Source organism: Lacticaseibacillus casei DSM 20011 = JCM 1134 = ATCC 393, from assembly GCF_000829055.1.
Lineage (GTDB): Bacteria > Bacillota > Bacilli > Lactobacillales > Lactobacillaceae > Lacticaseibacillus > Lacticaseibacillus casei.
The window spans coordinates 1,672,473-2,133,845 of record NZ_AP012544.1; the positions used below are offsets into that span (position 1 = coordinate 1,672,473).

Here is a 461,373-nt window from a genome sequence, read left to right on the forward strand (position 1 = left end):
TTTTGCCATTCTTGGCTACTCGAACTTCAGCCGATTTAATCAGCACGGGAAGCCGTACATCTTCTTCGTTATGGTAATCAAAAAGCCGTTTTGCCACGGTTGTCACCTTTTCCTTTACTATACAAGCTAACTAAATCATACCGATGTCGGTCCTAAAGTACAAGTAAGGTCTCAATTGCCCCTCACGTGTCGCCAAAATAAAAAAGCCCCAGAGAGAACGCTCTCCGGAACTTTTTCCAATGCAGGTTCATAAACGAATTCAGCACCTACACCGACCCAGTTTACCGATTAAGGTTTGCTTTGATAAACATCAATAATTGGCTGGGAAATGATCTTATTCAGTTCGTCCATCATCTGTGACAGGCCTTGTTCCTTGGCCATGAGATTTTGGATCGGTTGGATGTCGCGCATCTTTTCGCCAAGTGCCTGCAGCGATTTCACTTCTTCATCCGTGAAATCCTGTCCCTGCATTGACTTTTGCTGCATCTCATATTGCTTTTGCTGAAACTGTTGGAACAAGCCGTAAGCAACGGTGTCCAACTTCAACAAGTTAAATGCCTTCTTGAGATCCTGAAATTCCTGAGTGGTCTTGATATCTTCCGCCATCTGATTAGCGGTGTCGTAAACGTTTGCCATACTTTACCTCACTTTTTTGAGCCTATTTGAACCAGCCCTTGATATTATCATACCATTTTCCCACAGTTTGCTTGGCACTGTCTATGCCTTTATCGATACCATCTTGAATTCCTTGCCAAATATCGTCATTTTTTTCTGGTGTCTGAATACTTGCCATTTGTGCCGCATCCTTGGTATCAAAGGCGGTTTGCGGGGTATTGGGCATTAATTTGGACATTTCAAGCTTGAACAACGGTGCTACGCCAGAAGTGCTTGTGCCCTGCAGGAAATGCTGACTGTCGGTTGTCGGATAACCGATCCAGGTCGCATTGACGATATCCGGTGTATATCCGACAACCCACTGGTCTTTTGTACCATAGCCCCAACTGCTTGGCACTTCGGTACTGCCGGTTTTCCCGGCAATGGTGTAGCCAGATGGTTTGGCCGTCGAGCCGGTGCCTTCGTTGAACGTGCCAATCATCATGCTGGTCATTTCCTGGGCCACTTTTTTGGAGATGATCTGCCGGCTTGGCGGATTCGAATTATCGACCACCGTCTGGCCCGTCGCATCGACAATTTTACGGATAAAATGGGTCGTCGGCAGCTTACCGCCGTTGGCAAACGCCGCATACGCCCGCGCCAACATGAGCGGGGACACCCCATTTTTCAAACCCCCCAGTGCCGCTGCTAGGTTCTGGTCGCTTGATTTGAGTTGGATGCCGAAACGATCAAGACTGGAAACGCCTTTTTGAACGCCGATCTTGTTTAACAACCATACCGCCGGCGCATTAATCGAATCCGCCAGCGCCTTATACATCGGCACAGTGCCCAGATAAGTTCCCGTAGCATTGGTCGGTGTATATTGATTTTTGCCATAACTAAGCTTTTCGTCTTTCAAAATCGAATCGTAATGGTAGCCATTTTCCAGTGCGGGCGTGTAAACCATCAGCGGCTTAATCGTCGAACCGGGTGAATTACGCAGCTGGGTGGCATAGTTAAACCCTAAGAAGGTATGCTCACCGCGATTGCCCACGACTGCGCGCACACCACCGGTTTTGGGATCCAAGATGATGGAGGCACCTTGAACCTGTTTACCATCCGCAGCATCGGCCGGGAATGCCCAGTTCTGCTCAAAACTGGTTTGCAGGTTCTGCTGATACGTTTGATCTAAGTTCGTGTAAATCTTATAACCTTTGTTCAAAATGTCATCAACACTAATACCTTCACTCCGCGCTTCTTCAATAACCGAGTCGAAATAAGACGGGTATTTCTGCGCATTAGCCGTTGAAAAGGCATCGACAACCTGCACCGACTGGGCTTTAGCCGCATTGGCCTGAGCCTGGGTTAACTTATGGTTGTCGGCCATCAGTTGCAAAACAACGTTGCGTCGCGAAATGGCGTTGTCTTTATGGTCAGCAGGATTGTAGTAACTGGGATTCCGCAGCATCCCTGCTAAAATGGCCCCTTCACTGGCATCCAATTGACTGGCATTTTTGCCAAAATACCGTTTCGCCGCATCCTGCACGCCCCAAACACCATTGCCAAAATACGCATTGTTGAGATACATGGCAAGGATATCCTGCTTGGAGTAAACTTTATTCAGCTGAATGGCCATGAACAATTCCTGCGCCTTACGCATGATCGTCTGTTTCTGTGTCAATAACGTATTCTTGGCGAGTTGCTGGGTGATCGTACTGCCACCACCCATAATCTGACCGTGGTGAATAACATAATTGAATGCAGACCGCAGAATCCCCTTAATCGAAAAACCGCCATTGGTATAAAAAGTTCGATCTTCCGTTGAGATCACTGCATTTTGAACCTGCTTACTAATGTCGTTTAACTCAACATAGGTCCCTTTTTGGCCATACAATGTCCCTGCTTCTTCATTGTTATCATCATAAATGACCGTTTTGGTTTGCAAGGTACTTTTAATATTTTGAACATCAGCGGTTTTGGCTTTATAAGTAAACCAGGCAGAGAACACCAAAATGACCGTTAGTCCGATTAAAATCAGCCAACGAATCACCTGAAACCGGCGGAAGAACCACCGAATGCCCTGCCAGACACGTGATAAAAATTCCATGCCTGCCCTCCTATTGTGAATCTTATTTATTGTAGCATAGCCAGGCGCTGCCTAAATCCCGGCTTCAGGTTTTTAAGCAAACTTTATGGACAAAGGAAACGAGGAAAACTTTTGTTATTTCAAACCATCGCCATTGCTAAAGCGCATGCCAGCCTGCGTGATCAGCTTCAATCCTGGTTGATTCCCCGCAAACGGCAACATCAGATGCGCGTTGCCCGTTCGATCCAGGTAAATGGGCATTATCGCCATTTTAACGAACCAGTAGTCACCGGTGACCGTGTCGCCATGACTTACGACGAACCGATTCGCCTGGCCTATGTGTCGGAAACGCCTCACCTCAATATCCGCTTTGAAGACGACAACTTACTCATTGTCGACAAACCTGCAGGCATGAAAACCCATCCGAATCAGCCGGGAGAAACCGGCACCTTGATGAATCAGGCTGCAGCGTATTTGGCCCCACAGCCGGCGCTAATCACGCACCGGCTCGATATGGCAACTAGCGGACTTTTAGTCATTGCCAAAAATCCCCTGGCACAAGCCATCATTAATCGGCAGCTGGCGACCAAAACCATGCACCGCGACTATCTTGCCGTGGTTCAGCGCGGCATCCCCAAAGAAGGCCGTATTGACGCACCAATCGGCCATGATCCGCAAGACAAACGCAAGCGGATGATTCGGCCTGACGGTGCGCCGGCTGTCACTCATTACCAACGAATTGCGGAAACGGCGACGACTGCCACTGTTCTGCTTCGCCTGGAAACCGGCCGCACCCACCAGATCCGCGTCCATCTCGCCAGCATCGGCTATCCAATTATCGATGATCCATTATACGCATCGCCAAGTGATGAACCGCGAATGCGCCTGCACGCCTATCGCGTTCGCCTTACAAAGCCGCTCAGTGACGAACAACTCGCCGTCACTAGTCCGGTGCCATTTTAGGTGATCGGTCGCATAGAAAGACGAGGCCGAGCCATAATTTTGCAAGAGCGTTCATAGATTAGTGAATTCCGAACGATCAAAAATCTTAGGCAATAAATTCCAAGCCGTGCCAAACTCCGCAACCTCCGGCCAGATGGTGCTGGAACGCTGTGACGGCGCTTTGAGCCAGAAAACCACTGTCTCAAAGTCGCCTAACAACATCAGCGACAAGCCCAGTCGCTGTGTTGTTTGCACGGCTGAGCCCCATCTGGCCTACGATTGCTCCGCTTTGGCACTCATATCTTAATAATCCTATCAAATTCTCCTGGGAAAACAAAAAGCGGACATACCCAAATTAGTGTTGTAGTATGTTCGCTTCTGTATTGTTGCTATGAATTATGATTCAGCCACGTCTTTTATCAACTCGTCACGCCTCAACCAAACAACACCGCCATCACCGTTCAAAAGCATGCCGATACGCTTCTTCAAACCACTTCGCCTGCTCTTCATCGGGACTGATGACCACGATGGTATCATGACCGGCGATGGTGCCGACGACCTGATCGAAATCGATATCGTCGATGATGGCAGCCAGCAGGTTACCGTTACTCGGCAGTGTTTTGATGACATTCATAAATTGAACCCGGGTGATTGACAAGCCGACTTCACGGATCGAACGGCCTAGACGCTCGAGTTGTGATTCCGCCGAGCCACGAAAAATCGTATACCGCAGCGTTCCTGTTGCATCTTGTGCCTTCACGATTTTCATTTCGCGAATATCGCGGGAAATCGTTGCCTGTGTGGCATCAATGCCGGCCGCCTTTAATGCTGCCAGAAGCTCTTCTTGGGTGGCAATTGGCTTTTGGTTAATAATCCGCGCCAACGCTGCCTGTCGTTCATTTTTGTTCATCCCAACACCTCCACCATGACGCTGTCGCTAGTCGCGATGATCTGACGGACTACATCTCTTCCGGTGCGGCCACACCGAGCAAATGCAAGGCATTCTCCAAAACCTGCGTGGTCGCCTTCACCATCGCCAGCCGTGCCGGCAATTCGCTGTCTTCGACCAAAACTTTGACGTTGGCATAATACTGATTGAACGCTTTGGCCAAACGCAAGGCATACTTGGCAATCACGGAAGGTTCATACTCCTTGGCAGCACGCGCAACAATGGCTGGGAAGTCGCCTAATGCCCGCAAAACATCCCATGCAGCCGGATCGCTCAAGGCAACTTCCGGCGCAGGCGCAATGTCTGCTTTCCGCAAAATGCTGTGCGCCCGGGCATTGGTATATTGGACATAAGGACCGGTTTCGCCTTCAAACCGAACCACTTCTTCCAAATTGAAATCAAAGTTGTCCAAACGTTCATTTTTCAGGTCGTGGAAAATAACCGCCCCGACACCCACTTCATGGGCCACCTTTTGCGCATTCGGCAAATCCGGGTGCTTTTCGGCAATTTGCTGCTTGGCTAGATCAACCGCATCGTTTAAAACTTTTTCCAGCAAAATAATGTTGCCACGGCGAGTTGACAGCTTCTTGCCATTCGCCGTAATCAAACCAAACGGAATATGGTGAATATCATTGGCCCATTCATAACCCATCTCCAGCAAAACTGCTTTCAACTGCTGGAAATGCTCGCGCTGTTCATTACCAACCACATACAGGCTTTGGACAAAGTGATAGTGATTCTTGCGGAAAATTGCCGCAGCAAGGTCACGCGTCATATAAAGCGTAGCGCCATCGGACTTCTTGATCAGCGCCGGATTAAGGTTGTACTTGCTTAAATCGACAATTTCAGCACCTTGACTGGTTTTGAGCAGATGTTTGTCCTCAAGCGTTTTAACCACACTGTCCATTTTGTCGTTGTAAAAAGCTTCCCCGTTGTAAGAATCAAAATCTACGCCGAGGATCTTGTAAATGCGGTTGAATTCAGCCAGTGACACGGTCCGGAACCAGCGCCATAGCGTGAGTGCTTCGTCATCGCCATCTTCAAGGCGTTTGAACCATGCCCGTGCTTCTCCTTCCAATTCGGGGTCCTTTTCGGCTTCCTCATGAAACTGCACATAATAGTGAAGCAGGTTTTTGATCGGATCGGCTTTGACCGCATCTTCGGAGCCCCATTTTTTATAGGCCACGATTAACTTACCGAATTGGGTGCCCCAGTCGCCAAGGTGATTGATTTTAATTGGACTGTATCCGACTTTTTCCAAAATATTGGCCAGCGCATTGCCGATAACCGTCGAACGCAGATGGCCCATTGACATTGGCTTGGCAATATTAGGGCTGCTCATATCGATCGGGACATTGCCTTTGCCCAACTCGGCATCGCCGTAATGCTCGCCTTCCTGCGCAATGGCTTTCAGGACTTCGTGGGCAAAACTAATCTTGTCCAAATAAAAGTTCACATAACCGCCAACCGCTTTAACCTGTTCAAATGGCGCCGCATCGATTTTTTCCACCAAATCGCTGGCAATCATTTTGGGTGCGCGATGCAGGATTTTGGCTAATGAGAAAGTTGGAAAAGCATAATCACCTAAGTCAGATGATTTAGGCGTTTCAACTAACGCGGCAATCTTCGCTTCATCCAGTTGACCCGCCAAGGCTGGTTTAAGGGCATTGACAACAAGTTCTTTAAAATCCATAAGTTCCTCCTAAAATGATGATGCCACGAAAAAAGACCCATCTCTCCCTTATCGAAGAGACGAGCCTTTGCCCGCGGTACCACTCTACTTGACATATGTCCACTCAAAACACTGATCCTCAAAAGCGCGCCGCCTGGTCTGACGTGATCGTTTGCACTAGCCGATCTCACTGTCAAAACGCCGATTGACCTGACATCCTCTTTCTCTTCGGACCTATACAGCGGTCGACGAGAATCGAACTCGCGACACCAGCTTGGGAAGCTGGAGTTTTACCACTAAACTACGACCGCAAATCAACGCATATAAGTGTATCACGGCGATGCGCATTTGCAAAGCCGCAATCGGTCTTTTTTTCTATGATTTCAATGAGAAAACATCTTAAAAATGAGTGCGTGTAATTTTGTTGTTAATCTTTCTCACCGTGCTATAATAATAGGAAAGAAGAGGAGTGGTCGAGATGGCAAAAACGGGACGTCACTATTATTTCGTGGCGCGCAACGAGAAAACCAAAACTGGTTATCGCATTAGTTTTCCTAATATCCCTAATGCTGAGGCAGTCGGGACAACGTATGAAGAAACCGTTTATTATTCATATCGGGTCTTGGCTGATTTCTTAAGCCATCTGCCAAAAAAAGAAGCCGAGATTCGCGCCTATACACTGTCAGATATTCCGGATACTGTTTCAAGTAAAGTTTTCTACTCGTTAGTGAGCGTCACGCCAGACTTTGATCCCCACAAGATGGAGACACACTTTACCTTACCGCAAACGCCGCCAGACGATATTCGGCAAAAAGCCGCCAAACTAGCGGGATTGGTAACGCCGAATGACAATGTTGCTTTATAGGACACAGATAAGATGCAAACTTTTCAAATGATCTTGTTGGTAATCTTTGTCATCTGTGTTCTAACGGCTTTTGTCGGTTTATTGAGTTGGTTGGTGTTAATGCTTAGGCATCAGCCGCCTGATCGCGCTCGTCGTTTGGCGCTGATGAGTGGTGCGGTTGCTTTAATTGCTTTGATTTTGAATGCCTTCACTTAATGATTAACGCTCCGTACGCCATCTTTTCCGCGATGCCGGGGCGTTTTTGTTTGGCTGGCGAGCCGGTGACTGGTTTCTGGCGCTTTTCTATGCTTAAATGGGAGCAGCAAATATTGAAGGAGTGGGCACATGACTGATCTGCATACAAGTATTGATGAGTTTCAATTTGACAACGTATTTATGAACGCAAGTGGCGTACGCTGCTACACCAAAGACGAACTGGATGAACTGGCAGAAAGCGATGCCGGAACTTTGGTTACCAAGAGCGCGACCCAGGCAAAGCGACTTGGCAATCCCAGCCCGCGATATGCCCGCTTAGAACTAGGATCGATTAATTCCATGGGGCTGCCTAATGAAGGTCTCGAGTATTATTTGGATTATGCGTTGAGCTTTCAAAAAGCCCATCCTGACAAGCCGATTTTTCTGTCAGTTGCCGGTCTTTCCATGGAAGAAAATCTGGCGATGGCCCACACCATTGAAGATTCAGACTTTAACGGGTTGGTTGAGTTCAATTTAAGCTGCCCGAATGTTCCCGGCAAGCCGCAGACCGGTTATGACTTTGACCGGACACAGGAAGTTTTGACCAATCTCTTTAGCTTCTTTACCAAACCGGCCGGTGTCAAGTTGCCGCCTTATTTTGACCTCGCGCAATTTGACCAGATGGCGGCGATTCTCAATCAATTCCCGCTTAAATTCGTCAATTCGATTAACAGCCTCGGCAACGGCCTTATGATTGATCCGGAAACCGACACGGCGTTGATCAAGCCTAAAGGTGGCTTTGGCGGCATCGGCGGTGCCTACGCCAAACCAATCGCACTTGCTAACGTCCGGGCTTTTGCGCAGCGCCTCGATCCTAAGATTCAACTGATCGGCACCGGTGGCGTGACCAACGGCCGGGATGCTTACGATTTGATTCTAGCCGGCGCAAGTCTTGTCCAGGTAGGTACCCTCTTGCAAGAAGAAGGCCCAGCTGCGTTCACGCGGCTTACCCGGGAGTTACGCGCCGTGATGCAGACTAAAGGCTATAATGCCATTAGTGACTTCAAGGGGCAATTGAAAGTCTTATCATGAACGAAAGGATTAAAGTCTGGGCGTATTTTAAACACAATAGTCAAGACTTTGCCCGGCACTGGGGCGCCTATTTTCTGCTTATTAGCGTGACCAATTTAGTTGTCGGTCTCGCCATCATCCCACTACTAACTTTCGGTGCCCAACAAGTCTTACGCTTAGGAAAGGTACCCTATATTACTTTGACTAACCTGGGACAGATTGCCACGGCCAAACCGGTCACAGCACTGTTACTGGTGCTAATCGGACTGATATTGCTGTTGTTTGTTTACTGGCAGTTTGCATTTTTGTTGTTAGGCATTCAAAACATTCATCGGCAAACACACTTAAGCTTTAGGCAACTGGCCGGCGCCACTATTAGGAAAACCAGGCGCCTGACACCCACGACCATTGTGAGTTTAATTGCTTACTTCGTGTTAATCTTCCCCTTTTCAAGCATCGTCTTTAAAACCAGTTTATTGGCAAAACTGACCATTCCTGATTTCATCATCGATTACATTTTTGACCGGTGGTATTTAACCGTTTTGATCGTGGTGCTTTATTTATTGGGCACTTGGCTGGCTATTCGCCTCTTGCCTTTACTGCCCGCACTAATCCTCAATGATCAATCGCCGCGGGCAACGGTGGTTCGCAGCTGGCGGGCAACCCGCGGTCAAACCTGGCGAACTTTATGGGCAGTTATCCTGATTGTGATTCCCGTGTTGGTGTTTTCTATCCTGCTAGTCGCTGGTCTGTACGCATTTCAAACCTATCTTGACCAGCAATGGCAGCAATGGTCGTTGCTTGGTGCCACGATCAACCTTGGCTTGTTACAGGCAGCGATGTTGCTGATCACGGTCTTCTTCACCGTCATGCTTTACCAACTGGCGACTTCGCAAGCGGAAACGTTTCATCTGATCGACAGTCAGGACCACGTTGTGCAAGTACCAAAGCCGCGGCGCAATTGGATTTTTAGAATGAGTGCATTTGCCTTAATCATGGTGATTATCGACGGAACGAGTCTCTTTTATCATGCCTACCTGATCGGCGCGTTAACCACCCAGCCGTTAACGATCTCTCACCGCGGTGTCGATAACGGCAACGGGGTTCAAAATACCATTCCGGCGCTCTTGGCAACTGCCAAAGAAAAACCGGATTATGTCGAAATGGATCTTCATGAAACCAAGGATCATAAGTTTGTCGTCATGCACGACGAGAATCTGAAGGCTCTAACTGGCAAAGACGCTGCGCCCCATCAACTGACGCTGGCGGAAATCACACAGCTGACCGCGCATGAAAACGGCCACGCAGCCAAGGTCGCAAGCTTTGACCAATATTTGGCCGCAGCTGAACAGGTTCATCAAAAACTGCTAGTGGAGATCAAAACCACGCCACAGGACAGTCCGCAGATGATGGATCGATTCATCAACCGCTATGCCAAACGCTTATTAGCCAATCATGATCAAGTACATTCGCTTGATTACGGTGTGGTTAAGACGCTGCGCAAACGGGTTCCGAAGCTTAAGACGTTCTTTATTTTACCGTACACGTTGGTTTTCCCAGAAACGCCAGCTAGCGGCTATACGTTAGAATCAACCACACTTTCTACCACGGTTGCTGATCAAGCCCACGACCATCATCAAGCTGTCTATGCTTGGACCATTAACGATCCTGATGACATGCAGAAAATGGCGTTCATGGACGCTGATGGCATCATTACTGATCAGTTGCGTCTGTTAAAGACGACGTTGCGCGAGATGAATGATCACCCTAGTTATGCTGATCAGCTCTTGAATTATTTGAATGGTTTTTCAACCGAAGACAATGCACCATTTTAAGCCATTAAATGATTGTCTCACGTCCAAAACGCTAACAAAACAAAAGCCGACAACACTTCCAAAACTGGAAATGTTGCCGGCTTTTTAACGATCTAGAAAGCTCATTCGCTAATCCTATTTTATTTAAAGTAATAACGTGCCGTTTCTAACGCACTGGTTTCCATTAAGCGTTTGCCATACTCGGACAGAACCGCAGATGACAATGGCGAACGATCACCAAATTCCAGTGCAACCGCCATCTCGTCACGGGCTTCGTTAGAGGAAATCTCATTAGGATAGAACGTTAATACGAGGTAATAATTTTGCTTATACCGGTAAAGGTCGCTCTTTCCGCCTTCCAAACGCAGCGTCTGCGCAAGGCTGATAAAGTCTTCAAAGTCCTTTAATTTCAAAACGAGTTCGGTTTGCGGAGCCTTTTTAGCGTCAATATAACCGCCTTCGTCGACTGACTGCTGATCGTGTTGATCATTGGCGTCTAAGCCCTGCAGCTGCTGACGAATATAATCCGGTACTTGGGTGTCCGTACTGTCATCATCAGAACCGGTGTCGCTATCATCATTCTTTTGACCATTCTTACTGATCAACAATTCGAGCCCGGATTGACTTGGCATGACCTGAAACGTCACGGCCTCGTTTGTGGCAAACGTATGGTCTTTGTCAACTTCATCAAGGATACTGTAAAAGAAGCTCTCAATCTGCTTGTGATTGCCAAGCAGATCCAATACCGTAATCCCCCGCTGCGCTAGATCATCGTTACCTAACATGACCCGGATCGTATTTGCATTAATCCGTTCCATTTCCATGATTGCTGCACCTCACTTTAGTCACGGAACCCTGAGTTCTGTGGTTCATCACATGACCACTTACTACATTATAGCAGATTTACTACGTCAAGGCATTCTACCGCACGTAAGCGCTATGATCAAGTCTAGTGCACAGAGCGTGAGCAGGCCCGGTTAGAAACCGGAGCATAAGTGGCCTCGAACCTAAATGGCCAAAGCCCAGCCATTTAGGTTCGAGGTCCTTATGTGGAGGTTTCTGGGCCTGCGAGCGCGTTTCGGAGCCGGATTGCCCCACACCCCTCAATCTGGCCACAGTGCAGTGACCAAGGCCCGTATTGCAAGGCTTTTGGCCAGTCAACGCATTTCAGAACCAAATCCTCCCCCCAAAAAAATTTATTCGTCAAAACGAAAAAATGCCCCAACACTTATACGCGTGTCGAGACAATTTGTTATTTGTTTTATGATTAATGACCGATTGGCTGCTAGCTTGTGTAAGTACAACAGTCACGCGGGTAAAAAACCACGACTTTTCAAATTAAAATCCTGCCAATAATTGCGCCTGTTGAAGTTCCAAGGTACGCACAGACCGCGGCAAAAAGCGCCGGATCTCGTCTTCGTTATAACCAACCTGAAGACGCTTGTCGTCCATCATGATCGGCCGCCGCAGTAAACCCGGATATTTTGCTACCAGTTTAATCAGCGTGCCAGTCGATAACTCATCGATGTTAATCCCTAGCTCCTGGAAGATCTTCGAACGTGTTGAAATAATTTCTTCGGTACCCTCTTCGGTCATCATCAATAACCGCTTGATTTCATCAACGTTCAATGGATCAGAAAAAATATTACGTTCTGTAAAAGGAATCTTATTTTCCTTTAACCAGGCGCGCGCCTTCCGACAAGATGTGCAACTTGGGGACGTGTATAAAATAACCATGAGCGCTCGCTCCTTTTTCTTTGACGAGGAATCCTTCTCAACTACAGGTATAGTATACGAGATTGCCTCGAAGCGGCGCAATCATATTCAGAAAAATAATTTTTTAAAAATTGAAAATCCAATTTTGAAATCTCTGTAGATCTCTGCACAATCAACGTTTTTATAAGTTTTCTTGTGAAAAATAGCTCAAGTTATAATAACTAATTTTTTAGGGTCTACACTTTCTGGTGTTGAGAAATAATCAACACTGAACGTATAGGCCCTTTTTGGATAACGCAAAAAGACACCTACTCAGTGTCCATGCTATGCTTGTTAGCGTCGAAACCAAAAGCAAGCGAGGTTATGAGTAAATGTCCCAATACGATCCTACACTGTCCGTCCTTGGAATACCAGACCATAATATCAAAGTAGCCTTTGTTCGTCATGAATATCGCGGCAACGGGGTACGTCGCCGCCAGTATCATGTGATTGATGCCGAGCTGACTTACCGGTTAACCCGGTGCCCACTGTGTGGCTTTGAGGCCTTGCACCCTAACGGGTTTTACACGGCCCACGTGCGCGTCCCCAACGGGGTTGAAATGCCGACAGTCATTGACTTGCACAAGCAACGATGGCGCTGTCATAACTGTTACCACACAGTCAGTGCCAAGACGCCACTCGTGCAACCCAACCACACGATCGCCGCTCACATGACAGAACGAATCATGAAGTTAGCGCATGAACGGTTGCCGGTCAAAACCATCGCCCGTATTATCGGAATCTCAGCCTCCTCGGTTCAACGGATCATTGACCAAAATCTCAAACTCCGACCGGCTCGCCGGCTACCCACGCGACTCTGCTTTGATGAGTTCCGTTCCACTCATGGCATGATGTCGTTTATCTGTCTTGATGCCGATTCAAATCGTCTGATTGCCTTGCTTGGTGACCGATTCAACCGAACGATTAAAAACTTCTTCATCGCTCATTATTCACTCGCTGAACGCACTAGGGTCCAGACGGTCACCATGGACATGAATGCAGCTTATCAGACGATTATTCATGAGGTTTTCCCCAAGGCCCAAGTCGTCATTGATCGGTTCCATATCATTCAACTTGCGGCTCGTGCCCTTGATCAGGTACGCGTCCAAGCGCTCAAACAGCTTGATGACAAGCACAGCCGTCCTTATAAGATCATGAAGACAAACTGGCGGCTTTTTCATCAAACTGCGCCTGACGCTAAACACAAACAGTTCCTGTTTGGTTTGAATGAAGACGTCACGCAACAGGAGGCCATCGATATCGCACTTGATACTGAGCCCAAGCTCAAGCAAACCTACGAGACCTACTTAGCGCTTCATGATGCTTTGATGGTGAAGAAACATCCCGCGGAACTGGCAAACCTGTTAGCTACTTACGAGCCAAACGGTACGGCAATGGACATGACGATCGCGACGCTTAAGCGACACAAAGTCGCTGTTCTCGCCGCTGTCACCAGCCCTTATTCCAACGGTCCGATCGAAGGGGTTAACCGCCTCATCAAGTCACTCAAACGATCCTGTTTTGGCTTCAAGAATCAGCTGAACTTCTTCAAACGAATCTACCAAATCACGGCATAACATGACAAAGACGGCTCCCCAAATGGAGAACCGCCTCAAATGATAAATTTATTCTTCAACACCAGTTGACGCAGAGCCATTTTTTAACATTTAGTTCTCATTTTAAGTGAACATTTATGATCACTATCAGACATTAATTGTCAAGTCATCTGCCGCTAACAAAATTGGTATGCCCACTGCTTGTTTTGCAGCCTGTTGTTTTAAGGTATCAAGGTCGAGTTGTTGCGGCAAATGTGTCAACAAGAGTTGCTTGACGCCGGCATCCTTTGCTAACTGGCCGGCCTCAGGTGCGGTTAAATGCCATCGTGGTGTCGGTTGATCCGCCAGAAAATTGGTATCTGCCATCAAGAGATCGGCGTTTTTTGCAAACGGTACCAATCCAGGAAAGTAACGCGTATCACTTGTGTTGACCAGCACTTTATTGGTCCCTGATTCAACAATGCGCACAGCAAAGGCTGGCACTGGATGCTGCGTCTCAAGAAACGTGATCGTGAACGGTCCTAAATGCAAGGTACTGTCAGCGGAGTAGCCCATGCCTTGCGTAAATGGGCCAAAGGTTAGACTGCCAAAGTTTAACGGATCCATCGTGTGGCCGTAAATTGGCAGTGGCGAGACTTTTTTGGTCCCCTTCCGCAACTGATAATAATATTGCAACACCCCGACATCCGCCGTGTGATCGTGGTGATAATGCGTCAGCAATACGGCGTCTAGTTGCAATGGATCAAAAACCTTCTCCAAGGCAAGCAGACCGCCACTGCCTAAATCCATTAATAAATGGTAATCGCCGCTTTCAACTAAGTAGGTGCTGGTCGCGTGGCCGGCATCCGGATAACCGCCAAGATAACCTAAAACTGTCAATTTCATTTAGTTTTTCCTCCCTTTCAACCTGAAAAGCCACTAAGAAGTTTATAATAAGTGTGGAGGTGGTCGGTATGTCCACAATACAAACAGTCTTCGGTAGCAAGTCGTTCCTTGTCAAATTGCTCGATGAGCGCCATGATCCCCAACTAAAATTGTTAAAGCCGGCACAAAGCGGCCTGGATTACATGATTTACGATCCGAGTGGCCGGGCGACATTCAGTGCGCCATTGCGTTACGACATCATTACGAGCTTAGGCCCAACCGAACAAAACGGCTATGTGCAGTTCATGTATTTTAATTTGGACACGGACGATGTCAAAGTGTTCTTATCAAAAATCAAACAATTGATCGATAACCACGACATCTTGCTTGGGGAAAATCACATCCTGTTGGCGCAAGAAGTCAAACACCCTGATAATTTTCTGATGGTTTCTGTCTGGCAATCCAGCAATGACTACTACGAGTTCAAGAATACCCCAGCACTCTCATCAGTCAAGGAGTTCATTCGCCGCGCCGCTTCGGCTAATGGCTTTCATGAAGCGGGTTATACCGTCATTGACCCCCATCAAAAAGATTAAAACAAGCCGATCATACAACTGCGAAAATTTTAACATGCCAGTCGCGTAAACCGCGAGTATTCGGCTAACACCAAAGCATCAGAATTCGGCAGAACCGATTCCCCGATAACTAACCGCCGTTATCGCTGATCGCCGCTGGTCATTCTGGTGCTTTTGTGATGCATTTTCATCAATCGCTAACCCACCGGCTGACCGGCCCGTCAACCATGCGAATCATGACATGCACGGTCGCCTGATAAAACAGCCAGTCAATCCCGGCATAAATGGCAATCATCAGACCGAGATAACGCGACGGCGGATTATCAAGATAATTGGTCATCACGCTGATCACACACAGTGCCATGATAATACCGAATACAAGTGGGACCGCAAAAACCACCGCAGCCTGACGGTAAATCGTGTGCCGAATCTGTTGCGGATCCATCCCCAAATGCTTTAATATCTGAAAATGCCGCTTCTCCTGACGCACGGCGATGACTTGTTTGAGCAATAAGATACTGCCTGTCGCGACCACAAAAACACCGCTTAGCAACAAGATCAAAAATAGCAAAAAGCCATATAACGTACTGACAAAATTCTGTTCCGACGCTTGCAGCCCGATCGGATTACGCCAGAAGTTCATTTTGGCGCTCACCCGATTAGTGACTTTCAGATCGTTGCCTGCCCGTTCATTGGCGCCAATATTGACGTACTCCTGCAGATTCTTGCTATTGTCCAAATGCTGCAGTTGTGCCAGTGCCCGGCGTGCAGATTTTGTTTTAGGCAGTTTAGCCATATATAACCGGTCCGGAGTGCCTTCTAACATGTCAAAGGTTCGATCACTAACCAGTAATCCCCGGTCAAAATAATTATTACTCCCGGTTGGAAAAAGATCAGTCGTTCGGGTGAGCCGAAGTGACGTGTCACTACCTGGTAACATAATCGCTCGATCCGGATTACGCCGCGCGCCAACCGGTCGAAACCCGGTTCTGTTTGGCAACATTAACTGAGCTTCCTGTTGTCGTAATCGAACTGGGGGTAAACTCTTTTGCAGTCGCGCTACCCGACGATACTCACGCATTGCGACGACATTGTAAACACTAGGCTGATCGCGAATCTGGCCAATTTGATTCCTTAACCTAATCTCGGCATATAATAATTTAGTCGACATGGTGACCGCGTGCGTCGGCTTAACCTTGGCTTTTTTTAAAACGTCCGTCACATTATCAACGCCGATTCCGGAGGCTACGACAGTCGTGGGAATTTCACGTAACACCAATTCTTGTTCGTATTGAAACAACATGACCGAACTGCCAAGCATCGTGATCGTCACAGCACAAAGCAGCGTCGTCAACCACAATGAGTGGGCATTGCCTTGCAACCTTTTGATAATCAGATGGCGCGAAATGCCACTTGCATTGCGGGTCTGCATCTCATGACGACGCTGATACCACGCCACCAATCCGGGCAAAAAGTCGGCAAAAACAAGAAAAAGTCCCAGCAGCAGCGCTGTCACAAGCACGACTAAGAGAATTGGGAGTATCATTCGGCCCGGAATCCATGGTAGTAATCGCATTAAACTACCACTAATTGGCAACAAGCGCAGCATCGTCAACAGACTACCAACCAATAACGCAAAGCCGCCCACACCAAGCCAAAAACGCCACCAGGTTTGCGGCTTGGGCGGGGCAGGCACATCTTGTTGCCGAATGAATTGACGAAGTGGATTTTGAACATAAATGGCATTAACGGCGCCAACTAACAGATAAACCACCCCCATCAATGTCAAAACGTCCAGCAACGCTGATGGGGACACCATAAAACCAATCGGAGTATGCAAGGCCATCAAGCGGATCAACACCATGCCTAACAATGGCGATAGAATAAATCCAAGCAAGACCCCGGTTATCAATCCGATCGCACCGACAATCAGACTTTCAATAAACACCGTCACTCCCAGTTTGGCACCGGATAATCCCAAAAGTCGGTATAAGCCGATCTCCTGATCACGACGGGCAATTAACAGGCTATTTAAATACAATAGGAAACTGATCGAAAACAAAGCCAGCAGGACCATGACAATCATTAGCAGGCTGGGTACAATATCCAAACTGCCTAATCGTTTGCTGGCATCACTTAAAATCGACCGATTATTCGCAACCGCGCCAATCGCATACATAATCGCGTTGATCAATGCAGCAATCATGATCTGCAAGCCATCTTCGTGCCGATGTCGCACAAGGTTGGTCTTAATCTGTTGCCACACGTGCATGGCCTCCTCCGCTTACCGTCGCTTCCATATCAATGATGCGATCAAAGAACTGTTCACGGGATTTGCCGCGGGTTACTTCAGCAAAAAACGCGCCATCTTTAATGAAAATAATCCGACTGGCAAAACTAGCCGTAAACGGATCATGGGTGACCATCAAAATTGTGGTTTTCTCCTGCTGATTTAACTGCTGGAGATACCGCAAAAAGTCTGTAGCTGCCAATGAGTCAAGGCTCCCGGTCGGTTCATCAGCCAGCAGCAGGCTCGGCTGCGTGATCACCGCCCTCGCAGCCGCCACCCGCTGACGCTGCCCCATGCTTAACTCGCCGGGAAACGCCTTTAATAACGGATCCAAATTGAGATGCTGGGACACCGTCCGCAGACGCTCAGCGCGATCCGGTTGAACATGGCGTTGCAGCGTCAATGGTAAAAGGACATTTTGCGCGACCGTCATATCGTCTAACAAATTAAAATCCTGAAAAACAAAGCCCAGATGGTCACGGCGGAATGCAGCTTGTTGACTTTCATTCAAAGCTTCCAGATCATATCCGGCAATTTTGACCTTACCTGTGCTAGGCGTTTCAATCGTTGCCAAAATATTCAGCAAGGTCGACTTCCCGGCACCACTCGGCCCCATAATACCGATGAATTCACCGGCTGCAACCTGAAAGCTAAGGTCATTTAATGCGCGAACCCGATCATGTCGCTGTCCGAAGATTTTACTTAAATTAGATACTTCTAAAATTGCCATGGCTTACCTCCGTCATCATTCTACCAAAAACCACTGTTGACTGCTGTTCATCGTCCTCACTGACAAATTGCCCATGTCAGCGATATTTTCTTATTAACCAACTGTTCTCGCGGCTTGTGCTTCCTGGCCAAAACTTATACGATAAGTGCAGGAATGGAGTTGATCACGTGTTTAAAATCATGATCGTAGAGGATGATCAGACCATCAGCGGCCTGATCGCTGACAACCTAAAAAAATGGCAGTTCGAACCAGTCGTTGTGACTGATTTTAACGCCGTCTTCGATGATTTTCTGCAAGAAAAGCCTCACTTGGTTTTGCTGGACATCAATTTGCCGGTTTTTGACGGTTATTACTGGGTCCAAAAGATTCGCGAATTCTCTAAGGTGCCGGTTATCTTTATCTCAAGCCGCAATACCAACATGGACATGGTCATGGCCATGAACATGGGCGCCGATGATTTCTTAAATAAACCGTTTGCGATGGAAGTTTTGATCGCCAAAATCAACGCACTGTTGCGCCGAACCTATAATTACGCCGATCAAGGAACGGATGTTTTGGAACACAATGGCCTCATGTTGAACCTGAAAAACGGGATGGCACAGGTTAATGATAATGAAATCAACCTTTCAAAAAACGAGTACAAGTTACTGCAGATTCTCATGCGGCAACATGGGCAGATCGTCAGTCGCTCGCGTCTCCTGAAGGATCTCTGGCAAGACGAACGCTTTGTTGACGACAATACGCTAACGGTCAACATCAATCGCTTGCGCAAAAAAATCGAAGAAGCCGGCTTAAAAGATTATATCCAAACTAAAGTCGGTCAAGGTTATATCGTTCCTTAGGAGGCCGCTATGCGTTTTCGCGATTACGTCAAAGACCACCTGTGGCCTATTGGCGGTTACATTTTATGTGTGGGGTTAGCGGCCATCATTATCTGGCTGGATCCTCAACATCGAGTTAAAATGTCAACACTCTGGTACGCAGTGTTATTAGTAACACTTGTTGCGAGCGCTTTTTTTGTGGCCCACTTTGGCCGAATTCGGCGGTTTGCGGCCCAACTTCATGACCGTCAAGAGGCCAAGGATGCGGCGCTGGACTGGCCGCTGCCTGGTGGCGAATCAGGCCTCGAACAAGTTGTTGCCGATACGTACAACCAAATGCTGACGCTGCATCGCCAACAGATTACCGCCTTATTAGCCCAGCAACAGGATCAAAAAGACTTCATTGATTCCTGGGTCCATGAAATTAAAGTGCCGCTAGCGGCGGTTTCGCTTTTGGCTGAGAGTTTTGAAGGGCAAGTACCGGACGACAAACTCGATAATCTTAATTTGCAATTGGATCAGATCGAATTTTATGTCGAGCAAGTTTTGTACTACTCCCGACTCGACAGTTTTTCCAAAGATTATCTGCTGCACAACACGCCGTTAAAACCACTTGTAAATGATGTCGTCGCCAGTCAGCGGAACGGGTTTATCAACAAACGCCTGTCATTTAAGCTCAATGGCGAGGATCAAACCGTGCTAACCGATAACAAGTGGTTGCGGTTTATTTTGGCGCAACTGATCTCGAATGCCGTGAAATACACACCGGAAGGCGGCCGCATCAGTGCCACCATTCGCAATACCGGTAAAGAGACCGAGCTCATGATTACCGACACTGGCATTGGCATTCCTAAAGATGAACAACATCGGGTATTTGAAAAAGGCTTTACCGGAAGCAACGGGCGAATATCGAATCACAAATCAACCGGTTTGGGGCTCTTTTTGGCGGAAAAGCTTTCGGAAAAGCTCGGCCATCATTTGACGCTGACATCTGTGATTAATCAAGGTACCACTGTGACCATTCATTTTCCATATGTCAGCTATTACAGCGATCCAAGCCAAACGGTTCATCATCCCAAAACCAACCGCGAGCAATCTTCTAATAGTTAAACGCGTCTTTTAGTCAGCAAAATCCAACAAAAAAGAACGAGTGACTTCTGACATACAGTTTCCTGCAGAAAGCCACTCGTTCTTTTTGTGATGTTACCGAATAAGATTCTCCCAAAGTTTAATCTCGCCAGCCGCTTGCGTTGCCGGCACGTCGATGATGCGTTGATTGGCGCTGCCGCGAAATTGTAAGGTTAAATCTTTTTGCGCCAGTAAGAAGCGGCCGTCGACCAGGATGTCGATGAGCCCTAATAACGTCAACTTATCTTCGGAATCCTGCATCAGTTCCTCGTATGTGTACCCGCTCCAACTCCAAATGTCTTTGTCGTGGCCAAATTCCTGCCGAATCCGGCGGCACAACCGAATGCATACCTGCGTGTTCAAAAACGGTTCACCGCCCAATAATGTCAGCCCTTGTACATACGACTGACTAAGATCTTCAATAATCTGATCTTCTAACTCCTGGGTGTAAGGTTTCCCATATCGAAAATTCTGGGCAACCCGATTGTAACAGCCGGGGCAGGCAAACCGGCAGCCAGATACGTATAAACTGCACCGCACGCCTTCACCATCCACAAAGTTAAATGGCTTGTAATCCGCAATACGTTGCTGGGAAAGGTCGCTGGCGAGCCATTCCTGAGGTTTAGGATTCAGTGGTAAACGATTGGTGGTCATAACAATATCTGCCTCTTTCTGAAATCATTGTAGCGATGCTGTGTAAGACTTGGTTTCTAACGAAGTGCTGGTCGGTAAACCGGCACCTTGCTTGGTAAGTCTTTTTCATCGTATCATCTTTTAACCCCAATATATAGTATTGGTTGTACACAAAATACCGGCTTGTCATCTATATCTTGATGGCGAGCCGGTATTCATATCAGATCTTGATTATCTTATGCACGGTTCAAATGCAGCGTCATGGCATTTAACGCAACCACGATCGTTGATAACGACATGATCGCCGCGCCGACTGCCGGACTGAGAATGAAACCAATCGGCGCCAGGATACCAGCTGCCAACGGAATAGCTAAAATGTTGTAGCCAGCTCCCCACCAAAGGTTCTGCACCATTTTGCGGTTCGTCGCCTTTGCCAGCGATAAGAAGTTAAGAATATCAGCTGGGTCGCTGTGAACTAGAACCACATCGGCCGTATCAATGGCAACATCGGTACCAGCACCGATTGCTACCCCGATATCTGCTTGGGCCAGACTAGGCGCATCGTTGACACCATCGCCGACCATCATCACAACCCCGCGCTGCTGATAAGCTTTGACTTGGGCAACTTTATCTTCAGGCTTGAGCTCTGCCTGAAAATCGGTTAATCCCAGCTGGTCCCCAACCTTCTTGGCTGTTTCATGATTGTCACCAGTCAACATAACCGGTGTGATTCCTTGACGCTTCAAGGCCGCTACGAACGGCTTGCTTGATGGCTTCAACTGATCGCCTTCAGCTACCATCCCTAAAACCTGATCCTTCTGTAGTAAGAAGGCCAATGAGTTCCCGGCAGCCGCCAACTGATCGGCTTGGGCCTGATCATAACTTAACTGATGGTCTTTCAAGTAACGCGCATTGACGATGGTATAAGCTTGGCCATCAACTTCGCCTTGAAGACCAATGCCCTTGAGTACCTGAACATTTTGAGCAGCAGGTACATTTAATTGCTGTTCCTTAGCCGCGACTTTAATACCGGTTGCCAGTGGATGCTCTGAATGACTCTCAAGTGCGGCCATCAAGGCTAAGACTTGAGCTTCATCATGATTGGCAAATGCAACGGTTTTGGCAACGGTAAATTTACCTTCAGTCAACGTACCGGTTTTGTCCATTAAGATAAACTTCGCATGTTTGGCAGTTTCAAGTGCCTGACGATTACGAATCAATAAGCCATTGGTTGCGCCAATACTGGTGCTACGCGCGATGACCAATGGAATTGCCAGTCCCAGTGCGTGCGGGCAGGCAATGATGAAAACGGTGACCATGCGTTCAAAGGCAATTGCCGCTCCATCTGATAGCCAAATGAAGAATGCCAGAATACCGACTGCTAATGCTGCGTAGAAAAGCCAGCCAGCAACTTTGTCGGCCATCCCTTCTGCCTTACTCTTATTGGCTTGCGCACTTTGAACCAGCTTCATCACTTGCGACAGGTAGCCGCTTTCACCAGTACCGGTGACTTTGATTTCAATGACGCCATCACCATTGACTGATCCACCAATGACCCGATCACCTTCAGCTTTATGAATGGCTTTGGCTTCACCAGTAACTAGGGATTCATTCACACTACTGCTACCACTGACGATCTGGCCATCAGCCGGCATCTGTTCACCTGCCAGGACGCGCAAACGCGTGCCGACCTGAACTTCTGCTAACGGCATGTCCATCACGTGATCGCCATGCACGACATGCGCTTGGCTTGGCAGCAACGCCGCGAGTTTCTCGACGGCATTGCCCGCTGCCATGACCGCATTCATTTCAATCCAGTGACCTAACAGCATGATCACGATCAATGTTGCCAGTTCCCAGAAGAAATCCATGACCATACCATTCGGCGCGATAAAATGATTCATCACAAACGCGTAAAGTGAATAACCATAAGCAACGGTAATGCCCATTGCAATCAGCGTCATCATCGCTGGCTGCCGCTGTTGCAATTCGGATTTAGCTCCGGTCAAAAATGGCCAGCCACCATAGAAGAACAGAAATGACGATAAAATCAGAACCAGCCAGTCAGATCCGGGAAATACGATCGGTAGTTGCAAAGCCCCTAGATGGATATTCATCCCCATAAACTGGGAAAGCAACAGTACTGGAATCATCACAATCAGGCTGACCCAGAACTTTTGCTTGAGATTGCCCATATGCATCATATGACCACCACCGTGATCCATGTCCATATGCGACATATCGCCGTGATGCATATCCATATGGCTCATGTCACCATGGCTCATATGCATGTCGCCATGATTCATTTGCCCATGAGCCATAGCGCCTTGGTCCATGGCCATGGTTTCCATACCATCTTGATGCCCCATCTGGTCATGATCCATTGGCATATCCGCCATATCATCATGTTGCATCTCACTGGTTTTTCCAGTCGTTCCGTTTGCATGTTTCATCTTACTATCCTTCATGAACTTCCTCCTTACACCCTTCTGGCAAGCAATTGCAGCTGACCGTTGTCGGTGCATCCGGCAGTTTAGCTGTCAATGTTTGTTGTAGGTCGTTGATGTCTTGTTTTGATAAAGTAACGTGCGTTATCAAGTGATCCAAGGTCTTACCTATTTTCATCTGGCATAAATGGCTAAACAACTCGCTCGCTGCTGCATCCATGGATGCTTGTCCGCCCACCGTAGCATGGTACAAAAATTCACGACCTTGTTTTTCCGTTACAAGTGCGCCTTTTTTAACCAAGCGTCCTAAAAAGGTTTTGGTAGTTGCAACCTTCCAGCCCATCTTATCCGCCAAAATAGCGGCAAGCGTGCTGCTTTTTAAAGGTCCGAGTGTCCAAATAATACGCATGACCTCCCATTCCGATTGGGAGATGTCGACTGTTGGTGTTTCCATAATTGGCCTCCGTTTACACTTGTAATCTTTCAACACTTATAATTTACAACTGTAAACGATGAATGTCAATATCAATTTTTTGATTTTATTTGGAAGTGCCTGCGCATCCTGAAAAAATGGACATACAAATAGGCACCGCGACAAGGAACTGTCACAGTGCCTATTTCGTTAATGCTATTCGCCAAAATCAGGCTTTACCGCTGATTGTTTTCTTCAGGCTTTGACCGCATGGAAACCAATGTCAGTGCGATAATCCAAAACCCCTTGGATACTTTCCATGGCCTTTTTAGCCTTCATAATAGCTTCAGAAAGAGTTGATGCCGCCTCTACGACCGAGAAAATTCGGCCTGAACTGCTAACCCAGCCGTTTTCCGTCTGGTTAACGCCTGCTGGCAACCAGGTGCCAATCGGCCAGTCTTTTGGCACAATCACCGGGACCTGCTTTAATCCTGAACCGGGATAATCCGGATTCACCGCAACAAAGCACGCGTAAGCTTGGCCATTTAACTTCAAATCAGGTTGTTGACCATTCAACAAATCCGTTACCAACTGATAAAAATCATTTTCGATCTGAGGTAACAGCACCTGTGTTTCCGGATCACCAAAGCGCATGTTGTATTCCAGAATTTTAGGACCATCAGCGGTAAAAATCAGGCCGATATACATCACGCCTTGCCCACTGAGGCCGTCCTCCTGCATCCCCGCCAACGTCGTATCAACTAATGCCTCAGCTGCCTTTACTTGCTCGGTAGTAAACTGTGGTAGCGGGCTAATGGCGCCCATGCCACCGGTGTTAGGACCACGATCGGCGGCGAAACGGCGTTTATGATCCTGTGATAATGGTAAAATCACGCGGTTTTGACCGTTGAAAAGCGCCATTACCGATGCTTCTTCGCCGTCAAGGTATTGTTCAATAAGCACCGTTGCATCTGGGTGCCCCTCGTAAAGTCGATCAATTGCATCGTCCAAGGCAGCAGCGTCTTGGGCAATGATGACCCCTTTTCCGGCGGCAAGGCCATCTTTTTTAAGAACGATTGGCAATCCCATCAGCGTCGCCTCGGCATGGGCTTCCAGTGCGCTGTGGACGGTTTTGCTGGCAGCGGTCGGAAGATGGTGGCGATGCATAAAGTCTTTGGCAAACGTCTTACTGGATTCGAGTTGGGCGAGTTTTTTCGTCACGCCAAAAGTTGGCTGATGAGCTTCTTGAAAAGCATCGACAATGCCAGCCGCCAAGGGTACTTCAGGACCGACAAACGTCAAATCAATCTGATGATCCCGGGCAAACTGAATCAGTTCCGGCACTTCGGCTTCTTTTATACCGATTGGCTCAACGCCTAAAAGCGTCATAGCCGGATTACCGGGTGCCACATAGACGTGGTCAACTTGTGGCGACTGATTGAATTTTAGCGCAAGGGCACTTTCTCTGGCACCGCCGCCAATGACAAGAACATTTTTCATAGAACCTCCTCGCGCGTATGGGCGCATATTTGTGGGTGATGAGGGTGGCATTTACGCGTTTGCTGGCGTAAAAATTTTGTGTGAGGGTGTTGAGCATAAATGACCTAAGACCGACACTGCAGCTTTCTGATGCCAAAACGCGTTCACTGGCACAGAAGTCTGCGTATAAGGACATCTAGCCCTAAATGGCAAAGACCAGCACTGTAGCTTTCTGACGCCAAAACGCGTTCGCCAGCCCAGAAACCTGCGTGTAAGGACCTTGACCGCAATGGCCCAAGACCTGCACTGCAGCTTTCTGGCGCCAAAACGCGTTCGCTGGCGCAGAAGTCTACGTATAAGGACCTTAGGCGTAATGGCCAAGTTCGGGCCATCACGCCTAAGGCCACTTATACTCCGACTTCTAACCGCGCCAGCTCACGCTCTCCGCTCTTAATGCCTAAAGTGCCGCACACCCGTTGTTACCATGGCGATGCCGTATTCATCTGCTTTAGCGATGGAGTCTTTGTCGCGGATGCTGCCGCCTGGTTGGATGATGGCTTTGATGTCGTGTTTCGCGGCGTAATCGACGCAATCGTCCATTGGGAAGAAGGCGTCACTGGCCATGACGGCGCCGGCAAAGTTTTCGTTTTGTTGCGCCTCGGTCAATGCCAATTCGACTGACCCGATCCGATTCATTTGACCGGCACCAATGCCTAACGTCTGATCTGCCTGGGCCACCACAATCGCATTGCTCTTCACGTGTTTAACCACGGTTTGCGCAAACGCCAAAGCTTTTAACTGATCAGCAGTCGGTTGCACCTTGGTTACAACGGTCATGTCCGCTGGGGTTTCCGTCTTATCATCGCGCGTCTGTACCAGTAGGCCGCCAAAAATTGAAACCGTTTCGGTGCCCAGTTCTTCTGGCACATCGGCCGTATTAATCGTCAACAGACGTACATTCTTCTTCTTGGCCAAAATCTCGTAGGCATCATTATCAAATGCCGGAGCCATAATAATTTCAAGAAAGAGCTTGTGCATTTTTTCGGCCGTTGCTAAGTCTACCCGGCGATTTAGCGCGATAATGCCACCGAAGATCGACATCGGATCTGCCGCATACGCCTTGTCCCATGCAGCTTCGATCGTTTCGCCCAAGCCAATGCCACAAGGATTCATATGTTTAACTGCCACAACAGCCGGCTGCTTGAATTCACGCAACATCGCCAAAGCCGCATCAGCATCCTTGATGTTGTTATAAGAAAGCTCTTTGCCATGCAACTGCTTGGCAGCCGCCAGACTCGTCGGATCAGGATTCGGTTCAACATAAAATGCTGCTTTTTGATGACTATTTTCTCCGTAGCGCAGGTCTTGGCGCTTGTGGTAAGTCGGGGTGAATTGCTCCGGAAATGGTTCTGAATCTAAGTAATGAACGATTTGGGCATCATAAGCCGCCGTTACTGCAAAAACCTTGGCTGCCAGTTTCTGCCGCAACGCCGCATCATCTTGATCAAGGCCGGTCAAAACCGCTGAATAATCAGCCGGGTCAACCACCGCCCAGACACTATCGCTATTTTTAGCTGCGGCACGCAAAGCAGAAGGCCCACCGATGTCGATTTGCTCGATAGCTTCGGCGCGGGTCACGTCCGGCCGTTTAATGGTTTCGGCAAATGGGTACAGATTCACACACACCACGTCAATCGGCTGGATATGATGATCGGCCAACGCCTGCACATGCTTGGGATCATCCCGGCGCGCCAGGATACCGGCATGAATTTTAGGATGCAGTGTCTTAACCCGGCCATCAAGCATCTCCGGAAAACCGGTCACATCTTCAACACTGGTCACAGCCACACCTGCATCGGACAGTTCACGATGCGTCCCGCCAGTTGAAATCAGTTCAAAGCCCCGTTCAATCAATCCCTTAGCAAAAGGTACCAAACCGGTTTTATCAGAGACACTTAACAATGCTCGTTTCACTTAAATCGCTCCTTCTTGAATGAGTTTCTTGACAGTTTCCGGAAAAGTGTGATGCTCCTGACGGTGAATGGCGGCTTCCAATTCGGCTAATGTCATGCCGGGCAGTACCCGGACAGGATCCTGGGCAATGATTTCGCCAGTATCAATCCCCGCATCGACATAATGGACGGTCACGCCGGTTACTTTCACGCCATAATCAAAGGCATCCTTAATCCCTTGGCGCCCGGGAAAGCTTGGCAACAGTGCCGGATGCAGGTTGATAATGCGCCGAGGAAATGCATCTAACAAGGTCGGACCGATAATGCGCATGTAGCCAGCCAGAATCAACGCGTCGACTGGCGGAAGCGCCGTCAAAATGTGAGCTTCGGCTGCCGCTTTATCGGCATAGTCCTTGAAATTCACGACAATGGTTGGAATCTGATGATGAGCTGCTTTGCGAATCACCGGGGCACGTGCCCGATCACAAACCACCACCACAATACGAAAATTGCTATCCTGCGTCTGCGAAGCCTCAAACAATGCTTCAAAATTGGTTCCGTTCCCTGATGCAAAAACAGCTAATGCTTTCATTCGCCTGCCACCTGCCAGTGAATCTTTTCCGCTGGGTCTGCAACAACTTCGCCGATCACTTTACTGCTTGGCAAGGCCGTCTGGACTGCGGAAACCGATTCCTTAGCGACTACCAAAATCATACCGATGCCAAGATTAAAGGTCATCCGCATCGTGCTTTCACTCAAATGACCGGCATGTTGCAGACGATCAAAAAGTTCCGGCCGTCGCCATGCTTGCGGATCAACGTGGGCACTTAAGCCATCAGGGATCACTCGTGGCAGATTCTCGGTAATCCCGCCGCCGGTAATGTGCGCTGCCGCATGAATCAAACCCTGTTGCATCAGCGGCAACACCTGCTTGACATAGATCAGCGTTGGCCGCATGAGCGCTTGCATCATTTCCGAGCCGTCTTCAAGTGTCTGACTGCCTAAATCGGTTTCGGCCAATAATTTCCGCACCAACGAATAGCCATTGCTATGGACACCGGAACTTGGTAAGCCAATTAACACATCACCTGCAGCGACATTCTGCGGCAATCTTTTTGGTGCCGAAACGACGCCAACCGCAAAGCCGGCTAAATCATAGTGATGTTGCGGGTACATATCCGGCATCTCAGCGGTTTCACCACCGATAAGCGCCATCTCGGCCTGTTGGCAACCGAACGCAATCCCGCGAACCACGGACTCGGCACGCGCCACATCCAAATGATCCACTGCCATGTAATCAAGGAAAAACAATGGCTGTGCGCCTGAAGCAAGCAAGTCATTGGCCACCATCGCCACCAAATCAATGCCAACCGTTTCATGCGCATCGCACTGCAAGGCCAACAGCAACTTGGTTCCAACCCCATCCGTGGCGCTGATTAAAGTCGGCTGCGGGACAGACGGCAACCGATATGCCGCCGCAAAGCCACCAACACTAGCTAACACATTTTCATTCGTTGTTTCCTTGGCTAACGCGGCAATTCGTTGCACCGCTTCGTCACCGGCTTTAATATCAACGCCGGCGTCTTTGTAATCTGTCATGCGCTAACCTCCGCAACATTAACTTTGAGTGACGCAACTTCTTTATTCAGGTCGGATTCATAATCGTCAAGCGGCGTCGGATATTTTCCGGTGAAATAAGCGACGCATAACCCACCATTCGGAGCCGTGGTCGGCAAGCCGACACTATCCTCCAACCCCTGTGTCGATAAGAAACCAAGTGACTCCACATTCAGCAAATCTCGCATTTCCGGAACCGTGTGATTGGCCGCAAACAACTCGCTGGTGGTTTGAAAATCAATGCCATAAAAGCATGGGAACCGCAACGGCGGACTGGCGATGCGCAGGTGAACCTCCGCAGCTCCGGCTTCTTTTAGTAATCTCACGATTTGTTTGGAAGTGGTTCCGCGCACAATCGAATCATCGACCAAAACGATCCGCTTCCCGGCAACGACCGGTTTGATGACGCTCAACTTCATTTTGACGCTTTTTTCACGCAATGCCTGTGTCGGTTGAATGAATGTCCGCGCCACATACTGGCTCTTGACCAGCCCCATTTCGTAAGGAATACCACTGGCCTTGGCATAGCCAATCGCGGCTGACAATGATGAATTAGGCACACCGACAACAATATCGGCGTCGGCCGGTTGTTCCTTGGCCAAACGTTCACCCATGCGTACGCGCGCCTGGTGAACGTTGATGCCATGAATGTCAGAATCCGGACGGGCAAAGTAGATATATTCCATTGAGCAAACGGCCAGCGTGGTATCTGTCGTGAAATGATCAAGGTGCAACCCGGCGTCGTCAATTGTAATTAATTCACCGGGTTGAACATCGCGAACAAAGTCGGCGCCAACCGCATCTAAGGCAGCCGTTTCACTGCAAACGATGTACCCACCATCTGGCATGACACCAACCACCATCGGTCGAAAGCCATGGGGATCAACGGCTGCATACAAGCCATGCTCGGTCAGCAAAACAAATGCAAAACCGCCGTGAACTTCATTCAGCGCGGTTTTTAATTGAACCAACCAAGGCTTGCCGACCTGGCGACGAATCAAATGCATGAGCACTTCGGTATCCGAAGTCGATTGAAAAATGGCACCTTGATCTTCAAGTTCCCGCCGCAAGCTAATCGCATTGGTCAAATTGCCATTGTGCGCTAAAGCGATTGACTCATCAGAAAACCGGAAAAGCAACGGTTGGATATTTTCAAGTACGCGGCCACCTGCTGTTGAATAGCGGACATGGCCCAAAGCTGCCCGCCCCATCAATGGCCGTAATTGATCGGTGTTGGTAAACACTTCACTCAGCAGTCCCAAACCATAATGGCGCCGCATGCCTTCTTTGGTAAGGCCGACGATGCCGGCGCCTTCCTGTCCCCGATGTTGCAGCGTGTGCATGCCTAGATGGGTAATACTGGCAGCGTTGGGATTACCCCAAATACCAAAGACGCCGCATTCTTCATTTAAGCCTTTTGGTTCATGTACCATGGGAGTGCCTCCTCAAATGCAGTTTGAAGCTGGCTCAAGGCCACCGAAAATTGATGACTGACCGTTGTGACGTCGAATTGTGGTGCTGCCTGGACATGGCCAATCAGTTTGGCCGAACCGTTTAAAGCTTCGAATGCTGCTTGATTCTCTGGTGCCACCGTTATCAAGAAGCGGCCTTGGGTCTCGGAAAAGCCCCAGCTGGTTGGCAACGTCACCTTAATCTTGGCGCCCAGACCATTGGCAAAGCCCATTTCTGCAAGTGCCACCAGCAAACCGCCGTCGCTCAAATCATGGGCAGCAGTGACCAAGTGCTGACGAATTGCGTTTAAAACAAATGCCTGATTGGTCTGCTCTGCTTCTAAATCAAAATCGAACAATCGACCGGAAACGCCACCGGTTTGCAATTTTTGCAACTCACTACCGTTAAAGTCGCCATGCGTTTCACCAACCAGATAGATCAAATCATCGGCGTGCTTAAAGGCTGCTGTCGTGATGGTGCCGAGATCTTCAATCAGCCCCACCATCCCGATCATCGGCGTCGGATAAATCGCGTGCCCATTCGTTTCGTTATACAGTGACACATTACCTGAAATTACTGGTGCATTAAACGCTTTGGTTGCCTGAATAATGCCTTTAGCTGCTTCGGCAAGTTCATAAAACGCTTCAGGCTTGGTCGGATCGCCAAAGTTGAGGCAATCGGTAATGCCCAATGGCTCTGCACCGCTGGCAACCAGATTCCGTGCGGCCTCGGCGACACTCATTGCGGCACCGACTTGCGGATCCAGATAGAGATACCGTCCCTTACTGTCGGTCGTCATCGCTAGTGCCCGATGCGTCCCGCGCACGCGAATAACTGCGGCATCACTGCCTGGAAGAACCACGGTATTGGTTTGCACTTGCGCGTCATAGCGCCGGTACAAGGATGCCTTGTCGGCAATAGTCGGCATCGCCATCATTGCTTTCCAGGTTGCGACCGGATCTGTCACAATCGGATCAAAATCAGGCGCCGGGTTAGCCAGACGCTCCGGCTGCTTAGCCTCTTGTTCATAAACCGGGGCATCATCGGTTAAAGAGCTAACCGGCACGTCACAAACCAATTTGCCATGGTGATAAAGTTTGTATTGATGCCCTTCGATCACGTGGCCAACAACTGCTGCATCTAAATCATAGGCAGCAAAGACATCCAAAACTTCTTGTTCAAAACCGGCACGAACACAAAGCAGCATGCGTTCCTGCGACTCGGATAACATAATCTCAAATGGGGTCATGTTGGCTTCACGCTGCGGAATCAAATCAAGATCCAAGGCCATGCCGCTATTGGCTTTGCCGGCCATTTCGACACTGGACGAAACCAACCCTGCTGCACCCATGTCCTGAATGCCGACAAGCGCCTGCTGATGTTGTTGGGTAATCTCAAGGCATGCATCCATCAGTAGTTTCTCCATAAATGGATCGCCGACCTGAACGGCTGAGCGATCCGCCGCCTCGTCATCGGAAAATTCACTGGAAGCAAAGCTGGCACCATTAATGCCATCCCGACCGGTTTTGGCACCGACATAAATCAAGGCATTACCGACGCCCGCCGCTTTGCCTTTTTGAATCTGATCCTTATCCATGATGCCCACACACATCGCATTCACCAGCGGATTGCGCGTGTAACTGCCATCAAAATTGGTTTCGCCACCCACTGTCGGAATGCCGATCGCGTTGCCATAACCGCCAATCCCAGCAACAATCCGGTCAACCAGATGCTGCGTGTGCGGTTGATTAAGATCGCCAAAAGCCAGTGAATCCAGCATCGCTACAGGCTTAGCACCAATGGAGAAAATGTCGCGGATAATCCCGCCGACACCGGTTGCGGCACCTTCATAAGGTTCGACGGCGGAAGGGTGATTATGGCTTTCGGCTTTAAACACTACTGCCTTGCCTTCACCGATATCAATGACGCCGGCGCCTTCACCAGGCCCCATCAAAACCCGTTCATTTTTGGTCCAGAACTGGCGCAGGATCGGTTTGCTGTACTTATAAGCACAGTGTTCACTCCACATGCCGCTTGCCAAACCGATTTCAGTGTCATTAGGTTGATGGCCGATTAATTCGGCAAAACGCTCATACTCAGGTTCAGTCAATCCCAAGTCAAGATAGGATTTCTTTTCGGCAATGGCCATTGGACTCATTTCAACGTGTGCCACGAATGTCGGCTCCTTTCGTTTGTTGGATAAGCGAATGAAAGACGCCTAATCCATCAGTTCCGCCAAGTAAGGCTTCAACTGCACGTTCCGGATGCGGCATCATCCCTAAAACATTTCCCGCCGCATTGGTCACACCTGCAATGTCATGAACACTACCATTCGGATTGTCGACGTACCGAAACACCACTTGGCCATTAGCTTCGAGCTCCGCCAACGTTTCGGGATCGGCATAATAATTGCCTTCACCATGGGCAATCGGCAACGTCAACTGTTCGCCGACCTGATATTGATTCGAGAATGCCGTGTCCGCGCGATCAACGGTCAACGCCACCGGCTCGCAGATAAAGTTCAGATCGCGATTCCACTGCAAGGACCCTGGCAACAAACCGGCTTCAGTTAAAATCTGAAAGCCATTGCAGATACCAAGCACATACCCGCCAGCATCCGCAAAATCTTTTAGCGCCGTCATGACGGGTGAAAACCGGGCGATGGCACCGCTGCGCAAATAATCACCGTAAGAAAAACCGCCGGGTACCATCACAACGTCGTAACTGCTTAAATCGGTTTGATCCTGCTTGATCAATTCACAGTCGGCACCGGCAATTTGCTGCACTGCCCACTGCAAATCCAGATCACAATTGGATCCGGGAAAAGAAATAACGGCCGCTTTCATGCCTCATCCTCCGTGATTGGCTCCAAGTCAAAGCGATAAGTTTCCATATTGACGTTAGCAAGCAACTGATCACAAATCGTATCGACTTGCTTTCGTACCGCTGCTTCGGTGCCGCTAAGCTTTAATTCGAAATATTTACCATACAAGACGTCATCAACATTGTGATAATCCATCCGGCTTAAGGCCGTTTTGATGACTTCAGCCTTGGGATCTAACACAGAAGGTTTGTAGGTCACGTAAACTTTAGCTTTAAACATGAGCAGCTCCTTTTTCTTGTAGTCGATTAAGCACTTCTTGATAAACCGGTGTTAGCGGACCCCGATTTTGGCGAAAAACGTCTTTATCAAGCGACGCGCCTGTCTGTTGGTCAACCAAGCGGAAATTATCCGGTGACAATTCGTCTGCTAATACCAATGTGCCATCTTTTAACGTCCCATACTCAAGCTTGAAATCAACCAAGGTGATGCCGACTTCATTGAAGCGTTTTGTTAAATAAGCGTTGATACGATCGGTTAATGAACGAACTTCGCGTAATTGTTCAGGCGTTGCCTCATGTAAAGCAAAAATTTGTGCCTCGTTCATGAATGGATCGCCTAGTTCATCAGATTTGTAATAGTATTCGTGGATCGGCGGGTCGAGCTTCATCATCGGCTTCACATTGAATTTCGTGACAAAGTGTCCTGATGCATAATTACGTACGACCACTTCCAGCGGCAGCATCGTTGCCTTCTTGACGATCATCGTGGTGGCATCTGGCGAATCAATGTAGTGAGTTGGGATCCCGGCGGCTGCCAACTCCTTAAACAACAAGGTCGAAATAGCGCGATTTAGTTCACCTTTATGATCAATCTGCGCCTTCTTTTCTCCGTTTAAAGCCGTGGCCTGATTGGTGTAAGCCATCCATAAAACATCCGGATCGTCAGTCGCAAAAACCTGCTTGGCTTTGCCGGTATACAGTAACGTTGTCTTCTTCACCATGCTGCCTCCATTTGTTTAAGTATGTCCAAAACATTGCGATCATCGGTCACCGTGATGTGCCCCATCTTACGGCCAGGGCGAATCTCGGCCTTGCCATAATCATGCATGTGCCATTCGGGATGCTGCAGCCACTTTGCTTTGGCCTGGGTTAAATCGTCACCAAGCAAATTGCGCATCACCGCTGGCTGCTTCAATTTGATCGGCGGGATTGGCAGGCCACAGATGCTCAGAATGTGCGCATCGAACTGGGAAAAGTTACATGCTTCAATCGAATAGTGGCCGGAGTTATGTGGCCGCGGTGCCAGCTCGTTGGCAATGACGTTATCCCCTTCAAGGAAAAGCTCAACGCCCATCACACCGCGTAAGTCAAGTCCTAAGGCAATTTTGGTCGCCAAGTCATCGATCTTATGCGCTAACACCGGTGAAATGCTCGGCGCCGGTGCTAAAGTGAGATGCAAAATATGATTTTTGTGCCGATTTTCAACAATCGGGAAAACTCGGACTTGATCGCGACCATCACGCGTGATCATGACAGAGGCTTCGCGATCGAATTGCTGGCGTTTTTCTAAAATGCAGGGACCGTGCGCAAGTATCTTTTCCGCAGCCGGTACATCTGCCAGTGTGTTGATATCTTGTTGGCCGTGTCCGTCATAACCGCCTGTTGTGGTTTTCAGAATCGCTGGCAGGCCGATCTTGGCAATCGCGGTTTTCAGTGTTGCCGGTGAATCAACGGCCGCAAACGATGTTACTGGAACGCCGTGGGTTTCAAGAAAAGTCTTTTCCTTGATGCGGTCTCGGGTCGTTGCTAGAATCGCAGTGCCTTGAGGGATGCGAGTTAAATGTCGGACAGCCTTAAGTGCAGCCAAGTCAACATTTTCGAACTCATAAGTTAAAACATCGGATTCCTTGGCTAACTTGGCCAACGCCGCTTGATCATCATATGGAGCGGTAATTTGAAAATCTGCGACCTGACCTGCGGGTGAGTTCGGGGTCGGCTCCAAAATGCCAACGCGATAGCCCATGGCTTTGGCGCTATGGGCTAACATCCGACCAAGCTGACCACCGCCGATAATGCCGATTGTTGCCGGAGACGTCACCACATCAATCATTTGAGCGCAGCCTCGCTTTCTTCGGCGCGTTTGGTCTGCTCGGCACGAAAGGCTTCGAGACGTTGGGTTAATGCCTCATCTGTCAAAGCTAGGATTGAAGCGGCAAATAAAGCAGCATTTACAGCACCGGCATCACCGATGGCCATGGTTCCGACTGGCACTCCGCCGGGCATCTGGACAATCGATAACAAACTATCAACGCCATTTAATGTTCGGGTTTTAATTGGCACCCCGATGACAGGCAAAAGGGTGTTGGCTGCGAGCATCCCCGGTAAATGAGCCGCACCGCCTGCTCCAGCAATAATCACCCTAAAGCCTTGATTAGCCGCTTGCTTACCGAATTCCGCAAGCTTATCCGGCATGCGGTGCGCCGAAATGACATGCTTTTCATAAGGAATTTCCAGCGCCGTCAATTGCGTTGCAACCTGTTGCATGGTTGGCCAATCGGAGCTTGAGCCCATGACCACAGCTACTTTCTGCATCTTGTTCCCTGCTTTCTTTAAGATATTTTGAGAATAGCACGTTCAGAAACAACATTCAACCGTAAAATGGAACTATATTGGACTTATTCCAAATTAATGTTCGTGTTTTACTAGCGATATAATTCTTGCAGTGCCTAAAACTTGAATCATTGCTAACTTCAATGGGAAAATTTGGCTGCGTAAAGCGCTTCAAATTTAGCAACTGCCGCGCTAATCATCTTTAGTTTTCTTGAAAACAAAAAAATCGGCTCCAAAGATTTGTTTCATCTTTGGAACCGATTTAAGGCCTAGATGCCTAACCCCTTACAATACGGGGAGACAAGAACCAGCCAGTCATTTTTACGAATGATGCAACGGCTTAAGCTGCTTTGGTAGAAAGCGACTTGCCATCTTTGGCAATAAAGAGTTGTGGCGCGACCGTTAGCAAAATGCCGACAACGACAATCGCCAATACGGTACTGAACAGCGCAGATCCGCCGTTAACGATCAACGAATAGATCCAGGCATTCATGCCCTTTGGTGCATAACTGCCCCAGAAAACAACACCAGCGATAAAGTGAATGAAGTACTTAGCAAAAGTACCGATGATAATACCGGCAAAAGCATAGCCGCTAGCCTTTACCTTTTCACCGCCGCGAACGTTCTTTTGAAAGGCAGCATAGGTCAATCCCATTAAACCAACTAGCGTAAAGGCGATTGGATATTCAAGAAAGCCCTGAATCGGGTTCAGAACACTGCCGCCACTAAGGCCACGCAGAATCAAATCAAGAATGCCCCAGACAAAGCCAGCCCATGCGGCAGGAATCGCCCCACGCCGCATCGCCAGCACCGCAATCGGAATCAAGCCATAATTCAACTCAATCGCCGAAACACCGGTGGTATGCGGAATATACGTCAGCGCCATCGCAAACGCGGCAATAATCGCTGTTTCCAAAATAACAACCAGACGCTTATGTTGTTGCATAAAAAAGCCTCCTAGTGAATCCCCACTCACAAAGAAGGTCGCTTCCGACCGTTCACAAATCCCTACGCTCGCATTAACGAACAGGTTCGAAGGGTCCGGGTCTCCCCGATCTCAGCCAATGGCTCCCCTTTGTGAAGGTTCATCGAATTAATTGATACAACTTTATCCTACCAGACTTTGGAGAAAGGGCAAATATTTTACCCAGAGCAGAGCGCTCACCAGCCCGGTTAGAAACCGGAGCATAAGTGGCCTCAGACCTAAATGGCCGGGCTTTGGCCATTTAGGTCTGAGGTCCTTATGTGGAGGTTTCTGGGCTGGTGAGCGCGTTTTTAAGTGCATCAGGAACTGATCTGTCTTTTACCATTTATGCTTGAGAGGTCCTTACACGCAGGTTTCTGGGCCTGCGAACGCGTTTTATGGAGCTTGAGCCTACTTCAGAACAGCTGCAATCTTGCAACATGAATTTTTTCACTCACCGACTCAACCGCGCCTTTTCTTCACGGTGCAAAGCCTCCAACGACTTCCCTGCCGTCTCCGGTACAAAGATAACGACAAACAGCAACGAGACAATATTCGTCACAATGAAGCAAACGAACGTCCAAAACATCCCCATCTGTGCCAAGCCAATTGGGAAAAGCACCCCAACCGCAAAATTACTCAACCACAGGAAGAAGGTCGCTGTGCCCATACCAAGGCCGCGCAACTGTTCCGGGAAAATCTCCGACATAAGCAGCCAGGTCATTGGGCTAATCGCTCCTTGGAAGAAGGCCAGGAAGAGCATCATCATCAGAATGGTTGTAAAAGAACGCATCGGCGATCCTGCGGGCAAACGGGTAGCGAACGTCACGCCGGTAATCGCCAGTGACGTACCGATTAAACCAATAATCAATAATGGTCGGCGCGGCACATGTTTAAGTAATTGCATCGTCACAATCGTGGCAGCAACCGCCGTGACCCCATTGGCAATGTTGGCAATCAATGCACTGTTGCGGCCAAATCCGGTCATCTGCAAAATTGATGTTCCATAATACATCATGACATTAATCCCAGCGATTTGTTGGATAACGCCTAAGCCGATACCGATCATCAATAGTCGGCGAATCCACTTAACCTTGAGCGCATCAACCGGCTTGACCTTTTTATGTTCTGCACTTTTCGCAATCGTCTGTTTTAAATGTTCAAGCTCATTGGGAACCTCTTGAGGTGTTCGCAAAACCGCGAGACTGTCCTTGGCATCTTGCTGACGACCTTTCATCATTAACCAACGCGGCGACTCGGGAACAAAATGGGTACCGACACCTAGCAAGATAGCCGGAATTACGGCCAAGACGATCATCCACCGCCAAATACCGTGAACATTGCCAAAATTCGTCCCTAAAACGGCATTCAAGATGAACGCAAGCAGTTGACCCGAGACGACCATTAATTCATTTTGGGTCACAAGCCGACCACGCCGATTCGTTGGCGCAATTTCAGCCAGAAAACTAGGAACCAAAACCGAAACACCACCGACTGCCAGCCCCAAGACCATCCGGTCCCCAATCAACCAACCAGCACTAGGCGCTAGTGAAGAAGCGAGTGTGGCGAGAAAAAATAAACCGGCTAATCCGGTAATCAAACGTTTACGCCCGTAACGGTCACTGACACGGCCGACCAACACAGCACCAAAAGCCGCGCCTAACGTTAAACTACTGGTAACCCATCCCTGTAAACCAGGTGCTAGTTTAAGTTCACTGGAAATAAACGGCAAAGCGCCATTGATGACACCTGTATCATAGCCAAAAAGAAGACCGCCCATTGTCGAAATGAGCGCCACTAGTCGTAACCGAACACGCGCAGTGGAAAAAGCACCAGTCCTGCGCTGCAAGCCTGTTTTTGTTTGATGTTGTAAATACATGCAATTCCCCCTCATTCGGTGAACCACCATACTTACTATCACAGATCTGCATCGTGGCTCGACCTTTTTTAGTTTACATAATAACCATACCACTTTTCTGAAAATGCTGCATGCGCACCAGGTAAATACGACCAGCCCAGGCATTGCTGTCTACTTATCAAGCACCACTTAAAAGAAATGACAAAGCTCTCTCGCCAATGCTTTAAAGCAAAAAAAGACCGCCATCCGATTCGGGATTACAGCCTTCTTCAAATCATGACGTCATTACTGACCGGTTGCCTTTTTAACCAAGTCCGCATTTTCGTCATTCGAAATATTTTCATTTAGAGCAACATCGGCCGTCTTAGCCATGTCCTTGGTGGAGAGCCGCTTCATCAAGCTGCGCACCTTAAGAACAGAAGTTGCAGACATGGAATATTCGTCAAGTCCCATACCAAGCAGCAACGGAACCATGATCGGATCACCAGCAGCTTCACCACACATGCCAGCCCATTTGCCTTCCTTGTGGGCTGAGTCAATCACATGCTTGACCAGCCGGAGGATCGATGGGTTGTATGGTTGATACAGGTAAGAAACATGTTCGTTCCCACGATCAGCCGCCATTGAGTACTGAATTAAATCGTTAGTCCCGATCGAGAAGAAGTCGACATACTTAGCAAACTGATCAGCCAGAACTGCCGCAGCAGGAATTTCGATCATAATGCCAAGCTGAATGTTGTCGGATACCTTAACGCCATCCTTAACCAACTTGTCTTTTTCTTCTGTGAAGATCTGCTTAGCCTGTTTGAACTCGGAAATGGTTGCAATCATCGGGAACATGATCCGCAGATTACCGAATGCAGATGCGCGCAACAAAGCCCGCAATTGGGTACGGAAAATATCTTGACGATCAAGACTGATCCGGATCGCACGATAACCTAAGAATGGGTTTTGTTCTTGCGGTAATGGCAGGTACGGCAAATGCTTATCCCCGCCAATATCCATTGTCCGAACAACGACCGGCTTTGGATTCATGGTTTCAAGAACCTTCTTGTAGGCCTCGAACTGATCGTCTTCAGTCGGCAATTCGGAAGAATCCATGTAAAGGAATTCGGTACGATACAGGCCGATACCTTCAGCACCATTGGCCAGCACACCATCGAGATCCTTCGGGGTTCCGATGTTAGCCGCAACATCAAAATGCTTGCCATCAGCCGTCACGGATTTCGCCGTCTTCAGTTGCGCCCATTCAGCCTTTTGCTTGGCAAATGCTTCAGCAGCTTGCTTGAATTTGGCAACCTCATCCGTCGAAGGATCAATGACCACTTCACCAGTCAGACCGTCAACGGAAATCAATTGACCGTTTTGGGCCTTCTTGGTGACGTCATCGGTTCCGACAACAGCAGGAATTTCCAATGAACGCGCCATGATTGCGCTGTGGGCCGTCCGACCACCGATATCAGTGACGAATGCCTTCACATACTTCTTGTTGAGCTGTGCCGTGTCAGAAGGGGTCAAATCGTGAGCCACGATAATGACTTCTTCATCAATCAACGCCGGATTCGGCAATGTACGACCCAACAAATGCGCCATAATACGCTTTGTTACATCGCGAACATCGTCAGCACGTTCCTGCATATATGGATTATCAGTCATGCCTTCAAAGGTCTGAATGAAGAATTCGGAAACTTCCTTCACAGCTTGTTCGGCATTTACTTTTTCGTCCTTGATCTTGGATTCGATCTGACCGGTAAAGTCAGGATCAGCCAAAATCATCATATGGGCATCAAAAACTTGAGCCTCTTCTTCGCCAAGCGATTCAGCGGCCTTTGCACGGATAACCTTTAACTCATCATTACTTTGATCAAGTGCCTGCTTCAGCCGATTGATTTCCTTTGAAGGATCATCAACCGTTTTTTTGTCAAATGATAAATCAGGTTGAACCAGTAAATAGGCCTTCGCTGTGGCGATCCCATCACTAGCAGCGATTCCCTTCAAATGTTCAGCCATTATTCAGCCAAGCCTTCTTTTTTCATAGTATCGGTAATAGCAGCAATTGCGTCTGCTTCGTCGGCACCTTCAGCAGAAATGGTAACATCGGCGCCTTGGCCAACACCCAAACTCATAACACCCATAATGGACTTGAGGTTAACGCTCTTACCTTTATATTCCAAGTTGATGTCTGAGTTGAACTTGCTGGCTGCTTGTACCAACAAGGTTGCCGGACGTGCGTGGATCCCGGTTTCTGCAATAATGTTAAATTCACGTTTTTCCATGACTGATCTGCTCCTTCATATTAACTAGATTTCTAGTGTTTTTCCGAATAGTTTATAGGCACACTAACACCTAAAACAATTCATGTAAACCTTACCATTTTTTGTAGCTTGCCACAAGCGTCACATGAGATTTGACGCTTATTTAGCGGGAATCAACTGACCGGTAATGGTATTCGATGACACCATTGCGTTTTGCCGTCCCCACAATTTCTTCACGATCGGGATAATTTGTCCATGCCGCCCGAAACGCCATGAATGTTTCGGGCGTCACCGTGATCTTGTCACGCTGACCAGTCTTTAACTCATCCATTAAAGCGACATAATCCTGAGTCATCTATTTGCCTCACCTCACTCCATAAGGTTAGCATAAAAGTAGGCATTGAAAAAGCGCTAATGCCTGATATCACTGAAATATTTGGAACTTTTTAGCACTCTTGTGTGTCGAGTGCTTGCATTCTCGACATGAGGGTGTATACTATTGCCATAGGTCAAGAAAGGTCAAACCTTTTTCGACTATATGTGGCACCTGTTTAGACAGGAAGGTTGTGACAAAATGTTATGTGAAAACTGTCATAAGAATCCAGCCACTATTCATCTTTCAACCGTTGTTAACGGTACGCGGCAGGAGATCAATCTCTGCCAAAACTGTTATCAATTACTCAAGAAACAAGCAGGAGGAAATATGAATCCAACAAATGCTACTGATCCGTTTGGGTTCGGGAGCTTAGATGATATCTTCCGTGCGATGAATCAGGGAATGGATCGGCCGCAACAGCCTAACGCGCAGATCCCGCCTACTCAGGCAGGACGCGGCGGCAATGGTAACAACGGCCGCAATGGCAATGGTGGTAAGGGATTGCTGGGTCAATTTGGTGTTGATCTGACCGAACAGGCACGCAAAGGCCAAATTGATCCGGTGATCGGTCGCGATAAGGAAATTTCGCGGGTGATCGAAATCCTGAATCGCCGGACGAAGAACAATCCGGTTCTGATCGGTGAAGCCGGTGTCGGCAAAACCGCTGTCGTCGAAGGCTTGGCTTTGAAGATTGCCAATGGCGACGTACCGGCAAAGCTACAGGATCGTCACGTCATTCGTCTCGATGTCGTTTCCCTTGTTCAAGGAACGGGTATTCGTGGTCAATTCGAGCAGCGGATGCAACAATTGATCGATGAACTCAAACAAAATAAAAACATTATCCTATTTATTGATGAAATTCACGAAATTGTCGGTGCCGGCAACGCTGAAGGCGGCATGGATGCAGGCAACGTTTTGAAACCTGCCCTCGCTCGTGGCGAATTGCAACTGGTTGGTGCAACCACCAGCAACGAGTATCGGCAAATTGAAAAAGATTCCGCGCTTGCTCGGCGACTCCAGCCCGTCATGGTTGAAGAACCAAGCGTTGACGAAACCATTAAAATTCTGAAAGGCTTGCAGCCGCGTTATCAAGACTTCCATCACGTTAAGTACACGGAAGCCGCGATTGAAGCCGCAGCTACACTCAGTAACCGCTACATTCAGGATCGCTTTTTGCCCGACAAGGCCATTGACCTGTTGGACGAAGCCGGATCCCGCAAGAATCTGACGATTGCGACCGTTGATCCTGAAACGATTAAAACCAAGATTGCGGATGCCGAGAATCAAAAGCAGGCAGCACTGAAACAGGAAGATTACGAAAAAGCCGCCTTCTATCGCGATCAGGTCACGAAATTAGAAGACATGGCCAAGAAACAATCAAATCTCCCTGAAAATGAAGTGCCAACTGTCACCGAAAAGGACATGGAAAAGATTGTCGAAGAAAAGACCAACATTCCTGTCGGTGAACTAAAGGCACAAGAACAGGCACAGTTGAAGAACCTTGCCAGCGATCTTGAAAAACACGTCATCGGTCAAAACGAGGCGGTTGACAAGGTTGCGCGGGCCATTCGGCGTAACCGGATTGGCTTCAATAAGACCGGCCGGCCAATCGGTTCCTTCCTCTTCGTTGGGCCTACTGGTGTCGGTAAAACCGAGCTGGCCAAGCAGCTTGCCAAAGAGCTGTTCGGTTCGGAAGATGCCATGATTCGGTTTGACATGTCGGAGTACATGGAGAAATTCAGTGTCTCCAAACTGATTGGGTCACCGCCAGGCTATGTTGGCTACGAGGAAGCCGGCCAGTTAACTGAAAAAGTTCGGCGGAATCCTTATAGTCTGATTTTGTTAGATGAAATTGAAAAAGCCCATCCCGATGTCATGAACATGTTCCTGCAGATTCTGGATGATGGCCGATTGACAGATTCGCAAGGTCGTACCGTTTCCTTCAAGGATACCATCATTATCATGACGTCCAACGCCGGATCAACCGATGCCGAAGCTAATGTTGGTTTTGGTGCAACCTTGAGTGGCAAGACGCACAGCGTTCTGGATCAGCTTGGCAATTACTTCAAGCCGGAATTCCTCAACCGTTTCGATGATATTGTTGAATTCAAGCCACTTTCTAAAGATGACTTGTTGAAGATCGTTTCCTTAATGATCACTGACACCAACAATAATCTCAAGAGTCAGGGTCTGACGATTCATGTCACCGATCCGGTCAAAGAGAAGCTGGTCAGTCTGGGTTACAATCCATCCATGGGTGCGCGGCCATTACGCCGGGTAATCCAGGAACAGATTGAAGATCGGGTAGCTGACTTCTATCTGGATCATCCGGATGCCAAGGAACTTGAAGCACGCATCAGCAATGGTGAAATTACGGTTGGCGAACCAGCCAAAGCCGAAACGTCTTCAAAAACCAGTAAAAAGTAACAACTAGCAAACATCGCCCGATCATAACGATCAGGATGATTGATACAAAGACAGAAAGCCCGCGGACAAAATGTTCGCGGGCTTTCGATTGTACATAATATTATTTTTCCTTAAATTGTTTTATAATAAAACCAGTAGGAAGAGAAATGGAGGGCCTGACCATGCGACTAATTAATGTCACCAACAGCTTTAGAAATTTGGTAAGCCAGCAACTAAGCGGCACTGATGCCCGACTTGTCAAAGTCTTTTCACTCGGTCAAACCACCGTTGTTTATACAGAAGCACCTTCACACATCGAGATACTGTTCACCAACGAACGCCGCAACATTCAACGTGAGGAAATTGCCTTCACGCTTGACCGGCTGCTCAAAAAGTCCATTGACGAGGTTTCGCCAATCATGGGCCACCATTTAGCCGAGGTAACGGTGCCTAAGCTAGAACGTCAGGCTGAATAAAAGAGGGTTTTTGTTCATTCGTTAGGCGATCAAACGATGCATTGTCATGGTTCTCATGTATAAGCGAAAAGGCGCCTCAAAATTCGGCAACAAAAAAACGGCCAATAGCCGTTTTTTTGTTGCCAAGATTAAAGCTTAGCCGTCAGTTTTACATCCGGATACTTGTCTGCAAACCACCGCTCAGCGTATTGATTTTCAAACAAGAACAACGGATCACCGTGAATGTCTTGCACCAGCAAGTTCCGCGAACTGCTCATTTTTTCGTCCATTTGATCCGGATCGATCCAGCGGGCAATGCGCGAACCGATCGGGGTCATCACAACCTCGGAGTGGTATTCATGCAACATCCGGAACTGGAAAACTTCAAACTGCAATTGCCCGACGGCACCGAGAATGTAGTCATTTGTATGGTAAGTCTTATAAAGTTGGACCGCCCCTTCTTGAACCAGCTGCTGCATGCCCTTATGAAACGACTTTTGTTTCATAACATTTTTCGGGGTGACGCGCACGAAGATTTCCGGGGTAAACTGTGGCAACTTTTCAAATTGGATCGGTGTTTTCCCCTGATAAATGGTATCGCCAATCTGAAAATTACCGGTGTCATATAAGCCGACGATATCCCCCGCAACCGCAGTCGAGACGGTTTCGCGGCTATCGGCCATAAACTCGGTGGAATTGTTAAGCCGCATGGTTTTACCGGTGCGATGTAAAACAACATCCATGCCACGCTCAAATTCGCCGGAAACAATTCGCACAAACGCAATCCGATCGCGATGAGCCGGGTTCATATTCGCTTGGATCTTGAAGACGAACGCTGAGAATTCCGGATTGGTCGGCATCACTTCATCACCTTGCTCAGTCTTTTTGGGACCCGGCTCAGGCGCATATTTAACAAAGCTATTCAGAAAAGTTTCGACGCCAAAGTTAGTCAAGGCTGACCCGAAGAAAACCGGCGTCTGATCACCAGCCATGATTTTCTTGAGGCTAAATTGATTACCCGCATCGTTTAACAGCTCAATGTCATCCATCGTTTGCGTGTAAATAGAATCCTGAGTCAATGGTTCACTGGCATCCAATTCACCTTTGTCATTAAGCGGCAAAAAGCGATCTTCTCCTTCTCGTCGATATAACTCGATTCGGTTATTTACCCGATCGTACAGCCCCTTCAAGCCTTTGCCCATCCCAATCGGCCAGTTCATCGCATAACCTTCAATACCCAGCAGGTCTTCTAATTCAGCAATCAAATCCAACGGCTCGCGCCCGTCGCGATCCAATTTATTCATGAAGGTAAAAATAGGAATACCACGTTGCTTAACAACTTTAAACAGCTTCTTAGTCTGGGCTTCGATCCCTTTAGCTGAATCGATCACCATCACGGCAGCATCGACAGCCATCAGCGTCCGATACGTATCTTCGGAAAAGTCCTCGTGCCCAGGTGTATCCAAAATATTAATACGTTTGCCTTGATAATTGAATTGCATCACCGAACTCGTAACCGAAATACCACGTTTCTTTTCGATTTCCATCCAATCCGATTTGGCAAAATGTCCGGATTTTCGGCCTTTAACCGTTCCGGCCTCACGGATAACACCGCCAAACAGCAATAGCTGCTCGGTAATCGTCGTCTTCCCGGCATCCGGGTGAGAAATAATCGCAAACGTCCGCCGTTTTGCGACTTCTTGTGCTAATTCCTGTGGTTTCATTATCTGGTTCCTTCCAAAATGTTCAAAGTTACTGCCAGCATCTGCTCTATGTCATTTTGAGCCGTGCTAGCTATCGGTCTCCTTGGATGATACGTCTGTCGATGTCTCTAACGTCGGCATATCAGTTAAATGAATGTGAACGTTGACAAGCCGTGACCCTTCTACTTTGCCGGTCGACAAAACAACCCCCGGTGCTAGCTCAAGTTTTTCGCTATGATGCGTCGAAGGGATCGCACCAATCTGCGTCAACACATAGCCGGCGATGGTATCAACATCCGGCACATCCAGACTGGTCTTGAATAAATCATTGAACTCCGAAATCGGCATCCGCCCGGAAACGACATAGTCATGTTCCGTTTGCTTCGTATAAAGCTGCTCCGCCTGATCCGATTCATCATCAATATCGCCGACGATTTCTTCAAGTAAATCTTCAATCGTGACAATGCCAATAACGCCGCCATACTCATCCAAAAGAATGGCGATTTGCTGTTGACGGGTTTGCATTTCCTTGAGCAATGCATCCACGGTAATGGTTTCTGGCACAAACACCGGCTCCGTCATCACCGATTCGATTTTAACATGTTCAAAACCGACTCGCCGTGCCTCCTTGAGTAAGTTCTTGATATGGACAATCCCGATGACATGGTCCTTATCCTCTTCGTATACCGGGATTCGTGAGTAAATATTATTTAAAATCGCGTCGATTGCTTTTTGATCAGGTTCTTCGGCATCAATCATGAAGGCATCTGTTCGCGGCACCATTACTTCACGCGCCATCGTGTCTGACAACGAGATAATCCCTTCAAACATTTGATATTCATCAGGATCAATGGCGCCGGCATTCCGGCCATTTTCGATCATGGCGACCATTTCTTCACGTGTGACAGATTCGCCTTGATGGTTAAATTCCATGGGGGTCAACTTCATCAGTAGTTGAGTCGACGCCGATAAAAGCCAGACAAACGGACGCATTAACGTCGCTAGCCAACTGATCGGCGTCACACTCATCTTGGCCACGCGTTCTGCCCGTTGAAGCGCCACTTGCTTGGGATAAAGTTCACCGAAGACAAGCGAAAAATACGACAAAATCAACGTAACTAAAATAACCGCTGCTTCATGGGCAAAGGACCACTGACCAAAAATCGGGGCAATTCGATCCGCCAGTGTAGTTGCAGCCGAAGCCGATGCAAAGAAGCCGGCAAAGGTAATGCCGACTTGAATCGTCGCCAAAAACCGGCTGGAGTCCTTCATAATGGCAACCAACTTAGCTGCCTTTCGATCACCCTTATCTGCCTGTGCTTGCATTCGGGTACGTGAGCTTGAAACGACCGCAATTTCCGCGGCAGCAAATCCTGCATTAATTAAAGTCAAAAAGATAATGAGGATTAACTGTCCCCATATCTGACCGTCTGGGTCACTGCCCATTCAAAAACACAACCTTTCGTAAAAAAAACGGGGACCCATGCCCGTAGTTCGATCACTTCAGTATATCAAGTCCTTATTTCTTTTTCAATTCAGAATCGTGCTGCGCCCCGTTCTGCGTTGTCGGCTCCGGCAGTTCACGTTCATCATCAAAATCTTCGTCATCCTGATGTTCTTGATGGAACCGATATAGTTCGTATAAGTAAGTAATGACGGTTTTGATCACGGCATAAGTCGGTACAGCCAAAATAGTGCCCAGTAGCCCCCATAAATTGCCCGCCACCATCAGCAAAATGATGATGGTCAACGGATGAATGTCCAAAGACCGACCGATGACATTAGGATAGATGAAGTTCCCGTCAGTCATCTGAATAATGACGACGACCAAGACAACCAGCAAAACTTTGGTCCATCCCTGGGTTGCCGCAATGACCAGCGCTGGGGCAATGCCAATATACGGTCCCAAATAAGGAATGATGGTGACCACACCGGCAATGAAACCCAGCAGATACGCGTATGGCATGCCAATGATCAGATAGCCAATAAACGTAAAGGTGCCAACGAATAAACATTCAATTGCCTGACCACCGATATAATGCGATAGTGTGGCATTCAAGCGTGTGAACACTGTTGCCACCTCCGCATGATACCGCCGCGGTAAGAGTCGCTGAATACTTGGCACGAAGTTTTCGCCGTCTTTAAGGAAGTAAAAGAGCATCACCGGAATCGTAATAATGCTGACCACAATACTTGCCAAAGAACCGATCATACCCGGCAATCCACTTGAGAAGCTGCCTAGCACCTGACTCAGCAATTTGCTTGGCGATATTTGTAAGCTTGCCACATATTTGCCAATGTTAAGCCGCTGATACCAAGTGTAGTGCGAAGCCTTACTGATAAAGGAACGCAACCCCTTTAAGAAATCCGGAATATTGGTAATGAATTGGGTGACCTGGTAAATCAGATTCGGCAGGACCGCCATGACAATTAAGACGATGGCGCCAATAACCACCAGGAAAATCAAAAGAATCGAAATATTGCGACTGATATGCAGTCGCTGCAACAGCTTCACAATCGGATTAAACAAATAGAACAAAAATCCGGCCGACAGAATCGGGATCAGCAGCGTTGAAAAGAACGTTGCAACTGGCGCAAATAAGAACGAGACCTGGGTTAAGCCGATCACCACGAAAATCAGTACCAATAACTCGACTGACCAGAACATTAATTTTGAATGGCGTAACTTATCAAACATAATTGGCCTCCCCAACCTCTTCTCGCTAGTGTTATAATAGCAAACAATTTATCAAAACGGAAAGAAGGTTCGTACCTTGGAAGTAAAGACAACAACTGCTTTAGATTCACCGATTCATCAAGATAGCGTACAGATCCGGACACACGTTTTCGTCAAGGAACAGCATGTCCCGGCAGATCTGGAAGTCGATAGTGATGAAGGTAAAGCCACCTATTTTGTCCTTTATGACGCTGGCTTGCCTGTGGCCACGGCCCGGATTTTACCGGAAGCAAACGGCTATCACGTTCAACGTGTTGCCGTGGAAAAGGTCTACCGCAAGCATGGCCTTGGTAAAATGGTTTTAACCGCCATTATCGCGTATGCTCGGAAGCACCACGTGACGTTCCTAAAACTCGGTGCCCAAGTTCAGGCAGTCGGTTTTTATAAAGCTTTAGGGTTCCAATTAACGGACCGACCGGAGTTCCTGGATGCCGGCATTCGCCATCGTGAAATGGTACTGAACTTAGACTAAGCGGTGCTTCAGGTTAGTCCGATTAAACCATCCAAATTTGAAAAAAATACGCTTCTAATTTGAATTTATTAGAAGCCCATGATTGCAAGCAGATCAGGCCACGCTTGCTTTTTTATTCATATTCGTCCACACCGGTCAACTGGTTCGGATCAATATAAAGGCGATAAGCCACCGTTTTGACCGCCGCCCCATCAAGCAGATAACTTTCTAGATAATACGGGTGATCCGTCTGACCTAGGCGTTCGGGCAGTGGATACCCTGCCTTTTCGATGATCTGTAAGCCTTTATTAAAGCTGGTAGCCAACGGTAATTCTTTTGCCAAGACTTGACTGGCCGGTTGCTTCACTTGCCCGGCCGTCGCCGCTGGCAGTTGGAAACAGTCGTAAGCTTTTGGTACATCTGTCCCTGCTGGCAATAAGCTGCCGATCCAGTACAGAAAGGTATCATACGGTGAAAAGATCACCATCGCCGTTCGGTTAGGCGTTTTGGCCAGCTGGTCAAGCGGCTTAAACTCCAGTCGCTGTTCGAAGTCCGTCCACGCAGGGTGAAACGTGCCGAGCTGATCGCTACTTTCGGTTGTGTAAGCATGACCTGCAAATAATTGTGCAGGTTGTTGCGGAATTTGTTTCATATTGCCTCCAACATTCATACCGTCTTCAGATTCGATGGGCCAATTGTAAGTGCCGGCGATACCACAAATCTACATAGGCTTGGGAAAAAGGCCCCTTACCGTGGTTGATCCAATCGACCAGCACTTTAACGTTGGCTTTCAAAATACGATCCGTCGTGGCGGGGTACTGCCACATTTTGCGGTGGGCTTCATATTCATCAACATCCAGCAGGCGCTTTTCCCCGTCCGCAAACACTTTGACATCTAAATCGTAATCAATATATTTCAGTGCTTCCTGATCCATGGTAAAAGGGGTCGCCAAGTTGCAATAATACGAAACGCCGCCTTCACGAATCATCGCAATCACATTGAACCAGTAATGCTTGTGAAAGAAAATAATTGCCGGCTCCCGCGTCAACCAGCGACGCCCGTCAGACTCGGTGACCAAGGTATGATCATTGCAGCCGATCAAGGCGTCTTCACTCGTTTTAAGCACCATCGTGTCACGCCAGGTGCGATGCAAGCTGCCATCATGTTTATAACTCTGAATGGCGAACGAGTCGCCTTCTTTAGGGATCAGCATACAAAACCCGCTTTCTAAAATTCCGATTTCCATTATAACAAAGCTTATCGGATACCGCTAAAAAACTAGAGCTCTAGTCCTCTTCTGCCAAATCCGCCAAAACATCATCGATGGCATCCAAATCGAACCCCTTGCGAAATAATGCCGATTTCACCTTTTGCTTGCGAATGCGCGCTTCGTAATGTTGTTTTAACCGCCACTGTTTCGCCGCTTCAGCTTTTAAAAGTGCCAGCTCACTTTCTGCATCCGGTTGCGGATCGAGAATTTCAATCGCAGCAGCAATCATTGCTTCGTCAAACCCTTTTTGAATCAAGGCAACCCGCAGTCGCTGTAATTGATCCTTAAATGCCCGGTTTTGATGGTGGCGCAGATTTTTTTGACCCGCACGCACCGCTGCTTCAGTCCAGGTTGTTGAGGGGATGGCGGCTAGTTGCTCGGTTAACAAGTCGGCCGCAATGCCTTTCTGTTCAAGCTTATGACGCACCATGCGGGGTCCGGCTTCGCCCATTTTGCTATTGGCTTCTAAATAGCGCTGAACATACTCGACATCGTTTAAGAACCCCAGCTCGGTTAAACGCTGTAAGATTTGGCCGATGACATCTTCCGGAAAATCTTCTTTCGCCAACCGTTCCTTGACTTCATGGCGAGTGCGACTTTGATGATTGATATAATTCAAACCGATCTCCAAACCCATGGCAACGACTTCGCTGTCCTTGATCTGGGCCTCCTCCGCTGGTGTGAGTGTCATCCCTTTGGCGAGCTGATAATTCACCAATGTCGTCTCACTGACCGGAAAGGCATACTCACCGTCCGGAAAAATATTATAGCGTCCCCGCCGTTTTTGCGCTGTTATCTTTGTAATTTGCCCCATGCGCTTTTGACCACCTTTCTAATCATGCCATCACTTATGTTATACTTTTCATAAATAAGATGGAGGTCTGTTATGTTTGAAGCTAGTTTTTTTGACCGTCATAGTTTGATTAATTATCAACTATTTCGGGCAATGAAGACCTTGCCACAAACAACCATATCGATCAATGCACTTAGCCGCACAACAGGTTTATCATACTCGCAAACCTACACGGCATTTCAGACCGTTTTGGTTCAGCTTAATAAAATCATTCCTGACGAAGCCGTTGACGAGGCAAATTTTACCCAATTTTTAAAACGGGTCACGCTCAACCAATACCGCTTTGCCTTGCTTAAAGACAGCCTGCCGTTTGAATTCTTTGATGACGTGTTTAAAAATCCGCATCCTGATTTTCACCGATTTAAAGAAAATCACCAGACAAGTGTTTCAACCTTGAGTCGCCGGATTACCCCATTTCGGGATTACTTGGCGGACAATGGCGTCAGTCTCAACAGCACAACCTGGGCAATCGAAGGTGATGAGCTACATATCCGCTTGGCGATGTTTACTTTTTTTATGCTCGCTTATCGCGGGGCTGGCTGGCCATTTTCGGCTGTCCAAGAGCAACAGGCAAAGACGCTTTTGGCTGAGATCAATCAGGTTGCGCCAACATTTTTGCTGGTACCGGTGCAACCGATGTCCAAGGAAGCATTGGTCATTCTTGCCATTCAGCTGATGCGGATCAAAGCAGGCCATGCCCTATTGCGGAATCGCCGCATGCAGCTGCTTTTTTCCGGACACGATGACCTGCCGGATTTGATTTTTACCCAATCACGGTTTCCTAATCTGTCAGCGTCAGAACTAAAGGCGGAAAAACAATTTTATTATTTTATGCGCATGTATTTTATGACCGTGACTCGGCAACCGCAAACGCTTGATCGGCAAATCATCGAACATTTCGATGAAACCGATAACCTCGTGAATCGATTTGTTTTTGGGTTGCTCAGCCACTTGAACGATCAGCTGCAAGAAACGGATCGCCAGCTGATTGCCGAAAGCCAAGTCATGATTGCTAATTTATACCGCCTTAGTTTTAACGAATATGTACTCGATGGACGATTTAGCCAGCGCATTGATTTTGCCCAGTCACCTTATGAAGAAGCCGACAGCAGTCAATTAGCTGCGGAAATTCAACAGTACCTCAAAAAAATTCCTAAATCGATGCCTGAATCCATTTTTGCCGACTTTCCCGAACCCTTCATCAGCGGCTTATATCTTTTGGTGAAGGACAATTATCCCGAACTTAACCGGGATATGCAGATGGTTGTTAATGTTCTCATTGAACATGATTCATTTGCCAAACGGGATTTGCTCAACTTTTTGGATGATTTGGGCTTTATCCGGGTTGTGCCACCTGATGCAGCAGTCAAACCGGATCTGATCATCACCAGCCTCACCAAACCAAAACGGGTGATCCCGCGTCTGGGCCACCCGTTTGATCCCGCAACCCCGCTGATTACCTGGATGCCAGAACCGACTGATTTAGATTATTTCAATCTTTATCGCCGACTCAAACAATTACAGCGTCAACACGGCTCATCAGCGCAGTTGTGAACCTTTTTATTTTAGTGAAAAGGCTTGGCGGTATAGCCGACAAAATAAACTAATGCTTCATATCCAGCCAGCCCCAGAATCACCGCAGTAACCAGCATCGTGTTGTTTAAGTTACTATTGCGGTTAAACCACAAAAAAACCACCATCAGAAACATCACAACAAAATAAGCATTTTGCAGGCTGCGATTGATCTGAATTTCAAATTTAGCCTCAGGACTTTGGTAATCAATCGCATGTACCTTGTTCAATCGGCCAACTTTATAGGTTATTTTGTCGCCGCGTTGGACTTTGAGATCTAGCGTTTCGCCAACGTGCATGACATGTGGCGTGTCGTTTTGCCAAACGGTCGCCGTCATTTTTTTGCTCATGGTATTCCAATAAGTAATTTTCACAGTCAATCCTCCTGAAAGTACATTATACTAGAATTTTCAGGGATCGTCACCATTTGTCAGCGTAAAGGAGTATTTATGGCAACAACGGTTAAAATCGGACAACGTTTTCCATTGACTATCAAGCGTTTGGATATCAACGGCGCAGGTATCGGGTACTATCAACGCAAAATCACCTTTGTCACCGGTGCGCTCCCCGGCGAGGTTGTCGTTGCTGAAGTAACGGCGATTCATGACCGCTATCTTGAAGCCAAGGTGCACAAAATTCGTTCAGCCTCACCAGATCGGGTGAAACCCGCGGAACCGCTCTATGGACAAATTGGCGGCGTTGAATTAAACCACCTTGCTTATCCGGCACAATTGCGCTTCAAACGGGATGTCGTTGCACAAGCCTTAGCCAAGTTTAAACCAGCCGGCTGGCAGCATTATGACTTAAAACCAACCATCGGCATGACGCACCCGACGCATTATCGCAACAAGGCTCAGTTCCCGGTTCGAGTCATTGACGGTCATGTTCGCGCCGGTTTATATGCGCCCGGCTCACATCATCTCGTCCCCTTAACCCATTTTTTGACACAGGCGCCGTTGACCATGAAAGTCCTGACTGCTTTGTGTCAGCTGCTTGAAGAGCTCCAGATTCCAATCTATGAGGAAAAAAAGAACGTCGGCATTGTCAAAACGTTGGTCGTTCGGGAGTCTTTTGCAACCGGTGAAGTGCAAGTCACGTTCATTACCAACAGCGCTAAACTGCCGCAGCAGACAAAATTGGTCACGGCCATTGCAACGCGTTTGCCTATGGTCGTCAGCATTGCGCAAAACATTAATCCCGGCAATACATCGTTGATCTGGGGCAAGGAAAGCCGACTATTGGCTAGCCAGCCTTATATTCAAGAGACGTTGTTAGGCCGCACTTTTCAGGTGTCGCCACAAGCCTTTTTACAACTTAATCCAGCGCAAACAGAACGGCTTTATACTGTCGCAAAAGATGCCCTTGAACTGGCACCAGGCGATACACTGGTTGATGCGTATTGTGGGATCGGCACTGTCGGTATCAGCCTCGCTGACCGGCACCAGACAATCTACGGTATGGACACGGTGCCTGAGGCCATTGCCGATGCAAAGGCCAACGCGGCTCATAATGGCTTTACCCAGGCCCATTATTTTGTTGGCAAAGCCGAGACCCTGTTTCCTAAGTGGCTGGAAGAAGGGATTCACCCTGACGCCGTGATTGTCGACCCACCGCGTGCCGGCCTTGAACGTCCTTTTATCGATGCCTTACTCACCCTTAATCCTAAAAAGTTCGTTTATATTTCCTGCAACCCCTCAACGTTAGCGCGGGATCTCGTTCCCCTGGCCAAACATTACAAGGTCGACTGGATCCAGAGCATCGACATGTTCCCACAAACGGCGCGCTGTGAGGCAGTTGTTAAGTTTACGCGGCGCTGATCGCATTAAATGAAGCAGCATCTTCACCAATCCCCATTCGTCCCCCAATTCATCCATCCAAAACGAGGTTCCTGCCATGAAAATTTATTTTGCCAACGCCCTTTTCAGTCATGCCGACTTTGATTACAACGCAAAATTAGCCGCGCAAATTCGCGCCGCCGTTCCTGACGTCGATCTGTATGTGCCTCAAGAAAACGCGGCGATTAACAATAAGGAAGCTTATGCCGATTCCAAAATGATCGCCCAGGCTGATACTGATCGCCTGGAGGCTGCTGATCTGTTGGTGGCGATCTTGGACGGCCCAGTCATCGACAATGGGGTGGCCACTGAAATCGGGGTCGCCTATGCCACCAAAATCCCGATACTCGGCCTTTACACCGACAGTCGACGTCTTGGCGCTACTAATCAGCAAAAGCTTGACGCCTTGCAACGGGTTGCCGAAAATCAATTCCATTATCTGAATCTTTATACGACTGGGTTAATCAAACTCAATGGCGCCATCTACACCGATGAAGCAGCGTTGGTTGCGGCCATAAAAGTCCGGGCAAACGCTTAAGCCTAGCCAATCAAAAAAGCTTCCGCCACCAGATAACAATCTGATGAACGGAAGCTTTTTTTATGACGCAACTAAACATTCGCAGTGGTTTTTTCTGCATCTTCAAGCAATTGCCGGAATGGGATCAGACTCTCAGCATGATACTTCTTCACGAAAGCATCGACTGCTTCGGGATCCTGGGTTTGCTTGTCGAGAACCAATTGCTCAACCGGAATCGGCCGCAAGTTGGAAATCTTCACATCAATCACAACCGGACCCTTACGATCCTTCGCCTTAGCAAACGCATCCTTAAGTTCATCCAGGGTGTGGACTTCAAAGCCCTGCGCGCCCATTGCTTCGGCAGCTTTGCCATAATCGGCACCGATCAGATCGACCCCTGAGTGTGGCTGGTGCGTATCATCCTGCTCTGCTTCGATGAACCCTAGGCTTTGGTTCGTCAAAACCACGTTAATGATCGGCAGGTGATACTTCACTTGTGTCATAATGTCTTGCATCACCATCGCAAAGCCACCATCACCAGAGATTGACCATACCTGACGATCCGGGAACTCTGATTGTGCCCCTATCGCTGCTGGCAACGCATAACCCATCGTCGCATACCAGCCGGACGTGGTGAATGCCTGATCGTCGTTAGCCTTAAGATAGCGCATCCCGTTAATCGTCACGTTACCAACGTCGACTTGGAAAATGGCATCCTTTTCCGCCATTTCATTGATGAGCTTGAAGATTGGCTCAACCCGCAATGGCGTTTCAGCGTCGTCTTCAAAGGACTTCATCCAATCAACCCAGTTTGCCTTATTGGCTAATGAAGCGCGATACCAAGCCGTTTCCGGTAATGGCTCAGCGACGTTGGTAAATGCTTTGATGAACTTCTTGGCATCAGCAAGAACCGCTAAATCAACGGTGTGACGCCGGCCAAACTTGCTGGCATCAATATCGACTTGAATATATTTGGCATTCGGTGCGATAAAGTATGGCTGGAATGGGAAATCCGAACCAAGGAACAAGACCATATCGGCACCACGGGCAACCTCAACGCCCGGCTTGGACGCAACCCGACCAGCAGAACCCATATTCGCTTTGTAGTCGTCAGGCACAACGCCTTTTGCCAAAGCCGTCGTGATAATCGGAATATGCGTTTTTTCGGAAAAAGCAATAATCTCGTCCCGGGCACCACGCGCGCCATTACCAACGTATAAAATCGGCTTCTTGGCACCTTTGATGATGCTCCAGGCCGTTGCAACCTGTTCCGGATCCGGCTCAGGTAAAAGCGGCTTTTGGTAGAGATTGGCTGACGAAACATAATTGTCGTCAATTTGTTCCCAACCAAGATCTTTAGGAATCGTCACCACTGCCACACCCTGATGCTTGTACGCCTGACGAATGGCTTCATCAACAACATGTGGCAACTGAGCAGCCGTCATCGCTGTCCGATTGTAAACCGAAACATCGGCAAACATCGGATTCTCATTCATTTCCTGGAAAAAGTTGGTGTTCATGGCAGCAGTCGGCACCTGCCCGACCAAAGCCAAAACCGGCACATGATCGTATTGAGCATCATACAACCCATTCAGCAGATGTACTGCCCCAGGCCCAGCAGAACCAAACGTTGCGCCAATGCGGCCAGTTACTTTAGCTTCACCGGCTGCGGCTAACGCACCGACTTCTTCATGCCGAACCTGAACATAGTTGATCGTGTGACGCCGATTATAAAGTGCATTCATCGTGCTATCAAAAGAACCACCAGGCAACCCATAAATGTTATGAATGCCCCAGTCTTCGAGCACCTTGATCATTGCGTCTGCAGCGTTGATTTTTTCTGTCATGACACTTGCCTCCATTATTACTTAAATTTTGTAAGTTCATTACAAAAATGAGTATGACAATTAATCGTCAGCAATGCAAGCCCTTTCACTTCAACTAATCTTGCAAAAAGGCCAAAAGCCTAAAAATCGCTTCCATGACCGGCATAATAAGCCCGTTGGAACCATAACAGTCAACCAAATTGACTAATACAGATTGACAGGTTTCATACCGTTCGCCGAAAATAATTGCCATAAAATAACCAGCCACAAATCAGATTAATGTGTCGAAGTCGATGAATTAGCCGGCCGCTTTTCGTACAAGCGTTCCTGTCCAACGACACCAGTCAAAACAAATTGGCCACGGAAGTACGCTGGATCCGGCCGATAATCTTCGGGATCATAAGGCACCTTATCGCTGAACAGCGCCTCGTATTCCGGCGCCGTCAGCTGTTGGCGATCATCCAATTGGCGGGCGTGAGCGGCTGACTGTAGTTGGTCTTTGAAGCCTGGCTGCAAAATACCACTGAAAAACTCCGCCACCGCACCTGACCCATACGAAAATAGCCCGATACGGTCTCCGGCCTGCAGTGTTGCATCGTGATCCAATAAGGAAAGCAGTCCGAAGTAAAGCGAACCCGTATAAATATTGCCAATCCGGCGGCAGTAGCGAGTGCTAGCGTCAAACCGTTCCTTTAATCGCTTCACAGTCTGGTCGTCGGCTTCGGGCAAGACTAAATCCAACGCCTTTTTGCCCATTTTGGTGTAAGGCAAATGGAAGGTCATCCCCGCAAAATCAGCTGCGGTTAAATGGTTTTCAGCCTGATAACGATCCCAGACCGCCTGAAAGAAGGCCAAATACTGCTCAGTGGAATACTTTCCCTGGGCAATTGCTGTATCCTGGTAAACCGGCCGCCAAAAATCATTAATCGATGCCGAGCGATAAACCGAATCCGACTCAATCGTGATGAGTCGCGGATCCGCCTTGACGATCATCGCCACGGCACCGGCGCCTTGGGTGACTTCACCTGCTGTCGCCAAGCCGTACCGGGCAATATCAGCCGCGATGACCAGCACGCTTTTATCTGGATGCCCAGCTACATAATCCCGCGCCATCATCAAAGCCGCGGTTCCGCCATAACAGGCTTCTTTTAATTCAACTGCACGTACCCATTCAGGCAAGTCCAGCAGCTGATGAATAAACAAAGCAGCTGACTTGCTTGCGTCCACACCACTTTCGGTTCCGACCAGCACCATTCCCAGACTGTCCCGGACTGCCGGGGTCATCAGTGGTGCTGCGGCATTGGCACCCATCGTCACAATATCTTGACTTGAAGGCGGTACCGCCTGTTCATCTTGGCCGATGCCGATGGTGTACTTGTCCGGTTCATCTCCCCGAACCTTTGCGAGTTCCACTAAATCGACGTAAAAGTCCGGTGTATCCATTGCAATGGCATCAATCCCGATTTTCATTTTTTGATTGGCCTACTTTCTGATTTGATCGAATGTTTGCTAAATAAGTTTTGGCATGTGCTAGGTCCATTTGCCCTTCCCGCAATGCAGCGACCAGAGCCGGCAGTTCGCGTTCGTCGGCACCAGCCGCGATCGCTAAGGCATTAGCTTGCAGCTTCATATGCCCGGCTTGAATACCCGGTCCGGCCAGTGCCCGCAATGCCGCAAGATTCTGCACCAAGCCCAATGCCGCAATCACCTGCTGCATGGTGGCTAAATCTCGATAACCACCAAGGCGGCGGGCAGCTTGTGCCAGTGGCAAGGCACCGATTGCACCACCGACCGCTCCGAGCGGTAACGGTATTTGCAAGGTTCCTTCTAACTTACCGGCATGCATCACCCAGCGCGATAAAGGTTGATATTGGCCGCTAGCAGCTGCGAAAGCACCCACACTTGCGGCAATCGCCCGCGTGTCATTGCCAGTTGCCAAAACTGCTCCAATGACGCCGTTAAGAATTCCTTTATTATGCGTTACGGCACGTTCCGGATCGACAAAAGCCAATTCGCTAAGTTGCACGATTTTTTTGGCAATTACCTCACCTGACGCTGTCTCCGTGGCAAGGGTCGGCGGATCAAGTTGCACCGTCGCGGTCACTAACTCGGCTGGGGTATTTGTTAAAATACTGACCAAAATCGTTCCGTTGAGCCAGGTTTTAACGACTGCTGCAACTGCTTCGGCTACCGTATTGGCATAATTGGCGCCCATCGCCTCTTTAGGGTTAAGGGTTAAGCGAATCTTCAAAAAACGGTTGGCTAACACCGACACGGCAACGCCAACTAACCCGCCACCACGCTGAATCATGGAAGGATGAGCGGCTGCCACAATCGCTTTGATGTCTGCTTGATGGGCCAAAACCGTTTGCTTGGCAGCTTCCAAATCGGCTAAGTCTGTCAAAACCACCTCGGCGACCACCTGATGCGAATCAACCCGTGCCACAACCCCGCCATTTTCGGCAGCAATCCGCGCACCATTACTGGCAGCTGCTACAACAGAAGGTTCTTCGTTGGCAAGTGGCACCTGATGTAACTGGCCATTCACTAATAGATTTCGGGCAATCCCTAAAGGTAGCGAAAATTCACCGATTGAATTTTCGATCAGCTTCGCTTCGGTTGCGGCAGGGAGGGATAACGTTGCCGCGAATAAACTGGCATCCGCCTGCGTCAGCGAACCTTCGCGAATCAATTGCGCGCGCCTTTCTTCAGGCGTTTTTTCGTAAAATTTCATCACGTCCTCCTAAACATGCCGGACGACCTGCATCGCAATGCCGATACCACCGCCAACACATAAAGCTGGAATACCGGTCTTTTCATCACGTTCTGCTAAGTTATAAAGTAATGAAACCATAATGCGCGCACCGGACGCCCCAAGTGGATGTCCTAACGCTAAGGCACCGCCATTGATATTCACCTGTTCATCGGTTAATCCCAAGTCACGCATCACCGCGACGCTTTGGGAGGCAAAGGCTTCATTGAGCTCGACTTGATCAATGGACGAAATCGAAGTGCCATTGGTCTGAAGCAACTGGTCAATCGCCAATTTAGGCGCATAACCCATGATATCCGGATCAATGCCAACTTCAGTATAATCCGTAATCGTCGCTAAATAATGTAGTCCTAGTTGCTCGGCTTTACTTTTGGCCATCAAAACCAAAGCCGCCGCACCATCATTAATACCGCTTGCATTGCCAGCCGTCACCGTACCGCCAACTTCAAAAACCGGCGGCAGCTTGGCTAGCTGAGCCAGCGAAGTGTCTGGACGGATGGCGGAATCGGTTTCGACGGTGACATCGCCATGGCGACCGGCAATCGTGACTGGCGCCATCTGCGATTTAAATCGACCTTCAGCCGCTGCAGCTGCCGCGCGTAAATGGGAGCGCAAGGCAAACTCATCTTGGTCGCGACGGCTAATCTCAAAGCGCGTGGCAATATTTTCCGCAGTGATCCCCATGGGTTGCTGACTGAAGGCGTCATTTAGACCGTCGCGGCTGAGTCCGTCAACAAATGCCGTGTCGCCAAATTTATGACCGGCGCGCATGGCTTCGGCGTAATAAGGAACTTGGCTCATGCTTTCAGTACCGCCAACCAGCACAGCAGTGGCTTCGCTTAATTGAATCGCCGCCTGTCCCAGCCGAATCGCCTTTAACCCGGATCCGCACACTTCATTGACCGTCATGGCCGTGGAGCGATTTGCCATCCCGCTTTTTAACGCAATTTGCCGCGCCACATTCTGACCGGAACCGGCCTGTAAAACATTCCCGAAAATAGCCTGATCCAATTGCTCAGGGTCAACCCGCGCCGCTTTAATAGCTGCCTGTGCCGCTGCAACCCCCAAATCAACCGCACTGGCACCAGCAAGCTCGCCACCCAGCTTCCCAATCGGCGTTCGCTTAGCACTGAGAATGACAACTTCTTCCATGATGACCTCCTAATACGTACAATCGCGCTTCTTACGCTTTTTAGATAAACCGTTACAGTTTATCACAGACTTAACTGCAAAACACTGAGCTATAATTAGAGAGCTTGAACTGGCGCGGGTAGAAGCCGAAGTGTAAGTGGCCTCAGGCGTGATGGCCCGGGCTTAGGCCATTGCGACTGAGGTCCTTACACGCAGGCTTCTGCGCCAGTGAACGCGTTTGAGAGCGTGAACTGGTGCGGGTAGAAGCCGAAGTGTCGGCAGGCACCTGCACAAAAACTGTGCTTACAAAGCCAGCGAACGTTCTTATAAATTCACCCAAGCCTCCCGCGCAAATTAACCACTCGTTATGCTATCTACATCTCATAAAACCAAATCAAACATAAGCTTGCTTAAATTGTATGCGATTGTTCTGATAAGCACCAACCTTCTTCATGAATCCTTAACTTTTGCCATTAGAAAGGAGGCCGCCACCATGCGAGTGATTGATTTACTCGCTTTATTAGCCGACCAAAACAAAAACGCCTCCGTGTTGCTGGACACGCAACCAACACCGAGCCGTTTTGATGATTTTATCCTGACAACCGCGGACGATCAGCCGCAACTGATTTTTAAACCAAACCTTACCCGCAAGGCTCCTTTACGTGTCTGGGAATTGCAGCTCTTATTAAATAAACCGGATCTCCAAGCGCGATTTTTGTATCTGACTGACGCAAATGGACCACGCGCTCTTTTTGGGTTCATCAAGCGCCAGAACGGTTTACTACTTAATTAGGCTGGATGCTTGGCTGCGGCTAATTCTTCAGACACCTTTTCTAAATAGTGATGGCTGGCGATCATTTCCTCACAGTTGAACTGATCCTTCAACCCGATTTCATAAATCCGACTGGCCTTAGGGTTGAGCAGCGGCAAAACCCGCGCCCAATCGATTCGTCCCTGTCCCAGAGGCAAGCTGTCATGCGTTTTGCCCATCGAATCGACAAGATGATAGTGCCGAACCAAAGGCTTTAGATTCGCCAGACTGGCCATGAGCCGATCATTATCGCCGTGAAGCGTGATGAAGGTGTGGCTGGTATCATAGGCTAGTGGTAGGTGCCAACGCAATATCCGCGCCTCAAAATCAGGATCGCCATAGCGAAAAATGGGGGACATAGAGTTTTCAAAGACAACGTGTCCCGGCGCCTCCTGAGCAAACGCAATCATCCGCGCTAAAGCAACATCCTGCGCCTTGGCAACGTCCGTCCACCCAGCATAATCGCCTGGTGTGTCCACCCGATAACCCCCATGGATCAACGCCGTCGCATTCACCTTTTTGGCCAGATTCATGAGCTTAATCGAACTGGTCATCATAAAATCATAACGCGTCGGATACTTGGTTGGATTCATGGCTAATTCATTGCGTTGACCACGGAATCGCATCGGATGATGGAAAACCACTGTGGGCACTTGACTGCGCACCCAAGTCACCATTTTCAAAAAATGGTTCCATCCTTCAGCCGTAAAATCATTTTCGGTTAAGTGAAATTCAAATACGTCCGGATGATACTGCAACCGATCACGAATCTGCCGTTCATCTGTACTAGCTTTTAATCCCAGTAACATCGATTAACCGTTGCCTCCTCAAACTGATCACACACAGTTGCCAACTTACCATAACGTTATAACGTGTACGCCTCAACTTGGCAGTCTTCTCATAAGTCGCTTGAGTTTTTTACGATCAATCAGCATGACCCCCAGATCATCTGCTAAGGCGATTGCCGAATCGGAAAAATCGCTATTGGTGATCACCGCAGCTTGATCAAGTTTATAAAATTGATGGCCAGCCCAAACCTCTTGCACTGCCTTGTTACCGACAAAACCGGTATACCGCTTGCATTGAAACCCAATGGACTGCCCCTTCTTTCGGGCGATAATGTCGATTCCCTGATCACCGGAAGCTTGTGTGAGTTGAATATGTTTAAACCCGTTTCGCTTCAACAAGTATGCGCAAAACTCCTCAAATTTCTCGCCTTCCATGATGTCGACATTTTCCATTTTCAAATCACGGAAGCGAAAATGATGATGGTAAAGCAAGATGGCATTCACCACCACAAACAGACTAATAATCACAAAACTTGCCGGATCGCCATATGGTCGCAACTGCCGGGGCAGAATGTCGCGGGCCCAGAAACTGTAAGCAAGTGCCAGAATAAACAGTGCCCACAGTAATTGATAGGCCTTCTTAAGTAACGTTCTCATGGTTCCACCCTTCTCTTTCCTTATCAAGCCTAGCAGATTCAAGTCATGATTGCATTGAATCTGGAGCAATTTTTCTGTAGGCTTAAACTATTGAGAGAGGAAGCGCTTTCGCCATGAAACTAAGCGCCAAAATTTTTGCCAAAGTCGGTCAGGAACGAATTACCCAATATACTTTGGTGAACGATCATCACATGACCTTACGCTTTTTAACGTTTGGTGCCCGGGTCCAACAGGTTCGTCTGCCTAACGCGACCGGGTTTGACCCTAACTTACTGCTTGGATTTGTCACTTTAGAAGACTATCTGCACCAGCCGGGGTTTTTCGGCGCCATGACCGGTCCGCTGCAACCAGCCGAAGCCAATGTCTCTGGCGCATGGCAAAATTGGAACTGGGCGGTGAAAACCAGTCAGGATCCTGATTTAGTCATCACGTTCTCGCTAGACTTGCCAGAAGGTGCCGATGGCCAACCTGGCACGCGTCAACTTAGCGTTACCCACCGGCTCAACAACGCAAACGTCTGGACCATTGACATGGCGATCCAAACCAGCGCTTCAATTCATCAACATCCCCGCCTGGTATTGCCTTGGCTGCTCACGGCTGATCCCGCGCAAAAGATGATGCAGGCTAAATTAACAATTGCTTCGCAGCCAAGTATGATCGCGCAACAGTCAAAAGTTTATGCGGCTCAGGACTACGACTTAGTAGCCGCTGACTGGCAACTCCATTACGTGACAGATGCCCAAGCTACGAGAATCGATCCATTTGCCGATATTGGTACGCAAAACAACTTCAACGGCATCCTCGGACAGCCGCATGTGGCAATCGGCTTTGCTCCTGAAGCTAATTTGCAAGCTCAAGCCTGGGAACTTCCTGCAGGTGCGACATGGCGCCATCATGCTGAATATCACCTAGGCATTCGGCAGAAGTCGTAAACCAGACTCAGTTGTGTCTAACAAACGCATTTAGTTGATCAAAAAACCTTGTACGCATGACCCGCACAAGGTTTTTTGATCGCCAATATTCTGGTTAATAGTTCAGGAAAACATCTTTATAAACTTTCACACTGTCAAAAACATCTTGAAGCGTCACATATTCGTTGGTCTCATGTGATGTATCATTTCCCGGCCCATAAATTGCCAGATCTAACCCATCGTGATAGAACAAGGCCGCATCCGTAATCCCAGTCCGATACGCCACTGCCCCGCGGTCAAGCCCGATACGTTGCCGGGCCTGCTGAACGGCCTCAATCAAGACATTGTCAGGCGAAGCAGCGGCCGCACCCAGCACTGAGTCAATTGAAAGTGACAGATGCACGCCTTTTGGTACAGGCGTTTTCGCCGCTTGTTTTAGCGCCTGAATAAACGCATCATTGTCGGCAATCATGGTTGTGCGAATATTGCCACGCAGATAGGCCGACTCAGGTAGCGAGTTGATCTGGTTCCCGCCATGAATAATATCAATATTGTGCGTAGCGTGTCCCAAAATCGGATCATCCTTGGCCTGCAATGGCGCTGTTGCAGTCAACGCCGCATTGGCAAATGCAAACAAACCGTGAATGGCATTGGCCCCAAGATCCGGCCGCGATGAATGGGCCGCTTTACCATGTGCGGTCAACGTATAATCGATAATCCCGCGCTCAGCCGCATCCACATTACTATTGCCAGGCTCTGCCACTAAAAGACCATTGAGGCGGTCGCCATAACCCGCTGCGGCCAATTGCCGGGCGCCATAATTATCGATTTCTTCACCGACAGTGGCCATCAACTGAATCCCATGATCCAGTTGCGCATGCGCGACTTGTTTCAAAGCGACAACCACCGCTGCCAACCCGGATTTCATATCCGTTGCCCCGCGGCCATATAACTTGCCGTCTTTTACCTGTCCTGAAAACGGTGGAAACTGCCATTTGGATTCATCGCCGGCATCGACAACATCCATGTGCCCATCGACACCTAGCCACCGTTTGGCATTTGGATCGCCAACGGTCAAAACCAGATTATCCCGTCCCGGCGCATATGTGATCCGCTCGCGCTTAATTAAACCGGCTTGCAACTCAGGGGCTAAATAAGCCTCAATCAGCTCAGCAACTTGACCTTCTTTTGCGCCAACACTCGGTACTTGTACCATTGCCTGCAATAAATCAACGACTTGCTGCTCTTCATCCGTCAATCCAAAACCTCCGCTTCTCAAAACTCATGATTGCTGATTCTAAAACTACTTTCGCCGAAAACGCAGTAACGCATGGCCTAAGATGGGTGTGACAATACCGCCTAGCAAAGCTTCAGCAACCGCGTTAATGGCCAGCGCCGTGATCAGCAGCCACCCAAGATTGGATGCATTAGCACCTGGCACAATTTGCGCAGCCTTGCTCGAAAAAAGCAACCATGTAAAGCCAATGACCAAAAGTGTGTTGGTCAAGGCACCGGCCACACCGGCGAATACCATTTTAATCGTTTGCGCCAGCGCACTTTGATGGCGCTTAAACATTTGGTGAAAGATAAACGCCGCCACGAGACCCACCATGACGCGCGGCACCAATGCAATAATCGGATTACGAAAAAGCAATAAAGTCACAGGATCAGTCGCTGATGTATAAGCACGAATCAGGCTAGTCAGCCCCCATAATAAGCCAAGACTGGCACCACCGCCATATCCTAGAACAATCCCACCAATAATGACGGTCAAATGAATCGTCGAAATGGCAGGCCAGGCTGGAAAAATCTGAACATACCCCACCATCAGAATATAAGCCTGGAGGATAATTAAAGCACCGAGAATTCCAATAATAGCAATGTTATACGCTTTCCCTCGACGCGTCATGCTGGACACCCCCTATTTGTTTACAGTTAGCTCTATCAGATTATACACGTTCCAAGCAGCACCAAACAAGTTCAGCTTTCAGTCAGGACTTGTCAACTTTTCGCCACTCTACGGGTTCAACCGAATAGTAAATTTTTGTTGACTTTGATCATCTGATTTTCTATAATACTTCTTGTGCTTAAATAGCCATGCGGGCATGGCGGAATTGGTAGACGCGCAAGATTAAGGATCTTGTGAGCATTTTTGCTCATGGAAGTTCGAGTCTTCTTGCCCGCAGCGTAAAAAGATCCGACCAACAACGATAACTTGTTGATCGGATCTTTTTTAATGATTGGTTATCCGTAACCGCTTAATTCGAATGAGATAGGAGTAACTTAAAATGCTTCGTGAAGCCCAGTTTGTTGATCTGTCTGCAATCGTGGATCTTTACCAACAGCTTACAACGGAAATGGCGACATTGGCGCCAGACACGTATCGACCATTAGCCACTGATAACCGCCAATATTTTGCCGATTATCTGCAAAACGACCTTGCCCGGTTATTTGTGACCGAAAGTCATGGGAAACTTACCGGTTTTGCTTTGGTTGTCTTAGCACAAACCAGTGCCAGTCCTGAATTCGTGCCGCAACATTTTGCCCAACTCATCGATCTCTTCGTCATCCCTGATCAGCGTCATCACGGCTTGGCAAAGCAGCTGATGGCGGCAGTTACGGCTTTTGCCAAAAGTCACCAGGCATCTTTTATCCAACTCAATGTCCTCAGTGCTAATAAGACGGCTCGTGAAGTATACGCCAAGGCCGGTTTTGAACCAGTCAATTTAACGTTACAAAAGCCACTCAACTGATCACCGTTTTTTGTAGTCGTAACTTGCCTCGGCAGTGGCCACAGGCATACCGTCTGACGTCAATCCGCCGCCGACGAATGAATTGCCGGCCGCATTGCGTACAAACATAGGCATATTGACGGCCGGTCGTGGGTAGCGGCGGAGCAAAGCGGGACCCGCCAACTGCTGCCAGTAATTGGCGGAAATCATGATCGCGGTGTTGGTACCCGCAATGCTGGGCGTACAAATGATAATGCACCAGTTCGTGCTTAATGATGCCATCGGTGATTGCTGGGGGATAAGCGGCAAAGAGTTTGGGGTTAAAGTCCAAATTCATGTCAGCTGGATGAAACCGGCCGCCAGTTGTTTTAAGCCGGGCATTGAAAATGGCACGGTGGCGGAACGGTTGGTGAAATGCCGCCATGGAGATTGCCTCCACGCGTGCCTGCAGTTCTTGGTTTGTCATTATTGAACATTACCTCCGAGCCAACAGTGTACATCAAGTCATGCGCTATTGCACGATCGACACTGACCGCTAACCTGCTCACAAACAATCTATACCAGCAATACAAAAATCGGTTCCAGATGTTCATGCATGGTTGATGTGCACGATCATCCGGACCCGATTTTTTAAATGGAATGATTAAACGGTCTTGCAAGATTAAAGCTAACCCATTTTTAACGCATTGAGGGGCACTTGAATGCTCCAGTTAACTGAGGCATGCTATTTTAGCTAAAGAACGCCAACACATCCTCACGGGTTAGCGCAGCTTTTCTCTTTTGATCAAAATCAGCCACAATTTGGCCGGCATCCAAAACAATTAAGCGGGTGCCATAGCGTAACGCATCTTCGACTTGATGGGTAATCATTAAGCAGGTTAAATGTTGGCCCGAAACAATTTCGTTAGTCAGCGTCATGATTGATTGGCTCGTGTGCGGGTCCAGTGCTGCCGTGTGCTCATCAAGTAATAACAGATCAGGCTCTCGCATGGTGGCCATTAACAGACTCAGTGCCTGCCGTTGCCCGCCGGAAAGTTGTTCAGTCGGCTTATCAAGCGCTTCAGCCAGACCATTCCCGGTTTTGGCCGCAAGTTCTTTCAGCCGCTCCTTTTGGGCAGTAAGTCCCCGTGAGCGCAAACTTAAGCGCTGGCCACGGTGACTGGCTAATAGCAAGTTTTCGGCGACCGTCATCCGCGGGGCTGTGCCCATTTTTGGATCTTGGAAGACTCGGGCAATGTGACGCGCCCGTTGCTCGGGACGTTGGCCATTCAACTTTTTACCGGCTAAGGTCACCGTTCCTCCGCTCATCGGCAGATCACCGGTAATGGCGTTAAACAGCGTCGATTTTCCTGCGCCGTTATGGCCTAAGACTGTTACGAAATCACCGGTTTTGACCGTTAACGTCACGTCTTGAAGCAAGGTTTTTACTTCCGTTGCGACCGGTACATTGACTGTGACGTGATCTAATATTAATTCAGCCATGTGCCTGCACCCCTTTTTGCAAAACTCGCCGTAATCGCAGTTGATGATCGATTTGCGGCACCATGATGGCAACGGCTAGGACCACTGCCGAAATCAATTTCAGGTCGTCGGCGTTGAATCCCAGTGCCAAAACCACTAGCAGAACAAACCGGTATAGAATACTGCCCAGAATCACGGCGACCAAGCGCTGTGACAAGGTCAGTTCACCGAAAACGACTTCACCGATGATGATGGCAGCAAGCCCGATAACAATGATCCCGATGCCCATATTGACATCCGCATAGCCATTGTTCTGTGCTAACAGGCCCCCGGCAAGTCCGACAAGCCCATTCCCAACCATTAAGCCAAGCACCATTTGATGATCAGGATCAATCCCCAAACTACGCGCCATGTTCGGATTATCTCCGGCAGCGATGAAGCCCTGGCCCAACTGGGTGTTTAAAAACAGCATCAGTAATCCGACGACAACGACCGCAACCACCAGCCCAATCACAACGCTGTTAAAGTATGGCGGCAGATCCTTCAAAAACGATTCCTGAAAAAGATTGGCTTGGTGCAACAAGGATAAGTTCGCCCGGCCCATAATTCTTAAGTTAATCGAAAACAAACCGGTCATAACCAAAATACCAGCGAGCAAGACCGGAATCCGTCCCTTTGTCGTTAATAAGCCTGTTGCCAAGCCCGCCAGCATCCCCGCTCCGGTAGCAAGTAGTGTCGCAATGATCGGCGAAATGCCATGGGTAATCGCACTAACCGCAACGGCCGCCCCAAACGGGAAAGTCCCTTCAACTGTCATATCGGGAAAATCCAGAACCCGAAATGTTAAAAACAAGCCAAGTCCAATTAATCCATAAAGTAATCCTTGACCAATTGCCGAAACGCCTAAACTCATTTGATCACCGTTCCTTTCGTCTCTGCCTGTTTGACTAACGCACTAGGTAAGGTCAACCCTAACTGTTTTGCCTGTTTCTCGTTTAAAATAAGCTCGCCTTTTTTTTCAAAATGAATAGGCGTCGTTGCGGGTTTGGTTTTACCTTTCAAAACATCCGCTAACATGTGTCCGGTGACAACGCCTAAATGAAATTGGTTAATCCCAATTGTGGCGACCCCGCCTTGTTTAACCATGGTATCAACAGTCGGGAAAATCGGCACTTTACGCGCATTGGCCGCCGCAACCAGCGTTTGCATGGCACTGGCGACCGTGTTGTCAGTCGGTACGAAAACCGCATCAACTTGGCTGACCATTTGGCTTGCCACCTGGTTTAAATCATTGGTAGAACTAATCGCATACCGTTTTACCGTAAAGCCTTCTTTAGGCCCGAGTTTTGCGACCATTTTAGCCTGTATCTGAGCCGAATCGTCACTAGAGGTGGCAATGACACCCAGCGTTTTAGCATCCGGCATGATTTGCCGAATCAGCTTTAGTTGGGCTGCAATCGGCGCCTGGTCCGAAACGCCGGTTATATTGCCACCTGGTTTTTTGACATTTTTGACTAATTTAGCCGCCACCGGATCGGTAATGGCCCCAAGAATGATCGGCGTTTTCTGGTTAACATTGGCCAGTGCCTGAGCCGCCGGTGTTGCAATTCCCACGGTGGCCGCCGCATTTTCTTGGGTAAACCGTTCCGACATTGACTTCAGATTGCTCTGATCATTTTCAGCATTCTGGAAGTCGATCTTAATGTTTTTTCCGTTAACGTAACCCTTATCTTTTAGTCCTGAAATAATGCCTTTATGAATCGCATCTAACACCGGGTGAGTCGTCAGCTGTAAAATTCCTACTGTTGGCTTTGTTTGCGTCCGTTGCGTTGTCGTACCGCTTTGAAAATAGGCAATGCCTAAAAAGCCGAAAATGATGATGATCAATCCAAGCATTCGCTTCATGCGGGTTCCTCCAATTGTTGTGATTTTTGGTTTGGTGTGGTGAGGTTGTTGTGTGTATCGAGCCGTGACGCGTGTATCGGCATGTAAAGGCCTTGTTGTCGCCATGGCTCATTTCCTTCCAACCATGGCAGCTAGTTCTAATGACGTCTGGTCGATAAATCCTGCTTTCGCTTTCTATAACGCGTTCGCCAGCCCAGAAACCTGCGTGTAAGGGCCTTGGCCGCAATGGCCAAAGCCCAGCCATCACGGCCAAGGCCCTTACACTCCGGTTTCTAACCGGGCTGGCTCACGCTCACACAAAAATTGCCGCGGCAGGTTTAGACCTTCGCGGCAAATAAAAAACCGCATAGTCCCGTTGTGGGGTATCTATGCGGACAAATTGATCAGAAGCCAACATAGACACAACCTGCGCGTCTGGCGGCAGGTTGCGTCTGCAACCTACCTAAAGTTGGCTTTGCCAAGTTTTTAAGGTAAGCAGTGCTTTCATGTTGGTTTCCTCCATTCGTTTAAACTTGAAATAAGTTGGTAAATTAAAGATACGTGAGCAAACTTCTCATGTCAAGCGAAAACGATCCTTTTCACGAAGAAAAATCACTGTAAGATCGCTGAAATCTTTTGAATTTGCTTGGTGAATTTTTGGATCGCTTCGTCTTGCGCTTTTTCGGCTGCATTAAACGCTGTGACATCCACTTCTAAGTCAGACTTGAGGCTTTCGGTCATGGCTTCACACGCCTCCGTGAAGGCCGCAAAGTTGTGAATTAGTGTACGGTGTGGCCCGACCAACCGTGCAGGAACCGCGACTTCTTGCAATCGAGTGAGTAACTTTTTGTACGCATCGGTACCCTCACGAAACACGACCCGCGTGTCATCATAGGTGTCCTGATCATAATCGGCCAATTTGCCGTCATCAATCGCTTCACGTAATGGCTCAAACAAAGGCGCCATCTTTTCCTGATTGTCCTGGGTTTGTTCCACCACATCATTGATCGTGGTACCATAGTGCGCCATTTTAATTTGTTGCTTGTTCATGAAAAGCACGAATCCTCTCTTGAAAACTAATCCATCAATTTTTTCCGAATGCTGAAGATTTACAGACCGCGCCGCTTACGCCGAGCACGTTCGAAGATCTTGACGATTTCGACGAGCACAATCATGGTAACCCCGGCACTTAAAACCGTTAACCATTGGTGCCAATCCAGCGTTGTTACGTGGAATAGTCCATTGAATCCCGGTACCAGAATGGTGACAGCCAACAACACAAAAGAGGCAAGAATCGCCCAGTTGAAAGCTTTATTTCTGAAGGCACCGACTGTGAAGAGGCTTTGATGAATGCTTTTGACGTTAAAGGCATGGAAGAGCTGAATCAAGCCCAAAGTAGCATACGCCATCGTCAAAGCGTCCGCATGCATCGCTGCTTGACCACTGTGAACCGGATACGTGATGGCAAACCAGTAAACGCCTAAGGTCAATAGGCCTTCAAGAATACCCTGCCAGATGACCGCTGGACCGACGCCGCCTGAGAAGAAGTTGGATTTGCGACCGCGTGGCTTTTGCTTCATGATCCCTGGCTCTGTCGGTTCAACCCCAAGAGCAATCGCGGGGAAGGTATCCGTCACCAGGTTAATCCAAAGAATGTGCACCGGTGCCAGGATATCCCAGCCAAGCATGGTCATCATGAACAACGTCAGCACTTCGCCAAGGTTGGCAGACAACAGATACTGAATCGCCTTTTGAATGTTGGAAAAGACTTTTCGGCCTTCTTCAACGGCCACAACGATCGTGGCGAAGTTGTCATCGGCTAGCACCATGTCAGAGGCACCCTTGGAAACTTCTGTGCCGGTGATCCCCATGCCAATGCCGATATCGGCGGCCTTCAAAGCAGGCGCATCATTGACACCGTCACCGGTCATCGCAACAACTTTACCTTTTTTCTGCCAGGCGTTGACAATCCGAACTTTATGCTCTGGTGCCACTCGTGCATAAACGCTGTATTTACCAACATTTTTGGCAAATTCTTCGTCACTTTGCTGATCAAGTTCGGCGCCGGTAATGACAGCATCATCATCGCCTTGATCAATGATCCCCAGCCGAACCGCAATTGCTTCAGCAGTATCGCGGTGATCACCGGTAATCATCATCGGCCGAATCCCGGCTGATTTTGCTTCAGCAACCGCTGCTTCTGCTTCAGGCCGCTCCGGATCGATCATCCCGACCAAGCCAGCAAAAATCAGATTATTTTCAACCGTCTCTGAGTTGACCGGTTCGGGAACCGCATCAATGACCTTATAAGCCATGCCCAACACCCGCAAAGCCTGGGTGGCCATATCTTTATTGGCCTTTAAAATGGCATCACGTTCGCTGTCAGACATCGGTGCTGCCTGATCACCGGTGGCCAATTCAGTCACGCGCTTGAGCAATTCATCCGGCGCACCCTTGGTTGTCACCAGAATCTTGCCATCTGCCCGCCGATGAAGGGTCGACATCAATTTACGTTCAGAATCAAATGGTACTTCATCGATCCGCGGTTCGTCTGCCAAGGCGTGATTCAGATCAAACGATTGGGTCTTCCCATATGCGACCAGCGCGGTTTCGGTTGGATCCCCCAGTAATTTACCATCATCCTGAACCTGCGTATCATTAGCAAAATTCATAATGGTCATCAGCGGATTGCCGCCGTGGATGCCGTCACTGGCATTATTTAGCTGACCGTCGTAATAAACCTTTTCAACGGTCATTTTATTTTGCGTCAGCGTTCCGGTTTTATCACTGGCAATAATATCGGTGCTACCTAAAGTTTCCACAGCTGGCAGCTTGCGGACCAAGGCGTGGCGCTTGGCCATTTTCTGGGTTCCCAGTGCCAGAATAATCGTTACAATTGCCGGCAGTCCTTCAGGAATAGCCGCAACCGCTAAGGACACCGCCGTCAGGAACATTTCCGGCAGACTTGCCGCATTCCGCCAAATACCGACTGCAAACACAATGACTGCAATGACCAGAATCATCACGGTCAGCGTCTTACCCAGACTCTTAAGGTTTTCCTGCAGCGGGGTCGTGGTTTCTTCTGCGGCATTGATCATCCCGGCAATCCGGCCGACTTCAGTTTTCATTCCGGTGGCAACAACGACGCCGACACCACGTCCGTAAGTGATATTACTGTTCATGAAGGCCATATTGGTTCGGTCACCGATGCCAACGTCATCAGCGTCCAGTGGTGCCGTGGATTTATCAACCGGCACACTTTCACCCGTTAAGGCACTTTCTTCGATTTTTAGATTGGCGCTCTCCACCAACCGTAAATCGGCCGGAACCACGTCACCGGCTTCCAGCAACACGATATCGCCGAGAACCAACTGACTGCTTGGAATCGTCAAAACCTGATCGCCACGCCGAACGTGTGCATTCGGCGTCGACATCTCCTTGAGGGCATCGATCGCTTCTTCGGCCTTGCTTTCCTGAAAAACGCCGAAAACGGCATTCAGTAACACAACAGCCAAAATAATCCCGGCATCTGCCCATTCACTCAACAAGAACCCGGCAATCAAAGCAGCGGCAAGCAAGACAATGATCATGAAATCCTTGAACTGATCCAAAAAGCGCGCCAACATGCTCTTTTTCTCGGCCTGGGCCAATTCATTCGGCCCGTTTTCACCCAACCGGGTTTGTGCCGTTTCTTTAGATAGTCCAGTCAATTGGGTTTGTTCTTCTTGCAAAACTTCTTGACTGCTTAATGCATATGGCGGTTTCTTTGCCAAAATAGTGCCTCCTTCTTTGTTTGGGCCGGTAGCCAAAAAGAGACTTATGGCCTACCAGCAGTAGATCCATAAGTCTCACTATTTAAGACAACACCAGACATAGCCTTGTTGGTGATGTTGTCGCAGAAAAGCTCTGCTAGTTACTCCCCTATGTTGCTTCAAGTATATCAGGTCAAAGCAGCCTTGCGCAAGCGATCCTTAAAAATCTAGAGCGTGAACTGGCGCGGTTAGAAGTCGGAGTATAAGTGGCCTTAGGCGTGATGGCCCGATCTTGGCCATCACGCCTAAGGTCCTTATACGCAGACTTCTAACCGCGCCAGCGAACGCGTTTCAAAAGAGCGTGAGCAGGCCCGGTCAGAAACCGGAGTGTAAGCGGCCTTGGGCGTGATGGCCCGGGCTTTGGCCATTGCAATCAAAGTCCTTACACGTAGACTTCTGCGCGAGTGAGCGCGTTTCAGCAAGCCAAACTAATTCACAAAGGGTTCAACCTATCCCTTTTGCCGCAACGTTTGGAACAAGCGAACGGCTTCATCATGAAGATTGAGCGCATGTGAATTATAATTACTCAACAAAATCACGGCGTCTTTGCCATCATGGCTAATAGCAGTTGATGCCATTTGCCCGGCCACGGTGCCATTCGTTGAGTAAAAGTCGCTATGATTATAAATACCTGCCGTATAAACCCCGTCATCGCGATTGCGCAATCTCTTTAACGCTGATAATGGCAAAACTTTTCCATCATCGATGCCCCGCAGCAATCGATACAAATCAGCAACCGTCGTATACATATTGCCAGTTCCAAGCTCACGGTTGTACCACAGTTCGGGTTCGCCAATGAATGCTTGATAAGGATCCGTCACCGGTCCAGTGTAGGTTAACGAACGGTTGGCGTCTGTCAACATTCCCGGCAAAAATCCGGTGTGCTTGAGTCCCAGCCGGTCAATAATCGTACTTCTCACTTGCTGTTCGTAAGAGCGACCGGCGACTTTTTCAACTACCCCGGCAAGCAAAAGGTAATTGACTGCCTGATATGCGTAATTTCGTTGTGGCAGATAAGTGATATTGCCGATTGCCCAGCGAATAATACCAGCATCGTCCATGACGGAAGGCTGATACTTTTTGAGGGCAAAACCGCTGCGCATATCGATCATCATGCGCAATGTCACCGGATCATCCAAATGCAACTTACCTTCTTCAGCCAGCTGCATCATGGCGACCGCAGTGACTGCTTTCTGGATCGAACCGATCTGAAATAAAGTCGTTGGCCCATTGACCCGTTTCGATGCGGCATCGGCGTAACCCACGCCGCCATTAAAGATAATTTCGCCTTGTTTGATGATCAAAGCACTGCCGATAAATTTATCGTTCGTTAAGGTTTCTTTGAACGATTTGCCTGCCGATGTGTCGATCGGCCGGTCCAGACGCTCATCAAAATGCGTTGCTGCCGTTTGCACGGCTTCACGGTGAGTCGCCTGCTCATGCCGCTGCGACGACAAAACCTTAGCCTGTCTATCCGGAATAGCTATCTTCTTCTGCCAGACAAAAGCCACAGCGCCTAATAAAAGTGCACTTAATGTCACAATGCCTAACCAAAGAGCCCAACGATGACGCACTGCGTTTCAACCTCCTACTTCCATGTGTACCAAAGCATACCTTAAACCAGCGCAAAAAAACAGCCATAACACCTTTGAGCGAAACTTCGCCGATGTTGGCTGTTTGCCATGCTTATTTCCAAAAAGTATCAAAAACCGTAATCGGCAGATGGCGCTTATGTGCGGTTTTCTGGTACCAACGTTCGATCGTCTCGGCAGCATGGTCACTCACTTGCTTACCTTCCAAATAATCATCGATGTCCTTGTATTTAACGCCCAGGGCAACTTCATCTGGCAAAGCCGGCCGATTGTCTTCAAGATCGGCAGTCGGCGCCTTTTGATAAAGATGTGCCGGTGCGCCCAGCGTCTTCAGCAAAGCCGCACCTTGGCGTTTGTCCAAGCGATAAAGCGGCGTCAAATCAGCACCGCCGTCACCAAACTTGGTATAAAAACCGGTGACCGCCTCCGCGGCATGATCCGTGCCAATGACGGCGCCGGACATATTACCGGCGATCGCGTATTGGGCAATCATGCGCATTCGGGCTTTAATATTGCCCTTGTTAAAATCGGAAATGGCTGATCCGTTGGCTTCCACTGCCGCGACCATGGCATCGACACTAGGTTTGATATTGACCCGTTTAACCACGTCTGCCTGCATGAAGTCAATGGCTGCCATGGCATCCGCCTCATCGGCTTGTTCGCCATAAGGTAGACGAACGGCCACAAATTGATACGCCTGATCGCCGGTTTCGGCGCGCATCTCCTGCATGGCTTTTTCCGTCAACGTCCCGGCAAGCGTCGAGTCTTGGCCACCTGAGATTCCCAACACATATGTTTTCAAAAACGTATTTTTCTTAAGATAGTCTTTTAAAAAATCAATACTCCGCCGAATCTCGGTTTCAGGATCAATTGTTGGCTGTACGCCTAATGCTTTAATAATCTTTGCTTGTAATGGACGCATTACTTCACTCCCTTAATCATGTCATGATAAAGTGCTTGGGCTAGATCCCGCGTCACCTGATCCGTATTTGCCAACAGCACGACCGCATTTTGACCGCTGCTATCCATGACAGTTGCCGCTAATTGTGCGGCCACAACGCCATGCGTCAGTGTGTAGTTGCCAAAATTATACACACCCGCCGTGTATTGGCCTTGATTCAGATCACGTAATGTGGCGACCGATGAGCGCCTGATAATCTTGCCTTGATTGATGGCCGCCATAATCTGGTATAAATCACCGGCACTCGTGTAAATATTACCAGTCCCCAATTCCCGATTATAATTCAAAGACGGCTCGACGTAACGGCGCGAATAAGGATTCGCCTTGGGACCATTATACCCAAATGATTGATTAGGTTCACGATACAATTCAGGCATAAATCCTGAATGCGTCAACTTTAACTTTTTAAATATTTCCTGCTGAATTAAGTCGGCGTATAAATGACCGGTCACTTTTTCAATCACTCCGGCTAATAAAACAAAATTAACCGGTTCATACGCGTACTGTTTCGCACCATAATTCAAATTGGCGATCGACCACCGGACAATTCCGGCATCTGATAGTTGGGTCGGTTGATTCCGCTTCAATGAAAAGCCGCTACGCATATCCAACATCATCCGCAACGTTACCTGTTTGCCCGTGCGAATGCCTGGCAAATAACGACTAATCGGATCTGTCATGTGTACCTTGCCTTGTTCCACAAGTTTCATGAGCAAGACCGCAGTGAGCCCTTTTTGAATCGAGCCAATTTGATACAGACTCTCAGGCCCGTTCAAACGACCGGATTCAGCGTCGGCATAGCCCAACCCCGTGTTCAGGATCACTTTCCCTTTGCGCATCATTAAAACGGTACCGCTAAAATGATCGGCTTCCAGTTTTTTTAAAAACGGTTGCGCTTCTGAAGGGATAACCTGTTGCATCAACCGATCAGTGGTGTTCGTTGCCTGACGCGTGGCATTTTGCAGGCGTTGCTCGATCGCGCGATGCCGATTCAGCTCGGTTTCATACTTGCGCCGGGCGCGTTCTTCTTTGGCTTCGGTTTGCGGGCGGAGATAAAAGTAATCATAACTGCCATAAACCGCGATGCCAATGACAAGGCCGGCGAAGAGTCCCAAGATCAACCAGCGTGTCCAACCCCATTTTTTTGCGTGTTTCATATTATTCCTCGCGGTCAGCAACCGCCGATTTCACTTTTTTAATTAAGTCCATCTTGTTATCCCACACCCGCTGCGATAAGTCGACCGGATAGTCTTGCGGATTCAAAATGCGCCGATATTCATCCCACAAAGCATTGGTACTGCGGGTAGCATACGCCTGGACCTCGGCAAGTGGCGGGGTTTGATAAACCTGTTTGCCCTGATCGTAAATTAGCTGCAACAGTGGCTTAGCTTCAAAGTTTTTAACCGTTTTATTGATATACGGAAAATTGGGATGGAACATGTAGAGGCTACGGTCAGTGTCAATCTGCTCATCCGCCAAGGCCACGTAATCGCCTTCCGATTTACCGTCATCCCGACGCGTAATCCGCCAAACCTGTTTCTTGCCTGGCGTCGACACCTTTTCGGCATTATTGGATAACTTAATCGTGTCATGCATCTTACCGCTGGCATCTTCAATCGAGACAAGCTTGAACACAGCCCCCAACGCTGGCTGGTCGTACGCGGTGATCAGTCGGGTACCAACACCCCAGATGTCAATTTTGGCACCTTGCATTTTCAGGTTTTGAATCGTGTTTTCATCGAGATCATTCGATGCATAAATTTTTGCTGAAGTATACCCGGCATCGTCTAATTGCTGACGCACACGCTTGGAAATAAACGCCATATCGCCACTGTCAATCCGAACGCCAAGGAAATTGATCCGGCCTTTAAACTCATTAGCCACTTTAATTGCCGCGGGAACACCGGAACGCAAGGTGTCATAAGTATCAACTAAGAAAACCACATCCTTGTTGCTCTGCGCATAGGCTTTAAAGGCATCGTAGTCATTGCCATAGGCTTGAACCAGCGAATGCGCGTGAGTACCGCTAATCGGAATACCGAATTCTTTACCGGCCAAAACATTACTCGTCGCGTTAAAACCGCCAATGTAAGCCGCCCGAGTGCCCCACAATGCCGCCGCGGTTTCCTGTGCCCGGCGTGTGCCGAATTCCATCAAGGGGTCGGCGCCGGCAACACTGCGAATCCGCGCCGCTTTGGTGGCAACAAGCGTTTGATAATTGATCATGTTCAAAACAGCGGTTTCAACCAACTGCGCCTGCGCCAGTGGCCCTTCGATTTGCCAAATCGGTTCATTATTGAAAACCAGATCGCCTTCTAAAGCTGATCGCACTGTGCAGCTAAATTTAAACTTTCGCAAGTAATCGATAAACGCATCCGAATAATTTGTCTGCGCCTTAAGATAAGCCAAGTCGTCTTCGGAAAAGCTGAGGTGATTCAGGTAATCAATCACATGCTCCAACCCGGCAAATACGGCAAACCCCGAACCAAATGGTAAATCCCGAAAGAAAACCTCAAATACGGCGTGACGTTCACTGATACCTCGTTCAAAAAATGTGTTCATCATATTCAATTCATAAAAATCGGTGTGGAGTGTCAGTCCTTCACCCAATTGCGTAGCCATCATCTTTCCCCTTCCAGCAACATACAAAAAACAACGTACGTTAACTTTTGAGCATTTAATTCAATCATATAGGTAATGATTATATACCACTGCGGACCGCTTTGCAGGAAGCGTGCTGGGCCATTTTTCTCATTATCGCAAAAGGCCAGAAAACAATAAGTTCTGTTTTCTGGCCTTTTGGTCGTGCTAATACTGATTTATAACCGCTCTAGATAAAACTCAAATCGCTCGCCAACATACTGCGTGCGGACATATTCAAACGGTGTGCCGTCGTTTAAGAACGAAACCTGCCGCAGCCGCAGAATTGCATCGCCGCGCTTGATCGCCAAGTATTCGGAAATCCGCTCGCTGGCTAACATTGCGCTGACGGTTTGTTGTGCGCCGCCAAGAACGTAGCCGCCTTTTTTCTCCAAGGTGTGATAGAAACTAGCCGTCATTTCTTTTTTGGTGAAGTTCTTGACTAAATCATGCGGAACAGCAGCTGTTTCAAAACTGATCGGCACCTTGTCGGCATATCGGATTCGTTCCATCCGCAGCACTTGCTCGCCTGGAGCCAGCTTCAACTTTTCAACTTCCGAACTGGTTGGCTGGGCCACGTGATAAGATACTGTTTTGCTGGACGGCACCTTACCTTGGGCCTGCATCAAATCCGTGAAGCTAGTTACGCCGGACATTTTTTCTTGAACTTTTTGATTCGCGACATACGTTCCGGAACCCACGCGCCGTTCTAAAATACCTTCGTCGACTAAAGTTTGAATGGCCTGCCGCAACGTCATTCGGGAAACATTAAAGGTTACCGCGAGATCGCGTTCGGAAGGAATACGATCGCCGACCTGCCATTTTCCGGCTTCGATATCAGCCCGAATCGCGTTATGAATTTGAATATAAACCGGTACCTCCATCAATCATCATCTCCAATACGTGGTTCAGTCTTCAGTGTCATGTTTGACGCCATAACTATAAGTGGCAATGAGATCATGGTTGCGATCCAACATGTTAATATCGGCGTCCTTACCTACTTCAAGGGTTCCTTTGGACGTCAGATTAAATTCACGGGCTTGATTGACTGACGACATTTCAACCGCATCAAACAGGGAAGCATCCATGAAGCTCATCGCATTTTTAAAGGCATCCTTGTACATTAAAACGGAACCGGCAAGCGTACCATCGGCTAACCGCGCCTGTTTATCTTTAACATACACCGTCTGGCCGCCTAATTCACTTTTTCCTTCCGGCATCCCTTTGCTGCGCATTGAATCGGTGACCAATTCAATTCGTTCCGGACCTTTTTGATCAAAGGCCAAGCGTAACATGTCAGGCACAATATGGAAGCCGTCGCAGATCAATTCGCAGTACATATTGTCTTCAAGCATTGCGTGGCCGGTAACGCCTGGCTCACGGTTACGTAACCCACGCTGTGCATTGTATAGATGAGTCACATGGGTCGCTTTGCTTTGCAGCATCTGTTCGCGCGTTGCATTACTGTGGCCGACTGATGGCACAATGTTGTGTGCTAAAAGATAATCTTCAAATTCGCGGGAACCTTCATCTTCCGGTGCGTAAGTGATCAGCTTAACCAGACCGCCGGATAATTCCTGCCATTGCTTAACTAAATCGATATTAGGATTCTTGATATATTCTTCTGGTTGGGCACCTTTGAAGACCTTGCTGATAAAGGGACCTTCGAGGTGGACACCCTGGATAATGCGATTGCGTTCGGCTGCCTGTTTCACACCGCGCATGGCCTTATCAATATTTTCGGTTGATTGTGTCATCGTGGTGGCAAAAAGGGTGGTAACCCCTTCGTGCGTCATCATTTTGGTGGCCATTTCATCAATCTGATCGGCATCACCATCCATAGCATCAAAGCCATAACCGCCGTGAGCATGGACATCAATGAATCCCGGTATCAATGTTTTACCTTGGACGTCAACGACCTGTTCACCAGCCTGAGCCTTGTAATCAAACATATCGCCAACCGCCAGAATCTTGTCGTCAAAGCGGATATACCCATCTTCAATGCGTTCCAATCCTGTATAAATTGTTGCGTGTTTCAATACCGTAACCGTCACAATACCACTCCTAATCATTTATTGTCCTGACTATCACTAATCAGTATAACCGGTATAGACCAGAGTTGCAAGGTGGCCTACCTCGTATTTACAGGAAGTTTAATTATTTTTTAGCCCTGCCGATCTTTGGCAATCGTCGCATCGACGCCTTTGACGACAGCGGACATCAGCCCTGCTTCTTCCATGGCCAACAATCCGGCAACAGTGGTACCGCCCGGGCTGGATACCTGATCGATCAAGTCAAACGGTGATTGGGTACTTGCCAGAACATTTTTAGCACTGCCCATGACGGCTTGGGCAGCAATGGCGGTTGCTTCACTTTTTTCCAGGCCGTACTTGACGCCGGCGCGGGCAAGACTGTCGATGAACAAATACACAAACGCCGGAGAGGAACCTGCCAGTGCCACAAACGTTGAAAATTGGTCTTCCGGTAACGACATGGTTTTGCCTAGAACGTTCAGTAAATCCAAAAGGCCATCCAGTTGGCCGGCCACCGCATCATTAGCGGCGTAAGCAATCATGCCGGCATTAATCGCAACATTCACGTTCGGCATGATCCGTAAAATCGGTTGATCATGATCGTTCACTGCTTCTTCTAAAGCCATCAACGAAACGCCAGTTAACATTGAAATCACGGGTACGTGGCGTTTCTTCAAAGTTTCTCCAATGTCACTTAAAATCGGTGCACCCAGTTTCGGCGCAACAGCCAGAAAAACAACATCGGCCGCTTCGGCAACCGCCTGATTGCTGTCTAAAGCTTTCACGCCGACTTTGGCTGCATAGGGTTCATAATGCAGCGGGTGACCACCGTGAACGACGATGTCCGCTGGATTGATGGCCTTTTTGGCTAACAATCCGTTAATGATCGCTTGCGCCATATTGCCGGCACCGATAAATCCAATTGTCATCCTTATTCTCCTTTAACTTCTTGTTTTGATTGGTGGGCATCAAACCAGTCCGTAATCGCGGTTAGACGTGCGATCCGCAAGTTGGGTAAGCCACTGCGAGACAAGTCATGATTTGATTTCGGGAACCGCATGAATTTGGTTTCAACCCCATGCAGTTTCAGACCGATATAAAATTCTTCCCCCTGGCCGATCGGACACCGTTGATCGTCTTCGCTATGCATCACCAGCGTCGGTGTTTTGGCAAAATCGATATGTGCCAAGGGGGAGAAGTCCCAAAGACCTTGCACGTCTGACAAATCGCCGCTCCACTTGCCTTCCAGCTCCCAAGGCGTGAAGTAATACCCGATGTCGCTGGTGCCATACATACTTAACCAGTTGGCAATCGAGCGCTGGGTAACGGCCGCTTTAAAGCGATGTGTGTGGGTCACGATCCAGTTAGTCATGAAGCCGCCATAAGAACCGCCGGCAACAAATAAGCGCTCAGGATCAATGGTCGTATCCAATTTCAAGGCCTCATCAACCGCAGCTAGGCAATCTTGATAGTCATCCTGGCCGTAATGTTTAATAACCGCTGCCGTGAACGCTTCACCATAACCTAATCCGCCCCGCGGGTTGGGACAGATGACGCCATATCCCTTGGCAGCCAGATATTGCATTTCATGAAAGAAGGTATACCCATAACCAACTGCTGGGCCGCCATGCACATATAAAATGGCCGGATGCGATGCGGCTGCTTTTTGCGGCGGGAAGTACCAGCCTTCAATTTCAAACCCAGCACGATTGAAATTAAAAGTCTGTGGCGTAACCAACCCAAGCGTGCGCGTAACCCGCCGATTTGGGTCATATAAAACCGTTTCCTCTTCGGAGGCCAGATCAAAGTACACTAATCGACTCGGAATGGTCATCGTGCTTTCAGTGAACACGACGCCGCGGTGATCAGGTGTCAAGGCAAAGTCCGTCACGTGACGCCGACCGTCAATCAACGGTGTCAAGCGCTCATCCGGTCCACCAGCGTATAGGCTGGTCTTCCCGTGGTCAAAACCAATCGTCAGATAATAATCGGCTGTGACAAAATCGGCCACTTTGCCTGATAAGTCCTGCTGAAAGTCACCATTGACATAACCTGGAATGTCAAAATCAACGTCATCAGCAACGTCCTGCAGTTTCTGGCTCTCTAAATCGTAATGCCATAAGTGGCCTTGCGACACATTAGGTAAATGATTGTCAGAACCATGCAGCAGCAATTGTTGCGAATCCGCTGAAAAGGCTACTGGGGTTAACGCCGCTTGCGGCAAATGGTCATTCACCATCGTGACCTGCTTACTGGTTAAATCGAGCAAATAAGCAGCTTGGCTAAAGTCGTTGGGATCATCAGGCAAACGTTCCGCCGCAAACACAATTTTTTTGCCGTCCGGCGCGACTGCACCAATTTGGAAGTCATGCTGGCGCTGCATCACGATATGGCTAGTTTTTTGGCGTCGTTGCTGTACCCGCAATTCGTAAGTCACGTTTTCTGGCAACAAGCCGACACCATTGAGCTTGTACTGCGCGCGCGTGACCGTCACCGGCTGCGGTTTTTTGGCATCTTCCTGTGATACCTTCTTTTTGGCGCCAATCGTTGTTTGAAGAAAAACAGCCTTGCTATCAGGTCGCCAAGCGAAATCCGTCACGTCCTCTTTTTCAGCCGTCAACTGGCGGGCCACGCCGCCATCAACTGCTTGCAGGAAGACCTGCGTTGTTTTGTCTGCAGCTTGGCTCAGGAACGCCAACCATTGCTGATCCGGGCTTAGTTTAGGATGCCGGTCGTGTTTTTGGTCAGTCCCATAAACGGTCATCTGGCCACGCGAATTCACGAAACAAAGCCGCTGGTAATAGGTATTGTCTGCCTCCGAAATCCGGTTTTCCTGAAAAAAATAGCCCTGATTTGTCGCAATTGGATACGATAACGATACCAATTTGAAAAGATCCGTTGCTTTTATTGCCATGCAATCACACCCTTCATTGTCTTGCTTTAAGCGTAGCGGTTGGGCTATACCGTGTCAAACTACTGGACCGGTGAAATCAAAAAAACAGCCGAGATGTGTTAGCATCTCGGCTGCGAGTGATAAAAAATGGTAATCGTTAGACATCACACGACACCTGCTAAGTTAGATTAGATGTTTAGCGCGAACGCTTCTTCCGGGTAAAGAACAAACTGGATCCTAAGCTTAACAAGCCACCTAAGATCACCATCAACAGCGACTGCTGCTCACCAGTTTTAGGGAAATGATTATGATTGGTGGCAGGTTTAGCCTTGGATTTGGCTTTAACGGTAGGTGCAGCTTTACCGGCTTGATATTGTGCGTCAATGGCTTTAATACCATTGTCTTTCGCCTGCTCAATGAGATCTGCACTGCCAGCTGCATCGATTGCCTGTTTGGCTTTCGTTGCTTGCGTTGTGACGGCCTGTTTTTGCGCGGCTTTTTGGGCATCGCTCAACAAGTTATCGCTATCAATCTGAGCCATCACTTTAGCGGCTTCGGCGTCAATTGCTTGGCTTCGGTTTGGCGAGTTGCAATGGCTATGGCTGACTGATGTTGAGCATCAATCGCTTTAATCCCATCTGCCTTACCTTGATCAACGCCATCGGCATCCCCGGCAGCATCGATCGCCTGCTTGGCATTCTCTGCCTGCACTGCGACTGCTTGTTTCTGGGCAGTCTTTTGTGCATCCGTCAATGTGGCATCCTGCTCAATGGCTGCGGTGACGTCCGCCGCCTTCGCATCAATGGCCTGTTTAGCATCGGCCTTGCGAGTTGCGACTGCCGCGCCTGATTGATGTTGTGTATCAATCGCCTTAATCCCGTCAGTTTTAGCTTGATCCACAGCATCGGCATGCCCAGCTGCATCAATCCCTTGCTTGGCCTTGACTGCTTGCTCTGTCACAGCTTGTTTCTGAGTGATTTTTTGCGCATCGTTTAAGGTCTCATCCCGATCAATAGCTGCAATAACGTTCGTGGCTTCTGCATCAATTGCTTGTTTTGCCTCAGCCTTGCGAACCGTGATCGTTGCGCCTGACTGGTGTTGCGCATCAATGGTCTTGATACCTTCAGTTTTGGCGTTTGTAACAGCTTCGATGTTTAGGGCATCGTCAATCGCCTGTTTAGCTTTGACCGCTTCAGCAACGACCGCTGCCTTCTGTTGCTTTTTGGCAGCTGCAGTCAACGTTGCATCTTGATCAATTTCATGCTGAACTTTCACGGCTTCGGCATCGATCGCCTTTTTGTTGTCCGCTTTGCTACGATCCATTGCCTGACCGGATACATGTTGCGCACCAATTGTCTGAATACCGGCATCCTTCGTCTGATCGACGCTGTCGGCATCCTGCGCCGCGTCAATGGCAGCTTTAGCTTTGGTTGTTTCATTCGCAACTGCTTGCCGCTGCGCCGTTTTTTCAGCAATAGTTAATGTCACGTCCTGATCAATTGCTTGCGTCACTTTGACAGCTTCAGCATCGACGGCGGCTTTAGCGTCATCTTTGCGGGTTGCCAACGCGTTGCCAGCTTGATGAGTCGCATCGATCGTCTTGAGGTTCTGGTTTACCGCTTGATCGACACCATCGGCATCTTGCGCTTGATCAATCACAACTTTAACTTTAGCAGCCGCATCAGTCGCCGCCTGTTTTTGCTTAGCTTTTTCGGCAGCGGTGAGCGTCACATCACGATTAATGCTGCCAATGATTTGTGCAACATGGTCATCAATCGTCTTTTTCGCTTCATCTTTGCGCGTTGCAACCGCTGTTCCTGGTTGATGTTGACCATCGATTGCTTGAATCCCGGCTGTTTTGGCTTGATCGGCCGCATCGGCGTCTGTTGCGGCGTCGATGGTTTTCTTGGCCTTGGCTGCTTCGGCTGCCACTGCCTGTTTCTGAGCAGTTTTTTGGGTACCAGTCAGCGTTGCATCTTGATCAATGCTTGCCGTCACCTTGGCAGCTTCTGAATCAATTGCGGTTTTGTGTGCTTCTTTGCGGGTCGTTAAATCCTTTCCGGAGCGGTGCTGGTCATCAATTGCTTTAATACTTTGAGCAATCGCTTGATTGATCTGATCAACATCCTTGGCTTGCTGAATCTTCTTCTTGGCCGTAATGACCTCTTCAGCAACGGACTGTTTTTGTGAAGCTTTTTCCGCGCCAGTTAACGTCACATCCTGATCGATGGTTTGGATGACCTTTGCAGCTTCCGCATCAATCGCCTTTTCGGCAACTTGCTTGTGTGCCTTTAGCGTCGCGTCAGCTTGATGTTGTTCATCAATGTGCTTAATGCCGTGGGTTTTGGCATTATTGACCTTGTCGGCATCGGTTGCGGCGCCAATCGCCTTCTTCTCTTTTGCCTCCTTGTCTTTAACAGCGCGTTTTTGCATCGCCTTTTTAGTGCTAGTAAGAGTCACATCGCGTTCAATCGCGTTGATAACTTTAATTGCTTCGGCGTCAATCGCTTTTTCGGCGGCGGTTTTGCGTGTGGCCAAATCGGTACCGGCGTGGTGCTGGTCATCAATGGCCTTGATTCCGTCGACTTCTGCCTGATCAACCGCATCCGCATTTAAGGCGCTGTCGATATTGTTTTTCGCCTTGGCTGCTTCATCCACAACTGCTTGTTTTTGTGTCGCCTTTTGGTCAGTCGTCAAGGTGACATCCTGGTCAATGGCCTGCTCAACCTTGCCAGCTTCAGCATCAATGGCTTGTTTAGCGGCGTCCTTTCGGGTGTCCAAAAGGGTGCCGGATTGGTGAACGGCATCGATAGCCTTCACACCATCGAATGTCGCTTGGTTAACACCATCAATATCTTGCGCCTGGGCGATCGCAGCTTTACCCGCAGCAGCTTTATCAGCCACAGCTTGTTTTTGCATCGCTTTTTCGCCACTGGTTAACTTCACATCTTGATCAATCGCATCCGTTTCCAAAGCAGCTTCAGCATCAATGGCCTTTTGGGCTTCGGTTTGGCGGGTTGCTAAATCGGTACCGGACTGATGCTGATCATCAACTGCGCGGATACCATCGACTTGGGCTTGCTCAACCTCGTCGGCGTCTTGAGCGCCATCAACGATCGCCTTGGCTTTAGCAGCCTCATCAGCAACACCTTGTTTTTGCGCTTGTTTTTCGGCGGCAGTCAAAGTGTTGTCTTGATCAATATCACCGGCAACTTTAGCAGCTTCGGTATCAATGGCCTGCTTGGCATCATCCTTGCGCGTTGCGAGTGCAGTACTGGCTTGATGCTGTCCGGCGATGGCTTTGTTTCCGTCTGCAATTGCCTGGTCAACCGCATCGGCACTTTGCGCACCATCAATGGCCTGTTTAGCCTTATCTGCCGCTGCAGTGACGGCTTGTTTCTGGTTGCCTTTTTCAGCTTTTGTCAAAGTGACATCTTGGTCAATCGCAGTCACGGTTTTAGCAACTTCCTTAGCAATCGCTTGTTTTGCATCATCGCGGCGATTGGTAAGCGCCTTGCCTGGTTGATGCTGATCCGCGATGTTTTTCAAACCGTCTGTCTTCGCCTGATCAACCGCATCGGCGCTTTGTGCGGCGTCAATTGCTGCCCTGGCTTTAACCGCTTCGTCAGTAGCCGCCTGTTTTTGCGTTTTCTTTGCGGCAGCTGTTAACGTCGCATCTTGATCAATTTCATCTGCGATCTTGACGGCTTGCGCATCAATGGCTTGCTTGGCATCGGTTTTACGGACGTCTAAAGCGATTCCTGGTTGATATTGCGCGTTAATGTGCTGAATGCCGTCATTTTGGCTCTGATCGACCGCATCAGCGTCCTTGGCCGCGTCAATAACTGCCTTGGCCTTGGTGACTTCATCGGTAACTGCCTGTTTTTGCTTTGCCTTTTCAGCGTTGGTCAACGTGGCATCTTGATCAATCGCAGCCGTCACTTTCGCGGCTTCGGTGTCCATTGCCTGCTTGGCATCTGCTTTACGGGTATCCAAAAGTGCGCCCGACTGGTGAGCCGCAGCGACTGCTTTAACCCCATCAGCCTTAGCTTGGTCAACCGCATCGGCGTCATTAGCCGTATCGATGGCAGCCTTAGCTTTCGTTGCTTCATCGACAGCGGCTTGTTTTTGCGTTGCTTTTTCCGCGGCGGTTAATGTGGCATCCTGGTCAATCGCCTGCTGAACTTGGGTCACTTCAGCATCAATCGCCTTTTTCGCTTCGGCTTTGCGCGTGTCTAAAAGTGTGCCGGATTGATGAACGTCATCAACGGCTTTGATGCCAGCTGCTTCAGCTTGATTGACGCCATCGACATCCTGCGCTTTGAGAATTGTGTCTTTGGCTGCCGCTGCTTTGTCAGTCACAGCCTGCTTTTGAACAGCTTTTTCGCTGCTGGCCAGAGTAACATCTTGATCAATTTCATCTGCGATCTTGACGGCTTGCGCATCAATGGCTTTTTGAGCTTCCGCCTTGCGAACAGCCAAATCCGTACCGGCTTGGTGTTGATCATCAACGGCTCGAATGCCATCAGTTTGCGTCTTAATCACACTGTCAGCATTTGAGCCGCGTCAATCGCCGCCTTGACCTTGGCAGCTTCATCGGCAACTGCTTGTTTTTGCGCCTGTTTGTCTGCGGCCGTCAGGGTAACATCTTGGTCAATATCACCGGTCACTTTAGCAGCCTCATCATCGATGGCCTGTTTCGCGGTTGCTTTTTGCTTGCTTAACACCACCCCTAATTGATGCTGGCCGTCAATAGCTTTGATCCCATCAGCCTGTTTCTGATTCACGTCATCGGCATTTTGCGCCTGATCAATGGCTGTTTTGGCTTTGGCAATCGCATCAACGACAGCCTGTTTTTGGGTCTTCTTTTCGGCTGTCGTTAATGTCGGATCCTGGTCAATCGCAGTGGTGATTTTGGCTGCTTCGGCATCAATTGCCTTTTTGGCGGTGTCTTGCCTAGCCGGAAGTGCAACGCCAGCTTGGTGCTGGTCGTCGATTGCCTTGATCCCATCCGCTTTAGCCTGATTCAGATGATCCATATCCTGCACTTTGTCAACGGCAGCTTTAGCACTGTCTGCTGCCTTAGCAACTGCTTGTTTTTGGCTTTGCTTTTCCGCAGCCGTCAACGTGGCATCCTGATCAAAGGCAGCGGTGACTTTCTTAGCTTCAGCATCAAGTACCTGCTTAGCCTGCTCTTTTTGCTTATCAAAATCAGCGCCTGATTGATGTTGAACGTCGATAGCCTTGATTCCATCCGTTTTAGCCTGATTAATGGCCTCAATGGTTTTTGCCTGATCAATCGCGGTTTTGGCTTTCGTTACTTCATCGGCCGTTGCTTGCTTTTGCGCGGTTTTTTCCGCGGTCGTCAAAGTATAATCCTGGTCAATGGCGGCAGTGACTTTCGCAGCCTCGGCATCAATGTCCTTTTTCGCATCACTTCTGCGCACATCCAATGCCGTACCTGGCTTATGTTGCGCGTCAATGGTCGCAATCCCGGCAGCCTTTGCTTGCTGAACGCCAGTATCGTCTTGTGCTTGATCAACAACAGTCTTGGCTTTTGTGGTTTCAGCGGTCACAGCATCTTTTTGCTTTGCCTTTTCGCTGGCAGTTAATGTTGGATCACTATCAATCTTAGCATTAACGGTAGCAGCCTCGCCGTCAAGATCGTCTTTTGCCTGTTCCTTGTGCGCACCTGTCACCACTTGTGGTAAAACCTTGGCAAAATCATCGTCAACTTTGACTTGATCGATCTTTTTCTTAGCCTCGGCTTGAACGGCCTTGGAGTCAGTGGCCACGTCGGCGACAGCTTTTTTCTTCATCGATTCAAGCAGCTTGGCGTTGTGTGCTGGACCAAAATCTTTGTATTCGAGAACTCGGGTTGAGTTCCATGCAGGACGAATCGGCGTTAAATTTTTCAACCGACTGCTTTCCATTTGGACGGCAATCCAGTCATCAGGCGTAATCTTGTGCGCCTGCATATAAATCACGGCATCCGCAGTCCCGCCAACTCGAGTTCTAACGTCCCATTGGTGTGTAAACTGGTGGGTCGTGGGATCCATCTGGTTAATAACCGCAGTATCTAAACCGTCGGGCGAGATCACCACTCGTTTAACCTTACCTTCCAGTTCATCATTGAAGGAATACGAAAATTTCAGATAACGATCCAGTCCACCGGCAATGTTTGCCGACCCAAAACGAATCGGAATCTTAAAGGTGTCCGTCTTTTGATCATACGTGATGGTATCGTTGCTGTACTTAAATGTGATGCTGTCAACGACTCTTTTATAGTCAGTACTTTTATCACCACCGATACCACCAATGAAGATGTTGCCAACTTGCGGCTTCACGGCCGCCTGCACCACAATTGTGGAATCCCAAAGGCCAATTGTGACAATGCCAGTTGCCAAAAAGAATGTTAATGTTCCTTTTTTCAATTTATTGTCGCTCCCCCTCTTGCTAACCCCCAAAACAGCACGCATTTAAAATGGTTGCCCATTATTAAAATATTAATATTATTTATCATCTTTCACTTGTCAATGCGTTACTGTTGAAATAAATCTCTCCGTGTTGCTATAATTCATAACGATTTAAATGTCGTTAATGCAACACGCAAATTAGTATAAGTAAATCGTTGGGTGGTATCAGGTCAAATGTTGCCTAACGTTAGGCAACATTTGAGAAATTAACAAACATCAAGGGGGTAAGGGTTATGGAGGAACTGCTAGAGAATAGTTTGCTGAAGCACTATTACATTATTAGTTTTTTGTTGAACAAAGACTGGACGACCATTGACCGTTTAGCCCAAGAAATCAAAATTCCTGCGCGGACCATCAGACAAGATATCGGGAATATTAATCAATACATTGCCCCAGACAAAATCGAAAGCAGTCAACGTTTCGGTATTCGACTCACTTACGATGCATCACACAATCCGCTTTACATTTATGCGGCTATTTATCGCCAATCGACCCGCTTCTTGATTCTTGAAGAACTTTTTCTACACCGCTTTTCATCGATGACCCAATTAGCCGAAGAACTCTTCATCAGTGAGTCAACCTTAAAGCGGCACGTACTGGCCATTAATCAAGTGTTGGAACATGAAGGCTTTAGAATTGATACGCAAACTCTGGATATTGTCGGCAACGAAAAGAAAATTCATTTTTTCTATTACTGCTATTTTCTGGAAAGATACTGGTTCATTGACGCCTTTTTGTCTCAAGATGAATTACAGCTTATTGATGAGATCATTGCCGACTTTTCCGCCCATTTTCCGGTTTTAAAATCACCAAGATACCAGTCGTTTTCATTTTTGAACAAACTGCGAACGACCGTCTTTATCTGTCTCACCCGCAATAGTCGCGGCCACACTTTCAAAGATGCCAGTTTGGTGAAGGAAAATGACACGTTTTCGCCTGAGTTACGGCAAAAGATTACTCGAATTTATAGGATTAATTACTCCTCGTTTGTCTTTTCACATTTGTTTTACCTTTTCTTCAATTCACGCAACGCCCTGACTTACCAGGATCTCCTGGTTAAAGCCCGCCATAATCCGGTGATTCATTCGATCTATCAAGCACTGTCACGTTTTCTTGATGTGACGGCGGCATCGCAAAAACTGAAACTGGCTAATCGTGATTTGGTGCTGCTTCGTCTGTATAACGCGATTGAATATACTTGGGGGCCGACTAAGATTCTGTATAATCCGGATGGGGCGTTCTTCATGAACATGAACAAATTTGAGCAGACGTTCATTAAACAAACCAGAGAAACGTTAATCGCCATTTTGCGCGCCGAAAAAATCTGGAAGCAAATTGACGAGGCGCTGATCACCCGCCTGCTTTTCATCTTGGTCACGTCTTGGGACAGCTTGACTATTCAATTAGAAGAAAAAGCACCAAAAGTCAGAACCGGCCTCTTTTTCAACACAAGTTTTGAGCACAGCCAATTTTTATTGCAGGAATTAAGCTATCACATGCGGTCAAGCTTGAAACCCGAATTGATGCACGTCAATACGCTTGCCAAATTAAAAGCGGCCGCCCCTCATTTTGATATGATTATCACCAATTTGCCGCTCCTGAACCTGCCGAAATGCCACATTGTCTCCATTCAGCCTCATCCCACACCTGAAGACTTTGACAATATTCTAGCTGTTTACAACAAGATTATTAGCGCAAAAACGGTTAAAATGCCGGCCTCTTAAAAAGCAAGCAAATCAATGTCAGTTCAATCAGGCATCATTCTTTTTTAAAAGCTGAAATGTTTCCGTATTTTCAACCACAAATATCGGGGTATAAGTGCCCGCAATCGCATAAAAAATCCGCTTAACGCAATGATCGCGTTAAGCGGATTTTTGTCGTTTCGGCAGCGCAACTAGGCACTGCCATTAAAAAATGGAGGAGATAGGATTCGAACCTATGAACCCGAAGGAGCGGATTTACAGTCCGCCGCGTTTAGCCTCTTCGCTACTCCTCCATGCGTTTGCAAGTAGCCAACTCAAATAGTGTACAAAAATAGGTTATAAAAAGCAACCATTTTCAGGCAGTTTTTATAACCCGTGTCGACCGCAAGCGATATTGTCTTAAGTAAGCAGTTAGCCAAAGTGTCACAAAAACTGTAACCTCTTAGAAGATACATCTAGGAGGAATCACATGAAGAAGGTTGTCTTAACAATGAAAGAAGAAGAACGTTACCGAGTCATCAAAGCAGTGGTCAATGGTAAGACCTCCGTGCAACGCGCAGCCGTTAAGCTCAAGCGCTCCGAACGAACCATCTACCGACTGATCAAGCTTTACAAGCAACAAGGCAAAGACGGCTTTATCCATGGTAATGCCGGCCGTGAGCCTGCCAACAAACGCAACGCGCAACTCGAACGCCAGATCATTCATCTGTACACCAACAAGTATGCCGGTTTCAACATCGCTCATTTCCACGAGTTCTTAACCACTGCCGAACAAATCGCTATCTCCGAATCCTCACTTCGGCTCTTATTCAGACACCACCACATCCTTTCACCCAAAGCCCACAAGGCCACGAAACGTCGGGTCAAGCGTGAGTTAAAAGAGAAAGAAAAGAAGGCCAAGCTCCTATCCAAACGTGATGAAGCCACCTTGTCAGCCATCGAAGTCGTTGAAAACATCAAAGCCCATCCAGAACGTCCTCGAAAACATTATTCTGGTGAACAGGTACAAATGGATGCTTCCTGGGAGTATTGGTTTGGTACTCAAAAAACCACCTTACACGCAGCCATTGATGATCAGTCCGGGAACGTTGTCGGCGGCTACTTTGCCAAACAAGAAACACTCAGCGGCTATTATCATGTGTTTGCCCAAGTCCTTCGCGATTATGGGTCTACACTTTCTGGTGTTGAGAAATAATCAACACTGAACGTATAGGCCCTTTTTGGATAACGCAAAAAGACACCTACTCAGTGTCCATGCTATGCTTGTTAGCGTCGAAACCAAAAGCAAGCGAGGTTATGAGTAAATGTCCCAATACGATCCTACACTGTCCGTCCTTGGAATACCAGACCATAATATCAAAGTAGCCTTTGTTCGTCATGAATATCGCGGCAACGGGGTACGTCGCCGCCAGTATCATGTGATTGATGCCGAGCTGACTTACCGGTTAACCCGGTGCCCACTGTGTGGCTTTGAGGCCTTGCACCCTAACGGGTTTTACACGGCCCACGTGCGCGTCCCCAACGGGGTTGAAATGCCGACAGTCATTGACTTGCACAAGCAACGATGGCGCTGTCATAACTGTTACCACACAGTCAGTGCCAAGACGCCACTCGTGCAACCCAACCACACGATCGCCGCTCACATGACAGAACGAATCATGAAGTTAGCGCATGAACGGTTGCCGGTCAAAACCATCGCCCGTATTATCGGAATCTCAGCCTCCTCGGTTCAACGGATCATTGACCAAAATCTCAAACTCCGACCGGCTCGCCGGCTACCCACGCGACTCTGCTTTGATGAGTTCCGTTCCACTCATGGCATGATGTCGTTTATCTGTCTTGATGCCGATTCAAATCGTCTGATTGCCTTGCTTGGTGACCGATTCAACCGAACGATTAAAAACTTCTTCATCGCTCATTATTCACTCGCTGAACGCACTAGGGTCCAGACGGTCACCATGGACATGAATGCAGCTTATCAGACGATTATTCATGAGGTTTTCCCCAAGGCCCAAGTCGTCATTGATCGGTTCCATATCATTCAACTTGCGGCTCGTGCCCTTGATCAGGTACGCGTCCAAGCGCTCAAACAGCTTGATGACAAGCACAGCCGTCCTTATAAGATCATGAAGACAAACTGGCGGCTTTTTCATCAAACTGCGCCTGACGCTAAACACAAACAGTTCCTGTTTGGTTTGAATGAAGACGTCACGCAACAGGAGGCCATCGATATCGCACTTGATACTGAGCCCAAGCTCAAGCAAACCTACGAGACCTACTTAGCGCTTCATGATGCTTTGATGGTGAAGAAACATCCCGCGGAACTGGCAAACCTGTTAGCTACTTACGAGCCAAACGGTACGGCAATGGACATGACGATCGCGACGCTTAAGCGACACAAAGTCGCTGTTCTCGCCGCTGTCACCAGCCCTTATTCCAACGGTCCGATCGAAGGGGTTAACCGCCTCATCAAGTCACTCAAACGATCCTGTTTTGGCTTCAAGAATCAGCTGAACTTCTTCAAACGAATCTACCAAATCACGGCATAACATGACAAAGACGGCTCCCCAAATGGAGAACCGCCTCAAATGATAAATTTATTCTTCAACACCAGTTGACGCAGAGCCGCGATTATGGCGCTCCAGCAGAATTCCTAACGGATCGGCGCACCGTGTTTAACAGCAACAAAAAAGAGGGCTCACCTTCGACCGAGAACCCTCTTACACGTTTCGGTTATGCCTGCCAGACACTTGGAACAGAACTTTCGGCCACCAGTATTCCGCAAGCCAAAGGCCGTATAGAACGTCTTCTGGAGACTTTTCAAGATCGGCTCACAAGTGAACTGCGGTTGCATAACATCACCACAATCGCAGATGCCAATCGGTTTTTGGTCGGCTTTATCAAGCGTTACAATGACCGCTTCGCATCTACCATCAAAAGTAGCATGTCGGTGTTTGAGAAGCAACTAACACCCAAGGAAATTGACAATATTTTGATCATTGCCAATGAACGCAGCATCGGCCACGGACATTGTGTTCGCTTTGATAACAAACGCTATCTGCCACACCGGAATGGCGAATTGGTTTACTTACCACCGCATACAAAGGTCTTAGTCATCAAAAGCTTCACGGGCAGACTTTATATGACCACTGATGATGACCAGGTGTACGATCTTTTCTGTGTGCCAAAAGAACAGTTCATGTCAGCCAAATTCGATCTTACGCCAGCTGCGGCACCAACTCCTAAACGAACCAAGAAAATCCCGGCAATTACGCATCCGTGGCGCCGCACCAACTATCGCGATTACCTTGATTCTCTTGGCATTAACAGGACAAGGGTTAAACAGTTGGTCGCCGAACGATATCCATACAAGAATTCACAAGCGATTCAAGTCTAATTAGGATCATCTCGCGTCCAGTTTTCGGACGCATGTTTTGTGGAATTTACTGTCAAAGTCGAAAATCGCTTGACACCATTTTCAGGCAGTTTTTATAACCCGTTTTGCATGTCATTGACGAATTCAGGATTTAGCCAATGACGGTACATGCAACGTGACCAGCGTGTTCCGCCACTCCGTCAACCAATCATGACTTTCCCATTCAAATAAGCGCTTCAGGCCGTACCCCAACGGCTGATGGTAATAAGCTGTTTTGCCCAATAACTTAGGCGCATCGCGAAAGTGTTCATGGCCAAACGCTACCGCATCGACCCGGCCTGTCAGCAGTTCGCCAAGCTTGGCCGAGCCCATCAGCGCTGTCGCCATTTGCCACGCCGGCCGATCCACCGCATAGACCATGGCACCGCGAATCGGCACAAAATGCGTTACATAAATCATTTGCCGCCCTTGATTAGCATCAATTGCTGCTTGGCTTGTCTGTAAAACCCGCTGCATTCGCTCAGCGTCACTCAGCGGTGAATCAATCGCACTATCGATCCAAAAAGCGCGTTTCCATTGGGCGTAGGCTGCATCCGTTTTCGTCTTTCCCAACTGACCCAGCGAATAATCATACCAGCCATTGTTGCCAATGATCACGGCATTGGTGGATGGAATCGATAACACCTTTTCGTGTAAATAAAGCGGATCAACATCTGACTGAATTTCACCATAGGTAGCACCCTTGACCATGTCGTGATTGCCGGCCAAAAATCGCACGATCACCTGATCGCCAAGTTCACGCTGCAAAGCGCGGTAGTAATCCAGCGTTTTGGTGAAATCATTGTACGTATCACCGGCATTGACATAAATCCGATACCCGTTTTCAACTAGATAAGCTGCCTGATATTTTAGCATTTCAAAGCCATCGACATGATTCACATCAAAATGATTATCAACGCTGATTGCAACTTTTACCATGAGGACACTTCCTGTTAGCGACTAACGCAAAAGCGGGCCAGCCGCCATTAATTGACCCCTTGCATAAGCTTCTCGATGCGCGGCGTGTAAAAGGCTAAGATGATCGCAAATGCCACTGAAACCAACCCGACAATCGCGAAGTAAGCCACTTCATGACTCGGTGTGTAAAAGCGCACAATTTGCGAGTTGACCGCTTGCGCCGATGCATCAGCCAAGAACCACATACTCATCATCTGGGATGAATAAGCTTTCGGTGCCAGCTTGGTCGTCACCGATAGTCCGACTGGCGAAATCAGCATTTCGCCGATTTCAACAATGGCCCAACTCATCACCAGCCACAAAGGTGAAACTTTGGCGCTACTGCCAAACAACATCACCGGAATGACCATCCACAGATAAGACGCTCCGGCAAAAATCAGCCCTAAATAAAACTTTTTCGGAGATGTTGGCTGGCGCTTGCCGAGCTTCATCCACAGCCAGGCAAACAACGGGCCGTAAAGCAAAATGAACAACGGATTCAAAGTCTGAAAATTCCCCGGCAGGATTTTAAAGAAGCCAAAGTCCAATTTGGTTTGTTGTGCCGCAAACAATGCCAACACAACCGATCCCTGTTCCTCGATGGCCCAGAAAATCATCGCCGCCAAAAATAGCGGGATATAGGCAATGACCCGCGAACGCTCGGTTTTGGTCACCTTTTTGCTGCGAATCATCAAAATGAAGTACCAAACCGGCAAGCCGATCGCAACAACCGTGATCAGAGTAATCACGTTGGCAATCGTCAACGCTTTGAAGCCAGCCATGACTGCCAAAATGACGCCAACAATGACCACGGCCCCAACGACGCGCAACACCAATGGCCGTACATCTTCCGGTTTTAACGGATCCGGGGCGACATTGTCAGTAGGATTAATATACTTGCGGCCGTCAACCACGTAAAAGATCAAGCCGATGAACATCCCAATGGCGGCTAACGAAAAGCCGGCGTGGAAATTGACTTTATCAGCCATCCACGGAACAAAAATCGGCGCAATCAGCGAGCCGAAGTTAATCCCCATAACGAAAATGCTGAAGCCGGAATCACGCCGTAAATCCTCTTCAGGGTAAAGGCTGCCGACCATTTCGGAAACGTTGGGTTTAAGCAACCCCGTGCCCAAAACAATCAAAACAATCGAGCCAAAAAGCCCAATCGAACCAATCGGGATGGACAAGACGATGTGCCCCAGCATAATCAGCACACCGCCCCAAAAGACGGTACGCCGGGAGCCGAGCAACCGGTCACTGATGAAGCCGCCAATTGTGGAACTCAAGTAAACCAATGACCCGTAAATCGACATAATCGACAAGGCAGTCGGTTGATCAAAACCTAAGCCGCCCTTTTCCACTGAATAGTACATGTAGTAGATCAGGATCGCCCGCATGCCATAGTAACTGAACCGCTCCCAGAATTCGGTCATCGACAGCGTTAATAGTCCGCGGGGATGACCCATAAACGTGCGGCCCTCTGAATTATTCAATTGAAATACATCCTCTCGCTAGAAAAATAATCTTCCTAGCTGCTCTCATGACACTTCCCTCAAAATGCCAATCAATGAATCTTCATTATAATAGTTACGCCCGCCCAAAACAAATTTATGCAACTTTACGTCTTATGCAAATGTCAGCTTTCCGGACATAGGCCCAATTGGAAAACAAAAAGCAAACGCACCCATCGTTATTCGTAGGTTTGTTTGCTTTGACATTGAAGTCGTAAATGATGAACAGATTAATCAGCACGCAACGCGATCGCTGCATCCTTGTTGGCCGCCATGCGCGCTGGAATATGGCCGCCGAGAACCGTTAGAATCGTACTGATTAAGATCAAAATCACCGCGTGGATAGGGTTCAGCTGCGCCACGTTCGGCAACTGGGTCATGTTATATAAGATGACGTTGATCGGGAAGGTCAGGAGCCAGGCAATGATAATGCCCAGTACCCCGGAACTCACCCCGAGAATGATGGTTTCGGCATCAAAGACCCGCGTCACATCCTTGCGCCGTGCACCCAACGCCTTGAGCACCCCGATTTCCTTGGTTCGTTCCAGAACCGAGGTATACGTCAGAATCGCAATCATGATCATCGAGGTCACCAGCGAGATTCCCGCAAATGCGATCAGGACAATCGTAATCGCCGACATAATCCCGCCAGTCATACTCGAAATCGTGCCGGCCAAATCCGTGTAGATGACCTGATCGGCTTTTTTCTTGCCGTGGTTGAATTTATCTAGATAACTAAGAATCTTGTCCTTGTCTTTGAAACTCGTCGGATAAATCGTGATTTGCGTTGGCGTTTCTGAGCCGCCCAGACTGGTAATCAACTGATCCTTGGTCGCATCGTCAATTTCTTGATTGGTGAAAATATTCACGTCACTATTGCGTTGCGCTTTGACAACCGCAGAGTCTTTATTCATCGCGACAAGATCTTTGGTTAACCGATCGGAGTAAGCAAATCCTTGACTCAAAAGCCCGTCACTGGTCTTCGAGCGCGTCCGGAGCACCCCTGTCACGGTTAACTCGCGATTACCGCTTTGTTGATACGCATCCGCATAGTTCTTGGTCGGCACATAAACACTGCCACCAACATTTTGATAGTAGTGATCATTGGCAATGGCCTTTAGTTTTGTCCCTACAATATCGCTGAACTTAAGCTTCTGACCATTTTTAACTGAAAAGCCAAGGTTCTTCAACGCGTTAATATTCGTTGAATTGTCCCGATCAACAATCAAAATGATATCGCTGTCTTTCTTGGGATAACTTCCGGCAACGACTTCATAATTTTTCTTCAGATAACTGGTGCCGCCTTCGCGATCGACGGGATAAACCGATGAACTGACACTGGAAAAGCCGCGTTGTGATTGGTTATTTGTCGGTTTGGCTGTTGAAAATTGTACTGGCTTCACCTTCCCGTTGACGTCGCGCAGTAAGTTCATACCGGTGCCATACGTATAGCCAATGTTGTCGGTCAGGCGTTTACTGATGCCATTCACATAATCAATATACTTTTGATTTAATTTGTTCGTGTGCTGCGCTTTGTCACTGGCACTTTGCTTTGCCAGCACCGTTTTGGTCGTCTTAAACGTCGACGTCTTGGTATTATCTTGTGCCCCGGCCGTTAGATTGGTCGCGTTCGTTGAAATTGTGATGGGAAACTGGGCCAATGTTTCTGCTTGGGTATTATCAATTTGCTTTTGAAACCCGGATGAAAGCGCCAGGACGACCGCAATGCCAATGATCCCGATGCTGGAGGCAAACGCCGTTAGAAAAGTGCGGCCTTTTTTGGTCATAATGTTCGTAAAGGACAGCTTCAGCGCCGTCAAATAGCTCATTTTCGTCCGGCGCAGATCAAAATGACTGCCCTGTTCCTCCGCATCATACGGACGCGAATCGGACAGAATTTTACCGTCCTTGAACTCGATAATCCGCTGGGCATAATCGTGCGCCAGTTGCGGATTGTGCGTCACCATGATGACCAAACGCTCCCGCGACAAGTCAGCAATCAACTTCATGATTTCCTGACTGGTTTCGGTGTCCAAGGCACCAGTCGGCTCATCCGCCAACAAAATCGACGGTTCCGAGACAATCGCCCGAGCAATGGCCACCCGCTGCATCTGCCCACCGGAAAGCTGATTAGGCTGCTTGCTCATGTGCTCTTTTAGGCCAACTTTAACCAGCGCGGCCTCCGCCTTTTTGCGCCGCTCCTTGGCAGAAACGCCGCTCAACGTTAAGCCGAGTTCGACGTTTTCCAAAATGCTCAGGTGCATGATCAGGTTATAACTATGAAAAATAAACCCGACAGAATTATTCCGATAAGCATCCCAATCAGATTCCTTGAAGTTTTGGGTGGACCGACCATGCAATAATAGATCGCCTGAATCGTAGCGATCAAGGCCGCCAATCACGTTCAGCAGTGTTGTTTTCCCCGAGCCGCTGGGGCCAAGAATGGCTACGAATTCCTGTTCACGAAACTGAACCGAAACATCATCGAGGGCCTTCGTGGTGTAGTCACCGGTTTGGTAATATTTTTTAATGTGCTTTAGCTCTAGCAACGTTCGCTCCTCCTCTTGCTGTCTATGGCAAGGCGTTGAAATGAAATAACTTGCCATATCTTAGCATACTTAGCGGCTACTTGATAATCGGTCTAAAGCCTAAGACGTTGCCGATTTGTCAAAAAAGTCAGCTTTTAGAATGCGGCGCCTGCGTAAATAAAAAGAACCTGCCTTAAAAAGGAGGTCCTCCGATAGATCCGTGCCGATCAATTTAGGATGGCACACTGAGCAACGGTCGCCAATAAATCAAGTCCAAACTATGATCCGGATAAATGTAATAAGTAATGTTCAATTTGGAAAAAGGATTCGCCATTGCCATTAAATAGATCCGTTGCGGTGCGTGAGCCAATCCCGCAACAGAAACGAGAATATACTTGGCCATTTGTTCAAACAACGGTTGCGTCAAACCAGATGTTAGCTCAAAATCCAGATCCACATAAATAAGTTCTTTGGTTTGCCGCGTCAGCCTGATATGGTGAATCGGCATCCCCCCGAAATTACCTTCTCGGCTTAGTTCATCGACCATTTGTTTAATCTGGCGATGTTTAAACTGCGGGCGGGCAAACATCATGCGCCAAACTGCCAAGCACTCACCCCCTCTGCTTCAATTATGCCACATTGAAGCCGGGAAGCGGACTAAAAAATCGGATCAAGGATCTTGGAAAAAGCCGAATCGATCTGCGCACGAGCAGCCTGCTGTTCAACCAAACCTGCATCGAAGCGTTCGTGATCGATTTGATCTGGGCCAATCGCCTGCAGGATGTCTAACACGCCACTGCGAATACCACGCAGGCCGTTGACCAACACGCGATGAAAGGCTGCATAATTGCACGGTGCAGCTTCAGCATCAACGCTGTCAACGAAACTGCAGAACTTAATCACATTCTTGGTGAAATACACACGCAACCGATCGAGACTTTCGCTGGCATAGCAATTGCCCTTCTCGATGTTCTTGCATGTGTGGACGTATTCTTAGAAAACTGTCTCAAAAACAAGGAGCCGTTCCAGATTCTGATTAATTACTTCAACATAACTAGGTGCATTGCTCGTCGCGTACATTTAAAAGTCCCTCCTAATCTTGTGCGTTCATCAACTTACACACTTAATTATACGTGTTAATGGCTTATAATCAATATAATTATTGACTAATATTTAAATACCTAACGTTATATAACCCGTTTAAAGGCCATTATTAGTGGACTTTGCATACATTACACCAGTCTGTGAAAACCGTTTTCTTTGGAATTGTACGCAATGTATCTTTTTGTGAAAACTGAACTTGTCAACGCTCGCGACCCCTGTCTTGACATATAGTCCTTTAAACGTCTTTTATTTGCTAAGCGCTTCCATTAAAAATAAGATAACGAAAATATTTTTTGGATATTTTGAACTTATATTTCAATATTTCTCAACAATCGTGCAAATACTGGCTATAAAGATTCTTATTCCAACGTTGTTATAACTTATTTTATTTTAACGAAGGGAGTTAATAGCAAGTTTTCACAACATCACCTATAATCGAAGAGAGAGCATGATGCGGGCACTGCTTGAGGTTAAGCGCTTCATCGGTTGAGCGAAGCTTATCCCGTATGACGCGTCATGACCGTTATTACTTTTTGGAGGGTGCAAACATTGAAAGACTATCCAAAGAACTACCCCCTTGATCCGCGTACTTTTTTGGAATCAATACCATGGGGCTCATTAGCACAACGGCGTACTATCTTTATACGGCTGTCTTAATGATGTTTATTACCGATTATTCCGGGATTTATACAGGCATCCCCGGTAAAGCAGCAGCTGTTGCAACGACCTTATTATTTGTGGGTCGGCTTTGGGATGCGGTGAATGACCTGTGGACAGGTTATGTAATCGATATTTCCCCGCGAACCCGCTGGGGCAAGTTCAAGCCTTATGTACTGGCTGGCACTTTTTTGCAGGTATCTTGGGTATGATGCTGTTTCACATTCCCCAAGGGATCAGCGATTTTGGCAAGGAAGTTTATCTCTATGTCGTCTACTTTCTGTTTATGCTTGCCTATACCATTATTGTAATCGTGCCGTTGACCAGTACGATGTCGGCAGACCAGGAAATTCGCTCCAAACTTATTTCATGGCCCCGAATTACCAGTAACGTGGTCGGTGTCGTATTTGCCTTCTTTATGGCTATCGCTACTTTTCTTGGAACCAAAAAAAATCCCAACATACCGCTAACAGTCGACGTGATCGTCATTCCATTTTTGATTATTGCCTTGATCGGCGGCTTTATGGTCAAAGAAGGCCCGGTTGCTGAAGGCACCAAACCGCCCAAGCTTCGCGATATCGGCCGGATGGTGAAGATCAACAAGCCTTTTCGGGTCAACCTGTACTTTACCTTTGTCGGCGGCTTTGTCTGGGCCTTGCTCACCGCGACATCCCTGTACTACATCAAATACGCGTTTGGCGTGGCTAATCTAGGGATTCAGTCCATGTATTTTGGTTTGTTAACCTTGGTCACGTTGGTTGGTGGGACGTTCATCTCGCAAAAGGCCATGAAATATATGTCGGCACTTCGCGGGATTCAACTTTGCTATTTAGGCATGGCACCGTTCCTACTCTTAATGTTCGCCATCAATGAGTTTCAGGTGATCCACAATCCTTGGCTGTTCTACATCCTGATTGGGATTGTCATGACGCTTGCCGGCGCGCAATTTGTTCCCGCTAACCTGATCATCATGGAGACGATGGATTACAATCGCCTCAAGCTGAATTCAGGGATGGAAGCTACCATCAACGCGGTCAACATGTTCTTACAGAAACTTCAGTCCGGACTGGCTACAATTGGCATCGGCGCAGCACTCTTACTCGTCGGGTACAACGCGCAAACCCTTGAAAAAGCGGCGCAGGTACCTGATAGTCTGCTTCAGAGTTTAGGCGTCGTGTTGTTTGGTTTACCGGCCATTTTCTCGTTTGTCGCCTATCTGTTGACCAGGCAATATCCGCTGCAAGGCGAAGCCCGTACCAAAATGTATGCCGAACTCGCAGCCAAAACTGCTGCAGCTCAAAAGAAAGCCGCTCAGTCTTGAGCCAAAGCTGGTTCGAGCGGTTGTCGGCTGTATTTTAAAACGCCATCTAAAAGACGCTAGCGATCAAGTGGATTTGTCGCTAGCGTCTTTGTTTTATTTGTGGATTAACTCTCCTGCATTATTCGCCCGCGTACATCGCCGGCATGTTGATTATCCTAGCCGATTAATCGCTGCCCAGCTGGCAAGTGCTTCGGGATGAAAGCCATTCCAGGTGGCCAAAACATCCCCGGTTTCATCGTCGCGCACGCGCACAATCGGAAAGCGATCATAACCATCCTGCCGAAACTTCACGACTTTTTGCGCACTCCAAGCACGCTTGAGTGGATCGTCCGAATTGGGATCCACCAAATTCGTTTCACCACGGCGATTGGTTGTTCGAAAACGCTGATGGTGCGTCAACAGCCAACGCCGTGTCAACCGGCAAGCTTCGCAATGGGGCTTTTCGTAAACTACAAAATGAATTGCCATACGCATGTCCTCCATAAATGGCTCAGTGTCGCTGTCATGCATTTGATACGAGGCGTATGTCCTGTTGTTTATACTATCCCCTACTTTAAGCGAGCGTGCAATGATGGAAATTGAGTTGGCCTTTTGTGATGTCGCACCTGAAATTCAGTTTGACTCCGAAAGAACGGTAAGAATCTTTTCCAGTGCGTGAGTGGCAGCTTCCGGCAACTTATCATAGCCACCATCGGCTGTCTCTTTGGTGGTCAAAAATGCCAAGCGAGCTTCCAAACGCTTACGCAACAAAGCCCGATAATCAGGTGTCGTAAAGTCTACTTTAAAAGTTGGTAATACCAGATAACTCATATCTGGTAACGGCCCAAATGGTTGAAATTGTGAAGTGCCATCTGCAATCGCCGCAATCGCATCCAACGTGTCAGCCGGTTTCACTTTTTGGCCGCGGTAAAAACCGGTATTGAGAATGTAGCAGGCCGTGCCGCGCTGTTGAAAAAGTTCATAAAAGCCCTGATAGTCTTCTGCCAGCGGATAACACCGGAACGGGTTGGCAAAGGGTTCAATAACCAACTGATCGCGATCGACGTTCGGTTGGACATTCTCCGCAGTTGATCGTTTCGTCGCAAGCGTTGCGCCAAATGCGGCGGCCAAATCAGGATTCTCGATCCGAACCACCGGTGGCAACGTGTCGTCTTTCATGATCCAAAAAACGGCATCAATACTCTGGGTCAAATGATCGACACGATTAGGCGTCACGAACCGCGACTTAACCGTTCGCCCGTTCCCATTACGAATGTCTTCGGTGACCAGCGTTTTCCGGCCATGATCATCCAAAGTAACGCCCACATTTTGCACTGTCAGAAAATACTGAATTCCTGGATCGCTTAACGGATAATCCTGAGTCTTGTCAAAATACGCCGGCTCCAGCGCAGTCGTGGCGCCAGTTTGGCGATCAATGACGAATGCGTCATCGTGCAGCACTTTAACCGGGTAGCGATCGCCCTGACTCGTCAGCGTGATCGTTGATTTACCCGAGCCAGACAAGCCAAACGCTGCCATGGTAAACGTGCCGTCTTGCCGCTGATACTGTTTCATCCCGCCATGACAGGCAACAAAGCCATTTCGATGTGCCGTCGCCCACGCCAACGTCAAGGTGCCCTTTTTCAATTCGCCAAAGTAGCGTAAGCCTAAGATGATTGCCGCATTGTGTAGCGGATCAAAAATCGCCAGGCCATCCGGATACGCGGGATCGTACCAATCAGGATCGGCATAAAGATAAAGGTCATCTTCTGGAAGCGGGCGCGACTGGGCGTAGTGTTTTTCTGCTTCAGCCGTCATGATTTGAAAGTTCAATAAATAGCTGTAAAGGTTATTCGCATATGCTTCAGGCAACATCATATGCGCTTCAACAGAAAAATCGGGCGACAGACCAACCGCAACCCGGCCACTCAAAAACTGCTTGCGACCGCCTTGAAAGACCGCTTCACGCGCAACCTTTGCCATTGTGTTTGCGTCAACGCAGGGCTGTCCGATAATCCGGCGAGCCGCAGCAGTTCGGCCGACAACCAGACCGTCATTTGCAACCAAGATGCGGGCGTCTTCTGGCAGCCCGAGATCACTGGCATGCTGAATCGGCAAATCCGTGATAATGACACCTGGCGCGGCTTTGGCCAATTCGTATGCTTCTGTCAATGTGGTTACCGGCCGGACATTCGTGCCATAAAATGCCGTCTCGACGGTCGCTTTGAGTGGTGAAAAATAGCCACTCGCTGCGGTCACATCACGGATCGGAAATTGTTGTTTTGTTGTCATGGTTGCATCCCCCTTGTACATCCGGTACACCGCAATGGTCCTTACCCCTGCGCCACTATCTCCTCCGTTTTGTGCAACGGTCGCCGGAGCGCAAACAATGTACGTTCAGTCGTTTTTTGTAAAGGCTTTCACAACTCAATTATACATAGTTCACTTTAGCAACGCGAGTTTTAAAAATTCACCGGATCACAAAGGCTATTTCAATCACAAACCACATTCACTTACCACTCAAGCGGCATTGGATCTCGTTATGCTTTACGCCGTTTGTTAGCCTGAACCATTTTGGCCTGATCAATCAACGGACAGCCAGCATCTTCACATTGGCTGCAACCACCTGCTTTGTTTTTCCGAAAAAAGGTGCGATATAAGACGAAAACGATCGCCAAAACGACGACACTGCCAATCAACCACGTTGCCATGATAAAAGATCTCCTTTTTTAAATATCCGTGCTATAACTCGACGCAACCACGGGGTGTGGACGTTTGAGCCACAGGCCGTAAATAATGAGTGTCACTGCCAGTGCGACAAGTCCGAAACTAAGCACATTGGCCTGACCACTCACAATGAGACTGCCTTGATAAATCAACATCGTCAGCAAATACGCCACGCCTGTTTGATAGCCAACGGCACGCCAAGTCCAGCGCGCATTGCCAAACTCCTTGTACATGGTGCCAATGGCCGCAAAGCACGGGGCACATAAAAGATTGAACATCAAAAACGCATACCCTGCCATGGCCGGGTAAGTCGCCCGCAATGCCTGACCAAAGCCGCCAGTCCCACCGAAGCTAATGTGCAGCGTGCTGACACAATTTTCCTTGGCGATCAAACCGGCTAAAGTAGCCACTGTGGTGTGCCAATCACCAAACCCCAGCGGTGCAAAAATCGGGGCAATGACCCCACCAATTCCTCGTAACATACTCTTATTTTGCTGGACCATGTGTAACGTAAAGTCAAAGTTCGAAAGGAACCATAACAAAACACATGACAAGAAAATAATCGTTCCAGCCTTATGCACAAAGGCTCGTGCCCGTGACATGACACTGCGATAAAGGTTGGTGACACGCGGCAAATGGTACGCTGGTAACTCCATGACAAATGGAGCTGGTGGTCCGGCAAACAAAGCGGTCTTTTTCAGAAAAATGCCGGAGCAGACAACGGCAATAATGCCCATGAAATAAGCTGACGGCGCAACCCAGCTGTTATTCGGAAAGAAGGTCCCGCTAACCAGTGCAATAACGGTCAGTTTGGCGGAACACGGCATAAAGGTCGTCAGCATAATGCTCATTCGCCGATCTTTTTCGCTTTCGATGGTTCGCGTTGCCATAATACCAGGAACCCCGCAGCCAGTAGCGATTAGAATGGGTATGAAGCTTTTGCCGCTGAGATTAAACCGGTGAAACAGGCGATCCATCACAAACGCGATCCGTGCCATATACCCGCAGTCTTCAAGAATACCCAGACATAGAAACAGCATCATGATCTGCGGCAAGAACCCCAACACGGAGCCAATCCCACCGATCAAGCCGTTCACAATCAGGCCTGACAACCACGGCGCAACCGCCCAGCTCTTCAACGCCCCGCCGACCACCGCCGGCAACCAGCCGCCAAAGACCGTATCATTGAGGTAGTCACTGCCGATGGTTCCGACTGTCTGGATCGAAAGGTAATAAACCACCCACATTACCAGTACAAAAATCGGCAAGGCCAGATAGCGATCCGTCACGATGCGGTCAATCCGATCGCTGACCGACATGACAAAATCTTCTTTATCAACGACACACATCGCCATGACGCGGGCGATGAAATCATATCTTGCATTCACGATGATGCTATCGCTCGCATCATCAAAAAGATGCTCAGCCGTATGTAAAATTTCCGCGACCTGTTGCTGTTCAGCTGTTGTAAAAGCCAGCTGCTGCGCGATTTGCGGATCTTTTTCAAAAAACTTGATGGCATACCATCGCAAACGATCGGCGGGCACCCGTTCGCCGATGACTTCCTCAAGCATGCTTAAAGCGGATTCGAGCCGCGGATCATATTCCGGAAAAGCATATGGTTTAGGTAACGGCGCTTGGATGGCCTGAACAAGTTCCTTTAAAGCTGCTTGTTTGGTGGCAGTGGTGCCGATGACTGGTACCTGCAGGGCATAACTCAACTTTTTCAAATTGATCGTGCGGCGGCGGGACTTTTCAAGGACATCCATCATGTTGAGCACCACGATTAATGGCCGCCCGGTTTCCATCACTTGTAATGTTAAATACAGATTGCGTTCGAGATTCGTGGCATCGACGACATTGATGACTAAATCCGGTTGCTTTTCAAGCAAAAATTCCCGCGTCACAATTTCTTCACTGCTATAAGGCGACAGTGAATAGGTTCCCGGCAGGTCTTCGATGACCACCGCCGGATTGGCTTTAAGCCGACTGGATTTTCGTTCAACTGTGACGCCCGGCCAATTGCCAATATGTTGTTTGGCACCGGTCAGTGCATTAAACAAAGTTGTTTTGCCACTATTAGGGTTGCCGACAAGCGCTAAGGTCTCATCCATGGTCATCAGCGGTCACCTCAGTTACCAGCACATGCGCCGCGTCTTGCTTACGAATACTCAACTTATAACCACGTACCGCTAGCTCGATAGGATCGCCAAGCGGGGTAATCTGGTGAATCTTCACCAACGTTCCCTTGGTTAAACCCATGTCCATCAGGCGGTGTCGCAGCGGCGGATCTCCTTGAATCTTCTGCACCAATCCAGTTCGCTTGAGTGGCAAGTGAGCTAAAGGTATCGCCGGCCTCTCAGCATCTGCAGCAAACGGTCGCACCACCAGCAAAGCAGCAATCTCGTCACTGATAGCCAATCGCTGCCCCTGAAAGAAAATCACCAAACCGGTCACTTTGCTCGCAGGTTGCACCACGGTCAGCTTCTTGCCGGCGACCAGTCCCATCTCAGCCAAATGCCGGCGCAATGCAGGACTGCCTCCGACACTCATTAACAAATAAGCTCCCGATTGTTGGGTATCAAGCAATGCCTGCATCTGCTCACCTCCACGATGATCGCCAGCAAATGAGGATCATCTCAATCCGTCTCGATATTGCTGGCATTTAAAATGTTGTCATGAGAACATCTGTGATCATTTTTCCACTTGTTACGACGCGTCAATCGCCCGTACTTAATCAAACGTCTACAGAGGTCATTGTGCTTTTGCCAAAACGGCTTTTGCAACCGTCGCAACATAATGCGTCTGGCCATCAGTTGACGGATGGGTTTTGTCGGCTGTCAGCCAATCATCATGCCCGGCAGAAGCACCATGCCAATCAACAATATGCAGATTCTTGTAACGCTTGGCCATTTTGCCCAGATCGCGATTGACCTCATCCGTCCATTTCGCATCAGAACGGACATTAATCCAATAAACCTGACGCTGATCACCAATACTTGTCATAATGGACTGAAATGCTTCATTCGTAAACGTACCATTGGTGCCCAAACCGATGATCACGGTATTGGCCAATTTACCGGAAGCAGCCAGCGACTTAAACAAAGCCGGAACCTGATAGATTTGGCGGCTAACCGTCGCATCAAAATAGATCTTCGGGAACAACTCTTTATACAAATACTCACTGCCGAGCATGACGGAATCACCGACCGCCGTCACGGATAATTGCTTGGCGGCTTGAACTTGATGGTAGCTGAGTCCGTCAGCAGCAAAGTCTTTATACACTGGGTCCGCCGCCTTTTGCGAAGCTTCAACCGCCTGACTGGCCTTGGCAGCCGAACGTGACTGGGCAACCGAACGTGCTTTGGAACGCGACACGGATGAAGCTTCTTGAGCTCTTGCCTGCGCCTGCCGATTAAGGCCAAACCACAAGCCACCCGCCACTAAAATAACCGCTAAAATCACAATCGTCCAAATCAATCCCGCTTTTGAACTTGTTTTCTGTCTATGCATACTGCACCCCTTCAACCAATCACTTACCGTACGATCATAGCATACAAGCGCTTAAAAAAGGGCGATAAGTTGCTTGGGATAGGGATTTCGGAGAAGATTCTAATTTTTCGCTTTTCTTGGGATTCCATAAGCTCGCTCTATAAATGATTGAACTCCTGTGAGCCTAAAGATAGAATTAAATCATTGTTAAAGACGCTGCGTTATTTTGTTCGCGTTGGATATGGGGCAATTATGTAATTGGGGATGGCATCTTGAAATCAGATTCACGCTTTATTCGTTACTACAATGTTGTGATTGCGCTACTGGCTGTCATTTCTATTGTCATGGTCATTTTGGACTATTCATCAGTCATTAGTCTGGTAGCCTTTCCTTACGATGTGGTGGACAATGCGATACTCGCTATCTTTACCGTCGATTACTTCGCACGCCTCTTAACCGCAGACAACAAGTTTAAATTCTTTAAAACTCACTTGCTAGATCTGTTGGCGATCATTCCCTTTAACGCCATTTTTTCGTTTTTCCGGTTTGCCCGGGCCTTTCGTATCGTCCGACTCAGCCGCGCATTTCGTATCACCCGACTTGCAGGCATCATCAGCATTTTACAAGGACGAACCAGGAAATTTCTCCACAAAGGCGGTCTCATTTATTATCTGTGGTTATCAGTCATCCTAGTCATCATTGCGGCCGCCATCTATTCGTTAGCCGAGGGTGCCTCGTACAGCGATTCAATCTGGTGGGCAATCGTCACCGCCACCACCGTTGGCTACGGCGACATTTCACCGCACACCCTCTTAGGAAGAGTTGCGGCAGTTCTACTCATGTTCAATGGCATTGGCCTCATCGGCGCTCTCACAAGCTCTATTACTGCTTATTTAGCAGACAGCAACAACACTGTCTCAACGCAAATCGACGATCTGGTGAAACTTAAAAAGCTGCTCGACTCCGGAGGGCTAAGCCAAGAGGAGTACACGCAGCTAAAGCATCATATTTTGACAAACGTGAGCCAACATGACACGGACGGATAAAATCGATTTTCTCAAGTTTCTGCTATCAAAAGTCATCTTTGGTCCCATTTTGGTCCCAAAGTTTCAAAAACAAAGCCCTCCTAAGGTAACCTAGGAGGGCTTAAACGTTGATATATAGGCATTTCACTTTCTAAGAAAAGCTAAAATACCCTATGAAATGCCGGCTGCAGGACTTGAACCTGTGACCCTCGGTTTACGATACCGATGCTCTACCAACTGAGCTAAGCCGGCATACTGACCCGTACGGGATTTGAACCCATGTTACCGCCGTGAAAGGGCGGTGTCTTAACCACTTGACCAACGGGCCATTGCTGAACAACAAGTAAGATTATACAGGAGCAATATAGCACTGTAAAGCCTTTTTTCTCACACAATTTGGATTCCGAAAAGTACGTTGAAAAGACAGCGGAAGATTTAATTTTGGGCCAATTTAATTGTCTATCTACTTTTAGTAAGTGTATCATAAACCTTGAACCGACTCGTTATGAAAGGATGTTGTTATAGATGAAGATTGCAATTATTGGTGCGACTGGCAATGCAGGATTGGCGATCTACAAAGAGGCGCTTAAGCGAGGCCACGAAGTTACCGGTTACGTTCGTCATCCAGACAAAGGTATCGGCGTTCTTCCACCTGATGCCGAATTAGTGCAACAAGACGCCTTCACCCTCACCCGCGATCAGCTGCTGGGCTACGATGCGGTTGTTGATGCCTTCGCGACAACCGTTGAACAAGCCTATCTCCATATTGGTTTAGCCGATCACCTGATTCACGAGTTACGGAAGACCACCTCCCCGCGGCTAGTCTTTATCCTTGGCGCAGGCAGCCTGGAAACTGACGGCAAAGCTCCTGTATGATTTACTTAAAAATGACCCGCATGCACCGGCATTTATCAATACGCCTAAGAACCAGCTCAGAGAGTATCAACTGTTACAGTGGACCGACAATGTCAACTGGATCGGTATTTCGCCAAGCATGAACTTTGAACACGGCCCGGCAACTGAATACGTTCGCGGCGACAACACACTACTAAAAGACGACAACGGTAAATCCGTGCTCAACAGCGGCACATTAGCGGTTGCCTTGCTGGATGAGCTGGAAAAACCAACCATTAAGCAAACCCGCTTCACCGCCCGTAACGCCTAGTTCTTTTTTAAATCATCGAAAAGGATGTGAAATTATTTGGCACAAGTCACTTTAACCATTCATTATGTCGATGAAAACGGCAAAACATTAGGCCCAGACAATCACTTGATGAATACGCCAGAACATCATTTTCGACTCACTGCTCCGACCTTAATCGGTTATGACTTTGAAAAAGCCGTTCTCCCCGACGGCCAGCATGTCGGTGATCCAACTGTCACCGGTACCATGACGGGTGATGACCCGCAGCTAACCTTTATTTACACAACGGCGTCATCACTGGTTCATCACCCAGTTCCGGCAACATTGGTTATTCAGTACTTTGATAATCACAAACGGCCATTGCGTGACGCCCAGGTGCTGCATACCAAAACCGGTCACCAATATGAACTGACGGCACCGGACTTTCCTAATTTTCGCTATCACCACGCTATGTTACCCGGCGGCATGATTATGTCCGACAAAACCGTCTCTGGTCGCCTTATCCAGCCACATAATGAACTGACATTTATGTATGAACCTAAGTAAATTGTTGTTTCAATCAAAAACAGCTTCCGTTATGGCTTCATTGCCATGCGGGAGCTGTTTTGTTTTTACTGACCGGTCAATAAATTCTGTAACATACTAGTGTTACCTTGTTGTTGCAACAATTTGACATCCTGATACGCTCGATAGTAGTCACCTGAAGCGATTGCTTGGCGAACCGGAGTGATCGATTTCTCTTGGAACAACAATGCTGCAGCTAGCTTAGCTTGCGCCTGATTGGCACCAGTTGCCTTTTGCAGTAGAACCGCTGCCTGATCCTGATCTTGCGCGGCTTTCATGATCGTGCTCATTTTAGTCTCTTTCAATGTATCAGCTGCGCGTTGGAGTGCCGCATCAGTCGTTGCATTGCCCGTCTTCTGCGCAGTAATTTCCGACACCAAGCGAGATTTAACTGCGGCATCTGCTGGCGTATCATTGCCCGTCACATTGCGAATCGTATTATTGATTTGCGGAAAAAAGAAAACGCAAGCGACGATCAACAAAACCAAGACGCCTGCAACAATTGCAAAAATTTTAAGTCCCCGATGACGAGGCTTTTTCTGCTGGCGAAGTTGAATCCGATTATTCATCACGATACCTCTTTCATTTTCACTGACAAAACTCTGTATCAACATTATGCGGATATTGCCAAGCTTGGTCAAGTTTGACCATTACGTCATTGGCAATGACACGTGTCCGCTAAGTTACTACGTTTTTAAGCATCTTTTCGTGTATTCAAATGACAGATCAATTTCAATACGCGGTGACACTGTGTCACTCCTTATTTCATCATGTCATTAATGATCACTTACATCAATCTTTTGTAGAAAAAACACCCGTCAACGACGAGTGTTTCATGAGCTCCGGTTGTCAGGCTCGAACTGACGACAACCTGATTAACAGTCAGGTGCTCTACCAACTGAGCTAAACCGGAATAAACAGCGTGGCAGCTTCCTACCCTCGCAGGCAGTTTCCCACCAACTACTCTCGGCGTGAAGAAGCTTAACTTCTGTGTTCGGCATGGGAACAGGTGTATCCTTCTTGCTATCGCCACCACACTTATGAGAACTTTGCGCTCTCAAAACTGGCTATCATTGTTGTTTTTGTGTTGTCGGGAACCAGTGTATTTCATCGAAACGCGTTCGCAGTCGCAATCGCTCCTGCTCACGCTCTACTTGGTTAAGTCCTCGACCGATTAGTACTGGTCCGCTCCATGCATCGCTGCACTTCCACTTCCAGCCTATCTACCTGATCATCTTTCAGGGGTCTTACTTCCATATAGGAATGGGAAATCTCATCTCGAGGGGGGCTTCACACTTAGATGCTTTCAGCGTTTATCCCTTCCGTTCATAGCTACCCAGCGATGCGCCTGGCGGCACAACTGGTACACCAGCGGAACGTCCATCCCGGTCCTCTCGTACTAAGGACAGCTCCTCTCAAATTTCCTGCGCCCGCGACGGATAGGGACCGAACTGTCTCACGACGTTCTGAACCCAGCTCGCGTACCGCTTTAATGGGCGAACAGCCCAACCCTTGGGACCGACTACAGCCCCAGGATGCGATGAGCCGACATCGAGGTGCCAAACCTCCCCGTCGATGTGGACTCTTGGGGGAGATAAGCCTGTTATCCCCAGGGTAGCTTTTATCCGTTGAGCGATGGCCCTTCCATACGGAACCACCGGATCACTAAGCCCGACTTTCGTCCCTGCTCGACTTGTCAGTCTCGCAGTCAAGCTCCCTTCTACCTTTACACTCTGCGAATGATTTCCAACCATTCTGAGGGAACCTTTGGGCGCCTCCGTTACATTTTAGGAGGCGACCGCCCCAGTCAAACTGCCTACCTGACACTGTCTCCCGCCACGATCAGTGGCGCGGGTTAGAGTGTTCATACAGCTAGGGTAGTATCCCACCAACGCCTCCATCGAAACTAGCGTTCCGATCTCTACGGCTCCTACCTATCCTGTACAAGCGGTACCAACACTCAATATCAAGCTACAGTAAAGCTCCATGGGGTCTTTCCGTCCTGTCGCGGGTAACCCGCATCTTCACGGGTACTATAATTTCACCGAGTCTCTCGTTGAGACAGTGCCCAAATCATTACGCCTTTCGTGCGGGTCGGAACTTACCCGACAAGGAATTTCGCTACCTTAGGACCGTTATAGTTACGGCCGCCGTTTACTGGGGCTTCAATTCTGGGCTTCGCTTGCGCTAACTCATCCTCTTAACCTTCCAGCACCGGGCAGGCGTCAGCCCCTATACATCATCTTTCGATTTAGCAGAGACCTGTGTTTTTGATAAACAGTTGTTTGGGCCTATTCACTGCGGCTGACCTTGCGGTCAGCACCCCTTCTTCCGAAGTTACGGGGTCATTTTGCCGAGTTCCTTAACGAGAGTTCGCTCGCTCACCTGAGGATACTCTCCTCGACTACCTGTGTCGGTTTGCGGTACGGGTAGTTTATTTCTCACTAGAAGCTTTTCTTGGCAGTGTGACATCAGGAACTTCGCTACTTTAATTTCGCTCCCCATCACCGCTTGTCCTTATGGTCGCAAGCATTTCACTCGCCACCAGACTTGCGGCTTGGACGCACTTTTCCAGCTGTGCGCTTTCCTTAGCCTCCTGCGTCCCTCCATCGCTTAAACAAAATAAACTAGTGCAGGAATCTCAACCTGCTTGTCATCGACTACGCCTTGCGGCCTCGCCTTAGATCCCGACTAACCCTGGGAGGACGAGCCTTCCCCAGGAAACCTTAGTCATACGGTGGATCAGATTCTCACTGATCTTTCGCTACTCATGCCGGCATTCTCACTTCTAAGCGCTCCAGCCGTCCTCACGATCGACCTTCAACGCCCTTAGAACGCTCTCCTACCGCGCACCCTTACGGGTGCACCCACAGTTTCGGTATTATGCTTAGCCCCGGTATATTTTCGGCGCAGTGCCACTCGACTAGTGAGCTATTACGCACTCTTTAAATGGTGGCTGCTTCTGAGCCAACATCCTAGTTGTCTGTGCAACGCCACATCCTTTTCCACTTAGCATAAATTTAGGGACCTTAACTGGTGATCTGGGCTGTTCCCCTTTCGACAATGGACCTTATCGCTCACTGTCTGACTCCCGGAGTAAGATCGATGGTATTCGGAGTTTATCTGAATTCAGTAACCCTTGATGGGCCCCTAGTTCAAACAGTGCTCTACCTCCATGATCCATCCTCCGAGGCTAACCCTAAAGCTATTTCGGAGAGAACCAGCTATCTCCAAGTTCGTTTGGAATTTCACCGCTACCCACAACTCATCCCAGCATTTTTCAACATACATGGGTTCGGTCCTCCAGTGTGTTTCACCACACCTTCAACCTGGTCATGGGTAGGTCACTTGGTTTCGGGTCTACATCTGCCTACTCATTCGCCCTGTTCAGACTCGCTTTCGCTCCGGCTCCGACTTTTCATCTTAACCTCGCAGGCAAACGTAACTCGCCGGTTCATTCTACAAAAGGCACGCCATTACCCCTTAACGGGCTTTGACTAATTGTAGGCACACGGTTTCAGGAACTGTTTCACTCCCCTTCCGGGGTGCTTTTCACCTTTCCCTCACGGTACTGGTTCACTATCGGTCACTAGGGAGTATTTAGCCTTGGGAGATGGTCCTCCCGGATTCCGACGGAATTTCACGTGTTCCGCTGTACTCAGGATTCTGGACGGAGAGTCCGCCGTTTCGCTTACAGGGCTTTCACCTTCTATGGCGCAGCTTTCCAGCTGACTTCGACTACGTCGAACTTTGGTAACTCCAATGTCCAGTCCTACAACCCCGAGAAGCAAGCTTCTCGGTTTGGGCTCTTCCCACTTCGCTCGCCGCTACTATGGGAATCGAGTTTTCTTTCTCTTCCTGCGGGTACTGAGATGTTTCAGTTCCCCGCGTCTGCCGCCAACAAGCTATGAATTCACTTGCAGGCAATACACTGATGTGTACTGGGTTCCCCCATTCGGAAATCTCCGGATCAAAGCTTACTTATAGCTCCCCGAAGCATATCGGTATTAGTTCCGTCCTTCATCGGCTCCTAGTGCCAAGGCATCCACCGTGCGCCCTTTGTAACTTAACCTGTACTGACTTGCGTCAGCGGTTATGCGATGCGAATTTCTATATTAGAAACTCATACAAATACGCTGTGTTCTCGGCAATTTAAAACATTTACAACAATGATATCCAGTTTTCAAAGAACAAAGTCGCCGACTTACGTCGGTGAATTGGCCTGACGGCCAATGGAGGATAACGGGATCGAACCGATGACCTCCTGCTTGCAAAGCAGGCGCTCTCCCAGCTGAGCTAATCCCCCATAAGGGTTGTTCAATTAACAAGCGAACGCTTGATGGGCCTAGATGGACTTGAACCATCGACCTCACGCTTATCAAGCGTGCGCTCTAACCAACTGAGCTATAGGCCCGATAGGCGTAAAAAGAGAGGTCGTCCCCTCAAAACTAAACAAAGTTTCGTGTGTGCAGGTTTCCGTCAGACTTAAAGTCTGTTTCCTTAGAAAGGAGGTGATCCAGCCGCAGGTTCTCCTACGGCTACCTTGTTACGACTTCACCCTAATCATTTGTCCCACCTTAGACGGCTCGCTCCCTAAAAGGGTTACGCCACCGGCTTCGGGTGTTACAAACTCTCATGGTGTGACGGGCGGTGTGTACAAGGCCCGGGAACGTATTCACCGCGGCGTGCTGATCCGCGATTACTAGCGATTCCGACTTCGTGTAGGCGAGTTGCAGCCTACAGTCCGAACTGAGAATGGCTTTAAGAGATTAGCTTGACCTCGCGGTCTCGCAACTCGTTGTACCATCCATTGTAGCACGTGTGTAGCCCAGGTCATAAGGGGCATGATGATTTGACGTCATCCCCACCTTCCTCCGGTTTGTCACCGGCAGTCTTACTAGAGTGCCCAACTCAATGCTGGCAACTAGTCATAAGGGTTGCGCTCGTTGCGGGACTTAACCCAACATCTCACGACACGAGCTGACGACAACCATGCACCACCTGTCATTTTGCCCCCGAAGGGGAAACCTGATCTCTCAGGTGATCAAAAGATGTCAAGACCTGGTAAGGTTCTTCGCGTTGCTTCGAATTAAACCACATGCTCCACCGCTTGTGCGGGCCCCCGTCAATTCCTTTGAGTTTCAACCTTGCGGTCGTACTCCCCAGGCGGAATGCTTAATGCGTTAGCTGCGGCACTGAAGGGCGGAAACCCTCCAACACCTAGCATTCATCGTTTACGGCATGGACTACCAGGGTATCTAATCCTGTTCGCTACCCATGCTTTCGAGCCTCAGCGTCAGTTACAGACCAGACAGCCGCCTTCGCCACTGGTGTTCTTCCATATATCTACGCATTTCACCGCTACACATGGAGTTCCACTGTCCTCTTCTGCACTCAAGTTTCCCAGTTTCCGATGCGCTTCCTCGGTTAAGCCGAGGGCTTTCACATCAGACTTAAAAAACCGCCTGCGCTCGCTTTACGCCCAATAAATCCGGATAACGCTTGCCACCTACGTATTACCGCGGCTGCTGGCACGTAGTTAGCCGTGGCTTTCTGGTTGGATACCGTCACGCCGACAACAGTTACTCTGCCGACCATTCTTCTCCAACAACAGAGTTTTACGACCCGAAAGCCTTCTTCACTCACGCGGCGTTGCTCCATCAGACTTGCGTCCATTGTGGAAGATTCCCTACTGCTGCCTCCCGTAGGAGTTTGGGCCGTGTCTCAGTCCCAATGTGGCCGATCAACCTCTCAGTTCGGCTACGTATCATCGCCTTGGTGAGCCGTTACCTCACCAACTAGCTAATACGCCGCGGGTCCATCCAAAAGCGATAGCTTACGCCATCTTTCAGCCAAGAACCATGCGGTTCTTGGATTTATGCGGTATTAGCATCTGTTTCCAAATGTTATCCCCCACTTAAGGGCAGGTTACCCACGTGTTACTCACCCGTCCGCCACTCGTTTTAAGTTGAATCACAGTGCAAGCACCGTTCATCGACCAAAACTCGTTCGACTTGCATGTATTAGGCACGCCGCCAGCGTTCATCCTGAACCAGGATCAAACTCTCATATAAATATGAGCTGTTCGAATAGCTCGATTTGTTGTTCTAGCGAATTGACTTCGCAAATGTTACTTTTTGCCTCGATACCGGAGTATCAAGGACCCTGCACATTTAAACGAAACTTTGTTCAGTTTTCAAAGGACGACCTTGTCAAAAGACAACTTTGATAGATTATCATGATGAGCAAATCATGTCAACAACTTTTTGAATAAACATGCATTTGTTGAATGTCCTGATGTGCTATCAATTTGACAACGAAGAATATGATAGCAACTTTGTTGAACGCCGTCAACACTTTTTAAATGAGGTTTTACTAAGAAATTGAAGGCCGAACATTCAATCAAAAATGCAGCGAATTATTAACAATTCGCTGCATAAACATGCACTTTTTCAATTAGTCTTCTTGTTTGATGACAGTTTGGCCATGCATGTAAGGAACTAAGACATCCGGAATCTTAACGGTGCCGTCTTCTTGTTGGTAATTTTCAAGAATGGCTGCTACCGTTCGGCCAACTGCCAGTCCTGAACCGTTGAGTGTGTGGACAAACTGCAACTTGCCTTCGTCGTCGCGATAACGGATCTGCGCACGGCGCGCCTGAAAGTCTGTGCAATTGCTGCAGCTCGAGATTTCTCGGTATCGGTCTTGCGCTGGCAACCAGACTTCAAGGTCGTTCGTCTTAGCACTGGTAAAGCTGGCGTCGTTGCTGGCTAACGTGATGACATGGTAAGGCAATCCAAGCTTACGCAACAGATCCTCAGCGTCGTGAATCAGATTGGCTAATTCTTTCCATGAATCTTCCGGTTTACAGAACTTCACCATTTCAACTTTATTAAATTGGTGCATGCGGATCAAACCACGAGTATCACGACCGGCGCTGCCGGCTTCGGAACGAAACGCTGGCGTTAAAGCCGTAAAATTAATTGGCAGTTTATCCGCATCGATAATGTCACCACGATAATAGTTTACCAATGGCACTTCGGCTGTCGGAATCATAGTTAATGGCTCGCCGTCATTTGTAATGGTGTAAGTAGCATCGGTAAACTTAGGGAACTGGCCAGTCCCAAACATGGAATCGTTGTTAACCAAGTAAGGGGGAATGATTTCCTCGTAGCCTTCCTTTTGATGTTCATCTAAAAAGAAATTGTAAACGGCACGTTCTAAACGGGCTCCTGCCCCTTTATAGTAAACAAAACGGCTGCCCGAAACTTTTGCGGCTCGTTCAAAGTCCAAAATACCCAGACTCTCCCCGACGTCCCAGTGATGCTTCGGCTTAAAGTCAAAACTTGGGATCTTACCCCATTTGTATTCTTCCCGGGAGTCATCTTCATTAAGTGACATTGGTACGTCATCTGCCGGAAAATTCGGTAACCGCACAAGAATATAAGTCACTTTGTCATTAAGTGCCGCCAATTCTTTGTCTAAAGCACTGATCTTCTGGCCGACTTCACGCATCGCTGCAATTTGGTCATCCGCATTTTCTTTGTTGCGCTTCATGACGGCAATCTTCCCGGAAACTTCATTACGCTGAGCTTTTAGTTCCTCGGTTTGCACTGTCACTTTTCTGCGTTTTTCATCTAGAGCCAGTAGCTCGTCGATTTCTTCACCCTTAATCGCCCGGGCGGCTAATTTTTTCTTCGCCCATTCAGGCCTTTGCCGAATCAATTTCAGATCTAACATACTTTTCCTCCCTCATCATTTTGGTGTATCTGACACGTCAAAGTTTGCCTTGCCGCGTTTGCCAGCGCAGAAACCTGCGTGTAACCGCGCCGGTTCACGCTCAACAAAAAAAGCCCTTCATCTCCAATGGGACGAAAGGCTTCTTTTCGCGGTACCACCCAAGTTTGGCGTAGAACGCCACCCTCTTAGCCGATAACGGTCGGCTTCCGTGCAGCTCATCACTGCCCACTCATGCGCTGGAATAAGGATGATTGTCAGCTTGCACCAACCGCTGACTCTCTAAAACATCCACTTAGGCGCTTCAGACGTGTTAACTATACATTTCTAAAATACCGCATCTTGACATAGGATACAAGAAATTTTCGGATTTTTAGGATGAAGACGTACCCTACTCCAGTCAATTGAACGGATTGCATCGCGTTCTAGTAGATAAACCGGGCTTCTTTGAGCATCTTTTCATCCCAAAGTTCACGTAGCAAACTATAAAGCTGGCCGTAGTGGTCATTGGTGACATTGATGTGCCACGGGAAAATCTGCGTCTTACCGACATTGTCTTGAATGAGCCCTACCGAAGTCGTGATGACCAGATCAACATCCTTGAGATTAGCATCAGGCGACGCTAACTCAACGAACGGGACTGCATGCAAAAACGCCAAGAGATCGATATAGCCAGTCATTGTTTGTTCGATAATCGGAGCAACCAACACTTTTTTGCGTGGCTGAAATTGAACTACAAGTTGATGCAGGCTGCGATAAAATGCCTCTGTCAAAACTTCTCGGCAATTTCGAAACGATGACAGCTTCTTGCGCCCAATCACTTCGTCAAGCGTGACCTTAACCTGTTGGTAAAATGCCGGATCATCCTTGGTTTGCTGAATGTTTGAACTGAACTCGGCTAACAAACTGGTCGTAAAATCCTTATTAAACGCCAGCACACTCACCGTCACACTTAGCATATTGACGAATAGCAAACGGTAAATATCATCGGGTAGGTGAATATCACGCTTGAAGCTGTATGGAAAATGCTCGAAAAATCCACTGATCAGTTGATAAATCTCGGGATTATAGTTGTTTTTGCGCTCGATCATCCGCTTTTCAACTTGCTCATCCGTGATAATATATAGCGGTGCAAAATTAAATAGAAAATAAAGCGCGTCACTTTCGCTCTGTTGCTGCTGGGTGGTCAAATGCTCAAATTGTTTTGATTTATCCAGTAGTCGCGAGGCCGCGTCGCTGAACAAATTGGGAACCGGGTAATGCAGCACCTCCGATTGCGAATCGTGCACCAAAATGTGGCCGCTTAAAATGCGCTGATGGGAAATCGCCACATAATACATTAGTAACTCACGCGTGATGGTGTTGACCTTGCCGCTATCGAAGACGACCAGTAAGCCATCTAGAATCTGGCCAGCTTGCTGGTGCGTTAAATTTTCAAAAGGCCACGCTACGCCATTGGTTGCCAACCAATAAGCAATTGTCATAAACAGCCGGATATTTAATTCCGGGCCGGTAAATGATAGTGTTTCATACGAGAACTGCACTCCGCTTTGCCGCGCATAACCCCGAAGCGCCTTTAAATGGCGCAAAACCGTGGCTTTAGAGCTATCGCAGGCTTTCAAAAAATCATCAAGGTTCTCATACCGTTGATATAAGACAGCGTCTAAAAATTTGTATGGATGTGATTGGGCAACAAGATGATAGCGAAATTCGTCAGGCGGCACCGCAAATAGTGTTTTCACCGAACTATGGTGCCGGCCAAGCATTGCCTGTAATGAACTAATCAGGCCGTTATAAGTATTATAGACGCTGCCATAATTGCGGTTCGTAAGTGCTGCTATCTGTTTGAGATTAACCTCACTTACCAAGGGCCGATGACCACGATAAGCCGCTAATTTTGCCGTAACTGGTGTCTGCGCTTCCCGTACCTCGATAATGGTACGAAACAACCCCAGTTTCTCAGCGTCAGACATTGACAAAAAAATATCATGATTGTCTTTCATAAAATCTCCCTACTTCAAATAATTTACCCCATTTCCCATGATTATACTTCATCGAACATACAGCGTCAGGTTTCAAGCTCGGCACAAAGCTTGTCTATACCATTTTTATAGCAGTTTCTTATCTTAACAGATGGTTTTACGCATGTTTAAAGTTCAATAGTTCACTAATAAAACGTCATACTCGTCATTCTTTGTTATAATTGATATTGAAGCGAACAAAATTGTCTTCAGATTGGGGGATCACGATGCTTTACGAACAAACTTTTCTTGACCGCGCTGATTTCCAAAAATACCAAATGTTTTCAGCTATCAAGGATAGTAATGTCCAAACTTACACCATTAATACCCTCAGTCGGCACCTAGACCTTTCTTATCAGCAAGGTTACAACATCTTGCAGGAACTCTTCTGCGATCTAACTGAATTAACTGCCCACCCGGAAAATCTTAAACGTAAACAAATCAACCCTCTCATGGAAATTGACGTGACGGTTGATGATTATCACCTTTATTTGCTAAAACATGCGATCGCATTTCAATTTGTCGACTACATTGTTCAGGCAAATCATCCTTCTACCGAGCAATTTGGCCGCGCCCATTTCATCAGTCGCTCGACGTTGGTGCGTAAAACCGTCGCCTTGCGCGCATTGCTCGAACGATTCCAAATTAAGCTGTCTTTTAGTGACTTATGCTTCATCGGCGAAGAAAGCCGAATCCGCCTGTTTCTGTTTGATTTTTACTGGCTGGGGTATCATGGCGTGGACTGGCCATTTAAAGTGTTGGATGAGCAGCAAATTGTCAAAGAATACATGGCCTTGCCTAATGCTAAAACCAATCCGGTCGATGTTCTTGAAGAGATCCTTTTTTGGGCAATCTGTCGGGTGCGGATCAGCGGCAACCATTTTGTTACCGGCAACGAACCGTTTGACCGGATCTTCAATGATTACCCACCATTTCAGCATTCCGTTTATACGCAAGAAATGTTCCCGGCGTTCAATAAGCAATTCATGAAAGCTGAAAATGATTTTTTCTATTTTCAGCAACATCGAACGATCACCTTCTTGCCTGACACACCAGCCGATAAAGACTTTATTCATTACGTTCTTAGCCAAAAGACAGTTGTTGCCGATTTCGTTAAACGACTTTTAGCCTTTTTAGGTGATCATATTCGGCATCACACAGTCTTTGACCTTCAGCACGAACAGGGGTTGATCCTCAATCTGACCCGAATCGCATTGAACAATGAAATGCTGGGTGGCGACTTCATGCATTTGGTCGACTTTTTCAATCCCCGTGCGTTGAATTACACCAAAACCAATCTTTATCAAGGCCTTGAGGAATTCATTGCCACGCTGCCTGATACGCCGGCATATCGACACTTTCTTGGTAAGCAGCATCTATTTTTGCGCACGCTCTACTATTTGCTGACGCCTTATCTGCGCTACTTTGCGGAAACACCTACCGTACGGGTCAGATTGGCCTATCTCGACCACAACTTGCTTAACCGCCGCCTCGTCAACTTCCTATCCGATCTACCAATGGTTCACTTATTACCAGAACGTGCCGTTTTTAAAACAGCAGACCTCGTCATTACCAGCGTCGATAATGAGCAGGCCATCAAAGCCGCTGCGCCTGCCGGTTTTCACGGGCACATCATTAGTTGGACAGCGGAAGACAGCGATGACGCCATCTTCCAACTGTATTTGTTGATTCGCCGCTTGTACCTAAAGAAAACCGACGCCTCGTTATCAGCCCAAAATGTCGATCCCCCTTCGTAGGCTCCCGTCGTTCGAATAAATTTTAACAGTTAGCCATCAAAAATCGGCTCTAAAACGCAGCAATTTGCGTTTTAGAGCCGATTTAGTTTAGGCGCAAATTCATACTTTAACGAGAAACATTGCAGTCAGAAAGCCAATCAGGTAACCCGTTACTTACGCTCACTTGTTCGCTTGATGCTCGCGGTGCGGTGAAAGGTCGACTTTTTCTAGCGGAATCAGTTTGGTCTTGTGCTTCACCTTATACCAGACGAATAAAACGATGAATAGCGGAATAGACATGTAGGAAATCAGCAGACGCCCCCAGGCAAAATGTTGCACCGCTTGCAGATCCTGACCCACAATCACAATTAAGCTCATGATAATCGCCAAAATCGGGCCAACCGGGAACCATTTTGCATGATATTTTAACTCATGAACATCATGCCTCTGCTTCACAAACGCACGGCGGAAGCGAAAATGCGACACCGCAATCCCAAGCCACGCTAGGAATCCGGTCAGACCGGATACGGCGACCAACAGTTGGTAAACATGGGGTCCCATGATGCTGGTTAAAAATGTCAAACCACCGACCAGCATCGTCAGTAGTAAGGCTGCAATCGGAATGCCGCGCGTATTCGTTTTTTGAAAAACGCGTAGCGCAAATCCGGATCCGCCCATGGCCCACAACATTCGGGTTGAAGCATACATGCCGGAATTGGCAGACGATAAAACCGATGTCAGAATCACGGCGTTCATCACGCTGGCCGCTCCGGCGAGGCCAATTCGATCAAAAACCAGCGTAAACGGCGAAATTGCCACTTGATCAACACTGGCGCCTAACAGGTTCGGACTGGTATAAGGAATGATGGCGGCAATGACAGCGATAGACAAAATATAGAACAATAAGATCCGCCAAAACACCTGCTTAATCGCCTTGGGAATGCTGGTTTCCGGGGTAGCACTTTCGCCCGCGGTAATCCCGATTAGCTCGGTGCCTTGAAAAGAAAACCCTGCGACCACGAAAACCGCTAATGTTGCCGGCAACCCACCAACAAACGGCGCCGCCTCGGTCGTATAATTTTTAAAGCCAATGGGACCGTGCCCGCCCATGATTCCCATAATGGTCAACAAACCCACGACCAGAAAGACCAGTACGGTGATCACTTTGATTAATGACAGCCAGTATTCGGTTTCGCCAAACGACTTAACGGAAATAATGTTAATCGTAAAAATAAGCGCCAAAAAGCCCAGCGAAAACAGCCAGCCTGGCACATCCGGCAACCAGAAGTGCATCACAATGGCAGTTGTCGAAACATCAACCGCAACGGTGATGGCCCAGTTAAACCAGTAGTTCCAACCTAAGGCAAAGCCAAACGCCGGATCAACAAACCGGCTGGCGTACTCTGAAAAGGAACCGGATACCGGCACATAGGTGGCCATTTCGCCTAAACTGGTCATTAGAAAGAACACCATTAACCCGATGCCAATATATGCCGCGATTGCGCCGCCCGGGCCGGCAGTTGCAATCGCGCTGCCGCTGGCGACAAAAAGTCCGGTGCCAATACTGCCGCCGAGGGCAATCATTGAAAGATGCCGGGTTTTGAGTTCTCGTTTTACCTGATTCGTTGCTGACTGTGCCACAAAAGTACTCCTTTGCTGAATGGGTTGAGATGTTAAACGTTGGGTTTGTTACGGTTACAGGGCGTTTAAGCACTAAAAAAACCGGTGGGTGTCAGTAACTAACCCATCGGCTTATTCTGCTTTCCGTCATGAATAAACGTGATCCGATTTGTTAGCGCCCCGCGATAGTCGCGACAGTCCAGCAGATGTTATCCACTGGCCCAACACCGCCTCACTGAACTAAGCCGGCATTTCGGCACCTTTCCCTTTAACAACTGCGCATCTGGCGTTCAGGCCATTGCAGTTGCGACTGATGATCGGTGCGACCTCTAATCTTGATTATGGTTCACGTTATCATGTCTTGTTTCTAACGGCAACCGGCTCTCACCCGGTTTTAACTCAATTTTCAGCTTTGCGGATGTCATCGACTAAACTAGCCGTGTCAAAGTGCTGCTTTAAAAACGGTTCGTCATCGGTTGGCAGGTGTAACTGAAAGTCGCTAAACTTTTGTAAAAATAATTCGCCACTGTCGAGCTCAAATCCGAGAATGTGCCCGCCCATGTGATGATCAGCCGACAAAAAGTGCAAATGGAAACCCGGCGATACCACACCGGCATAAAGATCCGGTGAAAAGTACCCGATCAGCGTGCCTTTGACGTTATCGGCATGGAATTCTTTTTGGCCCGAAGCCGTCTCTGTCAACGTCGGATAAGGAGGTTGTTGCGGCAACACAGCGCGCGTGTGCATTTGCGTGAAGGTACCTTCGACCCGAACTGCCGCAAAAAGATTGCTCGTTTGTAACCGATCAAGAACCGCTTTCTGAAATCCGGTCAGATCCAACCCCTGAAGCTTCCCGGCCGAAACATCGGCTTGATAATGAACATTCGCAAACGGCACTTTCTCATCCGCTGCAACTTCGCGAACGGTACCTTGTGCGTTAACCTGATAAACTTTGCCGGCTTGAATAATCAACTCGCCATCAAGGCCGGTCAACGTGCCAATACCAGTGTCACCATGTTGCAACAACGCTTCAATTGTCTGCGTTCCGGCAAACAAACCAGGCACTAACATTGCCAGTGTCCCATGTTGATACAATCGATCCGTTTCCAAAAAGAAGTCCCTCCTTTTGCGCAGGGTTGGGCCTGCAGCCGCCCAGAATCAACCTGCCGCCAACGATTAATAAATCTGGTCAGGCAGCATTGCCGCGCCGAGTTCCGCATTATCGGAATAATCGACCGGAATGTCAACCAGCACTGGCCCTTTAGTCGCAAACGCTTCATCAAGCACCTTGCCAAGTTCACTCGGTTTATTGACCCGCAGACCCTTGGCACCAAAAGCTTCTACATACTTCACAAAATCAACCGGACCAAAGTCGACACCTGCTGCCCGACCATATTTCATCTCTTCTTGGAATTTTACCATATCATAATGGCCATCGTTCCAAATAATATGAACCAAATCAGCCTTCAAACGAACGGCTGTTTCTAGCTCTTGCCCCGAGAAAAGGAAGCCGCCATCGCCTGACACCGAAACTGCTTTTTTGCCCGGACGTACCAAAGTCGCCGCCATCGCCCAAGGTAAAGCAACCCCTAGCGTCTGCATCCCATTGGAAAACAGCAAGTGGCGCGGTTCGTAACTCCGAAAATGGCGGGCCATCCAGATATAGTGACTGCCGACGTCCACAGCAACTGTCATGTCGTCTGTCACACGTTTTTGCAATGCGGCTACAATACTGAGCGGGTGTAAGACTTTTTGATCTGAGAGGGCTGGCGGAACATCACTTTCCTGTAATTTGGCCTGTAACTCTGTGAGATACTGCTTGCTTTCAGGCGCAACCTGATAACCCCGCAGTAACGGGACTAAAATATCGAGCGTCTGGGAAATATCACCAATCAGCTCTGTTTCTGGCTGGAAGTTGTGATCGATTTCCGCTGGTACATCGTCAATGACAATGATGCGCGACTTGCCATCCGCGTTCCAGTTACGTGGTTCATATTCAACCGGATCATAGCCGATCGCAATGACAAGATCGCTGTGTTGCAATAACATATCCCCCGGTTGGTTGCGGAACAAACCCACCCGGCCAAAGAAATTGTCGATTTGGCGATGGGAGATAATACCTGCACCTTGGAAGGTTTCAACAACCGGCAACTCGGTGACTGACAACAACTCGCGAATCTCTTCGGTTACGTCGCTTGATGACGCGCGCATTCCCAAAAGTAAGACAGGCAGCGATGCCTCTTTAATGGCATGCGCCAGGTAAGTCATATCACTAGGACTTGCCGGCCCTAACTTTGGCGCCACCAGCGGCTTAATCGGTTCCGAGTTCACCGGTGAATCAGTGACGTCTTGAGGAATCGACACGAAGCTTGCCCCTTGCTTGCCGGATTCCGCGGCTTGATAAGCATTGGCAATGATTTCACTAACATTGTCCGGATCCTGCACTTCAGCGGCATATTTGGTAATCGGCGCAAAGAGATCGGCATTACGCATGCTTTGGTGGGAACTACGCAACAGATCCGCCCGCTTTACCTGACCAGACAAAGCCAAAACCGGATCCCCTTCAGCGGTTGCGGTCACTAGGCCAGTTGCCAGGTTTGAAGCACCTGGTCCGGAAGTTGTCAGGACAACGCCGGGTTTGCCAGTCAAACGCCCGATCCCGGCAGCCATGAACGCAGCGTTCTGTTCATGCCGTGCCACGATTAATTGCGGACTCTTTTCTGATTTGGGATGCTCCAAGGTTTCAAAAACCCGATCGATTTTGGCGCCGGGGATACCGAAAACATAATCAATCCCGTGATTTGCCAAACTTTCGACAATTAAATCTGCGCCATAGCGCTTCTCTTCTGCCATTTCGCCACTTCCTAAATTATTGATGTGTTTCATAATACGCTTTTTGTGTTCCGTTTCAAGCCTAGTTTTTTTTTTGAAAAACACTGACTAAACAGAAATGTTCTGTTACATATTTTTCATCAATCTGTATCAATTATAAAATTGGTCGAGTCGGTCGGGAGTCACTTAGCTGATGTTTTTTAGCATCATCTTGATTTTAAACGAAACGGCATAAACTTTGCTTAAAAACTGCTCACAAAGTGCCGCGGGGACGGGTCAGATTATTTGTTTGCTTACAGGTGTTCTATTTTAGGGCAATTAACGGCCAAACTCTGGTTTCTATAACGCGCTCACCGGCCCAGAAGCCTGCACATAAGGACCTCGAGCCAAAATGGCCAAAGACCAGCCATTTTGGCTCGAGGTCCTTATGCTCCGACTTCTTACCGCGCCGGTTCACGCTCATCAAAAAAGCACCGCCATAATAGGCGATGCCAACTTAATCATACAACTTCCAAATAACGACTGCTTTCAAGACTGCATGGAACGACTGATTTTGCCGATGCCGGTCTTGGGGTCTGTCATTTTCATATTAAAACCGAATTTCGTGAAAATGTGCCGTAACTTAGCTAAGTTAACTTTGTCAAACGAACTGATCGTGCCGTCGACTAAACCGATGTCGGCTTTCATTGCCAGGTTAAGAAATGCTTTTAACGCCAGCTGTGCCAAACCCAGATTCTCAAAATCGTAAAAAGCCAGCCGACTTTCAGAACCCAATGTCTCCAAGACGGTGATGTGCATCACATTATCCCAGCGATTGGTTTCAAACAGGAGCTGTGCTTGATAATCCGCTTTTGAATGGCCATACTTGTCAACATTTTCAAATGGTGTGTAGACGTAAATCGAGTTCGTTTTTTGCTTTTGTTCGTCGGATTTAAAGTCAGTGAACACAATATATTGGCTCACTTTCTTTTGCGCCGGATCCTGCGGCTGATTCATGCTTGACAACACGGTGAACTGCGGATCGGCTTCGATTGCTGCAAGCCGCTTCTTATAGGCCTGCTGGTACTCTGTTTGCACAGTCATTTTGAAACCTCCAGACTATTACTCGTTTTTCATTATAGCATTTTTCAATCCGATGCCTATACAAAAGAAAAAAACCGCGTTGAATTCACCCGGCTTTCAAAAACTGATTAAAGAAAATCCTCATTTTTCAAACTGTTTCGGCAAAAGTCGAAAGTATTGTTCATCGCGCGGCTGGTGCTCGGTTAACCCTCGTGGCAATGGCACCTCAAACTGAAAAACAAAGCCTAATCTTTTTAATAAATGAATGGAAGCTTGATTGCCGGGGAAAACGCCTGCCCAGATGGCCTTGATGCCATGAGCAAATTGATCAGCGATGACAAGCTGCAGGCCCTCGCGCATAAGTCCTTGATACCAAAAATCCGGATTAAGGATATACCCGATCTCACGCGTCATGTCATCCCCTGTTTCCGGCGACAAGGCGCGAGGATAGACCCCAATGTTGCCAATCACATGCATTTGGTAAACCAACGCCAGATCCTGCTGCTCGCGGGCGAAGCGTTGAACATGATTGGCCGCCGCCTCCCGCGTCAGTAAAGGTGTCATACCCGCGGCCATGGTCACCTGCTTCAGTCTGGCATAAGCAAAATAATCATCCGTATCTGCCAGTACAAAAGGGCGAACTGTCACCCGTGGTCCTTGTAACATGGTTCCTCCCCCTGACGCTTGTCTCATTTAGTGGAAAATTTTTTCCGTTTATTGAGATGAACGTCCTTCCCATTTGAATTAAAGCCCGTATTTTCTTCGTCAACAAACTTTTTATCTTTTCATATTATCGAGTATTCGTCACGCGAAGACAAGCCCCGCTCATTGTGGCTCATGCGATCGCGCAACCATGCACAAGCATTTTATGCTGGATGAATGTTACTTATCGGTAAAATAAAGTTGTTATCTAAAAATAATTCAATATAACAATCAGACAAGGCGATGCTCGATTTACTAGCAAACCTCACCCGCGTCTGACAGGCAGCGATAAATGTGATCGCACTCGGTGGCACCTGTTGCCACCTACATATTACAGACAAAAGGTGAGGACACATGAAAAAGCTTGTACGTAACATTTTGTTACTTTTTATATTCATGGCTTTTATCTGGCCGCTTCGAGCTATCAACGCTGCTGCTGCGCCAAAATTCACCGTCACGCCGATCTTACCGGCTAATCAACGTCAGACAGTTACTGGCTATTTTGACTTGGAGGTCCAACCCGATCAGCAAGAAGACTTACAATTGCGGATCGCCAATCAAACTAATGAAACCCAAACCTATACGCTCGCTGCAAACCCCGCTTACACCACCAATAGTGGCATGATCGCCTTCGATCAGAGTCGGCCGTCGTTAGATCAAAATGCCATTCGCCTGAATACGTTGATTAAGGGACCGGCCTCGGCTACGATTGCCGCGGGAAGCAATCAGGTGGTCACCTACCATTTGCATTCCCCAACCACGCATTTTATTGGCATTATTTCTGGTGGCTTTTATGTGTTGCAAAAAGGCGACACAGCGGCGACGTCATCAACTGGCGGCGTCCGATTCACAGATCAGTTTGCAATTGGCATCCCAATCATCTTACGACAGGATCTGAAAACCCCTAATCCGCCACTGTTGGAACTCACAAAAGCCAGTATTGGGACTGCCAACCATTATCCGGTAGTGAACGCCAACATTCATAATCCTTCAAGCAATCAGTTTGGCGAAATCGCCACTGATTATGCGCTACTCCCAACAGGCGGGACTAAGGCAGTGCTGACAGGACACTTTGCCGGCTTGGCGGTTGCGCCGCATTCCCGCTTCATGCAAAGCATGCCACTAAATGGCAAGCAATTGCCGGCCGGATCTTATACCCTAAAATGGACGGCAAAATCCGGTTCGTATACTTGGACCAAGCAGGTTAACTTTCGGTATAACGGCCACCTGCCGAGCAATGCCATCGTCTCCCGGCCGCAGACCCCTGCTGCGTCGCAAAATAGTTTAGCTCTTCCTTGGATTATTGCCGGTATCGCAACGGGCTTGCTCATCATTATTCTGGGTATTTGGCGCTGGACGGTCGTTCGACACAAGCAAAATCAGTAGAAAAGCGTGCTGTTACCGCATGTTTGGCTTATGATAAAGGTAGCGCACAGGCACCGGCCTCAAGGCATCATGGTTTTAGTGATTGCTTAAGGCCGGTTGTATTGACTGCCGCATTATTGAAACATGGTAGCGCCAAGAACGCGTCCGCAGTGCTGTTTATTGCCGGAGATTTAGCAAAACTGTCCGGGTTTTGTTTGCGCGCTCGGTAACCGCGCTGGCTCGCGCTCACCATAACGCGTTCGGTGGCGCAGAAGCCTGCGTGTAAGCGCGCCACCTCACGCTCACCATGTTTGAAGGAGGAGTTTCCCATGTCAAATAACCGCATGCTTGGTAATGAATTTCAAACCGCTTATGAAGATGCCGGCGGGACGGATATTTTAAAGTTTTTGGCGGATGTCAAACAGGCTTACCGCTGCATTAGCGATCTGACCGCGCGTATTACGGCGATGCCGGATTCGGTCAAGACCGAGTCGGTTCCGCAGCTCTTGGTTCAGCAATTGGATCAGACCACGTTTGCTGAAAGTTCCGTTCGCAAATGGGAAGATGATTTGCGGCGATTTGCTGCTTATTTAACGCCGCTGGAACCGCCAATTGCGATTCTTGACAGCTGGGACACGCTCACCGATTTTCTCGAAGCCAACCAGGCATTGCTAAGTTCATTGCAGAATGTGCCGTTATTGCACCAAGACACACAGGATGTCAAAACGGCCACTCAGCTGCTGGTTTATCCGGCCGAACCGCTTTTTCAAGTTGTGCAGGCCGATACCGGTGAAAGTGACGCCATTGATTTACCCGGGTTAACGGCTGCTGATCCCGATGGTGTGGCTGAAATTGCCAAAACCCATGGCGTGACGCCGCTTGCCGCCTTTACGGTTCAGCCTTGATTTTGCCCTGTCAATCCTGTATGCTTGACAGGTTAAATCATGAAAAAGCGAGGTGCTGAAAGATGCGGAACAATATCATCTTAGGTAACAATGAAACCGGCGAACGTATCTATTTAACTTCTAAGAACAAGCGGAACACGCCTGATCGTCTGCAGCTCAAGAAGTATTCACCAAAGTTACGCAAACGTGTGGTCTTTACCGAAGTGAAATAGTCTATAAGCCGTCAAACGTCAAAAAAGTACCTTCTTACCGAGATTGTCGGCAAGGAGGTACTTTTTTGACGCCTAGCATCATTTTTCGGTCAATAGTGTCTCAAACAAAGACGGAATGGGCAGCGCCGCGTGAATTTGCTTTTTTGAAAATGGATCGACAAAGCTTAAACGCGTGGCCTGTAACGCCTGATGGTCAATCAAAGTGCTTGGTTGACCATAAAGCCGATCGCCAATGAGCGGGTGACCGAGACTGGCAAAATGGACGCGTATTTGATGAGTGCGGCCGGTTAGCAGTTGCACATCAACAAGGGTGTTGGTCGCCATTTTCAGGATCTTATACCTGGTTTGAGCTGGTTGCGCGGCATCGGTAATGATTCGGTGAATCCCATCCGCCCCCAAGCCGATAGGAGCATCAATCTCGCCTTCTGATTTCGTGAGCTGACCACTAACAACGGCGACATACTGTTTTTCCAACGTTGCGTGTTGCGCCTGATCAAAACGGCCTTGCGCGTAAGGGTGCTTGGCTGCCAGGACAAGTCCAACAGTATCGCGATCCAGCCGAGTGATGATGGCTGGCTGCGGTCCAGTGATGCCCTGTTGCTGCAAATACCACACGATCCGATTTAACAAGCTATGATTAGGTGCATGCGGGCCGGGAACACTGGTCACGTTGGCTGGCTTGGCTACGATTAGCCAGTTGTCGTCTTCGTATAGCACATGAAGCGGCACCTTTTCCGGCGTAACCGTTTTGGTGGTTGGAATCGCAAAGCGCACGACCTGCCCAGCGTTAATCGCAATATTGCCGACCGCCTGACCATCCACCCACAGAAGCCGATCACTCAGCATCTTTTTGAATAAGCGATGGCTAACGCCTTGCTTGGCCAACAGACGTTTAACCGTGGTGGTGGCTGTCGCTTTTGAATCAAATGTATATCGCATGGTTTTCCCTTCGTCATGACCAGCATTTCTGCGCCTTAAAGCCGAACGAATTTTTTGGAAAGTTTGCATTCAAACGGCTTTTGGGACTATGGTTAGAGTATAACTAATGTACAAGAATAAGGAGGAACAGGCAAATATGCAAGTAGAAAAAGATGTGATTTACGATGAGGCCCATAATTTACCCGCTGATATTTATGTGCCAGAGGATGCCAATGGTGCGGCCATCGTGTATGCCCACGGCGGCGGCTGGTTCCGTGGAGATAAGAAAAATGAAGATGATTTAGGTGAATATTTTGCCAATGCCGGTTATCTCGTGGCGATTCCCAATTTTCGCCTAGCACCGAAGTTTTTGTATCCGACAGCGCAAAACGATTTCGATCATTTTGTCGACTGGCTGCTTGCTTCCCCTTATGACTTCGATCGCAAACGTCTGGGCCTGTTAGGTGCCAGTTCAGGCGGTACCATGGTTTTGCAAAACAGCCTATCTTCCGGCTATCCCGTGGTTGCGTGGTCACCGGTTGTCGACTTTGCCAATTGGGTTCAGAAAAATCAAATGGTGAAAGCATCGGTTGATGCCAAAAGTGAATTTGGTCTCACTGAGATTCATGAAATCCACGATGCTTTTTATAAGTACTTTATTCAAACATATTTAGGCGGCCTGGATCCGCGGCTGTTAACAGCGGTCAATCCAACGAATCATTTGACCGACCAACTCGGGCCAACGTTGCTCTTTAACTCCGCAGATGAGCTAATGCCTCTGCCAAGTGCCTTACATTTCGTGCAACAGGCAGCTATGTTTGGCCGTGACATTTCATTGCATGTGGTGCCAGGTACCGGTCATGCACGCGACTACACCAGTTTCGCATTACCTGAAACCAAGGGCTTCCTTGATGATCATCTCTTTACCAGCGTTGAAGATAAAACGCTCAATAAGGCGACAGATTAAGTTTTTATTTGTAAAATCGGCGAGTTGCCAAATTAAAAAATCGTCTCCGACGTCATACAGACGCTAGAGCCGATTTTTTTATGTCTTTATGTTTAAGCGTTATGGCCGAAGTATCAGTGGGGTGGTCGCTCCCGGTGCAACCCACTGAAGACCGCCGTTTACCGGCACCAAATAAATGGCATCTGCGGCAACATCGGTCGGCGTCAAAATCATGCCGTTCCCCTTTGGCGTTGCTGTGTAACCTGAAGTTGTTTTCACGCCAGCTTGGGAAATGGTCATCTGATCACCGATAATCGTCAGTGTCACGTGCTCATTGTGCCATGTGCCAATGTAAAACGGTGCTTTAACTGTGGGCTGACTGGTTGCTGAAGACGCTATTGCACTAGATGAATTGACAGCATCAGTTGAAGTGCTGGCAGTCGTAGTGGCCACATCCGTTTTAACTGAAGTCGTCACACTCGTCTCACTTTTACTTTCTGATGTACTGACTTGCGCGCTAGTCTGACTGGTCAGTGATTGATGCGTCGCTGCTTTTGTTGACGCAGTTCCGGCATCTGCCGTTCTTACCTCACTTTTAGCACTGACTTGATGCTGATAAAACGCGGCGCCGGAAAGTCCGCCAAGTGTTACCAAGGCTGCTGCTATCATCATCCATTTCTTCATGTCAACCACTCCCACTCAAACCTGATCAGCATTTTGCTTCTTTCAACATTTTTAGTCTAGCATGCAGATCATTCTCAATGTTACAAAAAGATGTCAAAGCAAACAAATCTTAATATTTACAAGGCTTTGGCATGTCATCTTTTTGTAACTTAGTAAAAATAGTACGAATAGCTTGCAAAAGCAAACATATGTTCGTAAGATTGTTCTGAGGTGATTTGAATGACGTATGAAGATAAAATCGGCGAGCAAAAGTTTGCGGCGTTGGTCGACGATTTTTTTGCCAATCGATATATCGACCGTGGCATGCGCAAGTGGCAAGGCTATTACCTCTCCGACCATACCGCAGCGTTAAAAAAGCAGGCAAAGGCCGAAAGTGTCACCTATCCGCCGCTTTCTTTACAAGAGCAGCCTTATATTCGCATGATTTTGTTGCGCGCTTATGCTGAAGGCCAATCCGTCACCCTTCAGCTTGATTTGCAAACACCAAATGGCCAGATGTTGCCGCCAATCACCGGCAAAGTGGCCGGATTAAGCGATAGCGATGTGGTCAATGTCGACGGTCAAAACATCAGTATCGACATGATTCGGCATATCGATTTGATTCCTTTTCCGGTTTGAATCAAAAACGGCGCCCGCAATTACCACGAGTGCCATGCTTTAGCTTCTTATTTTGGAAACTGAATAATCTGGTCACGCTGGCTGGCTTCCCAGGAGCGTCAATGCGTCAAAAAAGTATGCCAGACTCAGATAATCGGCCGTACCGCCCGGGCTCAGATTCAGGGTGATCATTTCGGCGTTCAAGGTGCGCAAGGCATTGGGTAACTGCGTATCGGAAACATGCAACAACGTCTTCGCCGCATCCTGAACAAATCGCAAACCGGCCGGACCGCCGCGATGCAAAAGATTGGCATCTTCAACTTGCGCCATCAAATGCACCATTAAGCGCAGATAACGCAAATCGCCCTGTGTCGTCGTCTGTCGCAGATATGGCAACATGTGCTCACGAATGGTTGGATAACCGGCCAAAGCCTCACCACGGACTCCTGTGACGCCGTGTTTCACATATAAAGCTTCGCCGTGGCTTAGCTGCGCTTTGTCACCTAAATGGCGAAAATCGCCGGCGACACCTTGTGCAACTTGCGCAACTGCCGGAAAAAGCGGCGCAAATTCCGCCGCCGCCAAATCATGCAAGGAATTCTGCTGCAACAACCAGCCAAGTGCACCTAATAAAAAGCCAAAAGAAAAGTTGGCACCACGATGCGTATTGACGCCGTGCGTTGCCGTCAGCATGGCACTTTCTGCGTCCATGCCAATCGTACGCAACTCCTGATAAAGTTGCGGCACTGTTTTAGCTGCCAGACCAGCATGCAGGTATTGCGTGAAATAAGGTGCCAATGCGTCAATGCTGGCCTCAAATGTGGTGACATCCATATCCCTGTGGGCCCCGTTAGACTCGGGATCGACTAAACCTGGCTTGGGCGTAAGCAGCACTTCCGCATGTAAACTGTTCACCGCTGCTTGAGCGATAAGTTGTTCATTCAATGTGTTTGGCCTTCATGACTTTTAGAATATATTGCAATGAGTGTTCGAGATGTTCTCGAGTGATGAGCTTGATCTGATCGTCATCCCGATTTAACATGCCGCGATAAAGCAGCCAATGTTCCTGAATCGCTAAATTCCGCCGATCATCACCATTAATACTAATATCACGAAAATAAATCAAATAATTTTGCAGCTGATTGACAATCATTTTCAACCGCAGCATGTGACTCGCATCATAAATAAAGTTGTTAAATTCGGTAAACTTTGCCATGACTTCCGACACTCGTCCTGCATCGTTTAGGCGATCCGTTTCTTCCAAAAGCGCCCGCATCTGTTTAAATTGGTCAGGCGTCATCAAGCGCATGGCCTTGCGAATCGCTAAAACATCCAATTCCTTGCGAATGTCAAAAATCTCGTATGCATCATTAATCGAAATACCCTTCACAACAACCCCAATACCGGTTTTGCGTTCGACCAGGTCCTCTTCATCCAGACGTTCAAGCGCATAACGAATAGGTGTGCGGCTAATGTTGAGATTTTCGGATAGATTCTTCTCGTTAATCCGTTCACCGCTGGGTATTTCACCCAGCAAGATGGTTTTGCGCAACGCTTCGTACACCGCTTCTTTAATCGGCCGGTTCTGTGAAAGATCCAAATTTTTCTTAACGGCTGGCACCACTTCATTCATCGTTCGTTCCCCCTCGTCCTGAGGGCCATTATACCAAAAAAAGCCGTTAACTAGTCGGTTAACGGCTTGACCCATGTTTCTTCCAGCGAAAATCGATTTATCCGCTAAATGGCACAGGTCATGAAACTCAGTTATGGGTAGGATCAAACGTCAAATCAACTGTTTGAACCGGAACATCGTAGAATGGATCTTCACGCCGACCTAAAAAGTCCTTGGCTTGATCAGGGAACAAAGCAAAGCTCAAAACGTCTTCTTCTGAATGAGCGTATTTGGCGATTGCTTTACGGAATCTCGGCATTTGCGGCTCGATTAAATCAGCCGGACGTGTCGTCACGATTGATGCATCACCGATGATTTTCTTGGTCATTTCCGGAGAAATCGGTACAGGCGGGCGACCATAGAGACCGCGAACATAATCTTTGATTTCTTTTGGAATCAACTTATAACGCTCACCGCTCATGACATTCATCAAGCTCTGGGTGCCGACCATTTGTGATAATGGCGTTACCAGCGGTGGGTACCCTAAGTCGGCGCGGACGCGAGGAACTTCTTTTAAAACATCCCCGTATAAGGATTCCTGCCCTTGATCCTTGAGTTGAGCCAGCAAGTTAGACAACATTCCGCCTGGCACTTGATAAATCAATGACTTCGGTTCAACATCCTTGACCCGCGGGTTTAGCTGTCCAGAATCGCGGAATCGATCACGAATCGGGGCAAAATAACTGGCAATGTCACTCACTGTATCCAGCTTGACGTCGGTCGGATAACCGAGATCCTGCAAAGCTACCAACATTGATTCAGTCGCTGGCTGACTGGTACCGCCGGCAAATGGGGAAACGGCGGTATCAATGATGTCAGCCCCTGCGCGCACGGATTCGAGATACGTCATTTCGGCCATGCCTGCGGTTGCATGCGTATGCACCTCAAGCGGCACAGTGATCTCCTGCTTAATGCCGGTCACGAGATCAAAAGCTTTCTGTGGCGTCAAAATGCCTGCCATGTCTTTGATCGCAATCGAATCGGCACCCATATCTGCCATTTCCTTGGCTAATTTGATGAAGTAATCAACCGTGTGGAACTCGCTGGTGGTATAACTAATCGCCAGTTGTGCGTGACCGCCAGCATTCTTGGTAGCTTCAAGCGCGGTCTTCAAGTTACGCGTGTCATTTAAGGCATCAAAGATCCGAATAATGTCAATGCCGTTTTCGACCGACTTTGTGACAAAATCGGTGACAACATCATCAGCGTAATTTTTATAGCCCAGTAAATTTTGGCCTCGCAACAGCATCTGCAGCTTGGTATGCTTCACAGCTTGACGAATCTTGCGCAGACGTTCCCACGGATCTTCGTTCAAGTAACGGAGGCAGGCATCAAAGGTGGCCCCACCCCACATTTCTAACGAATGATAACCGGCAGCATCCATTTTGCCTAAAATTGGCAGAATGTCGCTTAACGGCATCCGCGTGGCGATCAGACTCTGCTGGCCATCACGCAACACGGTTTCCATAAATTGGACTTTTTGTTTAGCCATGTGTGGTCCAACCCTCCTTTATGATTGCTTCAACCACTTGTTGAACTTCAGGCAGCCCGTGACGACGTGATCGAGCACAGGCCTTGGCATCCCCGCCGCAAACCAAGCAGGTGCGCGGTGGCAAGTCAAGATCAGCGCGCGAAATCTGATGCAGTTTCCCGTCTTTTAACGTCACCACGTCCAAATCTAGCAGATCGCAAAAACGCTGTTGCTGCTCAAAACCGACCATCAAGCGTTTCAAGGTGATCGGTGACAGCCGAACTGCTAAATAAGCTTCGGGGCCAGTTGCCAAGGCTTCGATTTGGCTTTCCTGCACTGCTTCACCCAGTTGATCCTCTAGCGCTTGCATTGCCGCCGAAAAGACTGCGACCACTCGCTGGCCAGTCTTAACCGGACCTGGAATTCGCAAAGTCACATGCAACAAAACGGTTTCGGGATGAGCGGTCAACCATTCACGTTCCTTGACGATCCTGGCATCTTTAGCTGCGAGCATTTGCCCGAGATCAACTTGTGGACCGTCCAAAACTGACAACTTAAACATTGTGGACCACATCGATCAAGGTACCATCCCGATATTCGATCAACGCAACGACCTTGTCACCATATTGAATCGGTTCCGGCGTTCCGGTAATCTTGTATGCCATTTCTTTAAGCGCTTCAATCGAAAATTGTGGCACTTTCAATTGCTTGAACATTTCAATCAAGTCTGGCCGATCTGGGTTGATCGCCACCCCGACTTCGGTGACCACGACATCAACGCTGGCGCCTGGCGTCACGACCGTATTGACATTTTCAACAATTGTTGGAATCCGGCCCCGAACCAGTGGCGCGATGACCATACTCATTTTGCAGGCAGCACTTGTATCACTGTGACCGCCTGATGCTCCGCGAATAATCCCGTCAGAACCTGTGATAACGTTGACATTAAAATCGGTATCGATTTCCAATGCTGACAAAATAGCGATGTCAAGCTGGTTAATCACAGCACCCTTGCTTAGTGGCGAAGCATACATATTGGCATCGATTTCGTAATGATCGGCGTTTTCTCCAAGCGAAACCGCTGAAGGATGGTCAAAGTCTTGGACATCGATGATCTTTTCAACGAGTCCTTCTTTCAGGAGTTCAACCATGGAATTGGTAATCCCACCTAGTGCAAAGCTTGCTTTAATGTCTTGCTTCAGCATCGCTTCCCGCAAGAAACGGGCAACGGCAAGTGATGAGCCACCTGTACCGGTTTGGAAGGAAAAACCATTTTTAAAGTAAGCAGACTTGGTAATTACTTCTGCGGCATATTCCGCAATTTTTAATTCTTTAGGATTCTTGGTGAAGCGGGTCGCCCCTTTGGCAATGCCGGTTGGATCACCAATAGAATCAACCTGAACCATATAGTCAACGTCGGTTTGCGGGATACTGATCGGCGTATTCGGGTAAGGGACCAGACTATCCGTAATAGCAACGACTTGATCGGCATACTTGGCATCAATCATGGCATAACCTAAGGAACCACAAGTTGCTTTTCCTTTAGTGCCATTGATGTTGCCGTATTCATCACTGCTTGGTGCACCGAGAAAGGCCACGTCAATGTGAATATCGCCGCGTGCGATCGCCCGCGCCCGACCGCCATGGGAACGAATCACAACTGGATTTTCCATGATGCCACTGGAAATAGCGGCACCGACTTTGTCACGCAAGCCAGAACTGGTGATGTTGGTGACCACGCCATTTTTAATGTGCTCAATGAGCGGTTCGTGCACGTTGGCAATTGAACTTGGTGCAATCGAGAGATTCTTGATTCCCATTTTGGCAATTTCTGCCATGACCATGTTCATCACATAATCGCCTTCGCGAAAATGGTGATGGAATGAAATGGTCATGCCGTCTTTTAAGCCAGTGGCGACAATGGCGTCGTGAATCGAAGCAACCAATTTACTATGATCGGGCTTCACCGGCTTGATGTGCCGCGCATGTTCATCATAAGGCCGAATATTGGCAAACTCGCCACCATAAACCCCATACTGATCGGCGTATGGTGCCGGAATCTCACGATTAAGCTTATTCTTGACCATCAGTCTACCTCCATTCCTGATGCCTTAGCGAGCGCAATCGTATATTGAGCCCGTTCGACCACTGGCTTATCAACCATTTGACCATTGACAGAAACAACGCCGGCCCCTTTGGCTTCAGCTTCTTTCAAACCGGCAACAATTTCGCGGGCTTTTTGTACTTCAGCCAACGCCGGAGCAAAGACACTGTTAATCACTGGAATTTGCCGCGGATTGATAACTGATTTGCCGTCAAATCCGAGTTGCTTAATTAATTCGGTTTCATGCCGCAAGCCTTCTTCGTTGTCGACTTGCGTGTAAACCGTATCAATAGCAGAAATACCGGCTTCTCTAGCTGCGTGCAGAATATAGTTACGGGCAAAAGACAATTCCGCCCCATCAGCAGAACGGTGCGTATGCTGACTGGTTAGATAATCCTCCGCACCAAGTGCAATACCGATCATGCGTGACGAAGCCTTCGCAATCTCGCGCGCATTCAGAACACCTTCCGCGGATTCAATTGCGGCCATCATATGCGTGGTACCCACTTCAATACCATATTTTTCTTCAACCGCCGTGATCACAGCATCGACATCGCGAATATCCTGTGCGGTTTCCGTCTTCGGCAACCGGATCACATTAATGCCACCAAGTACCATGGCTTCGACATCCTGATCGCCACCAGCATCAAGCGCATTGACGCGGACAACTGTTTCGACGCTGCTATAGTCAAAAGTTTTCAAAGCTGAGTACACCAACATCCGGGCCGTATCTTTTTCTTTTAATGAAACGGCATCTTCAAGATCAAACATGATGGCATCCGCACCGTAAATGGGGGCATCGCGTAACATTCCCGGGTTAGCCCCTGGGACAAACATCATGGTTCTTCTTAATTTATCCATGCGTTGATCTCCTCCCAGTCAAATGTCTTGTTATCCGCTGCACGGTAGGCTGCCGCAATGGTCCGTGCTTTGATGGTACAATCCAAAGCACCTTTGTCGTTTGCTTCTACCGCAACCCCTTCGATACCCAATTTTGTCAAAGTTGCTGCGATCACGGCACGGATCTGCTCGCCAAACTGCTTTTCAACACTGCTTTGCAGTTGGATCGTGGTGCCGCTATCGGCAGGGGCCAGCGTGATTTGGATATCACTTGACTCTAATGTCCCAGCCGTTGCGGGATGATTAATTTTCATGAGTTGATCGCTCCTTTATTTCTGTATAAACCTCCGGATAAACCAGTTGTTCGACCATGGCCCAGTCATGGTGCTTGATCGCGGCACGAACACGGGTGGCGCTGACAACCGAACCGCCAATCGTCAAACGCGGCACCACAATTAATTCAATGTCATCAGCAAAAGTCGCTGCCAATTGCTGATTGTAAATCGCCGTGACCGGCGAAAGCGGTTCTTCGCCAACATATCGCCGGGTGATGCCAAGAATCGGGGCAATGCGTTGTTTAAAAAGTGCCGCGTCTAGTCCGGCTTGCGCGGTCGCAATCGCCGCATCTGCCCGATCCTTGAGAAAGTAACTTGGAAACGTGGTACTGGAGACCATGTAGTCCTGTGTCGGCAAAACCACCACGTTGGACCAGCGTGCTGCCACCTTTTTGACTAAGGCCAGACGCTCTGTTGCCGTGAACATCGATCGTTCAGCTGATAAGACAAAAACGTAAACAACTGCATTATTCTTTGCTGCTTGTTCGATTAAATAGGCGTGGCCGCGGGTGACCGGATTCGCATTCATCACAATGGCTGCAACAGGCTTTCCCGATTGGCGAGATTCTTCCAGCAGCTTGGTATAATCGGCAAAGTTAGGATAGCCCCGTTCCAATAAAACCACTGAATCGGTGGCCGCCAGCTGTTTAAATCCCAGTGACTGGAAAAACTTCAGCGTGCTCGGTTTGGTATAAACAAAGCTATGCGTGATGGCTTCATCATCCAGCCGATCGAGCAGGGCCGGAATAATTTGCGCCAACAGATTCTCATGTTGAGCTGTCGGTGAAATTGCCACTTCTTTGATAATATTGCCTGACAACGAACCCGTCGCCAGCAAGTCGTCTCCTTCAAAAATGCCAACTGTATAATCGACTTGGCGATCCGGAGTCAAGCCAGCATCAACCAGCAACGTCTGCCAGGCTTCAGCGGCCTGCGGGTTCAAATCGAACCAAATGCGCTTTAACGTCGCCATTTTATTTTACCGCTTTTTTGGCTGGTGCAAATTTAAGCAATAGTTTGGCGACAATGTAGATGATGAATAAAACAATAAACACGCCGCCCATACCTACCAGCATCAATTCACCAGCCTGTTCAACAGCAGTCGGATCAAATTTCATAACGCAAAACCTCCCAAGGGTGTTCAGACTTCTCAACTGACAGGTGCATTGATGTTAAGCACCAAAGAATGACAGCAAAAGACCGCCAGCAATAACCGAACCGATTTGACCGGAAACATTGGCCCCAACGGCATACATCAATACAAAGTTCTGCGGATCTTCATCCGTCGCCATCTTCTGAATGACCCGGCTTGACATCGGAAAGGCCGAGATGCCTGCCGCACCGATCATCGGGTTAATCTTTTCTTTGCGGAACAGATTCAATAGCTTAGCGAAAAGAACACCGCCGACAGAATCCATGATGAAGGCGAAAAGCCCAAACGCAATGATCATCAATGTTTGAATATTCAGGAACTGATCCGCTTGTAATTTAACGGAAATCGTCAGCCCTAACAGGATCGAGACAATGTTGACCAGCTCGTTTTGCGCGGTGTTGGACAATCGATCCAACACGCCACATTCCCTGAGCAAGTTGCCGAACATCAGGAACCCTACTAATGGCAGGGAAATCGGAGCAATAAATCCAGCGATGATGGTGATGATAATCGGGAACAGAATTTTGGTTGTCTTGGAAACCCCTTCTGCGCGATAGGTCATCCGGATGCGACGTTCATGCTTCGTCGTGACTGCTTTGATTGCCATCGGTTGAATGATTGGCACCAACGCCATGTACGAATACGCCGCGACCGTAATGGCCCCCAGTAAATTCGGTGCCAGCTGGTTAGAGACGAAAATGGATGTTGGGCCGTCTGCTGCACCAATGATCCCGATTGACGCCGCCTCTTTAATGTTGAAGCCGAAGAAAACGGCAACGAAGACGGTGGCGAAAATACCGAATTGAGCGGCAGCCCCGAAAAGTAACATAAATGGATTTTGTAACAACGGACCAAAGTCGATCATGGCGCCGATCCCAATGAAAATCAGTAATGGGAAAAGTTCGGTGTTGATGCCGGCTTTGAACAGGACATCCAACACCCCTTCCGTCTTAGTGCCGCCAACAACCTGGGTTAAAACCCCGGTTCCGGGGAAGTTCACCAAAATGGCGCCCAATCCCATCGGAACCAATAATGTTGGTTCGTATTCTTTCTTAATACCCAGATACATCAAGAGCGCACCGATCAGCATCATTGCAATTTGGCCTAGCGTAATGGTTGTGATTCCGTGAATGAGCGCTTCCATACCTTCACTTCCCTCCTCTTTATTTGTTAAATAATGCTGATCAGTCCATCACCAGAGTTTACATTTTGATTCAGCGTTGCGATGATCTCGCCAACAGTACCGGCTTTGGGTGCCACAATTTCGTTTTCCATTTTCATGGCTTCGAGAATCATCAGTGGTTGGTTTTCGGTGACAGCATCACCGGTTTTAACCAGAATCTTGGTAACGGTGCCAGGCATTGGTGCCGTTACAACTTCACCTTCACCACTCGGGGCAGCCGGAGCAGCAGGCGCCGGCGCTGGTTCAGGCGTTGGTGCTGCTGGTGTCGGGGCACTTGACGCAGCCGGGGCAGCAGGTGCTGCTGGTGCGGCCGGTGCTGCTGGCGTACCGCCGATTTCTTCCATTTCGACCAGATAGGTTTTCCCATCGATCGTGATCTTGAATTTTCTCAACATCTTTTTCAGTCCACCTTTTTCTTAATTGACTTGACCACATAATGCCCATGACCATCACCCGCCGCAATCGCGCTGGCAATCAAGCCAACCCGTTTGGCCTCGGGATTTTCAACATACAAATGTTTAAGCACGAGTTTGGCATCAGGCGCAGCGTCCGCAGTAACGGCAGCAGCGATCAAACTGGCAGTTAATTCGTTAGCTGGATCAACTTCCAGATAATTGGGTACCTCTTCCCATTCATGCGCCTGAGCTGCTTCATCAGCATTCACCGATTTAACCGGCGCCGATTCAACTGGCGTTTGCGGTTGTTTTCGCCGATGCAACCATTTAAACATTTTCACACCCCCTAAGCATGAGCCAGTGCGGGTAGAAGCCGGGTGTAAGTGGCCTTTGACGTGTTACGACGGGCGGCCTCCTTACAGGTAAGCTTCTGCACCAGCAAACGCGTTAATGTAAGCATGAGCCGGCGTTGTTAAATGCCGAATCAAGCGTTATCGTCATGCATTTTCTGGTTCTTATCAACCTTATAATACGGGGAAAAGCCAATCACGATTGGCTTTTCGGTGTCTTTTTGAATTGTGCTTATTTTTGTGGTAGATAGAATGGCACATGACCGAAGAGCATAACAGTTACCACGAAGATGGCGAAAACGCCTAATGCATATTTTCCGGCTTCGCGTTGCCACTTACCCATGTCCAAACCGGTGAGCCGGAGCAATAGATAAATGAAAGCAACTAACGGTGAAAGCAAGTGGAATGCTTGCCCCATTAATGAAGCTAAAGCCATCTGCATATTGGTAAAGCCGTATGCACGTCCCGCAGTTGCCAGCACCGGCATAACGCCGAAGTAGAAGCCGTCGTTACTCAAGAAGAAGGTCCCTGGTGCGGAAATCAACGCAATAACCAATCCCCAGAAGCCAGCCATGGAACTTGGGATAATCGCGGTGAAACTCTTGGCAAGTGCTTCGGCCATCCCGGTTCCTTGGAATAAGCCCATGAAGACCCCGGCAGCAAAAACCAGAATAACAACTTGCACGGCATCGCCGCCGTTAGCACCGATTCGCTTGCTTTGGTCGCCTAACTTAGGATAGTTAGCCATCAATGCAATACAGGTACCAACCAAGAAGAGCAAAAGCGGTGGCATTGCAATTGCCTTAATAAAGGAACTTGCCACCAACCAGGCAATGAGCACAATGGTCAGAATGCCGTTAAAAGCAAACATATTTGGACGGCGAATTTCGGAAACTTCAGGATCAACCACTGACGTCATCTCATCGATTTCTTCATCGGTTAATTCCCGAACACCCAAGCGTTTCCGTTCTGCGCGACCCATGTGCGGTGCAACGTAGAAAACAACATAAGCCAAGGCCAGAATCATACCTGGCAATAAATACGTCAAAATATCGGCATCAACCTTCAAAACTGCCATGGCCCGAGCAGTTGGTCCTCCCCAAGGAAGCAGGTTCATGATCGTATTTTGCAAAATAATCAAAACACCGAGGTTCATCATATTCATGTTGAGTTTCTTATAAATCGGAATAAATGCCGAGCAGCAGATCAAGGTCGTTGTAGTGCCATCCCCGTTAAGTGAAACTGCCATCGCAACAATCGCGGTTGCCATAAGCACTTTCATCGGGTCGCCTTTCGCGATCTTGATCATCCGGGCTGTAATCGGATCGAACAGACCGGCGTCGAGCATAATGGAAAAATACAGAATAGCGAATAAGAGCATGATCCCTGTGTTAGCGGTCGTTGTCAGACCCTTCAACACAAAATCGCCGATCGTCCCTTTCTTCGCCACGCCTGCCACCATCGCAATAATTGCAAACAGCAGCGGGATCATCACTAAAGAAGTGAATGGTGAAAGCTTCTTGGTCATGATGACGTACATGAAAACAATAATCATGGCGTAAGCAATGACGGTGAGTAACATAGTCCCAACCTCTTTTCATAAGTTTTTGTCGCTATCCACATGATACGTGATTTCTGTCACGAAAAGGCCGATTTTGCGTCTTTAGAACACCAAAAGAACAATTGTACGGTTAAGGGAAAACTAAAATTTTCAAGAAAAAGAAAACGCCTTCATCGGCTTAAAATTCGGTTTTAAGTCAACGGAGGCATTTTTAAATGATACGATGGGAGCAATTGAAAAAGAACACTTTTCAATTGATACTTATTTCACAATGGACTAATACAGAAGCGTTTTTCTGTGTTAGTCTACCAATCCTGAAAGCGTTCGTCTTCCAACTTTTTCAACAGTTGGTGAAAGTTTTCCCGTGACGGAGCGTGGTCCAATGTTTCCTGTTGCAACTCATTAAACCGCTCTGCTAAGTAATAAGCAGTGAGATAAAGCGTCAGTTTTCGTTTGACAATGGCTTCCGGATCTTTGTCGTCTGGAACTTGGTGTGATCCCACAACAAGATTGGCGAACTGTTTCGGATTTAACCGTAAATCATCAGGTGCATCAGCCTTCATGATAGAACCTCCTTTTTTAAGTATGCCTAATACTAACATAAAAAAACGAACGTTTCCGGCCAAAAGCGGGCGTTCGTCACGATGTTGGGGATGTTGTTCGGGTTAAAAATGCCGGGGGAACTGCATGCACCAACCAAACCTGACTCCCTGTCGGATAAAAAGTTTCACCGGCAGCTGCTGCCGATTGCGCGGCCACGCGATAAATAACCGGATGAGGGTCATGCCGCACACCAACTTGCCAGTCCATTTTCGGATTCTCGGAAAGATGGACAAAATCGCGGTCCATTGGTTTAAGCCCTTCAACATCAATCAAAGCGGCTGCTTGATGTGACGTGCCATGATATAACCAGATTGGCGGACGCCGCGCCGGCATTAACGGCAAGACCGGGACGCTATGGCCGTACACCGCTCTGATGGTGCTCCCCTCAATCGCAAACCGTTGCTTACCGCTTTGTGTCATAATGTCATCAAGCACCTGGCGATCAAGGTGCATCTGGTAATGCGCATTGAATCGCCGAATCAACGTTTCCAGATCCGTGCGGCCATAGCGATCCAGTTTGACACCGATTTTTTCCGGATGGTGCCGCAAGATCAGGCTTAATGTTTTACTGATTCTGACGAGTCGCTTATCCATTGATGCCCACCTCGTTTTTCAAATTGACAAAGCAAAGAAGGCATGACATTGAAACTGCATTTTTCTACAGCGAACTTAACCGATCTTGACGCCATTATGCGAATCGAACAGGCAGGCTTCACACCCCAGGAGGCTGCCAGTCGTTCCAGCATGGCGGCCCGCATCATTCATTATCCTGACACGTTTATTGTAGCGCGGACTGATCAAACAATTGCGGGTTATATTGTTGGACCAGCCACTTCACAGTCAACCATTACCGACGATTTATTTGTTACCAGCCAGCCTAACTCGGCAGCTGCGCCGTATATTGCAATTTTGAGTCTTGCAGTTGCGCCTGATCTGCAACATCACGGCATTGGCCGCCAACTCCTAGCCAAAATGAGCGATGTCGCGCGCAAGCAAAACCGCATCGCCATTACCTTAACCTGCCTTCAGCGCCTTATCCCCTTCTACGAGCACGCCGGCTTCCACAATGATGGACAAGCAGCCTCCACTCACGCAGGCGAAGTTTGGTTTAACATGACAAAAGCTGTAACACCAGTAAGTGACTCATAAGATAAGAGTGATGTCTTATGTTCCATTAAAATTAAGAATATTTGCTTTCTTTCAAATTAAAATATGGGAACCTTGGCCGGCGATCTTCGTCGGCTATTTTGTTTTACACACTAGTCGTTTCGGTTTAAACTACTAGTGTGCAAAACATATTAGGCGAAGGGATGATACTGATGGCGAGAGACGACAACAGCCAGATGCTAAAAGGCATTTTACAAGGGTGCCTGCTCATCTTGCTCGCCCGCAAAGAACAATATGGCTATGCCATCAGCGAATCGCTTAATCTTTTCGGCTTCGAAAATGTTCCTAAAGGGACGATCTATCCCCTGCTAATGACAATGGAAAAGAAAGGCCTCTTGACAAGTCATATGCGCCCATCGCCGGACGGACCAAGTCGCAAGTATTATGCGATCACGGCAGATGGCGAAAAAGCCAGGCAAACATTCATCTTGCAGTGGCATGATCTCAAAAGTCACGTTGATCAAATCATTGCGAACCAACCCAGGAGGGATTAGCCATGAACAAGCGCACGGAAGCTATCAATAAAATAGCAGCTGAGAACAATCAATTACGTAAACAACTGACAAAAGCCAACCGCGATTACTACGAAGATTTGCTGGTTTACATGCGTGGTAAAAACTTGTTCCGGGGAGAATATCAATTAGAAGAAAGTTTGCTAGGTATTTTACAGGATCTCATTGATGCTCAAAATGATGGAACGGATGCAATGACTTATTTTGATCATGACCCCAAACAAACGGCAACTGAATTACTAAAGACAATCCCCCTGCGTATCGGCAATTTTATCTGGTTTAACTTAAAATTGGCAGCAATGATGATGTTTATTTTGTGGCTGCCGCGTCTGACCTATCCAAACGTAACCTTCGATGCCGGAAGTTTGTTGCTGGCTTCCGGCATCGCGATTGTCAGTGCGTGGGGTGCGCTTTGGTACGTCGGCAGCCACGCTTTTGCCAAACCGTCTCGTCTTCAACTAACGGCAATTATTATTCTCGGTGTGATACTATTTGGCATCATGGTCAGTGTCTTGCTATTTCTCAAAACCAGCTGGCAAATCCGCCTTTCTGCCCATACTTCGTTCACCGTCATTATTTTAGGGTTGATCATTGCGGCAATTTTGCCGTTTATCCATAACCTCACTGAACTTGAGCGTCCGATTTACTACTTCAGCTTGTTTATACTCATTCTCGGTTTGCTTGTCTATTTGCGAGCCACACGTTCCTTTTTCAGAACCAAGATCGACTTCGGAAAGTGGCAATGGTTGTTTTATGTCTTCATAATCCTCTTGGGAGTCGGCATCGGCGTGTTAATCTGGTGGCTGGGAGAACGACGGCATCGTCATTAAAAAGCCTGTCGTCACCACAAAGTCCTTAACGGTAAGTTATCTTTTCCAACTAAAAGTACATCCCCACCACAATATTCAGCTACAATAGATGGCATACGCATTGATTGAAGGAGTGACCTTTTTGACCCAAAACGAAACCATTCGTCGTCAGCTCCATCACCGCTCTATCCGGCAATTTAAACCTGAGCACCTCAGCCATCAGACGATTCAGACGCTGCTGGATGTTGCCCAGCACACCGCAAGTTCCATGTATTTACAGCTTTTTTCGGTCATCCATATTCTTGATCCGAAAATTCGGGCCAAAATTGCGGCGATGAGTACGCAAACTTACCTGAATGGACCGGGCGAACTGTTTATTTTCATTGCCGACTTGCACCGCGTCGCCGACTTAACCAAGGCGGCACAGCAACCCCTTGACCGCCTCGGCCGGATGGATAAGTTCTTGCAGGCAAGTGCCGATGCCACCTTGGCGCTGCAGAACATGGTTGTGGCAGCTGAAAGTCTCGGCTTGGGCACCGTCACATTAGGCAGTATTCAAAATGATGCGCAAGCCTTGATCGATTTGCTGCATTTGCCTAAGTACACGTTCCCGTTATTAGGGCTCGCAATCGGGTTCCCGGATGAGCATCCTGATGAAAAGCCACGTATGCCCGAATCACTGGTCGCCTTCACGAATCACTATGGCGAACCGGAACCGGCTACTGATGCAATGGCCGATTATAATCGTACGGTGCATGATTACTACGCCACCCGTCACGGCAACCCGCGCGAAGAAACTTACACCGATCTGGCGGTCAGCGCAGCCACGCACACGCCAGCCAAACGTGATGACCTATTCAAGGTGATGCGGCGTCAGGGCTTCTTCCCGGAAAGTTGAAAATTGCTTTTTGCATAAAAGTTTTAAAATGCGCACAAATTACCGACACGTCGACTGCTTGATGAAATGATCAGGCGGTCGACTTTTTTGCCGCGACTTTAAAAGACGTCGGTTCCATAATTTGATGGCTTCCACCCTTCATAGTTGGTTCAGCATGACGCTTTAGACTGCGCCTATCGAAGTTCATTGACCAATCAGTCAATTTCCTATTGACCCGTCAGTCAATCACAACTATACTTCAGGCGAAAAGGAAAATACGACGGGAACACGAGCCGCAAGTACTACCTTTCAAGCAGAATGCCAGCATCTTTTAACAGGATCGCATTCATAGGAGGCTACCATGGCAACCAATGTCATCGAATTAGATCACGTTCAAAAAAAGTTCGGCAAGTTTGAGGCGTTGAAGAATGTCAGCTTCACGTTGAGCTCAGGACAGATACTCGGCTTCTTAGGGCCTAATGGTGCAGGCAAATCGACGACGATTCGCATCATTTTAGGCATGTTCAAGAAAACCGCTGGCAGCGTTACCGTATTTGGTCACGATGCCTGGCGTGATGATGCCGTCATTCATCCCCGGATCGCTTACATTCCCGGTGATGTTTATTTATGGCCGAATCTGTCCGGCGGCGAAATTATCGATTTGCTGCTTAGGTTAAACGGCCGCGACCATAACAAGAAAACCGATGACTTAATGCAGCGATTCAAGTTTGATCCAACCAAAAAAGCCCGCACCTACTCCAAAGGCAATCGGCAAAAAGTCGCGCTGATTGCCGCTTTGTCGCAAGATGCGGACCTGTATATTTTTGACGAACCGACTTCTGGCCTTGACCCACTTAATGAGCAGACTTTTCAACAGGAAGTCCTTAAGCTTAAGCAGGCAGGTAAAAGTGTTTTGCTATCGAGTCATATTTTGTCAGAAGTGGAGCGGATGTGCGATTCGATCGTGATTATCCGTGACGGCAGTGTGATTGAAAGCGGCAATTTAGACCAGATGCAGCACTTGGCGCGGCTAAAAGTCGAAGTCACGATAACAACAGCCAATGATGGTTTAGCTCGTGTTGCTGGTGTTCACGATTTGACATTTGCAGCGGCCGACCACACCAAAGCGGTCTTCACGGCCGATCGCGATGAGTTGAGTCGCATTATGCAGACCATAGCGAACGATTCAATCCTAGACTTGCGGGTCTCACCGCCAACGTTAGAGGATCTGTTTATGCGTTATTACGGAAAGCTGGGTGAATCACATGCGGCGGAATAATCGGCATGCTGGCTATCTTTTAAAAGCCAACCTCAAACAAAATCTCAAATTTTCGGTTGTCTGGCTAGTCATTCTCATCATGATGATTCTCAGCGGTGCCGTGAAATTAGAAGCAGCCTTCGTTAACGGGGCTTCCGGTTCAAAAGACATTGTCAAAATGCTGCAGGCACCGGGGATGGCCGCGATGTTTGGCGCAACGCCTAAGGTTAGCACTTACAACGCTGCCATCATTTTTGCCGGTGTGATGGTCGTTTTTATGATCATTTTACAAGCCTTGTGGGTCATGCCGCTGATGATTCGCGACACCCGTGGACAGGAAGAAAGCGGCTTGTTGGAAATGGTCCGGGCGCGCGATGTCGGGCGCACAGCGGACGTCACCGCCGCCATTTGGGAGCTGCTACTGGTCAGTTTTGTGATGGCGGCCGCCTACTTCGCCTCGCTGCTCGCTGTCAACATGGACGGGACTGACATGGCCGGCGATTTGTTGTTCGCCATTGCCATGCTGATCGCCAATCTGGTTTTCGGCAGCATCGCTTTGCTGTTCGCCCAACTGGCCAACAATACCCGCACCGCCAGCATGTTAAGTTATATGGTCTTAGCCGCCGCCTATCTCATTCGGCTCGTCACCGATCTTAACCACCAGCAATTTACCTGGCTTTCCCCAATCGGCTGGTTTGAAAAGGTCGACTTTTATACGAAAAATCAGCTCACGCCGCTATTTCTCGGCCTTGCTTGCAGCATCTTGCTTTGTGGTGCTGCCATGGCCATTGCGCAAAGTCGCGATCTCGGCGCCGGTGTGCTGGCGGAAGGAAAAGGTCGCGCCACCGCAGCGCCGTGGTTACGATCGATGCCGGCTTTGATCTGGCGTACCGAACGCGGTCTGCTGTCCGGTTGGCTGATTGGTGCGGTTATTTTCGGCGGCGTCATGGGCAGTGTTCTGGGCGGCGTTGGCGATATTCTTAAAACCAACCCGATTTATCGCCAGCTCTTAGACGTCAAGCAAATTCACGCCGCCAATCAAACCATGGTACTTTCGTTTCTGGCGATGTATATGGCCATTTTTGTCGCTTTGGCCGTCACCGCGGGGGTTCAGATTGCCTTTCGCCTTAAGCACGACGACCGGCTGGGCTATCTTGGCATCATTCACGCGGAAAAGCCAACGCGGACCACGATCAGTACCAGTTACAACTGCTGGGCCTTACTCGTGGGCATTTCGGTGCTTTCTGTCGGGTTGCTCGCCTTATTTTTGACGGGCAATGCGGTCCTAGACCAACCGCTACCGGTAAAGTATCTCGGGCGACTCTTCATCGGTGGTCTGCCTGCAGTCCTGGCATTTATCGCGTTAGGCATTGCGCTAGCCGGTTTGTGGCCAAAACTAAGCAGTCTCTTCTGGCTTTATATGGGCGCCGGGCTGATCGTACAGGTCTTTCATGGGTTGTTTTCACTGCCCAAACATGCAGGCGATTTTACTCCTTTTGGCTGGATCGCTGATGTTCCGGTCAAACCTTTGGGTCAATCATGGCTTGTCATCATGCTTGTCAGTGCCGTGATCCTCTTCATCATCGGCGTTGCCGGATATCGTCGACAGGATCTGAGCGTATGAAAAAAGTCGTCACCGACCCGCAAAAAGTAACCCGAATTTTACAAGCAGCAACTGATGCCTTCGGACAATTAGGCTTTGCAAAAACCAAAACCGATCAAATTGCTGCAACTGCCGGAGTCTCAAAGGGCTTGATTTTTCATTATTTTGGCAATAAACAAGCCTTATACCTCGACACCTTTAAAACCGCTTATCAGCGGATCTATGCCCATATGGATCCGCACCAATGGCAAGACGCCCCGGGGTTAGCCGCTATGATGTCAGCGGCAGTGAAATACGAGATGAAACTGCAATTAGCCTTTCCTGCCGAATACCGCCTCATGATGCAAGCTTATGCAGATTTACCACATTTTCCCCAACCGCTGCAGCAACAAATCCAGCAGGAAACGCAAACTATTTCCGCGGAAGCTAATCGAATTTTTCGTGAAAAAATCGAACAATTACCACGCCGGCAAGGGATTTCCGTTGATGACATTTTCAGTGTGGTTTCTGCGCTTATTGCCCAACAAACCACGGTCACAACACAGCTAATCGCCACTGGCAAGTACCGCAACTTTGAAGACCTGCAGGCGGTGGTTGATCAAATGAATCGACAGTTAAAGATCGTGGAGCATGGCTTTTTACCTGACTAGCTACTTGTTTTATGAAAAAAAGACTCAAACAACGCCTCGCAATAGATTTTGAGGTCAGTTGTCTGAGTCTTTCTAACCTGTCATCAAACTTTTGCTTTCGTCAGTTTAAACAAACGCGCGTAAAAGCCGAAGTTGACCAAGCCGATCGAGAGTAGTAGTGCAAAAGCTAATTGACTGCCAATGCCGACGTTCTGGGCATGGGTCAGACCGGGCACCGTGACCGCGGTCATCATCCCGGCCAAGACCGTGGTGCCGATCGATCCGGTGACTTGTTGGCCGGTGCTGTATAAAGCGTTGGCGTCGCTTTGATACTGGTGGGCCATGACCTTCAAGCCGTAAGCCGTACTGTTGCCGAATGCCATCGACCGTCCAATGGCGAAGATCAGATACAGGATCGTCACGCCTAACACACCGATATGGCGACCCCAAATCGTAAAGCCCAGCATCCCAACCGTAAACAGACTGTTGCCCAGCAAAAGCGGCAGCCGCCCGCCAAAATGATCCAGCATCCAGCCATACACCGGCTGTCCCAGGCCATTAAAGACACTGCCTGGTAGCAAAATCAGCCCACCGACAAACGCACTGGCACCATCTACAGTCTGTACATAATTCGGCAGCAAAAAATTAATCCCCACATTGGAAAACTGCATCAAAATATATGGCAGAAAGCTGTACAAAAAGCCACCGTCATGAAAAACATCCAACTTAAACAGCGCCTTGGCATGATGCTTGGACAACCATAAAAAGGCAACCATGGCCACGAGCACGACAGCACCGGCCACACCTGCGATAAGCCAGGTATGCTCGCTGATACCGTTTAAAGCGAGCGTCAAACTAATCAAAGCAACACCCAGTGTCGCAAACCGCAGCCAGTCAAATGCAAACGCAGAAGTCGGCGTATATTGCTTAATACGCCCTTGCCCCAATACGAGCAGCAAAGTCGCAAACGGCAAGGTGCTCCAAAAAATCATCCGCCAATCAAAAAAGTTGGCGATGGCCCCGCCAAAAGTCGGTCCCAAGGCTGGTCCGATCAGAATGATGAGATTTGCAATACCCATATATGTTCCCAGTTTGCTAGTGGGCACCGTGTCCAAAATAATGTTGACCATCAATGGTCCGCACAAGCCGACACAGCCAGCCTGAACCAAGCGTCCAAGCAATAACACCCAGAACACCGGCGCTAAGGCACACATCAAGTCGCCGATGATGAAAAGTAGCGCCGCCGTAATGAAAAGCTGGCGATTGGTAAAGCGGCGTTTCATGTAAGCTGAACTAAGCATGACAAGTGCCGCCGCCAAAAGATAGCCTGACGTCACCCACTGCACCGTTGTCAAAGAAACATGAAAATCATGCATTAACGTCGGAAACGTGACATTCATGGATGTTTCCGTTAAAACCCCGAAAAACGACATAAGCGCCACAATGGTGATGACAAATAAGGCATGACGCGCGTTCTTTTCCTTTTGCTCGATGGTTGTTTTTGCCATGATCGGCCTCCCTTTATCTTCCATGATAAGCCGGGCCATTTTCAGTAACAATCTTGAAATTTAAATAATTCTGTGAAAACCAGAATTTTGGCTAGCACTTTTTCTGAAAGTCAGAGCAAAAGTGCGCTAATATGGAATCAATTAATAAAAATTATTTTATCAAGCGTGTTTAGCGAAATATGCTGTGCGGATACCCGGCAATCACCGGGCATCCCACTTGGAGGAAATCTCATGACAATCGTTTTGATTCTCCTCGGCTTTTTGGTTGGGGCTTTTATTATGACAATGGGTGGCGGCGGTGGCGCTTTCTACCTTGGTATTATGACCGGCGTCGCGCATTTGTCGCCAAGTACGGCTGCGGCAACCTCACTTTTTACCGCCATTCCGGCACTGGCGGTAGGCTGTTATAGTCACTACCGCACTGGCAATATGCGGTTTCACGCCGGCAATCGGATTCTGCTCACCGCTGTTCCGGCCACAATTGTCGGCAGCTTGGCGGCGCCTTACATTCCTGAACTAATTTATTCATGGGCCATCGCCATCATTTTTGTCGTGCTCGGCGTGCAGATGCTACGACAATCGTTTGCTCGTCACGCCAAGAAGACCGGCCAGCCCACTTGGTTTGCCTATGTGCTGGGCATCATTAGCGGCTTGATGGTCGGCATTGCCGGCTTAAGCGGCGGTGGACCGATTATGGCCGGGTTGATGTTAATGGGTTTGGATATGCCCCACGCAGCCGCCACTTCCTCTTATGCGTTGGTTGCATTGTCTATCATTGGCTGCCTTCTGCACGCGACCCAAGGCACGATTGCCTGGACAGTGGGCGGCTTGCTGATGCTCGGATCGCTGGTAGGTGCCGCCATTACCCCGCGCATCCTCAACCGTTTCGATCCGCGGTTACTCACCGCCATCTTGCGTCCCGTTCTTGGTGTTTTGTTGATCGTGATGGCCGTAAATCAGGTGTTGTAGCCGACTTAACCAGCAGTTAAAAAATTTGCGGCAGACTTGAAAACGCCTCCATTGTTTTTACTGATGCCTCTCTGCATAATGAAACTAAAGAACAAATAAAAATGAGGCGTAAATTGCAAGAACAAGTTAGCCAGTCGTTGAGGACAATCCCAGAACAGGCCGTTATCAAATAGAAGTTGTGGCGCTAGAGAGACTACTGGGCCATGCGGCGAACGCGCCGAGCTTCGGCCTCAAAGTTTTGCTGGGGTGTGCAGTAGCCCTGTTGTTTGCGAGGCAACTGATTCAAGCGGTCTTGCGTGGCCTGCACTTGACTAGGGCTAATGTCATCTAGGGACATGCCCTTAGGGAAGTCCTGGCGGATCATCCGGTTATGTGCCTCGTTGGTGCCACGGTCGCAGGACGTGTAAGGATGGGCGTAGAAGATCTCAGTTTCCGTCCCAGCAAAAGCAGTATTTAAGGCGGTGAACTCGGGTCCGTTGTCGGCTGTGATGGTCTTGATGCAAGCTCCCCATTCGCGCTTGATTCCACGCAATGCATAGCTCACAGAGTCTGCATCTCGTCCTTCGATCAAGCGGAGAAGTTGGCAACGGGTCTTGCGCTCAATCAGAGTCAAGATGACGCTCTCCTTGCCATTGCGTTTACCGACAATGGTATCCATCTCCCAGTGACCGAACTGCCTGCGTCGTTCAACGACCTTAGGCCGTTCCTCGATACTGCGGCCAGCCAGGCGCTTAGCCTTGGTGTGGTGCTGGTGAGAGGTCTTCCGCTTAGTCTTCTCCAACAGGTCGATATTTCGAATCTCTAGGCGTTGGTCGTCAATGTACTGGTACAAAGTCGAGGCACAAACAAGCTCTTCAGGAGTAAACAGCTTGTGTCGCTTGGCATAGCCGATTGAAGCATCCGGCGACCATTTGTCCTGCTTAGCTCGCTGTACGTACCAGGCTAAGAAGACCTGTACGCTGGCGAACTTGTCAGGACGATGGCAGCTCAAGCGTGCAGTCTCGTAACGTGCCTGAGCAGCCTCTGGCAGGTATTGTCGATGGTAGACGCGCTTGCCATTACTCTTCTTGACCTGATCTACTGTACCTCGCTTGATTTCATTATTAATGGTCTGCGGGCAGACGCCAATTTCAGCAGCAATCCAACGATTGGACTTCCCAGCTTGGTGGAATCCGGCCACTTTTCCGCGCTCGAGTGATGTTAAGTGCTGACCTTTTTGGCGGTGTGTGCTATCCTGTTTCTGCATCAAGACAATATCCTCTTCCATTGTTTGTGTAGGAACTTCAATGATACAGGATATCTGTTCTTGATGTTTTTTATTGTCCAAAAAATTTTGAGACAGTGGCTAACTTGATTCTAAAATGCGCGAATAAAAATGAGGGGTGAACATCATGCAACTGAGCCAAATTATACGCAACAAGCGGCTAGCTGCCGGTTTAACGCAGGAAGAACTCGCGCAAAAAGTAGGCGTCTCCGCTCCTGCTGTCAGCAAATGGGAAAAAGGCACATCTTATCCTGACATTACCTTATTACCTGTGTTGGCGCGTAACCTCGGCACGGACATCAACAAATTACTGGACTTTTCTTCTGACTTAGATCCAGCAGCCCTTCAAGATTTTTTTACCAAGTTGACCATGACAGCACAAAAAGATGGTTGGCAAGCCGCCGTTGCGCTGGTTGATCAGGAGTTGCGCGACTATCCATCAGTTTCACAACTACAGATGATGGCGGCGCCTTTTCTGGACACGCTGAAGCCCCAGATTCCCAAAGACGACTGGCCTCCCGTACAACAACGGATTATTAAGTTGTACGAGGCGGCTGAGCAAAGCTCCGATTTGCAACAGGCACAACTTGCTGCACTGGGTCTTTTCAATTTTTATCTCAGTGAAGAGCAATTCGACGCGGCTGAAAAGCAACTTGCTGCGTTACCTACCGAAACGGTAACTGCCTGGGCGTTAAAACCTAAATTGCAGTTAAAACGTGGTCAGCTGGCTGAGGCCTATGTTGAAGGCGAGAAACTGTTGGGTTGCGATTATGGTGCTCTAGGACAAGTACTCGGCCTGCTAACTCAAGTGGCCATTGCTGACCACCAGCTGGCAACTGCCGAGGAATATGTGAAGGTCGCCAAAGCATTGGACCAAGCGCTCCATATGAACAGTCCTTTCGTTATTGAAACCGAATTACAACTCGCCGAGGCGACCAAGGATGCCAAACGGGCAGTGGCGGTCATCCGGCAATTCGCTGACAATCTAGATCAACCCTTCCCCAAGGTTTTCCAGCATCTGCCCCAACCAAAACCGCGGGAATCGCCAGCTGTGGCACGCAAGCAATTCGTTCAGAACGTTGTGCTTGACCCAGACTTGGCATTTTTACAAGATACCCCTGAATATAACGAATTGCTTAAGCAGTACGCCGATTAGCTGACCCTATACAAATGTTGTAACAAACAAATCATATGTAACCAAAAAGGCATTGCCTCACGCAGAGATTGTGGGCGATGCCTTTTTAACGTTTTAGTCCTTAGTCAGTTCGTAATCTTACCCGTGCTCAAAAATTCATACAGATACCGGTTGACCAACGGGTTGTGCTCATGCAACTTGCTGTGCTGTGCCTTGCTGTTGGTAATTTCACGCTCGGTGTAGCTTTTGGCTCGGCCTGCCACAATATACCGCAATGAGCGGGCGGAATTGACAGGGACGCGGCCATCGGATCCTTTGCCCAGATTGCCAAATAGATTCAAAACCGCCGCTGTCTTGGGAAAATTGCGCCGATTTTCATACATCGGCTTATAACGGTCAGACATCACGCTGGGGCGGCCATCGCTTGCCAACCTGATGTCTTGTCCGCTGTTCATCCCCGGCATCCCGGGAAAACCATTGAATGGGCCGGCAATGGTGATGAGCCGTTGCAACGTTGGTTCGCCTTTTTTGTCTTTGGTGACTGCCCAATCAGCCCAAGCCGCAGAACCGGCAGAATGGCCAACAGCATTAAAGTCTTGAATGCCGTAACGTTTTTTCAACTGCTTAAGAATCTTGGTCAGCGTGGTCGCATCTGGCCGCCCGCTGCTGAACACAACTGCAATCAGCGGATGACGAACGCTCGGCGACCACGAACCGCTCACACTAAGCTGTCCCGTATTCGTCACGGTGTAACGCAAAACCTGACGATAACCGGGATGCTTGCTAAGGTCGTTGATCATATCTTTTTCCGAGCCATAACCGCCACCAAAACCGTGAACAAACAATGTCGGTGTTTGATATGTCCCGGCAACGCGTTTGGTCGAAGGCGCCTCGCCGCGATTCACCCACCACCACGCGCCGCCACTCACTACCAGAAAGATGCCGATGATGAGCATCACTTTGCCCCATTTTTTCGTCATCCTTCACCTCACTTTCTCATGCTGGTTCTTGCCTTGCATTGTACCTCGCAGCGGCGATTTTGGAACTTAGAAGCCACTCTCGCCGTTAAAATACTGGCCAGTGATACTTGGCAAACACGAGGATTATTGATACACTGTGTTGGATAACTAATACACTAATAAGGAGACACACCGTGGAATTTGACGATAAAGTTCCGATCTACCTGCAAATCAAGCAGTACCTATATCAAGCCATTATCACGGATCGGCTTAAGTCCGGTGCGCAATTGCCGGCTGTTCGGCAACTGGCTGCCGAGCTAACAGTGAATGTCAACACTTAATGTGAGTTTTTTTAAAATTTAATTTGTATCACTAATAGTGATGGTAAAATCAATATACATAGGTGGTGAAAACTAATGAATACGGGTCAACGAATATCTTTACTTCGAGAAAAAAAGAACCAGAGCCAAGCGGAGTTAGCCAAAACTCTCGGCATTGCCGCTAGTACAGTTGGCATGTGGGAAACGAACAAGAGAAAACCTTCATCTAAAATGCTTAAAAAACTGTCCGTGCTCTACGATGTGTCGATAGACTATTTACTTGGTAATGACTCGACAACCGATAAAGCCCCTTCAGAGGTTGATATTGCCGACCCCAAAAACGATACCATTATGACTTTTGAAGGACGTCCCATTCCGCCTGAAGATCTTTAGATAATCAAGAGACTTCTTCGAGGTGGCAAACATGATGACTGATTTTACTAGTGACATGCTGAGAGAGGTTTTAAACTATGGCTTTGACCGTGGAGTCGGGGCTGAGCTGACATACAAACTGAAGCCATACACTCCGTCAGTTTCTAATCCTGAAACACGTTGGATTGCGGTTAACATGAACTGGCACAAGCCGAAGCAATTGCCTTATCAGGCTGCACACGAAATAATGCACGTTCTACATCAAGACCCAGCTTGCTTATACTTTTATTCGGCTTCAAAGAACAGTATTGAGGGTGAAGCTAACATAGGCGGAATCCATATACTTGTACCTTTGTATTTTGCGGATGTTGATCAAGAAGATGCTAATTTGAACCAATTTATGCAGGCCTTTGACATTCCCGCACCAATGGAAGACACTGCTTTGGAAGCAATAAAGGAATTTTACATGTAATTAATTGCTAGCTAAGACACGAAAGACGGTATGGGCTAGACTTTTTGGAGAATTAAAAATGGAACACGAAACTAGGAGATCTCATCGAGAGATTAAAAAGCCTTTTTGGGAAAGTTGGAAGTTTTGGGCAGCCTTTATCGTCATTGTTTTACTAGTCGCTGGCATTTCAAGCTGTGTCAATGAGTTTAAAAAAGAATCAGCTCCTCCGTCTACAAAAATATATAAATTGAATAGTGACAAATCGGTAAAGGCGATGCTGAAACATTACAATTCCGAGATAAAATATGAAAATATTTCCGGAGCTTATGCTAACTCTGATGGATCTAAAACAGTTGGGCTTAATATCAAAGAGACCGGGAGCGACCTATCAGACAAAATGGCAATGAGAAATGCGGGAAATGACATTTTAAAAACCTGGGATGCATTCAAAAAATCAAGAGGTACGGATTTTGCAAATATCGCCATCATGGTTACATATCCAACTAACAATGGACAAATACCGATAATCAAAGTTCAAATTACCGGAAATAAGTTGAAATCTTTTAACAAGAGTAGCTCTTCGTCATCGAACGTTCCATATATTGCTACGAAATACTGGCAACGTAATGACATGCCCGCTCTTAAATAGGACAATAAAAGCCCCTTACTTAGGGCTTTTATTTTAATGGCAAAACGAACATACGTTTGAATTTCTGTACAAATCATTCAAATTAATAGACAAATTGGAGGTACTATTATGCCAAAATGGACACCATACAAACGCCATCCCGGGGTGTATGAATACCAAACCAAAAAAGGAAAAAGATTTGGTGTTAGACGAACCTATGATGACGCTGTGGGAGAAAGAAAAGAGTTCTCAAAGTCCGGTTTCGTTCATTGGCAAGATGCTGATATTGAGATCAAACAGTTTGAGGCAAAGCTTGTCAGCGGTGAAGTATCGGGATCTTTGGCTCACAGAATGACCGTTGATCAATATTACCAGCAAATGGCAAAACGAAAAACGAAAATGGGTATCTGGCGTGAATCAACAGCAAGAGCGAACGGAAACTTCTATTCAAAGTATCTCAAGCCAGCATTTGGTAAAACTCCTCTACAAGATGTCTCAAGAGCAAAATATCAGCGTTTTTTAGATGCGCTCTCACAATCCGGTCTAGCGTTAACAACCGTCCATACCATTGATGCTGTCATGAAGAGCATCATGAACGCCGCTGAATTTGAAGATGTTATCGACAAGAATAGGCTTCGAGGTATGCAGATCAATGGGAAAGCCCCTCGAAATAAGGATTTAGAACCACATTCATTTGAGCTGTGGCTAAATGCAGCAAAGACGAATCTGGATAAGTACGAAATGGCCTTGATCATCACTGCAACGCTCGGGCTTCGCCGCGGAGAAGTGATGGGACTTCGAAATGAGTCCATCAAAATATCCCACAATCAAATCAATGATGCCGATGTCGCGCAAATCTCGATTGACATGCAGCGCAACACAAATGAGCTTAATGGTGGCCCACTCAAGACCAAATCGTCGTACAGAACCATATGGGCATTTGGCAAAACCGTTGATTATTTGAAGTACGCAATGGTTACGGCTGATAATCTAAGGCAAAGGAACCATATCCAAGCAGATAAACATTGGCTGTGGCTTAACAATGACGGCAACCCGTTGCACCCCACCCATCTCAATAGATTGATGCGAAGAGTGAGCAATGAGTCCGGCATTGAAGTGTACCCACATTTGCTCAGACATTATTTTGCAACACAAGCGATCGCTGCCAACAAACCACAGATTGACGTCATGCACTATCTCGGCCACAAGAATCTTCAAATGACAGCCGACTACACTCGTTCAACGAAAGCAGCCAGTCTGAACGTTTTTAATAGTATTGATAAGTTTTTGTGATTTTCATATGGGGTTTTTTGATTTTGAAAATCTCCCACATAATCTCCCACAAATAAGAAACATTTGTACAATATTAAAAAGTAAAAATGGCAAACAAAAAAGCTTGGGAATCACAGTTTAGCTGTGTTTTTACCAAGCTTAGCTTTTCTAATTTTTGCTACCGGTCATTCCCACTCAATTGTTGCCGGTGGCTTAGACGTAATATCATACACAACCCGATTAACGTGCTTCACCTCATTAACAATCCGACTTGAAATCTCCTGTAACACATCCCAATCAATCCGAGCGAAGTCGGCGGTCATGCCATCGATGGAGGTGATGGCGCGGATGCCGATGGTGTAGTCGTAGGTTCGGCCGTCGCCCATGACGCCGACGGAGCGGAAGCCTGGCAGCACTGTAAAGTATTGCCAAATGTCCTTATCTAAGCCATGTTTAGCGATTTCTTCCCGCAAGATATAATCGGAATCGCGGACGATTTCTAGCTTGTCTTCGGTGACTTCGCCGATGACGCGGATGCCGAGACCAGGACCCGGGAATGGTTGGCGCCATACTAGTGCGTGCGGCATGCCGAGCTTTTCGCCTAGTTCGCGGACTTCATCTTTGAAGAGTTTGTTGAGCGGTTCGATGAGTTTGAACTTGAGGTCTTTTGGTAGGCCGCCGACGTTGTGATGGGACTTGATCGTCTGCGCGGTGTCGGTGCCGGATTCCACGACGTCGGTGTAGAGCGTGCCTTGAGCGAGGAATTCGATGCCGTTGAGTTTGGCGGCTTCTTCATTGAAGACTTCGATAAAGTCGCGGCCGATGATTTTACGTTTCTTTTCAGGATCGGTGACGCCTTTTAGATCATTGAGGAAACGATCCTTGGCATCAACCTTGATGATGTTGAGGCCAAACTTGCCTTTGAGGCTGTCCATGACCTGTTCGGCTTCACCTTTACGAAGCAGACCGTGATCCACGAAGATGCTGGTCAATTGCTTGCCGATTGCTTTGTGCAGCAGAACGCCGACAACCGACGAGTCAACCCCGCCGGAGAGGCCGAGCAGAACGCGTTTGTCGCCGACTTCGGCCCGGATTTTGGCGATTTGCTTGGTAATGAAATCATCCATGCTCCAGTTGGCTTCGGCGTGGCAGACGTCGAAGGCAAAATGATGCAGAATCTCGTGGCCGTACTGCGTGTTTTGCACTTCGGCGTGGAACTGGATACCGTAAAATTTGCGTTCGTCGTCATCCATGGCGCTGATCGGGCAATTAACGCTGGTAGCTGTGCTGCGGAAGCCCTCTGGTACCCGGGTTACCAAGTCGCCGTGGCTCATCCAGACGGTTTGATCTTTTGGCAGGTCACGGAATAACTTGGCGCTGTCGTCGGTCACTTCAATGTCGGCTTTGCCGTATTCGCGGTTGTCGGCCGGTTCAACATCCCCACCGAGCCGCTGCGCCATCAGCTGCATGCCATAACAGACGCCCAGAATCGGGATGCCGAGTTTAAAGATGTCTTCGTCAACGCCAAGCGCGCCTTTGTCATACACACTGTTGGGGCCGCCTGAGAAGATAATCCCTTTTGGCGCAATTTCTTTAACTTCTGCCGCCGTGATGGTATGAAGCTTTAATTCAGAGTAGATACCAAATTCCCGGATTCGCCGGGTGATTAACTGATTATATTGACTGCCATAATCGAGGACGATGATCTTATCGTAATCCTTGTTCTGGTCATTTGCCACAGTCCGCCACACTCCCTTGTTTGAATGCACTAATTTTACAGAGTTTTCATAGGCTGGTCAATCGTGAGTGAGAAGCCTCTCATCTAAGAAATTGCGAAGCCGTCGCGTGATCGGCCGAGCTAATGCCAGATTGTCTGGCAAGTTGTTCCCGATTTTTGAAAAAAGGCATGCACCTGCCGTTACCATTTTCGTAATGCGACTTGATCGATTTTGTGTCCAGTCGTTTTATGCAAAATGACGTCCGCCCGATTTTTGGTGGGTAAAATGTATTCCTTCAGGTTCTTAAGGTTGACATCCCGCCAGACCTTCCGCGCCATGTCAAAAGCGTCCTTGCGATTTCCGATGGCGTATTGATAGTAGTAATTGCTCGGATCCGTGAAGGCCGTGTCCATCAAGATGCCGAATCGCTCCAGATACCACTGTTCAATCAAGGTTGGATCGGCGTCGACATAGATGGAAAAGTCAAAGTAATCACTGACATAAATCGGTTGCTTGCTAGGCAACTGTAAGACGTTGATGCCTTCCACAATGAGAATATCCGGTCGGTCAATAACCTCGTACTTGTCAGGAACAATATCGTAAATCTGATGACTGTACTTCGGGGCGCGCACCACACCGCTAGCATTTTTGACGTTGTTCATAAAGTGAATTAGCAACTGCATATCGTAGCTTTCGGGGAACCCTTTTCGATCCAAAATGCCGCGCCGTTCTAGTTCGGCATTGGGATAGAGGAAACCATCCGTGGTGATTTGCTGGACGCGCTTGTCTGGATATGCCCGGCTCAGCAGCAACTGAAGCAGGCGCGCGGTCGTACTTTTGCCGACTGCCACCGAACCGGCGATGCCGATGATAAACGGCGTGTGCGGATTGCGCTGCATCCCCAAAAAGCGGCTCAAGGTAAACATGTCGCCTTGGTAATCCTCATAGCGAATATGAATCAGGTGGCGCAATGGTGAATAAATGGTTTTAACATCATCAAGACTGATCTCATCGTTCAATGAACGTAACTGCGCCAGCTCGGCATCGGTTACGCTGGTAAAATTTTGCGAGTGAAACTGGGACCATTCTGCCCGATCAAACTTATAGAAATTCATTTCGGATTGCATAACTTACCGTGTCCTTGCGTTTAATGGTTTTATTTTAGCATAGAAACGACCGGTTATTTCGGCCAATCGGTTTTGCTTGACAGCCGAGAAAAGGTTGTGCACAATGAGAGCAATTAGTTCATGCCACTTACCATCATATGCTCACCACCAGCGGAGGGTTGCTATGTTTGAATCTCTTTTGTCGCTTATTCCAGAAGTTGTTCTCGAGTCGATTTTCATACCGATTTTTAGGCCAGAATTTAACCTTGAAGCGTCGACTAAGTTTAACTGGTTTCGTTTTTTACTAACGCTCGCAGTCAGTGGACTTTTTGCTGGTGCTGGCATTTGGCTTTTGCTTCAATTACTGACGGATTCACTTAATACGGTAGCTCTCTTTGGGGGATTGCTGCTCTTAGCATCAGGCGGCTTCCCGGCTGGCCGTGCCGTCATCGATTTTATAGACTATCGACGCCAGCGCCTCGCTAAAATCGAAGCAGAAAAGCCTTATCAAGAACTTTGATACATCTCCAATTTTGCTAATCATTCAATCTCCAAACAAAAAGCGCCCGAACCCGAGCGCTTTTTTGCTGCCAATCATTAATCATGCAAGGTAAACTGCAACTTCATCTTCGGTGCCGCAGCTGCGACCATCTGTCCCAGTAGCTCGTTGCTGTTGGCCATGGCCAAATCAGCCATTTGTTCGTTTGCTGTGGTCAGGTGTTCGCGGATGTTTTTGGCATCCTGAACTGCCTTGTCGGTTTGCAGTTGCAGATGCCGGCAAGCCGCAACGGTTTTTTGTTCAAAAACGTCTTCCTGATCCTTGAACAAGGAAAAGTCGTAATCGCCAAACGTTGCGAGCAGGTTGCTCAACCAGTACATTTTGGAAACATCGAAGTGATCGCCGGTGTCGCGATAAGCCGCTGGTGTGTCATTCACGTTGGCATAAAACGGCACAACAGCATTGAACGTATTAGGGCCGAATGCCAGCCAGTGAATACCGGCGACTGCAGCGGGCACATCATTGCGAATCTGCAAAATGTGGAGTTCCTGATTGCGGTTAATGCCGATCGGCCGATACAACTTTTTCTGCGCTGGCGTGCCGGTCGTGCCGTAAACATCGTAAGGCGTGTTTTCGTAATGTGAGCTTTCGACAAACTTCACGTCCTCGATGCTGATCTTTTTGGAGGTGCGGCAGATGAACGGCAGGTCCTGATCAATCGGGGTGGTGTCAAATTCCGGATTGAAGTACTTTTGGCCGTACCATGCCCGCGGGTTGTTGTAGCGGGTGTCTTTGATGGTGGCTGAGCCGAAAATGTGGCGCAGATTGTAGCCTTCCGCATCCGGATTAAGGTGATACGTCTCGATCAAGTCACGCAAGTCCGCGCTGCTCATCGTGTCATCGCTGGTAAAATCAAAATCGGTGATGTTGAAGCGATTCGGAGCGATCACGTAGGCATCGTCCGGAATCCGAATCGCTGCCCAGTGATGGCCGCCGATGCTTTCGAAGTACCAGACTTCATCTTTGTCAGCAAATGCAATGCCATTGCTCTCATAGGTGCCATATTGCTGAAGGAGACTGCCCAAGCGCTGAACGCCTTCGCGTGCGCTATGAATGTACGGCAATACGATGGTCGGCATGTCTTCTTCGCCAATTCCGGCCGGCACTAGCGGATCAACACCCAGAATCCGGCTGTTGGTCGTGATCGTCTCGGTTGACGTCATCGCCACATTGTCACTATTAATCCCGGCTGCGGCCCAAATACCGTGGCCATCTTCAGCTTCCGGCGTGGACGTGTAGCCCAACGGATCGGCAGGCAAGTCAATCGAAAACTTGCTGAGCACGGAATGATACTGACGCGGCTGATCTTCAGGTTTAACATAGACAAACTTTTGCGGATGCAACGGTGATTCGCCGTCTTCGTTACGCGCAATAATCGTCGAGCCGTCAATCGAAGCCTTTTTACCTACTAACACCGTGGTACACGAGCCGACATAACGTTTTGCCAAAATAATCGTCCTTCTTTCAAAATAGTCTCGCCTGCATAACGCCCACAAGCTTGATTTAAAGTTAACTTTACCGCGCAAAAACGGGTTTGCCAATAGTTGGCAGGAAACCTAGGTAAACAAAATCGCCTGTTTGAGATGATTGCTCTCATGACAGGCGATAAAAGGTTCTCGCGCATTTTAGAATCAAGTTAGCCACTGTCTCAAAATTTTTTGGACAATAAAAAACATCAAGAACAGATATCCTGTATCATTGAAGTTCCTACACAAACAATGGAAGAGGATATTGTCTTGATGCAGAAACAGGATAGCACACACCGCCAAAAAGGTCAGCACTTAACATCACTCGAGCGCGGAAAAGTGGCCGGATTCCGCCAAGCTGGGAAGTCCAATCGTTGGATTGCTGCTGAAATTGGCGTCTGCCCGCAGACCATTAATAATGAAATCAAGCGAGGTACAGTAGATCAGGTCAAGAAGAGTAATGGCAAGCGCGTCTACCATCGACAATACCTGCCAGAGGCTGCTCAGGCACGTTACGAGACTGCACGCTTGAGCTGTCATCGTCCTGACAAGTTCGCCAGCGTACAGGTCTTCTTAACCTGGTACGTACAGCGAGCTAAGCAGGACAAATGGTCGCCGGATGCTTCAATCGGCTATGCCAAGCGACACAAGCTGTTTACTCCTGAAGAGCTTGTTTGTGCCTCGACTTTGTACCAGTACATTGACGACCAACGCCTAGAGATTCGAAATATCGACCTGTTGGAGAAGACTAAGCGGAAGACCTCTCACCAGCACCACACCAAGGCTAAGCGCCTGGCTGGCCGCAGTATCGAGGAACGGCCTAAGGTCGTTGAACGACGCAGGCAGTTCGGTCACTGGGAGATGGATACCATTGTCGGTAAACGCAATGGCAAGGAGAGCGTCATCTTGACTCTGATTGAGCGCAAGACCCGTTGCCAACTTCTCCGCTTGATCGAAGGACGAGATGCAGACTCTGTGAGCTATGCATTGCGTGGAATCAAGCGCGAATGGGGAGCTTGCATCAAGACCATCACAGCCGACAACGGACCCGAGTTCACCGCCTTAAATACTGCTTTTGCTGGGACGGAAACTGAGATCTTCTACGCCCATCCTTACACGTCCTGCGACCGTGGCACCAACGAGGCACATAACCGGATGATCCGCCAGGACTTCCCTAAGGGCATGTCCCTAGATGACATTAGCCCTAGTCAAGTGCAGGCCACGCAAGACCGCTTGAATCAGTTGCCTCGCAAACAACAGGGCTACTGCACACCCCAGCAAAACTTTGAGGCCGAAGCTCGGCGCGTTCGCCGCATGGCCCAGTAGTCTCTCTAGCGCCACAACTTCTATTTGATAACGGCCTGTTCTGGGATTGTCCTCAACGACTGGCTAACTTGTTCTTGCAATTTACGGATAAAAGGTTCTACAGATCTACTTAATCTTTAAGTGCATGGCATGGGCTCCCTTTTTGCCCTGTAGCAACTTATAGATCGTTACGAGAAGTTACAGTGCTGAAGTGCCAAGGCGGAGCAATCGTAGGCCAGATGGGCTCAGTGGTGACATTGTTGTTGGTGGGGCGCTCTTTGCCCCACCTACAACAAGGCCGAGCTTAGAGCCTCTGCCGCTTTTGCAGAGGCTCTAAGTCGTGCCCACTCCTCTAGCTTCGCGGTCGCCAGCCCCAATCTGGCCGGAGATAGCGGAGTTTGGCACGGCAATATGTTTCTCAGCCTGCTAATCCAATGGCACCTCGCCAAAGCTGGCATTAATCTTCCGATAGTCCGCACGCCGCTCATCGTAACCAGCTAACAACCGCTTTTCAAAATCCGATTCCGCTTCAAGCGCTGGCAGCGGGCCGTCTTCTTTGTGGCGCGCTACGAACGTTGCAAAAGCCGTACCGACCTGAAACCGTTCGCCGGTCGCCAGATGTTCGCCAATTAAATGAATAAACACTTCCAGGGACCGGTGACCCACGCCGCTGACCATACACTTAATTATCAGTGCATCCCCTAAAGTGACCGGTGCATCCAGCCGCACCATGTCAAGCGAACCGGTCGCCAACCCGCGACGGCCTAATCGCTGCGCCGCAATCGAACTGACATCATCAATCCAGGTAAAAATCTGGCCGCCAAACAGTGTCTTGTGGGCATTTAACATGCCGGGAAAGACCCGATAACTCGAAACTGCCAAAGTGTCGCGCATTTTAACCATCAACTTTACCCCCGCTCATACAGATCTGCCGGAACCTTATCCAACAACGGTGTGACATCCGGGCTGGTAAGCATCGTCAGCCGGTGCATGGCCCGGGATGCAACCGTGTATAGTAATTCCCGCTCGTCTTCTTCGTGGTAGTTCGCCGCGTTGACCTGCCAAAGAACCACGGCATCGAATTCAAGCCCCTTAGCCAGGAAGCTCGGTACCACAATCACCCCGGCTGCTAACCGCTGATTTTCGGACTTGATGAGCGTCACTTTAATGCCCGCCGCTTTCATCTGCTCGTAAATCGCCTCGGCATCCTCGAGCGTTTTGGCAATGACCGCGGTTGTCTGCTTGGCTTCATTGTTTACTTTTAGCTGTGCTTCAAGCGCCGTCATTAGCCCTGCTTCATCAGGCCGCACGACCAACTTAGGTAGCGGTCCTTGGCGGTTGAAGGCCACGATTTTCTGCCCCGAGGTCAAAATGGCTTTGGTGAAGTCCGTCACTTGCTTAGTTGACCGATAACTTTGCGTCAATTGCACGACCCTGGTCTTCTCCGGATCAAACAACTTGCTGGTTTCGTTGATCAGCGTCCGTGAGTCATCCTTGGTGAAAATGGCCTGATTCAGATCGCCTAACAACGTAAACTTGGCGCGCGGGAAACTGTCCTTGAGATAAGCCAACTGATACGGCGTGTAATCCTGAATTTCATCGACAAACACATACCGCATCTCGCGCTCGCCATGCCGGCCGGTGATCAGGTCGTAAAGATGCAGGTACGGCGTTGCGTCGGCCATTGGCAACTGCCGCTGCTTGAACACGTTGATGAAATGATCGACTTCCGCCTGCCATTCGTCTTCAGAAATGCCTTCTGCCGCTAAATCATAAATCGCCGGCACTTCTCGCAAAAAGCTGACGTACTGACCGCGAATGTTGATGAACCGATTCCGGACAATATCCTGCTGAATCTCGTCAAAGCCCTTCATTACCAACTGCCGCGCAAAGAAGCGATATTCATCATCGCTATTTTTAAATTCTTTCGGGCCGTCTTGTTGCATCGAGCGAATCGTTTCGTCGCTTAAATTCTGCACCGCTTCTTGAACCCACTGTGCTTTGGTTTCAGATTCAATTTTACGATTCAGCATTTTGATCAGCCGCTCTTTGGTGGCGTTCAGGCGATTGCCCATATGATAATTTTCGTTGTAACTATAAAAAATCTCACGGATACGCTTGCGGGAAAAGAACACTTCGCCGCGGAAACGAATATCGCGGAAACGCAAGCCGGAACGTTCCAGGCTGGTAGCGTATGTTTTAGCTGCGTTGAAGAAATCCAGGCTACCTTTGACGCGGGCAATTTTCTTTTGCACCGGCGTCAGTTGCTGCTCAAACTGGGAAAAGAGATTTTGGACGTCAATGTGCGGCAACCGGCGCGTGACATATTGGTAGTAAGTGAACTGCACCATGTTCTGCTCGCCTAATTCCGGCAAAACGTTGCTGATGTAGTCGGAGAAAAGCTGGTTCGGGCTGAACATGATTACCTGGCTGCTGGTCAGATTGCCACGGTAGCGATAAAGCAGATACGCAACCCGCTGCAAGACGGCGCTGGTTTTACCGGAACCGGCAGCACCTTGCACAAACAGCAAATCGGCTTTGGTGTCGCGTATGATCTGGTTTTGTTCGCGCTGAATAGTTGTGACAATCGTCTTCATCTGCGTGTCGGACTTCTCGCCCAGAACTTCCAGCAACATTTGGTCACCGATGGTCTCGGTGGTGTCAAACATGGTCTGAATCCGACCATTTTTAATCACAAATTGCCGTTTCAAAGAGACGTTGACCTGCTGCGGCCCGTCCGGCGTTTGATAAGTGACTTTGCCTAAGCCGCCATCATAATAGATGGAACTGATCGGCGCCCGCCAGTCGTAAATGAGAAACTTGCCCGCCTCATTGGTAAACGAACCGAAACCAATGTAAATCGTTTCCGGCTTTTCCTGGCCTTCCTGAAAATCAATCCGGGCAAAGTACGGGTTGCCTGCCAATCGTTTTACAGTCGCAAGTTGCTGGGCGCTTTGCTTCCATGCATTGGTGCGCTCATCAAGCACGCGTTGCTGTTGTTGGATCGAAGCAGCGGTTTCAATGGTTTCCGCATCATTACTGAAGTTGAGGGAAAAATCATTGAAGAAGTTGTCGCTAATGCTTTTTTCTTCAGTTTTGGTCTTGGCCATCTCTTTTGAAAGACGAACCTCGGCACTGGAGAGCTCCTTCATGATGCCATCTAAATGTTGCTGCTCTTTAGCCTGCTCATTCTCGACCACGCCATCATCTCCTTAACGGTTATCAAATAATCGTTATAACATCTTATCACTTATGAGCCGGCGCCGCAAAAGCGACTATAACTACTTTAACTGAGCGACTCCCGATACGCCGAGCTGGCTCCGCGGCGATTGGGATGGAACGTGGTGGGCACGACTTTGAGCCTCAGCAAAACCGGCTGAGTCTCAAAGTTCGGCCTTGTACTACGCTGGGAGAACCGCCCAGCTAGTACAATCTCACCACTGATCCCATCGCCGCTCCGCCCGCTCGGATTCTATCATCCAAAAACCATTTCAACTTTTGATTTATTGTTTCTTCTCTATTTCCGCTTTCTCCGCAACAACGGTGTCCACGCTTCGAGTACATACCCCACTGCCATACCGATGGCAACGCCTAATAAAATGCGTTTGAACGGCAAGCTGACTAATAGGCCGATTAAAACGCAAGTACCGACAATGACGGCGCGGCGATTGAAGAAAGATTTTCCTTGACGTGGCGGCTTTTGATTTTGTATCATACGCATTCCTTTCATTTATCCATACTTTTCGTTACGATTGACTCATCCATTATCGCTGATCGGAGGTCATTATGGAATCTATTTCACTTTTAATTGTCTTGACAGCTGCTCTGGTAACCCCGCTGTTCATGGCGCATTTTCACATTAATAGTATCCCGACTGCGGTAGCCGAGATTCTAGTTGGTATTGTATTAGGCAAAAGCCTCTTGGGGTGGGTGCACACCGGCGGCAACGTGCAATCGTTGAGTGAACTCGGGGTCACCATCCTGATTTTCCTATCCGGGATGGAAATCGATTTCTCCTTATTCAAGCCTCAGCCTAAGACGACAAAAGGACCGCAGCCAGCCAATCCCGTGATACTTGCTGCAGTGGGATTTGCGACGGTAGTGCTGCTCAGCCTTGGCTTTAGCTACCTGCTGCAATTGATTCATTTCTTTAGCTATCCGATTTTTGCAACCATCCTTTTTACAACGATCGCACTCGGCGTTGTCATTGCGGCGTTAAAAGAAAAAGAACTGCTGCACCAGCCGCTTGGCCAAACGATTTTGTTGATTGCAGCTTTAGGCGAAGTGATTCCTCTTATTAGCTTGACGATATACTCCGCCGTGAATGGCAGTAGCGACAGCAATCTTTGGCTGCTGCTGTTACTGTTGCTGGCAGCTTTGGTGTTGTTGGCGCGGTTCAAACGGGTCTACAGCTTTTTTGCAGCGATCGATAAAAGCACCACGCAATTAGACATTCGCCTGGCCTTCTTCTTAGTCTTCACCTTAGTCACGATTGCTTCACAAGTCGGGGCTGAATCTATTTTAGGGGCTTTTCTTGCCGGGATGGTGATGAAGCTGCTCGGCCCGCGACAGGAAACCCAAGATAAGCTGACATCCATTGGCTACGGGTTCTTCATCCCGATTTTCTTCATCGTCACCGGCGCCAATCTGAATTTAAAGGCCTTAATTGCCGATCCTAAAAGCCTCTCATTGATTCCCTTAGTTCTAGTCGGTTTCTTTATCACCAAAATTGGCCTCTATCCGGTATTGCGCCGCCGTTTCAAGGTATCAAATGCATTGGCCGGTACTTTCTTATCAAGTGCTACCATTACGTTGGTGATCCCGACGTTAACCGTTGGCCGCAACCTTGGCATTGTGACGGAACAGCAATCCGGTGCCTTCACGCTGGCGGCTGTGATCGCCTGTGTCAGTGGACCCATTCTTTTCAATCGGCTTTTCAAACCGGAACCGGAAACGTTCAAGAAGACGCGCGTCACTTTTATCGGCGGCAATCTGTTGACTGTCCCAATTGCCCAACATCTAAGTTCGGACCGATATGACGTCCAACTGTTTACCGATAAGGCGGAAAACTTCCGCACCTATAATTCTGAAGTCGCCATCTCTCTAGCCGATTATCAGGAAGATGCACTGAAGGCGGCTGGCGCTTTTGACTGTGACATCATCGTGCTCGGTGATTTCGACGCGGACACCAACTACGCACTTGCCAAAATGGCACTCGCCCAAAAGGTGCCGCGTATCATTACCCGGTTTGCCGCCAAGGATGCTACCACTGATCGCTATGATCGCTTGCGGGACGAAGGTGTCGAAGTCTTCAATGCGCTTGACGCCAACATCGCCCTTCTCCGCAGCCTGATCGAAACGCCGTCGACGCTGCAGATTCTAGACGATACGATTGCCGGAATTTACGAAGTGACCATCCGCAACTCGCGCTTTGCTGGTCTCGAACTCAAGAACCTGCCATTCATCGACGACATCACCGTCAGCCAGATCTACCGCAACAAAAAGTTCATCGCTCCGCACGGCGACACCCAGCTACACCTTGGCGATCACCTCATCTTCTCTGGCGACAAACACTTGATCCGCAACATTCGGACGCAGGTTGAAAAGCTTAACTAAATCGTTGAGGCACTATTTTTCTTGAACGATATAGAAAAGCTTAGGCAATAAGTTCCTTGCCGTGCCAAACTCCGCAATCTCCGCTTCGGCACTCCTATTTTAACAACCTTAACAAGTTTCCTCCGGCGAACGAAAAGTAAACAGACGCGCAAGATCTGCCATTGTTCGTGTGCACATGTTGGTTTTTATGTTGCAACAGTGAATTGTGAACCAACCTAAAGGCGCATACCTTTTGCCATCCGACAACCATTTTCAATCAGGCTTTCGCTTCCTGACGTGGTACAATGAGATTATTCTAAGAAAAAAAGGTGATCAAATGAAACAAGGAACAACGATCCTGACCTTAGACAACGGGTACCACCTGTGGACCAACACGCAAGGTGAAGGCGATATTCATCTGCTGTGCTTGCACGGCGGCCCTGGTGGCACTCACGAATACTGGGAGAATTTTGGCGAGGAACTCGCTGATCTCGGTGTTCAAGTGCATATGTACGATCAGCTCGGATCGTTTTATTCGGATCAGCCTGACTATTCCGATCCGGAAATTGCCAAAAAGTACCTCACCACGGATTATTTCTTGGGTGAAGTCGAAGAAGTGCGCAAGAAGCTGGGCTTGGACCATTTTTACTTAATCGGTCAAAGCTGGGGCGGTGCACTGACTCAATTGTATGCGTTGAAATACGGCCAGCATCTTAAAGGTGCCATCATTTCATCCATGGTGGATAACATCAATGAATACGTGGAGCACATCAACTTGGTCCGCGAAGAGGCGCTGCCGCCTTCAGCCGTTAAATACATGAAGAAAATCGAAAAAGCCGGCAAATGGGATGATCCGCAGTATCAAAAATATGTCGATGTCCTCAACCGAGGGTACGTTGATCGCAAGCAGCCGCCTGCTATTTCCCATTTAATCAGCACCATGGCAACGCCGGTTTATAATGCTTTCCAAGGCGATAACGAATTCGTTGTCACCGGCAAGTTGAAGGACTGGGACATCAGCGATCAAATCCACAACATCAAGGTACCGACGCTGCTGACATTTGGCGAACACGAAACCATGCCGCTAAAAGCCGCGCAACGCATGGCCGAAGTCATTCCGCATGCACGTCTGGTCACCACTCCTAATGGCGGCCACCATCACATGATCGACAATGCGCCGGTTTACTTTAAGCACCTGAAGCAGTTCATTTCCGATGTTGAAAATGGCACTTTCAATGACTAGTTGTAAAAAGCGGTTTGCCATCTACGGCACCGCTTTTTATATAAAGGAGCCTTCCGATGGCCTATACCGTTGATTTTAAAACCGTCAGCACGACTGGCCTCGAAAGTTCGCCTGTCGCCCAATCGTTGGCTGGTTTACGCGCCAATGAAGCGCGCTACATTTGGAACAAATTCAAAGTGCCTTATGTGACGTATCCGATTGCTGAAAAGTCGGACAGTTTTGCTTGGCTGCAAACAATCTTAGCCGAACGGGCGTTGACTTTTGCGGCCAAGCCGCTGGAAATCTGTGACTTGGCATTGCCCCGCATGCGCTGGGTCGAAGTCTATTATCAAGACGGACTTGTTGTTAATGTCATGTATTCGTTAACGGATCCAAAAAAACGGGCAGTCGGCTTCAAACTCAGTGAAGGCATGGCTGTTCCCGATGAACTCATCGGTAAGTTCAAGTTTGCCCGCCAAAAATCAAAGCTTGCCGGCACGATTCGGGGTTCCTTTTTCGTAATTAGAGGTAATTACTGATTTGTCGCCAATTGCTTCACAATCATTAAATGCAAAAAAACGCTTGCTGCCAGTAGCTTGAAAATTCAAGCTGCTTGGACAGCAAGCGTTTTTAATTGTGTCACGGCACAAAGACAGACACAATCAGCTGCAGATTGAGGAACGTGATCAACCCAGTCAGCAAATACCCGACCCAGCGGACTCCCGATGAATTGACGTGATCTCCCATCAAATTGCGCCGATCGGTTAAGGCGACCAATGGAAAGAGCGTAAACGGCAGCGCGATGCTTAAAGCCACCTGTGCGTAAACAATCACTTGTTCAAAGTTATGCTCGCTAAATCCCATGATGAAGCCGATGATCATGATTGGAATCAAGGTCACTGCCCATGTCAGCAAGCGTCGTTCCCACAGTGGCATCTGAATGTTAAGGTAGCCTTCCATCACAATCTGCCCGGCTAAGGTGCTAGCAATCGAGCTAATTAATCCGGTAATCAGTAAGGCAAACGCGAACAGGGTGCTCATGATCGGACTGGCAAGACCGCCGACAATGGCCGGATTTTTCAAACCGTTATACACACCTTGAAATGCCGTCACGTGGCCACCAACGCCATAAAACAGCGTTGCACCTAACACCAGCAACAACGCATTGATCAAGAACGCCGCCACGAGATGCACGTTGGAGTCCCACTTGCCAAACCGCAGCGCCTCGGTCACCTGCGCCGGAATATGTTCATCGTACCTGCGACTTTGCGCTAGCGAGGAATGCAGGTAAATATTGTGCAGCATAATCGTCGCGCCCATAATTCCCAGGCTAAGCACCAGCATCCCATGATTCGTTAAAATCTCCCTATGCGGTACAAAACCACCAACGATCCCGCCGACTGATGGATGTGCCCGCAGCACTTCAATGCCGAAAATAATGCCCACCGTCAAAATCGAGACCAACACGATCAGTTCAATGCGCCGAATGCCAAAACGCAAGAAGAACAAAACAACCAGCACATCGGCAATTGTCAGCAACATACCCCACATCAAAGGCAGGCCGAACAGCAACTTCAGCGCAATGGCAGTCCCCACAACGCCGGTCATATCCGTCGCCATCATCGCCGCTTCATTGATCAGCCACAGGCAAATCCGCGCCCATTTTGGCACAAAGGCGGCAATCGCCTGCGCCAGATCCAGCCGCGCGACAACCCCGAGTTTGATTGACAGACTCTGCATAAACATCGCAACTAAAATCGTCATCAACAACACTGACAGCAACGCATAACGATACTTACTGCCGCCTTCCAACGCCGTCAGCCAGTTTCCCGGATCCATGTAGCCAACCGCCACCAGCGCACCGGGACCGCTATAAGCCAGAAACTTTTGGAAAAAAGAAGTTTCGTAAACGCCCGGCACCTGCACACTACGATTAATGTCATCTAGACTGCGCTTGGCCTGTTGCGCCCGCAGTCGGTCATCTTGTTTCATCATCTTGGGCCTCCGCTGCAACTTTTTCCTTTGCAAGCGATGCCAGTATGTCACAAAACGGTGCACACCCATTCATCGGTCGCACTGATTTAAAGACTTTGCCGCCATTGGCCCGAAATGTCTGGTAGTTTTGGACGTCATTTTCTTCCAAGGTCTCCAGACAATCTGCCACAAAGCTCGGCGTGGTCACCAGTACCCGCCGCTTGCCCAACGCCGCTAACGCCATCAAACGGTTGCGCAAATAAGGTTTTAACCACGGGACCGGGCCAAATTTGGACTGGTAACACATTTCGACCTTCTCCTGTGGTACTTTCTTTAAATAGCGTTTAACGCCTGCAGTCGTGGCTTCACAGGCTTGCTGATAAGGATCACCGTGGCGCACCATGGATGTTGGAATCCCGTGGTAACTCAGGATCACGGTGTCATAGTCATCTTGGCTGTAGGCGTCGTCCAGTTGCTGCGCCAGCAATTGCAAATAAGCCGGTTGATCATAGAATTGATCAATGACCAGCGTCTTAACCCCGGACGCTGCCACTTTGTCCAAAATGGTCTTCGTCGTGCTTTGCGTATACTCGGGAAACAACGGAATGACCACAATCGGATGATCCCCGCGCGCCGCCATATTCTGCAACGTCTCGCCAATGGGGTATTCACCGCCATAAGTCATCGCCATTTGAACATCCCAATCCGGCAACTTCTTTCGCAAACGATCGCGTGTCACCTGCGTATAGGCAATCAACGGTGATCCGGCTTTGGTCCATTCATGCTGATAAAAGGTCGCTGATCGCCAACTGCGAAAAGGCAGAATGAAACCGCGTAAAATCGGTTGCCACAACATTTTAGGCATCGTGATGACATTCTGATCACTTAAGAATTCCTGCAAATACCGGCGCACATCCCGCGTACTCGGCGAAACCGGCGAACCCAGATTTACAATTAACAACCCTGTTGCCATTTTACTGCCCCCATCATGCGTCAAAATCATAAATTAAGAATAACACAGTGCGCGTTCTTCTGAGGGCGTTTTCTTGCCTATAACCATTCGTTCAAAGCTAACCTCCTCGTGTTTCTATGCTAAACTATCTTTAGAAGTAAACTTTCGAGGAGGCAGCAGGATGGCTACGAAGGGTATTACCGTTTATCTGGTGCGTCACGGCCAAACATGGTTCAATCATTTCAATAAAATGCAAGGTTGGTGCGATTCACCACTGACCGAAAACGGAATCAAAGACGGCACTAACACTGGCATTATTTTGCGCAATGTCGCATTTACCCATGCTTATTGCAGTGACACGATGCGGGCAACGCGAACAGCTGATTTGATTTTAAGCAAGAATCTAACTGGCAAGATTCCGCTGACAGTTACGCCATTTTTCCGGGAGCAGTTTTACGGCTATTTTGAAGGCGAGGATTCCGGCCAAACCTGGTACATGGTCGGCTTTCCGCATGGGGCAAAGACGTATCCCGAAATTCTGGAACAATATGGCGTCGATGCCTCAAAGGATTTCATGCACGATGCCGATCCATTCCATGAAGCCGAAGACGCGCGGACTTACTGGACCCGGCTTATGAAAGGCTTCCGCCAGTTGCGGTCCGAAAACAAGGAAGGCGACAAGGTACTCATGGTCAGCCACGGCACCACTATCCGCAGCATTGTCGACAAGTTCGGCAAAAACGACGGCTTCGTGGTCACCGACTCGCCGCGTAATGGGTCGATTAGCAAGATTCTGCTGACCGACACGGGAATTAAAATCTTGAGTTATAACGAGTTTGAGGCTTGATTGTTTTTCAGTAACGGAGTTTGCCTTGATTTACACTTATCAGCACGAGACACATCAATTTCCAGTATTGTTTAAATTGATGTGTCTTGTACTAGAAGATAATATGTTGAATTATTAATGCACAGTGCCAATGCGGAGCAATCGGAGGCGGTTTGGGGCTCAGTGGTGACATTGTTGTTGGTGGGGCGGATTTTGCCCCGCCTACAACAAGGGCCGAGCTTAGAGACTCTGCCGGGTTTGCAGAGGCTCTAAGTCGTGCCCACCACGTTCCAGCCCCAAACCGCCGGAGATTGCGCAGTTTGGCACGACACGGAACATCCTAACATTCAAAAAGACCACGCACGTCAAAATTGACTGCGTGGTCTTTTCACGTTTCAACTGGCAAACATACTAGTTACGACTAGTGTACCAATTCCTTTTCCTTAATCAACGAATCGCCGTGGATGAATTCCGGATTCGGGGTTAAGTCAAAGCGTTGTGCCAATTGCTCCAGGTTTTCATCGGTAATCTCGTTGACGAACTTGCCGCCTTGCGCCTGGATTGCGGTGTAGATGGTTGCGGCCTTTTCAATAGTTTCAATCAAGCCATAGGTTTCATCAATGGAATCGCCTGCGCCGAAGATACCGTGTAATGGCCACAAAACGATGCGGTAGGTGACCATTTTTTCAGCGGTTGCCTGACCGATTTCATTCGTGCCCGGGGTCATGTATGGCAAAACGCCGACACCTTCAGGGAAGACAACAATCGATTCAGCCTGCATCTTCCAGAAGATCCGGCTGAAGAGCTTCTCTTTCCATGGCAACGTGAAGGTCATGGCAATCGTGTTGGTTGGATGGCAATGCATGACAACGCGCTGGTTAGGATCCTTCTTGAGCCGCTGGATGTGAGTCATCAAATGTGCCGGGAACTCACTGGTTGGCTGGCCGCCATCGGAAAAGCCCCACAATAAGTCAACACTGTGGCCGTCTTCGGCGATGCGAACAAGCCCTGTGTCACTTTCCGGGAAGTCCTTAACATTCTTGAAGTAGCGACCAGTGCCGGTTACCAAGAAGTATTGGCCGGCCAATTCGCTGGCATCGAACTTGATCGGGATGTTGCGCTTCACTTCATGCACATCACCATACTGACTAACTTCCTGTTCGGTCAACCGATAGCTGACATTGCCGCCGTTACGCTCGTCCCAGCCATGTTGATAAAGGTTCCAGGTCACCTTTTGCATTTGTTGAACAAATGGTGAATCAATAAACGCCTGCGTATATTCGGGATTCAAGAAATCCTTTTTTGAATCTGCCATGAAAACGTTCCTTCTTTCCTTATGGTCATCGCCCCGATTGCTTATGAAAACAGTGACAAATAAACAGATGATCCGTCTCGACCCTTGTCAGAAACGGCCAACCGCACTGAACCAGTAGCACTCTCGGTTTGATTTGTTCTTTATCTTTCTTACAACCCCTATTTTACGAAGCAATGTAAGCGCTCGACCAGACCAAATGTACGCATCAAAACGGCCAAAACGGAACAGATATACATATCGGGAGGCTAGATCGTGATGTCAACGGAGGCTGGTTCGAATGATCATAAAAGGTGTTCGGCGAAAATAAAAATCAGCCCGAAGCGACCGGACTGATTTTGCTTGATGCTTTAAGAGCTATACCGTGACATAATTTTCTGTTTAAGCTTTAGCCGCCAAATCCTTGTTAATGACAATGCTCTGATAGATCCAAACAGTGGCCAAATAATAAAGACCGTACAAGACGATGAACAAGCCAAACGGGACTAACAAATTCGCGTAAGGTTGACTTAGCAGGGTCTTAAACATCTGAAGCCCGAATAAGACGTGCACAATGCCGACCAATCCCGGCAGCAGGAACAGTGCGCCGATTTCCTGGCGAATGGAACGGCGTAGTGCTTGCGGACGGGCACCGATTTTTTGCAGCATGAGATAACGGCTTTGATCATAGTTGGCGCCAGAGAGGATTTTGAACATGAGCGTGGACGCCAGCATCGCCAAGAACGCAATGCCCAGGAAGAAGCCCATGAATGCAAGCCCAGAATACATGCCATTAATGATGTCATAGAAGGCAATCTTTTGATCGGTGTTACTATTGCCAAGCCGCGGATATTGATGTTGCTACATGGTCACAATTTTTTGAATCGTATCATAATTCTGGTTAAAATCTTTGACTTTGATCGTCGTCAGCGTTTGTGCGTTCCCGAGTTTGGCAAATGTCGCAACGTCTGCCACTTTTAATTGCTTGCCGCGATTATTGCCGATGAACACGCCAAAAGCAGTTGGGTAACGTTCGATAACCCGATCGAAGTTGCGGCTGGTAATTTTAACGGCAGGCGCGTTGAGTCCTTTGTCATTCGCTTTGATTTCCAACGGATGAGCATCAATCGCCGCTTTGCTGATGTGAACCGTTTTGGCATCCGACTTGAGCGTGTACTGATGTTTGGCGGTGACACCTTGTAACTTATTGACCTCCGCGCGGGTTGCGGCGTTTGGTGATGTCACCGTCACATCGTAAACCGTGGTTTGATTGACCAACATCGGAATGTCATGGGTAAAACCAAGTCCGACCGTAATCGCGCCTAACGCCAACGCGAACAAAATCGACACGACCGATAGAATCCGGGTATAATCACGAATTCGAAAACTTAGCTGCGATAACGTGAAGGTATGCAACTGCTCAGCTGCGAATTTCTTGTTGCGTTTCATGAGACTAATCAACGCCACAAACACGGAATTAAACAAGAAATACGTCCCCGCCACGATCGTTACTAGCGCTATCGGAATCGCCATTAACTGGAAAACGGCAATGTTAGCCATGCTATAGTAACCAATCGCCAGCAACACCAATCCGAGCACAATCTGAATGGCGAAAGTGGTCTTGCGCTGCTTGATCCGATTAGGTGTCTGGGCTTGATGTAACAATGCCATCATTGGCGTTTTCAATAATTTCCTGGCATTGTAGATTGCGGAAAAAACAAACAAAACGATAAAGAAGCCCAGCGTCCATAAAATCGCCGGCAACCAGATCGCGGAAAAACCGGTGGCCGGGGCATGTAACGTTTTGATTAACCATTGGCCGATAAAGGTCGTGCCGACCATCCCAATCGCAATACCGGCAATCGTAGCGAGCAAACCGATCACAACGGTTTCAAGAAAAACCAGCTGGCCGATTTTGCGGCCTTTTGCGCCCAGCATCATAAACATGGCATAATCGCGCTGCCGCATACTAAGCAGAAAACTATTGGCATACACGATATAAACCAACGTAATGATCGCCAGTAAAACAGCACCGAACCCGAAGATAAACGGCGTAACGCTAATCGGAGAATTTTTCGTCAAAAAGCTGGTGTTGGTGGCTAATGCCATAAACATATAAAACACGGCGCTGGCAATTACCAAGCCAGAAAATAGCACCGCATAATCCCGAAAACGGTTCTTTAAACCGCCAAGTGCGAGCTTTGTTAACATCATTTTCGCCTCCTACTTCTGGAATGTTCCGAGTGTCTCAAGAATCTCCTGATAAAAGGCTTCTTGGCTTTTGTCACCATGTTTCAGTTCAGAACCGATCTGCCCGTCTTTGATAAACAAAATCCGACTGGCATAACTAGCCGAAAACGGATCATGCGTCACTAGCAAAATCGACACGCCTTCATCCCGATTCAAATGGGCCATGGTATCCAACAACTCACGGGCCGCCGTGGAATCCAGCGCTCCTGTCGGCTCATCGCCAAACAGAATATCCGGCTGCTGAACCAATGCCCGCGCTGCCGCCACCCGTTGCTTTTGCCCATCGGAAAGCTCGGTCGGGTAATGATCCAGCACCGGTTCGATGCCCAGTGTCTGCGCAATTTTATCCACCGCTTCGGTCTACTTCTTGGCGCTCACGTTCTGCAACGCCAGCGGCAGTGCAATGTTTTCCCGTCCGGTCAGATTCTCCAGCAAGTTGAAGTCCTGAAAAATAAAGCCGATGCGTTTCGCCCGAAAATCAGACAAGGCGTTACCTTTAAGCTTAGTCACGTGATCCCCCTTAATCCGAACGGAACCAGATGTCGAGGTGTCGAGCGTACTCAAAATATTTAATAGGGTGGTTTTCCCTGAGCCGGAAGCGCCCATAATGCCGACAAATTCTCCCGGTTCAACTTCAAAACTGACACCTTTTAACGCAGGAGTCTGCTTCTCCCCGCGTTTACCATAAGTCTTGGTCACATTTTCAACGGGGACAATTGGTTGTTGTTTAGCCATGATGCACCCTCCATTCGCCAAGTCACGGCGCTTACTTGATTAATTTAATAATAGTAGTTATTAATCGATTTTTCCTGTCCATGCGCTAACAGTTGGCCTTTGAAAACTAACGGGTTTGTTAGTTCCATTAGCTTTTCTTTACTTTTTCCACCAAAAAGCCCCGAATCCTTGCTATAATCACTATTGATTCATGAAAATACTTATGAAAGTTGGTTCGTCGTGGGAAAATTTCGCAACAAAGCTCCGGGTCTAGGTTCGCAGTTGGTTCAGCACTCAACCTAGCAAAGGAGTTCGTTTTATATGAACGATTTAGAAAAACCACAGAAACAATATATTCCCTGGATGGTTGTCGGCCTCATGGATTTTGTGACTGTCATTGGGTTTGACGACATCATCTATAACTTCCAGAACCAAGGCTTAGTCGCCTTCACGAGCTGGATCATCATGACCTTCTTTTATGTCATCCCGTACAACCTGATTGTGGCGCACATGGGATCGACTTTTTCCGAACATGGCGGCGGGATCACCAGCTGGATGCGCGAGACCAATGGCGATACGGTTGGCTACTACGCCGCGTGGTTCTACTGGATTACCGGCCTGCCTTACGTAGTGGACGTTGCCAATTCCGTCGTCATCTCATTTGGCTGGATCACCAACGGCAATGGTAATATTCAAGCCAACCTTGGCAATGCGTGGTTCGGTATTCTCACCGCGGTTATCTTCGTGATCTTTATCTGGCTCCAGCACTTCTTCAAAAATAAAAGTCTTGAAATTATGTCAACCATTGGCGGCGGCGCCATGTTTATCATGACCATTTTGTTTGTGGTGATGACGTTTATCGGCCTGTCCAAGGGTGCGCCGATCGCCACCCGTCCGTTTGATTTCAAGGCTTTCATCCCCAAAGATTTCTTCTCGCTGAGTTTCCTGTCGACTTTTGGCTTGTTCGTTTTTGCCATGAACGGTTCGGAACTCGCCGCGCCTTACACCAAGGACATGCGCCATCCTGCGCGTGACTTCCCTAAGGCGCTGAAAATGATTGCCATTATGACCATGTTTCTAACCTTATTCGGCACCTTCTCACTAGGGGTCTACTTCAACGCCCATCACCTGCCGAATGATTTGAAAATGAACGGTTCCTACTATGCGTTCCAGGCGATCGGTCGCCAATTCGGCCTCGGCAACAGTCTCATGTATCTTTTCGCCGTGGTCCAAGGCATTTACATGCTCGCCCAACTGGCGGTGATTCTGGATGCTTCCACCCGCGTCTTCCTGTCCGATGTTGCCAAACGCTTCATGCCGCGACAGTTAACCAAAATGAACGAAGACGGCTTGCCGATTAACGGGTACTGGATGACGACGATTCTCTGCGCGTTGATCATGGCATTGGGTGCTTTGCTGCCGAAAATCAACGATATTTTCAACTGGTTATTGAACCTCAATGGCATTGTGAGTCCCTTGTCAACCTGCTTCCTATTCTGGTCCTACACGATGGTTCGCCTGCATCAGGATCGCTTCCCGACGCCGGATTATACGTTCCTCAAGAATCGTAAAGTCGGCTTGGTTGTCGGTATCTGGATGCTTGGCATCACTTTTCTGCTAGGAACCCTCGGCTTCTTCCCGACCGATGCGACGGCTGATACTTTTGCCTTGATGCTGGTGCTGAACATTGTGGTGCCAATCGGGATGGTGGCGCTCGGCGTCTTGATGCCGTGGATTGCCAAGCGTCAGCGTAATGCTGTCAGTGGCCTCGCCTTCAGTCGCAATACCTGGCTCGTCTTTACGGCGCTTAGTCTGGTTGGGCTGATTGCAGCTGCAACCTATGGCATGCATGTCAACTTGCTTAACCACTTAACGCCGGTCATTCAGTGGGCCATTATTATTGCTGTTGATCTGGCCATTGCTGCTGTGGTGATCAAAGTCACGGCAAACGGACGGCATCAACTGTTGGCGACACCGGACGACGAAGCGTAAAACTGCTTGCCGACCTTTTTAAGTGCAAACAACTTTAAAAAATCATGCTCCGGAGACAATTCCGTATCTTCGGAGTTTTTTAATCTGATTGCTTGCCCGTCAGACATTTGGGGCAGCAAGGCTTGCTCGCTGTTATGATGGTTTCCACTGATTTAGCTGTCAACACGGTGATCACTGACGCGGCGTGATAAGATTAATAGTAAAGAATGATATTGCTTTTAATTTGTGATGATGCCATTTCTTTTAACAATTGTCACATGTCTTGATAAGTAGGAGGCTGCTATGCTTAGCTACACGATCATTTATAATCCTGCTTCGGGTCACGCCAAAGGCCCAACAGCGGCAGAAGTGCTCAAAGCGAAACTCGAAGATCGCCAGCGGCTGGTCACGATGAAGCCCACAAAAAATGCCGATGATGCCCGTGAGTTTGCTGCCCGGGCCCACTCGGATGTTGTCGTTGCAGTTGGCGGCGATGGCACGATTAATCAAGTCGTCGCCGGCCTAGCGCCACGACAACAACCGCCAATCCTAGGCATTTTGCCAGAAGGAACGGTCAACAACCTAGCCAAGGTGCTGCATATCCCCTTACTATTACCTCTGGCTATCAAGAACATCCTCGAAGCCAAACCCCAGCCGCTCGACATCGCGCAGGTCAATGATCGCTATATGGTCAGTACGCTGACGCTTGGCGTTTTGGCCAATGCCGCGCTATCGGTCACGCAAAAAGAAAAACGCCACTTCGGTCCCATCATCTACTTACTAAAAGGCTTTAAAGTTCTGGCACAGCACCAGCACTGGCAGTTGCAACTAGATACCGCCCATCACCAATGGAAAAAGGACACCCAATTTCTGCTGGTGACCATGACCAATTCAGTTGGTGGTTTCACCAATGCCGTTCCGGATGCGACGCCTGATGACGGCCATCTACATGTCTTCATCGCGCCTAAACTGGCTTGGTGGCGTTCGCTGCTCGCAATCCCTTACTTCATCACCGGCAACTTTCAGAAATTTCCGGGCATGACCTATTTTAAGACTGAACAGCTCACGATCCAGGCACCTAAAACCCTGCAAAGCCGCGTTGATGGCGATCCGAGTGCGAAGACCCCGCTGAAGCTCGCCGTGATTGCTGATCATATTCAGGTGCTGGCGCCGCCACTTAAATAAACGAACGACGCGTATAACTGCAAACAAAACTTTTCGCAACGCAATTCGCTCGCCAGCTAAAATACCGCGTGTTACACTAGTCTTATTCAAATGAAAGGGGTGAATCGCCATGCGGTTACGCAAGGTTGCACCATGACTGATGATCCGTTAGCACCGATCCGCGGCGATGACGCCCGGATCTATGAAAGGAATTTATGACTGAACAAATATCCAATGAAGTAACCTCTGAAAACGTTTTGATCGCAGGCATTTCCCGCCAGCAAGCCGATTTTGATTACACCATGACCGAACTTGGCGAATTGGCCAGGGCCGATAACTATACGGTTGTCGGCGAGGTCCGGCAGAACCTTGATCGGGCCGTCGCTGCCACTTATTTTGGCACCGGCAAAGTCGAAGAAATCCGCGAGCTCGCCAATGTTCGTGACGCCACCACGGTGGTCATTAACGATGAACTCTCACCGTCGCAGCTGCGCAACCTCGAGAAGCAAACCAAACTGCACGTCATCGACCGCACGCAGCTGATTCTCGATATTTTTGCTGACCGGGCGCGTAGTAAAGCAGCCAAAACGCAAGTCGAAATTGCCCAACTGCAATACGCCTTGCCGCGCCTGCATCCTAGCGCTAATCGTCTCGATCAGCAGGCCGGTGGCGGTGCCGGTTTTGCCACTCGTGGCTCCGGCGAGACGCAACTGGAACTTGATCGTCGTGTACTCAACAAGCGCATTAGCCACCTGCGTCAGGAACTCAAAGAAGCCAGCGTTGGCGACCAGGTTCGCCGTGCTCGGCGCGAAGACAACGCGATTCCAGTGGTTGCCTTGGTTGGCTACACCAATGCCGGTAAAAGCACCACGATGAACGGACTCCTGCAACTCTTCGCTGATCGTCCGGAAGACAAGCAGGTCTTTGAAAAGGACATGCTATTTGCAACGCTAGACACCAGCGTGCGGCAAATCACCTTGCCAGATAATCGCAAGTTCTTGCTCAGCGACACAGTCGGCTTCGTCTCCAAACTGCCGCATAACCTGATCGACAGCTTCAAAGCCACCTTGGCAGAAGCCGCCAACGCCGACCTGCTCATTCAGGTTGTCGACTACTCCGACGAGAACTATCCGGAAATGATGGCCATCACCGAGAAAACCCTCAAGGAAGTTGGCATCCACAACATCCCAATGATCGAAGCCTACAACAAAGCCGATCTACGTGAAGGCACGCGGTATCCGGAAGTCACCGGCCAACGCCTCATTTACTCGGCCCGCGACAAGCGCTCGCTTCAGGCACTCACGCAACTCATCAAAGCTGATTTATTTGGCCAAGATGAAGAACACACGTACCTGATCCCCTTCGATCAAGGCCAACTTGTCAACTATCTGAATCAAGAAACTGTCGTTAAAGCCACTGACTACACGGAAGACGGCACTCGTATCACCGCGGTCGTCAACTCGGTTCAGAAGGGTAAGCTGGCTAAGTTCGCGGTTAAGGAAGAAGTTTGAAGCACCTGAGTTAAATAGAATATGAAAAGAGTCTCGCTATTGCTGCTTGAATGTTCAAGCTGCTTGGCGAGGCTCTTTTTAATTGCGTTCATCAGTCTTTTATGGTTCGCAAAGTACTATGACAAAACGCCAAATTCATACCCGTTACTGCGGTAATAATCAATAATCTTCGGCAGCGTCTTCAAGGTCATGTCCTTCCCGATAGCATCATGCATCAACACGACCCGCACGTTACTGGTCGGATAAACCGCTAACGAGCGCAAATGGTATTGCAACATCGCCGATTCCGTTTTCGGTTCCTGCGCCGGACTCAACGCATCACCGACCGCCGCATTCCAATCCACCCAATCAAGCCCTAGCTGGGTCAAACCAGTATCAGCCGCTGCCAATCCCTTCCAGCTAAAATGGCCACCGGGATAACGCCACAGATGCGTCTCAAAATCAGCGCCTAACACCTGCTTCACCGCTGCCTGCTCCGTTTTAGCCTCATTCTCAATAACCGAAGCGGTGCCGGTTCGTCCCGGATAAAGCAAATTGTAATTGTGCGTCATGCTGTGCAACCCGATGCTATTGCCGGCACCATATTCTGCCTTCAACACCGGTGCCGTCTCAGGCGAAAGCTGGCGACCCACCACAAAGAATGTGGCATGAACACCTGCTTGATTAAGGATGTTCAGAACCTGCGGCGAATTGACCGCGTTCGGACCGTCATCGAAGGTTAAAAACACCACTTTCTTCTTGATGTTGCTGGTATAAGGTGCCGTCATTTCTTTTTTAACTTCGGCGACTGGATAGGCGTAGACGTTGGCGGCAGGGATGTGCGCTTGACCGATGTTTGACGGCGATTCAGCTGAAGCTTGTTCTCGTTCAGCTTGTTCCGCTGCTTTTCGCTGTCTACTTGAAGATGCCTGCCGAGAGGATGCTTGCGCCTTAGATGTGCTGATGCTGGAGGACACAGCACGTTCATGACTCGCCTGGCGTGACCGCGCCTCAGCTGCATGCCGGTCCACCAATGACTTAACGCAGAGCGCACCCGCTACAATCAACGTCAAACCGAGAACGACCAACCACCACTGCCATTTGAAGCTGTTTTTCATGTTTACCCCGCCTATCTTTTAAACGATATCCGGTTTTGAGTTTACCATGAAGCTTGGGGGTATGGGGTAGCGGAGGGCTGGATTTTAATAGTGAGATCATCGGATTTTCACTTTAACCGCGAGTTTAGCCAAAAATCACTTGAGCTGCTTTTGATTCATCATATAATTCGACTTCATGTAGTATTGAATATCGTCAAACTTTTTAATGGCCTTTTTCTGGCTCTTCCCTGGCTTGGTAGTCAGCTTGCCATTGATCATATAATGATTCTTCTGACCAAATACCGGAACCTGTCCCTCAAGATTCTGCAAAACCTGCATGTACTGCGAACCTTTCCACCAGGCATGGGTAAAGATTTCGGGCAATACGTACATTGGACTGATGGTTGGGCCTGTACCCGAAAAGTCTTTCGCCATTATTTTCTTTGCCGCTTCATTAGCCCACATCACATAAGGCGTGTTGTAGTAATTCTCATAGCCTTCTTGGGTAGATTGTTTTAGATTAATGCCAAGCATTTTGTAAGTCGAATTTTGGTCACCGCCCCACGGGTTGTGATCCCCCCAAAATGCCAGAACCACGGGTTGATTTAACCGATCAAGTTTATTTGTCAGCTTTAGAAGTGCATCTGATGTCTCTTTAACGCCGGTCAGATAATTGTTGATGATGGCATAATCGTCTTTGTTGTATCCTTTCTTCCACGGCAACAAGGAATTACCATCGAACTCGGTTGAATACGGGCCATGATTTTGCATGGTCACAGTTTGATTGAAGAACTGCTTACCACTCGCATTCACCTTTTTCAGTTGTTTGACCAGATCATTGAAAACCTTCGTGTCAGGAACAACATCGACGTCAGCAACATGTTGGTCATAGTAGTTATCCCTGAACAATGTCTTTTGAAAGCCCAGATAGCGGTCGATATTCTGCCGGTTGTAGAACCATGCGTCGCCAGGATGCATAAATCTAGTGACATATTTTTGTTCATTAAAATACTGAACAAAAGAATTGGTCATGCCATTGATTGGGCTTAGTTCAGAAAAACCGGTCAATACCTTACGTTCAGTATCAACAGTGCCACCACCAAAGATGGTTGTTGTTAGTTGACCTGCCATTCCTTCAGAGGCCACCTGATGAAGTCCAGCATAAACAGAGGGATCAATTTCCAAATCTGACCATTTCGAAAAATCTTGAAAAGCTTCCAACTGAATCGTTATCACATTGAGCCGTTTATCTGCAGGGATATCTTGGTACTGATAAGCGCTCAATGCCTTCTTTGCAGTGGCGGCATTATAACCTTCTGGCACAATCACCCAGTCATTTTTGACCGAATGAATGAACGAGAACATATAACCATTGACGACATACCGATCGGCGTCTGGCCCCCAAGGATCGTTGTTAGCTAAAGTGTAGTAATCATCGACTAGATAATAATGATTCATCATAAATACGGAGCTTATAAACACCAACCCCAGCGTTAGCAGGCGAACCCACCAGCGAAGCGTTGTTGTTTTCAAAAAACGACCTACAATTACTGCCAGAATCAACAAAACAGCTATAACCAAAAAGTATTTGACAGGTGGAATATAGCTGTATCTTGAACCCATGTTACTAGCCTCTGACGCCAACGAGATATCCGAATACTCAAATGGATAATCGCGATATTGCAACATAAAATAGTTAACGAGCGCAACGACGATCGCTGGAACCTGCCCCACAAGAATTGCGATTGTTACGCGATTAAATAGCAAATATCCTATCAGCATGAAACCAAAAATAGGCAGAATGTTTAATAAAATTAAACGCAGGCTCTTAAAGACAACATTAGTGAGATCGAGGTTATAGGCGGCTGAAGCCATATAAATCGTGACCACAGCAGTGAAGGCTGCCATAGCAAATAAAGCCACCACATTTCTTAAAAACAGAACAGTTTGATAACGGTTGAAGCCTTTAAAACTGGTAAAGAAATGCTGATTTGCATAGATTCGGGTTTTATTCTCAAACGATGTATGGTGCACGAACGTTTTAAAAAAACGCGGCGACACAACTAACGATTCCGGCTGTAAAAAAGCTATTTTAGCACTGAGCGTTCGGGCTTTTGGTAAGCATAAGCCTTTCTCATCAATATCCAAACCAACGATGCGTGAATCTGGTACTAGCCAATTCAACATGAATACCGGCACATCGGCAACAATAAAAGTAGTAGCTTTGACACGACGTCGACTGCAGTTGCTTAAACGTCTGCCAAATTGTCGCCACCTTTTTTCCGGCAATGGTTCATTTATGAAATAGCGCCAGTATTTGACCTGATAATCCAGTTCGTCTAACCGATGCAACCAAAAAAGCAACCTGTTGATTAGCATGGGAAAGACAATCCAGAATCGCCACGGCTTATAGCGCAAGTAAAAGGTAAGCATCGCAGTTTTAACATTTAATCGATTGAAACGCGTATCCAGATCAATCACTTACAAGAACCTCCCATAAAAGACGGCCGTCCCCCAGCGGCCTTTATAAATAAGTTTATAAAAGAAGCGTAGACAGTATATGAAAATAATCATATCATGTTCATCTTGGCCCACCCGACTTATCCAAAAACGACAAAACGTTCAGACACACAGAAAACCTCGGGCGCTCCGCTATCTAAAATATTATCGCGCATTTTAGAATCAAGTTAGCCACTGTCTCAAAATTTTTTGGACAATAAAAAACATCAAGAACAGATATCCTGTATCATTGAAGTTCCTACACAAACAATGGAAGAGGATATTGTCTTGATGCAGAAACAGGATAGCACACACCGCCAAAAAGGTCAGCACTTAACATCACTCGAGCGCGGAAAAGTGGCCGGATTCCGCCAAGCTGGGAAGTCCAATCGTTGGATTGCTGCTGAAATTGGCGTCTGCCCGCAGACCATTAATAATGAAATCAAGCGAGGTACAGTAGATCAGGTCAAGAAGAGTAATGGCAAGCGCGTCTACCATCGACAATACCTGCCAGAGGCTGCTCAGGCACGTTACGAGACTGCACGCTTGAGCTGCCATCGTCCTGACAAGTTCGCCAGCGTACAGGTCTTCTTAGCCTGGTACGTACAGCGAGCTAAGCAGGACAAATGGTCGCCGGATGCTTCGATCGGCTATGCCAAGCGACACAAGCTGTTTACTCCTGAAGAGCTTGTTTGTGCCTCGACTTTGTACCAGTACATTGACGACCAACGCCTAGAGATTCGAAATATCGACCTGTTGGAGAAGACTAAGCGGAAGACCTCTCACCAGCACCACACCAAGGCTAAGCGCCTGGCTGGCCGCAGTATCGAGGAACGGCCTAAGGTCGTTGAACGACGCAGGCAGTTCGGTCACTGGGAGATGGATACCATTGTCGGTAAACGCAATGGCAAGGAGAGCGTCATCTTGACTCTGATTGAGCGCAAGACCCGTTGCCAACTTCTCCGCTTGATCGAAGGACGAGATGCAGACTCTGTGAGCTATGCATTGCGTGGAATCAAGCGCGAATGGGGAGCTTGCATCAAGACCATCACAGCCGACAACGGACCCGAGTTCACCGCCTTAAATACTGCTTTTGCTGGGACGGAAACTGAGATCTTCTACGCCCATCCTTACACGTCCTGCGACCGTGGCACCAACGAGGCACATAACCGGATGATCCGCCAGGACTTCCCTAAGGGCATGTCCCTAGATGACATTAGCCCTAGTCAAGTGCAGGCCACGCAAGACCGCTTGAATCAGTTGCCTCGCAAACAACAGGGCTACTGCACACCCCAGCAAAACTTTGAGGCCGAAGCTCGGCGCGTTCGCCGCATGGCCCAGTAGTCTCTCTAGCGCCACAACTTCTATTTGATAACGGCCTGTTCTGGGATTGTCCTTCAACGACTGGCTAACTTGTTCTTGCAATTTACGTCTAAAATATTATTTTTGAAAACACAAAAAAACGATTACCTTTCTTAAAGGCAACCGTTTCTGATAAGCCACTAAAACGCCATCTGGTAAGGAATAAACGTCTTATAGGCCCCACTGATTAAGAAAATGAGGACGAAGATCACACCGCACACACCAACCATCGCCAAAGTCCGCGTCCGTTTTGGCATAATCGAAAACACAATCGTTGGCAGCACAATCGTCTCGGTCGTTGTACCAATAGTCGACAGACGGCCCCCAATGGTTGATAACTGCGAAAGTGACAACAGCGTCAGGGTGGCAAATAAGTATACAATCATCAAGAATTTAAACTTAGCGCTTCCGCCAATTAAGGTATCCGCAATCATACCACGCTTTAAGATATAGAATCCTGTGACGCAGATCAATACCTGCATGAGCGTCACCGGATCAAATAAACCCGACGAGAGATAACTCGCGTTTGTCACATAAGGTGCATATCTCGGTAACGTGTGGACAATAATGACACTCAGAATCTTAGGTGCAACGAAGCCCACAGCTGCACCAAGGGCTAAGAATCCGATCACCCATTTAAAGTTGATTTTACGGAACAGTAACCAGAATGGGTAAATTAACAAGAAGAACAACGCTGAAATATGGATCGTAGCCGACAAGCCAACAATCAGTACAAAAGGAAGCGGCTTCTCGTCATATACAAACTTTAATGCCAGCATACAGGTCACGCAGACAAGCGAAGCCCGAATCTGTCCCATATCCCGCATGAAGAAAAAGCGGCTCATGTAGTAAGCAATCGGAATGATTGCCGGACGGAAATATTCCCTTGCAAAGAAATAAAACAGCACTAAGGTCACTGTTGCCCATGCCAGTAAAAAAAGCCAAAAAGGGGCATGCAATCCGTTAAAAATATTTCGTAAAAGCAAAAATCCAGGTTCAACCTGCCCTGCCGAATAATCACCTGCATAAATGGTCTTGTATGGCAAAAAATCGTTACCGGTTTCATAGCGTAATCCGGCAACCAGCGTGAGCATTATAACACCTAGCCATGCCCAGACAGACGACATTGTGACACGTCCGAGTAGCATGAAAATGATCATAATTGCAAAGAGACCTAAATAAAAAGCCACAACATCATTCTCCTATTGCCTTTATGCACCCAGCGTCTCATAGTTTCGGCGGTGAAGCCGTTTCTCTTCCAAGTTTCGACACTAGGCCTGATTCAACACAGTCCCGATTAAGGCTGCCGGTAGTTGTCGAACCTGTGCGATCGTTTGCGCGACATCACGCTTCGATGGCCCATCAGCCTTCGCAACAACTACGACGCCATTAGCAAGTTCCGCAATAAGTCCTGCTTCACTCGCGTCTGCCATCGCCGGCCCATCAATCAAGACGACATCAAATTTATCTTTAACTTGATCAAGGAATGCTTTGAATGCTGAACCAGCCAACAACGTTGCCGGATCGGCAAGGGATTCGCCTGCAGGTGCAACCGTTAACTTTTGAATCTTGGTTTCTATAATCAAATCATAAGCTTTAACTGATGCGGCGTCTGCGCCTATCAAGGATGAAAGACCTTTATTAGGCTGAAGATCAAAAACCGCTGCCAAAATTGGGCGATGCAGATTACCTTCAACCAGCAACGTCCGCTTCCCTTCCACTGCAAAACTAGCAGCAAGATTCGCCGTAACATAGGACTTACCTTCACCAGCAGTGGCAGAGGTGATCAGCAAAACAGAGACATCGTGACGACTCGTCTGTAATGACAGGTTGTTTCTAAGCGTCCGAAACTCCTGACTAGAAACGGATGTATCACTAACAAATTGATGTGCAAGTTCGTTTGTCATGGAAAACTCCTTCAAAATTGGATGTGCTCAAGTCAACATAGCAATATCAACGACTGCAAAGCTTACAGTTTCTTAGCAGAAATAACCCCAAGAACAGGTGCTTTGGCGACCTGTACAAGCGTTTCTTTAGTCTTGATCGTTGCCTGTTTGATTTCTCTGAGAACAATCCAGGCTAACCCAACCAAAAAGCCGATTATTGCGCCAATCACAACCAAAACAACCGGTTTCGTACCGGCTGCCACATCACTCGGCGTCGCCTTTGCCAAAATGGTCACCGTGTCCGTGTGGTTGGTGATCGTACCGACTGTCTTTTGAAAAGCAGCTGCAACTTCATTTGCGATCAAAGCAGCATCCTTGGCATGTTTAGATGTTGCATGAATTGAGAAGGCTCTTGAATTGTCTTCATTGTCAACTTTAACCTGCTTTTGAAGATCACCACTTGTGATATTGAGATGGTCTTTTTGTGCTAGCTGCGTTGAGGCCTCATCAAAAACTGCAGCTGTTTTAAAAAGGGATTTGCCAGTGGCCAGCAGCTCCGAATCATATTGATTCTGGTTCAGCATCTGGCTAAGGGACTCGGTGTTGTTTTTTTGCTGATTGATGACGGTTAGCGCCGTCGACGAATAGGAAGGCTTCATCATTCCAAAAGCAAAAGCACCAGCTAACACAGCACCCACCAATAAGGTGCAAAGTGCCAGCCACCAATTCTTGCGAAGCGAAACCATTAGTTCTTTCATACTCAATAAGTTATCCATGATTCCTCCATCATAAACTCATTTCTTGATCAACAGATATCGGCCATGTCTGCTGCGTTTTTATCATACCGCAGCGACAGGAAAAGTCATACGTTTGAACCGGATTTAAAGAAATTTGCAAAGGTTTTTCCCCACGCAATCGTACCTCGTTTGATGGAGGCCAATAGCGTACTATCAATCATCTTATAGTAATATGTTGGCCATCGCCAGTTGTTGTACAGCCCCTGAACCAGAATCGGGAAGAAAAGCAGGAAATAAATATTCCCGCCGGTCAGCTTGAGACCGAGCCATAACCCGACTAAGTTAACACCAGCCGAGATGAGAAATGCTTTTGTGTACGGAATAATATTGGCATTAGCAATATATGATGCATGCACTGAGTGTTGCTGGTAAAGAAAATAGTAAAGGATTAACGGCAAAAACACCTGTAACGTCGGAACTGATTCAGGCTTTATCAACTTCAGTAGCGGGAAGATCACTAACAAGGTTCCAACAGAGGCAATGCCAAAAAGCCAAACATAAGCAGCGACCGCTTTCGATGTTTTCTCTCGGATCGAATCAAAATCCTGCTTAACAAAGTTTGATTGCAAAATCGGATTATATGCCCCGTTGATTGCTGAAGAAGCTGTTCCGATAGCCGAAGCAAACTGGACGCCGACCGAATAAACACCTGTCACCGACAGCGGCAAGAACGCACCTGCCATTAGTGACATACCTTGGGAGGTGACATAATTCGACATGCTGACCAAGCCGTCGCGCCAAGTGTTCGGCCAAATGAACAGAAAGATTTCTTTAATTTCGTGCCAGTTCATTGGCGATTTAAGCTCTTTGCGATGAGCCCGCACCTCATCATCCTGCCAGTAAAAATGACTGCAGATCGTTCGAAAAATAATGCCATACATAACCAAGCCGATGACCGGCGACAAAATCGACGGGTAGACTAGGAAGCCACCAAGCGTCAGCAGAATCTGTAATGAACGGGAAAATACCTGCGCTTTGTTGACTGAGTCGATTTTGCCGGAGCCGCGGAGCAATGCCGAAAAGTAGCCAAAATACAAATTAAGGAAAAGCGAGAAACAGAAAACCAGCCAAGTCCACTTATATTCGGCGGCAGGTAATTTACTGAACACAAAAGCGTTCATGTAGATCGTGCCGAAGATGCCGACTAAGACAACAGCAACAATCGCAAGAATCATGTAAATAGCCCTGGCAGCGTGAATTGTCGAAGCCAGCAAGTGGTAGTTCACAACTGTGTGATCATGTTCCTTATCAACTCCGCGCGATTTTAATGTTTTCGCACCAGACCAAATATACGCAATGTTGCGGGCAAATGCTGGGTCAAATCCAAAATCAAACAACGCGATGAGACCGTTGATACTTAAAATTAAATACCAATAGCCAATCTCTTGAGGATTAAGGAAATGAAAGATGATCGGCAGTAGGAGAAAATTGCTTGCCATCGAAAAAATGGTCCCCGCATAACTCCATACAATACTTTTTCTGGTCACTTCAAACCGATTTGGCAACTCGTTTCCTCATTTCACTTAGTTTCAAAACTTGCATAAATGTGGCGTAACCGCTGTTGCATCAGCGGCCACGCAAACTCTTTTTGATAGATATTGCGCATCAGATTAGCTTCTTTGGCCCAGTCCTGACGCTTATCGATCAGTTGCTGGAGACCAGCACCAATGCTCTTCTCAGAGGTTCCACAAACAGCCCCAAAACCATACTTGGTTAACCAATTTGACATGCCGGATTTCTCGACCATTAACAGCGGCTTGCCAAGTTCCATAGCTTCAAAAAATTTATTCGGAGAAGCATATAGGTGATTCTTAAGCACCGGATCATAGAGCGCGACCAAAATATCCGCTGTCTTCTCGATGCCATTCACCTTTTCATAGGGCACAACGCCTAAATAGTCAATTCGTGATGTGCGTTTTGCGGCGTCGGCAAACATCTCCTGATATTGACCCTGACCGGCCACAGTCAAGGATAATGCCGGATTTGCCTCAACCGCGCCTAATAGTTCTGGCAGACACCTATATGGACTCAGCCCGCCAATATAGACGATTTTAAAATTCTTTTGCGCCGGATCAAATTTCTCGGCATCTGCTGCAATAGGACTATCTAACGGTGAATTATAGATCACTGCCAAATTTTTCGGCTTGGCCGGTTCAATTTGGCGGCGGCGATCCTCCGAACAAATTAACGTCCAATCGGCTGTCGCCATCGCTACATTTTCCCAATGAACGACCATTTTGCGATACCATCCCGGATAGTTTCTCGTGTCAGGCGCATAGTCAAAGATATCATAAACAAATTTAGTTTTGGTCTTCGCTACGACCTTGGCCGTCACATATCCCGTATGCACATTACATGCCTGAACCGCGTCATACTCGCGTAAATGCTTACGAAGCCAACGATACAAAAAGGCCTCAAACCGCATAAATGCGTAAACCTTAAAATATTTAAAAGAATACGACAGCTTGATGCCCGTGAAGATTGCCTTCAGACGCTGACCATCGAATTCAAAGGTATCTGTCGTCATTCGGCCATGCGGGTCTTCGCGCCAGCCAAGAATCGTAACGTCATGCCCAGCGGCTTGCAGCGCCGCACTCTCCTTTAGTAATCTTGAATCGTCATCGACGTGTCCGGTCGACACAAACAATATCTTCATGGTTCCTCCTGATCCGTTCACTTTATTCTCCCAGCAAGCAGTATCTGTCTAATAGAAGTATTTTAACAAGAACGGGAAAACATCTAATATTCTGAATTTATATAGTAATATTTTGACCATCAATTTTTTGTCGTGGCTGAATGATAGCAGTTGTTTCCAAGAGTACTGCTTCATTTTTTTGCGAATATGCTTCTTAACCCATGGATCCTTTGCTTCGGCAAGATTTTGAAAATAAATCGACAGCCGCCTGCGGAGTATGTACTCATCAACATCGTTCTTAGGAGCTGTGCCATTTGAACGAAGTCGCTGTTCAACCAAATCCATAACCTTAGCATAATCTATCAGTTTGTCTGCCCTGATTTTATGCACAATGGAATTGGCATGCTGATAGTAATCATACAAAGTTTTGTGTAATCGGTAAATATGCTTGGCACGAAACAAAATCGGGACAAAAAAAGCCATATCTTCGGCAGATTTAAAATCGGGGAAACGATCTGCTCCAATTAGACTCCTTGCAAAAATCTTGTTATGCGGAAAGCCTCCAATCGGATCATGCGCTCCAGTCAGCATTTCATGGAGAACTGCAGCTAAATCGGCCTTCTGCGCAGTCTTTGGCACTTGATCGTCAGGTGAAGCGGCATCCTGCTCAGTTAATGAACGATAGTCAAAAATCAGTAGGTCAAAATCAATGTCATTAATAACTTTTAGAATTCTATTGATGGCGTTGGGCCGAAGTGTATCATCAGCGTCCACAAACCAGATATATTGACCGTGGGCCCGTTCAAGACCAGCATTACGCGCAAATGCGACACCGCCATGGACTTCATCAATCAATGAACTATTCGCGTGGCTTTCATGGTAACGCTGAAGCAGCCTAGCGCTATTATCGGTAGAACCATTATTAACGAGCACAACTTCCACGCTTGGCGGAATTGTACCTAAACTTTTAAAAAGGCGCGGTAAATACGCTTCACTATTAAATACCGGAATGACGATACTCAGTTGGTAGTTCATACTGCCCTCCGTTGATTGTTCTAGCGTCTTTGAGTTGATGACCATGTGACTGGCATTGGCCAAACGCATAGTGTCAAATGACGCCATAAAAATAAAGCCGTGTACACTGGCAGTAACGACACTGCCAAAATAGCTCGTGACTTTCCCGAGCATTATACCACAGGTTAGCATCCCTTCTTAGACAAACTTGCTGTCTTCGTCTCACCCAATGATTTTTAACGGTATTCCCATGAAAACACTCTCGTCTTCAAGTTGATCTCTCCTTAAACCAAACAGTGATTATGGTAAAATGGCCTAGTCGTATGATTGATAGCGGGCGAAGATCCATCAGACTAGTTATACATAATGTGATTTCCACGGCCGGATTCGTCGCAGAGTCCATCAATAGTATCTTTGTCCTACATTTAGAAAACACTTTACATAATAAGGGGTTACCTTCAGTCATGACAACTCGTAGTAGTCGGCTAATCAAAAGCCTCATCATCTTATTAATCCTATCATTGATCAGCCTGTTCAACGTACTACCAATTTTAAGGCTTGATTTTTCAACGGCCTTTTTGGGTGATGATTTTTCCGCGCATTTTAGAATCAAGTTAGCCACTGTCTCAAAATTTTTTGGACAATAAAAAACATCAAGAACAGATATCCTGTATCATTGAAGTTCCTACACAAACAATGGAAGAGGATATTGTCTTGATGCAGAAACAGGATAGCACACACCGCCAAAAAGGTCAGCACTTAACATCACTCGAGCGCGGAAAAGTGGCCGGATTCCGCCAAGCTGGGAAGTCCAATCGTTGGATTGCTGCTGAAATTGGCGTCTGCCCGCAGACCATTAATAATGAAATCAAGCGAGGTACAGTAGATCAGGTCAAGAAGAGTAATGGCAAGCGCGTCTACCATCGACAATACCTGCCAGAGGCTGCTCAGGCACGTTACGAGACTGCACGCTTGAGCTGCCATCGTCCTGACAAGTTCGCCAGCGTACAGGTCTTCTTAGCCTGGTACGTACAGCGAGCTAAGCAGGACAAATGGTCGCCGGATGCTTCAATCGGCTATGCCAAGCGACACAAGCTGTTTACTCCTGAAGAGCTTGTTTGTGCCTCGACTTTGTACCAGTACATTGACGACCAACGCCTAGAGATTCGAAATATCGACCTGTTGGAGAAGACTAAGCGGAAGACCTCTCACCAGCACCACACCAAGGCTAAGCGCCTGGCTGGCCGCAGTATCGAGGAACGGCCTAAGGTCGTTGAACGACGCAGGCAGTTCGGTCACTGGGAGATGGATACCATTGTCGGTAAACGCAATGGCAAGGAGAGCGTCATCTTGACTCTGATTGAGCGCAAGACCCGTTGCCAACTTCTCCGCTTGATCGAAGGACGAGATGCAGACTCTGTGAGCTATGCATTGCGTGGAATCAAGCGCGAATGGGGAGCTTGCATCAAGACCATCACAGCCGACAACGGACCCGAGTTCACCGCCTTAAATACTGCTTTTGCTGGGACGGAAACTGAGATCTTCTACGCCCATCCTTACACGTCCTGCGACCGTGGCACCAACGAGGCACATAACCGGATGATCCGCCAGGACTTCCCTAAGGGCATGTCCCTAGATGACATTAGCCCTAGTCAAGTGCAGGCCACGCAAGACCGCTTGAATCAGTTGCCTCGCAAACAACAGGGCTACTGCACACCCCAGCAAAACTTTGAGGCCGAAGCTCGGCGCGTTCGCCGCATGGCCCAGTAGTCTCTCTAGCGCCACAACTTCTATTTGATAACGGCCTGTTCTGGGATTGTCCTCAACGACTGGCTAACTTGTTCTTGCAATTTACGGATATTTCGAATCTCTAGGCGTTGGTCGTCAATGTACTGGTACAAAGTCGAGGCACAAACAAGCTCTTCAGGAGTAAACAGCTTGTGTCGCTTGGCATAGCCGATTGAAGCATCCGGCGACCATTTGTCCTGCTTAGCTCGCTGTACGTACCAGGCTAAGAAGACCTGTACGCTGGCGAACTTGTCAGGACGATGGCAGCTCAAGCATGCAGTCTCGTAACGTGCCTGAGCAGCCTCTGGCAGGTATTGTCGATGGTAGACGCGCTTGCCATTACTCTTCTTGACCTGATCTACTGTACCTCGCTTGATTTCATTATTAATGGTCTGCGGGCAGACGCCAATTTCAGCAGCAATCCAACGATTGGACTTCCCAGCTTGGCGGAATCCGGCCACTTTTCCGCGCTCGAGTGATGTTAAGTGCTGACCTTTTTGGCGGTGTGTGCTATCCTGTTTCTGCATCAAGACAATATCCTCTTCCATTGTTTGTGTAGGAACTTCAATGATACAGGATATCTGTTCTTGATGTTTTTTATTGTCCAAAAAATTTTGAGACAGTGGCTAACTTGATTCTAAAATGCGCGGATTCGAAATATCGACCTGTTGGAGAAGACTAAGCGGAAGACCTCTCACCAGCACCACACCAAGGCTAAGCGCCTGGCTGGCCGCAGTATCGAGGAACGGCCTAAGGTCGTTGAACGACGCAGGCAGTTCGGTCACTGGGAGATGGATACCATTGTCGGTAAACGCAATGGCAAGGAGAGCGTCATCTTGACTCTGATTGAGCGCAAGACCCGTTGCCAACTTCTCCGCTTGATCGAAGGACGAGATGCAGACTCTGTGAGCTATGCATTGCGTGGAATCAAGCGCGAATGGGGAGCTTGCATCAAGACCATCACAGCCGACAACGGACCCGAGTTCACCGCCTTAAATACTGCTTTTGCTGGGACGGAAACTGAGATCTTCTACGCCCATCCTTACACGTCCTGCGACCGTGGCACCAACGAGGCACATAACCGGATGATTCGCCAGGACTTCCCTAAGGGCATGTCCCTAGATGACATTAGCCCTAGTCAAGTGCAGGCCACGCAAGACCGCTTGAATCAGTTGCCTCGCAAACAATAGGGCTACTGCACACCCCAGCAAAACTTTGAGGCCGAAGCTCGGCGCGTTCGCCGCATGGCCCAGTAGTCTCTCTAGCGCCACAACTTCTATTTGATAACGGCCTGTTCTGGGATTGTCCTCAACGACTGGCTAACTTGTTCTTGCAATTTACGATCGTTGCTTCGTCCTATAAATGAAAAAAAACCTGCACTCACTAGCTGACGAAGCGGGCTAGCAAATACAAGGCTTTGAGAGATATTTTTGTTCGTTAATAAAGATCGGGACTATTTAACGGTTAAGCCGCCTTTATCAATCCAATAGACATGTCCATCAGTAAACTGAACCTTGACATAGGTTCCGCGATCGGTCTTTTGTTCAACCGAGGCATGAACTTTTTGACCGTCATATTGTTTGGCATTATCGTTACCGACAAGTGTGCTGATGCTGGTATGATACGGTCCATCACTGTAAAGACCATCTACACGGTCCTTTTGATTGATCGTTGCATCATAATTAACATTATTCGTTGAAAGAATCGGACTTAATGACGAGAAGCTTGTAAGAGCGAGTTTATCCGTCCAGTAAGTCTGGCCGTTTGCTAAACGAATCTGTACATATGTCGAATGCGTTGAACGAGAAGTCGTTGCTTCGGTAAGCACTTGAACCAACTGACCGTTTAATGACTTAGCATTGTCATTACCGATTGCGGTTATAGCTGAGGTGTGATAAGGACCGTTTGCATACAACCCGTCAGCACGATGACTTTGATCAACGATAGCAAGATAGCTTACGGATTTCTTAAGAAGAATCTTGTCATACCCTGAATTATCGCCGGTTTGCAAACCACGCTTATCAATCCAGAAGGTCTGCCCATCAGCTAAACGTACCTGGGCATAAGTCGTGCCGCCAGCTCTGCTGGTAGTAGCTTCAGCAATAACCTGAACCTTTTGGCCGTCATACTTAGTTGCATCACTGTTACCACCAGATGTTGCGGCAGAGGTATGGTAAGGACCAGCTGTATAAATGCCGTCACCGCGCCCTTGTTGCTGAATTGTGGCCGGATAGTCCACTGTCTGTTGCGAAACAATGCTGTCAAACGAAAATTGTGCGGTACCATTCTTATCAATCCAGAAAACTTTGCCATCTTGGGCTTTAACTTGGAGATAAGTGCTACGCGATGTAACTGTTTCAGCTTGTACGTGAACATTCTGATTGTTGTAATTGACACCATTAAAGTTAGAAATAGCAGTTGAAGCACTGGTATGATACGGTGCATCAAAATAAATGCCGTCTTTACGGGTATCCTGATTAACAATAGTGACATCATAGCTGACGGATTTGTTTGACAAAATCGGGTCATAAGAAGGTGCTGGCGGAGTAGCTGCATTCGGTTGCGTAAACAGACCCGTGTAATCAACTGAAACATCGACTGGTTTAGATGCTCCAGGCAAATACGCTAATGAAGAATACTGCCATGCACCAAAATCTTGATTCCACATCGAGTTAGCGCTCGGCGTATACGGATAGTCCGCAACCCATGTCCGGTTCTTACCGACTGTCCCAATGGCAGCATTCGAGTAAGTATAATACTTACCGGTATACAATACATGATGCGTATAACCGCGCTGATTAAGTGTCTGCCAGAATGCATTTAAACTCGCCCCGACATCCCCACTTACATCGGAACCTTCGACATCGGCAACAACATTGACTTCTTTACCGACATTCAGCTTATCAAGTGTATTGGCAAAAAAATTAGCTTCAGCCACTGCTTCGGCACTTGAACCGAAGTGGCTATAGTGGTAAGCCGAAACAGTCATGCCCGCGTTACGCGCATATTGAATCTGCGATGCCGCAAATGGATTTTGATAAGACGTACCTTCTGAGGCTTTAACAACGGCACCTCTGACGCCCAACGAATGGAGGGTATTAAAACTGTCTTGATTCATCCACCCTTGATAAGAGGCGACATCTACAACATCTGTTCGTGGAACTGATTGATCCCCAATGGTAAAGCTCATCATTGTCTGTGCTTTGGCTGCAAACGCCTGCACATTCGATTGCGGTGCTGCCTGTAATGTTGCTCCCGCAGCTTGTGCACTTGAAAATGACCGCACACCTGCTGTCGTATTGGCACTGGGAACAGTAGTATTACCAAAATTAGAATGTTCGTTCATATCGTGAAACGATACGGTTTGACCCTGACTCGTCTGACTTGTTTGGGCGTTTGCACCTGTGCCTTCATCAGCTGCAGACACCGGTGTTCCTAAAACAAGCTGCGAAAACAGTATTGACGATGCAATCGCCGCAGATGCCCAAAATAACTTATTCTTCATTTTTTTCTCCTTTTTCCCCATAAGTAAACTCCTCCCCAACTTTTTAAACTTTATAACAGGCTCATTATACATGGAGATCAACCGCTTTTAAAGAAACAAAATGATGACAAATTACCATGTCATTTATATGACAGGCGTCTGAGCATCTTGGATCAGCGGGAATCCTTGGACGAATCAAGTGTAAACATTTTTTCCTGCAAGGTTGTGAGCCACCCATAAATTGTCGGTACTGCCAATAAGAACAGGACATAATACAATTCAAATCGGTACCGTGCCTGAGTTTCCATGAAGATATAGGCAAAGAAGAACATGCCGAAAACGACCGCTGGCAAGAGGTAACTGGTGCGACTCGTTACCCATTTTTCGGTTATAACCCGTTTGAAGGTTCCAAGAACCGTTCCACCATAGACGACCATGCCGGCAAAATTCAATGATGAAATCAGGACCGGGTGCCGATTCATAAATTGCTCATTGCCCCCGAGATAATACTGATTATCGACATTGCCAATAAAGCCTGTAAAACGATTCATGATGTCCTGCAAGTTCACGCCATGTATCAAGACATTCTTCAGTTTTTCCGCAGCTGCCTGTTTATAGAGGGCATAATTAAAATGGTATTCTTTCAAATCATAGTAAAGTTGGGTCTTGCGTGCACTGGTCGTATATTTTCCGCTCACGCCTTTTCCTGTCAGTCCAATCAGAAATTTAAAATACGGATTGCCGACCTTAATACCGTACGGAGCCACTCCCGAGAGAATAAATAACTTGTTGGTAATCCAGCCCAGACCCCAACAAGTCACTATAAAAGCCGCGGTTTCAAGCAAACGCTGTCGGCTCTTTTGCTGAATCGTCTGAATCATGAGGGTCACAATAATCGCAGCTGCAACCACGACTGCTGTTGGCCGCAACACCTGAGCAATCGCAATGCAGACTGCAGCGATTAACAAATTCGGCCAAGACCGGCGCTTCAGAATAAAATAAATGGCCAGTGCCTCTAGCAGCAGCCCCTCATGCTGATTATTGATGATGCCTACGCCGATAAACACGTATGGGAAAAGCGTGAATACTCCCGCCCCAAAAACGGACCGATGGACATCACAAAATAATCTAAATGTTTTATATAGTACAAGCGTTGTCGCTGTCATAACAAGCATTTCAATTATTTTAAAAAACAGCAGCCGATCACCAAACAACCGCATGATGAGCGATAGATAATAAGCGTAACCAATCTGGAAATTATAATATCTAAAATAGTTATCAGGCTGGGCCGCCTGGCTTTTAAATGTGCCATCGACAATATCCCGAGCACCCTCCAACAAAACTTTATAATCGCTGACTGGAACCGGTCGAAAGACAAAGTTCCAGAAACTAAAAAAAACGAGGGCGAGCACGGTCAATAGCAACAACGCCTGACGATCTGAGAGCTTCAGCAAGCTTAGTTTAAAGAGCAAAAACAAACCTATCAGAACGCCCATACTCCCTAAAACAAAAGCAGGCGTCTCCCAACTAGCTCCTTGGATAACCTGTATTTTAAAAAGGCACAGCAAACAAAAAGCAAAAACTGCAACAAGCAGATATCTTCCCAGCTTATTGATCAGCCTGTCAGCACCTTCTAGTAGCATCATTGTGCGTTGTCTCATTCTCTAGTTATTCCCCTTTTACTTTATTTTTCTTCCCCTCTGACCAGCAAAGTCCGTTACCAATTGCATGTAAAAATCGTTGATAGGACTATAACGCAAGTCGTTTCACGATTAAGCTTTAAAGAACATCCGTCACTGAATGCGGTACCATACAGCCAATTTCAAGTAAAACGGTTTCGAAACAATGAATATCTCATGTTATACTGAATGATGAAATTGTAGCGATTCAGTTAACGGAGGAACGTTTGCGTTGGATCTTATCTTATTACCATTCATCGGCTTTTTATTTGCTAGCATACGTCCAAGTCAGAACCTTGAAGAAGGCCACCTGAGAAAAAGTGCGACTAACAACCTAAAAGGCATCAGCATCATCTTTATCATTCTGCATCACATCAATCAAGAGCTCAATGGTGTTAGCGGTACTTTCTTTGCTTCGCGACTAACCATGGCTGGTCGACTCGGCGTTGCCATTTTCTTTTTTGTCTCCGGTTACGGTATTATGCGGCAGCATCAGATCAAAGGGCCATCTTACTTAAAGAACTTCCTGCCCCATCGTCTGCTGCCCATTATTTTACTTTATCTTCTAGCAATGCTGCTTATCTTCCCGATCAAACACCAGCTGATGGGACTGACTTTTAGCCAAGCCGCCATTTCGATGACCAATGGCGCGCCGTTCGTGAATGACAGTTGGTTTGTTTTAGCAATTATTTTTTTCTACTTTGCATTTTGGCTTGGTATGCAAATCTCGCGTGGTCACTCGCTACCATTATTTGCCATTTTGTTTTTGTTGACCGGTCTTTACACGGTTTATATTTGGGATAAAGGTATGGGCGAATGGTTAGTCAACGCAGCCTTTGTCTTTCCGACCGGTGTCCTCTTTGCTTTTTATGAAGACCGCTTCATGCCGCTTATCCGCCGTTTCTATTTGCCGATCATGTTAGGGACGCTGACGGCATTTGCGCTTTTTTTCACTCTAGATGAAATGCATAATCAGTTAAGGTTCCGATTCTTTAGCGAAATCTTTTTTTGCTTTGGCCGTCATGATGGTCAACTATCGCGTTGAGTTTTCGAGCAAGCTCTTTTTAATCAGCAGCGCATGGTCGTTAAACCTGTATCTATATCATCCCTTCATCGCCAGCTGGTTACATACGATTCCCGCGATTGGTGCCCATAGCGTCGTCTACTCAATCATGGTGATCTTATTAAGCTATTTCGTTGCCGGAATCATTGCCTATGTACAAGTTACCATCAAACAACTGAGGTCCAAACGACTGGCATCAAGAAGTGCTTGATAAGTAAGCAAGCAGAAGCCATTCAGGCCGACTTATGGCCTTTTTATTTTGCTCGTTTTAAAAAACAGTTTATGGTTTCCGCTGCTTTTCAACATCTTTGTCTGCTTTTGGCTGCTTAGATGGTTCATCATGCCAAGTCTGATCACTGATAATAAACCGCGGGCGATGCTTGGTTTCCAGATACGTTTTCCCCACGTATTCACCGATCACGCCTAAACTGAGCAGCTGAATGCCACCCAAAAATGAAACAATGCAAACAATTGAAGCCCAGCCAGCAACAGTAGCACCCTTAATTGCCATGACGACAGCCCAGATCGTACCGATGAAGCCTAAGATACTGACGACGGCACCCAGTTCGGCGATAAATACGATCGGCTTGATTGACAGACTCGTAACGCCATTAATCGCTAAGGCAATCATTTTTGACAGAGGGTAATGGCTCTTACCTGCCAAACGTTCGTGCCTTTCATAATAGACTGACGTACTTTTAAAACCAACAAGGGGGAACATGCCGCGCAGGAAGAGATTGACCTCCTTAAAATCGGCTAAATGTTGCAACACCTTGCTACTGGCCAACCGATAATCAGCATGATTGTAAACAACATCCACTCCCATCACCCGCAAGAACCGATAAAAAGCCTGGGCACTGACGCGTTTAAACCACGAATCGCTTTTGCGGTCTGAGCGAACGCCATAAACAATCTCACAACCGTCTGCGTACGCTGCCAGCATATCTGTCATCGCGTTAAGATCGTCCTGACCATCAGCATCAATAGAAATTGTCACATCAGCGCGATCTTTAGCGACCATCAGTCCGGCTAAAACCGCGTTCTGATGCCCGCGATTGCGACTTTGTTGAATCCCTAAATAATGCGGATCCGTTTGGACAAATTTCTGAATTAATGGCCAAGTTTGATCTTTTGAGCCATCGTCTACAAACAGAACCCGGCTATTTGCCGCGATCTTTTGCGTTTCAATAAATTCAGAAAGCTTGGCCAGAAATCGTGGTGCCGTGACTAGGTAAGACTTTTTCTTCGTTGTAACAAGGAATCACGATCCACAACACCGGAAGTGCCATCTTATATACCCCCTTGACACACGCTCGCCACCACAAGAATCTGTGGTGGCGAGTATGACATGCATGTAACTCATTTACTTGAACGGTGCTGGTCGCGTTTCACGTTTTCCGAATTCATACAAAATCGCATCTAAAATCCGCTGCGAGGCGTGCCCATCGCCATACGGATTCTTGGCATCGGCCATGCGTTGATATTCGGCTTGATCATCCAGCAACTGCAACATTGCTTTTTTCACCGTTTTCGGATCGGTACCGACTAGCTTCAAAGTCCCGGCCTGAACCCCTTCCGGACGCTCAGTGGTGTCACGCAACACCAAAACCGGCTTGCCCAGTGAAGGTGCTTCTTCTTGCACCCCACCGGAATCGGTCATGATGAAATAGCTGCGCGCAGCCAAGTTATGGAAGTCGACCACATCCAGCGGTTCAATCAGATGAATCCGTTGGTGATGACCTAAAATCGAATCGGCTGCTTCCTGAACCACCGGATTTAAATGCACGGGGTAAATGATCTCGATGTCCGGATGACTTTCAACCACATCCCGCATCACCTTGAAGACGCGACGCATTGGTTCGCCTTGATTTTCTCGCCGATGCATCGTGACTAAGATCATTTTTTTGTTGGGATCAATCAGGTCCAGAACCTCGTGATGATAATCATCCTGAACGGTTTGATCGAGCGCATCAATCGCCGTGTTGCCAGTCACAAAGATCTGCTTGTCAGGATGATGTTCCTGTAACAGATTAGCGCGACTCTGAGCAGTCGGCGCAAAATACAAATCGCTTAAAACATCGGTTAACTGCCGATTCATTTCTTCCGGATACGGGCTGTACTTGTTCCAAGTACGCAGCCCCGCTTCGACGTGACCGACTTTGGTTTGTTGATAAAAGGCCGAAATGCTAGCCGCAAATGTCGTGGTCGTATCGCCATGAACCAACACAATATCCGGCTGTTCCTTGGCAATGATCTGTCCAAGCTTTAACAAAACACTGCTAGTAATATCTGCCAATGTCTGGCGTGATTTCATGATGTTCAAGTCGTAGCTTGGCTGAATATGGAAAATCGTCAACACCTGATCCAACATTTCGCGATGCTGGCCGGTAACCACGGTGACCTCCTCAAACTCATCACTACGCCGTTTAAGTCCCAGAACCACCGGCGCCATTTTAATTGCTTCCGGTCGGGTTCCGAATACCGTCATAACTTTGATCTTTGCCAAGTTGGCACCTCACTCTTTTTCTTAATTAAAAACCGTCGCTAGACTGCGACAAATATTTTTAAACTCAGAAAAAAGTATAACAGATTATCGGGTTGGAATCTAAGCTACCTGAACCATCGGCCCTAACAGCTCCCAATACTAGCGGGTTGCTGTACCTACTTGAATGGTGTGCATAGGTTCGAGTCCAGAAATCATATACAAGGCATTGCCTTCTGTCCACGTAATTTGATTTTGTCGAGTGTTCGCATCCGTCACAGCTAAATCGACCGTCCCGTGTGTATCAGGTACCGGCAAGGCATTTTTGGCAAACCATGCGACTGCCTGCTTAGCAAGCGGCAGCGGATCTTCACCGTTAACAGCAGAGGCTTTAACAGTCACAGTCCAACGACCCTCATTCCAAGTCAGATAAGATGATCCGGCTGCACCTTGACTCGCGGCATAAATACCATCTCCAATGGCGACTTGGCGCAATCCCTGCGTCGATCGTGCTGGGGCCACCTGCGCCTGTGCGTCAGCTGCACTCGCATACGTTTTCTTCTGAATGGCCAACTCGGCATTGATATTCTGCAAAGTTGGATCGTTATATGGTAACGCTGACTGCCCTGGACTGAAGAAAATCGAATAATTCGCTTGATCACCAGTTGCAAAGATATTTAAATGCTGTGAGTTTGCAACCGGGTATGAAGCAGGCCACTTGGCATTTGGAATCTGGTTAAATACAGCTTGTTTCAGTGTTGCCAATCTCTGGTCATTTGACGTTGTACCACTCGAGGCCGCTGTTGCAGCTTTTTGCCCAGTCTGACTGGTAGTTGAAGCAGCAATCTGACTACTCGATTGCGCGGAACTTTGACTTGCGCTAGTCTTCCCATTAGACTTTTTTGCTGATGCTTTTTTGGCCTTATGACTCGTCTGGCTAGTCTTAACAGATTCTTTTTGGCTGGTACTGCTTTGTTTACTTTGCCCGCAACCCGCAGCAAAGACCAGCAGCAACACCGGTAGTACTAACAGCGTCTTCTTCATTTAAAACGCCTCCCCCTTAATGTAACTTAAGTATATGCTTTAATTATAAATAGTTCACTTAATTGACGCACCTACTGGCAGGGAGAGCCAAGTTATTAAGAAAATCGTTAAACATTTAAACGTATGCAAAAATCGGCTCCTGAATAACAAACTTGTCTTTCCGGAACCGATTCATTCGAATATGCTATTAGTTCCACCGCCATTGACCAACTTAAACACCGGATTTAAGCCATTATGACAAGTGCGTGATGTCCTGCTGAACCACCAAGTCATGCAACTTCTGACGTTCCGGTTCCGTGTCTTCCTCAAGTCCCTGCGAGGAAACCTTGTCAAATAAGACCTTAATGGTTTGTAGCAAAATACGGGCATCTAGAAAAATGCTGTAAGTCTTGATATACAGCAGATCAAACTTCAATTTACTGTGGTAGTCGGAAGCGTATTTGCCATAAACCTGCGCGTAACCAGTAATCCCGGCGCGAACATTATGACGCAGATAGTAATGCGGTTCCTGTTGGTTAAACTGATTGACGAAATACGGACGTTCTGGACGCGGCCCAACGATGGACATGTCACCTTTTAAAACATTGAAAATCTGAGGCAACTCATCCAGGCGAAACTTCCGCAAATACTTGCCAACCGGTGTAATCCGCGAATCATGCGCTTTAGCCAACACCGGACCAGATTTCGCTTCGGCAGTTGCCGACATCGTGCGAAACTTCAAGATCTTAAACTCTCTTTGATTCAAGGTGATCCGCGTCTGTTTATAAATCACCGGACCTGGTGAAGTTAATTTCACCAATAAGGCCGTGATCAACATAAACGGCGATGCAACGACTAACATTAATAGGGCAACGACAATGTCAAAAATCCGTTTAAGGACGGCGCTTTCGGGCTTAATGCGAAATTGCGTGATGCCCATGACACTTTCATCTTCGAAATTCATTAGATTTGGCCGTAACATCATCAAGTTATCAAACGTTGATGGTAACAAGATGGTCTTTTCTTTTTTAATGATGATATCGATGATTTCCCGCCGTTGTTCATCGGGTAAGCTCTTGGTAAGATAGAAAATATCCACCTTATCAATAATCTTTTTGGCGTTCTCAACAAAGTGATCTGAGATAACGTAGGTTACTTTATGTTTGTTGTTCTTAGCAGAATGGAAGTTCTCCAAAACAGCAGGTAATTCATGTTCATACGAAAGCACGGCCACCTTGTAGTTACTCGTAAAGTGGATGTACATGTAATATATGAAAACGCGCCAAATACCAAGAATCAGAATACTAAGCACAAACGAATATGCAAGCACCAGTCTTGGAAATGCAAAGAACCGTCCCATGAACGTGATCATGGTTAATCCCAATATGGTAATCGTCTGGGCCAATACCGTATTGAAAATAATGTCACTGATTCGCCGATTATAGTAAACGTAGACGCCTAAGAAAAAGTTAACGAACAGAAAGAGCAGCGAAATGTAAATGGCTGAACCTTCATACATCTTAAAGTTCCATTCGGGAATCTCCGCACCAAACCGCCAGTAAAAGGCGAGCAATATACTTAAATTAAAAAGACCGACATCGCCGATCATCGTCAACAGTCGTTTAAGACCGTTCCATTCGGCACTTTGTTTCATACAGCAACCCTCTCAGTAAATATCTTTGGTTGAAAACAGCTCACTCATTATAGCATATGTTCGGTATTTGTCTGCTGCCACGAACAACTACTGGCAAGGCACTTGCGCCGAAACTAACGGGACAACATCATCGTTGATAAGGAATGCCATCTCGTTCAGCGCTTTTAATCCCACGCCGCGCAGAAATATCCGCCCACAAATAGGGAAACAGCACTTTGAAGAGATGCTTTAGCCGACCACGTAAGCCGACATTGGCGCTTCCCCATGAGTTATCGAAGAGATGTTCCATGTAGTTAGCATTTTGATTCCGACTTGCATATGTAAAATAGTCGCGTGGATAAACCACGATTCCCGGTTCCAACTCTTGACGCTGCCCATTCATTCGAAAATCAGGATAAAGTCGCATCAGGATTTTTGTCACAACCGGATTACTGGTCATCCTCTGCATATCATCCTGCAACTCAGGAAATTTCCGCCCAGCATAGACATCCAGGATTTCGGCTAACAGCGGCGTTTTGGCTTCGGCGCCGATAAACGATGTCAAAATACTATTATCGTATTGAAAACCCCAAACCATCTTATGGTTCAAAAATGGTTCAAGATCCTTCTTGATAATCATATCGGTGTCAAGATAAAATCCACCATACTGATACAAGACCGCGTACCGCAATTCGTCTGCAGCATAACCGAGCTTACCCGCTTGGTACATTTTTTCAGAAAATGCATATTTTTTCAAATCAAAGTTTTTGTCGTTCCAGAACTTGAATTCCCAGTCCGGCAGCTTCTCTTTCCACTCCTGAACCCGATCCTCGATAAACAATGGCGGTGTGCTGCCAAACCAGGCATAATGAATAATCTTAGGTATCATAGGCTTCCCCCTCTTTAAATGTCAGCGTTTGTCGGTAATACCCATCAGTGAATAATGCAAAAAGTAATATAAACTTTTAAAAATATTGAGATGTTCATGCTGCCGATAAATCGTCCATGTCCACTGAGCCGCCTGCAATTTGTTTGAACTCAGCGATGTCTGATGCTTCCGATATTGAGCCAAGATTCGGTCAGACGCAAGGTAGGCAAGCGTTCCGCCACGGGCAATCGACAACCAGCAAGCGTAATCTTCATGATTTATTTTAGAAAATGGATACTTTTGGGCAATTTCCCGAGTCAACATGACCGTCAATAATCCGATCCGATTGCCTTTTAGCATTTCGTGGTAATCCAGACGGGCTTCAGAAATCTTACGCTCGCCGATTTTAGTGCCATGATCGTCCACCACATCGTACGAGCAATAAGAGAAGGCTGCTTGATGCTGCTGCATAAATGCGACCTGAAGCTTTAATTTATCGGGAAGCCACAAATCATCGCTGTCCAAAAAAGCAACGTACTGCCCCTCAGCATTTGCCACACCAACGTTGCGGGCATTGGCAACACCCTGATTGTCATCGAGGTGAACAAACCGGATTCGACTGTCGCTAGCGGCCAACTGTTGACCGACTTCCGCTGTCTGATCAGTCGAATCATCGTCAATAATGAGCAATTCAAAATCTTTAAAAGTCTGGTCTAAAACTGACTGCACGGTCTTCGGAAGATACGCTGCAGCATTGTAAGCTGGCATCACAACGGAAACTACTGGTGTCTTAACCAAAATATCTCTCCTACAAGCATAAATTAAAGCAAACAACACGAAAAATGACCAGCCATCCGTTACGCGATGACCGATCAATCTTACTATTGAACCGACGCCACATACTTCGCCAGCCCTTCAGCAAGCGGCGTATGGGTCATGAAATCAAACTGATCTAGCTTAGCTGTTTGGGCATACGAATCGCGAATGTCACCTAAACGTGGCGCCTTGTGGGTGGCGTGGAGCGTTTTGCCGGTGAGCTTTTCGAGTTCCTTAGCCACTTGATTTAAGCTTGTTTGCTTGCCGTTTGCCACATTGAAGACATCATCGCGCGCGCTTGGCGTCTCTAACAAGCCGCGAATGGCATGCACCACATCGCCGACATAGATGAAGTCGCGTGTTTGTTCACCGTCACCGAAGAACGTGAAGGGTTTGTCCTCCTTCAAGGCGTCCATCATAATCGACAGAACACCGCTGTATGGCGATTTTGGATTTTGCTTTGGCCCGTAAACATTGAAAAAGCGGGTGCAGACCATTGGCATATCGTATAGGCGCCCGTAATTTAAGACCGCGCGTTCGGTCGCAAACTTGTCGACCGCATATTGGGTCAGCGGTTTGACCGCCATGTCCTCTTTCTTTGGCAGTTCAGGCGAATCGCCATAAACAGCGGCTGAACTGGCAAAGAAAAGTTTCTTGTAGGCGATCTTTTGTGTCCGCAAGGTTTCAATGATATTTAAATTGGCTTCCTGGTTAACCTGGTGGGTTGCGTATGGCCGTTCAACGGAATCGGCAACACTGGCAATGGCTGCCAACAGCACGATGTAATCGAACTGGCCTTCCATCAGAAGTTGGGACATGAAGGCATGATCGGTGATGCTATGTTCATAGAATGTAATCCGGCTGGAATCAGGAATATTGGTTCGCAAGCCCATCGATAAATCATCGACAATGGTGATCGTATTATCAGGATCCGTTAACAACAGCTCGGTTAAATTGGATCCGATAAACCCGGCGCCACCGGTCACTAAGTAACTACTCAAGATAATTTCCTCCGTCTTGCTGGTTTTATTTCTCTCCTATGGTATCACAGCCGCGCCCCAACCACCGCAGCTTATACCAAATGTTAGGAAAATGATAAGAACTGTTCCAAATGGCACCCTGCTTGCCAATACCGCACACGCAACATTGAATCCGTCCCCATATACTAAATCGACTCTGGCAGCACACATTGATGTGCTGTCAGAGTCGATTTTGGTGATGTTCACCTGCTTAAAAACCTAGTTCGACTGCACCAATCGCCGATCCAACCAGCGACTTGCCAACGACAAGGCATAGTTGACAACAAAATACATCACAGCTAACGCAACAAACATTGGAATCATGTAGTTAATGTTCTGCCCATATATGATTTGCGCATGGTACGTCGCTTCTGGCAACAGGATAATTGTAGCCAGTGAGGTGTCTTTGACCAGTGAGATAAACTGGCTGACAATCGGCGGAATCATTTTCTTCAGCGCCTGGGGCATGATGATGTAGCGCATGGCCTGATAAAACGTTAAGCCATTGCTGCGGGCTGCTTCCATTTGCCCGCGCGGGACGGCGTTGATGCCTGACCGGACGATTTCGGCCAACATCGCCGATTCGAAAATGCTCATTGCCACAATGGCCGCAATGATGACGTTCAGGCGAATGCCGATTTCCGGCAGCGCAAAGTACGTGAAGAACAAGATCAGTAGTAGCGGCAAGTTCCGAATCACATCAATAACAAAGCCGACAATCGCGGAAAAATATTTAATGTTCACATAACGCGCTAAGCCTAAAATCACCCCGAGAACGAAGCTGAAGAAGATGGAAGCGATAGAAACTTCCAAGGTCACGCCTAATCCCTGAAGCAGGTAGCGTAAGTTGATCCAAGAATACGCGTCGATAAAATTATGCATCAGTCCTGCTCCTTTCTATGCGATGACCCACTTTTTCTCAAGATAACGCATCAGATAACTTAGCGGCATGGTCAAGATGAGATAAAGGATCCCGACGATCAGGTAAGTATCGAACGTCGAAAAGGTCGTTGCCGCAATGAGTTTGCCTTGATACATCAGATCGAAGCCGGCAACGAAGGCCAGAACCGAACTGTTCTTCACCAAGTTAATAAACTGATTGCCCAGCGGCGGGATGACTATTTTGAATGCCTGCGGAAAAATGATCTGCGTCATCGCTTGCGTATAGCTCATCCCGATACTGCGGGCGCCTTCCATTTGACCGCTGGGAACGGCTTCAATCCCTGCGCGCACGGTTTCAGCGATAAACGCACTCGTATAGATCAACAGGCCAATCGTTCCGGCGGTGAAACCATCGATTTTGACGATAAACTGCGGCACAATCACGTAGAAAGCTAACGTGATGACCAGCAACGGAATGTTCCGCACCACCTCGACATAAATTCGGCCGATGATACGCAGCGCCTTGAACGGGGAAATTTCCATCAACGCAAACAAGGTGCCGATGATCAGACTGCCGATCAACGCAAGAATACTGGCTGCCAAGGTATAGCCAAGTCCGGAAAGAAAGGTGTTCCAGTTATTGGTAAGAATCGACCACATAATCACTCCACCTCCTTAAGATTGAACCCGGGCACATCGCCAAACCATTTTTTAATTAGCTTGGCATAAGTACCGTTTTGCTTGAGTTGTTTGATCGCCTTGTTGACTGCCTTGACAAACGGCCGCTGCCCTTTGTTAATGGCAATCCCATAAGGCTCCTTGGTAAAGGTGCCACCGGTGACAATGTAACGGTTGTCCTGTTCAGACATCCCGTACAAAATCCCGTTATCAGTAGTAAGCGCATCCCCTTGCCCGGACTTTAAAGCCGTAAACGCCTGCGCGTAATCTGCCAGCTGAAGCACGGTTGTCTCAGGGGCAGCCTTTTTAACGTTGTCGACAGAGTTGGAACCCTGCACACCAATGACCTTTGTCCCTTTCTTCAGGTCCTTCACGGTTTTAATGGGACTGCCTTTTTTAACCAAAAGACTCTGACCGGCATTAAAATAAACATCGGAAAAATCCAGAATCTTCTGACGCTCTGGAGTAATCGTCATGGTGGCGATCACCGCGTCAACGTTGCCGCCTTTGAGCATCGGTACCCGCGTGTCACTGGTCACTTGAACCAGCTGAGCGTTCCCTTTCTTGCCTAAAATCTGTTTGGTCACGGCTTTGGCCATGTCAACGTCAAAGCCTTCGATTTTATCGGTTTTAATATTCATCAAACCAAAAAGTCGGGTGTCAGCTTTAACGCCCCACACAATAGTATTGGTCGCCTTAGCATGGCTCAAAATATCCCGATCCGCGACACTTTTCCCGCAACTGCTAAGCAGTATCATCAGTAGCAACAACACCAGCGGCAGGAGCATGCGTTTCCACATCTTTTTCATTTAACACACCTGCTTTCATAAAGTATCCCATCCGTAACTGGTCTTGTTGGGCTAATGATTGATGATCTTACTGATGAATTCCTTGGCCCGCGGTTCTTGCGGATCATCGAAGAATTGGTTGACATCGCTGGAGTCGACCAGAATCTGGCCATCATCCATGAAAACAATCCGGTTGCCGACATGGCGGGCAAAGCCCATTTCATGGGTGACTACAACCATTGTCATCCCTTGCTCGGCGATTTTTTGCATAACATCCAGCACATCACCGATCATTTCCGGATCCAGCGCACTGGTCGGTTCGTCGAACAAAATGGCTTTCGGCTTCATGGCAAGACTACGGGCAATGGCAACCCGCTGCTGCTGCCCACCGGATAACTCGCCGGGAAAACTGTCCGCCTTGCTTTCCAGCCCGACCATCTTAAGCAAGTCACGGGCTTCCTGCTCCACTTCGGCTTTATCACGCTTGAGCACGAGATCCGGTCCCAGCGTGACATTTTGCAACACATTCTTGTTGGCATACAGGTTAAAATGTTGGAAAACCATACCGACATTTTTACGGATGCGGTTCATATCGGTTTTCTTGTCGGCTAAATCAAAGTCATTAACAATCAGCTGGCCGGACGTGATCCGCTCAAGCCCATTGATGCAGCGCAACAAGGTGCTTTTACCAGACCCTGAAGGCCCGATTATCGTGACCACCTCGCCGCGATCGACTGTTAGATTAATATTTTTTAATGCTTGGAATTTGCCAAAATACTTGTTAACGTCATGAAATTCAATCATTGACATTTTGGAGGACCTCCTTGGGTTCACTAGCTATTATCATGTATTTTACATAGAAAACTAATGATGCGCAAATATTTCTTTTAAAAATTGAGCATTTATTCGGTGGAAAAAACGAAAAATGCCGGTTTTTGGGACTTTTGCGGATGGGACCGCGATGTGGGAATTTGGTGTGCAGATATTGCAGAAACGGATGGCCTGTTTCTCGGCATGACGAAAAGGCTTTCGCACGCAAACTAATATTTTATCTGTAATCACAAACAAAGCCAAGCAAAAAGCCGCGGCATTTCACCTTGACTGCTTGTCAATGTGAAATGTCGTGACTTGCTGACACTATTTTCGTATGAAAAGTGACACCGTGTCACTTCTTATTTCTGATGCCTTCTACTTTCCCGGGTTAGAAATTGCTCGGACGCTTGTTGCTCCAGCTTGGTCGTCGCATCGTCATCAAGGGCGTGGCGTCCTTCTCTGGTCTCCTGTGGCGCTTCTGGCTGGCGACCCTCCACTGGATGCGTGTCAGTGTCTACCTTTTCTTGAGACGCAGCTGGCGACTTATCCTGATACGCCAGCTGCACTGTCAGGCTGTATGGCTGCGATTCTTTACGCAACCCACTGCGACCCAATAACTTCTGCTCGCCGCCAATCAGAAAGACGTTGGCGGCCACTAGATGATAGTCCTGCGCCGCTTTTTCAACCGGCAACAAGCCCACCCGCTCAACAGTTGCGATGGGTTTGGCCGTCAGCGCATTTAAGCCACCGGTAATAATCAGCTGATCGTTGACATGTTGCAAATCAAAAAACGGCAACGGATAGGGTGCGCCAATAGCGAGAACCGGTTGCTGCGTCTCCTGCGCAACCCGTTCAATCGCTTTGTCGTCCAAGCCCTGATAATTCAAGCTCAAAACGCCTTGCTTAACCAAACTGGCAACCAACGCATCAAGATTCGCTTGTTGGTCATCGGTTAACGCAACATCCGCTGTCAGCAGTTGTTCTTGGGAAAAAACACCGTTAGCTGGTGCAGCTCCCAATTGCGTTTTCAGCTCATTTTCAATAGCCGTTTTCTTTGCACCATTGCTGCCCAGCCATTTTTCAACGGTTGGCGAAATATCAAATCGGGTTGTCTTGTTCGTGAAGTAATACAGGAAGTTCAACCCAATAAAATACAAAAAGACAACAAACGCCAGCAGGAACAACGCCCCGCGGATCCGAAAATCCGGATAACGCAGGTTTTCAATCGCAACATAGAGCAAGTAAAAATTAGCGAAAAATGCCACCCACGTGAAGGCCTTGCCTTTGGGTTTATCAGCAATGTTAAAGTAGCCCAGCACGCGGTTGATAATATCAATAACAGTTAACATGATTTCATCCTTTCCGCGGCTTATTGGCCATTCGTGCCGGTTGTGTCGGTTCCTTGATCAGTACTTGTCTGGTTCTGATCAGTGGTTTGCCCATTATTGGTGGAAGCGGTGCTTGGTGTGGACGTCACAGAAGATGTTGACGCCTTTGAGGTCGAAGTTGCCGAACTTGGTGTCGACGTTGCACTCGCGGTACTGGTCGTTTCGTTATTGTTCTCCTCATGACTCGGCTGCGTCTGCGACTGGCTAGCAGCAGACGGCTGGGACGCCGAAGTTTGACTTGGTTCCGGCTTTGACGAGGCTGAACGCGCAGCCTTAGAAGCCGATTCGGATTTTATTTTGGATACCAACGAACTCTGATCGGTTGCCGATTTAGGCTGATTGACCGGGTTAATCGTATTAACAATGTTATACGCACTAATCAAAACAATCAGCGAAACAATCGCAGTCGGTGGTAATAATGGCGGTGTTCGATAAGCCATGAAGCCAGCTCCTTTCATTCATCGTTTCATTTTACCCCAAAAGTAGCAGGAAGCACCTTAAGTTACCGCTAAAATTATACGCTACTTATAGCGTTGGCCAAAGTGGTGCGCTTTTCAACAATCGTGAGATGGCTACCAATGCATGAGCCACATTTGAAACATGCAACACGACGCATAACTAAAAAAGACATCAGAGAATGGCTATCTCTGGTGCCGATACATCTACGGAGCACATCTGCGTCATTTACTTGCAACTGGTCGTTAGGCGTTAGCTTCTTTCAAGCTGTTCGCCCGCTTTTGGCATTCCGCGCACAAACCATAAAGTTCAAAATTGTGGCTTTGAATTTTAGCGCCCGGAACCTGATCTTCAAAGTAATTCAACGGACACATTTTAAGTTCAATCACTTTGCCGCAGTTCGTACAGATAAAATGGTGATGATGCGGATGCTGGAAATCACACTGCAGTTTAACCACGATTTGATCGTCTTGCATGCGACTTTCCAGGATGCCCATTTCGATGAATGATTTGACGTTGCGATAAATCGTATCATGCGACACCCCAGGGAATTGCGTGCGCATATATCGATCCAAAATCGTGACCGCCGTATACCGATGCTGGTTCCTGCCCAGATAGTCAACCATTGACTCACGTTGTTTGGTGACCCGGTAACCGTGTTGTTTTAACTGCTTTAATGCAATTGTTGTGTTGTCCATGGAATTAAACCCCTTTGGCTTGACACTTTAATTGAAGACGTGTAATGTATCAAATCGTACTGATTACGATTAGTACCATTTAGTGTAACACGCCTGACAGGAGGAAGCAATATGGCTGAAAAAACCGATTATGCATCTGCTGCACGTCTTTTAAAAAGTAAGAATCCCAAGACCCGTTCACGCGCTAAACGTGTGATTGAGGCCGTTAAGAAACCGACTAAATAACCATTGACAGATACCAAAATAGATTGAACGTGGCCTTTTGCTATCACATAGCGAAGGGTCACGTTTTATTTTTGTTCCGGATTCAGCGACATTAACCCGCAGCTTTTCAGCGCCAGGTCCTTCATGAACCGATCAACCTGTTCCCGCGCTTCATCCCAACTGTCATTTTTGATCACCGTGGCAAACGGTTTGAGTTCATCCGGCAAGGTTAAATCCCTCTTATATTCAGGACTTTTCAGCCGTGCTGCCACCATCGCTGGATCATCGCCGCGGCCCAGTAAGCGATCTTTCAAAACAGTCGGATCATCAATGGTGAGAAATAATACCACGACTTCTTTAGGGAGCTCCTGAACATAAGTGATTGCTCCTTTAGTATCCAAGACAATACTTAAAAAAGGATGCTTCGCCCAATTTTTCTCGAGAGATTCATGTGAGGAACCATATTCATAGCCAGCATAAGTGACCTTTTCGATAAAATGTTTCGTTGCAAAACTTGCCGGCGTTTCAAAATAATAATCGACGCCATTCTTTTCACCCTTACGAGCCGGACGAGTGGTGTGCGTCATAACGCGGTGAATTCGGTAGTTATCGCGCAGATATGCACTCACTGTTGTTTTGCCGGTACCTGTTGCCCCTGTGATCACAATCAACTTATGTGCCGCCTTCATGATCCGCCTCCTTGAATATTGCCTCGATTGTACCAAATCAGCGCCGATTCGTCAGCTGAAAATCAACATTGAGCGGTATTTAAAAATGAAATCAATTTAGTCTTTTTTACTCGAAGCTTCAGGACAAGTCCTGGTAAAAAGCGACCACCCCAAAATGATCACTCGACACAAACCCAATCTTCTCGTAAAAGGCGCGTGTGTCTGGTTGATCATCCGTCAACAAAACCCGCTGCCGCACTTCCGGATAGTGATCGACCAATGCCTTCACCAATTGGCGGCCAATCCCTTGACGTTGATAGTTGGGAAGCACCAGCAGATCCTGAATAAAAAGGATCGTTTCACCGTCGTCCACTGCCCGAATCAACCCGACTAACCGGTCCACATCAAAGGCACCCAGAACCTTGAGCGACTGTGCCAAGGCTCGTTTTAGTTTTACGGGATCGCGCATGTACATCACCCATCCAACGGCTTGATATAAGGCCAATACAGCTTCGTCATCAAGTTTGCGATTGTCAATCTTGATCATTCTTTGTCCCCTCCTAGTGAGCTTGAATCACTGCTTGACTCAAGCAAAAATTCATCCACAATTATCAGTTTGATCATATTGTTTGATCATATTGTCGCATAGATTGCGAATAATAGGCTTGCGACTCGTCCGATTATTTTGAATTTATTTTAAAGAAAAAGACCGGCCACCATGACCGATCTTTTAAATATATATTTTGCAGGATGTGAACAACTAATTAAAGACGACGGCCAAATTCAGGTGCAAAGTAAGCCATGCTTTGAACAGTGACACTCTGACCCGGTGCCGGCGCGTGGATGTACTGGCCATTGCCGATGTAAATACCAACGTGATAGGCACTGCCAACCCCGCCCCAGAAGACTAAGTCGCCGGCCTGAAGATCGGAAACCGCCACGTAAGAACCGAGCGTGCTTTGGGCTTGCGAAGTCCGTGGCAAGCTAACGCCGGCTTCTTTAGCTGCGTAGTAAATCAAGCCTGAGCAGTCAAAGCCCGAAGGTGAAGTACCACCATAAACATATGGCACACCGATGTACTTAGCAGCGTTACTTGCGATGCTGCCACCGGAAACAGAAACTGTGCTGCTGCCAGCTGAAGCGGGTGCCGTGGAGGAAGTTACGCTTGTGCTGGAAGCATTGTTGCTTGCAGAAGCAGTGCTGGTGCTTGATGCCGTTGAAGTCGAAGTGGTACTTGCTGCGTCACTAACAGCCTTTTGTGCAGCGGCAGTCTTGGCAGCTTCTTCAGCGGCCAATTCAGCTAACTTGTCTTTATTGGCATCAATCATCTTTTGTGCCTCGGCAGCCGCTTTATCAGCATCTGCCTTCAAGCCATCAATCTTGGCCTTATCGCTTTCAAGTTGCGCCTTGGTTGCAACCAAGCTCTTTTGCTTAGCTTCCTGGTTAGCTTTCAGATCCTTGACTTTCGCCTCTGAATCCTTGACTGCCTGCAAAGCTTCGGTGCTAGCCTGGCTCAACTTGCTAACGGTGAAGGAACGGCCTACCAAGTCGGTCAAACTACTTGAATTCAAAATGAAATCAAAATAGACATTGCCAGTAACCGAATTGCCGACCCGTTTTTGCAAGGAGATCAATTGATCTTTCAAATTGTTCTTGCGCTGGTTGACTTCTTGATTGGCTTTCGTCAGTTGGCCTTCAAAATCAGTGATTTTAGCTTGGCCATCTTTGATCTCAGCCTCGGCCTTTTGAATCGCCAAAACCTTGTTGGAAACGTCATTGCTCAGCTTCGCGCTTTTATCGTTAGTCGCCTGAAGCTGTTTCATCAAGTCGTCGTTCTTCGCTTGCAAACTTGATTTGTCGTCTGCCGCGCGAACGGTTGTTGCTGCTACACCCGAAACCCCAACACCAGCTAATGTTGCAACGGTGATAGCGCCCGTAACTAATTGCCGTAATCTCATCTTTATCGCCACTCCTGCTTTCATTTTGTTCACAATTGTCACATTAACACTGAACTATTACAGGCTTGTTACAAGGCCGTTACCATCAGAATACTTTCGCAATTAAATCAACATTATTTTATGATCATATTGATAATTAGTTTACGTCCTAGTTATATTTTCGCGTTTGCATGCAAAAAAACAGGGACAAAGCGCGGCTTCATCCCTGACTTTTTGCAGTACCTGTCATTTAATTTTTTCTGGTAAATTTTTTAGTTGGCAGCGTTTACTTAGTTGACCCAACCATCAACGACATCGTTTATTTGATCTTAACCAGGAAGTACCGCTTTTTCCCGCGCCGAACAATGACGTACTGACCGTCAAAATGGGTGCTTGGATCAACTTCAAAATCAAGTTCGCGTTGGCGTGTCCCGTTAATTGTGATCGCACCGTTCTGAATGTCCTCACGCGCCTGGCGACGACTCGGTTCGATTTTAGTGGTATCTACCAGCCAAGTAACGATATTCTCTGCAGTTTTCGGCGCTTCCACCGTTGGAAACTGCTTAAATCCCTGCTTGATTTCTTCCGCGCTTAAGTCCGCGACATCACCGGAGAAAAGGGCGGCACTGATGCTTTCGGCTTGATCCACCGCTTTTTGGCCGTGAACAAACTTCGTAACGGAACGGGCCAATTCCCGTTGTGCTTCGCGTTTTTCCGGATGCGTTTTAGTCGCTTCAACCAATTCCGCAATGGCATCCCGTGACAGGAACGTGAAGAACTTGAGGAACTTTTCAACATCGGCATCATCCTGGTTGAACCAGAATTGATAGAACTCATACGGCGAGGTCTTTTCCGGATCAAGCCAAACCGCTCCGCCTGCGGATTTACCAAACTTGGTGCCATCCGCCTTGAGCATCAGTGGATTCGTGAGGCCGTAAGCACGGGCATCCGGGCCTTCGATCCGATGAATCAGGTCAATCCCCGCTGTGATGTTGCCCCACTGATCGGCACCACCAATTTGCAGCTGAACGTCTTCGTGCTTGAACAGATGCAGAAAATCAACCGACTGCAGAATCTGGTAGGTGAACTCGGTGTATGAAATCCCGGTTTCCAAACGGCTGGCTACAACTTCCTTATTCAACATGTTATTGACGGAAAATAGCTTCCCGTAGTCCCGCAAAAAGTCCAGCATCGAGATTTTCGATAACCAATCATAATTATCGACAATCCGGAAATCTTCCGTGCCAAACAGATTCTCCATTTGGGCAGTCAATTTCTTTTTATTGGTGACGATGGTGTCCATCGTCTGCAAAACCCGCTCGGAATTACGTCCGGACGGATCACCAATCGAGCCGGTCCCACCGCCGATAACGATCACTGGACGGTGACCCATCAGCTGAAAACGCTTGAGAATCATAAACGGGATTAAATGGCCGACATGCAATGAATCGCCGGTCGGATCCGTGCCACAATAAACACTGACCGCTTTCTCTTGGGTCAGCTTGCGCAAGCCATCTTCATCTGTCAGTTGGTTCAGTGCTCCGCGCCATTTTAATTCGTCTAAAATCTTACCTCGTTGTATTTCTGTCATCAGTCGATTTCCTCCTATTTGTCATGTGCGCGAGCCGCAATGTTTACGCTTCTTCATAACGCGTTCGCTGGTGCAGAAGCCGGCTCACGCTCAAAAAAAGTCGTCCCTGATCTTATCAATAAGATCAGGGACGACTTTCACCGCGGTACCACCCAAATTATGCTATGCATCACTCTCATGGATATCGGCATGACCCGCGGCCAGTATTTTTTGAGTTGTAATTCATGCTGTTAAGCGCAACGGTTCGCAGCAACCACCGTTTTTCTGAAGCCTACTTAACACCACTACTGCGGCTCAACTGGTAAATGATATGTCAAATTTTACCACAGGTTCATGATTTGTACAGACCAGACATTCTAAGCTGAGCACGTTCCTCAATCTGCCTAATTTTTAAAAGACTCGTCTTTGAGCAATCCGTCTATAGCTTTTAGAACGCCCACATTTGATGCAGGATACCACTGATCAGGATGATCGATGCCTGCGCGCTTAGCAGTCAATAACGAACCGATCCAAACACTTATTTTAGCGTGCAGCAATAAAGCCTGGTCATTTGAGTCGTTACCAAATGCCACATAGTCACCAGGAAACAGTGATTGTGCAGTCGTATACTTATTTACGTCGCGAGTGGTTAAATCAAGGTTATGTTCACCAAGAGAAGCCACTATAGATAACGATGTCTCAGTTTGCAGACTGTCAAAAAGCTGCACCATCTGTTGGTCAGTTAGATTTAGGAGGATAATCTTGATCGGCTGTAGGATATCCTTTAAAGGGCGTCTATGCGCCAAGTGCCCTGGGTCTAACTGTTTAAAAATGGGACTACCCGAACTTAAGCATGCCGCATAATCCCATGACCCATCAACAATGTAATCTAGTTTTTCTTTTGCAATAAGCGTTTTCACGTATTGATAATCATCATTGTCGATTGTTCGACAAAAAGTGATTTTCCCATGTTGAGAGACAATGGAACCATTACCGCCAATTAATGAATCATTAGCGAAAGGCCCCACAATAGGAATGAGGTCCCAGATCGGTCGTGCAGATGCAAAAACGACTTCATGACGCCGTTCTTTGAGCCGTTCAAGCAACATTAGAATACGTTGGTCAATTTTTTGTCCGTCAAAACTGAGCGTTCCATCAACATCAAAAATAAACTTCACAGCAAATCTCCTATAGTCACTAGGCTCTCAAACATGATTCTTTAAATTTATTTTTCAACCCACTGGTATCGTTCTGATCGCCGTATTAATTTTGCGGATCTTGCGGCGCATCATTCGGCGGCAAGTCGGCCGGATACGTTTTGACATCAGCGTCGAGAATATCATACTTATCCATCAGCTTCCGCTCAACCTGCTCGCCTAACTCATAAGAATCGGCAACGGTCATCTTGGGATCAACCCGAATGCCAATCGTGAGCAAAACTGCATCGCCAGCGTACCGGGCTTCAATACTTTGAACGCCGAGGACGCCGGGTACTTGGGTAATCGTTTGCCGATACGCCGCAATTTTCTTGGTGTCAAAGCCATCTGTCAGTTCAAAAATGGCATCCCGCAAGATGGTCCAAGCTGCATACAAAATCAAAATCCCGACAGCAAGCGCAGCACCGCCATCAAGCCATAACCAACCGGCTTTGGCCCCCAATATGGCCAGCAAAGTACCTGTGCTGGTTGCAGCGTCTGAGAAGCTGTCCTTAGACGCCGTTCGCAAAACACTACTATTCAGCTGTTTGGCGCGAATATGATTCATTAACGAGATGGCGCCCATGGCTAATCCGGCCGCCAGACTCACGTAAACCGCCAGTATGCCCGGAACCTGGACTTTGCCCTGGGCCCAAGCCTGCAAGCCGTGGTAACCATCCAAGACAACATCCGCGCCCACCACCAGCATAATCAAGCCGGAGAACAAGGTCGCAATTGTTTGAAACCGCCAGTGGCCAAAACGGTGCTCGCTGTCCGGTCGCTGTTGGGAAATTTGTAAGCCCCAAAGCAAGATAAGTGCCGAGGCCACCCCCGTCAGGTTATTCAGCCCATCCGCGGTCAAGGCTCGAGAATGGGCCAGCTGGGCAATCCACAATTCAGCCACCGTCAAACCGCCATAAACAAATAAATTTAACGCGGCGGCATGCTGGGCGCTTTTAAGCCGCGCAAATCGGCGCTGTTCATCTTTTAAAATATTGCGGCCAGCATCCATGCTAATCCCCCTTGTTGAATAGACTATTTAATAACTATTATAAAGCATCAATGTGACCGTACCACCGTAAAATATTTGTTTTAAATTACGTAAGCGTTTTCTTGCAAAACTTTTACATTCATCACGCCAAATCGCGGATCAGCCTCTCAGCTATCCTGTGATTCACCTGTCTCATATTCTTCCGTCTGCCGCCTTAACGCACTGGCCAGACGTTCCAACCGCGCAATGGTGTCGTCTAACGTTAAGTAGTAATAAATCATATTCCCTTCATGCCGGGATGCGACCATACCGATGTCCTTCAGTCGTTTCAAATGATGTGACGTTGCCGGTTGTGACAACCCAATCGCATCGGCCAAATCACTGACCTTAACGCCTGAGTTATTCTTAGCGGCGCCAAGCATCATAATAAGCCTTTGACGATTCGTATTTGACAATGCGTTGAGATGACCGATGTCTTGCTTGAATTCTTTTAGCGCTTCCTGTTGTGCCGATCTGTACGCCATGATTTCCTCCTCGTGATGTCACTATGAACGTGAGCCAGCCCGGTTAGAAACCGGAATGTAAGTGAAGTGACTTAGGCCAATTGCGTCCAAGATACTTACACGCAGGTTTCCGGGCTGGTGAACGCATTATGGAACCCCAGATGAATCCGTTACCATTCACATCGAATATTACCTGAAACCGTAACGATTGCAACAAATATGCAAACCGTTCATACTGTAACCAAGAACAACCAACAACTTTGGAGGTGCACTATGACAACGACCACAACCTTTCGCGGCTTAGGGGCGGATAACACGCTGACCATTTACACAGACGGCGCCAATGAACTTCTGAATCAAAGTGTCAGCATGATTCGCGCTTATGCCCATTTACTGTCGCTTTATGACGAAGAATCCCTGCTCGTCATGATCAACAATCAGGCCGGTAAAACGCCGGTTCACATCCCTGTCCGTCCGGTCTTCAATCTCATTGCCCAAGCGATTGCCTGGAGCAAGCGGGCTTGGTTATAATGCGTTGATCGGTCCGATTGTTAAGCTGTGGCGCATCGGTTTTGCTGATGCCCGCATTCCATCGGCCAGTGAAGTCAGCGCTGCTTTAGCCTTAACCGATCCGAATCTGGTTGAACTGGATTCGGAAAATCAAACCGTTTTTCTACCTAAAGAAGGTATGGCGCTTGATCTGGGTGGGATTGCCAAAGGGTTTATTGTGGATCAGGTTTACGATTTGTGGGACAAAACCGGTGTCGAAGGCGGTCTGATTGACTTAGGCGGCAACCAACGACTGGTCGGCAAAGCAGCCAGCGGTATTCCGCTATGGCAGTGGCCAATCGCCGATCCGCGCTATCCTGAAAAGCGCAGCATCGCGACCCTGACAACCGAACCAAAAGCAGTGGTCACGACCGGCATTTTTGAACGCCAATCCAAAATTGCCGGCAAGGAGTATCACCACTTAATTGACCCTAACACAGGCTATCCGGTTGAATCCAACATGGCCAGCATCACGGTGATCGCCGATAATGGGCTCCTTGGCGATGTATTGTCCTCCATCGGCTTCTACGCCGGCATTCCAGCAGGGTACGACGCCATCGAGGCAGAAGGTCAGGAAGCCATTTTCGTCACCAAAGAAACCCGCGTTTATCAGACTAGCGGCCTACGCGAAACCCTAGCTATCACGGTATAGCGGGCTGATATAACACTAGAACACAAAAACAGCAACCAACTGCCGAAAACGCTGAGTTGCTGTTTTTTTTACGGCTTGTGTCAGTTATCAAAACCTAAACTGACTCCTAAAGTTCCTGCCAAATTACGCTGCACGGCGGCACCATGGTTCCCACCGGTAACAATGACCGCAGATTTGCCGGAACTAGCTTGGTATTGGCGTCTTGCAACGCTTGCGGCGAACAGGTTGGATTGGCCAACACCACCAGCGTCTGCTCTTCATTCTGACGGACAAAGCCGAAGCTGTCCTCAAAAGTAAACGGAAAGAACGCAGCATCAGCCGCCAATGCCGGTTGATCGATGCGGGTCTGGATCGCAATCTGATATAAATCCATAATCTCCTGATCTTCATGCCCCCAAGGATAAAAGGCACGGTTATCGGGATCCTTCCCTCCAGTCAGCCCGGCTTCGTCGCCGTAATACAGACACGGCACCCCTGGTAACCAATAGAAAAGCGAAACCAGTAATTTCAGCTTCTGACGGTCGCCATTCAAAACCGTTAAAATCCGCGGCGTATCGTGGGTACCAATGTTATTAAAGTTAAAATCAAACGCATTCGGCGGATAATTTTCTTTTAACGTCATCAATTGCCGAACAAAACCGGCCGCGTTGAGCTTGCCACCGACAAAATCGATCAGCATCGACCGCAACGGGTAGTTCATCACGGCATTCAGCTCACCGCCTTCAAAATACTGGCGGCGCTTCCCATAAGCCTGCTTATTAGACGCATCTTCCCACACCTCGCCAATCAAAACGCGGTCCGGGAACTGATCAAGTGTGCTTCGAATCTGCCGAATAAAGCCATCGGTCAGTTCGTCAGCAACATCCAACCGCCAGCCATCAACGCCCATATCCGTCCAATAACTGATCACGGAATCCTTTTTGGCGGCAATAAAGTTATGAAAATCCTGATTGTCTTTATTAATGGCCGGCAGATCCTTCACGCCCCACCAGCTATTGTAATCGTCCGGAAACCGCTTAAACGAAAACCACGATGCATACGGCGAATCCAAACTGTTGGCCGCCCCGACATCATTGTATTCATTCACCGCATTGAAATACCGACTATCCGCACCGACATGGTTAAAGACACCATCGAGAATAACATGCATCCCCTGCCGATGCGCCGCTGCCAAAAACTGTTTAAAATCATGCAACGTACCCAAGACTTCATCAATCGCGTAATAATCGCCGGTGTCATAACGATGATTGCTACGCGCCTGAAAAATCGGACTGAGATACAACGCGTTGATCCCACGCGCGGCCAACAGCGGCAACTTTTGCTGAATCCCGGCCAAATTGCCGCCATAAAAATCCCAGCGCAGAACTTCGCCGTTATTCCCACGAATATACATCGGCCGATCCGACTGCCGCCCATAGATAAATGAATTAGCTTTCGGAGCATTCACATGCCCATCGGCGTTGCCATTCTGAAACCGATCCACAAAAATATGGTAAAAGCGAGCATTCTTGTACCAAGCCGGCACGGGATCAAACGCATGCACCACCGTCAGCTGGTAACTAACCACATCCGCATTGTCCGAATAAGTCTGCCCCAAGCCACCATAACCGCCGTCAACCGCACCAAACCGCTGACGGCCTTCATCGGTTTGCAGTTCAAAATGATAAAACCACAACCCCGAAGACGGCGGGGTAAAAGTAACCGTATAACCATTCGGACTCTGCGTCATCGGCAACGACTGCGCCTGATCCCACTGACCATCCGCAGCAATCACCAACGACGCCTGCGTTACAACACCATCAGCCTTAGCCGAAAAATGCACCAGCGTCCCCTCCCGAACAGCCCCAAACGGCCGCCGCTCGGTAAATGAATCGAATTGAAACATGTGAACCTCCTGCTTTACAAAATATGGCAGTGCTATGACATTAGCCTTAGTTGATGAAGTTAAACGCAGCACCAACTCCAACTAAAGCAGAGTGCCAAGGCGGAGCTATCGGAGGCCAGAGGGGGCTCAGTGGTGAAATTGTACTAGCTGGGCGATCTTCCCAGCGTAGTACAAGGCCGAGCTTTGAGACTCTGCGCTTTTTGCAGAGGCTCAAAGTCGTGCCCACCACGTTCCAGCCCCCTCTGGCCGGAGATAGCGGAGTTTGGCGCGGAGTAGCAGACATCACTGTCACACACCAAGCCAAGTTGCCACTGCGATACTACTTATCCTTCAGTGTCACTACCATCATCCTCAGGCGTTTGCGGAACCACATGCCAAATCTCGCGGCCATACCGCTGAACCGTAAAGTCCGCCGAGAACCGGCCACTCTCCGCAATATTAACCAACGCCTTCTTCGCCCAAAGCTCCGGCTGCTGATAAAGCTTATCCAACCGCGCATTAGCCGCCAGATAACTCTCAAAATCCGCCAGCACAAAATACTCATCATTGTACATCAACAGAGCATTGTAAATATCGCGGCCTTCCGTCTCAATCCCCGGAATCTTCCCATTCACGAGCATATCCAACACGGCATGCAACCGCGGATCCTTTTCATAAAAGTCCCGCGACCGATAATCGCCGCGCTGATAGTACCCGGCAATCTCTTTTTCGGTTAACCCGAAGATCTCGATATTATCATCGCTAACCGCATTCTTAATCTCGATATTAGCCCCATCCAGCGTCGCCAAGGTCAACGCCCCGGCACTCATCAGCTTCATGTTACTCGTACCGCTGGCTTCCTTGCCGGCCGTCGAAATCTGCTCCGAAATATCCGCCGCCGGAATAATCTTTTCAGCCATCGACACGCCATAGTTCGGCAAAAAGACAACCTGCAAATAAGGACTGACATCCGGATCACTATCGACCATATCAGCCACCGCATTCATGACCTTAATGATTTCCTTGGCATACACATAACTAGGCGCAGCTTTTGCCCCAAAAATATGCAGCCGCTTCGGTCGCTTCTCGCCACGCTTAATTGCCAAGTATGCGTCCAGAATTCCTAAAAGATGCAGTAACTGGCGCTTGTAAGCATGCAGCCGTTTAATCTGCACATCAAAAATGGCATCGGGATCAACTTTCACATGAACAGTTTGGTCAATATATTTAGCCAGTTCCCGCTTATTCTCCGCCTTGGTCGCATTTAAATCGGCCAAAAAGCGCGTGTCGTCAATGTAATCATGTAATTTGCGCAGCGCCAATGGATTCTGCCGCCACGCCGTTCCGATTTTCTTGTCCAACAAGTGCGCCAGCGGCCGATCACCGATTTGAATCCAGCGCCGTGGCGTAATGCCGTTGGTTTTATTGTTAAACCGCTCCGGGAAAATCTGGAAAAGATCATGCAGCACATCTTTTTTCAACAATTCACTATGAATCGGCGCCACCCCATTCACCGCATGCGAGCCGATGGTTGCCAGATACGCCATGCGCACCTGCCCGTTACCCAGCGGCGCAATGCGATCGATCATGGCCTGGCCAAATTGCGGCACAAAGGCCAACCGGAAGCGGCGATCGATTTCCTGTACAATCTGGTAAATCCGCGGCAACAACCCGCTGAACATGTCAATCGGCCAGACTTCCAATGCTTCGGAAAGCAAGGTGTGATTCGTATAACTCATCACCTTGAGCGTAATGCGCCAGGCTTCATCCCAGCCCACATGCTCGTCGTCCATTAACACGCGCATCAACTCAGGAATTGCCATCGCCGGGTGGGTATCGTTAATATGAATCGCCACTCGATCGGCAAACCCGGCCATACTGTTGTGAGTCCGACGATAATGACGAACAATACTTTGAATGCCGGCACTCGTGAAGAAGTATTCCTGCCGCAACCGCAATTCCTTACCAGCATTATCCGAGTCATCCGGATACAGAATCTGAGTGATCTGATTAATCCGTTCGCGCTGCTCCAAGGTAAAATGCGGCCCGGCATTAATTGGGGCCTCAGCCGACCACAGCCGCAGATTATTGACAACACCATTGTGATACCCAACCATCGCCACATCATACGGCACGGCCAAGACATCATCGGTATTATGATAAATCACCCGCAAATGGCCGCTGCGACTCGGCCGCAACTCAACCCAGCCACCAAACTTTACGGTGACGGCGCGGTTTTCCTTACGGGTCTCCCAAGGAAAACCATTGCGCATCCAGTCATCCGGCAATTCGACCTGATAGCCATTCACAAACGCCTGCTTAAACAAGCCATATTGATAGCGAATACCATTCCCGTTGCCGGCCATACCAACACTGGCCATGGCATCCATAAACGCCGAAGCCAGCCGGCCAAGCCCGCCGTTACCTAAGCCGGGATCCGCTTCCGCAGCAAAGATCTTTTGCGGATGCAGATCCAATTCCTCCAAGCCAGCTTCAACTTCATCCAGAATCCCGAGATTCAGCAAATTTGATTGCAGTAGACGGCCCGGTAAAAATTCGATCGAGAAATAAAAGACCTGTTTGGTTTCTTCCTCGTCATAACGCTCCTTGGTGTTAGCCCAGGGCTGGGCGATATATGACCGCGTCAGTAACGCAAGCGCCTGATAAAGTTGCTGCGAAGACAGATCTTCAATCGGCGCCGCATACAATTTCAAGGCCATATCTTTGAATTCCGTGATGAATTGTTCCTTCGTTAATGACATCAAATATACACCTCATCAAAATAAACAACCGTAATCGTTCGCCTAAACATGAATAACGAGGTCCAATCAAATCTCCGCCACTTTTGGTTAGACGTTGATCGTCTTACCTGCTTTGCGTGCGATTCGACCCGACCTCGTTGATTGCCACCTCATGCTTTACCTAAAATTCGGTCATACCCCTTCAAATACGCAGCCGCCGAATGATGCCAGTCAAAATCCATGGCCATGGCTTGTTGCTGCAGTCGAGCATAAACCTTAGGCTGATCCGCGTAAACATTTTTGGCCATTCGTAAGATTTTCGCAAAGACACCAGCATTGTACTCCCAGAAACTAAAGCCATTACCGGCACCGGTTTCCGCGTTATACGGCGTCACCGAATCCCGCAGTCCACCGGTTTCATGCACGATTGGCAACGTTCCATACCGCATCGCCATCATTTGCGCTAAGCCGCTGGGTTCAAACGCACTCGGCATCATGAAGAAGTCGGCCCCAGCATAAATCCGCTGCGCCATCGCTTCGTCAAAATTAATCCGCACGGCTAACTGACCCGGGAAGCGATCCTGCATCGACAGTAAATCTTCTTCAAGATCGCGATCGCCGGTTCCCAAGATCACAACTTGGACATTATTCTGCACCAAGAAGTTCTCCAAGGCGTCAACCAGTAAATCGGCACCTTTTTGCCGGGTTAGCCGACTGACCATCGCAAACAACGGATCGGACCGCTTCGGCAAATGCATCTCTTCTTGCAAAACGCGTTTGTCCTTGTCTTTGCCCTTTAAATTCTTGGCGTTGTAATGATACGCCAGATGCGGATCGGTTTCCGGATCATATATTTCCGCATCGATCCCATTCAGGATCCCGACTAATTTACCACTTTGTTTGCGTAATGTGCCATCCAAATGCTCGCCAAACGCCGGTGATTGAATTTCCTGTGCATAACTAGGACTCACCGTTGACACTAAATCGGCAAAATTGATGCCGCCTTTAAGCCAGTTGACCGAACCATCCTGGGCAAACCCATCATCATTAAAACTCTGGCGGCCAATTTGAAAGACCGTGTCCAGAATTGATGGCGGGAACCATCCCTGAAACTGCAGATTATGGATGGTCAACTGAGTTTTAATATTTTGATACGGGCGAATCCAGCCATACTTCTCCTTCAACAGCACCGGAATAAACGCCGTGTGCCAGTCGTTGGCATGAATGATATCCGGAATCCACTCAATGACCTGCAGCATTTCGATCACGGCCATCTGGAAAAAACCGAACCGGCCGCCATCATCCCAGTAACCATACAGGCCATCGCGATCAAAATACTGGCGGTTATCGATCAGATAATACGTCACATCCCCCAGCTTAATCGTTTTAAGACCCACGTAAACCGGGCGACCACCCATTTCAATCGTAAAGTGCGTCAGGTTCTTAACCTTAGGCAGATACTTAGCCGGAAATTTCTTTTCGTAAAACGGAATGGCAACCCGAATGTCGACGCCTTGCTTTTTAATCGCTTTTGGCAAGGCATACGTGACATCACCTAAGCCCCCGGTTTTATAAAACGGAGCACTTTCTGCAGCAGTAAAAAGAACTTTAAGCACGAGCCGTCACTCCCTTACCATCTGGCTGAAAGACTTTCTGATTCTTGGCGAATACAAGCGGTTCTTCCGGGGTGCCTTCCAAAGCCAGATTCGGCCCGATGATCACGCCATTGTCCAGAATCGCATACTTCACGCTGGAGCCAGTGCCAACCTTGCTGCCTTGCATGACGATGCTGTGATCAACCAGCGCATCCCGATGAATGTGGACATTGCGGAAAAGGATCGAATGGTTAACGTCACCTTCAATGAAATCACCGGTGCCGAGCAAGCTGTTCGTCACTTTTGATTCGGTTGAGAAGTACGTCGGAATTTCGTTCTTATTCTTGGTTTCAATCGAGTTGGCACTGTAGAGCAACGCCTGATAATTCTGATCCTCCAGCATACTCATGTTGGCATCATAGTAACGCTGAAATGTATTGAGTTTGGCCAAAAAGCCGGTGTACTCAAACGCATTGGCATTATTTTGCAACACGGCTTCGCGCATGATCTGCGGCAGGCGCTTGAAGGTTGGTGCTTCGGATGCGTCGATCAGTAAATCAATCAAGTCAATGGTGCCGATGAGGTAAATGTCCATGAACGCCGGAATTTTACCTTCTTTAAGGTGACCGCGGTTTTCCGAGGCCGGCACAACTGAGCTGGCAGTCCCCAATTCGGTCATGTCCAACGTGAGATCCTCAGGCTGCATCGCCGTTTCGGGTAAATTTTTGTAAACGGCGGTGACGGGACTTTCACCGGCTTGATGGTACGCCACAATCGCGTCCACATCGACATTGGCAACATTTTGCGTGCCCATAATGATCGTGTATTGGACGCTGCTCTTACGCAGAAATTGCAGATAGTCGTCATAATAACGAGCCCGCAGTTGCGGATCTTCGTAATCGCGGCCGGCCATATACGGATACGTGAAAATGCCGCCCGTGATCTGATCCATGTTCCAGGTGGACCCGCTGCGGATGTGGTCGGTCACACTACGCCCGGATTTAGGCAGGAAAATCGCCACACTGCGAACATTCGCGTGATCCAGTGATGACAGCGGAAAATCAATGAGCCGGTAGCGTCCTGCAAATGGCAGGGTGCCGATCGGGCGGGCTGCCGTCAATGGCTGAATTTGGTCGTCTTTTTCATTCAGATCAATGATTGCTGCTAAATCGCCTTTTCTCATTCTTTTTCAGTCCTTCCTAAAACTTCCCCGTAACCGACAACACTAATTTCGTTTGGTTTTCCGACAACCTTGCCATTGTCGCCAATGATCGCATTTTCGCCGACAATCGCCTGATCGACGGTGACGTTCTTACCGATGACAGCGTTTGGCATGATCATACTATCCTTAATAACCGAACCTTCACCGATCTTGACATTTTGGCTCAAGATGCTGTGCTCAATGGCACCGGCAACATAGCAGCCGTCCACAATCATCGAGCCGGAAACTTTGGCGGTTTTGGTCAGGAACATCGGTGGCAGTGCTTCGTTTTGGCTGAAAATGCGCCAGTTGCGATTGCCGATGTTGAGTGGGTTGTTTGGATTCAGGAACTCCATGTTAGCTTCCCATAGACTTTGAATCGTCCCGACATCCTTCCAGTAACCCCGAAACGCATATGCATAACTGGCTTCATTATGGGTTAGATATGCCGGAATGACGTCATGACCGAAGTCTTCCATTGCCCCATCTGTGGCATAACTTTCGGTCAGGTATTGCTTGAGCGTTGGCCAGTTGAAGATGTAGATCCCCATGGACGCCAAGTTGCTCTTTGGCTTGGCCGGTTTTTCTTCAAATTCGATAATCCGGTCAGTGTCATCGGTGTTCATAATGCCAAAACGCTTTGCTTCGTCTTTGGCGACGGGCATGACGGCCACGGTCAGGGATGCTTTCTTGGCTTTGTGGTAGTCCAGCATGGCTTGGGCGGGCGGTGTATAAATGATTCAGCGTCTTCGTGAAGCCTTGCATCTTCTTATTCATCGGATCCTTCAAATCGACCCACTCGAGCTGGCTCCAGTCGCGCCATTCGAGAAACTGTCCCCATTCGCTGCCCATGAATAATAGCTTTTTCCCGGGGAATGTCGTTTGCCAGACGTACATGGTGCGTAAGTTAGCGAACTGATTGTACCGGTCGCCTGGCATTTTGTGCATCAGGCTCTTCTTCCCATGCACCACTTCATCATGTGAAAACGGTAAGACGAATTGTTCGTTGTACATATACATGAATGAGAACGTCAATAAATTCATATCACTGTGACGATACACCGGATCTTCTTCAAAGAACTTGAGCGTATCGTTCATCCAGCCCATGTTCCACTTGTAATTGAAGCCTAGGCCGCCGGTGTTGATCGGCGCCGATACCTTTGGATAAGCCGAGCTTTCTTCGGCCATCATGAGCACATCGGGATGCTTGGCGAACACTTTGGTATTCAATCGCTTTAAAAAGGCAATGCCCTCGAGGTTGTCACGGCCGCCAAATTGATTGCGGTCATTTTCCTTGCCGGCGTCATAATCCATGTACAGCATGTTGGAAACGGCATCGACACGTAGCCCATCAAGGTGACAATGATCCAGCCAGTACATGGCGCTGGAAATTAAAAAGCTTTGAACCTGTGCCTTGCCCAAATCAAAATTCCAGGTGCCCCACCGAACGTTTTCGGCGCGGTGCTGGTCGGTGTATTCAAAGGTCGGCGTCCCGTCGAATTGTGCCAGCATATCGGTATTTTTAATAAAATGCCCGGGCACCCAGTCCATGATGATGCCAAGCCCGGCTTCGTGCGCAGCGTCAACGAATCGCAGAAAGTCTTCGGGTTCGCCGAAACGGCTGGTCGGGGCAAAATAGCCCATCAACTGATAGCCCCATGAGGCATCTAGCGGGTGTTCCATTAATGGCAGAAACTCGATGTGGGTGTAGCCCAAATCCTTCACATACGGGATCAACTTATCAATGGCGTCCTGATACGTCATGTACCCGCCATCCGGGCCGGCATTGGTGTCGCGAATGAACGATCCTAGGTGCACTTCGTAAATCGTCAAGGGTTCGTCATACGGCCGCCACTTGCTGCGCTTGGCCAGCCAGGTATCGTCATGCCAAGTGATCCGGGGGATATCAACCAAACGTGCAGCACTGCCGGGTTTACGTTCAAAACCGAAGCCATAAGGATCGATCTTTTCGTGGGTCGCGCCGTCCGGACCAACAATCTGGTACTTATATAACTGATGTTTCTGGGCAGACAATTCACCGTACCAACAGCCGGTTTGCCCTTGGAGCTTCAGCGGGCTGCCATGCCAATCGTTAAAATCACCGACAACCTGGACCTGCTTGGCGTGCGGCGCCCAAACGAGGAATGACCATTTACCTGGTTCCACTTCATGGGCCCCAAACCGGTTGTAACTTTGAAAATCCTGTCCTGTGTTGAAAAGATATAACCAATCTTTTAATCCTTGGATCATGATCACTCCCCCAATCACGTGAGCGTGAGCCGGCGCGCTTAGAAACCGGAGTGAAAGCGGCCTCGTGCGCACTGGCCCGGGCTTAGGCCATTGTGCACGAGATCCTTACACACAGGTTCCTGCGCCGGTGAACGCGTTATGCTTCGGCCTGCTTCACCTTCATCACGTATCGCGAATATTCCCTATCGCCCCAAGTGTAACAGCAAGACATTCAAAAGGCTCAAGAAACGCTCACCTGAACACTTTTATAAATAAAACGATTAGCTACCGCCAAGAGGAATATAATCCCCTTACGCACCTAATTGTAACCGCTTACGCCAGATATTAACAGTAAATACAATTTTTTCGGTTGAGTTATTTGTGAGAATCTCCTAAGATGGAGCCTATATTATTTAATGGAATCGCAATGTTAACCAAACTGACCAAATTTGCTGGTCTAGTTAAGCACCCAACCACTGGAGGGATGACGATGAGCGTCGATATAGATTGGAACAACCTAGGATTTGATTACATGCAACTGCCGTATCGCTATGTTGCCCACTGGAAGGACGGTGCCTGGGATGAAGGCACCCTATCCACTGACCCAAATCTAAGTCTCAACGAAGGCTCCCCGATTCTGCATTATGGCCAAGGCGCCTTCGAAGGACTCAAAGCTTACCGTACCAAATCCGGAAAAATTCAACTTTTCCGGCCGGATCAAAATGCCCATCGGCTACATAACTCTGCGGAAAAGTTATTGATGCCACCGTTCCCTGAAGACCAGTTCGTGGACGCGGTCAAACAGGTTGTAGCTGCCAACCATGACTACGTGCCGCCATATGGTACCGGCGCCACACTTTACTTGCGGCCAATGCTCATTGGGGTTGGTCCCAATATCGGTGTCGCACCGGCAAAAGAATACATTTTTGACGTCTTTGCCATGCCAGTTGGTCCTTACTTTAAAGGCGGCATGGTACCGACCAAGTTTGTTGTTGCCGATCAGCATGACCGCGCTGCCCATTATGGTACTGGCCAGGCTAAAGTCGGCGGCAACTATGCGGCTTCCTTGCAGGCCGGCAAGTTTGCACATGAACACGGCTATGGCGATGCGATCTACTTGGATCCAATTGAGCATAAGTATATCGAAGAAGTCGGGTCGGCTAACTTTTTTGGTATTTCTAAAGACGGCAAAACCTTGAAAACGCCGAAGTCTCCTTCGATTTTGCCAAGTATCACGAAGTACTCCATCTTGACACTGGCGCACGACCGGTTCGGCATGAAGACCGAGGAAACCAAGATTGCCATTACAGACTTAGATCAATTTGGCGAAGCCGGCGCGTGTGGCACTGCCGCGGTCATTACACCAATTGCCAGCATCACGTACAATGGCCATGAGCATGTCTTCTATTCCGAAACCGAAGTCGGTCCTTACACCAAGAAAATTTACGATGAGCTGACCGGCATCCAGTTTGGGGATGTCCCGGCTCCGGAAGGTTGGATTGTGGACGTGCCGGTTGACTAGCTGAGTTTTTGACTTTCTCGTCACCATGCCGTGCCAAACTCTGCAATCTCCGGCCAGCTGGGTCTGGAACGCAGTGGGCACGACTTCGAGCCCGCAAAGTACGCGGTCTCGAAGATCGGCCTCATTGTAGGCGGTAAACCGCCAACAATGACTTCACTGCTGAGCCCCATCTGGCCTACGATTGCTCCGCCTTGGCACTAGTATCTTAATAACCCTACTGAATTATCCTAAGAGACCAAACTGCGAATGTATTCCAATATCCAAAAGGTTTTGTTCGCTCAGTCCAAATTAAAAACCGCCGTCAAGCTTCTGACTTGACGGCGGCTTTTTAATTCATGAGTATCGCGATCTTTCTACTTGCTGAGGCTTAAAATAACTGCCTAAATTTCCTGTCATATTTTGATGCCGATGTCTGTGCAGCGCTTTTTATTAGCGTGCAAAGGCAATCAGGCGCCAGTAGTCACCGACACATGTTTGTAAGGTGATGCGTTGACCACCGCCAGTACCGGTGATGTCATCCCACAGATCCTGACCATCCGCGGTGACCGCGTTCGGGTTAACGGTTGCTAACCGATAAACGTGATACGTGCGGGCTTGGCCGGCTGCATCCGTGACGGTGATCGGCGAACCGATGCCTAACGACAGCATTGCGGCAAACGCTCCAGGGTTGTGCCCGATAAAGTGCGTATTTTCGCCGCTGTTATTGCTGTAGTTAGCTTGACCGCCCCAAGTAGCAGCGCCATTAGCCGGCGCAGCATCCATACTTTCGTTACCAATGATATACGGTACGGTGACCCCAGCAAACATCAAGACCCGACTCGCATAAGTTGGTGCGGGTTGAACTTGTGGTTTAACTGGTTGCGCTGGTGTAATGACTGGTGCTGGCTTTGCCTGTTGAACCGGTGCTGGTGTTGCCGCCGGTGCAGAGGCTTGCGTCGTCGACGGTGCGGCAGCTGGTTTAGCGGCTGGCGCTGGTGTGGAAGCAACTGAAGCTTTTGAAGCTACCGATGCTGGTGTCGAAGCCTTGACTGCAATTTGGGCAGCTGGCTGTTGACTAGCAACGGCACCTGAAGCAACTGACCAGCTCGGATGGGCAACCGATTGATTAGCCGGTTGTGAAGCTGCCGTGCTGTTGAGCAGATCAACCTTTGTCGATGAGCTCGTTGCGGCTTGTGTTGATGCTTTTGCTGCCGGCGCAGGAGCTTTCGTAGCTGGCGCTGTCGTCGTACTTGCGGCTGGTGCCGAGGTGGTTACCTTGGCTGGAGCTGCAGGAGCACCAGAAACCTGGGTCTCGGTTGCCGTCTTCGTCGTTGTCACAGCGACAGCGGAAGAAGTGGTTGCTTTGCTAGTCGAAACCTGCGTTGAAGTTGCAACAGGCTGCTTGGTCGTTGTTTTGCTAGTAACACTGGCGACAACGGACCACTTCGGATGGGCAACTGCCTGTCCAGCCGGTTAAACAGCCGCCGTCGCGTCAAGTAAATCAACGGCAACTGTCGTCTTCTTAGCCGCTGCGGTAGCTGTTTGTTTGACAGCTGCAGTTTTAACAGTCGATAGTGTCGATGGCGTTCTCCTGCCAGCGGCGACTGTAGATGCGGTCGTTGCGCTTGCCTTGGTGGTAACAGCAGCTGTTTTAACTGCCGTTGTCTTAGCTTCGGTTTGACTTGCCGCTGAATTTGAAACCTGTAAACCAAAATACTTGAGTGAACTTACCGGTGCGTTTTTAACAACGGATACATGATATTGCGGTGTCGCCTTAACTTGCGTCGGTGACGCCGTTTGACTCGTCGTAACGCCTGAACCACTTGCTCCGTGCGCCAGCGTCTCTGTCTGTCCAACAGGCAGCGCCGCCAGTTTAGCATTAAGCAAATCGCTTGAAGCACTTACAGCATTAGCTTTCTCCCTTGTTGTGATACGCGATCCGGCCACGTCTTGATGCTGAATGTGATAGCCGACAGCTGATGTTGCCACCAGTCCGCTTGCCACAAGAGCGAAAGTCAACAGACTCTTGCGTAACATATAGACTCCCCCAGTCCATATTATGAAACTGACTTACCACATAAATTCTTTTTTAGAGATGGCCATCTCTTGTTTTAGATTATGCACAAATTAATATAGCGGGTAAACAAATGTGCTTACCTTTAGAAAGTGTCTTTGTTATTTATAATCAAAATAATACTCGCTATTAAGCCATTTACGCTTTATTATGCCATATTATAAAAGAAATATTTTTAAAACTTGGTTACGGGCATTGACTAACGACCGTTGTTTTTCGAGTACAGGTGCGCTTTTGAGGCAGACAAAGGTTAGCGTGATCTGTCCATGAAAAAACTCCCAGATGACAATCAAGTTTGTCACTGGAAGTCCCGTTCACATGATATCATGCCTACAAATTGCTTGCTCAGATACTGCCGCCGTGCACTTCAGTCGCGGCGACGGTCAAAATAAATGCATGCGGATCGACTGCATGGACCAATTCAATCAGCTGCTTGAAGTTGCTCTGCTCGACAACCACCATCAGCATTTCTTTAGCTTCATCGGAAAAGCCGCCAACAACTTGCTGAACGGTTAAACCATGGGACGTTTCATCGCGAATCTGCTGTTTGATCAGCGGCAGTTGGTCGCTCATGACATAGACCGCCTTTTTACGATCAAAGCCGGTTTCAACATAGTTCATAACCAGGCTGGTAATCGTCAAGGCAAACACTGCCAAGATAAACGCTTCGACGCCAGAAACCGGGATGTTAAACAACGACACAACAATATCGGTGACTAACAACATCAGCGACGGTTTTAGCCCGAAGTATTTTTTAAAAATCAGCGGTGGCACCGTGGTTCCGCCGCTTGAGGCATCCATTTGGTACAGCAATCCAACGCCGAACGCGAAAACAACACTGCCAACAATGATGGCCAGTAACCGATCGCTCACTAGGTTGATCTCAGGCGTGAGCCACAACAACAGCGGCAACATAAAGCTGCCGAATAGAATCCGCTTAAGTGTGCTGCGATCAAGGAAGAACCACGCTAACGCCAACATACACAGGTTGACGCCCATGGTGGTGATTCCCACCTGAACACCGGCTACTTCCTGCACCAGAATGGCAATACCGGTTGCCCCGCCTGCTGCCACCGCATGCGGTGCGTAAAACATATTGATGCTCACCGCAATCAGCGCGAGCGCAAGTATGATCCACAGCCATTTCAGCACGGGATGCCGCATCGTTTTCTGCATCAAGCCACCCTTTCCGTTTGGGTTTCATCCGTTTCTTATCATATTAATAATATACGGGAAAAGTAACTTGTTGACAAACGCAATTGTTAAGAGCGCCAGCATGTGCGTTTTCTTAGCTGATAGACGAGTTTTGTTTAATCTCCGTTACGCAGTTCAGCCAACCGCCGTTTCAAAACTTCGACTTCTGCTTGAAGCGCCGTGCCAATATCGGTTTCTGCCACCGTGCGACGGCGCGCTTCAGTTTCAACAACCCGCCGTGTGGAAATAATGTCGGTCAGATTGGCAATGGCATCCGCCTTCGTAGTAAACGGTTGGTGCGTCACCAGCTGCATCCCATAGGAATTGTCCAGCAACGTATAGCCGCCGATCCCAGTCGTCTTTTGATAAGGTTTGGAAAAGCCACCATCGATGACAATCATTTTGTTATTCGCCATAATCGGATCGGTACCCTTTTTCACCGGGGTGTGGCCATTAATCACGTGCCCGACTTCCGGATCGAGGACGAACTCCTCCAAAATTTTCTTGATAAAATCCGGATCCTTGCGCAAATGATAATAAGGATTGCGGCCTTCCACATGGGTCGCAGGATCCTTGATAAAGTACCGTTCAAACGTCGTCATGTCGTGCTTGCCAAAAAGCGGTGAATTCGGTCCGGTCCACAAATACCATAACAAGTCAGTCGCCAAATCGGCCTTTTCATTCGGTTGACTGTACGCCAGGCGCAAGTTGGCTTCCAGCATGTCAAATAATTGACGGCCGGCATAAGTGGTGCCATCAATGGTTAAGCCGATAAAATTGCCATCTTCGTCCACAGGCACACACCCATGCAACAGCAGATTGCGATTGTAGCGCAAATACATACTGCCGCGATTGATCAGGAAATCCATGTGACGATGCAGCTTTTCGGAATGCGTGAACGACTCCACCAGCGAATCAATGACTTCCTTTTCCTCTGGCAATAAACGGTACGGATCGGCGGGATCGACCGTGGTGAAGCAGCCATTTTCAATCGGATAAGTATGGCCATTAAGCTCGATCGTAGCAAAATCCGGTGCGAGTTTATCCAGCAACAACCGGTGATCCATCTCAAACTCGGGCCGCCGTTTAATCGTTGGACCCTCAAGCTTGAACTGAATCATCGCGATTGCTTGATGAATTTGGGTGATCTGCAGGCGCTCCGCCTCGGTAATCGGGCGATCCGACCGCCCCAACTTTGGTGAAAATGCCGGATTATCCTGATAATATTGCTCCGCCAACCGCGCCAGGTGCCGCAAGTTAATCCCATAAACGTCTTCCAGAATGCTCAGGTTGTTATACCGCGCCGAAATCCGCACAAGATTGGCAATACACAACGCCGATCCCGCTGCGCCGCCAATCCATAAAATATCATGATTGCCCCATTGAATATCCACCGAATGCCGTTGGTCGCGCCGAATCAGACTTTCAACAACCTGATCCGGGGCCGGTCCCCGATCGTAGATATCCCCGACAATATGAAAATGGTCAACGGTCAGCCGCTGAATCGTTCGGCAGGTGGCCTCAATCCATTCATCTGCCTGCTCCAAAACAATCAGGTTATGAATGATCTGCCAGTAATAGGCCAACTTGTCCTGCATCGAAGCATCGTTATACAGCAGCTCTTCGGTAATATAAACAAACTCCGGCGCCATTGCCTTACGCACCTTCGAACGCGTATACTTCGTCGCCGTAAAAGCCAACAACCGGATCAAGCGCCGAAAAGTGGTCAGATACCACTGCTGCAGATCGTCACCATCCATCTCCTGATGAATCGCAGCCAACCGTTCAGACGGGTAATACACTAAAAAGGCAAAGCGCTGCAATGTCTTCTCAGTCATTTCATCCCGAAAACAGGATCGGATCTTGCTTTTGACATTGCCGCTGCCATTGCGCAAGACATGCTGAAACGCATTATATTCCCCGTGGATGTCACTCATAAACGCTTCTGTCGGCTTAGGTAGATTCAAAATTGCCTCTAGATTAATAATCTCGGTTGCAATGGCTGGAATCGTTTGATATTTTGCCGTCAGCTCACTGTACAAATCCATGAAATAGCTTCCTTTCACGTAGACCAATTTTTGGCTCATGGCAATATGATAGCATATTTCAGAATTTTGTATACGGTTTCACCACTTTTTGAAGGAAATTCATCATATGACGGTGGTAGCGCCATTAGCAACCGGAACATAACCACTGCTTTTTAATTGGAACTTTTCGAAAGATAAGCTGATTAAGGTAACCCGAAAACTATACCAACGATTTCAAGCTCAGTCGCTAAGTTTTGTTGATCCGCTATTTTCAAAAGCGTACGCAAACAAAAAAAGTCTCATCTGCCAATGTCACAGACGGGACTCTTTAATGCATAAACCTAACTTATCAAAATTGCTCGTTGCCGAACCCTTCACACACTCGAAGTGTTCAGCAACGCTGCCCACAACTTTTGCCGGCGAACTTCGCGCGGTAAGAAGACGCGGACTGAATCTTGGTTAAACCCGAACAATAAGCGCCGATCGTCTACAATGATCGGCCGACGGAGAATGGCTGGCTGCTTAGATAACAAATCAACCGCTTCTTTAAGTGACAATGCATCAAAATCAACATCAAGGGCCTGAAACGCCTTTGAACGCCGTGAGACTAAACTATCGATGCCATCTTCCGATCGGGCCAACAGTTCCAAAATCTGCGCTTTGCTGATGCCTTGTTTCGACAACGAAATCTCCTCAAACGGCAGTCCGTTGGCTTCTAACCACGCTCTAGCTTCGCGACTCGATTTTGACGAACCTGATGTATACAACTTGATCATCCAATCACCCCTCAACAAAACGATAATATATCTTATCGTTTCTCTGCTAATACCGCCCACGTGTTCAATGCTAACAACGTTCACAAGTCCTATGATGATTTACTTACGACACCATTTTATTATCCTAATAATAATTTAACACATTCAGGCACTTATGACAATAAAGACACTCTCATGCTATGTGACTGGGGTTTCAGCCGTTTAGCGACGTTGACCAACATGAATCTGGTCGTTAAAAAATGAACGGTTGAAGTCAAAGTCATGATCTACAATAATTAAATAACAACGATGGCGCCTAAATTAGGGCCTGCTCCCTTTGTGAATTTTTAGCATGAAATCTGATATTTCAGTTTCGTATCACCGGTTGGCTTACATCAAATTTAGCACAAGCTTATATCGCTTTCAATAACAATTTTTGAAAAAATAATTTGCGATTACTAACATTTAAATATTTTTGCCAAATATCAGTTCTTTAAAAGCCTTGTGCGCAAGGCTTTTGCACTACCTCAAGCAAGCAACAGGGAAGATTTTCGCTCGAAAAAGGACGTGCACAATTTATTTTAAATTTTATTATACAACTTTCTTGAGACCAAAAAAAGCCGCCAAGCGTTTTCGCACTTGACGGCTATGAAGCATACCCAATCTAACGGGCGGTTTTAATTTAAATGTTTTGGCGAGATACGATTACTTTGCGCCAACGGCTTCTTTCTGAGGCTTGCGCCAGTCGGCTGGGCTTCGCTGATGACGATGGTGTCGTCAACCAGATCCGCTTGCAACTTCTTCGCCTTGAGATGATCCAGATAGAAGTCGGTTACCTTATCACGAATATTACGTTCAATGACCCGCCGTAATGGTCGTGCACCCATCGCTTCATCGTAACCTTGGGCAATTAACCAATCCTTAGCTGCCGCAGTCACTGTTAAGGTGATGCCTTTCTTAGCTAAGGTCTTGTTGACGTCTTCAAGCATCAGGTCAACAATCTTGCCTAAGTCCTTCTTGGTTAAGTGACTGAATTCAACAATACCGTTGAACCGGTTCAGGAATTCAGGACGGAAGTAAGGCGCCAACCGCTTCATTAAGTCTTCGTCCTTTTCCTTCTTGCCAGTTAAGGTTTCGTTGCCGAAGCCAGCATTGGAAGTGGCAATGATGACAGTGTTCTTGAAGTCCACAACATTGCCTTGGCCATCGGTAAGCCGACCATCGTCTAAAACTTGTAACAACAACGTCAAGACTTGTGGATCAGCTTTTTCGATTTCATCGAGCAGAACGATCGAATATGGATTCCGGCGTACCTGCTCAGTCAGCGTGTTCTTGTTGTCGTTGTAGCCAACGTACCCGGCACTAGTACCAATCAACTTGGATACGGCGGTACGATCGCTGTACTCAGACATATCTAAGCGGATAATCGCATCTTTGCTGCCGAAAAGATCCAGTGCCAACTGCTTGGCTAATTCAGTCTTCCCGACACCGGTTGGCCCAACGAACAGGAAGCTGCCAATTGGCCGGTTGCCTTCATCGAAACCAGCCCGATTCCGGCGAATGGCCCGAGCCACCATATCGACGGCTTCATCTTGGCCAATGACCTTGCCCTTCAGGCGCTTGCCAATGCCATTCAGACGTTCAATGTCAGACGCCCCAAGCTTCGATACCGGAATGCCGGTCAACCGCTCAACCGCCGCAGCGACATCATTCGGGGTTGCCACAACAGGCTTCTCGTCGTTCGTTCCTTCAAGCTGATGTTGCTTGTCGGCAATCTCCTTCTTAAGGCTGGCGGCCTTTTCAAAGTCTTCAGCCTTCGCCGCTGCATCCTTTTGGGCGTTCAGATCCTTGATTTGCTTCTCCAGTTCAACCTTGTCGACAATCGGATGCTTGCTTGCCAGATGTGCCGCGGTCATATCGATCAGGTCAATCGCTTTGTCAGGCAAAGAACGCTGTGGAATATACTGAATGCTGTAATCCACCGCTGCCTTCAAAACATTTTCCGGCAACTGAACGTGATGGTGTTGTTCGTAAAGCTTCTTGACACCTTCCAAAATCTTGACCGTGTCCGCAGCGCTTGGCTCGTTGATGGTGACATCGTTGAATCGACGCGCCAATGCGCTATCCTTCATGATGGTATTGCGATACTCGTCTTGGGTGGTCGCGCCAATCACGGTAATCTCACCGCGAGACAATGCTGGCTTGATAATATCGGCCAAGCCCTTGCCACCCGATTCTTCGCCACCAGTTGCGCCGGCACCGAGAATTTGATGGATTTCATCAAAGAACAGAATGACATTGCCAGCAGCTTTCACTTCTTTGATCAGATTCTGAATCTTCTCTTCAAAGCTGCCACGATATTGTGTCCCAGCTTCCAGATTCGACAGATCAATCGACCAAATCTGCTTATCCTTAATCGCTTCTGGCACGTTACCCTTCACAATCGCCTGCGCTAAGCCTTCAACAACCGCCGTCTTGCCGACACCGGCATCTCCGACCAAAATCGGATTATTCTTCGTGCGCCGACTCAGAATCTCGGCAGTCTCTTGAATTTCGTGCTCCCGGCCAATAACCGGATCAAGCAAACCATCCTTGGCTTCCTGCGTCAGGTTGCGACCAAGCTTCTCAAGGATACCGCCCTTCTTGACGGCCTGTTCACCAGTGGTCGCAACCGGAATTTCATCGCCCTGCTTCGGCAACTGACCAGTCGCACGATACTGAGCAAATTCATCAGGCGTCATTTCGTGGCCGTTGACCACATACCGGGCTGATTCACCTTTACCCATTCCTTGAAGCATCTGATTAAAAATATCGTCCATATCATGATTGTTGAAAAACGGATCGTTAAAGTTTGTCATAGCTGAATTCCTCCTTGTTGGGAATGTGCGGGGAAAAGGCGGTGCGTTTGGTATGGTTCTGTGCAGAGAAGTTTGATACTTCTCTGAAAACGCGTTCACCAGCCCAGAGACCTCCGTGTAAGGGCCTCAGGCGCAATGGCCTGGGCTTAGGCCATTGCGCCTTTTCCTTGTTTACATAATGTATTATAGCACGAAATTAGCACTCTAACAAGGTTAGTGCTAATTATTTCAGAAATATTTTTTTTCAGGCAACTTAAAGTATCAATACCGCGACAGCAGCCGCTTTTCAATTTTCCGCTCATTAAACCGCATTAGCGGATCACCATTGACCAGCGCCCGGGCGTTGTCTTCGAAAATCTTAGCCTTCTTTTCGCCACGTTTACGCTCCAGGCGCTTGAACGCTGCGGACATCTCATAACTACGACCAGGCAAGTGATGCGCGTCAGAGGCAAATACATGTGCCAGGCCTGCGTCAATAATGTCCTCTGAAAATTGCTGAACCTTTTTGCCGAACGTTCCGACATAGCTGCTGGCGGTCACTTGTGCAAACGTACCACGCTCAATCATTTGATAGAGCAAACCCGGATGCTTCATCAGCCGAGTGTTCCGTTCCGGATGCACAATCACGGGCACCATCCCGCGTTGCATCACTTCAAACAACATATTCTGCGTATAAAGCGGCACATCATCAGACGGAAATTCGATCAAGACATAGTGGCCGGTTACGTCGCAAGTCAAAATGTCGTGGTGGTCAATCGCTTCTAACAGGTCGCCATTAATGCGGACCTCTTGGCATGGAAAAACCGTTAGCAGAATATCGCGTTTTTCCAGCTCATTTTGAAACTCGTCCGTTAACCGAATCACATCCGCTGCATGATTCGTATAATGCCCATTCATATGATGCGGCGTCATCAAAGCATGCGTAATCCCGTCGGCAACCGCCGCTTTCGCTAATTCCAGTGAAGTCGTCAAATCTTTTGAGCCATCATCAATTCCCGGTAACATATGGCAATGCACGTCAATCATCATTCAGTTCCCCTTCCAATACTACCTAGTATCTATTGAAGCGCTGCCAACGTCAAATTGTTTTTTATAACAGTTTGTTAACGATTCGCAATAGATCAGCGAGATAGCACACTTTGCGGTATAATATCAAAAGATTACGGAGGAAATGAGGTTTAGAAATGAAAAAGATCCTAGTACGCGTTCTGCTCGTCGTACTCGTTGCCGCTCTGGGGTTTGGCGGTTTCGTGTACTATATGGTTCATAATTCAACATCGCAAATTTATTCCTATAATAAGAAGACCAACAAATCTTCAGACGACAAAACCACCAGCGGAAAACCCGTTGCTTACTTACTACTCGGTACCGACACCGGTGAACTTGGCCGTTCCTATAAAGGCCGCACCGATACTATGATTGTGATGGTTCTAAACCCGAAGTCAAAGACAACCACCATGCTTTCGGTACCGCGTGACACCAAAGTTACTTTCGATGATGTCACCATCAAAATCAACGCCGCCTATTCCTACGGCTCCTCTGACACGGCCATGGAAGCCGTTGAGAAGCTCTTGAACATCAAACTAGACGGTTACCTACTTGTCAACATGAAAGGCCTAGAACAGATGGTAGATGCCGTTGGCGGCGTCACTGTCACCTCACCACTGAGTTTCGACTATGAAGGTAAGTCCTTTGTTAAAGGACAGTCTTATGACCTCTCAGGTAGCGATGCGCTGAAGTTCTCACGTATGCGTTATGACGATCCTCAAGGAGATTATGGGCGACAGATGCGACAACAGCTTATTCTCACTTCGGTTATTGGTAAGTTGAAGAAGAATCCGACAACCGTAATTAGTCAGAAATTCCTAAATGCTGTTGGTAAAAACGTCCGCTCTGATGTTTCTCTTGGATCAGTTAAAAACCTGGCAACTGCCTATCGGGACGCCGGTAATACGATCAAGAGTGACCAACTGCATGGTACCGGAAAGAATATCGATGGTCAGGATTATGAAGTAATGTCAGACACTGAACTAACACGCGGACACAACGTGATTCAGGATGCGTTGGACGCAAAGTAAACAAAAAGCAGTGATGCAAGGCGCATCACTGCTTTTTGTTTACCCTTCCGAATTGCGCATTCTATTTATTAATAGTCGCTATGAACTCCTTCAAAGCATCTTGCCACGTCGGTATCTTAAAACCAGTTGCCTTCGTCTTGCTTAAGTCTAAGATAGAGTGCCGCGGTCGCCATGCTTTTTGCGGGTATTCAGCTGATGAGACAGGTTTAACTGTCACATCTTTATCAGCTAAAATTGCACTGGCAAACTCGTACCAGTTACAACTGTTGTCGTTAGATAAATGGTAAATGCCGTAATCCAGGTGGTGATCAACTGCAAACGTCATAAACTCTGCTAACGTTTTGGTCCAAGACGGTCGGCCATACTGATCATCGACCACTGTCAACTCTTTGTGTGTCTTTGCAAGATTCAACATCGTGTAGACGAAGTTGTGTCCATATTCCCCAAAAACCCAAGACGTCCGAATAATATAGTACTTTTTCAGGTATTTTTGAACTTCCTGTTCGCCTTCGTATTTTGCCCGGCCATATTCATTACGTGGGGCAGGCTGATCATCAACAGTATAAATTTCCTTGCTGTCACCATCAAAAACGTAGTCCGTGCTAATATAAACCAACGTCGCGTCAACGGCCGCCGCAGCCTTTGCCAAGTTTCGAGTGCCATCAACGTTAACCAGTTGATTAAGCGCCTTAGCTTCATCCTCAGCTTTATCAACGACTGTATACGCAGCACAATGATAAATGACGTCCGGTTGGTATTCCTTAACATACTGATCAACAACAGCTTCGTCAGTAATGTCAAGATCTTTTGCATCAGTTGCCCGATAAGAAATCCCACGATTATCTAACAAGTGACGTAATTCAGTACCAAGCTGGCCTTGCGCACCAGTAATCAAAATCTTCATGTATCTTCTCCTCGACCTCTTACATGTCAATCAATTGATATCTCGCATCAATGATCTTGTTTAGGAACCATCATTGACCATTTTTTTGATATTTTTCTTCAACAGCGGACTTCTCATCTTGCCACCAGCTGCGATGATCGGTATACCACTTAATTGTGTCCGCCAAGCCTTCTTCAAAGTCTGTGTACTTTGGCTTCCAGCCCAGCTCTTCTCGAGTCTTGGACGCATCAATCGCATAGCGCATATCGTGACCTGGACGATCTTTAACTTGATCATAGTAATCGGTCGGTTTGCCCATTAACTTCAAGATCAATTCAAGAACCGTCTTGTTGTCCTTTTCGCCATTGACACCGATCAGGTAAGTTTCACCAATTTTGCCTTTGGTAAGAATATCCCAAATAGCTGATGAATGGTCATTCGTATGAATCCAGTCACGAACATTTTTCCCGGTTCCGTAAAGCTTTGGTTTGATACCGCTCAGAATATTGGTAATCTGTCGTGGAATGAACTTTTCAATATGTTGATACGGACCATAGTTATTCGAACAATTCGAGATCGTAGCGCGTACGCCAAAAGAGCGTGCCCACGCATGAACCAACATGTCGCTCGCTGCTTTAGTTGAAGAGTATGGACTTGACGGATTGTACCGACTGTTGACCGTGAATTTCTCACCAGGGCCTTCTCCGTGGCCAGGCAAGTCTTCGCGCAAAGGCAAATCACCATATACTTCGTCCGTTGAGATATGGTGAAAGCGCACATCGTATTTGCGGGCGGCCTCAAGCAATGTGTACGTTCCAATTACGTTGCTATGTAAAAATGGGTCTGGATTAATCAGTGAATTGTCGTTGTGGCTTTCAGCCGCGAAGTTAACAACAGTATCAACTTGACCCATCAGTTTATCAACCAGCTCTTTATCAGCAATATCGCCGACTACCAACTTCACCCGATCGCCTAAAACATCTTCAATGTTTGCCTTGTTTCCTGCATAAGTTAGTTTGTCCAAAACCATAATCTGAACATCCGGATGGTTATTATAAACAAAATGAACAAAGTTTGAGCCAATAAAGCCCGCACCGCCTGTAATCATTAGTTTCATTATCAAATCTCCCCATAAACGAAATTGTTTTCAGCATCCTTTAACTGTGGATGATGCTGATCTTTCTCCGACATAATAAGGTGGGCGGTTGACATCGGCCACTCGATACCGATATCAGGATCGTCAAACGCAATACCTCGATCAGCTTCAGGTGCATAGTAACCTTCAACCTTGTAAACAAAGTTAACATTTGGTGTCAAGGTAATAAAACCATGTGCAAAACCCTTAGGCACCAACAATTGTCGATGATTATATTGGCTTAAAATATAACCTTCCCATTGACCATAAGTAGGTGAACCTTTGCGGATATCAACCAAAACATCCTCTACGACACCAGTTACAACGCGTACGAGTTTAGTTTGAGCGTAAGGTGCCATCTGATAATGCATCCCTCGGAGAACCCCTGCCTCCGCCGATAGGGACTGATTATCCTGATTGAAATCATTCTTGATGCCGGCTTCCACAAACTTTTCACGTGTATAGGTTTCCGTGAAGAATCCACGATTGTCGCCAAATACATCAGTTTCAACTAACTTAACATCTGTTAACTTAGTAGGTAGTGTTTTCAAAGCCATTATTTAAGTTCCTCCTTAACGAGCCGCAGCAAATACTGACCGTAATCATTTTTTTTGAGCGGCTGTGCCAGTTTCTTGAGCTGATTAAGATCTATGTATCCCATACGATAAGCAATCTCTTCAAGGCAAGCCACTTTTAAATTTTGCTGTTTTTCGATAGTTGCCACAAAACTTGAAGCATCTAGAAGCGAATCATGAGTTCCTGTATCTAACCATGCGTATCCTCTACCCATGACTTTGACATCTAATTGTCCTCGTCGAAGATATTCTTCATTAATATCTGTAATTTCTAATTCACCACGAGCTGAAGGTTTGACATTCCTTGCAATGTTCACGACATCGTTATCATAGAAATATAATCCCGTGACCGCATAATTGCTACGCGGATGCTTAGGCTTTTCAACAATTGAAATGGCATGTTGTTGGTCGTCAAATTCAACTACCCCAAAACGTTCTGGGTCAGTGACTTGATAACCGAAGACAGTAGCGCCTGATTTTTTCGCAGCAGCATCCTGTAACAATTTAGAGAGACCTGCACCGTAAAAAACATTGTCCCCAAGAACCAATGCAACGGTGTCAGTACCAATGAAGTCTGCACCTAAGATGAATGCCTCAGCAAGCCCATTAGGCTCATTCTGAACTTTGTACTGGATGTTTAACCCAAGATCGCGTCCATCACCAAAGAGCTTTTCAAATTGTGGCAAAAATTCTGGTGTTGATATAATTAAGAATTCTTTGATTCCAGACAGCATTAAAACGGAAAAAGGGTAATACACCATCGGTTTATCGTAAATAGGTACTAATTGTTTACTGGTTGCCTTAGTTATTGGATAAAGCCTAGTCCCAGACCCACCCGCTAAAATAATTCCCTTCATTAAAATATCTCCCCTTTGTGTTGCGTGATTCAAAACTCAGTGGAACACAATCAAAATCCCGAAAAATTATACAGGTAGCCTTGAAATATATTCTTCCGACAATTAATAACTCCATTCTGAATAAACTGCAAGCCGTGTGCCTAAGCCTCACCAGTTATCTAGTAACAAAGAAAGTTCGATTTTGCTGCTTTAAAATGTATAGCTTCATTAAAATCTTTCATAAAGAATGGCTTCGGTATCCCCATCAGATTAAGGAATCGAAGCCCTCTTAATCAACTTTCTAAACTAGGATTTAATTCCAAATGGTCCGTCGCTTCAAAAAATAGGCGATTTTAAAATGCGCCATCTTTTTTTATTATTGAAACAATGTTCTTAGCTAAAATAAATAGATCATAGTGAAAAGACCGATGATTCACATAATAGAGTTCCAGTTCAGCGCGTTCCGGATAGCCTATATCACTCCGCCCACTTGCTTGCCAAAGCCCCATCGCCCCAGGCTTAGCAGTGAGAAGCAGACTCACACTTTCACCATACTCGGCCAATTCCTTTTCAACAACGGGGCGCGGGCCCACCATACTCATTTCGCCCTTAAGCACATTTATAAATTGTGGAAGTTCATCAAGAGAGGACTTCCTTATGAAAGCGCCCAACTTTGTAATTCGAGGATCCTCGTTCGCTGGAATTTTATAATTATTGTCAACGTACTTAGCATAAAGCACAGGATCTTCCTTAAGTTTAGCTTCAGCACCCACAACCATACTTCGAAATTTGTATATTTTAAATTTCTTCCCGCCTTGGCCAACTCGTACCTGTTTAAAAAATAATGGTCCCTTATTTTTTCCAAAGAGGCAAAACGGAAACAGAATGAGGCTCATAACCCCAACCAAAAATAACCCGCATAAACCACAGAAAAAGTCGAATATTCTTTTTTCTGCCAGGTAAGCTGCTGAAGCGACTATTTTATTTTCTGAGATTTTGGCTGCCTCATTTGCCGATTGAATTCGTTTCTCCAAAATACATTCCTCCCCAATTAATTACGTTTTGAGCCAGCTCCTCCAAAACTTATACAACCGTTAGTTTAAATCGTCCTTAATAAATGATCAAGAGAAACAAGGTGACAACGGCTATCAAATAGAGCAGTTCTGTTCTGCTTTCTTAAAATCAGTGCTCCATTATTGTTGAGCCAAAGTACGTCATGAACAATAATTGTCTGCATACTATATTGGCACACCATGAAACCAAACCGAATTAATTGAAATTTGAACAAAAGCACTGATGACATTAGGCAAATATAGTTAACGTCGAGCGATTCTTAACATGCCAGTAGGAAGGTGAGCGAAGTCCACATATTTCTTTTATATTTCCGTTCAATTTTATTTTGAACGCGCATTTTAGAATCAAGTTAGCCACTGTCTCAAAATTTTTTGGACAATAAAAAACATCAAGAACAGATATCCTGTATCATTGAAGTTCCTACACAAACAATGGAAGAGGATATTGTCTTGATGCAGAAACAGGATAGCACACACCGCCAAAAAGGTCAGCACTTAACATCACTCGAGCGCGGAAAAGTGGCCGGATTCCGCCAAGCTGGGAAGTCCAATCGTTGGATTGCTGCTGAAATTGGCGTCTGCCCGCAGACCATTAATAATGAAATGAAGCGAGGTACAGTAGATCAGGTCAAGAAGAGTAATGGCAAGCGCGTCTACCATCGACAATACCTGCCAGAGGCTGCTCAGGCACGTTACGAGACTGCACGCTTGAGCTGTCATCGTCCTGACAAGTTCGCCAGCGTACAGGTCTTCTTAGCCTGGTACGTACAGCGAGCTAAGCAGGACAAATGGTCGCCGGATGCTTCAATCGGCTATGCCAAGCGACACAAGCTGTTTACTCCTGAAGAGCTTGTTTGTGCCTCGACTTTGTACCAGTACATTGACGACCAACGCCTAGAGATTCGAAATATCGACCTGTTGGAGAAGACTAAGCGGAAGACCTCTCACCAGCACCACACCAAGGCTAAGCGCCTGGCTGGCCGCAGTATCGAGGAACGGCCTAAGGTCGTTGAACGACGCAGGCAGTTCGGTCACTGGGAGATGGATACCATTGTCGGTAAACGCAATGGCAAGGAGAGCGTCATCTTGACTCTGATTGAGCGCAAGACCCGTTGCCAACTTCTCCGCTTGATCGAAGGACGAGATGCAGACTCTGTGAGCTATGCATTGCGTGGAATCAAGCGCGAATGGGGAGCTTGCATCAAGACCATCACAGCCGACAACGGACCCGAGTTCACCGCCTTAAATACTGCTTTTGCTGGGACGGAAACTGAGATCTTCTACGCCCATCCTTACACGTCCTGCGACCGTGGCACCAACGAGGCACATAACCGGATGATCCGCCAGGACTTCCCTAAGGGCATGTCCCTAGATGACATTAGCCCTAGTCAAGTGCAGGCCACGCAAGACCGCTTGAATCAGTTGCCTCGCAAACAACAGGGCTACTGCACACCCCAGCAAAACTTTGAGGCCGAAGCTCGGCGCGTTCGCCGCATGGCCCAGTAGTCTCTCTAGCGCCACAACTTCTATTTGATAACGGCCTGTTCTGGGATTGTCCTCAACGACTGGCTAACTTGTTCTTGCAATTTACGATTTTATTTTGAAGGAAGATAAGCCACAAATTTAATTGCACTTGAAATGATCACGTCAAAAAAAAGGCGGGGAGACATGTTTCGCCAAGATTCTTTGAGCTCGAAGAGGACTAATTTCTTTCCTTTGCCGTAGTTTGTTCCAAAGTGATCTCCGATCCACTTTTGGCTGTGGTAAAACTTTGCAATGTATCGGTAACGAAGATAAAGATCCCTGTATCCAGACAAATTATTATGGATAACTTCGGCACGTGCATTATAGTAAACATCCCAACCAGTCAAAATCAACTTTGCAGACATATACGCATCTTCCGCAAAATTAATTTCTTCCGGGAAATTACCAATGTCAAATACAGCAGAGAGCCTATATATCGAAAAAGCGTCAGATGAAAAATACGTTGACGGGCCTAATTTGGGAATATCACTTTTTTTCTTGACACGCGATTTATCTGGATAATTAAAGTAACGATCATAATATTCAGCGCTGTTCTGCCGTGTACTTCTCTGCTTGCCGTACGAAACTCCTACATTTGGCTTTGATACAATCCCTTGAATTAGACTATCAATGGATTCTTTCGTAAAAATGACATCCTGTGTAAACATTAATAGAAAATCTACCTTGTTTCGAAAATAATTTGCAGCTTTCTTGCGAACAAGGCCATGCGAAAAGTCCTTTCGCGAAATCGTTTGGTACGTAATATGTTGATTTTGTAAAGCTTTTGTTGTCCCATCAGAGGACTCTGAGTCGATAACGAATAGATTGGACAATGGTACTGAGCTCTCCTCCACAGTCGCAATTATTCTATTGATTTGACCGGCTGCATTTAAGGTTGGTACAAAAATTCCAACTCGTTGTTTGTTTTCGTTTCCCACTAGTTAACCTCCTCCAAACTTTCTTGACGCGAATCTGTCACAGGTTTTAATCCAAGCTTGTTTACAGAAAATAGATAGGAGCTCACCATGAAGTAAAGTGGACTAAAGGTGACTAAGAAACCGTTTGTTTCAGTAAATCCACTTAGCACAATTGGTAGAATTATAATTGAAAGAATTCTCTTATCACTTAAATGACCTTTCTTGGTTGAAGTAAGTATAAAGAGGCAAAATATCAGAAAAATACTAGCAACTCCGAACGTCAATAAAAACTGGATAAATGCTCCATCAAAGGCACCAAATCCAACCACTCCCATTGTCTTCTGATTAATGGTCTGCAAATTACCTAACAACTTAATCGGCATGGCTTGATAATAGTACTGCCATATCTCTGCTCGTCCAGACAAGAGATCATTAACGCGATTCCAAAAATCATCCGTTGACGAAAAGTTGCTCGCTACATAAATTGATAAGAAACTAAAAAAAGGTACAAGCCAAGCTGACATCATTAGATAAAGATTCGGTATGCGAGTTGACCTTTTTTTTGTAGTTGCAAAAATAGTATAGCCAACTAAGCAAAAAACTGCTCCTGTCTCATAACCCATTTTAATTTCAAGCCAAGTTATCAAAAGCATTAGTAAAACGCGATAGATCTCACGAACTTTCAGCACTAGTAAAGATTCAATAAATAGAACCCCTATTTCAAACGCCAAAATATTTGTATAGGTAAAGCCATAACAAAAGATCGTAAAATGGAAATCCGAAATGTCCGCGCCATAACCGGACTTTGGCAAAATAGAGAACAGGCTCAAAATAACGACGAACAAAACAGAAAATAACCGACTGAAAAAGTCATATTTGAGTATAGATTTAAAGTCCAGCCCAGTTCCAACAATTAAAGCAAGGAGTATCGGTAACATGTAAGTCAGCTTAAATAGATAAAAGTATATCAACAGAAGTGTCCCAAAAATAAGAAGAACAACTATCCTTTTAACCGTCCAGTCACTAAGAAGCGAGATTATAGCCAGAGCTACTAGCATGACGGTGAGCATTGTTGCAGTAAAATTTATGCTTTTTGAATAAAAAAGGTTCCAGCTGCTCAAGGACATAATAGATGCAAATACAAAAGCCGCATATCCAAGTAACAAGGTTTTTTGACTTAATCTTTCCATGTCGTGCATCTCTTCCTTTCGCTCTATAACACAACTATGCTCTCAAAATCGTTTTAATCCAACTACTAAGTCCGATGTTGAGAGTTCTAACAAACGTAAAACCTTCTCGCTTATAAAAATACCGCAACCAATACCAATTATTAAAACAAGCCTGCGCAAGAATTTGAGCTACAATGACTAATGTCAGATTATTTGGGAAAAATTGCAAAGAGATAAAGATTAATACAACCGATATGACTGAACTCACGACAAAAGCTTTAGCATAAGGGATTTCATTAGCAGCTGCAATATAAGTCGCATAGCCAGATTGCTGATTAAACAAGAAATAATAGGTGATCATAAGCAAGAACGTTATGCCAGAGAAAGAAAATCCTGGCCTTAAAAATCCCACAATTGGCATGACTACAAAGTATACGCCCAACGAACCGCCAAGAAAGACTGAGATATAAGCTATTTGGCAACGTCCAATGATTATTTGAAGACTCTCTTTTGCTCGTGAAACCATACGATTTTGAATAGTTGGCAAATATGCGTTATTAATAGCGACGGCCACACTAGCCACAGCATTTATCAATTGTAAAACAAGCGAGTAATGTCCTACAACCGTTAACGATACCTTCAGTGAAATGATAAGCGAACTTCCTTGTGTCGCTGCATAATTGGCAATTGAAACGAAGCCATCTTTAACTGAGTTTGGCAATACTGTGCGAATTGTATCTAGAACCGCTTTGAGTTGAACATCACTTTTGGTCTGTCGGAATATTCGCTGTACTTCTACATTTTTAAAAAAAGTAGCTTTGCAATATTGTCTAAAAATGAGTCCTTGCGCTAAAAATCCGAGGACTGCGCCTAATACCCCAATACCCATCATTAGAAGTATTCCAGAAATTGAAATCTGAGACACTTTTGAAATGACAAGAGCGACGTTGATGGATTTGATTTCATTAATCCCACGTAAAATGCTAGCGTAATAATCAAAGTATAAATTAAGAAAAAAGGACAGACACATAACAATCCACGCAGTCAAGTAATGTTCACCAGAAAAATTGGCAGTTATATGAGCTATATACAAAGATCCGACACTTAACAACAAAACAAGTGCTATTACACTCAGGACCAAGTATAAAACTTTGCAAGACTGGTAGAGAAGCCTAAATAAATTCGAGTCGACTTCTCCCCCAGTTTGCTCAGCCATTCCTTGTCGCGACAGTTTTTTAGCTCCACTCCATATATAAGCAAAATTTCTAGCAAAGGTAGGTGCAAAGCCAAAGTCAAAAAGAACTAATAAACCGTTAATGCCCAGAAAAACATACCATAGTCCTAAATCGTTGCCAGAAAGCTTCAACAGGATAAATGGGAGCATAAGGAACCCACTTGATAGTGAAAAGAAGGTCCCTATATAACTCCATAGCACAGCTTGTGTAGAAGTTCCCATTTGTTTTGGCATAAATAATTAGTCCCCCGTGATTTAACTAAGATCCCTTTTTGTTTTTTGTAGTATTGTCATCAACTCATTTGTCGATTTCTCTAGAGAAAAGTTCTTAATATCATGAAGACCCGCACTAACAAGGTCAAGGCGTTTGTTTTCATCCTTGAAAAGCTTAATAATACTATCAACAAAGGCCGCTTCATCATCAACCGGTAGCAGCAATGCATTGGTTCCATTCTTTCCGTACTCTTTAATACCATTACTTTCAGTTGCAACAAGAGCTGCACCGCATGCCATCGCTTCCATACCAGTCAACCCCCACCCTTCCTTTTTAGCAGGCATGAGGTAAATCTTAGCTCTTCCATAAATCTGATCTCTTAATTGTTCAACGTTTGCTGCTCGAAAATAATGAAAATAACTGGGCAAATCACTTGGCCTTTGAGGAACACCAAACATAAGAACTTCCAAATCAGGTATCTCTTCCTTAACCTTTTTTAGAACCTCTACTCCGAATTTTGTGTTTTTATCGGGTAATATGTGGTTAAGTATCGCTACTTGATTTTTTCGATTTGTTAATGAATGAGAGGGGTAAAACTCGGTTGTATCAATGGAATTTGGTATAACATCACTGTGCTGACCCGTTTTTTTAAAAATCAATTTTTCCAGCCAATTTGCGACCACTATTTTATGTAGTGGTAACGTATACGTTGAAAATACCCTCTTTTCACCACCTTGTATCCAATCCTCCAGCGCTTGAATGAAATAATACTTTTGACCTTGGCGAGGACTTTGATCAACAACAAATTTTGCTGTCTCAGCTGCTGTGGCGATAATACAATCGTATGACTCGCTTATTGGCCCTAATTGATGGAAATGTTCAGAGACTCTAGGATCTAATTCAAACCAGTCCAATTTAAGCCTGTTTTTGTTGAAACGTTCAACAACTTTTTTTGTAACCATCTTAAAGTCTCCCCAAATTAGGGGCGTCACTACATACCTTTCTGCCAAATTATAAACATCAACGTGCCAGCCTCGGGATACCAAAGCATTAGCATACTTATAAACCATTTGATAACCACCAACTGGATGCCTAGAGAAGGTAGGTAATATAAACGCAATTCTCATTTTAAAGAATTCTCCTTGCAGAAACACCAGTAAACAGAATGATTAAAATTTTTAAAATAGGTGTGTGTTCCCAGCACACCCTGTTTTTTAGAACCAAAGCAATTCGAGTAAAGGGATTTTTCCTCATTGCAAAGTTGGCATAAATTTTAACTCTGCTTTGCACTGAAGTAGGAAGCTCTGATATTAGCTCTTGAAGAATCGCAATATCTTCTAATCGCTTTTGCAGAGATGATAGCCGTTTTAAAACGTTGATTTCTTGCCAAATCGTTCGCTTTGCACCAATCTGATTGCTCCCATGTTGCCGGTACCGAACTAAAGGTTTCGGCAAAAAAGCCAAGTTATTAAATGAACTTGTAAGTAAGGCAAGAAATGAATCATGCATTGTAACTTTCAGAAACTCCGATTTTGGCAATTGAAGTACTAGGTCTCTCGCTGCTCGATTAATCGAAAAAGCTGCACCAGTCACTCTTGGATTCAGAATTAGAAAAGAAAGATCTCGCTCTTCATCCGAACCCCATCCATTCGCGCTCATCATTGTTTTCCCCAAAGTGTGGTTTTGACCATCAACAAGTAAAAGATCCGAATATACGCCGCCAGGTTCCGTTTGCTTTAATTTTTTCCATGCCGACTGCATTTGAATCACCTTATCAGGTGCCCAAACATCATCTTGATCTGAAAAGTAATAAATATCCGCTTCAACTTGGTGTAAAAGCGAATAAATAGCACTCTTAATACCTTGATATTTTGGATCTTTTGGAATGATTCGAATGTCATCACCATATTTGCTTAAAATCTTGCCTGTGCCATCCTGTGAACCATCATCATAAACAAAAACTTGGTAATCGTAATTAGTGATGCCTTTTTGCTTAAGAATGCTATCAAGTTGCTGTTCGATAAACCTCTCACCATTGTATGTCGCAACCAATACAGCGATTCTTAACTTCCTGCTTTGTTTCATTACGAAGGTCACCCCAAAACCCAATTTTGTCAAAGTAATTCATATTTCTAAACTCATTCCAAACCACGCAAATAAGACCTATGTTTTTAAATGTTAACTAACTTAACTTTCCTTAAGGTTTAAAAATCAGATTAGCTATTGTCGTTTTCGTACCCGTAGCCATAACCATACCCATAACCACGATCACCATGCTTAGTTCTAACGCGTTCAACACAACCGAGAATTTTTGCCTTGGCAAGCTTTAAGACTTCAACTGTACGTTTTAAATCCCCTTTTGTGGTCTTTCCAATATTAGCAACTATAACCACCCCGTCGGTTCTTGGTACTAAAACTTGTACATCTGAAACCGCTAAAATTGGTGGAGCATCTAAGACAATGATATCGTACGCATCTCTAGCCCATTTTAAGATACCTCCCATTTTTCCAGAGTTTAACAGCTCGGAAGGATTTGGTGGTATAGGTCCTGAAGTTAGAACATCCAGGTTCTCAACGAATGTATCCTCAACCACATCCTCCGGGGCAGCTTTCCCCGTTAATATAGTCGTAACCCCATCAAGATTCAGCTTTCTAAACGTCGCATGTACGGTCGGACGACGTAAATCCGCATCTATTAACAACACTTTCTTCCCAGACTGTGCCCACGTCACAGCTACATTAGCAGATACTGTCGATTTACCTTCCAACATTGCTGAAGATGTAAACATTACAATCTGACAACGATTTAAGGCAGCTCCTGCAAATTCAATGTTGGTGCGGACAGTCCGAAATTGTTCCGAAACAACATGCTTTGGTTCGGCAAATGTTACCAACATCACACCATTTTTTTGAGTCTCATGATCTTCTCGATGAGGATGTAAAACATTTTTTAACGACCAGTTCATCTTTTCTTCTTCCCCCTTAGATTCGACGTCGACTACGTTGTGGAAAACTAGAAGAGCTCAGGCCCTCCGGTTCTGGATCATCTCTGTGACTTTGTTTTACATCCTCAATAGCTTGCCCCATATCTTTCATATGCCGAACATAATTGACAACGCCCAAATTAACTAATCCCAATTCATCAGTAATGAAATCGACATTTTTAATTGTTCTATCTGTCAACTCACGAATCAGTCCCCAAGCAAATGCAATAAGAACTCCTAAAAACAAGCCTACTAATGCAAAAATCTTTAATCGCGGCGAGACTGGATTAGAGTTAGCTGTCGCTTTTGAAACAACTGACACATTTGAAATGGTCATGATAGTGGCAATCTTTTTTTCGAACACCTTTGCAATTTCGTTAGCTATGTCTCGTGCCCTAACAGGATTTGCATCTCTCACACTCACAGTGAATACTTGTGAGTTTTGTTGGGTGGAAACCGAAACCATCTTTGCGAGATCATCTGCAGAAATGTTCGAATAACGAGCTGGTTCCAATTTATATTTGGCAGGTTGAGCTTTTTTTGTAACATATTGTTCTCTTAAACCTGTTGTGGCATTATATCGCGTACCATAAACTGCCTTCGTTGGTTTTTTTACCATAACCTTGCGAGGACTTGTTAAATCATCAGCAACAGCTTGTAGAACTACCGGACGTGTCAGAATATCCTTATAAGTATTGATTAGCTGGATATCAGCCTGTTGGGCATTCAATTGCATATTCGGATCATTATCTTGTTTGCGATTAACAAGCAAAGACGTATCTGATTCATATTTAGGCGCAATAAATGTCTGTGCTCCAAAATATGCAACTGCCATTCCAATAATCCCAAAGATGATCATTGGGATAAAGCTGCGTTTAAAAACGTTCCACAGTTGTGAAAAGTCAAATTGTTTGTTCATGAACTTCTTCCCCACCTAATTCAAAAATAGTTACCTTAATCAAAAAAAGACTGCCCACAGCGCAGCCACTTCTTTTCAAAGTTTTTAAAACTCCACTCCAAAGAATAATACCCTAGCATGGTCACTAAAGTCTACCCAATTTTTAGAGTAAGAAATCGTCTTGAAAATTTGTCTGTAAAAGGGCATGCCTTGAATAGACACAACTTTTAGCCCTGTGACAACATATAGTCGATTTTATTACAATCTCTTTACAATTTCCCCCAAACCCGTCAGAATGACCCTAACTTGTAACCAGACTCATCTGGATTTTAGTTTAAAATAAAAGCAACCTAACTTTTGGGGGCTTACTGATCATGAAAAAACATACGCTGCGTTTGCGGGACTGGATATTGTGTATCGCGTTAGGTTTGTTGATTGCCGGCGTTGGCGGCTTCTTTTATTTCCGCCATTACCAGTCCGAGCAGGCAATCGCTGTTAACCAGCAGACGCGTCAACGCATTCAAAACGATTCCAAAGCTAAAGTTAAAAAAGAAAAAGTGCTGAATCAGTACCGGCTTTTCGGGCTAACCGATAGCGATATCACGGCGGCTAAGGACTTACCTGTGACAGCCATTGGCGACTCGGTCATGCTAGGTAGTTCGGCTTACCTCAAGGTGTTGTTTCCAAAGATGTCGATTGATGCCGAAGTTGGCCGGCAAGTGCAGGCAGCGCCCGCGATTATCAGTCAGCTTAAGTCGGAAGGCAAGTTGGACGATACCGTCGTGATTAGCCTTGGTACGAATGGCCCGATGACGGAATCCGATATTAATGGCATTCTGGATCAGCTAGGCAGCAATCGCCAGGTCTTTTGGGTGACGGCGTATGCGCCGGGTAAAGCGTGGATTGATCCCGTGAATAAGTTGATTCATTCGGCGGCTAAGTCGCATAGCAATCTGCATGTGATTGACTGGTATTATCTGGCTGGCGGCAATGATGACTGGTTTGCCAATGATGGGGTTCACCCTAACGATGCCGGGCGTGTGCATTATTACACGTTGATCGCCAAGGATGTCATGCAGACGCTTAAGAAGTAGCGTGCCATCTGTTCTTGCCTACAGGCGTGTTTCACATAAGCCTCAATTTTAAAAATAACACCGAGATGACGGAAATCTTCTCGGTGTTATTTTTGATTGATTCTTAAATTTTGCTGGCGATCAGTGTGATCTTTTTGCTTCACATCGCTAGCCAGCTGTTTTCTGCTTAGTTTATTTGTCCAAATCCACATACCGTGTCAGCACCATCATCACAACGCCGCCGACTGCCATTGACACAGCCTCTCCCAAGGCAATGGTGGCGTAGGAGGCCCAGAATGGTACTCTGCTCATGATTGTGAGCTCGCCGGCAACTGTGAACATCGAAAAGGCGAAGAGGACGCCCATGATAGCGAATTTAGCCCATTTTTGATGGACAAATTTAGCTGCCCAGCGACTGATGACGATGAAGACGAGGGTGCCTAGTGTGCCGACTGGTACGTCGAGTAGTGCGGTTGGCGAGGCTAAATTGGCCAAAAAAACACCCAACGTAACCGCCCAGACGTACCGGCGATTGAAGAGCGCCGTGTAGTTGAGCATCTCGGAGAACCGGACCTGGACGACACCGAAGCTTAGCGGGCTGAGCATCAGGGTCATGACCACATAGATAGCGGCGACAATCGCGGTTTTGGTGAGACTGACGATTGAACGATGGGACATTGATGTTGTTTGCATATTGTTCTCCTTTGTGGCTTTGCCAGTAATAACGACGATCAAAGGAAATAAGTATCGTCGTGGAAGCGGTGTGCGCTTCCGATTCAATTAACATCATCTTAACAATGTTTCAAGTTTACTTTTCTAACCAACCGCCGTCAATAGGAATGACGGTGCCGTGAATGTAATCGGCGGCATCGCTGGCTAGGAAAAGGGATACCTGGGCGACTTCTTCTGGTTTGGCCCAGCGCTTGGCTGGCGTCTCCTCAGCTACCCACGTGGCCATTTTGCCATCACCGGCGAAGTCAGCGGCGTTCATGGGGGTATTGATGGCGCCTGGCGCTAAGGCATTGGCGCGAATGCCTCTTGCAGCGTAGTCGAGGTCTAACTGCTTGGTGAGCCCGATAACGGCGTGCTTGGCGGCTGTGTAGGCCACGCCTCCGCCGCCACCGACCAGTCCGGCGATGGAGCTCATGTTGATAAAAATGCCGTGGCCGCGCTTGAGCATTCCTGGTAACAGTGCCTTGATCATCAGGAACTGGCTGGTGAGATCAACATCAAGAATGTGCTGCCAGGTTGCCAGATCAGTGGCGGCGACGTCTTGATAACCATCCAGAATGCCCGCCGTGTTGCAGACAATGTCGGGCGCATAGTCACGAACGATGTTTTCTGCTGTCGCGGCCTTACTGACATCTGCCTGAATGGTGACGGCTAGCCCAGTCATCGGCTGAAGATCGACGCCAATAACCCGTGCACCAGCTGCTGTAAACGCCGCTGCCTGAGCCGCGCCGATTCCCGATGCCGCACCAGTCACAACAACCGTTTTGCCGCTAAAATCGAATGCTATCATGCGTCAACAAGTTGCCAATCTTCAGCGAGAATGTCACAGTCAGTCGGTGACCACAAGCTGAACGCTTCATCCGCGGTTTTGATCAGAAAATACGGATTTAACGTGTCACCTTCAAATTTGCCTTCCGGAACTAGCTGAACATACAACTCGGTGCCTTCCCAGCCAGTCCGAACGGCTTTCTTGCCTTTTTTCAGTGATGGTAAAACTGCTTCGAATGTCATGAAGTTATTTCCTCCTTTTTACTTGGCAGGCAGCCCACAGCCCATGTGTGGCTTAGCTAGCTACCTTGGATGTGAATTCAGTGCACTAAGTATACGCGATTTTTTGATTAGCGAACAGCCCCGAGCACAAAATGCCTGATTGGGGGAACGGCCATCAAGAGCGCTCATCCTTTTGACACTACCTGCACGCTGCCAATCAACAACAAAGAAAATCGGTGCTAGCAACAATTGCCGCTAGCACCGATTTTCTAATTACCCAGCCACTTAACCGCAACTGGCGTATTTTCAACCTATGACCGCACTCAAAGATTAATCACCTGCATGAGTACCTCGGAAACGCGTGCTCGCTCGGTTTCCGGCAAGCCAGTCAAGTACTTCACCAACGCTAACGTATTGATGTCGCTCATTTCCGGTGCGATGAAGAAATCACCGACTTCCATGTCTAAGGCTTGTGCAATGTCAGTCAACTTCTTAACGCTGATGTTGTTGACATCACCGCGTTCCATACGGGATATCAGACTTACTGAGACCCCCGAACGCTCGGCCAGCTTTTCAATCGTCAGGTTCAAACTGCGGCGTTGTTGATGTACTAATTTTCCGATATTATCTAACATCATGTCCCCCACCTTTAATGTACGGCGTTATGCTTTAACATTAAATGAAACGAGCGACCATCAAAAGATTTTCGTAAATTGCAAGAACAAGTTAGCCAGTCGTTGAGGACAATCCCAGAACAGGCCGTTATCAAATAGAAGTTGTGGCGCTAGAGAGACTACTGGGCCATGCGGCGAACGCGCCGAGCTTCGGCCTCAAAGTTTTGCTGGGGTGTGCAGTAGCCCTGTTGTTTGCGAGGCAACTGATTCCAAGCGGTCTTGCGTGGCCTGCACTTGACTAGGGCTAATGTCATCTAGGGACATGCCCTTAGGGAAGTCCTGGCGAATCATCCGGTTATGTGCCTCGTTGGTGCCACGGTCGCAGGACGTGTAAGGATGGGCGTAGAAGATCTCAGTTTCCGTCCCAGCAAAAGCAGTATTTAAGGCGGTGAACTCGGGTCCGTTGTCGGCTGTGATGGTCTTGATGCAAGCTCCCCATTCGCGCTTGATTCCACGCAATGCATAGCTCACAGAGTCTGCATCTCGTCCTTCGATCAAGCGGAGAAGTTGGCAACGGGTCTTGCGCTCAATCAGAGTCAAGATGACGCTCTCCTTGCCATTGCGTTTACCGACAATGGTATCCATCTCCCAGTGACCGAACTGCCTGCGTCGTTCAACGACCTTAGGCCGTTCCTCGATACTGCGGCCAGCCAGGCGCTTAGCCTTGGTGTGGTGCTGGTGAGAGGTCTTCCGCTTAGTCTTCTCCAACAGGTCGATATTTCGAATCTCTAGGCGTTGGTCGTCAATGTACTGGTACAAAGTCGAGGCACAAACAAGCTCTTCAGGAGTAAACAGCTTGTGTCGCTTGGCATAGCCGATTGAAGCATCCGGCGACCATTTGTCCTGCTTAGCTCGCTGTACGTACCAGGCTAAGAAGACCTGTACGCTGGCGAACTTGTCAGGACGATGACAGCTCAAGCGTGCAGTCTCGTAACGTGCCTGAGCAGCCTCTGGCAGGTATTGTCGATGGTAGACGCGCTTGCCATTACTCTTCTTGACCTGATCTACTGTACCTCGCTTGATTTCATTATTAATGGTCTGCGGGCAGACGCCAATTTCAGCAGCAATCCAACGATTGGACTTCCCAGCTTGGCGGAATCCGGCCACTTTTCCGCGCTCGAGTGATGTTAAGTGCTGACCTTTTTGGCGGTGTGTGCTATCCTGTTTCTGCATCAAGACAATATCCTCTTCCATTGTTTGTGTAGGAACTTCAATGATACAGGATATCTGTTCTTGATGTTTTTTATTGTCCAAAAAATTTTGAGACAGTGGCTAACTTGATTCTAAAATGCGCGATCAAAAGATTTTATATTATTATTTAATAATCTAAAGACGGCCTATTCTCACACAACGCTGGTGTACGAACCCCACATTAACGCGCCAATACATCTCCACTACTATTGTAAGCGCTCACGTGGGGGAAGCGCCAAATATTGGCTTAATAAGCGGGAAAAAAGAGCACATTCCGGCGGGGACAAATGGTTAACTGATCCTTCGTGTTCTATAACGCGCTCGGGACAAATGCCCACAAGGTGCCGCGGGTAAATTCTTCGCCGTCATCAGTATCGATTTCGCTGATACTATTATTCGGCGGCATGGCCATTTTATCGCGGGCATTGTTGAGGTCTGCGCCAAGATAAGTGCTCAGCAGAAGCATCCCTAGCAAGCCGTGGGCAACCACAAGCACCTTGCCATCCGGATGTTGATCATAAATTCGCGCGATCACACGCCGCCCGCGAGTCAACGCATGCTCAAACGACTCAGCGCCGATTCGTTTATAATCAAATGCCTGCAGGTTATGATAATAATTATCGATTTGGGGATCATCTTGGACCTTTGCCAAGGGGCGACCATCCCACTGACCCAAATCGACTTCACGTAAATCTTCTTCGGTGATGATCGCCGGTCGCGCCACCTTGCTTTGAGCCACAATCAACTTTGCGGTGGTTTGTGCCCGCGGCATTGGACTCGCATAGATGCCAGCAAAACCGGTTGTTTCAAAAAATCGTCCCACTGCCTTCGCCCCAGCGCGGCCAGACGGCGTTAGCGGTGTGTCAGTACGCCCACCGTTAAAGCGGCGTGCCAGATTCGTCTCGGTCTGTCCAAGCCGCACAAAATAAAACTTGGTCATTCCTTGCACACTTCCTTTGAGGATAGTGTAGCAGACCAGCGACCAGAAAGCGCCATCTTGAAGTCAAAATTCGATTCAGCCTTGGCAATATTTAGCGAATGTTAACAAGTTTCGGATTGATGCATCACAAGTTCACACAGTTGCAGAAGTCCTTGCTACAAGCGCTTTCATTCACAATCACGCCAAAAAGCCGGCAACACTTTTACGTGCTCCCGACTTTTATAAATCAAACGCTACTTTAATAAGACTTGCCACAAATGTTACTGGAGCAAGCGAATCTTCATTGTTAGTCCGCAGCTGTCCCAGCTGGCGTCTTATGATCCTCTTCAGCCTCAGCCTTATACGCTGCTACCTCATCGTCAGCAGCAAAAATGTAGTGATCAGGATAAACCTCGACCATTTTACGTTGCTTGTTGTCGCCTTCGACTTTGCTGGCATCGTAAGGGATCGGGATGCGCTTCCGCTCGACATCTGGATCAGGGACAGGAATGGCGGACAGCAGACTCTTCGTGTACGGATGCAGCGGATGGAAATAAACTTCGTCCGCACTGGCCAATTCGACTAGGCGGCCATAGTGCATGACCGCAATTCGATCGGAAATATACTTCACCATCGACAGATCATGGGCAATGAACAGATAGGTCAGCCCTTGGCGATCCTGAATGTCCTTCAGCAAATTAACCACCTGAGCCTGAATGGACACGTCCAGCGCACTGATCGGTTCGTCCGCGATAATAAACTTAGGCTGCACCGCAAGCGCCCGGGCAATCCCGATCCGCTGGCGTTGACCGCCGGAGAATTCATGGGGATAACGGGTCGCATGGTCGGCGTTCAAGCCAACTTCTTCTAGCAACTGTTCGACTTGGTGATCCAGATCCGCCTTGTCCTTGGCGAGATGGTGGATATCGATACCTTCCGCGATGATGTCTTTGACTTTCATCCGCGGGTTCAACGATGCATACGGATCCTGGAAAATCATCTGCGTATCGCGACGGAAAGCCAGCATCTGCTTGGAACCATTTTTGAGCTTGGCGATGTCCTGACCGTTGTACAGAATCTCGCCACTCGTTGGGTCATACAGTCGAATGATGGCGCGACCTGTCGTGGTTTTCCCGGAACCGGATTCGCCAACAAGGCCAAGGGTTTCTCCTTCGTAGATATCAAACGAAATATCCTGAATCGCTTTAACTTCGTCTTTCTTGCCGGCGTTAAACGTCTGAACCAGATGCTTAACGGAAACAAGGACTTTTTTCTTATCGTCGGCCATGTCAGTTCACCACCTTTTCGTTTGGATGCTTACTTGCCCACAGCGCATGCCGCCGCGCGATTTCCGGTGGCAGCTCCACTTTCGGCGCACCCGGCGCTAATAGCCAGGTCGCGGCTGAATGCGTTGGCGAGATCTTGAAGAAAGGCGGTTCCTGTTCAAGATCAATCGCCATCGCATACGGATTACGTGGAGCAAACGCGTCTCCTTTTGGTGGATCAAGCAAATCCGGTGGTGTGCCAGGGATCGCGTATAGCCGATCGCTCTTCGTCTCCAGTGTCGGCATCGCTTCCAGCAGGCCCCAAGTATACGGATGCTGGGCATTATAAAAGATTTCGTCAACGGTGCCGTATTCGACAATTTTACCAGCATACATAACCGCCACGCGATCAGCGATCCCGGCAACAACACCGAGGTCATGGGTGATGAAAATGATCGACGTATCGATTTTGGATTGGATTTCTTTTAACAGATGGATGATCTGTGCCTGAATCGTCACGTCCAGCGCCGTTGTCGGTTCATCGGCTAACAGGATTTGCGGGTGATTGATGATCGCAATCGCAATAACGATCCGTTGGCGTTGGCCGCCGGAGAATTGATGCGGGTAATCTTTCAATCGGCCACCTGCGTCCTTGATGCCGACCAGTTCCAGCACGCGTTCGGCTTCTTTCAAAGCGTCGGATTCACTAATCTTGTTGTGCAGCATTAACGGCTCGGCCACCTGTTTGCCGATCGTCATGGTCGGATCCAACGATGTCATCGGATCCTGGAAAATCATGGCAACATCATTGCCGCGCATGGCATTCAGCTGTTTCTCGGACTTTTTGAGAATATCGACGCCATCAAAGAGCACTTCGCCATGGGTGATCTTGGCATTGGGCGCCAACAACCCCATCACGGTACGCACGGTAACGGATTTCCCGGAACCGGACTCGCCAACAATCGCCAGCGTCTCGCCTTTGTTAAGGTCAAAACTGACATCCCGAATCGCGTGCACCGGTCCGGCATAAGTGGCAAAGTCGATTTCCAAATCTTTAACTTCCAGAATTTTAGTCATTTTGCCACCTCCTAATGTTCACTACGCGGATCAAACGCGTCACGCAAGCCATCAGCTAGCAAGTTGAACGCCAGCATCAGGACAACAATGACAATCGCCGGATACAGTAATTGATATGGTAGAACTTGCAGGTTCTTCTGCCCATCGGATAACAACGTCCCGAGACTGGCAGTTGGTGCCGGCAGCCCGATCCCGATGTAACTCAGGAAGGCTTCAAAGAAGATGGCCGTTGGAATCGTGAACATGGTCTGAATAATGATAATGGAGCTCAGGTTCGGGATCAAATGCTTGAAGGCGATTTTGACACTCGATTCGCCCAGCGTTCTAGCCGCCAAGACAAATTCCTGATCTTTTAACTGCAGTGTTTGCGCCCGAATCAGGCGGGCCATGGTGACCCACCCAGTCAACGCAATTGCCAAAATGATGGACGTCATCCCTGGCTTAAATACCTGCAGCATCAAGATAACAACAACCAGGTTTGGCACACTGGAGATGATTTCAATAACACGCTGCATCAAGGTATCGGTCATGCCGCCGCGCCATCCGGAGATGATGCCGTAGAAAACCCCGATAGTCAGATCGAAGAAGGTTGCGACAATCCCGATGAACAGCGAAACGCGGGTGCCGACCATGATCCGGGATAACAGATCGCGGCCGAGGTAATCCGTGCCGAGCAGGTAGTAAACATTTTTGCCCATGCCGGCGTATTTATTTTGGCCATTCAGGTAACCGTTTAATCCTGGCAAATCAACGCCTGGCCATTTTGGTGGCAAATTGGAATAGTTCAGGTTCTGCTTGTTAGGATTCGAAGGTGACAGCCACAAAGATAGAATCGAAATGACCGCAATAATAATCAAGATCCAAAGTGAGATGAGCGCGGCTTTGTTCTTCTTCAATCGCCGCATCGCATCTTGTGAGAACGTCAGCGCAGGCTTGGCAATGCGTTCCTGTTCAGCCGTATTCACTTTGACATGCTTGAATGCGTCTGGACTTAATTTTGTTGTTGCCATTAGTTTGCCTCCCCGCTCAGTCGGATTCGTGGATCAATGAAGCCGTAGAGAATATCAACGGTTAAGATGATGACGGTCAACATTGCACTGTAAAGAATTGCCAAGGCCATGATAACCGGATAGTCGTTGGTCGTGATCGACTTAACGAATTGTTCACCAATGCCGGGGATTGCAAAAATATTCTCGACAACCAGTGAGCCGACCATCAAGTCAACTGCCATCGGCCCGATGATGGTAACAATCGGAATCATGGAGTTACGCAGCGCATGCTTAGCAACGACCTGCCAGCGTGATTCGCCTTTGGACCGCGCAAGTTCGATATAGTCAGAACTCAGCACATCCACCATTTCGGTACGCATAAACCGCGCCGTCTGCGCCAGTGGGGCAATGGCAAGGGCGATCGTTGGTAAAATACTGTACGTAAACCCGCCCCACAATGCGACTGGGAAGGCGCCGGTTTTGTAAGCAAATAATTGCAACAACGCAGCGAACACGAAGTTAGGGATGGACCGACCGAGAATTGCGAAAATCGTCGCGGTGGCATCCACCCAGGTATTCTTCCGAATCGCTGCAATTGCACCAAGCACGATGCCGGCAAGCGTGCCTACAACCATGGCTTGCGCACCGATTTGCAGTGACGGTCCCATTCGCGAAACGATCAGGCCGGACACGGTTTGACCGGGATACTGGTACGACATCCCGAAGTCACCATGCGTGATCCCTGCCATATACGTGAGATATTGCATCCAAACCGGCTTATCCAGTCCATACTGTTTCTTTAAAATTGCCAGTTGATCTGCCGGAATTTTAGGATTATTAAACGGGGTCCCCGGCAGTAACTTCATTAGGAAGAAAGTAATGGTGGCAACAAGAAACAGCGTCAGGAGCAAGAAGCCGATCCGTTTTAAAATATATTTAGCCATGTTTCACTCCTGTTTTTTTGGCTTTTACTCAAACGGCGTTGTCCCGCCGCAAAACACGTGACAACGCCGTTCATGAGAACTAATGATTAAAGTGTTAAGCCTTTATTTTTATTTCAGCGAATTACTTAACCTTTGCATTGACAAAGTCATAAGAATTCGTCGGATTGTACTTCAAACCGGTAATGGTCTTACGTTGCAGTGTGGTTTGAACCCGTTGATACAGTGGCACAACCCCTTGTTCCTTTGTTAGAAGTTCTTGTGCCTTTAACAAAGTATTCCAACGAGCAGTCGGGTTAGTAGCGTCCGTCGTCTTGGACTGTTTAATCAAGGCATCATATTGGGCGTTTGACCACTTGCCATCGTTATAAGAGTTGTCGGAGGTGAACAGATCAAGGAAGGAAATAGCATCTGGGAAGTCGGCACCCCAAGCTGAAATAACCATATCGAATTGGCCATTTTGGGCACGGGACAAACGGGTCTTAAACGGTACGGTGGCAATTGTCACTTTCAATCCTGGCAAATTCTGCTGAAGGGTACTCTGGAAGTACTCAGCCGAATGCTTGGCATTGGTCGTATCATCCGTTAACAGTTCCAGCTTTGGTGCGGTCTGACCGGTTTCCTTTAATCCTTCTGTCCAAAGTTCCTTGGCCTTGGTAGGATTATACGTAACCGTTGACGATTCTGCTTTTGCCGCTGTCTCCGAGAAGTCTTTACCGTCCTTGGTAAATAGTCCTTCAGGTGTAACGTTCTTGGCCGCGATAGAAGAATCATTCAAAACTTTCTTGATGTACTCTTTCCGGTTAATCGCCATGGAAATTGCCTGCCGAACTTTGGTGTTCTTAAAGATCGGATCTTTTTGTTCGTTTAGTTCCAGGAAGAATGTAGAAGTTTGCTTCAAACCTTTGAAGTCAGGATTCGACTTTGCCTGGGCTGCTTGTTCACCAGTCAACTGCGCAATATCCAACTTCTTGGATTGATAAAGGTTCATCGCAGTTTGCGGATCCTTAACCACTTGACCATTCAACGTATCGATATGCACATTCTTGGCATTCCAATAAGTCTTATTCTTGGTTTCTTTCCAAGTGTTACCGGTGCCGTTCCAGTTCTTCAGCTCGTAAGGACCATTAGACAGAATGTACTTGGAGGTGGTACCAAACTTCTTGCCAGCTTTCTCAACAAACTTCTCATTTTGCGGGAAGAATGCCGGGTTAACTAGCATGGTCTTGAAGTAAGGAAGCGCATGATCCAAGCTTACCTTTAGCGTTGTCTTGTTAACCGCAGTGACACCCAACGTGCTGGCTGCTTTCTTGCCAGCGGTAATGTCATCGGCATTCTTCACGCCGGAAAAGAGATACGCATATTGTGACTTGGTCTTAGGTTCAACTGTGCGCCGCCAACCAAACACAAAATCTTGGGCCGTTACCGGATCACCATTGCTCCACTTGGCATTGCGTAGTTTGAAGGTGTATGTCTTACCATCTTTAGATACAGTTGGTTGACTCTTGGCCATTGCCAGTGTGAGATCCTTGCCGGAATACCGATACAAACCATCCATCGTATCCGTCAACGCCTGACCACTAATCGCATCAGTGTTCGTTGATGGATCCATTGTGGAGATAACATCGCCTTCCATGCGAGTAATGGAGGTGCCTTTACTGTTTGCTGAATTAGAACCACAGGCTGCTAACACCCCGGCGAGCGCAATTGTTGTGCCCGCAACCATTGTTTTTCTAAATTTCATCTTGTTCCCCCCTAAAATGATTGAACTTACCTTACATTAGAATCTCATTAATGTAAATAAGTAAACCCTCAATTTTGAATAAAAAAACCACTGTGCTAGAAAATGTCTCGCCAAAAAGTTAAGCATGATATCAAATAACAACTCATAAGCAGCTTTTCCGAACGCTTTAGATGGCGCATCAAATTAAGAATTAGCAAAGGCAATACCACTAGTAAGATATGGGGTCAGCAACTGTTTAATTTGCTAAAAGCGAAAATAGCGTCAATATTAAATAACGCAGCTTTTTGGTACAAATTCGCCCAATTTTCATGAAACGACTCGTTTAGCTCGAATAATTTTCGCTTCTGTCAAACAGCCCGCTAGCCATGTGCTCACTAAAAAAAGCAAGAACCGATGCGTTTGCTCAGTTCTTGCTAATTATTTTCAAAGTAATCACTTATTATTAGTGAGTGCCTTAGTCTGCTTACGGCTACGGATGCTTCGGAACACCACAATCACCAGACCGACGACGGAAACCAAAGTGGCTAACCAAAAGACTGTGGCTAGGGCGTGTAAAAATGGTTCGCCGGATTGTGGCGAGATGCGGGTCACGCCAGGCAGTTGGGCAAATAGCAAGGTAGCACCGAAGCTGATGCCGATGGTCAACCCGATCGTGCGGGCCACTGAGTTCATGGAACCGGCAACCCCGGAGAGGCTACTGTCCACGGCGCCCATGGTTAAGGCGTTATTCGGTGACAGGAACAAGGCCATACCCGCACCATTGGCAACAATCGGCCAGATGATCGGCGCCATGGTTATTTTAGCGGGATAACTGGCATACCCGATTTGCGAGATGATCAGGACGAACAAGCCGAGAATCGTCAGGTAATAGCGATTCCAGTGATCGGCTAGCCAACCGGCAAACGGCGTAATCATCAGCATCGTGACACTCTGCAACATCATCAACAGGCCGCTGGCGAACGCGGAAATGCCGCCATAACTCTGCAAGTAAAACGGGAGAAGAATATTCGATACCGAATTGACCAGCATCACAATCAACAACACGCTCACTGAAATCAAATAGTCTGGATTGTGCATAATGCTCGGCGCAATCCACGGCGAGCGCGAGCGTTGATCCTGAATAAATGCCAGAATCGTTAACAGGATGCCGCCTGCCAAAATGCCGGCCCCCAGCCAAAGCTGTTTTGGCTGCTGCAGCCAGTACCCACTGGCGAACATCAAAATCATCCCACCGGTGAACAGATTCTGCCCCGTCCAATTAGCCTGTTGCCAGACACGCTTGATTTCACCATGCGCCGGCCGTCGTAACGGCAACAAACGCATGCCCGCCAAAACGATCAAGATACCCACCGGCACATTGAACAAATAAATCCAGCGCCAACTCGCCCAAGTAATGAGAATGCCGCCGAATGCCGGGCCGGAAATCGATCCCAGCGACACGAACATAGAGATCACAGCAAGGGCTTCTGCGCGATTCGCATCCAGAAAATATTGGCTAATGATGCCCATCGAATTGGCCATAATCATTGCCGAACCAACCGCTTGAACCACCCGACCTGCCATAATAGTCAGATAGGTCGGAGCAATCCCCGTCAACAGCGAGCCAACGATAAACACGACTTCGCCAATCAGAAAGACCAAATTTTTGGAGACTAAATCGCCGATATGCCCGAACATCACCAACAAAACCGCCGTTGTAATGAGGCCAATGGACACAATCCAGGTCGCCGCACTACTGGAAATCATCAGGTCTTCGGAAATCCTGGGCATGGCCAGATTGGTACTCGATCCGGATAATGCCGTCAGTAACGACATCATCCCTAAAACAATCAGAATTTTAATGCGTTGCGCTCGTGACATCTCCATCGTCCCCACACCCTTTCGAGTGTATTCTATGCCCATCGTTTAATCGCTACAATTAATCAGCCCGGCGACGTTACCATGCGCACCACTCTTCCCATTTGCGAGCAAATCAACTGTTTCAGATCATCAAAAAAGCGTCCATTTTGATTGGACGCACTTTGTTATTTGAATCTATTTACTTCTGGGCACGACTCTTGTAAGTACCAGTGTCAGTGGTAACCAAAATCTTTTCCCCGGCTTTGACAAAATCGGGTACAGTAACGACCAAGCCAGTTTCAAGCGTGGCTGGCTTGCCGCCGCCTGCCACTGTGCCGCCTTTAACCGCTGGCTGCGTATCGGTGACTTCAAGCTCAACCGTTCCCGGCAGCTCAAGGCCAATCACTTCATCGCCATAGAATTCAATTTCGACCGGCACATTTGGCAACATGTACTTAAGCTCGCGCGCGATGCTGGCAGTTGGGACCTCATACTGTTCATAGGTATCACTGTCCATGAAATAAGCGGTGTCGTCTTGCGTATACAGATAAGTGGCCTTTTTACGATCCATGATCGCAATTTCGACCTTTTCACTCGGCCGCATCGTCGTGGTCACGTTGGCACCGGAACGCACATCATACAGCTTCATCTGCATCACGGTATTACCCTTGCCTGGCTTATGATGATTCGATTCCAAAACCTTAATCAACTTGCCGTCCTTAACAAAGACCATTCCGGCCTTCAAATCGATTGCTTCTGTCATTCTGCTATCTCCTTCATTATGAGCAAACCGGCGCTGGCAAAATGTGTGAACACGTTTACAACCTAAGCGTTCACTAAGCACCGGTACAAATCATTTCATCAGCAAGTATACCATATCTGTATGAACGGTCGCTTGACCGCGAAAAGTGGCCTAAACCCCGGCGCACCAAAAAACGGCCACAGAGGCAACTGCTGTCCCTAAGACCGTTTCATTCAGGCATCTTGCATTAACGAGCTACCTGCTACATATCTTCAACCACCAAATAAGTCATATCCAGCGGCCCGTGCACCCCAACAACCAACGTCATTTCAATATCGCCCGAGTTTGATGGCCCGGTGATGAAGTTAATATTGCTGGTTTGCAGCTCACCCGCTTTGATAGCGGCATCGTAACGACCCATCGCCTGCCGTGACCGCGGCAAAATGTTGCTTTTCTTAACAATGGCGAGATAATGCGTTGGCAAAAAGTGGAACCCGCGGCCCTGCCCCGGCGTTGTTGCGATGGTGATGGTGCCGGATTCGGCCAATAGATAATCCGCAAAGCCAATCGCAACATCAGCCGTAGCCGCCTGCTTCAAGTTGAAGTCGCGGCCCTTTCCCGGCGCCCAATACATCGGCTTCGGCGCAACGGTTTCCGTCCAGTCACGGAGGCCAAAATCCTCATACTGATCCGTTGTCGGCAGAATCAGCGTTTTCGGCGCGTCATGTTCGATGTAGGCATTCAACGCATCGGCCAGCCCCGCCTTGTCCGTCGTGGAAAAGGTCACATGCACGGCTTCGCTATTTTTCTTGGCGATCGCTTCCAACTCGTCTTGCGAATGGCCAGACAACGTGGTTTCCGGCAGGTCATTCAGCGGTTCAAACGGATGATCCTGTAGCTGGTGGCGCGGGCGACCGGCTTTTTCGGCAATAGCATTTAAAAAGTCTTCGCGATTACTGTGATCAATCATGTTTTTGCGCCTCCAATGCTGCTTTGTGTTGTTTGAACCAGTGGCGGAAGTTCTCGTTCTTCTTCGGCGGCCGTGGCAAGTCACGCACATCGGTCCAACCGCGCGCCAGCTTCGGCATCATGCCGGTTTGTTTGATCCGGCCGCTATTGTATTCATTTTCAACGCTGCCTTGGTCTTTGGTAGATAAAACGCCCATCATCGCATGATCCATATCAAGTGCCATGTTGAACAGAACCGGTGCACTGGTGCCGACACCGACCATTTTCATAATTTTGTCGCTAAAACTATGATCCGTCTTCAGCTTGTCCATCATGACTTCGCGATGCTTGATCAGCAGATGATGCAATGGAATGCGGACAGGGCAGGTTTCGGTGCAGGCAGCACAAAGGCTGGAGGCAAACGGCAAGTCGCCGAACTTTTCATAGCCGTCTAGCACTGGGGACAGCACCGCGCCGATCGGTCCGGGGTAAATCGAGCCGTAGCCGTGTCCGCCGATGTGACGATAAACCGGGCAGACATTGAGGCAGGCCCCGCAACGGATACACTGCAGCACCGGTTCAAACGGGGTGCCGAGCGCATTGCTGCGGCCGTTGTCGACAATGACTACGTGAAAGTCTTCGGGACCGTCTGCTTCGCCTTCAACTTGCTTGCCGGAGAAGGAGCAGTAACTGGTCAGCTTCTGGCCAACCGCTGACCGCGACAGCATATTGTCCAGCGTCTCGGCTTCTTTCAGGCTCGGCACAATCCGTTCCATCCCCATCACAACCACCTGTGTCTTCGGAATGGCCATGGTCAGATCGGCGTTACCTTCATTGGTGACCAAATTAATCAGCCCGGAATCGGCGATCGCAAAATTACAGCCGGTAATCCCGAAGTCTGCCTGTAAGAAGTAACGGCGCAGGTATTCCCGGGCAAACCGCGCCAGATGTTCCGGATCGTTGTCGCCTTCATAACCGAGTTTGTCAAAGATTTCTTTGACTTGATCGCGGTTTTTAGCTAACGCTGGAAAGACAATGTGCGTTGGCTCCGCCCAATCGTCTTCTTGCAAAATAAATTCCGCCAAATCGGTTTCCATCAACTGGGTGCCGGGAATCTTCAATAATTCCTTATCCAGGTTGATCTCCGTGGTGACCATCGACTTGGACTTCACAATTTTATGTGCCTGCTTTTCCTTGGCGAGGTTTGTAATGTACGCAGCCGCTTCTTTGTCGGTTTTGGCAAAATAAACGTGACCGCCACGCTTTTCGATGTTATCGCTAAATTCTTCCAGATAATCCGGTAAGTACTTAATAACATGTTGGCGAATCTGTTCGCCTAGATCCCGCCATTGCGGCCAGTTGCCGAGCTCCTTACGCGAAGCTTCCCGCTTGTCCCACTGGGCATCCTGGGACTTGGCGACACTGGCTTGCATGAATTTGTCTTGTTCTGATTCCTTAACCCGCTCCAAGAACGGCTTGTCACTGGTTGAAATAGTCATGGGCGCACCTCCTGTTCGACCCCAAGCGGCTCATGGAACTTGATCCGCTCCGGATTAACATTGTGGTTCAAAACTTCCGCGATATGCATGATCTTGATCTTTTCATTTCGCCGGGAAAAACGGCCGGCAATGTTCATCAGGCAAGACGGATCGGCTGAAATCAGAACCTGTGCGCCGGTGCTCAACACATCGTCAACTTTTTCATCGACCATTTGTTTGGAGATTTCCGGCTCCTTAGCAGAGAACATCCCGCCAAAGCCGCAACAGTTTTCGATGTGCGGCAACGGTTCCATCTGCAAATCCTTCACATGATCCAGCAGCTTAAACGGCGCCGTGCGCTCACCGAGCAACCGCGTCATGTGACAGGAACGGTGATAGGTAGCCTTGGCGTCCAATTCGGCTCCGGCATCGATGACATTCAGCACGCGATATAGAAATTGGGAAAACTCGTACGTTTTGTCCGCGACTTCCTTGGCTTTTTCCGCATATTCGGGATCATCCTTCAGCAAAATCCGGTATTCCCGCAACATGTTCACGCAAGAACCGGCTGGCCCGACAATATAATCGGCGTCCACCGACAACAACGCATCGATTTCGTTGCGGAATACCTTTTGACTGGCTTTCACATAGCCAGAGTTATAGGTTGGCTGACCGCAACAAATCTGTTTGACCGGCATAAACGTTTCACACCCAAACCGCTCAAGCACTTCGGTCATCGCCGCCCCAACATTGGGAAAGAAAAGATCCACGATACAGGTGGAGAAAATAACGACTCTCATAATGCACCTCCCATATTACAATGATTCCAATTTAACTATACATCAGTGGCGCTAAATGCAACACCGAAAACGCTTACAAAATGGCAAATTGTTATTTTGTGATTAAGTTTTCCCGCTAAGCCAGTAAGCAAACCCCTTGGTCATACCGCGTTATTGTGACATACGCCACTTAGCTTAAAGCCAGATTCAGCCTAGCCTTATGCCGTTTTTATCGTACAACGCTTATGCAACTATAAGCAATGATCGGTTGTGACCAATTCAATGATATAAAATGATAATCATTTAAATGGTGCTGGTCGCGCCTGCTGTTTCCCGAATGCATACAAAATCGCATCTAAAATTCGCTGCGATGCATGGCCATCGCCATATGGATTCTTGGCATTAGCCATGCGTTGATATTCAGTCTGGTCATCCAGCAACTGCAGCATCGCCGTGTTAACCGTCTGCGGATCGGTGCCGACCAACTTCAGGGTCCCAGCCTGAACCCCCTCCGGCCGCTCGGTAGTGTCGCGTAACACCAAAACCGGTTTGCCCAATGAAGGTGCTTCTTCCTGCACTCCACCGGAATCGGTCATGATGAAATAGCTGCGCGCGGCTAAGTTATGGAAGTCGACCACGTCCAGCGGTTCAATCAGATGAATCCGTTGGTGATGCCCTAAAATCGAATCAGCCGCCTCCTGAACCACTGGATTTAAATGCACTGGGTAGATGATCTCGATATCTGGATGACTTTCAACAACATCCCGCATCACTTTGAAGACGCGGCGCATTGGTTCGCCTTGATTTTCGCGACGATGCATCGTGACCAGAATCATTTTCTTGTTGGGATCGATTAAGTCCAAAACCTCGTGATGATAATTATCCTGAACCGTTTGATCGAGTGCATCAATCGCCGTGTTGCCAGTCACAAAGATCTGCTTGTCGGGATGATGTTCCTGCAACAGATTGGCGCGGCTCTGAGCTGTCGGCGCAAAATAAAGATCGCTTAAAACATCAGTTAACTGCCGATTCATTTCTTCCGGATACGGGCTGTACTTGTTCCAAGTACGCAGCCCCGCTTCGACGTGACCGACTTTGGTTTGTTGATAAAAGGCCGAAATGCTAGCCGCAAATGTCGTGGTCGTATCGCCATGAACTAGCACGATATCCGGCTGTTCTCTGGCGATGATCTGTCCAAGCTTTAACAAAACACTACTTGTAATGTCTGCCAGTGTCTGTTGCGATTTCATAATGTTTAAGTCGTAGCGCGGCTGAATATGGAAAATCGTCAACACCTGATCCAACATGCCGCGATGCTGGCCAGTGACCACAGTAACCTCATCAAACTCGTCATGCCGCTGTTTAAGCCCCAGAACGACCGGCGCCATTTTGATTGCTTCCGGCCGGGTCCCGAAGACTGTCATCACTTTAATTTTTGCCAAGATGATGACCTCTTTTCCCCATTAAATCCGTTATTTTCTCTCGCCCGTTTTTAAATTACGATGAGTATAGCAGGTTGTTCCGATCGAACCACGTGAAAACACTTGGGATGTTGGATGTTAACGTTCACTAACTTATTTGGTAGGTTATTCGTTTGTTTTTCGATAATCTCATCTTTGTCAGAAGATCTTCCGTATTCTCCCTGTTCCACATTGATATATCACTGTTTCTCGATGTTTCACTGCCTTGATTTTTTGGCTGAAAGGACTAACATTAGAAGTGAGTTAGGGTTCCCTAAAATAGCTCAAAATAAATGGAGGCGGGTTTATGCGTAAACGATATCGGGCAACGTTGCGGGCACTTAACTCGGATTGCATTGGCCGCCAAGCGCACGGATTTGCAAATTTTGAGGTCACCGATGATGACGCTTTGCAAATCCGAATCGAGATGTTCAATACGCCAGCGGATATGAACCATATGGCAGTATTGGAAAGTACCGGATCGGATGCGCCGGTAGTGCCGGCCACTAGCGCCCAGGACAAGAATCATGACGGCGTGGTTGACGAAGAAGAAGCCGAGCAAGTTTCCGGCAAGGTCTTTGTGCCGCTCGACAATGCACCGGATAAGCTGAAACTGGTCGGCAGCAAATACCCCGAAGCTGATGACAATGGCTTTTACATTTACCAACAGCGCGTCGTCGTATCCGCGCTGCGCGACCAATTGCGTAAGCGTTATGGCCGAGATGTGCTCAACCTCGACAACACGGTTATCTATGTCAACGGCGTGCAAAGTGATGTCATTCTGCCCAAGACCGTGGCAAGTGATCTGGATAAAAGCAAGCCATACCTTACTTTGCCAATTGCAGTTGGGAAGTTACGAAAAGTAATGGGTTAATTCCTTTTCTGACTAGCAATCGAGTTATCGTGTCCCACACGTTAATTTAAAAAGACTGGAACAACGCGCCTGATGAGTTCTCAGGTTCGCATTGCCCCAGCCTTTTGCTGAATTTCGATTCAAATTTTGTAAAGTGTAGGCAATGACCTTTGTGCCGTACCAAACTCCGCAATCTCCGGCGGTTTGGCACTAAGGTTTAAACATGCCTAACGCGCTATCTTCCTGGACATGAATGATACTTCACGTACCACTATTGTTAATCAGTCACCACGGTTACTTCCGCCAAGCGCTGATACACTGCCACGACTTCGCCAGCTAAATCGCGAAACGTGATTGCATTCATTAAGTGATCCTGCGCATGCACCATCAGCAACGAAATCGTCGCATGCTCGCCGCTTGCCTCGGCTGTCAACAACTCAGTCTGCACATTGTGAGCCGTCACCAATGCTTCATCAGCCAATTTTAAATGGTGATCCGCTTCGCTGAAGTTGCCGGTTTTCGCTGTCTGAATGGCTTCAAAGGCCTCACTTTTAGCGTTACCACCGGCCATAATCAAGCCCATAATCGTTTCTTCGTTTACTTCATGCATAACTTTAATTTCCCCTCGGATTAATCTTGAATAAGTTGCTAGTTGGCAACGCGTTTTAGCATAAACGTCCGCCATGGCTTTAACAATGACAACAACGCCAGATCTTCATCGGTCAGTTGGCCGATTTTATTGCGGCGCCCATCGTTGGGCAGATCACGCAACACGATTTGCAACTCGCCTGCGTAACGCTTGTAAGTTTCATTGACCACCACGACATCCCCGCGGTGCAAGATTCCGGTGGCATCATGTGCCGGCAACGGTTGTCCGGCGTAACGTACGCGCGGTTGGGTATCGCGAATCAGGTAATCAGACGCATCGCCGCGATACAGGTGAGCTTCACTGAATGCAATTTTGGCTTCGAGATCCGCAAGCGCCGGCTCAGTGGTCATCCACAATGTCGGATAAGGACAAAAGAATGCCAATGCGGCTGCTTTTAAATCAGCCTCACTTGCCAGTGCATTGCCAATGAGGACGTCATCAATCACCTCGGTTAAACGCAGATGATGTACTTGACTTGCAATCGAACGGTGACGATCGCTTTCCAATGTCGGCAAGCCTTCGCTGACCGGCCACGGCCCGTGATCCGCACTCGGCGCACTGATAAAAGCCGCTGTTCGGAGTCCATACTGCCGAAACTTCTGGGAATAAGCCACCATCCGTTCATCGCCTAAGCCAGTGTATTCTTGCGGATAAAAGTTGTGACAACCTAGTAAGTTCGACCGCCGCGGACCAAAGGACATGATCGCATCGATTGCATTCGTCCCGGCACTCATGTTGAGTTCGATTTTCAGACCATATTGGTTATGCGTCATCAAGGCTTCTTCCTGACCGGTGAAGCCTTCATCAAGACGCAGGCCCCAAACGCCTAAGTCATGGAAGAAACTCAGGTCATAATAGTCAATGCCCAGTTCTTTAAACAGCGGCGGCGCAATATCGACAATGGTTTGAAAACCAAGTTGATTGGCCTTGGCCACCACGGCTTTGAAAACCGCAAGCTGATCGCGACCGTGGTCTCCTGACAGTTGTAGCAGTGACGTGAAAAGCCGGCGGTAACCGAATTGCCGGGCAGCTTCCAAATAGGCAGTTGCCTGCGCGACCGTTGTTTGTTCCGGATAGAGGCTGATGCCAAGTTTGCCCATAGTTCCTCCTTTTAGCGTTTGTTGCGCGTGATCTTTCAGCGATTATGGCGCAAAAGATCACGCTTCATTCCTACAGTGTCTGTTTAGACCCTCAGGTAGCACACATCTGGCGGGCCATTTTTTTAAAGCGCCGTTTACGGAACCACCCGAGCAAAAAACCGCTGGCACGATTGTTGGCGGCACCACGCGCACTTTTGGCGACAAGTGACTCTTCATAGACGAGCCGACTTTTACCGTTTTCCAGTGGGGTTAATTGATAGCGGACTTTAAAATCATCCCGTGGCGTTGCCAATTCATACGCATAGACTGAGTTAGGTTCGAACTCGGTGATGGTCAGCAGCGCCGTGCGTCCATTCGGCCAATTTTTGGCGTAACTGAACCCGCGCAGACTTTTAGGCAGCGGTTCGCGCCCGGTGTGCTGGCGAATATCGGCTAAGGCAGATTGTTGCAATTGATTGAAAAAGACGTTCGGTGCCACGGGTAAATTCATAATAATCTTCATACTGGCCTCCTTTGGCACGATGCGGCGTGGTGGATCAACCCCGATCGTGACTGCGTTGGTTTATTTTGCTTTGACAAGACCGACGTACCAGCGGGTGCAGAAAATGGTGGCGATGACGCCTAGAAGACAGCCGGCAATGCGCCATGGTGTCGGCATCAACGCGCTGAAAACGATGATTGCCATACTAATGTTAATTAGAATTAGCGCGGTGGTTGCGGTTTTCAAATCGCATCACCTTCTAGGTTGCGATCGTCATCGGTTGCTTCTTTGGTTTTTTCTACTGGCGGTTCGGTCATGTGCAGTTCCGGATCCAGCTTATTGGCCGCCTTGACGAATGGTACATAAATCAGGAAGCCGATGACCATGTTCACGGCTTGCAGAATCGGTGCGCGCCAATCCATGGTGGCGATGATCGAGTTGACAAATGGCGGCATAGACCACACGATTTGGTTCTTGACTGGCGATACCCAGCCTAGCATGTGTGCGCCGTACGCGATCGAGACCATCACAACCGGTGCCGCGATGAATGGAATGAAGTAAATCGGATCGAGCACAATTGGCAGTCCGAACATCACCGGTTCGTTGACGTTAAAGCAGCCAGGCGCAATTGAGAGCTTCGCCACGGTACGCTGGTCGTCACGCTTGGAGAACATGAGGATGGCGATCAGTAACAGTAAAGTACTGCCGGCCCCACCGATCCATGCATACAGATCGAAGGCGTTACGGGTCCAAACAAACGGTAGTGCTTCGCCTTTCATGAATGCATTCATATTGGCGATTTGGGCGGTTAACCAGATCGAGTCCAAAACCGGGCCCAAGACGTTGGTGCCGTGGAGACCGAAGAACCAGAAAATCTGTACCAGCAGCGTCATCAGTAACACCGCCCAGAAGCCTTGGGACATGTTCAAAAGTGGTTCCTGAACAATCGTGGCGATGAACTCGATGACGGTGGTCTTGTTGACGCTGAACAGGTAATTCACGATGCCGGCCAGGTATAGCGCGGCGGTGGCGGGAATGATCCCGGTGAATGCCTTGGCGATGGCTGGCGGCACCGATTCTGGCATGCGAATCGTGACGTTTTTCTTCATTAACCAGATGTAGAGGGTCATGGCAAGGGCGCCCATGATCATGACGGTGAAGAAGCCATAGGAGCCGAAGAACTTGTTGAAGTTGAAGAAGCCCCACATGCTGACGTTTTTGCCGTCTACAACGCCACCGGCATCGGTGATGAGTTTAGTCGCGCCCTTACCGAGTGTGCCTTTTAACGCTAAGGTGAAGTTTTGCGGCAGGCTCATGATGAACGTGCCGAGCACAACAATCCCGCCGGTCACCGGTTCCACTTGGTACTGAACGGCTAGGTGGTAACCGAACGTAAAGGCGAAGAGCAGGCCTAAAATGGCTAGGGTTCCGGTCCACACCATGGCGTTGATGCCGATGAGCCATTGCATGCTGTTGACGATACCCATCCACTTGAACTGGGTCGGGATGTCCCGAATCAAAACGTTCAAGACGGTGGATACCGCGCCGGCCATCATCGCCGGCATGATCGCGATAAACGCGTCACGTAATGCGACTAACCAGCGAATCGATCCAATCTTTGCTGCGACCGGGACGATATGCCGGTTCAGCCAACCAATAAATGCATTCATACTATGCACTCCCTTCAAAAATTTTATAATGTCGTTATTAGTGCTTAACTACAATTAAAATTCTACGGGAGTGCCAGATGGCGGGTCAAAGATTATAGTAGTTATTGTTTATAATTTTTATAAGCAAAATGTTTGACTTTGACGAAGGCGTTTTTAGGCTTGTGTTCTTTGTCGTGCCAAACTCCGCAATCTCCGGCCAGCTGGGGTGGCGACGCGAAGCTCGCGAAGCTAGAGTGGAGACGGCGCTTTGAGCCAGAAAACCGCTGTCTCAAAGTCGCCTAACAACATCAGCGACAAAGACCGTCGCTGTGTTGTTTCCACAACTGAGCCCCATCTGGCCTACGATTGCTCCGCTTTGGCACTGGCTTATTTAAGTTCCAATGGACTGTGTAGCTGATCTTTCTTTTTCAAACAGGTCCGCCTTAGTTTATTGAAAGTAACCCTTCTTCGAATAGTTGAACATGTCCCCACCTAACATGTAGACCGAGCAAATCACCGGCCGTTTGCTTATAATAGATTAAAACCAGAGATTTTCCAGGAGGCGCACCATGGCAAATATTGAATATGATCCGCAACGCCAGCTTTTTCATCTGCATAACGCGACTTTTAGTTACATTATTCAGGTGATTCGCGGGTACCTTGTGAAGCGTTATTGCGGTCCGGCGCTGGAGCAGTTTTCCGGAACGGCGAAGCTGGAAGATTTCAGCCATGCGTTTAACATTCAAAATGATGCCGCGCCGTTTTCGCTGACCACCCTGCCGCTTGAATATAGTACGCTGATGGGTGGCGATTATCGCACGCCTGCTTATGCCGTGCGAAATGCTCATGGCCAGTTGATCGGTAATCTTAAGTTTCACGATTTTCAGATTTTGGCTGGTAATGAAAACTTCAACGGCACGCTGCCGACTGCGCGGACGCCGCATGGACAGACGCTGATTATTACCATGCATGATGAGACCGATACGTTGGCGGTTCACCTTAAGTACACGATTGTTGGCGATCTGCCGGTATTGCTTAAGCAAGTGGCTTACCGCAATTTGAGTGATAACACCCTGACGATTACCCATGCAGCCAGTATTCAGCTTGATTTTGACGATCATGCCTATGACCTCATTACCTTGACCGGGGCGCATCTGAGTGAAGCCAGTGTGACCCGTCAGCCGCTGACGCCCGGCAAAAAATCAATTGCCAGCAATTATGGCGCGAGTGGCCCACAAGGCGTGCCGGCGACGATTCTGGCAGCCCCCGCGACCGACGATTTTGCCGGCGAGGCGCTGGGCGTCACCCTTTTGTGGAGCGGCAATTTTAATTACACGGCACAGGTGGATCAGTTTGGTAATAGTCGATTGGTGATGGGGTTGAATCCGGAACTCTTTTCCTGGCAGCTTAAGCCCGGCAAGCCGTTTGTTACGCCCGAGGCTGCGGTCGCTTACACGACTAAGGGGCTGAATGATCTGAGTCATATTTTCCATCAGTTCTTCGCCAATCACGTCATGCCGGTGCCGCGGCGGAATCTGATTGAATATAATACGTGGGAATCGACTTATTTTGACGTGAGCGAAGCCAAGGTGCTGGCGGAGATTCCGAAAGCGGAAGCGCTGGGCGTCGAACTGATCGTGGTGGATGACGGCTGGTTTAAAAATCGCCCCAACGATGCTGGTCAGCTCGGCGATTGGGTGCCGGATCCGGTGAAGTTCCCGCGCGGCTTGCGGCCAGTTGCCGATGCCTTGCACGCGCGGGGACTGGCGTTCGGCTTATGGGTTGAGCCGGAAATGATCAGCGAAAATAGCGAACTGTACGCGGCACACCCAGATTGGGCCATGCAATATGTCGGGCAAAAGCCGTTGCGGTCGCGTAATCAATTGGTATTGGACCTCAGCCAGCGCATCGTGCAGGATCATTTGATTGCCGTGTTGACTGACTTGGTCCGCACGAATCACATCGACTATCTAAAATGGGATTACAATCGCCACTTCAGTCAGCCCGGCAGCCCGGTTTTGCCCCCGGATCAACAAGGTGAAGTGGGTTACCGGTACACGCGTGGCTTGTATCGCGTGTTGAAAACATTACGTGACACTTTTCCTAAGCTCATCATCGAAAATTGTTCTTCCGGTGGTGGCCGATTGGACGGTGGGATGCTGGCGTACACCGATCAGACGTGGACCAGCGATTTCACCGATCCGGTTTATCGCATGAAGATTATGAATGGTTTTTCGTTATTCTTCCCGCTTAAAACGTTCGTCTCCCACTTTACGATGTCGCCTAATCTGCAGGATTCACGGGTGACGCCGCTTCGAACGCGGGCGCTGCTGAGTCTGGTCGGCGTGACCGGCATTGAATGTCCGCCGAGCCAACTCAGTCCTGCCGAAGCCGCAGCGGTCAAGGCCAGCTTTGCCTTTTACAAAGCCAACCGCGCCGAATTGCAAAACGGCAGCCTTTATCGCCTCCATCCCAGCCATCCGAATCAGGATCAGGTCTGCTGGCTCATCACCGACGAGGCGAAAACCAAGGCGATCGTCCTGACGTCAGCCGGAGTCATTGCGCCGATTTCCCACTATCAGCATGTCCTGCTGCACTATCTGCGTCCGACCATGTCGTATCAGATTAACGACAAAAAGACCGCAACCGGTGCGGAGTTGAACTTTGCCGGCGTGACCTTGCCGCTGGCGCATGGTGACTTTTCCGCAACCTTGATGACATTGCAGGCCGTCAGCCATCTGCCGCAAACAACGACGCAAGCGAATGGCGATATCGCTAAGTTGCCGTTTTAGTAGTGTCAGCACTGCCATTTTTTTAAAAATGGCTCATCCTACTTAGAAAGTTTGGTTTTCTCTATGAAGTTCATCATTGCACCGGCCAAGAAAATGGTGATCGCCCAAGACGATTTTCCGGTTCAAAGCCAGCCGCAGTTCCGCGATCAGGCGGCGGCATTGCTTAAGCGGATGCAACAACTTTCCCAGACGGAAATGCAGGCGCTGTGGCAGACCAGTGACCGCCTGACGCAGGAGGCCTATCAGCAGTTGCAGACAAGTGACGTCACGCGCCAGCAGTCACCGGCCATTTTCAGCTACGTTGGCATTCAATACCAATACATGGCGCCTGATTTGTTAGACGATGCGGGTTTGGCCTACATTCAGCAACACCTGCGCATTTTGTCTGGCTTGTATGGCATTCTGCGACCATTCGATGGCATTGTTCCTTACCGTCTGGAAATGCAAACGCGCTTGGTCATGCCGCCTTACCATCATTTATACGATTTCTGGGGTGGGCGATTGTATCAAGCACTGGCAGCCATCCCCGGCCCGGTCATTAACTTAGCCTCCGATGAATACGCCAAAACCATCCGCCCTTATTTACAGCCAAACGACACCTTCATCGACGTCCGCTTTGCCCACCTAGTTAACGGCAAGCTCAAAACCCGCGCCACTTATGCCAAAATCGCGCGCGGCGAAATGGTCCGCTATGCGGCGATGCATCAAGTTTCGACCGTTGCTGAACTGACGCGGTTTGATTCGCCAACTTATCGGTTTGACCCTGAGCGATCGACGGAAACGGAATTGGTCTTTGTGGCGAAGTAGGTTGATGGCGTGCAGAAACGTACTGGAAAACTAAAGGACTGCCGTATATTGTCGGATAATTTGGCAATATGCGGCAGTCCTTACTTGCATCATTTACATTCTTGGGAGATGCGATTACATTCCCAGTGCCAAGGCGAAGCAATCGGAGGCCAGATGGGGATCAGCCGTGGAATTGTTGTTGGTGGGGCGGTCTTTGCCCCGCCTACAACAAGGCCGAGCTTTGAAACCGCGGTTTTTGCGGGTTCAAAGTCGTGCCCACAGCGTTCCATCCCCCTCTGGCCGTAGATTGCGGAGTTTGGCACAGTACATCTTAAATTAGTATCACTACTCCCCAGTCGCCTTTTTCATCGGCAACTTAGTAACTTCCCGAACAACCTGATTGAGAATATCCAACTGCTCGGCATACCGCACCGCAAATGGTTGAGTGGCTGCTTCTGGTTTGGCGGCGGTGACGGCGGCGCGGGGCTGAATGCCTTGGTGCCGCTGGTGATCCAGCCAGGCCAGGATCTGTTCGAACGTGAAGCGACTGAACGTGTCCACCGTTAACTGCCCGGAAAGCAGACTGCCGAGCAGGTCGTGGCGCGAGTCAATCGGGTATATTTTGGTGCGCGCCAATAAGACCCGGAAATCACCAAAGAAAATGAACTGCGACTGGGTCCGGGTTAACGCCGTATAAAAGCTCTGCGCATTTAGCATGCGATCCGCACCGTTGACGATCGCAATCACCGTATCAGCCTGGCCGCCTTGCGCTTTGTGCACCGTAATGGCATACGCCAGCGTCAAGGCACGCGGCACACTGCCAAAACTGTAATAGCAATATTGATCGCCGACCTGAACCACCAGAAAATGCCGCTTGGGATCGATATGAGCCACAACACCCGTATCGCCATTGGCCATGATCGTCTCACGCCAGCGCTTTGTTCCGAATTCATCGGTTTTCTGGAGGCCATTTTCACCTAACACAGCGCGGCGTTCCCAGGTTTTCGGATCAACCAAGGCCACATGTTTGTCATTTTTCAGAATCATCACCCGATCATTGAGGCGCAGGTAGTGTTTTTGATTGGTCACCGGATCGACGTAGCTGCTGACGTACTCGGGCTCGCCTGGCTTGGCAGGGTTAACTAGCGCCTGCAGTTCCGCATTAAACCGCAAACGCCCGGTCGCGCCGATGTTTTTGTTGACAATCAGCAACTGCGAATCCGGCTGGTGCCCATGCTTTGCAAGCGCCTCTTGATACGCCTTAATGCCGGCATCAAAAACCCGCCCTGCATCACGCTGATTGTACAGCGCCACATTACCGCTGACATAGCGATCATCATCCGGCCCAAAAGGCAACGCCAACCGATCACGAATGCGGTTAGCCAGTGCCAAAACGCCTGACTGGCTGTCTTGCCGATAAACCCGCGTCAGCGTTGTCGCCGCAACATGATCGTCTGCCAGACAATCCTTCAAAAAGTTTCCCGGACCAATCGGCGGCAACTGAAACACATCACCCACAAACAGAACGTGTGCCTTCTTGAAGTTCACATTTTTCAACACCGTATACGCAAGCGGCGTCGTCAGCATCGAACTCTCATCCACAATAATCAACCGTGCATCGCCAAACGTTTCCCAATCAGCTTCAGAATCAAACCGATCGAGTTCTTCGCCCGGTAAAAGATGCAGATACGCGTGAATCGTGGCAGCTGGTTCATGGGTATAGCGCGCCAGCACCTTTGCCGCACGACCAGTTGGCGCCAGCAGCACACTTTTCCCTTTAGCTTGCGCATTGAAAAAGTGCACCAGCAAGTTCGTCAACCACGTTTTCCCGGTGCCGGCACTGCCATTGAGCACGCTTAGCCCATGTTGGTTAACGTTTTGAAAAGCGGCTCGCTGCTGATCGTTGATGACCAGCTGGTGGCGATCCAAAAACTTATCCAATTTTTCATCCAGTTCAGTCGGCTTAATCAAGGGTTCGGCCGTTTTTTGCGCTACGGCCATGATTCTGGCCACCGAGCCTTCTGTCGCGAACATGTCGCAGCTGGTGACCAGATCATATTGCTCATTCAGCAAAAAGCCATACGCCAACGCTTGCTTAGGGTCAGCGAACATCGTTAAGTCATCCGTGCTAACGCCCAGTAGTGTGGCCGCCTGCTCTTTGAACCAAGTAATCGTAATGTAAGTCAGCCCTTGCGTCAGCACTGCCGTACGGAAAATATATTGCAACCCGGCCGCGAGTCGGTGCGGATCATTTGGCGCCACTCCCCGACTTTTCGCAAAGGCGTCGACCTTCTTGAAATCGAGTTGCGCCACCTGCATCAAAACATACGGATTGGCATCCACGTGTTGCATGGCCAACTCGGCATCTTTATAGGCTAACCAAATCTTTTCGTAAGTCATGGAGCTGAGCGCTTTACCCCAGTGGTTCGCTAACACCGCGACTTCAAGCTTGCCGCGAATGGCAGTAGCAATTTTTTGAATCGTCGCCGGCCCAACGCCGGGAATTTTCGCCGTCTTAATGTCATCTTTTGAAAAAATTGTCAAAATCGGCGCGTCATCCGCAAAATAATCGTGCAGCCGGCGCAAAACCGTGGGCTGATGGACCAACAGCGTGTCGATCAATTGCCACTGTCGTCGCGGTTCTTTGGGCAATCCAAAATGCAGCCGCGCCACCTTATAGGAAGGTTTGCGGTAGCGCAATGAATCTGCGTCATCATAAACCAAGTCAGCCGTAATAATGGCCCGGCGATTGTAATAGCCCATGTCGCCGGTCACGGTAATTTCCTGCGTCAGCGTCATTTTCAGCTTAGGATTCGGATTTAAAATTCGCACGGCATAAACTTTATAATCGCTGCTATCGCTGTTAAACAGTAACTTAATAATCTGCAGGTCGACATTTTCATAAACTTGGGCTTGCTCCACGGTACATCAGCCTCCTTTCAATTAGGTTTTGCACTGGCTCCTACAATTGCATTCGTAGCTTGGTCGTTTCATGAGTGGCGTCACGATCCAATTTGGTGGCAATGCGAAACCGAAAGTCAGGTGGCAGTTTCTGGAGTTGTTGCTGCGCCCATTGCTGGAGAAATGTGGCTTGATGGCGCGGTTGGTAGAACACTAAGTCACGCCGGTGGGTACTGTAAACCACCACATCTTGGCGTTCATGCTGCGCCGCCCATTGTAACGCCGCTACCAAAGCAATCAACCCAGCAGACGGCACGTAGAAATTGCGGGCCGGCTTGTAGTCATCCGGCGTCAGCTCAGCATTTGCCGGCGCATCGGCATACGCCAGCTCCTTAATCGCGTCATCCAAAAATTGCGTATGCCGCACTAGTACGTGGTCCGCTGCATCGGTTACCTTGATGCCAAACCGATTGCCGTTCAAATCATTCATCCACGCCAAATAAGCCTTCGTCTGGGCGGGAAAATCCGCCTGCTCGGCTTCTTTTTGAAGATTCGCCATTCCGCGCTGCAGCAAGACACCTTTTGCCGTCACACCATTCGGCAATTTGATCAACTGCTGGTGCTCAGGCGATGTTTGATCGTGTTGTTCATGCTTTTCTGTCATCATTGCCTCACTTCCCAATAAGCTTACCTGCGCAGGCGGTGGGATGCAAACTGGATCAAGGCAGTTTTTGAGTTAAAAGTTTGAAAGTATGTATTGATCTAAGAATCCTGAACAACTCGGGAGCTTAAAGTACTTCTTAGAAAAGAAGGATTATTAGTGTTCCGACGATATTATTAAGAACGTGAAGGGCAATGGTGTTCTGCAGCTTACCGGTTTTTGAATAGACAGTTGCAAATACAATGCCAGAGAAAGCGTATAGCAAGAAACCAAAGACGGTATCGGTCGCATGGACTGTAGCAAACAAGCTGGCACTTAACAATGTTCTTAGCACGATTCTATTTGGACTAAAAAACAAGTTGAAAAGAACGCCTCGGAAAATCAACTCTTCCTTGATCGGCGCGATTAGAATTATTTCAACAATAAGCAGAACTGTGACTATCCAGTTAGCGTCCATAAAAGATTCTCTAATCATTTGGTTGTTAGGCGTTTCTGACTGATGGTAAATCAGATCGTTTAAAGCCAATAGCACCTCGTCCGCGATTACAGTAATGACGTATCCACCAACAATGTACCAAATGTCGCGAAGCTCCACCTTTTGTATCATGCTTCTCTGCGTATATTTAAAAGCAGTCCGATACGCGACGTAAATAACGATCGCACTCGACAAAAAAAATGCAGCGGCTAGCATCATTGATGACGAGATTCTTAGTACGTTTGGCACGATCCCTAAGAAGATCGAAGGAACCTGCCAAAAAAAATAAAGCAATACAACGTACGCAATTCGTTTAACCAGAGAATCTTTGCTGCTATTCACAAATTATCACAGTCCTTCACTATTTTTTGAATAAGCTGTTGATCGTCAGAGTGAGCGATCCTTGAATCGATCCACGGACTTTTGCCAGCTTTCCATTTCTATCAACACTTCATGTGGTCAGTGCAACTCATCGTAAAATTCATTTTCAGAATCACCAAATTGATCGGCCATCAATATGCCGACATTTTCCCATGCATCATTAATTTCATTATCAGTCTCTACAAATTTAAGTCCTTGTTTGTCAGCCCACTCCCGTCGATTGATGGTCCCACCAAGATCAAGTATACGGGCAGCTCCGGTCAAAAAGTTCCGAAATCCGCTGCGATTAATTTTCAACATCTGAGTTCATCCCGTCTCCCTTTTCAACCGTAAAATCAGTCTACCATATGACGTTTTTAAATCTGCCTGTTTTGCCTGAACCAATTTCTAAACGTGTTTTTCCGGTGTACTTTTCTCAAACAGACCGACTTTTTGACCTAGCAGAATGCTTTTTGACCCGTTCACATGTAAACGCAATGTTTCTCAGCGTCAGGCTTTAGCTGTCCTTCAGTATTCCATCACTTTTTTAATAAATCCGTGAATTTGTTCTTGATTCTCACTGCAAGTCGCAATTTTTGGTAATTATTTTACCGAATTTGAGACAAATGACGGCTTTTTTGCGCTGCTTAGTTTTAATCCCAACCCCAGCTTGCGGCGAATTGTTGCTAGACCGGTTTTGGGTAATTATTCACAATATAAACTAAACAGATTAATTAACTTAACAAGTATCTTGCATACAATTAAAAGTGTTCCAAAAAGTTTTTCATTTTGACATTGTCTGGGGGGACTTTTATGTCAAAGAAACGTTGGATCGGCGGAATTGCTTTCGCTGGCCTTCTTGTAGGGAGTTTGACAACCGGCTCCGTCGTTTTAGCTGCAGACGAAGATACCGGAACGACTAATACGTCAGTCACAGTAACCGGTGGCACCATTGGGCTTTCCGCACCAAGCGCGCTCGCTTTTCCAGGTGTCACGGTTGAAAGTATTGTAAAAGGCAATTTGAATGACCCAGTTACCACTGCCGATAGTTCACTGCTGACGGTGAGCGATTTTCGCGGTACCGGTGCGGGCTATACGGTTTCGGCAAAGGAATCACCGATTACGAATGGTAGTGGTGCGACACTGAAAGGCGCCTTTGTTCAAATGGTGCCCGACACTTTGGTAACGCCTAACGCTGCGGCGCCAGCATGGACAAAGTCGGTTGATTTGACAACAAGCGATCAGCCGCTATTTGCGACCAGTACGGGCCAAGATGGTGGCGGGATCACGAGTTATGACCTCAACAAAGTCACATTGGACGTACCTGAGGATAATGATGTTAAAGCTGGCAACTACAGCGGCGTGATCACTTTTACACTGACACCCGGCCAGCCGGCACAAGCCGCAACGTCCAATCCAGTTCCGTAAAAACGCGACCGCAACGACTGATTAATGAAGGGATAGACGTTTAGACACGCCCATTCCCCCCGATGATCTGCCTTGAACAGAAGGGAGGTGGTCACCGGCGACCGCAATGCATCTATATTTTAAAGCAGGCGCGGGGCTGATCCTGATCACGTCAGCCAAACCCGCCTTTGAGACCGCAATCGACCTAACTGCTGGTAAAGGTTTAGGGTAAACTTTCTCACATTTCCTCTGGACCGCCGAATCGGCTTTGGGGAGCCGAGGATGGCCATGGGGTTTTAGGAACGTTATTAAAAATAGTTAAGTTAATGCTCAGCTTAAGGTTGGCCACCCGCCTTCCTCCGTGGCTGCCAAGTTGCGACAAAAGTTAGATCTAGACTAACGCGCCGTCAACAGAACTTGGTCAGGCCACGACTGAGACGCTCGCAGTCTATATTGATCAAATCTAAAAATGATCACAGACTAACCACGTCAAGCTACAAAGGAGCCGCCGATAACAAGTCGGCGGCTCTTTCGTGTTGAGCGCGAACAGGAGCGCTTAGAAGCTGGAGTGTAAGTGGCCGCATAACAAAATGGCTGGGCTTTGGCCATTTTGTTATGCGGTCCTTACACGCAAGCTTCTGCGACTGTGAGCGCGTTATAGAAGCTGAGCGTGAGCCAGCCTGGTTAGAAGCTGGAGCATAAGTGGCCTCGAGCCTGAATGGCTGGGCTTGGGCCATTCAGGCTCGAGGTTCTTATGCGCAGGTTTCTGGGCTGGCGAACGCGTTATAGACAGTAAAAAAGAACAACTACAACCAGACAAGTATGATCCATCCAAGCTGGAAGAATTATTCTAAGCCAACACCTCGCCTTGCTTCCTCAAGCAATCAACGCTGCCCCATGTCCAAACGACCCCGGCACACGCACCTGTGCCGACGAAAACTTCGTCGCATGACTCAACGACTCTGAAACTTTCGCATCAAGTGTCGGCTTTTTCGAGGAATATAGCGTAGCCGCAAACGAAGTAATATACGCATCCCCTGCCCCTAACGCATCCACCGCTTTAACGCCAAGCGCCTGCTGCCAAGACATCGTATCCTTGACCAGCGCCGCCGAGCCGCGGAGTCCCCGCGAGCAGACAACCTGATCGCAACCAGCTGCCGCAACCCGCCGGCACAGAGCCTCCACATCATCATCAGACTTGGCTTTCCCGGAAAGATACGCAAGGTCAATCTGCGGCGCAATCTTTTTGAACACCCGATCGTTGTCAATCGTTGAAAAGTCATAAATTTTAGGCGCCGTGATGGCTGACAAAAAGGCATCCGCACCACTTTCATTATTTAAGTAGACTAAATCAAAAGTGTTGATGTACGCGATATCATCAGGACTCAATTGAAGCTCCTGGACCGGTTCGCCAACCGTTTTCTGGCGTTTACCGTCACTGAGTCGCATGGTCGTGAAGGCATTGGGACCGTCGTACTGCAGCGAATGGCTGATATCGACACCCAGCTCGCTGAGCGTCCGCCGCGCAAAATCACCGCGGGCATCATTACCAAACGTGCCAAAATAAGCAGCCTCTAGCCCCATCATAGTCGCAAAAACCGCCGTATTGGCAGCATGGCCGCCAAGAAACATCTTCTTGTCTGCTGGATAAAGGTCAACGACATTGTCTCCGATCGCGATGATTTTCAAGAGTCTTTCCTTCTTTCCCACACGAAGCGACATCAGTTGTGTCAGCGCAAGGATAACTGGTAATGCACTACTGAATTTAGTTTACCACAGGTTGTTATGGGGTGCGGTCAGCTTCGGGGATAACAAAAACAATAGCTGGTAGACGACGTTTAAAATATGCAATTAAAAAGCAGCCCAGTAGCCAAAAGTAAGCGACTGTTCTGGTACGATTAATGAGGCTGCTGCCCCCAAGGGGGTGTCCTTATGACGTTGAAAGAATTCTTTGTTTTGGTTATCGCACCGCTGGTTACTAGCATCATAGCGGGAATAGCCACAACGCTATTCGCCCGTTAGTGGAACGGACGGCGATAGCCATGCAGTAGCCCATCCACCCACACGCCTGTCAGCCGTAACGGGCGAAAAAATAGCCGTATCCCCGACCCGGGATACGGCTATTGTGCTCTTATGACTACAAGAATTCTTTGTTTTGTCGCTACAGGTATAGTATCACGAGATTTCAAATAGATCAATTTTCGGGGATGTAAAAAAAGTGGACATTCTGTGAAGAACAAAAACAACGGCTCATTGGGTGCTTCTGAAGAACTCGATAAAATTCAAGTTGAGTAAGTTGCGTGGGCTTAAATCCCACTTTTCAGCATATATTGGCCATAAAGTGGAAAGCTAATCCCATATAAGCAGTATATATTAGTTTATTGTGGTGATCTATGATCCAAAAAAAGACTTTTCTAACAGTCTTTCTCGTTGCCATCCTTTTTAATAGTTTATCGAATTTTGTGGTAACCTACCTCGTCCGCCGATAACCACTGATGAGATAAGTGGCAGCGCTTACGACAACGAGGATGAGGCCGAGGATGCCAGTTGCTAGACTGTTCGCGACTTTGGCAGGCGTCAACCACCGAACAAGTATCAACGTTGCTATCAATAGCAGGCTTCCAGCTACTTTCCAATTTTTTCTAACCATCATCCACCGTCCTAACTGCCAGCCGCTGATTGTTGACTATCAGTTTATTTATACGCGCGGCTTGTAAAGGAACTATGGCGGTTTTGCAAAAATTGAATATCGATTGTGTAAATGAACTGCTTATTTTCTTGTCAGTATTATTAGCACCTTCATAAAGGCTAATGCCTTAAAAGCCCCATCATCGATCAATTGCAAATCAATCAACGACAAGGCTTATTGAGTCTCTAATACGAATTTTTGGCGCTACCATCGCAATAGCCTTTTTTACCGCGCCAAATTCCCCACCACTTTAATCTTCACCCGATTTGCATTTTCCGGATGGTAAGCCAGCGGCACCTCATCGACTTCGACCACTTCAATCGTGGCTTCATCTGCACCTGATTCGATGGCCGCAGCAATCGCCTTTTTCTTGGCGTCGGCCATGGCTTGATCGCGCGGAATCTGGTTGTATGGATAAATGCGGCCGTATTCGCCGGAGACCTGGCTGATCGAAGCGCCGATCGCGTTGGCCACGCCGCCGAGCGGATCGCGCACCAGCTTGCCGACGCCGTCCAGATGCCGCGGCGCAATGATCGCACCACCGCCAACCAAAATGACGGTGGCCGGCTCGGCGCTGGTTTTCATTTTATCAATGGCCACCGCAATCATCTCGCCGATGGTCTTTAACGCAGCTTGCGCAAACTTAAGCGGAATTTGCTTCACCAACTCGGGATCGCCGACATCGGACAAGCCGAGGCGCACGGCAATGTCGGTCGCTGTGATTATATTACCGCCAAACGTCAGCGCCTTGTCGGTAATTTGGTAGCCGACCGAATCCGGCCCGACCCTGACACTACCATCGCGCTGCTGGCGGACGATCGAACCGCCGCCTAAACCGATTGACATAATATCCGGCATCCGGAAGTTCGTCGCCACGCCGCCAACGGTCACCGCAATCGATGACTCGCGCGGGAATCCAGCTTGTAACACACCCAAGTCAGTCGTGGTCCCGCCGATATCGACCACAATCGCATTCTTCAAGTGCGACAGATACGCCGCGCCGCGAATACTGTTCGTCGGCCCAGAGCCAATCGTCAGAATCGGAAAATGCCGGGCATACGCCGCCGTCATCAAGGTGCCGTCATTTTGGGTCAGATATAACGACGCATGCTTAATCCCCGATGCCGCCAGCGCCTGCTCGAAGCCGTCCACAGTATTTTCGATGACGCGGAAAAGGCCGGCGTTCAGGATCGCGGCATTTTCGCGTTCGATTAAGCCGAGCGAGCCGACTTCATGCGACATCGTGACTGGAAAATCGGCGCCATAAGCTGCGTGCACCAGATCGGCGGCTTGCTGCTCCTGATCGACCCGCAAAGCAGCAAACACCCCGATGATGGCAACCGAGTCGACTTCCCCACGCCACTGCTCCAGCACCGCGTTGATTTCATCGGGATCAATTTCGTTCAAAATCTGGCCATCATATTCGTACCCGCCTTTGACAACCGCATACTTGCCTGACAACTTGTTCACCAAATCTTCCGGCCAGGCCGTGTACGGCGGAATCGCCTCAGTTGCCGGATACGCCAGACGCAACACCCCGACGCGCGCAATATGTTTACGCTCCACAATCGCATTGGTGATTTGGGTCGTTCCGAGCATGGCCTTGCTGATTTGATCGCGATCAAGCGGCTGATCAGCAAGCACCGCTTGAATGGCGTTGCCAATACCGGTTTGAATGTCTTTGGTCGTGTGGCGTTTAACCGAATTAATCACGTGATGCTGGTCGTCCAAAAGAATCGCATCCGTATTCGTGCCGCCAACGTCAATGCCTAATCGATACATGCTTACCCCTCCTTCACCAGTTCTTCAACTGGCCGATAATCGTAATCGAAGCCAAAGTAACGCGGCCCGGCCGTTTTAATGCCTGCCTCCGTTCGCCAGCGCGCATCTGCCGGGGTGGCCAACACTTTCACACGCTTGCCGTATTTAATGACCTCGGTCGTGACCGGCAATAAGGTGTCCGCATCGACAATTTCAATCAGATCAGGCGTCATGACCAGCGGCTTCCCATTGCGCAATGCCAAAAGATTCTCGTTTTGAATCAAAACGCTGAGATGCTGATCCTGAAAATCGTTGAAGCCATCAATTTTAATATCGCCAACGTTGAACCCGCGCTCGGTGCGCCGCTCGACATCGATGACTTTACCTTCAAAAATTAAATGCCCATTCGTGACTTCAAGAATTTCCGCCAACGCCTTAGCCGGATTCAGGTGGGCATCGCGGATCCGCAAGCCGACCTGTTCGCACAGCGTGACAATACCGCGAATCCCGTTTTGCTTAATCTGTGCACCGCTTGAAGGATACAGCGCCACTGTTGCACTGCCGCCCATTTCCACGGTCTGGACTCGTGCCAAGCGTTCCGCCCACTTCGCGTCAATCGTTTTGATCACGCCTGCGTTGCCTTTTTCATCCGTGATCACCATGGGCGTTGCTGCCACGCCGCCTAGATAGAACGTCACCATCTGTAACTCGGGAAACGCCCGTCCCATGCCGTCGCAGTCCACCAAGGGAATGCCTAGCGACGCCGCCAGTGCAATCGGCACCATCGAGTTCACCCCGCCGGCCTCCATGGGAAACGTGCCGACGAACCGGTGCCCAGTATACTGACTCAGCATGGTGAAAACCCGTTCGAACTCATCACCTTTGGGAATCTTCTCCATCATCACAGCCGGCGCCCCCATAATCGCCGCGGGACAAAAATAATCGTCATCGTTGATCTCAGAAACGTCTAACATCTTCACGGGACCATTTTTCTTAATGGCTTCCAACGCCATCAGCTTGCCTAAAAAGGGATTACCACCACCGCCAGCGCCAAAAAAAGCTGCGCCAGTCGCGATGTTTTCGATTGATTCTTCGTCTAATAACCGCATAATTGCCTCCTTAACATTCACCAGTACACGTCTTAGTCCAACTCAGAAGCTTTATCCCACTCCGGATGCAACTTCGCGCCGGCGTAATAAAGCACAAATGCGAGGATGATGCCCAACACCGGAATATTCGGGATGACGGGCCACACAACCGGCAAAACGCCAACAACCGCGCCTAACGCCCACGCGGACAAGCCAAGCCAGTTCACGCCAGGCACTGACTGCCAACTGTGCAAGTCACCACGATGAATCACCCAATAGGACGCCGCCATCGCACCGGCCACCGGCGGAATCATGGCAGAAAAGATGTTCATCACCGGCTCAAAATAGTTCAAAATGCCGATAATCGACAAAATCGTGCCGCCTACACCGACTAGAAACAGCGTCAACTTGCGGTATTTTTCCGGGATATTAAAAATATTCGCCACGGCAATCCCGCCAGAATACGCATTCACCACGTTGACTTTCCACGTGCCCAAAATCAGCGCCAGGCCACCGATGACCGGCGAGCCGATTTTCATGAAAAGACTGCTAATATCATTCGACTTAAACGCAATCGTCAACACCGCGCCAACCGCAATCATCAAGACACCCGCGGGAATGACGCCGAAAATCGCCGCCTTCACCACATCGCTGCGCTTTTTGGAAAACTGCGCGTAATCCCCGACAATGACGCCGGCCATCGCGAATGAGCCAACCGTCGACGAGAAGCCGTTGACAAACGACACGGTGCCACTCGGATGATAGGCTGCAATCGTCGCCGCCGCGTCCTGCTTAGCAAACGCGAACCACAGGCCATACAAAATGACAATCACCAAATACGGAACGGCGACGTAGGCAAGCAGGCGAATCAACTTCACGCCATACATCGCGGTCACCACCATCAACAACCCTGTCAACAGCGAAGCCAGCCAAGCGGGAATCGGCAAACCCAAATACTTCAGCAAGTTGTCCACCGCCAGACCGCCAACATTCGCCTGAATGCCAAACCATCCCAACGCCGCAATCGCGATGATAATCGAAATCACTTTCGACGACCCAACTTTTCCAAACACCTGTTGAGCCACCACGACCGCCGGCTTGCCTTGGTCAACACTCTGCATCCCTTGCGACACCATCATCAAGACGATGAACCCATACCCGGCCAACCCGGTCAAAATTGCGGCCGGAAGCGACATCCCCGTAACCAGGCTGCCACCAAGAATCAAGCTGGGAATCGAGACCAACGCCCCACAAAGAATCATGGCTAAACCGAACCAAGTTTGATCACGTTTATTTTCTTCCATACTCGGCACCTCACATATTTTTCTAATAATTGCGGACTTTTCAACTGAGTTCGCGGGATAATTTGGGAATTCAGCTGAAATGTAATGGTTTGATTATAGAATTATGAGATTAGTTGTCAATGGGTTCATTTGATTTTTAGGTTAAAACTTGGGTGAGGTTTTGACTTATGCGCGTGTGTTTAGGGTGTTCTGATGGTGATTGGAATCGCCGATAGATCTTGTGTGAGCCAAGGCTTTGCGGCGGAAAGGTTCTGCAGAAATTAAAAAAATCCGAATCTGCATATGATTTTTGCAAATTCGGACAGTTAAATTTTAATTTTGTTATGAAGATAACTGGAGTGACAGAATGTTAACTCATTCGCCACTGCAATGTTCAGAGTGAAAGTGCGTTTTTCGGATGGCAAATTAAAGGCAGGGCTACAGTTTAACAACTCACGGCCTTACCATTAACCATCAATCCCCAAAATCGCATTAATTTCCTGACTATACAAATCCGACTTACCGCCAAAGACCGCCTGGACACCGCCGCTGACTTCCAACACCGCAATCGCGCCTAGTTGTTTCATTTTCGCCTTATCGACTTTCGCGCTGTCAGCAACCGCCACGCGCAATCGGGTCGCGCAGGCTTCGACGGATTCGATATTCTGATGGCCGCCGAGCGCATGAATGATTTGCATTGACTGCTCCGCCAAACCTTGATCGGCCGATGCCGTTTTTGGCGAATCTGCCGTACCGCCAGCCAGTGAAGTCGCCGGTTCATCGTCCAAAGCCACTTCCGAATCGTCGCCCATACCCGGGATCATCACCCGAAAATGCGTGATGCAGAACCGGAAGACTGCGTAGTAAATCACTGCCCAAGCGAGACCGAATGGAATAATCAACATCCAGTGAGTTTTGTCTTGCCCTTGCAATACGCCAAACAACAGATAATCGATCAACCCGCCGGAGAATGAATTGCCGATTCGAATGTTCATAATATCGGCAAAGTAGAAGGACAGTCCATCGAGAAAAGCATGAATCACGTAAAGCCACGGCGCAACAAACAGGAACGTATACTCAAGCGGTTCCGTGATTCCGGTTAAAAACGACGTTAAGGCGCCGGAAAAATACAACCCGCCATTTTTCTTACGCCGCTTCTTTGGCAATGACCGATACATCGCGTAAGCAGCTGCTGGAAGCCCGAACATCATGGTCGCAAACCGGCCGGCAAAGAACCGCGTACCGTAAGTAAACAATCCAGTATGATTGGGATCCGCTAGTTGCGCGAAAAAGATGTTCTGGGCGCCGTTAACGGCATGCCCCGCAACCACTTCCGAGCCACCCAAAGAAGTGTACCAAAACATCGGATAGATAGTGTGATGCAACCCCACCGCGCCGGTCAGTCGAAGCAGAAAACCGTAAAAGAACGTCCCAATGCTCCCCATGGTGGCAATGCCTTTTCCCGCCGATGTCAAAACGCCTTGAATTGGCGGCCAAATCAGATAAAAAGTCACCCCCAGCAAAATCGCCGCAATCGACGAAATAATCGGAATAAACCGCGAACCGCCGAAGAATCCCAAAAACTGCGGCAATTCGATTTTCCGAAAATGATTGTGCAGATAAGCGACCACACCGCCGACCACGATCGATCTTAAGACGCCAGTATCAATCGTGGCATCCTTAGCCGAAAACATTTGCAGCAAGCCGCTAATTGTTGCGGTATAAACCAGAAATGCCACGGCACCAGACAGGCCTGCCGTGCCACGATCACCTTTCGCAAGACCAACCGCCACACCAATTGTAAAGATCAGCGCAATGTTAGCAAAGACAGCATTCCCGGCGAGGTTCATGACTTTTAAAATCGTTTGCAACCACGCCTGGTCCAGAAACGGATAAGCGGCCAACGCGCCTTTATTGGTTAATGCCCCACCCAACCCAAGCAGCAACCCTGCTGCCGGCAGAATCGCAATTGGCAGCATAAACGCTCTGCCGAGTTTCGAAAACTGCTTAAACATCTTACGTCCTCCGTTTGTTTAATTTTTAGTAGTTGCGTCCAGTGCCGCGACAAATCGCCGGGCTATTACCAGCGGACGGGTAATAGCACTCCCCACCACGATGCTCGTCACGCCCATCTGCTGAATCCGCTGTGCTTCCTCCGGCGTATTGATGTGCCCTTCCGCAATCACATCAACGCCTTCGTCGACCAACCTCTGAATCAGCGTAAAATCAGGGCCATCATGCTTGCCACTTTCCGGTGTGTAGCCGCTCAACGTTGTCCCCACAAAATCAATACCCGCATCCCAAGCGTTCACCCCTTCTTCAAACGTTGAAACATCAGCCATGAACAACTGCTGCGGATATTTTTCTTTAATCTGCCGAATAAATTCGTTAATCGTCAGGCGGTCATGCCGCGGCCGCAACGTGGCGTCTAACGCAATCACCGCCACACCAGTCGCAACAAGCTGATCCACCTCGGTCATTGTAGCCGTGATAAATGGCTGTTCCGGCAAGTAATCCTTTTTGATAATGCCAATAATCGGCAAATCAACCGCTGCCTGAATCTCTTTGATATCGCGGACCGAATTTGCCCGAATTCCGACCGCTCCCGCCTGTGCAGCGGCCTTGGCAAAAAGCGGCATCACCCCACCGTTCGGACTGTACATCGGCTCATCCGGTAATGCCTGGCAAGAAACAATCAATCCATGATGCACTTTTTGGATGAACGCTGTCTTCTCCATTCTCCGTTTTCCTCCAATTCTTGTATTTTTGGATTTTAATTCCAAAAGAATCGTAGCATCTCCGACAACCAATGTAAACGGTTAATTGGACATTTACTCCAAAAAGTGTCAAAATTTGGAAAGAAAATGGAGGAGGCTTCCGTCCCAATGGCATACGCAGACATCATGCACAAGCATTACAACGAGCTCACCAAATCGGAGAAAAAAGTGGCCGATTATGTCCTCTCGGTTGGGCAAAAAGTCATCTACGCCACGATGACAGACATAAAAAAAGCCACCCATGTAGGTGACGCAACCATTGTCAGATTCTGTCAAAAACTCGGCTATTCCGGCTTCACCGACTTCAAAATCGAAATCGCCAAAGAAGACTTCCCTAAAACCAAACCGGCGACATCCGTCCACTACTACGACCACATCGCCCAGCATTTAAGTGACGCCATCAAGGCAACCGCCGCTCTCATCAAACCGGAAACTCTCCAAACAGCCATTCAAATGATGACCAACGCCACCCGCATCTGGATCTTTGGCGTCGGCGGCAGCGGCGAAATCGCCCACTCGCTATCCTCGATCCTCCTCCGATCCGGACTAAAATGCACACCAGAAGCAGACCCCCACTTCCAAGCCCAAATCGCCTCGCTCCTCAGCCCCAACGATCTAGTCATCGGCATCTCCCTATCCGGCAAAACCAAAGACACCTACGATTCACTAAAAATCGCCCACGACAACGGCGCCAAAGTCATCGCCATCACCAACGCCACCGTCTCCCCAATTGCACAGTTAGCGGACGTAACACTACAAACCGCCATTGAAGAGTTTCTCAATGGCGGCTCGGTGGCTGGGCGCGTGTCCCAGTTGTATATTTGTAATGTTTTGGCGGAGGGGTATGAGCAGATGAATCATGTTGATGCGTTGGCGTTGAAGGAGAAGGTGCTTAGAGCGATTATTGATAAAAGTATTGGGTAAATCTTGTACTATAAATTGAAAAGTAAAAGTAAAAATATTGAAAACTATTTGCTTAGACAAATCGTTTTCAATCAAAACTTATCATCCATATGCGGACTATTCAAAATAATCTTCATCAAGCTTCAGCAACTCATCATGGTACCGAACTTGAACGCCCACGTGGTATTTAAGCATTAAGCCTGATAACCGTATGCCATCTATTAGCACAATTGAAAATCCCTTTGCGGTTTCTTGGGCCGATTTGCTAAAACTTGATGTTGTGATAAACACACCCCGATCAGCATGAACCCGAGAAAGTGCTCCATAAAACGTATCAATTGCTGGGCGTTGGACAATATTGCTTGCCTGATAACGTTTAGCCTGAAGATAGACGGTGCTAGTACCTAAAGGATCTTGATTGATGATAGCATCAATGCCACCATCATTGCTTTGTGGAGTTACAATCGTTGAACCATTTTGTCCTTGATAGCCCATCTTCGTCAATAAATCCGCGACAAGATGTTCAAAGAAAACTGGCTCGGATTCTCTGATTCTCTCTATAAGTTCGGTGGCAATACGATTATTGTAAGCAATGATTTGACCCCTAATTTGGTCTAATTCGTCAATATCGATTGTTCCCAAATCCTGGGCGTTTGAGAATCCATCTTCTCGGCTGCGCTGGGCAAGCTCTTTTTCGTGCGTTTGATATAGCGGCTGTTCATGCACTTTTTTGGAGGTCAGCTTCACTCCATACTCCTCTACTAAATTTCTGCCAAGCTTCGTCATTCGATAAACTGCACGTCTGGGACGCTGCAAGAGTCCCCCAATTACCAATTCGGACATTGCCCATGAAATACGATCTTCAATAATTGAAGTTTTATGTTCAGGGCTTAGTTTCTTTTGATAAAGCTCCTCAGGCAGATTAAGCAGTGAAACCGTTGCAGCAACCAATTCTTGACGATTCCACTGCTCTTTTGTACTTGCCGAAAGCATAACCGGTCCCAAGAGACCATCCCAACTTGGCAAGCCATGGTTACCTTGCTTTAGTTCAGCATAATTAATCATAGATTCTCCTCACAACGGTATCAGTGTCTCAGTTTGCGCCTAAAGCTTTAAACGCTGCGTCTTCAACCGAACTATAAAAATTCAAATTAAACGAACTCATTAGATCTGCAGGTACCGCGCTGATCTCAGAAGCAGACGATGTTGGAATCAAAACACGTTTTGCGCCGCTATCCTGTGCCACTTGTAAAACATCTGGCAAGTTGTCAATACGAGAAATCGTTCCTCCTATTGTAAAATCGCCCAAGATCACAAGTTGATCAAGCGTTGGCCGTCCCAAAGCAATCGAAACCAAAGCAACAAACGTAGCCAAAGAAATATGACTTGATGGCACTGTATTATTTAAGTTCGTTTCGCTGACTACGAAGTCGCGGGCTTCAGCTGCAATGCGTTGATCAATGGATTTATAGTTGGCCTTCAGGTACTTAAATGCTGTATCCATCGCTTCTTTAGCCTTCCCACTTGAACCAACACCAGTCTTACTAAGCTTGCCACTACCAGGAACCACTTGCGTTTCAAGTTTGATCAGGCTAAGTCGCTCACTATCATCATATGCCACAGTATAAACGTGCCCAGGATTTTCTTGTCCCACAGGAATTAGTGAACTCGACCCTGACTCAGGCACTGAAACGAATTTCTCCTCAAACGTCTCTTTGTCTATATACGAAAAATTGACGTCATAAAACTCCATGCCACCAATCCGCTTTAATTGCTCTTTAACTCGACGGCGCATTTCTAAAGCAAATTCAAGAACTTTGGCAACCTCGGCCTTATTAAATATACCATTCGGATAAAGTAACTTGATCATTCCAGATACTGTTTTGCGAACAGCGATCACATCACGTTGATTAAGCTGTTTGCCGAAGTTAAAGTATGGATCGATTGCATCTCCATACGAAGTCTTACGCAATTCGCGCATCACTTCGGAAAAGTAATCCGTTATAAATCCAAATCCCTTTGTAAAAAATTCTGGCCTGTACTTTGGGATCTCCCAACCGGGTAAATAGTTGTGAATCCGATCAAGAAAAGCCGTATCAGTACCCATCACTTCTGGAAATGGCTCAAACAAGTTTGACGTGCGCAGCAAGACATCCACACTTTGGTTAATATTTCCAACAAATACCATGCTTGCGGATGCTTGAATTTGATCGCGGCCACGCGCAAAAGACCCTGACGCCATATAGTCTTTCATAATCTGTACGCCATCGTTGTCTTTAAACTTAATCCCTGCCACTTCGTCAAAAGCGACAACATCCCACATGCCAACTAAGCCAACTTCACGGCGAGCCATATTGTAAAAAAGATTAGCAACCGTCGTTTGGCCTCCTGATACTAAAATCGAATCAGGTGATAGCTCTTTGTACACATGTGATTTACCAGTTCCGCGAGGTCCCAATTCAACAAAGTTATAGTTATTTTCGACAAACGGAATTAGTCGCGATAACAATAACCACTTTTCGCGTTCTGTAAATTGTGTCGGCTCCATGCCGGTAGTTCTCAACAATACATCCAGCCATTCATCGGTCGTAAATGCTTTGCGACCTTCATAAACCTCTTTCATATCGACAAACGGCACTTGAATTGGCGTCAATTTTTCAATTGTAAAGTGGTCTTCATTATCGTGCTGATACTCCACGCGCACAATTGACCAAATACCGCCAATTAAAAGCCGCTCATAATCCTGAACATAACGTTCATCAACGGGTACGTTCGTTAGTCCTAGGTTACTGAAGAAAGCTTCATAACGGTCTGCGCGTTCATTCAACTGCACTGTCAACTTGTCTATAACAGTGTATGCTCCGTTTTCACGAATCTTAGATTTAACCATCTCAGCTTCATCAGGGCGAACATAATTATGCGCCAAAGTTTTCTTAACCCGCTCAACACCATCTTCGATCAGTTGTGGATCTGACGAATTGGCGTATTGTCCCAGTAAAAACTCCAACACATAAATCGGAACATTAGCACCTTCTTTAATTCGTTGGGTAAGATCTTTTCGCACAAAACGTCCCGGAAAGCTTTGTTCTAACTTAGCAACAGTCGGATCAACTTGAGGGTCAGCCTGACTACGATCATTATGCTCATCAGATGTCAAAATCAAACCCTCCTCCGACCGTCAAATCCATTTGATATTGAATACGGTCTATTTCTCCAGAATCAACGTTTTCAACCACCAAGAAGTACTCTTGTGAACGATCAAATTCCTTGTCCATCAACGGGATTCGGCCTGTGATTCTACGTTCCTCAATATTTTTTTCCTTGTAATCGGCAACAACCTGTATTTCGCCCGAAATATGATTGCCTTTATCATCTTCAAAGAACATTTTAAAGGTTGCCGGTTTTACTAAATCACTGATCGCATCTTTTTGAACAAAATTGACGATAACTTCACGCGTTGTAATTCGACGCACCGGTGTAACCAGCGTTAATTCAGCATAACTAGCCTGGGAACGACCGCGTCTGGCACGGACATCAAGCACAGGAATAATCATCTCTTGCGGAGAACAACCGCCATGTACATAGTTTTGTCCTGCTCCTGGCACTGTGAACACGTTGCCGTTTTCAGGGTAAAAGACGGATCGAGTATCATCGGTGTCAAGAATGTCTCCTAGCTTGGCCTGCCCAACACCAATCTCATTTAGTTCACCTTGCCCGATTGCATATCGGAGATTCTTCACTTCAAAAACCATATCGGTTGGAAGATTAATCTTGTCCGTAGAATCAAGCGGCTTCCGTCGATAAATAAACCCGTGATCAGCCGTCACGATAATGTGGGCAACCGAAATGTTCCGTAGCCGATCAATACCGCGCTGCAGTTCCGAAATCGCATCGCTAACCGCTCGGAACACTTTCGCCTCTGATGCTGGCTTGTCACCAACTGCATCAATTGTGTTGTGATAGAAATAAATGACCTTTTTACCGGCAATAAACTGTTTTTGTGCCTCGGACGACCATGACAAGAATGTATCCAATCCCTCCGCGTCACTTGCTGGTTCAGCTTGCTGAAGAATAGCCCTGCGGAGCTTAAGATTGGTAGCTGGTTTCTCATCGACTAGTAGTTCCTGGCCAGTGGTATATCTCAATTGATGATTGGGCAATAACTGGGGCATACCAAAATAGGTCACTGAAGGCAACCCAGTAATCGCACTCTGCATTGAGGGGGTGTACAAATCTTGTTGATCAAGTCGACGTTGAAGTTCTTTCGCAGCCTCAAACCTAAATGCATCCGAAATGATAACCACAATGCGATCCTTTTGGTTTGAAACAAAATTCGAGTAGAAGTCCCTCTGCTGATACTGCGGTGGAACCAGTCGTGGTTCGTACACTTTTGTCCAGTTAGAAATGATTGGTACAAGTCGATTATTGTTATAAACGCGCTCAACTTGATCTGACAACTTGTCAAACATCGGTTGGAGATCCACTGGCAAATCATTTCTCGCCTTGTTGTAGCGTCGATATGCCATATCGATTTTATAACCATTCTCCGTATACTGGCTCAACTGTTCGAGCACACTTGCTGGTTCGGTATCAGGTGTAAACTGCTCGCTGAGAATTAAGCAAGCATCCCCTATCATGTCATCCGCGACCTGATACTGTTTGCCAAAATGCATGGTCGTCCGCTTCTGAGCGATATCGTTCAAGGACAGCTGCCCAAGCATTTCACCAGTATTTCCAGCAACTAGCTCTTTGTTAAGCCACTGCAAAATCCGTTTATCAATTTGCGGAAAAGCGTCCACTTTAATTAAACGAGTCGGGTCAATTTGTCCAAAGATTCGATCACCGTTCAACTTTTGCCAAACCATCTCAGCCGCCCAAGCATACTTTTCCTGCAAGTCAGCTCGTTGTCGCCAATTAAGCATAAATGAACTGACATTAGTGAGGTTCGCTAATTTATAATTTGCAAAATTCTTTGGCAAATCGGTATCCAGCTGAAAATAGGCAAAGTTCAAGAACATAGCCGCCAAGAGCTGATTTAACTGATGTTTACCAGTATACCCGTAGGCGGCACTAATAAACTGCCAGAACTCCTCTTGCAAGTCGTACTTATCAAACTCATCCAGTAAGACATTCTGGTTATCAGTTTGCGCGGCAATAACTGCCAGAAGAATGGAAGTCAACTGAATATCTGTTGTCTTTGCTAATGCCGCCATTGCAACTTGATAAGGATTCTTACCGGGCTGATTCAATTGTTTAAACCGTGCAACTCGCTCTTTATTGTTAAAGAACTTAGCCTGATCACGAACAAATTCACGCTGACTATCTGGTAAGCCAAGTTCCTTTTGCAACATCGCAGCAGCATCTGCCGTAAACTCCTGGTTATACAGTTCCATGTCGGTTAAGAAATCTAACGAAATCTCGGGTTTCGAATACGGTGAATAAACCAATGCGCGCTTCCCAGCTTTCTCAAGGTCAATCAAGTGCAGTTTTGTCTTCACCTGTTCACGATGATTTAACACGACAATTGGTTCACGAATCTTTTCCCTAAGTTCGTCCAAGTTGTCGGTAAAGTCCCCATTTGCGTCGTACCAGAACACAAAATGCGTCATGTCATTGAACAGTTTCTCAATACCAGCCACAACATCTTGCAAACCAACTTCAGCCATATTTCCTCCTGCTAAATACCAATCATTCTCAATGTTTACTTGCAATAAGTATAACGAAGCACATCACTAAATACCACAAGATGACTGTTCTTTTGTTCACTCCAAACTATAATCAGAGCGTCATCAAGAACCTGGTAACGATGATTTCTGAGGAGGATTTCGACGTATCCAAGGAGGGGCAGGTCGAAATTATTGGGTGGTTGTATCAGTATTACAATAGTGAACCAAAGGACGAGGCATTCAAAAAGAAGAAGTACGACTCTTCCGAGATTCCAGCCGTTACGCAACTTTTTACGCCTGACTGGATCGTTAAATATCTAGTTGAAAATTCTCTCGGACGATACTGGATCCGAGTCTTACATGCTCGAGGAGATAAGCGATCCGCTTCAGAAATAGCTTCTAATTTTGCCTGGAAATACTTCATGCCCGAAGCTAAGCAGGAACAAGACTTGGCACAACCAGAATTTGCCGAAAAAAAAGTCGAGGCTATTACGTTTGATGATCCAGCAATGGGATCAGGTCACATACTGATCTATGCCTTTGAAGTTTTCTTACAGATTTATGAATCGGAAGGTTACTCACGTCGAGACGCTGCCAAAAGCGTAGTAGAGAACAATCTTCATGGTTTTGACATTGATCGTCGGGCATTTCAGCTTACCTACTTTGCGGTCATGATGAAGTTCCGTGCTGAGAATCGTCGTGCTCTAAGATTAGATTTGCGACCAAACGTTTTTGAGGTGCCAACAACCGGTCTGACATTAGCCGACTTTGGTATTGAGAAAGATACAAACAAGCAAATAACTAAAAATCTAGCTGAGCTACTGGCAAATTTTAAAAATGCAAAAGAATTAGGCTCACTTCTAGATTTTTCGACAGTTCAACTAAACGACGAATTAATTAATTCGATTGTTAGTACTAAAAGAGTAGGACAATTATCTTTTGATGAGTCTCAGAGCTTGGAACATCACAATGAGCTTTCTAAGCTAATTGCTGTGGGCACAGCATTACAGAATCGCTACGTGATAAATGTTACGAATCCTCCCTATATGGGATCTGGAAAGATGCCATCCATATTATCAAGGTTTGTAAGTAAACACTATCCAGCAAGTAAATCAGATTTATTTGCAGCCTTTATTGAACGTCTTCATGGTATGACAGATGAAGATGGGCTGTTTGCGATGATCACACAACATCAATGGATGTTTCTCTCCAGCTTCAAGGCGCTTCGTGAACGCATGATGAATTGGCCAATTATTAACATGGCACACCTTGGCACACGAGCGTTTGAAGAAATTGGCGGTGAAGTGGTACAAACCACGGCATTTGTTATACAGAAGCATCCTGAAAGTGAATACGTTGGCACTTATGAACGCTTGGTCAACTTTGATTCTCAGTCAAAGAAACAAAAGGCGTATCTTGAAGCGGTCAAGACTCCTTCTCTTAACTATGTTTATCGTACTAATCAAACGAATTTTGAGAAGATTCCGGGAAGCCCTATTGCTTATTGGGCAAGTAAAAATCTAATTATTGATTTTGAAAAAGGTGTTAATTTAGATACGATTGTTGACCCTAAGGCGGGGCTTACGACGGGGGATAATGCTCTATTTCTTCGGCAGTGGTTTGAAGTTAGTTCTGAGAACATTTTTTTTAATGCTCACTCAAATGAAGAAGCCACTAAATCAAGTGCCAGGTGGTTCCCCTACAACAAAGGAGGTTCCTACAGAAAATGGAGCGGAAATTATGATTTCGTAGTTGATTGGAAAAACAATGGAGTTGCAATTAGAAACTTTACCAGAGGAACAACACAAATCAAGTCTCGCGTTATGAGTTCTGATACGTATTTTCATTCAGCAATTACCTGGTCTCTCATAACAAGTGGCGGATTCAGCATCCGTTACCGTCGTTCAGGGAGTATTCATGATAGTGCTGGCAAAGAGGCTTTTGGATCGGAATCTAACTTACTTTTAGTTTTAGGGTTACTTAATTCAAAACTCGGAGACTATATTTTTAAGTTATTGAACCCGACAATAAATATGCAGATTGGCGATTTTAGAAACTTTCCAGTATTGAAAATAAACTCTCAATTGAATATATGTGGAATCATAAAACAAAATATTGAATTATCTGATTTGGATTGGAATGTTGATGAAACTTCATGGGATTTTTTAACAAACCCGTTAAGTGCTTCTATCGCTGAGCATAATCGAGCATCTCCGACAAAATCCTTGCATTTCAAAGTCATTTGTGACAAATATGTGCCAACTATGCAAGGAGGTTGTGTTAATGGTTAGTTATCAGAAACGCGGAAAGGTTTGGCAGTACGAAATATCTTACAAAGATCTTGACGGTACATACAAGAAACTGCGCAAATCCGGTTTCGCGCTTAAGGCTGATGCAGAATTAGCTGCAAGCCAGATAAAGTCGTCTTATATTGACGTGAAGCAGTTTAAAGCAGGTAATATAACATTGGCGGATTATTTCGAACGCTGGATTCATCTGTATAAACAAGGAGCGGTCACTAAAGTTACGTATATCAAGTATGAGAACACACTCAACCACATCCATCGCTTATTCGGATCTCTCCTACTTCGAGACATCACGCGCTCTATATATCAAGAACGGCTAAACGCCTTTGCAAAAAGCCACGCTCCGAGGACTGTTGCCGCTCTTCATAAACAGATTAGATCAGCTATCCTTGATGCGATTGATGAGAAAGTTCTCCAGTTAGATCCAACAAGAAAGGCCATTATATCCGGAAGAATTATTCCACAACAAAGACGAGCACTGGATTATAAAGAATGGTTAACCCTGGTTCACCATTTAGACACAGCAGTCCCTAGTCAAATGATTATCTACCTCGCCGCGGTGACAGGTCTCCGCTTCGCAGAAATACTCGGCCTCACTCCACGAGATATAGTTTTTCAAAAAGGAGAATTGACAGTCAACAAAACGTGGGACTACAAATATCAGTCGGGTTTCAAGAAAACCAAAAATAGAGCCTCCAACCGAACAATCCTTTTAGATACAAAGTCACTGGAACATCTTCGTGACTTTATTACCACCAATTGGCAACCGTCTCCTGATACGCCACTTTTCATACACAACAACAAGGCCCCTGTTAGTGCGGAAATTAATAAAGAATTGTCCCATAAGCTAAAGTCTTTAAACCTTCCTCGAATCACCTTCCACGGTTTACGACACACCCACGCGTCTATTCTGCTTTACCAAGGTGTCAGCGTTCTCTCCGTTTCAAAGCGTTTAGGCCACAGCAACATCACAACTACACAGTCCACTTATCTACACGTAATCAAAGAACTAGAGAACAAGGACAATGATAAGATCCTATCAATTTTAGAAGAAATATAAATTGGCACATTTCTTGGCACAACAAAGGCGATCGCACACCACGCGATCGCCTTTGTTGGTCATTTAATTGGTGTCAGAATTTTAGTTCCTGCTTGAAGTTTCTCGTGGTTTACCAACACGCCATCATCTAGATCCAAATCTATATTTAGATTTGCTACGTGCTGAAGCTGCTCATCATACTTCACTAATTCTGTCATCTGTTTTGTCAGTTTACTGATTTGCTTCTTATAAGCATTTTTCTGGCGAGTCTCTTTTTCCTTCTCTGCAAAGTTTTGAAGCTGTTCGAGACGCTGCTTATATGCTTCTTGCAGCGGATGTAAATACTTCGTCCGAATCATCGCCATCGTCCCAGTATTATACCGATGCAGGTACATTAAGCCAACAAATCCGCCGTTTCTTCCAGAATTTAATTCCCAATAAATTGGTCGTTTCTGGTAAGTTGAAAGATGATCCTTTTTGTAGAAGTCATCTCGAATGTATGAACGGATTTGTTCTTCTGGTGTACTACCTCGCTTGCCCAAAGCATTAGCAATAAACTTCATGTTTTCAGCCAAATGCTCTTCGCCAAAAGTCGTGGTCAAGAACTCTTTGAATCTGTTAATAATGTCCCGCGAATCACCAAAGTAATCTTCATCAGTTAACAAAATAAAGTCATCGGCACTGGGCTTAAACGTTTCATACTTAGTAGAATCCCACGACCCTCCTGCAAAAGCGAGGCCTGGTGTGTCGATCGAATAACGCCCAAAGACACAGCCAATGAAGTAAGAAATAAATGCTTTAATATCCCGCGTCAAGTCTGCTTTGCGAACAGATACCTCTTTATCGTCTTCTTCAGGAGACAACTCGTCCTGCAAACCATAGAGATCGATAAAGATGCGATTTAGCTCCTCTTCGTTTGACTTCAGCTGGTTAAAACGATCTTCTGCTTCTCGCTTCCACTGATTGAACGCAGCTTCAACTGTCCAATTTCGATTATGCTCAGCGATACATGAAACTAACAGATCCCATTTAAATCCCCAAGATCTTTCATCTAAATTCCAATCGACATGGCAAAGAACAATATTTTGTCTAACCTTCTCGGTTATATTCGGTTCTTGTGCGGACCTTGAAACAGGTAGATTTAAAAAATATCCTGATTTCATATGGATCGTTGGGTTTAAGATTGACAGGAGATAATTTCCAACCGTAGAATTCGCAAACCCCATTAAATAGCGGTCGGATATATTCTTCTGCTTTGAAAAAGCGGATAAAGCATTGCTTTCGAATAGCATTCCTGGCAAGAGGAGTCGCATGCTGAATTTTCCGCTAGTAATGTCAGACCAAGTAAATCCAGAATGGAAATAGAATTGTTCATTTGGTACAATTGCTTTTTGTTTTGATGCCCCAAGATGTTGCTTGATCTCATTACCATTGTTTTCCCAATTAATGACATATTCTAAATTACCGAACCATTTTCTGTACGGTCCCCCCTTTGAAATAGGAGCCCACTTTTTTGAAGCGCGAGCGAAATCTATTGCATCGCATGCATTAAATTTTATATTTTGAAAAGAAACTTCATACCATCTTCTGAGAAAACGCAGGTTATTGCCAGTTTGAATACCAACTCCGGCAAAAAGAAAATCACTAATTGACGGAGAATTCTGAAATTTTTCAAATACATTTTCTGGCACCCAATAAGCAACTGGGCTTCCCGGAATCTTTTCAAAATTCGTTTGATTAGTACGATAAACATACGAAACTGACGGATCTTCAATGGCCTTTTTAACATACTGCCGTTGTATTTCCATGCCGCCCTTAAAATCTGAGAGTTTTAGGTAAGTCCCCGTAAAATTATGGCTCTGAGAATTTCTGACAACAAAAGTGTTGATCGGAACAGTCGCCTCTTCAAACGCAGAATACTCCATTTGTATTAAGCTTGATATTTGTTGATTTTCGAGAATGTTGCGACGCAAGGATTCATAAGTCTTTATAAACATCCAAACGAAAGGTGTCATGAATGCCGCATATCCGTTTTGTTTCGTCATGTTGATATTTTTCCAGATAAATACTGAAAAGAGATCACCTGAGTATGGCTTGTAGTACTTCTTCACAAACTTTTTGAGATCGCCATTCATTCGGTTCAAGTAAGGGGGATTAGTCGCAACTACGTCAAACTTAGTCTGAAGAACACTTGCTATGGAGACCATTTGACCTAGGGCCTTTTTTGCTTGATGAATACCAAAGACATCTAATCCAGTATTCTCTGGTAATGTATCAATAGCTTGCCGAATTGCTACAAGGTCATAATTCTTTTCGAAATGCATAATTGAACCTAACAACTTGCCCTCTTTGAAAGTCTGAATAAGATCACGAATATCGGCAATCGTTTCAGAGTTTCCTTTAAGCTCTGCAAATACATCTTCCGGTATTTCCTGCATATTCTCAAAGACGTTTAAATGATGTTGAATTGGTTTGCGCAATATTCGGCGGTTGTATTGCCGAGCTTTCATCATGAGCGCAAAGTAAGCCAACTGGTAAGCACGCTTGTCAATTTCCAGACCGTACAAGTTATGTGCCAAAATCATGGCTGCAGCTTCGCGATTACTGTAACCTTGCTCGTCATACATTTTGATCAGTAAATCAAAAGCATAGACCAAGATGTGTCCAGAACCCATCGCGTCATCAAGAACTTTCAAATCGGCTAAATCTAAGGGCTTATCAGTGCGTTCAATAGGTCCTGGCAAAAGATATTTCAAATCGTCCTTAATTGGCGAGTTTGGATAATGCTCTAAATAAAGCTTTCCCAGAGAATTATCAATCATGTAACGAACTACCCAATCAGTGGTAAATAATTGTGTTGCTGCTGGAATGTCACTAGTTTTGACCGGGCCGCCATTGATGTTCACAACCTGATCGTGTGGCTCACTATTGTAATACTGATACAACCACCCAATAATCTCGACCTGACCTTCCTTGGACACATCGAAATCCTCCTCAGAAATCATCGTTACCAGGTTCTTGATGACGCTCTGATTATAGTTTGGAGTGAACAATAATTGCATGAAGTCATCCGTTTTTTCGAACAACTCCGGCAAGTTTTTGTGTAAAGCATTCGCTTGCTTAGTGAACAGCATTGCATATGCACTGTCCATATCTTTAGGTAGCTCAGTTTCCTGTGCCTTTCTAATCAGGTTGCGTTCGTCAGGCGTATAGCCTCCGAGCGCGTCCTCAGCATCAAATGCGTCCCGAAGAATGTCTGGTTCATTGCGGTGTGTTTCTGAAGAAAGCACACGAACACCACTAGGTAAATACCCATTAACTTCCATGAATCGAATTGCAATAATCCGGTTAAACCATGTATAGGCAACCTCTTCGGTGAGATCTTTAATTGCATCTTTCAGACTCTTGTCTTTGGCCATCGCAGTTAGACGATTGACCAAAGCTTGGCGCCGTTTGATGTCTTCCCCAATAACGGGCGGCACATCCGGACCGTAGAATTCAATTTGGCTGGTTGATCTTTCTTCCTTCGCGGCAATACCAGACTCCGTAATGCCGAGATTGCGGAGACGCAGAGAAATGTCAGTGATTAATTCTCGACGAGCTTCAACCGCGAACTTGTTAATGGCTTTTTTATCCATTTGTATCCTCTCTGATTTAACAAAACGGCATCAATCTATTTCCAATTTAATAACTTGATTCTGCTCGCTTGATAGTTTTGCCTCTAATCTTTGTTTGAAAAGGGCTGCGATCTTCTCTATATCCTCGGAATCTTCAAGTTTATAGTCGCCCGGATCAAGTAACTGACGCATTTTAACAATTCTCTCTGCCTTTTTAACTTGGACTTTTGGCGTCACCAGTTCAGGATTTGTGCCTTCCCCAGAATCGTCCGACTTAGGCTTAACTACCGGTGGTTTAACAGCCAGTTTAGCTGTCATGTCGGCAATGCGGCCAGTAAGCTGTTCCAATTGTGATCGGGCCTGAGCAGGCTTTACCGCTAGTGCATTAATTGTAGTGGCATCTTGACCTTCCTTAGCAATTCGGTCAATGACCATCACGAATTCCTGTTTCAATTTTTCTTGGGTCGTAGCTTCTAAACCCGAATCTGACAACCGATCCAACCCGCGTTTCTTAAGTTCTTCGATCTCGGCCAAGTATTTAGCTGCTTCCTTATCAAATGCTTGAATAAACAATTCATTGAATTGAGCGCGCAGTTCTTTAATCGATGGAACCGTTTCCTTGCGCAACTTCTGCGATTTTAGGGCAGTTTCCAATTGCTTTGCTATTTCCTTCAAATCACCGTCACTCAAAAAGTCACGAGATTGTTGGTAATTACGAACTGCTTCTAGTCCCTGTTCCCAGATCTCTCTCTGGGGAATGGAAAAGTAAAAGTCTCGGATACCATCATCAATATAATCTTCATGCCAGTCTTCCAACCTGTCAGCATTTTTAAACACATAATCATAGAAAACACTGGCGTCATTAATCGTCACTAAGTCTTTTGACATCCGTATCCCAGTTTGTAACAAAACATGGCCTGGGAAGCGCTGATCAAGATTCTCAAAATCCTGAAGATTCTTTAGGTCACTCTGAATTTTAGCTTTTAGTTCGCTAACCATCTGTTCTTCATTGTCTGAGTCAAAGGTCTTCTTATCAAAAACCTCCGCAGCGACTTCACGCATCTTCTTAATCTTATTAGCTGGGATCTCCGGTCGAACTTGGAATGCAAGATTGGTTCGTTTCTGCTTTTTGGTAAAGAACTCGGTCATTGCTTTGGAAGAAATCCCATCGCTCAAAGTATTTATCGGCGATCCATTAAAGAACATCTTTAACTTGCCATCTGTCACCAGCTTTGCTAGCAACCATTCGATGTCTTCTTCGGTGTAACCATATGGGATGCCACGGAATTTAGCCAAGATACTCGTCATGGTTACATGGGTGTTATTCTGATTCTCTTGAATTAGCCAGTCAGTCAAAGCATCCAGCGCCTGACGGTTGTCGCCTTCATCGATTGATAAACGATCCGGATCAAATAAGTCTTGGATATCTTTTTCAGACTTGGCGGCGTTGATATAATCAAGCTTCCGATAGTTATTGTCAATCAGTAACTTCATCGCAGCGTCTAGCCGATTCTTGAAGCTGGCTTCGGATTCAATTTTTCGACCGCCAACATAAACGTCAGCATCATCTAAAGCGTTAGTCATTTGAATATTTGCCTGCTTAAGTAATTGCACGCGCTCACCTTGACGGGCATCGACCATGATCTTGTATCGTTCATCTCGTCCCGTTGGATTAGTGTTAACAAAATGTTCAATCTTCAGGGCACGGCGAACTTGGTCAATGTAATCTGATGTAGCTGGTAACGCAACCAAAACAGCATTGCTTTCTATTCCAGAAGAAGCTTGCAAAAAATCCGTTTCATTTTGAAAATCACCGTCTAAGGGTGTAACCACATGAACGGTTAAAGGATTGCGATGTTGCACACTATCAACATTGTCAATCTTCTTGTCAAAGTTGAAGATATACCGGCCGTTCAATTTGGGATACGAGTATGCTCCGTTTAGGGCTGATTTTCCCTCAAACAGATAGTCACTAATCTGTCTGGAAATGTCACCACTCTCAATTTGCTGATTCTTGATATCGCGCGTAATGTCCTGCTCAGCATCAGTCAAGAACTCATAGGTCTTATCGCTCAGATTATTTTCCACGAATTCTTGATTCACCAAAATGGTAAGCGCATCGGATACGCGCTTTTTCAACACGACTCGATCTACGTCTACTTTATCGATCATCAAGGTCGTAATGTTGTTCAAGGTTGCTTTGAATTTCTTGACATACTTCACCATAAACAAAACCTTGAGGATCTGTAGTGTAAATGGATTGTCCTCATGATCTGGGTTAACCTTCGCAGATTCACGGGCACGTTGAATCACGATCGCATGGGTATGATCAAGAAATTGATCTAGTCCTTCAAAGAAAAGACTGAATGGTGCCAAAACATTATCTTCAGATGTCATCATTGCTTCGGCGGATTCTTGGAACAACGACAACATTGAGCGTTCGCCTTCAGACAAATGCTTGCCTTCCGAGCCGTTTTCTCGAATAGCAGTTAACACGTCCTGCAATAAATCAAATTGATATGGAATAAATGGATAGTTTTGCGCAAAATCACGACCAGAATTGTACTTTGGCCGGCTAATGCCGTCGTCGAAATCAATGGCATTGTTGATAGATGCAGCATTCGCCTCGTATTTCGACTCTAACAGATTTTCTGCTGGTTCCGTCTTAGTTAAGAGCCGTTGCCGAATCACTTCGTCAACATTAGTTGAACTCATGGCAATTCTGGTTTTGAATCGCCCTTGAATTTTCGAGAAATCTTGTCCTGAAGCAATATCCGTTACTTTGTCGATCGCCTGTTGCGACGTGACAACGACCCACGCTTTACCATGTGTTTTTGTGCCAAGTTGTTCCACAATCGTTTGCAAGTTCAACATCCGCTGGACACTATCACCAATAAATTGGCCCACTTCATCAGCGAGGAAAATAACGCGATTACCAGTTTTTTTAGTATAAGCACTCACACGATCAGCAAACTCCTCGATACTGATTTCATAAGGTGTACTTAGCTGTTCAATGAAACCCTCTGCATTAGATTCACTTGCATAACCGCTAGCAACCATAGCCGCCTGAATAGTACCCTTATTAAAATAATAGGCATCGCGTAGTTCTTCCCAAGATTGATGTTTAGGATCAATAGAGCTTATCTGTTCCTTAAACGCATCAAATTTGCCCGCATCTGTTAGTTTTCGCTCCAACTCAGCGATCCAAAAATCAACATCAGTGAATCCCTGCATTTCGTTAAAGACCTGCATGAAGACTTTTAAAATGGACTGCTGATCAGTTCCGCTGTTGTCCTTAGCCTTAGCATCAATGTTGAACAAAATAACCTTATTTTTAGCAGCCGCTGCGGCATGCATATCGTTAAGCACCATCGGATCATTGATCTTGTCATCAAAAAAATCGACAGCTGGTTTTTGATTAACAGGACGATTCGACAAAATGTAAGAGATAATCTTTAAAAAATGTGATTTCCCAGAACCGAAGAAGCCTGAAATCCACACACCCATATCATCCGTTGGGCCATGCAAGCTCTCGTTGAAAGCACTGAAGAAATCAGCAAAATGGCGTTGTAACTCTTTTGTCACAACGTATTCTTCAAGCTCCTGTCTTACATTTGCGTCATCATCTTGATCAACTTTGATGACACCTTGAATATTTCGATCGATCGGTCGTTTGAACAATTCTTTAATTTCCATGCCCCATACCCCTTTTCTCTTTAACAATGTCCTTTTGATCTTTCAAGTTGACTTTAATTAACCAATTCGGAATGCTCGATAATAATTGTTATCTGACAATTTTTCAAAAATATTAAGATTTAAGCTGTTATATTTACCTGGAAAAAACATAACCACCGGTTGCTTATCAATGACCTGATTTAATGTGTTCAAAACGCGGTGAGATCTGATCAACGGGAAGACCTGACCCACCCCCGTTAAGAAAATAATGGTCGGAGAATCATTCCGAATCAAGTGCTCTTCTATATACTGAACGATCAGGTTATGTTCATGCCCCATCTTCAGAACATTATTTACTTGCCGAATGACCACGCTAATGCCGTCTTTTTTCTCCGCTTCTGACAGGCTATACCCCATCTGTTCAAATATAGTCATGACAATGTTTAACAAGTTGAAGACCTGGACGTTAGCTTTAATTGTCGCTGGTGTTGAGGTATTTGCAATGTTTTCCACCTCATTGCGGACTCGCAACTCATCTTTGGGATCATAGTCAAAAATATAAAAACCGACCTCGTTTGATAGTCCACGATTCTGTTGAAAAGCCGGATCCTTCAGCTTCTCACGAAATCGTTCAAATCGTTTATCCAATGCTGTCATACTTGTCTCCCTGTTAGTGCCTCGATATATTGCGTCATATCGTGTTGTTTTAGTAGCCGTTCGACTTGGGGATCTAAAACTGCTCGCTGCAACACAAGGTTTTCCTCCTTATGCTCCGCCAATCCACTGGCAACTAAATATTCACGTAACTTGTTCTTAAGCTTTTTTACTGTGACCGAACGCCAGTGGCTCGCTTCCGGATGCATCAAAGGTAAGTTTCTCATGTAAGTCCCGATCTCATATGGTTCCAGCTTTAAATCACCCATCACAAATTCTGTCTTAACCACAGTTAAAACGAAATCTTCAACTAACGCTGACATCTTCATGATGGCAACTAGATTAATTAACTTTTGATTGCTTAAGGTAAACTGGTCCAAATTCTTTGTGAAATCATCTGGTAATTCGTGGTAACGCCGGTGCATCGCAAGGCGCACATCGTTTTGTCGGTTTTTCGAAGACAGCTGGAACACGTTGTCTTCTATAATGGCCTGATCGACGTCATTCCAGGATTTCCCAGAGTTCAGCATTGATGCCGTTGCAACAAATTCCCTAAACCAAAAACCTTGAGACACAATACTAGCAGACAGTTTTTTCACAATGTGCCTCCTTTACCGTTAAAAGTAGAAACCGTTTCATTTCATATTATATCAAGAAAACCTGCTGCACGCTGGCTCTCCTAAAACTAGGCTGTGGATAACTATTTTTGCCTCCACTACCCCACAACCTGCCTAACCGCCACCCAAATCAACCCAGCAGCCATCAACCCCATGGAAACATTAACCACCCGCGACGCGATCCGCCGCTCGCGCTCGTCCATGTCTTCCAACATGCCAAGGGTGTAGTCGTTATACGGCCCGGCATCCCAATAACCGACATAGTAGCTCAAGATGCCTTTTTCGCGGAAGGTTAACGGCTCGCTGCCTTCGTGTAGGAGCAGCTTGTCGTCGAATAGCGCGTATAGATCGTCGCTGAACATGGCGGTGCGGCGGTTGTGTTGAGCCTCTGTCTTGACGCGTTCCAGGAGTTTGTGGAATCTGTCCCATTCGCGTTGGTCGGCGTCGTCTTGTGGGGTCCATTCGTCTAACTTTTTCTGGAAGATGTGGAGGACGTCGTCGAAGTGGCGGCGTTGGTAGTTGTTGGCGAAGGTTAAGTAACGGTTGTTTTCGTTGAGGTGTTTGGTTTGCCAGGTTTGAAACAGGAAAAGGCCTAGCAGTCCGAGGGTTGTTATGGCGTTCAGGAGGTTGCTGAAGTTCCATTGTGCCATGAGGTGTTGGAGGCTGCTGATGACCCAGAAGGTGGCGATGAGCAGCGTGACGGCGATGGAAAGTAGCTGCTTTTGGCGAATTTGTGGATTTTTTTGCATTTCTTCGTAGATGGTTTGCCGGTATTTTAAGTACATGATGATGTAGTCCAGTAGGTTCAGTGAGCGGACTTGCCGGTAAGTCTTGACGATTGCAAATAACAAAACGACCAGGCTAACGAGGTTGATGACCTGGTTGATCGCATCAATTTGCGCCATAGCGTAACTCCTTTGCAAAAAGTATCGGCACCCATTTTTCCAGCCAGAACCGTTGGCGACTGTGGCTTGTTGACTGGCCATTTTGCCCTATGCGCCAACATAATTTGATTTTAAACGGAATCCCATTAAATTGCGAGGTTAACGAAAAGGTTCTGCTCAACTGCAAAAGTTGGATAAGTTGGCTTTTCCCCTTCGCGCTGGATGTGCTACAGTTAGGTTCTGTATAGAAGTAACATCAAGCATCTTTGGGGAGCAGAAAAAATTGACCAAACAAGCACATCACATCGTCATCCCTGACGCCATCATGGAAGACCTGGATATTAAAGATGGCGAACAAGTCGAGGTGACGTTAAAAGATAAGGAAGCGGTGATTCGGCCGAAGCAGGCGGATACGGGGACGCAGACGATTTCGCTGCGGTTCTTTCTGATTCCATCAATTCTGTCAGGGATTATTTTTCTGGCGTATTTCTTCTACTTTAACATCATGCAAGTGCCGATGACGGGGAAAAACTCGATTGCGCAGATGGTGATTGTCCTTGGCGAGCTGAGTGGCATGAGTACGTTTGCGGTGGCGTATATTCGCAATCACCGGCAGATCCATGGACGTGATCATCGGCGTCGGTATTGGCGGATTTTCCCGACGTTGCTGCTGTCGTTTGCGATTATTCTAGCATTCGTGGCCTCGGTGTTTTTCTGGGCGATTGGTTATATGTTTGAAGGTGTCAGTTTTGATATTTACACGGCGACCGGGCTGTTCTTCATTTTTATCAGTATTGTGAACTACCTGATGATTTATTCGGCGCTGTCGATTTCGACGTCGTTTATTACCACGCTGTTTCTGTCAACATTTGTCGGCGGCGTGGTGGGCGCGATTGTGACCAACAGTTCGCGTCAGTGGTGGCAGCACAATGTCAGCTTTTTAGGCACCAGCAAAGCCCTGAACGCGTGGCAGTTTAACCTGACCATCGCGGTGTCGGCCTTGCTGTGGATCGCCTTGGTGGACTACTTATTCGTTCCGCTCATGGCGCATCGCAAAACCGACTGGCGGCTAATCGCGCTCCGCATCTTACTGACCGTCGCTGCCATCGCCTTGCTGGGGGTCGGCCTGTTCCCGAATAATCGCGGTATCCTGCATGTTCTGCACACCCAAAGCGCGTGGTTCCTGAACTACTTCCTGATCGGCATGATCATCGCCGTGCGCTGGCTGCTGCCGGGGGTATCGCGCGAATTTCTCAGCACCAGCTACACCATCGGCGGCATCATTATCTTAGCCGCCATCCTGTTCCAATTCGTGCACTACCTGTCGCTGACTGCGTTCGAGATGATCGCCTTCGCCTTAGCCATGTCATGGATCATGCTGCTGCTGCAAAACATCCACCGGCTTTATCAAAAAGATGAATCCACCTTCGTCGTGACGGTGACGAGTGGAAAAGAAAAGTCATCTGAAAAATCGGCATAGAAATTACATCAAATGGTGAGCCTCAGCGCATAAACTGAAGTTCGCCATTTTATTTTGCTCCAATCGCTGACACCTTGAACTGCTGTACCCTATCGTTGGCGCATTCAAACATACCGTAACCGGCCGTCTATGTAAAAAACAACCTCACCAGCAAATCGCCAGTCAGGTTGCCTTTTGTCGATCACCAAACGACCTAATTTCTGCATCAGTTATCTCCGACACTTCAAAATCATTCAATAATTTTCGATCGCCGCGTAATGGTGTGCATTTTCTCAATCCACGGGTGAATCGGTTCCTTCAAGAAGAGTCCCAACAAGAAGAAGCTAATGCCGAATACGGCCAGAACGGCGAGGTCAAGCCAGAGATTAGGCCAGTAGATACCACCGACCGTTTCCCGTAAGAGGTTGACGGCGTAGGTAAATGGCAGCCACGGATTGATCATCTGGAAGAATTTGCCTGACAGCACGACTGGGAAGTTCCCTCCGGCTCCGGAAATGGACAAGACCAGAATGATGATGCCGATGCCTTTCCCGATGTTGCCGAATAGCGAGATCAACATGTAGAGGATCGAAACGAAGACCACGCTCAGCATCATGGAAAATAGCAGGTAAAGTGGCTTGTCGACGACGTAAGTGCCAATCAGGAAAAGATTGCCAAGTGCCGCAATGAGGCCCTGCAACATCCCCAGTCCCACAAACGTCAGCCAGCGTGCAACGTACATTTGTTTGACCGTGGCATCGCTGAGTGTTGCCGGCAACTGGTATTCGGTGACCAAAATCGCCCCAAGTAACAATGCCCCGACCCAGATACACAAGGCCAGATAGAATGGCGCACTTTGCGATCCGTACGTCGGAATCGCGTAGAAGCTTTGTTGCTTGAGCTCGACCGGTTTAGCCAAGAACCCGGCCTCTTTCGTCGCATCCCGGCGCAAAAGCTTGATCAGTTGCGACAGGTCAACCGACTTTTCACCTTTTTTGATGGCAGCGGCGCCTTTTTGAATGGCATCTTTTAGGGTCGGCCAGTCGTTTTTGATGAAGGTATGCGCATCATCCAGCCCACTCTGCAGCTGCGGCATTTTTTCGTTTGCCAGCGCCAAGGTGTTGGTCAGATCCTTTTCAATGCCCGGCAGATCCTGGTTAATAAAGTCGGTCGCCTTCGTCAATTTGGCTTTAAGACTAGGAAAATCGTTTTGGTACAAATCGGCAACGGTCGTCACGCCACTCGTGATCAGGTTCATGTGTCCATTCAGTAAGGTGTTGGCATCGGTTAGTTCCTGCTTCAGCGCTGGCAATTGTTGTTGAGCCTTGACCAAAAAGCTATGCGCCTGCGTGAGCAAATCCTTGGTGCCACTGAGGAGCGATGGTAGTTCTGGCAAGATCTGATTGTTGATGGTGGCAAGCGTGGTGCTGGCGTCCTCAAGTGCGGCTTTAAAGTCGTTCAACACCTGTTTGACACTGGTGCCGATATCGAGTGCCTTGAGCGCATCAGCAGTGGCAGCAAACTGATCAGCCGTTTTGGCTAGCGCTCCCAAGCGTGCCTGGATCTCACTGGTACTCAGATTAGGCACGTCCTTGGCCAGCGCTTCGGCACCATCCTTCACTGCGGTTGCCGTTGCCGCAACTTCTTTCAGCTGGGCAATGGCGCCGGCCAAGATCTGGTCGTCTTTACCGGTATGTTTGTTAAGGCTGGCCTGCACCCGTTCAAGCATTTCGGCCAACCTAGTCGCGTTGTCCGCCACCTTGCCCTGCCGCTTCGCCAAGGCCGTCACCCGTTCGACCATCGCCTGCTTAACGGCGGCCTTATCCTGATTATTGTCAAGCTGCTGGAGTTGATTCTGCAAGGTCGTTAAATCCGCACTTAGGCTGGTGTTGGCTGCCGCAATCAGCGTCAAACCGGCATCGGTGGCATTTTGCACAACATCCAAAGCAGTACTGATTTTCGGCAGCACCTCATCTTTGGTGGTCCCCACTGCCGCCTGCGCTTTTTGGCCGAAATCCGTCAGCGCTGGTAAGGTGCCATCGACCTGATTAATCACCGTGATGCCTTGATCGGTCACTTTGACCGCTTGACTGACGCCGCTTTCCAGTTGATCAAAATTGGTGACCACCGTGTTCAGCTGCGCGCCGGCTTGCTGAACTTCCGGTAATTTGCTTTTCACCGCAGTTGGCAGTTCACCGGCATCTTGCACCATCGGCAAATAACCATTCGCGGCGGTTAGTTTCTGGGCCATTTGATTGACTTCTGGGAGATACCCGGCGATTTCATTTGCCATTTGTAACTTTGCCCGAATTGCCGGCATTTTTCCTTGTAAGTCGTCCACTTCAGCCAGGTACTTTTCAATGGTCGGTAACTGATCATTGGTATTCGTGACCAGACTGGCAAACCGCCGAATCATCGGCAGGTTTTGATCCAGCTTGATGCCGGCTTTATTAAACGTCTTGACCAGCGTTTTGGCGACGGTTGCGACGAATTCATCCGAAATGGTATTTTGCAGCGTGCTTGCGCCGGTGCTGGTAATTTTCGGAGCAATCGCATTGATTTTCTCGTTTACATAATAATCCAGCTTAGACTTATGGATCTTCCCGTCAACAAAGCTCAGCAGATCAGTGGAAAAATGCTTTGGCACCACGACACCGGCGTAATACTTGCCGCTTTTGACGCCTTCTTGGACGGCCTTTTTAGAATCCACAAACCGCCAGCCAAGCTGTTTATTGTGCTTCAGTTGATCCATCAGCTCGTCCCCGACCGCAATTTTCTGATCCCGAAAAGTCGCCGGCTGATCAGCCGAGTATACCGCGACCGTCAGATCCTGGGTATTGCTGTAAGGATCCCACAGCGCCCAAACGTTAAACCAGCAATAAAGGCTGGGAATGATGACCAGTGCCGCGATCAGCAGAAAAGCGAACGGACTTTTCACAATCCGTTTCCAGTCCAAAGCAACTAGTTTACCAATGTTACGCATAACTTCCTCCGAATGTCAGCTTGAAATATTGGTTGATTATATCACAGGTGTTTGCTCACGCCATTGGACAAAATGCGGGATGTGTTAGGTTTTGCAAGGACAGCGCTTGACGTTTCAGAATATCAAAAACATCATAAAAAGCCTTAACCCTACCTTATCAGGCATCCAAACACCCAAGGTAGCATTAAGGCTTATTTCAATGCAATTTTTCCTACAACGACGCCGGCGAAACCGACTCAACCTTCACATCTTCCCGTTGAACCGCAAGGAGATCCGCACCAGCTTGAACAGTTGTGTCCGCAACCGGCTCGATACGCGCGTATGATTTACTGTTCGTGATCAGCACGATGGTGGTTGGATCAAGTCCGGCCTTTTTGATCGCCGCTTGATCAAAGGTGCCGAGTAAGTCGCCCTTGTTGACATGCTGACCGGCTTTAACAGCCACCGTGAACGGCGCGCCTTTCAAATTGACGGTGTCGATGCCCAGATGGACCAGAATTTCCATGCCGTCATCGGTCGTCATGCCATACGCGTGGCCAGTGTCGGCAACCACCGACAATGTACCGGTTTGCGGGGCGTAGACGTTGTTGACGCCTTTTTCTGCTGGTTGGATCGCCAGTCCGTCGCCCATCATGCCGGAAGCGAAAACCGGATCGCTGACCTTGGCCAAGGCCACGGTTTCACCGCTGACCGGTGCGTAGACTTTGTCGTCGCTGACGGTGGAGGAAATCACGGCATTGGCCGTCTCGACGTTTTCGTCAGGCTTCAGAACTTCTTTAGGAATTGCGAATGCGTTGGTGGCAACGAAGGCAACCACCACCGTACCTAACGAAACCACTGTGTACCATAACAATGCGTGGCCGTTATAGATGTACATCAGGTAAGACGGCACCACCGCGAGTCCGTATGAGTTGGCTGCGACGTTGAGCATGCTGAGAATGGCCGCCCCGAGCCCGGACGTCAGCACCGTAACGATCAGTGGCCGGAAGTTGTAGCGAATTAAGACCCCGAATAACGTCGGTTCCGAAACCCCGAAGAGCTGCGACGTGAACGCGCCCATTGACGTGGCTTTTGCCTTATTGGAACGGGCCCGCAGGAAAATGGCGAGCGCCACGCCTAAGTTCGCGAATCCATACATAGCTTCCAACGTGATCAACGGGTTCAACCCGGTTGACGCCAGCAAAGATGTTTCGATGGCAATCATGGTCTGGTGGATCCCGATCAGGACCATCAGCGGATACGCTGCCCCGATCAGGAAGCCGCCAATCCCAAATGGCAAGTGGATCACCGCTTCAACGCCGACCAGCATCCCACTTTCAATCGCATGAACAATGGGACCGACCCCCAGAATCATGATGGCGAACGTGACCAGCATGGTGAGAAACGGCGTCAGAATCTGTTCCAACACATTGGGCATGTGCCGCCGGAAAAAGAGTTCCAATTTTGCCCCGATAAAGCCAGCCACCAGTGCGGTTAACACCGATCCCTGACTACCTTCAACCGGCAACCAGCCAAACAACATAATCGCCTTGGCACTGCCATCCGCCACAGAATAGGCATTCGGTAAAATCGGCGACACCAGCATCAAGCCGATGACGATCCCGATAATTGGCGTCCCTTTAAAATAGCGGAACGTTGACCAGACAATCAGCGCAGGTAGGAACGCGAACACCGTGTCGGTCAAAACGGAAATTACCGAGGTTAAACTCGCGGGAATATCACTGGGAACCGCACCGAAAAGTTTCAAGACCTGAGCGTTCGTGGCGGCACTTTTCAACCCTAAAAACAACCCGGTTGCGGCGATGACTGGAATAATCGGAATGAAAATACCAGACAACATCGCCATCAAGCGTTGCACGAGCGTTTTGTGCTCACCGGTTGCCGCCGCAGTCGTATCGGCGTCATCCTTGCCATAAATGGCATTCACCGTGCCTAGCTTGGCAATCGCCGCATACACATCGTTGACAACACCAGTGCCGATAATGACCTGATACTGGCCAGAGCCATAAAACACGCCTTTGACTTCCGGTAGTTTTTCCAGCGCCTTGTCGTCAATTGCCTTGCGATCCTTGACTACAAAGCGCAACCGGGTTTGGCAATGGGTCACGGAATCAATGTTGTTCTCCCCGACCAGCTTCAGAATTGCTTTTGCTTCTTGTTCATAATTTTTTGCCATCTTAATTCACCTCAATGAGAATTGCTTGATAAGGTTTCAACGTTGGTGCGGCATCCGGATAGTTATTAAGCCAGATCCGCCCAGCCGGTAATGCGACCGTTGCCGGCTGGGCGCTTAAATTGACGAAAATCTGCACATGCTGCCCGCGGGCATAGGCGATAACATGATCGTCTGCGACCTTGATCGGAGCAAAATCGCCCTCAATTAGATCCGTCCGCAATGACGAATCGTTGCGCAACCGGCAAAGCTTTTGGTAAAAGTGCCACACCGAGTTTGGATCTGCATGCTCATCCTGCCAGTTCACACCAGGGGCCTGCTGGGCGATTGGCAACCACGGCTGATGGGTGCTGAAGCCGCCATTGACCTGATCATTCCAAGGATACGGTGTGCGCGCATTGTCGCGTGACCGCCGATTGACACACGCCAGCGCCTCCGCTGGGGAATAGCCTTCCGCAAGCGCCCGCTGATAGTTATCGTGCGTCGGCAGATCGTCAAACTGGTCGATCCTGGTTCGCGTTGCATTGACCATCCCTAACTCCTGCCCTTGATAAATGAACGGACATCCCCGTAAGCAGAAGTACAACAATGCCAGTGCTTTGGCTCCGATAGCATTGCGATAAGCCGGATCCTTAATATACTTGCTCAAACTCCGCGGCTGGTCATGATTTTCCAAAAAGTTCGCGCCCCAACCAACCTTTTGAATCGCCAGCTGGCTTTTGGCAATCGCGTCACCTAACATTTTGGGTGTCCAGTCCGTTTGTTTGAACCATTCGGAACCGGAAGCCACATCGATATCGGCATAATGAAAATCAAAAATCATGGAAAAGTAGCCGTTGGGACCGATGAAATCAGCTAGCTGATCGTAACTTACCCCAGAAGCCTCGCCAATTGTGACGGCGTTGGCTGGACGAAAAGTCGCATCATTTAGCTCTTTAAGAAAACGACCCAGACCCGGACGATTTTCAGCCTTACGCTTGATCTTGCCAAGGCCATCACTGCCATCAGGGGTCAACGCCGCAAAGTCCTGATCCTTTTTAATAAACGTGATGGCATCAATGCGGAAGCCAGCCAAGCCTTTTGCCAGCCACCAATTAATCATTTGGTAAATGGCTTGCCGCAGTTTCGGATTTTCCCAATTGAGATCCGGTTGTTCCGGCGAAAAAACGTGCAGGTAGTATGTGTTCGGCTCACCCGGCACCACGGTCCAGGCCGAGCCGGCGCCGAAGTTCGAGCGCCAGTTATTCGGCGGCTGGCCGTCGTGACCCTGACGAAAAATATAAAACTGCCGATACGGCGAGTTTGGATCTTTTAACGCTGCCTGAAACCACGGGTGCTGATCCGATGTGTGATTCACCACCAAATCCATCACGACTTTAATGCCAAGCGTCTTAGCTGTTGCCATGAGCCGGTCAAAATCGGCCATGGTGCCAAACTGCGGATTGATGGCTTGATAATCCGAAATATCGTAGCCGTTGTCCACCATCGGACTTTTGTAAATCGGCGACAGCCAAATCGCCGTCACGCCTAATTCCTTAAGTTTTGGCAATTCCTCAATGATGGCAGGCAAGTCACCAATGCCATCGTCGTTACTGTCTTTGAATGACGCCGGATAAATTTGATAAAAGATTTCCTGTTGCCACCATGTGCGGCTGGTTGGATTGACCATGTTTGAATCCCCCTGCTAAATGACGCTTTGATATTTAAAGTGTGGTATCGATTCCATATTGGCTAAAAATAAAACTCAGGCGCTTTGCCTGATTTTTAACGATAACGCTAATGTTGCCGGATCCTTTTGGTGGTCGCCGCGGCCAAGTCCGCGCAACAACATATCCGTGGCAACCTGGGCCATCTCGGTCACCGGTTGATGAACGGTGGTCAGCGGCACGCGGGCGAACGGCGCAAATGGCTGATCATCATACCCCATCACCGCGATGTCATCCGGTACCTTCAGATCCGCCGCCAGCAAACTATCCAGCACGCCAACCGCCACTTCATCCGAGTTGGTAAAAATGGCGTCAGGCCGCTTGACTGGTGCTAATGCGGCTAATTGCTTGCCAATCGCTTGGCCTTCCGCGGCGGTATGCACTTGATCGAAAAGTAATGATGGCTCAACTGCCAGTTTATGTGCCGCCATAAAGTCAAAGAACGCTTGAGTACGGGTCTTCCCGTGCCGCGCGCTTTGAATGGCACCGCCTGTCACGTAGGCAAATCGGCGGTGCCCTTTTTCATACAGGTAATCAAGTGCATCCCGCGTTGCCTGATAATGCGGCAGCACCAAGGAAGTCGCATGTGGAATCTTCACATCGGCATTCACCACTACGACACGCCCGGGAAAAGCTTTGGCAACAGCCGCAACCCGCTCCGGTGCTTCAACCGAGGCCAAAATAATGCCATCCAGTTTCCGGCTTTTCAATTGATCCAAAAACCGCTCCTCGGCATCCGGATCGTCATAAGTCTGCGAAATCATCACTTGATAACCTTGCTCATGCAGCGTGCGCTCAATTGCATCAAACAACCCAGCGAAAAACGGATTCGTCACCCGCGAGACCAAAACCCCGATATTGCCAGTGGCTTGGGCCCGCAATGAGGTCGCTGCAGCACTCGGTGTATAGCCTAGCGTTTGAATCGCCGCTTCAATCCGCGCCTTCTTGTCCGCGGAAATATACGGATGATGATTTAAATATCGCGACACGGTTGTCACGCCGACCCCCGCTGCTGTCGCAATTTCCCGAATCGTCGCCATGGACTTGCTCTCCTTTTTATGGAATCGATTTCATAAAACGAGTATACAGCGCTTTCAGAGAATGTCAAGTTGTTATCCGGGAATTTTCCGCGCACTTTGCGCAGGACTGTCCTCACTAAACACCACGCCGAGGCAAACAAAAACTCCAGCCACATGACCAATTAAGGCCACATAACTGGAGCAAGGACATGACTTCTTTTAATCCTGCATTCGCCGGCCTCACAACCCGCCGTTATCCTTCCGCAAATTCCATGCCTGCACCGCGCTGACCGCAGCTGCCGGGGTGACGCGCACGGCACTGGGACAGGTGTCGCCAAAGAACCGGCCGGAAACCACGCGATAGCCATCGTCAATGAAAAGCTCGAAAACGGACACGTCAATGAACAACCGAATCGTCACGGTCTTACCTGCTGGAAAACCAAATTGCCGCAGACTACCGCCATTATTGCGGTTCTCCCGCTGCACCATACCCTGCCCGCTATCGGAATCAAGGTTAATCAGCAACTGATCATGATCGCCGTCAGGAATATGCAGCGTCGTCTTCTGTCCGGCCGCCAGCGTCATCGTGAGTTCGAAGGCACCGGTTAAGTCGGCCACTGACCAGTTGTCGGCCGTCTGTGTCACAGTCGGCAAGCTATCATCCGCAGTCTCGCGCAACGTCTCAACGTTTGGATGCGGCACCAGACAAACATGCCCATCGCGGAGATCCAGCTTCCGCACGTAACTCAATACGCCTTCCCAGCCATCGTCATCAGTTGGATAACTCGTGTCCGGCAAGCCTAACCACGAAATCGCAAGCGTGCCATCCTTTTCGGTATTGGCCAGCCGAGTCGCGTAAAAGTCAAAGCCTTTATCAATGTTCTGCAAGTGCTGATGCGTCAAGGCACCGGTTTCAGGATCAAAACTATCGGCCACAAGCGCAATGTTAGGGAAAACATTTTCATATTCGAAAAAGTCCTGATCCAACCCTTGCGGACAATAAACCAACACAACCTTACCGTTAATGAAGGCGATGTTAGGGCACTCAACCATGTAACCGCAAAACTCGTCCGGGATCCCGAGCGGCGCCACGAAACGCCAAGTCTTGTCCGGTTTTTTTTCGTATAACAAAATAGCGCCAGTGTGATCAGCACGCTGGCCGCCCACTAGGACATAGGTTTTGTCTTGATATTTGAAAAGAAACGGATCGCGAAACTCTTGGGTATACCCAGCTGGTGGCGCAGCAATCAACGGCTTAGGATCTTTAAACAGCCGACTATCCGCACCCAACACCGCACCCAGTTGAGTCGCATGCCGATGCCATTGTTCGTCACGCACATTCCCGGTGTACATGATCCGCAACGTGCCATGCGTCACCAGCGCAGAGCCAGTATAAGCCCCTTGCGCATCATGCTCGTCCTCCGGCAAAAGATCCCCCGGCACCCGCCGCCAGTTAAATAAATCTTTTGAGACGACATGCGCCCACGACTTCAGGCCATGAACGGGGCCAAATGGAAACTGCTGATAATAAAGATGCCATTTGCCGTTGAAAAAGTTCAGACTACACGGATCATTGATCAAGCCGGTGTCTGGTTGAACATGGGTTTTGGTCCGCCACTTACTTGCGGCGACTTGAGCTTTCAAGCTAGCCACGTATTCCGGTGTCCAAGCTGAATACGGCTGATAACGCTTTGCCATATGCTCAATTGAATCGGTCATGTACTTACCACCTTGTGTTTGAAATAATACCCTTATCTTATCTGAGTTAATGGCAATGTCAATGAAAGCGTGAACAAAATAACTTTAGTTTTTCCATTGTGCTTGATGTGCTGGGATTTAACGGCAAAAATGTGACGGCTTGGAACATCATGCCTAACCCTTTAAGAGTTCATTCGTAATATAACTCAATAATTCGCGCTCACCAAACAAAAACCCCGCAGCTGCTTGCTACGGGATTCGGGCTTGGCCGATCGGATGGAGGCCGATCGGCGACTTCACTTTGGAGGAGTAGAAATGAAAAAGTTGGTTGGGGTTTAGGAATGAGTGGGTGGCTCACTTCTATGCTGTTAATACTACCGACCATGTTTGAACATTTTGTGACGCTAAGTTGTTCTTTGTGTTAAGCATCTTACAAGCTTTCAGATCACCCATATCTGACCAAAAAGTCGTCACAACCGACTCACTAGTCGTACATGTAGTCACGGGTCGCCGGCAAGTCCTTGCCTGACGGGCCTTTACTAATCAAATACTGCATGACGTCGATATTGCCGGCCTCAAAACTGGCAGCTGCGGCCTGCAGGTAGACATCCCACATCCGGGTGAACTCATAACCGAACTTTTGCTGAATCGGATTCCGGTGATTGTTGAAATTCGTATCCCAGAGTTCGAGCGTGTGCTGATAATGACGCCGTAACGGTTCCAGATCATCCAGCTGCATCCCCGCATCGATAATATGACCCAGATTTTCCGTCATGCCCGGAATATAGCCATCCGGGAAAATGTACTTATCAATCCAGGCATTTGATGCTCCGCCTTGTTGCCGAGTAATACCATGGATCAAGGCAACACCATCATTTTTAAGTAGTTTAGCAACATCTTTGAAGTAGCCTTCAAGGTTTTCCTTGCCGACGTGTTCAAACATACCGACAGAGGTAATGTAATCAAACGGCTCGCGATCGAGTTCGCGATAATCCATATACAGCACTTCAGCTACATCCGTCAGATGCTCGGCTTCAATGCGATCGGAAACCAGCTTGAATTGTTCCTTGCTCAGGGTAATGCCGACAACATGCAGGTGGTAAATCTTAGCCGCCCGCAACATCAACGTTCCCCAGCCACAGCCGATATCCAGCAAGGTACGCCCGGGCTGCGGATTCAGTTTACGCAGAATATGATCGATTTTATTCAGCTGAGCGGTTTCCAGATCGTCATCCCAGTTTTCAAAATAGGCGCAGGAATACGTCAGCGTCGGATCCAGCCATAATTTATAAAAGTCATTGCCGAGATCGTAATGCGAATGAATATCTTCCTTCGACTTACGCTCGGTGTGGCTTTGTTTAGGCAGAAAGTGTCTGAGTTTGCTGCTGCGCATAAAACTGCCGGCATTGGCATAAGCCGACGCAATCAGGCGTTGCAATGGTCGATTGCTACCCAACACCTCAATGTCACCACGCATATAGCCTTCACCTAATGCCAGCGAAGCATTTTTGATCAGCTGACGTACAGGAATAGCTTTTTTCATTTTAATTGTGATCGTTGGTTCGCCGGTGCCAAAGGTCTCTTCGGTATGGTCCCAATATTCAACCCGGACCGGAATATTAAAAGATTGACTGAACATGGTATGGTAGAACTTTTTTTCGAGCATGATGGCCTCCGTTTCGAAAAGTTACAAAAGTAATTATAAAACTTTTTAACCAAAGAAAAAACACCGCCGTAAAAATGGACGGTGTGGTGCCGTTTTCATTAAAATTGCCGGAACCGCGCCTGGCGCTTGGCAACCAAGCTTTGCGGATCCATGGCCGTCAGCTCAGCCAGTTTGGGCTTCACTGCGGCTTTGAGCGCTGCCGGAAAATCCGCACCGGTATCGGGAACGATCCGGTCACAGACCCCTTTTGCCAACAGATCCTGCGGTGTCAGCTGCATCACTTCAGCTGCTTCTTTCGCGCGGCTGGCATCTTTCCACAAAATCGCGGCAAAGCCTTCCGGTGACAAAATGCTATACATACTCTTATCGGTCATCCAGACTTCATCCCCAAACGCCAAGGCAAGCGCACCGCCTGAGCCACCTTCACCGACTAAAATAGCCAGAATCGGCGTCGGCAGATCCGAACAGGTCACAAGTAAGTCAGCGATCGCTGCTCCTTGCCCGTTCGCTTCGGCTTCTTTACCTGGGTAAGCACCCGGTGTATTGATCAGCGTGACAATCGGCCGGTGAAACTTAGCAGCCTGTTTCATGAGGCGCAACGCTTTCCGGTATCCCCACGGTTCAGGACTGCCAAAATGGGTCTGCAGCCGCTCCGTCAAATCATTGCCCTTGTCAGTCGCAATGACGGTCACGGCTTGCTGATCTAGCCAGCCGATGCCGCCGATCACCGCCGGGTCATCATGGCTCTGCCGATCACCATGGAATTCATGAAAATTGGTGACCAGACCATTGATGAGCTCACGGGTTTGGTACGGCCGCGGTGCACGGGCCGCCTGAACGGTTGCGTAGGCTGAAGTTTCTTTTTTTGGCATGCGAAAATGGCCTCCTTGATTCGGTTAGTACTTGGGGAGATAGGGTGAGAATAGGTGTACGGGACGTTCTATGATGCAAACGCGTTCGCAGTCGCAGAAATCTACGTGTAAGGACCTCAAGCCTATATGGCCAAAACCAGCCTGTGGCTTTCTTGCACACAAACGCGTTCACTGGCGCAGGAGCCTGCGTGTAAGGGCCTTGGTCGCAATGGCCTAAACCCAGACTGTGGCTTTCTTGCGCACAAACGCGTTCGCAGTCGCAGAAATCTACGTGTAAGGACCTCAAGCCTAAATGGCCAAAACCCAGCCATTTAGGCTTGAGGCCACTTACACTCCGATCTCTAAGCGCTCCTGCTCACGCTCTATGCATTTTTAACAAATCCCCCACATAAGCTTCCTGCTCACTCCGCGGCACGATAGCGTCGATGAAGCCACTTTGCAGCAAAGTTTCGGCGCGTTGGAAGTTTTGGGGAAGTTTTTGGTTGATGGTCTGTTCGATGACGCGACGGCCAGCGAAACCGATTAAGCTGTGGGGTTCGGCCAAGGTGATGTCGCCTTGCATGGCAAAGCTGGCGGTCACACCGCCCATGGTTGGATCAGTGAGAATGCTGATGTAAAGCAGGCCGGCATTGCTGTGGTTTTTAACCGCCGCACTAACCTTAGCCATCTGCATCAGTGAATGAATGCCTTCCTGCATCCGGGCACCACCGCTTGCGCAATACAAGACAACCGGTAAGCTGGCTTCTGTGGCTTTTTCAAATAAACGCGTTAAGCGCTCGCCAGTCACGGTCCCCAGAGAGCCCATCATAAACTTAGGATCCATGATGCCTAGGCCACAGACTTGGCCGCCAATGTTAGCTTGGCCAGTCCAGACGCTATCTTTTAAGCCGGTCGCCTGCCGTCCCGCTGCGAGTTTCTTGTCGTAGCCGGGGAAGTCAAGCGGATCGGTTGTGACCAGATCGGCGTCCCATTCAGTTGTTTCGGTTGCCACCAGCGCTAACCGCTTCTTGGCCGTGATGCGAAAGCCGTAGTGGCAATGCGGACAGACTTGAGCATCGCCTAAACTTTCCCGATAGCTGCCTTGCTTACAGTATGGACATTGAATCCACAGGTTTTCGGGCAAGGCCGCTTCACGAGCAAGCGCTTCTTGGGTTAGTTGTGGTTGGAACATGCAGCATCCTTCCTTTCATCCTGCCATTGCGGCAAAAAGTCGCGGTTAAGATAAGCGGTATCGGCTTTACCGGCCAATACAACGGGTGCCTGGAAAAGTGCCAGCGCAAAGTCACGGTTGGTTTTAACGCCTTGAACATCCAATTCGGTCAAGGCGCGGTGCATTTTTGCCAATGCTTCTTGGCGGGTTTGCCCATGGACAATGATCTTAGCAATCATCGCATCATAGTAAGGGCTGATTTTATCGCCAGGCGCAACGCCGGTGTCAACCCGCAAACCTAAGCCGCCGGTCGGGAACCGCAACTGATTCAGGGTGCCGACATCGGGCATGAATTGATGGTCAGGATCTTCGGCATTGAGCCGACATTCAATTGCAACGCCAGATGGCTCGGGCGTCGTCAATTCGACGTCTTCGCCAGCAGCAATCTGCAACTGTGCGCGAACCAAATCGACACCGGTCACCATTTCGGTAATCGGATGTTCGACTTGAATCCGTGTGTTCATTTCCATGAAATAAAAATGATGTTGCTTGTCCATCAAGAATTCAATGGTGCCGGCATTGAGATAATCAACGCCATTGGCAATAGTTTCTGCCAACTGCAACAGCTTGGCTCGCTCAGCGGATGTTAACACTGGGCACGGACTTTCTTCGATCATTTTTTGACTGTGGCGTTGTAAGCTGCAATCACGTTCAGGGAAGACGCTCACATGGCCTTGCCGATCGCGCAGCACCTGCACTTCGACGTGTTTCGCTGGCACAATTACCTTTTCCAGATACATCGTTGGGTCGCCGAACGCTGCCTGGGCTTCTGCCTGGGCACCGGCAAACTCGGCGGTCAGCGCATCGGCGTCGGTCAGCTTACGGATCCCTTTACCGCCGCCACCAGCACTGGCTTTAAGCATCAAGGGATACCCGATTGCCTGAGCCGCTGCCAACGCCGTATCGACATCCTGCAACGGACGGCTCCCGGGAATCACTGGCACTCCAAGATCAATCATGGTCTGGCGGGCGACCGCTTTATCACCCATTTGCTCAATTGCGGTTGGCTTAGGGCCGATAAAAGCCAGGCCGGCATCGGTCACCAACTTGGCAAACTCGGCATTTTCGGATAAGAAACCGAAACCCGGATGCACAACTTCAGCCCCGCTTAAAATGGCGGCGCTGACAACATTGCGCATATTCAGATAAGAGTCGGTTGCCCGCGGACCGCCGATGCAAATCGCTTCATCTGCCAGCGAGACATGTAGGCTGTGGCGATCGGCATTCGAAAATACCGCCACCGAGGTGATGCCCATTTCCCGCAAGGTTTGGATGATGCGGACCGCAATCTCGCCACGGTTGGCAACGAGTACTTTTTTGAACACAGTTCCACTTCCTTACACGAGTCTGAATCCGGCGATGTTAGCCAATGGCAAAAACGAGTTCGGCACTGCAGGCCATGTCTTCGCCGACGTATACCTTGCCTTTGCCTAAGCCAGCATGGTCAATCAGTTTTTCCAAGGTGACTTCGATCCGCAAAACGTCGCCTGGACGAACCATGTGGCGGAACTTGGCTTTTTTAATGCCGCCAAGATAGGCGGTTTTGCCTTTGAAGTCTGGCATTGACAACAAGGCAATTGCCCCGGCCTGCGCCATGGCTTCAATTTGTAAGACGCCCGGGAAAATCGGGTTGCCAGGAAAATGACCTTGGAAAATCTGTTCGTTGATGGAAACATTCTTTTGGGCCACAACTGATTCGCCGGGTTTAAGATCCAGTACTCGGTCGATCATGAGCATCGGATAGCGATGCGGTAGAATTTGCTGAATTTCTTGTGCTTCAAGTGTTTTCTTGGTTTCGAGCATGGAATAAAATTCCTCCTTAAAACGCGTTTGTTAGGTTAGCAGCTGCGCTCAACGTTTTTCTAAGCGCAATCAAGGGAGGGGGATAGTTCTGCTTATACAGAGAATTTTAGGCAATTTGTTCCATGCCGTGCCAAGCTCCGCACTCTCCGGCCAGCTGGGGTGGCGACGCGAAGCTAGAGTGGTGGGCGCGACTTTGAGCCTCTGCAAAACCGGCAGAGTCTCAAAGCTCGGCCTTGTTGTAGGCGGGGCAAAAGACGCCCCACCAACAACAATTTCACCACTGAGCCCCATCTGGCCTACGATTGCTCCGTCTTGGCACTAGGATTATTAGATCCCTTACAATTTCTCTGTAATGAACTACGCCCTGCCTACGCCGCTTATTCTTCGACCGTAAACAACGGCTGATCATATTCGACCAAGCTCTCATTGTCGACTTCGACAGCCTTGAGCGTGCCGGTTACGGTGCTTTTGATTTCGTTCATCATTTTCATCGATTCGATGATGCAGACAACTTCGCCTTTTTTGACGTGGTCGCCGACTTTGACATACGGATCGGCGCCTGGTTTGGGTGCCAGGTAAACGATACCGACTAGCGGAGCCTTGATGGCGGTGCCGGCGGGTTGTTCAGGTTGGGCAGCCGGTGTCGGGTTGACCGGTGTGGCTGGCACCGGATTGGAAGCCGGAGCAGCCGGTGCCGGTGCGACCGGACCCGCTTTGACGAGATGCAGGGAATCCTCGCCGAGCGTCAGTTCCAGCTCGTTCAAAGAACTTTGCTCCAACTGCTTAATCAAGGATTCGATCATTTTGGTGTCCATGACACTCACCACCTTTTGAAGGCCAAGACCGCATTATGGCCGCCAAAGCCAAAGGAATTGCTCAAGGCATAATCAACTGTGGTATCACGATTGTCTTGGTTGACCAAGGTGATGGGGCAGTCTTCATCTTGTGCCGCGTCCACGACGTTCATCGGTAACCGACCATCCTGCAACGCGCTCAAAGTCATAATTGCTTCAATGGCACCGGCCGCACCTAACAGATGACCTGTCAGTGCTTTAGTCGAACTGACCAGCACGTTGTCGCCGAAAAGATCATGAATAGCTTTGCTTTCCATGGCATCATTGGCTTTGGTGGCCGTACCGTGCGCATTGATGTAACCCACGTCACTAGGCTGAATGCCGGCTTCTTCGACAGCCAGCTGCATTGCGCGGGCGGCTTGGGCACCACTCGGATCAGGAGCAGTCATGTGATACGCATCACTAGTTGCACCATAACCTACCACTTCGCCTAAAATCTTGGCGCCGCGTTTCTGGGCATGGTCAAGACTTTCAAGAATCAGCGTACCGCCGCCTTCACCAAGCACAAAACCGTTACGATCGGCCGCAAATGGCAAACTTGCTTGGGTCGGGTCTGCGGTTTTGGACAAAGCTGACAGCGCCGCAAATCCGGCAATTCCGATTTCGTTGACGGATGCTTCGGCGCCACCCGTAATCACAACATCGGCTTTGCCAGCTTGAATCCGCATCGCTGCTTCGCCAATGGCGTTCGTGGCAGAGGCACAAGCTGTGACCACCACATAACTAGGACCGTGGGCACCAAAATATTGGGAAATGGTCCCGGCAACCATGTTACTAATGGCTTCAGGCACAAACAGTGGACTCACCCGATCCGGGCCTTTTACATACATCTTCGTCACTTGTTCCTGAATGGTTGTCAAACCACCAATCCCTGATCCGAAAATAACGGCCATACGATCAGCATCAACGGCGTCTTTGGTCAGCCCGGATTGCTCGTAGGCTTCAATGGCGCTGTAAAGACCATATTGGGTAAACAGATCCAATCGCTTGCTGAGACGCTTTTGCATGCGTGCTTCAGGTTTGAAATCTTTGACTTCACCAGCGACTGTGATGCCGGTTTTTTCAGCATCAAATTTGGTGATAGGTTGAATACCGACTTTGCCAGCGTCCATCGTCGCTACGGTTTCAGCGACTGAATGACCCAGTGGATTCACGGTACCCATTCCGGTTACGACTACTCGTTGCAATGTCATTCCTCCGTTCATGTCCTTAACCTAACCCGCCGGCGACTGTCAAAGTCTGTCCGGTTATGTAGGCATTTTCGACCAGAAAGCGGGCCGTGTGCGCGATTTCTTCGGGTTGGCCGAAGCGCTTCAACGGAATTTCCGCTAAGATCTGGTCCTGACTGGATTGGCTCAATGCTGCGGTCATATCCGTGGCGATCATCCCCGGCGCAATCGCATTGACGCGCACGCCGCGCATCGCCCCTTCACGTGCCAGTGTTTTGGTCAGGCCGATAATGCCGGCCTTGCTGGCAGCGTAATTCGCCTGCCCGATGTTGCCGGTCAATCCGACCACACTGGCGAGGTTAATGATGACCCCGGCACGCGCCTTCATCATTTTCTTGAAGGCAGGTTGGGTCACATAAAAAGTGCCATCTAAGTTAACTTGGATGACCTTGGCAAAAGTGGCTGGTTTCATCCGCATCGCCAACATGTCATCATTGATACCGGCATTATTGACCAAAATATCCACACTGCCGAATTGATCCAAGGCTGCAGCTACCAGCTGTTCACCAGTGGCTGGATCATCGACACTGCCTAAGACGGTGACAACCCCGTGGCCAAAGCCTTCTAATTCTTTGATCAAAGTTTCCGGAAATTCGTGGCGTGCATTCAGCACCAAGTTGGCGCCTGCCTGCGCAAAATTTCTGGCAATCGCTTCACCGATGCCACGCGAGGCACCCGTGATGATCGCGGTTTTATCAGTTAATTTCAATCTGCCTTCACTCCGTTATTCAAATCGGCGACCTCATTGAGGCTCGCTGCATCACTAATCAGATGCGTTGTCATCTTACGGTCAATCCGCTTAATCATCTTGCTAAGCACCGGTTTGGGACCCAACTCAACGATCGTATCGAAGCCTTCAGCCTTCAGTTGCGCGATCACCGCCGCAAATTTGGTTGGTTCCGCAACCTGGGCGGCGAGCACGGAACGCATATTGCGCGCCGTAAACGGTTTGAGCGCGGTGGTGCTGATCACCGGAATCACTGGTTCAAACACATTGGCCTGTTTCAACGCTACCTGCAACTGCGGTTGGGCACTTGCCATTAAGGGACTGTGAAACCCGCCAGCCACATGCAACGGAATGGCGCGGACGCCTTGTGCTTTTAGCCATTTTTCAACGGCTGCCAAGGCTTCATGGGTGCCTGCCAAAACCGTTTGCTTGGGGCCGTTGTAGTTGGCCGGCCAAACATCCGGTGCCTGTTCGCAGGCTTCCTGAATGACCGCCTGATCACCGCTCATAACCGCCAACATACCACCTGGCCGATTCTGACAAGCCGTCGCCATCGCTTTACCGCGCGCCGCGACTAATTTAAGTCCGTCTTCCAGACTAAGACCGCCGCCAGCAATCAGCGCACTGTACTCGCCCAGACTCAATCCGGCCAAAGCCGTTTCCGGTGGTAATTCAGCGAATGCGACTTCATGCATGGCCACACTATAAGCCACCAACGCCGGCTGCAAGTCATCCGGATGCGCGGCAAAATCGCCATTGGCCAAAAACTCAGGCAAGTCAAAGTCCAAAACGGCGTCGGCACGGTCAATAATCTCTTTGAATATCAAAGTATTCTGGTAAAAATCGATCCCCATTCCGGGGACCTCGGCACCTTGGCCGTTAAACACATAAGCAAATTGCAACAGATGGAACCCTCCTTGTCATGTGTTTACTGACGTGGAAATGCATCCGCAGTCGTACTTGTGAGAAGGTCAGCCATTTTTGAGCCGGCCAAAATCTCTTTTGCCTGCTGCATGACTTCTTCAACGATGTCCTGACTGCTTTCTTCGCGCTTGACCAAACCGGAAATTTGACCGGCCATGAATGAACCATGATCGCGATCGCCTTCCAGAACAGCTTTACGCAAACTGCCATTACCTAATTCTTCAACAGCGGTAAAGTCAGTCGTACCGGACAAGGCGATTTCCTTTTCCAGTTTCAGGTAGTTACGACTCATCGGGTTTTTCAGCACGCGGGCTGCATGACCGACATACATACCGGTAACAAGCGTATCCACGTCTTTCGCCTTGATCACCGCATCTTTATAGTTTTGGTGAATCCGGCTTGAAGTTGATGTCAGGAAGCGGGTGCCCATTTGAACGCCGATCGCACCCAGGCTGAGTGCGGCCGCAACACCGCGACCATCGGCAATCCCACCGGCCGCAACAACCGGAATATCAACGGCATCAACGACTTGTGGCACCAAGGCCATGGTCGTGATACTGCCAATGTGACCGCCGGATTCCATGCCTTCAGCAATCACACCGTCCACGCCATCACGCGCCATGCGCTTGGCCATAGAAACAGACGGCACCACCGGCATCACAACGGTGCCATTTTGCTGGAGCCGTTCCAGATAGCGGCTAGGATCGCCGGCGCCTGTGGTTACCAAGGCAACCTTGGCATCAACAATGACATCAATAACCTGTTCGACAAAAGGCGATAACAGCATCACGTTCACACCGAACGCCTTGTCTGTCATTGATTTTGCAACTTCGATCTGTTCCTTAACCCACGAAGCAGGGGCATGACCGGAGCCAATGATACCAAGACCACCGGCTTCAGAAACCGACGCAGCTAATTTACCGTCAGCAACCCATGCCATGCCGCCTTGAAAAAGCGGATACTTAACGCCTAAGCGTTCCATTAATGGACTCATTGGCCCACTCCTCTCCAGTTGTCTTAAGCTTCGGTCTTTTCAGTGATGAAGTTTACCAGATCAGCAACCGTTTCGATGCTTTCATCGGTTTCGATCTTAACGTCGAATTCGTCTTCGATTTCGTTGATGATTTCGAAAATGTCCAAGCTATCTGCATCCAGATCATTCTTGAAGTTGGTTGTCAACGTAACATCTTCAGCGTTTTTGTCCAATTGGTCAGCAATGATGTTTTGTACCTTAGGCAATACTTCTTCGTTTGTCATGTTAAAATGTTCTCCTTTAAATTAAGTGGTTTGACCGTTTTTTCGGTCAGTCTACTGGGATATTCGAATTAATACGTCATAATCAGCGACCCGACTGATAAGCCGCCGCCAAAACCGCTGAGGACCAATTTCTGCCCCCGTTTCAGGCGACCGCTTTCAGCTAATTGTGCCAACAGAATCGGCACGCTGGCTGCGCTGGTGTTGCCATACTCATCAATGTTGATGGGAAACTTGTCGGCAGTAACTTTCAGTTTTTTGTTCACGGATTGAACAATGCGGGCATTTGCTTGATGAAGCAGGAACCAATCGATATCATCCGTGGTCATCGCCGCTTGATCCAGCGCTCGCTGAATCGACCGTGGGACTTCACTGATGGCAAATTGGTAAACCGCCCGGCCGTTCATTTTGAAATAAGCTGAAGGTTCTTCAGCCGCATCCGCAAACGGACTTTGATTGCCTTGAGCCCCAGCTGACAGTACCATCTCGGTATCGCCGAAGCTTTTGAGGTCAACTGCCTGCACCGGCGCGCCTTGATCACTGATCAAAACGCCACCAGCACCATCAGCGAACAACACTGCTGTGCGGCGATCATGCCAATCAACCAATCGGGAAAGCACTTCGCTTCCGATGACCAAACCTTGATGAACCGTCGGGCTGGTCATCAGTCGATCGGCAACGTGCAACGCATACTCAAAACCGGCGCAGGCAACGTTGAGATTAAATGCAAATGCATGATTTGCATTAAGTGCTGCTTGCAGGCGATTTGCCTCGGCCGGGGTTGCATAGTCCGGGCTCATGGTCGCCACGATGATGAAATCAAGCTGGTCGGCACTCGTCGTCGACTTCGTCAAAAGCTTCTGGGCAACATCATACGCTAGATCAAAGTTACGCTGATCGGTGACCACATGGCGGGTTTTAATCCCCGTACGTTCTCTGATCCAACTGTCAGATGTATCCATAAATTGACGTAACTGCTCATTTTCAACACGCGTGGCAGGTACCGAATAAGCACTGGCCAGAATCTCCAAGACGGGGCCTTCTTTCTAATGACGATATTCGTCAATAAATTCATTGAGATTATCCAGCGCGCGTTCGATCAACTCGATTTGCGGCTCGGTAAATCCTTTAACAAAACTTGCAACCATTTTCTGGTGAAAGGCAAGGTGGGCGCGATACATTAGGCGCCCTTTGCGGCTAAGTCGCAGATTCACGACCCGTTTGTCCGACTCAAGATGCAGTCGTTCGACATACCCTTTGCGTGCCAGATTGTTAATCGCCACACTTAGGGTTCCTTGCGTCACATGCAGCTTTTTGGCCACATCACTTGAGCTGGGTGTCGCATGAATACCAATCGCATCAATGGTGTGCATTTCTTTAATACCTAAATCCCGGAACTGACTTTTGCGCAGTTCCTCTTCTTCCATTCGTAGGATATCTGAATAAACGCGAATGAGTTTATCATTAATCCGCTTGACGCTTGGCTTTTGGGACATTGGTGTGCCTCCATGTACAACTGATTTGATATTCAAAGTATCAGTTGAAAAAAAAAGCCTGTCAAGTGAACTAAGCATTTGCTTCTACCACAAAATGCAATTCTGCGTGGCAGACGAGCTCATCACCGATACTGGCGGTCGTGGTGACCACCCCCATGTTCGCCCGAACCTTGCCCATTTTGACTGCCAGCGTCAAAACGCTACCAGTCGGGACAGGCTTCAGGAATTCTGTTTTGCCGATACTTGCCAGATAAGCGGTTTTACCGGCAAACTTTGGTGATTTCAAAATCAGGATTGATGCCGCTTGGGCCAGCGTCTCAATAATCAACGTCGGCGGCATGGTTAACTCGCCCGGCAGATAAGCAACCAGATGATCCTCTGCCACGCTGACATACTTCTCCGCGACAATGGATTCATCCGGTACTAGTTCGGAGACCCGATCGATATAGAACAAAGGATAACGATTCGGAATCAGCGTCTGTATGGTTGAGGTATCCAAAGTTGTCATAGCCTCGCCTCCTTTAACCACGATCGCAATTGAGCACTTGCAGAAAAGATTATCTTGTCGCCAAACAAAACAAAAACTTCCGCTTGGATCAGGCGCTCACATGCTTTCGCTCTTTTGTCCAACCAGATTAATTGGATGTTCAAAGCATATGCAGAACTGTTTTGATTGTCAAACCTTTTTCGCCTATATTCTTTTGTGAGAATATAGGCACAAGCGAATGAAGGCGGTCCCAGATAACTTTGTTGTGGGATTTAAGGCATGCCATAAACTGTGAACGGATACAAAAAATAATTTTTGAAAAATTGAGTTTTTGCGGCCCGCTTTTCTGACCAAAATAAAAAACGCGATGACCGTTGCAAGACATCCGATCACCGCTAAAAATATAATTTTTTTGGTTAGAATTCACTTGTACTGATCAATTACCGGCGGCTAAGTGCAGCGCGCAACCGACTATCCTTCAACTTCAAGCGAATAATGGTGCCCACTTTTTCGGGGTCGTCGATCCACGGCTCATGGCCAGCACCATTAATGGTCACCAGTTCGCCATGTTGCACCACTGCCGCAATTTCCTGACCTAACTCTGGCCTTGCAAGCGCGTCATTCGTGCCCCAAATAAGGGTGGTGGGTACGGAAAGGTGCCGTAGTTGGTCTTCGCCAAGGCCATTATGGTTTTTCTCTGAATTCATGCTGCGCAACAAGGACAAGGTCGATACCGCGTAATTCGGTAAGTGGTCAAAGGCGTAGACGCACGCGGCAAAGCTTTGCGGCAACTTGCTGACCGCCACTGGATCAGTGCCCATGCGGTGAAGCGGTCCCCATGCGCGCTTGGCAGATTTTGGGATCTGGCGCTTCATAAACCACTGCCCCAAGCCCGGCATCATCGCCATCTTGAGCACACCAGGCGTTTTGGTCATTAACATCCGCCCCGGATTGCCTAAAAGAATCAGCTGGTCAACGCGTTCTGGATGCACCAATGCAAACCAAGTTGCCCAATGTGCGCCCATGGAATGCGCAATAATCGGCGCCGATTTCAAGTCAAGCTTGTCCATGATTTGGCCGATTAAATCGACTGCAAATTGGTGTACATCCACCTGTTCATGATCAAATCCGTCACTTAAGCCCCCACCTGGCCGTGCCAGCACAAACAAGTGATAACCGGCCAGTTGCGGTAAAAGCGGCGCAAACGGGTAAGGATCGCCGGTATTGCCGGGAATGATAAGCACAGGATCCCCATGGCCGAATTCAAGCACTCTGACTCGCAAATCGTCTGGTGGCAATTTAAACCAACGCGCCTTGGGTTTCAGGTTAAAATCGGCCCATAGCTGGTTTTCGGCGTTGCGCGCTGCCTGAAAAGCGACTGAATCATGTTCAAGAATCGGTTGCGTCACAAACTTTCCCCCTCGTCAATCATCAAACAATCAACCAAAACCATCAGCTATGCCGTTAAGCCGTCAGTCATCGCGGCTTGATAAATGGCTTTGACATCTTCTTCCGACAACGGCACATACGCACGTGTCTCGAGTCTGGCATTGGCCACAGCAGCCGTCGCCATCGCATCAAAGTGGCGTTCATCGGCAATGCCGACTTCCGGCAGTGTCATCGGAAAGCCTAAATGCTGGATCCAGTCAAAGGTCTCGTCAATTGCCGCTTGCGCAACGGCATAAGTTTCGTCCCCTTCAAGATCCCAGACATGGCGACCAAAGCGGGCAAACATCTCGGCCGTTGTCGAATCCTTGGTCAACGCATATTCCATCCACCGCGGGGTTAAAATACCCAGACCGACACCATGCGTAATATCATAATAAGCCGACAACTCGTGTTCAAGGCTGTGCACGGTCCAACCATTTTCGTTGGCAACGCTCATGACACCATTAAGTGCCATCGTCGCACTCCACATCAAATTAGCGCGCGCATCGAAATTGTCCGGCTCTTTAACCGCAATCGGGGCCCACTTAATCACCGTTCGCATGAGGCCTTCCATCATACCTTTGCTAGCGTCATTGTTTTTAGAGCGATCAAAATACTGTTCAAGCAAATGACTGAAAATATCCATCGAACCGGCTGCGGTTTGGCGATGCGGAACGGTATAAGTCAGTGTTGGATCAAGAAACGACACCGCTGGGGTATTCGGTCCGTTGGTGCCAAGCTTTTCATGGGTTTCCGGATTGGAAATGACCGAACCACTATTCATTTCACTGCCGGTTGCGGCTAAGGTCAAAATGTCCACGACCGGTAACTGTGGCAACTTGTGCCGGGTCACACCGCGATCTTTGACCAAGTCCCATGGGTCGCCGTCATAAAACTTCGCGCTGGCGATGACCTTGGCTGCGTCAATTACCGAGCCGCCGCCGACTGCCAGCACCACTTCGACGTCGTTATCTTTAACCAATTTCTGGCCTTCGCGAATCGAAGCAATTTTAGGATTGGGTTCAATCCCCGGCAATTCGGTAAGTTGCAAATCTGCGAGCAAACCTTTTACCGTATCGTAAAGTCCGGATTTTTTGATTGAGTGTCCGCCATAAACAAAAAGAACCCGCGAACCAAATTGACTCACAGCATCGTGCAGTTCAACGTCAAGCCGCCCTGTCCCAAAGCGAATGTCAGTGGGATTTTTAAACCGAAAGTTCTTCACAGTGCCATCTCCATTTCTTTCACCTGTTATCAATTTAATTGTACCTTTATTGCGATTGAAATAGAAATGTTGTTGGTGCTTTAAAATTTCACTTTTATTGAACCGGTTCAACTGGCAAGTTCATCCCTCGCCATCCTTCTAGGGCACCTGCGAGTTCAAATGCTTTAAAGCCGTGCGTCAGTAAAATAAGCAGGGCTTGTTTGCCCAAAGTCGTCCCGGCTGTCCAGTCGTAAACGACATATGTTTTGTCATGATCGAGTTGATCAACCTGACTTGCGAGATCTTTTACAGGTAACGCATGTGCCCCTTTAATTTGAACTTTCTTTGCTTGAGCTGGAGCATTTCGAACATCCAAGATTTCATAGGTGTCGTCTCCCGCGTTCAAGGCTTTAAGGACGGTGAAATGGTCGATATAAAGACTTAGGTATGTTTTTAGCAAATCAATTTTAGCTTGTTCCATGGAGATGAGCCCCTTTCTGTCTGTTATTGCGTATCTGGCAATAACTTATCCAATAAATGATTGAGTTGAACCTGTTCATCGTGAGTCAAATGTCTGAATAGGTGATTGACAGCTTGATAATTCACCGGTAAAAACCGATCGAGCAATTCCGCACCTGCATGTGTCATCTGTATAAGCGTTGCGCGTTTGTCTGCAGCTGTTGATACTTTTTCAACCAAGCCGCTTTTGACCATTCCTCTGACCAGTTTGCTGGTCGTCGCCTTTGTTGCACCAAGTTTGGTTGCCAACGTTGTAATACCCAACGCCTGTGGCTGATTGTGATAAAGAAACATTAAAATCAAAAATCGCGACTCAGTCAAACCAAAGCGATCCAAAACCCGTTGGTAATCGGCAGCAACTGCACGAAAACAGGCACGAAAATTCAAAAAAGTTAAAACCGATTGCGTATCTACATCGGGATAAGCTTTGCGCATAAGCTCAAGCCGATGTGCATCCGGTCGGTCAGTAAAGTCAAAACTCACAAGTCATCCTCCTATATTGTTAGCCGGCTAACAATATGATTATCTGCTGTATTGTTCATCGTGTCAAGCACGAAGGAAAGTTTGTGTGCCATCTTTTTTAAATTTAACTTATTTGCCACGTGCAGTGACACAGAGTTTTGTGACTGCCAGAGCTAGACGATTTCGACTCGTTCTATTTTCGGCGGAAATTGGGCTGCCCTTCACTTTCTATGACGCGCTCACAACAAAAAAGCCCGACCAAATAGTCGGACTCAGAGGTAAAACTCGTTTTAATGGCTGACTTTGACGGCATAAACCACATGTATCGGCGTTGACCGAACACGTAATAGTCGAGCTGCCTCCTGGTTGCCATGCGCGGCACGAATACACAACATGCGCCGTGCCTGTTTGGCCACTAGCAGTGTCGGAAAGTCTTTAGGAAATAATAGTGCAAATAACGCTTCATTCGACGCGCCAATCAATGATAAGGGACACCTTTCTGCTTGCTGAATTTGTGCATAGTTTAGCATGTTTCTTTGCAAGCGCCAAGGGGGTATTTGATTTTTTTGTTATTTAAGTTAATTACATGATGCTAACAGTGGGTTTCTGTAAGTACATCCTGCAAATCTTCAGTATATTGAGCTTCTTAACTTTGTTCAAAGATTTAGAAACAGCTTCCATCATTCAAATTCGGTTAGCAACTGTGACGTCATTTTAACTGGGTATTTATCACAACACCGGTGGCCCAGTTGATTCTTATTGACGGTATACGCATCAACCTATAGACTATGTTTACGGCCTAGAAAAGGACTAATTACCCTTTTTCTTGGTCTAGCGGATTGGATGGCACCCACCCCTCAACATTTTTTGAGACGTGGAGGTGAGGGCCATGCCAAATTCAGGAGACGAAAGGGGTTCGCCGCGTTGGATGTGGCGTCGATTATCATCGCGCTAAGCATACTGATTACCAGTAGCGCTAAAGCGTACGCGATAATCAAAAAAGCTAACCGTCAAAGTTAGCTTCCACCCTTGTCATCTGAGCCGTGTCGAGGTCATCGGGGGCTCATCCCGGTGGCCTCTTTTCAACTCTTAAAATTATACGTTAAGACTTGCCAATTCGTCAACAAATCTCTTCCCAAACAAAGTGGACAAATAAACGTTAGTCCTTCTTTTAGCCCGTATCTGATAGTTGTAATTGGCCCTTTAATCGGTCTCACTGTAAAGCTACTAAAAGTTGCTTTAGCGTCTGCGTCAGTGCTTCAGGGTCCTTAACGTTCGTCGCAAAAGCTTTTTCGAGCACCTGAAATAGCTCGTGGACTTCTGTCGCCGTGGCTTTGCCCGCTTCGGTTAAAAAGAGTTGCCGCTCACGATCACTGTGCGGCGCCATTTGCTTTTCCAGCAAGCCTTGTTGGATCAATCGTTTCACCAAGTTAGACACGCTGGCTGGCCCGCGGCTCAAGTCGATACTGATTTGGCGTTGGTTCGTGCCAGGATGAGCGGCGACAAACGTCAATACCTTGGCTTGATCACTATTTAAGTCGAGATCGCTTAAGTGCTGGTTCAAAAAGTACTTCTGTAGCTTTGCCAGCTGATAAATTAGGCCGGAAATATTCGAATCGGTTTGCATACATGACCTCCATGTCTACTAACATACGCTTTTTGGTTTTAAATGCAACAGTTTCATCAGCGCCCCTTCAGCCGACTTTTTAGCCAATTTAAAATCTGCCTTATTTCAAAATAACAAAAAGGCATTTCACAAGTAGATTTTGCGAAACACCTCTTTAAAAATTAATCGTCATCGTCTTGAATCAGTTCCCACTTACCGGAATCATCGTCATACTTGCTCATCTGATCATGAATTTCGTCATAACGGTATTTGTTATGCAACTCACCATCATCTTTGTCGTAAACATCGACTTCTTTCATATTGGTCGCAGGTGACGTTACTTCCACCCGATACTCATCAAGGTCAAAATCGTCGAGATCCGCAGCCATTTTGGCAACTTGGCGATTACTCAAATCACTGCCGCCCGTTGTTGTAGTACTTTCGTAACTCTCCGCTGCTGCCGATTCACTCGCGTTGGCAAGTGATTCACTGGCTGCTTCTTGCGATGCCGCGAGTGAACTCGATGCCGCCGCCTGCAAAGATTCTGCAGACGCTGAGGCAAATGAAGCTGACGAAGCATTCGCCGCTGAGGCACTGGCTGAACTGGCAGCAGCTTCTTGCGTTTGCTGACTTTGATTCTGGAAAAATAATACTGCGATGACAACGATAACCGCCGCGGCCAGAACCAAACTGACCATCAGCCAAGGGCGGCGCGGCCCATTTGGCGCACTGCCATTACTACGCTGCCGTCTTGAGTTTGGCGGCACTGCCCCTTGCCCTGTTGGCTGTTGCGTTGGACCGGTTGAAGATGCATTGGATGAGCCATTTTCTGCGCCCGTTGTTCCCTGATGTTGCGCCCGATACTGGGCAAGATTAAACCCGCATTGATGACAAAATGTTTCGTCGGCGCTAACTTGCGCGCCGCAATTTGGACAAAACGCCATGACCATTCTCCCCCTTTTTCATTGATCGGTCTGCTGATGCGAAAATCGCTCGCAGCCCATGGCATCAGTCTCGCGGCAGTAACCGCGCTGTCACAAACATGACCAAAGCCGCCCCGATCCCAATCGAATAACCGATACCCGGACTCAATAATCCTTGGATTTGATTACTGCCACTACTCATCAACGGCGCGTACACAAAGTAAAGCGATGCATAGCCAAGCAAGCCCAACATGCCACCGAATCGCATCATGCCGCGTGACCGGAAGAAACCAAACAACAAGCCCAATGCCGGACCCAAACCTGCTAACACCAAAGCCAGATAAGGCAAATTAGCCTTCGCCGAACTGACGGTACCGGCAGCTGCGGCGGTTTCTGCTAATGTATTCGCACTGCGCACCAAATCATACAGACTCCCGCCAACTGCAGTGGTTCCCACGCCGCTGGCACCAAATGGCCACGCATAGGCAGCCATCAAGGCAACAAAAGCAGCCAGTAAATAAGCAATCCAAATCACGCCACCGCGTCGTCGCGGTTTTCCGGCAAGCCGCGTCCACCAGTGTTGCGGCCCGTTCGTCGTCATTCCCTGTGGCCACGGTGACGATGTCGATTGACCACCCGCTGACGCAGTATAATTTGCACCTTGCCCCGTCGCAGCAGATTGAGGCATCGTCCAAATGTCATCATCATCTGGCGACTCAGCACTGAACTTGCTTTGGTAAGGTGCTACCACTCGCCGATTAGCCACGACATAAACTCCGACCGTGCTAATGACCGCCAATAGCCAACCAATCCAAACAGAAAAACTGAAGACACAAAAAAGAACCAGTCCCCCGATCAAGGTGTACACGATATGCGTTGCCAACCAGTCGAGAAAATGTTGAAAGCTATCGTCCGTCAACACCAGGCTTTTCTTAACATGCCCCGTTTTCTCCTGCTGCCGCCGTGATCGGCCTGCCGTTTCTCGCTGCGCTGCATGCGTCGTATCGCTTGCCGTCTGCTGCATCGTCGGACAGCTTTGTGTTTGCTGCGTTGCTGATTGAGCGGCCAGGCGCGCATCAAATTGCACCAAGTCCATGCCGCAATTCGGGCAAAACTTCACCCCTGCCGGTATCCTAAAGCCGCAATTTGGACAGTACCGCATTTTTTCAGCCAAATCGGTGACCTCCATTCTAAAATGCTTAAATCCATCTTGCCTGCTTCCGGCAAAATAGTAAAGTTTTCGCCAAACTTTTAATGAAAATCAAGCGATTGGGAGCGTGTCTTAAGCCGTTCTGACCCTTTTGACGCCAACTCAAAAAAGATCTTCCGGGAACTGACCGAGAAGATCCTTTTCATCTAATAGCATTTCAGCAAAACCGTTGCACTTTTTATAAAACCCTGTTCGGTCTAGAACCGCCGATCAAAGCCCCGCGGACCGCCAGCGCTAAAACTCCCAGGATAGCCGCGGCGAGGGCCATGATGACCGTGATGGAACCGTTCTGCCCAAATCCGCATATCATCGAACTGTTTACCTTCCGGCCAGCTCAAATCATCGCGGTTGGCGAGATCTTCCGATAGTTTGTTGATTAGCTTCAATAATTCAGCCTGTTCTTCTTCAGACAAGCCGCTGAAGATTTGATCAGGCAAATCGGTTCGAAGCTTACCGGTGGTTTCAATAAACTTGCGACCGTCATCTGTGAGCCCGATCAGTTGCACCCGCTTGTCAGTTTCCGACTCGTGGCGACTGATCAGGCCAAGTTCCTCTAACTTCTGCACTAACGCAGAAACCGAGCTAGGACGAATATCCAAAGCCTCTACCAAGTCCGAGTTGGTCATCTCACCTTTTTGATCCAGCAAGCGCAACAATCGCAGCTGGTTCGGTTGCCGCTGACGATCGCCAAACCGTAAGCTGCTGGCAACGGCACCCATGAACGGCCGCTTTTGGATTAATTGGCCGAATGCTTTTAATAATGCTTCTGATGTTTGTGTCATGTTACGTGGTCTCCTTTGAAGGTTGAAATTTTAATAGTTAGTTTTTTAAATACAAAACTAACTGAGTAGATAATAGTCAACTTGTTAGTTCATGTCAATAAAAACTAACGAATGATCTGCCGCCCACAAAAAAAGGAGCCGGGAAACCATCCTCAGCTCGCTTTCTTGATAACAGCGTGTCAATCAAGAACAAATTATTATTTGGCCTGTGTTTTCAAGTAATCCCGGACGCAATCGATCATGTCACGCGTCTGCTGACTAAACAATGGCGGTAAATCATCAAAATCAAAATACCGTAGAGCCAAGGTTTCCTTAGGGTCGGCATCCTCCAAGCTTCCGCCAATCGGATTGACCAGATAAAACCGACAGACAATCTGCGCCTGATCGCCATTCGGGTAAGTCGTAAACCCGCGATCGAAGGTATGCAGGACCTTGATCGGCTCAACCAGCAGACCGGAATCTTCCTTCATCTCGCGTTTGAGCGTCTCAAGAAACGACTCGCCATATTCCATCATGCCGCCGGGGACGCTCCAATTACCGGCATCGGTCCGCTGTTGCAACAATAACTGCCCCTGATCGTTAACAACCGCACCAGCCACTGCATTGAGAAAAATAGGCATATGCCCGACCTTGCTGCGAATTTCTTTAATATAGTTTGCCACTTAACTGCCTCTTTTCATGAACCATTTAAACTGATTATCAGACAGTTGAGCTTCAGGTGCAAGATCACGCCACATACCTTCACTGACGCTTAAGCATTCTGACGCCATCTTAATGCGGACAAAATACCGATTAACGAAAGTCCGCCCGCGCCGATCATAGCCGCTTGAAACCCTCTGGAAAATTCGAGCGATGTGTCTGCACTGCCAATTGCATAGAAAATCAAAACTGAAATGGTGACCCCAATGGCACCGCCAAACAGTCGAAACATATTGTACAAACCTGAAGCTTTTCCCAGATTCTTTGGGCTGACAGCACCCAAGACTGCTTTTTGCAATGCTGGCCCTGCCATTGAAAGACCAATACCTGCCAGACCAAGCGGCACGATCGTTAGACTATATGTATAACCATCGTGAACGATTAACCCAATAAGCAAATAACCAAGCCCTTGCAGAAATAGCCCAACGATCGCAATGAGCTGTTCTCCAAAGCGATCCACGGCGCGACCCGCAAACGGGGCAACAAGAACCAGCATGCCCGTCCATGGCAGCATTTCCATTCCGGCAATCATCGCATTGACATGTCCAACCACCTGGAAAAATTGAGGAAGGAAGAACACGACCCCATACATTGCGGCATATAGAAGCGCCGTTGCAAGATTAGCACCGGTAAATTGCCACCGCTGGAAAAAACTTAAAGGAATCAAGGGAAAGTCTTCGCGTTTTTGTCGCCATACGAGTAACAACGCAAATAAAACACTCAAAACTGCCACAATGATAGCTGCTGTAGGGATTTTGACTGATTTACTTGCCGAAAGCGCCCAAATCAGACCTGCTGAAGTTAAAACCACTAAAAGTGAGTCAAGGACATTGATCTTTTGGGATCCGGCTTTGGTTTCAGGAAGCTTCTGTTGTGATAATAAGATGCAAATTAAGCCAATTGGCACATTAATCCAGAAGATCCACTGCCACGCAATCTTGGCGACGATAATTCCACCTAATGCCGGTCCGACAATAAGCGCCAGTCCGCCAATGCCGCTCCAAATACCTAACGCCTTGCCGCGGCTTTCCACTGGTACGTTTGCTGTTAAGATGGCCATTGACATCGGCGTGATAACCGATGCGCCAACACCTTCAACAACCCGGGCAACAATCAACGACATAATATTCCCGGACAAGGCGCAGAGAATCGATCCAATAACAAAGATGAGTAGCCCCAGTTCATAAACTTTGCGATGTCCGAGCCGATCGCCTATCGCCACACCGACCAGTAATACGGCAGCAATCGCAATATTATAGGCATTTAAAGCCCACTGCAACTGATCAACAGAAATAGAAAAGTCACTCCTAATAGCCGTTGAAGCAGTCGTCACAATCATTGAATCCATCATTGACATAAAAAAGCCAAGCGATGTCAAAAATAAGATCCAACCTGTCTTTGGTTTTGCCTTTTCAGCATTTAACATACGAGCACGCTCCTAAATATTTAATAGTTAAACGATCGTTCAACTATTAAACCTTAAAGCTTGCTTTCCGAAATTGCAATGCAAAGTTCAAATTTTTTTGAACTATTTTGTATAAAAATAGCCGATAGACATCTACCGGCCATCTACAAATTTTTGTAAAAATTTGTTACATAGAGATCAAAATTTTCAGCATTAAGCGAAACGTACTTCTCGCGTGAAGATTTTCGTGTCTTCGTCAATCCGGCTTCACGTAACAAGCGAAAATGATAGGATCCCGCCGACTTGCTCATTTTAATTGCCTCACCGACTTCGCCACAGGTGACCTCCTTGTTCACCTTTTTTAAATAGCGAATAATGGCCAGTCTAACTGGATCAGCCAATGCTTTAAAAACCTTAACCTGAATTTCATCAACTTGCGCGCTACTTAGTTCAATAATCATACAACTATTATAACCTGCCTTTGCCAAACTACAAACTTAATCAGCTTTAAACTCGGTTCGCTAAATATTAAACGACAAAAAGACAGGCACCTTCGCGCAAATTTAAAATCTGCACGAACAATGCCTGTCTTATACGAGTTCTTTAGCCAATCAAGACAGAATTAATTCAACTTGGTCTTGCTGTTAACGTTCAACTTTTCATCAAAGTCATAAACAACCGGTTCGCCAGTTGCCATTTCCAAGTTCATGATGTCAGCGTCGGAAATGTTTTCGATGTACTTGGTCAAAGCGCGCAGTGAGTTACCATGTGCGGCAATGACAACGTTCTTGCCATCTAACAGATCCGGTGCGATATGGTCTTCCCAGAATGGGATAACCCGTTCCAGCGTAACTTTCAGGTTTTCGCCGCCAGGAATGATCCGCGGATCAAGGTTAGCATAACGACGATCCTTAGCAGCGGAGCCTTCATCGGTTGCTTTCAACAATGGTGGCAAAACGTCGTACGAACGGCGCCAGATGTGAACTTGGTCGGCGCCATATTTATCAGCCGTTTCCTTCTTGTTCAAGCCTTGTAATGCGCCATAGTGACGTTCGTTCAGACGCCAGGTCTTCATTTCCGGAATCCACAATTGGCCGGATTCTTCCAAGACGTAGTGCAGGGTCTTGATCGCACGGGTTAAGACTGAGGTGTAAGCCTGATCGAATTCAAGCCCGGCTTGCTTGACCAATTGCCCAGCATGCTTTGCTTCTTCGACACCTTTTTCACTCAGATCAACATCCACCCAGCCGGTGAATTGGTTGGACAGGTTCCATTCACTTTGCCCGTGACGGATCAATACTAATTTCGCCATATCAGAGAATACCTCGCTTTTATGATTTGACAGTCTTCTGTCTGTTTACAGAATCTCATGTTACACCATTTTCAGTAAGTTCGCACCCGCTTTCTCTGGTATATTGGAAACATAAGCAAAAAGTAAATGATTGAGGTTACCTGAACGGCATATAAAAGTGGTTCGCGCTCCGGTGATGATGACCATTGTCCAGTGCGCCCACCACACCGCGACAATAACCCACTACTTGGAGGTTATCTTGAAAAAAATCTGGTTAACGATCGGCGGCTTCTGGCTGATCAGTGTGATTTATTTTTTGGTCTATGTAAGCACCGCTACCTTTCAAGCGGCCGTGAATGAAAACGGCTTCTTGTCCTTGGTACACGGGGTCATGGATTTGATTTTACTCGGTACCACCTTTGCTTTGGTTGCCGGTGGTCTTTATCGGCTCTTCCATCGCAGGTGATTTTCGGAGGTAGCTTAAGGCATTCGTCAATTAATTTGGTATGATTAGGTGACGGGTGTTTTCATAGCTGGGGATTCGGCTCAGTTCGTGAACTGGACCGGGCCATCACGCCCAAGGCCAAGGCCACGTACACTCCGGTTTCTAACCGGGCTGGTTCACGCTCACTTTAACGCGTTCACCGGCGCAGAAGCCTGCGTATAAGGACCTTGGGCGCAATGGCCTAAGCCCGGGCCATCACGCCCAAGGCCACTTATACTTCGGCTTCTAACCGCGCCGGTTCACGCTTATCTTAACGCGCTCGCCAGCCCAGAAACCTGCATGTAAGGACCTCAGGCGCAATGGCCAGACCCGGGCCATCACGCCTGAGGCCACTTACACTCCGGTTTCTAACCGCGCCGGTTCACGCTCACTTTTACTTTGGAGGTAATTGTATGTTCAAAATATGTCCTAATTGCGGTGCCCATAACCTGGTAACCGCCAACTTCTGTGTCAAATGTGGTACTAATTTAGCTGACGTTGCGGTAGCACAAGAACAAGCTGATACGGCATCTCATACTGCACCTGCTGAAAAGCCGGCCACAAGTTCAGCCAGTCAGTCTGCCGCACCAATTTCAGCTGCAAAAGAAGCGGTGAAGGATGAAACGGCCAATTCAGTCTCAACAACAGCAACACAAAGCACTGCTGCCAATCCTTCTCAGACACCGCACAAGCCGGCAACTTCAACGGCAACTGCATCAACCAATACAAATACGAATTCTGGCGCCGAGAACAGTCAAACGGTCGCACAGACACCAGCAGCACCCAAACAGCCGAATCCAACGGTTGAAGCAGGCAAACAGTACGCTGGCAGTTACTGGCGTTATCTAGTTGACAGCATCAAGCATCCGGCGCAGATTGATCAGTCTTATCACCCTTATTTTGGCTTCACCAGTTTGGCTATTACCATTATCAGTCTGGCCTTGACGATCGCGTTGCGGGTTAGCAGTACGCTATCGTCACTTCCGGGTGGCGTTGCCAATATCGTTTTGAGCACCTTCATCAAACTGTTTGTCATGGTCGCCATTCTTGCAGTTGCCATTATTGCGATTTATTATCTGGCGATCCGCGGCATTCTGGGCGATCGGCGCCGCAATTTTTTTGAGTTCACTACCGCCTATGCCTTCCACGCTAACTGGATGGTGTTCTTCTCGCTTTTCACGCTGCTGATGCAGATCGTGGGTCTTATCAACGTCGGATCGGCAATGCTGCTCACCTTGCTCGTTGCATTAAGCCTCGGGCTCTTCCTCTTGGCCGGCCCCTATATGCTATTCACCGCGCAACCAACAAATCAGTTCGATAAAATCTACGCATACTTAATTGCCAGCGCTCTGCTCTTCCTAGTCTTCATGGTGGTTGGCATGCTCGGACTCTCAAGTATCATTAGCAGCCTTTACCAAGGCATCAACGATATTGGCCGCTCATTCAACTACTAACAGTTTTATTTAACGTTGCAAAAAAGACGACACTGGATTTTTTCCTCTAGTGTCGTCTTTTTTCTTGCGCTATCGAACCAACACTTCCAGATTTTGGGCTAACGTCACGGTGTCCGTAGTCATGGTGTGATTGCCAAACAGCACAACGCCACTTGCGGCATTAGCGCGGAAATAAGCCAACGTGCTGAAGCTTTCCGGATTGTCGTTGTACATGCCTTGCAGCAACCGCTGATCATCTAGCCAGGCCACCCCGCTGGCATAACGATTACCATCAGCATAGTTGGCGGTGATCAGCTCACGATAAACTTTAGGCGGAATGACTTTTCCGGTTTCTGCGGCAATGATGACTTTCGCCAAGTCGGTCACACTCATGTACTCGCTGCCGCTGCCAAGTAGGCTCGACAAGAGTGCCGGGCTAAGATCATCTGGCTGGTAGTGGTCATCATCTTCGGTGAGATAGCCTTGTGCTACGGGCATTTTTGCAGTTAGTTCATCAAAATTGCGGGTATGTTGAAGATTTAACGGCGTCAGAATCGTTTCTCGCAGTGTCGTCTCGAAGCTTTTGCCAGTCACCTTGCGAATGATTCCGGCCAACAGCGCATAGTTCGCATTTGTATAGAAAAAGTCATGCTGACCGGTCGACCCTAGTTGCTTCAGATTCCAGTCCAACGACTTCGATTCCGATGTCAAAACATTGTCCGGCGTTAACTCGTCCATCTGAATCCCGGAACGGTGATCAAGCAGTTGGCGAATCGTGATGTCTTTACTATGGGCAATCTCGGGATAAAACTTCGCCAGCTTCGTCGTTAGCTTCAACTGGTGATTGGCCACTAACCGGCCGATCACCAAAGCGGTCAGGTACTTTTCGACCGATGCCAACGGAAACATGGTGTCGCCGGTATTGGCCAACTTGCGATCGTGATTCGCTTCGCCAACACCACCGGCATACACAATCCGCCCTTGCTTGATTAATGCAACACTACCTCTGAAATCAGTCTCGCGAATTAACTTACGGGCACTTTTGCCTAACTGTGCCTGGGGAACCGGATGCGCCGTAATCTTAGTGGCATCGCGTTGATGTTGTACCCACGTCATCGTCAAGCCACCTGCTGCCACTACCGCCACGAGCACCCCGATCACGATCAACCAACGTTTTTTATGCGCCATCCCCATCATGCTCCTTTGGCTGCGGGATGCTGGCATACGTTGAATGATTGGCCTTCGTTCCGGCAATCTTTTTGACTCCGAGCACATCAAGGAAGAACGTAAAGATCGGAATCCCGACGATTAAGCCCCAGGTACCAAAAAGGCGTTCCGCAACCAGCAAGACCACAAAGGTGAAAAATACCGGCAGCTGCGTCCGACTGCTCATAAACTTCGGATTCAACACGTATGCTTCCAGTACATGGATCACGGCAATCATGATCAAAATGGTAATCACATCCTGCCAGCCACCGACAGTATAGCCGATAATGGTCAGCGGAATCAACGATATGATCGCCCCGGCCACCGGAATCAGTGACAACAGAAAGACCATAATTGCCAGACTAGGAATGTTCGGCATTTTCAGGAATAACAAGGTAATCGTCGTAATGACCGTGTTGACCACCGCAATAAAAATCTGGGCTTCCATCACCACGCCAAAGGTATTGATGAACTTCATGGCAAAATAGCGCAAGTCTTTGAAATACCAGCCAAATGGTGAATCCAGGAATAGCTGACCGAACTCAGGCAGGCTGTCCAGCTCGATCGTAAAGAAGAAGCTTAAAATAAATGACAGAACCAGTGTCAACCCCATGGCGCCAATATTGCCAGCATATTCGAGAACCGTCGACAGCCCGGTTTTAAGCTGCTCGGTCAGATTCAGACTCTTGGTGCTTGACAGTATCCATTGCATGACCTGATTATTCGCAAACGCATCGCTGTTATAAAAGTCCTGCACCGAGTTGAACAGCGTGATGGTCTGGCGGACAATCGCCGGTACATAATGTACAGCCGCATAAACCAGCCCCAAAAGAACCAATATGTAAACCGGCACCACAATGATAAACGGGCGAATATGGACATGCCGTTGCACCGCGTGAACCAAGCGGCTGACCAAAAAGGCAAAAATAAATGTCAGCAAAATATCGCTCATAATACTGCGTGCGAACCATAAAACTATAAATACCGAGAATAAAACAACGGTACGCCGAACCGGCACGTTGTTGATAAATTTTTCGTAAGCTGACATAGTCTCCCCCATTTAACATTCTTTACTCATTAAACTTTAGCCTGCCGCAAAAAGAAAAAAAGTGCAAGCATTCGCTCACACTTGCTTAAATTATAAGAAAATTTTCAAATTCTGACTGTTGGCATCTTTAACCGATTGCAGTTCACCTTGAACAATGATCCGATCCACTTCGCCTTCAGTCGGTGACGCACATGTGACCAACGTGATCAGTTTCTTGCCCGCCACATCATCGATCCATTGGACTTGGGTCTCATTAACAATCTGTTTAGTCGTCACCTTATACGTGTAGATATGCTTCATATTCGTGATAACAACCGTATCGCCTTTTTTAACGTTCTTTAATGGCGAAAAGAGGATGCCTTGATTGGTCATATAATGGCCAGCCAACGCGTAATTGCCTTCGCCCATCTTTTGATCGGCCTTCATCGTCCCGGCCCCGGCACTCAGGTTATCATTGGAAAGACCTTTGAGAATCGGCAGCTTCAGGTTGACACTGCTAATAGCAATTTTGCCGATGGGATGCAGATTACGCGTGATCGCCGCATTGCCGACCGTATTGATGTCCAGCGCTTTGACGCCTTTAAAATCAAACGTCGCGTGCTTCTTTTCGTTTTTGTCAACCGTGTCCCGATCAATATGCGCCATCGTTGTCTGACTTAAATGATCGACCACAAATAACTTAATCGGTTCATTGAAGACCAACGCTAAGCCAAGAAGGATACCGAGCGTGAAAATCGTCCGCCAAAGCCAACGATGCCTGCGTGGCGGTTGTTGCTTACTAGATTTTGTCATCGTCACCCTCCTCGTATATTTAAATTACAACCAAGTTCTTGGATAGCTCCGTACTTGGATGTTGCGTGATATTCTCTAGTTGTTCATTGGATTTGGGTCCAACTGGTATAGGCTTTTCCCTCCTGTTGCTAGCTATTGCTAGACTTCACCCCGAGACTGCCGCCCAGATGAATCGAACAAGCACAAACCACAAGCTGCGGGGGCTGGAGATCAGTTCGGTGACTCGCGTTTCACCGAGCAGCTACTGATCCTCAGACAGACTGCTCATACTGCGAGGAAGTACTGTAGGTTCATAATTAGGGAATATCGCGCAGCGCCCAAGCCTATCCATAAATCAGAACAGAAAGGAGGTCCAATTCGATGAACTTGAATGTTGGTATTGATGTTTCAAAAGCAAAGCTTGATTACTGTGGCTTGGATTCTGCCAAGAAGGTTATTTTCCAGGACAAGACCACGAATACCCCTGACGGGGCCGGCCAAATTGAGAAATTAATCCTGGAATGGGCTAAACGCCAAGATGATTCACTAAAGATCGTGATTGGCATGGAAGCCACCTCGGTGTACAACATCCACCCCACACTTTACTTTGAACAAAGCTCAGCGCTCAGTGCGTTGGATGCCACTGTCGTCACGTTGAACCCCAAGATGACTCATCGTTACAGCCAATTGTTCGATGACGACAAGACTGATACCATTGATGCCTTCCACATCGCAGACTTTCTGCGCATTGGCCGGTATCAAGTGCCAGTGACCCGCGACGAGAAACACATTGCCTTACAGCGGCTCACCCGCGAACGGTATCACGTCGTCAAACAAATTACAGATGGCAAAAACCACTTCCTCAACAATCTGTACTTCCGATTGAACACACTGGAAGCTGAGCTACCGACTTCTGTGTTCGGAAACACGATGATGACGGTGCTTAGCGGTGAAAAGTACACACTGGACGAAATCGCTCAGATGCCCTTACAGACGCTTACTCAAGATCTTAACCAATTGTCCCACGGTCGCTTTGGTGACCCAGAGGCGATCGCTAAGGCCTTACAAAAAGCCATCCGTAGCTCTTATCGCTTGAGCAAGACGGTTGCCGATTCTGTTGACCAGGTCATGGCGATTTACATCAACCAGATCCGGATGTTACAAAAGCAACTAAAAGCCCTAGACAAGAGCATCACCGACCTGTGTGCCGTCATTGATGGCTCACAGTCAACGCAAAGTATTCCAGGCGTTGGCCCAGTCTACTCGGCTGGACTACTGGCTGAAATTGGTCAGATTGAACGGTTTCCGAGTGAAGCTAGTTTGGCAAGCTATGCCGGACTGGTTTGGCGCAGAAGTCAATCCGGAAACGGTGAGCGGCAACTAACGCCGCGCACGCATAACGGCGATCAGTACTTACGCTATTACCTAATTGAAGCTGCCAACTCGGTAAGAGCGCATGATCCCACATTTGCCAGATTTTACGACAAGAAATACCGGGAGGTGCCAAAATATCAACACCGACGTGCTTGTGTCATGACTGCAAGAAAGCTGGTACGCGTGATCTATGCATTACTTAAAAACCACGAGTTGTATAAACCAGCCAAAGCGGTCTAGCGCGCCAAGCGTCAAGTTAGGGCTTTAGATTCACCTAGAGAAATTACTAAATCCCTGGGCTGGGGGAAGTATACCCTCTGAAAAATGAAACAAGTCTAGATAATTTGAATCACTCCCTTGACTTCAGACCACAAGTCTTGGGAAAAGGATACCCTGAAATTTGCTGAGATTCAAGCGCGCTTACAGTACAAAAATAACGTTCGAATCTGCTTACTAATTGTAAGACAAAGGCGTGCAAAAGTGCAAGTCACTTGATCATTCGCCGGCTGACGCCCCACTGCGTTGCATGGTATACTGTGACGAGTTGCCATTATTCGGGCCGGCACGCGTGCCAAACTTAATACTAGAGGAGCACATTCCCTTGAAAACCCTGATTCAACTTTACCGCCGCTACGAAATGATCATCAACTACTTGTTCATTGGCGGCCTCACAACCCTCATCAACTTTGTCACTTTTTTCGTGATGCGCTATTTTGGCATCGGCTTGGTGTTAACCAATACCACCGCGAATATCGTGAGTGTTATCTTTGCGTTTTTTGCCAATAAAAGTGTCGTCTTCCACAGCGACTATTCAAGCAAGAAAAAATTTTGGTTCGAACTGACCAGCTTCCTGATTCTTCGCGGCGTGTCACTCCTGCTGGACAACTTCATCATGATCGTCGGCGTTGACTGGCTGCATGGCAATGAGATTCTGGTCAAAATTCTCGATCAGGTCATCATCGTGGTGGCCAATTATCTGTTCTCAAAATTAATTTTCGTGCGCAAGCGTTAATCGGCTGGCAAGCCCACGCCACCAGCGCCTTGAGCAAATCACAAGTCCCCATTAACAGTCTGAAACACGGCTGTCGACGGGGACTTTTTAGTTGGTCATTGGCAATAAGAACATCTGCGTGGTCTGTCGCAGGGTAACCGTGATTGGCGTCGTGTACTCTTCACCATCCATTTGAATCGGCACCGTAGCCTCCGTGACAAAGTCAAATTGATCGGCCTCAAGATGATGGATGGCACGATGAACCGATCGGCCGCTTAAAATGGCAACCGCGACTTGAAGCAAAGTGCCAAGCTTTTCGCGACGCACCTGAACCAGTGATAGCCGTTCCCGCTGATCCATCACGTCCGGAAAAAGGCGAATACCGCCGCCGAGAAACGGGTGGTTGGTAAAAACGTTCAGATAAGCGTTATTAGCGTGTTCCTCAGGGTGGCCAGCGACTTGCCAAGTGGCCGGGAAGCCTTTTTGCACCCGCAGCGCTTTTAAAATGCTGGCGCCGTACGCAAATTGGCCCAACTTGAGGGCATTTAGCGTCCCTTTATGCAGCGAATGATTGGTTTGGTAAACAATCTGGGCATCCATGCCAATCCCAAAATTATTGATAAAATACTGGGTTCCGTACTTGGCTGAATTCGCAACCCCGATCCGCACCGGCCGCGGCATGGCAGTGACCAATGCCGCCGCGGCCTTTTTCGGATCCAAGGGTATCTGCTGAGCACGCGCAAAATCATCGCCTGTGCCGGTCGGAACATAGCCAATAGCCACTTCGGGATGACCGCGGCGTTGTAACCCATTCACAACATCATGCAACGTGCCATCGCCACCGATAACAATCAGTTGCAGTTCGTCAAGGTGATCATGATAGGCTTTAAGCAATTTCTCGGTAACAATCTGCGCATCACCCGGCTGTTGGGTTCGGTTCACCCGCAACCGCGCAAAGTGCAACTTAAGCAGCGCCAACAACGCCGGCAACTCCTTCTTCCAGCGTGCATTACCCGCACTTGGATTCATAATAATTTCAGCAGCAAACATCCTGTTAGGCCATCCTGTCATTTAAGTCACGAGACAATTCATGCCATAGACGAATTGCCCGGTTAAGTCACATGATACCATTTTCGGGCTGCGCAACCATTGATTGTGCTTCATGAAAGTGGCAGGACAAAATCTGACAAACCTTCAGCCGTCGGAATATAAAAACGAACGCACACAATTGCAGCGCACGTTCGTTTAATGTCCACATACAAGTAATTTGTCAAACTGTTCAATCACTAGTGCCAAGGCGGAGCAATCGTAGGCCAGATGGGGCTCAGCCGTGGAATTGTTGTTGGTGGGGCGCTCTTTGCCCCGCCTACAACAAGGCCGAGCTTCGAAACCGCGGGCTTTGCGGGTTCGAAGTCGTGCCCACAGCGTTCCAGCCACATCTGGCCGGAGATTGCGGAGTTTGGCACAGCACGGAACTCATTGCCCGAGTTTTTTCCCCTACTCACACAATTATCCAACCGGAACGTGATGCGCCTTCAAAAATTCACTGAACGGCACCAGCTTATCCGCATAGTAACGTTTCTTGAATGCTGCAATGGTCGGCGCATCGAAGCGATCAGGATCCAGTTGCAGGTGCTCGACCGGAATTGGCCGTTCGTTGGTAATTTTGGCATCAATCAGCGTCGGTTTGCCGGCAATGCGATTAACTTCGGCTTCATCAAACGCGTCAGCAAGTTCCGATACCTGCGTCACCGTGATGCCTGTCATCCCCATGCCTTTCGCGACTGTCCCAAAATCAATCGGCGGCATGTCGATACCGAACCACTCATGGCCGTCATCTTCCTGCTCATCTTCGATATAACCTAACGCATTATTGGAAAACACAACGTTAATAATCGGCAAATGGTACCGCACTTCGGTATCGAGATCCTGCATGACCATTGCTGCCGCACCGTCGCCAGTCAGATTGAAGACCTGTCGTTTAGGGAAACTCAACTGTCCGGCCAAAGCGGCTGGCAAGCCAGCGCCCATGGTGGCAAACAAACCACTGGTCGTCCAAGCTTGACGGCCGGTGACTTTCAACAGCCGCACGGCATTTTGCGTTACATCGCCGACATCAATGGCAAAAATCGCATCGTCAGTCGCTAACCGATTAATTTGACCGAAGACTGGCTCAAACCGCATATCACCAGTGGTCCGCTGCATCATGTCATCGTTGTATTGATGCCAGTTTTTCACGTTGTCGACATTTGCCTGATACCAGCCGCTACTTGGTGCATCCTCGCTGCGGGCAATCATTTTCTCCAGCGTTGCCGGTGCGTCTGCCAAAATGGCCACATCGGTGTGGTGCCGCTTGCCAAGTGTCTTCGGATCCGCTTCAATCTGAATGAACTTCGCTTTAGGCGAGAACATGACTTCGGCAAATGGGTAGTTGGAGCCGACGAACATGATGAGATCCGCGACCCGTAACGCTTCATTGGCCGGTTTCGAGGCAACCCGGGCAGCCGAACCCAGTAATGCTTCGAACTCGTACGGAATGATCGGTTTACCAAGCGCGGTGGTAATGACCGGCATCTGTAACTTTTTGGCTAGTGTCATAACGGTATCGGCCGCACCACGGACCCCTTGGCCAACATACAACACTGGTCGGGAGGCCGCACCGATCAGCCGCAAAGCTGCATCGACCTGCTCATCGCTGCCAGCCGCCAAAACCGGCGTTGCATGCGTTTCAGCCGCGCTGTAATACCCGTCAGCCGGGATCGGTTCTGCCGGCAAGTCATTGGGGATGATCACCACGGCAGCACCACGAGCGGCATAAGCACGGCGAATGGCTTCATCGATCACATGGGGCAGACTGCGCGCGGTGGTCACCGTGCGGGCATAAACGGCGCCGTCTTGAAACATTGGATCCTCGTCCAATTCATGGAAGAAATCGGCATTCATAAACCGCTGTTCGACCTGCCCCACCAAGAATAGCGTTGGCACTTTATCCATTTTGGCATCATAGATTCCCTGGAAAAGGTGGGTTGCTCCGGGACCGGCTGATCCAAATGCCACACCAATGTGACCGGTAAGCTTACCATCGGCAACTGCTGCCAGTGCCCCGACCTCTTCATGCCGGACATGAATATATTTGATCCGCGCCTGCTCTTCATCCAGCGCATACATCATGTTATTAAACGTACCGCCGGGAATGCCGTAAAGATGGGTCACACCCCAACTTTCCAAAGTCCGCAAGGCAGCAATTCCTGCTTTAATCGTTTCAGCCATCAAAACTCTCCTCCTTTAGGTGAGCGTGAACACTTCATAAAAACCCGTTATAAACAAGTTAATCTTTTCATAGCATTAGATGCTTCTTCGCGGTTATCGTAGTCACTAAACGCCTAGAAGGCAAGCCATCTGCTCATTAACTCATCCAACAAAAAACCAAGGAAGCTATCCGCAATGTTGCGAACGACTTCCTTGGCGTTAATGATCTTCTATTTCTTCAAATCTTCAATACTGTTAATGTTCTTCATATACTTAGGCACAGCCAACCCAACGCGGGCACCGTCCATGTTGACGCCAAGATCAACGACTTGGTTCTTGTAATCGGCGTATAACTTAGCCGCCGTGTTCGGCAACCATGCGGAGACCTGCGCATCTGCGGCCTTGGTGGCAACCGATGCCCAGACCGGCTGTGGCTCCATCGCCCGAATCGTGACCTTGTAGCCGACTTGGCGCAAGACCGTTGCTACGACATTGGTGGAGGCAATTTCCGAATCCCAGGCAATGTACGTTAACGTCAACTTAGGATGCCCGCTGACATGGCTCGCACCTTTCGTCCATTCGGCAACTTGCTTAGGGTGTTTCTTAACGAAGTCTTTGGCAGCATCAGCCGGATCCTGGCCATTGTTGACGGCGAGCATCACGCTGGAAATTTCTTTTGGCGTCCAGTGAAACTGATCCAACACCCGATAGGCTTGCGGATCATCCTGCTTGAGTCCCTTCCGCACAATCGTATGGATCTGTTCGGTTTTACCATAAACATTTTTAGGATCCTTCAGAAACTTCAACGGAAACTTCGTGAACATCCAGTGTGGCGTCCACCCGGTGACCACAATCGGCCGTTTATCGGCAATCGCTTTTTTCAGCGTGCTGGTCATGGCCGCGGTTGAACTCGGCTGCAGTTGCCAATTTTTATCCGCCAGTCCGTATGCTTTCAGCGCCTTATCCGTGCTGGTCATAATCCCGGCACCGGCATCGATCCCCGTAATCGTGTAATTGATCTGCGGCCCTAGTGGCTTGTTGGCATCGTATTTCGGTTGGGTGCTACTGCATGCGGCCAGCAGCAAGACACTTGCCATCATCGCCACGGTTGCAATGATCTTTTTATAAAAACGCAAACGGCCACCTCCTAGCGTGTGCGGTTGAGGCTTTGGGTGATCCGGTCCAAAATGATCGCCAAAATGACAATCGCCAGGCCGGCAACAAAGCCACCGCCAGCATCGTTACGTCCAACGGCAAAATAGACTTTGGTTCCCAGGCCCATTGCCCCGATCATGGACGCGATGACAACCATCGACAGTGCCAGCATCATACTTTGGTTGATGCCGGCCATAATCGTGCCGCGGGCAAACGGCAGCTGCACCTTGATAAGCTGCTGCCAACTGGTCGCGCCAAATGCAACGGCTGCTTCGTTCAGATCAGCCGGTACCTGATCGATGCCAAGCTGGGTCATCCGAACGGTTGGCGGCATGGCAAAAATCACCGAGGCAACCACCCCGGGCACCATCCCGATACCGAAAAACGCAACCGCTGGAATCAAATAAACGAAGGCTGGCATGGTCTGCATGAAGTCCATCAGCGGTTTAACGATGGCGGACACGGTTTTGCTTTCTGCAGCCCAGATGCCCAGTGGAATGCCGATCACGATGGCTAACAGACTAGCCGTTAGCACAAGGGTTAAGGTTTGGGTCATGTCGCGCCAGAAACCGAGATTCCAGATCAGCAGTAAGCCCAGCAGTTCAAAAATCAACAGACTCCGATACTTCTGATCCCGTTTCAGATACCACGTCAACGCCATAATCAGCACGATGAACAGCCAAATCGGAATTAAATCGAACACGGCCTGAAAAGCGTTCACAATGCTGCCGATGAAGTTCGTCAGCACCCCGAAGAACCCGGAAAACTGGGTTAACCAGGCCACGAACGAATCGATCCAGTGGGCCAACGGTAAAGTCGGAATATTCATGAAAAGATTAAACATTGACATTGACCTCCTGTCCTGCCAGTGCCCCTAACACGGCACCGCGAATGATAATGCCGCGTAATCGGTCACGATCGTCGATAACGGCATACGGAACCGAAGTCGTGGAAACGGCGTCAAGCAGATCAGCCAGTGGCGTATCCATTTTGGTTGTCGGCACATCGGTTTTAACAATGTCCTTCAGATCCTTCTTGCCGGCATCAATGGCTGCCCGCACGTCATCCGCATCCAGAATGCCGACCAGTTTCCGTTGCGTATTCACCACATACAAACTGGAAATCTCGTTATCCCGCATGCGCCGTGCCGCCAACCGCGGACCATCCTTGTCAATGTTGACCGTATTGGCCCGAATCATGACATTAGCCGCCGTGTAAACCTGACTACGGTCCACGCCTTCGATAAATTTCTCAACGTAATCGTCAGCTGGCTGACTCAGGATTTCTTCAGGGGTACCGATCTGGACAATTTCGCCATCCTTCATGATCATGATGTGATCGCCAATCCGCAACGCCTCGTTCAGGTCGTGCGAAATAAACACAATCGTCTTATGCATGTCTTCCTGCAAATCCAGCAGTTCATCTTGCATATCCCGCCGATTCAACGGATCAAGCGCGGAAAAGGCTTCGTCCATCAGCAGGATCTCGGCATCACTGGCCAAGGCACGCGCCAAGCCAACCCGTTGCTGCATCCCACCGGAAAGTTGGTCCGGATACTGATCGGCAAACCCGTTCAAGCCAACCAAGTCGAGCGCTTTATTGGCCTTGGTTTCGCGTTCATCTTTATCCATACCCTGAATTTCCAAACCAAAGGCGGCATTTTGCAACACGGTTCGATTCGGCAAGAGCGCAAACCCTTGAAACACCATGCTGAGTTTCTTACGCCGAATCTCGCGAATGCCTTGTTTGTCCATTTTGGAAATATCGTCACCGTCAATCAGCACCTGGCCGGCAGTCGGTTCAATCAACCGATTCAGCATCCGCAAGGTCGTTGACTTCCCGGATCCGGAAAGTCCCATAATCACGAAGATTTCGCCGGTCTTGATCGAAAAGTCCGCCCGATCAACGCCGACTGTTGCGCCGGTTGCTTTTAAAATTTCCGGCTTGGTTTTGCCATTTTTCAGCATTTCCTTAGCGCGATTAATTCGTTTACCAAAAATCTTGGTCAACCCGCGGACTTCGATTTTGGTTTCTGCATCACTTTCAATTTTGTGTTGCATCCGTTCACTTCTCCTCTCGGGGTCACCGCTTTTTGACAAGCGTGCACCCAGTACTGTTTGCTTAAAGCTATTTGCTATGCATTGTGTTACTTGGCGTCTTATTTAAGAAACAGTTGTCATCGAATTGAAACAATGCTAACCATTGTAAAGATCATTTGTGTGTGATTCAAATCACGGAATCTCATTTTCATTTTTCGCCATGATCCTGACGTTTCCGAGCCCATGATTTTCCCGCCATCAAAAAAGCCCTCATCTGCATAGGATTGAGGGCTAGGGACGATTAACGACCCGGTAGCAATGCTTAAATAAAATTGTCAAGTCAAAATGAAATTTTTATGAACGAGTTTTCATTTTTCACAAACTCGCCAAGTCGATTTCTGTAAACGGAAGCTGTTCATCAAAGGCAATTTTGCGTCCTAACGTAATGGCATCGGGACCGGTTACCGTATCATATGCCAACACCCGAACGCCGGCTTGCTTAGCGTTGGTGATCGCGGTGACCAGCTCGGGAAAACGATCCCGATAAATGGTCATCTCCTGAATATCTGGCAACTGTACGATGAACACCAAAAACGCCTGGTAGCCTTCTGCCTGTGCCATCATCAAGGTATGGACATGCTTCAATGCGCGAGTCGTCGGGGCATCGGGAAATGCGGCTAACGAGCCATTCGCTAACGTCACGCCTTTGGTTTCGACAAACCATGGCTGCCCATCTGCAGCTGTGCCGGCAAAGTCCAGCCGAGAATCGCGCCAGGTTGTTTCCGGATGAACCGCATACGGCAACGTCAACCCCGGCAGTGTCAAGGTTCCTGTTTCCAAGCATTCCTTCGCAACATGGTTCGGCGCCAGACTGTCAATATTGATCCAACGATTTTGCCGCTGAACGGCTAAAAGATCGTAGTGCGTCTTGCGGTTGGTGTTGGCCACATGGCGGACACTGGCAAGCGAGCCCGGAATCAGAATTTCCTTATTGCGGCCGGTATTGTTCATGTGAACAGGCGTCGTCACGCCGTCTAATGCAACTTCGACCGTGAAACGGCTAACGCGGCGAATAAGTTTGCCGACGCTGACGTTTTGATAATGCATGGGATGCCTCGTTTCTGTTAGTTAAGGGGTGGTCTTCCAGCAATTGCGTCGAGCGTACGCTGGACTGTTTGCTTGCTATCCGTCGCCAGTCTGCGCTCAAAAAGCAGCCCCGAACTCTTTTTTGGAGTCGCGACGGCTGCTTGTTGTGATGCTTTTACAATATTAGCGAACGATAATGACAGATACCGACGCATCACGTGCCACTTCACTTGCCACGTGTCCGAGACGTAACCGACCACGGCGCACGTGCGAACCCATAATAACCAGGTCCGGCTTGAAAGCAGGAATCACTTCATCAAGGATAGCAGCAGCTGGACGACCTTCTGCCACAATTGGCTGCGCTTTTTGAACGCCGAAGTCGCGGGCCTTTTCAACATAAGTATTCAGGTTTTTGGCCATCTTTTCCCGTGCTGCATCAACATCGTCAGGTGTCAATGACTGGAAAATATTCAAATCGCCGGTTTCCAGAACCGAAACAATCCCCAGCGGAATATCGTAAATCTTGGCGACCGTGCAGGCGTAGTTCAATGCCTTGCGCGAGGAGTCGTCGTCATCATCATCGACCGCCAGTAGCAGTCGATTATAATGCACGGATTCAATCGTTAAATCATTTTCAGTAACCAACAGAAATGCCCCCTTGCAAGTTTAGGTATCCCTAACAAAACTATTCTATCACACATTACCTTTGTTTTCCGAAAAATACTGCTTAAACCGGCCGACATAATTGTGAAACATGTACTTAAGCAATATCCAACGCTTGAAGGTCATATCCGGCTTGTAAAAGACCGTCGTCCCGTAACGCTTTTCTTTGATAAGCTGCAATGCTTCCCGCTTGGCTTCATTATCGGCGGAATATTGCTTGAAGACCCGCTCCGGCACGCCCAGCCATAGCTTGTATTTGCTGCGGTCAGCATTACCGAAAACTGTTGGAGCATCCTTGAGATCGCCGACGATATAATCACGAACCGGCCAGCTGGCAAGATTGTAGCCATTTAACGTGACAAAGAAACTGCTGCGTCCCTGGCGGATGTTGATTTCAAACAACTTAAAGGTGTTGTCGCGGTGATCATATTTCATATCGAAGTTGGCAAAACCGGTAAACTTGATGGCCTCCAAGAAATCCTTGATTTGATCGTACAGCTTCTGATCAAACGCCGGCATAATGGCGACATAATTACCGATTGAAGCCGGCGTCGGATCTTCCAGCAACGGGTGGCCCAAACACATCATTTTAACGTGATGATATTGATCCACATAACAGTTCATGGTGCGCATGTTGCTATCATCGCCGGGAACAAAATCCTGCAAGATCAGATCGGAAGTGTAGCCATTGTCGTAAATTTTGGCAATCGTATTGGTCAGCTCAACCTGTGAGTGAATCGTGAACGCCTTCTTGCGCCCTTCAAAATGGATATTCAACCATTCCACCGAATCAGTCGGTTTAAGCGCCACCGGAAATTCAAACGGTGCGGTGATGGTGGCGTTGCTTTCGTACATCGACTTGGTGACAATTTTGGTCGCCGGATATGGCAGATGGTATTCCTCACACATCTGATAGAAGCTTTCTTTGCTATTCAGACGCTTCAGCAAATCATAGTCAACATAAGGGCAGATGAACCACTGACTCAATTCATCTTTATGTTTGGATACCAGTTGCGCATATGTATCGCCGCATGCAATCAAGAGTAGTCGACCAGCCGAAGCCGCATGCAGATGGGCGATTTCACGCATTTTTTCGATGAACGTGGGATCAGAATCAAACTGCTTAATCAGATGGACATTCACGATACGCGAAAAACGCGTCGGCGCAAGCTGTTCACGGGCATAAACATCAATTGCGCCGCCGATCATCTCGTGGAACGAACGCGCCATCCCGTACACGTTCATATCACTGCCAAGCAGAATGGGGGTAAAACTGGGTGCATCTTTCATCTGGATGATATTCTCCTCGTTCGATAGGCTCAGGTTCGTTATACCTGCGCCTTGAAATTTTCATTGAAAATGCAGCGGCGATCAGTGACGTGGTTGGTGCCGGCTGCATATGACATTTCCGAAGCGATCGTTGAAGCGGTTCAACTTTTCGCTCGTCGCTCTCGAATTATACCATACTGGCAATATGCATTCATGAAGATACTGGTAGTGTGGTTCAAAACTATTTCAGCTGCGCCATATCGATCGTGATGTACACAATGCTCTGATTAGCTGCCAACGACCAATTCGACGGATCCTGAACTGGTGGATAAGGTTCACCATCCAGCATGGTTGCGATGGCATCCACAGCCTCTGTGGCCGCTTCTTCACGCGTTGTTCCTTCAGTCACCATTCCTTTAATATTTGGACTGGTGACTGTAAAGTAATGGCCGTCTTCATCATTAAATTCGGTGAAAATGGTTGGATAAACTAGAACCGGTGATTTGATAGGCTCTTTTTTCATGGCTGTACTCCTTTAATCGAAGATCTCTGCTTGACCCGCCTTCTCAGCCAGATACGCAGCGATCTCTTCTTCCGTGGGCGGATGCTTACTGACCCACCCCATATGAACGGCTAATTGTTCTTCCTTCGGGACAGTTGTTAATTCCGTGATACAGGCAAGCGCGCGCTGCCGATACGAGGCCCTTACGGCGATGATTTGCCCTACTTTCAATTCACCTCTAAGCCGCCCCGGAATACTAAAACGGTGCGGTTTGCCTTTTAGACCCACCGCAACCACTGTGTTATAAGGACTGATCATATTGAGTTTTTCTTCTTTTGGCAAACCGGTTGCAAACACTTCCAGGATAGTTCGGACCGAAAAGTCAAGCGCCCCGTCGCCGTGCCACAGTTGCAAAATTTCTGGCGTCGTCAGGCGTTTTATCACGCCCTCACCTAGCGCAGTGACAACAGCGGCCCCCGTTTCTTCCGTCGTTACCAGTTTAAGTTGGCTTAACTGATCCAGCAGCATAGACAGACGCTTCAGCGACAAGGTGATGACTTGGTCGCCAACCGCTATTTGAACGTTGTGCTGCTCGTCTTCCATCACCTCGGCATGCTTGACAAGCAAAAGCATGTAAGCGAGGCCACCCACTCGCAGCGTATTGTTAGGGCTGGCCAAGCAGTGCCGAATCATCTCGCGGAGTTCAGCGAAGTTAGCGGTATTTCGCAGATCAAAGTTGAAACCTTGGTAACCTGCTTGGCGATGATCGCTAATTCTCAAGTGCCAAAGCCGTTTGCCATCAGTAATCAGGCTGTACCGGCTGTTGGTGGTAAACGAATAGACGAATAACAATTCATGCTGATCAGGCCCCAACGCCGCTTTAATCGTGTCATGAATAACCTGCGACAGGCGACTCGCGGTCGTGTAATACCAGTGTTGGCCGATGTTGATCAGTACCCGTTCGTTAGACTTAATCCGCTCCATCCGTTCCGTCCTTTCTGGTCTGGATCATGACAGTTGTCTGCCTTTATATTACCAGAAAATAGCCGTCAAACGAGACGATATCTTGTTGCTCGCCCTCTGCCGATTTTCTCGATCTGCTGTTTATTTTGTAGTTCGAGAAGGGCCCGTTCGATTGAACGCTGACTGTATTCTGGCACAAGCGATAATAAATCACGCTTGCTCAGTGGCCGTAATTCTCTCTGCAACGCATTTAAAACCAATTCTGCTGCCGACTTAGCTTGAGGTTGTGTGATGTTGATGCGCTCATTCAAATCACGATAAGCCTGCAAAATAATGCTCAAGAAGTAATCAAGGAATGGTGCGTATGAATTACCATTCGTCATCCAATCGGTTGAACTTTGTTGGAGCCGCTCGTAATAAGCAGATTTTGTGTGTTCGATAAGTTGTTCAATACTAACGAATTTTCCTACCAAAAAGTTATTTTGGTATAACGTCAGCAGCATTAAAAGCCGCGACATGCGACCATTGCCATCTCTGAACGGGTGAATGGATACAAAGTCAAAAACAAATGCGCCGGTCAGCAATAATGGCGATAAAACGCCGGCATGGATCGCCTGATTGTAGGCATGGCACAACGAATCGACCAACTCAGGCGTCATGTGCGCCGGTGGTGGGGTGAATCTGACACCCTGACTTCCATCTTTATAGTGATTGACAATGGTGTTATTGATGTCTTTGTAATGACCACCCCATATACTTTCAGTGTAATTAAATAGCTGTTTGTGTAAGCCAAGGATTGAATTGCTAGTAATAGGAATGTCTTGATAGTGCTCATGGATCAACTCTAAAACATCACGATATCCGGAAATCTCCGCCTCACTACGATTGTGGGGCGTCGTCTTTTTGTTCACCAGTTCCCGTAAACGCGTGTCACTGGTATAAACTCCTTCAATTCGGTTGGACGCATCGGTGCTTTCAACTTTGGCAATGTTGACCAATCTTTCTAAAGCAACCCGACTCTTCTGTAAGCCGTCCTGTTGTTGTCCGCGCAACTCATAAATCTGATTCATTTTAGCCACGATGGCAGGGGTGACCACCAGTGCATTGAGGCTTTCATAGTCAAAATATTTCATCGCCAAGCGCTCCCTTTCCTCGCCATATTACACTATTTGGCGTAGAAAACTCAATTATGGCGCGTAAAAAAAAGCCAAGCTTCAATGCTCGACTTTTTTTGAAAGTTCCCCCGTTTTTACCACCTGTACACCTTGTTCACTTGGCGTCACGATCCGCACTTGCCATTCCGGCCACCGTTGTGCGGCTGCCTTTTGTAGTTGTTCGGCTCCGGCGGCATCGCCAACAATGGCCAGCATGGTCGATCCCGAACCGGAAATCAATAAGATCCCGTCGTGTGCGGCCGTTTCCTCGCGCGCTGCCTGATAATCCGGAATCAACGTCGCGCGATACGGCTCGTGCATCCGATCCTGAGCCACCTGGCGTAACAGCGATAAATCACCATCCACCAATGCACGGGTCATCAAAACGCAGCGGCCCATTTGATAAGCCGCATCCGCATAACTCATGGTTGCCGGCAAAATATTGCGTGCTTCTTCGGTGCTAACCGCGTATGGCGGAATCAAGGTAACAAAATGCAGCTGTTGGCTGACGGGGTACTGCCGGACAATCGGTTCATTACCCGCCAAAACAGTCGCACAGACCTGTCCATAAATGGCAGGCGCCGCATTATCCGGGTGTCCTTCCAGCTGAGTGGCCAACTTCAAAAGGGCGGCTTCATCCCAGTCGGCATGAAACCAGGCATTCGCCGCAGCGAGGCCACCGACCACACACGTCGCCGAACTACCCAATCCACGCGCACTGGGAACATCCGAGTCAACGGTGATGCGTAAGTTGGGAACCGGTTGACGAATCGCATTCGCAAACGTGACAAAGGCGCGATAAATTAAATTTTCCGGGTTAGCGAAAGCATCCCCGTCACCGATGATCTCAAGCTTTTGGGTGCTCGGCTCAAAAGTGAACCGAGATTTGAGATCAAGGGCCATGCCCAACACATCGTAACCAACGCCTAAATTAGCCGTTGTTGCCGGAACGGACACGCGAATCATCATCGAAAACCTCCTTTGCCGCATTGAGAATGGCGGCGCCCATTGCTGCTGGTGCAACCACGTGTTTCGGTTGAGGCGTCATCGTTGCCAGACGGGCCAGATTTGCTGGAATCGCAACGCCACTCACCTGTTGTAGTTGCGTCATCAACGAAAAATCGTCGCCTGAAATCGGCAAGTCAAGTGCCTTAGTTACCGCACGCGGGAACTTGTAAGGACTCGCTGTGGCCAACAAAACATTCGGCGTGGTATCACCCGTATCCCGATATTGTTGCATCACACTGTAACCGACTGCTGTGTGTGGATCCATTAAGTAGCCATCTTGCTGCCAGACTGTGGCAATCGCCTCTGCTACTTGTTCGTCAGTCGCAAAACCACCGGCAAAATCAGCTTGAATCGCCGCCAGCACATCAGAACGGACTCGATAGCGTCCTGTTTTCGCCAGATCTTTCATTAGCATGGCCACGTAGGCACTATCTTCGCCGCTCTTATAATATAGCAGGCGTTCCAGATTACTTGAAATCTGAATATCCATACTTGGGGCAACGGTTTTTAAAAACGGCCGATTGCGATCATAGATGCCAGTATCAAGAAAATCCGCGATCTCGCGATTTGCATTAGCCGCAGCAATCAGTTTATGAATCGGCAAGCCCAGTGCCTTGGCATAAAAACCAGCCAGTACATCGCCAAAGTTTCCGGTCGGCACCGTGAAATTAACCGGTTCCCCTAACTGGATTGCATGGCTGTTGACCAGTTGCAGATAAGCGGCAAAATAATAAACCACCTGTGGAATCAGCCGGCCAATGTTAATTGAATTCGCCGCCGACAGCGTAACCTGTTCTGCCTGCAAGCGTGCTGCAAAACCCGTATCGGTAAACAACGCTTTGACCGCACTCTGCGCTTGGTCAAAGTTACCGGCAATCGGGAACACCCGCGTATTCCTACCAGTTGTTGTCAGCATCTGCTGCTCCTGAATCGGGCTAACCCCATGATCGGGATAAAAAACCGAAATGCCGGTTTGCGGCACATTTTTGAATCCCTGCAGGGCCGCGGTGCCGGTATCGCCACTGGTCGCCGCCAGAATCATAATGCGATCTTCCGGATCCAGAGCTAACCGCATCAATTGCGGCAATAATTGCAGCCCCACGTCTTTGAAAGCACTGGTCGGACCGTGAAATAATTCAAGCACGTGAAAATCACCGACATTCCGAATCGGCGTGATGCGTTCATCGGAAAAATTTTGTCGATATGCTAAATGGATCGCTTTTTTCAATGAAGCAGTGTTAAAATCAGGCAACAGGGTCATGAGAACATGCTGAGCGATCGTTTCATAATCTGCTCCCAGTAAATCCTGAAGCGCAATCCGATAATCCGTTAAATGCGGCAAAACGAATAAGCCGCCTTCTTCGGAAATACCTTGCTTAATGGCTTGCTGGCTGGTTTTGGTTATTCGTTGATCCCGTGTGCTCGTGTATCGCATGTGAACGATTCTCCTATCTGATCCGACTTGTTTTTACGATATGGATATGATAATCTGTTCGCATTAGAAAAACAAGTGTCTATATTTTATAAACAAGGAGCTGAGAAATATGAATATTGCCATCTTAGGTTTTGGTACTGTCGGTAGCGGCGTTTACGATATTGTTGCGAATGGTGATCGCCGAATGCGGGTCACTGCGATTTTTATTCGCCCAACCCACCCTGCCACCATGCCTGAGATGACAACTGATTTCGATGCCATTCTTGCGGATCCTTCTATCGATGTGGTGGTGGAGGCAATCGGCGGGCTGCATCCCGCTCACGATTATATTCTCCGGGCCTTGCGCCATGGCAAGCATGTCGTCACCGCCAATAAAGCGGTTGTGGCCCGTTATCTGCCTGAATTTATTGCGACCGCGGAAGCACACAATGTTCGGTTTTATTTTGAAGCAACGACTGGCGGTGGCATTCCCTGGATCCGTAATCTGGAACGGGCCGCGCGGATTGATCAGGTCGATACAATCGAAGGCATCTTTAATGGCACCAGCAATTACATTTTAGACCAGATGCAACGTGCCCACCTGGATTTCGATCCTGTCCTGCTGGCGGCTAAGGATATGGGCTATGCCGAAGCCGACCCGAGTGCCGACATTGACGGCGATGACATTGTCAACAAGCTCAAAATCTCTGCGGCTTTGGCCTACAATATGGTACCGCCGCGTGATGTGCCTAAGTTTGGCATCCGGCACGTCATCAAAGCCGACATCGACTTTTTCGCCAAACACCACCAAGTGCTGCGCTTAATCGGTAAAAGCAAACGAATCGGTGATCATTACAGTATGGTCGTTGAGCCGCGGCTTTATCCAGCCACCGCTTTAGCTGCAAATACTTTTGAAAACTTCAACCTCATTCGCCTGCATGGCCAAACCATTGGCGATTTACAGTTCTATGGCCAAGGCGCCGGCAAATACCCGACGGCCAACGCGATTGTTCAGGATCTTTTCGATATTCTGGAAAAGGTCACCCATCTAAAACGCGACTTCAAGCAAACCTTACAATTTGATTCTGACCTCAGTGTTGCCGATTATCTGTTACGGGCTGATCCGCTAACCTTTGCGATGTTTAACGACAAGCAAACTGAAGTGATCGATCACCGGCTGCTGATTAAACAAATCCCGGTCGGCGAAATGCATCGACTCATGCGCGGCGTTTTGGCAATTGATGCCCATGCATTCATGGCGGCGATTGGCGACAGCGAACTCGTCGCGCGCGATGTCAAACAGCAATTGGATCAGGAGGTCATCGGATGAAAGTCGCAAAATTTGGCGGCAGTTCCGTTGCCACCGCCGATCAATTTCAAAAAGTCAAAGCCATTATCGATCAGGATCCCCAGCGTCAGCTTGTGGTCGTCAGCGCCGCCGGTAAATATGGCCCGGCCACCCAAAAACTCACAGACATCCTCTATCTCATTGCAGACGGCATCGAAGCCGGCCGCAATGTGACGCAGATGTTTGCTCAGGTAGAGGCCAGATTGGAAGCCATCAATCACGCATTACAGTTACACGTGCCTTTAATCAAGTTAATGAACACGATCCGTCATCGGCTTGCCACGCATTATTCGCGCGATTATCTGGTATCCCGCGGCGAATTTTTAACTGCTCGGCTGATGGCAGCGTATCTGGGCTACACCTTCGTGGATGCCGCCGACTTGTTCTTTTTTGATCAAAACGGCGCCATTGATGAGGCCAAAACCCAGGCAGCCTATCGCCAGCTTCCTAAGCATCACGGCTTGGTCATCCCCGGATTTTACGGACAGAATCAAGCCGGGCATGTTCAACTCATGCCCCGTGGCGGATCGGATATCTCCGGCGCATGGTTAGCACGGTTGGCTCAGGCAGATTTATATGAAAACTGGACTGATGTGTCTGGCATTAAAATGGCGGATCCGCGCATTATCAAGGATGCCGACAGTATTGACGTGATGAGCTATGATGAGTTGCGCGAATTGACCTATATGGGCTTTAGCGTGTTTCAGGAAGAAGCCGTCCAGCCGGTTCGTGAATGTAAAATTCCAACTCGCATTCTCAATACCAATGCACCCCAGGATCCGGGAACGTTGATCATTCATGATGACGACCCCAGCGACGAGCTGCGCATTATCACCGGCATTGCTGGGCGAAAACATTATCTCGTCATTACTATTCGTCAATACCAGCTTGCTTTACACTTGGAAGTCATTCAACGCGCATTGGGCGTCATTGCTGCCCATCATCTAGTCGTTGACTACCTGCCAACCGGCATCGACAGCTTCAGCTTGTTGATTCGAGAACCCCGCCACCAAATCTCGGTTCGTGAGTTAACGGCAGCAATTAAAACCACCTGTCAACCGGATAAACTGGAAGTCACTGAAAATGTCGCCTTAATTGCGATGGTTTCCCGTCAATTGCGAAAACGACCGGCGATTGCGGGCAAAGTGCTTGCGTATTTGGATGACAACCTGTTAAATGTCCAGTTGGTCAGTCAAACCAACGACGATATCAACTTACTGATCGGCGTCAACGACAAAGACTATGATAAAGCCGTTCGCGTCATTTACAGCAGTATTCACCAGAATTTCCACCGCCCAGCACCTTATATTGAAGGCATTGCTTGAGGTAGATGGTATTGACTAACCTATCAAAAAAGGCTCCTGCTTCCCAGTTCAATGACTGCGATAATCCCTTTATGGTTGTCAGATGAAATATCATAATTCATCTGATGATCATGGAGGGATTTTCTATGCCCAGATCTAAGCATACAGCTCAAGAAAAGTTACTCATATTGGAGGAGTTCAGACATTCGAATATAAGTATCAGTAGTTTCTCCCGTCAACACGGTCTTGGTGATCGCACATTACAACGTTGGCAGGCGCGCTATGAACGCGATGGGATTAAGGGATTAGAGGAAGCTCGAAAGAATCAACATTATACCAAGGAACAAAAGCTTGAAGCAGTACTTGCTTATCTCAGTGGTGAAGGGTCATTAGCCGAAGTCACGATGCAATTTGGTCTGCGCTCATCAACACAATTGCAAAGATGGATAGCCATGTATAATAGGGATCATCAATCTTTGACGGCTTCACCGTCTAGAAAGCAGGTCCCCACCATGAGTCGTACAACCACCTTCGAAGAACGCATTAAAGTCGTTGAATATGTCACTAAGGGTAAGCACTCCTATACTGAAGCGGCAGCCCATTTTGATGTGTCTTATCAACAGGCACGGTCTTGGGTGATCAAGGCTCGCGAAGGCGGTTATGAGACGCTGGTAGATAACCGTGGTCACCACAAAGACAAGCGTGATCTAACCGAATTAGACAAGGCCAAACTGCGCATTCGTCAACTAGAAGCTGAGCTCAAGGACAAAGAGCTAGTGGAGGCCTTTGTAAAAAAATTACTGGAAATCCAGCACAAGGAGTGATCAAACAACACCGACAAGCTTACCGTGCCATCGAAGAAGTTAGTCAAGGCCAACATGGCGCTGTCACAAAGTTATTGGACGTTATTGGCATCAGCCGTCAAGCTTATTACAAAGGCTTAAGGCGGGAGGAAACAGTGTGGGAGGTCCACGATCGGCGGCTTAAGGAGCGGACTCAATATTGGTTTGATTTTCATCGCCAAGGCATTGGTGCTGGGAATCTTCTGATCAACTTACAACAAGATGAGCTGATTGACTTTCCGATCACGATCAAACAAGTTCGTCGCGTCATGCGCGAGCTTGACATTCGATGTCAGATCCGCCAAAAACGGCATAGTCGCGTCAAGCAATCTGAACAGTACCTGCAAGACAATGTGCTCAATCAATGTTTCTACGTGGAACGCCCTAATCAAGTCTGGCTAGCCGACTCAACCGAGTTGAAATACGGTATCAACGGCGAGTACAAGATGCGCCTCAGTGGCGTTCTTGACCTCTATGGCCGCAATCTGTTGGCTTACAACCTGAGTGCAACCGAAACAACCGCTGCCGAGATTCAGGTCTTCCAGCGCGCTTTCACTCGCGCTGGCAACGTCCATCCGCTCATTCATACTGATCGTGGTTCCGCCTATACATCCAAGGCATTCAACCGCTACCTCAACCAATTTGAAGTCACACGAAGTATGTCACGGCCGGGAACGCCCTATGACAACGCACCGATAGAGCGCTGGTGGAACGAGTTTAAACTGCGGTGGATGGATCGTCATCCAATGGCAAAGACTTACAAGGAATTCGTCAAGCTCGTTGAAGACGGGATCCACTATTTCAATCACGACAACCGTTCAGGACAAAGAGACGGCCTTACCCCAGAAGAATACTGGAATAAGGCCATCTAAAGGCTACCAAAATTTTATATTATTTCATCTGTCAACTTGACAGGGCCGACCGCAGACTGAGAAGCGGGAGCCTTTTTTTACGTTACGCAGTTGCTAATGACATTGGCGCATCACTATTTCTTCCACGGCTTATCTGCCTCTTTTGTTGGTGCACTTGCTGCCGATTGACTGGTTGCGGCCGGCTTGGCGGCGGAGGTTGCCGGTGCTGCTGGTGCTGCCGGTTGCTTTTGCGGTGCTTCCGACTGTTTTTGCGGCGCCTTTTCGGCAGTGTCCGCGTGTCGACCCTTGATGGCATCGACCACTGGCTGATTGCCTGCTTGATGCATAAGAGCGCCATTTAACATCCCACGAATGTCAATGCCTGCCACTTCCTGAAGCATATCCAACTGCTTGACCAAACTGCCACTGGTTTGCTTGGTGAGGTCGCCGTCGCCATAGAGCTTAATCGAATCAACGTTGGCGTATGGACTCATGGCAGCTTCAATAATCTTCGGCATTGCCTCGATGGTCATCTTGAAGCGACCGGATTCATCCAATTGGCGAGCCGCTTCAGCTTGCTTCGCGATTGCTTCCGCCTGCGCCAGCCCGATTGCCCGGGTCTTGCCGGCTTCGGCTTCCCCGATCGCCTTAGTTGCATTAGCATTTGCTTCAGCAGCCAACTCAACTTGCTTGGCTGACGCTTCGGCTGCAGCAATCTGGGTTGCCTTCTGTGCTTCAGCCGCGCGCTGAGCCTTATACAAGTCAGCATCGGCCTGTTTACGCACGGTGGCATTCAGTTCCTGTTCCTGCAGTTCCGCGTTCTTCTGGGCCAGTTCAATATCTTTTTCCTTTTGAACCTGTTTGGCCTTCATCTGCTCAACAATCGCTGCCTGATCGGCTTGGGCCTGGGCAATTTCCTGTTGCTTCTTGAAGTCGGCCATTTTGACTTGTTGCTCGCGTTCGGCATCCGCCACCTGCGTCTGCCGCTCGATTTCCTGCTGTTTAGCTTCCTGATCGGCTTGAGCTTGCTGAATCCGCGTGTCACGGTTAGCGGCCGCTTCAGCAACTGCTGCGTTTTTCTTGACCTCGGCAATCTGCTTCTTACCTAATGAATCAAGATAGCCGTTCTTGTCGGCAATATCTTTGATCGTAAATGAGATAATCTGCAGGCCCATTTTGGCTAAATCGGAACTCGCCACGTCCTGAACTTTCTCGGCAAACGCATCCCGGTTTTGGTAAGTATCCTCAACCGTTAACGTGCCTAAAATAGCCCGCAAATGGCCTTCGAGAATTTCCGTCGCTTCGGCATTGATCTGCTCGTCATTTTTGCCTAAAAACTGTTCGGCAGCAGTTGCGACTTCTTCCTGGCTAGAACCGATTTTTAAAATAACCGTCCCATTGACGATGATCGGAACACCCTGCTGCGTGTAAACTTCCGGCGTTGCCACCTCGATTGTGCGGGTGTTCAGGCTTAAAACATCCCAGCGCTGTAAAATCGGTAGGATAAACGACCCGCCATTCGTGATCAGCTTCACCCGATTCCCGTTAATATCCCGAAAGCTATGCTTGCCGGATATCAAGGCACCGGAAATAATCAGAACCTCGTTGGGCAACGCTGTCTTGCGGTGCGTTGCCAAGAAAATAAAAAGCAACAGTAAGACAACGATCACAATGATCCATGGCATATAATCAGCTAAAATTTCCATTCGTCCCCTCCTCTTAGGGTTGGTTATGTGCGGCGACCTCATCAACATATGCGACGCCTTCTGTGAGTTCGATAATCACGACTTTGGTGCCCTGTTCAAGTGGACGATGCGTGCCTGACCACAATTTAGCCGGGTAAGTTTGCCGCGCCCGGCCGCCACCCGTCACCATGACTTCGCCCGTATGATCAGGGGCAACCGCCAGTGTCAACGTGCCCAGCAGATAATCCTGAGTGCTCATGGACGTTGTGTTCTCCACCGATGACAAAACGCGCTGTAAAACCGCCAATAGCGGCAACAACACCAACGAGAGCAACATCCATAAAAGACCGGCAACGATCACCAACGCAACCACGCCCACCACCAACTGTAAACCCAATCCTTGTTGGGTCCACCAAGTAACCATTCCGATCGCCTCGCTTTCAACAAGTACAAACGTCTCTTTTATTCTACCATGCAAACGATTCCCAGACTATACCAATCAAAACGAAACGAGCGTTTTATTTTGCACAATCGATTTTATCAAAATGATCAGTCATAATGCAGCGCATAATCTTCTGGCACTTGATACCGTAACGTTTTGGTGAACAATAAATAACTGATGTAAGCTAATCCAATTGGCAAGACAAAGAACAGCAGGGTCAATTCCAGAATATTGCCTACCGTTACGGCTTTCATCGCATCTAAGGCCGCCAATGGTCCCACCAGCCCGGAAAATCCAAATCCGGCACTGGCCGGGGTACCCTGAATGTTTAATGCTGCCCCAATACCACCAAGAATGCCGGCATTGATCGCCATCGGTAAGAACAGCTTGGGTTTAGACAAAATATTGGCCATCTGCATTTTAGGCGATCCCAGGAAATGGGCCAAAGACGGGCCAAGCGGATTCGCCTTCCAACCGTAAACTGCCAGCGCAAAGCTTGCCCCGACAATCCCCAGATTCGCTGAACCAGCACCGATCCCGCTTAACGAAATGGCTGTGGCAATTCCGACCGTGCTGATTGGAGTCACGATTAAAACCGCAAAAATGATCCCCATCAAAACGCCCATGACGATCGGTTGTAACGCGGTAATGTCATGCACGAGCACCCCGATGTACTTGGTAATCCCGGAAACCGGCCCCAGCGTCAACATTCCCACACCGCCGGCAATGAGTAAAACCAGCGACGGAATCAGCAGAATCGTATAGGCTTTCAACGCATTCCCCAGCAATAAAATCACCAAATAGCCAATCGCAAGCGTAATTGCCAGATTGATGACATCCCCGGTTCCGGCAACCGTTAAGCCGGTTTTGGTCAAATGGTAATTCCCGGCGCCAATAATCGCGGCCAACGCCAACGAACTCGTCTGAATCGGTGTAAATTTCGCGATCATCCCCACACAAACCGCCGACAATGCCGGCAACAGGGTCATGGCGGCGGTGGTCATATACGTCACCACCGCCAGTTGCGGAAAGCTCGGCAAAAGCAACTTCACAATGGCGTTCAAAATAGCGCCAGGCACCAGCGCCACGATGATCCCCACAGATAAACCATTCAAAATGTTCATCGTCACCGTTTTCGCGTCTTGTTTCATGCATTTTCCTCCAATCTAGTTAACTTGATGCGGTGAATGACCGCCTTCCAAAATGAGCTTGACATCGTCTAACGAAATATCAATCATGTTTTTCACCGCTGCATCGGTGTAAAAGCCGATATGTGGCGTAATCTCAACGTTCGGCATCGCCTTCAACGTCTCGAGTTCGGGATTGTCCACCAGAGTCTGACTACGATCCTCACCAAAAATACCGGCTTCCCCTTCAATCGTATCCAACGCCGCACCGGCAATGACATGATCCTTCAGCGCCTGAATCAAGGCACCGGTATCAACAATCGGGCCGCGGGCAGCATTAATGAGATAAGCGCTTGGCTTCATTTTTTTCAGTGCATCTGCATCAATCAGATGGGTGGTGATTGCATCCAGCGGTGTATGCACCGTCACGATATCAGCCGTCGTCAGTACCGTGTCCAAATCCACATAACTAACCGTATCCGCCAGCTCAGGCCGCTTCACTGGGTCACTCACAATCACCGTTGACCCCAACGCACGGAAAATCCGAGCCACCGCACTGCCGATTTTCCCGGCACCAATAATGCCGATGGTCAGATTGTGAATTTCCGCAGCTTCCAAGCCACCCCAGCTGTAGTCATCCTTCGCTTCGCGGGCACTTGCTTCTCCTAAGTGGCGAATCAGCCGCATCACTTGTGCCAGCACCAGTTCGGAAACCGACCGCGGCGAATACGCTGGCACGTTGGTCACAGCCAATCCGTTGGCGGTAGCGGCTTCAAGGTTCACAATGTCAAAGCCGGTAATCCGCAATGTCAGCTGCTTCAAGCCAAATGCCTTCAGCTTTTGATACACAACGTCATCAGGAATGGCCGCGTGTTGCTGAATCACAATGCCGTCATAACCCTTAGCCAAGTCAACCGTCTTGGGCCCAAGTTCAACCGTGTTCGTATCTACCTCAATGTGATTAGCGGCCACCCAGTCATCAATGGCAGCTTGCTCATCGGGACGAACGGAATACATCAGAATTTTTGTCATCTTTGCCTCCATGTTGTTTGTCGTTACTTTGCCTATTTAGCCATTAATGACTCGCCATGTACTTAGCAATGCGATCTGTCGCTAGTTCGAGATCTTCCATTGACGCCGCATAAGAAAGTCGCACATAACCTTCACCGCCAGGACCGAAACTCGCACCCGGAATAACCGCCACTTTTGCCTCGCGCGCCAACGCGTAAACAAATTTCCAGCTATCATGCATGCGCTCCGGTAATTTAGCAAAAATGTAGAAGGCCCCATCAGGATGCGGCACCGTCAATCCAGCATCGGTCAAGGCTTTGATCAAAAAGTCCCGCCGCTTCATGTAAGCTTCCTTCATCGGCTGCACATCGTTCATACCATTTTTCAGTGCTTCTTCAGCGGCTCGTTGCGCGTTCGTGGTCACGCTGGTCATCGTGAACTCGCTGACTTTTCCGACCTGGGCAATGACATCTGCCGGCCCGGCCGTGATACCCACGCGCCAACCGGTCATCGCATGGGACTTCGACACCCCATTTAAAACGATCGCCTGATCCGGCAAAACTCCGCCTAACGAAACGTGGGTGCCAGTGTAAGTTAATTCGGAATAAATCTCGTCACTAAGTACAAAAATCTCATACTGCTTAATCACCGCCGCCAACGCTTCGAGATCGGCGCGACTATAAGTTACCCCAGTTGGATTCGTGGGGTAATTCAACACCACGGCTTTCACAGTATCCTTATTTGCTTCAATCGCCGCCTGTAACTTTTCAGGTTTCAAAATGAAGCCGTCTGCCGATGTGTCAATAAAAATCGGCTTAGCACCATTCAACATCACAATCGGAATATACAACGGGAAAATCGGTGTCGGGATAATTACGGTATCGCCCTTGTTCAACATCGCCGTCAAACTCGAATAAATCCCGCCAGTCGCGCCCGCGGTGATTAAAATCTGGGTCTCCGGATCATAATGCGTCTGGTATTTTGTAGCCAGATAGTGACTGGCTGCAGCCCGCAATCCCGGCAACCCTTTACTCTGGGTATAGTGGCTTTCATTATTTTCAATCGAGCGAATTCCCGCTGCCTTAACGTGTTCCGGTGTGGGAAAATCCGGCTCGCCTAACGTCAGCTTGACAATGCCGTCGATTTTGCTGATTTCCGCATTAAACTGTAAAATATCGCTCGGCTTGAGCTGCCGAACTTCCTGATTCATGCGATCAACTAATGCCATATCTTTTCTACCTCCAATATTTTTTGCCAGTATTCTTAGCAATTAACCCGATAGACGCAAAAACCCGCAGTCGATGTGACTGCGGGCAAGGAATTGGGAATGATTCTCCTGATTTCAGCCACACAGTCAATTGCTTGATCTGTGTGACCGCTCACTCAAAGGTAACTGGTCTCACAGATCGCGTCTGAAAAACCAGAAATAAAATGATTGTGCGCTTTGAGTCAGCTTCATCGTCATCATGAGAACCTCCTAAGAATTGGATTAGCTAAAGATTACCGGTTACTTGTGCATTTGTCAACTAATTCGAGTTAAATTATTTGACTTTTGTCATGACATCTTGAAACGATTCCCCATTTGGCTTGGGTTCGGTCAAAGTAAGTTTATGCCCATCCAGGTCTTTTAGCGTCATCTCAACTGCTTGCCATGGCTTTTGGGCCGGTGGTGACACAATTGATTGTTCCTCAGTCTTCTCAGCAATCGCCGCAATACCTTTGACTAATAAGTTAATCACAACACTGCTGCCAGCTGAGGCGTGTTTATCTTGAATCAACATCAAATCCTGATACCTTTCGCGACGAATATGCATCATGATGGGTGATCCCGATTGATCATTAAACGTATAAAGCTTTTGAAAGCCTAATTTGTCTTGGTACCAATTGGCCGCCTTGACGATATCCTTGACCGGCAGTTTGACGAACATCGGCATTGGATAGTATTCTGGCAAAATTATCACGTCCTTTTTTAATTAAGCGAATCGCGATATTTCACAACGACGACCCATCTTGTCAGTTGAGACTGATCATCAATGCGATTTGCTTGCGGTTCAGCATAAAAATAGCCGATGACGTAGCGTCAGGGTCAAGCCCTCCTAACCTTTTCCGAGGAAAAATGCCGCATTTCAATGGCTGAATACGCTACAATTAGATTAATCAAGAAGGGAGTTTTCATCAATGAAATATACCATCACGGCCAACAACACTTTCCCGGTTGTGGATATTGCCATGGAACAGGATGAAACAATCCAGATCGAATCAGGCTCCATGATTTATCACAACGGATTAGTCGAGCTGAGTGGCCATATGAACAGCAACGGCAAGAAAGGTCTCGGCGGTCTCATGAGCGCGATTGGTCGATCGGTGACAAGCGGCGAAAGCTTTTTCATCACCACCGCTACTGGCACCGCCCCGAATGCCGAATTGGCCATTGCACCCGGCAATCCAGGGGTGATTAAGGAATTAACGCTTGATGACAGCCACCAATACCGTCTGAATACTGGTGCTTTTCTGGCCATGGACAGCTCGGCCAGCTATCACATGGCCAGTCAAAAGGTTGGCGGCGCTTTGTTCGGCGGCACTGGCGGTTTCTTCATTATGGAAACCGCCGGCACAGGCACCATGCTAGTTTCGGCGTATGGTGATATCATTCCGATCCAACTCGATGGAAGCCACGAATACGTTGTTGACAATAGCCATGTGGTTGCGTGGGATAGTCAGCTGGATTACCACATTCAGCCGGCCAGCGGCGTCATCGGCTTCACAACCGGCGAAGGCTTGGTCAACCGCTTCACCGGAACAGGAACGGTTTACATCCAGACGCGGAACATTCAAGCTTTGGCTAACCTGATCGAGCCATTTATCCCGACTAAGAGTGACTAATGTGTGATCAATCGTTTTAAAAAAACAAAAAGACGACTGACATTTCCTGTGCTGCAATGACTGGAAATGTCAGTCGTCTTATTTGTGATTGTGAATGTTCCCTATTTCATGATAGAACCAATCGCTTATCCTTCAAAAAGCTTGCCTGCCTTAGGACCGGGATCCAATGTCCAGATCTTATCAATGGTAATCACGCCGGCTCCTTTGGGCACTGGGAACTTGCCTTCAGCCCACTTTGCTGCTTGATCATAGTAAGGACCGTCCGTATAGAGCTTGGCAGTGCCGCCAAAGCGGAAGCCTTTCAAAGCCTTGGCATTAGCAACAGCGACAATCGCTTTCCCATTGTCGTTAATGTTGGCTTGGGTCTGACCACCTGTCATTTCGTTGTAAATAAGGTGCTCGTCGTCCAACACCCGCATTGAGATCTTAGGCCCAACATCCGGGTTGCCATCAGCATCAACGGTTGAAATATAGGACAACTCACCAGCAATCATGTCTTTCATTGCTTGATTCAATTTTGCCACTATGACACATCCCCTATTCATTTCAGTAAAACCATTTTAAGGCCGTGAAAGGTTTCAGGCAATTATTGTGTCTCGATGGGATGTCATGTTCATAGAGCGGAATACAGTTGAATATAACGTTCACTCAAACTTCTAGTAAGGAGTTTGATTCAATCCGCGGAATGTTTATGCTTTTTCTTCCGTTGTCCGAACCAGTAATCGGCTATCAGACTTCCAAACGCGCCAGCAACAAAGACCCACCATCTGAATGGGCCTCTCAGCCAGATAGAAGTAATAAAGGCCAGTAACATTGCAACGCCAAACGTTAAGATGAAACTCAGCCAATATTTCATGTCTTCCCTCCGTTCACCTGTATTGAACAACGCTTTTTATAGAATTTTAGAAGTTACCTAAACACCCCTGAAAAAATAAGCACAAGGCATCCACAGCATGATGCTGCGAGTTGCCTTGTGCTTATTATTCATTAAACCGGACTAAGCTTCAATCTTATCTTTATTCGAATCGGCAATGTAATGCGGAATCTCGGTGTCGATAAAGTAAACTTTGTACCAAACCAAGAAGGTGTAAATGGTCCAGACTTTCCGCCGATCATCCCGTTCTTTGCGATACGTCTTGTCGAGAATGTCCAGAATCGCATCCTGATTGAAGAATTCCTTGACCCAATCCTGTTCAAAGGTTTTGCGCACTTCTTTGTAGAATGGTTCGTCTTCAAGCCATTGTTTAACCGGAACCGGGAAGCCGAGCTTTTCACGGCTAGCCCATTCTTCTGGCAAGTGGCGGTTGGCCGCCTCGCGCAGGGCGTATTTGGAGTTATGGGAGTTGATCAGATACTTGGTTGGGATACCCGCAGCGACTTTGGCGACTTCTTTATCCAAGAACGGTACCCGCAATTCCATCGAGTTTGCCATCGAGAGCTTGTCAGCCTTCAACAGAATATCTTTAGGCATGAACTGATGGATATCGAGGTACTGCATCTTTTTCACTTCATCGTCGTAGTGGCGAACCTTCTTGTAGGATTCGGTGACAATGTCGCGTACGCTCTTACTTTGCCGGAATTCAGGCTGCAGAATTTTGTCGGCTTGACCTTCATGGAACACGAGTGCTTCACCAATGAAGAATTCTTCTGCCGGAGCCGTGGATTCATACAAATGCAGGCGACCATGGAAGTTAGGCATTTTCTTCAAGCCATGGGCGATTCGGTACTTCACGCCACGCGGCAACTTCCGTAAACCATCCGCAAACACGCGGATTGCATGGCTACGGGTGTGGAACCCATAGTTGGCGTAACCAGCAAACAGTTCGTCGGCACCTTCACCAGACAGGATAACAGTGACGTCTTTATGCGCCATCCGAGTCAGGAAATAGAGCGGCACGCAGGATGGGTTGGAATCCGGCTCGTCCAGATGATATTGGATGAGTGGGAAGTTGTCGAGCGCTTCTTTTTCGGTCACGATATCGCTGGTGTTGTCTAAGCCAAGTTTGTCGCTCAGCTCCTTGGCTGCCGTTCCTTCGTGATATTTCTTGTTGTCAAAACCAATCGAGAAAGTATGCTCCGGCCGCAACAGTGCCGTGATATACGAAGAGTCAACCCCGGAAGAAAGCAAGGACCCGACTTCAACATCAGAAATCCGGTGGGCTTCAACGGATTCGGAGACGCTCTTGTCAATCGCAGCCACGGTCTCGTCGAAACTGAGATGGTTGGCCTTAAAGTCCATATCCCAGTACTTCTTGATCGTGAGCTTGTTATCCTTCAACGTGAAGTAATGGCCCTCCGGAATGCGATAGACGCCCTTGAAGAACGTCTCATCCAAGGCGGAATATTGGAAGGTCAAATACGGCTTCAGTGCTTCTTTGTTTAATTGCTTTTTAAACTTGGGGTGCTTCAAAAATGCCTTGATTTCACTGCCAACGATAAACGTATCGCCATCGTGATAGTAATACATTGGCTTGATACCAAAGAAGTCGCGAGCACCGAACATTTCTTTTTTATTGTCATCCCAAATCAGGAAGGCAAACATGCCGCGAATCTTCTTGAGTAATTCTTCCATGCCATATTCTTCATAGCCATGGAGTAGAACTTCAGTGTCACTGTGGGTCTTAAATACATGTCCGGCAGCGATCAAGTCTTTGCGAATGCTTTGGAAGTTATAGATTTCACCATTGAAGATAATAGCAACCGTGCCATCTTCGTTTAAAATCGGTTGTGAGCCACCCTTTAAATCAATGATGGACAACCGGCGGAACCCTAAAGCGACATCATCATTGATATATTCACCGCTGGAATTCGGTCCCCGGTGCTTGATCATATCCATCATGCCATTAATAACTGGCTTTTTGTTCAAAATTGTCTTGTCCGCAAACGCGATGATTCCGCACATACAGTTAACCCCTTTTCACGTGAATGACCATCATTACTTGTTTCAGTATAAAGATTTGGCGGCGCAAGTCAATTGAAGCGCGCCGGTAAAAAGGAGCCTGTACGACGTTGTCAGGCCGACTTAATCGGGACATATAGACAGCCACTGTCTCGCAACCGCGGTCGCAAGTAAAATTCAGATCTTTCAGGCAATGTCTCTGGTCATTTCTGAAAATTAAGAAAAAGGCAAAAAAATAGAGACCCAGATTCCTACAGGTGAACCTGGATCTCCTAAGTTAAGGATTTGACCGATGCAGCAGTTTTGTTACATTTACTGGTGCTAATTGTAAAACCCTCTTCAATAAATCTAATACTGCGACACCTCTACAAAAAACTTATTCACTTGTACGGAACGACGAGTATTGAAATGATGTTGCCAGATAACTTGGCGTTGTTTGGTGGTCCTACGACACACCCGATTGAACATCTATGGGAAGCTCATTGTCCCGCTTGGATTACTGAATCTGTTTATAAGCCTCATACCTCCATGTGTGTTCATCTTTGGATCTTGTGGAACATGAATCTTACGATAAGTGGCGCAGATACTTACTGCACCAGTGCTCTATTCGCTTTTCTCGTGCTTTGCGACACACACTTTCGAGCCGGTTCGTCTTTGTGCTGCTAGACAAAGGATCGTGATTCTCGGTTCCTGCATCGACCTTTGGTTCTTCCTTAACTTCAAATACAGTATAACATGTAAGCGTTATCTTGACAACCGAAATGGCCAGATTTTTCGGCAAAATTTTCTAAAGATTTAGTAAACAAACCGCCGGACACGAGTCGCTGCCCCATAGCCATAAAGACTCAAAAGCCGCCGCTGACCATCAACGCTGACAACATACCCGGCATATTCACTCGGCATCCCGAAGCGCCGGTCGTAACGGCGATTGAATTTAGTGGTGAGCCCATGATGCCGTCCCATCAAGGCACTGGTATTCTGCAAGCTATAATGAATACCATTCACTTGATAATCGGCTTCAAGATGGTAATGCCCCGCCAGATAAGCAATGATTTTCCCAGTTGTTTGGGTAAAATCAAACCGTAATTGCCCGCCGAACTCAGGCGTTTTGCCTGTGTTCAGCAAGCCACTGGCATGTAAATTGAACGCCCGCAGCAACTCGTGCACCGCGCGGCCGTTGAACTTCAGGGCAGGCTGCCCATTTTGCTTCATGGCCGGCGCGTGGCTCATGATCAAGACGTCACGGCTTTGGGTACCTTTTAGCGCTAAGACAAAATCACGCAACTGCGCAAATGAGACAGCCAATGTCTTTTTAACGTCATAGATTTTACGACCGTCATGTAAAGGCACATCTGCCGTATTTAAAACGATGATGCGCAGTCCGGGAAAGTCTTGTACAAGCAAACCTTCACGCGAAACCGCAACCTGGCGCTGAGTCGCATCGGCAGCAAAAATCAGCTGCTGCGCCACATCCGGCAAAAAGCTGCCACGATGACCCGGCTGCTTTTCGGCAAACTTGTCATTGTCATCGTGATTGCCTTTGGTGACCAGAAACGGCACCTGGCCGCGGCGATAATCGGCCATGATATTGCGCAGCCGCAATTTTGTCAGCCACGGCGATTCCGACCCATCAACCAAATCGCCTAAGTGAACCCGCAGTGCAAGCGGCAACTGGGTACTCAGCCACCCCTGCTCGCGTACGTGCCAATAACCGGTTGGCCCATAATAAGTGGTTGCAAACTTAGCCTTATCGTGCGTATCCGTGATCAAAGCAAAATTTACCGCTGATGCCGGCAATAGTGGTGCTACAGCGTTAATAAAGCGACCGAGATCTTTTTTAACAAATGGACGAATCGTGATACTCATGACGGCCTCCCCTCAAGAACCGAGTGTGAGCTTCAAATATTTAAAAAGACACCTAATGCCAGGAAGATGACTTGGGCCAAGGTCGTTACAAATAAATTCTTGATCGCATTGGGGAAGGTCAGTTTTTTCACTGGATTAGCAGCAAAGCCCCGCGCATTTTTAATGACAAATGGGATGGTTATCAAGGTGAGCAACGTCAGCTCTGGCAATAGACCAAGCAGTACCGACGCAATGAGCATCAGGAAACCCACCGTGTACAAACCATAGAAGAAAATGATACTGCGGTCGAGGCCGAGGTAATGCACGATCGTTCGGCGTTTGAGCGTCTCGTCTTCTTCCCGATCCGCAATATTATTCGCCAGTAGCAGTGCCGAAATCGCACACTGCGCCAAACCGCTGGCCAGATAAACCGACAAAACCAAAGACCATGAAAAATCTGCAACATTAAAGACATTGACATAAACCGCGATCAGAAAAATCACAAAACCCATCGTAAATCCGGAGAAAAACTCGCCATAAGGTGTCGCCGAAATCGGCCGCGGCCCACCAGCATAGCCGTAACCAACCGCAAAGCTAAACAACCCCATCACCAGTAGCGGCCACCCGGTACGACTAACCATCCACAAACCCAGAACGGCACTGGTAGCCATCATGGCAACCACCATCCAGCCAATCATGCTAGGATTTAAATGATGCACCCCAATGATGTTGGTCTTTTCGCGAAAATGCAACGCTTCTGTCCGCTCCGCTCGCCGATAATCCTGATAATTGTCGTTGGCATCGACTGACATGTTGAATAAAAGCATCGCAACAAAGAAGACCAGCAACTCTGGAATATGTAACGTATGATAGTGATACCAGGCATACAACGTCCCTAAAAGAAACGGGAACACCGATGCCGTTTTCGCCTTAATCTCAACCAACTCAAGAAATACAGATAATGACATAACCCAACCTCCAATAATTGACTTTTAAGAATCAGGTACAGTAGAGTAAATATGTCTTTAAGGAAAGAGAGAAAATGCATGATTCATCCCCTGTGGCACCGATTCCCCACGGTCTATCACCAACTCGAACAAATCCAACAACGACTGGAGCAGGTCGCCGTTTTGCGCGAGCCGCAAGTACATACCCTCATTCAGCAACAAATCAACGCTGGCGGCAAAATGTTGCGCAGCGGGCTAATGCTTATGCTAGCGCGTTTCGGCCAACCTGACAACGGTGATCTTGTGACGGCTGGCGCGGCGATCGAGGCACTGCATCTGGCCACGCTTGTCCATGACGATGTTTTGGACCATGCCGATATTCGCCGGGGCATGGCAACTGTCTCAGCTGAATCCGGCAATCGCGAAGCCATCTATGCCGGCGACTTTTTGTTTGCCATTTATTTTCAACTGCTCAGCGAACAAAATCCGGAAGTTGTCGACCTTGGCGCCAATGCCCGCATTATGAAGCGCATTTTCATGGGCGAAGTGGATCAAAATGGGCCAAGCGCCCCGTTGATTCCTACCATTGATGCTTACCTCAGTGCCATTGCGGGCAAAACTGCTGCCTTATTTGCGTTATCAACTTACACAGGCGCCGTCATCGGCCATCTGTCGCTAGAGCAAAAAAAGGCCGCCTATCGCTTTGGCCGACAACTCGGCATGGCTTTTCAGATGATCGACGACTTGTTGGATTACACGCAGACAAGCTCAACGCTCAACAAACCGGCTCTTGAAGACCTACATAATGGTATCGTCACGCTGCCATTAATCTATGCCTACCAGATCGTTCCGGATCAACTGGCGCCGCTAACCCAAGATGCCGCCCACATTGCGGCCAATGCGGAGAAAATTGCCGCGATCGTGCGCACCCATGGCCTGCCGCACGCCCAACAAATGGCGGCTACTTATACCAATCGTGCTGTTGCGGCACTGGCACCTTTCCCGACATCAGCCACTAAATCGGCGTTAGTCAAACTGACCCAGCAAATGTTGAAGCGGAGTCATTAGTGGTTGCGGCAGCGACATCTCGCCGAGCACCGGACACCGTATCCAAGTTTTCAAAAAGCATTAAGTCTTCGCCGGCTGCGTTGTACTTTTGGATCGGCCATGCCAACATTGATGCCTAGCCAATTTTAAAAATTGACCATTAAAACAGAAAATGAGCTGTAACCCGCCAAGGTTGAGAGACACTTTTGGGATGGGTTGCAGCTCATTATTTAGTCTTTTTAAACATGTGATATGAAACTAAGATGTATCTAAAAAACAAATTTGCATAATATTTCACAAACATAACCCCCGTTCAGTGGTATGATACTGATATAGCAATCGTGAAAGAGTGATCAAACATGGTAAAAATCCTCTCTATCAATGCCGGCAGCTCATCCCTTAAATGGAAACTGTTTGACATGCCAAGTGAACGCCAACTTGCAGAAGGCGCGACTGATATTTTACGAAACTCTACTGTTAAAATTAAGTATGGCACTGATCAAGTATATGAAAGCACGACCCCTATCCACAATTACCGAGAAGCGGTCGCAAACACCCTTGCCGACCTTCAATTGCTTGGCCTCGTGCATCACCTTAATGAAATTACCGGCATCGGTCACCGAGTTGTGGCTGGTGGCGAACTATTTTCCGCACCAATTGTGATTGATAACCGGGTGCTGGCACAGATTCGGGCCTTGCGCGATTATGCGCCGTTGCATAACCCGGTCGAAGCGGATTGCATCGAGATTTTCCGCACCATGATGCCTTGGGCGCTTGAAGTGGCCGTTTTTGACACGTCCTTCCATCAAACCATGAAACCCGTTAATTATCTCTACAGCATTCCTTACGAATACTATCAAAAATTCGGCGTTCGCAAATACGGCGCGCATGGTACCAGTGTTCGCTATGTCAGTGCCCATGCAGCCAAAATGCTTGGCAAGCCGCTTGAATCAATGCGCATGATTGTCATGCACCTTGGCGCCGGTTCCAGCATTACCGCCATTGAAAATGGAAAATCCATCGATACGTCAATGGGCTTCACTCCGGTCTCCGGCGTCACGATGGGCACCCGCTCCGGCGACGTTGATGTTTCGCTGATCGCCTACCTGATGAAAAAATTGGTCATTACCGATGTTGATCAAATGATTGACATTCTGAATACCCAATCTGGCCTGCGTGGTATTTCCGGCATCAGCCATGACGTGCGCGATCTTGAAGAAGCGGCACCACAACATCCCCGCGCCAAACTTGCACTGGATATTTTTGTCAATCGCATCGTCAAATATGTCGGTGCTTATGCTGCTTTGATGGACGGCGTTGATACGCTGGTCTTCACTGCCGGCATTGGCGAACACAGCAGTGCCGTTCGCGCTCGGGTCATGCAATCACTCGATTATCTTGGCGCCCGCATTGACCTGCAACGCAATGAGCAAACTTGCCATCAGGCCGGCGACATCACTGCTTCAGGTGCCCGAGTTAAAACGCTGGTCATTCCGACTAATGAAGAACTGATGATTGTCCGTGATGTTATGTCACTATCGCATGCGGCACAGCAGGCTGAATAGTGATTCACGGCCTCCGCTAACCAAGTGTCAATGATTTTCGCCTAAATAAACCTGTCCCCAAAAGTTGAGTCTCAGCTTTTGGGGATATTTTTGTATCAAAACTAATAAGAGCTTGCATTTTATCACCCCACTGCCTATACTGTGCATATCATACATATACAGTATAGACACATTAAAGGAGATGCGCGCCATGCTCACTGTCACGAACTTAACCAAACATTTTGGCAAAACAACAGCCGTTCGCAACGTTTCACTGTCCGTTCGCCCAGGGGAAATCCTGGGTCTGATCGGTCAAAACGGAGCCGGCAAAACGACCACTTTTCGAATGCTGCTAAATTTATTGCAGCCAGATAGCGGCACGGTGACCTGGCAAGATCGGCCTCTGACGCAACTCAACAGGGAAATGATCGGCTATCTCCCTGAGGAACGCGGGCTTTATCCGAAAATGACAGTGGCTGATCAGATTAGCTTCTTCGCCGAACTGCACGGTATGAAGCGTGCCGAAGCAATGGCTAACCTCGATCAATGGCTAGATCAGTTTCAGGTCAAGGGTAAATCAAGCGATCTCATTAAAGACCTGTCCAAAGGTAACCAGCAAAAGGTCCAACTCATTGCTGCCATGATTCACATGCCGAAGTTCATCATTTTGGACGAACCATTCTCAGGATTGGACCCCGTGAACGCTAGCTTACTCGAAGCCGGGATTCGGCGGTTGCGGGATGCCGGGAGTGCCATTATTTATTCAAGTCATGATATGGGCAATGTTGAGGCCATTTCGGATCAACTAGTCATGTTAAAAAATGGTGAAGTCGTCTTATCCGGCAAACTTGACGCCATTCGCGAACAATTTGGCCAAACCCGACTACACATCCAGTCGCCTCTGACGCAGCAAGAACTCCAAGCATTCCCGGGCGTTGTGTCTGTCACCCCGCAATCGCGCGGCTTCTTGGTGAAGCTCAATGATCCGCAGGTTGGCCGCGATATTTTCGCCGCTGCAACCCATCAAGGTTACATTCCCGAGTTTAGCCAACAAGCACCTTCTCTAGACGAAATTTTCCGCATGAAAGTCGAGGCCTAAGCCATGAAAAAAATGGATGTTATTTTCCGTCAAGTTTTCTTCAAAAATCTCAAAAGTAAAACCTGGCTCTGGATCGTTCTTGGTCCGTTAGTTCTGGCAGCAGTTTTTGGCGGCGTTTTCTGGCTTATGAACCAAACCAACCAAACGACCCGTATCGGCGTGGTAACGTCCAGTCCTGCGCTGACACAGACTTTTAAAGCCAACAGCAATGACGATCAAAAATACATCAGTTACAAGACCCCCAGCGCAGCCAAAAGTGCCTTAGCCGCTGAAAAACTTGACGGGGTGTTAACCATCACCAACCATCCGACCTTGGAAGCTAGCCTAATGAAACGGACGGACGGGGAAAGTATTGATCGTAACCAGTTGCAAACGATCCTTGCCCAGGCAAACACCAAGGAAGTCGCAACGCAGCTGAACCTAGCACCTGCCCAGCTGCAGCAGCTTTTTGCCACACCGAAGTTCACCACCAACAATGTCACAGTTGATAACGGCAAGTTGGTGACCCGCTCCGCCAAGAGCCAGGCATCAGGCTCGGCAGCCGGATTTATTGTCGGTCTCTTGATTTATACGTTCGTGATTAGCTACGCTTCCATGATGGCCCAGGAAATCGGCACTGAAAAAGGCTCGCGAATTGAAGAGTCGATTTTAACGGCCATTACGCCGCAAGCGCAATTTTTCGGTAAGTTACTGGGAATCTTGGCGTTAATGGCAACGCAAATCGCAATTTACGCAGTGGTGGGACTCGCCAGCATGGTCATCTTGCGCCAGTTACCTTCAAACCCGCTGTCTTCACTGATCAGTCAAATGAACCTAAGTAGTATTACCCCGAACATGCTGATTTTCAGTCTTGCCTTCTTCTTTGTAGGCACGCTGACGTATACCGTCTTAGCTGCACTCACCGGTTCACTGGTCGCAAATCAGGAACAGATTGGCCAAGCAACAACGCCAATTGTGATGCTTGGTATGGTTGGTTACTTCGGTGCCTTAATTGTTAGTTCCGGCACCTCGCCTATCCTTAATATCGCCAGCTACGTCCCGTTTCTTTCTACCATGATGATGCCGGTACGCCTTGGCGCGGGTCAAGTCAGTGCGCTCGCTGCATGGTCGGCATTCGGCATTAATCTGATCTTTTTAATCATCTTCACCTGGCTGACGGTCAAGCTTTATCAGACGAATGTGTTAAGCTATTCAGATGGCGGCATTTTAAAAGCGTTCAAGCGCTCGCTGCAATTGCAACGGACCGCCCGCAAAAATAATCCGATCAAGTCATGAAACGAGGTCAGCCATGCGGATCGTCATCTCAAATCAATCGGGCAAACCGATCTATGAGCAAATCGAAGATCAGGTTAAAGCCGCGATCCTTTCTGGTCAGTTAAAAGTCAATGAGCAATTGCCATCCATTCGCAGCCTTGCACGGGATTTGCGTATCAGCGTCATCACCACCACGCGGGCTTATCACGAACTTGAGGCAGCCGGCTTTATCACCAATGTCCAAGGAAAAGGTGCTTATGTATTAGGCCAAGACAGTGCGCTGGTTCGGGAAAATGCCCTACGAGATATTGAAGCTTCACTCAATCAGGCAATTGATACTGCCAACATGGCGCATATTGCCCCCAGCGAGCTACACACCATGCTGGATACCTTATTACAAGCGGAGGAGAACGATCATGGGCGCTGATTTACTTACCGTCACAAATCTGAACAAACAATATGCAGAATTTCAGCTGGCCGATGTTAGCTTTCAGCTTCCTGCCGGTTATATCATGGGGTTCATCGGTCCCAATGGTGCGGGGAAAACAACGACCATCAAAGCCATTCTGGATATGATTCGTCCGGATACCGGCCAGATTGAATTACTTGGTCAGACAACACCGCAAGGCCGGGAATCCGTTCGGGATCAAATCGGGATCGTTTTAGACGGTCCGGTTTATCCTGATTCATGGCGCGCAGAAACCGTGAGTCGTTACGTCGGTCCTTTCTTTCCCAGTTGGGACCCAGACAAGTTTAAGGAACTCCTCCAAGATTTTGCGATTCCTACCAAACCCAAATATCGTGATTTATCCACGGGTGCCAAAATCAAACTCCAATTAGCAGCAGCCTTCGCTCATCATCCTCGCTTACTGATTCTGGATGAGCCGACTTCGGGCCTGGATCCGATTGCTCGCGATGAATTAATCGGCATTTTGCAGGATTTCATTAGTGATGGGCAACGAAGTGTTCTGATCTCAACTCACGATGTCCTTGAGCTTGCGAAAGTAGCGGATTATGTCACCTACTTATTAGCGGGTAAAGTCACCTTTACCGGTTCACTAGACGAACTACTCGACCGGTATGTCATGATTAAAGGCGGGCCTAATGACTTAACACCGGTCATTCAAGCCAATATTATCGGCCTTCAACGCAGCGCGGTTGGTTTTGCTGGTATCTGGCCTACCGATCAGATAGCTACTTTGCCAGCCAGCATCGTTCAGGAACCAGTTGACTTGGAGTCCTTGATGATTGCTTTTGGTAAAGGAGGTCGGCCGCATGCATGATCTTGTTAAACTTGTCAGCTTGGATTTGAGCTCGTTGTTTGCAGGTAACAGTCGATATCGGTGGGGGTCAATGCTCGCCCTAGTCATCACATTGGGACTGGTTTTTTTAAACGGTGACTTGTCCACGCCACTAGCTGGAGGCATTATTGGCGCCAGCATTGGTATTTTGATCTTGCCATTTATCAGCACTGACCGCAGTGGCTTGGAAAAGTTATATGCAATGCTGCCTATTCAGCGCCATACGATTGTCGCAAGTCATTATCTCTTTGGCTTAATCGTTACCATTCTGATTGATGGAATAGCCATGTTAATCATCGGCGTTGGCACCATAGCTCGATTCAATCCTGTTCGCGACGCTCAATCCTTTTGGGGGATACTACTTTTCGGGACCGGTCTCGTCTTGTTTCAAATAATGTTATCATTCCCGATCATGATCTTCTTAGGTTACCAACGAGCACCACTCGCCGCCTATTTGCCTGTCACATTAATTTTGGTCATCGTCATTTTCCTGGAAAGAAGCCTGAACCTCACCTTAACTTCGATGCGCCCATGGCTTGGGTTAATGGCCGTTGTTCTAATACTTCTGTTTGCATTCTCTTGGTGGATAAGCACTGTGCTGTACGACAAAAGAGAATTTTAATGTCTCAATATTATTGACAAACTGCCGCCTTTTCCAAAAGTACCGAGATCTCCGATTTCAGTGGAGACACCGGTACTTTTTTGATGCTTGCATTCACGCGGCATTTTAAACGGGGCTTTGTAGATGTGCACTTATAAAACCTAAAAACGAGTCAAAAGAACATTATGAGAATGGTTCAACATTTGCAAACAAGTGTCTTTTCAAGATTGAAAATAAAATCGGCACGTGATCGTTGTTTTCATTTATTCAAAAAATCACAATGTGTTGGAATTTCATATTTCCGTCTTCTTTCCGTTTTAAATGTCATCATATTGCTGTCTCATTTTGCCACCCTTGCCTCACTTTAAATTACTTCAATATCAATTAAAGTTATCAATCATCAAGGTCTCTTACTTTTCTGCTTAATATCAACACTGCATTTAGCAAACATTACCCTTATTTCCTGTTCTTTTATGAGCACTTCTCAAAATCCCAATTAAGTGATCCATGAGATTCTCCGCGGAAATTCGTAAGCGCTACCATTTGTTTTGTGAGAATTGTCACATAGCTGTTGTTTTGGCATCTGTGAAGTACTTAACATATGGGTGTAAGAGAAAGGAAGGATCAACATGCGTGTTGGGGTTGTTAAGGAACAAAAGGCTGGCGAAGGCCGTGTTGCCGTGACGCCTGCCAATGTGAAGAAATTGACTGCGGCCGGTGCAGAGGTTTGGGTTGAACATGCTGCGGGGATCGGGGCCGGATTTGCGGATGCGGATTATGAAGTCGCTGGCGGTAAGTTAGTCAGCCATGCGGCCAGCTGGGATGCCGACTTGGTGGTTAAGGTAAAAGAACCGGATGCTGAAGAGTATCAGTATTTCAAGTCCAGTCAGGTGATTTGGGGTTTTCAGCACTTAGCATCTGCGCCGGAAACCGTGCACGCCATGCAAGCTGCTGGCGTCACGGTGATTGGCGGCGAGACGATTGTCAAAAACGGTGAATTGGTTTTGCTAAAGCCGATGAGTGCGATTGCCGGGCGACGTTCAGTGATCATGGGGGCCTATTATCTTGAAGCACAACATGGCGGCGAAGGTATTTTGCTACCGGGCACGCCAGAAGTAGCAGCTGGTACTGTCGTGATTTTTGGCGGCGGCACGGCAGCGTTCAATGCGGCTACCCTAGCGTTGGCCATGGGTTGCCACGTCACCATTATCGAATTAAAGCCAGAGCGGCGCACATGGCTTGAGCAAAAGTTTGCGGGTCAAGACCTGACTGTATTGGCCTCCACCCCAGAAACCCTTGCCGCTGCGATTAAAACGGCCGATGTGTTCATTTCGACGATTTTGATTCCGGGCGCTAAACCACCCAAGCTTGTGACAACGGCAATGGTTCAGTCCATGAAACCGGGTAGCGTCTTGGTTGACGTTGCCATCGATCAGGGTGGCACGGTTGAAACTATTGATGCGCCGACAACGATTGAAGCACCAGTGTTTACCAAATACGGCGTCATCCATTACGCTGTTCCGAATCAGCCCGGTGCGGTGCCACGAACTGCAACGCTGGCGCTGGCAAGTGGGAACATCCCTTACCTATTGGCGATTGCGACTCAGGGTATTGACCAGGCAATTATGGCAGATCCTGCCTTGGCATCCGGCGTCAATCTTTACCATGGCAAGATCACGAATCAGAGTCTTGCCAACTCGTTGTCGCAGCCTTTCACACCGTTGACAGAAGTACTGGTCAGAAATTAGGAGGTGGTTTTGATGCTAACGATGACCCCACCCGTCACGATAAAAGATATTCAGGAGGCAAGTCAGCTCATTCACAAGGTCGGCCGCGTGACGCCGCTGATTCAATCTATGTTCCTCAGCCGCACTGTCACGCACGGCGATGTTTATCTCAAACTTGAGAATATGCAGTTGACCGGCTCATTCAAGTTTCGCGGCGCCTACAACAAGATCCACCACCTCACCGATAGCGAAAAACAGCGAGGCGTCATCACCGCCAGCGCTGGTAATCATGCCCAAGGTGTTGCATTAACCGCACATTTATTGGGGATCAACGCCACCGTCGTGATGCCGGAAACCGCACCGCTCGCCAAACAGCAGGCAACCAGCGGCTATGGTGCCCGCGTGATCCTGGCTGGCCAAACGTTTGATGAAGCGCGCGCTTTTATGGAAAAAAAGGCGACCACTGACGGCCTCACGATTGTCGATCCCTATAACGATCCGCTCGTCATTGCCGGCCAAGGCTCAATTGGTCTGGAGCTTTTGACGCAACTTCCTACCATCGATACCGTCATTGTGCCAGTCGGTGGCGGCGGATTAATCTCTGGCATCGCCGTGGCGCTCAAGCATGCCCATCCGCAGATTCACATCATCGGGGTGCAATCCGAAAACGTTCACGGCATGACTGCTTCCTTGCAAGCCGGTCACTTGACGCGGCAGTGCGCTGGCTCGACATTGGCCGATGGAACAGCCGTGGCAATGCCCGGTAATATCACTTTCGGCCTCGCAAGCGATCTCGTCGACGAGATGGTATTGGTTTCGGAAGAAGAAATTGCTGAAGCCATGAAGGATCTCTTGCAACGCGCTAAAACGGTTGCCGAGGGAGCGGGCGCGTTGCCAACCGCTGCGCTCGAAGCCCACAAAATCGCTGCCAAATGGCTCACCGACAAAAAAGTCGTCGCTTTGGTATCAGGCGGCAATGTTGATTTGGAACGGGTCGCCCAAAATATCGAACATTTCTTTGACCATGATCCAACCGGCCATTTTGTCGGCTAATGTTTTTGTCAAGGTGCCAGCAACCGTCTGTCAAAAATTAGCCTCGGACAGAAAGGGGAACTTTTCATCACGGCTAATGGGCAAATGTTGTGGCGCCAGAACACGCGTTAATTGGGGGTAACACAATGGAAAAGACGATCTCGAAGCGAACCGCGGCCAAGACGAAATATGTACCGTATGCCACGGAACGCACACAGGAAAATAGCGGCGGAAGCACGGCTATTTTCATCATCGGTGCCGTTTTGGCGACCATCTTTGCTGCTTCTACGGCTTATTCAGGCATGAAGGCTGGCTTGACCGTTGCCGCCGGAATTCCCGGATCAATTATCGGATCAGGATTGGTCGGCGTTTTCGCCAAGAAAAAAGGACTTTTTGGCAAGAATCTGCTCCAAGGGATGAGTTCCGGCGGTGAATCGATAGCCAGCGGGATGATTTATGTCTTGCCAGCCATTATCATCATTGGCGGCCGGGTCAACTTTTTTGCCGGCATTGCCGTCGGTGCGCTGGCCGTTTTATTCGCAGTCGGCATGGCCAGCCTTGTTGAGAATTATTTGTTAGTTGAAGAAGACGGTAAACTCATGTATCCGGAATCGACTGCCATTTCCGAAGCGCTGGATGCCAGTGAAGCCGGTGGCGACGCGCTGAAACATATGGGCATCGGTTTTGGTATCGGCGGTGTGATCACGCTGCTCACCACGCAGGTTTTCGGGTGGGTCAACAGTGTGATGACGTTTGTGGGTAGTGCATCCTACCGCTGGAAAATTTCGACCGAAGTCAATCCGATGTTGGCCGGCATTGGCTTTGTTGTTGGTTTGGATGTGTCCTTAACCATGTTTGCCGGTTCGATACTGGCTAACTTTGGGATCACGCCATTAATTGCTTACTTCACGCAGATGGCTGGCGGCCACGCCCATGTCTGGAACGACGCCAACATGTTGATGTCGCAGATGAACATCGATACCGTGGCCGGTTCCTATACTAAATACATTGGTGCCGGCATGATGCTCTGCGGCGGGATTATCGGCGCCATCAAGTTAATTCCGGTCATCGTAACATCCATCAAGAAAACGCTCAACGCCCGCAATAACAGTGGCGAAGAAAAGAATTCACTGGGCATCATGGCGCTTTTGGTTGCCACAATCGCAATCTTCATCGTCGGTGCTTTTCTGACCGGCAACATGGTGATTACCATCTTGGCTGGCATTATGTCGCTTGTCTTGGCCTTGCTGTTTGTCATCGTTTCGGCACGGCTCGCCGGTACGATCGGCTGCTCGAATGCGCCGGTTTCCGGTATGACCATCGCTAGTCTGGTTGTCATGACGCTGGTGTTTGCGCTGATGGGCTGGACGTCCAATACCCACAACGAAACTCTCCTGTTGTTCGGCGTCTTCATTGTCACCGCGATTTCTGTCGGTGGTGCCTATATGCAAACCCAAAAAGTCAATTATCTTGTCGGCGGTCGACGCTCCGAAATGATGAAGTATTTTCTTCTCGCCGCACTCATCGGTGTCGTCGTTGTTGTCGGCACTACGGTAATCCTCTCCCCGCAACTGGCCGTTAAAAGTGCCGATCCGCCATTCGGTCTGCCGCAAGCGAACCTCATTGCCACGCTGACCACGGGCATTTTATCGGGTAACCTGCCATGGATCATGATCATTGTCGGCATCATCATGGCCCTTGTTTGCTGGATGCTGAATCTGCCGATCATGACCGTTGCCCTAGGATTCTATCTACCGATTTCCACGACTTCGATTATTCTGGTCGGTGCGTTGCTAAAGCTTTTCATCCAAAAAACCACGCAAAACAAGGAACTTCGCGAAACGCGCCTATCAGCCGGAGTTTCTCTTTCTAGCGGCCTGATTGCCGGCGGTTCCATCATCGGTTTAATCGGCATCATTTTACACGTCACCGGTGTCTTGCAAAACCGGGTTCCTGCTGGTTTTGCCGGCAGCAACGCCATGGCCGTCGTGTTGCTGATCATCATGGCAGCAGCGATTATCGTGCCATTAATGGCCATCAAACACCCTGCAGCCAAGAAGCAAGCTGAGTAGGAGGCGTTTAGACAATGACACAGACTGACATGCTCACCACGGTCATTTACCGAAAAAATCCGCGGGTGCAGTACACCAAAAAGAATGGCCAAGTCACCATTATCCGACCGCAGAACCACCCCATTCAGCGATTTTGCCGGAAAGTGCTGCACATGAAAATTCCCGAAGTCAGCTATCTGCACCTCGATGCTTATGGCGGCTTCGTTTTTAGCAAAATCAATGGCCGCCGAACCGCCGCCATGATTGGCAAAGAACTCGCCCAGAAATTCCCAGAAGCCGACGATCAGCGTGACGCGCGGTTAGCCCTTTATCTCAATCAAATTGCTGAAAAGGACCATTTAATTCAACGACTGGATCACAACCCAAACTTTCTATAGCACATTCCCCGGCGCAAAACCCTGCGTATAAGGACCTTGGTCGCAATGGCCTAAGCCCGGGCCATCACGCCCAAGGCCACTTATACTCCGGCTTCTAACCGCGCCGGTTCACGCTCATCTTAACGCGTTCACCTGCGCAGGGGTCTGCGTGTAAGGACCTTGGTCGCAATGGCCTAAGTTCGGGCCATCACGCCCAAGGCCGCTTACACTCCGACCCCTAACCGCGCCGGTTCACGCTCACTCATAAAAATGGAGGAAAATAAAATGATTGATCGAATCGAAATGTCTGCTTGTACCTCAATGATGGTCGGCAAAAAAGCTTCACTTGACGGTGCCACTTATATCTCCCGCAACGAAGATCGGCTTGTTGCCATCTATCCCAAGCGCTTCATTGTCCAGCCAGCCGTCACTGGACGCAAAGAAACTTATGTCTCACCCTACAATCAATTAACGGTCCCTTTGCCGGAAACCGGCTACCGCTACACCGCAACGCCTGATGCCGATCAAAGTGCCGGCCCTAACGAAGAAGACGGCTTTAACGAGAAAAACGTCGGCGAAAGTGCCACCGAAAGTGTTTATGCCAATGAACGCGTTCTCGCCTATGATCCCTTTGTCAAAAATGGCTTAGCCGAGGATTCCATGACGACCCTAGTCCTGCCTTTTATCAACAGTGCGCGCGAAGGCGTCCGGTATCTCGGTGATCTCGTGAAACAATATGGATCGGCTGAAGGCAACGGCGTGCAGTTTAACGATCAAAACGAAGTCTGGTACATGGAAATCGTGACCGGCCATCAATGGGTCGCCGTCCGCATCCCTGACGATTGTTATGCGGTTGCGGCTAATCAGGTTGCCATTCAAACGATCGATTTCAACGATCCTGACAACTACATGTGGGCAGACGGCATCCAGGATTTTGTTGATCGTCATAACTTGAATCCTGATGCTGATCAATGGAACTTCCGCCACATCTTCGGCACCGATACCGAGAAAGATCATCATTACAACACGCCGCGGGTTTGGTTCGCCCAACGCTACCTCAATCCCGAAACTATCCAAGATCCGGAATCGCCGGAGTTGCCTTTTATCCGCAAAGCCAACCGCAAGATTTCGATTGAGGATATTCAATATGTACTCAAATCACACTTCAATGAAACCCAGTTCGACCCATTAGGAAGCGGCAGCGAACATGACCGCAAAACATATCGCGCCATTTCGCTATCCCGCACCGCCAACTCTCACATTCTGCAAATGCGTCCGGCCGATCAGCACACCGCTGCCGGTGTCCAGTGGGTCGGCTTTGGCATCCCCGCCTTCTGCCCACATGTTCCTTTCTTCACCAACGCCAATGACACCGATGAAAGTTACCGCGAGCTACCGGCTAAAATGGATCTCAACGCCGCATACTGGCTTTACGAAGCGCTAGCGATGGTCGTCGAGTCCCACTATGCCGACTTTATCGAAGACAACTTAGCCTACCAAAAAGAACTCAATGAATGGGCCCGCCGCAAAATCGCCGCGGTCGACGCCGCCACCGCCAAAATGAGCGGCTCGGATCTAACCCAATATCTCACCGAGCAAAACCATCTGATTGCGCAACATTACAACAACGCCACCCGCGAGTTGTTGTTTAAACTCATCACGATGGGAACCGGCTTATCGAAGCTAACTTTCAAAATGGATCCGAATCTCTAACGCTGCGGCCCTACGCCTAAGTTGCGATCCAGTATACTAGGAACCGAAAATATGATTTGTTGCGACCAAAAGTCTGAAACATAATTAACAGCCACAATATAAAAGTGAGCATACTTCCAAAAATGATAGACGGAGAGTATGCCCACTTTGTTTTCTCTAGAATAATTCGTTGGCGTTATTAAGATATGAGTGCCAAGGCGGAGCAATCGGAGGCCAGATGGGGCTCAGGGGTGGAATTGTTGTTGGTGGGGCGCCTTTTGCCCCGCCTACAACAAGGCCGATCTTAGAGACTCTGCCGCTTTTGCAGAGGCTCTAAGTCGTGCCCACCCCGTTCCAGCCCCAGATGGCCGGAGATTGCGGAGTTTGGCATGGCAAGAAACTATTTACATCACCGAATCTTATGCCATGCTGCTGCACCCTCAGCCGGGAAAATATGCGCCATTTGCCACATCTGATCGCGACTCAGATGGTAGACAATCGCCGGCAATAACGTGTTGATTGCGTCTTCGGCCTGAGCACTGTACTCCGTGGCGCCAACAAGATGATGTTCCTGATCGAACACCAAAAGACTATCACCTACCGTTTCCTGATCGGTTTGATGATACCAGTCATCAGGAATGTGGTTGTGCACGACTTTGTAAGTATCACCCTTGACCGCTTCCGGTGCCACACCGACTTTGGCAATTCTTGGCGAGGTGTAAACCGTCGACGGAATCGCCGGATAATCAATCGGCGCACTCGTTTGGCCACTCAACAACTTGTAAAGGTAATAGGACTCAAACGTGGCTGTTGGTGTTAATTTCGGTTGCGGTTTGTCTAAAACATCGCCCGATGCATAAATATTGGCCACATTGGTTCGCAGATAGTCGTCCACAAGAATCCCGTGCTGGTTAAACTTGACGCCGACGTTTTCTAATCCCAGTTGCTCAACATTCGGGATTCGGCCGGTTGCATCCAGCACCCAATCGACAACTAACTGTTCCTCATCGCCATAATGAATCACAATGCCATCAGCGGTCTTCTCAAGCGCCGTCACCGCCGCGTTCGGCGTGAATTGAATGCCCCGTTTCGTCATGTCGGCCATCACATCTTCGACAAACGGCTGGTGGAATTCCCGCAAAGCACGATCATGATGCATCAACACATGGACATCGGCGCCGGCCGCATTGGCAATCGTCGCAAATTCCATACTGATATAGCCAGATCCCAAAATACCGATTCGCTTCGGCAAGACGTCCAGGTCCATGAAGGCCCGACTGTCATGGGCTAAATCGGTCCCCGGAACATCGATGCGATGCGGGCGCTGGCCGGTCGCAATGACAATTTTGTCAGCGGTATAAGTCTTTTCACCCACAACAATCGTGTGCGCGTCCTGAAATTTTCCATAGCCATGGATGATCGTCACGCCGTTTTGGGTTAATCCCGTACCGATAGCATTCGGTAACGGCTTAATCACGGCTTGTTTATGGGCCACTAATGCCGACCAGTTGATCTTGATATTGCCAGACACAACACCCTGCATCCGTTCTGCCAACCGCTGCAAAACCACCGGCGTATCAAGCGTAATTTTCGCGTTACACCCATAATTCGGGCAGGTGCCGCCGATCATGTCACCTTCAACCACCGCAACTTTTTTTCCCGAAGCTGCCAATGGGCCGGCCCCGTCAAACGCGCCATGCCCACTACCTAAGTACAAGACATCAAAATCATATGGATTCTTCAAAACATCGACCTCCTTATGACACTGTCTACTAACAACGAAGTAAGCATAACAGATGGTATACAAATTAGTCACGGACAATGCTTAGCGGTGGACACATTTTTTGAAGCCTTTAGACATAGCACTCTTCACAACATGTTGACTTGATAGTAAAAAAGTTCCGGTAAGGGCGACTGTTTTCGCAATCACTTACCGGAACTCTTAAATGCTTTTATGAAACTAAAGATCGCGACTCACTTGGGGCTTTTTAACTTGGAATGCAACGATCAGACCAACCACCGCAAGGATTAAGACGAACACGAACCCATAGTGCGAGCCGATTGTCAGTCCTGATTGTCCGGCTGCTTGAGCGGAACCCAAGGCGAGCATGCTTGTGGCAACCGCCGTCGAAACCGCACCGACAATTTGCTGCAAGGTGTTCAGCAAGGCGCTGCCATCTGCACTTTCGGCGCCGCTCAAACTGTTCAACCCATACGTCTGCGCTGGGGACATCGCAAGCGGCGCCCCAATCATTAAGGTCACATGTCCCAAAATGATCCACCAAAGCCGACTTTGCGCCCCACTGCTGAGCAATATCAGGATCCCGAGAATGGCAATCACAAATCCGCCACGGGCTAACCACTTCGCCCCATGACTGTCATACATCCGGCCAGCAATCGCTGAAACCGCGGCGTTGACAATCCCGCCTGGCAACATCACGAGACCAGTCATCGCGACTGGTAGGCCAATAACGCGCTGCAGGTACATCGGCAACAAATACATCGAAGCCAGAATCACGCCAAAGTCCAGCATGACCAGTAAGGTACCAACCGTAAACTGTTTATTGGCGAAGACCCGCAAGTTCAATATCGGTTTTTTCAACGTCAACTGTCGCCGGGTATAAAACGCCAAACTGGCAATACCGATCAGCAGTGAAACCGCTACTGTGAGGGATAACCAACCCGAATCACTCGCCATGGTTGTGCCAACGACAATCCCGGCAAAACCGATCGAAGAGGCAACAATCGAGATCCAGTCAACCGGTGTTTTGGTTTGGTGATAGACATTTTCCATTGACGTTAAGGTGAAAATAAATGCCAATACCAAGAACGGGACAAATAACCAAAAAATATCATGCCAGGTAAACTTAGCCAGGATGAGTCCGGTAATGGTCGGGCCGATCGCAGGCGCAAACATGATCACCAGTGCTGCCAATCCCATCACTGTTCCCAGTTTATACGGCGGGAAAATCTGCATCGCTACCGAAAACATCAGCGGCAGAATCAAGCCGGTTCCAATGCCCTGAATAAGGCGACCGATTAAGACAACGGCAAAACTGGCGCCCATCGCAGAAACAACGGAGCCAAGAATAAAGGCGCCTAATGCGAATAAAATAATTCTTTTCGTATTAAACCATTTGGACAAAAGACTGGAAATCGGCATGCAGATCCCGATGACCAGCATATACCCGGTGACAAGCCATTGAATCGTGCCTTGTGACACATTCAGCGCCGTCATCAGACTAGGTAAGGCGATATTAAGCGATGTTTCTGAAAACATGCCGACAAATGCCCCGATCATCAGCCCAATCATGGCCAAGGCCGGATGCGCGATATGAACGCGTGCTTGTGGCATTGCTTTTGTTTGTGATAATTGCATGAATAACTTCCTTTTCTACTTTCGAATCAATCAACAATTGGCAGGCATTTTCAAGACGTCAGTGCCTGTTTAATCAGGTAAGACAGGTGAGCCGCGGTTTGCCGTAACAAGTCAGGATTCGCTTTGGTAGTCGCGATCATAATGGTGCCTTCGATCGTTGCCTGAACGAATTGTCCCAGTTGCCGCGCCGGGACCACTGACATCCCCGCTGAAACCAGTTTGTCGGTGTATAAATCTTCAAGTTGCGTATAAACCGCACTGCAAGCTGCCTGCAGTTTCGGATCATCGCGAGTTTCTAGTGCGATCAGGCTGATTGAATGGCTGCTAAGCCGACCATGCTGTTGCATCTCCTCCGCCATTTCCGCCAGCTGTCCGGTCAAGGCAATTTCCGGCGCCGCATCCCGTTCAAGTGCTTGTTTAACCCGTGCCAAAATTTGCGCACCCGCATACTCAATCGCGGCTTTAATTAGCTGCTCTTTGCCTTCTGGGAAATAATAATAAAGTGATCCTTTCGGGGTCCCGCTAACGGCTAGAATTTTTGATAATCCTGTTGCCCTGACCCCTTCCTCCTGAAAAAGATCCGCAGCTGTCGCGACTAACTTTTCACGTGTGTTCATTGCTAACCTCCAGATTATAACAACCGGTCTATATAATACTGCTGTTTTCTGGAAAAAGTCAATTTTATTTTTAGAAATATGAAAATGGGTTCCGCTTCGCATCTTGCAGCATAAGCTGTTTGCCGGTAGAGAAGCCCCAATGCGCACGAAAAAAGCTGCCCCCTGAATGAGCAGCTTAATGCAATCAGCACCAGTTTATTTGAAAAGAGATTATTTTTTCCCAGCCAATGCCAACCAAGCCTCTTTGATTCCCGAAAGTACAAGCGTAGGAATCGCCGGCAGTACAGTGACTAGCAAATATTGTTGCCATGTCAGCATTTGGGTACCCATTACCACGTTGAAAAACGGTAAAGTAGTGACCAATAGTGAACTCACGGCAGCAAAACTCACTGCAGCAAGCAACTTGATATTGCTAAATGGATTGCGTCGGTATAAAGTCGTCGTGCTTCGGGCATCAAAGACGTGCCACAATTGGCCAAACACCAGTGTCAGGAACGCGATCGTCTGGGCTGTAGCAGCTGGTAAACCGGCACTGGCTGCCCAGATAAACGCAACGTACACCGTGCCACCCATAACAGTCCCGCGAACGAAGATGCGGCCCACCATGCCTTTTAGAATCGAAATATTGGTATCACGCGGTTTTTGCTTCATTTGGTCTGCCTGTGGTTTGTCATACGCTAAGGCAAAGCTTGGCAACGCGTCCGAAATCATGTTCACCCACAAAACCATGAGTGCGGTCAGCGTTGGTGTGGTTACGCTGACGCGACCAATGGGACCGGTCATCAAGATGACGCCTAACAGTAACGCCAGCACTTCCGCAACGTTGGTCGTCAATTCATGGCGCATGAAGTTTTTAATGTTTCCGAAGATCGTCCGGCCAGCTGCCACTGACTTTTCGATGGTAGTGAATTTATCATCGAGCAAAATTAAATCAGCCGCGTCTTTGGTGACCTCAGTGCCATTAATGCCCATAGCGATGCCAATATCTGCGGCCCGCAACGCCGGTGCATCATTAATCCCGTCACCGGTCATGGCAACCACCTGGCCGCGCCGTTGCAAAGCTTTAACGATCCGTTGCTTGTGCTCCGGGGACACGCGCGCATAAACCCGCGCTTCCAAGACCACATCATCTAACTCTGCATCAGGCAGCTTGTCTAACATGGCGCCTTCAATAACTTGAGCATCTTTTTTCTGAACAATTCCCAGTTTATAGGCAATGGCACGCGCAGTTGCTGCGTGGTCGCCGGTAATCATGACGACATTTACCCCAGCCGCGTGTAACGACTGAATCGAGCGCTTCACTTCCGGGCGTGGTGGATCGATGATGCCGGCGATTCCAAGCAGTGTCAGATGTTGCTCCAGCTCGGCCGTTTCACCGTGCAAGGCCAGCGATTCATCAATGGCGCGTTCCGTGATCGCAATGGTTCGCAACGCATCATTGGCAAAGTCCAGAATCACTTTTCCCATGGTCGCCCGCGCGTCTGCAATCGGCACCAGCTGATCATGGTCCACCACCTGGTCCGTTTTCTGCAAAATAACATCCGGCGCGCCTTTGGTTAAGACTTTGAATTGACCGTTTTCTTTAATGACAACGCTCATCATTTTCCGCGTTGAATCAAACGGCAATACCCGAAAAATGTCAATGTCACGTTGATCGGTTTTTTCCAGCAAAGTCGCCCGGTCAATGTCGCCTTTTGCGCCAGCCACGACCAATGCCACGTCGGTCGGATTGCCAAACGGCTGGAAGCGACCATCTTCATCTTGCGTCACATTGGCTTCGTTGTTTAACACCGCTGCCTGCAAAAATCGTTGAAATGCAGGGGTGTCCTGGTCATTTACCGGCAAAAAGTCCCCGGTTGTGTCGTACCCATTGCCTTCAACTTCATAATGCGCACCGTTAGCAAAAAAGCGCGTCACCGTCATTTCGTTTTTCGTCAGCGTACCGGTTTTGTCGGACGCAATATAATTCGTGGCGCCTAAGGTTTCAACCGAGTTCAGCGACTTAATCAAGCCTTGATTCTTGGCCAACTTGGTTGCACCAATGGTTAAAACAATCGACAAAACAGCGGGCAAAGCATCAGGGATCGCCGCCACGGCAAGCGCAATCGCAGTGGACAGTGACGCTGCCAGTATTTCAAAGGAAAGGTTACCGGTTTGCTGATAGGCTTTAAACAAGGCCAATCCTAACGTCAGGAAAACAATCCCGATCGCAACGATCATCAGTTTTTTACTCAAACTGTGAACGACCCGCTCGATCGGCGTCTTTTGTGTTTGCACGTCATTCATTAACTTGGCGATTTTACCGAGTTCGGTTTCCATCCCGGTAGCGACCACAACGCCATATCCGTTCCCGGCAGTTATCATCGAACCGGAAAAACCCATGTTGGTCTGATCGCCTAATTCAACTTTTTCGGTCAAGGCATGCGATTGCTTGCTCACGGGTTCTGCTTCACCGGTTAAGTGCGCCTCGGATGTTTGCAGATTGGCCACCCGCAACCACCGCACATCGGCTTCCAAAAAGTCACCGGTCTGCACTCGAACAATATCGCCTGGTACCAACTCGGCAACCGGTACATCTTCCCAAACGCCATCGCGTATCACCCGCGCCTGATGATCGGCCATATTACGGAGCGCGTCCATCGACTTTTTAGCCGATTGCGCCTGCCAGTAGCCCAAGCCGGAATTAACGCCGATAAGAATTAAGATCGCAATACTTTCATAAATCGCCGCCATCCCGTGACTACGATTGCCGGTTACAAAAAAATCATAAGCCGCACTCAGCAATGCCAAGCCGACTGCAACAAATAAAATAATGACAAGTGGTTCCTTGAGTGTCAGTAGAAATTGACGCCACGCTGGAATCGTTGGCGCGGCTTTCAATGCGTTCGGGCCGAACTTTGCCAATCTCGCCTCAGCCTCTGAGCTGGTTAATCCATGTGTCCGATTCGTCGTCAGTGCGGTTAAAACTTCTTCTTTGTGCTTTAAATAAACTTTGTTCATGGTCATCCCTTTCTTGATATAAGTTCTCGAATTCGGTTGGCGGCGCTTTTTTGCTTACTTAGGCTGTTTGAAACGTGCCTCTCCATAACGCGTTCGCCGGCGCAGGAGTCTGCGTGTAAGGACCTTGGTCGCAATGACCAAGCCCGGGTCATCACGCCCAAGGCCACTTAAAACGTGCCTCTTTCCATAACGCGTTCGCAGTCGCAGAAATCTCCGTGTAAGGACCTTGAAGCCTAAATGGCCAAAGCCCAGCCATTTACGTCCGAAGCTGCTTTCATCCGGGGTTTAAAACACGCTTCGCTCCATAACGCGTTCGCCGGCGCAGGAGTCTGCGTGTAAGGACCTTGGTCGCAATGACCAAGCCCGGGTCATCACGCCCAAGGCCACTTACACTCCGACTCCTAAACGCGCCGGCTCACGCTCACAAAAAGAGCGCACGCCTCGACGCCCTTTCTTCCCCAGGAAAGGCATCTTGAAGCATACGCTCAACCGATTCGTTGCTATTCAATATAGCTAATATTAAAACATAACACCGTTAACCTTGTCAAGTTGAACTCAGGCACCCTAACACCAGCCGTCAGTTAGGAATCTAAATCAGCCCCGTTAGACGCAATCACCTGCCGATACCAGTCGAAGGATTTTTTCTTGGAACGTTTAAGCGTTCCTTGGCCAGCATCGTCGAGATCGACATAAATGAAACCATAACGCTTCGACATCTGGCCGGTTGACGCACTGACCAGATCGATGCATCCCCATGGCGTATAGCCCATGACATCAACGCCATCATGAATGGCCGCACCGATTTGTTCGATGTGCTGCTTCAGATAGTCAATCCGGTAATCGTCGTGAATCTCGCCGGTTGAATCCGGCTGGTCCACGGCGCCGAGGCCATTTTCAACGATGAATAACGGCTTGCGATAACGGTCGTATAACTGGTTTAAGGCAATGCGCAAGCCGGTTGGGTCGATCTGCCAGCCCCATTCACTTGCTTCCAGGAAAGGATTCTTAATGCCGCTTAACAAGTTCCCGCCGACCTCGGCATGATCCTTCTGAACCGTTTCAACAACAGCAGACATGTAATAACTGAAGCCAATATAATCAACCGGATACTGCTTCAACAGTGCCAACTCAGCAGCCGAAAAGTCTAGATCGGTCAACTTGATGCCATATTGGTCCAGCAAAGCATCCGTGTATGCCGGATACTCACCGCGCACCTGAACATCGCCGCAGAAGAAATTGAAGGCTTGATTTTGTTGCAGCGTCGCCAGCTGATTGACCGGATTCGCGTCATAACTGTAAGTGGTGGCGTATAACAACATACAACCGATCTGAAGATCCTGATTCAACTGGTGCCCGATTTTGACCGCCTCGGCCCCAGCCACAAATTGATTGTGCCAGGCTTGGAAAATGTTACGCTTATCAGCCGCACCGTTGCTGTTCACCAAGCCTTGGCTCATCACCGGAAATGCCAGCGCACTGTTGATTTCGTTAAAGGTCATCCAGTACTTCACCTGTTTGAAATAACGGGTCAAGACGGTTTCGGCAAATCGCTTGTAAAAGCCAATGAGCTGCTTGTTCTTCCAGCCGCCATACTTGGTAACCAGGTGCAGTGGCATCTCGTAATGGGAAATCGTGATAATCGGTTCAATCCCATATTTCAAACACTCCGCGATCACTGCATCATAGAACGCCAGGCCAGCCATGTTAGGTGTCTTTTCATCACCTTCCGGAAAAATTCGTGACCAGGCAATCGAAAAGCGATAACATTTAAAGCCCATTTCACTAAACAGCTTGATGTCTTCTTTAAAATGGTGGTAATGATCGATCCCTCGATGATTCGGGTACCGATAGTTGCTTTCATCGATGGTCCAATCAAAATCCGGCTCATTCACCAGATCAAACCGTGCTTTTCCTTGGGGCAGGACATCGGCAATCGATAAGCCTTTGCCATCTTCACGATAGGCGCCTTCCAGCTGATTGGCTGCGGTCGCACCGCCCCACATAAATTGTTTGGGAAAATTCAAATAAGTCATGGTCAAATGTCCATCCTTTCTAAGCTAGCGTCATTAACGCATCGTCTTCTGTTGCCCCGTCCGCTCGAGTTTCAACCTGATAACGATCGGAGTTCGTCACAATCATCAGCACGGTTGGCGCATACCCTGCAGCTTTAATCGCTTGATAATCAAATTCAACCAACGGCGTACCGACATCCACCTTCTGTCCTTGTTCAATCAAAGGTTTAAAATACTTGCCTTTTAAATTCACGGTGTCGACACCAATGTGAATCAGAATCTCTGCGCCTTTATCAGACGTGATGCCAATAGCATGCGCGGTTGGATACACCAGACTGATCGTCCCTGCGACTGGTGCCTTGACCAAGTTATCCTCCGGTTCAATCGCGATGCCTTGTCCCATGGTGCCCGAGGAAAAGACTTCATCCGGCACTTCGCTGAGCGGCACCAGGGTTCCTTTAACCGGCGCTGCCAATGTTTCTGCATGATCCGCTGTCACCTGTGTTGCTTGCGGTTTGTCTTCTTTGACGCCCGCATTAATCCCGCCAAACACCAAGGTGAGGGCAACGCCGAGAACAAAGGCTACAATATCGCCGATCACCGAAACGCCGAACCCTTTACCGAGATAAGTCGGCAACGATAAGATGCTGGCCAATGATGCCACATTCGAACCGGCGCCGGACATCGCCACGATAATCCCGCCAACTGCTCCGGCAACACACGCGCAATAAAACGGCTTTTTCAATTTTAAGGTGATCCCGTAAATAGTTGGTTCTGTGACCCCGAAAAGTGCCGTAATCGTGCTTGAACCAGCCAGACTTTTCATTTTAGCATCGCGGGTTTTAAGGAACACCGCAAACGCCGCGCCGGCCTGTGCCAAGACTGCCGGCAAAAGAATCGGCATCATCGGATCTGTCCCATACTGGGCAATGTTGTTCATCATGACCGGCACCAAGGCCCAATGAACGCCGAAAATCACAAACACCTGCCAGAAGCCGCCAAGAACCATCCCCGCTAAAGCCGGCACGCTCTTGTTCAATGACACAATCGCCGTAGCAAGACCATTACTGAGAATGGAGCTGACCGGCCCGACCACCAACATGGTCAGCGGCACGATGATCACTAACAGACATAACGGTGCCAAAATGTTCCGAACCGACGGATGCCAAATTTTGTTGAAAAATGGTTCCAGAAACTTCTGAACCACGACGACCAGCAAAATCGGCAAGACCGTGGCCGTGTAATTAGCCGCCACCACCGGAATACCAAAGAAATCAATACTCGGTTTGCCAACGAGTCCGACGATGTTGGGATAAACCATCGCGGCAGCAATCGCCATCGCCACAAATGGATTCACCTTCAGATGTTTCGCGGCCGTAAACGCTAAGGCAATTGGTAAAAAGTAGAAAATGCCGTCTGCTGCTGCCCACCAAATCTGATAGGCGCCACTTTTGGTCGTTAACCAGCCAACCGCCACGGCCAGCGACAGCAAGCCCTTTAGAATCCCGGCACCGGCCATCGCACCCAAAAATGGTGTGAAAACGCCGGAAATAAAAGTTAGTAAGCCATTGAAAGCGCGTTTGAATGTCATTTTCTCATGCGGTTGGTCATTGGCCGCCTGCGCACTGTCACCTAAACTCGGTTCAAGTTTGATAATTGCCTGATAAACATCACTCACGTTATTGCCAATGACCACTTGATACTGGCCGCTTGCTTCCACGACCGTGATGACCCCGTCCAACGCCTCGACTTTCTGTTTAGCCGCGGTCGCTTTTTGCGGATCCTTCAATGTGAAACGCAGCCGCGTCGCACAGTGCCAAACCTGTTCAATATTCTGCTTGCCGCCAACCAACTGCAACAGTTGCTTCGCCAGTGTTGCTTCTCCCATTTTCGTTTCCTCCAGACCTTGGGCAATAAAAAAACCAGAAAGACGAAACCTAGGGCGTGCCTAAGTCAAGTCTTTCTGGTTTTGCCTAATTCAATAGTAACAAGCCAGATGGTACTGTATTCGCTTTCAATAACCACATCTTATCTGATTCATTAGCCGTCGTCAACTACTTTTTAAATTTTGCGCATGACTGGCAGCTAATCGGGAAATATGCAAGGTTAAATAGATCTGCTCGTTTTTGGAAACGGGTACGTTGACCTTCTGCTCGATGAACTGAACAACATCCTCCATACACTGATAAGCCTGCACATAATCTTCTTGCAAATGTGCCAGCAGGGCCTGATCGTGAGTCGCTTCCTGTTTATCTGTGTGCGCGTAAACCCGTTGAAGGAAAAACTTGAGATGAATCGCCAGTCGCTGGTACTCCGGCGTTTTGGTGTTCATGTCCAATCCTAGCCGATAGAAAATGATTTTCGTGACATTCGCCAGCATCTGCGTAAACGCCAGCGAATCAACCGGTTGCTGATGATTGAGGTCATTGCTAACAAACTTCAATGCGATGAACCCAGCCTCGTCTTCCGGCAACGTTTCGTCTAACTGCTCAGCTACGGCTTCTAACGCCCACTTGCCCATTCGATATTCCTGTTCATAGGCCATCTGAATTTCCCACAACAGTCGGTTATGCAATAACAAATTGTCATGCAACCGCATTACCGCGAAGTGCAGATGATCAGCCAATTCAATCAGCAAATAACTGTTAAATGTTGTTTGCAACTGAACTTCTGCCTCTTGCACAATCCGCGCCGCCAGCGTCAAATACTCGCTCGGTAAGCTGGCAATCGTCTCCGCCGCAATTTTTAACTTGGTTTGGTCTTCCGGAACGTACACCTTCATGCTGTCTCGCAATGTCAGTGTTTCCCCTTTTTTGGCATGAAACCCGATACCGCGTTCAACGATAATCGTCTCGCGCTGCTCATGCCGAACCACAACCGCATTATTGTTAAGAATCGTTTCAATGATCATGGCGCGTGCCCTCCTCCAAGACGGTCAGACCATTTGCTGATCCGTGTTCAAATTCAGGCTATCAATCTTTGGGGAAAATGACAACGGAAACATCTTAATTCATTTTACTAAGGTCAACTTCTTCTTGGCCTAACTGATCAAGCCAGTTCAACATGGTTGTCAATGCAAGCCCGACATTGCCGAGCTGACAATGATTGCTGGCAAATTCTTTTGCCGTAAATCTCCTTGCCGTTAGCGAATGAACTTGGGTTAAGGTACTAATTTGCCGTGGCAACTGATCATTTGCGACATAATGATCATTAGCTCCAGCCAGCAATAAAACATCCTGCTTAACTAACGGCGAAATCTTATCGGTCGTATAATTGAGCGTTTTCTGGATAAAATCGAATGGCGTCTCAACTCCCATCACCTTCATACCCTGTTGGAATGCCCATTGAAGCATTAAACTTTTCGCCATTAGCTGGTCAGCCATTCCATTAATCTGATTTTTATTCTCTTCGGTTACCAGTGATCGACTGAATTTCTTTTTTAACTCGGGTGGTAACTGATTCATCAAGCAGTCAAAAAAGTCGGGGAAAATATCATAACAGATAACGCGGTTGATGCGCGGTTCAAACGCCGCTGCCCTTAAAGCAAGATTACCACCCAACGACATACCTATAGCAGTTGCCGTGTCAACATGAAAATAATCGAGCACCGCTTTTACCGGCTTTTCCCACTGGTGCGTCATCGGCAAATATTCCTCTTCCAAACAATAACCTTGGCCAGGACCGTCAAAATAAATGACATCATATCCCGCGTCACGCAAGACAAGCATGAGCCGGGTCACTTCCTCAATGTCACCATCAAAACCATTTAAAAATAAAAGGGTGGCCCGCGGATTTGAAGGTGTTATCCGATAGGCAGACATGTGCACATTTTCATAAGGAATCAAGAAGTGCTGTTTTTCAGTAATGCCGTAATAAGCATTGCTCAGTGAGATAAATTGATGACGCAGGTTGATTTTTCCTGAATCGGTTGAAGGTAGGTAAAATTCTGCCAGTCTAAAATACATCGCAGCGCGTAACTTTTCATCCTTTTTTAGTGCTGTTTTGCCAAGGCTTTCGAACGCTGTAACAAGTTCGGGATAAGTTTGCTTAGGATTGTCGAGACGCTTCATCTGCTGCAACATTTCGCGATCATTTGACCAGTTAAAGAACCGATTCATTTGGAAATTGACACTCTGATCATGGTTCACTTGATAAAGACCGACTGGAAAATCTGATACCGTCCATTTTTTTGGCATTATAAAGTTCCTTTCTTGATGCTGAATCCACTATACATGCCGTTATAAAACGGCTACAATGCTTAACAGACGGCCATTTGTTGCTTATACAACAAATGGTTTGTCAATGTCGTCCAAGTCAAGATTAATCAACAGAGGTGTCTTAAATGTCGCATCAAACTGATTTGCGTGTCACTAAAACCAACGATGCTATCCACACGGCCTTTCTTTCCCTTATCGATCAAAAAGGGTTTGAAAATATCACCATCAATGACATTGCCCAAACTGCCAAAATTAATCGCTCGACATTCTATCTTCACTATGTCGATAAATACGATTTGCTTAAACAAATGACAGCAGTCGGCATGACTAAAATCATTGCTGCGATGGCCCCCGAACTTTACTTTTCTAAAAACACCTTTAAAGAAGCCGCCTTTACCGACTACCTAGGACAAGCGCTAAAAGTTGTGGCAAATGAACCGCGTCTCTATGCATTTATCTTAAATGACCCCAACCATTTAGGTCTAAGACAACAGGCTGAAGACGCTTTACAACAACGTCTCATCGAATGTTTGCCGCAAAAGACCGCCGTTGAACGCGATCTGTTGTTAAACATTGTGCCCGCCGTCTATCTCAGTGTCATTCGCTGGTGGCTTGCCAATGATATGCGTTATTCTTCAACCTTTTTAGCACACGAATTAGCGAAGTTTTTCAAGCTTGGGTCAAGAAGTTTGATGAGTCCTGAATCTCATATGAATTTTTGAGAGTGTTCGAAATTATTCTAAAAATCCGGCATTCTAAAAAATCCTTTTGAATCATAAAAAATTCACCCCTGAGACAACTTATCTCAAGAGGGTGAATTTTTGTTTTCTATGAAAGACCATTGAAGCACGATGAGCATTCGATGCAAAACAGGTCACAAATTACTTTTCTTCCACAACCTGCCGATTACTGAAACGATAAATCCGATCCGCATAGGCTGCCGATTCTGCGCGGTGTGAAATTAAAATGACGATGCCGTGATAATAGGCTTTGATCGTATCCAGAATCAAGCGCTCATTTTCAGTGTCGAGATTGCTGGTGGGTTCATCTAAGACCAAGACGCTGCTAGGATGCAGTAAGGCGCGGGCCAATTCGAGCCGTTGCTGTTCGCCACTGGAAAAAGGCACGTGACCGGCAGCAATTTGCGTATCCAGTCCATTGGCAACCTGTTTTAACCGGTCACTTAGTTTAACTTGCGCCAATACCGTCCAAATTTGGTCATCCGTGATCGTTGGATCATGTAATGTCAGATTATCACGGACCGTTTCGGAGAAAAATATCGCGGTCTGCGGCAAATAATTAATTTGTGCCCGCAGCGATTGGGAACTGATCGTCGCAAGGTCCGTGTCATTGATCAGAATCTGACCGCTTGTGACCGGATACCATCCCATGATCAGTTTAGCTAACGTACTTTTGCCCGACCCACTGGCACCCACAAAACCGGTGATCTCGCCAGCCTTTAAGGTCAGCGTCACGTCGTTTAGAACTTCTTCAGGACGCGCTGGATAACTAAATGAAACCTGCTTCACCTGAATCTGCTTAATCGCATCGACTGTCTGACTTGCGGTTGCCGGCGCTGCCATTAACGGCTGCTCCTGCAGTAAGCTGAATAGATTTTTAGCCGCCGCAAACCCGTTAAGTAGGGATCCAGGAAGATTGTTTAATGCGAGCAATGGGCCAAACGTCAACGGGAAGACTGCAAGAACCGCTTGCTGTAAGGCGGTTGCCTGCTGCCAGCCACTTATCCAGACCATGAGCAGCCACGTTGCGACCATGGCAAACGTTGCAGCGACATTTTTTAATAATTGACTGAATTGCGCTTGTTGAAACGCAGTGGCTTCACGGTCAAACCCGACATTGCCTTGATCCATGCGTTCTTTTGCAATGCCCAGCTGGCGCACTGCCTCCATCCCGCGGACTGATTCTAGTAAGTACTGCTGGTTGGTCGCCTTCAGCTGGTCAGCAGCCTGAGTCTTAGCGGTCAATTGCCGATGCCGCGCATACGGAATCAACCCGCCCACTGCCGCATAACCGACCAGCGCAACCACTGCTGCCAAAATACTGACGCGACTATAAACTGCCGTCATCAAAAGACCGTATGTTAACCCGATTACGACTGGCACAATGGTATGGGCATAAAAGATTTCCATCGCTTCGATGTCGCTGCCAATTAACTTGAGTAACTTACCGCTCGATTGCGTATCCAGTTTTGCCGGTGCCAATCGTACCAGTTGCCGATAAACCGCGCCGCGTAAGTCAGCTAGGACATGAAAAGCTACAAAATGTCCGGCATATTGCTCGCCGAAACTTCCAAGACCCAAGAGAATGACCGCGATGACGCCTGGCAACAGCAACTCTGACGCGTGTTGCGGATCAAACAGCATCATCGCCGTAAGAATCAAGACAACTGCCTTGGCCAGTTCGGCGACCATGCCGATCAAAAAACTGATCACAATGGCGCTGGTTAAATGATGGGTGTACTTTAATAACCCTCTGATCATCAGCGTGCACCCTCTTTCTGCATCGTCTCCGGATTATCCACCAGTCGCCGATACGCCGGCTGCTCTTGATAAAGTTGCTCATGATTGGCAACGAGCAAATGTTGATCATGAATAAACCACACTACATCAGCCTGCGCCATGGCGGAGAGGTTGTGAGAAATGAACAAAACAATTTTCTCCTGGCTCAACTTTTTAACAGCCCGTAAATTGCAAGAACAAGTTAGCCAGTCGTTGAAGGACAATCCCAGAACAGGCCGTTATCAAATAGAAGTTGTGGCGCTAGAGAGACTACTGGGCCATGCGGCGAACGCGCCGAGCTTCGGCCTCAAAGTTTTGCTGGGGTGTGCAGTAGCCCTGTTGTTTGCGAGGCAACTGATTCAAGCGGTCTTGCGTGGCCTGCACTTGACTAGGGCTAATGTCATCTAGGGACATGCCCTTAGGGAAGTCCTGGCGGATCATCCGGTTATGTGCCTCGTTGGTGCCACGGTCGCAGGACGTGTAAGGATGGGCGTAGAAGATCTCAGTTTCCGTCCCAGCAAAAGCAGTATTTAAGGCGGTGAACTCGGGTCCGTTGTCGGCTGTGATGGTCTTGATGCAAGCTCCCCATTCGCGCTTGATTCCACGCAATGCATAGCTCACAGAGTCTGCATCTCGTCCTTCGATCAAGCGGAGAAGTTGGCAACGGGTCTTGCGCTCAATCAGAGTCAAGATGACGCTCTCCTTGCCATTGCGTTTACCGACAATGGTATCCATCTCCCAGTGACCGAACTGCCTGCGTCGTTCAACGACCTTAGGCCGTTCCTCGATACTGCGGCCAGCCAGGCGCTTAGCCTTGGTGTGGTGCTGGTGAGAGGTCTTCCGCTTAGTCTTCTCCAACAGGTCGATATTTCGAATCTCTAGGCGTTGGTCGTCAATGTACTGGTACAAAGTCGAGGCACAAACAAGCTCTTCAGGAGTAAACAGCTTGTGTCGCTTGGCATAGCCGATCGAAGCATCCGGCGACCATTTGTCCTGCTTAGCTCGCTGTACGTACCAGGCTAAGAAGACCTGTACGCTGGCGAACTTGTCAGGACGATGGCAGCTCAAGCGTGCAGTCTCGTAACGTGCCTGAGCAGCCTCTGGCAGGTATTGTCGATGGTAGACGCGCTTGCCATTACTCTTCTTGACCTGATCTACTGTACCTCGCTTGATTTCATTATTAATGGTCTGCGGGCAGACGCCAATTTCAGCAGCAATCCAACGATTGGACTTCCCAGCTTGGCGGAATCCGGCCACTTTTCCGCGCTCGAGTGATGTTAAGTGCTGACCTTTTTGGCGGTGTGTGCTATCCTGTTTCTGCATCAAGACAATATCCTCTTCCATTGTTTGTGTAGGAACTTCAATGATACAGGATATCTGTTCTTGATGTTTTTTATTGTCCAAAAAATTTTGAGACAGTGGCTAACTTGATTCTAAAATGCGCGCTTTTTAACAGCCGCCAAAATCGCCGCAGCGTTGACTTTATCAATGCTGGACGTAATTTCATCCAACAGGTAAACGGTCTTGTCCGCCAGTAACATACGCGCAAACGCCAACTGTTGCCGCTGCCCCGGCGACAACAGCCGACCGCCTTCGCCCACCTGCGTGTCGTACCTTTTTTCCAGCTTAGGGACAAACTGCATCAGTCCCAAATCATCAAGTTTCCGTTGCCATGTGTCGCCAAACCGATTCCCTAACAGCAGATTTTCTTGAACCGTGCCGGAAAAAAGGTATTCATCTGCCGTAACATACCCAAATACTGCAGCTTTCTGCGCGTTGCTCAACGCAGTGACAGCCGTGTTATCAGCCATAATCGTTCCGGATAAGGGTTCCAAGCGGCCTAAAATGGCTTGAATGAGCGTACTCTTACCGGTGCCATTTTCCCCTGCCAAGCCGTATAACTTGCCTGGTTCCAGCGTGGCATCGATGGACGTCACAAGTGGTTTGTCCGGCGCATAACCGATCGTCACCTGATCAAGGGTGATTTGTTTAAGCGGACGGTTATCGGTAATCCGAACTGTCGCCGGCGCCGCCTTGGCCTTGGCAATCGTTCCGAGGATCGCCGCCAGTGACGGGCCGTTTGATTTGACAACATGCACAAAATAGCCGAGTTGCCGGGCATTGACCATCATCATGGCCAACGTAAACCAAGTGGCAAACGCCCCGGCCGCTGGTAACTGGCCGCCAATGAGCTGAAGTACGGTCACAAAACCACCAACGAATACTGTCAGATAAACAAAACCGTTGATGACGAACAGCACTTGCAACTGGGTTTTCAAAAGATTCATCGTGGCCTGCCGAAAATATTCGCTATCGTCCGCGAACTTTTTCCCGTAACGGTCGGCAGCATTGTACATCACTAAAGTATTCATCCCGCGCAAATCGTTAATAAAGCGTCCGCCCATTTTTAAAAATCCGGCCAGATGGGTCTTATTTTGTGCTGACATTTGCTTGCCAAGAAACATCATCACAAAGCCAATCAACAAGACACAGGCAAGCGGCAGTAAGGCCAGCCATGAGCGATACCAAATCGACAGCCCGATTAACAGCAGGTAAGTCATCATGGCCTGCAAGGAAGTGGGAAACAACGTGCTATAAAACATATCCAAATTGTTAAGTCCACCCAAATCACGCTGAATCACCGCATTGTCTGCACCGGTTGCGGCCGCGGCATCATTGCGTTGGTAAAGCGCCTCGAAATAACGATCACGCAGCTCACGCTTGGCACTCATGGCCCAGTCATGACGGTGATGCCGTTCGTAAATCGTAATATAAAGAAGCCAGAATATCCCCAGTACCCCGGCCACCACGATTGCTTCCATCGCACGATTTGCCGCCAATTCAAGCGCAATGATGACCGGCAAGACTGTCGGTAACCAATCAAAAATTGCTTCAATAACCCCAGCCCCAAGTTTGTCACGTCCGTATTTCAGTAATCCCAGCATTAAAAGGCTTGCCTCTTTTCTTTCAATCAGTCTGCAGCATTGTGACTGCCATCGGTGTCGCAAACTGCCTGCGAAACGACAGATTGTTTTTCCAGTTTACCATGAGAAAAACATATTTAAGCAGCTATTTTTGAAATACTGCACTACATTTAGCAGCTTGTAAACGTTTAAGCGAACTGATTAAGGGTGTACCAGTCCGCCATCATCGCCGCTAGTGCCTTTATTTCCTTGCGCTGGCTTGATTTCAATCAGCAATTTATGCGGTAGGCAGATGCTTTGCTGCCCAATTTGGCTAATCCAGCCCGTATGCACCGCAATCTGATCCGGCGAATTATCTTCCTTATCGCGAATACGTGCACCATCAACTTCGATGACATTGTACTCCCCCTTTGCCGGATACAGCGTAAACTGCTGGTGACCTGCATGCGCATCCAGCTTAATGCGCCGTTTGACATGGCCATTAATCGAAATAACCGCCACTTTTTGATCCGTATTCACATGCGCCTCGGTCATCGAAAAAATCCCCAGTGGAATGAAGCATGCTATGAAGAGTATGAATACAATGACATAATCCAGCGGTCGTACATATTTTTTTAGCCAGTGTATGTTAGGTCACCTCGAATCGGTTTATCAGTTTCTTATTGTACGCGTTAACCACTAATAACTGGTAAAAAAACAGCCGTATCCCAAACCCGGGTTACGGCTGTTGTGTTCGCATGACTACTAGGTGAATTTATCTTATCCTGATGAAGTTTTTACACGAAATGCAAATTTCCCAAAATTTAAAGCATCATCACCGCAACCCCGCATCGAGCGCATACAGATTCTGATACCGCTGATTCTGCTCAGCCAAATGCTGCGGCGTGTCATTCATCGTCAACTTGCCATCTTCCAGGAAGACGACGCGATCGGTTTGGCTGACACCTTGCAGATGATGGGTGACCCAGAGAATGGTCTTCCCTTTTAGAACGGAGAACATCGTATCCAGCAGCGCCTGTTCGGTAATCGGGTCCAAGCCAACGGTAGGTTCGTCCAGCAGTATGATAGGCGCATCCTGTAAAAGAATCCGCGCTAACGATAACCGCTGACGCTCACCACCGGAAAAGGCAAAGCCAGCTTCTTCGACACTGCTGTCCATACCATTGGGCAGTTGGGCAATGAGTTTGTCCAGCTTGACGGCTTTCAACGCCGCAGCGACTTCTTCATCGCTGGCATTTTCATTGCCCAAACGGACGTTATTAATAATCGACGTACTGAACAGAAATGGACTTTGATCTAGCACCGCGAATAGATTCGTGCGGTTTTGCTGATAATTCAGTACGTCTTGCCCATCAATCAAAACTTGACCGGTCGTCGGTGTTAAGTCGCCCAGGACCAGTTGCAACAAGGTCGTTTTCCCCATGCCACTGGGACCGAGAATCGCCATTTTTTCGCCGGCGTGAACGGTCAAATCGATATCGGTGATCAATTCAGGATCGGTTGGCGTATAGCGGAAGCTAACCTGCTTCAGCTGAATGGTTTTAAAAGTAGTCGGTACCGGCTGTTGCTTGGGCAATGCCCGTGTCACCGGGTGCAGATCATTGAGGTGCCGGATCGCATCTCGATAAGTTGGCCACTCACCAACGCCTTGGGCAATGCCTGAAAAGGCTTGATCAAGCGGGAAAACAACCAGGACGAAGGCACCGACCCAGTTGGCACTTGCCTGACTGCCAGTCCATTCAAGGTTGGTCCAAATTAGCATACTGATGGTAATTAACACGAAGAGTAACTGGCCGACAAAGTCCCGTCCCCACTGGAAACGTTTGGATTTTGCCGTCGAGGCAGCCAGCTTTTTCGGTGCTGCCAAGCTCTGATCCAAAAACTCCTGTCCGCGATGGGTGATGACCCAATCGGATAGGCCAAGCACCGAATCCGTCAGTGATACATAGGCATCATGATTCAGCTGCTTTTGCTCAGCCTTGCGGAAGCGTTCAACCACCAGTCCCCACCAAGGGAGAATCAGGATCTGGAACAGTAATAACAAGCAGATCCATAACGCGAAGCCCCAGTTGAACCAGCCCAATAGTAACGTGGCAATCACAGTCAGACCAGCGCCAACCACGGTCGGAAAAATCATCCGCAAATAAAGGTTCTGAATGTGGCCGATGTCATCTGCCAGTAATCCCAAAATATCACCAGTTTGGTGGTGTTCCGAGACAAATGCCGCATCGGTTTCCAGCACTTTGTATAACTTACGGCGCATATGGCTGGTAATCCGCAGCACCCAGTTGTGACTGGTTAAACGCTCAACATATTGGAAGACCGGGCGGCCAACCCCAAAGGCACGGGTCAGGACAACAGTCACATAAATAGCCGCAAATAAGGGTTTAGTGGCACTTTTATCAATCAAAAAGCCTGAGGTGAACATCAACGCGCCGGCGAACACGAACATCATGACCCCAAGAACCAGCGACCAAAACAGTAGCCACCGGTAGCGTTTTAGATCAGGCCGGACCCAGTGTTCATTTTTCCACCAATGCATTGAATTCACCTCGCATTTCGTGTACCAGTGCCTGATATGGCTTAGAGTGGGCCGCTAGCTCGCTCGGTGTTCCTTCAGCAACGATCCGCCCGCCATCAACAACTATCACGCGATCCATTTGATTGAGCCAATGCAGTCGGTGCGTGGCAAAGATGACCAGGCGATTTTTAAATAGCGGCACCAAAGTCTCCTTTAGCTCGGCTTCGGTTTCAATATCCAAATGGGCAGTCGGCTCGTCGAATAACCAGATTGACCGGTTAGTATCAACCAAGGTCCGTGCCAATGCGATTCGCTGGGCCTGGCCGCCAGAAATGCCCCGGCCACCTTCACCGATGCGGGTCGCATAGCCATCCGGCAGTGTCTCGATCCAGTGACTCAAGCCTGCTGCCGCTGCTGCTTGCCGAACTTCGTCATCTGAAGCACTCGGGCGATAAAAGCGAATGTTAGCCGCAATGGTGTCCGCAAACAAATACGGATCCTGCGGAATATAACTCAAATGATCCTGCCAGGCGGCCTGCGTCAGATGCGGCACCTTGGTTCCCCGGACAGTGATCGTTGCGGATTGCGGTTGCAAAAAGCCGCCAATCAAATTTAACAATGTCGACTTGCCGGAACCGCTGGCGCCAATGATTGCTACCTTTTCCGGGCCGGTAAACTGCAGATTGGCGTCATGAATTCCTGCACGTTTATCGTCGTACATGAAATCAAGATGCTGCATGGTTAATGTATCTTGATTCTGCCAACCGTCAAACGCCGGCAACACCTTGGTGTCAGTCGGCAACGGCTGGTCGATCACCTTCCAGATCGCGGCCATCGCGTTTTTGCCATTTAACGTTGCGTGGTAATCCGTGCCGAAATCACGAATCGGCATAAAATACTCCGGCGCCAGAATCAGCGCGACCATCGCGGGGTATAAAGGAATGCCGCCATCCATCAGCTTAATCCCAAGAAAAACCGCGACAACCGCAATCGATAACGTCGTAAAGAAATCCAACGCAAAGGTCGACAACATGGCAATGCGTAAAACGCCCATGGTCTGCTTCCGGTAATCTTCCGAAACTTCATAAACGTTATTGGCGTACTGGCGACTAATGCCCATCAATTGCAGCGTTTTGAGTCCCCGCAGCGAATCAATGAAATGGTTGCTCATTTTCTGAAAACCGGCATACTGACTTTCCGACTTATCACGCGCTGCCAGTCCCAAAATCACCATGAACAAGATGATGATCGGAAACATAATCAGTAAGGTAAAGCCGGTCAACCAATTTTCATACCAGATATAGGCGACCAAAACCCATGGAATAATGCTCATGTTGAGAATTTTGTTTAAGATCAGTTCAATATAATTTTCGGCTTCGGGAATGCCGTCGAGCGCCATGGTGACCAGATTACCGGTGCCTTCTTTTGCCACTGCCGCTGGTCCTAATGCATACAAGTGCTTCAGCAATTGTTCTTGCAACCACGCAGATCCGTTCATGGCGAAGCGGGCACCGATGCGATTGCGCACCCACACAATGAGCTGCCGCACGGTAAATGCCAGTGCAAACAGCCCCAAAGGCATCCATAACCCGGCTAAACTTTGACGATTCCAGGAATGGACGATCCCTTCTGCAAGAAACTTTCCTTGCAATAAAATAACAAAAGCTTGCACGAGCGCAAACCCGGCAAGCATTGTCATTGTTTTCCTCATTCCCGATAAGCGCATGAGCGTCTTATCGATCATTCACTAACCGCCCCTTTTGCTTGAATACGTTTGTGGAAGACAACGTAACTCCAGATGAAGTAGATTAAGGCAATTGGCAACAGGATAACTGCCACGATGGTCATGATGGTCAGGGTCAACGAGCTGGCACTGGCATCTTTTGCAAGAATGGACATTGCTGCATCCTGCCCGATCATGACACGTGGGAATAAGCCATTGAAGATGACGCCAACGACGCCAACCAGTCCAATCGCACTTCCGACAAAGGAAAGCACTTCATTATCTTTCAAAACGCCGATATGGGCAGCAACAGTTGAACCGACAATCACAACCAAAATCAGTAACGTGCTGATAGGGCGTTCCTTGAAGAAGTCGGTCATAAAGAACAGCAGAACTGCGAATACAACTTCACCGGCATATAGCAGATAATACAGCTTGCTATTCCAATCGCGCGCACGCTTGCGTAAATCACCGGTTGTCTTCAGGCGAATGAAGTTCAACCCGTGCATCAGCATCATCAACGTCACCGCGACACCACCAACGATGGTCAGAAGATTAATCTGATTGCCCAACGTCGGATAAACGTCACCGGCCTTGGTAATTGGTAGCGGCTGGATAATCGCAGTGAAAATCATCCCTAAGACAAACGGCGGAATCAGGCTGCCGCAAGCCAGCGCCCAGCGCCAGATATTGCGACCGGTTTTGGTCTCGGCGTGTGCCGCAAATTCAAAGGACACACCACGAACAATCAGCCCAAACAAAACGATGAAGAACATGATATAAAAGCCGGAGAACAAGCTCGCGTACCACATTGGATAAGAAGCAAACATCGCACCGCCAGCGGTGATCAGCCAAACTTCATTACCATCCCAATGCGGACCGATCGTTGCCACCAACTGATCTTCTTCGCTCGTGTTGTGAACTAACAGTTTGGTTGACATGCCAACGCCAAAGTCGAAGCCTTCAAGTACGAAGAAACCGCTGAACAGGACGAACAATAAAAAGAACCATAAAATCTGTAACCAGCTCATTTTGCGAACGCCTCCTTAGCTAACGGATCGCTGTTGACCCCATAATCGGTGTTCAAATCGCCTTCTGGTCCTTTCTTCAAAACGCGGTGTGAATAGTAAATCATGACACCGCCGAGTAAGGTGAAGATCAGGAAGTAGCAAATGTTGGTGAACAGCAACTGACCGGCTGTCGTGGTTGGCGAAACCGCATCGGCGGTCGTGTACAATCCGTAAACAACCCACGGATAACGACCTAACTCAGTGATGAACCAGCCAGCCGTGTTAATGATAAATGGCAGCCATAGTGCAAAGCCGAGAATGTATAGCAGCCAACGTTGATTCAACAACGTATCCTTCTTCTTGCGACCGAACCAAAGACCTAAGACACCAAGCAGGAATAGCAGAACACCGCCACCGGCCATGACCCGGAAGCTCCAGAACAAGGTCTTAACCGGTACATAGTAGTCTTTGTCTTTACCATACTTAGCTTGAAGTTCTTTGTTAGCCGTCTCCATGCCTTTAACCGAACCGTTCATTTTGTGGTAGGACAACAGGCTCAGCAAATATGGCACTTCAATATTGCCACTCGTCGTGTGATCTTTGGTATTGATCAACTCAACCAACGTCCACGGTGCCGGATCACTGGTATCTTTGTAAATTCCTTCGGTAGCCGCAAACTTCATTGGCTGATCTTTAATAATGAATTGCGTCTGCAAATCACCAAAACCGATCGCGCACGCAGAAGCGATGGTGCCGACTACCAAACCGACTTTAAGTGACTTCTTGTAAAAGTCGACCTGATCCTTCTTCAGTAACCGCCAAGCAGCCATGCCCGCAACGGCAAACCCGGCTGTAGTGAAGGCACCAAAGATAACATGCGGAAATTCAACCCACAACTGCGGATTCGTGATCACGGCACCAAAGTCAACCAACTTGACCCGTCCTGTGGTTTGACTGATCGCAAAGCCAGTTGGGTGCTGCATAAAGGCATTCGCTGAAAGAATCCAAATTGCCGATAACGTGGTACCTAACCAGGTCATCCAAATAAAGATAGCATGTACAGCTGGCTTGAAGCGATCCCAAGTAAACATCCACAAACCGATGAACGTCGATTCCATAAAGAATGCCAGCAGCGCTTCAATCGCCAGTGGCACCCCGAAGATGTCCCCCATGAATCGTGAATAGTTCGACCAATTCATGCCGAACTGAAATTCTTGAATAATGCCGGTAACGACCCCTACGGCAAAGCTGAGCAAGAAGATCTTGCCCCAGAACTTGGCCATCTTCTTATATGTCTCATTCTTTTTGCGCACATATAGCGTTTCCATAATGGCGGTCACAAGGCCCATACCAATTGAAAACGGCACGAAAAAGAAATGGAAAACGGTCGTCATCGCAAACTGAAAACGTGCAAGCGATAATACGTCCATTGCCATTAGCATATGTTTCTCCTCCTTCAATAGATTCATTACAATCTAAGTATACCCCGATATTTATTTTTCGTAAATTGCAAGAACAAGTTAGCCAGTCGTTGAGGACAATCCCAGAACAGGCCGTTATCAAATAGAAGTTGTGGCGCTAGAGAGACTACTAGGCCATGCGGCGAACGCGCCGAGCTTCGGCCTCAAAGTTTTGCTGGGGTGTGCAGTAGCCCTGTTGTTTGCGAGGCAACTGATTCAAGCGGTCTTGCGTGGCCTGCACTTGACTAGGGCTAATGTCATCTAGGGACATGCCCTTAGGGAAGTCCTGGCGGATCATCCGGTTATGTGCCTCGTTGGTGCCACGGTCGCAGGACGTGTAAGGATGGGCGTAGAAGATCTCAGTTTCCGTCCCAGCAAAAGCAGTATTTAAGGCGGTGAACTCGGGTCCGTTGTCGGCTGTGATGGTCTTGATGCAAGCTCCCCATTCGCGCTTGATTCCACGCAATGCATAGCTCACAGAGTCTGCATCTCGTCCTTCGATCAAGCGGAGAAGTTGGCAACGGGTCTTGCGCTCAATCAGAGTCAAGATGACGCTCTCCTTGCCATTGCGTTTACCGACAATGGTATCCATCTCCCAGTGACCGAACTGCCTGCGTCGTTCAACGACCTTAGGCCGTTCCTCGATACTGCGGCCAGCCAGGCGCTTAGCCTTGGTGTGGTGCTGGTGAGAGGTCTTCCGCTTAGTCTTCTCCAACAGGTCGATATTTCGAATCTCTAGGCGTTGGTCGTCAATGTACTGGTACAAAGTCGAGGCACAAACAAGCTCTTCAGGAGTAAACAGCTTGTGTCGCTTGGCATAGCCGATTGAAGCATCCGGCGACCATTTGTCCTGCTTAGCTCGCTGTACGTACCAGGCTAAGAAGACCTGTACGCTGGCGAACTTGTCAGGACGATGACAGCTCAAGCGTGCAGTCTCGTAACGTACCTGAGCAGCCTCTGGCAGGTATTGTCGATGGTAGACGCGCTTGCCATTACTCTTCTTGACCTGATCTACTGTACCTCGCTTGATTTCATTATTAATGGTCTGCGGGCAGACGCCAATTTCAGCAGCAATCCAACGATTGGACTTCCCAGCTTGGCGGAATCCGGCCACTTTTCCGCGCTCGAGTGATGTTAAGTGCTGACCTTTTTGGCGGTGTGTGCTATCCTGTTTCTGCATCAAGACAATATCCTCTTCCATTGTTTGGGTAGGAACTTCAATGATACAGGATATCTGTTCTTGATGTTTTTTATTGTCCAAAAAATTTTGAGACAGTGGCTAACTTGATTCTAAAATGCGCGGATATTTATTTTTTAAAAACCAAAAACCCAAAAAACAGGATGGAAATCATGCTTCTCAAATTTTTTCAAATCACAATGGTGTTATGATATTGGCCGACACGCCCGTCCGCAAACGCTTCCCGGACGTTCTGTTTTCTATCTTTTTCACGATTGTAGCAATAATCCATTTGTTTGTGAAAATAAACGTCACGGGCGAATAATTTCATGAATGAGCGGTGACTTTTTCGGCGCTGAGGAGCCAATGTGATAGGCTTTTTGGACTAGTCCAACAATATCGGCGACATTTTTCGTATCCGTGTGCAACATCACAAGCGTATCGCCTTTCGACACCGGTGTTCCCAGTTTCTTGTGCAAAACCAATCCGACTGCTAAATCCAAAACGTCATCTTTTTTGGCCCGCCCACCACCGAGCTGCATCGCTGCTAGGCCAAGCGCATTCGTGTCAATTTGATCGACAACGCCGCTTTCATCTGCAGTCACGGGAATCCGATACTTGGCTTGCGGTAATTTTCGCGGATCGTCAACGACAGCGGGATCGCCGCCTTGTGCTTGAATTAATTGCTTAAATGCAGTCAAAGCGCGCCCGTCCCGCAAAGCGTCTTCGGCTAAACCGCTGGCAACTTCCAAACTGGGAGCCTTGCCGCCTAGTACCAGCATTTGCGCTGCTAAAGCGACGGTCAGATCATGCACATCACGCGGCCCGCGATTTTTCAGTACCGCAATGGATTCGGCAATTTCCAGACTATTCCCGATCGTAATCCCCAGTGGCTGATTCATGTCAGTCAATAAGGCGACGCTTTTGACGCCGGCGATCTGGCTAATGCTGACCAAAGCCTTGGCTAAGGCCCGTGCATCTTTGATGGTTTTCATAAACGCACCATTGCCGACTTTGACATCGAAGACTAAGGCATTGGTGCCGCTGGCCAGTTTTTTGCTCATGATGGAGCCGGCAATAAGTGGTATCGATTCCACAGTGCCCGTCACATCACGCAACGCATAAATCCGGCGATCCGCTGGGGCAACTTCGCGGCTGGCGCTGACAATCGCTTCGTGGATCGTCTGCACCTGCTTTTTAAACTCTGCCTCGGTTTCGGTGACGTTGAAACCGGGGATACTCTCGAGCTTATCAAGCGTCCCCCCTGTATGGCCAAGCCCGCGACCGGAAATCATCGGCACCGGCACGCCTAAGCACGCAACCAGCGGCGCCAACGGAATACTGATCTTGTCGCCTACCCCACCGGTGCTGTGCTTATCGACCTTAATACCGGGGATTTCGCTGAGATCAAGAACATCGCCGGAGTGTAACATTGCAAACGCAAAATGGTTGCGTTCGGCATCCGTCATACCATTGAAGTAAACCGCCATCAAAAAGGCACTCATCTGATAGTCAGGAATCTTGCCAGCGGTATATTGTTCAATCATCCAGGTCAGCTCTTCATTTGTCAGCTCACCTCGATCGCGTTTCTTCGTGATCAAATCGACCATGCGCATCTTTTATCACCCTTACCTTTAATTCTGTTCCTATAACTATTGTAACGCGTTAGCTGCTGCCTATGTTAAACTCAAGTCATTCTAGGCTTTAACAAAGGAGAAACCGATGGACTTCGACACGCTACATGCTTTAGGTAAAACGGAACTGCACTGCCATCTTGACGGCTCATTATCGCTAAGCTGCATTCGCCAACTCGCCAAAATGATCAATCGCCCTTTGCCGGCCTCCGATGACGCCTTGCGCCAACTCGTTCAGGCGCCGACCGATTCTGAAAATCTGGCTGATTATCTCAAAACTTTTGACTTTGTTGCCCCACTGCTCCAGACCAAAAAAGCTTTACAATTGGCGGCTTTCGATGTTGTCGCCCAGGCGGCGGAAGAAAATGTTCGGTATATCGAAATCAGATTTGCCCCAGCGTTCTCAATCAGCGGCGGCTTGTCTTTAAGTGAAGCAACCGAGGCTGTCATCGAAGGTCTGCACCAGGCCATGACCAAGTTCGACATTGTTGCTAAAGCGCTTGTCTGCGGCATGCGTCAGTTACCTAATGCTGATAATCAAACAATGTTCCGTACCAATGCCGCGTTGCTAGGTAACGGGTTGGTCGGCGGCGATTTTGCCGGCAACGAGGCTGATTTTCCCACCAGCGTGTGCGCTCCTGCGATCAAAACTGCGCAAGCGCTCGGCGTTCCATTAACTTTTCACGCCGGCGAATGTCACTGTCCGCAAAATATTGCCGAAGCTATCTTCCTTGGCATTCCGCGAATTGGTCACGCCACTGCCTGCTTCGATCAACCAGACCTCATTCAAAAGATCGTCCAGACCCATACCACGATCGAACTGTGCCTGACCAGCAACCTGCAAACCAAAGCGGCCCGGTCGCTAGATGAGTTCCCGTATCAAGCGCTCAAAGCTGCCGGTGCTGCTATCACCATCAACACCGACAACCGCACTGTTTCCAATACGACTCTGACCCACGAGTACGAGCTGTATCAAACCTACTTTAAAACCACCGCTGCAGACTTCTTGGCCTTCAATTTAAACGCCATTAACGCCGCGTTCATTTCCGAACCGGCCAAGCAAACATTGCGCAATCGGTTGCAGCAGGATTATGCGGCTTTTCTGTAGGTTGATAGGCATTTGGGTTAAGACCGCAAACTCCGCCAGTCTGTTCCTTAAAGTCCTTAACCATTACTTAAGGGAAAAGCCACAACTTCATCATCAATTTTCCCCAGATTCATCCCGGTTGATTCGTGATATCACCACATGGTCTGGTTATGCTGGTTTTATCAACAAATGAAAGGATGATTCTTATGTTGATTAACCAAACTGACTTTATTGCAACCCAGTTGCAGCAAATTGTTTACCCTAACATTAACGCCATCACTGAAACCGGCGTCCCCATTACGATCACAACGAATAAAAAACAGCGCGACGACCCTGCATTTTGGCAAAGCATCAGCGCTATTTTAAGAGCCCATCTCTGGGTTCCGGTTTCGAAAAAATATCATGAGTTAACCGACCATGACTGGCTGGCAACGCCTGCGTAGTCTTAAGACTGGTGGTTAGCGAATGCGGTGGCTGCCAGCACAAGTGTGAGAACGGCGTCTGGGGATAAGGCCTTGCTGACCGTCTCAATGTGGCCGCTGGTTGCCACTGCTCCGATGACTTCCAGACCATACTTCACGATGTTGAGATCGCGTTGAGGTGCATAACCACCATCGAAAACCGGTTCGTGGTTATATGTAAAATTCAGTTGATCATCTTTAATGGAGCCATCAACGTGATTGACCATAATGCGATCGTGAGTAGCCGTCAGGGGTGCCTGATCGTCTGGTAGATTCAATTTGTGATCTGACTCAGTTGTGTAATAGTCGGTCTGTTTCATGTGCAGGTATTTCTCAGCCGGCTTTTTGAGCACTTTCAAATAATCCACAATGGCATATACCTTCGTGGGATCCAGTTGGGTGGTTTTGGCCATCAGCTCATCGTTATGCGCTTCAAGCCAGTCTGCTAAATTACTAATACTAAACTGATCCATACTGTGCCTCCATCTTCATTGCTGATTCATACGCCAGTATAGCATGGACGCGCCATCTAATGTAGGTGATTGTCATAAACCTGTGACATTTCAAGTTATATAATGGAGTCGGGAGATGAGCACGATGCTAAGCAATCAAAAACCGTATCCGATCATTGATTATTTAGGCCGCCCTATCCGACTGCAATTATTTGTCACGTACCGATTACGCATAAAAAATGGCTATATCCTGGCATTACGGCGTAACCAACACCAACAGGCACTGCCGAATCTCCTAGTCAAACACGCAAGTTAAAGTTGTCGACTGGCGATATCGATTCGTCCAATCGCCTTCAGATCAAACGACCCTAGAGGCAAAACAAGTCTCTAGGGTCGTTTACGTTTTAGCCGCTGTTGATCACCAACTGACTCTCAAATCAAAAATGGTTCATTCATCGGGTCGTTTTTCCAGCTTAGGTCCACGTGGTGTCACAATTGCCATCATGGCAACTGTCAAAATAATCAGCACCCCGCCCAGCACTTCGGCAAACCCTAGATGCATATGCAGGAAGGCTACCGATACAAGTGTTGCGCCCAACGGCTCGAACGCATCCAGTAAGGTTGCTGCTGTTGGCGAAATAAACTGTAGGCTGGCAAGGTACACCGAATAAGCGATAATCGTTCCGAAAATCACAATAAACCAGTAACCGGCCCAGCCAGCGGCATCAAGATGCGGTATTTGTTTCCAAAAGGGATCAAACGCATCAACCAGGAATCCGCCCAACAATTGCGCCCAGGCTGTCACCACAATTGGTGAGTGCCGTTTTAAAAGTCCTGCCGGCAATAACGTATACGCGGCTGCAGCCAAGGCGGCCATGATGCCCCAAAAGAAAGCTGACGGGGAAATCGCCAAATGTGTCAGCCTGCCTTTAGTCACAACTAGTGCTGTCCCCAGCATGGCCATGCCAATCGTCAGTAAATCAATCCGACGCGGTTTTTCCCGCAATCGAAGTGCAAGAAAAACCAAGACCACGACCGGTGAAAGATACTGTAAAATCGTCGCGGTTGCGGCATTCGCCACGGCAACGGCCTTAAAATAAATATACTGCATGCCGATCATGCCAAATAACACAAAAATAATCAGCTGCAACGCATCACGCCGATTGCGCCACGGTGCCATGATGGCCGACCGATCTTTCCAAAAGGCCACCGCCATCAACACAACACCGGCAATCAGCATTTTCGAGCTAATTAACCAAGACACCTTGATGCCTTTATCAAACAGGGACTCGCTTACCGGGCCGGAAATACCCCAAAAACTTGACCCCATGATGGCTAGAAAAATCCCCCACAAGCGGATGCGTTTCAACGCCCTTGCCCCTTCTTGCGCTGATTGGATCAGTCTTCCATAACAACATGATCGTCAATTAATCCTGCGCCTTGCAAATAATTATACACGATTACCGGGCCGACGAAGGCAAAGCCGTGTTTTTTCATATCTTTGGCAATCTTCACCGACAGTGCGCTTTTAGTCGGTATCTCCGCTAGTGATTTGGGGCGGTTAACCAATGGCTTGCCGTCAACAAAGGCCCACAAATAATCATTTAAGCTGCCATACTCGGCCTGAATTTTTAAAATAGCGCGCGCGTTGGTAATCGTCGCTTCAATTTTCATGCGGTTGCGAATGATGTCGGCACGTTTTAACAAAGCATCCACATCTGGTTCATCCATCGCTGCCACTTGTTTAATATCAAAATGATGGAAAGCATCCTTGAAGGCAGCCCGCTTGCGTAACACGAGTTCCCAGTTTAAACCTGCCTGAAAAATTTCCAACGATAACAACTCAAATAGTTTTTGATCATCGTGAACCGGCACGCCCCATTCATGATCATGATAAGCGCGTAATTCCGGTGACATTTTGGCAACCCAATCCGTATAGCGTTTGCGTTCCTGGTAGCGACGCAATGCTGCTTCCGTTTTAGCCTCTGCAGTTCGATCGCTTGTATCTGCTATTTCAAATGACCTCCAAATCTTTGCTAATTGGTTATAGATACATTACGCCGCGATCTGTCAGAATGCCAGCAGTCACCCTCAAGTTATTGGATTTGTTTGTAACGCTTGCAACTTTATGATTGGCATAACGCGTTCGCCAGCCCAGAAACCTGCGTGTAAGGACCTCGGTCGCAATGGCAAAGAACGCCATCACGCCCAAGGCCACTTACACTCCAGTTTCTAACCGGGCTGGTTCACGCTCACCAAAAAAAGGTAAGCATCAGCGATTCAACGTCGCCGATGCCTACCTTACCAAAAGCTTATTTAGTTTTAACGATGAGCACATCGCATGGCGCGGTGCGGTTCACGTATTCGGTTACCGAACCGACCAGCACCCGCTCGACTGCGTTCAGCCCAGTGGCGCCAATGACGATCAGATCGTTGTGGTGGTCATGTGGAAAGTCAGTGGCGATAACCGTCTTGGGATTGCCAAAACGAATGTGGATGTCAATATCGGTCAGTCCTGTACTTTTAGCTTCTTCTTTCAAATTCTCTAAGTATTCCTGCGCATCTTGCGTCAGCTGATAAACCGCATCACCGGATATCATACCGCCATAGCTGCCGATAAACTGCTTGGTGTCAAGCACATTCAAAACATCCAAGTGGGCTTGGTTGGCCATTGCAACTTTAACAGCCTTACTGAAAGCTAACTCGGCTTCCTTTGACCCATCTACGGGTACAAGTAAGCGATCATATTCTTGGTCCATTCCGCTCACATCCTAACTTTCTTATTAACTTAAGCATAGAACGGTGAGGAAACGAATACAAGAAATAAATTTGGTCTTAACATGGTAATCGATCACCATACCATGTAAAATATACATCAGTACCAACCTTGAGGCGTCAACGTGGCAGGTCAAAGAACCGTCAATCAAAATTTATTTAAATATATTTTGATTTTGCGGTTCAATGATTGATTTAATACGTAATGATGCTATATTATAGTGAGTAAGCTTGTATTCTTAATTTTTAAGAATTCGGCGTCACACAAGAAAAAAAGAAGCGTGGTGAAATTTATGATTACAAATGGTGTTGGCAGTGTCTTGCGGCAAATCCGTAAGAGTCGTGGCGAATCAATTGTTGAAGTTGCCAAGGCGACGCACACGTCCCCTGCAAGCTTTACCAAGTGGGAGAACGATCAGACAATTCCAAGCGAACGCAGTATTCGAAAGCTTGCTGAATACTATGATGTCGATCCGCTTGATTTGTTAGGCGTTGCATATCCTGACAAGTACGCGAAACAAAAAGAGCAGGAAAAAGCAGCTGCAGAGGGTTCGACCATTCGGATTGAAGACCTGATCGGTAATAATTCCGTTTTGACCTACAATGGTTCCCCGCTTAGTTCCGGAACCAAGTCCCTTGTGGCAGCCTTCATTACCGGTTTAATTATTTCTCAACCGGAAGAATAGTTGCTTTGCGTTACACTGGGAGTCGTCTGCGGGCGGCTCTTTTTATATAGTCATTATGAAAACGTTTCATCCCGTTGCCGGTCACCATCAATGTCGCGTATACTAGGGTCAAACGTTTTCACGATGGAGGAATTAAATTTGGCACCTTATGTTCTTAATATTAAACACGGCTTAAATTTTCGCGAGCTTGGCGGGTATCGGACCAAATCCGGCCAGGTGATTAAATCTCACAAAATTATCCGCTCGGCAAAACTAAGTGAATTATCTGATGCGGATTTGGATTATTTGGCCGATTATGGACTGATTTCCGATGTGGACTTTCGCTCGCCCGAGGAACAAGCGGCCGAGCCCGATCGCTATCCGAACGTCGCTGAATACCACTTCGTCCCTGTCTTCCCAACCGACGAAACCAAAAGCAGCGAACAGGCTGATGCCCTGCAAAAGAGTTTCTCCCGCGATCCGCACGCTGGTTTCGAGAATATGGTCAAAACTTACGCCGATATTGTCAAAATGCCGTCCGCCCAAAAAGCCTATCGTCAATTTTTCGATATTCTGTTAAGTAACGACAGCGAAAACGGCGCTGTGCTGTTCCACTGCACAGCAGGTAAAGACCGTACCGGTATGGGCGCCGTTTATCTGCTATCGGCTTTGGGGGTCGATGGTCATACGATTCGGCAAGATTATTTGGCAACCAACGACCTGATTCAGCCGATGGTCGAAAAGAATCTTGCTGCGGCACGCAAACGCGGCGCAACGGATGCATTGCTCGCTAACATTCGTGACCTCGGTACCGTTTCGGGTGCCTTTCTCGACAGTGCACTGGCGACCATCGACGAAGAGTACGGCGGCATGAAAAATTATCTTCAAGACGCTCTGCAACTCACGCCGGCGGAAAAGCGCGACCTCCGGGAACTCTATCTTCAGTAATTAGCGATAAATTCGTCACAATCTGTTCACATTTTTCCGATATGTTAGCAGCGTCGTGAAAAAGCGATGTTCCGCCTCCTGTTCTTTTAACGAAAAACGTTGTTTGGCAATGGCTGGATAACGTTTTTTTGTGAGCGCGAACAGGAGCGTTTAGAAATCGGAAGCAAACCCTTACAAGGTCCTCAATAGTACGAGTGGCAAAAGGTGGTGTTTGTCCATCACGCCCGAAGCCTCTACACGCAGGTTTCTGCGCCGGTAAACGTGTTAATGGGCTTTGGGGCGTTCTGCAATTTTGCTTTCCCGCCACCGTTTCGCTAAAATAATGACATCATCAATGTTAGGAGGTTGGCGGCATGGATCTTAAGGAAACGATCAAAAGCCACGCGAAGGATTTGGGGATCGATAAAATCGGCTTTACCACCGCCGATGATTTTGCTGCATTAAAACCCAGTTTGCTGGCTCAAAAAGCCGCTGGCCATACAACCGGATTCGAACACCAAAATCTGGATGAACGGTTATATCCTGACAAGATCTTTGACCAGCCGCAGAGTATCATTGCCATTGCGCTGGCTTATCCATCCAAAATTCATGACCGTCCACCTCGCACCGGTCCTAAACGCGGTCGCTTTGCGCGGGCTAGTTGGGGCATTGATTATCACACCGTTTTGGATCGCAAGATGGACGCATTAATGCAATTTATCAAAGACACGGCTGCGACGGATACAGCCATCCGCTTCAAACCCATGGTCGACACTGGAGAATTAATCGATGTCGCCGTCGCCCAGCGCGCCGGGCTTGGTTTTATCGGCAAAAATGGCCTGCTAATCACGCCTGAATTTGGTTCCTATGTCTATTTAGGCGAAATCATCACGAATATTAAATTCGCACCGGATGAACCGATGGCTTGTCAATGTGGGACGTGTACCCGCTGTATTGACTTTTGTCCGCCCAAGGCACTGCTAGGCGATGGACGGATGAACGGTCAGCGGTGCCTGTCTTACCAAACTCAAACAAAGGGTTACATGGATCCGGAATTTCGGCCGATGATTCGCAATGTCTTGTACGGCTGTGATATCTGCCAACAGGTCTGCCCGTTTAATAAAGGCAAAGATTTTCATATACATCCCGAAATGGAACCTGATCCAGACACCGTGATGCCGGAATTAATTCCAATGCTAACGTTAAGCAATAGAGGCTTTAAGACCCGCTTCGGTAAACTGGCCGGGGCATGGCGCGGGAAAAAGCCGCTGCAGCGTAACGCCATCATTGCATTAGTTAACCTTCATGATCGCAGTGCTGTTCCGCACCTACTTGAGGTCATTGAAAACGACCCCCGCCCCATGATCAGGGCAACGGCCGCGTGGGCTATTAGCGAACTGGCCGCTGCCCCCACAGCTGAACTCACGACATTTTTGAAAAATGCTCAGGCTAAGGAAACCACCGAAGAAGCTCGCACCGAGTTTCAAAACGCAATTGATCGAATCGTCCAACGCTGAGCATGTTATAATAAAGTATAAGGATGAGAGGTGCCCACATTGAAATTATATCAAGGACTGATACAGGTGCAGGTCAACGAAGAGATGGCCGATGATGCGCCAGACTTCAACATTACAACCGATCTGGTTAAACCGTTACACTATTCGCCATCGGAATTGTACCGTTATTTAGATGCTGTTCTAAAACCCGGCAGCCGTCACGATCAAAATAATCTTAAATATGTCACGGATGCCGCGTTCATCGGCGAAAACTTTGATTTCAATTCGGTGCCTTTTACGGCCAAGTTGAAGGATTTTGAATTCAAAATGGCGTTTGCTCGAAATCTCGTGAGTGACCTCAATCGCCACGTTTCGGTTAATATCAATACAAAAGATCATGCTTTTGAACTGTTGTTTGTTGATTAAAAGCCTGCAAAAACATAGCTCCGTTCAAAAAAAGTACCCTGATTCCCCACCATGCATTGACACGGTGGTAATCAAGGTACTTTTTTGTACTAGCTTACTTTGAATTCAAGGCAGGCATCACAGCCGTTAATTGTTGAACCACCAAAACGCTGAGCGCCATTTTAAGCAGATCACCTGGAATATAGATCAAAACACTCAAAAGCGCCGGAACAAATGTCATATTCGTCGTCGCAGCCAACCACGCGGCGCCCAACAATTCCGTCAGCAGCACGCCGCCCAACGTCATCCCAAGGGCTTTGGTCACCCAAGAATCTTGCTTAAGGTAATGGGTAATGCCGGCATAGGCCAGCGGTGTCAGCAACCAACCATACATGAAGCCGGCAGTCGGCCCCATGAAGACGGCGATACCGCCGCGACCACCAGTTAATACGGGCAAGCCAAGCGCAGCCAATGCCAGCAACATGCCAATTGTGACCGTTGCCGACCGTTTCGGTAACAACATGGCCACCAACATGACGCCCATGTTCTGCAAAACAATCGGCACACCTAGAAAACCAACTGTGATCGGTGGCGCAAATGCCAATCCGATTAAGACTGCCAATAATAGCCCCATACGTGTTAGAATTTTTGTTTGCATGAAGTCACCATTCCCGTTCTATATTTTACTTAGAATACCATACCGTAACGGCATGCAGCATCAAAATTCGTTCAGAGCATGTCTCTTTTGTGTTCTTTTTCAAGAAAAGCTGTTTTTTAGCTAAAATAATCCGTGCTACTTTTCATCGGCCAATTTGCCTTCATAAGCCAATTTCTCGTTTTCATAGCTAAGCATGTGATCTTCAAAGTGATCGATCTTGTAGTCTAGGTACCGAAGTGTCTTGTTAATATTGTCACGCTGCGCCATTAAATGATCGCGCTGTTCGATAAACAAAGACTTTCTAGCAGCAATCGTCTGGTCGCCTTCACGTAAAAGTTTAACAAATTCAGAAAGCGCCTCAATCGACATCCCTGCTTTACGAAGAATCATGATGTAATAAACCCAATTCAGCGCATGTTCATCATACTCACGATACCCACTTGCGTTACGCGCAATATCGGGCAATAACCCGATACGCTCCCAATAACGCAACGTGTCTTTCGTCAGGTCAAACTTCTTACTAACCTCATCAATCGTCATAACAAGCTCACCTCGTCTTATTTAATGCGCCTACCAACAATCTTCATTTGCGCCTCAGGGTCACGGTGATCGAAGAACTGACTTTCCTTCATGTCTAAGCCGGCAATTTTCCCCATATCATCATCGTTCAATTTAAAATCGAAAATGTTAAAGTTCTCGATCATCCGATTTTTATGAACGGATTTAGGGATTGCCACAATACCACGTTGAGTCAGCCATCGTAAAATGACTTGCCCAACTGACTTGTTGTATTTGGCGCCAATTGCCGCTAATGTCGGATTTTTGAAGATATCGTGCTTCCCCTCCGCAAAGGGTGCCCATGCCTCTGGTTGGATGTCGTTGTTTTGCATAAATTTGACAGGTTCAAGTTGCTGATCCCAAGGATTAACCTCAATTTGATTCAGCGCAGGCGTCACATCGTTGAAAATTGCAATATCAGTCAATTGATCCGGCTCAAAATTAGACACACCAATTGCTCGAATTTTGCCTTCTTTATACAACTCCTCCATGGCGCGCCACGATCCGTGAACGTCTCCCCAAGGTTGATGGATTAAATACAAGTCAAGATAATCCAGCTGCAGTCGATCGAGCGAGGCTTGAAACGCCTTCTTGGTTGCCGCGTATCCCGTATCAGTCAACCAAAGCTTGGTTGTAATAAAAAGATCCTGACGATCAACACCACTACGTTTGATCGCTCGGCCAACGGCTTCTTCATTACCGTATGCTTGAGCAGTGTCGATCAACCGATAACCTGATTCAATCGCATCCAAAACTGCCTGTTCAGCAACATTGAGATCTGTAACCTGAAAGACGCCGAAGCCGAGGATCGGCATATCGACACCGTTGTTTAATTTAACTGTTTCCATGAAAATTTGCTCCTTACTTTTTGGTAAACCGGTTGATTCGAACTTTCAGTTTCTGCCAACGACTCTAATGTTGACTGTTGTTGTGAACGTGCCAGATAAGTTCGGTCCTTTTCTACTGTTATAAACTACGATTTCCAAATGACCTACAGAAAAATGTCATGCATTCCGATTTGTATGTTTTACTAGGTATGCTTGAACTCATCATCAAGAACTTAAGAATTGTAAGAAATATCAATATTCAGACACTGTGCTTCAACAACACCTCTATGATAAACCTTTGTCTGAACTCCAATGCAACAACAGTTATCATATTTTCTTTCGAGCGAACGTCATTCTTAGTCACTCTCCAAAAATAGAACGCATTTCATTAAAACCGGATCCAGTCTGAATACAATCAGTAATGATTCATATTTATGAAAATCTGCAAAAAAATAGCTGTGAACTTTATATCGTTCACAGCTCAGTCCTGCCCAGGCTGGATTCGAACCAGCGACCCTTTGATTAACAGTCAAGCATTCTACCACTGAACTACTGGGCAATTAACATGTCTATTATATTCTCATGTTTCTTAGCAGAATGCAATACTTTTGTTTAACTTTTCCGAACTTTTTTCAGTGTTTCCTTAGACAAGCTCCCTGCTGTGTTAAATCAGGCCTCGTTAAGCTGTTAACTCATCGCCGACAAACCTGCAAGATCAACCGACATCTTGGGTCATTTTCCTCTATAATGAATGTGAAAGGTTGTGAACCTATGGACACGCCATATCCTAATATGCAAGATAATCCCAACATGCCATTCGAATCAGGTGACGATCAACCAGTGTGGCAGGCGCTCGTTAAGAAAATGCCGCCAGTAACGGATCTGCGTGTGCTTGTGATTCATTGTGGTGACGGCTGGTTTTGCCGCTATGCCTTGAACCATGGTGCGGCTGCCGTACTGGGCATTGATACCGATACCGCTGCCATCCAAAGTGCCCGTGCAGTGGCCAGTTCCGATCGGCTGCGCTATCGCATCATGCCTGATCATTGGTTAAAACTGCTGACCGGCCCTTACGATCTGATTGTCGGCGCGTTTAACCAATCCCCTGCCGAGTTGCGCACTATCACCCATGTACTTAGTCAATTACTTAGCGCTAAAGGGCAGCTCATTGCAGCGGTGGCGCCGCCTAAACAGCCAACTGGCGACCAGCTTGCCGTTGATGAACTGATTAGTTCCCAGCTGGTGATTAATCGCTGGTTTCAGGTCACCGATAAACGGTTAACCCAGACTGCGCAACTTTATTTACTGCTTAGTTCCCGCGTACGGTGACTCTTCGCAAAAACGTGACAGAGAATACCTTCACTGACCCAGATAGTCCATGAACGACCATAAACGCGTTCTCCGGCGCAGAAGCTTGCATGTAAGGACCTTGGTCGCAATGGCCTAAGCCCAGGCCATCACGCCAAGGCCGCTTACACTCCAGCTTCTAACCGCGCCAGTTCACGCTCTGGCTTAAACGCGTTCTCCGGCGCAGAAGTCTGCGTATAAGGACCTTGGTCGCGATGGCCTAAACCCGGGCCATCACGCCCAAGGCCACTTATACTCCGACTTCTAACCGCGCCAGTTCACGCTCTGCAAAAAAACGCACTCGTTGCTTCCCTGTATTGGGAAACTGCGAGTGCGTTTATTTTTGAATCAAGTTAATGGCAAATCGCTTTAGCCAATCACTTCAACCGTTGCAGAGAGAACCCCTGCTGAAGGAATCTGGTTGTTTGGCATTGCAACGTCAAGCTGACGTGGGTTGCCTGCTGCAAATGAACCTGTGTCATTGACGGTCCGTTCTAAGACCTGACCATTTGACATGGTGATGCGTAACTTGGTGCCTTTAGGGAAGACACTTAAGTTGGCGGCAACACCACCATAACCTAAGCTGCTACCTAAAACAGACGGATCATAGAAACTGATCTTGAAGGTGCCTTGGTTGCTAGTTGCTTGTTGTTGGGTTGCCTGTTGAGGTTGAGCTGTCTGAACCGCTGTCTGCGTTGTCTGAACGGTTGCCTGGCTGGCAGGTTGTTGTGCCTGCTGTTGTTGAGCGGCAGCCTTAGATGCAGCAGCTTGTTGTTGCTGGAGCGCAGCTTGCGAAGCAGCAGCTGCTTGTTGTGCTTGCTGTTGGGCAGCGGCCGATTGCTGAGCCTGTTGCTGAGCAGCGGCTTGCGAAGCGGCAGCAGCTTGCTGATCCTGTTGTTGTGCCTGTTGCTGGGCAGCTGCCTGAGCTGCACTTGATGCGGCCGCACTTGATGCTGCAGCATCTTGAGCAGCAGCACTCGATGACGCCTGAGCATTGTTAGAAGTTGACTGAGCTACCTGTTCTGCAGGTGAAGTTGTCTGCGTCGGTGCGGCACTTGCATCAGCCTGCTGGGTTAATGGTGCCAGTTGCTGCAAAGTATTGATGCTCAAGTAGCGTTCTGGAACCCAACCGTGATCGGCAGTTTCATACCAAATTTCCGAATAAACTTTTTTACTGTTAACAAATTGAAGATGTTCGCCAGTTGTAACGTAACGTTTTGCTTGTTGTCCCACTGTCGGTGAGGTCCAAACGGTTGTTGCGCCGCCATTATAGGTAACATTGGCTTCGGTTTTATCACTAGCTGGTGCACTGACGGTTGTCGAATCAGTATCTTTCGTTGCTGCGCTAACGTGACTAGGTTTGGACAAAGCAACGGCGGATAATGCAACGGCTGAGAATAATACTGTACTTAAGAGCTTTTTCATGTTCGTAGTTCCTCCTGATTTCATGTGGTGACTTAACTAACTGTGGCTTAGTATAGTCAGTCAGTATTACGAACATGTATTCGCGGTGTTGCGGTTACGTTAAGTTCTATGACAAAAGATTACATTAGGTTACATCCTTAACATTAAAAACCGCAACCCCCTGCTGTAGCGCGGTTTTTCTTTCAGCGTAACTTCAAAAAATCTTTGCGAATAACCTTGATTTTTCGCGTCAATCGTCAATAAAAAGTTGTTTTTACGCATTTTTAGCCAAAAAGTTGCTCAAGTAGCCCACTAAGAACCTTGTGTCCGGGTGCCAAAATGGCTTCATTAACCGGGCCTTGCGGTTTACCGGCAGCGGTCCCCATCGCTGTAATCATGGTCGGCGTCACTTCCAGATGAAACTGCAACCCGACGATCCGATCGTGATACTTAAACCCTTGAAGTGCCTGGTCATTTTCGTATAACACTTGGCTGCCCGGCAATCGGCTCATCGCTTCCCCATGCCAATGGAAAACGTTAAGCAGCGTCCCATCACTGGTCCTGACCGTGCCGATTCCTTCTTCCGGTTTTTCCATCGGGTAGACGTTGGCACCAAAAGCCTTGGTGATCTGCTGAGCTCCCAAGCATATGCCAAGGACCGGTCGATTCAGTTTATTCAAACTGCGAATCAAGATCCGTTCAGCTGCTAGCCAAGCGAGATCGTCATTGACGCTCATGGGGCCGCCAAGCACAATCAAGCCATCAATGTCTGCCGGATTCAGTTGCGCAATCGGATCGCCTTGATCAGGCCGGTAAGTGACAGTTTCGATTGAATGCTTATCGACCCAGTCTTGAATGACCCCTAAGCCTTCAGCATCTGCGTGTTGCATGACTGTGAGTTTCATCGGTTAATTCCTTTCTTCCTTTATTCGTCTTCACCTTTTAAAGCGGCCGCAAATGACTTAATCGTTCTCATTTGCGGATCGTAAATTGCAAAATAGACGCGTTTGAATGCGCCAGCAAACTCCGGTAACAGCAATGCCTTCCGAAAAACGCCAGCAACCGGCTTAACTGGGTTACCAAAAACGCCGGTACCGAATGCTCCCAGAATTAACTGGTCAACGTCATGCGCCTTAAACGCCCGCAGCGTCTGCAAAACCTTAAATGCAATATCTTTCATGGCTGTCGCATCATCTAATTGCGGATCGACGCGACGATCAGGCGCGGCAACGGTGACGACATCGACATATTTTTTTGGCAAACGGCGTCCCTGATCGTCAAAAACCTGCCGCACATGTTCTGCATAAATAAGTTTCGAGCTAAACAGGCCGCGATTAGGCTGCTTGCAGTTCTGATCATAATAATCCGCCATATGCTGTTCCAGCGCCGGCACCAAAAATGTTCCCTTCGCAATCGCTTCTTCCTGCGCCCGCGCGCCAAACGCCACACCACCGCCTGGATGAACCGGACTGGCAAAGTTCATCACGCCGACTTTGCCAGTCAACTCACTCATTAGTTGAAAAACATCCACGTTGCGAATCGCAATCTGCGGCATTTCCGTCCCTGTTGCCGGTGTCCGTGGCAGCGGTTTGCTAATCAGCTGGGTTTTGGGCATTTCTGGTTCGGCTTTAAAAACCTTCATCGTCTCCCAATACATTTTGACTTGTTCCATTTCGGCTTCTCCCCTCGAATCGCATACTCGTTGATACCAGCATAACGCATAATATAGAAGCAATCGATGAATTATCGTTCATTTGGCTCATTCAATGTTAAAATTAAGTTTGTAAAGCTACATGAAATGAGGAATGGAATACATGGAAAGTGGCCAAATCGTCCCCAATTTATTGGTGATGCTTGTCACCTTTTTCTTCGCAGCGTTTTTTGTTGCCTGTGAATTTGCACTGGTTCAAAGTCGTCCAAGTGCCTTGGAGGAAATGATCGACAAAGGCACTGGGCGCAAAGCGAAAATTGAGCGCGCCTTGCGCATGGTTCACAACTTAAATGAGTATCTGTCAACGACCCAGGTTGGTGTTTCACTGGCCGGCATCATTTTAGGGTGGATCGGGGAAACCACCGTTGAATTCTTGCTGGTTGATCTGTTTGGCCTGACCCACTTAAGTTTGCCAAATGGCAGCCTGCATGCGGTCGGCGCTATTTTGGGGGTTATTATTTTAACCTACCTGGAAGTGGTGCTCACCGAAATTGTTCCGAAAAACATTTCTATTGATTATCCAATTAAAACGTTAATGTTGGTTGTGACGCCGCTACATTACTTCCATATCTTGTTCTTCCCATTTGTCTGGTTGCTGAACGTCAGCGCCACCGGCATTGTCAAAATGATGGGCATGAAGCCAGCCGATGAAGGTAACGAGGCCTTCTCCCAAGCCGAAATTTTGAACCTTAGTAAGAATGCTGTTACTTCCGGCGACATGGAACAAAATGATGTCATTTATATGCAGCGGGCATTTGAGCTCAATGACAAAACGGCCAAAGACATCATGGTTGATCGTACCAGCCTGTTTGTGATCGATATTAATACCACCGTTAAGGAAGCCTTGCGCGACTATCTAACTCAAGGCTATAGCCGGTTCCCGGTTGTGGCAAACGGTGACAAAGATAAGATTCTGGGGTATGTCTACATCTATGATCTCGTCAAGCAAGGGCAAGTCGATCCATCCGTGAAAGTCTCCAAGCTGCTGCGTTCGATTATCAATGTGCCTGAAGTTACCCCGATTCACAATATTTTGACGCAAATGATCAAGAAACAAACGCCAATTGTTGTGGTCGTCGATGAATACGGTGGCACTAGCGGCATCGTCACTGATAAAGATATTTATGAAGAGCTGTTTGGTACGGTTAAAGATGAAATCGACGATGTCTCCGACGAGTACATTCGGAAAACCGACGATCCCAAAGTCTTTCGAGTCAGCGGCAAGACGACACTCTGGGACTTTGAACGTTTCTTCCACACTAATATCAAAGCGTTCACGGATTCCGAGATCATCACCATTGCCGGCTTTATCATGGAAACGCATCCCGATCTGAAGTTGCATGACAAAGTCAAAATCGATCACTTCAACTTCACCGTCGCTGATTTTTCCCGCGGCTTCGCCAACTGGTTTGACGTCACCCAGGATCCAAAGCCGGTCAAGCAAACCGTTGCTGAGGAAGTTAAAGAGGCAAAAGATAAGAAGCAGGAATAGTTGGCAGCGTTAAAGTCTTGCGGCTGAAAATTTTTTTGCCGTGCCAAACTCCGCAATCTCCGGCCAGCTGGTGCTGGAACGCTGTGGGCACGACTTCGAGCCCGCAAAGTACGCGGTCTCGAAGCTCGGCCTCATTGTAGGCGGTAAACCGCCAACAATGATTTCACAGCTGAGCCCCATCTGGCCTACGATTGCTCCGCTTTGGCACTCATATCATAAATAACCCAACTGAATCACCCATGGAAACAAAAGGTGACCATACTCAACCATTATCGCAGAGTATGGTCACCTTTTTATTGTAACTATGAATTATGACTCAGCAACATTTTGTAGCTCTGCTAAATCGCCGCAAAACCATTTTCCAAACTCACACTTCACGGCCAACCCTATTTTCCCCAGATAAACTGCAACATCGCGCGGTCGACCGTCACATTGTGTTCATGGAGCTGGCTGTGTTGGGCATGGGGGCCAGTGACTTCAAGTGTCTGATACTTGGTGAGGCCACGAAGCAGATAGCCTAAGCTCAAGGCAGAGTTGACGCTCACAACAGTATCGGTATCCGTACCGTCTTGAACATTGCCGTAAATATTCAACACCGACTTAGCGCGAAAATGTGTACGATTCTTCAATAGCCGCGCATACTCCGGGCGAATCAGGTTCGGCCGCCCATCTGCTGCAAGCTGTAACTGATGTGGCTGGTCATTCCAGCCGAGCAAGCCGTCGTACGGGCCGGCGATCGCAACGACTTTTTCCAATTCAATCGGTGTTTGCGCCATCGCCGCCGCAATGACGGCATAGGCACCCATACTATGACCCACGGCGTTTAACTTCACCACGCCATAGCGCTCATGCAGCATCGTAAAAATTTTAGCCAGCCACTGACTATCTACTTCCTCGCCAGCAGTGTTGTTTTGAAAAATCACTTGAATAATCGGCGCAGCAGTGGTGTGTAACGTACCACGAACATCTAACTGACCCGTTGGACTTACCGTAATCACCATACTGCGTTTAGCTACCCCCGCAGCTTCGGCGCCTTCAATCAGCTGATCGGTTGAAAAAGCCGTACCCCGATAACCATGAACGAAAATGGTCGGTGTCGTGTCCGCTTCCACCAATTGCGTGCCTGGCGCCAGCCCAACGAGTAAAATCACCACGACCAGCAATAACCGTTTAATTAAACGCATATAATCCCCCGCCTTGCCAACGTTCCCGAACGCAGCGGCCCGCATAAGCAAGGAAAAGAGGAATCGTGACACCGGCAATCACCAGCACAAGTATATTAGGATCACCGAACTTCTCCAAAACATAGCCGACCGCTTTATGACCATACATTATAGGTAGTGTACTACGGCCAATGCGATCTAACCAGTTTCCTGCAAAAGTTCCTGACACTATTTTGGCTCCAGCAAATAAACCACCGCAGATAATGACTGGCGCCCATCCCGCCAGAAGTGGATCAGTTAAGTGATGGGATTTCATATAAAGCAAAAAGTCGATTTGGCCACGCGACTGGGCAGTAAACAGCACTGCGAAAAGGCCGACAGCGACCACCATAAACCACGGCTTGGTGACAATTTGCCGGGCATAATGGAATAACCACCAGCCGACAAACATATACGGCAAAGCAACCAGTACTAAATCAAGGTTGCCTGGAATCGGAAATCCTAAAGCTGCCTCAGCGTTAGGATAACTGAACCCTAACCAGAAAAGTCCGGCCATTAAAACCGCCTCTTGCCAGACTTTTGGCATATAGCCACGTAATAGACTAAACAGCAAACTACTGAAGGCATAAACTGTCATAAACCAAAAGACCGATAAATAACCATTCAGTTCGGTTCCGCCATAAACCAGTCGCCGCAAATAATCCAGGGTAAATGCAGGCGTGCGTTGCTCAACCACAAATTCAGCAAAATCAGCCCCACGCCGTATCCAAAATACTGCTTGAACATTGGCCAGAACCGTCGCCTCAGATAATCTCTTAAAGTCGGCAACGTTGTCGGCTTGACGAAGAAACCGCCAATCATAAAGAACAATGGCATATGCCACCAATATAAGCTTTCATAAAACGTTGTATTGCGCGGATAGAAATGCCCCAACACAAC

384 protein-coding genes, 9 tRNA genes, 3 rRNA genes, 20 pseudogenes and 3 riboswitches (2 of these 419 running past the window's edge) are annotated in these 461,373 nt (G+C 48.2%); of the genes and pseudogenes, 104 read left to right on the forward strand and 312 right to left on the reverse strand.

What is annotated here, in order from left to right; all coding sequences use genetic code 11:
* The 3 genes from LBCZ_RS08280 to LBCZ_RS08290 form a co-directional block, all read right to left on the reverse strand.
* Positions 1 to 97 carry the 5' end (the start) of a 3'-5' exoribonuclease YhaM family protein gene (locus tag LBCZ_RS08280; protein ID WP_025013348.1) on the reverse strand. The gene continues 872 nt to the left of window position 1, outside the view, so only the first 97 of its 969 coding nucleotides appear in the window; the start codon lies at positions 95 to 97; its stop codon lies beyond the left edge, outside the window.
* A 191-nt stretch (positions 98 to 288) separates the two neighbouring features.
* Positions 289 to 636, reverse strand: a complete 348-nt coding sequence (locus LBCZ_RS08285) for a YlbF/YmcA family competence regulator (protein ID WP_025013347.1) — start codon at positions 634 to 636, stop codon at positions 289 to 291.
* A gap of 22 nt (positions 637 to 658) precedes the next feature.
* Positions 659 to 2,701 carry a PBP1A family penicillin-binding protein gene (locus LBCZ_RS08290; RefSeq protein ID WP_025013346.1) on the reverse strand — a complete coding sequence of 681 codons (2,043 nt, stop codon included), beginning with the start codon at positions 2,699 to 2,701 and terminating at the stop codon, positions 659 to 661.
* A gap of 111 nt (positions 2,702 to 2,812) precedes the next feature.
* Between LBCZ_RS08290 and LBCZ_RS08295 the strand changes: the two genes are divergently transcribed.
* Positions 2,813 to 3,643 (forward strand): RluA family pseudouridine synthase, encoded by an 831-nt coding sequence (locus tag LBCZ_RS08295; RefSeq protein ID WP_039639144.1) that lies wholly within the window; start codon positions 2,813 to 2,815, stop codon positions 3,641 to 3,643.
* A 51-nt stretch (positions 3,644 to 3,694) separates the two neighbouring features.
* Here the strand turns inward: LBCZ_RS08295 and LBCZ_RS15970 are convergent, their stop codons facing one another.
* The 4 genes from LBCZ_RS15970 to LBCZ_RS08315 all read right to left on the reverse strand — a co-directional run bounded on the left by LBCZ_RS15970 (position 3,695) and on the right by LBCZ_RS08315 (position 6,554).
* Positions 3,695 to 3,877 (reverse strand): hypothetical protein, encoded by a 183-nt coding sequence (locus LBCZ_RS15970; RefSeq protein ID WP_025013345.1) that lies wholly within the window; start codon positions 3,875 to 3,877, stop codon positions 3,695 to 3,697.
* Positions 3,878 to 4,076: 199 nt separating this feature from the next.
* The gene (gene argR / locus LBCZ_RS08305; RefSeq protein WP_025013344.1) at positions 4,077 to 4,532 is read right to left on the reverse strand and encodes an arginine repressor; all 456 of its coding nucleotides are present in this window, start codon (positions 4,530 to 4,532) and stop codon (positions 4,077 to 4,079) included.
* A gap of 49 nt (positions 4,533 to 4,581) precedes the next feature.
* On the reverse strand, positions 4,582 to 6,264 hold the full coding sequence (argS, locus tag LBCZ_RS08310; protein WP_039639147.1) for an arginine--tRNA ligase: 1,683 nt from the start codon (positions 6,262 to 6,264) through the stop codon (positions 4,582 to 4,584).
* A 219-nt stretch (positions 6,265 to 6,483) separates the two neighbouring features.
* A tRNA-Gly gene (locus LBCZ_RS08315) sits at positions 6,484 to 6,554 on the reverse strand.
* A 167-nt stretch (positions 6,555 to 6,721) separates the two neighbouring features.
* Here LBCZ_RS08315 and LBCZ_RS08320 point away from each other — a divergent pair.
* The 4 genes from LBCZ_RS08320 (at position 6,722) to LBCZ_RS08335 (ending at position 10,188) form a co-directional block, all read left to right on the forward strand.
* On the forward strand, positions 6,722 to 7,108 hold the full coding sequence (locus tag LBCZ_RS08320; protein ID WP_025013343.1) for a hypothetical protein: 387 nt from the start codon (positions 6,722 to 6,724) through the stop codon (positions 7,106 to 7,108).
* 12 nt (positions 7,109 to 7,120) lie between these two features.
* Entirely contained in the window at positions 7,121 to 7,303 is a 183-nt protein-coding gene (locus LBCZ_RS08325; protein ID WP_025013342.1) for a hypothetical protein, read from the forward strand.
* 129 nt (positions 7,304 to 7,432) lie between these two features.
* Entirely contained in the window at positions 7,433 to 8,374 is a 942-nt protein-coding gene (locus tag LBCZ_RS08330; protein ID WP_025013341.1) for a dihydroorotate oxidase, read from the forward strand.
* Positions 8,371 to 10,188, forward strand: coding sequence for a glycerophosphoryl diester phosphodiesterase membrane domain-containing protein (locus LBCZ_RS08335; protein ID WP_032958858.1), 1,818 nt, complete (start codon positions 8,371 to 8,373; stop codon positions 10,186 to 10,188). Before LBCZ_RS08330 ends, LBCZ_RS08335 begins: the two co-directional genes overlap by 4 nt.
* Positions 10,189 to 10,307: 119 nt before the next feature.
* Here the strand turns inward: LBCZ_RS08335 and LBCZ_RS08340 are convergent, their stop codons facing one another.
* Positions 10,308 to 10,991, reverse strand: coding sequence for an adaptor protein MecA (locus LBCZ_RS08340; RefSeq protein WP_025013339.1), 684 nt, complete (start codon positions 10,989 to 10,991; stop codon positions 10,308 to 10,310).
* 514 nt (positions 10,992 to 11,505) lie between these two features.
* Positions 11,506 to 11,904, reverse strand: a complete 399-nt coding sequence (gene spxA, locus LBCZ_RS08345) for a transcriptional regulator SpxA (RefSeq protein WP_025013338.1) — start codon at positions 11,902 to 11,904, stop codon at positions 11,506 to 11,508.
* Between the two features lie 350 nt (positions 11,905 to 12,254).
* Between spxA and LBCZ_RS08350 the strand changes: the two genes are divergently transcribed.
* Positions 12,255 to 13,499, forward strand: a complete 1,245-nt coding sequence (locus LBCZ_RS08350) for an ISL3 family transposase (protein WP_041084734.1) — start codon at positions 12,255 to 12,257, stop codon at positions 13,497 to 13,499.
* 126 nt (positions 13,500 to 13,625) lie between these two features.
* On the opposite strand, the gene LBCZ_RS08355 is transcribed toward LBCZ_RS08350, so the two are convergent.
* A complete protein-coding gene (locus LBCZ_RS08355) occupies positions 13,626 to 14,363 on the reverse strand; it encodes an MBL fold metallo-hydrolase (RefSeq protein ID WP_025012704.1) in 738 nt (245 codons plus the stop codon).
* A 68-nt stretch (positions 14,364 to 14,431) separates the two neighbouring features.
* On the opposite strand from LBCZ_RS08355, the gene LBCZ_RS08360 reads away from it, so the two are divergent.
* Entirely contained in the window at positions 14,432 to 14,938 is a 507-nt protein-coding gene (locus LBCZ_RS08360; RefSeq protein ID WP_025012703.1) for a hypothetical protein, read from the forward strand.
* 169 nt (positions 14,939 to 15,107) lie between these two features.
* Here the strand turns inward: LBCZ_RS08360 and LBCZ_RS08365 are convergent, their stop codons facing one another.
* Positions 15,108 to 17,183: an FtsX-like permease family protein gene (locus LBCZ_RS08365; RefSeq protein ID WP_025012702.1), complete on the reverse strand. Its 2,076-nt coding sequence runs from the start codon at positions 17,181 to 17,183 to the stop codon at positions 15,108 to 15,110.
* Positions 17,167 to 17,937: an ABC transporter ATP-binding protein gene (locus LBCZ_RS08370; RefSeq protein ID WP_025012701.1), complete on the reverse strand. Its 771-nt coding sequence runs from the start codon at positions 17,935 to 17,937 to the stop codon at positions 17,167 to 17,169. The genes LBCZ_RS08365 and LBCZ_RS08370 overlap by 17 nt, the downstream gene beginning before the upstream one ends.
* A 167-nt stretch (positions 17,938 to 18,104) precedes the next feature.
* Between LBCZ_RS08370 and LBCZ_RS08375 the strand changes: the two genes are divergently transcribed.
* Together LBCZ_RS08375 and LBCZ_RS08380 are read left to right on the forward strand one after the other, a co-directional pair.
* The gene (locus LBCZ_RS08375; protein ID WP_025012700.1) at positions 18,105 to 18,779 is read left to right on the forward strand and encodes a response regulator transcription factor; all 675 of its coding nucleotides are present in this window, start codon (positions 18,105 to 18,107) and stop codon (positions 18,777 to 18,779) included.
* Positions 18,780 to 18,788: 9 nt separating this feature from the next.
* The gene (locus tag LBCZ_RS08380; protein ID WP_025012699.1) at positions 18,789 to 19,868 is read left to right on the forward strand and encodes a sensor histidine kinase; all 1,080 of its coding nucleotides are present in this window, start codon (positions 18,789 to 18,791) and stop codon (positions 19,866 to 19,868) included.
* 93 nt (positions 19,869 to 19,961) lie between these two features.
* Here the strand turns inward: LBCZ_RS08380 and nrdG are convergent, their stop codons facing one another.
* The 19 genes from nrdG to LBCZ_RS08475 all read right to left on the reverse strand — a co-directional run bounded on the left by nrdG (position 19,962) and on the right by LBCZ_RS08475 (position 40,743).
* The gene (gene nrdG / locus LBCZ_RS08385; protein ID WP_025012698.1) at positions 19,962 to 20,540 is read right to left on the reverse strand and encodes an anaerobic ribonucleoside-triphosphate reductase activating protein; all 579 of its coding nucleotides are present in this window, start codon (positions 20,538 to 20,540) and stop codon (positions 19,962 to 19,964) included.
* A gap of 215 nt (positions 20,541 to 20,755) precedes the next feature.
* The gene (locus LBCZ_RS08390) at positions 20,756 to 22,987 is read right to left on the reverse strand and encodes a heavy metal translocating P-type ATPase (protein ID WP_025012697.1); all 2,232 of its coding nucleotides are present in this window, start codon (positions 22,985 to 22,987) and stop codon (positions 20,756 to 20,758) included.
* The gene (locus LBCZ_RS08395) at positions 22,977 to 23,420 is read right to left on the reverse strand and encodes a CopY/TcrY family copper transport repressor (protein ID WP_025012696.1); all 444 of its coding nucleotides are present in this window, start codon (positions 23,418 to 23,420) and stop codon (positions 22,977 to 22,979) included. The genes LBCZ_RS08390 and LBCZ_RS08395 overlap by 11 nt, the downstream gene beginning before the upstream one ends.
* Positions 23,421 to 23,633: 213 nt before the next feature.
* Positions 23,634 to 24,878 carry a phosphoribosylamine--glycine ligase gene (gene purD / locus LBCZ_RS08400; RefSeq protein WP_025012695.1) on the reverse strand — a complete coding sequence of 415 codons (1,245 nt, stop codon included), beginning with the start codon at positions 24,876 to 24,878 and terminating at the stop codon, positions 23,634 to 23,636.
* A gap of 429 nt (positions 24,879 to 25,307) precedes the next feature.
* Positions 25,308 to 26,831, reverse strand: a complete 1,524-nt coding sequence (gene purH, locus LBCZ_RS08405) for a bifunctional phosphoribosylaminoimidazolecarboxamide formyltransferase/IMP cyclohydrolase (protein ID WP_025012694.1) — start codon at positions 26,829 to 26,831, stop codon at positions 25,308 to 25,310.
* Positions 26,832 to 27,401 (reverse strand): phosphoribosylglycinamide formyltransferase, encoded by a 570-nt coding sequence (gene purN / locus LBCZ_RS08410; protein ID WP_025012693.1) that lies wholly within the window; start codon positions 27,399 to 27,401, stop codon positions 26,832 to 26,834. It abuts the gene before it with no gap.
* A complete protein-coding gene (purM, locus tag LBCZ_RS08415; RefSeq protein WP_025012692.1) occupies positions 27,398 to 28,408 on the reverse strand; it encodes a phosphoribosylformylglycinamidine cyclo-ligase in 1,011 nt (336 codons plus the stop codon). Before purM ends, purN begins: the two co-directional genes overlap by 4 nt.
* Positions 28,405 to 29,859, reverse strand: coding sequence for an amidophosphoribosyltransferase (gene purF, locus LBCZ_RS08420; protein WP_025012691.1), 1,455 nt, complete (start codon positions 29,857 to 29,859; stop codon positions 28,405 to 28,407). Before purF ends, purM begins: the two co-directional genes overlap by 4 nt.
* Positions 29,835 to 32,051: a phosphoribosylformylglycinamidine synthase subunit PurL gene (gene purL / locus LBCZ_RS08425; protein WP_039639154.1), complete on the reverse strand. Its 2,217-nt coding sequence runs from the start codon at positions 32,049 to 32,051 to the stop codon at positions 29,835 to 29,837. The genes purF and purL overlap by 25 nt, the downstream gene beginning before the upstream one ends.
* A complete protein-coding gene (purQ, locus tag LBCZ_RS08430; RefSeq protein ID WP_039639155.1) occupies positions 32,038 to 32,724 on the reverse strand; it encodes a phosphoribosylformylglycinamidine synthase subunit PurQ in 687 nt (228 codons plus the stop codon). Before purQ ends, purL begins: the two co-directional genes overlap by 14 nt.
* A complete protein-coding gene (gene purS / locus LBCZ_RS08435) occupies positions 32,721 to 32,981 on the reverse strand; it encodes a phosphoribosylformylglycinamidine synthase subunit PurS (protein WP_025012690.1) in 261 nt (86 codons plus the stop codon). Before purS ends, purQ begins: the two co-directional genes overlap by 4 nt.
* Positions 32,974 to 33,702 carry a phosphoribosylaminoimidazolesuccinocarboxamide synthase gene (purC, locus tag LBCZ_RS08440; protein ID WP_025012689.1) on the reverse strand — a complete coding sequence of 243 codons (729 nt, stop codon included), beginning with the start codon at positions 33,700 to 33,702 and terminating at the stop codon, positions 32,974 to 32,976. The genes purS and purC overlap by 8 nt, the downstream gene beginning before the upstream one ends.
* Positions 33,696 to 34,811, reverse strand: a complete 1,116-nt coding sequence (gene purK / locus LBCZ_RS08445; RefSeq protein WP_025012688.1) for a 5-(carboxyamino)imidazole ribonucleotide synthase — start codon at positions 34,809 to 34,811, stop codon at positions 33,696 to 33,698. Before purK ends, purC begins: the two co-directional genes overlap by 7 nt.
* Entirely contained in the window at positions 34,808 to 35,293 is a 486-nt protein-coding gene (gene purE / locus LBCZ_RS08450) for a 5-(carboxyamino)imidazole ribonucleotide mutase (RefSeq protein WP_039639157.1), read from the reverse strand. The genes purK and purE overlap by 4 nt, the downstream gene beginning before the upstream one ends.
* Positions 35,294 to 35,651: 358 nt before the next feature.
* Positions 35,652 to 36,257 (reverse strand): energy-coupled thiamine transporter ThiT, encoded by a 606-nt coding sequence (gene thiT / locus LBCZ_RS08455; RefSeq protein WP_010487772.1) that lies wholly within the window; start codon positions 36,255 to 36,257, stop codon positions 35,652 to 35,654.
* Between the two features lie 41 nt (positions 36,258 to 36,298).
* Positions 36,299 to 36,396: riboswitch (TPP riboswitch) on the reverse strand.
* A 333-nt stretch (positions 36,397 to 36,729) separates the two neighbouring features.
* Positions 36,730 to 38,154 carry a sugar porter family MFS transporter gene (locus tag LBCZ_RS08460; RefSeq protein WP_025012687.1) on the reverse strand — a complete coding sequence of 475 codons (1,425 nt, stop codon included), beginning with the start codon at positions 38,152 to 38,154 and terminating at the stop codon, positions 36,730 to 36,732.
* Positions 38,155 to 38,418: 264 nt separating this feature from the next.
* On the reverse strand, positions 38,419 to 40,143 hold the full coding sequence (gene ptsP, locus LBCZ_RS08465; RefSeq protein ID WP_025012686.1) for a phosphoenolpyruvate--protein phosphotransferase: 1,725 nt from the start codon (positions 40,141 to 40,143) through the stop codon (positions 38,419 to 38,421).
* Positions 40,143 to 40,409, reverse strand: a complete 267-nt coding sequence (locus LBCZ_RS08470) for a phosphocarrier protein HPr (protein WP_003566007.1) — start codon at positions 40,407 to 40,409, stop codon at positions 40,143 to 40,145. Before LBCZ_RS08470 ends, ptsP begins: the two co-directional genes overlap by 1 nt.
* Positions 40,410 to 40,551: 142 nt before the next feature.
* Positions 40,552 to 40,743 (reverse strand): hypothetical protein, encoded by a 192-nt coding sequence (locus LBCZ_RS08475; protein WP_025012685.1) that lies wholly within the window; start codon positions 40,741 to 40,743, stop codon positions 40,552 to 40,554.
* Between the two features lie 219 nt (positions 40,744 to 40,962).
* Here LBCZ_RS08475 and LBCZ_RS08480 point away from each other — a divergent pair, with 219 nt between their 5' ends.
* Together LBCZ_RS08480 and LBCZ_RS08485 are read left to right on the forward strand one after the other, a co-directional pair.
* Positions 40,963 to 43,191 carry an ATP-dependent Clp protease ATP-binding subunit gene (locus LBCZ_RS08480; RefSeq protein WP_164476277.1) on the forward strand — a complete coding sequence of 743 codons (2,229 nt, stop codon included), beginning with the start codon at positions 40,963 to 40,965 and terminating at the stop codon, positions 43,189 to 43,191.
* Between the two features lie 161 nt (positions 43,192 to 43,352).
* On the forward strand, positions 43,353 to 43,646 hold the full coding sequence (locus LBCZ_RS08485; RefSeq protein WP_025012683.1) for a DUF1827 family protein: 294 nt from the start codon (positions 43,353 to 43,355) through the stop codon (positions 43,644 to 43,646).
* Positions 43,647 to 43,774: 128 nt separating this feature from the next.
* Here the strand turns inward: LBCZ_RS08485 and LBCZ_RS08490 are convergent, their stop codons facing one another.
* The 3 genes from LBCZ_RS08490 to LBCZ_RS08500 form a co-directional block, all read right to left on the reverse strand.
* Positions 43,775 to 45,349, reverse strand: coding sequence for a peptide chain release factor 3 (locus LBCZ_RS08490; RefSeq protein ID WP_025012682.1), 1,575 nt, complete (start codon positions 45,347 to 45,349; stop codon positions 43,775 to 43,777).
* A 66-nt stretch (positions 45,350 to 45,415) separates the two neighbouring features.
* Positions 45,416 to 46,774: a hemolysin family protein gene (locus LBCZ_RS08495; protein ID WP_039639160.1), complete on the reverse strand. Its 1,359-nt coding sequence runs from the start codon at positions 46,772 to 46,774 to the stop codon at positions 45,416 to 45,418.
* 73 nt (positions 46,775 to 46,847) lie between these two features.
* Entirely contained in the window at positions 46,848 to 48,026 is a 1,179-nt protein-coding gene (locus LBCZ_RS08500; protein WP_025012681.1) for an AI-2E family transporter, read from the reverse strand.
* 76 nt (positions 48,027 to 48,102) lie between these two features.
* Between LBCZ_RS08500 and LBCZ_RS08505 the strand changes: the two genes are divergently transcribed.
* A complete protein-coding gene (locus LBCZ_RS08505; RefSeq protein ID WP_025012680.1) occupies positions 48,103 to 48,537 on the forward strand; it encodes a GNAT family N-acetyltransferase in 435 nt (144 codons plus the stop codon).
* Between the two features lie 112 nt (positions 48,538 to 48,649).
* On the opposite strand, the gene LBCZ_RS08510 is transcribed toward LBCZ_RS08505, so the two are convergent.
* The 3 genes from LBCZ_RS08510 to recX all read right to left on the reverse strand — a co-directional run bounded on the left by LBCZ_RS08510 (position 48,650) and on the right by recX (position 50,601).
* A complete protein-coding gene (locus LBCZ_RS08510) occupies positions 48,650 to 49,168 on the reverse strand; it encodes a hypothetical protein (protein WP_025012679.1) in 519 nt (172 codons plus the stop codon).
* 25 nt (positions 49,169 to 49,193) lie between these two features.
* Positions 49,194 to 49,730: a nucleoside tri-diphosphate phosphatase gene (gene ntdP, locus LBCZ_RS08515; RefSeq protein WP_025012678.1), complete on the reverse strand. Its 537-nt coding sequence runs from the start codon at positions 49,728 to 49,730 to the stop codon at positions 49,194 to 49,196.
* Between the two features lie 73 nt (positions 49,731 to 49,803).
* Positions 49,804 to 50,601, reverse strand: a complete 798-nt coding sequence (gene recX / locus LBCZ_RS08520) for a recombination regulator RecX (RefSeq protein WP_025012677.1) — start codon at positions 50,599 to 50,601, stop codon at positions 49,804 to 49,806.
* 72 nt (positions 50,602 to 50,673) lie between these two features.
* Here recX and LBCZ_RS08525 point away from each other — a divergent pair, with 72 nt between their 5' ends.
* Positions 50,674 to 52,194 (forward strand): helix-turn-helix domain-containing protein, encoded by a 1,521-nt coding sequence (locus LBCZ_RS08525; protein WP_025012676.1) that lies wholly within the window; start codon positions 50,674 to 50,676, stop codon positions 52,192 to 52,194.
* Between the two features lie 11 nt (positions 52,195 to 52,205).
* On the opposite strand, the gene LBCZ_RS08530 is transcribed toward LBCZ_RS08525, so the two are convergent.
* The gene (locus tag LBCZ_RS08530; RefSeq protein WP_025012675.1) at positions 52,206 to 52,586 is read right to left on the reverse strand and encodes a hypothetical protein; all 381 of its coding nucleotides are present in this window, start codon (positions 52,584 to 52,586) and stop codon (positions 52,206 to 52,208) included.
* 75 nt (positions 52,587 to 52,661) lie between these two features.
* Between LBCZ_RS08530 and rlmD the strand changes: the two genes are divergently transcribed.
* Together rlmD and LBCZ_RS08540 are read left to right on the forward strand one after the other, a co-directional pair.
* Complete coding sequence (gene rlmD, locus LBCZ_RS08535) at positions 52,662 to 54,029, forward strand: 23S rRNA (uracil(1939)-C(5))-methyltransferase RlmD (protein ID WP_039639163.1); 1,368 nt, start codon at positions 52,662 to 52,664, stop codon at positions 54,027 to 54,029.
* Between the two features lie 76 nt (positions 54,030 to 54,105).
* Complete coding sequence (locus LBCZ_RS08540; RefSeq protein ID WP_010487663.1) at positions 54,106 to 54,585, forward strand: nucleoside 2-deoxyribosyltransferase; 480 nt, start codon at positions 54,106 to 54,108, stop codon at positions 54,583 to 54,585.
* A gap of 71 nt (positions 54,586 to 54,656) precedes the next feature.
* Here LBCZ_RS08540 and spxB (LBCZ_RS08545) read toward each other — a convergent pair whose 3' ends face one another.
* The 4 genes from spxB (LBCZ_RS08545) to LBCZ_RS08560 form a co-directional block, all read right to left on the reverse strand.
* On the reverse strand, positions 54,657 to 56,411 hold the full coding sequence (gene spxB, locus LBCZ_RS08545) for a pyruvate oxidase (protein WP_025012674.1): 1,755 nt from the start codon (positions 56,409 to 56,411) through the stop codon (positions 54,657 to 54,659).
* 255 nt (positions 56,412 to 56,666) lie between these two features.
* Positions 56,667 to 57,860 (reverse strand): hydroxymethylglutaryl-CoA synthase, encoded by a 1,194-nt coding sequence (locus tag LBCZ_RS08550; RefSeq protein WP_025012673.1) that lies wholly within the window; start codon positions 57,858 to 57,860, stop codon positions 56,667 to 56,669.
* Positions 57,844 to 59,124, reverse strand: coding sequence for a hydroxymethylglutaryl-CoA reductase, degradative (locus LBCZ_RS08555; protein ID WP_025012672.1), 1,281 nt, complete (start codon positions 59,122 to 59,124; stop codon positions 57,844 to 57,846). Before LBCZ_RS08555 ends, LBCZ_RS08550 begins: the two co-directional genes overlap by 17 nt.
* 9 nt (positions 59,125 to 59,133) lie before the next feature.
* The gene (locus LBCZ_RS08560; RefSeq protein ID WP_025012671.1) at positions 59,134 to 60,315 is read right to left on the reverse strand and encodes a thiolase family protein; all 1,182 of its coding nucleotides are present in this window, start codon (positions 60,313 to 60,315) and stop codon (positions 59,134 to 59,136) included.
* A gap of 472 nt (positions 60,316 to 60,787) precedes the next feature.
* Here LBCZ_RS08560 and LBCZ_RS08565 point away from each other — a divergent pair, with 472 nt between their 5' ends.
* Positions 60,788 to 61,087 (forward strand): hypothetical protein, encoded by a 300-nt coding sequence (locus LBCZ_RS08565; RefSeq protein WP_025012670.1) that lies wholly within the window; start codon positions 60,788 to 60,790, stop codon positions 61,085 to 61,087.
* Here the strand turns inward: LBCZ_RS08565 and LBCZ_RS08570 are convergent.
* Together LBCZ_RS08570 and LBCZ_RS08575 are read right to left on the reverse strand one after the other, a co-directional pair.
* On the reverse strand, positions 61,084 to 61,914 hold the full coding sequence (locus tag LBCZ_RS08570; protein WP_025012669.1) for a TIM barrel protein: 831 nt from the start codon (positions 61,912 to 61,914) through the stop codon (positions 61,084 to 61,086). The genes LBCZ_RS08565 and LBCZ_RS08570 overlap by 4 nt on opposite strands.
* Before the next feature lie 72 nt (positions 61,915 to 61,986).
* Positions 61,987 to 62,550: a restriction endonuclease gene (locus LBCZ_RS08575; RefSeq protein WP_010487642.1), complete on the reverse strand. Its 564-nt coding sequence runs from the start codon at positions 62,548 to 62,550 to the stop codon at positions 61,987 to 61,989.
* A 113-nt stretch (positions 62,551 to 62,663) separates the two neighbouring features.
* Here LBCZ_RS08575 and LBCZ_RS08580 point away from each other — a divergent pair, with 113 nt between their 5' ends.
* Positions 62,664 to 63,482 carry an aldose epimerase family protein gene (locus tag LBCZ_RS08580; protein WP_039639168.1) on the forward strand — a complete coding sequence of 273 codons (819 nt, stop codon included), beginning with the start codon at positions 62,664 to 62,666 and terminating at the stop codon, positions 63,480 to 63,482.
* A gap of 94 nt (positions 63,483 to 63,576) precedes the next feature.
* Here LBCZ_RS08580 and LBCZ_RS08585 read toward each other — a convergent pair whose 3' ends face one another.
* A complete protein-coding gene (locus tag LBCZ_RS08585; protein ID WP_025012667.1) occupies positions 63,577 to 64,719 on the reverse strand; it encodes a M20 family metallopeptidase in 1,143 nt (380 codons plus the stop codon).
* Between the two features lie 45 nt (positions 64,720 to 64,764).
* Positions 64,765 to 65,370 carry an ECF transporter S component gene (locus LBCZ_RS08590; RefSeq protein WP_025012666.1) on the reverse strand — a complete coding sequence of 202 codons (606 nt, stop codon included), beginning with the start codon at positions 65,368 to 65,370 and terminating at the stop codon, positions 64,765 to 64,767.
* 190 nt (positions 65,371 to 65,560) lie between these two features.
* Here LBCZ_RS08590 and LBCZ_RS08595 point away from each other — a divergent pair.
* Both LBCZ_RS08595 and LBCZ_RS08600 read left to right on the forward strand, forming a co-directional pair.
* Positions 65,561 to 65,646 (forward strand) — tRNA-Leu (locus LBCZ_RS08595).
* A gap of 103 nt (positions 65,647 to 65,749) precedes the next feature.
* Positions 65,750 to 66,214, forward strand: coding sequence for a GNAT family N-acetyltransferase (locus tag LBCZ_RS08600; RefSeq protein ID WP_025012665.1), 465 nt, complete (start codon positions 65,750 to 65,752; stop codon positions 66,212 to 66,214).
* Here LBCZ_RS08600 and LBCZ_RS08605 read toward each other — a convergent pair.
* The 17 genes from LBCZ_RS08605 to LBCZ_RS16730 all read right to left on the reverse strand — a co-directional run bounded on the left by LBCZ_RS08605 (position 66,207) and on the right by LBCZ_RS16730 (position 89,903).
* Positions 66,207 to 66,659 carry a SprT family protein gene (locus LBCZ_RS08605; protein ID WP_025012664.1) on the reverse strand — a complete coding sequence of 151 codons (453 nt, stop codon included), beginning with the start codon at positions 66,657 to 66,659 and terminating at the stop codon, positions 66,207 to 66,209. The two genes, LBCZ_RS08600 and LBCZ_RS08605, sit on opposite strands and share 8 nt — an antisense overlap.
* A 263-nt stretch (positions 66,660 to 66,922) precedes the next feature.
* Entirely contained in the window at positions 66,923 to 67,675 is a 753-nt protein-coding gene (locus LBCZ_RS08610) for an ABC transporter ATP-binding protein (protein ID WP_025012663.1), read from the reverse strand.
* The gene (locus LBCZ_RS08615) at positions 67,668 to 68,567 is read right to left on the reverse strand and encodes an ABC transporter permease (protein WP_025012662.1); all 900 of its coding nucleotides are present in this window, start codon (positions 68,565 to 68,567) and stop codon (positions 67,668 to 67,670) included. Before LBCZ_RS08615 ends, LBCZ_RS08610 begins: the two co-directional genes overlap by 8 nt.
* A complete protein-coding gene (gene trpX, locus LBCZ_RS08620; protein WP_025012661.1) occupies positions 68,564 to 69,559 on the reverse strand; it encodes a tryptophan ABC transporter substrate-binding protein in 996 nt (331 codons plus the stop codon). The genes LBCZ_RS08615 and trpX overlap by 4 nt, the downstream gene beginning before the upstream one ends.
* A 591-nt stretch (positions 69,560 to 70,150) precedes the next feature.
* Complete coding sequence (locus LBCZ_RS08625) at positions 70,151 to 70,588, reverse strand: hypothetical protein (protein ID WP_025012660.1); 438 nt, start codon at positions 70,586 to 70,588, stop codon at positions 70,151 to 70,153.
* Between the two features lie 59 nt (positions 70,589 to 70,647).
* The gene (locus tag LBCZ_RS08630) at positions 70,648 to 73,311 is read right to left on the reverse strand and encodes a cation-translocating P-type ATPase (protein WP_010487606.1); all 2,664 of its coding nucleotides are present in this window, start codon (positions 73,309 to 73,311) and stop codon (positions 70,648 to 70,650) included.
* A 488-nt stretch (positions 73,312 to 73,799) separates the two neighbouring features.
* Complete coding sequence (locus tag LBCZ_RS08635) at positions 73,800 to 74,924, reverse strand: serine hydrolase domain-containing protein (protein WP_039639171.1); 1,125 nt, start codon at positions 74,922 to 74,924, stop codon at positions 73,800 to 73,802.
* A gap of 112 nt (positions 74,925 to 75,036) precedes the next feature.
* Positions 75,037 to 75,864 (reverse strand): ammonia-dependent NAD(+) synthetase, encoded by an 828-nt coding sequence (gene nadE / locus LBCZ_RS08640; RefSeq protein WP_025012659.1) that lies wholly within the window; start codon positions 75,862 to 75,864, stop codon positions 75,037 to 75,039.
* Entirely contained in the window at positions 75,864 to 77,060 is a 1,197-nt protein-coding gene (locus LBCZ_RS08645) for a serine hydrolase domain-containing protein (RefSeq protein WP_025012658.1), read from the reverse strand. Before LBCZ_RS08645 ends, nadE begins: the two co-directional genes overlap by 1 nt.
* A 1-nt stretch (position 77,061) precedes the next feature.
* The gene (locus LBCZ_RS08650; RefSeq protein WP_025012657.1) at positions 77,062 to 78,525 is read right to left on the reverse strand and encodes a nicotinate phosphoribosyltransferase; all 1,464 of its coding nucleotides are present in this window, start codon (positions 78,523 to 78,525) and stop codon (positions 77,062 to 77,064) included.
* A 197-nt stretch (positions 78,526 to 78,722) separates the two neighbouring features.
* A complete protein-coding gene (locus tag LBCZ_RS08655) occupies positions 78,723 to 79,427 on the reverse strand; it encodes a GntR family transcriptional regulator (RefSeq protein WP_025012656.1) in 705 nt (234 codons plus the stop codon).
* Positions 79,428 to 79,451: 24 nt separating this feature from the next.
* Positions 79,452 to 80,597: an N-acetylglucosamine-6-phosphate deacetylase gene (gene nagA / locus LBCZ_RS08660; RefSeq protein ID WP_025012655.1), complete on the reverse strand. Its 1,146-nt coding sequence runs from the start codon at positions 80,595 to 80,597 to the stop codon at positions 79,452 to 79,454.
* Positions 80,598 to 80,707: 110 nt separating this feature from the next.
* Positions 80,708 to 81,505: a pyrroline-5-carboxylate reductase gene (gene proC, locus LBCZ_RS08665; RefSeq protein WP_025012654.1), complete on the reverse strand. Its 798-nt coding sequence runs from the start codon at positions 81,503 to 81,505 to the stop codon at positions 80,708 to 80,710.
* A gap of 2 nt (positions 81,506 to 81,507) precedes the next feature.
* Positions 81,508 to 83,490: a S9 family peptidase gene (locus tag LBCZ_RS08670; RefSeq protein ID WP_039639174.1), complete on the reverse strand. Its 1,983-nt coding sequence runs from the start codon at positions 83,488 to 83,490 to the stop codon at positions 81,508 to 81,510.
* Positions 83,491 to 83,665: 175 nt separating this feature from the next.
* Positions 83,666 to 84,010: an LPXTG cell wall anchor domain-containing protein gene (locus LBCZ_RS16720; protein ID WP_411155762.1), complete on the reverse strand. Its 345-nt coding sequence runs from the start codon at positions 84,008 to 84,010 to the stop codon at positions 83,666 to 83,668.
* Positions 84,010 to 88,014 (reverse strand): DUF1542 domain-containing protein, encoded by a 4,005-nt coding sequence (locus LBCZ_RS16725; RefSeq protein WP_411155763.1) that lies wholly within the window; start codon positions 88,012 to 88,014, stop codon positions 84,010 to 84,012. Before LBCZ_RS16725 ends, LBCZ_RS16720 begins: the two co-directional genes overlap by 1 nt.
* Positions 88,011 to 89,903: a DUF1542 domain-containing protein gene (locus LBCZ_RS16730; RefSeq protein ID WP_411155764.1), complete on the reverse strand. Its 1,893-nt coding sequence runs from the start codon at positions 89,901 to 89,903 to the stop codon at positions 88,011 to 88,013. Before LBCZ_RS16730 ends, LBCZ_RS16725 begins: the two co-directional genes overlap by 4 nt.
* A 275-nt stretch (positions 89,904 to 90,178) precedes the next feature.
* Between LBCZ_RS16730 and LBCZ_RS08680 the strand changes: the two genes are divergently transcribed.
* A complete protein-coding gene (locus LBCZ_RS08680) occupies positions 90,179 to 91,669 on the forward strand; it encodes an AcpB/EbpR/MafR family transcriptional regulator (protein WP_025012653.1) in 1,491 nt (496 codons plus the stop codon).
* Between the two features lie 191 nt (positions 91,670 to 91,860).
* On the opposite strand, the gene LBCZ_RS08685 is transcribed toward LBCZ_RS08680, so the two are convergent.
* A tRNA-Tyr gene (locus LBCZ_RS08685) sits at positions 91,861 to 91,941 on the reverse strand.
* A gap of 176 nt (positions 91,942 to 92,117) precedes the next feature.
* Between LBCZ_RS08685 and LBCZ_RS08690 the strand changes: the two are divergent.
* The 3 genes and pseudogenes from LBCZ_RS08690 to LBCZ_RS08700 all read left to right on the forward strand — a co-directional run.
* A pseudogene (locus tag LBCZ_RS08690) lies at positions 92,118 to 92,819 on the forward strand (helix-turn-helix domain-containing protein); the annotation flags it as partial.
* Between the two features lie 133 nt (positions 92,820 to 92,952).
* Positions 92,953 to 94,197 carry an ISL3 family transposase gene (locus LBCZ_RS08695; RefSeq protein ID WP_041084734.1) on the forward strand — a complete coding sequence of 415 codons (1,245 nt, stop codon included), beginning with the start codon at positions 92,953 to 92,955 and terminating at the stop codon, positions 94,195 to 94,197.
* A 77-nt stretch (positions 94,198 to 94,274) separates the two neighbouring features.
* Positions 94,275 to 95,045: pseudogene (locus LBCZ_RS08700) on the forward strand (transposase family protein); the annotation flags it as partial.
* Positions 95,046 to 95,168: 123 nt separating this feature from the next.
* Here the strand turns inward: LBCZ_RS08700 and LBCZ_RS08705 are convergent.
* From LBCZ_RS08705 to LBCZ_RS08725, 5 genes and pseudogenes are all read right to left on the reverse strand, one after another.
* Complete coding sequence (locus LBCZ_RS08705; RefSeq protein ID WP_025013601.1) at positions 95,169 to 96,002, reverse strand: metallophosphoesterase; 834 nt, start codon at positions 96,000 to 96,002, stop codon at positions 95,169 to 95,171.
* A 47-nt stretch (positions 96,003 to 96,049) separates the two neighbouring features.
* Positions 96,050 to 97,516: a peptide MFS transporter gene (locus tag LBCZ_RS08710; RefSeq protein WP_025013602.1), complete on the reverse strand. Its 1,467-nt coding sequence runs from the start codon at positions 97,514 to 97,516 to the stop codon at positions 96,050 to 96,052.
* A gap of 248 nt (positions 97,517 to 97,764) precedes the next feature.
* Positions 97,765 to 100,083 (reverse strand): ABC transporter ATP-binding protein/permease, encoded by a 2,319-nt coding sequence (locus LBCZ_RS08715; protein ID WP_039639179.1) that lies wholly within the window; start codon positions 100,081 to 100,083, stop codon positions 97,765 to 97,767.
* 211 nt (positions 100,084 to 100,294) lie between these two features.
* The gene (locus LBCZ_RS08720) at positions 100,295 to 100,669 is read right to left on the reverse strand and encodes a hypothetical protein (RefSeq protein WP_010487585.1); all 375 of its coding nucleotides are present in this window, start codon (positions 100,667 to 100,669) and stop codon (positions 100,295 to 100,297) included.
* A 50-nt stretch (positions 100,670 to 100,719) separates the two neighbouring features.
* Positions 100,720 to 101,142: pseudogene (locus LBCZ_RS08725) on the reverse strand (hypothetical protein).
* Between the two features lie 573 nt (positions 101,143 to 101,715).
* Here LBCZ_RS08725 and LBCZ_RS08730 point away from each other — a divergent pair.
* Positions 101,716 to 103,144: pseudogene (locus tag LBCZ_RS08730) on the forward strand (MFS transporter).
* Between the two features lie 150 nt (positions 103,145 to 103,294).
* Here LBCZ_RS08730 and LBCZ_RS08735 read toward each other — a convergent pair.
* The 6 genes from LBCZ_RS08735 to LBCZ_RS08755 form a co-directional block, all read right to left on the reverse strand.
* Positions 103,295 to 103,612, reverse strand: coding sequence for a thioredoxin domain-containing protein (locus LBCZ_RS08735; protein WP_010487581.1), 318 nt, complete (start codon positions 103,610 to 103,612; stop codon positions 103,295 to 103,297).
* Positions 103,613 to 103,756: 144 nt separating this feature from the next.
* The gene (locus tag LBCZ_RS08740) at positions 103,757 to 105,415 is read right to left on the reverse strand and encodes a phosphoenolpyruvate carboxykinase (ATP) (RefSeq protein WP_025013603.1); all 1,659 of its coding nucleotides are present in this window, start codon (positions 105,413 to 105,415) and stop codon (positions 103,757 to 103,759) included.
* Positions 105,416 to 105,663: 248 nt separating this feature from the next.
* Positions 105,664 to 105,834, reverse strand: coding sequence for a FeoB-associated Cys-rich membrane protein (locus tag LBCZ_RS14895; RefSeq protein WP_080769604.1), 171 nt, complete (start codon positions 105,832 to 105,834; stop codon positions 105,664 to 105,666).
* Positions 105,835 to 105,852: 18 nt separating this feature from the next.
* Positions 105,853 to 107,970 carry a ferrous iron transport protein B gene (gene feoB / locus LBCZ_RS08745; protein ID WP_025013604.1) on the reverse strand — a complete coding sequence of 706 codons (2,118 nt, stop codon included), beginning with the start codon at positions 107,968 to 107,970 and terminating at the stop codon, positions 105,853 to 105,855.
* The gene (locus LBCZ_RS08750) at positions 107,957 to 108,448 is read right to left on the reverse strand and encodes a FeoA family protein (RefSeq protein WP_025013605.1); all 492 of its coding nucleotides are present in this window, start codon (positions 108,446 to 108,448) and stop codon (positions 107,957 to 107,959) included. Before LBCZ_RS08750 ends, feoB begins: the two co-directional genes overlap by 14 nt.
* A gap of 156 nt (positions 108,449 to 108,604) precedes the next feature.
* Positions 108,605 to 109,363, reverse strand: coding sequence for an SGNH/GDSL hydrolase family protein (locus tag LBCZ_RS08755; RefSeq protein ID WP_025013606.1), 759 nt, complete (start codon positions 109,361 to 109,363; stop codon positions 108,605 to 108,607).
* A 251-nt stretch (positions 109,364 to 109,614) separates the two neighbouring features.
* On the opposite strand from LBCZ_RS08755, the gene LBCZ_RS08760 reads away from it, so the two are divergent.
* Positions 109,615 to 110,388 (forward strand): ion channel, encoded by a 774-nt coding sequence (locus tag LBCZ_RS08760; RefSeq protein ID WP_039639182.1) that lies wholly within the window; start codon positions 109,615 to 109,617, stop codon positions 110,386 to 110,388.
* A 158-nt stretch (positions 110,389 to 110,546) separates the two neighbouring features.
* Here LBCZ_RS08760 and LBCZ_RS08765 read toward each other — a convergent pair.
* Positions 110,547 to 110,619 (reverse strand) — tRNA-Thr (locus LBCZ_RS08765).
* 4 nt (positions 110,620 to 110,623) lie between these two features.
* Positions 110,624 to 110,695 (reverse strand) — tRNA-Glu (locus tag LBCZ_RS08770).
* 197 nt (positions 110,696 to 110,892) lie between these two features.
* Here LBCZ_RS08770 and LBCZ_RS08775 point away from each other — a divergent pair.
* Positions 110,893 to 111,532: pseudogene (locus tag LBCZ_RS08775) on the forward strand (NAD(P)-dependent oxidoreductase).
* A 36-nt stretch (positions 111,533 to 111,568) separates the two neighbouring features.
* Positions 111,569 to 112,057: a MucBP domain-containing protein gene (locus LBCZ_RS08780; RefSeq protein WP_025013607.1), complete on the forward strand. Its 489-nt coding sequence runs from the start codon at positions 111,569 to 111,571 to the stop codon at positions 112,055 to 112,057.
* 65 nt (positions 112,058 to 112,122) lie between these two features.
* On the opposite strand, the gene LBCZ_RS08785 is transcribed toward LBCZ_RS08780, so the two are convergent.
* The 9 genes from LBCZ_RS08785 to LBCZ_RS08825 form a co-directional block, all read right to left on the reverse strand.
* Entirely contained in the window at positions 112,123 to 112,644 is a 522-nt protein-coding gene (locus LBCZ_RS08785; protein ID WP_025013608.1) for a hypothetical protein, read from the reverse strand.
* 271 nt (positions 112,645 to 112,915) lie between these two features.
* Positions 112,916 to 112,988: transfer RNA gene (locus LBCZ_RS08790), tRNA-Asn, on the reverse strand.
* A 7-nt stretch (positions 112,989 to 112,995) separates the two neighbouring features.
* Positions 112,996 to 113,112, reverse strand: a 5S ribosomal RNA gene (rrf, locus tag LBCZ_RS08795).
* Between the two features lie 117 nt (positions 113,113 to 113,229).
* Positions 113,230 to 116,147, reverse strand: a 23S ribosomal RNA gene (locus tag LBCZ_RS08800).
* A 161-nt stretch (positions 116,148 to 116,308) separates the two neighbouring features.
* Positions 116,309 to 116,381: transfer RNA gene (locus tag LBCZ_RS08805), tRNA-Ala, on the reverse strand.
* A gap of 34 nt (positions 116,382 to 116,415) precedes the next feature.
* A tRNA-Ile gene (locus LBCZ_RS08810) sits at positions 116,416 to 116,489 on the reverse strand.
* Between the two features lie 90 nt (positions 116,490 to 116,579).
* Positions 116,580 to 118,149 (reverse strand): 16S ribosomal RNA (locus LBCZ_RS08815).
* The 16S, 23S and 5S rRNA genes sit together here with 3 tRNA genes alongside, the layout of an rRNA operon.
* 382 nt (positions 118,150 to 118,531) lie before the next feature.
* Positions 118,532 to 119,815, reverse strand: a complete 1,284-nt coding sequence (serS, locus tag LBCZ_RS08820; protein ID WP_025013116.1) for a serine--tRNA ligase — start codon at positions 119,813 to 119,815, stop codon at positions 118,532 to 118,534.
* Positions 119,816 to 120,237: 422 nt separating this feature from the next.
* On the reverse strand, positions 120,238 to 121,815 hold the full coding sequence (locus LBCZ_RS08825) for a helix-turn-helix domain-containing protein (protein WP_039639184.1): 1,578 nt from the start codon (positions 121,813 to 121,815) through the stop codon (positions 120,238 to 120,240).
* 245 nt (positions 121,816 to 122,060) lie between these two features.
* Between LBCZ_RS08825 and LBCZ_RS08830 the strand changes: the two genes are divergently transcribed.
* Positions 122,061 to 123,590, forward strand: a complete 1,530-nt coding sequence (locus LBCZ_RS08830; RefSeq protein WP_039639186.1) for a helix-turn-helix domain-containing protein — start codon at positions 122,061 to 122,063, stop codon at positions 123,588 to 123,590.
* A gap of 159 nt (positions 123,591 to 123,749) precedes the next feature.
* On the opposite strand, the gene LBCZ_RS08835 is transcribed toward LBCZ_RS08830, so the two are convergent.
* The 5 genes from LBCZ_RS08835 to LBCZ_RS08855 form a co-directional block, all read right to left on the reverse strand.
* On the reverse strand, positions 123,750 to 125,210 hold the full coding sequence (locus tag LBCZ_RS08835; RefSeq protein ID WP_025013115.1) for an amino acid permease: 1,461 nt from the start codon (positions 125,208 to 125,210) through the stop codon (positions 123,750 to 123,752).
* Positions 125,211 to 125,354: 144 nt separating this feature from the next.
* A riboswitch (Lysine riboswitch) is annotated at positions 125,355 to 125,529 on the reverse strand.
* A 59-nt stretch (positions 125,530 to 125,588) separates the two neighbouring features.
* A complete protein-coding gene (gene budA / locus LBCZ_RS08840; protein ID WP_025013114.1) occupies positions 125,589 to 126,299 on the reverse strand; it encodes an acetolactate decarboxylase in 711 nt (236 codons plus the stop codon).
* A 66-nt stretch (positions 126,300 to 126,365) separates the two neighbouring features.
* Entirely contained in the window at positions 126,366 to 128,042 is a 1,677-nt protein-coding gene (gene alsS / locus LBCZ_RS08845) for an acetolactate synthase AlsS (RefSeq protein WP_025013113.1), read from the reverse strand.
* A gap of 507 nt (positions 128,043 to 128,549) precedes the next feature.
* Positions 128,550 to 129,104: a hypothetical protein gene (locus tag LBCZ_RS08850; protein WP_010491332.1), complete on the reverse strand. Its 555-nt coding sequence runs from the start codon at positions 129,102 to 129,104 to the stop codon at positions 128,550 to 128,552.
* A 120-nt stretch (positions 129,105 to 129,224) separates the two neighbouring features.
* The gene (locus LBCZ_RS08855; protein WP_039639188.1) at positions 129,225 to 129,749 is read right to left on the reverse strand and encodes a GNAT family N-acetyltransferase; all 525 of its coding nucleotides are present in this window, start codon (positions 129,747 to 129,749) and stop codon (positions 129,225 to 129,227) included.
* A 390-nt stretch (positions 129,750 to 130,139) separates the two neighbouring features.
* Here LBCZ_RS08855 and LBCZ_RS08860 point away from each other — a divergent pair, with 390 nt between their 5' ends.
* The 3 genes from LBCZ_RS08860 to rpmG all read left to right on the forward strand — a co-directional run bounded on the left by LBCZ_RS08860 (position 130,140) and on the right by rpmG (position 132,267).
* Positions 130,140 to 131,171, forward strand: a complete 1,032-nt coding sequence (locus LBCZ_RS08860) for a DUF916 domain-containing protein (protein WP_025013112.1) — start codon at positions 130,140 to 130,142, stop codon at positions 131,169 to 131,171.
* Positions 131,172 to 131,479: 308 nt separating this feature from the next.
* Complete coding sequence (locus LBCZ_RS08865) at positions 131,480 to 132,055, forward strand: hypothetical protein (RefSeq protein WP_025013110.1); 576 nt, start codon at positions 131,480 to 131,482, stop codon at positions 132,053 to 132,055.
* A 62-nt stretch (positions 132,056 to 132,117) separates the two neighbouring features.
* Positions 132,118 to 132,267 (forward strand): 50S ribosomal protein L33, encoded by a 150-nt coding sequence (rpmG, locus tag LBCZ_RS08870; RefSeq protein WP_003566154.1) that lies wholly within the window; start codon positions 132,118 to 132,120, stop codon positions 132,265 to 132,267.
* A gap of 78 nt (positions 132,268 to 132,345) precedes the next feature.
* Here the strand turns inward: rpmG and LBCZ_RS08875 are convergent, their stop codons facing one another.
* Positions 132,346 to 133,206, reverse strand: a complete 861-nt coding sequence (locus tag LBCZ_RS08875) for an RluA family pseudouridine synthase (RefSeq protein WP_025013109.1) — start codon at positions 133,204 to 133,206, stop codon at positions 132,346 to 132,348.
* A gap of 136 nt (positions 133,207 to 133,342) precedes the next feature.
* On the opposite strand from LBCZ_RS08875, the gene LBCZ_RS08880 reads away from it, so the two are divergent.
* Entirely contained in the window at positions 133,343 to 134,152 is an 810-nt protein-coding gene (locus tag LBCZ_RS08880) for an alpha/beta hydrolase (RefSeq protein WP_025013108.1), read from the forward strand.
* Positions 134,153 to 134,251: 99 nt separating this feature from the next.
* Here the strand turns inward: LBCZ_RS08880 and LBCZ_RS08885 are convergent, their stop codons facing one another.
* The gene (locus LBCZ_RS08885; RefSeq protein ID WP_039639193.1) at positions 134,252 to 134,815 is read right to left on the reverse strand and encodes a hypothetical protein; all 564 of its coding nucleotides are present in this window, start codon (positions 134,813 to 134,815) and stop codon (positions 134,252 to 134,254) included.
* Between the two features lie 219 nt (positions 134,816 to 135,034).
* Here LBCZ_RS08885 and LBCZ_RS08890 point away from each other — a divergent pair, with 219 nt between their 5' ends.
* The gene (locus LBCZ_RS08890) at positions 135,035 to 135,433 is read left to right on the forward strand and encodes a hypothetical protein (protein WP_025013107.1); all 399 of its coding nucleotides are present in this window, start codon (positions 135,035 to 135,037) and stop codon (positions 135,431 to 135,433) included.
* A gap of 72 nt (positions 135,434 to 135,505) precedes the next feature.
* On the opposite strand, the gene citG is transcribed toward LBCZ_RS08890, so the two are convergent.
* The 15 genes from citG to LBCZ_RS08965 form a co-directional block, all read right to left on the reverse strand.
* The gene (gene citG / locus LBCZ_RS08895) at positions 135,506 to 136,357 is read right to left on the reverse strand and encodes a triphosphoribosyl-dephospho-CoA synthase CitG (protein ID WP_025013106.1); all 852 of its coding nucleotides are present in this window, start codon (positions 136,355 to 136,357) and stop codon (positions 135,506 to 135,508) included.
* Entirely contained in the window at positions 136,350 to 137,045 is a 696-nt protein-coding gene (locus LBCZ_RS08900; protein WP_010491343.1) for a GntR family transcriptional regulator, read from the reverse strand. The genes citG and LBCZ_RS08900 overlap by 8 nt, the downstream gene beginning before the upstream one ends.
* A gap of 127 nt (positions 137,046 to 137,172) precedes the next feature.
* The gene (locus LBCZ_RS08905; protein ID WP_025013105.1) at positions 137,173 to 138,576 is read right to left on the reverse strand and encodes an oxaloacetate decarboxylase subunit alpha; all 1,404 of its coding nucleotides are present in this window, start codon (positions 138,574 to 138,576) and stop codon (positions 137,173 to 137,175) included.
* Positions 138,569 to 139,117, reverse strand: coding sequence for a citrate lyase holo-[acyl-carrier protein] synthase (gene citX, locus LBCZ_RS08910; protein ID WP_025013104.1), 549 nt, complete (start codon positions 139,115 to 139,117; stop codon positions 138,569 to 138,571). Before citX ends, LBCZ_RS08905 begins: the two co-directional genes overlap by 8 nt.
* Positions 139,110 to 140,642, reverse strand: coding sequence for a citrate lyase subunit alpha (gene citF, locus LBCZ_RS08915; protein ID WP_025013103.1), 1,533 nt, complete (start codon positions 140,640 to 140,642; stop codon positions 139,110 to 139,112). Before citF ends, citX begins: the two co-directional genes overlap by 8 nt.
* On the reverse strand, positions 140,642 to 141,520 hold the full coding sequence (locus LBCZ_RS08920) for an aldolase/citrate lyase family protein (protein WP_039639195.1): 879 nt from the start codon (positions 141,518 to 141,520) through the stop codon (positions 140,642 to 140,644). The genes citF and LBCZ_RS08920 overlap by 1 nt, the downstream gene beginning before the upstream one ends.
* Complete coding sequence (gene citD / locus LBCZ_RS08925) at positions 141,508 to 141,813, reverse strand: citrate lyase acyl carrier protein (RefSeq protein WP_032958725.1); 306 nt, start codon at positions 141,811 to 141,813, stop codon at positions 141,508 to 141,510. The genes LBCZ_RS08920 and citD overlap by 13 nt, the downstream gene beginning before the upstream one ends.
* Positions 141,803 to 142,807 (reverse strand): [citrate (pro-3S)-lyase] ligase, encoded by a 1,005-nt coding sequence (gene citC, locus LBCZ_RS08930; RefSeq protein WP_025013102.1) that lies wholly within the window; start codon positions 142,805 to 142,807, stop codon positions 141,803 to 141,805. Before citC ends, citD begins: the two co-directional genes overlap by 11 nt.
* A 1-nt stretch (position 142,808) precedes the next feature.
* The gene (locus tag LBCZ_RS08935) at positions 142,809 to 142,952 is read right to left on the reverse strand and encodes an OadG family protein (protein WP_032958720.1); all 144 of its coding nucleotides are present in this window, start codon (positions 142,950 to 142,952) and stop codon (positions 142,809 to 142,811) included.
* Between the two features lie 54 nt (positions 142,953 to 143,006).
* Positions 143,007 to 144,131: a sodium ion-translocating decarboxylase subunit beta gene (locus tag LBCZ_RS08940; RefSeq protein ID WP_039639198.1), complete on the reverse strand. Its 1,125-nt coding sequence runs from the start codon at positions 144,129 to 144,131 to the stop codon at positions 143,007 to 143,009.
* A gap of 26 nt (positions 144,132 to 144,157) precedes the next feature.
* Positions 144,158 to 144,565: an acetyl-CoA carboxylase biotin carboxyl carrier protein subunit gene (locus tag LBCZ_RS08945; protein ID WP_025013101.1), complete on the reverse strand. Its 408-nt coding sequence runs from the start codon at positions 144,563 to 144,565 to the stop codon at positions 144,158 to 144,160.
* Between the two features lie 5 nt (positions 144,566 to 144,570).
* Entirely contained in the window at positions 144,571 to 144,900 is a 330-nt protein-coding gene (locus tag LBCZ_RS08950; RefSeq protein ID WP_025013100.1) for a hypothetical protein, read from the reverse strand.
* Positions 144,901 to 145,147: 247 nt separating this feature from the next.
* Complete coding sequence (locus LBCZ_RS08955) at positions 145,148 to 146,497, reverse strand: CitMHS family transporter (RefSeq protein WP_010491356.1); 1,350 nt, start codon at positions 146,495 to 146,497, stop codon at positions 145,148 to 145,150.
* 284 nt (positions 146,498 to 146,781) lie between these two features.
* Positions 146,782 to 147,039 (reverse strand): hypothetical protein, encoded by a 258-nt coding sequence (locus LBCZ_RS08960; protein ID WP_010491358.1) that lies wholly within the window; start codon positions 147,037 to 147,039, stop codon positions 146,782 to 146,784.
* A 76-nt stretch (positions 147,040 to 147,115) separates the two neighbouring features.
* Complete coding sequence (locus LBCZ_RS08965) at positions 147,116 to 147,673, reverse strand: RNA 2'-phosphotransferase (protein WP_025013099.1); 558 nt, start codon at positions 147,671 to 147,673, stop codon at positions 147,116 to 147,118.
* A gap of 48 nt (positions 147,674 to 147,721) precedes the next feature.
* On the opposite strand from LBCZ_RS08965, the gene LBCZ_RS08970 reads away from it, so the two are divergent.
* From LBCZ_RS08970 to LBCZ_RS09000, 7 genes are all read left to right on the forward strand, one after another.
* Positions 147,722 to 148,228, forward strand: a complete 507-nt coding sequence (locus LBCZ_RS08970) for a GNAT family N-acetyltransferase (RefSeq protein ID WP_025013098.1) — start codon at positions 147,722 to 147,724, stop codon at positions 148,226 to 148,228.
* Positions 148,229 to 148,398: 170 nt separating this feature from the next.
* Entirely contained in the window at positions 148,399 to 148,740 is a 342-nt protein-coding gene (locus LBCZ_RS08975; protein WP_025013097.1) for a PadR family transcriptional regulator, read from the forward strand.
* A 2-nt stretch (positions 148,741 to 148,742) separates the two neighbouring features.
* Complete coding sequence (locus tag LBCZ_RS08980) at positions 148,743 to 149,588, forward strand: DUF1129 domain-containing protein (RefSeq protein ID WP_025013096.1); 846 nt, start codon at positions 148,743 to 148,745, stop codon at positions 149,586 to 149,588.
* Between the two features lie 88 nt (positions 149,589 to 149,676).
* On the forward strand, positions 149,677 to 150,465 hold the full coding sequence (locus LBCZ_RS08985; RefSeq protein ID WP_052253352.1) for an NADPH-dependent oxidoreductase: 789 nt from the start codon (positions 149,677 to 149,679) through the stop codon (positions 150,463 to 150,465).
* A gap of 340 nt (positions 150,466 to 150,805) precedes the next feature.
* Positions 150,806 to 151,723: an ABC transporter ATP-binding protein gene (locus tag LBCZ_RS08990; protein ID WP_025013095.1), complete on the forward strand. Its 918-nt coding sequence runs from the start codon at positions 150,806 to 150,808 to the stop codon at positions 151,721 to 151,723.
* Positions 151,710 to 153,326: an ABC transporter permease gene (locus tag LBCZ_RS08995; protein ID WP_025013094.1), complete on the forward strand. Its 1,617-nt coding sequence runs from the start codon at positions 151,710 to 151,712 to the stop codon at positions 153,324 to 153,326. Before LBCZ_RS08990 ends, LBCZ_RS08995 begins: the two co-directional genes overlap by 14 nt.
* The gene (locus LBCZ_RS09000) at positions 153,323 to 153,955 is read left to right on the forward strand and encodes a TetR/AcrR family transcriptional regulator (RefSeq protein ID WP_025013093.1); all 633 of its coding nucleotides are present in this window, start codon (positions 153,323 to 153,325) and stop codon (positions 153,953 to 153,955) included. The genes LBCZ_RS08995 and LBCZ_RS09000 overlap by 4 nt, the downstream gene beginning before the upstream one ends.
* 83 nt (positions 153,956 to 154,038) lie before the next feature.
* Here LBCZ_RS09000 and LBCZ_RS09005 read toward each other — a convergent pair whose 3' ends face one another.
* Positions 154,039 to 155,442 carry an MFS transporter gene (locus tag LBCZ_RS09005; protein WP_025013092.1) on the reverse strand — a complete coding sequence of 468 codons (1,404 nt, stop codon included), beginning with the start codon at positions 155,440 to 155,442 and terminating at the stop codon, positions 154,039 to 154,041.
* Positions 155,443 to 155,673: 231 nt separating this feature from the next.
* Here LBCZ_RS09005 and LBCZ_RS09010 point away from each other — a divergent pair, with 231 nt between their 5' ends.
* Positions 155,674 to 156,411 (forward strand): sulfite exporter TauE/SafE family protein, encoded by a 738-nt coding sequence (locus LBCZ_RS09010; protein WP_025013091.1) that lies wholly within the window; start codon positions 155,674 to 155,676, stop codon positions 156,409 to 156,411.
* Positions 156,412 to 156,604: 193 nt separating this feature from the next.
* Here the strand turns inward: LBCZ_RS09010 and LBCZ_RS09015 are convergent, their stop codons facing one another.
* Positions 156,605 to 157,657 (reverse strand): IS30 family transposase, encoded by a 1,053-nt coding sequence (locus tag LBCZ_RS09015; RefSeq protein WP_039638840.1) that lies wholly within the window; start codon positions 157,655 to 157,657, stop codon positions 156,605 to 156,607.
* A 145-nt stretch (positions 157,658 to 157,802) separates the two neighbouring features.
* On the opposite strand from LBCZ_RS09015, the gene LBCZ_RS09020 reads away from it, so the two are divergent.
* Entirely contained in the window at positions 157,803 to 158,831 is a 1,029-nt protein-coding gene (locus LBCZ_RS09020) for a helix-turn-helix domain-containing protein (protein WP_025013764.1), read from the forward strand.
* 104 nt (positions 158,832 to 158,935) lie between these two features.
* Here the strand turns inward: LBCZ_RS09020 and LBCZ_RS09025 are convergent, their stop codons facing one another.
* Positions 158,936 to 159,790 carry an alpha/beta hydrolase gene (locus LBCZ_RS09025; RefSeq protein ID WP_025013765.1) on the reverse strand — a complete coding sequence of 285 codons (855 nt, stop codon included), beginning with the start codon at positions 159,788 to 159,790 and terminating at the stop codon, positions 158,936 to 158,938.
* Between the two features lie 173 nt (positions 159,791 to 159,963).
* Here LBCZ_RS09025 and LBCZ_RS09030 point away from each other — a divergent pair.
* The 5 genes and pseudogenes from LBCZ_RS09030 to LBCZ_RS09050 form a co-directional block, all read left to right on the forward strand.
* Positions 159,964 to 160,107, forward strand: a pseudogene (locus tag LBCZ_RS09030) (GntR family transcriptional regulator); the annotation flags it as partial.
* Between the two features lie 78 nt (positions 160,108 to 160,185).
* A complete protein-coding gene (locus LBCZ_RS09035) occupies positions 160,186 to 160,482 on the forward strand; it encodes a helix-turn-helix domain-containing protein (protein WP_052253354.1) in 297 nt (98 codons plus the stop codon).
* A 31-nt stretch (positions 160,483 to 160,513) separates the two neighbouring features.
* Complete coding sequence (locus tag LBCZ_RS09040; RefSeq protein ID WP_025013766.1) at positions 160,514 to 160,933, forward strand: ImmA/IrrE family metallo-endopeptidase; 420 nt, start codon at positions 160,514 to 160,516, stop codon at positions 160,931 to 160,933.
* Positions 160,934 to 160,991: 58 nt separating this feature from the next.
* Complete coding sequence (locus tag LBCZ_RS09045) at positions 160,992 to 161,561, forward strand: hypothetical protein (protein ID WP_025013767.1); 570 nt, start codon at positions 160,992 to 160,994, stop codon at positions 161,559 to 161,561.
* A 108-nt stretch (positions 161,562 to 161,669) separates the two neighbouring features.
* Complete coding sequence (locus LBCZ_RS09050) at positions 161,670 to 162,833, forward strand: tyrosine-type recombinase/integrase (protein WP_025013768.1); 1,164 nt, start codon at positions 161,670 to 161,672, stop codon at positions 162,831 to 162,833.
* 164 nt (positions 162,834 to 162,997) lie between these two features.
* On the opposite strand, the gene guaA is transcribed toward LBCZ_RS09050, so the two are convergent.
* Positions 162,998 to 164,551 carry a glutamine-hydrolyzing GMP synthase gene (gene guaA, locus LBCZ_RS09055; RefSeq protein ID WP_025013769.1) on the reverse strand — a complete coding sequence of 518 codons (1,554 nt, stop codon included), beginning with the start codon at positions 164,549 to 164,551 and terminating at the stop codon, positions 162,998 to 163,000.
* Between the two features lie 179 nt (positions 164,552 to 164,730).
* On the reverse strand, positions 164,731 to 165,657 hold the full coding sequence (gene coaA, locus LBCZ_RS09060) for a type I pantothenate kinase (protein ID WP_025013770.1): 927 nt from the start codon (positions 165,655 to 165,657) through the stop codon (positions 164,731 to 164,733).
* A 163-nt stretch (positions 165,658 to 165,820) separates the two neighbouring features.
* Between coaA and LBCZ_RS09065 the strand changes: the two genes are divergently transcribed.
* Positions 165,821 to 166,156, forward strand: a complete 336-nt coding sequence (locus LBCZ_RS09065; protein ID WP_025013771.1) for a hypothetical protein — start codon at positions 165,821 to 165,823, stop codon at positions 166,154 to 166,156.
* Between the two features lie 77 nt (positions 166,157 to 166,233).
* Here LBCZ_RS09065 and LBCZ_RS09070 read toward each other — a convergent pair whose 3' ends face one another.
* Positions 166,234 to 167,643, reverse strand: a complete 1,410-nt coding sequence (locus LBCZ_RS09070; protein WP_039639203.1) for a C69 family dipeptidase — start codon at positions 167,641 to 167,643, stop codon at positions 166,234 to 166,236.
* Between the two features lie 291 nt (positions 167,644 to 167,934).
* Here LBCZ_RS09070 and LBCZ_RS09075 point away from each other — a divergent pair, with 291 nt between their 5' ends.
* Positions 167,935 to 168,987, forward strand: a complete 1,053-nt coding sequence (locus tag LBCZ_RS09075; RefSeq protein ID WP_080769598.1) for an IS30 family transposase — start codon at positions 167,935 to 167,937, stop codon at positions 168,985 to 168,987.
* A gap of 405 nt (positions 168,988 to 169,392) precedes the next feature.
* On the opposite strand, the gene LBCZ_RS09080 is transcribed toward LBCZ_RS09075, so the two are convergent.
* The 3 genes from LBCZ_RS09080 to LBCZ_RS09090 form a co-directional block, all read right to left on the reverse strand.
* Complete coding sequence (locus LBCZ_RS09080; RefSeq protein WP_025013450.1) at positions 169,393 to 169,869, reverse strand: acyl-CoA thioesterase; 477 nt, start codon at positions 169,867 to 169,869, stop codon at positions 169,393 to 169,395.
* Between the two features lie 5 nt (positions 169,870 to 169,874).
* Positions 169,875 to 172,166, reverse strand: coding sequence for an RNA polymerase recycling motor HelD (gene helD, locus LBCZ_RS09085; RefSeq protein WP_025013449.1), 2,292 nt, complete (start codon positions 172,164 to 172,166; stop codon positions 169,875 to 169,877).
* A 317-nt stretch (positions 172,167 to 172,483) separates the two neighbouring features.
* A complete protein-coding gene (locus LBCZ_RS09090; RefSeq protein ID WP_025013448.1) occupies positions 172,484 to 172,681 on the reverse strand; it encodes a hypothetical protein in 198 nt (65 codons plus the stop codon).
* A 71-nt stretch (positions 172,682 to 172,752) separates the two neighbouring features.
* Here LBCZ_RS09090 and LBCZ_RS09095 point away from each other — a divergent pair, with 71 nt between their 5' ends.
* The 3 genes from LBCZ_RS09095 to LBCZ_RS09105 all read left to right on the forward strand — a co-directional run bounded on the left by LBCZ_RS09095 (position 172,753) and on the right by LBCZ_RS09105 (position 176,322).
* Positions 172,753 to 174,582 (forward strand): monovalent cation:proton antiporter family protein, encoded by a 1,830-nt coding sequence (locus tag LBCZ_RS09095; RefSeq protein WP_025013447.1) that lies wholly within the window; start codon positions 172,753 to 172,755, stop codon positions 174,580 to 174,582.
* Positions 174,583 to 174,898: 316 nt separating this feature from the next.
* Positions 174,899 to 175,804, forward strand: a complete 906-nt coding sequence (locus tag LBCZ_RS09100) for a proline-specific peptidase family protein (RefSeq protein ID WP_025013446.1) — start codon at positions 174,899 to 174,901, stop codon at positions 175,802 to 175,804.
* Between the two features lie 56 nt (positions 175,805 to 175,860).
* Positions 175,861 to 176,322 carry a hypothetical protein gene (locus LBCZ_RS09105; protein ID WP_039639208.1) on the forward strand — a complete coding sequence of 154 codons (462 nt, stop codon included), beginning with the start codon at positions 175,861 to 175,863 and terminating at the stop codon, positions 176,320 to 176,322.
* A 100-nt stretch (positions 176,323 to 176,422) separates the two neighbouring features.
* Here LBCZ_RS09105 and LBCZ_RS09110 read toward each other — a convergent pair whose 3' ends face one another.
* Together LBCZ_RS09110 and hemH are read right to left on the reverse strand one after the other, a co-directional pair.
* Positions 176,423 to 177,778 (reverse strand): Nramp family divalent metal transporter, encoded by a 1,356-nt coding sequence (locus LBCZ_RS09110; protein ID WP_025013445.1) that lies wholly within the window; start codon positions 177,776 to 177,778, stop codon positions 176,423 to 176,425.
* Positions 177,762 to 178,730, reverse strand: a complete 969-nt coding sequence (gene hemH / locus LBCZ_RS09115; RefSeq protein WP_025013444.1) for a ferrochelatase — start codon at positions 178,728 to 178,730, stop codon at positions 177,762 to 177,764. The genes LBCZ_RS09110 and hemH overlap by 17 nt, the downstream gene beginning before the upstream one ends.
* Before the next feature lie 160 nt (positions 178,731 to 178,890).
* Between hemH and LBCZ_RS09120 the strand changes: the two genes are divergently transcribed.
* The gene (locus LBCZ_RS09120) at positions 178,891 to 179,556 is read left to right on the forward strand and encodes a histidine phosphatase family protein (protein WP_025013443.1); all 666 of its coding nucleotides are present in this window, start codon (positions 178,891 to 178,893) and stop codon (positions 179,554 to 179,556) included.
* A 400-nt stretch (positions 179,557 to 179,956) separates the two neighbouring features.
* Here LBCZ_RS09120 and rhaD read toward each other — a convergent pair whose 3' ends face one another.
* The 3 genes and pseudogenes from rhaD to LBCZ_RS09135 all read right to left on the reverse strand — a co-directional run bounded on the left by rhaD (position 179,957) and on the right by LBCZ_RS09135 (position 183,811).
* Entirely contained in the window at positions 179,957 to 180,850 is an 894-nt protein-coding gene (gene rhaD / locus LBCZ_RS09125) for a rhamnulose-1-phosphate aldolase (protein ID WP_025013442.1), read from the reverse strand.
* Positions 180,851 to 181,228: 378 nt separating this feature from the next.
* A pseudogene (locus LBCZ_RS09130) lies at positions 181,229 to 183,037 on the reverse strand (FtsX-like permease family protein).
* 12 nt (positions 183,038 to 183,049) lie between these two features.
* A pseudogene (locus LBCZ_RS09135) lies at positions 183,050 to 183,811 on the reverse strand (ABC transporter ATP-binding protein).
* 300 nt (positions 183,812 to 184,111) lie between these two features.
* Here LBCZ_RS09135 and LBCZ_RS09140 point away from each other — a divergent pair.
* From LBCZ_RS09140 to hflX, 3 genes are all read left to right on the forward strand, one after another.
* Positions 184,112 to 185,782 (forward strand): APC family permease, encoded by a 1,671-nt coding sequence (locus LBCZ_RS09140; RefSeq protein WP_025013441.1) that lies wholly within the window; start codon positions 184,112 to 184,114, stop codon positions 185,780 to 185,782.
* A 282-nt stretch (positions 185,783 to 186,064) separates the two neighbouring features.
* The gene (locus LBCZ_RS09145) at positions 186,065 to 186,946 is read left to right on the forward strand and encodes a diacylglycerol/lipid kinase family protein (RefSeq protein ID WP_025013440.1); all 882 of its coding nucleotides are present in this window, start codon (positions 186,065 to 186,067) and stop codon (positions 186,944 to 186,946) included.
* A gap of 194 nt (positions 186,947 to 187,140) precedes the next feature.
* Positions 187,141 to 188,436 carry a GTPase HflX gene (gene hflX / locus LBCZ_RS09150; protein ID WP_032958906.1) on the forward strand — a complete coding sequence of 432 codons (1,296 nt, stop codon included), beginning with the start codon at positions 187,141 to 187,143 and terminating at the stop codon, positions 188,434 to 188,436.
* A 116-nt stretch (positions 188,437 to 188,552) separates the two neighbouring features.
* Here the strand turns inward: hflX and LBCZ_RS09155 are convergent, their stop codons facing one another.
* A complete protein-coding gene (locus LBCZ_RS09155) occupies positions 188,553 to 189,533 on the reverse strand; it encodes a polysaccharide deacetylase family protein (RefSeq protein ID WP_025013438.1) in 981 nt (326 codons plus the stop codon).
* A gap of 135 nt (positions 189,534 to 189,668) precedes the next feature.
* Positions 189,669 to 191,993 (reverse strand): LTA synthase family protein, encoded by a 2,325-nt coding sequence (locus tag LBCZ_RS09160; protein WP_025013437.1) that lies wholly within the window; start codon positions 191,991 to 191,993, stop codon positions 189,669 to 189,671.
* A gap of 309 nt (positions 191,994 to 192,302) precedes the next feature.
* Between LBCZ_RS09160 and LBCZ_RS09165 the strand changes: the two genes are divergently transcribed.
* A complete protein-coding gene (locus LBCZ_RS09165) occupies positions 192,303 to 193,355 on the forward strand; it encodes an IS30 family transposase (protein ID WP_010620018.1) in 1,053 nt (350 codons plus the stop codon).
* Between the two features lie 158 nt (positions 193,356 to 193,513).
* Here LBCZ_RS09165 and LBCZ_RS09170 read toward each other — a convergent pair whose 3' ends face one another.
* The 6 genes from LBCZ_RS09170 to LBCZ_RS09195 form a co-directional block, all read right to left on the reverse strand.
* Positions 193,514 to 194,563, reverse strand: coding sequence for an EpsG family protein (locus LBCZ_RS09170; RefSeq protein WP_025013852.1), 1,050 nt, complete (start codon positions 194,561 to 194,563; stop codon positions 193,514 to 193,516).
* Positions 194,564 to 194,644: 81 nt separating this feature from the next.
* Positions 194,645 to 195,280 (reverse strand): CpsD/CapB family tyrosine-protein kinase, encoded by a 636-nt coding sequence (locus LBCZ_RS09175; RefSeq protein WP_039639211.1) that lies wholly within the window; start codon positions 195,278 to 195,280, stop codon positions 194,645 to 194,647.
* A 62-nt stretch (positions 195,281 to 195,342) separates the two neighbouring features.
* A complete protein-coding gene (locus LBCZ_RS09180) occupies positions 195,343 to 196,035 on the reverse strand; it encodes a YveK family protein (RefSeq protein ID WP_025013850.1) in 693 nt (230 codons plus the stop codon).
* An 86-nt stretch (positions 196,036 to 196,121) separates the two neighbouring features.
* Positions 196,122 to 197,561, reverse strand: coding sequence for an O-unit flippase-like protein (wzx, locus tag LBCZ_RS09185; protein ID WP_025013849.1), 1,440 nt, complete (start codon positions 197,559 to 197,561; stop codon positions 196,122 to 196,124).
* 14 nt (positions 197,562 to 197,575) lie between these two features.
* Positions 197,576 to 198,712 carry a glycosyltransferase gene (locus tag LBCZ_RS09190; RefSeq protein ID WP_025013848.1) on the reverse strand — a complete coding sequence of 379 codons (1,137 nt, stop codon included), beginning with the start codon at positions 198,710 to 198,712 and terminating at the stop codon, positions 197,576 to 197,578.
* A 48-nt stretch (positions 198,713 to 198,760) separates the two neighbouring features.
* Positions 198,761 to 199,726, reverse strand: a complete 966-nt coding sequence (locus tag LBCZ_RS09195; RefSeq protein WP_025013847.1) for a glycosyltransferase family 2 protein — start codon at positions 199,724 to 199,726, stop codon at positions 198,761 to 198,763.
* Between the two features lie 696 nt (positions 199,727 to 200,422).
* Here LBCZ_RS09195 and LBCZ_RS09200 point away from each other — a divergent pair.
* Entirely contained in the window at positions 200,423 to 201,475 is a 1,053-nt protein-coding gene (locus tag LBCZ_RS09200; protein ID WP_010620018.1) for an IS30 family transposase, read from the forward strand.
* A gap of 71 nt (positions 201,476 to 201,546) precedes the next feature.
* Here the strand turns inward: LBCZ_RS09200 and LBCZ_RS09205 are convergent.
* A pseudogene (locus LBCZ_RS09205) lies at positions 201,547 to 202,020 on the reverse strand (transposase); the annotation flags it as partial.
* 123 nt (positions 202,021 to 202,143) lie between these two features.
* Between LBCZ_RS09205 and LBCZ_RS09210 the strand changes: the two are divergent.
* Positions 202,144 to 202,749, forward strand: a pseudogene (locus tag LBCZ_RS09210) (IS30 family transposase); the annotation flags it as partial.
* A 197-nt stretch (positions 202,750 to 202,946) separates the two neighbouring features.
* Here the strand turns inward: LBCZ_RS09210 and LBCZ_RS09215 are convergent.
* Together LBCZ_RS09215 and LBCZ_RS09220 are read right to left on the reverse strand one after the other, a co-directional pair.
* Complete coding sequence (locus LBCZ_RS09215; RefSeq protein ID WP_025012868.1) at positions 202,947 to 205,019, reverse strand: GW dipeptide domain-containing protein; 2,073 nt, start codon at positions 205,017 to 205,019, stop codon at positions 202,947 to 202,949.
* 131 nt (positions 205,020 to 205,150) lie between these two features.
* Positions 205,151 to 206,638: a glycosyltransferase family 39 protein gene (locus LBCZ_RS09220; protein WP_025012869.1), complete on the reverse strand. Its 1,488-nt coding sequence runs from the start codon at positions 206,636 to 206,638 to the stop codon at positions 205,151 to 205,153.
* Between the two features lie 250 nt (positions 206,639 to 206,888).
* Between LBCZ_RS09220 and LBCZ_RS09225 the strand changes: the two are divergent.
* Positions 206,889 to 207,930 (forward strand): annotated as a pseudogene (locus LBCZ_RS09225) (acyltransferase family protein).
* Between the two features lie 69 nt (positions 207,931 to 207,999).
* On the opposite strand, the pseudogene LBCZ_RS09230 reads toward LBCZ_RS09225, so the two are convergent.
* From LBCZ_RS09230 to LBCZ_RS09295, 14 genes and pseudogenes are all read right to left on the reverse strand, one after another.
* Positions 208,000 to 209,008 (reverse strand): annotated as a pseudogene (locus LBCZ_RS09230) (glycosyltransferase family 2 protein).
* Positions 209,009 to 209,082: 74 nt separating this feature from the next.
* Complete coding sequence (gene wecB, locus LBCZ_RS09235) at positions 209,083 to 210,225, reverse strand: non-hydrolyzing UDP-N-acetylglucosamine 2-epimerase (protein ID WP_025012870.1); 1,143 nt, start codon at positions 210,223 to 210,225, stop codon at positions 209,083 to 209,085.
* 138 nt (positions 210,226 to 210,363) lie between these two features.
* Positions 210,364 to 211,245, reverse strand: a complete 882-nt coding sequence (locus LBCZ_RS09240; protein WP_025012871.1) for a hypothetical protein — start codon at positions 211,243 to 211,245, stop codon at positions 210,364 to 210,366.
* Positions 211,246 to 211,477: 232 nt separating this feature from the next.
* Positions 211,478 to 212,878 (reverse strand): sugar transferase, encoded by a 1,401-nt coding sequence (locus LBCZ_RS09245; protein ID WP_025012872.1) that lies wholly within the window; start codon positions 212,876 to 212,878, stop codon positions 211,478 to 211,480.
* Between the two features lie 127 nt (positions 212,879 to 213,005).
* Positions 213,006 to 213,746, reverse strand: coding sequence for a glycosyltransferase family 32 protein (locus LBCZ_RS09250; protein ID WP_025012873.1), 741 nt, complete (start codon positions 213,744 to 213,746; stop codon positions 213,006 to 213,008).
* Between the two features lie 21 nt (positions 213,747 to 213,767).
* Positions 213,768 to 214,523, reverse strand: a complete 756-nt coding sequence (locus tag LBCZ_RS09255) for a glycosyltransferase family 2 protein (protein ID WP_025012874.1) — start codon at positions 214,521 to 214,523, stop codon at positions 213,768 to 213,770.
* An 83-nt stretch (positions 214,524 to 214,606) separates the two neighbouring features.
* On the reverse strand, positions 214,607 to 215,542 hold the full coding sequence (locus tag LBCZ_RS09260; protein WP_025012875.1) for an NAD-dependent epimerase/dehydratase family protein: 936 nt from the start codon (positions 215,540 to 215,542) through the stop codon (positions 214,607 to 214,609).
* 237 nt (positions 215,543 to 215,779) lie between these two features.
* Positions 215,780 to 216,442, reverse strand: coding sequence for an amino acid ABC transporter permease (locus LBCZ_RS09265; RefSeq protein ID WP_025012876.1), 663 nt, complete (start codon positions 216,440 to 216,442; stop codon positions 215,780 to 215,782).
* A 15-nt stretch (positions 216,443 to 216,457) separates the two neighbouring features.
* Positions 216,458 to 217,102, reverse strand: a complete 645-nt coding sequence (locus LBCZ_RS09270; RefSeq protein WP_025012877.1) for an amino acid ABC transporter permease — start codon at positions 217,100 to 217,102, stop codon at positions 216,458 to 216,460.
* A 2-nt stretch (positions 217,103 to 217,104) separates the two neighbouring features.
* Complete coding sequence (locus LBCZ_RS09275; RefSeq protein ID WP_025012878.1) at positions 217,105 to 217,929, reverse strand: glutamate ABC transporter substrate-binding protein; 825 nt, start codon at positions 217,927 to 217,929, stop codon at positions 217,105 to 217,107.
* A 51-nt stretch (positions 217,930 to 217,980) separates the two neighbouring features.
* Positions 217,981 to 218,718 (reverse strand): amino acid ABC transporter ATP-binding protein, encoded by a 738-nt coding sequence (locus tag LBCZ_RS09280; RefSeq protein WP_025012879.1) that lies wholly within the window; start codon positions 218,716 to 218,718, stop codon positions 217,981 to 217,983.
* 362 nt (positions 218,719 to 219,080) lie between these two features.
* Complete coding sequence (locus LBCZ_RS09285) at positions 219,081 to 220,070, reverse strand: DUF6681 family protein (protein WP_025012880.1); 990 nt, start codon at positions 220,068 to 220,070, stop codon at positions 219,081 to 219,083.
* Positions 220,071 to 220,090: 20 nt separating this feature from the next.
* A complete protein-coding gene (locus tag LBCZ_RS09290; protein ID WP_039639219.1) occupies positions 220,091 to 220,549 on the reverse strand; it encodes a hypothetical protein in 459 nt (152 codons plus the stop codon).
* A 261-nt stretch (positions 220,550 to 220,810) separates the two neighbouring features.
* Positions 220,811 to 221,263 (reverse strand): Fur family transcriptional regulator, encoded by a 453-nt coding sequence (locus LBCZ_RS09295; RefSeq protein ID WP_010491549.1) that lies wholly within the window; start codon positions 221,261 to 221,263, stop codon positions 220,811 to 220,813.
* 111 nt (positions 221,264 to 221,374) lie between these two features.
* Between LBCZ_RS09295 and LBCZ_RS15660 the strand changes: the two genes are divergently transcribed.
* Positions 221,375 to 221,488, forward strand: coding sequence for a putative metal homeostasis protein (locus tag LBCZ_RS15660; protein ID WP_041084747.1), 114 nt, complete (start codon positions 221,375 to 221,377; stop codon positions 221,486 to 221,488).
* Positions 221,489 to 221,553: 65 nt separating this feature from the next.
* Here the strand turns inward: LBCZ_RS15660 and LBCZ_RS09305 are convergent, their stop codons facing one another.
* The 7 genes from LBCZ_RS09305 to LBCZ_RS09335 all read right to left on the reverse strand — a co-directional run bounded on the left by LBCZ_RS09305 (position 221,554) and on the right by LBCZ_RS09335 (position 228,356).
* On the reverse strand, positions 221,554 to 222,156 hold the full coding sequence (locus LBCZ_RS09305; protein WP_025012881.1) for a nucleoside/nucleotide kinase family protein: 603 nt from the start codon (positions 222,154 to 222,156) through the stop codon (positions 221,554 to 221,556).
* Between the two features lie 118 nt (positions 222,157 to 222,274).
* Positions 222,275 to 222,682 (reverse strand): GNAT family N-acetyltransferase, encoded by a 408-nt coding sequence (locus LBCZ_RS09310; protein WP_025012882.1) that lies wholly within the window; start codon positions 222,680 to 222,682, stop codon positions 222,275 to 222,277.
* Between the two features lie 217 nt (positions 222,683 to 222,899).
* On the reverse strand, positions 222,900 to 224,093 hold the full coding sequence (locus LBCZ_RS09315) for a C40 family peptidase (RefSeq protein ID WP_039639221.1): 1,194 nt from the start codon (positions 224,091 to 224,093) through the stop codon (positions 222,900 to 222,902).
* Positions 224,094 to 224,391: 298 nt separating this feature from the next.
* Entirely contained in the window at positions 224,392 to 225,663 is a 1,272-nt protein-coding gene (tyrS, locus tag LBCZ_RS09320; protein WP_025012883.1) for a tyrosine--tRNA ligase, read from the reverse strand.
* 383 nt (positions 225,664 to 226,046) lie between these two features.
* Positions 226,047 to 226,820, reverse strand: coding sequence for an HAD hydrolase family protein (locus LBCZ_RS09325; RefSeq protein WP_052253357.1), 774 nt, complete (start codon positions 226,818 to 226,820; stop codon positions 226,047 to 226,049).
* Positions 226,821 to 226,905: 85 nt separating this feature from the next.
* Complete coding sequence (locus tag LBCZ_RS09330) at positions 226,906 to 227,850, reverse strand: cation diffusion facilitator family transporter (RefSeq protein ID WP_025012884.1); 945 nt, start codon at positions 227,848 to 227,850, stop codon at positions 226,906 to 226,908.
* 146 nt (positions 227,851 to 227,996) lie between these two features.
* Entirely contained in the window at positions 227,997 to 228,356 is a 360-nt protein-coding gene (locus tag LBCZ_RS09335) for an ArsR/SmtB family transcription factor (RefSeq protein WP_025012885.1), read from the reverse strand.
* Between the two features lie 249 nt (positions 228,357 to 228,605).
* Between LBCZ_RS09335 and LBCZ_RS09340 the strand changes: the two are divergent.
* Positions 228,606 to 229,533: pseudogene (locus LBCZ_RS09340) on the forward strand (FAD:protein FMN transferase).
* Positions 229,534 to 229,639: 106 nt separating this feature from the next.
* Here the strand turns inward: LBCZ_RS09340 and LBCZ_RS09345 are convergent.
* From LBCZ_RS09345 to glgB, 6 genes and pseudogenes are all read right to left on the reverse strand, one after another.
* Positions 229,640 to 231,418 (reverse strand): glycoside hydrolase family 13 protein, encoded by a 1,779-nt coding sequence (locus LBCZ_RS09345; protein WP_039639224.1) that lies wholly within the window; start codon positions 231,416 to 231,418, stop codon positions 229,640 to 229,642.
* A gap of 323 nt (positions 231,419 to 231,741) precedes the next feature.
* Entirely contained in the window at positions 231,742 to 234,159 is a 2,418-nt protein-coding gene (locus LBCZ_RS09350) for a glycogen/starch/alpha-glucan phosphorylase (RefSeq protein WP_039639226.1), read from the reverse strand.
* A 149-nt stretch (positions 234,160 to 234,308) separates the two neighbouring features.
* Positions 234,309 to 235,754 carry a glycogen synthase GlgA gene (gene glgA, locus LBCZ_RS09355; RefSeq protein WP_025012886.1) on the reverse strand — a complete coding sequence of 482 codons (1,446 nt, stop codon included), beginning with the start codon at positions 235,752 to 235,754 and terminating at the stop codon, positions 234,309 to 234,311.
* A complete protein-coding gene (gene glgD / locus LBCZ_RS09360) occupies positions 235,747 to 236,916 on the reverse strand; it encodes a glucose-1-phosphate adenylyltransferase subunit GlgD (RefSeq protein ID WP_039639228.1) in 1,170 nt (389 codons plus the stop codon). The genes glgA and glgD overlap by 8 nt, the downstream gene beginning before the upstream one ends.
* A pseudogene (locus LBCZ_RS09365) lies at positions 236,913 to 237,671 on the reverse strand (sugar phosphate nucleotidyltransferase); the annotation flags it as partial. The gene glgD and the pseudogene LBCZ_RS09365, both read right to left, overlap by 4 nt.
* Positions 237,649 to 239,184: pseudogene (glgB, locus tag LBCZ_RS09370) on the reverse strand (1,4-alpha-glucan branching protein GlgB); the annotation flags it as partial. The pseudogenes LBCZ_RS09365 and glgB, both read right to left, overlap by 23 nt.
* Positions 239,185 to 239,653: 469 nt before the next feature.
* Between glgB and LBCZ_RS09375 the strand changes: the two are divergent.
* Complete coding sequence (locus LBCZ_RS09375) at positions 239,654 to 240,685, forward strand: branched-chain amino acid aminotransferase (protein WP_025012889.1); 1,032 nt, start codon at positions 239,654 to 239,656, stop codon at positions 240,683 to 240,685.
* Positions 240,686 to 241,114: 429 nt separating this feature from the next.
* Here the strand turns inward: LBCZ_RS09375 and LBCZ_RS09380 are convergent, their stop codons facing one another.
* The 7 genes from LBCZ_RS09380 to LBCZ_RS09410 all read right to left on the reverse strand — a co-directional run bounded on the left by LBCZ_RS09380 (position 241,115) and on the right by LBCZ_RS09410 (position 250,598).
* Positions 241,115 to 242,002, reverse strand: a complete 888-nt coding sequence (locus LBCZ_RS09380) for a sortase domain-containing protein (RefSeq protein WP_025012890.1) — start codon at positions 242,000 to 242,002, stop codon at positions 241,115 to 241,117.
* A 135-nt stretch (positions 242,003 to 242,137) separates the two neighbouring features.
* Positions 242,138 to 242,701 carry a hypothetical protein gene (locus LBCZ_RS09385; RefSeq protein ID WP_025012891.1) on the reverse strand — a complete coding sequence of 188 codons (564 nt, stop codon included), beginning with the start codon at positions 242,699 to 242,701 and terminating at the stop codon, positions 242,138 to 242,140.
* A 382-nt stretch (positions 242,702 to 243,083) separates the two neighbouring features.
* On the reverse strand, positions 243,084 to 243,914 hold the full coding sequence (locus LBCZ_RS09390) for a YitT family protein (protein ID WP_025012892.1): 831 nt from the start codon (positions 243,912 to 243,914) through the stop codon (positions 243,084 to 243,086).
* 134 nt (positions 243,915 to 244,048) lie between these two features.
* Positions 244,049 to 245,980 carry a fructose-bisphosphatase class III gene (locus LBCZ_RS09395; RefSeq protein ID WP_025012893.1) on the reverse strand — a complete coding sequence of 644 codons (1,932 nt, stop codon included), beginning with the start codon at positions 245,978 to 245,980 and terminating at the stop codon, positions 244,049 to 244,051.
* A 353-nt stretch (positions 245,981 to 246,333) separates the two neighbouring features.
* Complete coding sequence (locus LBCZ_RS09400; RefSeq protein WP_010491576.1) at positions 246,334 to 246,735, reverse strand: Spx/MgsR family RNA polymerase-binding regulatory protein; 402 nt, start codon at positions 246,733 to 246,735, stop codon at positions 246,334 to 246,336.
* A 656-nt stretch (positions 246,736 to 247,391) separates the two neighbouring features.
* Positions 247,392 to 249,572 carry an AAA family ATPase gene (locus tag LBCZ_RS09405; protein WP_052253358.1) on the reverse strand — a complete coding sequence of 727 codons (2,181 nt, stop codon included), beginning with the start codon at positions 249,570 to 249,572 and terminating at the stop codon, positions 247,392 to 247,394.
* Between the two features lie 261 nt (positions 249,573 to 249,833).
* Positions 249,834 to 250,598 (reverse strand): tyrosine-protein phosphatase, encoded by a 765-nt coding sequence (locus tag LBCZ_RS09410; protein ID WP_025012894.1) that lies wholly within the window; start codon positions 250,596 to 250,598, stop codon positions 249,834 to 249,836.
* A 158-nt stretch (positions 250,599 to 250,756) separates the two neighbouring features.
* Here LBCZ_RS09410 and LBCZ_RS09415 point away from each other — a divergent pair, with 158 nt between their 5' ends.
* Positions 250,757 to 251,650 (forward strand): LCP family protein, encoded by an 894-nt coding sequence (locus tag LBCZ_RS09415; protein WP_025012895.1) that lies wholly within the window; start codon positions 250,757 to 250,759, stop codon positions 251,648 to 251,650.
* 61 nt (positions 251,651 to 251,711) lie between these two features.
* Here the strand turns inward: LBCZ_RS09415 and rfbD are convergent, their stop codons facing one another.
* The 5 genes from rfbD to LBCZ_RS09440 all read right to left on the reverse strand — a co-directional run bounded on the left by rfbD (position 251,712) and on the right by LBCZ_RS09440 (position 256,113).
* On the reverse strand, positions 251,712 to 252,554 hold the full coding sequence (gene rfbD, locus LBCZ_RS09420) for a dTDP-4-dehydrorhamnose reductase (protein ID WP_025012896.1): 843 nt from the start codon (positions 252,552 to 252,554) through the stop codon (positions 251,712 to 251,714).
* Positions 252,555 to 252,624: 70 nt separating this feature from the next.
* Positions 252,625 to 253,650, reverse strand: coding sequence for a dTDP-glucose 4,6-dehydratase (gene rfbB, locus LBCZ_RS09425; protein WP_025012897.1), 1,026 nt, complete (start codon positions 253,648 to 253,650; stop codon positions 252,625 to 252,627).
* 2 nt (positions 253,651 to 253,652) lie between these two features.
* Positions 253,653 to 254,225 carry a dTDP-4-dehydrorhamnose 3,5-epimerase gene (rfbC, locus tag LBCZ_RS09430; protein ID WP_025012898.1) on the reverse strand — a complete coding sequence of 191 codons (573 nt, stop codon included), beginning with the start codon at positions 254,223 to 254,225 and terminating at the stop codon, positions 253,653 to 253,655.
* On the reverse strand, positions 254,225 to 255,100 hold the full coding sequence (gene rfbA / locus LBCZ_RS09435) for a glucose-1-phosphate thymidylyltransferase RfbA (RefSeq protein WP_025012899.1): 876 nt from the start codon (positions 255,098 to 255,100) through the stop codon (positions 254,225 to 254,227). Before rfbA ends, rfbC begins: the two co-directional genes overlap by 1 nt.
* 332 nt (positions 255,101 to 255,432) lie before the next feature.
* Complete coding sequence (locus LBCZ_RS09440) at positions 255,433 to 256,113, reverse strand: sugar transferase (protein WP_025012900.1); 681 nt, start codon at positions 256,111 to 256,113, stop codon at positions 255,433 to 255,435.
* A 492-nt stretch (positions 256,114 to 256,605) separates the two neighbouring features.
* Between LBCZ_RS09440 and LBCZ_RS09445 the strand changes: the two genes are divergently transcribed.
* Complete coding sequence (locus tag LBCZ_RS09445; RefSeq protein WP_039639232.1) at positions 256,606 to 257,658, forward strand: IS30 family transposase; 1,053 nt, start codon at positions 256,606 to 256,608, stop codon at positions 257,656 to 257,658.
* A gap of 89 nt (positions 257,659 to 257,747) precedes the next feature.
* Here the strand turns inward: LBCZ_RS09445 and LBCZ_RS09450 are convergent, their stop codons facing one another.
* From LBCZ_RS09450 to LBCZ_RS09480, 7 genes are all read right to left on the reverse strand, one after another.
* Positions 257,748 to 258,614: a glycosyltransferase gene (locus LBCZ_RS09450; protein WP_039639234.1), complete on the reverse strand. Its 867-nt coding sequence runs from the start codon at positions 258,612 to 258,614 to the stop codon at positions 257,748 to 257,750.
* Positions 258,614 to 259,783, reverse strand: a complete 1,170-nt coding sequence (locus LBCZ_RS09455; protein ID WP_039639236.1) for a hypothetical protein — start codon at positions 259,781 to 259,783, stop codon at positions 258,614 to 258,616. The genes LBCZ_RS09450 and LBCZ_RS09455 overlap by 1 nt, the downstream gene beginning before the upstream one ends.
* A 34-nt stretch (positions 259,784 to 259,817) precedes the next feature.
* On the reverse strand, positions 259,818 to 261,230 hold the full coding sequence (gene wzx / locus LBCZ_RS09460; protein ID WP_025013748.1) for an O-unit flippase-like protein: 1,413 nt from the start codon (positions 261,228 to 261,230) through the stop codon (positions 259,818 to 259,820).
* 21 nt (positions 261,231 to 261,251) lie between these two features.
* Positions 261,252 to 262,337 (reverse strand): glycosyltransferase family 4 protein, encoded by a 1,086-nt coding sequence (locus LBCZ_RS09465; protein WP_025013749.1) that lies wholly within the window; start codon positions 262,335 to 262,337, stop codon positions 261,252 to 261,254.
* Between the two features lies 1 nt (position 262,338).
* Positions 262,339 to 263,295, reverse strand: a complete 957-nt coding sequence (locus tag LBCZ_RS09470) for a glycosyltransferase family 2 protein (protein WP_025013750.1) — start codon at positions 263,293 to 263,295, stop codon at positions 262,339 to 262,341.
* Positions 263,296 to 263,426: 131 nt separating this feature from the next.
* Positions 263,427 to 264,176: a CpsD/CapB family tyrosine-protein kinase gene (locus tag LBCZ_RS09475; protein ID WP_025013751.1), complete on the reverse strand. Its 750-nt coding sequence runs from the start codon at positions 264,174 to 264,176 to the stop codon at positions 263,427 to 263,429.
* A gap of 16 nt (positions 264,177 to 264,192) precedes the next feature.
* The gene (locus LBCZ_RS09480) at positions 264,193 to 265,113 is read right to left on the reverse strand and encodes a YveK family protein (protein WP_025013752.1); all 921 of its coding nucleotides are present in this window, start codon (positions 265,111 to 265,113) and stop codon (positions 264,193 to 264,195) included.
* Between the two features lie 353 nt (positions 265,114 to 265,466).
* Here LBCZ_RS09480 and LBCZ_RS09485 point away from each other — a divergent pair, with 353 nt between their 5' ends.
* Positions 265,467 to 266,186 (forward strand): acyltransferase, encoded by a 720-nt coding sequence (locus LBCZ_RS09485; protein ID WP_039639239.1) that lies wholly within the window; start codon positions 265,467 to 265,469, stop codon positions 266,184 to 266,186.
* 171 nt (positions 266,187 to 266,357) lie between these two features.
* Here the strand turns inward: LBCZ_RS09485 and LBCZ_RS09490 are convergent, their stop codons facing one another.
* From LBCZ_RS09490 to wecB (LBCZ_RS09570), 17 genes and pseudogenes are all read right to left on the reverse strand, one after another.
* Positions 266,358 to 266,858, reverse strand: a complete 501-nt coding sequence (locus tag LBCZ_RS09490; protein WP_010491614.1) for a QueT transporter family protein — start codon at positions 266,856 to 266,858, stop codon at positions 266,358 to 266,360.
* Positions 266,856 to 266,954, reverse strand: a riboswitch (PreQ1 riboswitch). (Overlaps the previous gene by 3 nt.)
* 19 nt (positions 266,955 to 266,973) lie before the next feature.
* Positions 266,974 to 267,687, reverse strand: coding sequence for a 3-oxoacyl-ACP reductase (locus LBCZ_RS09495; RefSeq protein ID WP_025013753.1), 714 nt, complete (start codon positions 267,685 to 267,687; stop codon positions 266,974 to 266,976).
* Positions 267,684 to 267,908: a DUF2829 domain-containing protein gene (locus LBCZ_RS09500; RefSeq protein WP_025013754.1), complete on the reverse strand. Its 225-nt coding sequence runs from the start codon at positions 267,906 to 267,908 to the stop codon at positions 267,684 to 267,686. The genes LBCZ_RS09495 and LBCZ_RS09500 overlap by 4 nt, the downstream gene beginning before the upstream one ends.
* Positions 267,909 to 268,210: 302 nt before the next feature.
* Positions 268,211 to 268,522, reverse strand: a complete 312-nt coding sequence (locus LBCZ_RS09505; protein ID WP_010491620.1) for a helix-turn-helix domain-containing protein — start codon at positions 268,520 to 268,522, stop codon at positions 268,211 to 268,213.
* Positions 268,523 to 268,680: 158 nt separating this feature from the next.
* Positions 268,681 to 269,734, reverse strand: a pseudogene (locus LBCZ_RS09510) (IS30 family transposase).
* Positions 269,735 to 270,062: 328 nt separating this feature from the next.
* Entirely contained in the window at positions 270,063 to 270,692 is a 630-nt protein-coding gene (locus tag LBCZ_RS09515) for a histidine phosphatase family protein (RefSeq protein ID WP_025012997.1), read from the reverse strand.
* Between the two features lie 286 nt (positions 270,693 to 270,978).
* Positions 270,979 to 271,959, reverse strand: a complete 981-nt coding sequence (locus LBCZ_RS09520; RefSeq protein ID WP_025012998.1) for an ABC transporter ATP-binding protein — start codon at positions 271,957 to 271,959, stop codon at positions 270,979 to 270,981.
* A 1-nt stretch (position 271,960) separates the two neighbouring features.
* Positions 271,961 to 273,013: an ABC transporter ATP-binding protein gene (locus LBCZ_RS09525; protein WP_010491625.1), complete on the reverse strand. Its 1,053-nt coding sequence runs from the start codon at positions 273,011 to 273,013 to the stop codon at positions 271,961 to 271,963.
* Between the two features lie 11 nt (positions 273,014 to 273,024).
* Positions 273,025 to 274,023 (reverse strand): ABC transporter permease, encoded by a 999-nt coding sequence (locus LBCZ_RS09530; protein WP_025012999.1) that lies wholly within the window; start codon positions 274,021 to 274,023, stop codon positions 273,025 to 273,027.
* Positions 274,023 to 274,946, reverse strand: coding sequence for an oligopeptide ABC transporter permease (gene opp3b, locus LBCZ_RS09535; RefSeq protein WP_025013000.1), 924 nt, complete (start codon positions 274,944 to 274,946; stop codon positions 274,023 to 274,025). Before opp3b ends, LBCZ_RS09530 begins: the two co-directional genes overlap by 1 nt.
* 121 nt (positions 274,947 to 275,067) lie before the next feature.
* Complete coding sequence (locus LBCZ_RS09540; protein WP_025013001.1) at positions 275,068 to 276,687, reverse strand: peptide ABC transporter substrate-binding protein; 1,620 nt, start codon at positions 276,685 to 276,687, stop codon at positions 275,068 to 275,070.
* 432 nt (positions 276,688 to 277,119) lie between these two features.
* Positions 277,120 to 278,553: an MFS transporter gene (locus LBCZ_RS09545; protein WP_039639243.1), complete on the reverse strand. Its 1,434-nt coding sequence runs from the start codon at positions 278,551 to 278,553 to the stop codon at positions 277,120 to 277,122.
* Between the two features lie 172 nt (positions 278,554 to 278,725).
* A complete protein-coding gene (efp, locus tag LBCZ_RS09550; RefSeq protein ID WP_025013002.1) occupies positions 278,726 to 279,289 on the reverse strand; it encodes an elongation factor P in 564 nt (187 codons plus the stop codon).
* Between the two features lie 241 nt (positions 279,290 to 279,530).
* Positions 279,531 to 280,238: a LutC/YkgG family protein gene (locus LBCZ_RS09555; protein ID WP_025013003.1), complete on the reverse strand. Its 708-nt coding sequence runs from the start codon at positions 280,236 to 280,238 to the stop codon at positions 279,531 to 279,533.
* The gene (locus tag LBCZ_RS09560) at positions 280,231 to 281,715 is read right to left on the reverse strand and encodes a LutB/LldF family L-lactate oxidation iron-sulfur protein (protein ID WP_025013004.1); all 1,485 of its coding nucleotides are present in this window, start codon (positions 281,713 to 281,715) and stop codon (positions 280,231 to 280,233) included. Before LBCZ_RS09560 ends, LBCZ_RS09555 begins: the two co-directional genes overlap by 8 nt.
* A complete protein-coding gene (locus LBCZ_RS09565; protein WP_025013005.1) occupies positions 281,712 to 282,494 on the reverse strand; it encodes a (Fe-S)-binding protein in 783 nt (260 codons plus the stop codon). Before LBCZ_RS09565 ends, LBCZ_RS09560 begins: the two co-directional genes overlap by 4 nt.
* 278 nt (positions 282,495 to 282,772) lie before the next feature.
* Complete coding sequence (wecB, locus tag LBCZ_RS09570) at positions 282,773 to 283,915, reverse strand: non-hydrolyzing UDP-N-acetylglucosamine 2-epimerase (RefSeq protein WP_010491642.1); 1,143 nt, start codon at positions 283,913 to 283,915, stop codon at positions 282,773 to 282,775.
* Positions 283,916 to 284,240: 325 nt separating this feature from the next.
* Between wecB (LBCZ_RS09570) and LBCZ_RS09575 the strand changes: the two genes are divergently transcribed.
* Positions 284,241 to 284,807 carry a hypothetical protein gene (locus tag LBCZ_RS09575; RefSeq protein WP_010491644.1) on the forward strand — a complete coding sequence of 189 codons (567 nt, stop codon included), beginning with the start codon at positions 284,241 to 284,243 and terminating at the stop codon, positions 284,805 to 284,807.
* Between the two features lie 256 nt (positions 284,808 to 285,063).
* Here the strand turns inward: LBCZ_RS09575 and LBCZ_RS09580 are convergent, their stop codons facing one another.
* From LBCZ_RS09580 to LBCZ_RS09595, 5 genes are all read right to left on the reverse strand, one after another.
* Positions 285,064 to 285,396, reverse strand: coding sequence for a PTS lactose/cellobiose transporter subunit IIA (locus LBCZ_RS09580; RefSeq protein ID WP_010491646.1), 333 nt, complete (start codon positions 285,394 to 285,396; stop codon positions 285,064 to 285,066).
* A gap of 38 nt (positions 285,397 to 285,434) precedes the next feature.
* Positions 285,435 to 286,535: a DUF871 domain-containing protein gene (locus LBCZ_RS09585; protein WP_010491648.1), complete on the reverse strand. Its 1,101-nt coding sequence runs from the start codon at positions 286,533 to 286,535 to the stop codon at positions 285,435 to 285,437.
* 91 nt (positions 286,536 to 286,626) lie between these two features.
* The gene (locus LBCZ_RS09590) at positions 286,627 to 287,037 is read right to left on the reverse strand and encodes a DUF3284 domain-containing protein (RefSeq protein WP_039639245.1); all 411 of its coding nucleotides are present in this window, start codon (positions 287,035 to 287,037) and stop codon (positions 286,627 to 286,629) included.
* Between the two features lie 60 nt (positions 287,038 to 287,097).
* Positions 287,098 to 287,262, reverse strand: a complete 165-nt coding sequence (locus LBCZ_RS16130) for a hypothetical protein (protein WP_010491652.1) — start codon at positions 287,260 to 287,262, stop codon at positions 287,098 to 287,100.
* On the reverse strand, positions 287,259 to 288,686 hold the full coding sequence (locus LBCZ_RS09595) for a PTS sugar transporter subunit IIC (protein ID WP_010491655.1): 1,428 nt from the start codon (positions 288,684 to 288,686) through the stop codon (positions 287,259 to 287,261). The genes LBCZ_RS16130 and LBCZ_RS09595 overlap by 4 nt, the downstream gene beginning before the upstream one ends.
* A gap of 548 nt (positions 288,687 to 289,234) precedes the next feature.
* Here LBCZ_RS09595 and LBCZ_RS09600 point away from each other — a divergent pair.
* The gene (locus LBCZ_RS09600) at positions 289,235 to 291,457 is read left to right on the forward strand and encodes an alpha-galactosidase (protein ID WP_025013007.1); all 2,223 of its coding nucleotides are present in this window, start codon (positions 289,235 to 289,237) and stop codon (positions 291,455 to 291,457) included.
* Positions 291,458 to 291,520: 63 nt separating this feature from the next.
* Positions 291,521 to 292,264 carry a peroxide stress protein YaaA gene (gene yaaA / locus LBCZ_RS09605; protein ID WP_010491660.1) on the forward strand — a complete coding sequence of 248 codons (744 nt, stop codon included), beginning with the start codon at positions 291,521 to 291,523 and terminating at the stop codon, positions 292,262 to 292,264.
* 324 nt (positions 292,265 to 292,588) lie between these two features.
* On the opposite strand, the gene LBCZ_RS09610 is transcribed toward yaaA, so the two are convergent.
* From LBCZ_RS09610 to LBCZ_RS09625, 4 genes are all read right to left on the reverse strand, one after another.
* A complete protein-coding gene (locus LBCZ_RS09610; RefSeq protein ID WP_010491662.1) occupies positions 292,589 to 295,165 on the reverse strand; it encodes an ATP-dependent DNA helicase in 2,577 nt (858 codons plus the stop codon).
* Positions 295,166 to 295,205: 40 nt separating this feature from the next.
* Entirely contained in the window at positions 295,206 to 295,811 is a 606-nt protein-coding gene (locus LBCZ_RS09615; RefSeq protein ID WP_010491664.1) for a hypothetical protein, read from the reverse strand.
* Between the two features lie 133 nt (positions 295,812 to 295,944).
* Entirely contained in the window at positions 295,945 to 296,400 is a 456-nt protein-coding gene (locus tag LBCZ_RS09620) for a CPBP family intramembrane glutamic endopeptidase (RefSeq protein WP_157951515.1), read from the reverse strand.
* 339 nt (positions 296,401 to 296,739) lie between these two features.
* Positions 296,740 to 296,961 carry a hypothetical protein gene (locus LBCZ_RS09625; protein ID WP_010491667.1) on the reverse strand — a complete coding sequence of 74 codons (222 nt, stop codon included), beginning with the start codon at positions 296,959 to 296,961 and terminating at the stop codon, positions 296,740 to 296,742.
* A gap of 492 nt (positions 296,962 to 297,453) precedes the next feature.
* Here LBCZ_RS09625 and LBCZ_RS09630 point away from each other — a divergent pair, with 492 nt between their 5' ends.
* A complete protein-coding gene (locus LBCZ_RS09630) occupies positions 297,454 to 298,068 on the forward strand; it encodes a WxL domain-containing protein (protein WP_010491670.1) in 615 nt (204 codons plus the stop codon).
* 855 nt (positions 298,069 to 298,923) lie between these two features.
* On the opposite strand, the gene LBCZ_RS09635 is transcribed toward LBCZ_RS09630, so the two are convergent.
* The 6 genes from LBCZ_RS09635 to LBCZ_RS09660 all read right to left on the reverse strand — a co-directional run bounded on the left by LBCZ_RS09635 (position 298,924) and on the right by LBCZ_RS09660 (position 307,606).
* The gene (locus tag LBCZ_RS09635; protein WP_010491672.1) at positions 298,924 to 299,736 is read right to left on the reverse strand and encodes a PfkB family carbohydrate kinase; all 813 of its coding nucleotides are present in this window, start codon (positions 299,734 to 299,736) and stop codon (positions 298,924 to 298,926) included.
* A 1,225-nt stretch (positions 299,737 to 300,961) separates the two neighbouring features.
* Entirely contained in the window at positions 300,962 to 302,518 is a 1,557-nt protein-coding gene (locus LBCZ_RS09640; protein ID WP_025013010.1) for a hydantoinase/oxoprolinase family protein, read from the reverse strand.
* Between the two features lie 2 nt (positions 302,519 to 302,520).
* A complete protein-coding gene (locus tag LBCZ_RS09645; protein WP_010491676.1) occupies positions 302,521 to 303,606 on the reverse strand; it encodes a DUF917 domain-containing protein in 1,086 nt (361 codons plus the stop codon).
* 32 nt (positions 303,607 to 303,638) lie between these two features.
* A complete protein-coding gene (locus LBCZ_RS09650; RefSeq protein WP_025013011.1) occupies positions 303,639 to 304,889 on the reverse strand; it encodes a cytosine permease in 1,251 nt (416 codons plus the stop codon).
* Positions 304,890 to 305,335: 446 nt separating this feature from the next.
* The gene (locus tag LBCZ_RS09655; protein ID WP_025013012.1) at positions 305,336 to 306,883 is read right to left on the reverse strand and encodes a PTS transporter subunit EIIC; all 1,548 of its coding nucleotides are present in this window, start codon (positions 306,881 to 306,883) and stop codon (positions 305,336 to 305,338) included.
* Between the two features lie 18 nt (positions 306,884 to 306,901).
* Positions 306,902 to 307,606: an N-acetylmannosamine-6-phosphate 2-epimerase gene (locus tag LBCZ_RS09660; protein ID WP_025013013.1), complete on the reverse strand. Its 705-nt coding sequence runs from the start codon at positions 307,604 to 307,606 to the stop codon at positions 306,902 to 306,904.
* A 147-nt stretch (positions 307,607 to 307,753) separates the two neighbouring features.
* On the opposite strand from LBCZ_RS09660, the gene LBCZ_RS09665 reads away from it, so the two are divergent.
* A complete protein-coding gene (locus tag LBCZ_RS09665; RefSeq protein WP_010491684.1) occupies positions 307,754 to 308,569 on the forward strand; it encodes a MurR/RpiR family transcriptional regulator in 816 nt (271 codons plus the stop codon).
* 96 nt (positions 308,570 to 308,665) lie between these two features.
* On the opposite strand, the gene LBCZ_RS09670 is transcribed toward LBCZ_RS09665, so the two are convergent.
* From LBCZ_RS09670 to pglZ, 3 genes are read right to left on the reverse strand one after another with little or no spacing between them, the layout of a single operon-like run.
* Positions 308,666 to 309,613 (reverse strand): restriction endonuclease, encoded by a 948-nt coding sequence (locus LBCZ_RS09670; RefSeq protein ID WP_025013014.1) that lies wholly within the window; start codon positions 309,611 to 309,613, stop codon positions 308,666 to 308,668.
* A gap of 28 nt (positions 309,614 to 309,641) precedes the next feature.
* Entirely contained in the window at positions 309,642 to 311,705 is a 2,064-nt protein-coding gene (gene brxL / locus LBCZ_RS09675; protein ID WP_010491687.1) for a protease Lon-related BREX system protein BrxL, read from the reverse strand.
* Complete coding sequence (gene pglZ / locus LBCZ_RS09680; protein ID WP_010491689.1) at positions 311,695 to 314,214, reverse strand: BREX-1 system phosphatase PglZ type A; 2,520 nt, start codon at positions 314,212 to 314,214, stop codon at positions 311,695 to 311,697. Before pglZ ends, brxL begins: the two co-directional genes overlap by 11 nt.
* 80 nt (positions 314,215 to 314,294) lie before the next feature.
* On the opposite strand from pglZ, the gene pglX (LBCZ_RS09685) reads away from it, so the two are divergent.
* Positions 314,295 to 316,505: a BREX-1 system adenine-specific DNA-methyltransferase PglX gene (gene pglX, locus LBCZ_RS09685; protein ID WP_138083540.1), complete on the forward strand. Its 2,211-nt coding sequence runs from the start codon at positions 314,295 to 314,297 to the stop codon at positions 316,503 to 316,505.
* The gene (locus LBCZ_RS09690; protein WP_010491694.1) at positions 316,498 to 317,580 is read left to right on the forward strand and encodes a site-specific integrase; all 1,083 of its coding nucleotides are present in this window, start codon (positions 316,498 to 316,500) and stop codon (positions 317,578 to 317,580) included. Before pglX (LBCZ_RS09685) ends, LBCZ_RS09690 begins: the two co-directional genes overlap by 8 nt.
* A 59-nt stretch (positions 317,581 to 317,639) precedes the next feature.
* Here LBCZ_RS09690 and pglX (LBCZ_RS09695) read toward each other — a convergent pair whose 3' ends face one another.
* The 5 genes from pglX (LBCZ_RS09695) to LBCZ_RS09715 all read right to left on the reverse strand — a co-directional run bounded on the left by pglX (LBCZ_RS09695) (position 317,640) and on the right by LBCZ_RS09715 (position 327,027).
* Positions 317,640 to 321,197, reverse strand: coding sequence for a BREX-1 system adenine-specific DNA-methyltransferase PglX (gene pglX, locus LBCZ_RS09695; protein WP_041084749.1), 3,558 nt, complete (start codon positions 321,195 to 321,197; stop codon positions 317,640 to 317,642).
* 30 nt (positions 321,198 to 321,227) lie between these two features.
* A complete protein-coding gene (gene brxC, locus LBCZ_RS09700; protein WP_025012991.1) occupies positions 321,228 to 324,872 on the reverse strand; it encodes a BREX system P-loop protein BrxC in 3,645 nt (1,214 codons plus the stop codon).
* Between the two features lie 57 nt (positions 324,873 to 324,929).
* On the reverse strand, positions 324,930 to 325,508 hold the full coding sequence (locus tag LBCZ_RS09705) for a DUF1788 domain-containing protein (RefSeq protein ID WP_025012992.1): 579 nt from the start codon (positions 325,506 to 325,508) through the stop codon (positions 324,930 to 324,932).
* A complete protein-coding gene (locus LBCZ_RS09710; protein ID WP_010491701.1) occupies positions 325,505 to 326,104 on the reverse strand; it encodes a DUF1819 family protein in 600 nt (199 codons plus the stop codon). The genes LBCZ_RS09705 and LBCZ_RS09710 overlap by 4 nt, the downstream gene beginning before the upstream one ends.
* Positions 326,105 to 326,220: 116 nt before the next feature.
* Positions 326,221 to 327,027, reverse strand: a complete 807-nt coding sequence (locus LBCZ_RS09715) for a hypothetical protein (RefSeq protein WP_010491704.1) — start codon at positions 327,025 to 327,027, stop codon at positions 326,221 to 326,223.
* A gap of 262 nt (positions 327,028 to 327,289) precedes the next feature.
* On the opposite strand from LBCZ_RS09715, the gene LBCZ_RS09720 reads away from it, so the two are divergent.
* The gene (locus tag LBCZ_RS09720) at positions 327,290 to 328,486 is read left to right on the forward strand and encodes an AbrB/MazE/SpoVT family DNA-binding domain-containing protein (RefSeq protein ID WP_010491706.1); all 1,197 of its coding nucleotides are present in this window, start codon (positions 327,290 to 327,292) and stop codon (positions 328,484 to 328,486) included.
* A gap of 229 nt (positions 328,487 to 328,715) precedes the next feature.
* Here LBCZ_RS09720 and LBCZ_RS09725 read toward each other — a convergent pair whose 3' ends face one another.
* The 33 genes and pseudogenes from LBCZ_RS09725 to LBCZ_RS09885 form a co-directional block, all read right to left on the reverse strand.
* The gene (locus LBCZ_RS09725) at positions 328,716 to 331,448 is read right to left on the reverse strand and encodes a YhgE/Pip domain-containing protein (RefSeq protein ID WP_010491708.1); all 2,733 of its coding nucleotides are present in this window, start codon (positions 331,446 to 331,448) and stop codon (positions 328,716 to 328,718) included.
* Positions 331,449 to 331,659: 211 nt separating this feature from the next.
* Positions 331,660 to 333,624 carry a PTS sucrose transporter subunit IIABC gene (locus tag LBCZ_RS09730; RefSeq protein ID WP_010491710.1) on the reverse strand — a complete coding sequence of 655 codons (1,965 nt, stop codon included), beginning with the start codon at positions 333,622 to 333,624 and terminating at the stop codon, positions 331,660 to 331,662.
* A gap of 1 nt (position 333,625) precedes the next feature.
* Positions 333,626 to 335,290, reverse strand: a complete 1,665-nt coding sequence (locus tag LBCZ_RS09735; protein WP_010491712.1) for a glycoside hydrolase family 13 protein — start codon at positions 335,288 to 335,290, stop codon at positions 333,626 to 333,628.
* Positions 335,291 to 335,365: 75 nt separating this feature from the next.
* The gene (locus LBCZ_RS09740; RefSeq protein WP_010491714.1) at positions 335,366 to 336,367 is read right to left on the reverse strand and encodes a LacI family DNA-binding transcriptional regulator; all 1,002 of its coding nucleotides are present in this window, start codon (positions 336,365 to 336,367) and stop codon (positions 335,366 to 335,368) included.
* Positions 336,368 to 336,586: 219 nt separating this feature from the next.
* Positions 336,587 to 338,065, reverse strand: coding sequence for a sucrose-6-phosphate hydrolase (locus tag LBCZ_RS09745; protein ID WP_010491716.1), 1,479 nt, complete (start codon positions 338,063 to 338,065; stop codon positions 336,587 to 336,589).
* A 463-nt stretch (positions 338,066 to 338,528) separates the two neighbouring features.
* Positions 338,529 to 339,710: an SAM-dependent methyltransferase gene (locus LBCZ_RS09750; protein ID WP_010491718.1), complete on the reverse strand. Its 1,182-nt coding sequence runs from the start codon at positions 339,708 to 339,710 to the stop codon at positions 338,529 to 338,531.
* Between the two features lie 98 nt (positions 339,711 to 339,808).
* On the reverse strand, positions 339,809 to 340,582 hold the full coding sequence (accA, locus tag LBCZ_RS09755) for an acetyl-CoA carboxylase carboxyltransferase subunit alpha (RefSeq protein WP_010491720.1): 774 nt from the start codon (positions 340,580 to 340,582) through the stop codon (positions 339,809 to 339,811).
* 355 nt (positions 340,583 to 340,937) lie between these two features.
* Entirely contained in the window at positions 340,938 to 341,753 is an 816-nt protein-coding gene (locus LBCZ_RS09760; RefSeq protein ID WP_010491722.1) for an acetyl-CoA carboxylase carboxyltransferase subunit beta, read from the reverse strand.
* Positions 341,735 to 343,117 carry an acetyl-CoA carboxylase biotin carboxylase subunit gene (locus LBCZ_RS09765; protein WP_010491724.1) on the reverse strand — a complete coding sequence of 461 codons (1,383 nt, stop codon included), beginning with the start codon at positions 343,115 to 343,117 and terminating at the stop codon, positions 341,735 to 341,737. Before LBCZ_RS09765 ends, LBCZ_RS09760 begins: the two co-directional genes overlap by 19 nt.
* Positions 343,118 to 343,154: 37 nt before the next feature.
* Entirely contained in the window at positions 343,155 to 343,595 is a 441-nt protein-coding gene (fabZ, locus tag LBCZ_RS09770; RefSeq protein ID WP_010491726.1) for a 3-hydroxyacyl-ACP dehydratase FabZ, read from the reverse strand.
* A 377-nt stretch (positions 343,596 to 343,972) separates the two neighbouring features.
* Positions 343,973 to 344,410 carry an acetyl-CoA carboxylase biotin carboxyl carrier protein gene (gene accB, locus LBCZ_RS09775; protein WP_010491727.1) on the reverse strand — a complete coding sequence of 146 codons (438 nt, stop codon included), beginning with the start codon at positions 344,408 to 344,410 and terminating at the stop codon, positions 343,973 to 343,975.
* Positions 344,411 to 344,415: 5 nt separating this feature from the next.
* Positions 344,416 to 345,636, reverse strand: coding sequence for a beta-ketoacyl-ACP synthase II (gene fabF / locus LBCZ_RS09780; protein ID WP_010491729.1), 1,221 nt, complete (start codon positions 345,634 to 345,636; stop codon positions 344,416 to 344,418).
* A 22-nt stretch (positions 345,637 to 345,658) separates the two neighbouring features.
* Entirely contained in the window at positions 345,659 to 346,387 is a 729-nt protein-coding gene (locus LBCZ_RS09785; protein WP_010491731.1) for a 3-oxoacyl-ACP reductase family protein, read from the reverse strand.
* Positions 346,384 to 347,307, reverse strand: a complete 924-nt coding sequence (locus tag LBCZ_RS09790) for an ACP S-malonyltransferase (protein WP_025012993.1) — start codon at positions 347,305 to 347,307, stop codon at positions 346,384 to 346,386. The genes LBCZ_RS09785 and LBCZ_RS09790 overlap by 4 nt, the downstream gene beginning before the upstream one ends.
* A gap of 26 nt (positions 347,308 to 347,333) precedes the next feature.
* Positions 347,334 to 348,323 (reverse strand): nitronate monooxygenase, encoded by a 990-nt coding sequence (locus LBCZ_RS09795; protein WP_025012994.1) that lies wholly within the window; start codon positions 348,321 to 348,323, stop codon positions 347,334 to 347,336.
* A gap of 23 nt (positions 348,324 to 348,346) precedes the next feature.
* On the reverse strand, positions 348,347 to 348,586 hold the full coding sequence (locus tag LBCZ_RS09800; protein WP_010491736.1) for an acyl carrier protein: 240 nt from the start codon (positions 348,584 to 348,586) through the stop codon (positions 348,347 to 348,349).
* Between the two features lie 68 nt (positions 348,587 to 348,654).
* Positions 348,655 to 349,614, reverse strand: coding sequence for a beta-ketoacyl-ACP synthase III (locus tag LBCZ_RS09805; protein ID WP_025012995.1), 960 nt, complete (start codon positions 349,612 to 349,614; stop codon positions 348,655 to 348,657).
* A 15-nt stretch (positions 349,615 to 349,629) separates the two neighbouring features.
* The gene (locus LBCZ_RS09810; protein ID WP_005684753.1) at positions 349,630 to 350,079 is read right to left on the reverse strand and encodes a MarR family winged helix-turn-helix transcriptional regulator; all 450 of its coding nucleotides are present in this window, start codon (positions 350,077 to 350,079) and stop codon (positions 349,630 to 349,632) included.
* A 70-nt stretch (positions 350,080 to 350,149) separates the two neighbouring features.
* Entirely contained in the window at positions 350,150 to 350,587 is a 438-nt protein-coding gene (locus LBCZ_RS09815) for a 3-hydroxyacyl-ACP dehydratase FabZ family protein (protein WP_010491746.1), read from the reverse strand.
* A gap of 419 nt (positions 350,588 to 351,006) precedes the next feature.
* Positions 351,007 to 351,975: an alpha/beta fold hydrolase gene (locus tag LBCZ_RS09820; protein WP_010491748.1), complete on the reverse strand. Its 969-nt coding sequence runs from the start codon at positions 351,973 to 351,975 to the stop codon at positions 351,007 to 351,009.
* 47 nt (positions 351,976 to 352,022) lie between these two features.
* Entirely contained in the window at positions 352,023 to 353,219 is a 1,197-nt protein-coding gene (locus LBCZ_RS09825; RefSeq protein WP_010491750.1) for an iron-containing alcohol dehydrogenase, read from the reverse strand.
* Positions 353,220 to 353,313: 94 nt separating this feature from the next.
* Positions 353,314 to 353,679, reverse strand: a complete 366-nt coding sequence (locus LBCZ_RS09830) for a rhodanese-like domain-containing protein (protein ID WP_010491752.1) — start codon at positions 353,677 to 353,679, stop codon at positions 353,314 to 353,316.
* Positions 353,680 to 353,702: 23 nt separating this feature from the next.
* Positions 353,703 to 354,200 carry a MarR family winged helix-turn-helix transcriptional regulator gene (locus tag LBCZ_RS09835; RefSeq protein ID WP_010491754.1) on the reverse strand — a complete coding sequence of 166 codons (498 nt, stop codon included), beginning with the start codon at positions 354,198 to 354,200 and terminating at the stop codon, positions 353,703 to 353,705.
* A 269-nt stretch (positions 354,201 to 354,469) separates the two neighbouring features.
* Positions 354,470 to 354,661 carry a hypothetical protein gene (locus LBCZ_RS16390; protein WP_010491756.1) on the reverse strand — a complete coding sequence of 64 codons (192 nt, stop codon included), beginning with the start codon at positions 354,659 to 354,661 and terminating at the stop codon, positions 354,470 to 354,472.
* A gap of 731 nt (positions 354,662 to 355,392) precedes the next feature.
* Positions 355,393 to 355,806 (reverse strand): MarR family winged helix-turn-helix transcriptional regulator, encoded by a 414-nt coding sequence (locus LBCZ_RS09850; RefSeq protein ID WP_010491758.1) that lies wholly within the window; start codon positions 355,804 to 355,806, stop codon positions 355,393 to 355,395.
* A 161-nt stretch (positions 355,807 to 355,967) separates the two neighbouring features.
* Positions 355,968 to 356,729, reverse strand: coding sequence for a zinc-ribbon domain-containing protein (locus LBCZ_RS09855; protein WP_025012996.1), 762 nt, complete (start codon positions 356,727 to 356,729; stop codon positions 355,968 to 355,970).
* Positions 356,730 to 356,793: 64 nt separating this feature from the next.
* Positions 356,794 to 357,294: pseudogene (locus tag LBCZ_RS16735) on the reverse strand (zinc ribbon domain-containing protein); the annotation flags it as partial.
* An 89-nt stretch (positions 357,295 to 357,383) separates the two neighbouring features.
* Positions 357,384 to 357,882 (reverse strand): annotated as a pseudogene (locus tag LBCZ_RS16740) (zinc-ribbon domain-containing protein); the annotation flags it as partial.
* A 233-nt stretch (positions 357,883 to 358,115) separates the two neighbouring features.
* Positions 358,116 to 358,700: a MarR family winged helix-turn-helix transcriptional regulator gene (locus LBCZ_RS09865; protein ID WP_010491764.1), complete on the reverse strand. Its 585-nt coding sequence runs from the start codon at positions 358,698 to 358,700 to the stop codon at positions 358,116 to 358,118.
* 197 nt (positions 358,701 to 358,897) lie between these two features.
* Positions 358,898 to 359,362: an NUDIX hydrolase gene (locus tag LBCZ_RS09870; RefSeq protein ID WP_010491766.1), complete on the reverse strand. Its 465-nt coding sequence runs from the start codon at positions 359,360 to 359,362 to the stop codon at positions 358,898 to 358,900.
* 89 nt (positions 359,363 to 359,451) lie between these two features.
* Positions 359,452 to 360,825: an MFS transporter gene (locus LBCZ_RS09875; protein WP_010491768.1), complete on the reverse strand. Its 1,374-nt coding sequence runs from the start codon at positions 360,823 to 360,825 to the stop codon at positions 359,452 to 359,454.
* 143 nt (positions 360,826 to 360,968) lie between these two features.
* Positions 360,969 to 361,265: an ArsR/SmtB family transcription factor gene (locus LBCZ_RS09880; RefSeq protein ID WP_010491770.1), complete on the reverse strand. Its 297-nt coding sequence runs from the start codon at positions 361,263 to 361,265 to the stop codon at positions 360,969 to 360,971.
* Between the two features lie 161 nt (positions 361,266 to 361,426).
* Positions 361,427 to 362,116 carry a 2,3-diphosphoglycerate-dependent phosphoglycerate mutase gene (locus LBCZ_RS09885; protein ID WP_010491772.1) on the reverse strand — a complete coding sequence of 230 codons (690 nt, stop codon included), beginning with the start codon at positions 362,114 to 362,116 and terminating at the stop codon, positions 361,427 to 361,429.
* Between the two features lie 238 nt (positions 362,117 to 362,354).
* On the opposite strand from LBCZ_RS09885, the gene LBCZ_RS09890 reads away from it, so the two are divergent.
* Together LBCZ_RS09890 and LBCZ_RS09895 are read left to right on the forward strand one after the other, a co-directional pair.
* Entirely contained in the window at positions 362,355 to 362,561 is a 207-nt protein-coding gene (locus tag LBCZ_RS09890) for a hypothetical protein (protein WP_010491773.1), read from the forward strand.
* Positions 362,562 to 362,992: 431 nt separating this feature from the next.
* Positions 362,993 to 364,033, forward strand: a complete 1,041-nt coding sequence (locus LBCZ_RS09895) for a zinc ribbon domain-containing protein (protein WP_039639261.1) — start codon at positions 362,993 to 362,995, stop codon at positions 364,031 to 364,033.
* A gap of 69 nt (positions 364,034 to 364,102) precedes the next feature.
* On the opposite strand, the gene LBCZ_RS09900 is transcribed toward LBCZ_RS09895, so the two are convergent.
* From LBCZ_RS09900 to LBCZ_RS09910, 3 genes are all read right to left on the reverse strand, one after another.
* Entirely contained in the window at positions 364,103 to 365,200 is a 1,098-nt protein-coding gene (locus LBCZ_RS09900) for a serine hydrolase domain-containing protein (RefSeq protein ID WP_010491777.1), read from the reverse strand.
* Positions 365,190 to 366,266, reverse strand: coding sequence for an AI-2E family transporter (locus LBCZ_RS09905; RefSeq protein ID WP_010491779.1), 1,077 nt, complete (start codon positions 366,264 to 366,266; stop codon positions 365,190 to 365,192). Before LBCZ_RS09905 ends, LBCZ_RS09900 begins: the two co-directional genes overlap by 11 nt.
* A 90-nt stretch (positions 366,267 to 366,356) precedes the next feature.
* Positions 366,357 to 367,058 (reverse strand): class A sortase, encoded by a 702-nt coding sequence (locus LBCZ_RS09910; RefSeq protein ID WP_010491781.1) that lies wholly within the window; start codon positions 367,056 to 367,058, stop codon positions 366,357 to 366,359.
* Between the two features lie 360 nt (positions 367,059 to 367,418).
* On the opposite strand from LBCZ_RS09910, the gene LBCZ_RS09915 reads away from it, so the two are divergent.
* Both LBCZ_RS09915 and LBCZ_RS09920 read left to right on the forward strand, forming a co-directional pair.
* Positions 367,419 to 368,651: an IS110 family RNA-guided transposase gene (locus tag LBCZ_RS09915; RefSeq protein WP_039639065.1), complete on the forward strand. Its 1,233-nt coding sequence runs from the start codon at positions 367,419 to 367,421 to the stop codon at positions 368,649 to 368,651.
* A gap of 361 nt (positions 368,652 to 369,012) precedes the next feature.
* Positions 369,013 to 369,423 carry a GtrA family protein gene (locus LBCZ_RS09920; protein WP_010491783.1) on the forward strand — a complete coding sequence of 137 codons (411 nt, stop codon included), beginning with the start codon at positions 369,013 to 369,015 and terminating at the stop codon, positions 369,421 to 369,423.
* An 87-nt stretch (positions 369,424 to 369,510) separates the two neighbouring features.
* On the opposite strand, the gene LBCZ_RS09925 is transcribed toward LBCZ_RS09920, so the two are convergent.
* The 13 genes from LBCZ_RS09925 to thrC all read right to left on the reverse strand — a co-directional run bounded on the left by LBCZ_RS09925 (position 369,511) and on the right by thrC (position 383,925).
* Positions 369,511 to 370,452 (reverse strand): diacylglycerol/lipid kinase family protein, encoded by a 942-nt coding sequence (locus LBCZ_RS09925; RefSeq protein WP_010491785.1) that lies wholly within the window; start codon positions 370,450 to 370,452, stop codon positions 369,511 to 369,513.
* A gap of 459 nt (positions 370,453 to 370,911) precedes the next feature.
* Positions 370,912 to 372,672, reverse strand: coding sequence for a pyruvate oxidase (spxB, locus tag LBCZ_RS09930; RefSeq protein ID WP_039639262.1), 1,761 nt, complete (start codon positions 372,670 to 372,672; stop codon positions 370,912 to 370,914).
* A gap of 209 nt (positions 372,673 to 372,881) precedes the next feature.
* Positions 372,882 to 373,787 carry a glycine betaine ABC transporter substrate-binding protein gene (locus LBCZ_RS09935; protein ID WP_010491789.1) on the reverse strand — a complete coding sequence of 302 codons (906 nt, stop codon included), beginning with the start codon at positions 373,785 to 373,787 and terminating at the stop codon, positions 372,882 to 372,884.
* 11 nt (positions 373,788 to 373,798) lie between these two features.
* Entirely contained in the window at positions 373,799 to 374,650 is an 852-nt protein-coding gene (locus LBCZ_RS09940) for an ABC transporter permease (protein WP_010491791.1), read from the reverse strand.
* Positions 374,643 to 375,866, reverse strand: a complete 1,224-nt coding sequence (locus LBCZ_RS09945) for a quaternary amine ABC transporter ATP-binding protein (RefSeq protein ID WP_010491793.1) — start codon at positions 375,864 to 375,866, stop codon at positions 374,643 to 374,645. The genes LBCZ_RS09940 and LBCZ_RS09945 overlap by 8 nt, the downstream gene beginning before the upstream one ends.
* A 354-nt stretch (positions 375,867 to 376,220) precedes the next feature.
* On the reverse strand, positions 376,221 to 376,952 hold the full coding sequence (sfsA, locus tag LBCZ_RS09950) for a DNA/RNA nuclease SfsA (protein ID WP_025013589.1): 732 nt from the start codon (positions 376,950 to 376,952) through the stop codon (positions 376,221 to 376,223).
* A 162-nt stretch (positions 376,953 to 377,114) separates the two neighbouring features.
* The gene (locus LBCZ_RS09955; RefSeq protein WP_010491798.1) at positions 377,115 to 377,576 is read right to left on the reverse strand and encodes a universal stress protein; all 462 of its coding nucleotides are present in this window, start codon (positions 377,574 to 377,576) and stop codon (positions 377,115 to 377,117) included.
* A 48-nt stretch (positions 377,577 to 377,624) separates the two neighbouring features.
* Positions 377,625 to 378,884, reverse strand: coding sequence for a carboxylate--amine ligase (locus LBCZ_RS09960; protein WP_010491799.1), 1,260 nt, complete (start codon positions 378,882 to 378,884; stop codon positions 377,625 to 377,627).
* 220 nt (positions 378,885 to 379,104) lie between these two features.
* Entirely contained in the window at positions 379,105 to 379,386 is a 282-nt protein-coding gene (locus LBCZ_RS09965; protein ID WP_010491800.1) for a type II toxin-antitoxin system HicB family antitoxin, read from the reverse strand.
* Between the two features lie 12 nt (positions 379,387 to 379,398).
* Positions 379,399 to 380,349: a hypothetical protein gene (locus LBCZ_RS09970; protein WP_025013587.1), complete on the reverse strand. Its 951-nt coding sequence runs from the start codon at positions 380,347 to 380,349 to the stop codon at positions 379,399 to 379,401.
* A gap of 65 nt (positions 380,350 to 380,414) precedes the next feature.
* The gene (locus LBCZ_RS09975) at positions 380,415 to 381,461 is read right to left on the reverse strand and encodes a Fic family protein (RefSeq protein WP_010491801.1); all 1,047 of its coding nucleotides are present in this window, start codon (positions 381,459 to 381,461) and stop codon (positions 380,415 to 380,417) included.
* Between the two features lie 81 nt (positions 381,462 to 381,542).
* Positions 381,543 to 382,448 carry a homoserine kinase gene (thrB, locus tag LBCZ_RS09980; protein WP_010491804.1) on the reverse strand — a complete coding sequence of 302 codons (906 nt, stop codon included), beginning with the start codon at positions 382,446 to 382,448 and terminating at the stop codon, positions 381,543 to 381,545.
* Positions 382,414 to 383,925 carry a threonine synthase gene (gene thrC / locus LBCZ_RS09985; RefSeq protein ID WP_010491805.1) on the reverse strand — a complete coding sequence of 504 codons (1,512 nt, stop codon included), beginning with the start codon at positions 383,923 to 383,925 and terminating at the stop codon, positions 382,414 to 382,416. Before thrC ends, thrB begins: the two co-directional genes overlap by 35 nt.
* 109 nt (positions 383,926 to 384,034) lie before the next feature.
* Between thrC and LBCZ_RS09990 the strand changes: the two genes are divergently transcribed.
* From LBCZ_RS09990 to LBCZ_RS10005, 4 genes are all read left to right on the forward strand, one after another.
* Positions 384,035 to 385,234: a homoserine dehydrogenase gene (locus LBCZ_RS09990; protein ID WP_010491807.1), complete on the forward strand. Its 1,200-nt coding sequence runs from the start codon at positions 384,035 to 384,037 to the stop codon at positions 385,232 to 385,234.
* Positions 385,231 to 386,577: an aspartate kinase gene (locus tag LBCZ_RS09995; RefSeq protein WP_039639266.1), complete on the forward strand. Its 1,347-nt coding sequence runs from the start codon at positions 385,231 to 385,233 to the stop codon at positions 386,575 to 386,577. Before LBCZ_RS09990 ends, LBCZ_RS09995 begins: the two co-directional genes overlap by 4 nt.
* 125 nt (positions 386,578 to 386,702) lie before the next feature.
* The gene (locus LBCZ_RS10000) at positions 386,703 to 387,380 is read left to right on the forward strand and encodes a helix-turn-helix domain-containing protein (protein WP_010493863.1); all 678 of its coding nucleotides are present in this window, start codon (positions 386,703 to 386,705) and stop codon (positions 387,378 to 387,380) included.
* Positions 387,377 to 388,270 carry an IS3 family transposase gene (locus tag LBCZ_RS10005; protein WP_010493862.1) on the forward strand — a complete coding sequence of 298 codons (894 nt, stop codon included), beginning with the start codon at positions 387,377 to 387,379 and terminating at the stop codon, positions 388,268 to 388,270. The genes LBCZ_RS10000 and LBCZ_RS10005 overlap by 4 nt, the downstream gene beginning before the upstream one ends.
* A 113-nt stretch (positions 388,271 to 388,383) precedes the next feature.
* Here LBCZ_RS10005 and LBCZ_RS10010 read toward each other — a convergent pair whose 3' ends face one another.
* The 6 genes from LBCZ_RS10010 to LBCZ_RS10035 all read right to left on the reverse strand — a co-directional run bounded on the left by LBCZ_RS10010 (position 388,384) and on the right by LBCZ_RS10035 (position 394,466).
* The gene (locus LBCZ_RS10010; RefSeq protein WP_010491810.1) at positions 388,384 to 389,955 is read right to left on the reverse strand and encodes a flotillin family protein; all 1,572 of its coding nucleotides are present in this window, start codon (positions 389,953 to 389,955) and stop codon (positions 388,384 to 388,386) included.
* Between the two features lie 13 nt (positions 389,956 to 389,968).
* The gene (locus LBCZ_RS10015; RefSeq protein ID WP_032958671.1) at positions 389,969 to 390,358 is read right to left on the reverse strand and encodes a hypothetical protein; all 390 of its coding nucleotides are present in this window, start codon (positions 390,356 to 390,358) and stop codon (positions 389,969 to 389,971) included.
* 125 nt (positions 390,359 to 390,483) lie between these two features.
* Positions 390,484 to 391,527 carry a PTS sugar transporter subunit IIC gene (locus LBCZ_RS10020; protein WP_025013015.1) on the reverse strand — a complete coding sequence of 348 codons (1,044 nt, stop codon included), beginning with the start codon at positions 391,525 to 391,527 and terminating at the stop codon, positions 390,484 to 390,486.
* Between the two features lie 15 nt (positions 391,528 to 391,542).
* Positions 391,543 to 392,535: a D-2-hydroxyacid dehydrogenase gene (locus LBCZ_RS10025; protein ID WP_010491815.1), complete on the reverse strand. Its 993-nt coding sequence runs from the start codon at positions 392,533 to 392,535 to the stop codon at positions 391,543 to 391,545.
* A 43-nt stretch (positions 392,536 to 392,578) separates the two neighbouring features.
* Positions 392,579 to 393,742: an aminotransferase class I/II-fold pyridoxal phosphate-dependent enzyme gene (locus tag LBCZ_RS10030; protein WP_010491817.1), complete on the reverse strand. Its 1,164-nt coding sequence runs from the start codon at positions 393,740 to 393,742 to the stop codon at positions 392,579 to 392,581.
* A gap of 313 nt (positions 393,743 to 394,055) precedes the next feature.
* Positions 394,056 to 394,466 (reverse strand): VOC family protein, encoded by a 411-nt coding sequence (locus LBCZ_RS10035; RefSeq protein ID WP_010491819.1) that lies wholly within the window; start codon positions 394,464 to 394,466, stop codon positions 394,056 to 394,058.
* A gap of 226 nt (positions 394,467 to 394,692) precedes the next feature.
* Between LBCZ_RS10035 and LBCZ_RS10040 the strand changes: the two genes are divergently transcribed.
* Positions 394,693 to 395,397 carry a TIGR00266 family protein gene (locus tag LBCZ_RS10040; RefSeq protein ID WP_025013016.1) on the forward strand — a complete coding sequence of 235 codons (705 nt, stop codon included), beginning with the start codon at positions 394,693 to 394,695 and terminating at the stop codon, positions 395,395 to 395,397.
* Between the two features lie 125 nt (positions 395,398 to 395,522).
* Here the strand turns inward: LBCZ_RS10040 and LBCZ_RS10045 are convergent, their stop codons facing one another.
* The 5 genes from LBCZ_RS10045 to LBCZ_RS10065 form a co-directional block, all read right to left on the reverse strand.
* The gene (locus tag LBCZ_RS10045) at positions 395,523 to 395,924 is read right to left on the reverse strand and encodes a pyridoxamine 5'-phosphate oxidase family protein (protein ID WP_029345580.1); all 402 of its coding nucleotides are present in this window, start codon (positions 395,922 to 395,924) and stop codon (positions 395,523 to 395,525) included.
* 146 nt (positions 395,925 to 396,070) lie between these two features.
* Positions 396,071 to 396,253: a hypothetical protein gene (locus LBCZ_RS10050; protein ID WP_010491824.1), complete on the reverse strand. Its 183-nt coding sequence runs from the start codon at positions 396,251 to 396,253 to the stop codon at positions 396,071 to 396,073.
* A 141-nt stretch (positions 396,254 to 396,394) separates the two neighbouring features.
* Positions 396,395 to 398,299, reverse strand: coding sequence for an asparagine synthase (glutamine-hydrolyzing) (gene asnB / locus LBCZ_RS10055; RefSeq protein ID WP_010491826.1), 1,905 nt, complete (start codon positions 398,297 to 398,299; stop codon positions 396,395 to 396,397).
* Between the two features lie 792 nt (positions 398,300 to 399,091).
* Positions 399,092 to 400,162, reverse strand: a complete 1,071-nt coding sequence (locus LBCZ_RS10060) for a metallophosphoesterase family protein (RefSeq protein WP_010491836.1) — start codon at positions 400,160 to 400,162, stop codon at positions 399,092 to 399,094.
* Positions 400,163 to 400,194: 32 nt separating this feature from the next.
* Positions 400,195 to 401,109, reverse strand: coding sequence for a 1,4-dihydroxy-2-naphthoate polyprenyltransferase (locus LBCZ_RS10065; protein WP_010491839.1), 915 nt, complete (start codon positions 401,107 to 401,109; stop codon positions 400,195 to 400,197).
* A gap of 78 nt (positions 401,110 to 401,187) precedes the next feature.
* Between LBCZ_RS10065 and LBCZ_RS10070 the strand changes: the two genes are divergently transcribed.
* The 12 genes from LBCZ_RS10070 (at position 401,188) to LBCZ_RS10125 (ending at position 414,834) form a co-directional block, all read left to right on the forward strand.
* Positions 401,188 to 402,156, forward strand: a complete 969-nt coding sequence (locus tag LBCZ_RS10070) for a polyprenyl synthetase family protein (protein ID WP_010491841.1) — start codon at positions 401,188 to 401,190, stop codon at positions 402,154 to 402,156.
* A gap of 338 nt (positions 402,157 to 402,494) precedes the next feature.
* Positions 402,495 to 403,700, forward strand: a complete 1,206-nt coding sequence (locus LBCZ_RS10075; RefSeq protein WP_010491844.1) for an acetate kinase — start codon at positions 402,495 to 402,497, stop codon at positions 403,698 to 403,700.
* Between the two features lie 190 nt (positions 403,701 to 403,890).
* The gene (locus tag LBCZ_RS10080; RefSeq protein ID WP_025013017.1) at positions 403,891 to 404,778 is read left to right on the forward strand and encodes an ABC transporter ATP-binding protein; all 888 of its coding nucleotides are present in this window, start codon (positions 403,891 to 403,893) and stop codon (positions 404,776 to 404,778) included.
* 3 nt (positions 404,779 to 404,781) lie between these two features.
* The gene (locus LBCZ_RS10085) at positions 404,782 to 406,053 is read left to right on the forward strand and encodes an ABC transporter permease (RefSeq protein WP_025013018.1); all 1,272 of its coding nucleotides are present in this window, start codon (positions 404,782 to 404,784) and stop codon (positions 406,051 to 406,053) included.
* A gap of 13 nt (positions 406,054 to 406,066) precedes the next feature.
* A complete protein-coding gene (locus tag LBCZ_RS10090) occupies positions 406,067 to 406,459 on the forward strand; it encodes a GntR family transcriptional regulator (RefSeq protein WP_025013019.1) in 393 nt (130 codons plus the stop codon).
* Entirely contained in the window at positions 406,449 to 407,315 is an 867-nt protein-coding gene (locus LBCZ_RS10095; protein WP_039639269.1) for an ABC transporter ATP-binding protein, read from the forward strand. Before LBCZ_RS10090 ends, LBCZ_RS10095 begins: the two co-directional genes overlap by 11 nt.
* On the forward strand, positions 407,308 to 407,955 hold the full coding sequence (locus LBCZ_RS10100; protein WP_025013020.1) for an ABC-2 transporter permease: 648 nt from the start codon (positions 407,308 to 407,310) through the stop codon (positions 407,953 to 407,955). Before LBCZ_RS10095 ends, LBCZ_RS10100 begins: the two co-directional genes overlap by 8 nt.
* 608 nt (positions 407,956 to 408,563) lie before the next feature.
* Positions 408,564 to 409,682, forward strand: coding sequence for an alanine dehydrogenase (locus LBCZ_RS10105; RefSeq protein WP_025013021.1), 1,119 nt, complete (start codon positions 408,564 to 408,566; stop codon positions 409,680 to 409,682).
* A gap of 12 nt (positions 409,683 to 409,694) precedes the next feature.
* On the forward strand, positions 409,695 to 410,714 hold the full coding sequence (gene tdcB / locus LBCZ_RS10110) for a bifunctional threonine ammonia-lyase/L-serine ammonia-lyase TdcB (protein ID WP_025013022.1): 1,020 nt from the start codon (positions 409,695 to 409,697) through the stop codon (positions 410,712 to 410,714).
* 125 nt (positions 410,715 to 410,839) lie between these two features.
* On the forward strand, positions 410,840 to 412,765 hold the full coding sequence (locus LBCZ_RS10115) for an OPT/YSL family transporter (protein WP_025013023.1): 1,926 nt from the start codon (positions 410,840 to 410,842) through the stop codon (positions 412,763 to 412,765).
* 14 nt (positions 412,766 to 412,779) lie between these two features.
* Positions 412,780 to 413,142, forward strand: a complete 363-nt coding sequence (locus LBCZ_RS10120) for a PqqD family protein (RefSeq protein ID WP_025013024.1) — start codon at positions 412,780 to 412,782, stop codon at positions 413,140 to 413,142.
* Between the two features lie 264 nt (positions 413,143 to 413,406).
* Positions 413,407 to 414,834 (forward strand): C69 family dipeptidase, encoded by a 1,428-nt coding sequence (locus LBCZ_RS10125; protein WP_025013025.1) that lies wholly within the window; start codon positions 413,407 to 413,409, stop codon positions 414,832 to 414,834.
* Positions 414,835 to 415,222: 388 nt separating this feature from the next.
* Here LBCZ_RS10125 and LBCZ_RS10130 read toward each other — a convergent pair whose 3' ends face one another.
* The 8 genes from LBCZ_RS10130 to LBCZ_RS10165 form a co-directional block, all read right to left on the reverse strand.
* Positions 415,223 to 416,557, reverse strand: a complete 1,335-nt coding sequence (locus LBCZ_RS10130; protein WP_025013026.1) for a dihydrolipoyl dehydrogenase family protein — start codon at positions 416,555 to 416,557, stop codon at positions 415,223 to 415,225.
* Positions 416,558 to 416,773: 216 nt separating this feature from the next.
* Positions 416,774 to 418,192, reverse strand: a complete 1,419-nt coding sequence (locus LBCZ_RS10135) for a DHA2 family efflux MFS transporter permease subunit (protein ID WP_025013027.1) — start codon at positions 418,190 to 418,192, stop codon at positions 416,774 to 416,776.
* Between the two features lie 50 nt (positions 418,193 to 418,242).
* Positions 418,243 to 418,809: a TetR/AcrR family transcriptional regulator gene (locus tag LBCZ_RS10140; protein ID WP_025013028.1), complete on the reverse strand. Its 567-nt coding sequence runs from the start codon at positions 418,807 to 418,809 to the stop codon at positions 418,243 to 418,245.
* Between the two features lie 210 nt (positions 418,810 to 419,019).
* Positions 419,020 to 421,809, reverse strand: a complete 2,790-nt coding sequence (locus LBCZ_RS10145; protein WP_039639272.1) for a cation-translocating P-type ATPase — start codon at positions 421,807 to 421,809, stop codon at positions 419,020 to 419,022.
* Positions 421,810 to 422,390: 581 nt separating this feature from the next.
* Positions 422,391 to 423,842 (reverse strand): glycoside hydrolase family 1 protein, encoded by a 1,452-nt coding sequence (locus LBCZ_RS10150; RefSeq protein WP_025013029.1) that lies wholly within the window; start codon positions 423,840 to 423,842, stop codon positions 422,391 to 422,393.
* A 19-nt stretch (positions 423,843 to 423,861) separates the two neighbouring features.
* Entirely contained in the window at positions 423,862 to 425,709 is a 1,848-nt protein-coding gene (locus LBCZ_RS10155) for a beta-glucoside-specific PTS transporter subunit IIABC (protein ID WP_025013030.1), read from the reverse strand.
* Positions 425,710 to 425,871: 162 nt separating this feature from the next.
* Positions 425,872 to 426,732 (reverse strand): PRD domain-containing protein, encoded by an 861-nt coding sequence (locus LBCZ_RS10160; protein WP_025013031.1) that lies wholly within the window; start codon positions 426,730 to 426,732, stop codon positions 425,872 to 425,874.
* A 94-nt stretch (positions 426,733 to 426,826) separates the two neighbouring features.
* Positions 426,827 to 428,017: an alpha/beta hydrolase gene (locus LBCZ_RS10165; protein WP_025013032.1), complete on the reverse strand. Its 1,191-nt coding sequence runs from the start codon at positions 428,015 to 428,017 to the stop codon at positions 426,827 to 426,829.
* 146 nt (positions 428,018 to 428,163) lie between these two features.
* Between LBCZ_RS10165 and LBCZ_RS14335 the strand changes: the two genes are divergently transcribed.
* Positions 428,164 to 428,760 (forward strand): TetR/AcrR family transcriptional regulator, encoded by a 597-nt coding sequence (locus LBCZ_RS14335; RefSeq protein WP_025013033.1) that lies wholly within the window; start codon positions 428,164 to 428,166, stop codon positions 428,758 to 428,760.
* 159 nt (positions 428,761 to 428,919) lie between these two features.
* Here LBCZ_RS14335 and LBCZ_RS10175 read toward each other — a convergent pair whose 3' ends face one another.
* The 11 genes and pseudogenes from LBCZ_RS10175 to LBCZ_RS10220 all read right to left on the reverse strand — a co-directional run bounded on the left by LBCZ_RS10175 (position 428,920) and on the right by LBCZ_RS10220 (position 442,988).
* Positions 428,920 to 430,539, reverse strand: a complete 1,620-nt coding sequence (locus tag LBCZ_RS10175) for an amino acid ABC transporter ATP-binding/permease protein (RefSeq protein WP_025013034.1) — start codon at positions 430,537 to 430,539, stop codon at positions 428,920 to 428,922.
* A pseudogene (locus LBCZ_RS15680) lies at positions 430,539 to 430,745 on the reverse strand (ABC transporter ATP-binding protein/permease); the annotation flags it as partial. The pseudogene LBCZ_RS15680 and the gene LBCZ_RS10175, both read right to left, overlap by 1 nt.
* Before the next feature lie 82 nt (positions 430,746 to 430,827).
* Positions 430,828 to 431,880 carry an IS30 family transposase gene (locus tag LBCZ_RS10180; RefSeq protein ID WP_010620018.1) on the reverse strand — a complete coding sequence of 351 codons (1,053 nt, stop codon included), beginning with the start codon at positions 431,878 to 431,880 and terminating at the stop codon, positions 430,828 to 430,830.
* A gap of 122 nt (positions 431,881 to 432,002) precedes the next feature.
* Positions 432,003 to 433,502: pseudogene (locus LBCZ_RS10185) on the reverse strand (ATP-binding cassette domain-containing protein); the annotation flags it as partial.
* Between the two features lie 180 nt (positions 433,503 to 433,682).
* A complete protein-coding gene (locus tag LBCZ_RS10190; RefSeq protein ID WP_025013830.1) occupies positions 433,683 to 434,108 on the reverse strand; it encodes a NusG domain II-containing protein in 426 nt (141 codons plus the stop codon).
* A 187-nt stretch (positions 434,109 to 434,295) separates the two neighbouring features.
* Positions 434,296 to 436,023, reverse strand: a complete 1,728-nt coding sequence (gene cydC / locus LBCZ_RS10195) for a thiol reductant ABC exporter subunit CydC (protein WP_039639274.1) — start codon at positions 436,021 to 436,023, stop codon at positions 434,296 to 434,298.
* Positions 436,004 to 437,746, reverse strand: coding sequence for a thiol reductant ABC exporter subunit CydD (cydD, locus tag LBCZ_RS10200; protein ID WP_025013829.1), 1,743 nt, complete (start codon positions 437,744 to 437,746; stop codon positions 436,004 to 436,006). Before cydD ends, cydC begins: the two co-directional genes overlap by 20 nt.
* A complete protein-coding gene (gene cydB / locus LBCZ_RS10205) occupies positions 437,743 to 438,756 on the reverse strand; it encodes a cytochrome d ubiquinol oxidase subunit II (protein ID WP_025013828.1) in 1,014 nt (337 codons plus the stop codon). Before cydB ends, cydD begins: the two co-directional genes overlap by 4 nt.
* Positions 438,753 to 440,177: a cytochrome ubiquinol oxidase subunit I gene (locus LBCZ_RS10210; protein ID WP_025013827.1), complete on the reverse strand. Its 1,425-nt coding sequence runs from the start codon at positions 440,175 to 440,177 to the stop codon at positions 438,753 to 438,755. Before LBCZ_RS10210 ends, cydB begins: the two co-directional genes overlap by 4 nt.
* Before the next feature lie 148 nt (positions 440,178 to 440,325).
* Positions 440,326 to 441,375 (reverse strand): IS30 family transposase, encoded by a 1,050-nt coding sequence (locus LBCZ_RS10215; protein ID WP_039639281.1) that lies wholly within the window; start codon positions 441,373 to 441,375, stop codon positions 440,326 to 440,328.
* A gap of 308 nt (positions 441,376 to 441,683) precedes the next feature.
* Positions 441,684 to 442,988: a pyrimidine-nucleoside phosphorylase gene (locus LBCZ_RS10220; protein WP_025012744.1), complete on the reverse strand. Its 1,305-nt coding sequence runs from the start codon at positions 442,986 to 442,988 to the stop codon at positions 441,684 to 441,686.
* Between the two features lie 106 nt (positions 442,989 to 443,094).
* Between LBCZ_RS10220 and add the strand changes: the two genes are divergently transcribed.
* Together add and LBCZ_RS10230 are read left to right on the forward strand one after the other, a co-directional pair.
* On the forward strand, positions 443,095 to 444,114 hold the full coding sequence (gene add, locus LBCZ_RS10225) for an adenosine deaminase (RefSeq protein ID WP_025012743.1): 1,020 nt from the start codon (positions 443,095 to 443,097) through the stop codon (positions 444,112 to 444,114).
* Positions 444,115 to 444,299: 185 nt separating this feature from the next.
* Entirely contained in the window at positions 444,300 to 444,536 is a 237-nt protein-coding gene (locus LBCZ_RS10230; protein WP_010491898.1) for a hypothetical protein, read from the forward strand.
* A 2-nt stretch (positions 444,537 to 444,538) separates the two neighbouring features.
* Here LBCZ_RS10230 and LBCZ_RS10235 read toward each other — a convergent pair whose 3' ends face one another.
* From LBCZ_RS10235 to LBCZ_RS10255, 4 genes are all read right to left on the reverse strand, one after another.
* Positions 444,539 to 445,027 carry a hypothetical protein gene (locus LBCZ_RS10235; RefSeq protein ID WP_010491900.1) on the reverse strand — a complete coding sequence of 163 codons (489 nt, stop codon included), beginning with the start codon at positions 445,025 to 445,027 and terminating at the stop codon, positions 444,539 to 444,541.
* A 427-nt stretch (positions 445,028 to 445,454) separates the two neighbouring features.
* Positions 445,455 to 446,375: a DMT family transporter gene (locus LBCZ_RS10245; protein WP_010491905.1), complete on the reverse strand. Its 921-nt coding sequence runs from the start codon at positions 446,373 to 446,375 to the stop codon at positions 445,455 to 445,457.
* 29 nt (positions 446,376 to 446,404) lie between these two features.
* Positions 446,405 to 447,019 carry a DNA-3-methyladenine glycosylase I gene (locus LBCZ_RS10250; protein ID WP_025012742.1) on the reverse strand — a complete coding sequence of 205 codons (615 nt, stop codon included), beginning with the start codon at positions 447,017 to 447,019 and terminating at the stop codon, positions 446,405 to 446,407.
* 299 nt (positions 447,020 to 447,318) lie between these two features.
* The gene (locus tag LBCZ_RS10255; protein ID WP_010491909.1) at positions 447,319 to 447,765 is read right to left on the reverse strand and encodes a universal stress protein; all 447 of its coding nucleotides are present in this window, start codon (positions 447,763 to 447,765) and stop codon (positions 447,319 to 447,321) included.
* Between the two features lie 309 nt (positions 447,766 to 448,074).
* On the opposite strand from LBCZ_RS10255, the gene LBCZ_RS10260 reads away from it, so the two are divergent.
* From LBCZ_RS10260 to LBCZ_RS10275, 4 genes are all read left to right on the forward strand, one after another.
* Positions 448,075 to 448,467, forward strand: coding sequence for a helix-turn-helix domain-containing protein (locus tag LBCZ_RS10260; RefSeq protein ID WP_010491911.1), 393 nt, complete (start codon positions 448,075 to 448,077; stop codon positions 448,465 to 448,467).
* A gap of 138 nt (positions 448,468 to 448,605) precedes the next feature.
* On the forward strand, positions 448,606 to 449,394 hold the full coding sequence (locus LBCZ_RS10265) for a tyrosine-protein phosphatase (RefSeq protein ID WP_025012741.1): 789 nt from the start codon (positions 448,606 to 448,608) through the stop codon (positions 449,392 to 449,394).
* A 353-nt stretch (positions 449,395 to 449,747) separates the two neighbouring features.
* Entirely contained in the window at positions 449,748 to 450,890 is a 1,143-nt protein-coding gene (queG, locus tag LBCZ_RS10270; protein ID WP_025012740.1) for a tRNA epoxyqueuosine(34) reductase QueG, read from the forward strand.
* A 39-nt stretch (positions 450,891 to 450,929) separates the two neighbouring features.
* Positions 450,930 to 451,295, forward strand: a complete 366-nt coding sequence (locus LBCZ_RS10275) for a hypothetical protein (protein ID WP_025012739.1) — start codon at positions 450,930 to 450,932, stop codon at positions 451,293 to 451,295.
* A 94-nt stretch (positions 451,296 to 451,389) separates the two neighbouring features.
* Here the strand turns inward: LBCZ_RS10275 and LBCZ_RS10280 are convergent, their stop codons facing one another.
* The 4 genes from LBCZ_RS10280 to LBCZ_RS10295 form a co-directional block, all read right to left on the reverse strand.
* Entirely contained in the window at positions 451,390 to 451,932 is a 543-nt protein-coding gene (locus LBCZ_RS10280) for a biotin transporter BioY (RefSeq protein WP_025012738.1), read from the reverse strand.
* 135 nt (positions 451,933 to 452,067) lie between these two features.
* Positions 452,068 to 452,472 carry a MerR family transcriptional regulator gene (locus tag LBCZ_RS10285; protein WP_010491921.1) on the reverse strand — a complete coding sequence of 135 codons (405 nt, stop codon included), beginning with the start codon at positions 452,470 to 452,472 and terminating at the stop codon, positions 452,068 to 452,070.
* Positions 452,473 to 452,489: 17 nt separating this feature from the next.
* The gene (locus LBCZ_RS10290; RefSeq protein ID WP_010491922.1) at positions 452,490 to 453,338 is read right to left on the reverse strand and encodes an aldo/keto reductase; all 849 of its coding nucleotides are present in this window, start codon (positions 453,336 to 453,338) and stop codon (positions 452,490 to 452,492) included.
* A gap of 466 nt (positions 453,339 to 453,804) precedes the next feature.
* Positions 453,805 to 453,876, reverse strand: a tRNA-Asn gene (locus LBCZ_RS10295).
* A 212-nt stretch (positions 453,877 to 454,088) separates the two neighbouring features.
* On the opposite strand from LBCZ_RS10295, the gene LBCZ_RS10300 reads away from it, so the two are divergent.
* Positions 454,089 to 454,646, forward strand: coding sequence for a class I SAM-dependent methyltransferase (locus tag LBCZ_RS10300; RefSeq protein ID WP_025012737.1), 558 nt, complete (start codon positions 454,089 to 454,091; stop codon positions 454,644 to 454,646).
* Between the two features lie 387 nt (positions 454,647 to 455,033).
* Here the strand turns inward: LBCZ_RS10300 and LBCZ_RS10305 are convergent, their stop codons facing one another.
* From LBCZ_RS10305 to LBCZ_RS10315, 3 genes are all read right to left on the reverse strand, one after another.
* Positions 455,034 to 456,089 (reverse strand): RlpA-like double-psi beta-barrel domain-containing protein, encoded by a 1,056-nt coding sequence (locus LBCZ_RS10305; protein WP_025012736.1) that lies wholly within the window; start codon positions 456,087 to 456,089, stop codon positions 455,034 to 455,036.
* A 263-nt stretch (positions 456,090 to 456,352) separates the two neighbouring features.
* Entirely contained in the window at positions 456,353 to 456,973 is a 621-nt protein-coding gene (locus LBCZ_RS10310) for a type 1 glutamine amidotransferase (protein ID WP_039639287.1), read from the reverse strand.
* A gap of 20 nt (positions 456,974 to 456,993) precedes the next feature.
* Positions 456,994 to 457,740 carry a TIGR02452 family protein gene (locus LBCZ_RS10315; RefSeq protein ID WP_039639289.1) on the reverse strand — a complete coding sequence of 249 codons (747 nt, stop codon included), beginning with the start codon at positions 457,738 to 457,740 and terminating at the stop codon, positions 456,994 to 456,996.
* Positions 457,741 to 457,882: 142 nt separating this feature from the next.
* Between LBCZ_RS10315 and LBCZ_RS10320 the strand changes: the two genes are divergently transcribed.
* Positions 457,883 to 459,271, forward strand: coding sequence for a hemolysin family protein (locus tag LBCZ_RS10320; RefSeq protein ID WP_010491934.1), 1,389 nt, complete (start codon positions 457,883 to 457,885; stop codon positions 459,269 to 459,271).
* 386 nt (positions 459,272 to 459,657) lie between these two features.
* On the opposite strand, the gene LBCZ_RS10325 is transcribed toward LBCZ_RS10320, so the two are convergent.
* The 3 genes in view from LBCZ_RS10325 to LBCZ_RS16395 are tightly spaced (each overlapping or abutting the next) and all read right to left on the reverse strand, a layout consistent with a single transcriptional unit that may run on beyond the window.
* Positions 459,658 to 460,455 (reverse strand): alpha/beta hydrolase, encoded by a 798-nt coding sequence (locus LBCZ_RS10325; RefSeq protein WP_025012735.1) that lies wholly within the window; start codon positions 460,453 to 460,455, stop codon positions 459,658 to 459,660.
* Complete coding sequence (locus LBCZ_RS10330) at positions 460,442 to 461,170, reverse strand: acyltransferase family protein (protein WP_225421674.1); 729 nt, start codon at positions 461,168 to 461,170, stop codon at positions 460,442 to 460,444. Before LBCZ_RS10330 ends, LBCZ_RS10325 begins: the two co-directional genes overlap by 14 nt.
* Positions 461,098 to 461,373, reverse strand: the 3' portion of a protein-coding gene (locus LBCZ_RS16395) for an acyltransferase family protein (protein ID WP_225421675.1). It continues 96 nt past the right edge of the window; 276 of the gene's 372 nt are visible here — the last part of the coding sequence; the start codon falls outside the window, past its right edge; the stop codon is at positions 461,098 to 461,100. Before LBCZ_RS16395 ends, LBCZ_RS10330 begins: the two co-directional genes overlap by 73 nt.

Coding starts and splice junctions, on each gene's coding strand:
- LBCZ_RS08285 (WP_025013347.1), bottom strand. CDS start 636: ATGGCAAACGTTTACGACACCGCTAATCAGATGGCGGAAGATATCAAG.
- LBCZ_RS08290 (WP_025013346.1), bottom strand. CDS start 2,701: ATGGAATTTTTATCACGTGTCTGGCAGGGCATTCGGTGGTTCTTCCGC.
- argR (WP_025013344.1), bottom strand. CDS start 4,532: ATGAACAAAAATGAACGACAGGCAGCGTTGGCGCGGATTATTAACCAA.
- argS (WP_039639147.1), bottom strand. CDS start 6,264: ATGGATTTTAAAGAACTTGTTGTCAATGCCCTTAAACCAGCCTTGGCG.
- LBCZ_RS08320 (WP_025013343.1), top strand. CDS start 6,722: ATGGCAAAAACGGGACGTCACTATTATTTCGTGGCGCGCAACGAGAAA.
- LBCZ_RS08325 (WP_025013342.1), top strand. CDS start 7,121: ATGCAAACTTTTCAAATGATCTTGTTGGTAATCTTTGTCATCTGTGTT.
- LBCZ_RS08330 (WP_025013341.1), top strand. CDS start 7,433: ATGACTGATCTGCATACAAGTATTGATGAGTTTCAATTTGACAACGTA.
- LBCZ_RS08335 (WP_032958858.1), top strand. CDS start 8,371: ATGAACGAAAGGATTAAAGTCTGGGCGTATTTTAAACACAATAGTCAA.
- LBCZ_RS08340 (WP_025013339.1), bottom strand. CDS start 10,991: ATGGAAATGGAACGGATTAATGCAAATACGATCCGGGTCATGTTAGGT.
- spxA (WP_025013338.1), bottom strand. CDS start 11,904: ATGGTTATTTTATACACGTCCCCAAGTTGCACATCTTGTCGGAAGGCG.
- LBCZ_RS08350 (WP_041084734.1), top strand. CDS start 12,255: ATGTCCCAATACGATCCTACACTGTCCGTCCTTGGAATACCAGACCAT.
- LBCZ_RS08355 (WP_025012704.1), bottom strand. CDS start 14,363: ATGAAATTGACAGTTTTAGGTTATCTTGGCGGTTATCCGGATGCCGGC.
- LBCZ_RS08360 (WP_025012703.1), top strand. CDS start 14,432: ATGTCCACAATACAAACAGTCTTCGGTAGCAAGTCGTTCCTTGTCAAA.
- LBCZ_RS08370 (WP_025012701.1), bottom strand. CDS start 17,937: ATGGCAATTTTAGAAGTATCTAATTTAAGTAAAATCTTCGGACAGCGA.
- LBCZ_RS08380 (WP_025012699.1), top strand. CDS start 18,789: ATGCGTTTTCGCGATTACGTCAAAGACCACCTGTGGCCTATTGGCGGT.
- nrdG (WP_025012698.1), bottom strand. CDS start 20,540: ATGACCACCAATCGTTTACCACTGAATCCTAAACCTCAGGAATGGCTC.
- LBCZ_RS08390 (WP_025012697.1), bottom strand. CDS start 22,987: ATGAAGGATAGTAAGATGAAACATGCAAACGGAACGACTGGAAAAACC.
- LBCZ_RS08395 (WP_025012696.1), bottom strand. CDS start 23,420: ATGGAAACACCAACAGTCGACATCTCCCAATCGGAATGGGAGGTCATG.
- purD (WP_025012695.1), bottom strand. CDS start 24,878: ATGAAAAATGTTCTTGTCATTGGCGGCGGTGCCAGAGAAAGTGCCCTT.
- purN (WP_025012693.1), bottom strand. CDS start 27,401: ATGAAAGCATTAGCTGTTTTTGCATCAGGGAACGGAACCAATTTTGAA.
- purM (WP_025012692.1), bottom strand. CDS start 28,408: ATGACAGATTACAAAGACGCCGGCGTTGATATTAAAGCCGGTGACGAA.
- purF (WP_025012691.1), bottom strand. CDS start 29,859: ATGGTACATGAACCAAAAGGCTTAAATGAAGAATGCGGCGTCTTTGGT.
- purQ (WP_039639155.1), bottom strand. CDS start 32,724: ATGAAAGCGGCCGTTATTTCTTTTCCCGGATCCAATTGTGATCTGGAT.
- purS (WP_025012690.1), bottom strand. CDS start 32,981: ATGTTTAAAGCTAAAGTTTACGTGACCTACAAACCTTCTGTGTTAGAT.
- purC (WP_025012689.1), bottom strand. CDS start 33,702: ATGGTGAAGAAGACAACGTTACTGTATACCGGCAAAGCCAAGCAGGTT.
- purK (WP_025012688.1), bottom strand. CDS start 34,811: ATGATTGATGTGGTGACGTCTCCGGCAACAATCGGCATTATCGGCGGT.
- purE (WP_039639157.1), bottom strand. CDS start 35,293: ATGCAGAAAGTAGCTGTGGTCATGGGCTCAAGCTCCGATTGGCCAACC.
- thiT (WP_010487772.1), bottom strand. CDS start 36,257: ATGCAACAACATAAGCGTCTGGTTGTTATTTTGGAAACAGCGATTATT.
- LBCZ_RS08460 (WP_025012687.1), bottom strand. CDS start 38,154: ATGTATTTACAACATCAAACAAAAACAGGCTTGCAGCGCAGGACTGGT.
- ptsP (WP_025012686.1), bottom strand. CDS start 40,143: ATGGCTGAACATTTGAAGGGAATCGCTGCTAGTGATGGGATCGCCACA.
- LBCZ_RS08470 (WP_003566007.1), bottom strand. CDS start 40,409: ATGGAAAAACGTGAATTTAACATTATTGCAGAAACCGGGATCCACGCA.
- LBCZ_RS08475 (WP_025012685.1), bottom strand. CDS start 40,743: ATGACTCAGGATTATGTCGCTTTAATGGATGAGTTAAAGACTGGTCAG.
- LBCZ_RS08480 (WP_164476277.1), top strand. CDS start 40,963: ATGTTATGTGAAAACTGTCATAAGAATCCAGCCACTATTCATCTTTCA.
- LBCZ_RS08485 (WP_025012683.1), top strand. CDS start 43,353: ATGCGACTAATTAATGTCACCAACAGCTTTAGAAATTTGGTAAGCCAG.
- LBCZ_RS08490 (WP_025012682.1), bottom strand. CDS start 45,349: ATGAAACCACAGGAATTAGCACAAGAAGTCGCAAAACGGCGGACGTTT.
- LBCZ_RS08495 (WP_039639160.1), bottom strand. CDS start 46,774: ATGGGCAGTGACCCAGACGGTCAGATATGGGGACAGTTAATCCTCATT.
- LBCZ_RS08500 (WP_025012681.1), bottom strand. CDS start 48,026: ATGTTTGATAAGTTACGCCATTCAAAATTAATGTTCTGGTCAGTCGAG.
- LBCZ_RS08510 (WP_025012679.1), bottom strand. CDS start 49,168: ATGAAACAAATTCCGCAACAACCTGCACAATTATTTGCAGGTCATGCT.
- ntdP (WP_025012678.1), bottom strand. CDS start 49,730: ATGCTGATCCCTAAAGAAGGCGACTCGTTCGCCATTCAGAGTTATAAA.
- recX (WP_025012677.1), bottom strand. CDS start 50,601: ATGGGGCAAATTACAAAGATAACAGCGCAAAAACGGCGGGGACGCTAT.
- LBCZ_RS08525 (WP_025012676.1), top strand. CDS start 50,674: ATGTTTGAAGCTAGTTTTTTTGACCGTCATAGTTTGATTAATTATCAA.
- rlmD (WP_039639163.1), top strand. CDS start 52,662: ATGGCAACAACGGTTAAAATCGGACAACGTTTTCCATTGACTATCAAG.
- LBCZ_RS08540 (WP_010487663.1), top strand. CDS start 54,106: ATGAAAATTTATTTTGCCAACGCCCTTTTCAGTCATGCCGACTTTGAT.
- spxB (WP_025012674.1), bottom strand. CDS start 56,411: ATGACAGAAAAAATCAACGCTGCAGACGCAATGATCAAGGTGCTCGAA.
- LBCZ_RS08550 (WP_025012673.1), bottom strand. CDS start 57,860: ATGAAAATCGGGATTGATGCCATTGCAATGGATACACCGGACTTTTAC.
- LBCZ_RS08555 (WP_025012672.1), bottom strand. CDS start 59,124: ATGAAATTTTACGAAAAAACGCCTGAAGAAAGGCGCGCGCAATTGATT.
- LBCZ_RS08560 (WP_025012671.1), bottom strand. CDS start 60,315: ATGGAAGAAGTTGTCATTCTCAGTGCTAAGCGAACGCCGATTGGGAAG.
- LBCZ_RS08565 (WP_025012670.1), top strand. CDS start 60,788: ATGCGAGTGATTGATTTACTCGCTTTATTAGCCGACCAAAACAAAAAC.
- LBCZ_RS08570 (WP_025012669.1), bottom strand. CDS start 61,914: ATGTTACTGGGATTAAAAGCTAGTACAGATGAACGGCAGATTCGTGAT.
- LBCZ_RS08575 (WP_010487642.1), bottom strand. CDS start 62,550: ATGAGAACGTTACTTAAGAAGGCCTATCAATTACTGTGGGCACTGTTT.
- LBCZ_RS08580 (WP_039639168.1), top strand. CDS start 62,664: ATGAAACTAAGCGCCAAAATTTTTGCCAAAGTCGGTCAGGAACGAATT.
- LBCZ_RS08590 (WP_025012666.1), bottom strand. CDS start 65,370: ATGACGCGTCGAGGGAAAGCGTATAACATTGCTATTATTGGAATTCTC.
- LBCZ_RS08600 (WP_025012665.1), top strand. CDS start 65,750: ATGCTTCGTGAAGCCCAGTTTGTTGATCTGTCTGCAATCGTGGATCTT.
- LBCZ_RS08605 (WP_025012664.1), bottom strand. CDS start 66,659: ATGACAAACCAAGAACTGCAGGCACGCGTGGAGGCAATCTCCATGGCG.
- LBCZ_RS08610 (WP_025012663.1), bottom strand. CDS start 67,675: ATGGCTGAATTAATATTAGATCACGTCACAGTCAATGTACCGGTCGCA.
- LBCZ_RS08615 (WP_025012662.1), bottom strand. CDS start 68,567: ATGAGTTTAGGCGTTTCGGCAATTGGTCAAGGATTACTTTATGGATTA.
- trpX (WP_025012661.1), bottom strand. CDS start 69,559: ATGAAGCGAATGCTTGGATTGATCATCATCATTTTCGGCTTTTTAGGC.
- LBCZ_RS08625 (WP_025012660.1), bottom strand. CDS start 70,588: ATGAACAAGCAACAAATTAAAATGGCGCACTATGGTACCACGATCAAT.
- nadE (WP_025012659.1), bottom strand. CDS start 75,864: ATGCGTCCATTACAAGCAAAGATTATTAAAGCATTAGGCGTACAGCCA.
- LBCZ_RS08645 (WP_025012658.1), bottom strand. CDS start 77,060: ATGAAACACGCAAAAAAATGGGGTTGGACACGCTGGTTGATCTTGGGA.
- LBCZ_RS08650 (WP_025012657.1), bottom strand. CDS start 78,525: ATGGCTACGCAATTGGGTGAAGGACTGACACTCCACACCGATTTTTAT.
- LBCZ_RS08655 (WP_025012656.1), bottom strand. CDS start 79,427: ATGGAGGTACCGGTTTATATTCAAATTCATAACGCGATTCGGGCTGAT.
- proC (WP_025012654.1), bottom strand. CDS start 81,505: ATGACAATTGGATTTATCGGTGCCGGCAATATGGCGCAAGCGATCATT.
- LBCZ_RS08670 (WP_039639174.1), bottom strand. CDS start 83,490: ATGGCAATAAAAGCAACGGATCTTTTCAAATTGGTATCGTTATCGTAT.
- LBCZ_RS16720 (WP_411155762.1), bottom strand. CDS start 84,010: ATGGCTCAGATTGATAGCGATAACTTGTTGAGCGATGCCCAAAAAGCC.
- LBCZ_RS08680 (WP_025012653.1), top strand. CDS start 90,179: ATGGAGGAACTGCTAGAGAATAGTTTGCTGAAGCACTATTACATTATT.
- LBCZ_RS08695 (WP_041084734.1), top strand. CDS start 92,953: ATGTCCCAATACGATCCTACACTGTCCGTCCTTGGAATACCAGACCAT.
- LBCZ_RS08705 (WP_025013601.1), bottom strand. CDS start 96,002: ATGGTAAAAGTTGCAATCAGCGTTGATAATCATTTTGATGTGAATCAT.
- LBCZ_RS08735 (WP_010487581.1), bottom strand. CDS start 103,612: ATGGCAATTCATTTTGTAGTTTACGAAAAGCCCCATTGCGAAGCTTGC.
- LBCZ_RS08740 (WP_025013603.1), bottom strand. CDS start 105,415: ATGACAACAAAACAACAATTTCCGATCCGTGATGTGACCGCAGCGAGT.
- LBCZ_RS14895 (WP_080769604.1), bottom strand. CDS start 105,834: ATGGCAACGTGGTTGATTGGCAGTGTCGTCGTTTTGGCGATCGTTTTC.
- feoB (WP_025013604.1), bottom strand. CDS start 107,970: ATGACCATGGATGAGACCTTAGCGCTTGTCGGCAACCCTAATAGTGGC.
- LBCZ_RS08750 (WP_025013605.1), bottom strand. CDS start 108,448: ATGCAGGCATTGCTTGATACCCAACAATCGGGAGCTTATTTGTTAATG.
- LBCZ_RS08755 (WP_025013606.1), bottom strand. CDS start 109,363: ATGCATAGACAGAAAACAAGTTCAAAAGCGGGATTGATTTGGACGATT.
- LBCZ_RS08785 (WP_025013608.1), bottom strand. CDS start 112,644: ATGAATAATCGGATTCAACTTCGCCAGCAGAAAAAGCCTCGTCATCGG.
- serS (WP_025013116.1), bottom strand. CDS start 119,815: ATGTTAGATCTGAAATTGATTCGGCAAAGGCCTGAATGGGCGAAGAAA.
- LBCZ_RS08825 (WP_039639184.1), bottom strand. CDS start 121,815: ATGAAAGACAATCATGATATTTTTTTGTCAATGTCTGACGCTGAGAAA.
- LBCZ_RS08830 (WP_039639186.1), top strand. CDS start 122,061: ATGCTTTACGAACAAACTTTTCTTGACCGCGCTGATTTCCAAAAATAC.
- alsS (WP_025013113.1), bottom strand. CDS start 128,042: ATGGCAGAAGAGAAGCGCTATGGCGCAGATTTAATTGTCGAAAGTTTG.
- LBCZ_RS08850 (WP_010491332.1), bottom strand. CDS start 129,104: ATGACTGTGCAAACAGAGTACCAGCAGGCCTATAAGAAGCGGCTTGCA.
- LBCZ_RS08855 (WP_039639188.1), bottom strand. CDS start 129,749: ATGTTACAAGGACCACGGGTGACAGTTCGCCCTTTTGTACTGGCAGAT.
- LBCZ_RS08860 (WP_025013112.1), top strand. CDS start 130,140: ATGAAAAAGCTTGTACGTAACATTTTGTTACTTTTTATATTCATGGCT.
- LBCZ_RS08865 (WP_025013110.1), top strand. CDS start 131,480: ATGTCAAATAACCGCATGCTTGGTAATGAATTTCAAACCGCTTATGAA.
- rpmG (WP_003566154.1), top strand. CDS start 132,118: ATGCGGAACAATATCATCTTAGGTAACAATGAAACCGGCGAACGTATC.
- LBCZ_RS08875 (WP_025013109.1), bottom strand. CDS start 133,206: ATGCGATATACATTTGATTCAAAAGCGACAGCCACCACCACGGTTAAA.
- LBCZ_RS08880 (WP_025013108.1), top strand. CDS start 133,343: ATGCAAGTAGAAAAAGATGTGATTTACGATGAGGCCCATAATTTACCC.
- LBCZ_RS08885 (WP_039639193.1), bottom strand. CDS start 134,815: ATGAAGAAATGGATGATGATAGCAGCAGCCTTGGTAACACTTGGCGGA.
- LBCZ_RS08890 (WP_025013107.1), top strand. CDS start 135,035: ATGACGTATGAAGATAAAATCGGCGAGCAAAAGTTTGCGGCGTTGGTC.
- LBCZ_RS08900 (WP_010491343.1), bottom strand. CDS start 137,045: ATGAATGAAGTGGTGCCAGCCGTTAAGAAAAATTTGGATCTTTCACAG.
- LBCZ_RS08905 (WP_025013105.1), bottom strand. CDS start 138,576: ATGGCTAAACAAAAAGTCCAATTTATGGAAACCGTGTTGCGTGATGGC.
- citX (WP_025013104.1), bottom strand. CDS start 139,117: ATGTTTAAGTTGTCAGTTTTGGACGGTCCACAAGTTGATCTCGGGCAA.
- citF (WP_025013103.1), bottom strand. CDS start 140,642: ATGGTCAAGAATAAGCTTAATCGTGAGATTCCGGCACCATACGCCGAT.
- LBCZ_RS08920 (WP_039639195.1), bottom strand. CDS start 141,520: ATGGATAAATTAAGAAGAACCATGATGTTTGTCCCAGGGGCTAACCCG.
- citD (WP_032958725.1), bottom strand. CDS start 141,813: ATGAAAATTAATCATCCCGCAACGGCTGGGACATTAGAGTCAAGTGAT.
- citC (WP_025013102.1), bottom strand. CDS start 142,807: ATGGCGACGTTAAAGCGCATTTGGTTCGATTTGAACCCGCAGGCCGCT.
- LBCZ_RS08935 (WP_032958720.1), bottom strand. CDS start 142,952: ATGAAATTTGATCCGACTGCTGTTGAACAGGCTGGTGAATTGATGCTG.
- LBCZ_RS08940 (WP_039639198.1), bottom strand. CDS start 144,131: ATGGAAGCGCTCATTCACGGAATCACAACCATTACGCTAGGCCAAATT.
- LBCZ_RS08945 (WP_025013101.1), bottom strand. CDS start 144,565: ATGTTGAGAAAATTCAAGATCACGATCGATGGGAAAACCTATCTGGTC.
- LBCZ_RS08950 (WP_025013100.1), bottom strand. CDS start 144,900: ATGTTTAAATGGTTGCATCGGCGAAAACAACCGCAAACGCCAGTTGAA.
- LBCZ_RS08955 (WP_010491356.1), bottom strand. CDS start 146,497: ATGTTACTCACCGTCATTGCTTACGCCATGATTATTGTTTTCATGTAC.
- LBCZ_RS08960 (WP_010491358.1), bottom strand. CDS start 147,039: ATGAAGGCTGATGCACCTGATGATTTACGGTTAAATCCGAAACAGTTC.
- LBCZ_RS08965 (WP_025013099.1), bottom strand. CDS start 147,673: ATGGATAAGCGACTCGTCAGAATCAGTAAAACATTAAGCCTGATCTTG.
- LBCZ_RS08975 (WP_025013097.1), top strand. CDS start 148,399: ATGGCGAGAGACGACAACAGCCAGATGCTAAAAGGCATTTTACAAGGG.
- LBCZ_RS08980 (WP_025013096.1), top strand. CDS start 148,743: ATGAACAAGCGCACGGAAGCTATCAATAAAATAGCAGCTGAGAACAAT.
- LBCZ_RS08985 (WP_052253352.1), top strand. CDS start 149,677: ATGGCATACGCATTGATTGAAGGAGTGACCTTTTTGACCCAAAACGAA.
- LBCZ_RS08990 (WP_025013095.1), top strand. CDS start 150,806: ATGGCAACCAATGTCATCGAATTAGATCACGTTCAAAAAAAGTTCGGC.
- LBCZ_RS08995 (WP_025013094.1), top strand. CDS start 151,710: ATGCGGCGGAATAATCGGCATGCTGGCTATCTTTTAAAAGCCAACCTC.
- LBCZ_RS09000 (WP_025013093.1), top strand. CDS start 153,323: ATGAAAAAAGTCGTCACCGACCCGCAAAAAGTAACCCGAATTTTACAA.
- LBCZ_RS09005 (WP_025013092.1), bottom strand. CDS start 155,442: ATGGCAAAAACAACCATCGAGCAAAAGGAAAAGAACGCGCGTCATGCC.
- LBCZ_RS09010 (WP_025013091.1), top strand. CDS start 155,674: ATGACAATCGTTTTGATTCTCCTCGGCTTTTTGGTTGGGGCTTTTATT.
- LBCZ_RS09015 (WP_039638840.1), bottom strand. CDS start 157,657: ATGCAGAAACAGGATAGCACACACCGCCAAAAAGGTCAGCACTTAACA.
- LBCZ_RS09020 (WP_025013764.1), top strand. CDS start 157,803: ATGCAACTGAGCCAAATTATACGCAACAAGCGGCTAGCTGCCGGTTTA.
- LBCZ_RS09025 (WP_025013765.1), bottom strand. CDS start 159,790: ATGACGAAAAAATGGGGCAAAGTGATGCTCATCATCGGCATCTTTCTG.
- LBCZ_RS09035 (WP_052253354.1), top strand. CDS start 160,186: ATGAATACGGGTCAACGAATATCTTTACTTCGAGAAAAAAAGAACCAG.
- LBCZ_RS09040 (WP_025013766.1), top strand. CDS start 160,514: ATGATGACTGATTTTACTAGTGACATGCTGAGAGAGGTTTTAAACTAT.
- LBCZ_RS09045 (WP_025013767.1), top strand. CDS start 160,992: ATGGAACACGAAACTAGGAGATCTCATCGAGAGATTAAAAAGCCTTTT.
- LBCZ_RS09050 (WP_025013768.1), top strand. CDS start 161,670: ATGCCAAAATGGACACCATACAAACGCCATCCCGGGGTGTATGAATAC.
- coaA (WP_025013770.1), bottom strand. CDS start 165,657: ATGCAATCCGAAATGAATTTCTATAAGTTTGATCGGGCAGAATGGTCC.
- LBCZ_RS09065 (WP_025013771.1), top strand. CDS start 165,821: ATGTTTGAATCTCTTTTGTCGCTTATTCCAGAAGTTGTTCTCGAGTCG.
- LBCZ_RS09075 (WP_080769598.1), top strand. CDS start 167,935: ATGCAGAAACAGGATAGCACACACCGCCAAAAAGGTCAGCACTTAACA.
- LBCZ_RS09080 (WP_025013450.1), bottom strand. CDS start 169,869: ATGGTTAAAATGCGCGACACTTTGGCAGTTTCGAGTTATCGGGTCTTT.
- LBCZ_RS09090 (WP_025013448.1), bottom strand. CDS start 172,681: ATGATACAAAATCAAAAGCCGCCACGTCAAGGAAAATCTTTCTTCAAT.
- LBCZ_RS09095 (WP_025013447.1), top strand. CDS start 172,753: ATGGAATCTATTTCACTTTTAATTGTCTTGACAGCTGCTCTGGTAACC.
- LBCZ_RS09100 (WP_025013446.1), top strand. CDS start 174,899: ATGAAACAAGGAACAACGATCCTGACCTTAGACAACGGGTACCACCTG.
- LBCZ_RS09105 (WP_039639208.1), top strand. CDS start 175,861: ATGGCCTATACCGTTGATTTTAAAACCGTCAGCACGACTGGCCTCGAA.
- LBCZ_RS09110 (WP_025013445.1), bottom strand. CDS start 177,778: ATGATGAAACAAGATGACCGACTGCGGGCGCAACAGGCCAAGCGCAGT.
- hemH (WP_025013444.1), bottom strand. CDS start 178,730: ATGGCAACAGGGTTGTTAATTGTAAATCTGGGTTCGCCGGTTTCGCCG.
- LBCZ_RS09120 (WP_025013443.1), top strand. CDS start 178,891: ATGGCTACGAAGGGTATTACCGTTTATCTGGTGCGTCACGGCCAAACA.
- rhaD (WP_025013442.1), bottom strand. CDS start 180,850: ATGGCAGATTCAAAAAAGGATTTCTTGAATCCCGAATATACGCAGGCG.
- LBCZ_RS09140 (WP_025013441.1), top strand. CDS start 184,112: ATGAACGATTTAGAAAAACCACAGAAACAATATATTCCCTGGATGGTT.
- LBCZ_RS09145 (WP_025013440.1), top strand. CDS start 186,065: ATGCTTAGCTACACGATCATTTATAATCCTGCTTCGGGTCACGCCAAA.
- hflX (WP_032958906.1), top strand. CDS start 187,141: ATGACTGAACAAATATCCAATGAAGTAACCTCTGAAAACGTTTTGATC.
- LBCZ_RS09155 (WP_025013438.1), bottom strand. CDS start 189,533: ATGAAAAACAGCTTCAAATGGCAGTGGTGGTTGGTCGTTCTCGGTTTG.
- LBCZ_RS09165 (WP_010620018.1), top strand. CDS start 192,303: ATGCAGAAACAGGATAGCACACACCGCCAAAAAGGTCAGCACTTAACA.
- LBCZ_RS09175 (WP_039639211.1), bottom strand. CDS start 195,280: ATGACAAACGAACTTGCACATCAATTTGTTAGTGATACATCCGTTTCT.
- LBCZ_RS09180 (WP_025013850.1), bottom strand. CDS start 196,035: ATGGATAACTTATTGAGTATGAAAGAACTAATGGTTTCGCTTCGCAAG.
- LBCZ_RS09190 (WP_025013848.1), bottom strand. CDS start 198,712: ATGAAGATATTGTTTGTGTCGACCGGACACGTCGATGACGATTCAAGA.
- LBCZ_RS09195 (WP_025013847.1), bottom strand. CDS start 199,726: ATGAACTACCAACTGAGTATCGTCATTCCGGTATTTAATAGTGAAGCG.
- LBCZ_RS09200 (WP_010620018.1), top strand. CDS start 200,423: ATGCAGAAACAGGATAGCACACACCGCCAAAAAGGTCAGCACTTAACA.
- LBCZ_RS09215 (WP_025012868.1), bottom strand. CDS start 205,019: ATGGGGAAAAAGGAGAAAAAAATGAAGAATAAGTTATTTTGGGCATCT.
- LBCZ_RS09220 (WP_025012869.1), bottom strand. CDS start 206,638: ATGAGACAACGCACAATGATGCTACTAGAAGGTGCTGACAGGCTGATC.
- LBCZ_RS09240 (WP_025012871.1), bottom strand. CDS start 211,245: ATGAAGAAGACGCTGTTAGTACTACCGGTGTTGCTGCTGGTCTTTGCT.
- LBCZ_RS09245 (WP_025012872.1), bottom strand. CDS start 212,878: ATGAAACAAAGTGCCGAATGGAACGGTCTTAAACGACTGTTGACGATG.
- LBCZ_RS09250 (WP_025012873.1), bottom strand. CDS start 213,746: ATGATACCTAAGATTATTCATTATGCCTGGTTTGGCAGCACACCGCCA.
- LBCZ_RS09265 (WP_025012876.1), bottom strand. CDS start 216,442: ATGCATAATTTTATCGACGCGTATTCTTGGATCAACTTACGCTACCTG.
- LBCZ_RS09270 (WP_025012877.1), bottom strand. CDS start 217,102: ATGTGGTCGATTCTTACCAATAACTGGAACACCTTTCTTTCCGGACTT.
- LBCZ_RS09275 (WP_025012878.1), bottom strand. CDS start 217,929: ATGAAAAAGATGTGGAAACGCATGCTCCTGCCGCTGGTGTTGTTGCTA.
- LBCZ_RS09280 (WP_025012879.1), bottom strand. CDS start 218,718: ATGTCAATGATTGAATTTCATGACGTTAACAAGTATTTTGGCAAATTC.
- LBCZ_RS09285 (WP_025012880.1), bottom strand. CDS start 220,070: ATGTTAACTGTTATTGATATTATCAACCGCGTGCTGGGCTACTTTAAC.
- LBCZ_RS09290 (WP_039639219.1), bottom strand. CDS start 220,549: ATGGCTTATCGAACACCGCCATTATTACCACCGACTGCGATTGTTTCG.
- LBCZ_RS09295 (WP_010491549.1), bottom strand. CDS start 221,263: ATGGACAACACAACAATTGCATTAAAGCAGTTAAAACAACACGGTTAC.
- LBCZ_RS15660 (WP_041084747.1), top strand. CDS start 221,375: ATGGCTGAAAAAACCGATTATGCATCTGCTGCACGTCTTTTAAAAAGT.
- LBCZ_RS09305 (WP_025012881.1), bottom strand. CDS start 222,156: ATGAAGGCGGCACATAAGTTGATTGTGATCACAGGGGCAACAGGTACC.
- LBCZ_RS09310 (WP_025012882.1), bottom strand. CDS start 222,682: ATGATCAAGATTGACAATCGCAAACTTGATGACGAAGCTGTATTGGCC.
- LBCZ_RS09315 (WP_039639221.1), bottom strand. CDS start 224,093: ATGAGATTACGGCAATTAGTTACGGGCGCTATCACCGTTGCAACATTA.
- tyrS (WP_025012883.1), bottom strand. CDS start 225,663: ATGACAGAAATACAACGAGGTAAGATTTTAGACGAATTAAAATGGCGC.
- LBCZ_RS09330 (WP_025012884.1), bottom strand. CDS start 227,850: ATGGATGCTGGCCGCAATATTTTAAAAGATGAACAGCGCCGATTTGCG.
- LBCZ_RS09345 (WP_039639224.1), bottom strand. CDS start 231,418: ATGTTTCAATTCGATTCATTTACCGAGCGGCGGCCGTTTGGGGCTGTT.
- LBCZ_RS09350 (WP_039639226.1), bottom strand. CDS start 234,159: ATGTCATTAACGAAGGAACAATTCATCACGGAATTCAAAGATATGGCC.
- glgD (WP_039639228.1), bottom strand. CDS start 236,916: ATGAGAAAAGGCGATTTAGCAGCAATCATTGATCTGAATGAAAAAGAC.
- LBCZ_RS09375 (WP_025012889.1), top strand. CDS start 239,654: ATGAGCGTCGATATAGATTGGAACAACCTAGGATTTGATTACATGCAA.
- LBCZ_RS09385 (WP_025012891.1), bottom strand. CDS start 242,701: ATGTTACGCAAGAGTCTGTTGACTTTCGCTCTTGTGGCAAGCGGACTG.
- LBCZ_RS09390 (WP_025012892.1), bottom strand. CDS start 243,914: ATGCAGAAAACGATGCGGCATCCCGTGCTGAAATGGCTGTGGATCATA.
- LBCZ_RS09395 (WP_025012893.1), bottom strand. CDS start 245,980: ATGGATTTGTACAGTGAGCTGACGGCAAAATATCAAACGATTCCAGCC.
- LBCZ_RS09400 (WP_010491576.1), bottom strand. CDS start 246,735: ATGATCAAGTTGTATACATCAGGTTCGTCAAAATCGAGTCGCGAAGCT.
- LBCZ_RS09405 (WP_052253358.1), bottom strand. CDS start 249,572: ATGACAAACTTTAACGATCCGTTTTTCAACAATCATGATATGGACGAT.
- LBCZ_RS09410 (WP_025012894.1), bottom strand. CDS start 250,598: ATGATTGACGTGCATTGCCATATGTTACCGGGAATTGATGATGGCTCA.
- LBCZ_RS09415 (WP_025012895.1), top strand. CDS start 250,757: ATGAAAAAGATCCTAGTACGCGTTCTGCTCGTCGTACTCGTTGCCGCT.
- rfbD (WP_025012896.1), bottom strand. CDS start 252,554: ATGAAGATTTTGATTACTGGTGCGCAAGGCCAGCTTGGTACTGAATTA.
- rfbB (WP_025012897.1), bottom strand. CDS start 253,650: ATGAAACTAATGATTACAGGCGGTGCGGGCTTTATTGGCTCAAACTTT.
- rfbC (WP_025012898.1), bottom strand. CDS start 254,225: ATGGCTTTGAAAACACTACCTACTAAGTTAACAGATGTTAAGTTAGTT.
- rfbA (WP_025012899.1), bottom strand. CDS start 255,100: ATGAAGGGAATTATTTTAGCGGGTGGGTCTGGGACTAGGCTTTATCCA.
- LBCZ_RS09445 (WP_039639232.1), top strand. CDS start 256,606: ATGCAGAAACAGGATAGCACACACCGCCAAAAAGGTCAGCACTTAACA.
- LBCZ_RS09455 (WP_039639236.1), bottom strand. CDS start 259,783: ATGGAAAGATTAAGTCAAAAAACCTTGTTACTTGGATATGCGGCTTTT.
- wzx (WP_025013748.1), bottom strand. CDS start 261,230: ATGCCAAAACAAATGGGAACTTCTACACAAGCTGTGCTATGGAGTTAT.
- LBCZ_RS09465 (WP_025013749.1), bottom strand. CDS start 262,337: ATGAGAATTGCGTTTATATTACCTACCTTCTCTAGGCATCCAGTTGGT.
- LBCZ_RS09470 (WP_025013750.1), bottom strand. CDS start 263,295: ATGAAACAAAGCAGGAAGTTAAGAATCGCTGTATTGGTTGCGACATAC.
- LBCZ_RS09475 (WP_025013751.1), bottom strand. CDS start 264,176: ATGAACTGGTCGTTAAAAAATGTTTTACATCCTCATCGAGAAGATCAT.
- LBCZ_RS09480 (WP_025013752.1), bottom strand. CDS start 265,113: ATGAACAAACAATTTGACTTTTCACAACTGTGGAACGTTTTTAAACGC.
- LBCZ_RS09485 (WP_039639239.1), top strand. CDS start 265,467: ATGAAAAAACATACGCTGCGTTTGCGGGACTGGATATTGTGTATCGCG.
- LBCZ_RS09490 (WP_010491614.1), bottom strand. CDS start 266,858: ATGCAAACAACATCAATGTCCCATCGTTCAATCGTCAGTCTCACCAAA.
- LBCZ_RS09495 (WP_025013753.1), bottom strand. CDS start 267,687: ATGATAGCATTCGATTTTAGCGGCAAAACGGTTGTTGTGACTGGTGCG.
- LBCZ_RS09500 (WP_025013754.1), bottom strand. CDS start 267,908: ATGACATTCGAAGCAGTTTTACCATCACTGAAAAAAGGCAAGAAAGCC.
- LBCZ_RS09505 (WP_010491620.1), bottom strand. CDS start 268,522: ATGTTAGATAATATCGGAAAATTAGTACATCAACAACGCCGCAGTTTG.
- LBCZ_RS09515 (WP_025012997.1), bottom strand. CDS start 270,692: ATGACCAAGTTTTATTTTGTGCGGCTTGGACAGACCGAGACGAATCTG.
- LBCZ_RS09520 (WP_025012998.1), bottom strand. CDS start 271,959: ATGGCCGACGATAAGAAAAAAGTCCTTGTTTCCGTTAAGCATCTGGTT.
- LBCZ_RS09525 (WP_010491625.1), bottom strand. CDS start 273,013: ATGACTAAAATTCTGGAAGTTAAAGATTTGGAAATCGACTTTGCCACT.
- LBCZ_RS09530 (WP_025012999.1), bottom strand. CDS start 274,023: ATGGCAACAACAAAATTAAGTCCAGACGCATTCAAGCATGTCAAAGTG.
- opp3b (WP_025013000.1), bottom strand. CDS start 274,946: ATGGCTAAATATATTTTAAAACGGATCGGCTTCTTGCTCCTGACGCTG.
- LBCZ_RS09540 (WP_025013001.1), bottom strand. CDS start 276,687: ATGAAATTTAGAAAAACAATGGTTGCGGGCACAACAATTGCGCTCGCC.
- LBCZ_RS09545 (WP_039639243.1), bottom strand. CDS start 278,553: ATGGAGATGTCACGAGCGCAACGCATTAAAATTCTGATTGTTTTAGGG.
- efp (WP_025013002.1), bottom strand. CDS start 279,289: ATGACAGAAGCAATCGATTTGAAGGCCGGAATGGTCTTTGTTAAGGAC.
- LBCZ_RS09555 (WP_025013003.1), bottom strand. CDS start 280,238: ATGATTGATCACAGTAATCGCGAAGACTTTTTAAATGCTATTGCCGAA.
- LBCZ_RS09560 (WP_025013004.1), bottom strand. CDS start 281,715: ATGACTATTTCAACCAGTGACAAGCCGTTCTTGGAGCGGGTTAAGGAA.
- LBCZ_RS09565 (WP_025013005.1), bottom strand. CDS start 282,494: ATGAGAGTCGTTATTTTCTCCACCTGTATCGTGGATCTTTTCTTTCCC.
- LBCZ_RS09575 (WP_010491644.1), top strand. CDS start 284,241: ATGCGTAAACGATATCGGGCAACGTTGCGGGCACTTAACTCGGATTGC.
- LBCZ_RS09580 (WP_010491646.1), bottom strand. CDS start 285,396: ATGCATGAAGTAAACGAAGAAACGATTATGGGCTTGATTATGGCCGGT.
- LBCZ_RS09585 (WP_010491648.1), bottom strand. CDS start 286,535: ATGGGCAAACTTGGCATCAGCCTCTATCCGGAACAAACAACGGTCGCG.
- LBCZ_RS09590 (WP_039639245.1), bottom strand. CDS start 287,037: ATGAAGATTATTATGAATTTACCCGTGGCACCGAACGTCTTTTTCAAT.
- LBCZ_RS09595 (WP_010491655.1), bottom strand. CDS start 288,686: ATGAATGCATTTATTGGTTGGCTGAACCGGCATATCGTCCCGGTCGCA.
- LBCZ_RS09600 (WP_025013007.1), top strand. CDS start 289,235: ATGGCAAATATTGAATATGATCCGCAACGCCAGCTTTTTCATCTGCAT.
- yaaA (WP_010491660.1), top strand. CDS start 291,521: ATGAAGTTCATCATTGCACCGGCCAAGAAAATGGTGATCGCCCAAGAC.
- LBCZ_RS09615 (WP_010491664.1), bottom strand. CDS start 295,811: ATGATGACAGAAAAGCATGAACAACACGATCAAACATCGCCTGAGCAC.
- LBCZ_RS09625 (WP_010491667.1), bottom strand. CDS start 296,961: ATGTTGAAAATTAATCGCAGCGGATTTCGGAACTTTTTGACCGGAGCT.
- LBCZ_RS09630 (WP_010491670.1), top strand. CDS start 297,454: ATGTCAAAGAAACGTTGGATCGGCGGAATTGCTTTCGCTGGCCTTCTT.
- LBCZ_RS09640 (WP_025013010.1), bottom strand. CDS start 302,518: ATGTATCGATTAGGCATTGACGTTGGCGGCACGAATACGGATGCGATT.
- LBCZ_RS09645 (WP_010491676.1), bottom strand. CDS start 303,606: ATGCGGTTATTAGACGAAGAATCAATCGAAAACATCGCGACTGGCGCA.
- LBCZ_RS09650 (WP_025013011.1), bottom strand. CDS start 304,889: ATGGAAGAAAATAAACGTGATCAAACTTGGTTCGGTTTAGCCATGATT.
- LBCZ_RS09655 (WP_025013012.1), bottom strand. CDS start 306,883: ATGTTTAAGCAGTTTTCGAAACTCGGCAGAGCGTTTATGCTGCCAATT.
- LBCZ_RS09660 (WP_025013013.1), bottom strand. CDS start 307,606: ATGGAGAAGACAGCGTTCATCCAAAAAGTGCATCATGGATTGATTGTT.
- LBCZ_RS09665 (WP_010491684.1), top strand. CDS start 307,754: ATGGCATACGCAGACATCATGCACAAGCATTACAACGAGCTCACCAAA.
- LBCZ_RS09670 (WP_025013014.1), bottom strand. CDS start 309,613: ATGATTAATTATGCTGAACTAAAGCAAGGTAACCATGGCTTGCCAAGT.
- pglZ (WP_010491689.1), bottom strand. CDS start 314,214: ATGGCTGAAGTTGGTTTGCAAGATGTTGTGGCTGGTATTGAGAAACTG.
- pglX (WP_138083540.1), top strand. CDS start 314,295: ATGACTGTTCTTTTGTTCACTCCAAACTATAATCAGAGCGTCATCAAG.
- LBCZ_RS09690 (WP_010491694.1), top strand. CDS start 316,498: ATGGTTAGTTATCAGAAACGCGGAAAGGTTTGGCAGTACGAAATATCT.
- pglX (WP_041084749.1), bottom strand. CDS start 321,197: ATGGATAAAAAAGCCATTAACAAGTTCGCGGTTGAAGCTCGTCGAGAA.
- brxC (WP_025012991.1), bottom strand. CDS start 324,872: ATGGAAATTAAAGAATTGTTCAAACGACCGATCGATCGAAATATTCAA.
- LBCZ_RS09705 (WP_025012992.1), bottom strand. CDS start 325,508: ATGACAGCATTGGATAAACGATTTGAACGATTTCGTGAGAAGCTGAAG.
- LBCZ_RS09715 (WP_010491704.1), bottom strand. CDS start 327,027: ATGGCGCAAATTGATGCGATCAACCAGGTCATCAACCTCGTTAGCCTG.
- LBCZ_RS09725 (WP_010491708.1), bottom strand. CDS start 331,448: ATGCGTAACATTGGTAAACTAGTTGCTTTGGACTGGAAACGGATTGTG.
- LBCZ_RS09730 (WP_010491710.1), bottom strand. CDS start 333,624: ATGGCAAAAAATTATGAACAAGAAGCAAAAGCAATTCTGAAGCTGGTC.
- LBCZ_RS09735 (WP_010491712.1), bottom strand. CDS start 335,290: ATGGTCAATCCAACCAGCCGCACATGGTGGCAACAGGAAATCTTTTAT.
- LBCZ_RS09740 (WP_010491714.1), bottom strand. CDS start 336,367: ATGGCGACGATTCGGGAAATTGCGACAGCAGCGGGGGTCGGCGTGACA.
- LBCZ_RS09745 (WP_010491716.1), bottom strand. CDS start 338,065: ATGACCGATTCAATTGAGCATATGGCAAAGCGTTATCAGCCGTATTCA.
- LBCZ_RS09750 (WP_010491718.1), bottom strand. CDS start 339,710: ATGCTCGAAAAAAAGTTCTACCATACCATGTTCAGTCAATCTTTTAAT.
- accA (WP_010491720.1), bottom strand. CDS start 340,582: ATGCCAAAAAAAGAAACTTCAGCCTACGCAACCGTTCAGGCGGCCCGT.
- LBCZ_RS09760 (WP_010491722.1), bottom strand. CDS start 341,753: ATGTTCCAACCACAACTAACCCAAGAAGCGCTTGCTCGTGAAGCGGCC.
- fabZ (WP_010491726.1), bottom strand. CDS start 343,595: ATGCTCGAAACCAAGAAAACACTTGAAGCACAAGAAATTCAGCAAATT.
- accB (WP_010491727.1), bottom strand. CDS start 344,410: ATGGACACCAAAATGATCGAATCCTTGATTAAGCAGTTGGAGCAAAGT.
- LBCZ_RS09795 (WP_025012994.1), bottom strand. CDS start 348,323: ATGAGTCCATTAATGGAACGCTTAGGCGTTAAGTATCCGCTTTTTCAA.
- LBCZ_RS09800 (WP_010491736.1), bottom strand. CDS start 348,586: ATGACAAACGAAGAAGTATTGCCTAAGGTACAAAACATCATTGCTGAC.
- LBCZ_RS09810 (WP_005684753.1), bottom strand. CDS start 350,079: ATGTCCCAAAAGCCAAGCGTCAAGCGGATTAATGATAAACTCATTCGC.
- LBCZ_RS09815 (WP_010491746.1), bottom strand. CDS start 350,587: ATGACAACTTTGGATACCTCAACCATACAGACGCTGATTCCGAATCGT.
- LBCZ_RS09830 (WP_010491752.1), bottom strand. CDS start 353,679: ATGGAACAAGCTAAAATTGATTTGCTAAAAACATACCTAAGTCTTTAT.
- LBCZ_RS09850 (WP_010491758.1), bottom strand. CDS start 355,806: ATGCAAACCGATTCGAATATTTCCGGCCTAATTTATCAGCTGGCAAAG.
- LBCZ_RS09855 (WP_025012996.1), bottom strand. CDS start 356,729: ATGGCGTTTTGTCCAAATTGCGGCGCGCAAGTTAGCGCCGACGAAACA.
- LBCZ_RS09865 (WP_010491764.1), bottom strand. CDS start 358,700: ATGACACAAACATCAGAAGCATTATTAAAAGCATTCGGCCAATTAATC.
- LBCZ_RS09875 (WP_010491768.1), bottom strand. CDS start 360,825: ATGTTAAATGCTGAAAAGGCAAAACCAAAGACAGGTTGGATCTTATTT.
- LBCZ_RS09880 (WP_010491770.1), bottom strand. CDS start 361,265: ATGATTATTGAACTAAGTAGCGCGCAAGTTGATGAAATTCAGGTTAAG.
- LBCZ_RS09885 (WP_010491772.1), bottom strand. CDS start 362,116: ATGGCGAAATTAGTATTGATCCGTCACGGGCAAAGTGAATGGAACCTG.
- LBCZ_RS09895 (WP_039639261.1), top strand. CDS start 362,993: ATGTTCAAAATATGTCCTAATTGCGGTGCCCATAACCTGGTAACCGCC.
- LBCZ_RS09900 (WP_010491777.1), bottom strand. CDS start 365,200: ATGGCGCATAAAAAACGTTGGTTGATCGTGATCGGGGTGCTCGTGGCG.
- LBCZ_RS09905 (WP_010491779.1), bottom strand. CDS start 366,266: ATGTCAGCTTACGAAAAATTTATCAACAACGTGCCGGTTCGGCGTACC.
- LBCZ_RS09910 (WP_010491781.1), bottom strand. CDS start 367,058: ATGACAAAATCTAGTAAGCAACAACCGCCACGCAGGCATCGTTGGCTT.
- LBCZ_RS09915 (WP_039639065.1), top strand. CDS start 367,419: ATGAACTTGAATGTTGGTATTGATGTTTCAAAAGCAAAGCTTGATTAC.
- LBCZ_RS09925 (WP_010491785.1), bottom strand. CDS start 370,452: ATGTTTGCTGCTGAAATTATTATGAATCCAAGTGCGGGTAATGCACGC.
- spxB (WP_039639262.1), bottom strand. CDS start 372,672: ATGGCTGAAACGATTAAAGCAGGAATTGCTGCCTTGCGGACTTTGGAA.
- LBCZ_RS09940 (WP_010491791.1), bottom strand. CDS start 374,650: ATGTTTAATCTTTTCATGAATATTCCGACTTTACCGTTGGCCCACTGG.
- LBCZ_RS09945 (WP_010491793.1), bottom strand. CDS start 375,866: ATGCAACACAAAATTGAAAGTGATGCAGAAACCAAAATCGAAGTCCGC.
- sfsA (WP_025013589.1), bottom strand. CDS start 376,952: ATGCATTATCAAAACGTCAGCGTCGGCAAACTTATTCGCCGCGTTAGC.
- LBCZ_RS09960 (WP_010491799.1), bottom strand. CDS start 378,884: ATGAAAGATGCACCCAGTTTTACCCCCATTCTGCTTGGCAGTGATATG.
- LBCZ_RS09965 (WP_010491800.1), bottom strand. CDS start 379,386: ATGAAAAAAGAGCCTATCAAATCACCGGTTCTAGTTTATCCAACCATT.
- LBCZ_RS09970 (WP_025013587.1), bottom strand. CDS start 380,349: ATGGAGCGGATTAAGTCTAACGAACGGGTACTGATCAACATCGGCCAA.
- LBCZ_RS09975 (WP_010491801.1), bottom strand. CDS start 381,461: ATGAAATATTTTGACTATGAAAGCCTCAATGCACTGGTGGTCACCCCT.
- thrB (WP_010491804.1), bottom strand. CDS start 382,448: ATGATTCGCGTGTCCGTTCCGGCAACAACGGCTAATTTAGGCGTTGGT.
- thrC (WP_010491805.1), bottom strand. CDS start 383,925: ATGCGATACACGAGCACACGGGATCAACGAATAACCAAAACCAGCCAG.
- LBCZ_RS09990 (WP_010491807.1), top strand. CDS start 384,035: ATGAATATTGCCATCTTAGGTTTTGGTACTGTCGGTAGCGGCGTTTAC.
- LBCZ_RS09995 (WP_039639266.1), top strand. CDS start 385,231: ATGAAAGTCGCAAAATTTGGCGGCAGTTCCGTTGCCACCGCCGATCAA.
- LBCZ_RS10000 (WP_010493863.1), top strand. CDS start 386,703: ATGCCCAGATCTAAGCATACAGCTCAAGAAAAGTTACTCATATTGGAG.
- LBCZ_RS10010 (WP_010491810.1), bottom strand. CDS start 389,955: ATGGAAATTTTAGCTGATTATATGCCATGGATCATTGTGATCGTTGTC.
- LBCZ_RS10015 (WP_032958671.1), bottom strand. CDS start 390,358: ATGGTTACTTGGTGGACCCAACAAGGATTGGGTTTACAGTTGGTGGTG.
- LBCZ_RS10020 (WP_025013015.1), bottom strand. CDS start 391,527: ATGAAACAAGACGCGAAAACGGTGACGATGAACATTTTGAATGGTTTA.
- LBCZ_RS10025 (WP_010491815.1), bottom strand. CDS start 392,535: ATGACAAAAATTCTGATGTATTCCGTTCGTCCCGATGAGCAAGCTGCC.
- LBCZ_RS10030 (WP_010491817.1), bottom strand. CDS start 393,742: ATGGCATTAGTTGATCGCATGAATCAGGAAGTTCGGCAGCTCAAGCCG.
- LBCZ_RS10040 (WP_025013016.1), top strand. CDS start 394,693: ATGAAATATACCATCACGGCCAACAACACTTTCCCGGTTGTGGATATT.
- LBCZ_RS10050 (WP_010491824.1), bottom strand. CDS start 396,253: ATGAAATATTGGCTGAGTTTCATCTTAACGTTTGGCGTTGCAATGTTA.
- asnB (WP_010491826.1), bottom strand. CDS start 398,299: ATGTGCGGAATCATCGCGTTTGCGGACAAGACAATTTTGAACAAAAAG.
- LBCZ_RS10060 (WP_010491836.1), bottom strand. CDS start 400,162: ATGAGTATCACGATTCGTCCATTTGTTAAAAAAGATCTCGGTCGCTTT.
- LBCZ_RS10065 (WP_010491839.1), bottom strand. CDS start 401,109: ATGTCATTATCTGTATTTCTTGAGTTGGTTGAGATTAAGGCGAAAACG.
- LBCZ_RS10070 (WP_010491841.1), top strand. CDS start 401,188: ATGATTCATCCCCTGTGGCACCGATTCCCCACGGTCTATCACCAACTC.
- LBCZ_RS10075 (WP_010491844.1), top strand. CDS start 402,495: ATGGTAAAAATCCTCTCTATCAATGCCGGCAGCTCATCCCTTAAATGG.
- LBCZ_RS10080 (WP_025013017.1), top strand. CDS start 403,891: ATGCTCACTGTCACGAACTTAACCAAACATTTTGGCAAAACAACAGCC.
- LBCZ_RS10085 (WP_025013018.1), top strand. CDS start 404,782: ATGAAAAAAATGGATGTTATTTTCCGTCAAGTTTTCTTCAAAAATCTC.
- LBCZ_RS10090 (WP_025013019.1), top strand. CDS start 406,067: ATGCGGATCGTCATCTCAAATCAATCGGGCAAACCGATCTATGAGCAA.
- LBCZ_RS10095 (WP_039639269.1), top strand. CDS start 406,449: ATGGGCGCTGATTTACTTACCGTCACAAATCTGAACAAACAATATGCA.
- LBCZ_RS10100 (WP_025013020.1), top strand. CDS start 407,308: ATGCATGATCTTGTTAAACTTGTCAGCTTGGATTTGAGCTCGTTGTTT.
- LBCZ_RS10105 (WP_025013021.1), top strand. CDS start 408,564: ATGCGTGTTGGGGTTGTTAAGGAACAAAAGGCTGGCGAAGGCCGTGTT.
- tdcB (WP_025013022.1), top strand. CDS start 409,695: ATGCTAACGATGACCCCACCCGTCACGATAAAAGATATTCAGGAGGCA.
- LBCZ_RS10115 (WP_025013023.1), top strand. CDS start 410,840: ATGGAAAAGACGATCTCGAAGCGAACCGCGGCCAAGACGAAATATGTA.
- LBCZ_RS10120 (WP_025013024.1), top strand. CDS start 412,780: ATGACACAGACTGACATGCTCACCACGGTCATTTACCGAAAAAATCCG.
- LBCZ_RS10125 (WP_025013025.1), top strand. CDS start 413,407: ATGATTGATCGAATCGAAATGTCTGCTTGTACCTCAATGATGGTCGGC.
- LBCZ_RS10135 (WP_025013027.1), bottom strand. CDS start 418,192: ATGCAATTATCACAAACAAAAGCAATGCCACAAGCACGCGTTCATATC.
- LBCZ_RS10140 (WP_025013028.1), bottom strand. CDS start 418,809: ATGAACACACGTGAAAAGTTAGTCGCGACAGCTGCGGATCTTTTTCAG.
- LBCZ_RS10145 (WP_039639272.1), bottom strand. CDS start 421,809: ATGAACAAAGTTTATTTAAAGCACAAAGAAGAAGTTTTAACCGCACTG.
- LBCZ_RS10150 (WP_025013029.1), bottom strand. CDS start 423,842: ATGACTTATTTGAATTTTCCCAAACAATTTATGTGGGGCGGTGCGACC.
- LBCZ_RS10155 (WP_025013030.1), bottom strand. CDS start 425,709: ATGGGAGAAGCAACACTGGCGAAGCAACTGTTGCAGTTGGTTGGCGGC.
- LBCZ_RS10160 (WP_025013031.1), bottom strand. CDS start 426,732: ATGATCATTGAAACGATTCTTAACAATAATGCGGTTGTGGTTCGGCAT.
- LBCZ_RS10165 (WP_025013032.1), bottom strand. CDS start 428,017: ATGCCAAAAAAATGGACGGTATCAGATTTTCCAGTCGGTCTTTATCAA.
- LBCZ_RS14335 (WP_025013033.1), top strand. CDS start 428,164: ATGTCGCATCAAACTGATTTGCGTGTCACTAAAACCAACGATGCTATC.
- LBCZ_RS10175 (WP_025013034.1), bottom strand. CDS start 430,539: ATGATCAGAGGGTTATTAAAGTACACCCATCATTTAACCAGCGCCATT.
- LBCZ_RS10180 (WP_010620018.1), bottom strand. CDS start 431,880: ATGCAGAAACAGGATAGCACACACCGCCAAAAAGGTCAGCACTTAACA.
- cydC (WP_039639274.1), bottom strand. CDS start 436,023: ATGCATTGGTGGAAAAATGAACACTGGGTCCGGCCTGATCTAAAACGC.
- cydD (WP_025013829.1), bottom strand. CDS start 437,746: ATGATCGATAAGACGCTCATGCGCTTATCGGGAATGAGGAAAACAATG.
- cydB (WP_025013828.1), bottom strand. CDS start 438,756: ATGAGCTGGTTACAGATTTTATGGTTCTTTTTATTGTTCGTCCTGTTC.
- LBCZ_RS10210 (WP_025013827.1), bottom strand. CDS start 440,177: ATGCTAATGGCAATGGACGTATTATCGCTTGCACGTTTTCAGTTTGCG.
- LBCZ_RS10215 (WP_039639281.1), bottom strand. CDS start 441,375: ATGCAGAAACAGGATAGCACACACCGCCAAAAAGGTCAGCACTTAACA.
- LBCZ_RS10220 (WP_025012744.1), bottom strand. CDS start 442,988: ATGCGCATGGTCGATTTGATCACGAAGAAACGCGATCGAGGTGAGCTG.
- add (WP_025012743.1), top strand. CDS start 443,095: ATGGACTTCGACACGCTACATGCTTTAGGTAAAACGGAACTGCACTGC.
- LBCZ_RS10230 (WP_010491898.1), top strand. CDS start 444,300: ATGTTGATTAACCAAACTGACTTTATTGCAACCCAGTTGCAGCAAATT.
- LBCZ_RS10235 (WP_010491900.1), bottom strand. CDS start 445,027: ATGGATCAGTTTAGTATTAGTAATTTAGCAGACTGGCTTGAAGCGCAT.
- LBCZ_RS10255 (WP_010491909.1), bottom strand. CDS start 447,765: ATGGACCAAGAATATGATCGCTTACTTGTACCCGTAGATGGGTCAAAG.
- LBCZ_RS10260 (WP_010491911.1), top strand. CDS start 448,075: ATGATTACAAATGGTGTTGGCAGTGTCTTGCGGCAAATCCGTAAGAGT.
- queG (WP_025012740.1), top strand. CDS start 449,748: ATGGATCTTAAGGAAACGATCAAAAGCCACGCGAAGGATTTGGGGATC.
- LBCZ_RS10280 (WP_025012738.1), bottom strand. CDS start 451,932: ATGCAAACAAAAATTCTAACACGTATGGGGCTATTATTGGCAGTCTTA.
- LBCZ_RS10285 (WP_010491921.1), bottom strand. CDS start 452,472: ATGACGATTGATGAGGTTAGTAAGAAGTTTGACCTGACGAAAGACACG.
- LBCZ_RS10290 (WP_010491922.1), bottom strand. CDS start 453,338: ATGGAAACAGTTAAATTAAACAACGGTGTCGATATGCCGATCCTCGGC.
- LBCZ_RS10300 (WP_025012737.1), top strand. CDS start 454,089: ATGGACACGCCATATCCTAATATGCAAGATAATCCCAACATGCCATTC.
- LBCZ_RS10305 (WP_025012736.1), bottom strand. CDS start 456,089: ATGAAAAAGCTCTTAAGTACAGTATTATTCTCAGCCGTTGCATTATCC.
- LBCZ_RS10310 (WP_039639287.1), bottom strand. CDS start 456,973: ATGAAACTCACAGTCATGCAACACGCAGATGCTGAAGGCTTAGGGGTC.
- LBCZ_RS10315 (WP_039639289.1), bottom strand. CDS start 457,740: ATGGAACAAGTCAAAATGTATTGGGAGACGATGAAGGTTTTTAAAGCC.
- LBCZ_RS10320 (WP_010491934.1), top strand. CDS start 457,883: ATGGAAAGTGGCCAAATCGTCCCCAATTTATTGGTGATGCTTGTCACC.
- LBCZ_RS10325 (WP_025012735.1), bottom strand. CDS start 460,455: ATGCGTTTAATTAAACGGTTATTGCTGGTCGTGGTGATTTTACTCGTT.